Genomic DNA, 461,373 nt, shown 5'->3' with positions numbered 1-461,373 from the left:
TCGCCCGGCGCGCTCCTAAAGAAGACGACGTCGAGATCGCCATCGAGTTTTGCGGCCTCTGCCACTCGGACGTGCACGCCACCCGCGGGGAATGGGGCACGCAGAACTACCCCCTCATCCCCGGCCACGAAATCGTCGGCCGCGTCAGCCGCGTGGGCTCCGCAGTCGACGACTTCGCCGTCGGTGAGCGCGTCGGCGTCGGCTGCATGGTCGATTCCTGCCGCGAATGCGACAGCTGCCTCGATGGCCTCGAACAGTACTGTGAAAACGGCATGACCGGAACTTACGGCGCCAAGGATGCCCGCAACGGCGGCGCCACCACCCAGGGCGGCTACTCCACGTCGATCGTCGTGGACCGCAACTACGTCCTGCGCGTCCCGGAGGGCATGGACCCTGCCGCCGCGGCGCCCCTGCTCTGCGCCGGCATCACCACCTACTCTCCGCTGAACCACTTCGAGGTCGAGGAGGGCGATGTCGTGGGCGTCGTCGGGCTCGGCGGCCTCGGCCACATGGCGGTCAAGATTGCCAAAGCCATGGGGGCGGAGGTGACGGTCTTTACGACGTCGGAGCAGAAGTTCGCGGCGGCCCGCGAACTGGGCGCCGACCACGTCGTCCTCTCCACGGACCCGGCCGCCATGGAAGCCGCGGACCGCAGCATCGACGTCATCATCGACACCGTCGCTGCGCCGCACGACCTGAACCCGTACTTCCGCACCCTGCGTGTGGACGGTGCGCTCTTCCAGCTGGGCCTGCCCTCGGACGCCATGCCGCCGGTCAACCCCGGCGCGCTGATCCGGCGCCGGATCGCCTACGCCGGCTCACTCATCGGCGGGATCGCTGAGACCCAGGAGATGCTGGACTTCTGCGCCGAACACGGCGTGGTGTCCGACGTTGAGGTGGTCCGCGCGGACCAGCTGAACGAGGCCTATGACCGCATGGTGGCCGGCGACGTGAAGTACCGATTTGTTCTGGACACCAGCACCCTGGGGTCCCCGGCGAAAAAGGCGGACGTATGAGCACCCTGTTTACCAAGATCATCAACGGCGAGATCCCGGGCCGCTTTGTCTGGCGCGAAGACGACGTCGTCGCATTCCTGACCGTGGGCCCGCTGGCGGACGGGCACACCCTCGTGGTCCCCACCGAGGAAGTGGACCGCTGGACGGACGCCCCGCCGGAGGTGCTGGGCCGCGTGATGGAAGTTGCCCGCAAGATCGGCGCCGTCCAGGTCGACGTGTTCGACGCCGCCCGGGCCGGCCTGATCGTGGCCGGCTACGAAGTCAACCACCTGCACGTGCACGTGTGGCCGTCCAACTCGATGGCGGACTTTGATTTCGGCTCGGTCGACCAGCACCCGGACCCGGCCCGGCTCGACGCCAACGCGGAGAAACTGCGAGAGGGACTGCGGGAAGCCGGCCACGCGGAGCACGTCCCGGAGGCGTAGCTACCAGGAACTGGCGTCGGCGCAGCACTCCCCAGGGGGCTACGCCGGCGCCAGCGCTTTGTTCAGCACGGTCCGGATCCGCTTTTCGGACACCGAATAGGCGGTGCCGAGTTCGACGGCGAAGAGGCTCACCCGCAGTTCCTCGATCATCCAACGGACCTGGGTTAAATCCGTGCCGATGCGCCGCCCGGGCAGCAACGCGGAGACGGCGTCGTCATAGTCGTCCTCAAGGCCCTGGATGACCGCCATGTGCTGCGCGTCGCGCTGGACGTTCCCGGGAAGCTTTTCGAGGCGCTTCTCGATGGCCGCGAGATAGCGGGGCAGCTGGCTCAGTTGGGCGTAGCCCGTGCGTGCCACAAAACCGGGGAAGACGAGCTGCTCCAGCTGGGCCTTGACGTCGTTGAGGGCGCTGATCAGGGCCAGGCTGGTGGTTCCCTTGAGCTGCTTCTCGATGCGCCGTGTGCTGGCGAGGATTCGCTCCACGACGGCGGTCACCGTGAATACCGTGTCGATCAGCTCGGCGCGGACCTGCTCGTACAGCGCCTTGAACGAGGCTTCATCCCACGGCAGCGCGGCCGGGGTGAGCTTGTCGATCGCGGCCAGGGCGCAGTCCGCGATCAGGGCCGAAACGGAGCCGTGCGGGTTTTGGCTGAAGGTCAGCTTTTCGGTGTTGTTCAGGTGCTCCAGGACATAGCGGTCCGGCGGCGGGACTTTCAGGGCAAGCAGCCGGATGACCCCGCCGCGCATGGCCTGTTCCTGCTCGCCGGAAGTCTGGAAGAGCCGCAGGGCCACGGAGGCGCCCTCGTCGACCAGCGCGGGATACCCGGTGACGGTGTGGCCCTTCACGGTGCCCTGGACCTGGCGCTGCACGGTGCCGAAGCTCCAGTCCTTCAGGCCTGACAGCTCGGTGAAGCCGGCCGGACCCGCCGCGGCCTGCGCCTGTGCGGCGGGAGCGCCGGAGGATTTGCCGTTCGTCCTGCCCCCGGCGGTTGCTGCCGCTGTCTTCGGCGCCGTTGTGGACGGCGTGGCCCCGAGGGATTCGGCGATGGCCCGCCGGGTCGCGGGTGCCAGCTTCTCCTGGAGCGCCGCGAGGTCCTTGCCCTCGTCCAGCACCTTGCCGCGGGAGTCGACCACGCGGAAGCTAACCCGCAGGTGCGGCGGAACGGCGTCCCAGTTCCAAGATCCCGGGGGGATGACCTGGCCGCGGATCCGGCGCAGTACGAGTTCCAGCGAGGGCTCCAGCTCATCCGTGGCGGGATCGAAATCGGCCTCGAGCGCGGCCACGGCCTGCCGGGCGACGTCGGGGGCGGGAACGAAGTTCTTGCGGACCTGCTTGGGCAGGGACTTGATCAGGGCCGTCACCAGTTCCACCCGCTGTCCGGGGATCAGCCAGCGGAATGCCGCGTCGTCCAGCTGGTTCAGGAACAGTACCGGGACCTCGGCGGTGACGCCGTCGGACGGGTTCGGCGGCGAGCCGGGCGCCACCGGGTGGAACTCGTAGCTGAGCGGCAGTTCGAAGCCCTTGTGCAGCCACGTCTTTGGGTAGGCCGAGTCGTCGAGGGCGTCGGCGTCCTCGCTGATCAGCAATGCCTGGTCGAAGTCCAGCAGCGTGGGGTCCTGCTGCCGGGCCTCCTTCCACCACTTATCGAAGTGCCGCTCGGAGACAACTTCCTTGCCAATCCGCGCGTCGTAGAACTCGAACAATGTCTCGTCGTCCACCAGGATGTCACGCCGCCGCATCCGGGCCTCCAGCTCCTCGATCTCGTGGAGCAATGCCCGGTTACGGTGGAAGAACTTGTGGTGCGTCTGCCAGTCACCTTCGACGAGGGCGTGCCGGATGAAGAGCTCGCGGCTCAGCTCCGGATTCACCTTTCCGTAGTTGACGCGCCGGCTCGGGATAATCGGCACGCCGTACAGCGTGACCTTCTCATGGGCCATCACCGCGCCCATCTTCTTGGACCAGTGCGGCTCGCTATAGGTGCGCTTGACCAGGTCCGGCGCCACCTGCTCGGCCCAGAGCGGATCGAATTTCGCCGCCACCCGCGCCCAGAGCCGGCTGGTTTCGACCAGCTCGGCGGCCATCACGAAGGTGGGGGACTTCTTGAACAATGCCGAGCCGGGGAAGATCGCGAAGCGGCTGCCGCGGGCGCCGGCGTACTCGCGCTTGCGTTCGTCCAGGATGCCGATGTGGCTCAGCAGTCCGGACAGCAGGCTGATGTGGATGCCCTCGTGGTTGCCCACCGGGTCAGTGAGCCGTTTGTTGTCCAGGCTGATGCCCAGCGGCCGGGCGAGCTGGCGCAGCTGGGCGAAGAGGTCCTGCCACTCGCGGACGCGCAGATAGTTGATGAACTCGTTGCGGCACAGCCGGCGGAACGCGGTGGAGGAGAGCTCCTGCTGCTTCTCCTGCAGGTAGTTCCACAGGTTCAGGTAGCCGGTGAAGTCCGAGTTCTCGTCCCGGAACCGGGCGTGTTTCTCAGCGGCCAGTTGCTGCTTGTCGGTCGGGCGCTCGCGCGGGTCCTGGATGGTCAGGGCCGCGGCCAAAATCATCACCTCGCGCACGCAGCCGCGTTTGCCGGACTCGACGATCATCCGGCCCAGGCGCGGATCCACGGGCAGCTGGGCAAGCTGCTGCCCGACGGCGGTGAGCCCACCGCCGTTCCTGCCTCCGTTCCGGCCGGCAGCCTGCCGGCGGCCCCCGCCGTCGGCTGCCTGTTCCTGTGGCCGGGCGGCGCTCAGGGCGCCGAGCTCGCGGAGCAGGGTCACGCCGTCGTTGATGGCGCGCGAATCCGGCGGTTCTACAAACGGGAAGTTCTCCACGTCCTTCGGCCCGCGGGCCACCCCCATGGCCGTCATCTGCAAGATGACGGCGGCAAGGTTGGTGCGCAGGATCTCCGGATCGGTGAACTGCGGCCGGGATTCGAAGTCCTCCTCCGAGTAGAGCCGGATTGCGATGCCGTCGGAGACGCGGCCGCAACGGCCGGAGCGCTGGTTGGCCGAGGCCTGCGAAACCCGCTCGATCGGCAGCCGCTGGACCTTGGTGCGGTGCGAGTAGCGCGAGATGCGGGCGGTGCCGGTGTCGATGACGTACTTGATCCCGGGCACAGTGAGTGAGGTTTCGGCGACGTTGGTGGCCAGCACGATCCGGCGCTTGCTGCCGGGGTGGAAGACCTTGTGCTGTTCATGCAGGCTCAACCGGGCGAAGAGGGGAAGGACCTCGGTGCCGGCCAGCCGCCGGTTCGTCTGGATCCGCGCGTTGAGCGCTTCCGCTGCGTCGCGGATCTCGCGCTCGCCGGAAAAGAAGATCAGGATGTCGCCGGGGGCCTCAAGGGCGAGTTCGTCGACGGCGTCACAGACAGCGTCCAGCGGGTCGCGGTCCTCCTCTAGCTCGTCGTCGGACGCATCGGCATCCTCGCCCGCGGCACCGGGGCCCCCGGCGGGCTGGGAGAGCGGCCGGTAGCGGATTTCCACCGGATAAGTTCGGCCGGATACTTCGATGATGGGGGACGGCTCATCCTCGCTGCCGAAGTGCTTGGCGAAGCGCTCCGGATCGATGGTGGCCGAGGTGATGATGATCTTCAGGTCCGGGCGCTGGGGGAGAATCCGCTTGAGGTAGCCGAGGATGAAGTCGATGTTGAGGCTGCGCTCATGCGCCTCGTCGATGATGATCGCGTTGTATTTGCGCAGCAGTTTGTCCCGCTGGATCTCGGCCAGCAGGATGCCGTCGGTCATCAGCTTGACCTTGGTGGAGCGGCTGACCTCGCCGGTGAAGCGGACCTGGAAGCCGACTTCCTGGCCGATCTCGACGCCGAGCTCCTCGGCGATGCGCTCCGCAACCGTGCGGGCGGCGAGCCGGCGCGGCTGGGTGTGGCCGATCAGGCCGTTTTCACCCAGGCCAAGCTCGAGGCACATCTTGGGAATCTGGGTGGTCTTACCGGAACCGGTCTCGCCGGCGATGATGGTCACCTGGTTCGCGGCGATGGCGGCCATCAGGTCCTCGCGGCGCTCGGAGACAGGCAGCTCGGCGGGGTAGGAAATATGCAGTGTCATGGCTGGAAACAGTCTACTGGGAAGCGCCAGGGGTGGCGCCGCGCGCCGCCGCCGGGCGCCGCGCGGCGCCTACGGGGGCGGTCCGGATGGGGCGGTGTGGCCAACACGCCGGGACAAAAAACTAAGGGTGCTGAGGAATAGTTGGCTGCCGGCAGCCCTTGAAGCACCTATGACTACTATCGCAATTATTGGAGCAGGATCCGGGCTCGGCGCCGCCGTCGCGAGGCGCTTTGGCAAGGAAGGCTTCTCCGTCGCGCTGATCTCCCGCAACCAGGGGCGCGTCGACGCCCTGGCCGAAACACTCGCTGCCGAAGGCATCGAAGCCAAGGGCTTCGCCGCGGATGTCCGCGACCCCGAATCCATCATGCGTGCGCTGGAGCGCGCCACCGAAACCCTCGGGCCGATCGAGGTGCTGCAGTACAGCCCGTTGCCGCAGAAGGACTTCATGCGGCCGGTGCTCGAGACCACACCGGCGGACCTGGTGGGCCCGGTGGAATTCTCCATCTACGGCCCGGTCGCGGCGGTCCACCAGGTCCTTCCCGGCATGCGGTTCCTCGGCGAGGACAAGGGAACGATCCTCTTCGTCAACGGCGGCTCGGCCGTGAAGCCTGGACGCAACGTTTCGGGAACTTCGGTGGCCTTCGCCGGGCAGGCGGCCTACGCCCAGCTGCTTCACGAGGTCCTTGGCGAGGAAGGCATCCAGGTATCCCAGCTCATCATCGGCGGCCGCATCATCGAGGGGGACCCCGAAAAGGACCCCGCCGTCCTGGCCGGCCATCTGTGGGACCTGCACAGCAAGCGCGACCGGTTCCGCCTTCAGATCAGCGCCGACTAGGCGCCATGCCACCAGCGCCCTCCCCGGCCCTGGGCAATGTTGATGCCAGAGCCGGCCGTGGCCGGAGCAAAGGAGTAAGCAGATGAGCGCGAAAACCCTTGTGGGCGTTTCGGGGTCAAGGTGACCTTGGTCGAGCCCGGCGGCTTTGCCACCGATTGGGGCGGCAGCTCCGCACGGCACGCGACAGCCCTGCCGGCGTATGACGCGGTCCGCGAGCCGGCTGCCAACCGGCCCAGCCGCCGCGGCACGCCGGGAGATCCGGCTGCCACCCGGGAAGCCATCCTGACATTGGTGGATTCCGAGACACCGCCGCTGCGCGTCTTTTTTGGGGAAGCGCCGCTGGGGATCGTCACGGCCGACTACGAGGCGCGGCTGGCCACCTGGAACGAGTGGCAGCCGCTTTCGGTCGCCGCGCACGGCGGACAAAACTGACGTAGGCGAGGCCCCGGCCGCCGGTTTATCAACCGGCAGCCGGGGCCTCCTGGCGTCCGCGGTCAGAAGAACCGCAGGGTGTAGCTGGTGCTGGGGAGGTCCCGGGCCATCCAGTACTCTTCCGAGCGGACGGGCGGGTTGTGGCCAAGGCCATCTTTCCGGAGGGCCCGGAGGGTGGCGGCGACGCCGGCGAGGATCAGGACAATGAGGGCGATTCCGATGAGTTCCATACCTCCATGGTTCTCCGGTGCTGGGTGCAAAAAAAGTGGCAGAAATGCCCAAAAAGCTATAATTTCTGCCACACTGGAAGCATGCTCAAATCAGTGGCAATGATCGTGGTCCCCAACTTCTCGATCTTCGAATTCGGCACCGCCTTCGAAGTGTTCGGCGTCGACCGGTCGGACCGCGGCACCGGGGTGCCTGCCTTTGACTTCAGGGTCTGCACGCCGGAGCCCGGAGACGTTCCCATGAAGTCCGGGCTGTCGATGCATGTGGGGCTGGGGCTCGAGGCCGCGGCGGACGCGGACCTGGTCATCATGACCCCTTTCGGCAACGACGCCGATGTTCCCGAGGCCGTCCTGGAAGCGCTGCGGGCGGCGCACGCGCGGGGAGCCTGGGTAATGTCAATTTGTTCCGCGGCCTTCGCCCTGGCGCGGGCGGGGCTGCTGGACGGCCGCCGCTGTACCACCCACTGGCACTACTCCCAGGAGCTCGCCAGCCGCTATCCGGCCGCGCTCGTCGATGAGAACGTGCTCTACGTCCAGGACGGCAGGATCATCACCAGTGCCGGCACCGCGGCCGGCATCGACGCCAGCCTGCATCTGGTCCGGGTGGAGCTGGGCGCCAACGTGGCGGCGAGTATCGCCCGGGACATGGTGGTTCCGCCGCACCGCGACGGCGGCCAGGCGCAGTACATCGACCGGCCGATGCCGCGGTGCGGCTCGCAGCCGATGGAAGAGCTGCTGCGCTGGATGGTCCGGAACCTGGACGAGGAGCACTCCGTCCACGAGCTCGCCGCCCGCGTGCACATGTCGCCGCGGACGTTTGCGCGGCGGTTCCGGGCCGAGACCGGTGCCACCCCCGCGGCCTGGTTGAACTCCCAGCGGGTGCTCCGGGCGCAGGAGCTGCTGGAGACAACCGATCTGAACATCGACGAGATCGCCCGGGAGGCCGGGTTCGGCCACTCGGTGCTGCTGCGGCACCACTTCGCCAAGGTGCTGGACACCAGCCCGCAGTCCTACCGGCGGACTTTCCGCGGGCATCTGGCGGCGGTCTAGCTGAACTAACCCGGCTGATCGAGCGACTCGGCCGCGGCCCGGGTGCAGTCCACCAGGGTCCGCCAGGGGCCGACGAGGTCCCGCTCGGGCAGGGTCGCGCGGCGCTGGCCGGCCCGGATGCGGTAGACGAAGCGGTCCGGTTGGGGGAGGTTCCCGGCGCCGGCGGCCGACCGGCCCGGCAGCTCGTCCCAGGGGCAGGCCTCGACCAGGGGCTGCCACTGGTTCCGGTCGTCCGGGGTCACCGCCTGCACGCTCCAGACGCGCTCCATCCCGGCGATGCCACCGCTGCGCTGGACGGTTATCTTCATGGGTGATCCTTAGGCAGGTGCCGTTTACAGCCTCACCTTGACAGTTTCCCACGCCTGCCGGACGGCGTCATGTTCGGCAGATTCGGCACCGTACAGCTCCTTGGCGGACGCCGCCGTAGCCTTGGCAAACGCGCTGAAGGTTGCGGCAGTGGGCAGCGACCCCCCGGTCAGGGTGTCGTACCAGATACGCCCGGGGATCTCCCAGGCATTGCCGCCCAGGGTTGTCGCGACCAGGCAGAAGGCACGGTTGGGGATGCCCGAATTCAGGTGCACCCCGCCATTGTCGGCACTCGTATGGACGTAGGAGTCCATCGAGTCAGGTTGCGGATCCTTGCCCAGCACGTCGTCGTCGTACGCGGTGCCGGGAGCCTTCATGGAGCGCAGCGCTGTTCCCTGCACCTGGTCGGTGAAGAGCCCCTCGCCGATCAACCAGCTGGCCTCGGCCGCGGACTGCTGCTTCACGTACTGCTCCACGAGGACGCCGAAGACGTCGGAGAGCGATTCGTTGAGGGCGCCCGCCTGGTTCCGGTAGGCGAGCCCGGCGGTGTACTGGGTGACGCCGTGCGCCAGCTCATGCCCGATCACGCTGAGCGAGGCAGTGAAGCGGTTGAAGACCTGGCCGTCGCCGTCGCCGAAGACCATCTGCTTGCCGTCCCAGAAGGCGTTGTCGTAGCGCTGGCCGAAGTGGACCGTGGCGTCCAGTGGCAGTCCGTTGCCGTCAACCGAGTTGCGGCCAAACGCCTCTGCGTAGAGTCGGTGCGTGTGGCCCAGGCCGTCGTAGGCCTCATCCGCGGCCGGGTCCCCGGTGGCGGGTTCGCCTTCCTTGCGCACCAGGACGCCCGGCAGGTTCTCTGAAGCTTTTGCGTCGTACACCGTGCGCTGCGGCGGCCCGGGTGTGAGCTGCCGCAGGCCCGGGGGCGCTGCGGGCACCGGCGCCCCGCGGGACGCCTGGAAGCTCTTGACGTGCTGCAGGGCTTCCTTCGCGGCACGGGCTGCCACGAGCAGCCGTGGTTCATGATGTTGCGCTGCCAGCCGTCGCAACATGTAGGGAGGGATGATGGAGCAGTACATGTGAGACCCCTTTGCTTCTGCCGATGCGAACAGCCTACGAGGGGGGACCGACATTTGGCAGGGGCATCCGCGGGGCGGCGTCGGAGGCCGCGGTTGGATACGGTAGGCCAATGGCGCAAACAGAGAAGCAAAAGAAACGCGGCTCGACCCTGCTGACGGTCATCATCGCGTTCGTGGCGAATGTGCTCGTGGCCGCAGCGAAGTCGGTGGCGGCCGTCCTCACCGGATCGGCGTCGATGACCGCGGAGGCGGCCCATTCATGGGCGGATACCGGAAACCAGGTGTTCCTGTTCTTCGCGGAGCGGCGGTCCGCGAAGCCGCGGGACAAGAGCCACCCGATGGGCTACGGCCGGGAAGCCTACGTCTGGTCGATGTTCGCGGCATTCGGCCTGTTCACCGCCGGCGCCGTCGTGTCCATCATGCACGGCATCCAGCAGATCATTGCGCCCGAGCCGGCGGCCGACTTTGCGGTGGCCTACGTGGTCCTGGCCGTCGCGTTCGTCTTAGAGGGGATCTCCTTCGTCCAGGCCTTCCGGCAGACCCGGAAGGCGGCGCACCAGCTGGAACGGCACACCCTGGAGCAGGTCCTGATCAGCTCAGACCCCACCCTGCGGGCCGTCTTCGCGGAAGACGCGGCGGCACTGATCGGCCTGGTGGTGGCCTTTGGCGGTGTGTTCCTGCACCAGGTCACCGGCTCGCCGCTGCCGGATGCGGTGGGTTCAATCATCGTCGGCGTGCTGCTGGCCGTGGTCGCCGTCGTACTGATCGACCGCAACCGCCGCTTCCTGGTGGGCCAGGGCGTCACTCCGGACATCGAGCGGTCCATGGCCCGCCGGGTCCTGGATCACGGGGACATTGCCAGGCTCACGTACCTGCACCTGGAGTTCGTCGGCCCGCGCCGGCTGTACCTGGTGGCGGCCGTGGACCTGCAGGGCGACCACCCGGAACACGAAGTGGCGGTGGTCCTGCGCCGGATCGAACGCGAACTGGAGGATCACGAGACGGTGGAGGAAGCCGTGCTGACCTTGTCCACACCGGACGAAGCCAGCCTGGACTTCGACGCCGGGAAAAGCCGCGCCGGGGCCTGAGGTTAACGCAAAAACCCCGCCGTTTCGCTGAAACGGCGGGGTTTTGTTGGTGCCCTCGATTGGAATCGAACCAACGACCTTCTGCTCCGGAGGCAGACGCTCTATCCCCTGAGCTACGAGGGCAGTCAGGGTTCCTGCCGTGACCGGCGGGACGTCCTAGAGCTTAGCAGGAAGGTGGGCTCCATAGGAAAATCGGCGCCCCCGGGACCGCAGCGGTCCTTCCCCTCGGGCCCGCGGGACAAGATGACGGAGCTAAAATTCCGCGGGACTGCGGGCCCCCGGTAGGCTGGAACTGTGACCCCAGAAGAACTCTCCCTCGCCATATCCGCCTGCCTGAAGGACGCCGTCGCCGCCGGTGACATTGCCCTTGCCGCCACCGACATTCCGGAGGCGGTGCGTGTGGAGCGTCCGAAGAACAGGGACCACGGGGACTGGGCCACCAACATCGCGCTCCAGTTGGCCAAGCCCGCGGGCACCAACCCGCGCCAGCTCGCCGGCCTGCTGAGCGACCGGCTGGCCTCGATCGAGGGCGTCGAGGCCGTCGACGTCGCCGGACCCGGGTTCCTGAACATCACTGTCGAGGCCGCCGCCGCCGGGGCCCTCGCCAAGGCGATCGTCGAGGCCGGCGCCGCCTACGGCACCAACACTGCGCTCGCGGGCCGCACGGTCAATATGGAGTTCGTCTCGGCCAACCCCACCGGACCGCTGCACATCGGCCACACCCGCTGGGCCGCCCTGGGCGACTCGATCGCCCGGGTGCTCCGGGCCTCAGGCGCGGAGGTCACCGCCGAGTACTACATCAACGACGCCGGCTCGCAGATGGACGTCTTCGCGCACTCGGTGCTGTCCCGGCTCCACGGCCGCGGCGTGCCGGAGGGCGGCTACCCGGGCGAATACATCGCCGACCTCGGCCATGAGGTCCTGACGCAGCATCCCGGGATCCGGGAGCTCACCGACGTCGCCGCGCTGCCTGTCATCCGCGGCGCTGCCTACAAGGCGCAGCTGCACGACATCAAGCAGACCCTCGCGGAGTTCGGCGTCGAATTCGATGTCTTCTTCTCCGAGCAGGAACTGCACGACGCCGGCGCCATCGCCGATGCCGTCGCGCGGCTTCGGGAACAGGGCCACGTCTACGACGACGGCGGCGCGGTCTGGCTGCGCACCACGGACTTCGGTGACGACAAGGACCGCGTGATGATCCGCGCCAACGGCGAGCCGACGTACTTCGCCGCCGACGCAGCGTACTACCTGTCCAAGAAGGACCGCGGCTTCACCGAGAAGATCTACCTGCTCGGAGCCGACCACCACGGCTACATCAACCGGCTCAAGGCGATCGCGGCCGCGGCCGGCGACGACCCCGAGGTCAACATCGAGGTGCTGATCGGCCAGCTGGTCTCCGTCAACGGCGCCAAGCTCTCCAAGCGGGCCGGCAACATCATCGAGCTCAAGGACCTGATTTCCTGGCTGGGCAAGGACGCCGTCCGGTACTCGCTGGCCCGCTTCCCGGCCGACTCACCGCTGACCCTGGACCCGGAACTGCTAAAGAAGCACAGCAACGAGAACCCGGTCTTCTACGTCCAGTACGCGCACGCCCGTTCCCGCGGCGCCGCGCGCAACGCCGTCGCAGCGGGTGTGGAGCGCCGGGTGGACGGCAACGACGCCTTCGACGCCGCGCTGCTGGACCACGCGACCGAAAACGAGCTGCTCTCGCACCTGGGCAGCTACCCCTCGATCGTGGCCAAAGCCGCCGAGCTGCGCGAGCCTCACCGCGTCGCCCGCCACCTCGAAGTCATTGCCGGGGCCTACCACCGCTGGTATGACGCCTGCCGCGTCGCGCCGCTGGGGGAGGAAGCCGTCACCGACCTGAACCGCACCCGGCTATGGCTCAACGATGCCACCAGCCAGGTGCTCGCCAACGGCCTGGAACTGCTGGGCGTTTCGGCGCCGGAACGGATGTGACCGCTATGACCGCGAACCCGAATAACAGCGCCCCGGCTTCCCCGCTGGCCCCGGACTGGCTGGCCGTCCCGGCGAACCTCAACGCCCTGCACGAACCGATGTGGGCCGCCGGGGTCGCGCGCACCGGCGAGGGTGAACTGGCCATCGACGGCGTCACCGTCAGCGAGCTGCAGCGGCAGTTCGGCACGCCGCTGTTCGTCATGAGCGAGACGGACTTCCGAGCCCGCGCCCGGGCGTTCCAGGACGCGTTCAACGAGGCTTTCGCTGACATCTGCGGGGGAGTGGACGTCTACTACGCCGGCAAGTCGTTCCTGTGCACCGCTGTCGTCCGCTGGGTCGAGGAGGAAGGGCTCCGGCTGGACACCGCCTCCGGCGGCGAGCTCGCCGTCGCGGCCCGTGCCGGCATTCCCGGCGCCGCCGTCGCACTGCACGGGAACAACAAGTCCGACGCCGAGATCCACCGCGCCCTGGACATGGGGCTGGGCCGGATTGTCGTCGACAGCCTCGACGAGCTGGAGCGGGTCGCAGCGATCGCCGCGAACCGTGGCGAGACGGCGAAGGTCATGCTGCGGCTGACTCCGGGCGTGCACGCACACACCCACGAATTCATCGCCACCGCGCACGAAGACCAGAAGTTCGGCCTCTCGATGGCCGGCGACTCGACCGAGAAGGCCGGGCTGTCCGCCGCCGAGGAAGCCGTGGCCGCCGCCGCCGGCCACGACAGCATCGAGCTGCTGGGGCTGCACTGCCACATCGGCTCGCAGATCTTCGAGCCGGACGGTTTCGCCCTCGCTGCAGAGAAGCTGCTCGACTTCCTCGCCGCGATGCAGGCCAAGTACTCCATTGTGCTGCCCGAGCTGGACCTGGGCGGCGGCTACGGCATTGCCTACACCCCGGTGGACACCCCGCGGCCGCCGGCCGAGATCGCCCAGGCGATGGCCGCCGTCGTCCGCGCCAAAGTGGCCGAACTTGGCATCAGCGCGCCCCGGATCTCGATCGAGCCGGGCCGCGCGATCGTGGGCACCAGCACCTTCACGCTCTACGAGGTGGGCACGCTCAAGACCGTGCGGGTCGATACGCCGGCAGCGTCCGGCGGCGAAACGGGAGAAACCGGCGAATCAACTGCCGAAAACGTTACGTACCCGCGCCGGTATGTGTCGGTGGACGGCGGCATGAGCGACAACGCCCGCCCGGTGCTGTACGACGCGGATTATTCGGCGATTCTCGCCTCCCGCAGCTCCGATGCGGCCCCGCAGCTGTCCCGCGTGGTGGGCAAACATTGCGAGAGCGGCGACATAGTTGTTAGAGATGTATATCTGCCCGAGGACGTGGCAGCCGGTGATCTGCTCGCTGTACCGGGGACCGGCGCCTACTGCTGGGCCCTGTCAAGCAACTACAACTATCTGGCCCGGCCGGGCGTTGTCGCGGTACGCGATGGATCAGTCCGGCTCATTGTCCGCGGCGAAACTGAACAAGACCTGCTGAACCGCGACATGGGAGTCTGAATGACGGAATTGCGAACCTTGAAAGTGGCCCTGCTGGGCTGTGGCAACGTTGGGGCCCAGGTTGCGCGGATTCTCATTGACGACGCCGACACCCTGGCGTCCCGCACCGGGGCCCGCCTCGAACTGAGCGGCATCGCCGTGCGCAACCTGGACGCCCGCCGCGACGTCGAGCTGCCCCGCGGACTCTTCACCACCGACGCGGAGACCCTGGTCAAGGACGCGGACCTGGTGATAGAGCTGATGGGTGGGATCGAGCCGGCGCGCAGCCTGATCCTCACCGCGATCCGGCACGGCGCGTCGGTCGTCACCGGCAACAAGGCCCTGCTCGCCCAGGACGGACCCACCCTCTACGAGGAGGCGGACAAGGCCGGCGTGCAGCTGTCCTACGAGGCCGCCGTCGCCGGAGCCATCCCGATCCTGCGCCCCATCCGGGACAGCCTTTCCGGTGACCGGATCACCCGGGTGCTGGGAATCGTCAACGGCACCACCAACTTCATCCTGGACCAGATGGACACCACGGGTGCGCAGTTCGCCGACGCCCTCGCCGAGGCCCAGCGGCTCGGCTACGCCGAAGCAGACCCCACGGCCGACGTCGAGGGCCTCGACGCCGCGGCCAAAGCCGCGATCCTCGCCTCGCTGTCCTTCCATACGCGGTTCGCCCTCGAGGACGTGTACTGCGAGGGCATCACCTCCGTCGCCGCCGCGGACATCGCCGCCGCGAAGGACGCCGGCTTCGTGATCAAGCTGCTGGCGATCGCGGAGAAGCTTACCGATCCCGAGGGCAAGGAGGGCGTGTCCGTCCGCGTGCACCCGACCTTGCTGCCGCGTGAGCACCCGCTGGCCGCGGTGCACGGAGCGTTCAACGCCGTCTTCATCGAGGCCGAGAACGCCGGGGAGCTGATGTTCTACGGACAGGGCGCAGGGGGCACCCCGACGGCGTCCGCCGTGCTGGGCGACCTGGTCTCGGCAGCCCGCCGGATAGTCCTGGGCGGGCCGGGGCGCACCGAAACCACCACCGGGCACGTCCCTGCGCTGCCCATCGACGCGGCCATCACCAGCTACTACATCGGCCTCGACGTCGCGGACCAGCCCGGCGTCCTGGCCCGGATCGCGCAGCTCTTCGCCGAGCACGGCGTTTCCATCGAAATCATGCGTCAGACCATCCACCGCGACTCCGCCTCCAAGTCGGAGTCGGCGGAGCTGCGGATCGTTACGCACCGTGCCAGCGAAGCCGCGCTGGCAGCAACCGTCCAGGCCGTCAAGGAACTGGACGTCATCAATTCCGTCACATCCGTACTGCGGGTAGAAGGGGTCTAAGTGGCTCACCAATGGCGCGGAGTCATCCGCGAATACGCCGAACGCCTGCCGGTCACCGAGGCCACCAAGGTCATCACCCTGGGCGAGGGCGGCACCCCGCTCGTACACGCGCAGAAGCTCTCCGAGCTCACCGGCTGCGCCGTCTACCTCAAGGTCGAGGGCATGAACCCGACCGGATCCTTCAAGGACCGCGGCATGACCATGGCCATGACCGCGGCGGTCGCTTCCGGCGCCAAGGCCGTGGTGTGCGCCTCCACCGGCAACACCTCCGCCTCGGCGGCGGCCTACGCGACCTCGGCCGGGCTGCAGTGTGCCGTGCTGGTGCCCGAGGGCAAGATTTCGATGGGCAAGCTCAGCCAGGCGATCGCACACGGGGCCACCTTGCTGCAGGTGGACGGCAACTTCGACGACTGCCTCGACATCGCCCGCAAGCTGGGCGAGTCCTATCCGGTCTTCCTGGTCAACTCGGTCAACCCGGCCCGGATCGAGGGCCAGAAGACGGGCGCGTTCGAGGTCGTCGACGCGCTCGGCGACGCGCCGGACATCCACGTCCTCCCGGTCGGCAACGCCGGCAACATCAGCGCCTACTGGAAGGGCTACAAGGAGTACGCGGCGCCCTACGAGTCCGCCACCGCCGGGAACCTTCCCGCCGTCGCGACGAAGACGCCGGTGATGTGGGGCTTCCAAGCCGCCGGCGCCGCCCCGTTCGTCGCGGGCCATCCCATCACCGAGCCGGACACCATCGCCACCGCCATCCGGATCGGCAACCCGGCCTCCTGGGACACCGCCGTCGCCGCCCGGGACGAATCCGGGGGTGTGATTGAGGCCGTCACCGACGAGGAAATCCTCTCCGCGCACCGCTGGCTTTCGGCCCGTGAAGGCGTGTTCGTCGAACCCGGCTCCGCCGCGGGCGTCGCCGGCCTGATCAAGAAGCACGCCGCGGGCGAGGTTCCCACCGGCAAGACCATCGTCATCACGGTCACCGGCCACGGCCTCAAGGACCCGCAGTGGGCGCTGCGCACCGAGGACGGCAGCGACGTGCAGCCGGTCAAGGTCGCCAACGATGTTGTTACGGTCGCCGCCGAACTGGGACTGGAAGAAAAATAGTCGTGGAAACCACCCTCACCGTCCCGGCCGAATCACCCGCCGACACGCCGGCGGTTCCGGCCGGGCAGGTCGTCACCGTCCGGGTCCCGGCCACCAGCGCCAACCTGGGCCCCGGCTACGACAGCCTGGGGCTCGCCCTCTCGCTGCACGACACACTGACGGTGGAAACGCTGGAGACCGGGGAGCTTGAGTTCGAGCTCAATGGCGAGGGTGCCGACACGCTGCCCCGCGACGCGAGCCACCTGGTGGCCAAGGCCCTTACCGAGGCGTTGCACCTGCTGGGCTTCCGGCACGAGGGACTGCGGATCACCGCTGACAACGTCAACCCGCACGGCCGCGGCCTCGGTTCCTCGGCTGCCGCCGTGGTTGCTGCCGCCACCGCCGCAAACGCCCTGGTCCCACCGGAATTCCGCCGCGGAAAGGACTGGATCCTGCAGTTCACCAGCCGGCTGGAAGGCCACCCGGACAACGTCGCACCCGCCATTTTTGGTGGACTGGCGCTGTCCTGGCAGGACAGTGACCAGTACAGCAGCACCTGCGCGAGCGTCGATTCCGGCGTCGTCCCGGTCGTCGCGGTGCCGGATTTTGAGCTCTCCACCGAGGCCGCCCGGGCGCTGCTTCCGGCGTCCGTGGGGCACCACGCCGCCGCCATGAACTCCGGCCGCGCCGCTCTGCTGATCCATGCGCTGACGCGGAAGCCTGAATTCCTGCTGCCGGGAACCGAGGACTACCTGCACCAGAGCTACCGGGCGCAGGCCATGCGGCCCAGTGCGGAGCTGATCGCCGCGCTCCGCCGCGCCGGCCATGCGGCCGTCGTGTCCGGCGCGGGACCCACGGTACTGGTCCTCGCGGCCGGCGAAAGGGAAGCGTCCGACGTCGTCGACTTCATCGGCGCTTTCACCAGGGACAACACGCCGGACGTGGCCTGGCGTGTGATGAAGCTGGCTGTAGACACTGAGGGTGCTAAAGTGGAAGTGCACCGGCGGTAATCACGCAAGCTTTTTATAAGACCGCGATGTTGGCCAAGTTGCCCTCTCTCATCTTTCAGCGCAATATTTTCCGGTGCCACCTGCTTTCGGTCTGACGCAGGAAGCTGCAGAATTCCTCTGTACCCCTGAAGTGTCAGCCGGCCGTTCCTCAATTTCGGGGCGAGTCTTGGTGTAGCAGTATCCGGCCCTGCCGGCCGAAATCCAACCGGCAAGGCCGAAATCCCGGCTGCAGATCTGAACTGCAGCCCAGATCAAATCACCGCGTCCAGCTCCTAGTCTGGACGCCGTCGAGGGGGAAGGATCCTTCGTGACCGAAACCACTGAGCTGTCTTCAGCTGTGGAAACATCATCTTCTGTTGCCGTATCGGCAGCACCCGCCAAGAGCAGCGGCCTCGCCGGCCTCAAGCTCGCCCAGCTCCAGGCCCTGGCCAGCCAGCTGGGAATCTCCGGGGGTTCCCGGATGCGTAAGGGCGATCTGGTATCCGCCATTTCCGCCCACCGCGCCGGCACCCCGGTCAGCAAGGCACCCGAGCGCGCCGCCGAAAAGGCGAGCGAAAACGGCACCGTCGCCCAGGCACCCGCAGCCGCCGGCTCCGAGGCTCCGGCCCAGGAAAACCCGCGGGCCCGGACCAGGGGCCGCAGCCGCCGTGCAGGCAGTGATGGCATCATCACCGCCCCGGCCGCCGAGGCTCCCGCCGCGGCACCGGTGGAGGCGCAGTCCGCTCCCGCCGAAGCCGCTCCGGCCGAGACCGCAGAGGGCAGCGACCGTACCCGCCAGCCGCGGACCCGCAACCGCCGCCGCGGCGAGGCCGCCGCGCAAGCCACCGGCCAGGGCGAATCCCAGCCGGCAGCAGCCGTGGAAGCCCCGGCCGAGCAGGCAGCCAGCGAACAGCGCCAGGAACGCCAGTCCGAACAGGGCAGCGAAGACGGCCAGCGCCGCGACAACACCCGCGGCCGCGGCAACCGCGAGGACAACCGCGACAACACGTCCGGCAACCGCGACAACACGTCCGGCAACCGCGACAACAGCCGGGACGCCGACGATTCCGAGGGCGGCAGCCGCCGTAACCGCCGCAACCGTCGTGACCGCAACGATCGCAATGACCGCTCCGGCGGCCAGGACCGCGACAACTCGCGCAACGACCGTTTCCGCGACCGCAACGAACGCCGCCGCGGCCGCTCCCAGGGGCCCGACGTCGACGACGTCGAGGTCACCGAGGACGACGTCCTGCTGCCCGTCGCCGGCATCCTGGACGTGCTGGAGAACTACGCGTTCATCCGCACCTCCGGCTACCTGCCGGGCCCGAACGATGTTTACGTCTCCCTCGCCCAGGTCAAGAAGTACAACCTGCGCAAGGGCGACGCCGTCGTCGGTGCCATCCGCGCACCGCGTGAAGGCGAGGACCGCAGTAACCAGCAGCAGTCCGCGCGCCAGAAGTTCAACGCCCTGGTCCGCGTCACCTCGGTCAACGGCAAGACGCCCGAGGAGCTCAAGGACCGCGTCGAATTCGCCAAGCTCGTCCCGCTGTACCCCTCCGAGCGCCTGCGCCTCGAGACGGACCCGAAGAAGATCGGGCCCCGCGTCATTGACCTGGTTGCCCCGATCGGCAAGGGCCAGCGCGGCCTGATCGTCTCGCCGCCGAAGGCCGGCAAGACGCTCATCCTGCAGTCCATCGCCAACGCCATCACCACCAATAATCCTGAGGTCCACCTCATGATGGTGCTCGTTGACGAACGTCCCGAAGAAGTCACCGACATGCAGCGCACGGTCAAGGGTGAGGTCATTGCCTCCACCTTCGACCGTCCCGCCGACGACCACACCACCGTGGCCGAACTCTCCATCGAGCGTGCCAAGCGCCTCGTGGAAATGGGCATGGACGTTGTGGTCCTCCTCGACTCGATGACCCGCCTGGGCCGTGCCTACAACCTGGCGGCACCGGCGTCCGGACGTATCCTCTCCGGTGGTGTCGACTCCGCCGCGCTGTACCCGCCGAAGCGCTTCTTCGGTGCAGCCCGCAACATCGAAAACGGCGGCTCGCTCACCATCCTGGCCACCGCCCTGGTCGAGACCGGCTCCAAGATGGACGAGGTCATCTTCGAGGAGTTCAAGGGCACCGGCAACATGGAGCTGCGCCTGTCCCGCCAGCTCGCGGACAAGCGCATCTTCCCGGCCGTGGACGTGAACGCGTCCGGTACCCGCCGCGAAGAGAACCTGCTGTCCCCCGAGGAAGTCAAGATCATGTGGAAGCTGCGCCGCGTCCTCTCCGGACTCGAAACGCAGCAGAGCCTTGAGCTGCTGACCAACAAGATCCGGGAGACCCAGAGCAACGTCGAGTTCCTCATGCAGGTGCAGAAGACGACGCTCGGTGCGAAGTCCGATAACGACAAGTAGCTGAGCAGGGGGTGGGGCCGTCGCATATTTTGCCGGCCCCGCCCCTTGGCGTTGCTGCTGACGTACTGCGTACGCCGGCAGCAACGCTCCGACAGGCCCGATGCCACTCCCGGGCCGGCAAAATATGCGACGGCGGCCGTTAGGTCACCTACCGCTGCGTGCGTCACTAGACTTGGTTCCAAGTCGAAAGAGGTTTTGAAATGTTTGAGTCCGTACAGGGGCTGTTGGATGAGCATGCTGCCATCCAGGCCCAGCTTGGGGATCCTGCTGTCTATGCTGACCAGAAGCTTGCCCGGAAGTTGGGTCGGCGTTCGGCGCAGTTGAACGGCATTGTGGAGGCCTACAACCGCTGGGAGGGCATCCGTGATGACCTGGCGGCAGCGAAGGAAATGGCCGGCGAGGACCCGGAGTTTGCTGCGGAAGTGCCCGAGCTTGAAGCAGCCATGGACACGGCGGCGGCCAAGCTGCGCCGACTGCTCATCCCGCGCGATCCGGACGACGCCCGCAATGTGATCCTCGAGGTCAAGGGCGGCGAAGGCGGCGACGAGGCTGCCCTGTTCGCCGGCGACCTGCTGCGGATGTACACCCGCTACGCGGAATCCCGCGGCTGGAAGACCGAGCTGATCTCGGCCACCGAATCGGACCTGGGCGGCTACAAGGACGTCCAGATGGCCGTCAAGGGAAACTCCAACGACCCGGCCGAGGGCGTCTACGCCCGGCTCAAGTTCGAGGGCGGCGTGCACCGCGTGCAGCGCGTTCCGGTCACCGAGTCGCAGGGCCGCATCCACACCTCGGCCGCCGGCGTGCTGGTGCTCCCCGAAGTCGACGAGCCCGAAGAACTGGAAATCAACCAGAACGACCTCAAGATCGACGTCTACCGGTCCTCGGGGCCTGGCGGCCAGTCCGTCAACACCACGGACTCCGCCGTGCGCATCACGCACCTTCCCACCGGCATTGTGGTGGCGATGCAGAACGAGAAGTCCCAGCTGCAAAACCGCGAGGCCGGCATGCGCGTGCTGCGTGCCCGCATCCTGGCCCACCAGCAGGAGCAGATCGACGCCGAGAACTCGGCCCAGCGCAAGTCCCAGATCCGTACCATGGACCGCTCGGAACGCATCCGCACCTACAACTACCCGGAAAACCGGATCGCGGACCACCGCACCGGCTACAAGGCGTACAACCTGGACCAGGTCATGAACGGCGACCTGGAACCGGTGATCCAGTCCGCCATTGAGATGGACGAACAGGCCCGCCTCGACGCCATCGGCGACTAGTACGGACGCCGCGCGCTGATGACTCCTGACCCTGATGACTTCTGAGCCTGCGCTGAGCCTCGCCGACGCCGTTCGCGAGGCCACGGCCGTGCTGGCGGCCGCCGGCGTGCCCAGCCCGAAAGTCGACGCCGAACTGCTCGCCGGCCACCTCCTCGGCGTCGGACCCGGCCGGCTCCGTGCCCTGGCGCTCGGAGACACGCCCGCGCCGGCCGGCTACGCCGAACTCGTCGCCGAGCGCGCGCGGCGCACCCCGCTGCAGCACATCACCGGTGTGGCGCACTTCCGCTACCTGGAACTGGCCGTCGGCCCCGGCGTGTTCATCCCGCGCCCGGAAACCGAATCCGTGGTGCAGCTGGTGGTCGACTGGCTCACGGCCCGGGCCGGAAACACCGGCCAGCCGCACGGGCCGGCACGGCCAAAAGTCGTCGACCTGGGCACCGGCTCAGGGGCGATTGCCGGCTCGATCGCGCACGAGGTTCCGGACGCCGAGGTGCACGCCGTGGAGTTCAGCGAATTCGCGCACGCCTGGGCGGCGAAGAACCTGCTGCCGCTGGGTGTCCACCTGGTCCGCGGCGACCTGCGCGACGCGCTGCCCGAACACAACGGCAGCTTCGACGTCGTCGTGTCCAACCCGCCCTACATTCCCGCCGAGGCGGTGCCCAACGAACCCGAGGTGGCCCTGCACGATCCGCTTGAGGCACTCTACGGCGGGGGAGCGGACGGCATGGAACTCCCGGCGGCGGCGGCGGCCTCGGCTGCCCGGTTGCTGGTGCCGGGCGGCTACTTCGTGATGGAGCACGCCGAGGTGCAGGCCGGCTGGATCGCCGCGATGCTGGAGCGCTCCGGACTCTGGTCGCAGGTGGCCACACACCTGGACCTCAACGGCCGCGAACGCGCCACCAGCGCCGTCCGCAAGCCCGACGCCCGCAGTGATGAAAGGATAGGCCAGTGACGACTAGCTACGATTGCGCCGACGCGGAGCAGCGCGCCGCAGGACTTGAACACGCCCAGCGGGCCATCCGGGACCAAAAGTGTGTGGTCCTGCCGACCGACACCGTCTACGGGATCGCCGCCGACGCGTTCTCGCCCCAGGCCGTGACGCTGCTGCTCGCCGCCAAAGGACGCAGCCGGCAGATGCCGCCGCCGGTGCTGATCCCCAGGCTGAACGCCCTGGACGGCCTCGCCACCGACGTCCCCGCGGAGGCCCGCCGCCTTGCTGAGGCGTTCTGGCCCGGGGGACTGACCCTGATCCTGCACGCGCAGCCCTCGCTCGACTGGGACCTTGGTGACACCAAGGGCACCGTCGCCCTGCGCCTGCCCGACGACGAAGTGGCCCAGGACCTGCTCACTCTCACCGGGCCGCTGGCGGTCTCCTCCGCGAACCGTACCGGACAGGCCGCCGCGCAGAGCGCCGCCGACGCCGAAGCGCAGCTGGCGGAGTCGGTGGAGGTCTACCTCGAGGGCGGCCACCGGCCCGTCGACGGAAACGGGGCAGAGCCGTCCACGATTATCGACGCCACGGCCCTGCCGCTGCGCGTGGTCCGCCAGGGAGCCATCAGCCTTGAGCGCCTGCGTGAAGTAGTGCCGGACGTGCTCGGAGCCGGCGAAGAGCCTGCCGACCCCGCAGCCGGGACCACCCCCGGCGGCAGCGGCCCCACCGCCGCTGACGATTCCCCGGAGAACTGACATGCAGCCCAAAGTCGCCGTCGCGGCAGTAACCTTTGACCGCCACGAGGAACTTGCCCTCCTCCTGAAGGGGCTGGCCGCCCAGACCGCCCCCATCCATTCGATTGCCCTCGTGGACTCCGGCACCGTTCCGGCCACCGACGTCGTCAGCGCCGGGGGAGCGAACATCAACTACCTGCGCTCCGAGGCGAACCTCGGCGGCGCCGGCGGGTTTGCCTACGCGATCCTGGCCGCCATGGCCAGCGGCGCCGAATGGGTCTGGATGATGGACGACGACGGCCACCCCGAGGATGCCAGCTGCCTCGCCGAGCTGCTCAAGACCGCGGAAGAACACCAGCTGGACATTGTGAGCCCGCTCGTGGCCGCCACGGCCGACCCCGACCGGCTCTCCTTCAACTTCAGGATCAACGGGCTGCTCACCAACGACCGCTCCAGGCTCGCCCCGATGGGCTACCTGCCGGACATGGTGCACTTCTTCAACGGCGCCCTGATCCGCACCGAAGTCTTCTACAAGATCGGCATTCCGGATGTGAAGTTCTTCATCCGCGGCGACGAAGTCGACTTCCTCTCGCGCGTCAAGAAGGCCGGGCTGAAATACGGAACGCTGGCCACCGTGGCCGTGCAGCACCCCGCCACCTGGACCGAGATGAAGCCGGTCTTCGGCGGTTTCATCACCCCGGTCATCCCGGAGGGGGAGTTCAAGCGCTACTGCTACTTCCGCAACCGGGGCTACCTGACCCGCAAGTACCGGAACCTGCGCTGGTTCGGGGCGGACATCGTCGGCTTCCCGTACTACTTCCTCAAAACCGGCGACGTCAAAGGCCTGGCGCACTGGTTCAACGCCTATTCCACCGGCTTCCGCGGCAAGGGCTTCGGCTCACCCGCACGACTCATGTCCACCAACCCCTAGGCCGCCGTGGAGAACCTGTACGCCGTCGTCGTCACCTACAACCGTGCCGACTTCCTGCAGAACCTGCTGGATTCCTTTGACCGCCTCAGCACCCGCCCGGCGCGGATCCTCGTGGTGGACAACGCGAGCACCGACCACACCGCCGACGTCGTCGCCCGCGCCAGTGCCGCCGGCGGGACGCCGATCCAGTACGAGCGGCTGAGCGTCAATGCCGGCGGTGCCGGGGGATTCTCCCGCGGCGTCGAGCTGGCCCTGGAATCCGGTGCCGAGTGGCTCTGGCTGATGGATGACGACGTCGAGGTGCTGCCCGGGGCGGTGGAGGCGCTGGACAGATTTACCGCTGAGTATTCCTGCCTGATCGGCCGCCGTTACGACGCCAAGGGCAAGCCCTTCTTCTGGCAGCACCATTTCGTCGAGGCGCTGGGCATCTTCCTGCCGGTCTCGCGGGACGTGTTCCGGCATTCGGACGTCTTCCGCACCAATGTGGGCAATTTCGAAGGCATGCTGATCAGGGCCTCCGTGGCCCGGACCATCGGCCTGCCGGACCCGCGCTTCTTCATCACCTGGGACGACCTGATCTACGGCTGGCTCGCCGCGCAACAGACGCCGGTGGTCTATGTGAACGCCTTCGTGATCAAGAAGGTGCGGGTGCAGCGGCAGGTGGACCTGGGCCTGCGCCACCTCAACGATTCCAGTGATCTCAGCCGCCGTTACGTGATGCGCAACCGCGGACACGTGGCGCAGTACCTGAGGGCGCACGGCAAGTTCAACAGGTTCGGGTTCGGGGCCGGGACGGCCCTGACGTACCTGAAGGAACTGGTCCGCCTGGTGATTGTGGAACGGACCCTGAAGGGGGTCGGCCTGCTCTGGCAGGGATGGCGGGAATCGCGCGCCATCCTCGCGGACCCCGGCTGGAAACCCATGCCTCCGCTGCCGTCTTCGGCGGGCGGGTACCCCGGCGGCGGAAGCGAAAGAGATTAGTATCGTTTTAGGCTCTGCCGCTGTCCGACAGTTGTGCGGCGGGGAAATTTTTGAAACAGGCGCCTGGCCGCCGTGGTAGTGGAAGTCGGTTGCAATCTCTGTTGACTACGAAATCTGAAGCGAGCGAACCCGCCGCAGTACGGGACGAGAAGCCCGCCCTCTGGATCTGGATCCAGCTCTTCCTGGACTCCATGTCCTGGATCGTGGCGATCGCCCTGGCCCTGCTGCTGCGCTATGAGATGGGGATCCGCGCCGAGCAGTTCCTGGGCGCTTTCTTCATCGCCGCCGTCGCCGTCATTGCCCAGATCCTGGCTGGCTACGCCCTGGCGCTGTACCGGGGCAGGTATCCGTTCGGCAGCTTCCAGGAGGCGAGGGCCCTCGTCTTCGTCACCGTGATCGTTGCGGCCTCCATCACCGTGACCTTGCTGGTGGTCTACGGAGCCATCAACATCGGCCGCAGCGTGGGCCTGATCGCTTTCCCGTTCGCCTGCCTCTTTATGGGCGCCGCCCGCTACGCCAAGCGGCTCTACGTCGAGGGCAAGACCCGGCCCGGCGACGGCGCGCAGAACACCCTGATCTACGGCGCAGGCTTCCTGGGCAACTCGCTCCTGACCCGGATGCTGCAGGACCCCGATTCACCGTACTTCCCGGTCGGCCTGATCGACGACGACCCGGCCAAAAAGCACCTCCGGCTCTCCGGCGTCCAGGTCCAGGGGCGCAGCGACGACCTTCCGGCGATCATCCGCCGGACCCGCGCGACGGTCCTGGTCCTGGCCTTCGCCAACGTCGAGGCCGCCGTGGTCCGGCGCATCTCGGACGCCGTGGCGGGCTTGAACATCCGGGTTCTTGTGCTGCCCCCGCTGCGGGACATGCTCGGCGGCGGCGCGCCCGAGGGATTCTCCGATTTCCGGGAGGTGGCGGTCGAAGACCTGATCGGCCGCCGGCCCGTGGACATCAAGGTCGACGAAATCGCCGGTTACATCAAAGGCAAACGGGTCCTGGTGACCGGGGCCGGCGGGTCCATCGGCTCGGAACTCTGCCGCCAGATCGTCCAGTTCTCCCCGGCCGAACTGATCATGCTCGACCACGACGAGACCGGGCTGCAACAGACCCAGATCTCCATCACCGGACGCGGGCTGCTGGCCGGCCGGGACACCGTGCTCGCCAACATCCGCGACGGCGAGGCCCTGCTGGACATCTTCGAGGACCGGCAGCCCGAAGTGGTGTTCCACGCCGCCGCCCTCAAGCACGCACCGCTGCTCCAGCAGTACCCGGTTGAGGCGTGGAAGACGAATGTCTGCGGCACCCTGAACGTACTGCGCGCCGCCCAGCGGGCCGGCGTCTCGCATTTTGTGAACATCTCCACCGACAAGGCCGCAAACCCCACCACCGCCCTGGGCCACTCCAAGCGGGTCGCGGAAAAACTGACCGCGTGGATGGCCGGCCAGACCGCCAGCACGTTTGTGTCCGTCCGCTTCGGCAACGTGATGGGCAGCCGCGGTTCAATGCTGCCCCTGTTCACCGAGCAGATCCGGGTCGGCGGTCCGGTCACGGTCACCGACCCCGAAGTCACCCGCTTCTTCATGACGATTCCGGAAGCCTGCCAGCTGGTGATCCAGGCCGGCGCGATCGGTTCGGGCGGTGACGTGATGATCCTCGACATGGGGGAGCCGGTGAAGATCCTGGACGTCGCCCAGCGGATGATCGCGATGTCCGGCAAGAAGATCGACATCATCTACACCGGCCTGCGGCCCGGGGAGAAGCTGCACGAGGAACTGGTCGGGACCGGCGAACTGGACCAGCGCCCGCTGCATCCCAAGATCTCCCACACCCGGGCATCCGAGCAGGACCCGGCGAAGCTGGACCTGAACGTCTGGCTGGCCCGCTGCGAGGCCGAGCAGGGCGCGAACATCGCCGACATCCCCGACGACGAGGCCGACGAGGCCGGGGCCGTGCGGGTGGCCTCGTGATGCCGCTGGCCGTCGTGGCTGCAACCACCCTGCTGGCCAGCCTGCTGCTGCCCCTCGCGGTGAAGCCGTGGCTGGTCCGGCTCGGCGTCGTCGACATTCCCTCCGCGCGTTCCTCCCATCACCAGGCCACCATCCGCGGCATGGGCGTGGCGGCCGCCCTGGCCACCGCGATCGGGTACCTGACCGCGGTGCTCACGGGCCTGGTCACGGTGGACCGATCTGTGTTCGCCGTCGTGCTGGCGATCATCGCAGCGAGTGCCGCGGTGGGCTGGATCGAGGATCTCCGCGGCCTGTCCATCCGGGGACGTGCGGCCGCCCAGTTGGGGATCGGGGCCGCAGGTTCCGCCGCGCTGATCGTGCTGACGTCGCAGACCCTCTGGTGGCTGCCGCTGGCGGCCGTGGCAATCGCGGCGTACGTCAACATCGCAAACTTCATGGACGGCATCAACGGGATTTCCGGCCTGCACGGCGTGACCGCCGGCGCTGCCTACGCGGCGGCCGGCCTGCTGTCCGGACAACCCTGGCTGACCGCCGGAGGCACGGTGCTGGCAATGGCGTTCCTTGGGTTCCTGCCGTGGAACCTGGGCCGCGGCTCCGTGTTCCTGGGCGACGTCGGCAGCTACCTGCTCGGCGCCTCGATTGCGGCGCTTGCCGTGGCCGGCTTCCTCAGCGGCGTCTACGTGGAGTACGTCCTCTCACCGATCCTGGTTTACGCCGCGGACACCGGCTACACCCTGCTGCGCCGGATCAAGGCGGGGGAGCGCTGGTACGCCTCGCACCGCGAGCACGTCTACCAGCGGCTCACCGACGTCGGCTTCTCGCACCTGCAATCGGCCGCCGTCGTCACGGCCTGCACCATCGCCGTGATTGTGCTGGGCTTCACCGCGGCAACCGCCACGCTGCCCGTCGTCGCCCTCTGCGTCGCCGGCAGCCTGCTGGTGCTGGGACTGTACCTGGCGTCCCCGGACCTGATCCGCCGATTCCGGCGCCGGGCCAAGGTCACCCGCGTCCCGGTGGCCTAGGGATGTTCTATCTCGTGTAGAATTCAGGGGCGGCTTGTCGCCGCGTTACTGCCCTCACCACCACCGACGATTGGGATCCCATGACCTCCAACGCCGAGTCCGGACGCACCTCCGGCAGCGGTTCCGTTGGCGGGTCCGGCCCCACCACCTCGCTGTGGCTGCGGTTGCTGGCCTTTAGTTCCGCGGCAGCCGGTGCAGCGCTCCTGGTGACGTCAGTCCTCGCCTTCGTCTTCAACGGCGGCTTCGGTGCCCTGTCGAGTCTCTTTGGCGGGGTGCTGGTGATGGCATTCTTCGCGATCAGCCTCGCAATCGGCCACTTTGTGGGCCGCAACAACCCCTCCGGGGCCATCGGCATGTTCGTCGCCACCTACTTCGTTAAGGTGGTCGGCTTCGCCGTGGTGCTGTTCGTCCTCGGCGCGCCGGCGTGGCTGCACGAACGCTGGTTCCTGATTGGCGCCGTCGTGAGCGTCGTCGCCTGGCAGGCAGCCGAGGTCATTGGCTTCAGCAAGGCCAGGCTTCAAATCTACAACGACCCCAACTCCCCGGAAGGCGGCACCAATGTCTAACCGGAAAGCCGAAGGCGGGGACCACAAGAACCCGGCACGAACCCCTAAAGCGACGGGTGGTGCCCCCGGTGTATCGCAGGACAGCAACGACGGCGGATACAACGCCGGAATAGCCGTCTTTAGCTACATTGTTGGCGGAATCATCGTCTGGAGTTTGATAGGGTGGGGTCTGGATAATCTGTGGGGAACCCGCTGGATTGTGCTCGCAGGCGCCCTGCTTGGAGCTGCGGGAGGGTTCTATCTTTCTCATATGCACGGCCTCACCAGTCACCGGAATTCGGCTGGCGGAGGCGGCGCTGCAGGTGGCCCGTCCAAGGACGCGGAACAGTAATGCCAAAAAATTTCACAGGGGGAATGGCCGACCTAATTGTCGCCGCTACCCGCCCAACGCCCAATGATGGACACTGCAGAGAGGAAACGCGTTGATCGCGCTTGCGCTCCCGGCCCAAGATTCAGGAGAGTTCACTCCTCCTGGAATTGAACAATTGCACCTGCCGGCTATCCTGCCCTGGGGTCAAGCCGAAGGATTCTCCAAGCAGATGCTGCTGGTGATCCTCTCGGTCGTCATTATCGCCACCTTCTTCGTGATCGCTGCGCGTAAGCAGCAGCTCGTTCCCGGCAAGCTGCAGTTCGCAGGCGAGGCCGCGTACGGCTTCGTCCGCAACGGTATCGCCAAGGACATCATCGGCGGCAAAGACTTCATGAAGTACGTCCCGCTGCTGTTCAGCCTGTTCTTCTTCATTCTGGTGAACAACATCTACGGCGCGATCCCCGTGATCCAGCTGCCGAGCTTCTCGCACGTCGGTGGCGCTTACGTGCTTGCGGCGATCGTGTACATCACCTGGATCGCCATCGGCGTCAAGAAGAACGGCTTGAAATACTTCAAGCTGGCCACCGTGCCGAGCGGCGTACCCATCTACATCCTTCCGATCGTTATCCCGATTGAGATCATCTCCAACTTCCTGGTCCGGCCGGTCACGCACAGCCTCCGTCTGTTTGCGACCATGCTGGCCGGCCACCTCATCGTGATGATCGCCGGTTCCGGCATCGAGTTCCTCGTCATGCAGGAGAACGTCCTGCTGAAGGGCGCCTCCGTGCTGGTCCTGGCCGGCTCGATTGCGATGTACATGCTGGAGGCGCTGATCATGGCACTGCAGGCATACGTCTTCACTCTGCTGACCGCGATCTACATTGAAGGCGCACTGCACGCCGACAGCCACTAAGGCACCCACAAACTTCCCCTCACGGGGATGAAGCAACCCAAACAACCTGCCACACGGGTGGCATCTTGAAAGGAAGAAAAATGGAAGGCTCCATCAACGGCTCCCTCAACCTCATCGGCTACGGCCTCTCCGCCATCGGCGGTGGTATCGGTGTGGGTCTCGTGTTCGCTGCTTACATCAACGGTGTGGCACGTCAGCCGGAAGCACAGCGCGTCCTTCAGCCGATCGCATTCCTCGGCCTTGCGCTGACTGAAGCCCTCGCCATCCTCGGCCTGGTCTTCGCATTCGTTCTCAAGTAAACCTTCAGAACCCAGCGAACATCCAGAACCGAGTAGATAAGGACGGGTGAAATATGAAGCAGCTGATCATCTCAGCCGCCACCGAGGGTGAGACCAACCCCCTCGTTCCCAACATCTGGGAAATGTTTGTCGTCCTCGTGGGCTTTGCTGTCCTCCTGTTCATCGTGACGAAGTATGTCGTCCCGATGTTCGAGAAGAATTTCGCAGAGCGTGCCGAGGCGATTGAAGGCGGCATTGCCAAGGCCGAGAAGGCGCAGGCAGAGGCTTCTGCAGCACTCGAAGAGTACAAGCAGCAGCTCACGGACGCCCGCACCGAGGCCAACCGCATCCGCGAGGAAGCCCGTGCCGAAGGCGCCCAGATCCTGGCGGATCTGAAGGAGAAGGCAGCTGCTGAGTCTGCCCGTATCACCGCCCAGGCACACGCGCAGATCGAGTCCGAGCGTCAGGCGGCCGTTGTGTCGCTCCGCGCCGAGGTCGGCACGCTGGCTACCACGCTGGCAGGCCGCATCGTCGGCGAGGCGCTCAGCGATGACGCGCGTTCGGCCCGCGTGGTTGACCGCTTCCTGGCAGATCTGGAGAACCAGAACGCAGGTGCAGCTAAGTAATGGCAGGTGTATCGAGCGAATCGCTGACCGCGGCACTCGTCGCGTTGGAAGCCAAGCTTCCCAACGCGTCGCTGCAGTTGGCTAAGGAACTCTTCGGAATCCTGGGAACGGTGGACAGCTCGGCTGGCTTGCGCCGTGCCCTGACTGACCCGTCCCGCAGCGGTGACGAAAAGTCGGCGCTGGTCAAGCAGCTCTTCAGCGGAAAAGTTTCCGCAGATGCTGTGGAGATCGCCAGCGGGCTGGCCAGCTCACGCTGGGCGTCGGCTCGCGACATCGGCGATGCACTCGAGACTCTTGCCGCTTCGGTGGTAATTGCCGTTGCTGAAAACAAGTCGGCCGTCTCTGCCTCGGGAATCAGCGGACTGGAAGCGCTGGAGAACGATCTGTTCTCCTTCAACCAGGCCGTCGATTCCAGCCACGAGGTGCAGCGTGCTCTGTCCGAGCCGCAGGCGAGCCAGGCTGCCAAGGTTGCCCTCGCCGAAAAGCTCGTGCCCCGTGCAAGCGAGGAAGCGAAGGTCCTTATTGGACAGGCGGTTTCGCAGCCCCGCGGCCTCAAGCCCACCAAGCTCGTCAGCCGTTTCGCCGAGCTTGCGGCCAAGCGCCAGCAGCGCTGGATCGCCACGGTCAGCGTCACCCGTCCGCTGACGGAGACCCAGACCAGCCGGCTCCAGGCAGGGCTCAACGCCCTGTACGGCCGCGAGCTCAAGATCAACATGAACGTTGACCCGGCCCTGATTGGTGGCCTCCGGATCCAGATCGGCGACGAAGTGGTTGACGCTTCGGTCCTCGCCCGCCTGGGCCAGCTCCAGCGTCAGATTGCTTAGTTAGCCGGACAAGCACAACTTACCGACATGAAACCCCGGTCATCGTGACAACGATGATCACGAAAACAGGAGAGCAGGGACTGCAGATGGCCGAATTGACCATCAACGCCGACGACGTCCGTAATGCGTTGAACGAGTTCGCGGCGTCCTACGAACCCGGAAACGCAGAGCGCGTAGAGGTTGGCCGTGTAACGACCGCAGGTGACGGCATCGCCCGTGTTGAGGGCCTTCCCTCGGTCATGGCGAACGAGCTGCTTCGCTTCGAAGACGGCACGCTGGGCCTGGCCCAGAACCTCGACGTCCGCGAGATCGGCGTCATCGTGCTCGGTGACTTCACCGGAATCGAAGAAGGCCAGGAAGTGCACCGCACCGGACAGGTTCTGTCTGTTCCGGTCGGCGACGCCTTCCTCGGCCGCGTGGTTGACCCCTTGGGCCAGCCCATCGACGACCTTGGCGAGATCAAAGCCGAAACCACCCGCGCCCTGGAACTCCAGGCACCCGGCGTGACCCAGCGCAAGTCGGTCCACGAACCGATGCAGACCGGCCTCAAGGCTATCGACGCCATGATCCCGATCGGCCGCGGCCAGCGCCAGCTGATCATTGGTGACCGCCAGACCGGCAAGTCGGCGATCGCCATCGACACGATCATCAACCAGAAGGCCAACTGGGCTTCGGGCGACGTGAAGAAGCAGGTGCGTTGCATCTACGTGGCCATCGGCCAGAAGGCTTCCACCATCGCGGCTGTGCGCCAGACGCTCGAGGACAACGGCGCACTGGAGTACACCACCATCGTGGCTTCCCCCGCCTCCGACCCCGCAGGCTTCAAGTACCTGGCACCGTACGCCGGCTCGGCCATCGGCCAGCACTGGATGTACGGCGGCAAGCACGTCCTCATCGTGTTCGATGACCTTTCCAAGCAGGCCGAGGCCTACCGTGCGGTGTCGCTGCTGCTGCGCCGCCCGCCGGGACGCGAAGCCTACCCGGGCGACGTCTTCTACTTGCACTCCCGTCTGCTGGAGCGTTGCGCCAAGCTCTCCGACGAACTGGGCGCAGGCTCGATGACCGGACTGCCGCTGATCGAGACCAAGGCGAACGACGTTTCCGCCTACATCCCGACCAACGTCATCTCCATCACCGACGGCCAGATCTTCCTGCAGTCGGACCTCTTCAACGCCAACCAGCGTCCCGCCGTCGACGTGGGTGTCTCCGTGTCCCGCGTTGGTGGCGCGGCGCAGGTGAAGTCCATGAAGAAGGTCTCCGGTACTTTGAAGCTGGAACTGGCCCAGTACCGCGACATGCAGGCGTTCGCTATGTTCGCGTCGGATCTCGACGCGGCGTCGCGCCAGCAGCTGACCCGCGGCGCACGCCTGATGGAACTGCTCAAGCAGGGCCAGTACTCGCCGTTCCCGGTCGAGGACCAGGTCGTCTCCATCTGGGCCGGCACCAACGGCTACCTCGACGACGTTCCGGTTGAAGACATCAACCGCTTCGAGACCGAGTTCCTGGAGCACCTCAAGCACAAGTCCTCCATCCTGACGACGCTGGCGCAGACCAACGTCATGGACGATGACACGGCAGAGGCGCTGAAGACCGCGATCGTGGACTTCAAGAAGGGCTTCTTCGGCGAGGGCGACAACCTCCTGGTCGGTGCAGGGCACGAGGAATACGCCCCGATCGACGAGGGCAAGGTCGACCAGGAAAAAATCGTCAAGCAGAAGCGCTAGTTTCGCTGGCAGGGACTGCCGGAATCCGCGAGGGTTCCGGCAGTCCAGGCCATCGGGATCTTAGGAAAGGATAAGTATGGGAGCCCAGATTCGGGTCTACCGCCAGAAGATCAGCTCGACGACGTCGATGCGCAAGATCTTCAAGGCGATGGAACTGATCGCTACCTCGCGCATCGGCAAGGCCCGCGCACGCGTAGCGGCTTCACTGCCTTACGCAAACGCGATCACGCGTGCCGTTTCTGCTGTCGCAAGCCAGAGCGAAATCGACCACCCGCTGGTTACCGAGCCGGAGCAGATCCGACGCGCCGCTGTCTTGGTCATCACCTCCGACCGCGGACTTGCAGGGTCCTACTCGGCCACCGTGCTCAAGCAGGCCGAAGGCCTCACCGAGCTGCTCCACGAGGAAGGCAAGGAAGTCAAGACGTACGTCATGGGCCGCAAGGCACAGGCATACTTCGACTTCCGGAACCGCTCCTACGAGCGGGTGTGGACCGGCAACACGGACGCACCGCAGTTCGAGACGGCGCGGGAAGTCGGCGAAGCACTGCTGGCAGACTTCGCCACGGCCTACGAAGAGGGCGGCGTCGACGAGATCCACGTGGTGTACACCCGCTTCAAGTCCATGGTGACGCAGGAGCCGACGGTCATCCGCCTTCTCCCGCTTGAGGTCGTCGAAGAGCAGGCCGCCTCCGAATCGGAGCTCCTGCCGCTGTACGAATTCGAGCCCGAGGCGGAGAAGGTCCTCGATGCCCTGCTGCCGCGGTACATCGAGTCACGTATCTTCGCTGCCATGTTGCAGGCCGCAGCTTCCGAGCTCGCAGCCCGCCAGCGGGCAATGAAATCCGCCGGTGACAACGCCACGGAGCTCATCAAGAAGTACACGCGTCTGCGCAACACTGCCCGCCAGGCTGAAATTACGCAGGAGCTTTCCGAAATCGTGGCAGGCGCCGACGCGTTGAACGCGTCCTAGTCGGCCCGCTACGGACCCAGCTGTACCTGCACCAAAGAACAAACTTAACCGCCCACGCCATCTACTGAGTGAAGTGAGAGAGATGACTGCCACTGCTACCGAACACGTAGCCGCAACGTCCGGTGCCACCGGCCGTATTGCACGTGTTATTGGCCCGGTTGTCGACGTCGAATTCCCGGCTGACGCAATCCCCTCGATTTACAACGCACTCACCACGGAGATTACTCTCAACGGTGAGACCAAGACCATCACCTTCGAAGTTGCGCTGCACCTCGGCGACAACCTCATCCGCGCCATCTCGCTGCAGGCGACCGACGGCCTGGTCCGCGGCACCAACGTGGTTGACACCGGTGCCCCGATCTCCGTGCCCGTCGGCGACGGCGTCAAGGGCCACATCTTCAACGTGCTGGGCCAGCCCCTGGACGTGACCGAGTCCGAGCTGCAGATCAGCGAACGCTGGCCGATCCACCGCAAGGCTCCCGCCTTCGCGACGCTGGAAGGCTCCACCGAGATGCTGGAGACCGGCATCAAGGTGATCGACCTCCTCACCCCCTACATCAAGGGTGGCAAGATCGGTCTGTTCGGTGGTGCCGGCGTCGGCAAGACCGTGCTGATCCAGGAAATGATCACCCGTGTTGCCCGCAACTTCGGTGGCACCTCGGTGTTCGCCGGTGTCGGCGAGCGTACCCGTGAAGGTAACGACCTCTGGGTTGAAATGGAAGAGGCCGGCGTCCTCAAGGACACTGCCCTTGTCTTCGGCCAGATGGATGAGCCGCCGGGAACGCGTCTGCGCGTGGCCTTGTCCGCACTGACCATGGCGGAGTACTTCCGCGATGTGCAGAACCAGGACGTGCTGCTCTTCATCGACAACATCTTCCGCTTCACCCAGGCAGGCTCCGAGGTTTCCACCCTCCTCGGCCGCATGCCTTCGGCCGTGGGCTACCAGCCCAACCTGGCCGACGAGATGGGCCTCCTGCAGGAGCGCATCACGTCCACCAAGGGCCACTCCATCACCTCGATGCAGGCCATCTACGTTCCCGCAGATGACTACACCGACCCGGCTCCGGCCACGACCTTCGCACACCTCGACGCGACCACGGAACTTTCCCGTGAAATCGCTTCCCGTGGTCTGTACCCGGCCGTTGACCCGCTGACGTCGACCTCGCGCATCCTGGATCCGCAGTACATCGGACACGACCACTACAACACGGCCGTCCGCGTCAAGCAGATCCTGCAGAAGAACAAGGAACTCCAGGACATCATCGCCATCCTCGGTGTCGATGAGCTCTCCGAAGAGGACAAGATCGTCGTGTCGCGTGCACGCCGTATCCAGCAGTTCCTCTCGCAGAACACCTACACGGCAAAGCAGTTTACCGGCGTCGAAGGCTCCACTGTGTCCATCAAGGACACCGTTGAAGGCTTCACCGCAATCTGCGACGGCGACCTCGACCACATCGCAGAGCAGGCGTTCTTCAACGTCGGCGGCCTGGACGACGTCGAGCGCCAGTGGGCCAAGATCCAGGAACAGACCAAGTAATATGGCTGAGCTTGAGGTTGAGATTGTCGCAGCGGACCACTTCGTGTGGTCCGGAGCGGCCAAGATGGTCAAGGCCCGCACCAGCGATGGTGAAATCGGAATCCTGCCCGGCCACTCGCCCCTGCTGGCGATTCTGGCCGAAGGTGAACTGGCGATCGAGCCGGTGTCCGGTGACCGCATTGCTGTAGTTGTCGACGGCGGGTTCTTCTCCGTGGACAACAACAGGGTCGTCATTGTTGCTGACAACGCCCAACTGGGTGACGCGGCTACTGCGGGGATCCGCTAGCACGACCTTGATGAACGTTACTGGTTTTCCGTTCATCGTCCTGGCAACCGTCTTTGCGTTGCTGGTCTTTGCACTGTGCCTTTCCGGGGTGCGCCGCTTCAATCTGCGGCGCGCCCTGGGCACGGTGGACGCCTCCATCTGCGTTGCTGGAAACAGCTGGCAGATGGGGGTTTGTCGTTATCAGGACAACGACCTGGAGTGGTTCCGCCTCGCCTCGCTGAGCGTGCGGCCGAAGCATACCTTCCGCCGCAGCTCCCTGGAGCTGCTGGGCCGCCGCGAACCGACCGAATCGGAACTCGTTAAGGTGCAGCCCGAGACCGTGATCGTCGAGTTGCGCTATGAGGGCCAGGACGTCCTGCTGGCGATGAGGTTCGACGCCTACACCGGCCTTTCCTCCTGGCTTGAGGCCGGACCGGTTATCGGCGTCGGCACCTGGCGCTAGTCCCGGTGGTTTTCGCCGAGGACCTCCGGATCGTCGACGGCCCGGTGCTGTGGGCGGCGTGTGCCGCCGGCATCGCGGGCGCGCTCTACCTGCTCTGGCCGCGCGGCCGGAAGCGCACACCGGCACTCCACGTTGCCGCCGCCGCACTCGCCGCCCTGATCCCCGCCGCCGCGCTCGTCCTGGGCGTGCACTGGTTCCTCGTCTACGCCGTTCCCGTCTTCCCGGACGTGCTTCCGTCCGAAGTCCTCGCCTGGTCCGTTCCCGCGGTCGCCGCCCTGCTGCTGGCGCTGCGCCGCGGCTGGACCACCTGGCGCGCCCGTCCACGGCCCGGCCGCCGCGGGTTGCCCACGGCGGCGGCCTTAGTCGCCTTTGCCGGCGTCCTCGCCCTCTCAGCGCTGCAGATCAACGCTTATTTCGGTTTGAACCACACGGTCGGTGACCTCACCGGTTCCGCCGTCGCGCGGATCCAAAGCCTTGCGGACGAACACAAGCGGCAGCCGGGGGAGCGGGCCGCGGGCCTGGCAGGGTGGACGCCGTCGGGGGCCCTGCCCGCCGCCGGACTGGTCCGCAAGGCCTCCATCCCCGGCACAGTGTCCGGCTTCCAGAGCCGGGATGCCTACATCTACCTCCCGCCCGCCTACCAGGACACCCCGCGGCCGGCGCTTCCGGTCCTGGTGCTGTTCTCCGGCCAGCCCGGAGGCCCCGCTGACTGGCTGACCGGAGGCGCCCTGCGGAGCCGGATGGACCGCTTCGCCGCAGCCCACCGCGGCGTGGCACCCGTGGTGGTGGTGGTCGATCCGAACGGGAGCCCCAACGGCAATACGCTCTGCATGGACAGCGCCATCGCGCGGGCCGACACGTTCCTGGCCCGGGATGTGCCCGCCTGGATCCGCGGCACCCTCGACGTGGACCCTGATCCGCGCAAATGGGCCGCCGGCGGCTTTTCCTTCGGCGCCACCTGTGCCCTCCAAATGGTGACCAGGCACCCGGGGATCTACAGCGCGGCACTGGCGTTCTCGAGTGAGGAAGAGCCTGCCCTCGCCAAGGAGCGGCACAGGACGGTCGAGGCATCGTTCGGCGCAGACACCGGAGCCTTCGAGCGGCAAACCCCGCTGCACCTGATGCAGCAACAGCGTTTCGACTCCAATGCCGCTTACTTCGCCGCCGGCGAGCGGGATCCGCAGTTTGTTGAGGACCTGCACGTTCTGTCCGGCGCCGCCCGCTCGGCCGGATTTTCAGTCCGGGAACAGATTGTCCCCGGCGCAGGCCATTCCTGGGAGGTCGCCGCCAGGGGCCTGCGCGGCGGCCTGGACTTCCTGGCCCCGCGGTGGGGGATCACCAGTTGAGGCACGGCGTTCGCCGGAACGGCATTGGCCGCATCGAACGGCACCTGAAGAAGATCCCATTCTCCCTGGCGTTCCTCGCAGCCTTCCTAGCCACGGGCGCCGTGTCCGGCAGCTTCCTTGCCGGCCCGCCGGAGTCCCTGCTGGAGGCGGCCTCGGTCAGCGCCCCGGGGCTGCAGGGCGGGCTCTGGTGGACCATGTTCAGCTCGCTGTTCTTCGCGACCAACCCGCTGGCCTACCTGGCGGTATCGCTGATGGTCCTGGGGCTGCTGGGCATTGCCGAACGCCGGCTCGGGTCCCTGCGCACGGCCGTCTTTTTTCTCGCCGGGCAATTCGCGGCCGTGACACTGTTCCTACTCGCCACGCAGCTGGCGAACTTCGCCGGCGACGGCTGGCTCGGCGCCATGGTCCAGGCTCGGCTGATCGGCCCGTACGCGGCCATCCTCGCCGTGACGTTGGCGGCCTGTGCACTGCTGCCTGCCTTGTGGCAGCGGCGGCTGCGCACCGCGGTGGTCTCCGCCGCACTGCTGCTCGTGCTGTACGTCGGACACCCCGAGACAGTGGTGGGCCTGGCCGGCGCCGTGGCCGGACTCACGGCCGGCTGGTGGATCCAGGACGACCAGGGCGCGCTCCACCGCCACCGGTCCACCGGTCGGGAGACCCGCAACCTCCTCGCGCTGACGGTGGCCATCTTCGCCGTGGGCCCGCTCATCACGGCCGCGGTGCGAAGCCCCACCGGACCGCTGGCGCTGCTGCGCGAGATGGTGCTCAACCCGCTGCCCACCCTGGGCCAGCTGGAACAGGACTGCGGCGCGGGCGCCGACCTTAGCTGCCTCGGCGCCGGACGGGAGGGGTACGCCGGCCCGCTGGGCCTGGCCCTCGCGGTGGTTCCCGTGGTGCTGCTGCTGATATGTGCCGACGGCATGCGGCACGGACGGCGGCTCGCGCTGCGGATCGCCATCCTGGTCCAGCTAGGCGTCACTGCTCTGGCCAGCGTGTACCTGACGCTGTTCGCGCGAATTCCGCACAACCCAGCCCAGTCGCACACGGCTGTTATGGGTTCGGCCGTTGTGCACGTGCTGCCGCTTGTGGCCGTCCCGTTCGCGCTGGTACTGCTGCTTGTCGCCAACCGGCGCCTGTTCCGGGTGGAAACCTCACGGCGGGCCCGCCGCATCCTGGCGCGGACCGTCGCCGGAACCTTCCTGGTGATCGCTGGCGGTTACACCGTGGCCTGGTTCGCCGCCGGCGGCTGGCTCGGCCTCGCCGCCGAGCTGGCGCGGCAGTACCTGCCGCTGCCCATTCCCGGCACCTTCAGCCGCGTCTTCCAAAACCGCAACGCGGTCGAGGCTTTTCTCTTCGCCTGGTCCGGCATCATCTTCTGGGCCGTGGCGCTGGCCGGTGTCTGGCTCGTGCTGCTGCGCCGGCACCATGGCACCGATGCCGGGACGGGGGACCGTGAAGTGGCCCGGGCACTGATCCGGCAGGGCGGTGACTCGCTGTCCTGGATGGCGCTCTGGGAGCCGAACACGTACTGGTTTGCTCCGGAGGGCCGCGGGGGAGTGGCCTACCAGCGGCACGGCAACGTTGCGCTGACGGTGGCGGGTCCCTTTGGCCCGGCAGCGCACCGTGCGGAGTCGGCCCTTCAGTTCCTGGAGTACTGCAACGAGCAGGCGCTGATCCCGTGTTTCTATTCCTGCACGGACGAGCTGTGGCCTCTCCTGCACGCGCGGGGGTTTCGCCGCGTTGCCGTGGCGGTGGAGACCCGGCTGGCCGTCCGCGAGCTGACCTTTAAGGGCAAGGAATGGCAAAACGTGCGTACGGCCCTGAACCGCGCGGCCAAGACGGGTGTCCGCGCCGTCTGGGGCCGGTACCGTGAGTTTCCGCCCTCGCTGCGGGCGCAGATGAGCGAAGTGTTCGAGGAATGGGCGGCCGGCAAGTCCGTCCCGGAAATGGGATTCACGCTGGGCAGCCTTGACGAGCTTGAGGACGAGGAGGTGTTGTGCTGCCTTGCCGTGGACGCCCAGGGCCGCGTGCACGGAGTCACCAGCTGGCTGCCCGTCTACGATGGCGGGCGGCTGGTGAGCTGGACGCTGGATGTGATGCGCCGGAGAGGGGACGCTTTTCCGGGCGCCATGGAATTCCTGATCGCCTCCGCCGTGCTGGAGCTCCGCGATTCGGTGGAGGTGATTTCCCTCTCCGGATCCCCGCTGACCAGGGAGGAACCACCGGCCGACGGCGCCGAAGCTTCCCGCGACGGCGAGGGGCTCAACGGAATTCTCGATGTGGTGGGCCGGGCGCTGGAGCCCGTGTATGGATTCCGGTCCCTGGCCGCCTTTAAATCACGGTTCAAACCCGACTACCGCACCTTGTACCTGTATTACCAGGATCCGTTGCAGCTGCCGGCGATGGGCCGGGCCCTGAGCCGGGCGTACCTTCCCGACCTTTCGGTCCGCCAGAGTGCCCGGCTGCTCCGGACCCTGGTGCGCTAATTCGGCGCCCGCGGCCATTTAGCGGATGGCCGGCATTCCGCTGCAAAGAATGCGGCGGAGCGCGTCATCCAACAGCAAAAAAATGATCCCCGGCAATAATGCCGGGGATCATTATCCGAGCGGACTGCCGCAGGCAGTCCCGCCGGGGAGACTAGACCAGCGTGACGCCGGTAGCCTGGGGGCCCTTGGCGCCCTGGCCGATCTCGAACTGAACGCGCTGGTTCTCGTCGAGGGTCTTGAAGCCGCCGGTCTGGATTTCGGAGTAGTGAACGAAGACATCGCCATCGGAGTCATCCGGGGTGATGAAGCCGAAGCCCTTTTCAGCGTTGAACCACTTGACGGTTCCCTGTGCCATTTAATTCTCCTCATTGTGGATCTTAAAGAAGTCCGGCGCACTTTGCCCCGGGCTTGGTCACTCTGCGAGAAGAACCTTGGCTTCCGCCCGGATTGACCGGGCCTTGGCGGCAGGAGCTTCACGCTCGCAACATGTCTTGCGAGCATGAAAAACACCTACACAAAGACTGGTACAAGAATTTCACGCCGTCTGCGTCAGGTCAACGGGCCCGGCGAATAAATGCCATAAATTTTATGTAAAGAGTTCATGAACGACTTCGCGGCCCGGGAAAGCGCCCGCCCCGGTCGGCCGCAGCGCCTAAAGGTGCCGGACGAAAGACGTATTAAGAAAGCGCTGCCAGCCATTCCCCGCAGCGCATTACCCGGAAAAGGTCCAGCCCGGAATTGACGACGACGGCATCCGCGCGGAAGCCGCGGCGCAACGAGCCGAGTTCGGCGCCAAGGCCCAGGACCGCGGCGGGAACCGCGCTGCCCGGGGCCCCCGGCCCCGGGCAGCTCCGGGGCGAAGCTCATCGTGGCGAGGGTGCCGCGTGCGGCGGCCACCAGCTCGGCGAGGAGTTCCGGATCAGGATCGCGCAGGAAGTCCGCGTCCTGCGGGGCCTCCGGCGGGGCGTCAGAAGAGCCGGGACTCGCTGTCGTCGACGCCGCGCATGGCGTCGTAGTCCAGGGTGATGCAGTCGATGCCGCGGTCATTCGCCAGCACCTTGGCCTGCGGCTTGATCTGCTGGGCGGCGAAGATGCCGCGCACCGGCGCCAGCAGGGGATCGCGGTTCAGCAACTCAAGGTAGCGCGTTAGTTGCTCGACGCCGTCGATGTCACCGCGACGTTTGAGTTCGATCGCGACGGTGGCGCCGTTGGCGTCCCGGGCGAGGATGTCCACGGGGCCGATCGCGGTGAAGTACTCGCGGCGGATCAGTGAGAAGCCGGCGCCGAGGGTTTCGATCTGCTCCGCGAGCAGCCGCTGCAGGTCCGCCTCGACCCCGTCCTTGATCAGTCCGGGATCCACGCCCAGCTCGTGCGAGGTGTCGTGCAGCTGTTCGTGGATGTTGATGATGAGCCGGTCGTCGGTTTTGGTGGACTGCACCGTCCACTGCTCGATCACGCCGACTTCGACGTCGACCTCGTCCGGGGTGGAGACCCGGAGTCTGGCCGGCGGACTCATCCAGTTCAGCGGCTTGTAGGATCCGCCGTCCGAGTGGACCAGGACCGAACCGTCGGCTTTGACCAACAGGAGCCGGGTGGCGAGCGGAAGATGGGCTTTGAGCCGGCCGACATAATCTACCGAGCAACGGGCTATGACTAAACGCACCCGGTCAACACTACCGTCTGTTGCGGTGCTGCCGGGAGCCGTGCCGGCCGGCCGGTGGCCAGCGGGGCGCGGGAGCAGCCGGGCTGGGGCAGAATGGAGGCATGCCGCGTTCCAACCGTCCCCGCCGAGCCGTGTCCGGCCACTCTCCCGCAGGGAAAGGGGCAGGGAAGGGCGCGGCGCGGCCCGCCGGCAAGCACGCCGCCGGCCCCGCCCCGGAACTGGACCTGGAGCGCGCCCGGACCGGGATCGCGCGGCGCGAAAGCGCTCCCGACGGCGAATGGATAGTCCGCTCGATCTCCGCCAGCCGGGCCGGGAAGACGTATATCTGCCCGGGATGCCACACCGCCGTGCCGCCGGGAACGGCGCACCTGGTGGTCTGGTCCGAAGACCACATCTTCGGCGCCGCCGCGGGCCTGGCCGAGCGCCGGCACTGGCACTCGAACTGCTGGACCTCGCGCAGCTACCGGTATCGCTGACGGGCTTCGCCGGCGGCTCGCAAACGGCCAACCGTGCCCGGTTTCGCTAAGCTGGAGGGCATGACTTTCGACCCGGCGTCCTTCGTGTTCAGCCAGCCTTCCGTGCCCACCGCCATCCGTGCCTCCACCGTGCTGCCGGCCCGCCGCGAAAACGTGGAACTCCGCACCGCGGACGGACACCGGCTGGTCGGCGAACTGGCGGTTCCGGAGTCCGGGGAGATCAAGGCCACCCTCATCACGCTGCACCCGCTGCCGACCCACGGCGGCTTCATGGACTCCCATGTCTACCGCAAGGCCTCCTACCGCCTGCCCGCCCTCGCCGGCATTGCGGTGTTGCGCTTCAACACCCGGGGGACCTCCTCGCCGCGCGGCACCAGCCAGGGCTCGTTCGAGGAAGGCATCGGCGAACGGCTCGACGTCGAGGCGGCGGTGCGCTTCGCCGTCGAGCGCGGACTGCCCAACCGCTGGCTGGTCGGCTGGTCCTTTGGGACCGAACTCGCCCTGATGTACGGCGCCACCGAGCCGGTGGCCTCCGAAATCGAAGGCGCCATCCTGCTCTCGCCCCCGCTGCACCGCGCCACGGATGTCCATCTCAAGGAATGGGCCGTGTCCGGCAAGCCGCTGAAGGTTCTGGTGCCGGAGTACGACGACTACCTCCAGCCCGCTGCCGCCGCCGAACGTTTCAGCCTGGTGCCGCACGCCGACGTCGTAGGCGTCGACGGCGCCAAGCACCTGTGGGTGGGGGAGAAGTACGCCGGCCGGGTGCTCAACGAGATCGTGGCCGAGGTGCTGCCGGGCGGGGCCGCCGCTGCGCTGCCCGAGGAGTGGGACGGCCCGGTCGCCACCGCCCACGCCTGAGCGCGCCGCCTGCGGAAAACCGCTACGCAAACGGACAGCCGCCACGTGGATCCACGTAGCGGCTGTCCGTTTGCGTAGCGAAAACCCTAGTGCTTGTCCTGGCGCACGATGAAGATTTCCTTGACCAGCAGCATGACGGCGGCGGCGGTGGGAATGGCGATCAGGGCCCCGAGCACACCGAGCACGCTGCCGCCGGCGATCACCGAGATGACGGCGACCGCACCGGGGACCGCGACGGCCTTCTGCATGATCCGCGGGGAGATGAAGTACGCCTCGAATTGCAGGTAGGCGAAGTAGCAGATCGCGAAGACCACGGCTGTCTGCCAGCCCGCGGTGAGGGCGATCAAGGTGACCAGGACGCCGGCGATCATGCCGCCGACCAGGGGGATAAAGGCGAGCAGGGCCACGACAAAGCCGAGCAGCAGGGCGAAGGGGACAACCACGACCGACATCACGATAAAGGCGAAGGTGGCGTTCAGCAGTGCGACGCAGACCTGGCCGATGACGTAGTTGCCGACCGAGCCGGTGATCTCCTCGGACAAGGCCTCGACCCGGGAGCGGCGCGACCGCGGCGCCAGCCGGTAGCCCCACTTCTTCATGGCCGGCATGGCGGAGAGGAAGTAGAGGCTCAGGACCAGCACGATCAGGGCGCCGAACAGGCCGTTCGCCACCGTTGAGCCGAATCCGACGACGCCGCCGAAGATGCCGCTCATGGCCTCCGGGTTGTTGACGAACTTCCCCAGCTCCTGGCTGATTCGGTCGCGGACGCCGAACTGGCTGTCCACCGTGCGGAAGAAGTCGGAGTCGATGAAGTCCTGGATCCAGCGCGGCGCCTCCTGCACGACCTGGGTCACCTGCTGGACGATCGTGGGGATCAGGGTGGCGAAGAACCCGGTGACGGCCAGTGCCAGGACGGCTACGGACACCAGGATCCCTGCGGGCCGCGGCACCTTTTTGCTTTCGAGCCAGCGCACCACGGGGTCAAGCCCGAGGGCAATGAACAACGCGGTGACGATCCAGAGCAGCAGCTGGGTGGTGTTGGAGCCGATCCAGTACACCAGCAGGGCAGCGCCGACGCCGACCGTTCCCATGAACCCGACGTAGAGCGGGTGCTGGGAGGACATCCGGGGACCGGGGTTGCCGAACCGTGCGGTGCTCTCGGTGTCCGGGCCGGCTTCGGCCTGTTCGTCCTGCTCGGCCGGCAACTCGGGCGGCATCTCGAAGCGCAGCCGCGGCTGGGCGCCGGGCAATGGCTGGCGCAGCCGGCGTGCCATGGACATCAGGAAACCTGCCGCGGCCGCGCGCGGGGTCGAGAGCGGGGAGGCCGGCTCGTGCGGTCCGCGTGGCTGGCTGCCGGATTCCTGGCTGGCTGTTTGTCCTGCGGGGGACGAATCCGTGGGTTCAGTCACTGCGTCGAATGCCCTTTTTTCTCTGTTAATTCCCTGCAAAACCGCGGTTGCGTGCCGGGTGTGATGATCACCGCAAACACTATCAGCAGCCTTGCCAACAGGCGGGTCGGGGGGCAGCGGACGGGGCCGGGGAGGGGCTTGACAAAGTCCTCGATCTGACTCGCAGGTAACAAAACGGTTACTGTTAAAGCTACGTGTCCGCTGATGATAGGTAATACTTTGCGTTTCAAGACTGCAGTTGCACTAGTGCTGCTCGGCCTCCTGACACTGCTGGCAGGGATCGGCCAGAAGACAGTCTGGGCTCCGGCCGAGACCGTCACCGCCACCGTGCCCACCGGCGGGACCGCTGCGCCGTTGACCGTCTTCGACGAGAAACTGCGCACCTTGCACAGCGGCACGGTGAAGATCCAGGTCAAAGGTGAGGGCAACTTTATCCTCGCGTCCGGCCGGCCGGACGACGTCGACGCGTGGGTGGGCAAAACCGCCCACAACACCGTCTCGGGCGTCTCGGACGACGGCAAGTCGCTGCAGCTTGACCACGCCGATGGCGAAGCCACTGCGCCGTCACCGGTGGGGTCGGACCTGTGGGTGACCACGGAGAACGCCAGCGGCACCCTGGACTACTCGTGGACGGCGCCGGCCGACGGCGACTGGGCGCTCCTGCTCGCCTCCGACGGCAAGAAGGCCGCACCGTCCTCGATCTCGATGACCTTCCCCAACGACACCTCCACCCCGTGGGCTATTCCCCTGATGGTGCTGGGCGGACTGCTGATCCTGGCGGGGGCCGCACTGCTCCTGCTCAAGCCGGCGCGCGGCACAAAGGACCGGGACGGCTCCGGCAGTTCCGCTGGGGGCCCTGGCGGCACCGGCGGCGCCGCGAAGGGCAGCCTCTTTGCACGCCGCGCCCAGGCGAAGGCCAAGGCCAAGTCCACTGCCCGCACCACCTCCACTGCCGGCGCCGCCGCGGAAGGCACCCCGGCCCCAAGCGGCAACGCAGGAAGCAGCAGCGTCGAGAACCGGGCGGCCACGTCCGCCATGCGCCGCCGCTCCGGCGCGGCGGTCGCGCTGCTGACGGCCGCCGCCGTGGCGGGCACCGGCGTCGCGGCTCAGGCCAGCCAGAGCCCCGCGCCGTCGCCAAGCGGCTCCGCTTCCGCGGCTGCACCGGCCGCCGATGCGCCGGTACTGCTGGACGCACAGTTCCGCCGCATCCTGGAACAGGTCGCCAGCGCCGTCGACGCTGGCGACGCGGCCAAGGACGCCGCCAAGCTCACCCCCCGCGTGGGAGCCAGCGAGCTGGAGGTGCGCAAGCAGAACTACAAGATCCGTTCCCGGGTGGGCAGCTACGAGCCGCGCATGCCGGTCCGCGCCACCAAGCTCCTCACCACGGTGGTCAGCAACAAGCGTGCCTGGCCGCGGTCCGTTATGGCCGTGACCCAAGGTGACGGCAACGTCGTTCCGCAGCTGCTGACCCTCGTCCAGGCCTCGCCGCGGGAGAACTACAAGCTGGTCGGGGCCACCCCGCTGCAGCCGGGCACCACCTTCCCGGGGATCAACCGCGGGGGCACCGAGACCCTGGCCGCAACGGACAAGGCCGGGCTGCTGTACAGCGGCCAGGAGGCACTCTCCGGGCTGGCAGACCGGCTGACCAAGGCCGACTCCACCTTCAAAGACAAGCTGGTCGAAGGGAAGTCCTCGCCGTATATCGCAGATACCCTGGCCTACCAGAAGGACGTGGTGAAGTCCGGCGCCAACGGCAAGTTCACCTTCACCCACAAGGTTGTCCCGGCGGACACCGTGGTGTTCCGCACCGCCGACGGCGGCGCGCTGGTCCTTGGCCGGCTGGACTTTGCCTTGGACGGCACGCCCAAGAACGCCGGCGACAAGCTGACGATCGGCAACGACGCGGCGGCCCTCGCCGGGGGCAAGGAGACGAGCACCGGGATGGTCCTGAACTTCGCCGAGTCCGTGGCCGTGTACGTGCCACCGACCGGATCCAAGGACCCGATGAAACTGGTTGCGGCGACACGCGGCCTGGTCGGGGCGAAATTCAAGTAGCCCGCGCAGGGCAGCAAACCGCAGGAAACTAAACCGCAGGACACAAGCAACGACCGGGCCGCCATCGCGGCCCGGTCGTTGCTGTGCGGGGTGTAGTGGATAGAGTGGAGCCATGACTTCGCCAGCTTCCCGCCCGGTCCCTCCAGCTGCCGCCAACCCGCTTAACCTGCGGGGCGCCGTCGACCTCTCCTCGCTGAAGCAGCGCCCGGCGCCGCCCGCGGGGGCGGGCCGGCCGCCAGCCCCCGGAACCGGCGCCGGAGGCGCTGCACCGGACGGCGGCTCCGCCGCACCACTGCGGGTGGACGTCACCGAGGCCAACTTCCAGGAGCTGGTGGATCTCTCTGCCCAGGTCCCCGTGGTGATTGCGCTGTGGGCCGGCTATTCGCCCGGCTCCGCGCAACTGGTGGACGTGCTGGAACAGATCGTGGAGAGCTACGGGGGACAGCTGGTCCTGGGCGCCGCCGATATCGAGGCTTTCCCCCAGCTCGCCCAGGCGTTCCAGGTGCAGGCCGTTCCGACCGCCGTCGCCGTCGTAAAGGGCCAGCCCGTCCCGCTGTTCCAGGGCGGCGCCGATGAGCAGCAGGTGCGCAGCCTCTTCGACGAACTCCTCAAGGTGGCGGCAGCCAACGGGGTGACCGGCCGGATCGGCGCCGGCGGCCCCGGCGCCGCCGAGCCCGAGGCCCCGCCGCTGCCGCCGCTGCACCAAAAGGCCTTCGACGCCATCGAAGCTGGTGACTATGCCGGTGCGGCCGCGGCCTACCGGCAGGCGCTGACCGAGATGCCCGCCGACGCCGAGGCCAAGGTCGGCCTGGCGCAGGTGGAACTCATGGGCCGGCTACAGGCCCTGTCCGCCGCGGAAACGGATGCCCTGCGCGGCCGGGCCGCCAACGAACCGGACAGCCTCGAAGCCCAGCTCGCCGTCGCCGACCTGGACATTGCCGGCGGCCACGTCGAGGACGGCCTCGGCCGGATCGTGGCCTTCATCGGCCGGAACTTCGGCCCGGAACGCGAAACTGCCCGGGTGCGTCTGCTGGAGCTGTTCGACGTGGTGGGCACCTCCGACGAGCGGGTCGCCAAGGCCCGGCAGAACCTCGCGCGGGTGCTGTTCTAGTGGGCTCGGCACTGTTCACACCGCTGGAGCTGCGCTCGCTGCGGCTCGAGCACCGCGGCTGGGTTTCGCCGATGTGCCAGTACAGTTGCGAACCGGAGACCGGCGAGGGGGTGCCCACGGACTGGCATCTGATGCACCTGGGCTCCTTTGCCACCGGGGGAGCGGCCCTGATCCTGACCGAGGCGGCCGCCGTCAACGCCGCCGGACGGATCAGCCCGCGGGACGCAGGCCTCTACAACGATGCCCAGGCCGAGGCATGGCAGCGGATCGTCGACTTCGTGCACCGGCACGGCTCCGCGGGCGCCAAGATCGGCACCCAGCTCGCCCACGCCGGGCGCAAGGCGTCCTCCTACTGGCCGTTCTCCGGCAAGACCGGCACCGTCCCCGTCTCCGAGGGAGGCTGGAACACGGTAGGACCGGGTACCGGCGCCTTTGACGGCTACGCGCCGCCGTCGGCGATGTCCGAGGAAGAGATCGACGGCGTCATCGCCGACTTCACCGCCGCCGCCGTCCGCGCGGTCGGCGCCGGCTTCGACACGATCGAGATCCACGGCGCCCACGGCTACCTGCTGCACCAGTTCCAGAGCGCGCTGGTCAACGACCGCACCGACAGCTGGGGCGGGGACGAGCAGGGCCGCAACCGCCTGACGCTGGCGGTCATCGACGCCGTGCGGGACGTCATCCCGGAGTCCATGCCGCTGTTGCTGCGGATCTCCGCGTCCGACTGGGCCGAGGGCGGCATCGACGCCGAGGCCTCGGTACGGCTGGCCCGGGCTGCGGGCGAACACGGGGTGGACCTCGTGGATGTCTCCAGCGGCGGGGCCGTGGCGCACCAGTCCATCCCGGTCGGCCCGGGCTATCAGACCGGGTTCAGCGCCCGGATCCGGCGCGAAGCCGGCGTCCGGACCGGCACGGTCGGATTGCTGACCTCGGCGGGCCAGGCCGAGCACGCGGTCGCCACCGGCCAGGCGGACGGTGTCTTCATCGCCCGGGCCGCGCTCCGGGACCCGCACTGGTGGTTGCGCGCGGCTTTCGAGCTGGGACACGAGCTGGCCTGGCCGCCGCAATATGAGCGCGCCGTTCCGCGGCACACCTTTTAAGCCGCACGCCGGCCGGAGACGGTTAGTCTAACGTCATGACTTTCGAGCAACCGCACCCGCAACCGCCCGTCCCCGCGCTGGCGCTGCGCGGGCTGGCCAAACGCTTCGGCACCAAAATCGCCGTCGACGGCATCAGCCTTGACGTGCCGGCAGGTTCCTTCTATGGAATCGTCGGCCCGAACGGTGCGGGCAAAACCACCACCTTGTCCATGGCAACCGGGCTGCTGCGGCCGGACTTCGGCACCGCCCTGGTCCACGGTGTGGATGTCTGGCAGCACCCGCTGGAGGCGAAGAAGCTGATGGGTGTGCTGCCGGACGGCGTCCGGCTCTTCGACCGGCTGACCGGCGAGCAGCTGGTGAGCTATGCCGGCCTGCTGCGCGGCATGGACCGGGAGGTGGTGGCGGCGCGGGTGGCGGAGCTGCTCGCGGCCCTGGACCTCAGCCAGGACGCCGGCACGCTCGTGGTGGATTACTCCGCGGGCATGACCAAGAAAATCGCCCTCGCCTCCGCACTGATCCACGCGCCCCGGCTGCTGGTGCTGGACGAGCCGTTCGAATCGGTGGACCCGGTCTCCGCCGCCAACATCCGCGACATCCTGGACCGCTACGTCGGCTCCGGGGGCACCGTCATCGTCTCCAGCCACGTGATGGACCTGGTGCAGCGGATGTGCGACCACGTCGCGGTCGTGGCCGGGGGTCGGGTGCTCGCCGCCGGCAGCGTCGACGCGGTGCGCGCCGGCGAGTCACTGGAGGACCGCTTTGTCCAGCTGGTCGGCGGACGCAGCCACAGGGAAGGGTTGGAATGGTTGCGCACCTTCTGAGGCTCAAGCTCACCCTGCTGCGCAACAGCCTCCGGCGCAGCCCGTGGCAGCTGGTGGGCCTTGGCATCGGGGCGCTGTACGCCTTAGGGATTGTGGGGCTCGGCGTCGCCGGGCTGCTGCTCCTGCGCCAGGCCGACGTCGGGACAGCGCAGACAGTGGTGGTGCTGGGCGGCGCCGCCGCGGTCCTGGGTTGGGCGGTCATCCCGATCGTGGCTTCCGCCGCGGACATGACGCTGGACCCCGCCCGGTTCAGCACCTACGCCGTGCCGATGCCGCAGCTCCTGGCGGGCCTGGCCCTGGCCGGGCTGATCGGCATTCCCGGGGCGGCGACGTCACTGGTCGCCCTGGCCACCGTGGGCACCTGGTCCCGGGGCTTCCTCGCGGCGTCCGGCGCCCTGGCCGGCGCCATCCTCGGGGCGCTCACCTGCGTCGTGCTCTCCCGGGTGGTCACCACCGGCACAGTGGGACTGGCCAATTCGCGGCGCTTCAAGGATGTCAGCGCGGTTGCCTTCCTGATTCCCCTGGTCCTCATGGGGCCGATCGTGGCCGGGGTTGCCCGCGGGATCGCCGGGTCCGCAGGGTTCGTCGCAGAGCTGGCCCGGTTCCTGGCGTGGACACCCGCCGGGGCGGCGTGGGCGCTCGGCGGGGAACTCGCCGCGGGCAACTACGGACCGGCTGCGCTGAAGCTGCTCATCGCCCTCGCCACCCTGGCCGGCCTGGCCCTGTGCTGGAAGCTGCTGCTGCAGCGCGCGCTCGTCACGCCGCCCTACGCCGGCACCGCCAAGAAGAAGACGTCCGGGCTGGGCCTGTTCGCGCGGGTCCCCGCCACCCCCACCGGGGCGATTGTTGCCCGTTCGCTGACCTACTGGATGCGCGATCCGCGCTACGCCGGCTCCCTCGTGGTGGTGCCGCTGCTGCCGGTGCTGCTCTGGTTCCAGGCCAGCCAGTCCGGGTACTACGGAATCCTGCAGTTCGTCGGACCCCTGACCGCCTTCCTGCTGGCGTGGTCCATCTCCTCGGATGTCTCCTACGACAGCACCGCCTTTGCCCTGCACGTCTCCGCCGGCGTGCGCGGCCGGCAGGACAGGCTGGGGCGGGCCCTGGCGTGCCTGGTCTTCGCGGTGCCCGTGGTGCTGGTTTTCAGCGTTGTTCCGATGTTCGTCACCGGCGACTGGCCGCTCCTGCCCGGGATCCTCGGCCTGGCCGTAGGAGTCCTGCTGACCGGGCTGGGGCTGTCCTCGGTGGTCTCGGCGCGCTACACCATGCCGGTGCCGCTGCCGGGCGACAGCCCTTTCAAGAAACCGCCGGGCAACGTCGCCCAGACTCTCGCCGTGCAGTTCGGCGGCATGGCGGTCCTGCTGCTGCTGGTGAGCCCGGAGGTGGCCCTCGTGGCGCTGCAGCTGGCCGGCGGCGGCACGGTGCCGGGCTGGATCTGCCTGGTGCTGGGCCCGGTCCTGGGATCCGTCCTGTTCGTTGCCGGGGTGCGGCTGGGCGGCAGATGGTTTGATTCGCGCGCCCCGGAACTGCTCGCGCAGCTGGCCGTCAACCGCTGACCGGGTCCGACGGCCCGGGCCGGGACGGCGGCGGAGGGGTAGCCTGCGGTGCATGGAAGTCGTCATCCTTTCCGGCGGCAAGCCGATCGCCGCCCTCGCCGCCGACGCGATCGAGGCCCTGCTGCGGCGCAAGCCCGACGCGGTCCTGGGCCTGGCCACCGGGTCCTCGCCGCTGCCGGTGTACGAGGAGCTCGCGCAGCGGCATGAAAGCGGCGGCCTCGACTTCAGCCGCGTCCGCGCCTTCACGCTGGACGAGTACGTCGGGCTCCCCGCCGGGCACCGGGAGTCCTACCGTGAAGTCATCCGGCGCGAATTCACCGACCGGGTGAACATCAGCCCGGATAACGTCCGTGGACCCGACGGCCAGGCCGCCGACATTCCCGCGGCCTGCCGGGCGTACGAGGACGCCATCCGCGGCGCCGGGGGAGTGGACCTGCAGCTTCTTGGGCTGGGCACGGACGGCCACATCGGCTTCAACGAGCCGGGGTCCTCGCTGGCCTCCCGGACCCGGATCAAGACCCTGGTCGAGCAGACGCGGCGGGACAATGCCCGCTTCTTCGGGAGCCTGGCGGAGGTGCCGCACCACGTCCTCACCCAGGGCCTCGGCACCATCCTGGAGGCCCGGCACGTCATCCTCCTCGCCACGGGTGCGCAGAAGGCCCAGGCCGTCCGCGACCTTGCCGAGGGGCCGGTAGCCGCCATCTGCCCGGCCTCGGTCCTGCAACTGCACCCGCATGCCACCGTGCTGCTGGACGAGGCGGCGGCCTCCTCGCTGCGACTCGCCGACTTCTACCGGCACAGTTACGACGGCAAGCCGCGCTGGCAGGGTTTGTAACGACGGTGGTGTCTGTTCCAGCGGCTAAGATGGATGTCATGACCAGCATGACGGATCCCTTGGAAAACGACCCGATGCGTGAGCTCTCTGGAGCCGGGACGTCGACGGCCACGATTGAGCGCGAGGAACTGCGCCAGGAAGTGGAGCCGGGCGACCGGGAGCGCTTCTCGCACTACGTGCGCAAGGAAAAGATCATGGAGTCCGCCCTGTCAGGTGAACCCGTCATTGCCCTCTGCGGCAAGGTGTGGACGCCCGGCCGCGACCCGAAGAAATTTCCGGTCTGCCCGGAGTGCAAAGAGGTCTACGAGGGCCTGCGCCCGGGCGGCGACGGCGGAGACTCCGGTAAATAAGGCCGTTCAAACAGGCCACCCGCGCCGCGCGGCCTGATCCGCGGCGGCTGGCGGCGCTGTGCCGCCGCTGCCCTCCGGCACTGCGGTATCCGCCGCGATTCTGCTGTCCGGTTCATCCGAAAAGATTGGTGTTTTTGTGCTTATTTGGGCTTCTCCGGAACCGGTTGCCGTGTGCGGATCGGAGGCCTGCTAAGTGACAGAGACACTCTTTGGCGGACCCGTGCTGCCGCCCGCGTACCCGGAGCGGGCTGCCTGGGGCACCGCGCCGAAGCTGCGTGCCTGGCAGCAGGAAGCCCTGGACAGCTACTTCAGCACACACCCCAAGGACTTCCTGGCGGTCGCAACGCCGGGCGCCGGCAAGACCACGTTCGCGCTGCGCGTGGCCTCGATGCTGATCGAGGCCGGCGTCGTGAACCGGGTGACTATCGTTGCCCCGACGGACCACCTGAAACGGCAGTGGGCCGACGCGGCAGCCAAAGTCGGCATCGCCATCGACCCGAACTTCAAGAACGCGGACGGCCAACACGGCCGCGGCTTCATCGGCGTCGCGGTCACCTACGCCCAGGTGGCCAGCAAACCGATGCTGCACCGGGCAAAGACCGAGGCGGCGCGCACGCTGGTGATCCTGGACGAGATCCACCACGGCGGCGAAGCGCTCTCCTGGGGTGACGGGCTGCGCGAGGCCTTCGACCCCGCGGCCCGGCGCCTGTCGCTGACCGGCACCCCGTTCCGCTCGGACACCTCGCCGATCCCGTTCGTCGAATACGCCGAGGACCGCGACGGCATCCGCCGCTCCAAGGCCGACTACACGTACGGCTACGGCAAGGCCCTGCGCGACCACGTGGTCCGCCCGGTGATGTTTATGGCCTACTCCGGGCAGATGCGCTGGCGGACCAGCGCCGGGGACGAGATGGCCGCGTCCCTCGGCGAAGCCGCCGTCACCAAGGACATCACCTCCCAGGCCTGGCGGACCGCGCTGAACCCCGCCGGAGAGTGGATTCCGGCTGTGCTGGCCGGCGCGGACAAGCGCCTGAGCGAGGTGCGGCGCACCGTGCCCGACGCCGGCGGCCTGGTCATCGCCACCGACCACGAGGACGCCCGGGCCTACGCCGGGCAGTTGAAGAGGATCACCGGCGAATCACCCACCGTGATCCTCTCCGACGATGCGAAGGCCTCGTCCAAGATCGAGGAGTTCTCCGCCGGCGAGAAGCGCTGGATGGTCGCGGTCCGGATGGTGTCCGAAGGCGTCGACGTCCCGCGGCTGTCGGTCGGCGTCTACGCGACCTCCACCTCCACCCCGCTGTTCTTCGCCCAGGCTGTGGGCCGCTTCGTGCGCGCCCGCAAGCGCGGCGAGACGGCGTCGGTGTTCCTGCCCTCCGTGCCGCAGCTGATGGCACTGGCGAACTCCATGGAAGCCGAGCGCGACCACGCCCTGGACCGTCCGGAGAAGGAAGACGCCGATGGGCTCTTCAACCCGGAGGACTCGCTGATGGACGAGGCGAACCGCGAGGAGAAGGCCTCCGACACCCTGATGAAGGGCAAGTTCGAGGCGCTCGACTCGCAGGCCTCCTTCGACCGGGTGCTGTTCGACGGCGGCGAGTTCGGGACCGGCGGCGAGGTGGGCTCGGAGGACGAGCTGGACTTCCTCGGGATCCCCGGCCTGCTCGACGCCGAACAGGTCGGCACCCTGCTGCGCCAGCGCCAGCACGAGCAGCTGAACCGCAAGAACAAGCGTTCCCCGCAGGGAGCAGACGCGGCGGAGGCCGCGCCCGCCGTGCCGGACCACCGGATGCTGATGGACCTGCGCACCGAACTGGCGAAGAACGTGGCGGCCTGGTCCGCGCGGACCGGGACCCCGCACGGCGTCATCCACACCAAGCTGCGGACGGTCTGCGGCGGCCCTCCCGTGGCGCAGGCCAACGAGGAGCAGCTGCAGACGCGGCTGCGCAAGCTCCAGGACTGGTTCATCGGCCGGAAGTAGCCGCCGGCGGCAGTGCAGTACCGGGCAGGCCCGGGGCGCGAAAAAGGGACCGGGGTCACCGGTCCCTTTTTGTCGGCCGTTGCCCGGTTACTGGGCGGCGCCGCAGGTCTGCGAGAGCGACTGGCCGGCCGCGGTGTACTTCGCCTTCAGCTCCTCAAGCTTGGCGGCGTCCGTGTTTTTCTTCGCGGACTCGTCCAGGTAGTCCAGGATCGACTGCAGCGGAGCCTGCAGCTCCTCGGAGGCGGTCGCCTCGATGGGCCGGATCTGGTTCGCCAGCCGGGTCATGCCGAACTTGTCCGAGCCGGAGGTCGGCGACGCGGTGATGGTCTTGATGCGGGCGCAGGTTTCCTCATTGGTCATCTTCGGGGCCGAGCAGGCGGCTGCGCCGAGCAGGGTCCCGGCAGCGATCAGGACGGTCAGGGTCTTCTTCATGGTGTACTCCGGGATTTGCGGGTCCGACGTTACTGGCAAGGGTTCCGAGTCTACTGTGGTTCGGGGGAGGCGGGCTCAGGCGAGGTCGACGCCGCCAAGTTCCATCTCCGCAAACGCGTCCTCAAGGTCCTCCGCGATCCCCACGGTGAGCCCGCGCGGGACGGTGACCGAGTAGCCGGCCTGGACGGCGTCCAGGGCGGTGGCCTTCACGCAGTGGTCGGTGGCGATCCCCACCACCACGACCTCTTCGACGTCGTGGCTTTGCAGCCAGTCGTCCAGGCCGATGGCGTCCTCGTCCGCGGCGAAGGCGCCGGCGTCGCTGGTTCCGGCGACGCCGGCACCGGCGTCGCCGGTTCCGGCGACGGGAAGCGAGCCGGGCTTGCGGTCGCCGGTGGGGACGGCGTCGTCCGGGGCGAGCAGCCCCTCGAAGCCGGAGTAGGCCGCGGTGAACTGGCCCTTGCGGAAATACGCCTGGATGTACTCGGTGTCCAGGTCCGGGTGCAGTTCCGCGCCCCGGGTGCCCGCCACGCAATGCGGCGGCCAGCTGTCGACGAAGTCCGGCTGCTCCGAGAAGTGCGCGCCCGGCCCGATGTGCCAGTCCTGGGTGGCCACGATGTGGTCGAACTGCCCGTGGTGGGCGTCGACGTATTCGCTGATCTCGGCGGCCAGGGCCGCCCCGCCCTCGACCGGGAGCGCCCCGCCCTCGCAGAAATCATTCTGCACGTCAACGATGATCAAGGCACGCGACATTCAGTCCTCCTCGTAGATGGTGGGGATGGCCGCTTCGCCGCGCTGGAGCCGGTTGACCACGGCCGGGAGCTCCTTCATGCTGTCCGCGTGGCGCTGCCGGGCCCGCACCACGCCCTCGGGCCCGGTCCAGCCGGGCAGCAACTCGCCGTTCTTGATGAACTGCTGCAGCAGCTGCCGGTCGTTGCCGTCGTCGTCCGGCCGGTGCCCGATCCCGACAATCTCCTGGCTGGCGGTGCCGCGGTCGTTGAGCTTGCGCAGCGCGTACTTCCGTCCGCCCTTGCTGGTCTTGTTCTTGGCCGCCTTGGCCACCGGAACGAAGTCGCCGGCGTCGTCGGTGCGGCTGACGAGCTTGTAGACCATGCTCGCCGTCGGCGCGCCGGAGCCGGTCACCAGCGAGGTGCCGACGCCGTAGGAGTCCACCGGCGCGGATTGCAGCGCGGCGATGGCGAATTCGTCGAGGTCCGAGGTGACGATGATCCGGGTGTTCTCGTTGCCGAGCTGGTCCAGCAGCTGGCGCACCCACTGCGCCTGCGCCACGAGGTCTCCCGAGTCCAGCCGCACCGCGCCGAGCTTGTCGCCGGCCAGTTCGACGGCGGTGCGGACGGCCGCCTCGACGTCGTACGTGTCCACCAGCAGGGCGGTGCCGGCGCCCATCGAGGCGATCTGCGCCTCGAAGGCCTCGCGCTCGGTGTCATGCAGCAGGGTAAAGGAGTGGGCTGCCGTGCCCACCGTCTTGATCCCGTAGCGGCGGCCGGCCTCAAGGTTGGAGGTGCTGTCGAAACCGGCGATCACAGCGGCGCGCGCGGCGGCGACGGCGGACTCCTCCTGGGTGCGGCGGGACCCCATCTCGACGCAGGGCCGGGACCCGGCGGCGGTGATCATGCGGGAAGCCGCGGAGGCGATGGCGCTGTCGTGATTGAGGATCGAGAGGACGTACGTCTCAAGGATGCAGGCCTCGGCGAAGGTGGATTCGACGATCAGGATGGGGGAGTTGGGGAAGTACGCCTCGCCCTCCGCGTACCCCCAGATGTCGCCGGAGAAGGAGAAGTTGGCCAGGTACTCCAGGGTTTCCTCATTGACCACCTTGGTCCGGCGCAGGAAGTCGATCTCGGCGTCGCCGAAGCGGAAGTCGGCGATCCCCTCCAGCAGCCGGCCGGTGCCCGCCACGATCCCGTAGCGCCGGCCGTCCGGCAGCCGGCGCGCGAAGGCTTCGAACACCGACTTGCGGTGCGCCGCGCCGGAATGCAGCGCGGCCTGCAGCATGGTCAGCTCGTAGTGGTCGGTGTACAGGGACGTGCGGGGATGGTCCCAGCCAGCTGAGGTACTCACAAATTCACTCTAGTGCGAGTCCCCATAGAATGGACAGATGACCCTCAGCGTTGCGCTCGGCCCTGACACCCAGGAGAGCACCCAGACCGGAACAGCGTCGTCGACCGACGTCCTGACCGCCCCGGACATCCCTTGGAACCTTGTGATCTGGAATGATCCGGTGAACCTGATGAGCTATGTGAGCTACGTGTTCCGAAGCTATTTCGGCTACTCCGAGGCGAAGGCCAACAAGCTCATGCTGGAGGTCCACAAGAAGGGCCGCTCCATCGTGGCGCACGGCAGCAAGGAGCAGGTGGAGCAGCACGCGGTGGCGATGCACGGCTACGGCCTGTGGGCCACCGTGGAGAAGGCCAGCGGCGGCCATGGCGGCAACGGATCAGGCAAGGGCAAGGGAAAACGTGGCTAAGGCGTTCAAATACGGGATCAAGGGCATCACGGGCTATCTGGAGCCGGCCGAGCGGGAGTTGTTGCGCAGCCTCTTTGATGACGTTATTTCCATGCTGGAACCGGAGGAACGTGCCAACCAGGACCCGCTGGCGGCGCTCGTCGGGCTGGACACCGAGGCCCGTGAGCCGTCGGACCGCGCCCTGCGCCGGCTGTTGCCCAACGTGACGAAGGACGACGACAAGGCCTCCCTGGAGTTCCGCCGGTACACCGAGCGCTCGCTGCGGGAGAGCAAGATCGGGGCGTTGAAGGCCGCGGCCCTGGGCCTGGACAAGGACGAGCTGGTGCTGACACCCGCCGACGCCCGGCACTGGTCCACGGCGCTCAACGACGTCCGGCTGGTGCTCGCCGAGCGGCTGGACATCCGGGACGACGCCGACGCCGAGCACGTCCACCGGATGCAGGACTGGTCCCAGGCGGAGGACGTGGAAAGCTACCTGGCCCTGGTCTACAACTTCACCACGTGGCTGCAGGAATCCCTGGTCCAGGCGATGCTGGCCTCGCTCGAGGCGTAGGGCCCGGAACTTCGCGGAGCTCCCGGCCGCGTGTGACTTATCAGACACGAGTTGCTCGACACAATGTGATGGCCGCGCCTGTAGCGAAGCCCTATCCTCGAATAATCATGACTTCAGCATCGAGCACGGATCCGGCAGCGGAAGCTGCGGCGGAGACCGCAGCGGGCAGCACCGGGGATTCCCGGCCGGGGGAACGTCCGATCGGCGTCTTCGACTCCGGCGTCGGCGGCCTCACGGTGGCGCGGTCCATCATTGACCAGCTGCCCAACGAATCCATCCTGTACGTCGGCGACACGGCGCACGGGCCCTACGGTCCGCTGCCGATCGCCGAGGTGCGCGCCAACGCGCTCGGCGTGATGGACGAACTCGTCGACTCCGGCGTCAAGCTGCTCACCATCGCCTGCAATTCGGCGTCCGCGGCCGTGCTTCGCGACGCCCGGGAACGGTACACCGCCCGGTACGGCATCCCCGTAATCGAGGTGATCCAGCCCGCCGTCCGCCGCGCGGTAGCGGCCACCCGCAACGGCCGGATCGGCGTGATCGGCACCTCCGCCACCGTCGGCTCGCGCGCCTATGAGGACACCTTCGCGGCGGCCCCGGACCTGGAGATCACCTCGGCGGCGTGCCCGGCCTTCGTTTCCTACGTGGAGGCCGGTGTCACCACCGGACCGGAACTGCTCGCCGTCGCCCGCGAATACCTGGCCCCGCTCAAGGCGGCCGGCGTGGACACCGTGGTGCTGGGCTGCACCCACTACCCGCTGCTCACCGGTGTGATCTCCTATGTCATGGGCGAGGACGTCACGCTGGTCTCCAGTGCGGAGGAAACCGCCAAGGACGTCTACCGGGCCCTGGCCTCGCGCGGCCTCGAGCGCACCGGTACCACCGCCCCGGAACACAACTTCATTGCCACCGGCGACGCCGCGCAGTTCGAGCACCTCGCCCGGCGATTCCTCGGCCCGGAGGTCCTCAGCGTCCGCCACGTGGACCATGTCGCCGCGCAGTACCCCACCGGCAGCCTGGCCCGGATCACGCCGGAAATGATTGCCGCCGCCCAGGCCTCCGTAGGCCGGCCCAGGATCTCCAATTTCGTCTCCTCCAACGCTTCCCCGCTGGCCGGCCTCGGGAGGTCCGGCCGGTGAAGTTGACTATCGTGGGCTGCACCGGATCCTTCCCGGGGCCCGGCTCGCCGGCGTCGTGCTACCTGCTGACCGCGCACGACGGCGAGCGGAGCTGGAAGATCGTGCTGGACCTTGGCAGCGGCGCCCTTGGCGCCATCCAGCGGTACACCGACCTGGAGGACATTGACGGGATCTTCCTGACCCATCTGCATCCTGACCACTGCATGGACCTGTGCGGCCTCCACGTCGCGGTGCGCTGGAAGCCGGGCGGCTGGGGACGGGGCCGGATCCCGGTCTGGGGGCCCGCGGCGACCGCGGACCGGATGGCCACCGCGTACGGCCTGGACCTGGACCCGGGCATGCACGAGGAGTTCGACTTCAGCAACTGGTCCGAGCGGAAACCCGTGTCGATGGGCCCGTTCACCGTCACCCCGTACGCGGTGAACCACCCCGTCGAGGAGGCGTACGCCCTGCGGGTGGAGGTCACCGAACCGGACAAGGACGGCGCTCCAGTGACCCGGGTGCTGAGCTACTCGGGGGACACTGACTCCTGCGGCGGCCTCGAGGACGCCGCCCGGGATGCAGACCTGTTCCTTTGCGAGGCGGCGTTCGAGGAGGGACGCGACGACGGCATCAAGGACGTCCACCTCACCGGCAAACGTGCCGCCGAAGCGGCCGTGGCCGCCGGTGCGCGGCGGCTCCTGCTGACCCACATCCCGGTCTGGACGTCGCCGACGAAGGTGACGGGGGAGGCCAAGGAGGTCTTCGGCCAGCACGTGGCGGTCGCCGTCGCGGGAGTGCACTACACCGTCTGAGCACCGAACCCCGCAGGCGATCCTCCCTCACCTTTGGCAGGAAATCCCCCGATCCTCCCTCAGGTGATCTGCGGGAGGGGGGCGTGGGGGGCGAAGCGTGGCGCCGGGTCGATATGCTGGAAGGCATGACTTCCGACGCCCTTACCGCCCCCGTCATCCGCGCCGATGGCCGCACCCCCGACCAGCTCCGACCGATCAGCATCACCCGCGGCTGGTCCAAGCAGGCCGAAGGCTCGGCCCTGATCGAGTTCGGCAACACCCGGGTGCTCTGCACGGCCTCGCTCACCGAAGGCGTGCCGCGCTGGCTCAAGGGCGAGGGCCGCGGTTGGGTCACCGCCGAATACGCGATGCTGCCGCGGGCCACCAACACGCGCTCGGCGCGTGAGTCCGTCAAGGGCAAAATCGGCGGCCGCACGCACGAGATTTCCCGGCTGATCGGCCGTTCACTGCGCTCCATCATCGACACCAAGGCCCTGGGCGAAAACACCATCGTGCTGGACTGCGATGTCCTGCAGGCCGACGGCGGCACCCGCACCGCCGCGATCACCGGCGCCTACGTGGCGCTGGCCGAGGCGATCCGCTACGCGCGGGAGAACAAGCTGATTGCCCGCAACGCCCAGCCCTTGGTGGACACCATCGCCGCCGTTTCGGTGGGCATCATCGACGGCGTGCCGATGCTGGACCTGCCGTACGTGGAGGACGTCCGGGCCGAGACTGACATGAACGTCGTGGTGACGGGCTCAGGCAAGTTCGTCGAGGTGCAGGGTACGGCCGAGGGCGCCCCGTTCGACCGCGACGAACTCAACAAGCTGCTGGACCTGGCCCTGCTGGGCACGGAGCAGCTTGCCGCCATCCAGCGCGACACCCTGGCGGAGGCCCCGTGAGCGGCCTTCCCGCCGGCAGCAGGACGGACCGGCCGGTCCTGGTCCTGGCGACGCACAACCAGGGCAAGCTCCGGGAGCTGCGCGAGCTGCTGCGCGGGCAGCTGCCCGGCCTCGACGTCGACACGCAGGTGGTGGACGCCGGCGCCGTCGGCGCGCCCGACGTCGCCGAAACAGGCGTGACCTTTGCCGAGAACTCGCTGCTGAAGGCGCGGGCAGTGGCGGCGGCCACCGGGCTGATCGCTATTGCCGACGACTCCGGCCTGGCCGTGGACGTCCTGGGCGGCGCGCCCGGCATCTTTTCCGCCCGCTGGTCCGGCCGGCACGGCGACGACGCCGCGAACCTGCAGCTGCTGCTGGACCAGCTCTCCGACGTGCCGGACGAATACCGCGGCGCCGCGTTTGTCTGCGCCGCCGCCCTCGCGGTCCCGGCGCCGGCCGGCGGGGAAGCCCGCGAGGTGGTGGAATACGGCCAGCTGGAAGGCACCCTTTTGCGGGAGCCGCGCGGGGCGGGCGGGTTCGGCTATGACCCGGTGCTCCAGCCGAGCGGGCTGGACCGCAGCTGCGCCGAACTCAGCCCGGAGGAAAAGAACGCCATCAGCCACCGCGGGCACGCATTCCGCGCGCTGTTGCCGGCAATCGTGGAGGCCCTGGCCGGGCAGTAGGGCTACGGCGTCTTGCGCTCTTCCTCGGGCTCGTGCTCTTCGATGAACTCCTCGACCAGGCCGGTGCCGTACTTCTCGGCCTGGCGCTTGGCGACGAAGCCGCGGATCACTTCGATGCCGATCGGGATGACCGAGAGGAGCACGATCGCGATGAAGATAATGTCCAGGTTGTCGCGGACCCACGGCACCTTGTCGCCCAGCAGGTAGCCCAGCAAGGTGACGCCGCCGCCCCAGAGCACGGCGCCGATCACGTTGAAAAGGACGAACTTGCGCTTGCTCATCTGGGCCACGCCGACGATCACCGGGACGAAGGTCCGGATGATGGGGACGAAGCGGGCCAGGATCAGCGCCTTGCCGCCGTGCTTTTCGAAGAACGCGTGCGCGCTCTCCACGTTCTCGCGCTTGAACAGCTTGGAGTCGGGCTTGTTGAAGATGGCCGGGCCGGCTTTGGACCCGATCAGGTAGCCGGCCTGGTTGCCGATGATCGCGGCAACGACGATCAGCGCGGCGAACGCCCAGATGTTGAACTTGATCGTGTCCGTCGCCACCAGCAGCCCGGCCGTGAACAGCATCGAATCGCCAGGCAGGAAGAAGCCGATCAGCAGCCCGGTCTCGGCGAAGATGATGCCGCACACCAGCACGACGACCCACGGCGCGAGAGCAGGGTCGGCCAAAAAGACCTGGGGGTTGAGCCAGTCGGGCAGGAACGAGGCCAGGTGCGGCTGGACCGGCCCGGCGCCTCCGAAGGTGGTCACGGCGAAGTCGTGCAGGGTGTAAGGGTTCACCTATCTAGGGTACTTGACGGGGGTGTGCCGGATCCGGCGGTAAAGTTTGGAGCGTGGGTTTGGACTTTACGGCGATCGACTTTGAGACCGCGAACGGCTTCCGCGGCTCGCCGTGCGCCGTCGGCCTGAGCAAGGTGCGCGGCGGCGTCGTCGTCGAGGAGGCCTCCTGGCTGATGCGCCCGCCGGCGAACCACGACGTTTTTGACCACCACAACGTCCGCATCCACGGCATCCGGCCCGAGCAGGTGGCCGGCCTGCCGCGCTTCGGTGACCTGTTTCCCGAGATCGGCGCGTTCATTGGCGGTGACGTGCTGGCCGCCCACAACGCTGCCTTCGACCTCGGCGTCATCCGTTCCGGCCTGGAGGTTTCCGGCCTGCCCGGCCCGGCCTACGACTACGTCTGCACGGTCATGCTGTCCCGGCGTTGCTACTCCCTGGTGTCCAACTCGCTGCCGTACGCCGCCGAGGAGGCCGGCGTCCCGCTGCTCAACCACCACGACGCCGCCGAGGATGCGCGGGCCTGCGCCGGCATCCTGATTGACATCGCCGCCCGCAACGGCGCGGCCAGCATCGCCGAACTCTACCTCTCGCTGGGGCTGGCCGTGTCCCGCCAGCCAGCCTTCGACCCGCGCCGCGATCCGCTCTCCAAGGCCACCCGGTCCGCCCTCGAGGCGCTGGCCAACGGGCAGGGCTCGGCCCCCGCGGCCCGCCCCTTCCGGCCCGGCTGGCCGGAAGAAGGCGCCAATCCAGTGCCCAACGCCGGGGCCGAACCGGACCACCCCCTGTTCGGACAGACCGTGGTGTTCACCGGCGAGCTGGCGATTCCGCGGCCCGAGGCGAAGCTGCGCTCCGCCGAGCTGGGAGCCCGACCTGAGAGCCGCGTTACGGCGCGCACCACGGTCCTGGTGGTAGGCGACGGGTTTGTCGCGGCCGACCTGCGTTCGGGCCGGCTGACCGGCAAGGCGCGCCGGGTCCTGGAACTGCACGAACGCGGCCAGCGGATCGAGGTCCTCTCCGAGGGGGAGTTCCTGCAGATGGTGGGCGGCCACGTTGCCGCCGAGGTGGCCCGGGCCGGCTGACTTGTTAGGGGCAGCCCGTTCCGGCTGCGTCGGGGCGGGCCGGCAGGCGGTCCGCCCGAGGTCATACTGCGCAACAATCATTTCGTCCGGGCTTGGGCCGCTCCTAGCCTTGGACGATGAGCAAACTGATCTCTGCACCCGCCCGCCCGCCGCAGGCACCCGCTGACCCGCGGGGCGGAATCGACTGGGGCAAGGTGTTCGCCTTCCCCAATCCGGTGAACGAGTACTCCGCGCGGATCACCGCCGCGCTGGTGGTCCTGCTCTCGCTCGCGACCGTCCTGACCGGCTTCGGCTGGGGGCTGGCGGTCATCGCCGCCGGCTTCTGGCTGCGGGTGCTGTTCGGGCCGCGGATATCGCCCTTCGGCGTGCTCTCGGTCAAGGTCCTGACGCCGCTGCTGGGGAAGAAGCGGCTGGTTCCCGGGCCGCCGAAGCGCTTTGCGCAGGGCATCGGCGCGGCGCTGTCCACGGCGGCGGCCGTGCTCTTCGCCACGGGCCTGGCGCCCGCCGCCTGGATCCTGCTCGCAATCCTCATCGTTGCCGCCTCGCTGGAGGCTTTCGCCGGCTTTTGCCTCGGCTGCGCGGTCTTTGGGCTGCTGCAGCGCCGCGGCCTCATCCCCGAGGATGTCTGCGAAGCCTGCAACAACATTTCGCTCAGGCGCCCGTAACCTCCGCCAGCCGTTCGGCCATGCCGCGGATCAGCTCCGGGGCCTCAAGCGCCGCCAGCCAGTCCGCCGGCAGGCACTCCTCGCCGTAGTGCGCCCCAAGGATGTTGCCGGCGATCGAGGCGGTGGAGTCACTGTCTCCGCTGTGGTTGACCGCCACCGCGATCGCGGCCCGGAAGTGCTGCGCCGGGCCCCCGGCGCCGGCCGCCGTCGGACCCGGGGCCGTGGCCAGGACGGCGTAGAGCCCGACGGCGAGAGCCTCCTCGGCCACCCAGCCTTCGCCGAGTTCCCGTACCAGTTCCTCGGCGCCGAGCAGGCGTCCGGTGCCTGCGGCCGCGCCCCCGGGACCCGGGACTGCCGCGGCGGCCAGGCGCAGAGCGGCCGTCAAACGGTCCACCAGGGCGGGATCGGGATCCTCACCCTTCGGCAGCCGGCCTTGCTGCAGCTGCGAGAGCGCGACGCCGGTCGCCTCGTGCAGGTCCTTGCCGCTGACCAGTGCATGGATCAGCAGGCTGAACACGCCCGCGCTCTGCCGGGCCGAAGGGTGCCCGTGCGTCAGGGACGCCGCATCCGCACTCATCTTGTACACCGCGTCCGCCGCGACGTACGGGATCAGCCCGAATGGGGCAGACCGCATCACCGTGCCGCAGCCCTTGGACTCCGGGTTGACCGGCCGGTACACGGTTCCCATTTCCCCGGTGGCCAGGCCGCTGAGGCAGGCGTTGCCCGGTGCACGGCGGTGCCGGAGCACATCGTGGCTGTCGATCCAGCGCGGCGGCTGGAAGGGCGCGGAGTCCGGCAGCGTGACGCCCTGGCTGCCGAGCCAGCGCAGGTAGGCAAGCCAGAGGCAGGCATTCGTGTCCGCCGCCACGCCCGAGTTGGCCCACTCGAGCGCCTCGAGCAGGCCGTCCACGGTGTACAGGGTCATTTGGGTGTCGTCGGAGAAGTGGCTGCCGCCGTCGAGTTCGGTGAAGTCCCGCAGGCCGGCGGGTCCGTACGTGGCGCGGATCGCATCGATCTTCGCGAATTCCACGGCGTAACCGAGCGAATCGCCCAGCGCCCCGCCTAACAGGCAGCCGTGGATGCGGGACTTGTGGGACGGCGCAGGGGCTGCCGCCGCGGTGCTGCCGGACTCGGTGCTCATACCGTCAAATTTACCCGGTCCGGGACCCGGCAAGGGACCGGGGGACGGGGCCTGCCCCGTCCCGCCACGGGTGCCCGGCCCCGGATTCGTCACGGGTGCCTGCCGCAGCCCGGTAGGGTGCTGTTGGCACCGTCTTGGTCCCGGCGCCGCGACACCATCACCGGATACCAACAGCGGACACGAGCAGGGAGAGCGATGCGCGAACCAGCGTGGCGGAAGACAGGCAGCACGCCCGACTACAGGTTTACGCTGGCCAATGAGCGGACCTTCCTGGCCTGGGTGAGGACCTCGCTGGCCCTGATCGCGGGTGCCCTGGCCATCGACCAGCTGGCGCCCAACATCGCGCCGGGTCCCGTGCGCATCGCCATCTGCGTCGTGCTGGCGCTCCTTGGCGCCGGACTGGCAGCGCTCGCGTACCATCGCTGGGGCCGGATGGAAGCCGCGATGCGCAACAAGCGGGAACTGCCCTACTCCGGGCTGATGCTGGTCATGACCGTCGGCGTCGCCATCGCCGCGCTCACCATTGCCATCCTGATTTTCATCGCCCGGTGACAGCGCCGACGCGGGACCCCGGGCTGCAGCCGGAGCGCACCACGTTGTCCTGGGGCCGGACCCTGCTGGCCCTCGTCGTCGCCGATCTGTTCATCTGGCGCACCTGGGCACTGTCCGGACCAGGGACCGGCGGCCCGGGCAGCTTTGACTACCTCGGCCTGTGCGCCGCCGCGGCGCTCGGCTCCACCGCGGTCCTGTTCACCTGCGTGCGGCTGCGCTCCCGGCAGCTGCGCACGTCAACCGGCGCTGCGCCGGCGGGGTTGATGTTCAGCGCGACCGCCGCGGTCCTTGCGCTTGCCGCCAGCACGGTGGCTGCGATCGCCCTCGGTCCCTAACGGCCGGCCGGCTGGGGTCCAGCGAACGTCCAGACTCCGCTGGCAGACTCCAAGCAGACCCTGCCCCCAGCCAAAGGATTCCCCCGACCATGACCACGACAGTGCCAGCCTCCGGACCGAGCGGCGCCCGGCCGGCCACCGTACCCGACGACGGGCCGCGCCTGGCTGCGCGGCTCTCCGCCGAAGCCCTCGGCTCCTTGTTCGTGGTGGTCGTGGGCCTGGGTGTGCCGCTCTTCGCCGTTCCGCAGTACAGCCCGATGTCCGCGTCGCTGGCCGCCGGGCTGGCCCTCACCGCGGCCATGCTGGCCTTCGGGTACCTCTCCGGTGGCCACTTCAACCCCGCCGTGACGGTAGGCAGCGCGATCGCCGGCCGGATCAGGCCGCTTGACGCCGTCGCGTACCTTGGCGCGCAACTGGCGGGCGCCCTGCTCGGGGCGCTGGCACTGTTCGGCGTGTTGCGCACCGTTCCCAAGCTCAACGGAATCCGCACGGCGTTCGACACGGTCGCTGCCGGTTTCGACGCGCGCTCAGTCATCCAGGCCCCGATGGCCGGGGTCCTGCTGGTCGAGGCGCTCGGCGCCGCCCTGCTGGTGGCGGTCTACCTCGGCACCGCGGCTGCCCGCAATCCGGCCAGGGCCGCGGCGCCGTTCGCCGTGGGGCTGAGCTGGGCGGCGCTGCTGCAACTGGGCCAGAGCATCGGGAACACCCCGTTCAACCCGGCGCGTGCCACGGCCGCTGCGCTGTTCAGCAGCCCGGCTGCCCTGGGCCAGCTGTGGCTTTTCTGGGTGGCCCCGCTGGTCGGTGCCGCTGTTGCCGGACTGGTGTTCCGTGGCTTTGCCCACACGCCGGGACGGGCGCTGCCGGCATCCGGTCACCCGGAACCGGAAAGCGGATCCGACGACGGTGCCGACCGTGACGCCGACGCCGACCGTGACGCCGACGCCGTCCACGACGCGGACGGCGCGCCGACCGCGCCGGTGGCGCCGGTGGCGCCGGGCGGCTCTGCCGAGCCGGCTGATGAAGCTCGCGACTTCTTCGACAAGCGCACGCCGTAACCCGCGTCACCCCGGCGCGGGGGCCGGTGCGCAAGAGTGTCAGTGGCAGCCGATAGCGTAGTGGCATGCGGTTATTGCACACCTCGGACTGGCATTTGGGCCGGTCGTTCCACGGCGTCGGGATGCTCGACGCCCAGCGGGCCTTCATCGACCAGCTGGTCGGCGTCGTCCGCGAAGAGTCGGTCGACGTCGTCCTCATCGCGGGCGATGTGTACGACCGTGCGCTGCCCGGCGTCGACGTCGTTGGGCTGCTCGACGACGCCCTGGTGCGGCTGAGCGCCGCCGGGGCCAAGGTGGTCCTGACCAGCGGCAACCACGACTCGGCCATCCGGCTCGGCTTTGCCTCCCGGCTGCTGGAACGCGGGGGAGTCCACCTGCGCACCCGGCTCGGAGAGCTGGACACACCGCTGCTGCTGCCGCTCACTGACGACGCCGATTCCAATGACGCCGGCCCCACTGGTCCGGTGCTGGCGATCTACGGCATCCCCTGGCTGGAGCCGCGGCTGGTCGCCGCCCGGCTGGGCGTCGAGACCGCCAGCCACTTTGAGGTGACGCGCGCCGCCACCGCGCTGGTCCGCGCGGACCTTGCCGCCCGGTCCAGGGACCGTACCGTCCATTCGGTGGTGCTGGCCCACACCTTCGCCAGCGGCGGGATCAGCTCGGAGAGCGAACGGGACCTGAGCATCGGCGGGGTGGGCGCCGTGCCGCTGGATCTCTTCGACGGCTTCAGCTACACAGCGCTGGGCCACCTGCACGGACGGCAGTCGCTCTCGCCCGCCGTCCGCTATTCCGGCTCACCGCTGGCCTACTCGTTCTCCGAAGCGAAGCACCAGAAGGGCGGCTGGCTGATCGACGTCGATGCCAGCGGCATCACGGCCGTCACCGAAGTCCAATGGGACGCCCCGCGCCGCCTCGCCGTGTTGCGCGGCAAACTGGAGGACCTGCTCGCCGACGAGGAGCACGCCTGGGCCCAGGGCGCCTACTGCCAGGTCACGCTGACCGACGCGCAACGCCCGAACCAGGCCATGGAACGGCTGCGCGCCCGCTTTCCCGACACCCTGGTCCTGGGTTTCGATCCCGAAGGTGCCGAGGCTTCCGCGAGGACCAGCTACAGCAGCAGGCTGGCCCAGGCCGGTGACGACCTCTCAATTTGCTGCGGGTTCCTCGAGCATGTCCGCGGCCGCCGTGCCGACGAGGCCGAATCCGGCGTCCTGGCCGAAGCCCTCGAAGCCGTCCGACTGGAAGGGGTGTCCCGGTGAGGATCCACCGCCTGGAAATCTCCGCGTTCGGCCCCTTCGCCGGCACCGAAAAGATCGACTTCGACCGGCTCAGCGCGCACGGGCTGTTCCTGCTCAACGGTGCTACCGGCGCCGGTAAGACCAGCGTCCTGGACGCCATCTGCTTCGCCCTCTACGGCTCGGTGCCCGGGGCCCGGCAGGAGGGCAAGCGGCTGCGCAGCGACCATGCCGATCCCGCGGCGGAACCACGGGTCACGTGCGAGTTCTCCGCGCAGGGCCGGCATTTCGAAGTGTCCCGGACACCCGCGTGGAACAAACCCAGCGCCCGGGGCAAAAACGGCTTCACCGAGCAAAAGGCCAACACCCTGCTGCGCGAGCGGGTGGACGGTGCCTGGCTGGAAAAATCCGGCCGCAACGACGAAGCGGGCGCCGAGATCACCGCCCTGCTGGGCATGGACCGGGAGCAGTTCACCCGCGTCGTGATGCTGCCCCAGGGCGACTTCGCGGCTTTCCTGCGCTCAAAGGCCTCCGAGCGGCTGGTGCTGCTCCAAAGCCTCTTCGGCACGCAGCGCTTCGAAGCGGTGGAACAGGAACTGGGACGCCGCGCGTCCGCGGCCCGCAGCGCTGTGGAAAGCCTCAACAACAAACTCGCGCTGCTGCTGGCCCAGTCCGAAGCGGAAATCGCAGGCCTCTGCCTGGACGCTGCTGAGGCGCCGGACCGGGAGGACGCGGAGGCGCTGCTGGCGTGGCTGGAGACCGGTGCGGCGACGGTCGCCGGCGAACGCCAGGCGGCGGCCGCCGAAGCGGACAGCGCCGGCGCCGCGCTGGCCGCCCGGCTGGAGGACATGGCGGCGCGCGCCGCGCGGCAGGCAAAACTCGCGGCAGCCGAAAAGCGCCGGGCAGCGGCCGAGGCAGCCGTCCCGCAGCTGCAGGACAAGGCCGGACGGCTGGAGCAGCACCGGAAAGCCGAGGTGCTCGGCGGCCAGCTGCAGGCGGTTGACAGTGCCCAGGCCGCGGAAGAACGCGCCGCCAGGGCCGCCGGCACCGCAGCCGCGGAATTGCGGACCGCGGCGCGTACCGACCCGGAACTGGCGGTGCTGGCCGCCGCGCTGCCGGATTCCGGCGGACCGGCTGGCGGTCTGCTCCCCGACGGCAGTGTGCTGCGGACCGAGCTCGGCCGGCTGCGCTCCCTCTGGGCGGTCCTGGAAGAGCGGCTGCCGGACGAGGAGCGGCTGGCTGTGCTCGTCGCGCGCAGCGCCGAACTGCAGAACACCCTGGCCGGACTCCGCACCGCACACCGGTCCGGCGCCGCGGTTCTGGACACGCTGCGGGCCGAGTCCGCCGCGCTCCAGGCGGCGCTGGCCCCGCTGGAGGAACTTGCCGCCGAAGTGCAGCTGCGCACCAAGGAGTGCGCCGCCGCGGACGAGCTGGTAGCCATCGTGGGCCGGTACACCTCGGCCGCGGAAAACTGCGCACGGATCACGGAGCGCCACCGTGTGGCCCGCGATACACACCAGGACCGCCGGCAGTACTGGCTGGACCTCCGGGAGGCGCGGCTCGCCAACGCCGCCGCGGAACTGGCAGCCCAGCTGCTCCCGGACGAACCGTGTCCGGTCTGCGGCAGCGCCGAGCATCCCGCGCCGGCGCCGGCCGCGGCCTCCGCGCTGGCCATCGCCGAAGCCGAACAGGCCGCCCAGCAGGCCGCGGAAACGGCCGAAGCCGCGCTATCGGCGCTGGAACGCGAGCTGGGCGAGGCCCGGCAGGACCTGGCCGTGCTGGCCGCGCAGGGCGGGGACACCGCGCCCGACGCTGCCCGCAGCGACGCCGCCCTGGCGAAGGAACGGGTGGACGAGGCCACCCGGGCCGCCGCGGAACTGGCAGCCAACCGGGCCCGGCGGTCCGCGCTGGAGGAGGAAATCTCGGCTGCCGAGCAAGCCCGGACGGAGGCCGCGTCGGGGATCGTGCAGACCGAGTCCACCACCAGCGAGGTCCGCGGACAGGCCGGGGACCTGGAGGCCGCCCTGGCGGGCCTGCGCTCCGGCCACGCAACGCTCGACGTCCGGCTCGCCGCAATCCGCGGAACCACGGCCCTGCTGGAGCGGGCCGACGCGGCCGCGGGCAGCCTCGAACAGGCCCGGGAACGGGCCGCGGAGTCCCGCATCCAGCTGGAGCGGGCCCTGCCGGCAGCCGGCTTCGAGTCGGCCGCCGCGGCCCGCTCGGTGCTGCTCCCGGCCCCGGACGCAGCCGGGCTGGAGGCGGCTGTCCGTGCCGGCCAGGACGAGACCGCACGGCTGGAGGAGCTCTTTGCCGGCGAGGAACTCGCCCAGGCCGCCCGGGAGCTTGCAACAGACGGACCCGTGGACGACGCCGTGCTCGCCCAGCTGCGGGAAGCCACCGAAGCGGCGGAACGGTCGGCCCGGGAAGCAGCCTTGGCCTCCGGACTCGCCGCAAAGTCGGTGCGGACCCTGGCACGGATCACGGCCGAGTATGCGGACCAGGCCGCCGCCGGCCGCGAACCCCGGGAACGGGCGGCGCTGTGGAGCGCCGTGGCCGAGGCGGCGCGGGGCGGCGGAGACAACAACTACCGCATGAGCCTGAACAGCTACGTGCTGGCCGCCCGGCTGGAACAGGTGGCGGCAGCGGCCTCCGAGCGGCTGATCGGCATGAGTGACGGCCGGTATACCCTGCAGCACACCGACGCGCGGGCAGCCCGTGGGCAGAAATCCGGGCTGGGCCTCGAAGTGGTGGACCAGTGGACCGGCCAGCGCCGCGACACCGCCACACTCTCCGGCGGGGAGTCCTTTATGGCGTCGTTGGCCTTGGCGCTGGGCCTCGCGGACGTGGTGCAGATGGAATCCGGCGGGGTGGACATCGAGACCCTCTTCGTGGACGAGGGCTTCGGCAGCCTCGACGAACAATCCCTTGAACAGGTCATGGACGCGCTCGAGGGGCTCCGCGACGGCGGCCGGGTGGTGGGCCTGGTGAGCCATGTGGCGGAAATGAAACAACGGATCACCACGCAGCTGCAGGTGGTCAAGGGCCGCAACGGTTCCAGCCTGCACATCTCCGACGACGCCCAGGCCTGAGGCCCGCCGGCTCGGGTATAATCGCAGGGTTACCGGGTCGCGCGCATCGGGAGGGGGGACGATGCGCACGATCGAACGAACCCGGAAACATGAATCCTTCACCGTCTTCCACGACGTCCCCTTCCGCCGCGGTGTCCGCGGCACCCCGCGGTAGCGGCCGCTTCGCCCGGCTGCCCCTGTTGGCCGGCCGGAGTTTCATCCCGCTGGGGCTTTTCGCCCGTCTCCCGCTGGCCATGCTGACCGTCGGTGCCCTCACCCTCGTCACCGCAGTCACCGACTCCTATGCCGTGGGCGGCGCCGCGGCCGGTGCCGTCGGCATCGGCTCGGCACTCGGGGCCCCGGTGCTGGGCGCCCTCGCCGACCAGCTGGGCCAGCGCCCGGTCCTGCTGTTTTCTGCAGCCTTCAACACGCTGGCTGTGACCGCCCTGGTCCTCACCGCATACCTGGTCCCGGGCGGGCCGGAACTGGCCGCTGCCGTGCCGGTGCTCGCCGCGGCGTTCGTTGCCGGCGGCAGTTGCCCCCAGGTCGGACCGCTGGCACGGGTCCGCTGGATGGCACTGAGCTCCCGCGGTGCCAACGGGCACCCGGAGGACCTGGACACCGCGCTGTCCTATGAGAGCACCGCCGACGAGCTGACCTTCGTGCTGGGCCCGGCGCTGGTGGGGATCCTGGCCAGCCTGGTCAGCCCGTGGCTGCCGCTCGCACTCGCCGCCGCGCTCACCCTCACCCTGGTTCCGGCTTTCGCCGTGCACCCCACGCACCGTGCGGTGCCCCGCACCCCGGCACGGAGCCGGGCGGCCTCGGAGGCCGCCCGCCGGCAACGGAAAGCCCTGACGGCCGGGCAGCGGGCGGCCGGCGTCGCCGCCGTCGGCCTGCCGGTCCTGGCCATGGTCTGCATGGGCACCTTCTTCGGCTCAACCCAGACCTCCCTCAGTTCCTTCTCGGCGAGCTTCGCCACCTCCGAGCTGGCCGGACTGCTCTACGCGGTGATGGGCCTGAGCTCAGCTGCCGCGGCGCTCTCCGTGGCGTACTGGCCGCGGCGTTTCAGCGTCAACGCCCGCTGGCTGGCCTGCGCGGCGCTGATGACCGGGCTCGCGGCCCTGCTGCTGCTGCCCTCGACGGCACTGCCGATGATCCTGGTGCTGCTGGTCCTGGGTCTGCCGGTGGGTCCGCTGATGGTCACCGTATTCGCGATCGGCGGCGTCGTGGCCCCGGAGGGGAAACTTGGCACGGTGATGACGGCGCTGGCCAGCGGCATTGTCGCCGGCACAGCGCTGGGCTCGTCCATCGCCGGCCAGCTGGCACAGAACTCCGGCTATTCGGCCGCGTTCCTGGTTCCGGTCTGCGCCGCGGCGGCGCTGTTCCTCCTCGGCGCGGCAGCCGCCGTCGTCCTCCAGCGCCGCAACCGGGCGGCCGGCTAACCGTAACTGACTCGCAGTCGTTGTCGTCTTGCGGGCTGAAACGACACGACTGCGAGTCAGTTGGTTGATTTAGAGCTGGGAGCCGAGCTTGAAGCCGCGCTCCTCGCCTGGTTCACGGGTGTAGGCGAAACCGTCGGCGCCGACCGTGACGGCCATCTCGCTGCTGTCGGTGCGGATCACGAGCGGCTGCGGCTTGCCGTCGAGGTCCAGGACCAGGGAGGCCTCGGTATACCAGCTCGGGACCACGGGGTTGCCCCACCAGTCGCGGCGCTGGTTGTCGTGCACGTCCCAGGTCACCGTGGGGTTGTCCGGGTCGCCGGTGTAATAGTCCTGGGTGTAGATCTCCACCCGGTGCCCGTCAGGATCCAGGATGTAGAGGTAGAAGGCGTTGGACACGCCGTGCCGGCCGGGACCGCGCTCGATCCGGTCCGAGATCCGCAGGGCGCCCATCTTGTCGCAGATCTGGATGATGTTGTGCTTCTCGTGCGTGGAGAAGGCGATGTGGTGCATCCGCGGGCCGTCGCCGCCGGTGAGGGCGGTGTCGTGGACGGTCTGCTTGCGGTGCATCCAGGCCGCGTAGGTGACGCCGTCGGAGTCCTTGATGTCCTCGGAGACCCGGAAACCCAGGTCCTCGAGGTACTTCCGGCCGCGCGGCACGTCGGGGGTGACCTGGTTGAAGTGGTCCAGCCGGACCAGTTCGCCGGCGCTGTAGAGGTCGTAGCGCTGGGTGAGCCGCTCCACATGCTCCACCTCGTAGAAGAACTCGTAGGGGAAGCCCAGCGGGTCCTCCACCCGGACCGCGTCGCCGATCCCGCGGGCGAAACCGTCCTTGCTGCGCTCCGTGCGGCAGCCCATCTCGGCGTAGTAGGCCTCGGCCTTGTCCACGTCGCCGGGGGTGCGGACGCGGTAGGCGAATGCGGCGGCGGCCGCCACCGGGCCCTTGCGCAGGACCAGGTTGTGGTGGATGAACTCCTCGAAGGAACGCAGGTAGATCGCGTCCTCGTCCTCGTACGTCACGTGCAGGCCCAGCAGGTCCACGTAGAACGCGCGGGATTTTTCCAGGTCGGTGACCACGAGGTCCATGTAAGCGCAGCGGACGATGTCCGGCGCCGGGACGGTGGGGGTGGTGATGTCGTTGGCCATGATGTAACTCCTCTTTGAGCTGGCGGGTGCGGTGGCGGGCGGCGGCGGCGTCAGTGCTGCCTTTATTTTTGGGGGGAGGCGCCGAACTTCGGGGTGTGGACGCTGCCCAGCGTGATGTGGATGGCCTGCTGGTCGGTGTAGAAGTCGATCGAGCGGTAGCCGCCCTCGTGGCCCAGGCCGGAGGCCTTGACCCCGCCGAACGGCGTGCGCAGGTCGCGGACGTTGTGGCTGTTGAGCCAGACCATGCCTGCCTCGAGGTTCTGCGAGAAGTTGTGCGCCCGGGTCAGGTTGTTGGTCCAGACGTAGCCGGCCAGGCCGTACCGGGTGTTGTTCGCCAGGGCCAGCGCCTCGGCGTCGTCCTCAAACGGCGTGATCGCCACCACCGGCCCGAAGATCTCCTCCTGGAAGATCCGGGCGTCCGGGGCAACGTCGGCGAAGACCGTCGGGGCGATGTAGTTGCCGGTGGGCAGCCCCTCGGGCCGTCCGCCGCCGGCCAGCAGCCGGCCCTCGGACTTGCCGATCTCGACGTAGCTGGCGACCTTCTCGTAGTGCTCCGGGTGCACCAGCGCGCCGACCTCGGTCTTCGGGTCGTGCGGGTCACCGACCACGATGTTCTTCGCCCGGGCAGCGTACTTCTCGCAAAACTCCTCGTAGATGCCGCGCTGGACCAGGATCCGGGAGCCGGCCGTGCAGCGCTCGCCGTTGAGCGAGAAGACGCCGAAGAGGGTCGAGTCGATCGCGGCGTCGAGGTCGGCGTCGTCGAAGATGATGGCCGGGCTCTTGCCGCCCAGTTCCATCGAGAGGCCCTTGAGGTTCTCCGCGGCGTTGCGGAAGATCGTCTTGCCTGTGGTGGTTTCACCAGTGAAGGAGATCAGGGGCACGTCCGGGTGCTTGACCAGGGCGTCGCCGGCTTCCTCGCCGAGGCCGTTGACCAGGTTGAACACGCCGTCGGGCAGGCCGGCGTCCTTGAAGATCTTGGCCCAGAGCGAGGCGGACAGGGGCGTGAACTCGGCCGGCTTGAGCACCACGCAGTTGCCGGTGGCCAGCGCCGGGGCGAGCTTCCAGGACTCCAGCATGAACGGCGTGTTCCACGGCGTGATGAGGCCGGCGACGCCGATGGGCTTGCGGTTCACGTAGTTGATCTGCGCGCCGGGGACCTTCATGGCGTCGTCGAACTGCGCCACGATCAGGTCGGCGAAGAAGCGGAAGTTCTCCGCAGCCCGCAGCGCCTGGCCCTTGGCCTGGGTGATCGGCAGGCCGGTGTCGAATGTTTCCAGCTGCGCCAGCCGGGTCTCCTGGGCCTCGACAGCGTCGGCGATCCGGTTCAGGACCCGGGCGCGTTCACGCGGTTTCATCTTGGGCCACGGGCCCTCGGTGAAGGCGCGGCGGGCGGCGGCGACGGCGAGGTCGATGTCTTCCTGCTGTCCGGCCGCGGCGGTGGCGTACGTTTCGTTGGAGACGGGGTCCAGAACGTCGAAGGTCTTGCCGCTGACGGAGTCGACGAACTGGCCGTCGATGTAGTGCTGGATGCGGGTGGGCAAATCGTCCGGGATGTAGTGCTCAGCCATGGGTCAATCCTTTGCTTCGGCGGTGAAGTGGTGGGGTGCTAGTTGGCGATCCGGAAGCCGTCCACCGGGGTGAGGTACTCCCGGCCGGCCTCCATCAGCTCGGTGATTTTCTTCAGCCCGGCGTCGGTGGGCGTGATGAGCGGCGGGCGGACGTAGTCGGAGGAGATCAGCCCTGCCTCGGCCATCAGCCATTTGCTCGGCGCCGGGTTGGTCTCGACGAACAACAGGTCCACCAGGGGGTGGACGCCGTAGTGGATCTTCCGGGCGGTCTCGAAGTCGCCCTCGACCCAGGCCTTGTACATGTCCGCAGAGGCCTTCGGGGCGATGTTTGCCAGCGCCGAGATGAAGCCGACGCCGCCGATCGCCATCAGCGGCAGGCAGAGCAGTTCGATGCCGGACCAGACCAGCAGGTCCTTGCCGGCCAGGTGCATCACACGGGAGAAGTGCTCGAAGTCCTTGGTGGTCTCCTTAATCCCGACGATGTTGTCGAAATCGCGGAACAGCCGCGCCACGGTTTCCGGTGCCATGTCCACCGCGGTGCGGGACGGCACGTTATAGATCACGAACGGCATCTGCGGGAACTCGGTGGCGATGGTGGCGTACCAGCGGTACAGCGCCTCCTGCGTGGGCCGCGAGTAGTACGGCGTGATGATCATCGCAGCGTCCGCGCCGGCGTCGACGGCGGCCTGGGTCAGTTCCAGCGTCTCCGGCAGTTTCGCCGTGCCGGTACCGGCCATAAAGGGCACGCGGTCCCCGATGGCCTCCGCGGTGGCACGGATCGCGGCGGCGCGTTCCTCGACGGACTGGGCGCTGGGCTCGCCGGTGGACCCGCCGATCGTGATGCCGGAGGACCCGCTGGCGATCTGCCACTGGACCATATTCCGCAGGCTGTCGTGGTCCACCTCGCCGGAGGCGGTGAAGGGGGTGAACATCGCGGCGAGGGAGCCTTTGAGGTGCTGCTGGGGATCGGAACGGAACTTCATTGTTTTTCCTTATCGTTCGGGGGAGAGCCTGCCCGCGGCCGGCCTGCCGGGGTCAGGGGGTTGGAGCCCGGTGGGCGAGGTAGGCCTCCAGGGTGGCGGTGCGGTGCGCCCGGGCGGCGCGTTCGACGTCGTCCGCCGGGGCGGCCGCTTCCAGCAGCCCCAGCAGTGCCTCGTGTTCCTCGACCGACTGCCGTGCCCGGCCGGGCACGTAGCTGAAGGTGGAGGAGCGCAGGGCCTGCAGCCGGTTCCAGCCGCGGTGGACGAGGTCGAGGATGTGCGGATTCGGGCAGTGCTCGAACAGGACGCTGTGGAACTCCCGGTTCAGCGTGGTGAAACGGACCGGGTCGAAGTTCTCCAGGCTTTCGCGCATCAGTTCGTTCACGGCACGGGCGCGCGCGATGTCCGCGGCGGAGATCAGCGGTGCGGACAATGCCGTCGCGGCGCCTTCGACGATCCCCAGGGTCTGCATCGTGTAAAGGTATTCGGTGGGGTCGATGCCGGCCACGGTGGCGCCGACGTTGCGCTCGAACACGACGAAGTTCTCCGCTTCGAGCCGGCGGATGGCTTCGCGGACCGGGACGACGCTGAAGCCGAGGTCGTCGGCGATTTTGGCCAGCACCAGCCGGTAGCCGGGGGAGAAGTCGCCGCTCAGGATGCTGGCCTTGATCGCTGCGTAGGCCTGCTCCGACTTGCTGGCGGTGCCGGGTGCGGCGCCGGCCATGGCACCGGGTGCAGCGCCGGTCATGGCCGTGAGCCGGCTCGGTCCGCGGCCCAGGACCGGTACTTTTCCTGCCATTGCGCGTTCATCGGGTATAGGCCGTCCACGCTGTGCCCGGCGGCGACCATCTCGGCGATGAACGTTTCCTCGGCCTCCTGGACCAGGGCGTCGTCGGCGACTTCCTCGGCAACGGCCGGCGGGATCACCAGGATCCCGTCCGCGTCGCCCACGATGATGTCCCCGGGCTGCACCGTGGCGCCGCCGCAGGAGATGGTGAGGTCCACGTCCCACGGGATGTGGCGCCGGCCCAGGACCGCGGGGTGCGCGTTGGCGAAGAACGTGGGCATGTCCAGGGCGCCGACGGCGGTGACGTCACGGACGCCGCCGTCGGTGATGACGGCCACGGCACCGTTCACCTGGGCGCGCAGGGCCAGGATGTCCCCGACCGTTCCGGTGCCCTTTTCACCGCGGGCCTCCATGACGAGGATCTCGCCTTCCCGGAGCGAGTCGATGGCGCGTTTCTGGGCGTTGAATCCGCCGCCGTGGCTCTTGAACAGATCCTCGCGGTTGGGCACATAGCGCAGGGTCCGGGCGACGCCGACGACGGTGCGGTCCGGGCGGGTCGAGTGCAGGCCGTCGATGCTGACGTTGTTCAGGCCGCGCTTGCGCAGCTGGGAGCTCAGCGTGGCGGTGGCGACGGATTCGAGCTTGGCCTTCAGCTCCGGGGTCAGCGCACTCTTCGGTGCTGCCGGTTCGGCGGCTGCCGCCGGCGTGCCGTAGGCCTCGGCGCGCTGGGCGTCGTCGCTGCGCGGCTGTGCACCGTAGGGGGCCAGCGGCACGGTGCCCTGCGCCGCCGTCGTGGTCAACTTGCCGGTGCTGAGCCCGGCGTCCGGGGCGTCCACCTCGACTTCCATCACGTCGCCCGGCTGGGCCACGGAGGCGCCGGCGGGCGTCCCGGTCAGGATGATGTCGCCCGGTTCCAGGGTGATCAGCTGGGAGAGGTCCGCGATGAGCCGGGCGAAGGGGAAGAGCAGGGTGGCGGTGGTGTCCTCCTGGACAAGCTCTCCGTTGAGCCAGGTGCGGAGGCGGAGGGCTGCCGGGTCCACGTCGGCGGCCGGGATGAGGCCCGGCCCCACGGGGGTGAACCCGTCGCCGCCCTTGGAGCGCAGGTTGGAGCCCTTGTCCGCGTAGCGCAGGTCGTAGACGCCGAGGTCATTGGAGGCGGTGACAAAGCGCACGTGGCGCCAGGCCTCCTCGGGGGAGACGCGGCGGGCCCGGCTGCCGACCACCAGCGCCACCTCGCCCTCGAAGGCCAGCAGTTCGCAGCCGGCGGGGCGCTCCACGGTGCCGCCGGATAGGCTCAGGGAGGACGAGGGCTTCAGGAAGTAGGAGGGCTGCTCGGGGGTGCGGCCGCGTTGGGCGGCGCGGCTGGGGTAGTTGATGTGCACCGCGATGACTTTGCCGGCGGCGGCCAGGGCGTCCTGCGAAAGCTGCTCCATCGCATCTCCTCATTGAGTATGAAATCGTATACGATACAAACTTGCCGGAGTCGGGGCGGGTTGTCAAGGGGCAGCCGGCGTCCCGGGCCTTCAGCCCAGCTGCGCCTCGATGCGCGCGGCGCTTGCCGCCAGGGCAGCGGCCACCTCGGCGGGATCCTGCTCGGCGCGGATGTACACCACCGCCAGGGCGGCGGGGCGGCCGCCGGGAACCCGGACCGGCACGGCCAGCGAGGAGACGCCAGGGATGACCTCGTCGTGACTGGCTGCATAGCCGCGCCCGCGTGCCTCGGCGGCTTCGGTCCGGTAGGGGATGCCCGGGGCGAGGCGGTGCCATTCCTGCTCAGAGAGCGCCGACTGGATCGCGATGCCCGGCGCGCCGGCGCTGACCGGGTGCCGCGACCCCGGATGCTGCACCACCGCTGCGCCGGTATGCCGCGGGTCGACGCTTACCAGCGTCACGCAGTCCTCGCGGTCCCAGACGGCCACGAACGCGCTCATGGTCAGGGCGTTGGCCAGCTGGGTGAGCTCCGGGAGGGCGGCAGTCTGCAGGCTGCGGGAAACTCCGCGGGCCAGGACGGCCAAGCCGGGGCCGGGCTGGACGCGTCCGCCGTCGTCCCGCACCAGCAGCGAGTGGTCTTCCAGGGTGCGCAGGATGCGGTAGGCAACTGAGCGGTGGACGCCCATGGCGTCGGCGAGTTCGGCGATGGTCAGCGGCTCCGGTGCGTCGGCGAGGATCTCCAGGGCCCGGATGCCCCGGGACAGCGTCTGGGACGGCGGGGCCTGGGTGCTGCCGGCATTCGGGGTCATGGGATCCATCCTATGGGCGGGCGGCGCCGGGCCGGGGCCGAGCCGGCGCGGGCTGGAGGAATCTTGTGCTCCGGCTCACAGTGCAGTAGCGTTCTGGCACAGCGTTCTATATAAGAACGGTGTGTTCGATTATAGAACTCAATAATAGAGCCAGCAAGGACCCGGCGTTCCCGGGTGTGGGCGACCGCTCCGGACACATCCCTGCAACATCCAGGCGAAGCGTGTGTGCCTTATCACAATTTTCGTAGTAAGATCACAGTTACTAACTGACCGTTCGATCAGTAATTCATGAGGCATTTAGTTATTCACTTCGCACCCACCCGGGCAGTACCTCTGCCCCCAGCAACGGAGTTCCAATGACCGCAACTTCAACCGTCGATTCAGAGACGGGCCCCAGCAGCAAGCATGAGGAACGCAAGGTCCTCGCCGGGACGCTGGTCGGTACCACCATCGAGTGGTACGACTTCTTCATCTTCGCCCAGCTGACAGCAACGCTGCTGTCCCCACTCTTCCTCGCACCCCTGAACGCCTCCAACCCGGGCCTGGCGCAGATTCTGTCCTTCGCCCTGATTGGCATCAGCTTCCTCTTCCGCCCGCTCGGCGCCGTCATCGCCGGCCACCTCGGCGACCGCCTCGGCCGCAAGGCCATGCTGGTCTTCACGCTCGTGATGATGGGTGCGGCGACGGCCCTGATCGGCATGCTTCCGACCTACGCCCAGATCGGCGTGTGGGCCCCGATCCTGCTCATCACGCTGCGCGTGATCCAAGGCTTCTCGGCCGGCGGTGAATGGGGCGGCGCAGCCCTGATGGCCGTGGAGCACGCTCCGATGAGCAAGCGCGGCCTGTTCGGCGCCTACCCGCAGATCGGCGTTCCGGTGGGCATGATCCTCGCCACCGGCCTGCTGTACTTCCTCAACACGTCCATGTCCAAGGACGACTTCGCCGCCTGGGGCTGGCGGGTGCCGTTCCTGCTTTCGATCGTGCTGATCGTGGTCGGGTACCTGATTCGCCGCGCCGTGGCCGAGAGCCCGGTTTTCCAAGAGATGCAGGAGCGCAAGGAAGAAAGCAGGGCGCCCCTGGGCGAGCTGGTCCGCAAGCACAAGAAGGCCGTCCTTTACTCCACGATGATCTTCATCGGCAATAACGCTGCCGGCTACCTGCTGATCGCCTTCTTCATCTCCTACGCCACCAAATCGCTGAAGATGCCCACCCCGCAGATCCTGCTGGCCACCACGCTGGCATCCTTCGGCTGGCTCATCTTCACCCTCGTGGGCGGCTGGCTCTCTGACAAGATCGGCCGGGTCAAGACCTTCCTGATCGGCTACGGGATCGTGTTCGCGTGGATGATCCCGATGTTCGCCCTGATCGACACCAAGAACATCGTGCTCTACGGCGTGGCGCTGTTTGTCCTGACCATCGGCCTGGGCCTGTCCTACGGTCCGATGTCCGCGATGTACGCCGAAATGTTCCCGGCGAACGTCCGCTACTCGGGCATCTCCATCGGCTACGCCTTCGGCGCCATCCTCGGCGGCGCCTTCGCGGCGACCATCGCTGAGGCCCTGCTGCAGAGCACCAAGTGGACCGGTTCCATCGGCATCTACATCATGATCCTCTGTGTAATCTCCGCCGTCGGTGTCATCCTGGCCAAGGAAACCCGCGGCCGCGCGCTGGGCGTCAGCCGCCACCACTAGGCGGCAGGTCCGGTAGGAAAGGCATCACACAAAAGAGGCACGGACCGCGGTCCGTGCCTCTTTTGTGTGGTCCAGTGTTTGCGGCAGCCCCGCCGCTTAGACGCCCAGGAAGCTGATGGCGCCCTGCTTGAAAGCCCGGCTGGTGACGGCATTCGTGTGGTTCCGGGCCGGCAGGATGAGCTGTTCCACCATCGCCCCGGCCTTGGCGCCCAGGGCTGCGAGTTCGGGCATGGAGGCGGCCCGATCGTCCTTTTCCCCGGCAACGAGCAGCACCGGCATCTGCGGGACGGCCTCGGCGGGATCGAACGGCTCGTCCTTGACCGCCTCGATCAGTGACAGCAGGGCGAAGATGTTGTTGCTGGGAAGCAGCTGCGCCATCTTCAGCAGCCCGGCCGTTGAAGCGTCCGCAATGGGCGTGCCGTCGGCCAGGTAGCGCTGCGCGGCGACCAGGTCGAACTCCGCCAGTGGGTCCGCGACGTTGGGTCCGCCCAGGACCAGCCGGTGGACCAGTTCGTGCTGCGTGGCGCCGAATTCCCAGGCCAGCCGGGACCCCAGCGAGTAGCCGATGACGTCCAGGCCGCTGGCCGGGTCACCGTCGCGCAGGGGGCGGGCGCCGGCGTCGAAGGCGATCTGCAGGAGATCCGCCCGGATCCGGCTCGGGGAGTAGGAGTCCCGGTCCTCGGGGGCGCCGCTGCGGCCGTGGCCGGGCAGGTCCACGGTGATGACGCGGCGGCCGGCGTCGGTGAGGGCGGCGATCCAGCCGGTGTCCTCCCAGTTGAGCTTGGAGGAGGAGGAAAAGCCGTGCAGCAGCAGGACCGGACGCAGCCCGGCGTCGTGCTTGGGATCATGCACCCCGACGTAAAGCTGCGGGTCGGTGCCCTCGACCGTGTGGGAATGCTGTTCGCCGGTGTGCCTGCCGCTCATGGTGTCAGTCCTCATCAAGTACGGCGCTCAGGCGGACCCGGCGCTTCGGTGCCTCTTCCTTCGGGACCGTGCCCACGATGCCGGCGGTGTTGTCCGGCACCTCGAACACGATCAGGGGCTCGCCGACGTTGATCTTGTCGCCGGGCCCGCCGTGGATACGCACTACCTTACCTGCCTGCGGGCTGGGCAATTCGACGGCCGACTTGGTGGTCTCGACCTCCACGAGCGGCTGGTTCCGCTCCACCTGGTCGCCCGGCGCGACCAGCCATTCCAGCACGGTCGCCTCGATCAGGCCCTCGCCAAGGTCCGGCAGCGGGAAGGAAAGTTCAGCCACGTTTGTACTCCAATACTCGCTGGATGCCGAAGAGGATCCGGTCAATGTTCGGGATGTATTCATCTTCGAGGTCGCCGGAGGGGTACGGGACGTCGAAACCGGTCACACGCTCCACCGGGGCCTTGAGCGTGTCGAAGCAGCTCTGCGTGATCAGTTGCGCCACCTCCGCGCCCAGGCCGGAGGTCAGCGGCGCCTCATGGACGACGACGGCGCGGCGCGTCTTGCGCACCGAGGCGGCCAGCGCCGCGGTGTCGATCGGCTTGAGCCAGCGCAGGTCCAGGACCTCGATCTCGATCCCGTCCTCGGCGGCGAGCTCGGCCACCTGCAGGCAGCGGGACACCATGGCGCCCCAGGCCACAAGCGTGAGGTGCCGGCCCTCGCGCATCACCTTGGCGCCGTCGGGCGCACCGCCGTCACCATCGGGGGCGGCCAGGTCCACCTCGCCCTTTTGCCAGTAGCGGGACTTCGGTTCCATAAAGATCACCGGGTCCGGCCGCGTGGCGGCGTACTTGAGCAGGTGGTAGGCCTCGTGCGGGTTCGACGGCGAGACCACCTTGAGTCCTGGCACGTGGGCGAAGAGCGCCTCCAGGCTTTCGCCGTGGTGTTCGGGGGCGCGGATGCCGCCGAAGCTGGGCACGCGCAGGGTGATCGGCATCGGCAGGGTGCCGCGGCTGCGGTAGTTCATCCGGGCGATCTGGCAGACGATCTGGTTAATCGCCGGGTAGGCGAAACCATCGAACTGGACCTCGGGAATGGGGTGGAACCCGGCCATCGCCAGGCCCACGGACATGCCGAGGATGCCGGACTCCGCCAGCGGGGTGTCGAAGACCCGCTGCGCGCCGTGCTTGGCCTGCAGCCCGTCGGTGATCCGGAAGACACCGCCGAGCCGGCCGCAGTCTTCGCCGAAGATCACTGCCTTGGGGTTGTCCGCGAGCACCTCGTCGAGGGCGCGGTTGAGCGCCTGCTGCATGGACATCACGGTGCTGGCGGCGGGCGGTACTGCGGCAGTTGCGCCTTCGAGAATCGAGTTAGACATGTTCGGACTCCTCGCGCCAGTTGGCGGCCTGGGCCTGCAGGGCCGTGGTGGTTTCCTGGAAGACCAGGTCAAACATTTCGGTTCCGGGCCGCGGGCCGAGGGCCTGGATGCCGGCGCGGATCTGTTCCTCCTCGGCGCGGGCCGCGGCCAGCGCGTCGGCGAAGAATGCCTCGTCCGCGATCCCGTCCGCAAGCAGCCGCTGCTTGAGGCGCTCAACCGGATCCTCGCCGGCGCCGTCGCGCTCCTCGTCGAGGGAGCGGTAGCGCCCCGGGTCGTCGGAGGTCGAGTGCGGCCCGCGGCGGTAGGTCATGGCCTCGACCAGCACGGGGCCGTTGCCGCCTCGGGCGTGCGCGAAGGCGCGGCGCGTCGCCTCGACGACGGCGACGACGTCGTTGCCGTCGATCTGCAGTGCCGGCATGCCGTAGCCGGCGGCGCGGGCCGCGACCGAACCGCCGGCGACCTGGCGTTCGGTGGGCACGGAAATGGCCCAGCCGTTGTTCTGGACGAAGAAGACCACGGGGGCCTTCATCACGGCCGCGAAGTTCATCGCCTCGTGGACGTCGCCCTGTGAAGAGGCGCCGTCGCCGAAGTACGTCAGCGCGACACCGTCCGTCTTATCCAGCGTCTGGCCGTGGGCCCAACCGACGGCATGCAGCACGGACCCGGCCACGACGGCCTGGATCGGGGCGAGCCGGGACTCCGCCGGGTTGTAAAGGCCGCCGTGCCAGGTGGCCTTGTGGGTGGACATGTAGCCCACCATGTCCACGCCCATGGTCCGGGCGACGCCCATCTCGCGGTAGGTGGGAAAGACGAAGTCGCGGCTGGTGTCCACGGCGTAGCCGCTGCCCACCTGGGCCGCCTCCTGGCCGAATTCCGGGGCGTAGCCGGGGATGATGCCCTGCCGCTGCCACGCGATCGCGGAGGTATCGAGGTGCCGGACGGCGACCATCAGCGAGTACAGCTCGCGCAACTGGGCGTCGGTGAGCGGTCCGGCGTCGTCACCGGTCACCGCAAGGGGGAGTGTGTCCATGCCTGTGACCCTAGTCACGCGGCAGGCGCTGGGCAATCAGCTCAGGAAACGCTGACCAGTCTGCACAAAGCTACCGCTTTCATCGGGGCAGCACTTGGCAATTTGTACACCACGCCGCCACGCCCAACCGACTGGCAGTTGTTGTCGTTTTGCGGGCTCAAAACGGCAACAACTGCGAGCCAGTTGGGTCCGCGGTGCGCTGGCCGGGTCGGGCTGGGTTACCGGGTGCGGCGGCGGCTGAGCCGGGCGCCGATCCAGCAGGCCGCGGCGATGCCGGCGATCAGCGCCATCGTGCTGAAGAGCTGCCGGCTGCTGTCCGGACTGCTGAAGCCGACGGCAAAGATCAGGGCCAGGAGTACCAGGCCGAAAATGGTGATCCCCGGGAAGCCCTTCATCCGCAGTGGCAGCTCGGTGCCCGCACGGTCGGCGCGGCGCCGCAGGATCAGCTGCGATACCAGGGCCGAGCCCCAGACCACGAGGCAGGTGGAGCCCACCAGCTGGAACAATGCCGGCAGGATCTGTTCCGGGAAGAGCAGCTCGAGCACGGCCGCCAGGAAGCCGAAAGCCACCGAGATGCTGACCGCAATCACCGGAACCCGGGCCTTGTTGAGCCGCGAGAGGAGGCGCGGGGCTTCGCCGCGCTCGGAGAGCGAGTAGGCCATCCGGGACGCACCGTACAGGTTCGCGTTGAGGGCCGAGAGCAGGGCAACGACGGCGACCAGGGTGATTGCTGCGCCGGCGCCGGGGATGCGGGCCAGATCCAGGACGCCCGCGAACGGGGACTTGAGCGCTGCCGACGTCGACGGCAGCACGGCGGCGATGACGAAGACGGAGCCGATGTAGAAGACCAGGATGCGCCAGACCACGGTGCGGATGGCGTGGCCGACGCTGCGCTCGGGGTTCTCGGTCTCGGCCGCGGCGACGCTGACGATTTCGGTGCCGCCGAAGGCGAAGATCACCACAAAGAGTGCCGTGGCGATGCCGCCCAGGCCCGCCGGGGCAAAGTTGGACGTGATGTTGCTCAGCCCCGGGCTGGGGACCTCCGGCAGCCAGCCGAACAGCAGCGCGGCGCCGATGGCCAGGAACAGCAGGATGGCGGCCACCTTGAGGATCGCGAACCAGAATTCGAACTCGCCGAAGTTCTTCACCCCGGCGAGGTTGATGGCCGTAAAGACCGCCATGAAGATCAGTGCAAGCCCCCAGACCGGGACCGCCGGCCAGACCGTGAAGAGCAGCCCGGCCGCGCCAAGGGCCTCCGCGGCGATGACGACGACGAGCTGCAGCCACCAGAGCCAGCCAACCGTGGCCCCGGCGGTCTTCCCCATGGCCTTTGCGGCGTAGACGGAGAACGCGCCGCTGTTCGGGTTGGCGGCGGCCATCTCGCCGAGGGCCCACATGACGATGATGATCAGGGTGCCCGCGACCAGGTAGGAGATCAGGACGGCCGGGCCGGCGGCCTGGATACCGGCCCCGGATCCGAGGAACAGGCCGGCGCCGATGGCGCTGCCGAGTCCCATCATGGTGAGCTGGCGGGGCAGCATGCTGTGGCCAAGTTTCTGGGCCGGGCGCTCCGCGGTGGACTTCGTTGTCATGCTGGCGAACCTTCTTACGGTGGTGGAGGCGTCCTTTTGGGACCATACGAATTTACCGTCCCGGAAGGGCCCTCTGGTCCGCCCGGCGTGAGAGCATGGATGCAGTTTGTCGAAGGAACGGCCCCGATCCTGGCGATTTGTGCTGTGCGATCCCTCCGGAGGAGGAAACTGAAGTGAGCGTCGATCCGCTGGATGCAAAAATTGTCCGATTCTTCACGGACTCGCCGCGGGCCTCCGTGCTGGAGGCGTCCCGGGTGCTGAAGGTTGCCCGCGCCACCGTCCAGTCCCGGCTGGACCGGATGCAGGACAGCGGCGTCATCGGTTCCTGGGTGCCGCAGCCGGACCCTGCCCGCTTCGGCTATCCGGTGGTCGCCTTCTGCTCGTTGACCATTAACCAGGACCTGGGGCACGACGCCGTCGTGGAGGCCCTGGCGCGCATCCCCGAACTGATCGAGATCCACACCGTGTCCGGCGGCTCGGACCTGATGGCCCGGATCGCGGCCCGTTCCAACTCCGACCTGCAGCGGGTGCTGGACGCGATGATCGCCACCCGGACCGTGCTGCGCTCTTCCTCGGTGATCGTGCTCAACACCCACTTCGAGGGCCGGACCCTGCCGCTGCTGGAAGCCGCCGCGCACGGCCAGTAGGCCCGAACCAGCCCGCGCGGCCCGGCTGGGCGCAGCAACATTTTGCGCGGGACCGCCGCCGTCGTAGAATTAGTTCTAGTCAACTTGACTATAACTACTCCGGCGGTAGGGCCGGAACCGTCCGGGCGGTCCCCACAGGACCGGCCCGGGCCGAAGGCTAGCGGGGGTCGATCACCGTTTACACTTCTCCAGCCAACGTCTCGGAGCGCCAGCTGGCGCCGCCGTCGCTGGCCATTTCCACGGTGATCTTCGCCCTCCGGCCGAGTGAACGCTCCGGCCGGCCCACGCTTTGGATCCCGCTGGTGCGCCGGATCCGGGAGCCCTTCAAGGGCCTCTGGGCACTGCCGGGCGGCCCGCTGACGCACAACGAGTCACTGCAGGACGCCGCCTCCCGGAACCTGCGCGAGACCACCGGCCTGGCGCCGAGCTACCTCGAGCAGCTCTACGCCTTCGGCGGCCTGCACCGTTCGCCCACCCAGCGTGTGGTGTCGATCGTCTACTGGGCACTGGTCCAGCCCACCGAGGCCGCACTCGCGGACGAATCCGAAAACGTCCGCTGGTTCCGGGCCGACCGGCTGGGCGAGCTGGCGTTCGACCACAACACGATCATCGACTACGCGCTCTGGCGGCTGCGGAACAAGATGGCCTACGGCTCGATCGCCTACCACCTGCTCGGCGAGTACTTCACCCTTGCGCAGGTCCGGGAGGTCTACGAGGCAGTCCTGGACCGCGAGCTGGACCCGGCCAACTTCCGGCGCCAGATCAAGGCCGCTCCGGAAATCGAAGAAACCGACGAATACCTGCAGGGCGGCAAGCACCGCCCGCCCCGCCTCTACCGCTTTACCGGCCGCCCCGGCCTCGATCCAGACAACAGGAGCACACCATGAGCAGCGTCAACACGGCGATCCAGCTGATCACGCGCGAACAGGCCACCGGCGGCGCCACGGCCGGTGCAACGGCGGGGGCCACCTGCAGCCCGGCACTGGCGCGCGGCCCCTGGGACTTCGACCTCGCCGAGGCCCGCACCGGCATGCCGGCGTACGGCCCCGGCGCGTCCGCGGCCGACGTCGCCCCCCGGTCCACCCCGCGGCAGGGCCAGTTGCCGGAGGAGTACCGCCTGGCCGGCGACGCCGAACTGGACTCCCGGATCCGCGCCGCCAAGGCCGCGCTGGGGGACCGGGCGGTCATCCTGGGCCACTTCTACCAGCGTGACGAGGTGGTCGAATACGCCGACTTCGTAGGCGACTCCTTTCAGCTCGCCAACGCGGCGCTGACCCGGCCGGACGCCGAGACGATCATCTTCTGCGGCGTGCACTTCATGGCCGAAACGGCGGACATCCTGTCCGGGCCGCAGCAGGCCGTGATCCTGCCCAACCTCGCCGCGGGCTGTTCGATGGCGGACATGGCGGACATCGACTCGGTCACCGAGTGCTGGGAACAGCTGGAAGAGCTGTTCGGCACCGAACCCGACGCCGAGGGCCGGGTACCGGTCATCCCCGTCACCTACATGAATTCCTCCGCAGCGCTTAAGGGCTTCTGCGGTGAGCACGGCGGCATCGTCTGCACCTCCTCGAACGCCGCCACGGTGCTGGAATGGGCCTTCGAGCGCGGCCAGCGCGTGCTGTTCTTCCCGGACCAGCACCTGGGCCGAAACACCGCCAAAGCCATGGGGGTGCCGCTGGAACAAATGCCGATGTGGAATCCGCGCAAGGAACTCGGCGGCAACGACGAGCAGGCGCTGCAGGACTCCCGCGTGATCCTGTGGCACGGCTTCTGCTCGGTCCACAAGCGCTTCAACGTGGCCCAGATCGAGAAGGCCCGCGCAGACTTCCCGGGCGTTCAGGTCATCGTGCACCCGGAGTGCCCCATGGAGGTGGTCGACGCCGCGGACGCCGCCGGTTCCACCGACTTCATCCGCAAGGCCATTGCCGCCGCCACCGAGCCCACCGTCTTTGCGGTGGGCACCGAGATCAACCTGGTCAACCGGCTGGCCGCCGAACACCCACAGCACACCATCTTCTGCCTGGACCCGGTGATCTGCCCCTGCTCCACGATGTACCGCATCCACCCCGGCTATCTGGCCTGGGTGCTCGAATCCCTGGTCCGCGGCGAGGTGGTTAACCGCATCACGGTGCCGCACGAGGTCGCCGCCCCCGCCCGCGTGGCCCTGGAACGCATGCTGGCGGCCCGGCCGTGACCAGGCGTCTCGTCGTCGTCGGCAGCGGCATCGCCGGGCTATATGCGGCGCTGCTCGCCGCAGATGCAGGCTCGTCCGGTGCGCCGGCCGCCGAGGTGGTGCTCCTGACCAAGGGAGCGCTCGAGGAGAGCAACACCTTCTATGCCCAGGGCGGCGTCTCCGCTGTGCTGGCGCCGGGGGAGGCCGCTCCGGGAGATTCAGTGGCGGCGCACATCACCGATACCCTCGCCGCCGGGGCCGGACTGAATGATCCCGACGCCGTGCGGATCCTGTGCACGGAAGCCGTCCGGGACATAGCGGGGCTGCGCCGCTTCGGCGTGGACTTCGACGTCCGCGCCGACGGCGGCCCGTCCCTGGGACTCGAAGCCGCGCACTCGGCCGCCCGCATCCTGCACGCCGGCGGGGACGCGACCGGCGCCCGCATTGCCCGCGCCCTCGTGGCCGCGGTGCTCGACCGTGCCGTCCAGGGCCGGCTCCGGGTGGAGTCCGGCGCCTTCGTCACCGAACTGCTGGCCGGCGGCGGCGATCCGGCGACCGGCACCGCTCCGGGAGCCGTCACCGGTGTCGCCTATCTGGCCGGCGGGGAGCTGAAGCGGCTCGACGCCGACGCCGTGCTGCTCGCCACCGGTGGCGCAGGACGGCTGTTCACCCGCACCAGCAATCCAAGGGTAGCCACCGCCGACGGCCTCGCCCTCGCCTGGCGCGCGGGTGCCGCCGTCCGCGACCTGGAGTTCTTCCAGTTCCACCCGACCACGCTGGCCGCAGCCGAGGTGCCCGGCGGGCCGCCCGCGCTGCTGATCTCCGAAGCGGTGCGCGGCGAGGGCGCGCTCCTGCTCGACGCCGCCGGCTACCGCTTTATGCCCGACTTCCACCCGGACGCCGAGCTGGCCCCGCGTGACGTCGTCTCCCGCAGCATCGCACTGCACCTGGCGGCCACCGGGCTGCCGGCGGACAGCCCGGTGTACCTGGATGCCCGGGGCATTGAAGCCAGCCGCGGCCGCGGTTTCCTCGCCCGGCGGTTCCCCACTATCACCGCGGCCACCCGCGCCGCCGGTTACGACTGGACCGCCGAACCGCTGCCCGTGTCCCCGGCCGCGCATTACTGGATGGGCGGGGTCGCGACGGACCTGTGCGGGCGCACCTCGGTGCCGGGGCTCTACGCCGCCGGCGAGACCGCGTGCACCGGCGCGCAGGGCGCCAACCGATTGGCCAGCAACTCGCTCTTGGAGGGGCTGGTGTTCGGACGACGGGCGGTTGAGGACTTCCTGGATGCCCGGCAGTCGCACGACGGCACTGCTCCGCGTGCTAGCTCGGCCGCGGGCGGCCTCCCTTTGACGCACGCTTCCGCAGTACCCTCGCGCGACACGGCTGGGGACGTAACACCACCGGCCACCTTGCCCGATGGGCTAGTGGATTCCGGGCCTGGTCCGGGGCCGTTTTCGCGGGAGGCCCTGGGGCGGTTGATGACTCGGGCTGCCGGGGTGCTTCGCTCGGGGGCAGACCTTGACGCTGCAACTGCCCAGCTGGCTGCGTGGGCCGGCGCTGTCCGGCCCGAGAGTGTGCCGGACGCCAGCCCGGATCAGTCCGAGCACGAGGACCGGAACCTGTTGCTGGCCGCCCGCCTGCTGGTGCAGGCCGCGCGGGCCAGGACGGGATCGGTGGGCGCCCACTTCCGTGCCGATGCGGCCGATGCGGCCGATGCTGCCGCTGACGCTGTCGCCCCCGCACTGCCTGCGGTGCTCGCGGCCCCGCCCCGGTCCGCCCTGCCGGCCGCACCGCACGGCCACCGGTACGCCGCCGTATCCCGCCCGAAACAAAGGATCCCGTCATGACAGCACGCGCCGCCGCCCGCCCCGCCACCGTCCCGGTGGCCGCCCTCGCCGGCACCCTTCCGGGGTCCGCCGTCGACGCCGTGCTGCGCGCCGCCCTGGCGGAGGACGCACCTTACGGCGACATTACCTCGCAGGCCCTGATCCCGGCCGGGGCCCGCGCCACGGCGGTGCTGGCCGCCCGGGTGCCCGGCGTGTTCAGCGGCGGGGAGTTGTTCGCCGCGGCCATGAAGCTGGCGGACCCGGCCGCCGTCGTTGAACTGCTCGTGGCCGACGGCGAGGCCTTCGACGCCGGCACCGTCCTGGCCCGGGTCACCGGCAACGCCCGGGCCGTACTGCTGGCGGAACGGGTGGCCCTGAACCTCGTGCAGCGGATGAGCGCGATCGCCACCCGGACCGCGGAATTCGTGGCGCTGGTGGCCGGCACGCGGGCGCGGATCACCGACACCCGGAAGACCACGCCCGGCCTGCGGGTGCTGGAGCGCTACGCGGTGCGCTGCGGCGGAGGAACAAACCACCGTTTCAGCCTCTCCGACGCGGTCCTGGCCAAGGACAACCACCTGGCCGTCCTGACCGGGGGAGACCCGGCGAAGCTCACCGCCGTGCTGCGCGACGCCCGGGCACGGCTGGGGCACACCACGCATTTCGAGGTGGAGGTGGACAGGATGGAGCAGATTGAGCCCGTGCTGGCCGCGGGCGTGGACACCATCATGCTGGACAACTTCTCGCTGATCGAACTCGCCGACGGCGTCGACCTCATCGCCGGACGGGCCCGCGTCGAGGCCAGTGGCAACGTCAGCCTCGCCACCGTGGCCGGCATTGCCGCCACCGGCGTGGATGTCATCTCGATCGGGGCCCTCACCCACAGCGTCACCGCCCTGGACCTCGGCCTCGACGTCGAGCTCGACGTCGAACTGGAACGGGCCGGCTGAGGCACGCCGTGATCTTCCTGGACGCTGCCGCCACCACGCCGGTCCGCCGCGAGGTGCTTGAGGCCATGTGGCCGTACCTCAGCGGGGACTTTGGCAACCCCTCGAGCCACCACTCGCTCGGCGACGCCGCTGCCGCCGCGCTCGCGGGCGCCAGGGAGACCACCGCGCAAGCCCTGGGCTGCCGGCCGGGCGAGGTTGTGTTCACCTCCGGCGGCACGGAAGCGGACAACCTCGCCGTCAAGGGCATCGCCCTGGCCCGGCGCGCCGCTGACCCGCGCCTGGACCGGGTGGCGATCAGCGCCGTCGAACACCCGGCGGTGGAGGAATCGGCCCGGTACCTCGAACGCGTCCATGGCTTCGCCGTCGACGTGATTGACGTGGACCGCTACGGGCGGGTGACCGAGGAGGCGCTCGCGGCCGTGCTCCGGCCCGAAACCGCGCTAGCCAGCGTGATGTATGCCAACAACGAGGTCGGGACCATCCAGCCGGTGGCCCGGCTGTCGGCCATGGCCCGCACGCGCGGCGTCCCGCTGCACAGCGATGCCGTGCAGGCCGCGGGCTGGCTGCCGCTCGACACGCGTGGCCTGGGCGTGGATGCCTTAAGCATTTCCGGCCACAAGCTGGGCGCCCCGAAAGGTTGCGGGGCGTTGTTCGTGCGCAGCCGGACCAGGCTGGAACCGTTGCTCCACGGCGGCGGGCAGGAACGCGGGCGCCGTTCGGGCACCGAGAACGTGGCCGGGGCCGTGGCGCTCGCGACCGCGCTGGGCTTCGCCGGGCCATTGCAGCCGGAATCCGCCGCGCGGGTGGCCACACTGCGGGATGACTTCATCGGCGCGGTCCTGGCCGCGGTGCCCGGCGCTGTGCTCACCGGCCATCCGGTCGAGCGGCTGCCCTCGGTGGCGTCGTTCTGCTTCCCGGGAACCAGCGGAGAGTCCGTGCTGCTGGAGCTTGAGCGGCTGGGCGTCATCTGCTCCAGCGGCTCGGCGTGTGCCGCGGGCTCGGACGAGCCGTCGCCCGTGCTGCTGGCGATGGGGATCAGCGCCGAAGTGGCCCAGACGGCCGTGCGCTTCAGCTTCGATTCCGCCATCACGGCCGACGAGCTGCAGGAAGCGGCGGCCGCGGTGCGCGCCGCCGTCGGCAGCATCCGCGCCCTCGGGTAGGCGGCAGCCCGCTGAGGGCTAGCGGTGCCGGGCGCGGCGGAAGATCCAGTGCCGGAGCATGGTGAACCTGACGGCGGTGGCCAGGAAGCCGGACAGCGTGGTGGTCCAGAGTTCGTCGGCCACGGTCGCGTCCGGGTTGATCCAGTGCAGGATGCCGAGGCTGCCGCCGGTGATCAGCAGCGCGACGAGGATGACGATCAGGCCGTTGAGATGGTCGCGCTTCATCCGGTGTCGCTCGGTGATCTTGAACGTCAACCGACGGTTCAGCGCGGTGTTCATGAACGAGGTGATGATCAGCGCGGCCGCGTTCGCCGGCTGCGGTCCGATCCACGGCCGCAGGAAGGCGTACAGCGCCAGCGAGGTCAGGGTGCAGACCACCCCGACGCCGGTGAAGCGCAGGAGTTGCCGGGCCACCGGATACCGGAGCACGCCCCGGTAGCGGCGCGCCCGTGCGGTGGAGGAGATGGCCGAGGAGACGGCTGCCGTGGTGTCCGGCGGGAAGGGCCGGGCAGGCTGCGCCTGTTGTAGCTGCGAATCCATCCGGCTAGTACAGCTCGCCGACCGGGATGTCCACGGCCAGCCGGTTCGAGGGCCCGGCCAAGGGGCAGGCCCACGCTTCGTTGTACGCGCAGGAGGGGTTGTAGGCGAAGTTGAAGTCCAGCACGAACTCGGCGTCGGGACCGGAACCGGTGACGCCGTGGAAGGCGCCCTTGATGGTGTCCAGCAGGTAGCGGCCGGCGCCGTAGCTGCCTCCGGGCTGGCCCGCGGTGGCGTCCCGGAACGGCACGAAGATGCCTCCGCCGTAGCCGTTGAGCTTCCAGACCGCCAGCTGGCCCATCTCCGGCAGGTCGAAGGTGCCCAGCCGGACGAAGCGGACGACGCCGTCGGTTCCGGTTTCGACGTTCATCTCCCGTCCGGCGCCCTCCTTCGTGATCGGCACGTGGAAGCGGTAGATCGGGTCGTAGTCCGCGGTCTTAAGGCCGCCGAAACGTGCCTTGGCCTCGTCTGTCAGGGGAGAGGCGGGGTGCGTGCCGAACATCCGGTCCCGTTCCTGCCGCCAGTAGGAGTGTGCTTCGGCCGGGCTGTCCGCGGCGATCTTCCGCACAGTGGCGTAGAGCGCAAAGGTCCGGACCCGCCAGTCTGCGATGTCGACGGCGGACATCCGCGCCACGCCGTCCGGCCCGCCAGATTCCGCTGCATCAAAGTGCTGTTCCGCCATCCCACCAGCCTAGCCTTGTTTCGCAGCAGGACATGCGGCGGGCCATGCGGACGGAGTGCCGCCGGCGGGCCGTAGACTTCGCGCATGCACACCACCGCCCCCGCCGGGTCCGCCGGCCGCGCCGCCGCCTCGCTGGCCGAACTCATCCGGTTCCGTACCGTTTCCTCCCGGGTTCCGGCCGAGGTGGACGCCGACGAGTTCGAGGCCTTCCTGGCGGCCCTGCCTCGGCTTTACCCGTCGGTGCACGCCGCCCTCGAGGTGGAACGGGTCAACGGGGCGGCCCTGCTGTTCCGCTGGCCCGGCACCTCGGGGAAACCCGGAAGCCGCCCCGTGGTGTTGATGGCCCACTACGACGTCGTACCGGCGGGGGATGAACAGGCGTGGACCCATCCGCCGTTCTCCGGCCACAGCGACGGAACCTACCTCTGGGGCCGCGGCACGCTGGACGACAAGGGCCAGCTGGTAGCCGTCCTGGAGGCCGCGGAAGCGCTGCTGGAGGAGGGCTTCGCCCCGGCGCACGACGTCTACTTTTCCTTCGGCAACAACGAGGAGACCGCCGGCGACAGCGCCGCAGCGGCCGTGGAACTCCTGGCCGGCCGGGGAGTGCGGCCCTGGCTCGTGCTGGACGAGGGCGGTGCCGTGGCCGGCGGGGCGTTCCCCGGCGTGAGCCGGCCGGCCGCCGTCGTCGGCGTGGCCGAAAAGGGGATCCTGGACGTGGAGCTGCTGACCCGGGACCCCGGCGGACACGCCTCGACGCCGCCCCGGATGGGAGCGACGGCGCGGCTGGCGCGGGCGATCACCCGGATCGAGCAACATCCCTTCCCGCAGCGCCTCCCGGAAGTGACCGCGGAGATGCTCCGGCGCTTCGGACCGCACGCGCCGGTCCCGCTGCGTGTGGCCTTCGCGAACCTGTCGCTGCTCAGGGTCCCGATGACGTGGCTCTTCGGCCGGCTGGGGAACGAAACCAACGCGATGACCCGCACTACCGTGGCCATCACCACCCTGGAGGGCAGCGCGGGCGCCAACGTGCTCGCCGCCACGGCCAAGGCGAACGCCAACATCCGGGTGGCCGTCGGGGACACCGTGGCCGGAACCGTGGAGCGGCTGCGGAAGGTCATCCGGGATCCGAAGGTGGAACTGCGGGTGGTGGAGGGCAACGAGCCCACGCCGGTATCCGCCTCCGACGGTCCGCAGTGGCGGTTGCTGGAGGACTGCATCTCCGCGACCTTCCCGGAGGCGATCATCACGCCGTACATCATGATGGGCGGGACGGATTCGCGCCGCTTCACCGGGATCTGCGACTCCGTGTACCGGTTCGCGCCCTTCGCCATGGACGCGGCCGACCGCGGGTCCATCCACGCCGTCGACGAAAAGATCTCACTCGAGACCCTGGGCCGCGGCGTCCGCTTCTACGAAACGCTGCTCCGGAAGCTCTGAACCGGCGGGGCCCCGGCTACGCTGGCAGCATGACTGGCACCGTTCTATCCCGCGGACTCCGGACGGCCGCTGCGCTGGCGCTCACCGCCGTCGCGCTCGCCGGCTGCAGCAGCGAAGGCAAGGGCGCGCCGGCCTGGACGGCGGGCAGCCCGGGCGGAAGCACGACGGCGGTTTCCTCCGCCGGTGGGGCGTCGACGGCGGCCTCGTCAGGCGGCTCGGCTTCGGGCACGGCCTCCGCCGGCGCCTCGGCGTCCGCAGTCCCCTCCGCGACGGCGGGTGCGACGGCTGCGGCCTGGAAGACGTTCTATGATCCCGGCAAGACCGTGAGCTTCGAACTGCCGCAGGAATGGATTGCGCAGTCGGCCACTCCGGCGCAGGGCACCCTTCCGGGGGCGCTCAGGATCGAGGTCAAGGATGCGGAAGGCCGCTACTTGGCCACCCTGCAGACCGGGCTCCGGCCGCAGGCTGCCGCCTCCTGCAAGGCCTCGGCCGCGAAACCGTATGTGGTGGTCAGCAGCGTTCCGGTGGACCTGCCGCACCTCGGCGGGGAGGGGACCATCGACCCGCACGTCGTGTTCCGCGTCATCCAGGGCTACAAGTACTTCGGCTCCTACGGCATCACCAACGTGGTCGGCGGGGCGGCAGGGAAATCCTGCACCCTGCGGAACATCGTCCACGGACCCGAGGGCAAGGGCGACTACTCCTTCGGCGATCTGGGCGAGCTCAAGGCGTTCGCTCCGGACCAGAAAGTCGCCCCGGCCAAGTCCTTTGACACGCTGGGCCAGGCGGACAAATACGTCAACGAGGGCTCGGAATTCGCCAATGTCCAGCGGATGCTAATGTCGCTGAAGATCAAAAACTAGTCCTGCCCCCGCGCCCTCCACGACGGCCCGGGGCGACCGCCCTCCCGCTGACAATCCAGCGGCTTTGTTCGCACCCTCCGGAGATTCATGGAACGCATCGTATCCGCACGCCTGGCCTTCAAGACCGTGGCCGATACCAAGGTCGCGATGGCGGTGGCTGTTGCGCGCAACCCCGGCTACAGCGGAGTGGAGGAGTCGTTGTCCGTGACGGCCGGCGGCGAGGACGTGCCCCTGACCGAGCTCTCGGACCACCACGGCGGGCGCTTCCACTACATGGAGTTCGCCGAGCCGACCGAGGTGCTGGTGGAGTACGGGGCCACCGTCACCGGTTTCGCCGCCCCGGAGGAACCCGGGCTGATGGAGCTCATCCGTTACGTCCGGCCCAGCCGCTACGCCGAGTCGGACCGGCTGCTCCCGACGGCGTACGCCGAGTTCGGCGGGCTGGACGGCGGGGAACTGCTGCACGCTGTGCGGAACTGGGTCTTCAGCGAGCTGCGGTACGTGAGCGGCTCATCGCGCGGCACCGACGGCGCCGTCGAAACGCTGCTGCACCGGCGCGGCGTCTGCCGGGACTTTGCCCACCTGGCCATCTCGCTGCTGCGGTCCAAGAATGTCCCGGCGCGGCTGGCCGCCGTCTACGCACCAGGGTTGAGCCCGATGGACTTCCACGCCGTGGCCGAAGCCCATGTGGAAGGGGCCTGGCACGTGATCGATCCGACCGGCCTGGCGCCCCGGGAGAGCATGCTCCGTATTACCGCCGGCCGGGACTCCTCGGACACCGCATTCCTGTCCACCGTGGGCGGCAGTCTGGCACTCCAGGAATTGAAGGTCACAGCCACGGTGACCGGCGACCTGCCCCTCGAAGACCCGGCGGCGCTGGTTGCTATCCGCTAGCGGCGGGCCGGCGCTGCCTCATTCACAGCTTGACCATCCCGTAGGAGAACAGCAGATGCAGACCCATGAACGGCCCGATCCCTGGCAGGACGGCCTCGGCCGCGTGAGTACCAGGGCAGGCCAAATGCTGTTGCTGCTGACTCTTGCCGCGGTGCTCGTCTACGCCCTCGTCCAGGTGCGGCTGGTGGTCATTCCGCTGTTGCTGGCGCTGATCCTTGCCGCTGCCATCGCGCCCCTGGTGAATTGGCTGCGCCGGAAGGGATGGCCCAGCGCCGCGGCGACCGGCTTCTCCTTCCTGCTTGGGCTGCTGGCGCTCGGCGGACTGGTGACGGCCGTTGTGCTCGCCGTCGTAAGCCAGGCTGATGAGCTTGGCCGCAGCGCAAGCCAGGGGTTCGACCAGGTTTACGGCCTGGTCCGGAACGGGCCCATCCCGGTCGATGACCAGCAGATCCAGCAGGCCAGGAACGCGGTCCTGGACTTCGTGACCAGCAGCTCTGCCGGCGCGGGCGTCGTCACGGGCCTCAGCGCGGCCGGAACGTTCACTGCCAGCGCGCTGCTGATGGCTGTCATCCTGTTCTTCTTCCTCAAGGACGGCGAACGCATCTGGGCCTTCATCCTGCGGGCTTTCAAGGGTAAACGTCTGGTCAAGGCCCGGCGTGTGGGCCAGGACAGCCTCGCGGTGCTGGGCGGTTACGTGCGCGGAACGGCGATTGTGGCTCTCGTGGACGCGTTCTTCATCGGACTGGCCCTGGTCGTCCTTGGTGTTCCGCTGGCTCTGCCGCTGGCTGCCATTGTCTTCATCGGCGCCTTCATCCCGCTGGTGGGGGCGACCCTCGCGGGCGTACTGGCCGCGCTGATTGCGCTGGTGGCCAACGGGCCGGTCACCGCTCTGCTGGTCGTCGCCGTCGTCATTCTCGTCAACCAGCTGGAGGGCAACTTCCTGCAGCCCGTGGTCATGGGCCGCACCCTCAGCGTGCACGCCCTCGTCATCCTCCTGGCCCTGACCGCCGGCACCATCCTGGCCGGCATTATCGGGGCGGTCCTTTCCGTTCCCCTGGCAGCCGTCGGCTGGGCCGCCATTAAGGCCTGGAACGAAAAACCGGACGATCAGATCACCGCTGACGACATTTCCGGCGCCGAACGTGACACGCGGCGGGACGCACAGGGCCATCTGTCCGGCGCTCCGTCAGCGAAGGGCCAGCCGGCAGCAGAGCCCTCGGACTCCGAGGCGTCCGCAGGGCCGGTGGCCTGACTCCAGGCCGGCGGATCCCGGCGGATCCCGCCGGGCCCGGGTCCTAGCCCGGAGTCCGGCGGAACCGGAACTCAGCGCGATGCCACTGAGGCCCGCAGCTTGTCCGTCAGGCGCAGCAGCTCGCGCTGTTCCTCGGCGGTCAGTGCCGGACCCACCAGGGCGGCGATGTCCCGGACATGCTCCCGCCCGATGGTCTTCTGCAGTTCCCGCCCGGCCTCGGTGAGCCGGACGAGCACGCCGCGGCCGTCGTCGGGCGCGGGCCGCCGCTCCACGAGGCCCCGCTTTTCCAGCCGCTCCACCAAACGGCTCAGGCTCGATTGGCTCAGCAGCACGTGGTCGTTGAGCTCGTTCTGGCGGAGCCAGCCGGAGGGGCAGCGGGAGAGGGTGAACAGCACGTCGTACTCGTTCAGGGCCAGGGACTTGAACGCCGGTCCGGCCTGCAGCCGGCGCATCACGGCCACCTGGGCCCGGAACAGCGACTCCCAGGTCTGCGCCGCGAGCCGCACCGGCGACGCCGGGCCGGTGCCAGGTTCCGCCGGTGCCCCCGCCCGGCCGGCCTCCGCCGGCGCTGCCTCGGCGGACATTAGGCGTCCTGCGGGGCGGTTTCGCGGGCCGCCAGCGAGGCAGCCACGCGGCCGGCGTGGGTCGGCGGTTCCGGAACGTGGGCCGGGGTCTTCTCGGCGTATTCCTTGCGGAGCACCGGCAGCACTTCCTCGCCGAACAGATCCAGCTGCTCCAGCACAGTCTTCAGCGGCAGGCCGGCGTGGTCGATCAGGAACAGCTGGCGCTGGTAGTCGCCGAAGTACTCGCGGAAAGTCAGGGTCTTCTCAATGACCTCCTGCGGGCTGCCCACCGTCAGCGGGGTCTGCGAGGTGAAGTCCTCCAGCGAGGGGCCGTGGCCGTACACCGGGGCATTGTCGAAGTAGGGGCGGAACTCCGAGACCGCGTCCTGCGAGTTCTTTCGCATGAAGAACTGGCCGCCGAGGCCCACGATCGCCTGGTCTGCCTTGCCGTGGCCGTAGTGCTCGTAGCGTTCCCGGTAGAGGCCGATCAGCTGCTGGTAGTGCTCCTTGGGCCAGAAGATGTTGTTGGCGAAGAAGCCGTCGCCATAGTACGCGGCCACTTCGGCGATCTGCGGGGTGCGGATAGAGCCGTGCCAGACGAAGGGGGCGACGCCGTCGAGCGGGCGCGGTGTGGAGGTGAAGTTCTGCAGCGGGGTGCGGTGCTTCCCGGACCAGTTGACCGTATCCTCGTCCCAGAGCCGGCGGAGCAGGGAGTAGTTCTCGATCGAGAGTTCGATCCCGTCCTGGATGTTCTTGCCGAACCAGGGGTAGACCGGGGCGGTGTTGCCGCGGCCCAGGACCAGGTCCACCCGGCCGTCGGCGAGGTGCTGGAGCATCGCGAAGTCCTCGGCGATCTTCACCGGGTCATTGGTGGTGATCAGCGTGGTGGCGGTGGAGAGGATGATCCGCTCCGTCTGCGCAGCGATGTAAGCCAGTGTGGTGGTGGGGGAGGAGGAGAAGAACGGGCGGTTGTGGTGCTCGCCGATGGCGTAGACATCCATGCCGATTTCTTCGACCTTCTTGGCGATGGCAATCGAGGCCTTGATGCGTTCGTGTTCCGTGGGGGTGCGGCCCGTGGTGGGGTCGGTAGTGATGTCGCTGACGCTGAAGACGCCGATTTGCATGGTGTTCCTTTCCTGGGCCGGAGACTTCCGGGTGCTGCTCCTACTATACCCAATTTACATGCATTTGCATGTATCACTATTGATAACGTCCGCCACGCCGGGATATTCCACGTCCTGCGGGGAGCCCGCGGGCCCCGGCCCTAGGATGCAATCAATCGGCTGGCCGCCGGATGCCCAGCCCGCCCGGAAGGTCGCCATGCGCCGCGTCGTCGCTTTTCTGTGTCTGGTGGAACTTACCAGCGGGATCCTGCAGGGTTACTACACTCCCATCCTCACGGACATCGCCCGGCACCTGGGGATCCACGACGCCGACGTCAACTGGTTCGAGGCCGCCCAGCTGACGGTCAGCGCCCTGGCCGTGCCGGTGCTCGCGAAACTGGGAGACCTGTACGGACACCGCAGGGTCCTGCTCGTCTCCACCGCGCTCACCGCCGCCGCGTCCTGGGGCGTGGCGCTGGCGCCGGATTTCTGGACGTTCCTCGGGGCGTGGTCGCTGCAGGGCTTCTACGTGGTCTGGCTGCCGCTGGAAATCGCCCTCGTCTTCAGCCGGGTGCACGGGCTGCCCGACGGCGCCGCCCACACCCGCCGCGCGGCCGGCGCCCTCGTCGGCGCGCTGGAACTCGGTGTCATCGCCGGAGCCCTGGCGGCCGGGGCACTCGTGGAAGTCTTCGCCGGGCAACTGCAGTTGGTGCTGATGCTTCCGGCCCTGGCTGTGACGGCATGCTGGTTCGCCATCCGCTTCGGGGTGCCGGAGTCCACCGAACGCAGCGGCGGCAGGGTGGACACCCGCGGCTTCGCGCTGCTCGCCGTCGGCCTCCTGCTGATCACCTCCGGCCTGACCTTCATGCGGCTGGGCGGCCCTGGAGCGTGGTGGGCCTGGGCGCTGCTTGCGGCCGGCCTGCTGGTCTTCGTCCCGTTCACCCGCGTTGAGCTGGGCCGCGAAGATCCGCTGGTGGACATCCGGATGCTGCGGTCCAAGGCCATGTGGCCGGTGCAACTGACCGCGGGGCTCTTCGGGGTGTCCGTGCTGGGCGCCCAGGCCCCGCTCTCCACCTTTGCCCGGACCGATCCGGCACTGCACGGCTACGGGCTGGGGCTGCGCGCCGGCCAGGTCTCGATCATTATCGGCGTGTACGTGCTGGCGCTGCTGGTGGGGGCCCTGCTATACCCCGTAGTGACGCGCCGGCTTACCCCGCGCTGGACCCTGGTGGGCGCCGCCGCCCTCGTCGGGCTCGGTTACCTGCTCTTCCTGCCCTTCCACGACAGCCTGGCCGAGGCGCTGGCCAACATGGCGGTGGCCGGCATCGGCTCCGGCGCGCTCGTGGCGGCGCTGCCCTCGGCGGCGGCCGCTGCGGCGCCGCTGAACCGGACCGCGATGGCGACGGGCCTGACCAACACGACCAAGACCATCGGCGGGGCGTTCGCGTCGGCGGTGTTCGGCATTGCCCTGCTCAGCCATGTCCTGGGCGACGCCGGTGCTGCGGCCGCCGGGCAGACCGCGGCGCCGCTGGCCGGCTACCTGACGGTGTGGACCATCTGCGGGGTCACCGGACTGGCCGCTGCCGCTGCCCTGGTTCTGGTGCCCAGGCTGGCCTTCTCCGACCCGGACCCGACACCCGCAGATGAGCCAGCTTCCGCACCCCTCTAGCTCGCACTAGTTGTGCGAGCTAGTCGGGGGAGGGGGAAGCAGCTAGTTGCGGAGCGCCGGGGCCTCGTCCGGCTCATCGAGCAGGTCGACGTCGGCCGCGGCGCCCAAGGGCGCGGGCTGGGCCCGGCGGCCGTGGGCGGACCTGCCGCCGTTGGCCTTCTGCAGTGCCTTGCGTTCACGCCGGCCCTCCACCAGCCGGTACAGCACCGGCACGAGGATCAGTGTCAGCGCGGTGGAGGAAATCAGGCCGCCGATCACCACGATGGCCAGCGGCTGCGAGATGAAGCCGCCGCCGCCGGTCAGACCCAGTGCCATCGGGGTCAGCGCGAACACGGTGGCCAGGGCGGTCATCAGGATCGGCCGGAGCCGCTGCCGGGCGCCGTGCGTGATGGCGTCCGCCACGCTCATGCCGGGTTCGCCGTTGCGGGGCTGCCGGTATTGGTTGATCAGGTCGATCAGCACGATCGCGTTGGTCACCACAATGCCCACCAGCATCAGCATGCCGATCAGCGACGGCAGCCCCAGCGGAACGCCGGTCACCAGCAGCAGCGCGATGGCGCCGGTGGCAGCGAAGGGGATCGAGACCAGCAGGATCAGCGGCTGCACAAGCGATTTGAACGCGGCGACCATGATCACGTAGACAATGGCGATCGCGGCCAGCAGCGCCAGTCCCAGCTGGCCGAAGGACTCGGCCTGCTGCGTGGTGGCGCCGCCGATTTCCGCGGTCACGCCCGGCGGCAGCTGGACCGACTTGAGCCGGGCCTGCACCTCCGTGCTCACCGCGCCGAGGTTACCGCCCGACGGCGTGACGGACACGCGCGCGGTCCGCTGGCCGTTGCTGGCCGTGATTGAGACCGGGACGTCGGCTTGTTCCACCGAGGCGATCGAGGACAGCGGAACCGGGCCCCGGGCCGTCGGCAGCGGGAGGTCCCGGACGGCGCCGATGCTGGTGAAGCGGGTGCCCTCGCCGATCCGGACAGGGTAGTCGTTAGTGCCGATCCGGACGGTGCCTGCCGGGACCGGGCTGATCGTGGCGGCCAGCACGCCGGCGACCTGCTGCTCGTTCAGGCCGGCCGCGACAGCCTTGGCGCGGTCCACCTTGACCTGGACCACAGGCTGGCTCGAAGCCAGGTTGGTGCTGACCTCGGAGGAGCCGGGGACGCCGTCCATCGCCTTGACCATGGCGTCGCTGGCGGTCTTGAGGTCGGCGGAACTGGCGGCCTTGAGCGTGATGTCGACGGTCGACGTCGTGCCGAATCCGCCCTGCTGGGAGCCGACGGTGATCTTGCCGGCGTCGGAGATCTTGGCGAGTTCACTGCGGACGGTGTCCTGCAGCTTGCCCTGCTTGGCCGACTCGTCCGTGACGACGGTGAAGCTGGAATTCGCCGCCCCGGTGGACTGCAGCGCGGAGAAACCGGACTGGGCGTTGCCGGTGGTGACCTGCACGTCCTTGATCCCGTCGCTGCCACGCAATACCTTCTCGACCTTGACGGCCGCGGCGCTGCCTTCGGAAAGGCTGGTGCCGGCGGGAAGGGCCTGCTTTACCGTCATGCTGTTTTCGCCGGAGCGGCCCAGCAGGTCGGTGGCGAGCAACGGGGTCATCGCCACCGTGCCGCCGAGGACCAGGACAGCCGCGACCAGGGTGATCACGGGATGCCGCTGAGTCTTGGTCAGGACCGGGAGGTAGCCGCGCTGCAGGAAGCTGCGCTGCTCGGCCTCGTGGGCTTTGGCGGCCGTCTCGCGGGCGGAGGCTTCGGACACCGCAGTGCCGGCCTTATCCGATGGGGTCCGCAGGAACCAGTACGCCAGCACCGGGACGATGGTCAGCGAGACCAGCAGCGAGGAGACCAGGGCGATCGTGACGGTGAGGGCGAACGGCCGGAACAGCTCCCCGGCGAGTCCGGCCACGAACGCGATCGGCAGGAAGACCGCCACGGTCGTGAGGGTGGACGCGGTAATCGCGCCGGCGACTTCCCGGATGGAGGTCAGGATGGCGGTAATCTTCTGCTCGCCGTAGCTCAGGTGCCGCTTGATGTTCTCGATCACCACGATCGAGTCGTCCACCACACGTCCGATCGCGATGGTCAGCGCGCCGAGGGTCAGGATGTTCAGCGAATACCCGGTCGCCGAGAGCCCGATGAAGGTGATCAGCAAAGACAGCGGGATGGACACGGCCGTGACCAGGGTCGAGCGCACCGAGAGCAGGAACAGCAGGATGACGGCGACGGCGAAGCCCAGGCCCAGGAGCCCCTCGGTGGTGAGGTCCTTGATGGACTTTTCGATGAAGGGCGCCTGGTCGAAGACGGGCGTGAACTTGGCGTTGGATCCCAGCTCGGCCTCAAGCTGCGGGATGGAGTCCTTCACCGCGTGGGAGATGCCCACCGTGTCGCCCTCGGGCTTCTTCGTGACCGAGACGGCGAGGGTTTCCTTGCCATTGGTGCGGGTGATCGAGGTGCGGGCGTCCTCGGTGATGCTGACGTCCGACACGCTGCCGATTGTCGCGGCGCTGCGGGCGCCTCCCAGAGGCAGGGCCTTGACCGCGTCGAGGGAGTCCACCGGGCTGCCGATCTGCAGCGAGAGCGTCTTGCCCTGCTCCTCGATACTGCCGGCCGGGACCAGGCTGCCGTTGTTCTTCAGCGCCTCGGAAATGGACCCGATGGTGACGCCGGAGGCGGCCATGGCCGCCGGCCGCGGCATGATCTCGATGTGCTGGGTGGCACCGCCGGTCACCTCGGCCCCGCGCACGCCGTCGAGCTTCTGCAGCCGCGGCACGCTCAGGCGGGCCAGGTCCGCATTGAGTTCGCTCAGCGGCTTGTCCGAGGAGACCGCGAGGTAGACGATCGGGAAGTCGCTGATGCTGCCGGCGATTGCCTGCGGCTGGACGTCCTTCGGCAGCGCCTGCTTGGCATTGGAGATGGCGCGGTCGATCTGGTTCCGGGCGCGGTCCAGATTGGAGCCGTAGGTGAAGGCCAAGGTGATCTGCGAGACGCCGTTGCGGGACGTCGACGACGTCGACTCCAGTCCCTCGACGCCGTTCAAGGCTGTCTCCAGCGGCCCGCTGACCTGTTTGTCGACCACCTCCGGCGAGGCCCCGGGCATCGAGGTGATGACCGTGATCTGCGGGAACTCGATGGACGGGATGAGCTCCTGCTTGAGCGAGGTCATCGTGATCACCCCGAAGACCGACGCGAAGACGGTGATCAGCGCAATCAGCGCCCGGTTTGCTAGCGAGAGCTGGGCCAGCCGGAACATCTCATGGTCTCCTGGTGGGTCTACGGGCAGGCGTCAATGCATGACGTCAAGGGGTACAACGTGCCGCAACCCGGAAGGGTTTCAGCGGGTGGCGCTGACCGGCTCCAGCTGGAGTGCCGCGGCCGTCTCGGCCTCGAGCTTGGCAGCGAGGTCCGGGTTCTCGTTGAGCTTGATGCCGTAACCAGGCATCATCTCCTTGAGCTTGGCCTGCCAGCCCTTGAAGCTCTTGGGGAAGGACTTCTGGAGCAGCTCAATCATGATCGGCACGGCGGTGGAGGCGCCCGGGGAAGCGCCAAGTAGCGCCCCGATGCTGCCGTCTCGTCCGGCGATGACCTCGGTGCCGAACTGCAGCACGCCGCCCTTCTTCGGATCCTTCTTGATGATCTGGACCCGCTGGCCGGCCGTGATCAGCTCCCAGTCGCCGTCTTTGGCCTCCGGGTAGTACTCGCGCAGGGCCTCGACCTTGGCGCCGTGCCGCTTGGCGACTTCCTTGACCAGATACGCCGTCAGATCCATGTTGTCCTTGGCCACGGCCAGCATCGGGATGATGTTGGAGGGGCGGATGGACAGCGGCAGGTCCAGGTAGGAGCCGTTCTTCAGGAAGTTCGTGGAGAAGCCGGCGTACGGGCCAAACAGCAGGGAGCGCTTGCCGTTGACGAACCGGGTGTCCAGGTGCGGGACGGACATGGGCGGGGCGCCCACGGAGGCCTGGCCGTAGACCTTGGCACTGTGCTGGGCGGCGAGGGTCTCGTCCGTGCAGCGGAAGAACTGGCCGGAGACCGGGAAGCCGCCGTAGCCCTTGCTTTCCGGGATGCCGGAGGCCTGCAGCAGGTGCAGGGCTCCGCCGCCGGCGCCGACGAAGACGAATTTCGCGTGGATGGAGCCGTGCTCACCGGAACTCGGGTGCTTGAGCGCAAGGTCCCAGCCGCCGTCGGAGGCCCGGCTGATGCCGGTGACGCCGTGGCCGTAGTTGATTTCCACGCCGTTGTTGCCGAGGTAGCCGGTCAGCTCGCGGGTCAGGGCGCCGAAGTCGACGTCGGTGCCCTCCGCAGCGCGGGTGGCGGCGATGTGCTGCTTGGGGTCGCGGCCCTTGACGATCAGCGGGGCCCACTTGGCGATCTGGGCGTGGTCCTCGGAATACTCCATGGAGCGGAACAGCGGGTTTGGCTTGAGCGCCTCGTAGCGGGTCCGCAGGAACTTGGCGTTGGCGTCGCCGACCACGAAACTCATATGCGGCACGGTGTTGATGAAGCCCTTGGGAGAGCCGATCAGGGAGTTGGTGACCAGATGGGACCAGAACTGGCGGGAAAGCTGGAACTGCTCGTTGATCTGCAGAGCCTTCGACGGGTCCACCGAGCCGTCCTTGGCCGCGGGGGAGTAGTTGAGCTCACACAGCGCGGCGTGCCCGGTGCCGGCGTTGTTCCACGGTCCGGAGCTTTCCAGGCCCGGCTGGTCCAGGCGCTCGAACAGGGAGATGGTCCAGTTCGGCTCCAGCTGCTTGAGGAAAGCGCCCAGCGTGGCGCTCATGATGCCGCCGCCGATCAGGACGACGTCGGCGTGTTGGGTCTTGGAAATGAAAGTCACAATCAGTCTCCGATAGCAGCGGCTCTGGCTGTCACAGAATATCCCCGCACGGCCCACTAACTGAAATTGGGCCCTGCCGTCAAGGCTTTAACTCGACGTTGGTGAAAACTTCGTTCAGGACCGGTGACGCCGGGTATTTCAGGACCCGGTCGGACAGCGCCAGCGCCGAGATCGGGAATGCAATCGGTACCGCCGGTACCGTTGCGGCAATCTGGGCGTTGATGGTCTGGTACTGCTCCGTCCGCTCCTTGCCGTCCGGCAGGCCGCGTGCGCGGGAGATCTTGGAGAACACCTGGGGATCCTGGTAGCCGAACTCGCCGGTGTTTTCGCCGAAGAGCGGGCCCACGAAGTTGTCAGGGTCGGCGTAGGAGCCGTTCCAGCCGAGAATGTGCAGGGCATGGTCACCGGGCGAGGTGACTTTCTGGAGATAGCCGTCGGACCATTCGATCGGAACGGGCTTGATGTTGAGTCCGACGGCGGTGAGCTGCCGGCTGATCTCCGCGTAGACCTTCTCGGGGGTTGGAAGGTAGGGGCGGGCGACGTTGAGCGGGTAGTAGAACTTCAGCTCCTCGCCCTTGTAACCGGCGTCGGCCAGCAGCTCCTTTGCCTTGTTCGGGTCGTAGCCAAGCGAGGGGGCGTTGTTGTTGAAGCCGCTCAGCTTCGGCGGAACGAACTGCGAGGCCGCCGCGGTGTTGTCGATGAAGAACTTCCGGATCAGGGTGTCCTTGTCCAGGGCCATCTCAATCGCTTGGCGGACTTTGAGGTTCCGCAGGACCGGCACCTGCTGGTTCATGCCCAGGTACATCACCGAAAACGGATCGCGAAGGATGATCTGCTTGCCGCGCTTGACCAGCTGGTCGAAGTTTCCCACCGTCACCGAATCGTAGGCGTCGATCTTGCCGTCGAACAGTGCCTGCATCCGGGTCTGCGGCTGGTCGTACGTGACGAAGTGGACGGTGCCGATCTGGCCCTTGTCGCCCCAGTAGCCCTTGTAGCTGTTCAGGGTGACGGTGTTGTTGTCCCAGGAACTGAAAACGAACGGTCCGGTTCCCACCGGGTGCAGGGCATAGGCGGAGAGCGGCTGGCCCTCGCGGCTCTGGTTGAGCGCGTCGGCGGAGCGGGCGGCCATGGCCTTTGGCGAGGAAATCGCGAAGGCGGGCAGGGTAAGCGCCTGCAGGAAGCCGGTGAACGGCTGGGTGAGGTCGATCCGGACGCTGCTTGCCGACAGTGCGGTACAGCCCTTGTAGATGGACAGCGACGCCTGGTCCGCGTGGGCCATGAACACGCCCTTGAACGTGGTGCCGGGCGCCTGCTTCCGCAGGGCCGCGGGGAAGTTGAACCAGCGCTTGAAGTTGGTGCACACCGCCGCCGCGTCAAAAGCCGTTCCGTCCTGGAACGTCACCTTGTCGCGGAGCTTGAAGGTGTAGGCGCGGCCGTCGCGGCTTGTGGTCCACTCAGTTGCCAGCAGGGGGGTGGGTTTGCCGCTGGTCTGGTCGACGCCGACCAGGCCCTCCAGGATCTGGCGGGTAACACGGTAGGACTCCACGTCGGAGACGAGGGCAGGATCCAGTCCGAGCGGGCGCGAAGCGGTGCCGAAGGTGAAAGTGGCGGTGGGAGCGGCGGCAGAAGCGCTGGCAGAGGACGACGGCGACGGCGTCGGATCCGGTGTCCCGGTGCACGACGCCAGCGGCAACATGAGCAGGACCGCGCTCAAACCGGCAGCGATGCGGCGAACCCGCCTGCGGGGGCCGGTACGGGTGGGCGCGTTACTGCTGGGCACTGAAGGAATCACCTCTGGGGTACGGGAAGGCCGCCGGCTGCGGAACAGCCCCAGTCTAGTTGACCGGCGCGGCGGATTCCCGTCAGGACCGCCGCCACGGTGGGCCGTACACGGGACGGGGACGCGCGGGGCCGGTGGTGCGTGGCCCGGCAACACGCGAAGGCCCGCACCATCCGGTGCGGGCCTTCGTTGCTCCAGGTGGATCCAGGGAGTCAGGCTGGATCCGGGTCAGGAGGGCTTGGGTGTTGCCTACTTCGGCATCAGGACCGAGTCGACCATGTAGACCGTGGCGTTGGCGGTCTTGACGCCGCCGCAGACTACGTTGGCGCCGTCGACCTTGAGCGCGTCCTTGCTGCCGGTGACAGTGACAGAGCCGCCCTGGACAGTCTTGTGGGTGCCCACGATGTCGGCCGGGCTGATCTTGCCCGGGACTACGTGGTAGGTCAGGATCTTGCTCAGCAGGGCATCGTCCGTCTTGAGCTTGTCGATGGTGGCGGCGTCGATCTTCTTGAACGCGTCATCGGTCGGAGCGAAGACAGTGAATTCGCTGCCGTTCAGGGTGTCCACCAGGTTGACCTTGGGGTTGAGCTTGCCGGAGACGGCGGCGGTCAGGGTGGTCAGGATCGGGTTGTTTGAGGCGGCGGTGGCCACCGGATCCAGGGCCATGCCGGAGACCGAACCCTTGCCGTCGGGAACCTGGGCGGCGTAGGCGGCGCAGCCGGAGCCGACGAGGTCAGCGGCCGGGTCCATCGCCGCGGCGGAGGAGCTCATGGACGGCGACGGCGCCATGCTGGACTCCATGGCGGAGCCCGACGGCGAGGAAGCCGGGGCCGAGGAGCTGGAACCCGTGCTGGAACCGCCGCAGGCAGTGAGGCTGAGCATGGCTGCGGCAGCGATACCTGCAACGGCGAAAGTCGTGCGCTTGATGGTCTGCATTTCGATTCTCCTTTGTTGTGCCGATTTCATTGCCTGCAGCGAACATCTTTGCCGCTGTGGCTTTTCTCCGACTGTTGGGCACCGACCCTTGGTTGGTGTCTCAATGGGTATTCGGGCGCTCGGCGGAAAGGGATGGGTGGGATTCGAAATTCTTTTCCGGAGGGCTGTCCGGGAAGCGGGGAAAACCCCCGGTTACGCCGGAATTCCGGGGTTTTCCGCCCCGCCGGGTGAGAGGCAGCCGGCGGTTAAACGCCAGAACCCCGGTCCGAAGACCGGGGTTCTGCTGTGTGCGCAAGGGGGGACTTGAACCCCCACGCCCGAAGGCACAGGAACCTAAATCCTGCGTGTCTGCCAATTTCACCACTCGCGCGCGGTGCCGCCGTCCCGGGTCCCCTAGGGACCCTCGACGGCGTATGCCAGGAACCAGTCTACATTTCGGTTCCGCGGTCCGCCGCCGGGCCCGCGGGTCGGCAAGCAGGTGCTGGCTAGACGTCCAGCTGGAGGTCGCGCAGCAGCTTGGCGACGTGGCCGGTGGCGCGCACGTTGTACTGCGCCAGGGAGACCTTGCCGTCGGGGCCGACCACCACGGTGGAACGGATCAATCCGTCATAGGTGCGGCCGTAGTTCTTCTTCTCACCCCATGCCGCATAGGCCTCGGCCACTGCATGGTCCGGGTCGGAGAGCAGCGGGAAGCTGAGCCGTTCCGCCGCCGCGAAACGGGCGAGCTTTTCGACCGGGTCGGGGGAGATGCCGACGACGTCGTAGCCTGCCCGCTGGAGGGCCGCCAGCGAGTCGCGGAAGTCGCAGGCCTGCTTGGTACACCCCGGGGTGGCAGCCGCGGGATAGAAGTAGACCACGGTGTTCCGGCCGCGGAAGTCCTGCAGGCCCACCTCGTGTCCTGTTGAATCCAACAGCTGGAAGTCCGGTGCGTCGTCTCCGGGAACGAGTCGTTGGGGCATGTTGATCTCCTTGGCAAATGTGCGAAATTCCAGCCTAGTGAGCGCAGGCGCGGTCGACGAATCAGACAATCGCTATACTCTTGGGTATGCCTGATATGGATCGCTGGCCCACGGGCCGCCTATTGTCAACGGCAGCACGCCTTGTGGAACACTCCTGGAACGAGAAGCTGGGGGCCATTGGCCTTACCCATGCCGGGGTCATCGCCATGGAAGTGCTTTCCGCCAACGGACCCATGACGCAAGCGCAATTGGCGCAGCTGGTCCGCGTCCAAGCGCAGACCATGGGCAAGACCTTGAGCCGGCTCGAGGCTCATGGCCACATCTCCCGGGAGCGCAGCGCCTCTGACCGCCGGAGCCACGTCGTGACCCTGACCGAACGCGGCCGTGAAGCCGTCGTAGCGGCCGCGGACATGGAGCGCTCGGTCCTTGCTGCTGCCTCGATCGACCCCGACTCCCTGCGACACGAGCTGCAGTCCGTGGTCCGGGAGCTGGCCAACCGGATGTCCACCACGGAGGCAAAGGCCATCGTCACCGCCGTGGAACCGGGCGTGACGGCCGAAGCTAAGTAGGCCGCCGGCGCCCACCCGCGCCAACTAGGTAGGGCACTGCCGGTGCGTGCACCGGAACGCCCCAGCGGGGACCGGAAAACGAGTACGCGCTACTGGGTTCAACCCGGCCTTGCTGGACGAGCATGGGGCCATGACTAGGTACGTCCTCGAACCCACGTCCTTGGAACATCACTGCCAGTGCTGCGGCGAATCCGCCGTGGCGGTCTTCTGTGAAGACTGCGACCCCCACACGGAAGCACCGGCGGACCGCTAGCGGCAATTCCCCGGAGCCTGCCCGGAGCCCAGCCAGCACCCCTCTCCCGGGCGTCTGGCGCTTCTTCCTCGTGACGCGGCGCGGGCCCGTGTCCATCACCGGACCGGGCGCAGGCCGGACTTAGGATCAAAGCATGGAAGCGCACCCGACTGCGGAACTCGAAGGGCAGACCTCGATCAACGAGCTGCTCGACGAGCCGGTCGGCGCATCCCCGATCCAGCTGGCACTGCCGATCCACTTTCACTTCGCGTCGACCGAACGTAATTAGTGTCGGCCGAACGCTGCTAGCCGGGAAAGCCTTGCCGGCTCACGCCGTGCCGGATACCCGCGGCGCCCTTTGGCCGACGTTCCCGCCCAGTTATTCGCCGCCGCCCCCGGCCGGCACCCCGGCGGGCCGCGGATTGATGCGAAGTTCTTCAGGATCTCAGCTAATCAACTGGGCGGGAGCGCGGCAGGCTCAGGTCGCACGGCCCCCTAATGCGGTACCCAGGCCGTCCCAGGCAAAAAAGAAAACCCCGCCCGGCACGCTTTTCAGTGTGCCGGACGGGGTTTTCCTGGTGGTGCACCCCCCGGGACTCGAACCCGGAACCCATTGATTAAGAGTCAATTGCTCTGCCAGTTGAGCTAGAGGTGCAGCTGTTGTTTTCGTTCCCCTCGGGCTTTTTATTTCCCGCGGTGTTCTCCGCAACGACATGAAACTCTACACGAGATTTGGTGGAGTGTGAAATCGAGCCGCCGGCGGGGTCGTCCGGCTAGCGGGGAACCTCCAAAACCAGCACGAAATCAGGGTTTTGCGCGTTAGTGAGGGCCCAGAGGCGCCCGTCAGGAGCCAGCGCGACGTCGCGAATCCGACCGTATTCGCGTGTGAAATAGGCCACAGGATTGTCCGCAAACTCCCCGCGGAGCTGAACCCTCCAGATCCGTTCGCCGCGGAGCGCACCGAGGTAGGCCGTGTCGCCGATGATTTCGAGTCCGCTGGGCGAGGACTCGGCCGTCGAGGGCCACACCACCTTGGCGTCCTGGAACCCCGCGCGGTGCGGGGCGCCGGTCACGTCCGGCCAGCCGTAGTTGCCGCCGGGGACGATCAGGTTCAGTTCATCGTTGACGTCCGGGCCGAATTCGCTGGCCCATAGCCGTCCGGCGCTGTCCCAGTCGAGTCCCTGGACGTTGCGGTGCCCGAGGCTGTACACGGGGTTGTCGCCGAAAGGATTGCCGGGTGCGGGCTTCCCCTCGGGGGTCAGGCGGAGGATCTTGCCGCCGAGGGCGCTGCGGTCCTGGGGCTCGCCGCTGCGCCGGGCGTCGCCGGTGCCGACATACAGGTAGCCGTCCGGTCCGAAACGGATGCGGCCCCCGTTGTGCGTTCCCGCCTTGGGAATCCCCGAAAAGATCAACTCCGGAGCGCCGAGGTCCGGGCGGCCGTTGGCTCCAAGCCGGAAGCGGGCGATCCGGTTGTCCGCCTCGGCGGTGAAGTAGGCGTAGAGATACCGGGCCTTCCCGGCGTCGGGGGACAGGGCAAGTCCCAGCAGGCCGCCTTCGCCGCCAGGGACGACGCCGGGCACCTTGCCCACCGTGGCGGCGGTGCCGTTTCCGCCCGGCGGCACGGACTTCAGCAGTGCGCTGTCCCGCTCGGAAATGAGGGCAGTGCCGTCCGGAAGGAAGACTGTCGACCAGGGCAGTGTCAGCCCGGCATTGATCCGGGCGACGACGCGCGGCGCCCCCTGGACGGTCTGGGTGCCTCCGGCTTGCGTGCTGCCGGCCGGGCTGCTGGCGGCGCCGCCCGGCGCCCCCGGCGCGGACTGGCTGCCGGAGGATTTAGTACTGGCGGACTGGCTGCCGGCCGACGGGGAAGCGCCCGGGGTGCCGGTGCACCCTGCCACAGCCAGGGACACTACCGCCACCGCCGCCGCCAGGACGGAGCGCCGTGACGGCCGCGGGGACATGGCTACAGCCGTGAACGGCGTGGCGGCCGGAACCCCGCCGCCTCGGCGTGGGCCGCGGAAAGGAACCAGACCTCGGCACGGGTTTCTTCATAAGCGGGGCTGGTCTCGTCGTGGTAGGTCATCGACGAAGCGTTCCCCTTGACGGCAAAGCCCTCCGGGCCGCTTCCGTCCGGGGCCGGTGCCGCCGATCCCTCGCCGTACGGCTGCTCCACGGCCAGGTGCCCGGCCGGTGTTGCGGCGTGGCTGGCCGCCCCCTCGGTGAGGGCCGCCGAGGACGCCGCCTGCGCCGTCTCCAAGTCGGCAGCCTCGGCGGCCGCGGACTCGGCGCCGGGAAGGGTCGGGGCGTGCGGCTCGGTGTATTCAGCGTGGTGCACGCGGGTCGCTTCGGCCGGCTGGTGCTCCGGCGCGGCTGGCGCTGCGGCCGCCCCGGCATCGGGGCTTTCTGCGGCCCCTGACTCCCCGCCGTGTGCGTGGTGGTCGTGGGCTATGTGGGCCCCGTGGGATGCGTCGTGGTGCGGGGCGTGCTCCTCGGGCGGCGGTGTCTCCGACCACTGGGTCTCCCACTCGGCGCCGCCGGCGGCTGCCCCCTCGGCTGCGGAATCGGCGTCGGTGCCCCGGGCCGGTGCGCTCACGGCCGCGTCGTCGGCGGTGGTGGGCGGCTCCGGCTCGGCGTTGCTGAATCCGGCGGCGGACGGCATCCCCGTCGTGGCGGCCGCGGCGGCCGACGCGGCGGCGGTCCCGCCGGAGAGCGCACCGTCGTGGCTTCCCCGGCCTTCCGATGCCTGCCGGGAGGTGTCGGTTCCAGCCCCGGTGGACGGGGAGGTCCCAGCGCCACTGCGGGCATTGTTGCGGTTCAAGAGCCACCACACGACGCCGACAATCACCACGATGACGATGAGCCAGATAATCCAATCCATAGCCGAATCCTTCTGTCCAGGCGGCGGGGTTGCCGTTGCTTGACGTTACGTCCGGCCCGACGCGGCTGTCCAGCGTTCCGGCCCCCGCCCCGTGTAGCCTCGCTGGATGGATTTCAAGAGACTACGGATTCTCCGCGAACTGGCCGACCGCGGCACCGTGGGCGCCACGGCGGAGGCGATGCGGGTGACACCGTCGGCAGTCTCGCAACAGCTCAAGACCCTGCAGGACGAACTCGGCGTGGTCCTGGTCGAGAAGTCCGGCAGGGGAGTGCGGCTGACCGAAGCGGGGCTGGCTATGGCCGGTGCGGCGGCGGAGGTCTCCACCGCCATGGCCCGCGCCGAGGCCACCATCGACACCTACCGGCTCGGCTGGCAGACCCGGGTCAAGGCGGCCTTCTTCCCGAGTGCCGCGGAGATGTTCCTGCCGGGACTGTTGCACCGCGTGAAGGAAATTGACGGTTTGAGGTTCGAGGCGCACTTCGAGGATCCCGGGGTCGCCGGGTTTGCCGCCTTGGCCGCGGACTATGACATTGTGCTGGCCCACAGCGTGGACGGGCCCGAAGTCTTCGCCCGCCAGGGACTCCAGGTGATTCCGCTGCTTGACGAACCGCTGGACGTCGCCGTGCCGGCGGACCACGCCCTGGCCGGCAAGGCGTCACTGCGCGCGGAGGACGTCGTCGGATTCCCCTGGATGGGGGTGCCCGACGGTTTCCCCTTCGACACTGTGCTGCGCCAGATTGAGATGCAGGCGGATTCCCCGGCCGTTCGCGCACAGCTCTTTCCGGACCTGCGCGTCCTGGAGGCCCTGGTCAGCGCCGGGCACGGGCTCAGCCTGCTGCCGCGCTACACCGCCCTGAAGAACCAGGGGAAAGGGTTCGTGCTGCGCCCGCTCACCGGCGTCAAAGCCAGCCGCAGCATCGTGGCCCTCGCGCGTCCGGAGGCCGCGGCCCGGACCACCATCCAGCGCGTGCTTTCGTTGCTCAAATCCGAGGCCCAGGCAGTGGCCGAGGCTCCGGAACTGCGTGATGTGCCTCACGGCGAGTGGGGCCGCGCCGTCGGAATGTCCAAGCAGTGAGACGAGAGTCCACTATTTGGGCGAAATATTCCCGGTTTTAGGCTTAATGCGCCTGTCCGGCTCGTTGCTGCCGACGGTGGCGCCCTAGACTTTGAGCCATGAGTGAGGACACCCAAACAACAACAGTCACCAAACCGGACATCAAGCCCCGCAGCCGGGTCGTTACCGATGGCATCCACGCCGCACCGTCGCGCGGGATGCTCCGGGCGGTCGGCATGGGCGACGATGACTTCGCCAAACCCCAAATTGGCGTGGCCAGCTCGTGGAACGAAATCACTCCCTGCAACCTTTCCCTGAACCGGCTCGCCCAGGGCGCCAAGGAAGGCGTCTTCGCCGCTGGCGGGTTCCCGATGCAGTTCGGTACCATCTCCGTCTCGGACGGCATCTCCATGGGCCACGAGGGCATGCACTTCTCCCTGGTGTCCCGCGAAGTCATCGCCGACTCGGTGGAGACCGTGATGCAGGCCGAGCGCATCGACGGCTCGGTGCTGCTGGCTGGTTGCGACAAGTCCCTGCCCGGCATGCTCATGGCGGCCGCCCGGCTCGACCTCGCGTCGGTCTTCCTCTATGCCGGCTCGATCATGCCCGGCTGGGTCAAGCTCGAGGACGGCTCCGAAAAGGAAGTCACCCTGATCGACGCCTTCGAAGCCGTGGGCGCCTGCGCCGCCGGAAAGATGAGCCGCGGCGACCTGGACCGGATTGAAAAAGCCATCTGCCCCGGCGAAGGTGCCTGCGGCGGGATGTACACGGCCAACACCATGGCCTGCATCGGCGAAGCACTGGGCATGTCCCTTCCCGGCTCCGCCGCGCCGCCCTCTGCAGACCGCCGCCGCGACGTCTTCGCCCACAAGTCCGGCGAGGCCGTCGTCAACCTGCTCCGCCTCGGCATCACAGCCCGGGACATCATGACCAAGAAGGCCTTCGAGAACGCCATCGCCGTCACGATGGCCTTCGGCGGCTCGACCAACGCCGTGCTGCACCTGCTCGCCATCGCCCGTGAAGCAGAAGTGGACCTGAACCTCGAGGACTTCAACCGGATCGGCGACAAGATCCCGCACCTGGGCGACCTCAAGCCCTTCGGCCGCTACGTGATGACCGACGTCGACAAGATCGGCGGTGTGCCGGTCATCATGAAGGCCCTGCTCGACGCCGGCCTGATCCACGGCGACTGCCTCACCGTCACCGGCAAGACCGTGGCCGAGAATCTCGCCTCGATCAACCCGCCGGATCCCGATGGCAAGGTCCTGCGCGCCATGGACAACCCGATCCACAAGACGGGCGGCATCACGATCCTGCACGGCTCGATGGCTCCGGAAGGCGCCGTCGTGAAGAGCGCCGGCTTTGACGCCGACGTCTTTGAGGGCACTGCCCGGGTGTTCGAGCGTGAACAGGGCGCCCTGGATGCTCTCAACAAGGGTCAGATCGCGGCCGGCGACGTCGTCGTCATCCGCTACGAGGGGCCCAAGGGCGGACCCGGCATGCGCGAAATGCTCGCCATCACCGGCGCCATCAAGGGCGCTGGCCTGGGCAAGGATGTCCTGCTGCTCACGGACGGCCGCTTCTCCGGCGGGACCACCGGGCTGTGCATCGGCCACGTCGCACCGGAAGCGGTCGACGGCGGCCCCATCGCCTTCGTCAAGGACGGCGACCGGATCCGTGTCGACATCGCCGCCCGCACCTTCGACCTGTTGGTCGACGGGGCCGAGCTTGAGGCGCGCAAGGTGGGCTGGGAGCCGCTGCCGGCCAAGTTCACCAAGGGTGTGCTCGCCAAGTACGCCAAGCTCGTGCACAGCGCCTCCACCGGCGCCTACTGCGGGTAATTCCTACCGGGGGCTGCGGCGCTAACGCCGCAGCCCCCGGGGCCCCCGGAATTCCCCTACTAAGGCCCCGCCGCCGAAGGCTGCAGGGTCACCAGAGGAAAATGAGGGTCCCAGCTAGTGGACAGTGTCGTCCACATACTGAGACAGGCCGCAGGCTCGTTGACACGTGTCTCAGTAAGAGGGAAAACTGAACGCATGATCGAGATCGTTACCGTCGGCGGCGTCGTCGTACTTACCAAGCGCGTGGCTCCATAGCCTCCACTGGTAACGAACCGTCACGCGCAAACCCCTCGAAGAGCCGCCAGGCTGAGGGGTTTTTTTATTTCCGCACCATCCGCACCACCCGTAACACCCGCAGTACCCAGATCGCCGAAGATCCACCCGAAGATCCACCAAAGGAAGAGTCCGATGAGCAAAGGATCGCCGATCAGCCCCTCGCTGATGGCCACAAAGTCCGCTGGAGCCCACAAAGCTCCGGAACGCCTCGAACGTCCGGCCGACGCCGGCGTCGAGCATGCTGCTGCCTCTCCCGTCCTTGGGCCGAACAACGTCGTACCCCCGACGGTGATGACCGGCTCGCAAGCAATCGTCCGCGCGCTCGAAGAACTCGGCGTCCAGGACATTTTCGGTCTTCCCGGTGGCGCAATCCTGCCCACCTATGACCCCTTGATGGCCTCCAAACTGAACCACATTCTGGTCCGCCACGAACAGGGAGCCGGCCACGCCGCGCAAGGCTATGCCATGGTCACCGGACGGGTTGGCGTCTGCATCGCCACCTCGGGCCCCGGTGCCACCAACCTCGTTACCGCCATCATGGACGCCCACATGGATTCCGTGCCGATGGTGGCCATCACCGGCCAGGTCTCCAGCGGAGTCATTGGCACCGACGCGTTCCAGGAAGCGGACATCGTCGGCATCACCATGCCGATCACCAAGCATTCCTTCCTGGTCACCGACCCCAACGACATCCCGCACGTGATGGCCGAGGCGTTCCACCTCGCCTCGACCGGGCGCCCCGGCCCCGTCCTCGTGGACGTGGCCAAGGACGCCCAGCAGGGCCAGATGACGTTTTCCTGGCCGCCCAAGATCGACCTGCCCGGCTACCGGCCGGTGGTTCGCGGCCACAGCAAGCAGGTCCGTGAGGCCGCCCGGCTGATCGCAGCGGCCAAAAAGCCGGTGCTGTACGTCGGCGGCGGCGTGGTCAAGGCCCACGCCTCAGTGGAACTGCGCGAACTGGCCGAGCTCTCCGGCGCGCCCGTGGTCACCACGCTGATGGCCCGGGGCGTTTTCCCGGACTCGCACCCGCAGCACGTCGGCATGCCCGGCATGCACGGGACGGTGTCCGCCGTCACCGCGCTGCAGCAGTCCGACCTGCTCATCACGCTCGGCGCGCGCTTCGATGACCGGGTCACCGGCATCCTGAAGTCCTTCGCCCCGAACGCCAAGGTCATCCACGCGGACATCGACCCGGCGGAAATCTCCAAGAACCGGACCGCCGACGTGCCGATCGTGGGCTCGGTCAAGGAGATCATCCCGGAACTGACCGAGGCGCTGCGCCTGCAGTTCGAAGCCTCCGGCACCCCGGACCTCGGCAACTGGTGGGCCTTCCTGAACAACCTCAAGGAAACCTACCCGCTGGGCTGGACCGAACCGGAGGACGGCCTCAGCGCTCCGCAGCGCGTGATCGAACGGATCGGTGCGCTCACCGGACCCGAGGGCGTCTACGTCGCCGGCGTCGGCCAGCACCAGATGTGGGCCTCGCAGTTCATCAAGTACGAACGCCCGCACGCCTGGCTGAACTCCGGCGGCGCCGGCACCATGGGCTACGCCGTTCCGGCGGCCATGGGCGCCAAGGTGGGGGACCCGGACCGTGTGGTCTGGGCGATCGACGGCGACGGCTGCTTCCAGATGACCAACCAGGAACTGGCCACCTGCGCGATCAACAAGATCCCGATCAAGGTCGCCGTGATCAACAATTCCTCGCTGGGCATGGTGCGGCAGTGGCAGACCCTGTTTTACGAGGGCCGCTACTCCAACACCGACCTCAATACCGGCCATGACACCGTCCGGATCCCGGACTTCGTCAAGCTGGCCGACGCCTACGGCTGTGCGTCCTTCCGCTGCGAACGCGACGAGGACATTGACGCCACCATCCAGCAGGCCCTGGCGATCAACGACCGCCCCGTCGTCATCGACTTCGTGGTGAGCCCCAACTCCATGGTGTGGCCGATGGTCCCCGCCGGGGTCAGCAACGACCAGATCCAGGTTGCCCGCAACATGACCCCGGACTGGGAAGAAGAGGACTGAACATGACCCGCCACACACTCTCCGTTCTGGTCGAAGACAAGCCCGGTGTGCTGACCCGCGTTGCCAGCCTCTTCGCCCGCCGCGCCTTCAACATCAATTCCCTGGCTGTCGGCCCCACCGAAGTTCCGGGCATCTCCCGGATGACGGTCGTGGTCGACGCCGACGGCGAGCTGATCGAACAGGTCACCAAGCAGCTGAACAAGCTGGTCAACGTGATCAAGATCGTCGAGCTCACCCCAGAATCTTCCGTACAGCGCGACCACATCCTGGTCAAGGTACGTGCGGATGCCGCAACCCGGCTGCAGGTCACCCAGGCGGCCGACCTGTTCCGCGCTTCAGTGGTCGACGTCTCCACCGAGTCGGTCGTCATTGAGGCCACGGGCCACCCCGACAAGCTCACGGCACTTCTTTCAGTGCTGGAGCCCTTCGGCGTCCGCGAAATCGTGCAGTCCGGCACCCTGGCCGTCGGCCGCGGGTCCCGCTCCATGAGCGACCGGGCCCTGCGCTCAGCCTAAAAGGCGCGCGGGCCCGCAGCACCACCAGCACCACCCCCGATTTTCCCCAGACAACACCAAAGAATCCACCAAAGGAGACACCCCAGTGACTGAAATGTTCTACGACGACGACGCCGACCTGTCGATCATCCAGGGCCGCACCGTCGCCGTCATCGGTTACGGCTCCCAGGGCCACGCCCACGCCCTCAGCCTGCGCGATTCCGGTGTTGACGTCCGCGTCGGCCTGAAGGAAGACTCCAAGTCCCGCGCCAAGGCCGAGGCCGAGGGCCTGCGTGTCCTCAACGTCGCCGACGCCACCGCCGAGGCCGACCTGATCATGATCCTCACCCCGGACCAGGTCCAGCGCCACGTCTACGCCGAGGACATCGCCCCGAACCTGCAGGCCGGCGACGCCCTGTTCTTCGGCCACGGCTTCAACATCCGCTACGGCTACATCCAGCCGCCGGCCGACGTCGACGTCGCCCTGGTCGCCCCCAAGGGCCCGGGCCACATTGTGCGCCGCGAGTTCGAAGCCGGCCGCGGCGTGCCGGACCTGATCGCCGTCGAGCAGAACGCGTCCGGCAAGGCCAAGGAACTGGCCCTGTCCTACGCCAAGGCGATTGGCGGCACCCGCGCCGGCGTCATCGAAACCACCTTCACCGAAGAAACCGAAACCGACCTCTTCGGCGAGCAGGCAGTCCTCTGCGGTGGCGCCTCGCAGCTGATCATGTACGGCTTCGAGACCCTGACCGAAGCCGGCTACAAGCCGGAAGTGGCCTACTTCGAGGTGCTGCACGAGCTCAAGCTGATCGTCGACCTGATGGTCGAGGGCGGCATCGCCAAGCAGCGCTGGAGCGTCTCGGACACGGCGGAATACGGCGACTACGTCTCCGGCCCGCGCGTCATCACCCCCGAGGTGAAGGAGAACATGAAAGCGGTCCTGAAGGACATCCAGGACGGCACCTTCGCCAAGCGCTTCATCGACGACCAGGACGCCGGAGCCCCGGAGTTCAAGGCACTGCGCAAGAAGGGCGAGGACCACCCGATCGAGGCCACCGGCCGCGAACTGCGCAAGCTCTTCTCCTGGATCAAGAACGAAGACGATTACACCGAAGGATCAGTAGCCCGCTAGATCCCCGGTGGTAGTGGGCGGCGGTGTCCTTGAAGGCTGCGTTGTTGCGTGAGGAACGAGCGCAGCAGCCGAAAGGACACCGCCGTTCACCACCCAAGGTTCCAAAATCCCCACCTGAATACAAGAGAGCTAAAGAGGTCACCGGTGACAAGCACCAAACCTGTCGTACTCCTCGCTGAGGAACTTTCGCCCGCCACGATCGAGGCCCTCGGCCCGGACTTCGAAATCCGCCAGACCGACGGCGCCGACCGTTCCCAGCTGCTCTCCGCGATCGCCGACGTCGACGCGATCCTGATCCGCTCCGCCACCCAGTTGGATGCCGAGGCCATCGCTGCGGCCAAGAACCTCAAGGTGATCGCCCGCGCCGGGGTGGGCCTGGACAACGTTGACATCAAGTCCGCCACCCAGGCCGGCGTCATGGTGGTCAACGCCCCGACGTCGAACATCGTCTCCGCCGCCGAACTCACCGTCGGCCACATCCTCAGCCTCGCCCGCCACATCCCGCAGGCCTCCGCCGCGCTCAAGGACGGCGAGTGGAAGCGCTCCAAGTACACCGGCACCGAGCTGTTCGAAAAGAAAATCGGCATCATCGGCCTCGGCCGGATCGGCGCCCTCGTCGCTGCCCGCCTGAAGGGCTTCGACACCAAGATCCTGGCGTACGACCCCTACATCACCTCCGCCCGCGCCGCCCAGCTCGGGGTGCAGCTGGTGACCCTGGATGAACTCCTGGCCCAGTCGGACTTCATCACCATCCACATGCCCAAGACGCCCGAGACCGTCGGCATGCTCGGCGCCGAGGCCTTCAAGAAAATGAAGAGCACCGCCTACGTCGTCAACGTCGCCCGCGGCGGCCTGGTGGATGAAGAAGCCCTCTACGCCGCGCTGGAGTCCGGCGAGATTGCCGGCGCCGGTGTCGACGTGTTCGTCAAGGAGCCCAGCACCGACCTGCCGTTCTTCAAGCTGGACAACGTTGTGGTGACCCCGCACCTGGGCGCCTCCACCGACGAGGCGCAGGAAAAAGCCGGCGTCTCCGTCGCCAAGTCAGTCCGCCAGGCCCTGGCCGGCGAGCTCGTGCCCGACGCCGTGAACGTCGCCGGCGGCGTCATCGCCCCGGACGTGCGGCCCGGCATCCCGCTGATCGAGAAGCTGGGCCGGATCTTCACCGCCATGACCCACGCCTCGCTGACGCAGTTCGACGTGGAGGTCGCAGGAGAGATCTCGTCGCTGGATGTGAAGGTACTCGAACTCGCCGCCCTCAAGGGCATCTTCGCCGACGTCGTGACCGAGCAGGTCTCCTACGTCAACGCCCCGGTGATCGCCGAGCAGCGCGGCATCAACGTCCGGCTCATCACCACCCCGGACACGGAGTCCTACCGCAACGTCCTGACCCTGCGCGGGGCCCTCAGCGACGGCACCCAGATCTCGGTGGCGGGTACCCTGACCGGGCCCAAGCAGATCCAGAAGCTCGTTGGGATCAACGGTTTCGAGGTCGAAATTCCGATCAGTGAGCACCTTGTGGTGGTGGCCTACTCGGACCGCCCCGGCGTGATTGGCACCATCGGCCACATCCTCGGCATGAACAACATCAACATCGCCGGCATGCAGGTTGCCCGCCAGGCCGAGGGCGGCCAGGTGCTCGCGCTGCTGACCATCGACAGCTCCGTGCCGCAGCAGGTCCTCGAAGCGATCAAGGCCGGAATCGGCGCCGAAATGGTCCGCGAAGTCGACCTCGAAGACTAAGTCCCCAGCGTGGCAGCCTGCGGCGGCAACACCGCCGCAGGCGGCCATGAATGAGCGGCCGGTCTGCGTACAATGGCTAGGTCCGAACTTCGGATTTGGCCGGCAGACCGGCCTTTACTTTTGCACGCCCGGCCGGGACGCCTTCATTTCCGCGCGGAATGAACTGCGGCGTGCGCACGCAATCCAGCTTTCAGGAGCCCAATGAACGCCGTCCAGAGGTTCATCAGAAGTCGAGTGCTTTTGCTGACCGCGTCCATTTTGATCGTGGCCATGTGCCTGTCCGTCCTGGTGCAGGGCCAGTCACAGGCGGCGCTGGACCGCACCGTCGACCAGAACTCCCGTGGGCTTTACGACATCCTCGTCCAGGCCAAGGCGGACGACAACGGCGGCCTGATGCAGCCCGAGATCGCCACCGGCCAGGGCGGCATCAGCTTCGACCAGCTGGACTCCATCCGAAAACTTTCCGGCACCTCCGTCGCGGCCCCGATCAGCCTGGTCTCACGGGTCTCGCAGAATCTCGAGTCGCCCCGCCTCGACGCCACCGACTACCTCGGCTACAACGCAGGGCTCGCCGGCACGGCCGGTGACCCCAGCGCCACCGACCCGGCCAAGTGGCCCGCCGCCGAGTCCGTGCTGAGCGACACCGCCAAGAAGTACCGCCTCACCGCCAGCGCCGTTAGTTCAGACGGCACCTCCGAACAGACCCTCTTCAAAACCACCGCCGAAGGCTCCGTCGGCAAGGCCAAGCTCGTCGAAGAGGAAGTCGCCGGCGGCAAGAACGTCCGGATCGCGGGCCCGGACGGGGAAACCGGGATCAAGTTCCCCGCCCCGGCCGGCGGCTCCGAGCACAACCTCTTCAACCTCTCCGTGTCGCTGCCGCTCGCCCCGCAGGTGACCGAGTCCGTCGTCGCCGTCGACCCGGTCTCCGAACGCGCGCTCCTGGGCGGCGCCGGCGACTTCCTCGCTCCGCTGGAGAAGGCACCGCCGGCCGATGCCCGCAACGCCGGCGCAATCGGGCGCCACTTCGAGAGCCTCTTCACCAACGGCATCAGCATGGAACAGCTCAAGGAAGGCCCCGACTTCCTGGGCGTCAAGCTCAAGTACTGGGCGCCGCTGATGACCCAGTACCAGCAGGCCAAGCGCGCCGGGCAGCTGACCGTGGATTCGCAGGCCATCCCGCTAATCGTCCGCTCCGGCACGTCCCTGGACCTCAAGTACTCCGTCAAGATCGAGGAAATCGACGACGCCGGCAACGTCATCAAGGACGTCGGCACCGTGACCCGCTCGCTGGGCAAGGACTACCTGCCCTTCGTCTCCAAGTCACCGTTCGCCCTGGCCTGGCCCGGGTCCAAGGACCTCTCCAAGCTGCTGGGCGACACCGGCAGCTTCGGCCAGGGCCTCTACAACCCGGCGACCTGGAGCACCGACTTCGCCGCCGCCCCCAAGTACAAGGACGGCAAGACCGCCGGCAACGGCGCCGTCGACAAGTCCGCGGTCCCGGGCGACTGGGTCACCGTGAACCGGCTGCCGGAAAAGGGCGCCAACGATGCCCCGGTCGACCAGACGCAGCGCACCCCGGTGGACGAGCGGTCCTACCGGGACAACCTCGCCACCGGCAAGAAGCCGGCCACGCCCCTGGCCATGGTCTACGGCACGTTCGACCCCGCGAAGGTCCAGGAAGCAGCCGGGGACGTCAACCGCCTGCCGCTGGGCGGCTACGACCCCACCCCGCTCACCCTCACCAAGGACGCCGACGGCAAGGACGTCCAGCCGACCACGCTCAAGCCCTCGCTCAGCGGAACCGGCCTGGTCAGCCAGTCGGCCGGAGCCATCACCGACTACTACGGCCTGGCCGCCGCCCGCGGCTACGAGAAGAACGCCTCCGTGATTGACGCCGTGCGCGTCCGAGCCACGGTGGCCGGCAGCTGGAAGCAGGCCCAGCCCGAGGTCGAGAAGCTCGCCAACGAGATCCGCGACATGGGCCTGCAAGCCACCGTCGTGGCCGGCTCGGCCCGCGAAGACGCCAGCATCTTTGTGCCCGGCTACTCCAAGGACGACGCCGGCAAGGAGTCGCCGCTGGGCACCGTGCAGCAGTCGTGGGTCCGGCAGGACGCCGCAGACGCAGTCTCCGGCTCACTGACCGGCACTAACCTGACCCTGCTCTTCCTGACCCTGTGCGGGGCGGCCCTGCTCACCGGCGCCTCGACGGTCAGCTACGTTCGCAAGCGCCGGCGTGAGGCCGGAACGCTGCGGGCGATGGGCTGGACGCAGCGCAAAATCCGGTCCTGGGTGCTCGCCGAGTTCGGCGTCGGCGCCGCCTTGCTTGCCGTTGCCGGCGTCGTGCTCAGCCTGATCAGCTGGAACCTGGCCACCGCGGTGGTCTCCGCCTCGGTGCTGGTCCTTTACTGCGGCGCGGCGTTCTTCGCGGCCCAGCAGCTGCGGCACCGCGACGTCATTGACCAGGAGCCGCAGCACGATGAGCGGCTCATCCCCGTCGACTCGCCGCTGACCTTCGCCAGCCGGCAGCTAAGCACCAACAAGTTCAACACCGGCTCGCTGGCCGTCGCCGTCGGCGTCTTCGGCGCCGCGGTGGGCGGACTCGCCGCACTGCTCGTCGACATTCCCCGCGCCGCCGGCGCCAGCGCGCTCAGCGGCGTGGCAGCAGCCAGCATCGCGCTGCCGAGCATCATCCTGGGCGTCTCCGGGGTGGCCGTGGGCCTGCTGCTGACCATGGTCACCGGCCGCTTCGAGCTGGGCGCCAAACGCCAGTACCTCGGCATCCTGCAGGCCATGGGCTGGAACCCGGACATGCTGGGCCAGGTCCGCTTCTTTGAAAATGCCATGGTGGGAGCCATCGCACTGCCGCTGGGCGTCATCGGTGCCCTCGGCATTGGCTTGCTTCTCGCCCCCTATGCCGCACTCTGGGCCGGAATCGCCGGACTCGTGGCTGTACTTTGCTGGATTCCGATTGCAACGAAAGTGGTCCAATGACTAACGAGCTGAACCTGACCAGGGCGGCCCGGAACCGGATGCCGGAGAGCACCGGGAACGGCGGCCACCAGACCCGCGCCAACACGATCGTGAAGGCCACGGACCACGCCACGCCGCTGGAACTGAGCAACATCACCATCCATTACGGCGGCGGCAAGGGCGGCGCGGAGGCGGTCAACGTCGTCGACGATTTCAACATGACGCTGCACGCCGGCGAAATGCACTGTGTCGCCGGCCGCTCCGGCTCGGGCAAGACCAGCATCCTGACCGTCGGCGCGGGCCTGACCCTGCCGACGTCGGGCCGGGTTTTCTGGGAAGGCGACTCGCTCGAAACCATGGGCGACGACGAAATTGCGGACCGCCGCCGGGCCCTGATCGGCTACGTCGACCAGGGCGGTGCCCTGATCGACGGGATGAGCGCGCTTGAAAACGTGCTGCTGCCGGCCGTGCCCGACGGCGAGGTCGAACAGCGCCGCGACATGGCCAAGGACCTGCTGGACCTCGTGGGCCTGGGCCGTCGCATGCGGCACCGTCCCGCCCAGCTCTCCGGCGGTGAACGCCAGCGCGTCGCGATCGCCCGGGCCCTGATCCTCGGCACCCGCGTGCTGGTGGTCGACGAGCCCACCGCGAGCCTGGACCGCACCTCGGCCAACCGCATCATCAGCATCCTCAAGGACACGACGTCCGACGGCATCGCCGTCCTGGTCGCTTCACACGACCACGAACTTGTCCGCCAGAGCGATACCCTGACCGAACTGATCTAGGTTAATAACGTGACGCTTTCCGACAAAACCCCGTTCTACATCACCACGGCCATCAGCTACCCCAACGGCGTGCCGCACATCGGCCACGCCTACGAGGTCATCGCCACCGACTCGATGGCGCGGTTCAAGCGGCTAGACGGCTACGACGTCTTCTTTATGACCGGCACGGACGAGCACGGCCTGAAGATGCAGCAGACGGCGGAAAAGGAAGGCATCCCGGTCAAGGAGCTCGCCGACCGCAACTCGGCGGCGTTCCGGCAAATGAGCGATGACCTGGGCATCTCGCTCAGCCGCTTCATCCGCACCACGGACCCGGACCACTACGAGGCGGCCAAGGCGCTCTGGCAGCGGATGGAAGCCAACGGGGACATCTACCTGTCCAAGTACGCCGGCTGGTACTCGGTCCGCGACGAGCGCTACTTCGTCGAGGACGAGACCGAGGTCCGCGAGGACGGGCTCCGCTACGCCTCCGAAACCGGCACCGAGGTGACCTGGACGGAAGAGGAAAGCTACTTCTTCAAGCTCTCTTCCTACCAGGACCGGCTGCTGGCACTGTACGCGGACCAGCCCGAGTTCGGCGCCCCGCACAGCCGCTTCAACGAGGTCATCAGCTTCGTCAAGGGCGGCCTCGAGGACCTCTCGATCAGCCGCACCTCCTTCAACTGGGGAGTCCCCGTCCCGGGCAACCCGGACCACGTGATGTACGTCTGGGTGGACGCGCTGACCAACTACCTGACCGGCGTCGGCTTCCCGGACACGGACTCGGAGAGCTTCCGGAAGTACTGGCCCGCAGACGTCCACGTGATCGGCAAGGACATCTCCCGGTTCCACGCGGTGTACTGGCCGGCGTTCCTGATGTCCGCCGGGCTGGAACTGCCCAAGCGCGTGATGATCCACGGCCACCTGCACAACCAGGGAATCAAGATGTCCAAGTCGCTGGGCAACGTGGTGGCGCCGGCCGACTGGGTGGCGCAGTACGGCCTGGACCAGGTACGGTTCTTCCTGCTCCGCGAGGTCCCCTTCGGCGCCGACGGCAACTACAGCCACGACGCGATTGTGGGCCGGATGAACTCGGACCTGGCGAACAACTTCGGCAACCTCGCGCAGCGGTCGCTGTCCATGGTCGCCAAAAACTGCGAGGGCCGCGTTCCGGCACCGGCCGGCTTCAGCGCCGAGGACGCCGCGCTGCTGGGCCAGGCCAAGGGGCTGCTGGACATCGCCCGGGCAGCGTTCGAGAAGCAGGAATTCAGCCGCGCGCTCGAGGCGATCTGGAACGTGCTGGGTGACACCAACGCCTACATCGCCGACCAGGCGCCGTGGGTGCTGCGCAAGACCGACGTCGAGCGCATGAACACGGTCCTGTACGTCACCCTCGAGGTGCTGCGGATCGTCGCCATCCTCGCCCAGCCGGTGATGCCGACGGCGACGGCGGCCATTCTCGACACCCTGGGCCAGCCGGAGGGTGACGCCCGCGACTTCGCGGCACTGGACACCCCCATCGAGGCCGGCACGCCGCTGCCCGCCCCGGCCCCGGTGTTCCCCAAGTACGAGGAGCCCGCCGAGGCGTAGCCCCCGGTACCCCTTCCGCTGACTGCACACCGTCGAGGTGGCATTTCGCGCCAATGATCCCGCCGGACATTGCCGCGAAATGTCACCTCGCGGTTGTTAACCGAGGCGGCGTACAAGTAGTTTCTCCTGCAGATCGGGTGGTCTGGCGCCGAAAGCGGGCAGCGATTACTCGGGACGGGCCGCATGGCCCCGTCATAGCGTTACGGGCGTTAGCGGCTTGATGAAACCGCTGGGGAGTAACTATCATCACTCACCCTCAATGAATCAGGCCGGGGCTCGTTCCCCGGCCCCGGAGTTACTCCGCGTGGCGCCGTCAGGTCGAAAGTCGACTCGTGATGGAGCAAACCAATAATGAGACGAACCATCGCAACAATGGGGATTTTAGGTTTGGCCTTGCTGGGAACCGCAGGCACGGCCAACGCAGCCGACGTGGGGAGCGACGGTGCCAGCCAGGACGGGACAGTGAAGTCCTTGCCTGGGAAGGGTGGACCGGCCCAGACTCCGGGGTCCGGCCAGCAGGGCACCCCGGGCACGCCGGACGCAACAGGCAATCCGGACAGCTCCGGGACGCCGAACACTTCGGAAAAGCCGGACGCGTTGCCGGGCCCGGTGACGATCCCGCCGGTCGGGTCGGGCACGCCGGACGCAACGGGCAATCCGGACAGCTCCGGGACACCGAACACTTCGGAAAAGCCGGACGCGTTGCCGGGCCCGGTGACGATCCCGCCGGCCAACGGTGGAACACCGGATAACTCCAACAAGCCCGGGGACAAGGGGGACAGGCCGGACAACTCCCACAAGCCCGGGGACAAGGGGGATAGGCCGGACAACTCCCACAAGCCCGGGGACAAGGGGGATAGGCCGGACAACTCCCACAAGCCCGGGGACAAGGGGGATAAGCCGGACAACTCGCATAAGCCCGGCGCCGAGGGAGGCAAGGGAGACAAGGGCGACCATGTCGGTTGGCCCGACAAGGGCGACCATGGCGACCATGGCGACAAGGGCGACCATGGAGACCATGGCGACCACGCCAACTGGCCGGGCGAGGGAGATAAATGCGAGGCGGACGGTCACGGCGACCGTGGCGACAAGGCCGACCACGCCGGCTGGCCGGGCGAGTGGGACCGTGGCGACCGCGGCGACAAGGGCGACCATGGAGACAGGGGCGACCTCGCCGACTGGCCGAACAAGTGGGACAAGGGCGGCAAGGGTCATCACCACGGCGATGACTGCGACTGGCCGGGCAAGTGGGACAAGGACGAATGTGAGGACCCGCCGGCGCACGAGCCTAATAACCCTCCGGCTGTGAAGCCCGCAGCACCACCCGTCGCCAAACCTGTGACACCGCCCGCCGGCGCGGCGCAGGGCGCTGCGGCTCCCGTGGTCAACATGGGCTACAACGTCCAGACGGCTGTTGAGGACGAACCTATGACCGGGACGCCGGCCTGGCTCGCCGTCCTGACGGGGCTCCTCGCCGCAGGAGCCGCTACGGCCCTGCTCCGGGGCACTGTCCGCAGGAACGCTAACAGCTAGTGACAACGCGGGCCGGCTGCCAGAGTCGGCCGGCCCGCACCGCTACACCATTCGGGTAATTACCCAGCCAGGAGCTCCCATGGCCCGCCAACGCGCTTCCGACCAGCTCGCCCAGGCACCCCAGCGCGGGAGCCCGCAGCGCGGTTGGGACAAGACACTGCTGGTGCTTTGCACTGTCGGCCTGCTGGCTGCCTGGCTGCTGTACGGGGCTTTTGGCGGAGCATCCAGCGTGGGAGGAGTCGCCAGACCCGCTGCTGGAGCCCCTCCCGCGGGTGCCACATCGGTCCCCGCCTCGGCCACGCCGGCACCCTCCGCCCGGCCGACGTCGGACGCTGCCCGCACCGCACCCCCGACTGCACTGCAACGAACGACGCCAGTGGTCCACGGCCCCAAGGCTTCCGCCCCGCTGCGGATCAGTTACCCGGCGGCACGGATGGATGTGCCCGTCCATCCACTTGAGCCCAGTGCGGAGGAGGCCGCGAGCCAGAGCATTGTCCCGCCGGAAACCATGGCCGGATACTGGCTGGCGCCCTTCGGTGTCCCGGGCGCGGGTTCGATCAACACGACCTACGTCGTCGGGCACAGTTGGCAGGGGGTCGACGCCCCGTTCAACCGGTTGAGCACACTGGCCGCGGCGGGGGACAAGCTGACGGTGCAGACCTCGACCGGAACCATCAGCTACAAGGTCGATTCCGTGACCACCTATGTGAAGTCGACCCTGAAGGACAGCCCTGTCTGGGCGGTGGTCCCCAACAGGCTCGTGTTGATTTCCTGTTACACCGGGGACCTCTGGGGCCAAAACGTCGTCGTAGTGGCTTCCCCGGTGGCATTGCCTTAGGCGGTCGGCGGCTGTTCGGATAATGAGACAAGTTGACCACCATGTGGATTCCTTGGCTACGCTGAATCCATGAGCGCATCCACCATTGATCTGGCAGTTATCCCCGGCGACGGCATTGGCCCGGAAGTCACCGCCGAGGCGCTTAAGGTCCTGGAGAAGGCCGCCGCCGCCGAAGGCATCGACCTGCAGCAGACGCACTACCAGCTCGGCGCCCAGCACTGGCTGGAGACGGGGGAGACCCTGCCGCAGGAGACCCTGGCGGACCTGCGGACGCGCGACGCGATCCTCTTCGGCGCGGTGGGCGCTGCCCCAGGCGACACCCGGATCCCCTCCGGCATCATCGAACGCGAGCTGCTGCTCAAGCTGCGCTTCAGCCTGGACCACTTCGTGAACCTGCGCCCCTCCCGGCTCTACGCCGGCGTCGGCAGCCCGCTCGCGAACCCCGGAACCGTCGACTTCATCGTGGTCCGCGAAGGCACCGAGGGGCCCTACGTCGGCAACGGCGGCACGCTCCGGGCCGGCACCCCGCACGAGGTGGCCACCGAGGTCTCGCTAAACACCGCCCACGGCGTGGAGCGTGTGGTCCGCGACGCCTTCCGCCGCGCCAACGAACGCCCGCGCAAGAAGCTGACCCTGGTGCACAAGCACAACGTCCTGGTCTTCGCCGGACACCTGTGGAAGCGGACCGTCGAGGCCGTGGCGCCGGAGTTCCCGGAGGTCAGCCACGACTACCTGCACGTGGATGCGGCCACCATCTTTATGGTCACTGATCCGGCCCGCTTCGACGTGATCGTCACGGACAACCTGTTCGGCGACATCCTCACCGACCTCGCCGCGGCGATCACCGGCGGGATCGGCCTGGCGGCCTCCGGCAACATCAACATGGACCGCACCGCGCCGTCCATGTTCGAGCCGGTCCACGGCTCCGCCCCGGACATTGCCGGCCAGCAGAAGGCCGACCCGAGCGCCGCCATCCTGTCCGCCGCTCTGCTGCTGGACCACCTGGGCTACGCCGCCGCGGCCCGCAAAATCGAGGCGGCCGTCGCCGCCGACGTCGAAAGCCGGGACGGCAGCTTCCGGAGCACCGCCGCCATCGGCGACGCGATCGCCGCCGGGCTCTAGCACGCGCAGGCAGCCGGGTCGCCGCCGCCCGCAAGGCGGCGACCGGCAGCGCCGGTACCGGCCCGGGCATCGGGCGTAAGCTTGTTTCGAATCACCAACATGCTGCCGTGGTCCGAGGTTGAACCACGTTCACACACCAGGCAGCCGACCGTGGAGGAACCATGACCCAGACTGCCCATGGCGTCGAATTCAGCCAGCGGCTCTCGGCGACCCCGAAGTCCGCGCAAGAGCGTGCAGCCATCCTGGCCAACCCGGGATTCGGCGACCATTTCACCGACCACACCGCGATCGTCGACTACAGCGTCGATGCCGAGGGCAAGGGCGGCTGGCACGATCCCCGAATCGAACCCTACGGCCCCATCATGCTGGATCCTTCCGCCGCGGTGCTGCACTACGGCCAGGAAATCTTCGAGGGGCTCAAGGCCTATCGCCACGCCGACGGCTCCATCTGGACGTTCCGCCCCGAGGCCAACGCCGCCCGGCTGAACAGGTCCGCGCGCCGGCTCGCGCTCCCGGAACTGCCGGAGGAATACTTCCTGACGGCCATCCGCGAACTCGTCTCCGTGGACCGCGAATGGGTTCCCTCCGGTGACGGCGAGGCGCTCTACCTGCGCCCCTTTATGATCGCCACCGAGGCGTTCCTGGGCGTGCGCGCCGCCCGCGAAGTGTCCTTCCGGGTCATCGCCTCGCCCGCCGGCAACTACTTCGGCGGCGAGCTCAAGCCGGTGTCGATCTGGATCTCGCGCGAATACGCCCGCGCCGGCCGCGGCGGCACCGGCGCCGCTAAGTGCGGCGGCAATTACGCCGCGTCCCTCATCGCCCAGCAGGAAGCAGAGGCCCACGGCTGCAAGCAGGTCTTGTTCCTGGACCAGTTCAATGACAATGCCGTCGAGGAACTGGGCGGCATGAACGTCTTCTTCGTGATGAAGGACGGCTCGCTGGTCACCCCGGCGCTGTCCGGCACCATCCTTGAAGGCGTCACCCGCTCCTCCGTGATCCAGGTGGCCCGGGACATGGGCCGCGAGATCACCGAGCGCAAGATCACCCTGGATGAGTGGCGCGACGGCGTCGCCTCCGGCGAAATCACCGAGGTCTTCGCCTGCGGTACCGCCGCCGTGATCACGCCGATCGGCGTGCTCAAGGACGAGACCGAGTTCATCGGCTCCGAGGACGCCACGGCCGGCGAGACCACCATGGCCATCCGCGAGCAGCTGCTCGGCATTCAGACCGGCACCGTCGAGGACACCCACGGCTGGCTGACCCGCCTGGCGTAGCCCGCAGCAACACGTACGACGGCGGTCCGCACCTCCCGGTGCGGACCGCCGTCGCTTTTTGCAGGCGCCCCCCTCAGTGACGGGCCGGAAGTCCCTGTCCCGGTGAAGGCTTCAGGGCCACAATCAGCCCATGACCGAGTTGAGCCAGAGTGACGCCGTGGGGGAGCCCGGCCATCTTAGGGACGGCCAGAACTTGAGCCGCCGAAGCTTCCTGTACGCGGGTGCATTCGGTGCCGCCGCCGTCTTTGCTCCGATGAGCGCCGCCAAGGGCGCCCCCGGATCATACTCGTTCATGCCGAACACCGGCCTGGTGGAGGCATTTGTCGCCCGGCGCGGGGGCGTGATCGGGACCGGCGGCAAAGTGGCCGTCGCCTTTCGCTGCGACCACCACCTCACCAAATTTGCCTCCCGGCTCCTGCCCCTGCACCAGAAGTACGGTATTCCGGTCACGATTGCCGCCATGTCGCAGATGTTTAGGATTGAAACCGGGGCCAACGGCAGCACCGGGCTGTCGTTCCCCCGCCTGCAGGCGCTTGCTCTCGTCAACGGACTTGAAGTCGCCAATCACGGCGCCACCCACACCGACGCCAACACTCCCCAGCGCCTCCGGGAGGAAATCGTCTACTCACGCAACGCACTGGCGGCGGCGTTGCCGAAGCTGCCGCTTGAGTTGTTCGTCCCTCCAGGCGTCAGTGGCACCAAGTATCTCGGCTTCGCAGGGGGCAAGACGCAGTATTCATTCCAGAAGTATCTTGCCGGGCGGCTGATCACCCAGCAACATGCCATGTCCACCGGCTACGTCCCCGGGTACTGGCCGATGACCGGTAACCCGCTGGATAGCATGGGCGCCGTGCACGTCGGCATCGAGAACGCAGACTATGCCAGGCGGGGGCCCGAGTTCATCGCTGCGGCCCGGCGCCAAAGACGTGGTGTTTGTTTTATGTACCATCCGAGCCTCGTGGACGACGTCGACCTGCAGGCGATTGAGGTCTTCTTTGCCTGGTGCGCCCGCGAACGCAACGCGGGCAGGCTGGAGATCCTCACGACCACGGGTTTGATGATGTCGAGCTTTTCAAGTTCGTCCCGCCACGACCTCGTTTCCTCGGGCGCAGGTTTCGCCCGAGGGTGGAACGGCTGGAACGGGCCAACCGCCAACTGGGCCCGCCGCACGGACTCAGGTGTCAGCTACGCTCGGCGCGGCTCACGGTCCCTGGCATTGTTCAAAGACGTGCAGGTTGGCGCCTACGCCGGCTCGGCCAGGGAGTTGCGGGTCTCAATGCGTTCGACCACCGGGGTGCGGGTCAAATTGGAGGTCCTTGACCCGGGCAGCCCGGGTTCCTTTACGTCGGCAAAGACTCTCTCCCTTTCGCCCGCCGCAGGGTTCCAACAGGCGCACCAATACGTCATCCTGCCGCTCACCGGAAGCCCGCGGGTCCGGGTCCGCATCACGCCCCTCTCCGGCGGGGAACTTCACGTGCAGGAACCTCGGTTGCTCGCCGCATAGCTTCGGCGAAAGCTCCTTCAAGGTACGGAAGTCCGGGGCGGAGCCGGTGGCCGGCCGTACCCCCTCGTCATGCTGCTGCTCCTTTGAGCGCCCCGGTGGGAAGATGGAAGGGTGATTCCCGATGATGCCCGCGCCCTGATCCGCAGCACCGAGCTGACGCGGTTCCGCCTCGCCCCCAATCCGGGCCCGATGAGCCTGCACGGCACGAACTCCTACGTGGTGGCCGCGCCTGGCTCGGCCGGCGTCGTGGTCGTGGACCCGGGACCCCTCGACGAGGAACACCTGCGCGAGCTGACCCAGTACGGCGCCGTAGAACTGATCCTCATTACGCACCGCCACGCCGACCACACCGCGGCCGCGGCACGGTTCGCGGAACTTACCGGCGCCCCCGTCCGGGCCGCCGACCCCGCGCACTGCCACGGGGGAGAGCCGCTCCGGGAGGGCGAGGTGCTGCACGCCGCCGGAGTGGAAATACGGGTGCTGGCGACGCCGGGCCACACCTCCGACTCGGTCTGCTTCCACCTCCCCGGCGACGGCGCCCACGGTGCCGTGCTCACCGGCGACACGATCCTGGGCGTCGGCACCACGGTCCTGGACTATCCGGACGGCAGGCTGGGGGACTACCTCGACTCCCTGGACCGGCTCGAAACGTTGGGCCCGGCCACCGTCCTGCCCGCCCACGGTCCCATGCTGCCGGCGCTGGACAGCATCGTCCGCGCCTACCGGGACCACCGGCAGGACCGCCTCGCGCAGATCCGCACCGCCCTCGCGGACCTCGGCGCGGACGCCGGCATCGCGGAAGTGGCCGACGCCGTGTACGCCGCCGTCGACCCGGCCGTGCGGCCGGCGGCGGAACTGTCCGTCGCCGCGCAGCTGGACTACCTGCGCGGCTCTTCCAACTAACTCCTCGCCCAACCAGCTAGCAGCAGGGGCCGTTTTGGCGGCTCAAAACGGCCCCTGCTGCCAGCCAGTTGGGAGGGCGGCGGCGCGGGCAGCCGGGTCCGTGCCGCGTCCGGAGGCTTGCCGGGCAAGACGGTACGCTAGGAACCATGCGTATCGCCCGGTTTGTAGTCGATTCTGATCCCATGTACGGCATTGTTGAGGGCCAGCCCGGCAGTGAGGAGGTCACTGTCATCAACGGCGACCCCTTCTTCCACGGTGTGGAGCGTACCGCCGTCAAGCACAAGCTCGAGGACGTCCGCCTGCTGGCGCCGATCATCCCGCGCAGCAAGGTCGTCGGCGTCGGCCGCAACTTCGTCGAACACGCCCGCGAGCTCGGCAATGAGGTCCCGGCACAGCCGCTGCTCTTCCTCAAGCCCAACACCTCGGTGATCGGGCCCAACGATCCGATCATCCTGCCGGAGTTCTCCGAGGAGGTCTCCTTCGAGGCCGAGCTCTGCGTCGTGATCGGCCGGATCTGCAAGGACGTCCCGGAGGAGCGGGTCGACGACGTCGTCTTCGGCTACACCTGCGGCAACGACCTCACCGCCCGCGACGTCCAGAAGACGGACCTGCAGTGGGCTCGGGCCAAGGGCTTCGACACCTCCGCGCCGCTGGGGCCGTGGATCGAAACCGAACTGGACACCGAAGACCTGCAGATCCAGGGCCGGCTCAACGGCGATCTCCGCCAGGACGGCAGCACCAGCCAGATGATCCGCGGCGTCCGGGAACTCGTTTCCATCGTCTCGCGGGCCTTCACCCTGCTGCCCGGCGACGTCATCATGACGGGCACCCCGGCCGGCGTCGGCCTGGTCCAGGCCGGCGACCGCTTCGAGGTTGAGATTGAGGGCATCGGCCGCCTGTCCAACCCGGTAGTCCGCCGCTAGCGCCCCTGCAGGAACTGAAAATTAACGACGGCGGGTGGCGCGGCGCGCTTTCTGGCTCCCGGCGCCGCCGTTCGTTCCTGCTCTACGTGCTGGGTTCGGTTGGCACGTTCGCGATGGCAGCCCGCGCCGTCAACTGGTTCGACGGTCCGCTATGGCTGGCGCTGGCCCTCCTCGGGGCGGGACTGGCCCTTGCCGGGTATTACCTGGTGAAAATCCTGTCCCGCCCAGGTCCGCCGCGCAGCCGGAGGCGCTAAGGCGGCTGGCGGGCACGCGGTAAAGTTGGTACCACTATGACTACTCCTTCTGCGCCCGACGCCGTCTCCAGCACTGCCACCACGGAAATGACCCGTGAAGTCACCGCCGAAACCCCGGTCCGAGTCCGGTTCTGCCCGTCACCCACCGGCACCCCGCACGTCGGCCTGATCCGCACGGCCCTCTTCAACTGGGCCCACGCGAAGCACACTAAGGGCACCTTCGTGTTCCGCATCGAGGACACGGACGCGGCGCGCGACTCGGAGGAGAGCTACCAGCAGCTGCTGGAGGCGCTCAAGTGGCTCGGCATCAGCTGGGAAGAAGGCGTGGAAGTAGGCGGCCCGCACGAGCCGTACCGCCAGTCCCAGCGTCTGGATCTGTACAAGGACGTCGTCGCCAAGCTCCTGGAGGCAGGCTACGCCTACGAGTGCTACTCGTCCCCGGAGGAAGTTGAAGCCCGCCACCGGGCGGCCGGCCGGGACCCCAAGCTGGGCTACGACAACTTTGACCGGAACCTGTCCGAGGAACAGCTCGCCGCGTTCAAGGCCGAGGGCCGCAAGCCCGTGCTGCGCGTGCGGATGCCGGACGAAGACGTCACCTTCACCGACATGGTCCGCGGCGACATCACCTTCAAGGCAGGCAGCATCCCGGACTACGTGATCGTCCGGGCCGACGGCTCGCCGCTCTACACCCTGGTCAACCCGGTGGACGACGCCCTGATGGGCATCACCCATGTGCTGCGCGGCGAGGACCTGCTCTCCTCCACGCCCCGCCAGGTGGTGCTGATCCGCGCGCTGATGGAGATCGGCGTCGCCAGCTACCTGCCGGTCTTCGGCCACCTGCCGTACGTGATGGGGGAGGGCAACAAGAAGCTCTCCAAGCGTGATCCCCAGTCCAACCTCTTCCTGCTCCGGGACCGCGGCTTCATCCCCGAAGGCCTGCTGAACTACCTCTCCCTGCTCGGCTGGAGCCTCTCCGCCGACGAGGACATCTTCACCGTGGAGCAGTTGATCGAGAACTTCGACGTCAACGACGTGCTGGCAAACCCGGCCCGCTTCGACATCAAGAAGGCGGAAGCGATCAACGGCACCCACATCCGGATGCTGGACCCGGAGGACTTCCGCGGCCGCCTGGTTCCGTACCTGCAGTCCGCCGGCCTGGTCGGCGAGCAGCTGACCGCCCGCGAGGAAGAGATCCTCGCCGAGGCGGCACCGCTGATCCAGGAGCGCATCTCGCTGCTCGGCGAAGCCCCGGAGTTGCTGGCCTTCCTGTTCAAGGCCGACGACGCGATCGACGTCGCCGACGATGCCCGCAAGGGCCTGCCGGAGAACCTCACCGAAGTCCTCGACGCCGCCCTGGCGGCCCTGGAGCCGGTGGCAGACTGGACCGCGGAGAACATCCAGGCCGCGCTCAAGGAGGCCCTCGTGGAGGGCCTGGGCGTCAAGCCGCGCCTGGCCTTTGGCCCGGTCCGCACGGCCGTCTCCGGGCGGCGGATCTCCCCGCCGCTGTTCGAGTCCATGGTTATCCTCGGCAAGGATTCGTCCCTGGCCCGCCTGCGCGCGTTCCGCGGCTGATGGACCGCGGGACCGGCCCGGGCGGCGGGGTCCTCGCCGCCGGTTTGGACGGCATCCGCGGGGTGCTGTTCGACATCGACGACACGCTCGTGGACCTGGAATTCGCGATGACGACGGCGCTGCGCGGCGTCAGTGAACACCTCCTGCCCGGCCTCGACGAGGCCGGCTGGGAGCGGTTCGGACGGATCTTTACGCGCGAGACCACGCACTATTACGACCGCTACCTGGCCGGCGAGCTGAGCTTCAACGAGCAGCGGCTGCTGCGCGGCCGGGCGGCGCTGGGGCACTTCGGCGTCGAACTCGAAGAGGGCGAGCAGGCCCACCACTGGGTCAGCTCCTACGCCAGCCTCCAGCACAGCTATATCCGCGCCTTTGACGACGTTGCACCGCTGCTGGATGCCCTCGACGGCGCCGGGGTGCCGTACGGGGCTGTGAGCAACAATGTGCACGACTACCAGCGGGTGAAGCTGGACGCTGCCGGGCTGGAGCGCATCGGGGTGCTCGTGGGTACCGACACGGTCGGCGTGCCCAAACCGGATCCCGCGATCTACCTCGAAGGCGTGCGACGGCTCGGCACCGGCCCCGGCGAGACGCTGTACGTCGGCGACAACCGCCTCCTCGATGCTGAAGGGTCGACGGCGGCGGGCCTGCTGGGCGTCTGGCTGAACCGCGGTGGGGAGTCCGCGCCGGACTTCTCCGGCCGCGAGGTCGCATCCCTGCTGGAGCTGCTGGCCTGACCCGCCGGGCTGCAACTGTGACACAGATAACATGCGGAATAAGGCGATGCCATGCCCGTTGCCCAGTGAGGGAGGGTTTCTTACTCGTCGGTACCATACCGAGCGTAAACGTGCCGGAGCCGGATTGGCGGGGTTTTTCACGGGAGGACTTCAATAAGCGGTGATCGGGAGGTCTGGACGTGGCGGCCCGGCGCTGACGGCAGCCCGATTTGTGTCGGACAAAACTCTCGGGTAAAGTAATTACTCGTGCTGAGGCGCCGGGAGCGCAGGTTTGGACCTGCGGAACCGGCCCGAAAGTTCCATTGGGATATGGTGTAATTGGCAACACTACGGTTTCTGGTACCGTCATTCTAGGTTCGAGTCCTGGTATCCCAGCTCTGAAGAAGCGCGGATTTCCGCGGCAAATCAGGGGTTTCGAAGCGGCTAGGCCGATTTGGAACACACGCTGAGTTTATGAAATACTGACTTGGCTTGAACGGCAGAGATGCTGTTTGGAAAGTGCTTGGCCCCATCGTATAGCGGCCTAGTACGCTGCCCTCTCACGGCGGTAACGCGGGTTCGAATCCCGCTGGGGTCACCAATGAAACGGTCCCGGGCATCAGCCCGGGGCCGTTTTTCAGTTCAGACCTCACTCTGGGTCAGGTCCGGGTGGCCGTCGGCCAGGACCTGCCACATGCCCGTCAATCCGTGCTGGGGCGCGAAGCCAGTGCCGTGATACAGCCGTTCGGCCTCCGGCGTTGAGAACAGGCCGAGAAACGCGGTTCCCCCGGCCAGGGTCGCAACTTGGGAGCGAAGGCGCTGCATGATGGTGGCACCCAGGCCCCGGCGCCGGTGGCGAGGGTGGACTGCCACGTCCTGGACGTAGAAGAAGAATGCGCCGTCGCCAACCACGCGTCCCACCGCGATGACAGTCCACGCAAAGGCTTCCGGACACGTCCACCCACGGGTGGATGCAAGGGTCCGTCGTCACTTGCGCGGAAACCTGGGCGGGGACCCTTGCCTAATCCGCACTGAGCGGCGGGCAGGGAAGGGACAGGTGGACGCGGAAGCCGCCTTCGAAGGAGCCGGCCGTGACGGTGCCGCCGGCGAGGTCTGCGCGTTCGGTCATGCCGGTCAGGCCGTACCCGGGATCCGGCGCGGAATCCGGGATGCCGCTACCGGTGTTGGTGATCCGCAGGTCCACCGTGTCCGGTCCCCAGACGAGTTCGACGTCGACGTCTGATCCGGGGGCGTGTTTGCGGACGTTCGACAGTGACTCCTGCGCGGCACGGTAGAGGGCCAGCGCAGCCTCCGGAGGGAGCGGGACCGGTTGTCCCAGAGCGCGGTAGCGCGTCGCGCCGGTTGAGACGAGCCGGTGCTGCTCGACGAGGGAACTGATCGATTCGGGTCCGGGGAGTTCCTGGCCGCGGAGGGTATGAACCGCTCGCCGTGCTTCCGCGAGGCCGGAGCGGGATAGCTGCTGGGCCTGCTGGATTGTTTCGAGCAGCCGGGGATCGGCGTTGATATTTTGCGCCAGCAGCCGGGCACCTTCGAGCTGGAGCGCCAGACCCGAAAGCGTGTGAGCCAGGACGTCATGCATTTCCCTGGCCATCCGACCGCGCTCCGCGGCAAGAGTGGCTGCCTGTTCCGCCTCGCGGCTGGCCTGCAGTTCCTGGAGGAGTGCAGTAATGCGCAGCCGCTGCTCGTTTTCCCTCCGAAGCAAGGTGCCGACCAAGAAGAAAAACGCCGCCCCGGCGTCCGTCGCGAGGATCAGGGTCAGGGCAGAATGCCCGGAACTGAGCTGGAGGACGTTGAACGCCAACACCCCCAGCAGGGTCACGACAGCCAGGACGGGCCGCGGCGGCCGCAGCGGGGCGAAAGCTGCCAGCAAGAACAAGGCGATGACTTCACCTGCCGGGTCCGCGACCCGCATACCCGCCACGGCCAACGCCATCAGTGCCGCGAGTGCGGCGTCGGCGGCCGGTGGCAGGGTCCTGCGGACCAGGAACAGCACGGCGGCGCCGGCGAACGCCAGCGCTGCCAGCAGATTGAGGAGGCCGGGGCCGTGGGTGGTGAACCCTGGGCCGCCGAGACCCGCGGTGAGGACCACCAGGGCAACCATGGCCAGGCCAAGAGGTGTGAGCCAGTGGCGCGAAGGATTCATGGCTGGAATCCTGTCACAATCTGTCCCCGGCCTGATCAACCCTGGAGTGGAGATTGTTCCGCGACGAGCCTTCCGGGGCCGTCATGTCTGCTAGGTGCCCGTGAGATGCTGGTGGCACGTAGCAGAGGGGAGTCGGCGGTGAATGAGGCCGAGGTGCGGGTGCTGATCGCAGACGACCAGAAGGTGGTCAGGGACGGACTGTCCATGATCCTGGGTCTGCTGGAGGGCATCAAGGTCGTGGGTGCGGCAGTCGACGGCGCCGATGCCGTCCGTCAGGTCCAGATTCTAAGGCCGGATGTCGTACTGATGGACCTTCACATGCCCGTCATGAACGGCGTCGAAGCGACCGACATCCTCAGCCAGCAAACACCCGCACCCAAAGTGGTCGTCCTGACTACGTATGCGGATGATCAATGGGTGTTCTCGGCGCTGCGGGCCGGCGCGCGGGGGTTCCTGACCAAGGACGCCGGCGCGGAGGAGATCAAGCATGCGCTGGTGACCGTCGCCGCCGGCGAGGCCCAACTGGACCCCACCGTCCAGCGACGCCTCCTCGATGCCCTGGCCAGGGGCGATCACGCGGGCCTGATCGCCGAAGCCGGTGACGCCCAGCCGCCGGAACGACCCCACGGGCTGACCCCACGGGAGACCGACGTCCTGGTTCTCGTGGCGGAAGGGCTGTCCAACGGGGAAATCGCTGACCGGCTCTTCGTCTCTGATTCCACGGTGAAAACGCACATCAACCACCTGCTCGCCAAGACGGGCATGCGGGACCGGGCCCAACTGGTCGGCTTCGCCTTCCGCCACCGGCTGGTCACGGGCTGAGCCCGCCGGACCTCCACCAGCCGGTTCTCCACACAGGGGATGACGCCTCCACCCCAGGGTGGACAAACCTCTCGGTTCGGAATCCACCGACGGGCCGAATCGCCGCCGGATTCTCCTGCGTAGCTTTGAAGAAAGCACACACCACGGGCCGCATCGCGGCCCCTGTACGCACCGGAGAATCCCATGACCACCGCACAATGGCTGCTCAACGCCGGCCTTCTCATCTTCATCCTCGCCACCAACCTTGGCACCAGGCCCGTCACCCGCCGCCGCCTCGCCCTGCCCCTCCTGCTCGCCGGCGTCGCCGGGGTCCTCCTGCTGTCCAGTGTCCCAACGAGGGGCAACGACCTCGCCCTGGACGTCATCGGCGGCGGTGCCGGCATCGCCCTGGGCATCCTCGCCGGAGTGCTGATGCCGGTCCGGCGCCGCGCCGACGGGACAGTGACGAGCAGGGCCGGGCTGCCGTATGCCTTGCTGTGGCTGCTGGTCATCGGGGGACGGATCGCGTTCGCCGAGTCAGCCAACGGGTGGGCGGCGGCCGGAATCCGGGACTTCTCCATCAGCAACGCCATTACGGGAGCCGACGCGTGGACCGCCGCATTCGTGATCATGGCATTGTCCATGGTCGCCGCCCGGGTGGTCACCACCCTGACCCGGTGCCGGGCCCTGCCCGTGTCCGCCGGTACGGGTGCACCCGTCCCCGCCCTTGGCCACTGAACCGGAAGGAAGAGGCACCATGATTCAAGCCCAGACCGCACTCGCCCGTCCCCTGCGCACCGCGCTGACGCTGACCGGGATCACCGTAGCGGCCACACTCCTTGCAGCCCTGCTGATCAACTTGCTGGCCCCGGGCCTGGACCCCATGCAGCAACGCTTCATCGCCGTGATAGCACTGGCCGCCTTCGCATGCGCCGTCGTCGCCGCGACCAACCGCGAACTCTTCACCTCGGGCCGGCCGCACGCGAGGCTGATCATCGTTCCCGCCCTGGTCATCCTCGCGCCGTTCGCGGCCGGCATCAAGGACATCGGACTGCAGGCCGGCACGACACTCGTTCTGGGCTACCTTGCCACCGGCATCTACGAGGAGCTGTGGTTCCGCGGCCTGGTCCTGAAAAGCCTCGCCTCCTGGACACCCGTCAGGTCCGCGCTGCTGTCCTCAGCGCTTTTCGGCCTGACGCACCTGGCCAACATCGCCTTCGGCGCCAACCCTGCGATCACCGCTGCGCAGGTGGTCGGGGCAACCTGCTTCGGGGTGGGCCTGGCTGCACTGCGGCTGCGCGGCGTCTCCCTCTTGCCACTGATCATCCTCCATGCCCTCGGCGACATCGCCCTCCAACTCGGCGACGTCAGCAGCGCGTGGAGGTGGATTCTCATGATCGGCGGCGACATCATTCTCCTCGTCTTCGGACTGCTGATACTTCGCACTACCAGGAAGAACAGCCCTTCCCTGGCCGATCGTTCGTGACCGGCAGCGATCCAAGAGGCAATCAACGCCGTCGGACGCTGCGGACCGGGACTGCCCTGAACCGGCCCGGCCAACTGGCATGATGATGCTGTGAGCTCCAACGAAAACACCGGCAACGGACCACAGAGCCCCGCCGGGCACCGGACACCCGCCGCACGCCAGGGCGCCGCCGTCGAACTGCTCGAAGCGATCCGGCGGGACCTGTCAGCGGTGTCGCTGCCCCTCGCGCTGCCCGGCGCCGATACCGCCCGGCTGGACATCCGCCAGGCCCTCGCCCAGTTGGAGGACTACATCCTGCCCCGCTACCGGAGCCTGGACGCGCCGCTGCTCGCCGTCGTCGGCGGTTCCACCGGAGCCGGCAAGTCCACCCTGGTCAACGGCCTCGTCGGGCACCCGGTGACCCGTGCCGGCGCGATCCGCCCCACCACCCGCCAGCCCATCCTGCTGCACCACCCGGCCGACGCCGAATGGTTCGAGGACCAGCGGGTGCTGCCGAGCTTGAGCCGGATCCGCGGCACCGTCGTCGCATCGCCCCTGCCCGCGCACCAGGCCGGCCCCACCCCGGACGCCGCCGCGATCACCTCGCTTGTGCTCGCGGCAGACCCGGCCGTCCCGCAGGGCATCGCGCTGCTGGATGCGCCCGACGTCGACTCCGTCTCCGATGACAACCGCAGGCTCGCGGGCCAGCTCCTCGCCGCCGCCGACCTGTGGGTGTTCGTCACCACCGCCAACCGGTACGCCGACGCCGTGCCCTGGCGCCTGCTACTGGACGCCGCCGGACGCGACATCCTGGTGGCCGTGGTGCTGGACCGCGTGCCGCCGGCCGCCGAGGAGGAAGTCAGTGCCGACCTGCAGGCCATGCTCAGCCGCGAGGGCCTGGGTTCCGCCCGGCTCTTCGTCGTCCCCGAGGTGGGGCTGGACGCGATGGGGATGCTGCCCGCCGACACCGTAGCGCCACTCCGCGACTGGCTGCAGGAACTCGCCGCCGACGCCGCCGGCCGTGCCGCGATCGCCCGCCGCACGCTCAACGGCACGGTCAAAGCGCTGGGCGGCCGGGTCGACGCCGTTGCCGCCGCCGTCGCCGCCCAGGACCGCGCCGCCGGGCGGCTGGCCGGGGACGCCCGCGGCGCCTACGCGGACGCCGTCGGACGGATCCTCGACGCCACCCGCGACGGCGCCCTGTTGCGCGGTGAAGTCCTGGCCCGCTGGCAGGACTTCGTCGGGACCGGGGAGTTCTTCCGCGTCATGGAGGCGAACATTGGTCGGCTGCGGGACCGGATGGGCGCCTTCTTCCGGGGCGAACCCGCCCCGGCCGTGCGGGTGGAAACCGCCATCGAGACCGGCCTGCAGGCGGTCATCCTCGACGAGGCCGCCAATGCCGCCGAAGACGCCGACCAGCGCTGGCGCTCCGACCCGGCGGGCCGGCAGTTGCTTGGCACCGACGACCTGTCCGGCACCAGCGAAGGCTTCGCCGACGCGGTGGCCGCCGAGATCCGCGCCTGGCAGGGCAGCCTGATGGAACTGATCCGGACCGAGGGCCAGGACAAGCGCAGCCAGGCCCGCTGGCTCTCCTTCGGCATCAATGGACTCGGCGCGGCGCTGATGATCGTGGTCTTCTCCATGACCGCCGGCCTGACCGGCCTTGAGATCGGCGTCGCCGGCGGCACCGCCGTCGTGGGCCAGCGCGTGCTGGAAGCCGTCTTTGGTGAGGATGCCGTGCGCCGGCTGGCCAAGACCGCGCGCGAGGACCTGCAGGCCCGGTGCCAGCGGCTGCTTGAGGCGGAACAGCAGCGTTTCCTGGTCCGGCTGGACGTGCCTGACGGGGTCCCACCGGACGTCCTCGCCGGGCGGGCCGCGGCGCTCGGCCGGCTGGGGGCCTCCGTATGACCCGCCACGCGGCCGCCAAATCGGCCTCGCAACTGCACCGCCGGCTGGAAGCGCTCAACCAGGCCCGCGAACTGGCCGCGGGTGCCCTGCCGGACGAGACCCTGGACGAGGTGCTCGAGGTCCTGGACCGGGCGAGTTCCCGGCGTTCGCTCTCCGCCGACCACACGGTGGTGGGCTTCTTCGGCGCGACCGGGAGCGGGAAATCATCACTCTTCAACGCCGTCAGCGGCGAGGAAATCGCCACCGCGGCCGCCCGGCGGCCCACCACGTCCGAACCGCTCGCCGGTGTCTGGGGCGCCGAAGGCAGCGACGGGCTGCTCGACTGGCTGGAAGTCCGCAACCGGCACCACACCGCCGCGGTTCCCGGATTTGCCGACGACACCACCGGGCTGATCTTGCTGGACCTGCCGGACTTCGACTCCACCCGTGCGGAGAACCGCGAGATCGTGCAGCGCATGGTGGGCCTCGTCGACGTGCTGGTCTGGGTGCTGGATCCACAAAAGTACGCCGACGCCGCGGTGCACCATGACTTCCTCGCTCCGCTCTCCTCGCACGCAGCCGTCACGCTGGTGGTGCTCAACCAGGTGGACCGGCTGCCGGAGCACGAGATCCGTCCCGTGCTGGAGTCACTGAAGGGCATCCTGGCGCGGGACGGGCTGGGCAAAGTCCAGGTGCTGGGCGCCTCGGCCGTCGTCGGTACCGGCGTGGACAAGGTCCGGGCGGCCATCCGCCAGGTCGCCATGCAGCGGCTGGCGCTCTCGCAGCGGCTCGCCGCGGATGTCGACCGGGCCGCTGCACGGCTGGCCGAGGCATCGGGCACGGGCGAGGCTGCCGGCGTCAAGGGCGGAACCCGGGACCGGCTGGCCGGCGAGCTGGCCGTGGCCGCGAATGTCACGCTGGTGGTGGACGCTGTGGCGCGCTCCTACCGGCAGGAGGCCACACGCCGGACCGGCTGGCCGGTGACGCGCTGGCTGGTCCGCTTCCGGCCTGACCCGCTGCGGCGGCTGAACCTGCGCCGGACCGAGGCGCGGCCGGAGTTGAACCGGACCTCGCTGCCACCCGCGGGGGCACCGGAACGGGCCCGCACCGACGCCGCCGTCCGGGAGTTTGCCGACGCCGCCTCCGATGGCGCCCCGGGCCCCTGGCGGGCGGTCATCCGCGGCGCCGCCCGCGAGGGCCGGGAACAGCTGCCCGACGCGCTGGACCAGGCCATCGCCGGCACCGACCTCAAGGCCGGGCGCAGCTCGTGGTGGTGGACCGCTTTCAACGTCGTCCAGTGGCTTGGCCTGCTCATGGCCCTGGGCGGTCTGGGGTGGCTGGGGGTGCTGGCCGCGCTGGGGTACTTCCAGTTGCCCGTCCCGGAGGTTCCCCGGGTGGAGGGCTGGCCGATGCCCACCGTCATGGTGGCCGGGGGAGTGCTGCTGGGTATCGTGTTGGCCCTGGCGGCCAAGTTCATTGCGGGCGCCGCGGCGCGGTCCCGCGCCCGGGCTGCCCGGAGGCGCCTCGAAGCCGCCGTCGCCGCCGTTGCGGAGGAACTGGTGGTGGATCGGGTGGAACTGGAGATCAGCCGGCTCAAGTCCTTCACCACCGCCCTTAGGGCCGCCGCAGGCTGACGGTCCGCAGAGGCCTGTGCCTAGTCGGCGGCCATCTTTTCCGCTGCGTCGCGGACCTTGACCAGGGTTCGCAGGTTCCTGGTGGTGGTGCTGGCTTTGTACTTGGCCTTGGCGGTGAGCTTGCTGAAAGGGCTGTCCAGAGTGCCGCCGGTGGGAGCCAGCCAGGCCACTGCTTCGGGTCCCAGCCGGGTCAGCTCCACGCCCTCAAGGCCACGGCCGGCGTCGTACAGCTCGGCGAGTACCCCGGCGTCCGAAGACAGCGTGACGTAGCTGTGCGTGGCCGTGTCATCCGCGGGGTAGGGGCAGGCCTCGACGAGGGCGGCAACCCGGCCCGCGTCCAGCACTACTACCCAGGCGTCGTAGCCAAAGGTTTCCCGCAGGCAGGCTTCGAACTCGGCCTTCACGCGGGCGGGCGGGAGTTCGCTGGCCAGCACAACGTTGCCGCTGGCCAGGAGCGTCTTCACAGCGGAGAACGGGCGTGACTTCAGTGCCTCTTTGAGTTCGGCCATCTTGATGTTGATCCCGCCCACGTTGACGCCGCGCAGGAAGACCGCATAGCTGTTCATGCGCACAGCCTAACGCCGTTCTGCGGGCACGCTGCTGTCCCGGCGCGGTACGTTCAGTGTCGGTTTTCGCAGCGCCTCGGTTAGGACGCGGGCGGCGTGGTGCGGTGGCCCTCGGATTGATGGACATATAGACGCCTATGCGCCCGCTCGAATGCTTTGCACGACTGGGTGCAGTCTGCCATGATCCTTCGGATGGGCCCCGGATTGTCGGCATGGTATCCTTCTGACCGGTATTGCCCTGGTGATCGAAGCCCATAGCAAGGACCAATTGAGGCAAGAGCACTGACCACCAAGAAGCAAACATTGCGGAATGGATTTTGATGGAAAAGCAATTCATTTCGGGCCACTACGGGGATCTTAGCTACATCAGCGTCCGCGATGCCCGGGTTCTCCCAGGCGCCGTTTCAAGCTCTAACGGCTCTGTTCGGGGAGGAATTGCACCGATACTTGATGCGCCTGATTTCATTTATCAGTTGCGCCAGGTTAACGATAAAGTTGTGAGCCTGTCTCGTTTTCGACACGGAGACCCCACCGGGTTCGGAAAGAAGGGCCAAGAACCTGAATATTTTCCCGGGACATACCTTTACCTAGGACCGCTGCATAAACATTTTGGCCACTTTGTGACCGAATCGTTGACGCGTATTTGGTTGGCGCTACTCGAGCGTGGGCGAGGTCAGGAAGTCGTGGTTCTTCCTGAAGTGGACTCTGTCGAGGAACGTGAGGGTTTCCAGTTTGAGAACCTCCTGCCGTGGCAAAAAGACATATTTATGTATTTCGGCATAGAAAATTTGCATTTTGTCCGAACATTGTCCGTTTTTGAGAACCTCGTGGTTCCTCAGCAGGGTGGAATTCTATTTTCCAACTTTCATTCGGAGACATACCTGGATATTCTTAGCAGTCACAATCAAAAGAGCCTGCAGGAAAGCGGTGTTCGCTCGAAAATTTTCTATCGCAGGCCACGGGGCTTGCCTTATGGGAAAGTCGCGGGAGAAGATTACTTAGCCGATTTTCTGAAAGTCTTTGATTACAAGTCTGTCTATCCCGAACTAGTCAGTGGATCCGACCAAATAAGCATTGCTCGTAGTGCATCCAAAGTTGTCTCAACGCAAGGTTCCGCCCTACACTCATTCAATCTTCTAGGACGATCCGACGTAGAAGTTTTCGTGATCAAGCGCACGACGGGCGGAAGCCTCGTGGATTTCGTAAATACAGTGAGACCCTACGTCAAGTCGGTGACGATTCATGAACCAGCAGCCAAACTTCCCGGAGCGCACTCGGCGTCTGCGCTCGAATTGATCGATGTTGAAATCTTCTTGCGACAACTAAACGAATTCGATCCAAACATTGATCCCGCTGGTTTTGATTACGAAGCCTACTCGAAGTCTGTTCTGACCGATGTGCAAGCTTTTACGCACTACGCACCGTAAACCCTTCGCTACACGCCACTACCGGATCGGCCGGGAATCCTACTTGTATTCTGAACTCCAGTCGGGGAAACGTGGTCACGTGATGCTGCTCTTCGCTGATGAGCGTGGTTAGAAGGTTTCTTGGCGGTTGGTGGGGAGATGGAGTTCGTGTCGTTCAAGACGAATGAGCCCGTGGTCCTGTAGGGATGAGTGCGTCTAAGCGTCAACCTGAAACAGGGCACAGAGCCCTTGAATGATTACCGGGTTCGTAGCCGACGCCGCCAAGCCCTCTTCTGATTGCCCGAGTACAGCGTCATGGGTGCCAGCCGTGGCCAGCCGCCAGCGAATTATAGCGGCTCATCAATTTTAGCGTGGTGTCCTTCAAATTGAAGGTGCTCGTAGCCCTGCGAGCGTGCGTGTTGTCGAGACATCTATTGCTGAGGACTGCGAGCCTTGTTACGGATTACGCAGACGGGTGATGCCGCGTCGATTTTGTTCAATTTGGTGGGCGATGTTGTCCTCTCCGCGGTGTGTTCCGGTGCCGGCCAGACGGTTCTTGTAGAGCCGGTCGAACGGAAGGTGCCTCCCCGGACTGCGGGGTACTGGCGTCCCGTGTCTGTCCATGCCCGTCCGGTCCGTCGTGTTCGGGACGCGCAGTGCGCCGGGGAGCCGTTGGAACTCAGGGTCCGGAAGCGGCGGCTGGCGTGTCTGGAACCCCAGTGTGCGCGCCGGTCCTTCATGCAGACCACGGATGAGATTCCGCTGCGTTCGAGGCTGACCAGCAGGCTGGTGGCCGGCATTGTCGTGTCTACGGAGCTCCAGGCCGTCTCCCGGGGGCAGCTGTCTCGGGTGTGTCGTGGACTACCGCCATGCGTGTCATGGAGGACACGGCCGTCCTGGACGGCGGCATGGACCGTCGTGTGGTCCCCCGGATGGGCGTAGACGAGCATCGCTTCCGGCGGATTCGCTACCTGAAAATGATGCCGGCAAATTGACGCTGGTCGAGCCCGGGTCGATCGTTTTCACGGACTTGGACACCGGGGCGATCCTGGACATAGTGGAAGGCCGCCGCAGTCAGGTAGTGCGTGGTTGGATCGGCGCCCGGCCGCGCTGGTGGCGTAACAGGTGGCGATGGACATGTCCTGCGAGTTCCGCAAGGCCATCCGCAGGGTCCGGCCGGAGAGGGTGTCAGATTGTTTGTGTAGGAGAGCTGTAGTCGCCGATTGATTGGAGAATCATTGTGGCTATGACTAAGCCTCGTGAAGAGTTGGCCGAAGAGCTTGCCCGCACGGCTGCGGCTGCCGGCAGCATGGACGCGTTGAAGGCCTCCGGCGCGTTCGATGAGCTGATGGCGCAGATCGATGCCGGGCAACTGGAGCTTGACGGCAAGGACGGTTTCATCCAGCAGCTGGTCAAGGCCTCGCTGGAACGCGGGCTGCAGGCCGAGCTGTCCGGGCATCTGGGCTATGACAAGGGCGACCCAATCGGCCGTTTCCCACCCAACTCGCGCAACGGGTCGTATCCGAAAACGCTGGGAACCTCCGCCGGGGACGTGGATCTGGCCGTGCCGCGGGACCGTGAGGGGTCGTTCACCCCGCATCTGGTGCCCAAGGGCGCCCGCCGCACCGGTGGCCTGGATGAGATGATTATCAGTCTCTACGCCGGAGGGATGACGGTCCGGGACATCGCCCACCATCTGGAGTCCACGCTCGGCAACGAACTGTCGCACGAGACGATTTCGAAGATCACCGACGAGGTCCTTGAGGAGGTCCTCGAGTGGCAGAAACGACCGCTGGAGCCGCTGTATCCGATCCTCTATCTGGACGCGATCATCATCAAAGTCCGCGACGGACACCAGGTCCGGAACCGGGCCGCGCACATCGCCGTGGGTGTGGACATGGAGGGCATCAAGCACGTCCTGGGCATCTGGGTCGAGGCTGCCGAGGGCGCGAAGTTCTGGCCGGGGTCTGCGCCGAGCTCGCCAACCGCGGTGTGAAGGACGTGCTGATTGTCTGCTGCGACGGGCTCACCGGCTTCCCCGAGGCCATCGCCGCGACCTGGCCGGCAGCGACCGTTCAGACCTGCGTCGTGCACCTGATCCGCGCCTCGATGCGCTTCATCGGCTACCAGGACCGCAAGAGGGTCGCCTCCGCCCTGCGGCCCGTTTACACCGCCCCGACGGCCGACGCCGCGCAGGACGCCCTCGATGCCTTCGAGGCCTCCGATCTGGGACGGAAGTATCCCGCAACGGTCCGGACCTGGCCCAACGGGTGGGAGAAATTCATCCCGTTCCTGGCCTTCCCGCCGCCGGTGCGGCGCATCATCTACACCACCAACGCGATCGAGTCGCTGAACTACCAGCTGCGCAAGATCATCAAGAACCGCGGGCACTTCCCCAACGATGCGCCCGCGGTAAAGCTGCTCTGGCTGGCCATCTGCAACATCGAAGACAAACGCGCCAGCGAACGGGCCAAACTCGACGGCAGAGCCCGGGAGAACCGGTCCAAGACCGTCAACAAACTCATCGAAGGAACCACCACGCAAGGATGGAGCGAAGCCCTCGGCGTCCTCGTCCTGAACTACCCCGACCGAGTCGGACCCTACCTAAACCGATGAGACTCCACCTCACTTACACAAACAACTTGACAGGCTCCGGCCGGAGGCAGCCATCACCGTGGACCAATGGCACGTGGTGGCTCGCGTATGACCTCCACGGCAGGCGGGGCAAGACCACGGATCCGGCCTGGAAGTACCGGAAGCTGCTGACCTGCGGCAACGAAAAACATGTCCTTCGCCCAGCGCGGACGGGTGGAGAAAAATATGCTGACCTTCAACTTGGTGTCGTCTGGGGTGTCAAGGAACACGTCCGCCAGCTACCGAATGCCGATCACGTCGACGGCTCCCACCGCGCCTGGGCCGAGCTCGAAAATGCCGTGAAGGCGGCCAGAATGCGCCAGGCGACGTCAGTGTTCCTGACCCAGAAAATGGGGCGCAAAGAGCTGCCCACATTCCGCCGGACCAGGGTCACAAACGCGCGCAGCGAAGCGGCGAACTTCAGCGCCAAGAACCTCAAACGTGCCGCCCGCGGGTACCGGAATCATGAGCATTACGGGCTTCGGCTATTGTTGCACACGGCAGCCTAACAAGCATGCTGAATACCTGCCGCCACGCTAAAAGTTGAAGAGCCGTTATAGCCGATGCCGTCCAGTCGACGGCCTCTGCGTCATCGGCTCACTGACTGGACGCGGTCTTCGGACCGAAGCCGCGACTAGAAGCTGCTTACTTGGTTTGTGGAAGTGAGCGAGCGGCTCATGGCGCCGCCCCGCGCGGAGTCGTTCGCCGGCGTGGAATTCCGAAAAGAGGATCTCAAGGCTCCTCGGAGGCGGTCGTCGGACGGCCGCAGCCGGAACAAACCACCACCCTTGACTGAGCCTATCGTTGCGGCGCTCGACACTGCCGCCGGCATCTAAAATCCGCCTATTACCGTGTCATCTTCGCGACCCTTCTAAACGATGGCAAACGCTAGATCATTGTCGAAACGGATCAGCCGCCGGGCCGCCCGACGAGCGGTGTTGTCGCGACGCGGCGGAAGGAACGGCGATTTCCACGGATGCGGTGCATTCCCGTCGGTGGCGACCTCGGGGTGTTCTTGGTACAAGTACCGCTGGTACTGCGTGGAACCCATGTGCTCGCAGCCCTCGATACTCAAATCCACGGCCTTTGGCCCGTATGGTGCCCGGTCCACCGGCCGTCTCCGCGCACATGTCGTTGCTGAGGTCAGAACCTAGGCCGCAGATGCTGGGCATCGATGCATACCGGGCTCCGGTCCGTGTGATTCTTTCGCGAGGCGGCGTCGGGCACGTGTATCCGGAATGAGGCATGGATGACAACCCTCGTTTATCTGGACATCGGCAAGGTGCTTGGCCTGGTCGACGGCCGGGAAGACCTGGGCTTCGGCGCCCACCTGCTGGCGTGGCCGCTGAGAGTGCAGGTCCGTGACCATCGACTTATCGGCTGCGTTCCATTAAGCGTTGAGGAAGTTGCCGCACCGTACCGCTGTCGCGGTTGATCAATTCCATCTCGTCTCCGTCGGCAGCCAGGCAATGACCGATGCCCGTCGGAACCGCCCCCAGCAGGTCAAGGGACCCCGGGGTCGCGGCGTCAACAAGGTTAGGATGCTACTCCTTCGGGCCGGCGACACGTTCTCGAACAAGGCAGCACACCAGCTGGAGGAGGAGATCTTTGCCGCCGTTAACGCGACCAGCGAGCTTCAGAAATTGTGGAAGGGCCAAAGAGCAGCTCGGGGTTCTGCAGCACACCGACTCCCTGGCCGACGCGGTGACCGCGAAGAGGACCTCGGGGTGTTCGCGGAAGCCGCCAGCTTGACGGGACCAACTAGCTGTACCGCACCGTCTGCCGGAGGCGGAACGACATCGAGGTCCTCATTGTCACCGGCGGAACCACCGGCAAGGGAGGAGGCAAACAACACCGCACATCAAGCGCACCGTCCCGGCTACCGGAACGCAGGGAGCAAGTCGACTGTCCTCAAGACCTGTGCACCCGGACGGCGGCATGATACTCATCCTGGCGTCACTTTCCACGAACCGTGAAGATCCAATAACACCGATACCAAGCACATGAAAAGCACCGCCCCGATACCGAAACATGGGGAGATACAAAGTGTATCTCCCCATGAGAAGTCCTATCCGGGTTGCAGTATGACCATCCGGGAGTCCGCTTCCCCACGAGCCGGGGGACTACCACTATTAGGGTCGTACTAAAGCTCTTCGGATTAAATGGAAAAAAGAGCCTCCCTGCTTTCCGAAGATCATGAGTCACTCGCTGAGCAGGTCGGGTCGTAAATTCCATTGTGAGTCGTCATTTGCCGAACTAACCCGCTGGAGGCCGTTGCCATCTGCTAGGTATGGGTATGCAAACTCAAGGAATGAGACCCTCATCTTTCGTAGTCACGTCAGTATCAGTTTGAGCCACGCTTGCTCCAGAGTGCGAATATCGTACCGACTAGAGAACTCATAAGCAAACCTTTGTTCTTCGGCGAACTTTTCATCCGACAGCTCATTCGTGCGGCGTATGAAATTAACAGCCTCCCGATCAGTCCTTACCGACCATCGATCACCGAAAATCTCATTAACCCCCGTTCTTTCCCATAGCAGTGGTATCGAACCGGCGGCCATTCCTTCGAGGGGGGCTAGATGGAACGATTCGCGCGTACTCGGTGCTAACAGCCACCCCACCCTGCGCAGCCAGTTGCCCATGTCCGGTCCAAAGCCTTCAAATGAAACATGACGTCGTAAATACTTATCTTCAGAGATTCGCCAATAGAAATCCATATACGCATCTCGTTGGGCTGGTTTCTTCCACTCGTAGGGATAGTTCCATGGCATCCTGCCCCGGACTCGCAAGACGTAGCGGTCATCGAACTCAAGTAGGGCTTCCAGAACATTTAGAGCGCGATCGGGCCGCTTCCGAATGGGAACTATTCCAGTGATGCCTAAGCTATACTTCGAATCCGATAACTTCGGTCGGGCTAAATCGTCGCAGTCAATGGAGTTATTAATGACTATGCATTTCTCCTTCGGCCAGTCGAGCTGTTGTATTGCCTCCAGGCGCGTATAGTCTGATACGAAAACCATAGAGTCGACGGTGCTCATATCTATGGAAGTAATCCACGGGGCTGTTAGTTCGAACATATGCAGGCGTACGATCAGCTTCTGACGAAGACGCTTTTCACTGGCATACCAGATAGCATTCGGCCCCGCCCACTCACAGATAATAACATCCGCCCACTCGGCAAGTTCTCGGCTAGCAGCGATATTGTGATCACGGAGGCTCGTCCATTTATCAATGCGCAGTTCAACGTCAGAACGATTATTTAGCGAAGAAATAAGCTCACCACAAAACTTTAAGTCGTGGCCAGCCAAGACGACACGTTTGATTTCGCGGCCTTTGGCCACGGTCACATAGTCAGGCTCCGCGCGGCAAAAGTGCCGTTCCAACCGCTCAGCACTGGCCGAAATAGCGTATTCTTCGACAGCTTTGGCGACGCTTTCTCTGGCCTTAAACACAAGCGACGCGTCACTCTTGATTCTGAGAAGAGTTTCTTCTATATCGTGGTCAACAAACAGCGGATAATTTTCTCCCAAGAGAGACTCGTGGGCCCGTGTCCTATTTAAAACCGGGGCGACACCTGCAGCACAGTATTCCAGCAGTTTAGTCGACAGCTCGTGACTCGAGTCGAGGTGAACTGAGCGCCAGCATAGACCAATCTCATGCTTACTTATCTCTTCAATGGCTTCGGCCCTTTGCATGCCACCCAGCCAGGAAACGCCTTGCCTGGGATGCTCAAGGGAGTCGCGCATCTGCGATGCCCACGATCGGTCGACTGGATCATCCTGGAATTTGTCGCCGATCATAGTCAGTTCGGCGTCGAAACCAAGGCTTGCAAGTTGATCGGGAAGACTTGTCATTTCCAGGGTCATCCAGTCGCGGGCGAACTTCCCTGAGTAAACCATCTTGAGACATTTACCAGGTACTGCAGTTCGTAGGTCTTGACGCGGCACGGCAATTGAGTCCGGAATCATAGGGGTCAATAGGATAGTCTTGCCCGCCGCAGCGTCTACTCTGTTTTCCAGGAACGAGCGAGCGTCCTCTGTCTGTGTGAACACTCGTTTTGCCTGCTCTGCGATGCGCCTTAACTCGTCCACCTTCGAGGAATTCATCGCCCGCAAGTCATTTGGTATCTCTGTGATGTATGGCCAGAATCGACCCTTAAAACGACCACCGGCGGCAATAAAAGTGCAAACTCGAACGCCTCTGGTGATGACAACATCAAAATTGTATTCCCGGTCTAACCCGGCAATGCGCTGAGCCGCGACTCGAGGAACTAGTTGCTCTTGACCCGCTTTCTCTGGGTGATCGAAGGCGGGGATGATAGTGACCGCTGGCAAGCTCTCAAGGACTGAGTAGAGCTTGTTATTTGTGACTTTTGCCTTCAGAAGGACATAAACATCAGACTGAGTTTTAGCCAAGGCCTCAGCCATTGACGTCAGCCAGACCGCCGAGCCGTCAATAATATTGAGATTTACATCGCCGTAAAGTAAGACTCTACGGCGACAGTCTGCATCCATTCTCGTCATTTTAGTGTTGGCCTCCATTCGCGAATTTGTATAAGAGCCGAAAAAGTCGGGAGGGTGTGGCGCTCTCAACATCGTCGAGTGCCGGCATGCCAGTTCCGAATACTAGGGTGGCTCGCTGCGTCAGCGAGCGAGAATTGCAGTCCTTGGCAATAGAAGAGTCCAATACGTAGCACGGAATTTGGTGCGCGCCAGCATACTCGGTCATGGCTACGACTTGCGCCATCAGGTTGGTGGCAGTCGTGGACTCGGTTCCAAACCACGGACCTGTATGGAACTGGCTGCGTTCGATTACGATTACATCCGGCGAAGATCGGGCCAATGTTTCTTTGACACAGCCAGGATTTAGGAAGAGGAAGTCGAAACTTAGACCAGTAAGTTCGTCTTCCAACTCGGCCGAAACGATACCGGCTACTAATATCTGCGAAGAGCGTCGGCTAACTGAACCCGCCAGGATGAGTCGGAAGAGCATTTCTTCCGATTCTTCGTTCACTACATTGAGGGCTGCAGCCCGACCCGAAGCAACGTCAGAGGATGGCGCGACTGAGGTGGGAGAACTGTTACTGTCATATATAGTGGATTTTTCAAGCATGAGTGACTCCCGAATATCACTCAATTTCCCAGCCAATGGGACTAATTTCCGATTTTGTTCAGCCATGATAACCATTTCTGCGTCGTCGATTCAGTAAGATGTTGTCGCTCGCGAGGCTAAGCTAAATACCATTTTAGAGCTGCGTGCAAGGAGGGTATCGTTCGCGCGGAAAACCTAGTGAGTTGTTTTGCTGCAGTCAGTTTCGCTAGGTAGGCAAGATCAAGCACTTCCTCGAGGCCCGCTTCATTAGAGCCTAAGAGGTCCCGCAGTTCGGGAAGTACCGCATGTGCCTCGGCCACGAACTTAGGAGTAGACCCGATGTGTCTCGCTTCTTGGGTTTCCGATAGGGTTGGTGGAGCAATCAAGTGACTTTCGAAATTCTCAGGCCGTTGCCACTGATAACTATCGACGAGCCCCTTTGCTTTAACAAAGGGTTTGGCGCTCGGTCGGTTGCGGACCGATCCGTACGCGGGGGAGTATGGATCTGGATCAAATTTGTAGCTAGCGAGATGGGTGTCGATAGTTCTAAGCATATCCAACTGAATGCCATTTCCATTGACCCACTCGTCTGGAGAGTTGAGGGCTAGATAGTAGGCATTCGGTGAATACTGAGGGTCTATTTGGGGCATGAAGCTCGACCATAGCCGTTGCTCAAGGCCCCATCGGTATCTTGCAGACAGCATAAATTCAAATTTAGTTAGGCTCTGAGAGAAATCAAAACCACTCTCAGCAGACAAGCTCAGGCTGTCAGTCAGGGCCGCCGTGAGTTCCTCTCTATACGCGGATGCGAAAATCGACCCGGTCGAATCGGTCGCGAGCAGGAACTTTCCCCACAGTCGATATGCCAGTTCTGCTGGCGTCTTTATTTCGGAATCAGCCGCAGTGGTCAGTGGTTTACGGATGGTTTCGGGAAACCAGCTCTCGACAAAGAGACTATTGCTGGGGCCGTAACCCCCATGTGGGCCGTTCGGGGTCATTCCCCCGCTGAACTCTAACGGCAAGAGCCGCGTTTCGCTGTGTGTGTGCGCTTGTCTGCGTTGGATGCGCCCTGAGTCTTTGGTCTGTGTTAAAGATAGGGTTGAAAGTAGTCTTTGCGCCGTGGATTCCGTCTCTACCGCGCCATTAGTCTTAATACGATACGTATAGTTGTGGCGATCTGCTGGAGGAATGGCTGCCAGACTCAGCCTGGCCGCCAAGCCGGCGTCGAAGCCAACTATGGTCTTTCCGCTGTGAGCGCTAATGGCGGCACCATTACGCACCACGTCTGCGGCTGCCATCTGAAGTGCGTGCTCGTAGGTCTTTCTGGACCCGGGTGCCGCGCCGGCCACCTCGTAGGTCATAAGTTTGTAGCCTGTCGGCCGGAAGGCAACGTACGTGTGAGCGGGCAAGACGGTGACATCGTGGTAGCTCGTTGAGAAGAGACCGCCAGCATTTATGACCGCGTTAGCTACCAAGTATCGAAGGGATTTTTTTAGGAATACACCTTTGGTTGACAGGAAATCAGCTAGTGCTGCCATGTCAGTTGAGAAGACAGCCTGCTTCGCATCTTCGTATTTATAAACTAGCCCTGCCCCGAGAGGGTCCGGCAAAAGAAAAAGACATTCTTCTCTAGCGTCGTAAACATAGATTGTTGCTGCCCCTGCAAGAGTCTCGGCGGTCTCACATGCGGGAATGTGGCTGCGACTATTCAATATTTCATCTATATGGTCAGTAGATGAAAATAGGGTACCTTCTAAGATCCCTACGCCGTGATGACCGAGCGTCGAATATCTTTCCCCGCTCTGGTTCGAGGAGGGGTTGAAGGTTTCATTGCCCCATGTGAAAGTCAGGTGTTCGGTATTAGCTCGTGATTTCTTGGAATAATAGACGATCGGCGCTTCGTGCACGAATGCCTCCCTAGTGCGTTGTGTCAGTCGGCCGCTACATCGGCGATGCCCGTTCTTTGATCCTACCGGCGGCGTCGGATGCTCCTCGACCGGCGGATTGTCGGAATGGGGCTGGGTGCGCATGCGGCTGTCGCCGCGGTAGCTTGTGCGCTTGACGTGCACAACCCAGAACGGCTTCCTTAGGTATCTGCGACATTCTGGTAAGTTCAGTTGGTTTTGCGCAGCGCCTCGGTCAGGACGCGGGCGGCGTTGCAGACCACCTCGGCGTGCAGCCGGCCGGGCTGGCGGGTGAGGCGCTCGATCGGGCCGGAAATGGAGACTGCGGCGATCACCCGGCCGGACGGCCCGCGGACGGGCGCCGAAACGGAGGCCACCCCCGGCTCGCGCTCGCCCAGGCTCTGGGCCCAGCCCCGGCGTCGTACTCCGGCCAGGACGGTGGGCGTGAAGCGGGCGGCCTGGAGGCCTTCCAGCAGGCGGTCGTGGTCTTCCCAGGCGAGCAGCACCTGGGCGGCGGAGCCGGCCTTCATGGACAACTGGGTGCCGACCGGGATGGTGTCGCGGAGGCCGATGGGCCGCTCGGCGGAGGCGACGCAGACGCGCCAGTCGCCCTGGCGGCGGAAGATCTGGGCGCTTTCGCCGGTGGCGTCGCGCAGCTGCATGAGCACCGGGCCGGCGGAGGCGATGAGCCGGTCCTCACCCGCGGCGGAGGCCAGCTCCACCAGGCGGCTGCCCAGCACGAAGCGGCCCTGGATATCGCGGCTCACCAGGCGGTGGTGGACCAGCGCGAGCGCGAGGCGGTGCACCGTGGGACGGGCCAGCCCGGTGGCGGCGACGAGCTGCGCCAGGGTGGTGGGGCCGGCCTCGAGTGCGTCGAGCACATGGGCCGCTTTATCGATGACGCCGACGCCGCTAGAATTGTCCATGTAATGATATTGCCGTCTCAATATCTGAGATGCAAGTTATTGCGCTGGCGCATTTAGCGGCAGTGCTGGTTCAGTGGAGAACATCAACGCGCCGGTCCCGGACCAGGCGCGGACACACGCAGCGAAAACAGCAGTGAAGGGAGCAGGCCGTGGCAAAGACATTGGCCGAGAAAGTCTGGGACGCACATGTGGTGCGCAAGGGGGACGGCGAAGGCGCCAACGCCCAGCCCGACCTCCTCTTCATTGACCTCCACCTGGTGCACGAGGTGACGTCGCCGCAGGCTTTCGAGGGCCTGCGCCTCGCCGGCCGCAAGCTGCGCCGGCCGGACCTCACCATCGCCACCGAGGACCACAACACTCCCACGCTGGCCATCGACAAGCCAATTGCGGACCTCACCAGCCGGACCCAGATCCAGACCCTGCGCAACAACTGCAAGGAATTCGGCGTCCGCCTGCACTCCCTCGGCGACGCCGAACAGGGCATTGTGCACGTGGTCGGACCCCAGCTGGGCCTGACCCAGCCGGGCATGACCGTGGTCTGCGGCGATTCGCACACGTCCACGCACGGCGCTTTCGGTGCGCTGGCCATGGGCATCGGCACCTCCGAAGTGGAGCATGTCATGGCCACCCAGACGCTCTCGCTGAAGCCCTTCAAGACCATGGCCATCAACGTCGAAGGCACGCTGCGCCCCGGAGTGTCCGCCAAGGACATCATCCTCGCCGTGATCGCCAAGATCGGCACCGGCGGCGGCCAGGGCTACGTGCTGGAGTACCGCGGCTCGGCCATCCGCGCGCTGTCCATGGAAGCGCGGATGACGATCTGCAACATGTCCATCGAAGCTGGCGCCCGCGCCGGACTGGTCGCACCGGACCAGACCACCTACGACTACATGCACGGCCGCCCGCACGCCCCCCAGGGCGCGGATTGGGACGCCGCCGTCGAGTACTGGAACACGCTGCGCACCGACGACGACGCGACCTTCGACGCCTCGGTGGACCTGGACGCCGACATCCTGGAACCTTTCGTGACGTGGGGGACGAACCCGGGCCAGGGCGTGTCCCTGTCCGCCAAGGTTCCCTCCCCGGCGGATTTCGGCGACGAGAACGCCAAGGCAGCCGCCGAACGCGCGCTGCAGTACATGGGCCTTGAGGCCGGCACGCCGATGAAGGACATCCGGGTCGACACCGTCTTCCTGGGCTCCTGCACCAACTCCCGGATGGAGGACCTCCGGGCCGCGGCCGACATCATCCGCGGCCGCACCAAGGACCCCAACATCCGGATGCTGGTGGTGCCGGGCTCTGCCCGCGTCCGGCTCGAGGCCGAGGCCGAAGGCCTGGACAAGGTCTTCACCGATTTCGGCGCCGAGTGGCGCTTTGCCGGCTGCTCGATGTGCCTGGGCATGAACCCGGACCAGCTGGAAGTGGGGGAGCGTTGCGCCTCGACGTCCAACCGCAACTTCGAGGGACGCCAGGGCAAGGGCGGCCGCACCCACCTCGTCTCGCCCGTCGTGGCGGCGGCGACGGCGGTGCGCGGCACCCTGAGTTCGCCGTCCGACCTGGAGCCCGCGGCCGTGTCCGCCGGCAGCCGCGCCGGCGTCGCGTAGCGCCTACCCACCTGCACCGGTCCACCTGCACCGATCCACACAGCCCACGAAGGATCCGCCATGGAAAAGTTCACCACCCACACCGGAATAGGTGTCCCGCTGCGCCAGAGCAACGTCGACACCGACCAGATCATCCCCGCCGTCTACCTCAAGCGGATCACGCGGACGGGGTTCGAGGACGCGCTCTTCTCGGCCTGGCGCAAGGATCCGTCCTTCATCTTGAACCAGGAGCCGTTCAGCGCCGGCTCCGTGCTGGTCGCCGGGCCGGACTTCGGAACCGGGTCCTCACGCGAGCACGCCGTCTGGGCGCTGAAGGACTACGGCTTCAAGGCCGTGCTGTCCTCCCGTTTCGCGGACATCTTCAGGGGCAACTCGGGCAAGCAGGGCCTGCTGGCGGCCGAACTGGCCCAGGACGACATCGAGCTGATCTGGAAGGTGCTGGAAAACGCCCCCGGCACCGAGGTCAAAGTTGACCTGGTTTCCAAGACTGTCGAGTGCGGCAACGTGGTGGCGCCGTTCGAGATTGACGACTACACCCGCTGGCGCCTGCTGGAGGGCCTGGATGACATTGGCCTGACCCTGCAGCACGAGGAAGACATCACCGCGTACGAGGCCACCCGGCCCGCGTTCATGCCCACGACGCTGCCCGCGAAGCTGTCCTAGGGCGGGACTTCAAAAAGCCTTGAGGAGCTTGCCGGAACAGGCGACGCCCATCGGGGCCAAAAGAAGCCCGACCTTTTAACAAGACTATTTAGGAATGGGATAGGTTTAGACGTCCTGTCCCGAAAGTGAATTGAGAATATCGTGCCGTCAGCCCCGGTTGTGTTTCATTCAACGGTGCGCCGGGCCATTACGGGGATGTACGAAGTTTTCCCGAACACCTACCTGGTCGGCCCTAAAGCCGGTTACTCGTCTTCCGGCCGTATTGTGGTGGGGGCGCACGGTACCGGGGTGCTGCGCGGAAAACTGATCACCAACACGCGGCTGGCCGCCGATGTCGTCGAGCGGAATCCCAGGATCCCCCTCAACACGCTGGGCCAGGACCTCAGGGGGTCGCTCACGTTGTATGTACTGGAGCCCGCAGCACGGCGGCTCAGCGTTCTGCCAGACCCGTTGGGCGGCGGCTTGGTCTTTGTTTGGAAAGGCGACGAGGGACATGCTGTTTCCTCGGATCTGGCTGCTTTGGTGTCCTTTTTGGAACTCATCGGGGCCAAGCCCAAGAAATCCTTGGAATATGTGGCAGCATACGTGGCTACGGGAAGTGGCGGGCTGGTCGAGTCCAGCTACGAAAACGTATTCGCCCTTCCACAGTTCTCCTACGTCGAATTTTCACCGACCGGAGTTTCTGTTCAGGAATATCCCCGGAAAGTAGAATTCTTCGCGTCCACCCTGTCATACGATGACTCCCTTGAGGTCGCGCGGACAGAGATCGAAGAAAATATCGCCGCAGTCGGCGCGTCGGAACATCCGCGCAAGATTGCCCACTTGACCGGAGGCGTGGATTCTCGAGTAGTTCTGGCCGCCATTCTGGCTGGCGGTCGACAGTCCGACTTCGCTTTCTATTGCTCCGGTGGACCAACCGAACCGGACAAGATTGTCGCCGAAAGCCTCGCAGCCGAGTTTAGACTGACGATGACAAATCACAATGGGCTGGAAATACGGACTGCTCCAGGCACCTTGGAAGACCAGCTCCTTTGGCCATTTCAGCTCACCTCGGGGATTATCTCCGGCGTAGTGCACCCGGGAAACGCGCCGACCGGGACCGCCATCGCGAGCGGAGGATACGGCGAGCTGTTCCGCTCGTTCTATGGCAAGGGTGACCCTCATCTGGGCACCACGCGCGACGCCGCAGAGCGAATGTTCGGCCGTCTCGCCTTCGGCGTTGACGCCCGCCGTCGACTGACCTCGGAAAAGTTCCTGCTAAGGGCCCAGCGCCATCTGGCTGGCGTAATGGAATCAGCCGCGGCCAGTGGTGTACGACCGGATGCCCGCTTGGACTTCGTGTATATGAACCGGCGCAACCGTTACTACGTCGGCGAGATCTCACGGTCGGTTTCAGACGTCGCTGCGCGGTTTGATCCCCTCTACTCTCTGGCCGGAGCATCGCTCGGCCTGCGCGTTGACGGAAGAACGCGGCATGCCAACGTCATCGGCATGGACCTCATTGAACGCATGTCGCCAGGCCTGTCTCTGTTGCCCTTCGACACAGATAGGTTCGCCGGTGCCTACAGCGATCTTCGCGGTGCACCCGGCGTAAGGCCGTTCAAAATCTCCGGCCGCCCGGTCTATGACAATGCGCAAAAGATTCAGCCGGACAACGCCAGCAGCGTGAGCGGTGTTCGCCCCAGCCCGGCGGATATAGAACGGGCAGTTGCGCTGCGCATGAGCCCCCGCCTTGTGGCCCAGTTCCCGTCTATTCGGGATGGGCTCAAGGAGATCATCACTGGTCTGCCGAGCGGGGAGTTCGATTCGGTCTTCAACCGGCGTGCTGTGTCCTTGCTGATCGACCGCGATCCCTCGCACCGCGCCTACTACCGGACGGCCCGAGACCTGTACGCCGCCCTGCTGTGGTACGTGCGAGGGTAGTCAGCTACAGTCGGCTTCCTGGACGGATCGGGAGAGCAGGCAGACCGGGTCCGGGGCGTGGTTGTTCGCTCCAGCCGGGGGTTTCTTTGGTGTGGTTGCAGGCCTCGCAGAGACCGGCGCCGTTGCTGAGACGGGTGGGTCCGCCGTTGTGCCAGGGGACGATGTGGTCCAGGTGGCGGATGGGCGCATCGCAGTACGGCGTCCGGCAGGTATCGTCCCGCGCCTCGATGAACCGGCGGTGTCCGGCCGGGAAGAGCCGGGCGCGGGAGTCCATGGCCACGAGCTCGCCGGTGCCGGGTGCGGTGTAGAGGCGGCGCAGCCAGGTAACGAAGGCCTGCTCGCCCGGTCCGGACACCGGGCCGGTGCCGGAAGCGTTGCTGTCGCGCCCGCCGCCGGTGTCCGGGGCTGCGCCACCGACGTCTTTGAGTAAACGTCTGGCCCACCCGGCGGGGACGGTGCCGTAGCCGGGGAGCCGGGCGGGTTCGCTGTCGGCCTGGAAGAGGGTGCGGTCGGTCATGACGAGCTGGATCTCGATCCCCGCGATCCCGCCGGTCTTTCCGGTGGTGCGTTCGACCAGTGCGTCGGCCATCAGCTGGCCCCGGGTCCGGGTATCCCCGGCGGCGCGGGCAGCGTCGGCATGCTGCGTCAGTGCCGCGTGGGCGGCGACGCCCTGGCTGACCGGCAACAGCGCGGTGAGGTAGCACATGGTGTCCGGGGCCGGGCGGAGGCTGACGTGGCGTTCGGTTTCGGCGTGGGCGGCGCGGTCGGTGACGGAGCGCGGGTCGCGCCGGTAGGCGGCGGTGCGGGCCGCGGCGATGATGGCGCGGTCCCCGGCGCCATCGAACGTTCCGGCGTCGGGGGCGACTTCCTCGTCGACGGCGGCCCGGTCGGCAGCGGAGAGGCAGGCGGTTTCGCGGACCAGGAGGGTGGCGCGCCATTCGTTGAGCCGGCCGGTTTCCAAGGCGGCGAGGGTGTGCGGCATTTCGGTGACGAGTGCTTTGGCGAGGCCCAGGAGCCGTCCGCCCTTGGCCGGGGACTCGGACCGGGCGAGGGCAAGCTGCGCAGCAACCCCGGCACCGAGCCGGTCCGCCGGAACGCCCGCAAGGGATTGTTCGCGGCGCTGGGACAGGTCGAACGCGACGGCGTCCCGGGCCTGGCGGGCGGCCAGGGCAGACTTCAGATCCTCCAGTTCGCGTGTTTCGTCGATGAGGGCCGCGGCGCTGGCCGGGGCCGGGATCCCGGCCAGGATCCGCGCAAGGTCCGCGACCGTCACGCCTGCCGTCAGAGCCACGTCGGGCCCTCGCTTGCCGTCCATGGAACCAGTCAATCAGTCACCTGTGACAATTAAGGCGGCCCAGCCGGAACACCAGAAGGGTTACGGAGATGCTCGACCGGCCTGACGGGCGCGCTCCGTTGGGGACCGGACCCGGCGGACCGGGTTCAGCGTTGTGGGCCGCGGCCGGCGTACCGGCTTCTAACTAATAGGCCTCGGCGGCCGAGCCAGCGGCCAGTGCAACGGACGTATCATCGGGCATACGGCGGAGCGCTCGACGCCGTGGAAGCGACCGTCCCGGGCAAGTGACCAACCAGGAGCTAAAAGGAGCAGTTATGAAACTCATGACCGTGGTGTGGACGGCGGCGGCGACAGCCGCGACGGCGGCGGCCGGTGGAGTGGCGACGGACCCCGACGGTGCCTGGTACCGGCGGCTGCGGAAACCTGATTGGCAGCCGCCTGCCCTGGCCTTTCCGGTGGTCTGGACGGCGCTGTACGCGGACCTCGCGGTGAGTTCCGCCGTCGCCCTGGACAGCAGCGACGGGGCAGATGCCGCTGGCAGCAAAACGAGGCAGCAGGAAGTAAGCGCTTACCGCTCCGCTTTGGCGGCCAATCTGGTGCTCAATGCGTCGTGGAGCTGGCTTTTCTGGCGCGCCCGCCGGCCATGGTTGGCTGCGGCGGAGTGCGCTGTACTAACGGCGAGCAGCGCCGACCTGGTGCGGCGGACGTACAAACTGAACCGTGGGGCCGGAGTGGCACTTGCCCCTTATGCGGCGTGGTGCGGTTTCGCGACCGCGTTGTCCACGGCGGTGGCGCGGCTGAATCCGGGAATGACGGCGAACTAATCGGCGGACTGAGCGACGGCGCCGGCCGCGGCCAAGTGCCCCGCGGCCAAGTGCCGCTCGGCCCGGTGCCTGTCGGGCCCGCCTACGCCGAGGATCCCTCCGGGCGGGCGTCCGTGGCTCCGGGACCGATTGATTCCTGGATAACCCAGCGGTTGCCGTCCGGATCGGCGAAATGGGCGAACTGCACTCCGCCCATGTCCTGGACCTCGCTGATGTCGGCGCCCCGGCCCAGGAGCCCGGCGCGGGCCGTATCCATATCGGGCACCACCAGCTGCAGGCCCTCAAGGCTGCCAGGGGCCATGCTGGTCATCCCGGTACCGATGACGATCGAGGCAGCCGAACCCGGCGGCGTCAGTTGCACTACCCTCATCCCGGGGATGTACTCAACATCGTGGTCCAGGACAAAGCCCAGCTTGTCCATATAGAACGACTTAGACCGGTCGACGTCGGACACCGGCACTTGCACGACTTCTAGACGCATCTCCATGCGGCCCACAGTACCGCGGCCATGCGAAGGGCCCAGCTCAAATAGCCGTGGGCCGGAGCCTCGGCCCGTGGTGGGGGAGCCCGGCGTGGTTCGGGCGGGCCGCGCGGTCGCGGTGGCCCAGGGGGCCGCGTGCCGCTTCGCGGATGATGTTCTGGGTGACCTGCAAGGCGAACTTCCGGGACCGGGCCGGGACGGCGCCATCGATCTGCGCCTGCAACCAGCCCATGGTGCCCATGTTCAAGACCCCGGCCCCGGAGGGGGCAAGGTAGAAGGTCGAATCCGACCAACCCCGGGAGTCGTGCTTGCCGGAAGCCGGGGAGTGGGCAAAGATGCGGAGCTTCTTGGCGTAGGTGAAGGCGCGGTGCACTGCCCGGGGATAGACACGGTCGGTTTCGCCGGCGGTGAGCCCGGGATATCTGGCCCCGCGGACGGCGCCCGTGCCGTCGAAGGCGAAAAACCTTGGGTCCGTCACTGTGAACGTCCCCTTGACCCCCAGGTCGCCGTACACCGAGCCGGTCAGCGTTGATTCCGGATTGGCCGCCGGAGCCTGGCGCCACTGCGTGGTCACGGCCTCGGGGTGCCGGCGGCGGAACGGGTCCAGTCGGGCCTTGCGGTAGCAGACCAGGACACGGTTTGTCCCGGTGAAGGAGGACTCCAAACGGGTACGCCAATACACGTTGTTGGCTCCGAAGAAGACGATGTTGGTGCCCTTGTCCCGTGCACCTTCTACGGTCCGGCGCAGTGCCGGGGACCAGTACTCTGAGTGGCCTGCGAAAATCACGGCCGCGGCGCCGTGGACCAGCCCGGGGTTCCGGCTGATCCGTGCCTCGGTGGTGTACGCGAGCTTGAGTCCGGGGTCATCGATGGCCTCCGCCGCGCGGACCAGCGGGGCGTTACGAAGCTCCACTTCGTCGAAGTTCCGGTAGGGCCGGTCGAAGGAGACCTTGTAGGACCGGGTGGCCGCCGAATGGTTCGGCCCGGTGTAGAGCGAATAGCCGCCCCACTTGTTGTACGCCTGCATCGTGCAGTCGTTGAAGACCAGTACGGCCTTGCCCACCACCGAGGCCGACTCAACGATCAGTGGGATCCGGTGGGTCCGCCCGGAACCGCCGGCCAGGACCAGGTAGTACAACCCGTCGGGCCACCCCGTCGTGTCGACCCTCGTGGTCACACGCCAGGGACAGGACACCATCCGGGTTTTGCTCCCGACGGCGAAGCGCCGCTGCCGCTGGACCCGCACCGGACCGGACGTCCAGACCAGTCGCTGGCCCTCCCCGTTGTAGTCCCCGATCCGGTAGGCCTGGATCCGGATGCTGCCCAGGCTGGAGTTGATGTAGACATTCACCTTGCGCTGCTGCGGGGTGGAGGCGTGCTGGCCCAGGAAGCCTTCCAGCTCCGGGGTGGTCCACCGCCTGGATGCGACGTCGCTCCCCGTGGCGCCAGGACGCTTCGCCGACACCTGCACCATTCTCTGTTTGGTAGCCCCGGCAACCGGCGACGACGTGCCCTGCGCCTTCCGCGCCGCCGCGGCCTGCGGCAATGTGATCGGCGGGCGGAACCCTCCGGCGGCGGCCTCCGATGCCGCCTCAGCGGCGGCCCACGAAAGTGCCGCGATCGCGGCGCCGAGCACGGCTCTGCGTCCAGGAGCGGAGTCATTCGCGCCCATTGCCGCCTCGATTCCCACCCGCCGATGTGGTTTCGGTGGGCGGCACTAGCTGCCGTGGAGAGTCGCATGCACGACCTCTCCCAAGGTTAGGGGCGCCGGCTGATTCCAACAGGCGTGGAGAATACGCGCATCATCCGGGCGGAACGCGCCGGGACGCCCGAAAACTACTTGAGTACTTATGTGCGAAACGGTCGCGCAACAGTCCGGAACTCAGGGACCTGAACGTACGCCTCAGGCCGGCCCGGAGCGCGCCGTATTTCAGATCGGTAACGCTAGCTCCTATGCTTAGCTGGAGCCTTTGTAAGGATTTGGGGGCGAGTAGTCGTGAGGAAACTGGTAAATGAGTAGTGTTCTGACAATCCGCGGAGGCGTCCCGCTGACCGGCCGCGTCGTCGTGCGGGGGGCCAAGAATCTTGTCCCCAAGGCGATGGTCGCAGCCCTGCTGGGCAATGAGCCGTCCGTGCTCCGCAACGTCCCTGAGATCAAGGATGTTGAGGTTGTCACCAGCCTGCTCCAGCTCCACGGCGTCACGGTGGACAAGGACCCGGTCACCGGGGACCTCACTCTGGACCCGACCAACGCCAAGACGGCCTCGCACACCGCCATCGACGCGCACGCCGGCGACTCCCGCATCCCCATCCTGCTCTGCGGGCCCCTGATCCACGCCATCGGCGAGGCCTTCATCCCGGACTTGGGCGGCTGCAAGATCGGCGACCGCCCCATCGACTACCACCTCAACGTCCTGCGCCAGTTCGGCGCAGTCGTGGAGAAGCGTCCGGGCGGCATCCACATCTCCGCGCCCAACGGCCTCAAGGGTGCCAAGATCGCCCTGCCCTACCCGTCAGTCGGGGCCACCGAACAGGTCCTGCTGAGCGCCACCCGCGCCGAGGGCATCACGGAGCTCTCCGGCGCGGCCACCGAACCGGAAATTGTCGACCTCATCGCCGTGCTGCAGAAGATGGGCGCGATCATCAGCGTCCAGACCGACCGCACCATCAGGATCGAGGGTGTGCAGGACCTGGGCGGCTACAACCACCGGGCCCTGTCCGACCGCAACGAATCCGCGTCCTGGGCCTCCGCCGCACTGGTGACCCGCGGCGACATCTTCGTCGAAGGCGCCACGCAGCGGGACATGATGACGTTCCTGAACACCTACCGCAAGGTGGGCGGCGGCATGGACATCGGCGAGGACGGCATCCGCTTCTACCACCCGGGCGGAAAGCTCAACCCGCTGGTGCTGGAAACCGACGTGCACCCGGGCTTCATGACCGATTGGCAGCAGCCGCTGGTCGTGGCACTGACCCAGGCCGAGGGCGTCTCGATCGTGCATGAGACCGTGTATGAAAACCGCTTCGGGTTCACGGACGCCCTGATCCGGATGGGCGCCAACATCCAGGTCCACCGTGAATGCCTCGGCAGCGTCCCGTGCCGTTTTGGCCAGCGGAACTTCCTGCACTCCGCCGTCATCTCCGGACCCACGCAGCTCAACGGCGCCGATATCGACGTTCCCGACCTGCGCGGCGGCTTCAGCCACCTCATCGCGGCGCTCGCCGCCACCGGCACCTCCCGCGTTACCGGCATTGACATCATCAACCGCGGCTACGAGCGCTTCACCGAGAAGCTCGCCGGCCTGGGCGCCGATTTCGACATCACCTCGACCCGGTAGCGGGGACTACGTGAAAGAAACGGCCAAGAGCCACATCACCTTTGTCATCGTGGCCGGGATCGTCCGGCCCGTCATGAACCTGCTAATGAACAAGAAGTGGGAGGGGCTGGAGAAGCTTCCCGCCGGCGGCTTTATCGCCGTGCCCAACCACTGCACCGAGATCGATCCGCTGGTGATCGGGCACATGCTCTACAACCAGAAGCGGATGCCGCACTTCCTCGCCAAGGGCAGCCTGTTCAAGGTCCCGGTGCTGCGTTCGGTGCTGCGCAACACCAAGCAGGTGCCGGTGGAGCGCTCGACGGCGGGTGCCAACCGTTCGCTGCAGGTCGCCAAGGAGGTTGTGGACGAAGGCGGCGCCATCATCATCTACCCGGAGGGCACGCTGACGCGCGACCCGGAGCTGTGGCCAATGAAGGGCCACACGGGCGCCGCCCGGATGGCGCTGGAGAGCGGCATTCCCGTGGTCCCGATGGCCCATTGGGGTGCGCACGAAGTTTTCCCGCGCTACGCCAAGCGATTCCACGTCTTCCCCCGGAAGACTTCCCGCGTGCTGGTGGGTGATCCGGTGGACCTGAGCGCCTTCGCCGGACGGCCGCTGGACAAGGCGACGCTGACCGAGGCGACGAACGACATCATGGACGCCATCACCGAGCTGCTGGCCACCCTGCGCGGCGGACAACCTCCGCTGGTCCGCTGGGACCCGTCGGCGCACAACCAGTCCACGCACGGCCGCTTCATCGAGCGTGGCGGGCAGCCCGGCGGATCAGCCGCACAGGACAGCGGCAGCCCCGCGGACGGTGCCACGTGACGGTGGAGCTCCCCGCCCTGGATGCCACGGACTCGGCCACCTGTGTTGCCGTGCTCGGCGCCGGATCCTGGGGGACCACGTTCGCAAAGATCCTCGCCGACGCCGCCAGCGCGTCCGGCGTCGAGCGCAGCATACGGCTGTGGGGCCGTCGCGCCGCCGTCGTGGAGCAGATAAACACCGAGCACCGCAACGAGCAGTACCTCAAGGGCATCGGGCTGCCCGCCAGCATCACCGCGTCCACCGACGTCGCCGAGGTCCTCCGCGGCGCCGATCTCGTGGTCCTGGCCGTCCCCGCACAGACCCTCCGCCCGCAGCTGCGCGAGTGGAAGGACCTGATTGGTCCGGACGCCCTCGTCGTGTCGCTGATGAAGGGCCTGGAGTTGCACTCTGATGCCCGGATGAGCGAAGTGATCTGCGAGGAGCTCGCCATACCCGCCGAGCGGGTGGCCGTGGTTTCCGGCCCCAACCTGGCCATGGAGATTGCCCGGGAGGAGCCGACGGCGTCCGTCGTCGCGTGCGCCGACGCTGCTGCGGCGGGATGGATGGCCCGCAGCTGCACGGCCCCCTACTTCCGGCCCTACACCACTTCGGACGTGGTCGGCGTAGAAATCGGCGGCATCGTCAAGAACATCATTGCCCTCGCCGTCGGCATCTGCGAAGGCAAGCAGATGGGCGACAACACCAAGGCCTCCGTGATCACCCGCGGCCTCGCCGAAACCTCCCGGCTGACGCTGGCCCTGGGCGGCGAGGCCCGGACCATGGCAGGGCTCGCGGGCCTGGGCGACCTCGTCGCCACCTGTTCCTCCGCGCTTTCTAGGAACCACACCGCGGGACGGCTGCTGGGAACCGGTTTGAGCCTGGAGCAGGTCACCGCGGAAATGACGCAGACCGCCGAAGGCATCAAGTCAGCGCAGGCCGTGCATGAACTGGCCGGCAAGCTTGGCGTCGAGATGCCCATCACCGCCGCCGTCGTCGCCGTGCTGGCCGGAAAACTGTCCGTAGACGAACTGGGACCGCTGCTGCTGTCCCGGGACCTGAAATCCGAAGGCGATTACTAAAAGTGTCGGAAAAGAATTTGACTACAGAGGCGCCGTCCGGCCGTACCAGGCCCCGGGTGGCGGTGCTGTTCGGCGGCCGCTCCAGCGAACACGCGGTCAGCTGCGTCACGGCGGCCGGGGTCCTTGGCGCGATCGACCAGGCCAAGTATGAGGTGATCCCGATCGGGATTGCCAAGACCGGCCAGTGGGTGCTGGCATCAGGGGACACCGCGGAGTGGTCACTGTCCGCTGCCGCGCTGCCGGAAGTGGCGCCGTCGGACCAGACGGTAACGCTGGCCGAAATCGGTGGAGAACACCAGCTGATCGTCGCCGCTCCCAACCAGGTTCCGCAGGAGCTGGGTTCCGTGGACGTGGTCTTCCCGCTGCTGCACGGCCCCTTCGGCGAGGACGGCACCATCCAGGGGCTTCTGGAGCTTTCTGACACCCGCTACGTCGGCGCCGGTGTGCTGGCGTCGGCCGTCGGCATGGACAAGCACTTCATGAAGGTGGTCTTCGAGTCCGCCGGGCTGCGCGTGGGACCCTACATCGCGGTGACGGACCGGCAGTGGCTCACCGATCCGGAGTTGGTGCGCAAGCGCGTTGACCAGCTCGGCTTCCCCGTCTTCGTCAAGCCGGCGCGCGCCGGTTCCTCGATGGGCATCTCCAAGGTGGATTCGCTCGAGGACCTCGACGCCGCGATCGAGGCTGCCCGGGAACACGACCCCAAGCTCGTGATCGAAGCCGGCATCGTAGGCCGCGAGATCGAATGCGCCGTGCTGGAAGGCCGGGGGACCGATGCGCCGCGGACGTCCATGCCCGGCGAGATCTCGGTTGCCGGCGGCGGCCACGATTTCTACGATTTCAATGCGAAATACGTCGACGACGCCGCGGCGCTCAGCTGCCCGGCCGACCTCCCCGAGGAAGCCAGCGCCCGGGTCCGCGAACTGGCGGCGGTTGCTTTCGACGCCGTCGGCGCCGAGGGCCTCAGCCGCGTGGACTTCTTCTACACGCCCGAGGGTGAGCTGATCATCAACGAGATCAACACCATGCCCGGTTTCACGCCGAAGAGCATGTACCCGCAGATGTGGAAGGCCTCCGGGCTTAGCTACGCGGAGCTGATCGACGAACTCATCCACCTCGCCCTGCACCGCAAAACCGGCCTGCGGTAAAAACCGGGCCGAGGTACCTGCCCGACGGCCTACTTTCCGGTGGGCAGCTTCTGCAGTTCTTCCTGGCCCACGCAATTCCGGACCGCCTTGATCTTCGAGGCGGGGGACGCGAGCTCCGCCAGCACCGTGGCCGAGCTGATCTTGTTGGGGTCCATCAGGATCTCCGTGGCCGGTTCACGCCCGAACGTGGTTAACGTCCAGACGGGGTTTCCCTCCTTAATCACCCAGTCGACGCCGTTGACGCTCACACAGCGGTCCGTGGTGGGGCCCGGGACGTTGACGCCGCACCGCAGCACCACCAGGGACGGGTCGCCCCATGCTGCCGTCCCCTGGCTGTTGGTCTTGCGGAGCTTTGCTTCGCCAATGCTGTCCGGCAGCGCCAGCATCATGGGCGCGCAGGCGGCGTTCGCCGCGTCCTTGGCCGGGGCGACGTCGACGACGGGGGAACAAGCAGTCAGCACCAGCGCGGTTGCAGCGGCGGCCGCCAGAAAGCGGAGCGGACGAACGGACGCCGGGAAGCGGAACTGAGGCATTGTTCAAGCCTATCCCGGCACAGGTGACTGCTTCCGCCCGCGAAGAGAGACGGTGCCCGGGCGGAGTCCCTGCGACGTTCCCGGGGCTTCCCGTCGAGTAGACTGGCTGAATCTGTGCACTGGGGCATTGCGGCCCATGACGCTTACTGGCGCCCGGCCTGCACGGATTCGAATTAAGTCTGCAACTTTGGGGGAGTGCCTGCGGTGACATGGCGTGGCGGGAGATCACAGTCCGTAGTCGCGGAGGCCGTATCGGCAAATCTGAACGGCGCGTCGCTTGGCCGTCCGTGGGGGAGGCGTAGTCGGGACTGCGACCGTCCAGGCAGGCACCCAATGATCCAATTCCTTGGAAATACAAGGCTCGCTGCGCACACGGCAGCGCAACACCTCACGGATGATCCGGTAGTCCTCTTCCTCCAAATTTCCAGGCGGTTCCCCGCATCCATAGTCCAGCCCGTGGGCCGGGTAGTGGGCGGTGTGGCGCGGCGGGATTCAAGCTCGATTCCGGTGCTGCTGGCATCGATTCTCCGCGGGGACACCAGCGACCTGGCACGCAGGCTCCGACTCGGCGCAGATCGAGCCGTCCCTGGCCGGAGGTCGCGGCGCCTCGCCGAGGTGGCTCTCGCCGCGAATCTCCCCGAAATTGCGGACGCGCTGCTGGCTGGGTCCCAGCGATCTCGTGGCTATGGTCCTGTTCTGGCACGGAGGCATTGGCATGACGGCGCCCTTAGCGACGCTGTAGCCGCTCTCGAAGGATCGGGTTGGCGCGGACGGCGCCAGCGGGCCCGTCTCGAAGCGGAGTTGGCCGTCCTCCAAGGCGCTGCGCCAGTGCTGGGCCGGCGCGAACACACTCCGGTCCCGGGGCGGGTCCTGCATCTGCTGACCAACTCCCTGCCCCATACAACCAGCGGCTACGCCCAGCGTTCCCACTCCATCATGGCCGCCCAGCAACGGGCGGGGTGGGACGTCCTTGCGGTAACGCGCCTTGGCTATCCCGTGCAGGTGGGAAAGCTGGGCGCCGGGCTGCAGGACGTGGTGGACGGCGTTCGCTACCGGCGGCTGCTTCCAAACCGGCTGGCGGCAACGATGGATGCCCGTCTCCAGCAGCAGGCAGAGGAGCTGATGAGTGTGGCCTTGGAATTCAGGCCGAGCGTACTCCACACCACCACGCACTTCGTGAACGGCATGGTGGTTCGAGCAGTGGCCGACGCGCTGGACATTCCTTGGGTATATGAGGTCCGAGGGCAGTTGGCTGATACGTGGGCGTCCACCCGGGCACCCGCCGTCCTTGGCAGCGAAAAATACCGGCTTTTCCAGCAGCGCGAGGCCGAAATGATGTCCGCGGCGGACCTGGTGGTCACACTCGGTGACGCCATGAAGGCGAACATCGTTGCCTGCGGCACTCCGAGCCGAAAAGTACTGCTCGCGCCGAATGCCATCGGTGGAGAATTCTTGGCGGAACCACAGGACAGTTGCCGGGCACGGCGGAAGCTGGGCCTTCCTGAATCCGGACCGTACATTGGCACGGTGAGTAGCCTCGTGCCTTATGAAGGCATTGACGACCTGCTTGCTGCGTTTGAGCTCTTGGCCCCGCGCCACCCGGAATTGCGCGTGCTAATCGTCGGCGATGGGTCCTCGCTTCCGTCCTTGAAGCAGCAGGCGCGGCGAAGCGGTTTCGCCGATCGCATCATTTTCACTGGGCGAGTTCCTCGTCACCAAGCGCACCTATTTCATCAGGCGTTGGATGTCTTTGTGGTCCCGCGCAAGGACCTTGACGTCACGCGCTCGGTGACACCGCTCAAACCGGTGGAGGCCTTAGCTTGCGGCCGGCCGGTGGTTGCCAGCCGGCTAAGGGCCCTACAAGAAATTGTGACGGACGGCAGCAATGGACTCATTGCGGCGCCGGAAGACCCGCGGGATTTGGCGGCTACACTGGAACGGCTCCTCGATTCCGAGGAGCTGAGGGAACTCTTAGGACGGGCAGGGAGGCAGGGCGTGCTGGAGAGCCGCACTTGGGAAGCGAATGCGCTCTCTCTGGCCGGAGCCTACGAGGATTTGATGGAGGCTCGAATTTGAGCACTAATACTGCGGCAGCCCCGCAAGGTCCGACGCCGACTGCGGTCACCACCTCAGTCAGTCTTAGGGGTCTGCGACGCGTTGGAGCCAGGCCTCCGTTTCTGGACTACTTGGTGTCGCTCTGGGATTATCGTCACTTCATTTATTATGACGCGCAATCCAGGATTCAAACGGGCAACGAGCAGGACCGGCTGGGCCGGGCGTGGCTGGTGCTGGGGCCGCTGCTGAACGGCCTGATGTTCTATCTCATCATGGGCGTCATTTTAAAGTCCGGCGGCGGAGTGGAGAACTTTGTCGCGTTCCTCATCATTGGCGTCTTCCTCTTTCAGATGACAACCCGCGCGATCACCACTTCATCCCGGGCCATTACCGGAAATAAGAACGTTATTCATGCCTTCCAGTTTCCGCGCGCCAGCCTTGTGCTCGCGGCGAACGTGCGTGAACTGTTGTCCAACATCCCCGTGTTGATCACGATGCTCATTTTGGTCATTGTCCTTCCTCCCGCCGAGGAGATCTCTTGGCGATGGCTGCTGCTGATACCAGTGGTGCTCCTGCAATTCGTCTTCAACCTTGGCGTTGGCCTAATCCTCGCCAGGGTCGTCGCAGTCTTCAACGACGCTAACCAGCTGATTTCCTACGCCATGCGCCTGTGGATGTACGCATCCTGCATGTTTTTCTCCATCGACAGGTTCGACGGCCAGCCTGCAATTAAGGCGGTCATGGAGTACAACCCGCTCTACAACGTCCTGCATCTAGCCAGGGAAGTGCTGCTCTATGGGCACAGCGGGGACTGGCGCGCCTGGGCGATTTTGGCGCTGTGGTCCATGCTGGCGCTGACCGTTGGAACAATCGTGTTCTGGCGCGGAGAGGAAACTTATGGCCGAGAACTCTGAGCTGAACTTTGTCGAGGGAACACCATCCGTCGTCATCGACAAAGTCAGCATGACCTACAAGACCACATCGCGCTCTAAAGCAGACGATGCACCCGAGGGGTCCGCGTGGAGCTTGCTCAGAAGGAAGGCGTCCAAGGCCACAGCCGTAAGCGTTACCGCCCTGAACGAACTCTCGCTAGTTGTGGAGCATGGAGAGTCCGTAGGCATCATTGGGCGGAATGGTTCCGGCAAGAGCACGCTGCTGAAGATTGTCGGGGGGCAGATCCCCCCGACCTCCGGCGCCGTTTATGCCACGTCAACGCCGGTCATGCTCGGCGTCAACGCAGCGCTGATACCCGGGCTGTCCGGTGATCAGAACATCATGCTGGGTTGCCTGGCAATGGGAATGACCAGGCAGCAGATAGACCATAAATATGAGTCGATTGTCGAGTTGTCCGGCTTGGAAGAAGCAATCCACATGCCGATGAAGTCGTACTCTGCCGGCATGGGCTCTCGACTGCGCTTTGCCATAGCAGCGGCCATTGATCCGGAAATCCTCATCATAGATGAGGCGCTGAATACCGGTGATGCGCAGTTCAAGGACAGAACGCGGAAACGCATGATGGAACTGCTTGAGCAAGCCGGCACGGTTTTTTTGGTCAGTCATAGCATGTCGACCGTCTTGGACCTCTGCAACAGGGCTATCTGGCTTGATCAGGGCGAACTTCTCGCTGATGGAGCTCCCGCTGACGTGGTGAAGTACTACCGGTTGTTCACCCAGAGGCTGGCGGAGGGCGATCGTGTGGGGGCCCTGAAAATCCGGCGGCGGATGGTGAACGACCTGCAGGTCGCTGACGTGAGCGACCGGAACTCGCTGCGGCGGTCCAAAGTATGAGGTCCAGCATCAGGAAGCTGCGGAGGCTGGTGTGGCATTTGAGGACGGGAGGCCCGCAACAGGTTCGTACCTGGCTTGCCCGGGAGGCTTTTGAAGCGGGGCACCGGAAGCTGGACACGGTGCGGGGCGCAGAGGGCGTGTGGGTTGGGCGTGGGAAAAGACGGCGTCTGAAGTTCCGGCCTTCCGCCGTTCCAGTCTCCCGCGCCCGGTCCGCCACGGACGTTCGCGCTGCGGTGATTCTTGATGACTTTTCAGCGATGGCCTTCGGCGCGGAATGGGTCTGCACACCTTTATCCCCCCGCTCTTGGCTCGAGCAGCTTTCGCAGGATCCGGTTGACTTCTTGTTCGTGGAATCAGCCTGGAACGGCAACAAGGGGCAGTGGGCAGGGAAGATCGTCGGCAAGGAACACGGGGCCGCCTCGCCATTGGCGCAGCTGACGTCGTGGTGCCGGGAGCACGGAATCCCGACTGTTTTCTGGAACAAAGAGGATCCGCCCCACTACGACGACTTCCTGGCTGCAGCTAAGTTGTTCGACTTTGTCTTCACAAGCGATGCCGGTCGCCGCGACGCGTACGTTCGGGACCTCGGACACGACCGTGTGGACGTGCTGGCGTTTGCTGCGCAACCGATCATCCACAATCCGGTACGCCCGAAATACGGTTGGCATGACAGGGACGTAGCCTTCGGCGGAATGTACTTCGCTGAGAAATATCCGGAGCGCCGGGAGCAACTTGATCTCGTGTTGAAGGCTGCAGAAGCGGCCTCGACCTCAATGGAAACCGGGCTGGAGATCTTTTCCCGGCAAATGGGCGGAGACCCCCGATACCAGTTCCCGCCTCCGTTCGACGGCCGGGTTGTCGGGTCGCTCGAATACTCTGAGATGCTTACCGCCTACAAGGCGTACAAAACCTTTCTCAACGTCAATTCGGTGATCGATTCACCCACCATGTGCTCCCGGCGGGTCTTCGAGATCATTGCGTCCGGGTCCAATCTGCTGACCACCCCCAGTGCCGCGATCGGCACCCACTTCGGGCCAGATGAAATCTTCACCGTGACGACCCAGACTGAAGCGGAGCAACTCCTGCGCGCCCTGCACCGGAATCCGGAACTAGGTGAACGCCAGCAGCACCGCGGTCAGCGGAGGATCTGGCGGGACCACACCTACGGGGTTAGAAGCAACCAGGTACTTGCTGCCGTGGCTCCCGGGCATCATCGCCCGGCCCGGCGCCCGACTGTCTCACTCCTCGTCTCGACCATTCGCCCGCGGCAACTGGAGCATGTCTTCCAGACGGTCGGAAGCCAGCGCGACGTCGAAGCCGAGTTGGTCCTCCTTACCCATGGCTTCACGCCGGCCAATTCGGCGATTCGCCGCCTGAGCGAAGAATACGGCCTATCGTCCGTGACTCTCCTGAGCGCGGGGACAGACGTTCCGTTGGGGGAGTGCCTGAACAGGTGCGTCGCCGCGGCTGCAGGTGAGGTACTAACGAAGATGGACGACGACGACTTCTACGCCCCGGAATACCTTAGCGACCAGTTGTACGCGTTGGAGTACTCGGCCGCGGACATCGTGGGAAAGCAAGCACACTACATGTATCTCGCCGGCCGTAACGCAACGCTACTTCGCTTCCCCGAGTGGGAGCACCGCTATACTCGGACGGTCATGGGTCCCACGATCATGGGCTCCGCGGACATTTTCCGCAGCAGTCCCTTTGCGCCTGTGGGCAACGGAGAAGACTCACGCTTCCTCCGTGATGTAGTTGCCGCCGGAGGCGCCGTCTACGCGTCTGACAGGTTTAATTACTGCCAGCAGCGAGCCACCGAGGGGCATACCTGGACCGTCAGCGACGCAGAGCTGATGGCGAGCGGCGTATTAAAATTTTATGGAAATTACAGAGACGAAGTCTCTGTCTGAGTGGGGGGTTCTCCTTGAATACAATCGAAACTGTAGCTGTCATCGGACTGGGCTACATCGGCCTGCCGACGGCTGCGATTCTCGCAGGCAACGGCATCCACGTCATCGGCGTCGATGTGAATGCAGGCACCGTGGAGTCTGTTAATCGCGGCGAGGTTCCTTTCGTTGAACCGGATCTGGCCAACTATGTGGCCGGTGCGGTTAGCCAGCACAAGCTGAGCGCTTCCGTGGTGACGCCGGCGGCGCAGGCCTACATCGTTGCCGTCCCCACCCCCTTCAACGCTGACCACACAGCCGACGTGAGCTACATCAAGGCAGCTGCGGACGGCATCGCCCCCCAGCTCGTGGGCGGGGAACTGATCATCCTCGAGTCCACTTCCCCTCCCGGGACCACGCAGCTCCTTGGCGACTATCTGGTAAGCCTGCGCCCGGACCTCAGCCTGGACGGCGCAGACGGAAAACCGGCCATCCATGTGGCGCACTGCCCTGAGCGTGTTCTTCCCGGTCGAATCATGATTGAACTGGTCACCAACGACCGCATCGTGGGCGGGCTGACGCCGGAAGCTGCTGAACTGGCCAAAGCCTTGTACGCCGTCTTCTGCCAGGGCGAGATTCTGGTCACGGATGCCGCGACGGCCGAGATGGCCAAATTGGTCGAAAACTCCTACCGTGACGTGAATATCGCATTCGCTAACGAGCTCTCGGTGATCAGCGACAAGCTGGGCATCAATGTCTGGGAACTCATCAAACTCGCAAACCACCACCCCCGTGTGAACATCCTGCAGCCGGGTCCAGGCGTGGGCGGACACTGCATCGCCGTAGACCCTTGGTTCATTGTGGCCGCCGCCCCGGAGGAAGCGCAGCTGATCCGGCAGGCGCGCGAAACCAACGACTCCAAGCCCGAATGGGTAGTCAAGAAAGTCCAGGAAGCTGTCGGCGCGACCGTAGCACCGAAAATCGCTGTCCTAGGGCTGGCGTTCAAGGCCAACATTGACGACCTCCGTGAGTCGCCGGCCGTGGCGATCGTCGAGAAGCTCAGCAACAAGCTGGACGGCGCCGAGTTGCTGGTGGTTGAACCGCATGTGGAGCAACTCCCGCGGCAGCTCGCAGGTCTCAGCAATGTCGTCCTCCAGGATGACCTTGAAGCCGCAGTGGCCGCGGCCGACGCTGTGCTCCTCCTTGTGGACCACGATGTCTTCAGGGAAATGGATCTTGAGTCCATGGCCGGTAAACCCGTCCTGGATACACGAGGAATCTGGCAGTAACTAGCCCGACGCGGACACGGAGTGAAGCCTTGAAGTATGCAGACGAAGTCGCTCAGGTGACGACTGTCAGATTGGCCAAGCGCAGGAAATACTTGCAGGACATTGACGCCGTCATCAAAGACTATGAGCGCCTTGTAGGCCACGAGTCCGAGAGCCGGCGTCAGGTTGAGTCCTTGGAAAAGGACCTTCGGGCCATGCGAAGGGCTCGTGACAAGGCCAAGGCTGACTTGACGTTGGCCAACGAGGACCGCAAGCGACTCAAAGCAGCACTGAAGGCACTCCGCGCCTCCAAGAGTTTCCGGGTGGGGCAGACCATACTTGCTCCCGCCCGGAGTCTCGCGCGTGTAATTGGCGGCTCCAGCACGGCAAACGGTGGCTCTTCGGCCGCCAAGCCCTCCTCGGGGAAAGAACCCGGAGGGCCGGCGTCCCGTAACGGAGACGGTCGTGGAACGCTGGGTAAGATCGGCGCCGACGCGGCACCGGTCGTGACACGTGAAGACCTCGTCGCTGAGTTTGCCGAGCAGCCGTGCAAGGCAACGGCCATCGAGCTGGTTTCCCACGATTATTTTGTCCGAGGAGCCATCCTCGAACCGGCCGAGTTCATTGAGCAGAATTCGGCTCTCCTGGGACAACTCGAAGGGTCTGAACTAGCGATCGTTCAGAACATCCTCGGACAGCGTGAACTCCTGACCGGCGAACAGTTCCTCTCCCCACGCCAACCCAACGCCGGGTACGCTGCAGAACGCAACCGGATCATGTACTGCGCACACAGCACCGGCCACTTTAACAGCAACGGGTATTCCACCCGCACCGGGGGAGTGGTCGCAGGCCTTCAGGCCAATGGTGAAGACGTCCTAGTGGTGGCACGCCCGGGATACCCGTGGGACTCGAAGGTCGACGTCGAAGTTTCTTCCAACGAGCGCTTCGAACGCGAAATCAGCGGCGTCCCGCATGTCTTCAATCCGGGACCGAGCTGGACCGGCGACCGTCTGGACTACTACCTGTCGGAGGCGGTCGATGTCTACGTCCGCGAGGCCCAGCGCAACCGGGTGTCGCTCATTCAGGCTGCTTCGAATTATGTCACTGCTCTCCCGGCACTCATGGCGGCCCGCAGGCTCGGCATCCCCTTCGCCTATGAAGTTCGGGGACTCTGGGAGATTACGCAGCTTTCCAATAACCCGGGCTGGGAAACTACAGACCGGTTCCAACTGGCAGTCAAACTGGAAACTCTGGTAGCAACAGAAGCTGATCTGGTGCTGGCCATTACCAGCCAAGTTCGGGATGAGCTGTTACACCGTGGAGTTGACCCGGCCGCGATTGAACTGATGCCGAACTCGGTGGATACCGATACCTTCACTCCGATGCCGGCCCTGGAGCCGCTGCGTCAAGAGCTCGAGCTGGCGGACACCACAACCGTGGTGGGCTACGCGGGCAGCCTCGTCCCGTACGAAGGCCTGGACGATCTCCTGGAGGCCACCAAATTGGTATTGGACGAAGGCCTGGACATCACCCTGGTCATCGTCGGGGACGGTGTTCAGCTGCCCGAGCTGAAGCGGCGGGCCGTTGACCTCGGAGTAGCTGACAACGTGAGATTCACCGGGCGAGTGCCGGCAGAAGCAATCCCGGGGTACGTCAGTCTTTTCGACATCATGCCCTGCCCCCGGAGGCGCTCGGCGGTTACCGAAATGGTCTCGCCACTTAAGCCGTTGGAGGCCATGGCCAGCGGCAAAGCGTTGATCCTTAGCGACCTTCCCCCGCTCCGCGATCTGGCAGGGCCCGGCCAGGCCCGCGCGGTGCTCTCCGAAGCAGGGAACCATCATTCCCTCGCCGAGGCAATCAGCGAGTTGGCTCAGGACGCAGAGACGCGTGCCGTCATGGGCAGGCGCGCCCGCCTCTGGACGCTCGACGAGCGGACTTGGCGCTCCACCGGCAGCCGAGCCGTCGAGGCGCATAATCACATCGCTAGGAAAGCTGCCCCGGCGGCAGGTCGCCTGCCCTCCGAGCTGACCGTCGGGATCATCGCCGACGAGTTCACCCTCGAGGGCTTGCGTGGCGAAACGTCCCTCGTCGAACTGCGGCCAGATACGTGGCAACAGCAACTAGATGCCCATCCGCTAGATGTCCTCCTGGTGGAGTCGGCTTGGGAAGGCGTTGATGGACGGTGGAAGCAAAAGGTCGGCTATTACGACGATATGCGTTTCGCCACGCTGCGGGCCATCCTGAAGCACTGCAACGCCACAGGTGTCCCCACAATCTTCTGGAACAAGGAAGACCCGGTCCACTTCAACCGGTTCAGCCCCACAGCAGCCCACTTTGACCACGTTTTCACCACCGATTCCGATTGCATCCGCCGGTACAAAGCGGCCGCCGGTCCACGGCAAAGAACGGTGGCTTCGCTTCCCTTCTATGCCCAGCCGCGGTTACACAACATTGTTCCCTCCGACCGCGCCTACGATCACTCCGTTGCCTATGCCGGCTCTTACTACGGCGACCGGTACAAGTCCCGGTCCGAGGAACTTGCAACCATCCTCGATGTTGCGAAGAAGCACGCTCTGGCGATTTACGATCGGCAGCACCTTAATCCCGAGAGCCCCTATCATTTTCCAGCACATCTCGCCCGGTACGTGCGGGGCGGCCTGAGCTACGCCGAAATGGTCAACGCCTACAAGTCGCACCCCGTGCACATCAACGTCAATTCCGTGGATAGGTCAGCCACGATGTTCTCGCGGCGGGTCATGGAAGTAGCTGCCTCCGGATCGGCTGTTCTCAGCGGCAAGGGACTCGGCGTTGAGTACATCATGAACGGCTTGGTGCCGGTAATCAACGGGCAAGAAGAGGCTGAACTGCTGGTCAATGAGTGGATGACCGATGAGAGGGGGCGCCTTCGGGATGCGTGGCTCGCTTACCGGCATGTGCACAGGGGGCACACCGCGGCCCACCGGCTGGCCTACATCCTTCGCACGGCGGGGCTCACCGTGACGGCTCCCGAGATTCCGGGGTACGCGGTTTTCGTAGAGAGCCTGACGCCGGAAGTCGTCTCGAGTCTCGACCTACAGACCGTGCGACCCGTTCGGATTTATGCCGTGAGTGCCGAGAACCCAACGGACTCAAACGTAGAACTTGTGGCTGATTTTTCCGAGGCAGCCGAGCAGGCCAGGGGGGAGGGGCTGGCCTTTATCGGCGTTCCGGGAACCAGCCACTGCGATCGCACAGTGTTCGAGGACATGCTGACTGCAACGAGGTTCGGGGATTGGAAATCGGTCTCGATATCAAGCGGCGACCTCGATATTCCGGGCGTCGGGCTGGGGCGCTTCGGCGTCGCGGATTCGGACAGCCCCTCACTGAAAGCCCTCCATGGCAGCGCTGGAGACCCCGACTTCACTCTGCGGAGAGAACTCGTTTCAGTAGGCCATCCTGTGGTGGCCTCAAAAAGTAGCGGTCCGAAGAAGGTGTTGATTGCTGGACACGATCTGAAATTCGCAACGGGCCTCATCACCGAGCTTGAAGCGCTCGGCCACAGCGTCACAATCGATAAATGGCTGGATCACAACAAACATGACGAAGCGGAGAGCCGGCGCCTCCTGGGGGATGCTGACGTGATCTTCTGCGAGTGGACGCTCGGCAATACTGTCTGGTACTCGAGAAACAAGTCGTCACACCAGCGCCTGGTGACTCGACTTCACCTTCAGGAAATTTTCCGGCCCTATGTGAAAGACGTCGCGTATGCGGCGGTGGATGAAGTCGTTTTCGTCGGAAAGCACATTCTTGACGTCGCCGTCCGCGATCATGATGTTCCTCGAGAGCTGAGCCGGGTGATTCCCAATGCGGTTTCGACCGCTGAGCTTCGGCAGGAAAAAGACGCCGACGCCAGATTCAACCTTGGATTTGTCGGCATCGTCCCTGCCCGCAAGCGCTTGGACAAGGCATTGGACGTGCTCAGGCTGCTGCGGTTGCGCGATGACCGCTATCGGCTCTTCATCAAGGGCAAGCGGCCGGAAGAGTTCAAGTGGATGGCGAACCGCCCCGAAGAGATGTCGTTCTACGATGAGCAGTACCGTCGAATCGAATCGGATCCGCTCCTTGCCGGGGCCGTCACGTTCGATGCCCAAGGTGATGACATGGCGGCGTGGTACCGGAAAATTGGTGTGGTGCTTTCGCTTAGCGACTTTGAGTCCTTCCACCTCACGCTGCCGGACGGTGCGGCGTCAGGCGCTGTCCCGGCGAGCCTTGCGTGGCCCGGAGCCGACCAAATCTATCCGACGAGTTGGCTCCACGCGGACGTAGCCGGACTCGCCGGATTTGTGGGTTCCCTGGACGATTGCGCCTGGGTGAATGCCGCCGAATCAGCCCGGGATTACGTCGCCTCCCGGTTCGACTCACGTGACGTGCTTTCGGCCCTGGTGGCGGTCATTCTCGGCGAGAGTTCCTAGGGATACGTTCGGATAGCGGTGGCAAAACTTCGGTAAAGATGCGTCTACGCATCGCTGATGCTGGTACTCCGAGAAATAGACTTGAGAGGCTTCTGAGGCCAGGTTGTGGCCTCCGCCGCCTCGGTTGCCCGGACGGTTGTCCGCTTTATTGCCAAGTCAGTTATCCCCCTGGAGACACCTGTGAAATCGTCGATTATGTCTTTCCTCAGGCAGGGGCCTAAGCCCCTAGCCCTACGGCGTGGCAGGGGGGCGGCCGGGCTGGCCACGGTCGTCACTCTTGCTGTGCTCTCGAGCGCGGTAGTGGCGGGGCCGGCGTCGGCCGCTACGCTGAGTGAGCAGCGTTCAGTCCTTCGCCAGATCACATATGTGGCGGCTCAGGACTATGTCAATGCGCGGCCGTACGTCCCGAAACTCGCAAGAAGAAATGCGTTGACGGTCAAGGACGCCATTGCCTCCGGCACCGCCTCGCTCAAGGCCGCTGGCGATGCTCTCACCGTCGCGACGACACAAGCGGCCATGGACGCCGTCGCAGTCAGAATCCGGAACGAAGCCACCAGGGCGGCAACAGTCCGCAAGGGTGCCCTGCAACTGACGGTCCTTGTCGGTTATCGGACGACACAGCAAAGCGTCGCAACGAAAGCGCTGGCCGACTATTCGGCCGCCCGGATTTCGCTCAGCGCCTACGGCGGAGCCAAAGAACGCACCAGTGCCTTCACCACGCAGTTGGCTGCCGACACGGCAGCGCAGTTGGCCGTCATCGGCAAACCGGTTCCGGCGCCAAACCTTAAATCGGCGCCCTGGCTAGGGGCCCTGCAAAATGGTTCCGGACCCATCCCGACCGTGTCTGGCTGGGTTGGATTCCCTGGCGGGTGCGCGCTGCCCTCGGCGGGCAGCGGCTTTACCCCGGTTCTGCCGCTGGTCGGCCCCGGCGTAGGCACCTCTAACGCACTGCTGGCTACTGCTAAGGCGCGGCAGGCCGCCGACGCGGGGCTCATGTCCGTGCATGCGCAGATGCTGCGGTCCGCCGCCACGGAGGCGACGCAAACCGTGTCCCTGCAGCAACTGCGGGACGCCTTCGCGCCGCGGGTCGCGCGCTTGGGTTACGGCTGGCTGTCGGGATCCAATACCACGGCCCGGAACGTCCTTATTTCCGACTCTAAGAAGATCCTAGCCGCCGGCCCGGAGGGCATGAACACCCTGTCGTCCTCCCATCTGTTGCTGGCGGCGGCAACCGCGACGAATTGGACGAAGGCGACCGGTATGGAGGAGACGGTACTCGTTCGGTGGCTAGGCCCACAGACCTGTTTGCAGGCCGACGGTGAGAACTTTGTGGACGCCCCCACAAATATTGCAGCAATCCATGACTCTGCGAACCTCATAGCCGCCGCCGTCTTCCTCAAGAAGTCTCCTTCTCGGGCGGCCGCGCTCGCGAAGGAGTCGCTCTACTCCATCCAGCCTGCCCTTAAGTTGATCACCGCGGATGGCGGTACGCAGGAAGGTCCAGGCTATTGGACGTACCAAAGCCGGGCCATAGCCGTGCTGTATTCGACGCTACCCAACCTCTACCCAACGCTTCCGGTGTCTATGCCGTCGCTGGCGAAGGTCTCTGGATACGCAATGAACAGCACTGACCCTGACGGCCGTCCCACCCCTTTTGCCGACGCGGCCCCGGAGGAGCTTAGTCCGCTGATGCCGGCCTGGGACGCCCACGTCCGGAAGGACTCCGCCGTGGGGGCCTGGGTGGCGAAGAAGTTCCGGCAGAAGCCCGACGCCTACCTGATGTGGTGGAATTCGCCGGCGGGAGTCTTGCCACCCAGGAAGTCGGCGGTCTATCCGCAGACTGGTTTCGCCGCACTCCAGCTTCCAGCAGGCACGGCAACGCTCAAGGGGGGCGTCAACAGCGCCAACCACGCCCACCTCGATCTGGGAACTGTTTCGGTGTTTCGCCGAGGCGTTCAATGGTCGGTTGACCCCGGCGCCCCGGCGGTTGCGCCCCTGAACTACTACGCTGGACCAACCCGCTGGACCTACTGGAAACCTTCGACGTCGGCACACTCGACCCTGACGGTCCAGTCCACGAACCAGCCCACGGCTGCAGTGGCGCCCATCAGGATGCCAACGACGTCGAGCGCTGTGGTGGACCTACGGCAGGCTCTCCCGGGCACATCATCGGCGACTCGCTCGGTCAGCCATGGATCCACGACCACGGCTATCAAAGACACCCTCCAGTCGACAAAGCCATTGGACCTTGTCTGGCAGTGGGTGACGGACGCGTCCGTGAGCCTGGGCTCTGATCGTGCGGTTCTGCGCCGCAGCGGGCAGACCCTGGTGCTCCGTTTCACGGGCATTCCGAAGGGATCCACCCTCACGGTCGTTCCTGCTCCGGAGAAAGGCCCGGCAGGCCAGACGTTGAGCATCGTCAAGCTGTCGATGCCGCAGGTTCGGAACCTGGCACTCACGACCTCGGCTTACTAATACGCGCGGCCACGCCAAACAAAGCCGCGCTCGTCCGGGGGCGGAGCGGACCTATCCAAGAACCGTTCCGCCCCCAAGGCGTGTCCGGCGTCAGGGGAGGGTGACCCATGACGTGGTGAAAGCGCGAACAGGGGCCTGCTGCGGGTTTTTCACATAGACCCTGGCCCGGTAGCGTCCGGCAGGCAACCCGCTCCACAACACGTTATCCCTGCTGCCGTAGCCCGTTCGCGCGACGGTCTCCGCCCCACGGAAGAGTCGAGTTGCAACCTCCCAGCCGGTGGGTAGCTGCACGTCAAGGCGGAGTTCTGCAGGATTCTCGCCCAGGCGGTGGAACAAAAACGGGACGGCTTCGTCACCGGCGGACGAGATCGCTTGGCGTAGGTTTGCCGTCAGGAATTGGCGGTACACCGGGCCGATTTCTGCATGCGGAAGGCCGGGAAGAACCGTAAGCTCCATCACCTTCTGGAGGCTCTCCGCGTGGGACTTTAGCGGCAAGAGGTGGTTCTTATAGTGGTGGTCTGCTTCTCCCACCAGGATGGCGAGGCGTGTCGTTTCGGGCATGTCCCGGATGGCATCGAACACCACTGCGTCGAGCGTCTGAACGGACGATTCACTGGTGTCGCCCATCATGAAACGAACCATGTTTGGGTGCGGATCACGCAGGAAGGAACCGATTTTAACCTGCGGTGCACCGACGACGATGCGTCCGGCGCTTGCTGCGACACCGTGCATTAGGGCAGCAGTTCCACCTTTGGAGGAACCGGCAGTTATGAGATCCTCGGCAGTCAGACCCAGCCGACTAAGCTCCTCAGCGATTAATGTCTGAGTCGCTGAAAAGATCGACCTGTCACCGTGGTCCGACAAATAGTACGATCCCTGGTCCCCGAAGTCATCCAGGATGTACAGGGCATGCACGCCCGACTCATCGACGGACTTCTTGTAGTTGAAGGTGAAGTCGCCGGGCTGGTGGATAGCGGTAAAGACGACGGCAAGCTTTCCGTTGCCCAGATCGGACTTGGCCGGGACCGACAGGTAATTCAGCCCGACGTGGCCGCGGCTCCGCCGCCAACCATTCGATTCCACGTTGAGGCCGCGGTCGAGGTAGTTGAAATCGGCGACTCTGATGCGGGTGCTTATCTGCGCGCCGGCGCCCTCGAATGAAATTTTCACCACGGGGGCCGGGACCGCTTGGCCAAAGCGGGGAAAGCGCCAGCCCAGGGGCTTGGGCCGCTTTTCTCCCTTGTGGAGCGAGACTCGTGTGGGAACGTCTGCGTCGAACTGGAGGTCCATAACCTTGCGGCCATCGTGGAACAGTTCAAAACCCTGGCCGTGGAGGACTGCCTCGACGTCGGTTCCTAGGTTCCAGAGGAGTTCGTAGCTGTGTTTCTCTTGGCTCTCTATTGTGTCGAGTACGTCGAGGAAGGGGACGCCTTCTTGCTCCCGGATGTCAACGGTTCTGGAATGACTTGTGTCCCTCAACCGTCCCGTCCGACCCGTGACCCGGAACCCATCTGCCCGCACCTCGTGCGCCGTCATGGTGGTCAAGCGGGCTGACTCGTCGGTACGAGGCAACGAGACGCCATCTACCACGAGGCAGTTGTGGGCATAGGACGAATAACCATACTTGGTCAGAGGATCTTTATAGTCGTAGCCATAGGGTCCAGCCTCGGATAGGAGATCAATGCCCCCGCGTCGTAAGAACAAGCTCAGGTCATCCGAATGCTTGTGATAGTTCGCGTTGTAGGCCGCGCTAAAGAACGCGAAAGTTGCCTTGGGATCACCCCATGAACTGCGGTAGATGGCGTACCCGGAGTCCGGTAGGACTAAAGTTCTTATTTGCGGTTCGGAGCCTAGTTTTCCCGCGGAGGCCGCGTAGGCAAATTCCTTGCTTTCGAATATGTTTTGCCGCGCGGCGTTGGTTTCCAACTGCTGTGTCGTGTCACTTATTGGCGGGTACATGCCGTTCGGCATGAGCGCGTGCGTGGCGTATTCGGCAGCATTGCGGAGCAGGGAGCGGTAGTAGTCTGCGTGGGGATGTCCGGTTTTGGCAAGAATCTCCAAGACACCGTGGACATTCTTCGACACCATGAGGTGGTAGGTCGGCGTGTTTTCCACGTGCACACCTTCGGTGGTGAACGACGTCGAAAAATAGGAGTGCAACCTCTTCGTGGCGGTACTGAAGAAGTATTCGCGCTCGTCGGGGAGAATGACGTCAGACAGGACCGAAAAGTAGAGTAGTGACAGGTCTTGGAACATGCCGTGATTATTGCCGGTGGCGTGAAAATCGTCGCTAGCCAACAGGCGGGCAGTACCAACAGCCAAGCCGACCAGCCAGGTGTAGTCCTCCCTAGGCACGAGGTCCTTCAGCTTCAGGGCTAATGAGGTGAGCTGTATCAGCCGCTGAGCTGTGGTTTCGTCGTGATGCGATACGTCAGGAAGAGTTGTGCCGTCGCCGTATTTCAGCGCCCAAGCGCGGACCACCCGTAGTGCGAGGTCCGCATACTGGGGTCCTACGACGTCATCGCTAAGCACGGTCCCGTACCAGTCTGCGAAGAACAGGAAGCCGTGGACATAACGCGCCTGAGCTCGTTTGGAGGCATCTTCCCAGATGCCTCCGTCGTTATAGGGGAGCTCACCGAATCTTGAGCTGATGATGACGCCGTCTTCGAAGAACCTCTCGGCGCGGGATCGGGCAGCCTTATCCGAAGCCCGGGGGAGCTGAAGCAACACCGCTTCCCGCATCAGTTCAAAATTAGTCGGCACCAAAAGTTCTCCAGTCTTTGCCGTGGGTCCAAATGCCAAGTGACCGGCATGAATCTGGCCAGGCGTTTCGTGCGTCACTGCCCGAAGTCGGCGATTCTACTTCCAACGTTGATCAGCTGGGCCACTGCAGCTACGGTCCGTTCGGCGGCCTTTCCGTCACCGTAGGGATTTACCGCGTTGGCCATCGAATTAAAGTGGTCTTGGTCGTGCAGAAGGCGATCCACTTCCTTCACGATACGCTCTTCATCCGTGCCAATCAGCGTAACAGTTCCGGCGTCGACGGCCTCGGGTCGTTCCGTGTTGTCCCGCATGACCAGGACGGGCTTGCCAAGGCTCGGGGCCTCTTCCTGGACGCCTCCTGAGTCGGTCAGGACAATGTGGGCAAGCGAGAGCATCCGCGTGAATTCGCCGTAGGCCAGGGGCTCCGTGACAATGACGTTCGGCTTGCCTTCCAAGGCAGGCAAAACCGCTTCCCGCACTACCGGGTTCTTGTGCGCCGGCAGAACGATAACCATGTCCGGTTCGGCTTCCGCAATCCTGGCCAAGGCCCTGCCCACTCCGCGCATTGCATCGCCTTGGTTTTCGCGGCGGTGGGTGGTGACCAGCAGGATCTTCCGCCCACTAGCCGCGAGTTCCTCTAGCTGAGGGTCAGTGAATGGTATCTGCTTGCCGACCGTCGTCAGCAACGCGTCGATGACAGAGTTGCCGGTGATCACGATGTCGTCGGCGTTGATGCCCTCGGCGAGGAGATTGGCCCTGCTGACACTTGTGGGCGCCAAGTGGAGGCTCGCGATTTGACTCGTTATTTTGCGATTGGCCTCTTCAGGAAAAGGAGAGAAAAGGTCCCCGCTTCGAAGACCGGCCTCGACGTGCACCACCGGAATCCCGTGGTAAAAGGCAGCAATGGCACCGGCTGTGGACGTAGTCGTGTCGCCCTGCACAATAACCGCGTCAGGCTTATTGTCGGAGAAGAGCTTGTCCAGGCCGTCAATGGTGCGCGTCATGATCGCAGAGAGGGACTGACGCTGCTGCAGGATGTTGAGGTCATGGTCCGGCACAATACCGAAGAGTTCGTTGACCTGGTCCAACATCTCGCGGTGCTGGCCCGTGACAGTCACCACACAGTCGAAAAGCTCCGATTTGTGCAGGGCGGCAACGATGGGTGCCATCTTGATGGCCTCGGGCCGGGTGCCAAAGATGGGCATAATGCTGGGCACAGGTGTTTCCCCCAAAATTTGTGGACGACGTCGGCAATGATGCTACGTGAACTGTCGACTAATCGCTGAATCGGGGGAGGGCTCCCACAGGCTCATGTGGAGGATGCGGTCCGGCTCAGCGTGCCAGGACCAGGGCTAGTACTAGCGTTGGAATGCTGATGGAGACGATTATCACAGCCACAAGGGCGACCAGCCGTTTGCGGCCAAAAGCGCGAACCCGGGCCGACACCGGGGCGGAGGCAGGGACGGCACCGTGGCTGTGGACGCTTGCGATTGGTAACGGAACTACGCCGGGGACAAAGAGATTGTCCGCTACCTCTGCGCGAAGGTACCGCTTTCGAAGGTGGCGCGGTGCGGCGACCAGCGCTGGGCTGTCTTCGGAATGGTCCACAGCGTTCTCCTTCGCATCTAGTCGGGTCGGTGATCCTTCAGCAAGCTCAGCTGGACGGCAACCGCGTCCAGATCAATTCTTGCATCACTGAAGGTTGGCTGCGCATTGCCGTCCGCCGATCGGCCGATCAAAGCGTCTGCCGTCGCCGCCAGCAGGGACGAAGCGCGCCGCCCTGCGTCAATGCCCGTGGGAGAATAGGCCACACTGTTTACCTCCGCAGGCACTGCTGATCGCTTCAAGAGTTGGGAATGCGCCATGTCCTTGTACACCGAAGACCAGGCTCCGCACGAGGACGTCCAGCGGTCCCGGACGAAAAGGAAAAAGACCGCACGCAACGTCCTTCTCGGCCTCGTTGCGTTCTTCCTTGTCGTAGCTGTCGGTGCGGGGATTTTCGCGTTCAACCTGGCGAACAGCTTCAACTCAAAATCCCAGAAGATCGACCAGTCTTTCCCCGAGGAATCTGCACGACCGGCCCAAACGAAAACGGGCGCCATGAACCTGTTGTTGCTCGGCAGTGACAGCCGCGCCGCGGCGCTGGGTGAAGCCGAGGCCGGCGGCGCGTCGGACCAACGCTCCGACACCATGATGTGGGTCCACATCCCCGCCGACCGCAAAAAGATCTACATGATGTCCGTGATGCGCGACACCTGGGTGCAAATTCCCGGCCACGGCGAGGCCAAGATGAACGCTGCCATGGCGTTGGGCGGCATCCCGTTGGTGGTACAGACCCTGGAGGGGATGTTCAAAAGCCGGATCGACCATGTTGCCGTTGTGGATTTTGAAGGCTTCAAGGCGATGACCGACGCCTTGGGCGGCGTCACCGTCAATGTGCCGCAGGCGTTCAACACCCGAGGCTTCTCCTTCGAAGCCGGCAAGCAGCAGCTCAGTGGCGAAGAGGCCCTCGCCTTTGTGCGTGAGCGCAAGGCGTTCAGCGACGGCGACTACCAGCGGGTCAAGAATCAGCAACTATTTCTGAAGGCTCTCCTGTCCAAGTTCCTTACGGCGGAAACATTGACTAATCCGGTCAAGATCAGCAGCTTGGTGGACACCGTCTCCCCGTACGTCAGCGTGGACAAGTCCCTGGACGCGGCGGCGGTGGCCTCGCTGGCGGTGGGGCTGCGTGATGTCCGGGCTGCAGACGTGGTCAGCTTTACCTTGCCGACCTCGGGAATCGGAACCTCTGCGGACGGACAATCCATTGTCTTGCGGGACGATGTCGCCATCGCCAAGGTTGCTGAGGCGCTGCGCAGGGACACCCTCGCGGATTTCGTCGCGTCAATTGGTTCCGGCTCATAACTCCGTGGCAATGTTCGGTGAAGTGTCTGTGAACCGGTAGGATGCTCTCGGTGCCGTTTAAAGAATTGCGGCCCCGACGTAAAGTGCGACGAAGAACCTTACGACGTACCGGACCGGATTTTGCTGGGGGATCATTGAATACATCACGTTGCGGTGGTCGCCGGACTGCTCTCAGGACCAGCGCGGCGGCGCTTGGCGTAACCGTCGCCGTCGCCCTCAGCTTTGGTGTGGCCCCCGCCGTCGCAGACGATGCTGTCACGCCTCCAACTGACCCCATCGTGATCCTGGAACCGGCGCCCTCCGATCCCGCCCCGGTGCCGTCGGTACCAGCCCCCGAACCGGCTCCGACAACTCCTGCGGCCCCCGCGCCCGCCCCAGCACCCGCCCCTGTGCCGTCGTCGCAGGCGCCCGCCCCGGTGGTGCCGGTCGCTCCGCCCGCGAGCCCAGCCCCTGCAGCACCAATTGTGCTGCCACCGGTGCCGGCGGTTCAGGTGCCCGCGCCGGAAGTTCCGGCTGTTCCGCCGGCGGAGGTTGGACCGGCCGTTGAGGAACCCACTCCAACGCCCACGACAACTCCTTCGGCTCGCGCCTCGGCCGTGGCAGTGACTGCAGCACCCACCAAGACCAACGCTCCTGAACCGGACCAGGCCGACCCCGTCATTCAGTCATCCCCGGTCATCCAGGCGGCGGTGACGGCCGCAACAGGCAGCCCACTCGGAGTCCAAGTGCTGACCGTCCTGATTTTGTTGGCGGCCGGAGCGGTGTACTTCCGCGCCATGGGCTCCAAAGGTCGCGTGATCTCCAAAGGCGGTAAGTAGCGTGGCCCGGGGAGCCGGCTCAAATGCTTTGAAGACTCTTATTCCAACGAACCGGCCCATACGAGTAAGCCTGCTGGTGCACTCTTACTGGCCCGAGAGCAGCCCGCCCCAGCGCCGTTGGACGGCGCTGCTGAAGGAATTCTGTACCACCGGTTGGGACATCGACGTGGTTACGCCCGTTGCGCACGCCCCGGCTGGCCGGCGCGAGCTCGCCCCCGAGGTGGCGGGCCGCGCTTTCAGGCGGCAACAAGGACAGTTCACCGAGCTGATCCGCCGGGTCCCGTACCTGCCGCACGGTAATTCACAGCTGGCACGTTTCATCGATCACTGCTTCTCGGCCGCCATGTCAGTGCCGATCGGGCTCTCTACCCCCCGGCCTGACGTCGTGATCGCCACCGCGCCGAGCCTGCCGATCCTGGCCGCCGGGTACTTGCTGGCTCGTATCCGGCGCGTCCCGCTGATCGTCGAAATGCGTGACGCCTGGCCGGACCTTGCCCGTGACTCGCGCATGGTGAAGGGACGCGTCAAGAGCGTTGTAGAACTTGCGGTCGATTTCATCCAGCATCGCGCGGACCTTGTAGTCACCGTTACCGAGGGATTTGCCCAAACGTTGCGTTCGCGCGGAATCAAGAACGTTGCAACAGTCAGCAACGGCCTGCACGTGGACACGATTCCGGTCCTGGGGCCGCCGGAACCGGAACGAGACACCTTCGAGGCGCTTTACCTCGGCAACCACGGTGCCAGCCAGCACCTGGAAGTCATTATCCGCGCCAGTGCACTGGTAGGGGACGCCATGCACCTGCATCTGGTGGGTGATGGAACACGGAAACCGGCGCTCCAAAAGCTGGCGCGCGAGCTCAACGCCCCGGTGACCTTCCACCCGTCCCTGCATGGTTCGGCTGTCTTGGACCGCTACGCGTCGGCTGACACCTGCATCGTTTCGCTCCGGGATGACTGGAAGTCGTTCGAGACGACCGTGCCTTCGAAGACTTACGAGGTCCTGTCCCTCGGCCGTCACGTGACCGCCATCGTCATTGGCGAAGCCGCCCGAATCGTTGAAGATGCCGAGGCGGGCGACATTGTGGCCAGTGGCCCCGAAGCTGTGGCTGGCCTTTGGCGCGAACTGGCAGCGGACCGCTCGCGGCTTGTGCGGGACGAGACCAGCCGGCAGTGGGTGAAGGAGCATGCAGACTACGCGCTGTTGGCGGGCAGGTACATGGACCTTATCGCAGGGCTTGTAAGAAAGACACCAGCGGTCTCTCGCCGGTAACTGGAGTGGTCCGACGCGCCCGGCTTCCTGAGCGCTCCTGTCCGCGGGGCCCATCTAGGGCCCAGCTTCTGGTAAACAGTGCGCCACTTGTACTCTTGCATGCGCTGCGCCATCCTGTTAGGTAAGTCCACGGTCTCAGCCCAGCAAGCCAAGGATCGGACATGACAGCTAGGGAAGTGGCTCGGCTGAGAAGCTCCCAGAAGGCGGCCACGCGGTTGCAGCTGCTGCTTGCCACCCTCATCGCACTACCGCTCAGCTCTCTGGGGCCGCCATCGACCCTCGCGGCCGAGACTACTTTATATCCCGTCGGCGGGTTTTTCATGAGGGCAAGCGCCAGTAATTCTGCTAATGTCCAGAAATTGCGGGCCATCAAGGGGGTCGGGGGGGACACCGTCATCACCCTGCTTGCGGCTGACGCCAGCCAGCCTCGCTGCTGTCCCGGCCGACTGCCGGATCTCCGGGGCTGACTGCGTGCGCGGGCGCTGAGGGGCGCCCCGCTAAACCGGGTTTATATTTACTCGGACTCCAGCCCGTGGGGCGTTGCCGCGGTGCGATGCCCGCGAGATAGGACCTGCGGAATAACAACAACCTGTTCACAGTCTTCGGTCTGCCGACTACAGGGTCCGGGTGCTCCGCCCCGAACAACCGCTACGACGTCGTCGTGGTCTCTCCACAGAGATGCCCCTCAGCGACGCCGCCATCTTTGGATCGGTCCTGTCTGTCTACCGGGTACAGAACCAGTCCATCCGGCGGTTTATGCCAACCCGCGGCGCCATCGTCAGCCCTGATATCCACGCTCGTACTGCCCGGCCGGGACATGTTACGCCCGCCCAGGCCCGCGTGGCGGCTAGAAGCATTGCCCTCACCGCAAGTGGGGTCCGTCTCAGGATCGCCGTTCAGGACGGGATGGGGACGGGCAAGGGCGGAGCGTATATCGGAAGTGAGGTAAATGCGCCGGTTGACCAGTACGCGGCGGCAATCGTTGGTCCTGGCACCTGGGGCACGAAATATCTGGCTCCCAATAGGGATTATTTCCTCGCTGCCGCCGCCGGTGTAGCGGGAACCGGAGCCACTCTGTGGGCAAACATAGAGGGCATGGCGCCGGCCAATGGAACGAACCCGTGTGATGTAAACCCGCGCGGCCAAACCACTAGGGCCGCATCGACCGGCAATTCCAGCAAATGGCAAACGCTCCGAAGAAGGTCATTTCCTTCATGTGGGATACGTACTACACCTCCACAGGTAGGTGGACGCCCCTGGCGCGGCGGCTACAGGCCGGGAGGACGACGCCCATCATTACGGACAGCGCTCTGAAACCGGCGTCAGGCGCACTGCTGATAACGGGGTTCAACCTGAGGGGTGCGACCATCAACCTGCGCTGGACGGCCACCAACGGCCAGGTGCAGTCCAAAACCGTGGTCGGAACAGGGTACAACCCGCAACTCGGCCAGCAGCGGGGCGGAAACCCGCTACTCCAAGGAATCGACGCGAACGTGGGCAGCATCAGCATCGCCCGGGGAAGCTACTACATGGTGAAAGTTACCAACATTTGGGGAGCTTCCAATCCTCTCTATTTCAGTCGTGGCTAGCCAACGGTTACTCGGTAAGTCTTCGAGCAGGCCCAGGAGGTAGGCGCCATAGCCGCTCTTGACCAGCGGCGCAGCGCGCTCGTAGAGTTCGCCATCGGTAAGGAATCCCAAGCGCCAGGCGATTTCTTCCGGAGCGCCGATCTTGAGGCCCTGTCGGTGCTCCACCGTGCGGATGAAGTTCGAAGCGTCGTTCAGCGAATCGAACGTGCCGGTATCAAGCCAGGCAGTGCCGCGAGGCAGGATCTCCACGTGGAGTTCGCCCCGGTCCAGGTAGACGCGGTTAACGTCTGTGATTTCGAGCTCACCGCGGGGAGACGGCTTGAGGTTCTTGGCTATCTCTATGACGTTGTTGTCGTAAAAGTACAAGCCGGGAACTGCGTAGTTGCTGCGGGGTTGGAGCGGCTTTTCCTCAAGCGAGATGGCCTTGCCGTTCTCGTCGAACTCGACGACGCCGTATGCACCCGGATCTGAGACCCAGTAGCCGAACACCGCGCCGCCTTCGATGTTCTCGAAGCGACGGAGCTGGGTGCCCATGCCCTGTCCGTAGAAAATGTTGTCCCCGAGGACCAGCGCCACCGGCTCGTTGCCGATATGCTCCTCGCCCAGGATGAAGGCTTGGGCCAGCCCGTCGGGACTGGGCTGCTGTTTGTAGGTGATGTTCACCCCGAACTTGCTGCCGTCGCCAAGCAGACGCTGGAACTGGTCGGCGTCGTGCGGGGTGGTGATGATGAGGATGTCGCGGATGCCGGCCAGGATCAGCGTGGAGAGCGGGTAGTAAATCATCGGCTTGTCATAGACCGGCACCAGCTGCTTGCTTGAGCCAAGAGTGATTGGGTGCAGTCGGGAGCCGGTACCGCCGGCCAGGATTATTCCACGCATGGGCTTTATCATTGCCTGCAATTTGTCCGCCAGCAAACCGGCTCTTCCCGCGCGTTAGGCTGTACGGATGCAGAAACTCCTTGTCACCGGCGGCGCCGGCTTCATCGGCTCGAACTTTGTCCATTACGTCATGAAAAACACCGACGACCATGTCACGGTCCTGGACAAGCTCAGCTACGCCGGCAACCTGGAATCCCTCAAAGGCCTGCCGGAGGAGCGCTTCCGGTTCGTGCAGGGCGACATTTGCGACGCCGCCGTGGTGGACGCCCTGGTCGCGGACGCCGACGTCGTGGTTCATTACGCCGCCGAATCGCACAATGACAACTCGCTGCACGACCCGCGCCCGTTCCTGGACACGAACATCGTCGGCACATACACCCTGATCGAAGCCGCGCGCAAGCACAACAAGCGTTTCCACCACATCTCCACCGATGAGGTCTACGGCGACCTGGAACTCGACGACCCCGAGCGGTTCACCGAGGACACCCCGTACAACCCCTCCAGCCCGTATTCCTCCACAAAGGCCGGCTCAGACCTGCTGGTCCGGGCCTGGGTGCGGTCCTTCGGCCTGCAGGCGACCATCAGCAACTGCTCGAACAACTACGGCCCGTACCAGCACGTGGAGAAGTTCATCCCGCGCCAGATCACCAACGTGATCGACGGCATCCGCCCCAAGCTGTACGGCAAGGGCGAAAACGTCCGCGACTGGATCCACGCCAATGACCACTCGTCCGCCGTCCTGGCGATCATTGCCAAGGGCCGGATTGGCGAGACCTACCTGATTGGCGCCGACGGCGAGAAGAATAACAAGGACGTCGTCGAGCTGATCCTCAAGCACATGGGGGAGACCCCGGACGCCTACGACCACGTGGTGGACCGGCCCGGCCACGACCTGCGGTACGCGATCGACTCCGCCAAGCTGCGCGACGAACTCGGCTGGGAACCACAGTTCTCCAACTTCGAGGCAGGCATCGAAGACACCATCGCCTGGTACCGGGACAACGAGGACTGGTGGCGTCCGCAGAAAGCCGCCACCGAAGCCAAATACAAGGAACAGGGCCAGTAGGACATGTCGATCGAGTTCTCGAAAAAGCTCACCGCCCACGAAACCCCGATTCCCGGCGTCGTCCTCTACGACCTTCCCGTCCACGGTGACAACCGGGGCTGGTTCAAAGAGAACTGGCAGAGGGAAAAGATGCTGGCGCTGGGCCTGCCGGACTTCCGCCCCGTGCAGAACAACATCTCGTTCAACGAGTCCGCCGGCACCACCCGCGGTATCCACGCCGAACCATGGGACAAGTTCGTTTCAGTAGCCACCGGCCGGATTTTCGGCGCTTGGGTGGACCTGCGCGAGGGACCGTCCTTCGGCGCCGTCTTCACCGCCGAGTTGGATCCCAGCCAGGCCATTTTCATTCCGCGCGGAGTGGGAAACGCCTTCCAGACACTGGAAGACAACACCGCCTATACCTACCTGGTCAACGACCACTGGTCCGCCGACGCGCAGGGCCAGTACACGTTCCTGAACCTTGCCGACGAGACCGCGGCCATCAGCTGGCCGGTCCCGCTGGAGCAGGCCGAGCTCTCGGACAAGGACAAGGCGCACCCGCGGCTGGCTGACGTCACGCCGATGCCGCCGAAGAAGGTCCTGGTCCTTGGCGCCGACGGCCAGCTTGGCAAGGCTCTGCGCAGTGCGTACGACGGCGACGCGTCCGTGGAATTCGCTGGCCGCGCCGAGTTTGATCTCGGCAGCGAGGACTCGTTCAGCGTGCGCAACTGGAAGAACTACTCCGCCGTCATCAACGCCGCAGCCTACACCGCGGTGGACGCCGCCGAGTCGGCGGAAGGCCGCGCCGCCGCCTGGGCGATCAACGTCACCGCCGTCGCCCGGCTGGCCCGGACCGCTGTTGAGCACGACCTCACGCTGGTCCATGTGTCCTCCGACTACGTGTTCGACGGTACCTGCGCCTCCCATGAGGAGTCAGAGCTTGTCTCGCCGCTGGGTGTTTACGGCCAGACCAAAGCCGCGGGCGACGCCGTCGTCAGCGTGGTGCCCCGGCACTACATTGTGCGCACTAGTTGGGTCATTGGCGACGGCAACAACTTTGTCCGCACCATGGCCTCCCTCGCGGCCCGCGGCATCGAACCCTCGGTGGTCAACGACCAGATTGGGCGACTGAGCTTCACCCAGGACATCGCCGCGGGGATCCGGCACCTGCTCGAGACGGGCTCGCCCTACGGCACCTATAACCTCAGCAACTCAGGGGAACCGCAGTCCTGGGCGGACATCGCCGCCGACGTGTACGAACTGGTCGGCAAACCGCGGGACGCCGTCACCGGCGTTTCCACCGAAGAGTACTTCCGCGGGAAAACTGTCTCGCCGCGGCCGGAGAACAGCGTGCTGGACCTGAGCCGGATCACGGCCGCGGGCTTCGAGCCGGCACCGGCCCACGAGAGGCTCCGCGAGTACAGCAAGGGGCTGTAAGCTCGGCGCCAGGCGAGGCCTAGCCTCGGCCGGCGATCGGCCCGAATCCCCGTCTCAGCCGTTGCCGGACGGGCATTCGGGCCGCAGTGACACATCGATCAGGCCGCCGGTTTCGATGACAAAGCGCCGCAGCCACTGTGCCGGTGAGAAGTCCGGGTGCGAGGGCACCATCTGGACGTCCGCCGTCGTGCACTGCTCCATCAGCCGCCCGGCACGGGTGACGTGATAGCTGGAGGTGACGACCGTAATGGACTTCCACCCGTTGAGCTTGACGAGTTTGCCGATCGCTTCCGCTTCGCCGCGGGTGTCGTATTCACCGGGCTGGAAACAGACCAGGCTCGAATTGGGGAACTGTGCGGTGTTGCATTTTTCGTCCGCCACCTTGTTCCCGGGTGTGTCCGTGTGGGAGAGCACCAGGACCGGGGCGCCGAGTTCCTGCTGGACCCGCTGTGCCACCGGCAGGCGTTCGGAGCTGGCCCCGCCCAGCATGATGACGGCGTCCGTGCGGTGCACGCTCAAAGGGTCCACGTTGACGAACAGTTGGATGGCGATGATCAGCCAAAGCACCGCCGCCCCGGCGGTGAACGCCAGACCCTGGGCCCACGCGCGTGGTAGGGCGGGCAGCAGTCGGGGCATGCCTAAGAGTTTCGCACGTGCCCTGCCAACCACGAAATGCGGCGCCGACCTGCCCTTATGCGCACCGCCGTGGCCGGCCGCGGCGGCCGCCCGGCCCCCGTTGTCGCACCCGCGCGATAGCGTAGGGCTGTGCCTGCACCCCTGACCCCTGAACCCCACAGCCCCGAACCGATGACCCCCGGCCCCCTGACCGTGGCCGGACTCTCCGAGTCGGAACTCCTTGCCCGGATCTTCCCCCGGCTGCACGGCGGGAGCAACCGGTCTCTGCTGCTGGGCCCCGGCGACGACGCCGCGATCGTGGCCGCACCGGACGGACGCACCGTGGTAAGCATCGATACGCAGGTGGCGGACCAGGACTTCCGGCTTCAGTGGAACAACGGCTACCGCACCTCCGGCTACGACGTCGGCTGGAAGGCCGCCGCCCAGAACCTCAGCGACATCAACGCCATGGGCGCCCGCGCCACCTCCATGGTCGTCAGCCTGACCATGCCCCCGGAAACCCTCGTGTCCTGGGTGGAGGACTTCGCCGACGGGATGAGCGCCGGGATCCGCGGGCTCGGCGCGGACGACTGCGCCGTCGCCGGCGGGGACCTCGGCCGCGGGCGCGAACTCGCCGTCAGCGTCGCCATCCTCGGCACCCTTGACGGGCAGGCCCCGGTGCTGCGCTCCGGCGCCCGGCCGGGGGACACCCTGGCGCTCGCCGGCACCGTCGGACGCGCCGCCGCCGGCCTGGCCCTGCTGGAATCCAGCAACCCCGTCCACACCCTCACCGCCGAACAGCGCTCGCTGATGGACACGCAGTGCCGCCCCCTGCCCCCGCTTGATGCCGGTCCGCTGGCCCGGGACGGCGGTGCCACGGCCCTGATGGACATCTCCGATGGCCTGGTCCGGGACGGCGCGCGGATGGCCGCGGCCAGCCACGCCGTGCTGGACCTGGACCCGGCCGCGCTCAAGGAACTCGCCGCGCCGCTGCAGCCGGCCGCGGCCCTGCTGGGCGCGGACCCGTTTGACTGGGTGCTGGGCGGCGGCGAGGACCACAGCCTGCTCGCCACCTTCCCGCCGGGCGTTCAGCTGCCGCACGGGTTCACTGCGATAGGCTCGGTAGAGGCCTCTGCACCAACAAACAGCACAGGCGTCACCATAGCGGGCAGGCCCGCTGACACTGTGGGATGGGATCACTTTGCAGACTAAGATTGCCGCCAACGCGCAAGCGATGAAGCGGTGGTTGGGCAAGGCGGAAACAACGCTCGGGAACCACAGCGACCGCCTGAACGCCATCAACATCTTTCCCGTGGCCGACGGCGACACCGGGACCAACCTCTACCTCACCGTGCGCGCCGCCGCCCGGGCGCTCCAGGACGTCGCCACCGACACCGCCGCCCTGCCGCAGCTGGCCGACACGCAACTGCACGTGGTGGGCCCGCCGGACCCGGCGCAGAACGACGTCGGAGCGGTCCTGGCCCGGGCCGGCCAGGCCGCGATCGAACAGGCGCGGGGCAACTCGGGCACGCTTTTCGCCGTGTTCCTCTGCGCGGCCGCAGAACCATTAGCCGGGCACCCCCGGCTCAGCTCACCCCTGCTCGCGGCCGCCCTCAACCGCGCCCAGATCCGGGCCTGGTCCGCGCTGAGCGACCCCGTCCCCGGCACCATGCTCTCCGTCATGGAAGCGGCAGCCCGCGCCGCCGCCGCCGTCGACGCCGAGCACGACGGCGACGACAGCAACCACACCCTGGGCCTTGCGCTCGACGCCGCGGTGGAAGCGGCACTGGCCGCCGTGGTGCACACCGAGGACCAGCTCGAAGCCCTGCACACCGCCCACGTGGTGGACGCCGGGGGCGTCGGGATGCTCCTGATTTTGGACTGCCTGCGCTCGGCCGTGCTGGGCGAGGAACTCCAGGACCAGCTGCTGGACGGCCTGCACGGCTACGACGTCCAGGACCCGCACATCCACGCGGACATGCCCCGCGACGACGGGGTGGAGGTCATGTGCACCATCACGCTCTCGCCGCTGGACGCGGCCACCATGCGGCAGCGGCTCGATGAGATGGGCGAGTCCGTCATCATGAGCCAGGTGGGCGGCGACGCCGACGCCGACGGCGCCTACCGGTGGCGGGTGCACGTCCACGTGCCCGACCCCGCCCCCGCCGTCGAGCTGATCCGCTCGCTCGGCGAACCCTCCGACATCAGCGTCAGCGACCTTGCCCTCCCGCGGAACCCCGATTCTCTTCCCGTGGAAGCAGTTCCCGGCGCGCAGCCCCGCAGCACGGACCCCGACGGACATGAACGCTGAACTGGAACTGGGCCTGGACCGCCGGATCGGCAAGCGCTCCGCGGCCGTCATTGAGAAGCACCTGGGTATCACCACCGTCGGCGGGCTGCTGAACTACTTCCCGCGCCGCTACCTGAACCGCGGCGAGCTGACCCCCATCAGCGAAGTCCCGCTGGACGAGGAAGTCACCCTGATCGCGCGGGTGCTCTCCAGCAGCACCCGGTCCATGCGCGCCCGCAAGGGGACGCTGACCGACGTCGTGATCACCGACGGCGCCGGCACCCTCAAGGTCAGCTTCTTCAACGCCTACCGCGCCAAGGCCGAACTGCTGCCGGGCCGGCGCGCCCTGTTCTCCGGGAAGGTGACCCGCTACGGCGGCTCGCTGGGCCTGACCAACCCCCAGTACCAGCTGCTCGACGAAGACCCGGACATCCCCGGCATGGACCCGGAGCAGCTCGCGGCCATGCCCGTCCCGGTGTACCCGGCCACCGCGAAGCTGACCAGCTGGTCCATCCAGAAGGTGGTCGCCACCCTGCTGGAGACCGCCGAGCTGGACGGCCTGGACGACCCGCTGCCCGCCGGGATCGCCGCCCGGGAAAAGTTCCTCCCCGTCGCGGACGCCTACCGGCTGATCCACGTCCCGCACACCCAGCCTGACTGGCAGCGGGCCCGGGACCGCTTCCGCTACCAGGAAGCCCTGGTGCTGCAATCGGCCCTGGCCCGGCGCCGCGCCCAGCTGGCGGCCGAGGAGGCCACGGCACGCCGTCCGGTGCCCAACGCGCTGCTGGCGGCGTTCGACCGGCAGCTGCCCTTCACGCTGACCGCCGGCCAGGCCGCCGTCGGGAAAACCCTCGCCGAGGAACTGGCGCTGGACTCGCCGATGAACCGGCTGCTGCAGGGCGAGGTGGGCTCGGGCAAGACGATCGTGGCCCTGCGCGCCATGCTGCAGGTGGTCGACGCCGGGGGACAGGCGGCGCTGCTGGCCCCCACCGAGGTACTCGCCGCGCAGCACTTCGACTCCATCCGCCGCACCCTGGGACCGCTCTCCCGCGACGGGCTGCTCGGCGGCCTCGGCCCGGATTCGGTCCAGGTCACGCTGCTGACCGGCTCCATGCCCACCGCCGCCCGGAAACAGGCCATGCTGGACGCCGCCTCCGGAACCGCCGGAATCGTGATCGGCACCCACGCCCTGCTCAGCGAGAACGTCTCCTTCTACGACCTCGGCCTGATCGTGGTGGACGAACAGCACCGCTTCGGCGTCGAGCAGCGCGACGCGCTCCGGGCCAAAGCCAGCAAGCCGCCGCACCTGCTGGTCATGACCGCCACCCCCATCCCGCGGACCGTGGCCATGACCGTGTTCGGCGACCTGGAAACCTCCGTGCTGGACGAACTGCCGGCCGGCCGCGCCCCGATCTCCACCCACGTGGTGGGCCTCGCCGAACACCCGGCCTGGGCCACCCGGATCTGGTCCCGCTCGCGCGAGGAGATCGACGCCGGCCACCAGGTCTACGTCGTCTGCCCCAAAATCGGCACCGACGACGACGGCGACTTCAGCCCCGGGGAAGCCGAGCCCACCGACGCCGACCTTGCCGAGACCGCCCCCCGGGAGCTCGCCTCGGTCACCGGCGTCGTCGAACTCCTGCGCGACGAACCGGCGCTCGCCGGCGTCCCGGTGGCGCCGCTGCACGGCCGGCAGGATCCGGCCCTGAAGTCCGAGACCATGGCCTCCTTCACTGCGAACCAGACCAAACTGCTGGTGTCCACCACCGTGATCGAGGTCGGCGTGGACGTGCACAACGCCACGCTGATGGTCATCCTGGACGCGGACCGTTTCGGCATCTCCCAGCTGCACCAGCTCCGCGGCCGGGTGGGCCGCGGCGGCCTGCCGGGCACCTGCCTGCTGGTCACCACCCTGGAGCCGGGGCATCCCAGCCGGCGCCGGCTGGACGCGGTGGCGGCCACCACGGACGGTTTCGAGCTCAGCCAGGAGGACCTCAAGCTGCGCCGCGAAGGCGACATCCTGGGCGCCTCCCAGTCCGGCGGCCGCTCGACCCTGAAACTGCTGCGGGTCCTGGAACACGAAGGCATCATCGCCCGCGCCCGGCAGGACGCCCAGGCGATCGTCGGCGCCGACCCGGACCTGGCCCGCCACGCCGGCCTGGCCGCGGCGATCGACGACTACCTCAACCCCGAGAAGGAGGCGTTCCTTGAACGCGGCTAGCCCACACAGCGCAGCGAGCAGCACCACGGCGGCCACGGCCGGACGGGAGCGGCAGCGATGAGCCGGATCATCGCCGGCGCCGCCGGCGGCACACCCCTGGTCAGCGTGCCCGGATCCCTGACCCGGCCCACCACGGACCGGGTCAAGGAGGCACTGTTCTCCCGGCTGGACGCTTTCGAGGTCATCGCCGACGCCCGGGTGCTGGACCTCTACGCAGGCTCCGGATCGCTCGGGGTGGAAAGCGCCAGCCGCGGCGCCCTCACCGTGGACCTCGTGGAATCCGACGGCAAGGCCAGCGAGGTCTGCCAGCGCAACGCGGACCTGGTCAATACCGTGGCCCGGAGCAAGGTGGTCTCCGTGCACCGCTCCAAGGTCGAGCCGTACCTGGACCGGACCGCCGAGACGACCCGCTGGGACCTCGTGTTCCTGGACCCGCCCTACCCGCTGGACGAGGCGGCGCTGGCCGCGGTGCTGGCCAAGCTGCGCCCGCACCTGGCCGAGGGCGCCGTCGTCGTGGTGGAACGCTCCGCCCGCACCCCGGAACCCACCTGGCCGGAGGGCCTGGAACGGTTCGCGGAGAAGAAGTACGGCGAGACCCGGCTCTGGTTCGCCGAACCCGGCGTGGAGGCCGGGGACGACGCTGACAGCGCCGGCGCGGCGGGGGACTAGACCCCCACGCCACGGACCCCGGACCGATTTGAGAGAGGATCATCGTGTTCTTGACCATTGTCGTGATCGTAGTTGTCTCCGCCGCACTGGTGGCCGGTGCCGCTTGGGGCGTGTACGGCAAATTACCGAAGGCGCTTGAAGGCTTTATCGTGGCCCTCGCCGGAGGCGCCCTCATCGTGTCCGCGGTGCTCGAACTCATTGAGCCCGCCACCGACGTCGCGCCGATGTGGGCGGTCGCCGGGTGTGTCCTGGTCGGCGCCGGCGCGTTCGCTGGACTCGACAAAATCGTGAAAACCAAGCTGGGGTCCGACAGCGGCGGCGGTCTCCTGGCGGCCATCACCCTCGACGGGATCCCCGAAAACCTGGCCCTCGGCGTAGCGCTGATCGGCGCCAATCCGCTGCAGGTCGCTTCACTCTCCGGGTCGATCTTCCTCTCGAATCTCCCCGAAGCCGCCGGTGGCGCCCGGCAAATGGCTAAGAACCACTCCAAGCCCAAGGTTCTGGGGCTCTGGATCGCCACCGCAGCGCTGCTCTCCGCTGCAGCCCTGGCCGGCAACCTCCTCCTGGCGGGAGTCCCGGATCCGGCCCTTGGATTGATTCGGTGCGTAGCCGGCGGCGCGGTCACCGCCTCGCTCGCCACCGAGGTCTTCCCGAAGGCCTTCAAAGAGGATAAGTACATGGCTGGAATCGCCACTGCATTGGGACTGGTCCTCGCGATCGGCCTTGACCAGTTGGGCTGACCGCTATTCAGCCATGGGCTTCCGGGCCGGGAGCGCCGAGGACTCCGTCGAGCGCCGAGCCGTTCCCGAGGTTGTTCTTCGGAATCACGCTGATGGTCCCGTTGGTTTCGAGGACCACCGCTGCAATACCCGAGAGGTCGCCGGACCGCTGCCGCGCACCGCCTGCAGCACCTCGGACTCGCTCAGTCGGTTCCTGCGCAGCTGGCTGTACTGTATTTCCCCGGAGACAACCAGCGCCACCGGCGTGGACTTCACAGCGGACCGCACCCAGGACAGATGCGCGGACGCCAACGCGACGACGAATTGAAGTCCCGCCAGCAGTACCAGCGCACTGAGCCCCTCGAAGAAGGCCACATCGGAACTGAGCAGGATGGTGGCAAGCGTGGAGCCCAGGGCAACGGTGACAATAAAATCGAAGGCGTTCAGCTGCCCCAGTGTCCTCTTGCCCGAGACCCGCAGCACAAGCACCAGGGCGGCGTAGGACACGGAACCCACAATGAGGACGCGGAGGATGTCCGCCCACGAATCAAACCACATGCCGTTTATGCTCCTTCGCTCAAGGGCGCCAACGTCCGCCAAGGAAGCCGCCCGCGCCTGGGGCCGTACCGACACTGTAGTCCCGCCGGTACGAGTCCGGGCACACGGCAAGGGACGACGGCGGATCCTCCCGCCGTCGTCCCCTCCTTACTGCCCGGGAGCCGCTATTTCAGGATGGTGCCCGACACGTCCGGCGTCGAGGGCACAATGCCGTATTTGGCCATCAGCTCGCCGAGCTTGCCCAAGACGGGTTCGTTCACCGTGCCGTCGAAGTGCTCCAGCCGCAGCTTCGAGGCCACCGCCTCCGGCATCTTCATAAACTCAGGCAGCAGCGCCCGAACCTTGTCCGGGTTGCTCTGCGCCATGGCCAGGGTCTCCGTCATGGCGGCCTTGAAGTCGGCAACCACCTGCGGGTTCTGCTGGGCGTAGCTGCCGCTGGTGAAGGTCACCAGCGTGGGCAGGCCCGGCAGCGCCTCCTGGTTGTTGTACGTCACCAGCTTGTTGCCTTCGCCCAGGAGCTTGGAGAGGAATGGCTCGGGGACCCAGACAGCGTCGACGTTACCCTGGGCCAGCTGTGCCCCCATGTCCTGAAACGGCAGTTCGAGGAACTTGACCGCGTTCGGGTCGCCGCCCTGCTTGGACACGACCTCCTTGATGGTCAGGTCTCCCTGCGCGTTGATGGTGTTGACCGCCACCTTCTTGCCGGCAAGGTCCTTGGCCGAGGCAATGCCGGAGTTGGCCTTGGCGACGACGCCATTGATGTCCTTGCCGGTGGCCAGGGAGTTCGAATAGCCGGAGACGATGCGCATGTCCAGGCCCTTGTTCTTGGCCAGGAGCACGGACAGCGGGTTCCCCACGGCGAAGTTCATCGTTCCGGTGGAGACGGCGGGAAGCATCGCCGCCCCGCCCTGGCCGCTTTGCAGCTCGACGTTCAGCTTGTGCTTGGCAAAGACGCCCTCGTCAATGCCCAGCTTCATGGCAGCGGACGGGGCAATCGAGATCACACCGACGCTGATGTTGCGCATGCCGTCGCCTCCGGCGGCCGGGGCGGACGACGTGGATCCGGACGGCGACCCGCCGCCGCAGCCGGTGAGCAGCAGCGCCGCGGCCACTCCAACGGCGGCAAATGTGAGTCTCTTCATAACAGTCCACTTCCTTGGGGTGAGTTATCAGACGATCAGGGCACCTTGCCGGGCAAACATCTTGACGGGCAGCCCCGAAGGTATGTAAATGACAACCCATATAATTGAGATTGTCAATGATAATTTTTTCAACTATCCACCACGGGCCGGTGGCCAGCGGTATCGTTGAGGCTGTCAAGCGCTCTGAGGAGCCAACCGGAAGCTGCGAGGACCTGTGGCCGAATCAACCCAGTACGTAGGGAACCCCGGGGAAAGCGTCGCCATTGCGGCCGTCCCGGACCGCCTTCTCGCAGGCGGGCTGGCGGACGAGATTGAATTCCTGGCGGCGCGGGCCCGGTCGCTGGGCAGCGCCCACGCGAATGCCATGCTGGCCCCACTCGATCTGAAGGTGCGCTCCTACTCGGTCCTGGCAGTGGTTTGCGGCGGCTCGGAGCCCTCGCAGCGCGAGCTCGCAGACTTCCTGCGCCTGGATCCCAGCCAGATTGTCGCCTTGGTTGACGCGCTGGAACAGCGTGGGCTGGTCTCCCGTGCGGCCGATTCCCGCGACCGCCGCTCCAAGGTCATCCGCCCGACGGCGGCCGGGACGGAGCTGTATCACCAGGCCGCGGCAGCTGTCCGGAGAGCCGAGAATACCTCCTTGGCCGCGCTCGACGGCCCCGAACGGGATCAGCTCCGCGTCCTGCTGCGCAAGATCGCCTTCGGCTGAGGCCGGTGCGGGCCTGCGCCTAGGCCGAGAGCATGTCCAGCTCGACACCGGAGAGCACCTTCGCCGGGTGCGGGCCGCGGGCCGTCAGTGCCGCCGTCCAAGCCTCGGGCCACGGACCCTGCGTGCCGGCCAGGATAATGTTGCCGGGGTGCCGGCCGGCGAACATGCCGGTCTCGGCGAACGCGGCCACATCGGCCATCGCCCGGCGCAGCGCGGCCACCTGGCTGCGCACCAGGGTCAGGCCCGGCTCGTCGCCGACGTTGATGACCAGGACACCGCGGGAGGTCAGCCGGGCCGCGGCCTCCCGGTAGAACTCGGTGCAGGCAAGATGCTCCGGCGCCGCCGGCCCGGAGAAAATGTCCAGGATCACGACGTCGAAACGCAGCTCCGCCGGCAGCGCGGCCAGCGACTCGCGGGCGTCGCCGATCACCGTGTGCAGCCGTGTCCCCTCCGGCATCGGCAGCTGCTGCAGCACGAAATCCAGCAGTTCCCGCTCCAGCTCCACGGCGTACTGCACGGAACCGGGCCGCGTGGCCTGAATGTAGCGCGCCAACGTCAGCGCACCGGCGCCCAGGTGCAGGGCGGTGATGGGTTCGCCCCACGGCGCCGCGAGGTCCACCACGTGGCCGATCCGGCGCAGGTATTCGTAGAAGATGTCATCGGGCTCGGCCAGGTTGACGTGGGACTGCTCGGCCCCGCCGATGCTCAGCACAAACCCGCCCTCGGTGAACTCATCGGGCTCGATCACGGCGTGCTGGCCGGTGGTCCGTAGGAAGCGGGTGGCCGACGGGGCGCCGTCCGTGCTCACAGGACGTACCGGAGGGTGGCGAGCCGTTCGGCGGCTTCCTCCAGGACGTGGGTCCGCTTGCAGAACGCGAAGCGGAGCAGGCTGCGGGTCCGCTCGGCGCCCTTCGGGTGGCAGAAGACCGGGACCGGGATGGCGGCGACGCCCACCAGTGCGGGCAGCCGGCGCGCCAGGTCCAGCGCGTCGGAAATGCCCAGCGGAGCGGTGTCCACGTTCACGAAGTAGGTGCCCTGCGGGGTGAAGACCTCCAGCCCCGCCGCGCGCAGCCCCTCGCTGAGGATGTCGCGCTTGAGCCGCAGCGTGTCGGCGATGCCGGCGTAGAACTCGTCGGGCAGGCCCAGCCCCACCGCAATGGCGCTCTGGAACGGGGTTCCGGAGCTGTAGCTGAGGAACTGCTTGACCGTCCTCGCCGCGGCCACGAGGTGTTCGGGGCCGCTGAGCCAGCCGACCTTCCACCCGGTAAAGGAAAAGGTCTTTCCGGCGGACGAAATGGTCAGGGTGCGCCCGGCCGCTCCGGGCAGCGTCGCGATCGGCAGATGCTCCACGCCGAAGGTGAGGTGCTCGTAGACCTCGTCGGTGATGATCACGGCGTCGTGCCTGGCAGCGAGTTCGACGACGCGTTCCAGGATCTCGCGCGGGAACACCGCCCCGGTGGGGTTGTGCGGGTTGTTTACCAGCACCACCTTGGTGCGGTCGCTGAACGCCGCCGCCAGTGCATCGAGGTCAGGCATGAAGTCGGGAGCCAACAGCGGCGCGGTGACGTGCCGGGCGCCGGAAAGCCCGATGATGGCGCCGTAGGAGTCGTAGAACGGCTCGAAGGTGAGGACCTCGTCGCCGGGTCCCACCAGGGCCAGCAGCGCAGCCGCGATGGCCTCCGTGGCGCCGGTGGTGACGATGATTTCGGTCTGCGGATCCGGGGTCAGGCCGTAAAACCGCTCCTGGTGGAGGGAAATGGCCTCCCGCAGCTCCAGGATGCCCTTTCCGGGGGCGTACTGGTTGGCGCCGGCAGCGATGGCGGCCTGGGCGGCGTCCTTGATCTCCGCCGGGCCGTCCTCATCCGGGAAGCCCTGGCCGAGGTTGATGGCGCCGGTGCTCAGCGCCAGCGTGGTCATCTCCTCGAAGATGGTGACGCCCAGGTCCCCGCCGGGGGATAGCAGGTTGGCCCCGGTGGCGGCGCGCTGCCAGGGGGCAAGCGGCTGCCCGCTCACCGGGTTTCCGCCTTGTCGGACCGCCCGGTGAACTTGTCCATGGTGGTGTAGATGCCGAAGATCTTCCCGCCCACGAAGTCCCAGGCCCGGACCGGCAGCAGCCCGCGCAGCACCTTGCCCAACTGCGCCGTCGCCGGGGCAATCAGTTGCGGCTGGCCGGCGGCCGTGGCGCGCCAGGCGCGGTTGACGGCGTCGTCCGGGGTCATCAGGGGAGTGAACAGCGGGCCCCGGGCGCCGGCGAACATGCCGGTGGAGATGTAGCTGGGGCAGAACGTCGTGACCTTGAGGTGGCCGTAGCCCTGCTGTTCGAGTTCCAGCCGCAGCGAGTCGCTCCAGCCGATGACCGCCCACTTGGAAGCGGCGTAGACGCTCATCCGCGGGTTGGAGACGGTGCCGGCGGCGGAAGCGATGTTCAGGATCCGGCGGGGCCGGCCGCCGTCGGCCATCATGGCCGGCAGGAAGGCATGGGTGACGTACATCGGGGCGAGGGCGTTGATGTCCATGGTCAGTGCGATGTCCCGCGCCGGATCGTGGTCCCAGAACAGGGCGCCGCGCACGATCCCGGCGTTGTTGACCAGCAGGGTCAGCGGGCCCTCGGACGCCGCCTCCTGCGCTGCCTCCGCGATCGCCTCCCGGCTGGCCAGGTCCACGCGGCGGACGACGGCGCGCGCTCCGAGCGCGGTGACCTCGCCGGCCGTCCGGGCCAGGCCGTCGGCGTCGACGTCCCAGAGGATAACGACGGCGGCGCCCTCGCGCGCGGCGCGCAGCGCGTACAGCCGGCCCATGCCCATGGCTGCGCCGGTCACAAGGACGGTGCCTCCGGAGACGGTGAACGGCGCGGGCGCGGAATTGTTAGATGCTGACATTCCGCCATGCTATCCCGGCGCGCAAGACCGATGGGGTAGGTTCGGAGCATGAGACGCGCCGTATGCCCTGGCTCCTTTGACCCTATACACAACGGCCACCTGGAAGTCATTGCCCGGGCGGCCGGCCTTTTCGACGAGGTCATCGTGGCGGTGTCCACCAACTACGCCAAGAAGTACCGCTTCGGGCTCGAGGAACGCCTCGACATGGCCCGGGAGACCCTGGCGTCGCTCCGCGGCATCGTGGTGGAACCCGTGGGCGAGGGGCTGCTCGCCGAGTACTGCCGGCAGCGCGGTGCCAACGCGATCGTCAAAGGCCTGCGCTCCTCCTCCGACTTCGACTACGAGCTGCCGATGGCCACCATGAACCGGCAGCTGACCGGCGTTGAAACGGTGTTCATTCCGGCCGAAGGCCACTACCTGCACCTGTCCTCCACCCTGATAAAGGAAGTCTTCACCCTCGGCGGCGATGTCTCCGATTTCGTGCCGAAGTCCGTGCTGAAACGCCTCCGGGCCGGCGAGCCGGACCAGGAAACGCCGCGCGGAGGGTAAGCTTGATCGGTACTCGGCGGCCTGCTGCCGGTTGCGCGGCCCTCACCGGGCCGGCGAGCCGGACCAGGAAACGCCGCGCGGAGGGTAAGCTTGATCGGTACTCGGCGGCCTGCTGCCGGTTGCGCGGCCCTCACCGGGCCGGTGCGCGGTGCATAACTGCGCGCTGACGCCGGTTTGAGTCCGTCCGGAAGTTCAGGCTAAGATGGTACGTCGGTCATATGTTCAACAGGAGTTCTCATTAAACGAGATGCTAGTTCGCCCTTGGCGTTCGACGTCAAGGACCTCGGACGCAGTCCGGGAAGCATGCGGACACTGACGGAACATGTACCCGCACCGAGTGACCTTGGTGTGGCGCTCATTGGTGTGCAGGAAGGCTCGGATGTCGAGCTGGATCTGCGCTTGGAGGCCGTACACGAAGGAATTCTGGTATCAGGTACCGCGAACGTCGAAGTAACTGGCGAATGCGGTCGATGCCTGGATCCCCTTGCGTATGACCTTGAGGTCAATGTGCAAGAACTTTTCTTCTACGGGGATGCTGAATTCCCGGACGAAGAAGACGAACAAGAGCAACGTCGAGTCGAGCACGATCTGATCGATCTTGAGCCGGTGTTGCGGGACGCAGTTGTCACTATGCTGCCGTTCCAGCCGGTGTGCCGGGAAGACTGCCAGGGCCTTTGCTCCGAATGCGGAGTTCGCCTGGAAGACGAGCCGGGGCACCACCACGAGGTCGTAGATCCTCGCTGGGCTGCCCTAGCTGATCTGGCTAAGCCTGACCGGCAAAACTGATTTGTAAGTGTTGGACTAGAGAGAAATGAGTTAGCCGTGGCTGTCCCGAAGCGGAAAATGTCTCGCTCGAATACCCGCGCCCGCCGCTCCCAGTGGAAGGCAACCGCCCCCCACCTGGTGAAGACCGTGGAAAACGGACAGGTTGTTTACAGCCTGCCGCACCAGGCAAAGGTCGTTACCGACTCGGCTGGCACCGCGCTGTTCCTTGAGTACAAGGGCCGCAAGGTCGCAGACGTCTAATCCGCCAACAGGCTGACTAAGATGTCTTCAACTGAAGAGCTTCTGAAGCGTCTCGGTGTCTCTATTGACGCCGGGACGCTTCGTCTTGCTCTGACACACCGTTCCTACGCCTACGAAAACGGCGGCATCCCCACCAATGAACGGCTTGAGTTCCTGGGTGACTCCATCCTGGGCTTCTCCGTCACTGATGCGCTGTACCGCGACAACCCCGACCTGCCCGAAGGGGACCTGGCCAAGCGCCGGTCCGCCGTCGTGAGCACCCGGGCGCTGGCCGGCATCGGCCGCAGCATTGGGCTGGGGGAGTACATCTACCTCGGCCAGGGCGAAAAGCTAACCGAGGGCAAGAACAAGGCCTCCATCCTCGCGGACACCATGGAAGCGCTGATTGGCGCGACCTATCTGTCCAACGACCTGGAAACCGCGCGCCGGCTGGTCATGCGCCTGGTCGGCCCGCTGCTCGAGGACGCGGCCGCGCTCGGCGCCGGCACCGACTGGAAGACCAGCATCCAGGAGCTCGCCGCGAGCCGCCAGCTCGGCACGATCAACTACGCCGTGGAGGGCTCCGGCCCGGACCACGCGCGGACGTTCGAAGCCGTATTGCGGATCGGCGGCAACGACTACGGGACCGGTTCGGGCAACTCCAAGAAGGAAGCCGAGCAGGAAGCGGCCGCCGACGCCTGGCGCCGGCTCTCCGCGCCCGCTCCTGCGGCTTCCGGTGACGCGCCCGACGCCGCTGACGCGGCGGCCGGGGCCGCCACGCCGCTCAAGTCCCAGACCGGCAGCTAGGCGCCTCCTTTGCCCGAACTGCCCGAGGTGGAAGTCGTCCGGCGCGGCCTGGTGAACTGGGTGCGCGGCCGGACCATCACCTCCGTGGACGTGCTGGATCCGCGCTCCATCCGGCGCCACGCGCTCGGCGCCGAGGACTTCGCCGGCAACCTGGAAGGCGCCCGGGTCCTCGACGTCGTGCGCCGCGGAAAATTCCTGTGGCTTCCGCTGGCGGACACGCCCGCCGCACCGGGCACCGCAGCCCCGGCCCCCGCCGTCGCGCTGATGGCGCACCTGGGGATGTCCGGCCAGCTCCTGATGCAGGACTCCGCTGTGGCGGACGAGAAGCACCTGAAGATCCGGCTGCGGCTGAGCCCCGCGGCGGGCATGCCCGAACAGCTGCGGTTCGTAGACCAGCGGATCTTCGGCGGCCTGTTCCTCACGTCCCTGATCCCCACCCTCGACGGCCAGGCCGGCGGCCTCGCGGAGACGCCGCTGCCGCTGATCGCCGAAGAAGCCGCCCACATTGCCCGGGACCCGTTGGACCCGCATTTTTCCTTTGACCTGTTCTACCAGCGGCTCCGGGCACGCAAGACCGGCCTCAAGCGGGCGCTGCTGGACCAGGCCCTGGTGTCCGGGATCGGGAACATCTACGCGGACGAGGCGCTCTGGCTGGCCAAGCTCCACTACGCCCGGCCCACGGACACCCTCCGCCGGTCCGAGGCCCTGCGCGTGCTCGATGCAGCCCGGCAGGTCATGACGGACGCCCTTGCTGCCGGAGGAACCAGCTTCGATTCCCTCTACGTCAACGTCAACGGCGCGTCCGGATACTTCGAGCGGTCCCTCAACGCCTACGGCCGCGAAGGCGAGGAATGCCGGCGCTGCGCGGCGGCGGGCATCGTGAGCGTGATGAAACGCGAGCAGTTCATGAACCGCTCCTCCTACACCTGCCCCGTTTGCCAGCCGCGCCCGCGGAACGGGCGCTGGTAAAGGCAACCGGAAACCTGCCGGCCCTCGCTTCCGTCCCCGTTCGTCCCGTCGATTGCTCCATAACCGCCGTTTTCAGGTCCGATAAGGGCGGTTACGGAGCAATCGACGCGGGCGGGCGGGCGTCGCTAACGGGGGCGCTGGTGGCGCCGCTACGCTGACCCGTAGTGCGTCGCCAGCCGCGCCAGGCCCTCGTCCAAGGACACCGCAGGGGTCCAGTCGAGGAGTTCGCGGGTCTCGCGCTGGTCGAACCAGTGCGCGGTGGAAAGCTGCTCGGCGAGGAACCTGGTCATCGGCGGCTCATCCGCCCGCCCGGCCCTGGACCAGAGCCTCTCCACCACCGACCCTGCCGCCCGCGCAATCCTGCCCGGGACGTTCCACGACGGAGCGGGGACGCCGCCGGCTGCGCAAATACCCGCCAGCAGCTCGCCGACCGGGCGCGGTTCACCGTTGCTGACCACCAGCGCCCGGCCGTGGATGTGCTCCATGCGGTGCAGCGCGGCGACGATTGCCGAGGCGGCGTTGTCCACGTAGGTGGTGTCGATCAGGGCTGCCCCGGCGTCGAGCAGCGGCAGGCGGCGCCGGCCGGCCCGGTCCAGCACCCGTTCCACCAGCTGCGTGTCGCCTGGGCCCCAAACGATGTGCGGGCGCACCGCCGTGACCCGGAAGTCCGGCGAGTCGGCAGCCAGCGCCAGCAGTTCGGCCGCGGCCTTGGTGCGGGAGTAGTCCCCGTGCGCGCGGCCCGGATCCGCCGGCTCGGCGCCCAGGCCGGCGATCGCGCCCCCGGAGTTGGCCACGGACGGGGAGGAGACGAACACCAGGTCCCGCACGCCGGCCCCGCGGGCGGCGGCCAGCAGCCGGCGCGTGCCCTCGACGTTCACCTCGTCGAACTCCGCGGCGGGGCCGGTGAAGGAGACCTTCGCGGCCAGGTGGATGACCCCCTCGGCGCCGGCCACGGCGCGGCGGACAGCGTCGTCGTCCGTCACGGACCCGGCGACGTCGGCGGCTCCTTCGACGCCGGAAGGCCGGCGCTGGAAGGTGGTGACGCTGTGGCCCTGCCGGACGAGCATCCGGGCGACTTCGCCGCCGAGCAGGCCGCTGGCGCCGGTAACGAGGACCCTCACGGCGTGCCCGGCCGGCCGCCGGCCAGCACCGCGGAGGCCCAGCGCCCCAGGCGGGTCCGGTCGATCTTGGCGTTGTGCCGGATGTCGGTCGGCTGGGAAGGGACGGCGAGCACAGCGGAGACGCTGACGCCGGCCTGGCGTGCCGCGTCCCGGACGCGTCCGGCGAGCTGAGGCGCGGCGGGGCCCGCCCGGCGCGCCGGCGGGACAGTTTCGACGACGGCGACGACCGCCTGCGTCCCGGCCGGGCCGACCCCGACGACGGCGGCCAGGCCGACGTCGTCCAGGCGTTCGATGGCCTGCTCGGCGCCGACGGGCGTCACCACCGCGCCCGGCGCCGTCACGACGTGCGCGAGGCGTCCCTCCACCCAGAGCCGGCCGGCGGCGTCGAAGTGCCCGACGTCGCCGGTGCGGTGCCAGCCGGGCGTCCGGACGCTCTCGCGCTGGGTCAGCCAAAGCCTGTCGTAGGCATCCTTCACGTGCGGAGCGCTGACCAGGATCTCGCCGGTCACTCCGGGGTCCGTGACGGGGTCGTTCCCGGGGGCGGTGCCGTCCGCGGCGAGCGGGATGACGGCCGTGCGGGCCCCGTGCACCGGCTGGCCCACGCAGACGCCGTTGCCGGCCCCCGCCATGGTGCCGGCGGCGGCGTCGGCCTCGGCGGCGCGGATCTCTTCGAGGCTGATGTCCGTCACCGGCAGCGCCTCCGTCATCCCGTACGGGGTGTGCAGCGAGGCCGCCGGCAGCAGCCCCTGCACTTGCGCCAGGAGGGGTTCGGGGACCGGCGCGCCCGCGGACAGCAGCAGCTCCACACGGGCCAGGGCCTCGTGTCCGGCGGAGCTCAGGCCGCCGCCGGTCGCGACGACGTTGCGCAGCGCGGCGGGGGAGGCGAAGACCACCGTGGCGTCGATTGCCGCGGCGGCGTCCGCCAGCGCGCGGGCCGTCAGGGTGCGGGGCACGGTGACGTCCATGGCAGGCGTCACCGAGACGGCCCCGAGCGCCGGACCCAGCAGGGCGAACGGCGCGAAGCCGGCCACCAGGCGTGCGCCCGGCCGGATCCGCAGCGTCGCGGCCACGGTGTCCCGCATCCCGGCCAGTTGCCGGTGCGTGTAGAGCACGCCCTTGGCGGGGCCGGTGGAGCCGGAGGTGAAGAGCACGGCGGCGGGGGCGTCCGGCTCCGGAACCGGGGCGGCGGCTGCCGGGCCTAGTGCAGCACCGCGGCGGGCGAGGGCGGCGAGGGAGGTTTCAACGCGAAGGAGGCGGCGGCGTGCGGCCGGGAGGTCCCGCACGCTGATGCGCCGTCCCGCCCAGCCGAGGGCCGCAGCGGCCGCCAGTGCCTTGTCGATGCCGATCAGGAAATCCGGGGTGGCGCCCTTTACCGCGCGGCTCAGGCCTCGGGTGCCCAGGCCGGCGTCGGCCACGACCACCACCGCGCCGAGCCGCAGGCAGGCGTAGAGCAGCACGGTGAGGTCCACGCCGGGCGGAACCATCAGGCTGACCCGGCTGCCGTTCCCCACACCGGCTTGCTGCAGGCCTGCCGCGAGGGCGGCAACGTCCTGCTCCAGCTGCTGCCAGCTGAGCGTGCGGGCGACGCTGCCGTCCGCGGCCATCTCCGCGACGGCGGTGTCCGCGCCGGAGGGTCCGGCCGCGAGTTCGGTCAGGGGCGCCCACAACGGCGGACCCCCGACGCCGGGCGCCGGGGGATGGATGCCTGGTCCGTTGTCCCGGCTTTGCTCGGCAAGCCAGTCGAAAACGGGGGCGGCGATGTCCCGGTCTTCCGCGACCAGGTGGCCGGCACCCTCGAAACGGTGCACCTTGGCCGCCGGAAGCCGGCTGATGAGGTCCTTGAGGTACCGGTCGGAAAAGATCGGGTCCCGCGGTCCCCAGAGCATCAGCGCCGGAACCTTCAGCCCGCGCAGCCCTTCGGCGACGCCGTTGAGCGCCGAAAAGCTGGGATGGGACGCGTCGGCGGGAATATCGGCAACAAAGTTGCCCACGCCGGCGCGGCGGGCGGCGCCGCGGTAGGGGGCCATGAACGCCCGGCGGACGTCCGCGGCCAACGGCGGGTGGGCCAGGGCATGGGTCACCCGCAGGAACGCATCCGACGTCGTCGTTCCCCAGCCGTGAACCGCTGGGTGCAGGGCGAGCCGCAACGCCGGCGGGATGGGGGAGCCGGCGGGCTGGTGGACGGCCGTGTTGGTGAGCACAACGCCGGCCAGCTGCTCCGGATGAGCCAGGGCCCAGCCGAGGCTGATCACGCCGCCCCAGTCGTGGCCGACGGTGACCACCGGGCCCTCCAGCCCCAGGGCCGCGGTGAGGTCGCCGAGGTCGTTGATCCGGTCCGCCAGGCGCCGGAACGTGCCGGTGCGCTCGGAGAAGCCCATATCCAGCTGGTCCACGGCCACCACGCGCCACGGCCGGGCGGGGCTGGTTCCGGCGGCCAGCAGGGTGCGCCACAGGTAGGACCAGGTCGGGTTGCCGTGCACGCACAGCAGCGTGCCCGCAGGCGTCAGGCCGCGGCGGGCGAGCTGGGCCCCGTTGTCGAGCAGGTGCCAGCGGCGCACGGTTCCGGGTGCGTCCGCGGCGGAGCTGGATCCGACGTCGACCTCGCGCGACCATTCGGGGTCGACGCCGGGCCAGCCGGCGGCTACCAAACGATTTCCATCATGGCGGTGTTCAGGCCGGAACCGACGCCCATGCACAGCACTCGGTCCCCGGTTTCGAGGGTCTGGGCCTCGGCGGCCAGGGTCATGGGCAGGGACGCCGGACCCACGTTGCCCCAGTGCGGGAAGGTGATCGGCACCTTGTCCGGATCGAGGTCGATCGCGTCGATGATGGCCCGGGTGTAGGCGTTGCTCACCTGGTGCGTGACGTAACGGTCCATCGAAGCCCAGTCCCACTCCGGTTGCGCCTCCTGCCAGGCGTCCACCACAAGCTGCAGGCCGCCGTCGAGCAGGCCCTTCGTGTCGGTAGCCATGCCGTCGACGCCGCCCACGCACAGCTCGTGGTGCTCGGTCCCGGCGCGCATCACGCCGCCGAGAATCCGGTGCGCCCCCGGGTGCTGGTCCGCCGGACCCAGGACTGCCGCGGCGGCTCCGGAACCGAGGGTCAGCGTGGCGAATTCGCGGTTGAAGTCCTCGCGGGTGGTCTCCGGCCGCTGCAGCCGGGCCAGGGTGGCCTCCTGCGTTGCCTGCGCGTCCTCGCCGTTGACGATCATGGCGTACTGGATCTGGCCGGAGTCGATCATGTTGGCGGCCAGGGTCATGCCGTTGACGAAGCCGAGGCAGGCGTTGGCCAGGTCGAAGTTCATGGCGGAGGACGGCAGGTCCAGCCCATGGTGGATCTTCACCGCGACCGAGGGTTCGAGGTTGCGGCGCGTGACGGAGGTGTTGATCAGCAGGCCGACCTCGGACGCTTCGATGCCGGACTCGGCCAGCGCCTTTGCGCCCGCCTCGATGGCGGCGTCGTCGAACGAGGTCCCGGGCGCCCACCAGCGGCGGTGCGTGATGCCGGCGACCCGTTCCAGCAGTTTCGGCGGAACCTTCAGCCGCCGCAGGGTCGAAGCCAGCCGGCGGTCGAACTCCGTGGAACTGACCACTGTCGGAGCCTCGACACTGCTCACCGACAGCAAGGCGGTGTTGCGGTGCCTGAATGTTGCGTTCCCTACCAAGATCAAGCCCCTGTTCGTGTCCGTCCCGCGCTCCCGGGACGTTAACTGCATCGCCGGGCACAAGCCCAAGAGCTTAACTATGCCCCGAGCAGATCCATTCCCGCACACGGAGCCCGCGCGCCGCCCGCGGCTCCTGCGGCCGCTTCGCAAGGGTCCTGCACCGGGTTGGGCGCGGAATTGGCACAGAATTGACGGCGCTCCGCAGTAGATTGTTAGTACCGGCGCCGCCCCCAACACCCGCGTCCGTCCGAAGCGTGCCCTTCCAGCAGCGCGCCTTCGTCCGCATCGAGCAGGAGACCCGAAACACCTTGCACCTCAAAAGCCTGACCGTCCGCGGATTCAAGTCGTTCGCCTCCGCGACGACGTTTGAATTCGAACCCGGCGTTACCGCCGTGGTGGGCCCCAACGGCTCGGGCAAATCCAACGTGGTGGACGCGCTGTCCTGGGTGATGGGCGAACAAGGCGCCAAGACCCTCCGCGGCGGCAAGATGGAAGACGTCATTTTCGCCGGGACGTCCGGCCGGCCGCCGTTGGGCCGCGCCCACGTCTCGCTGACCATCGACAACAGCGACGGCGCGCTCCCGATCGACTACAGCGAAGTCACCATCTCCCGCACCCTGTTCCGCACCGGCGGCTCCGAGTACGCCATCAACGGGGCCAGCTGCCGGCTGCTGGACATCCAGGAACTGCTCTCCGACTCCGGCCTGGGCCGGGAAATGCACGTGATCGTCGGCCAGGGGCAGCTGGACAAGGTCCTGCACGCCACCCCGGAGGACCGGCGCGGCTTCATCGAGGAGGCCGCCGGCATCCTCAAACACCGACGCCGCAAGGAAAAGACGGTCCGCAAACTCGAAGCCATGCAGGCCAACCTCGCCCGGCTCAGCGACCTGACCGGGGAAATCCGGCGCCAGCTCACCCCCTTGGGCAAGCAGGCCGAGGTTGCCCGCCGGGCCCAGACCGTCCAGTTCGAGGTCCGCGACGCGCGCTGCCGCCTGCTGGCCGACGACCTCGTCCAGCTGCAGTCCGTGCTGGAACAGGACGTCGCCGACGAGACCGCGCTGAAGGCGCGCCGCGCCGTCGTCGAACGCGACCTGGAAACCGGCCGCCAGCGCCAGGCCGCCCTGGAACAGCTCGCCGCCGAGGCCACGCCGAAGCTCAACGCCGCCCGGGACAACTGGTACCAGCTCTCCGCCGCGCGGGAACGGCTGCGCTCGCTGGGGTCGCTGGCCGAAGAACGCCGCCGCCTGCTCGGCGCGGCCGACGTGGCCCCGGACGCCGGCCGGGACCCCGAACAGCTCGAACAGCAGGCAGCCCGGGTCCGCGCGGAACAGTCCGGGCTGGAAGCGCGGATTCTCGAGCGGCGCGCCGCCCTGGACGCCGCCACCGCCGCCAAACAGGACGCCGAGAGTGCGGCAGCGGCTGAAGACAAACGCCTCGCTGCCCTGCTCCGGGCCGCCGCGGACCGCCGCGAAGGGCTGGCCCGGCTCGCCGGCCAGGTGGGCGCGGCGAGGTCCCGGGTCGAATCCGGCCAGGCGGAACTGGGCCGGCTCAGGGAATCGCAGAAAGCCGGCGAGGAACGGCGCCGCCTCGCGCAGAGCGAGTTCACCGCCCTCGAGTCGCAGGTGGCCGGCGTCGAGGACGGCGAGGAAACCCTCGACGCGGAATACGAGGCCGCAAGCGAGGCCCTCGACGCCATCGTGGCGGACATCGAGGCCCTCAAGGCGGCAGAACGGGACGGTGAGCGGGAACGCGACGCCCTCGTGGCGCGCCGCGATGCGCTGCAGCTGGGCCTGAACCGCAAGGACGGCTCGGAGCACGTGCTGGCCGCGGAGCTGCCCGGCGTGCTCGGCCCGCTCGCCGGCATGCTGAGCGTCGAAACCGGCTACGAGGCAGCCATTGCCGCCGCCCTCGGCAACAGCTCCGACGCCGTCGTGGTCCGTGACGCCGCCTCCGCCGCCGCCGCGGTGCAACTGCTGAAGGACGACGACGCCGGCCGCGCCTCGCTGCTGCTGGCCGGCGCGTCCGGGACTGCCCCCGACGGCCAGGACGGTGGGCTCCCCGCCGGGGCGCGCTGGGCTGCCGCCCTCGTTACCCCGTCCGGGGACAAGCCCGTCGGAGACAATGTCCGCGCCAGTGTGCCGCTGGCACAGCTGCTGGCCGGCACCGCCGTCGTCGAGGACCTCGACGCCGCGGCCCGCCTCATCGCCGCCCGGCCGGAGCTGACCGCCGTGACCCGGGCCGGGGACGTGTTCACCGCGCTCACCGTCACGGGGGGTTCCGCCACGGCCCCCTCGCTGCTGGAAGTCCAGGCCGCCGTCGACGACGCCGCCGCCCGGCTGGCCGCCGTCGGTGCGGAACTGGAACGCAACCGCTTCGCCCGGTCCGCCGCGGAATCCCGCCGCGCCGCCGCCCAGGACCGGGCCGACGCCGCCCTGGAAAAACTGCACGACTCCGACGCCCGGCTGGCCGCCGTGGCCGAACGGCTCGGCCACCTGAACTCGGTGCTGCGCAGCGCCGTCGCGGAGAGCGATCGCCTCGCCGCCTCGCTGGCCCGCGCGGAAGCGAACATCCGGGCGGACCAGGAGGCCCTGGAGGCCGTCGCTGCCCGGCTGGCCGCGGCCCAGGAGGCGCCCGCCGAGGAAGAACCCTCGCCCGAACACCGCGACGCCCTCGCCCTGGCGGCCACGGCGGCACGCTCGGCCGAAATGGAGGCCCGGCTCTCGCTGCGCAGCGCTGAGGAGCAGCTGACCGCCATCCGCAACCGGGCGTCGTCGCTGGAACGGGCCGCCGCGACCGAACGCCGCGCCCGGGAGGAAGCCGCCGAACGGGCCCGCCGCCGCCGGCTGCAGGCGCGCCGCGCCGCCGCCGTGTCCGCCGCCGTCGAACAGGTCATCGGCTTCATTGACGTGTCCGTGGAACTGTCCCGCCGCGACCGCGACCTTGCGGAGGAACGCCGCGAGCAGATGGAGCGCGAGCTGGCCGGGGTGCGCACCGGCAACGACGCCCTTGCCCGCGAACTGGCCGAGCTGACCGACTCCGTGCACCGGGACGAGCTCGCCCGCGCGCAGCAGCGCCTCCGGATCGAAGCCCTCGAGCTGCGCAGCGTCGAGGAACTCGGCCTGACCGCGGACCAGCTCGCCGCCGACTTCGGCCCCGACCAGCCGGTACCCCTGCCGGCCGGCGAAACCGGGGACAAATGGGCGGCCCTCCGCGCCCCCGTGGATGAGGACGGCCGCGAGATTGTCGAGGGCAAACCCTTCGTCCGCGAAGAGCAGGAAAAGCGGCTGAAGAAAGCCGAGCGCGATCTCTCCGCCCTGGGCCGGGTCAACCCGCTCGCGCTGGAGGAGTTCGCGGCCCTCGAGGAGCGCCACCAATTCCTGAGCACCCAGCTGGAAGACCTCAAGTCCAGCCGCAAGGACCTGCTGGACATCATCAAGGAAGTCGATGAGCGGGTGCAAAAGGTCTTTGCCGAGGCCTTTGAGGACACCGCGGCGCAGTTCGTCCGGGTCTTCGCCCGGCTGTTCCCGGGCGGCGAAGGCCGCCTGGTCCTCACCGACCCCTCGGACATGCTCACCACCGGCATTGAGGTGGAGGCCCGGCCCGCCGGGAAGAAGATCAAACGGCTGTCCCTGCTCTCCGGCGGTGAGCGGTCGCTGACGGCGGTGGCCCTGCTCGTGGCGATCTTCAAGGCCCGTCCGTCGCCGTTCTACGTTATGGACGAGGTGGAGGCCGCCCTGGACGACACCAACCTGGGGCGGCTCATCACGATCTTCGAGGAGCTGCGCGAGTCCAGCCAGCTGATCGTCATTACGCACCAGAAACGCACCATGGAGGTCGCGGACGCGCTGTACGGCGTCACGATGCGCGGCGACGGCGTCTCCACCGTGATCAGCCAGCGGCTGGGCGCCGACGTCTGACGGCGGGGGCCTCGGGACCGGGCTCTGACGTGCCGGGGCCCGAGGGGCGTCTTCGGGCGTCCGCAGCGCCCCCGGCGCGTTTAAGGATTATGAGAAGCTAGGGGAGTGAACGACATCCTCCCCATTATCCTGCCCATCCTCGTTGCCCTCGTGGTCCTCGGTGCGCTGATTCCGGTGCTTATGAAGACCCGGAAGAACATCACCAACTACCCGTCGCAGCGCGACGCGAATGACCCCGTGCAGGGCTCCGGCGGCGGCACGCTGCTGGAGGACCGCCCCGCACCGCCGCGCGGGGCCGCGGTGACGGACGCCGTCGACCTTGAAGGCCTCGAAACCGTCGAGGTGCCGGACGACGTGGCGGGCCTCGAGACCGTGCCGGTCGAGACGCCGCTGCCGGTGGCCGGCCGGCTGACCCGGCTTCGCGAACGCCTGGTCAAGTCCAACAACATCCTCGGCAAGGGCCTGCTCGCCCTGCTCTCCGCCGACAAAATCGACGAGAACGTCTGGGACGAAGTCGAGGAGACCCTGCTGCTGGCGGACCTCGGCACCGAACCGACCATGCAGCTCGTGGATGCCCTCCGCGAACGGGTCAAGGTGCTCGGCACCCGTTCACCCGAGCAGGTCAAGGCCCTGCTGCGCGAGGAACTCATCAAGCTCGTGGACCCCACCATGGACCGCAGCCTGAACGTCGAACGCCACGCGGACAAGCCCGCCGTGATGATGGTGGTCGGCGTCAACGGCGTCGGCAAGACCACCACGGTGGGCAAGCTGGCCCGCGTCCTCGTCGCCGAGGACAAGGACGTGCTGCTCGGCGCCGCAGACACCTTCCGCGCCGCCGCGGCCGAGCAGCTCGCCACCTGGGGCCAGCGCGTCGGCGTTCCCACGGTCAAGTCCGACATTGACGGGGCGGACCCGGCGTCGGTCGCGTACGAGGCGGTCAAGGCCGGGATCGACCAGGAAGTCGACGTCGTGATGATCGACACCGCGGGACGGCTACAGAACAAGGTCGGCCTGATGGACGAACTCGGCAAGGTCAAGCGCGTGATCGAAAAACTCGCCGAGGTGGACGAGGTGCTCCTGGTCCTGGACGCGACCACCGGCCAGAACGGCCTGAACCAGGCGCGGGTCTTCGCCGAGGTCGTGAACATCACCGGCATTGTGCTGACCAAGCTGGACGGCACCGCCAAGGGCGGCATCGTCGTCGCGATCCAGAAGTCCCTCGGGGTGCCGGTGAAACTGGTGGGCCTCGGCGAGGGCGCGGACGACCTGGCGCCCTTCGACGCCGAAACCTTCGTGGACGCGCTGCTGAACTAACGCCGCACGCCAGAACAAACCAGCCCGCACGGGTTGTCGTTTCAGCTTTCGAAACGGCAACAGGTGCGGGCTGGTTTGGTTAACCGCTGGGTGCGGTCAGTAGCTGAAGTTCAGCACCGTCACGGTGCCGGCGGTCAGCTTGAACTTCTGCGTGTCCGAGCCGTAGGAGAAGCCCGGCACGGTGGGACGCTTGGCGGCCGGGACCGGCGCGTCCTTGGCCCCGTCAATCACCGTGCTGTCCTGAGCGTTCAGGCGGGGGCCGCTGAGCTGCGTCATGGTTCCGCGCAGGGCACGGCCGGGCAGCTTGAGCGAGACCTCGGTCTGGGCGGCTTTCTCGGGATCGTTTTCGTTGACGATGACCACCGTGGTGCTGCCGTCGGCGTTCTTCAGCGCGTAGCTGTTGCCCATGCCGCCGCCCTTTTTGTCGAGGTTGAGGAACTTGCCCGGCGCCAGGTCCGCGACCATCGCCATGCCGAAGTAGTTCGCGCGCGGGGCCATCTCGCCGTTCGGCTTCAGGTAGGCGCCGCCGCTGCAGATCACGGACATCGGCGGGCCGCCCTTGCAGGTTGCCATCGAGCTGTGGAAGCCCAGCCGGGTGATGCCAAGGCGGGCGGCGTTCAAGGCGTAGTCTGCCGCCCACAGGGCCGTCGCATGCGTTTTGGTGGTCTGGTTGGATCCCGGGCAGGCGGACATGCCGGTCTCCGCGAGCCAGGTCTCCAGCCCGGCGGTCTTTGCCGCATCAAGGGCGTGCTGCTGGTAGTTGGCGGCGCGCTGGCGGGTTCCCTCGCCCAGCAGGTTGGGGATCGTGGGGAAGCCTTCCGACTTCGTGTCCTTGCAGCTGAAGAGCGGGTAGTTGTGGAACGACAGCACCTTTTTCTGCGGCAGCTCGGCGTCGATAAACGGTTTCCACCACTTCTGGTCATACACGCCGGGCCCGGAGATGACGACATTGGGGGCGGCGGCGTGGATGGCGTTGGCGTAGGCCTTGAGTTCCACGATGTACTCGTCGGAGCCGTAGGTGGCCGGACGCAGCTTGGTGTACGCGAAGCCGTTCGGTTCATTTCCGACCGTGAAGCTTAGCAGCCGCTTTCCGAAGATCCTGGAGGCGTTCTTGATCATGTCCGCCGCCCGCGCCGGGTCATAGTGCCCGAGGTCCACGGTGAGGCTGATCTTGGCGTTCGTGGCGTTCAGGAGGGTGGCAACGCGCTCCAGGTCGGCGGGGGTGACCACCCGTGCCGGGTGGGCCTTATCTCCCTTGTAGCCGGCGGGCAGCGCTTCCCCGGAGGACGTCCAGAAGAACCGGCGGTCGACGGCGTTGCCTCCGAAGCGGAGCACCGTGTCGTCGGAGTCCTTGAGCAGCTTCACCATGGTGGGGTTGTCAGCGCTCAGCGTGGGGTCCGCCAGATCGGTCGCTTCCAGGGAAATTCCGACGGTGCCCTTGTCCAGTGTCGTTCCCACGGGCTCGTCCTTGACGGTCAGCTCCAGCGGGTCCACCTTCTCCAGGGGGGACCCGGCCGGCGGCGGAGTCTGCTTGTAATAGCTGACGACGGGAGCCTTGCCCGTGGGAGCGGGCTGCGTCGGCGTGTCCCCGGCGGTGGCTTCGGTGTTCCCGGCCGCCTGGTTCGCGTTCGAGCCCTGGTTCAACGTCACCGTCAGCAGGACCGCGATCAGCGCAATGACCGCCACCGCCGCGACGGCGGCAATCAGGCGTAGGCGGGTGATTTTTCCGGCCGGGCGGGAACTGGTGGGGCCAGGCTCCGTGCCGTGCGGCGGGTGGTCAGTATCGGGCATGCAATTTCTCCAGCGGTCGAGGTTGGTTTGCCCCTAGCCTAGCCAATTCTGCTAGGAGCGCGGACGACCCGGTGCCCGCCGTGACTTAGTTGGGTTGGCGCTGGAACGTTTCCCGGGCCAGCAGCCAGCCCACCGCCGCCGCGAGGAGCACCCCGCCGGTCACGCCGAAAGCCCAGCCGTAACCCAGCCGGTCGGCCAGCAGGCCGGCGATAACCGGCCCCACGATCGCGCCGCTGTCCGAGGTCATCTGGAACACGGCCAGCACCCGCCCGCCGGAGCGTTCATTGCCCACGACGTCGGCGATCGCCGCCTGCTGCGCCGGCCCCAGCAACCCGGAGCCGATGCCCGCGATGGTGGAGGCCAGCAGGAACCAGGGCAGCTCATGCGTGAGGCCGATGGCTGCGGTGGCGAGGCCGGTGACGGCCAGCCCGGCCAGCATCAGCGGCTTCCGGCCCAGGTTGTCCGCGAGCCGCCCGGAGAAGGTCAGCGCCGCGGCATTGCCTCCGGCGAACACCGCCAGCGCCCAGCCCGCGGACGACGGGCCCGCGCCGAGCGCCGCGACGGCGAAGAGTGGCACCGTCGCCATCCGGACGCCGAACGTGGCCCAGCCGTTGGCGAAGCTGGACGCCAGCCCGGCCCGGTAGGCGCTGTCCCGCAGCGCATCCCGCAACAGCATGGCCGGCGCCGCCGCGACTGCGTCACGGGACCCCGCGGGGACGTGGCTGAGCTGGGTCTGCACGACGGCGGCGGCCAGCACCAGCGCCGCCGCGTACGCAAGGAACGGCACCCGCAGTCCGAAGCTGGCCAGCAGCCCGCCCACGATCGGCCCGCACACGTTGCCGATCAGGAAGGCCGAGGCGTAGGCCCCGGAAACCCGGCCGCGGCTTTCCGGCGGGGCGAGCCTCACCACCAGGGCCATCGAGGCCACGGTGAACATCACGGAGCCCGCCCCGCCGAGGCCGCGGAAGACCAGCAGCTGCCAGTAATCCTGGGCGAAAGCGCAGGCCGCGGTGGACGCCGCCACGATCAGCAGCCCGGCCACGTACACCGGCCGTTCGCCCAGCTTCACGATCAGTGCCCCGCCGGCCGGGGCGAAAATGAGCCGCATGAACGCGAAGATGCTGACAATCACCGCCGCCGCGGTTGCGCCGACGTCGAAGGTGGTGGCGAACTGGGGCAGCACCGGGGCCACCAGTCCGAAGCCCAGCGCGATCAGGAAGGCAGCGACCAGCATCACCTTGATGTCCCGGGGCAGGCGGGGGCCGCCGGGGCGCCTCAGGCCGGGCATCGGCCGGGATCCGTTGGCGGAACGGGTTGCTTTGCTCATGGTGCTGCTTTCGGTGCTGCTTCTGGTGCCGTGGGGCAGGCAGGGGCGTGATTGAACGCGTGAAACATAACCGTAACAAGCGCGAGACGCACCATTTACTTCCGGGAGGTTCTTGTAACAACCCGGCAATGTAAATCCTCTGCGGGTGAAACACGGCGCCAGCACACTCTTCTTAGAACGCAAAACGCGTTGGACCGGCGGACAAGTCCGCACCTAAGAGCAAGAGAGGACGCAGACCATGGAACTCACCGCAGGTCTCGTTTGGCTCCTGGTCGCGTCAGCCCTTGTGCTGTTCATGACCCCGGGCCTGGCATTCTTCTACGGCGGCATGACTCGTGCCAAGTCGGCCTTGAACATGATGATGATGAGCTTCGTCGCCATTGGAACCGTAGGCATCATGTGGGTCCTGTGGGGCGCTTCGATGGCTACCAGCAACAAGGACAACTTCTTCCAGATCTTCGCGAACCCCACCAGCCACTTCGGGCTGCACAACTTCACCGAACCGGCTGACCTGCTCAAGGTAGGGTACGCGGCGACCTTCGCCATCATCACCGTCGCCCTGATCTCCGGCGCTGTCGCAGACCGGGCCAAGTTCTCCGCCTGGGTCATCTTCACGCCCATCTGGGCCACCCTGGTCTACGCGCCGCTGGCCTACATGGTCTGGGGCGGCGGCCTGTTCTCCGCAGACGGCTGGTTCGGCCAGACCTTCGCCCCGGTCATCGACTTCGCCGGTGGAACCGTGGTCCACATTAACGCCGGCGTGGCGGGCCTTATCCTGGTGCTGATCATCGGCAACCGCCGCGGCTTCGGCAAGGACCCCAACCACCGCCCGCACAACGTCCCGTTCGTCATGGTGGGCGCAGCCATCCTCTGGTTCGGCTGGTTCGGCTTCAACGCCGGCGCCGCCGCCACGGTTGAGCAGGCCGGCCTGATCTGGATCAACACGCTCGCCGCTCCGGCCGCCGCGATGCTCGGCTGGCTGGCCGTCGAACGCTTCCGCGACGGACACCCGACGTCCCTCGGTGCCGCTTCCGGCGTCGTGGCAGGGCTGGTCGCCATCACCCCGGCCTGCGCCAACGTCTCGCCGCTCGGGGCGATCGCCCTCGGCGTGGTTGCCGGTGTGGCGTCCGCGCTCGCCGTCGGCCTGAAGTTCAAGTTCGGCTACGACGACTCGCTCGACGTCGTCGGAGTGCACCTTGTCTCCGGTGTCGTCGGCACCGTGGCGATCGGTTTCCTCGCCACCCCGTCCCAGGGCACCGCGGGCCTGTTCTACGGCGGCGGCAGCACGCAGCTCGTCGCCCAGGTCCTGGCAGCCCTGATCGCCATGGCCTTCACGGCGATCATGACGTTCATCATCGCCTTCCCGATCCACAAGCTGATGGGCTTCCGGGTTTCCCAGGAACAGGAAGTCGTGGGTGTCGACCTTAGCCTGCACGCCGAGACGGCCTACGAGTTCGGCGTCAGCGGCCGCGGTGGGAGCTTCCAGCCGCTGCACGAACTCATCACCGGCAAGCAGCTGGACGAGGTCGCAGAAGCACCGGCTACCGAGTCCGTGGACGTCACCTCGAACGGCAAGAAGACCGCCGCAGGCAAGGAAAGTGTGGAAGCATGAAACTGATCACCGCTATCGTCCGTCCGGAAAAGCTCGACGCAATCAGGGAGGGCCTGGAAGCCTACGGCGTGCAGGGCCTGACGGTCAGCGCCGCCAGCGGCTACGGCCGGCAGCGCGGGTACACCGAGGTGTACCGCGGCGCCGAGTACAACGTGGACCTGCTGCCGAAGATCCGGGTCGAGGTGTTGGCCACCGACGAACAGGCGGATGACATCCTGGACGTCATCATCGCCAGTTCGAACACCGGCCGGGCCGGTGACGGGAAGGTCTGGACGATGGATGTGTTCGAGGCCGTACGCGTCCGCACCGGGGAACGCGGCGCAGCAGCCATCTAGGCCGCGGCCCTCCAGCCGCAGCTGCGCAAAGCGGACCGCGATCGGGGGCTGCGACAGCGGGCCGGATACCTGAAAAGGTGTCCGGCCCGCTTCGTCGCGTGCGGTGGGGCGGCGTGCCTTACGTCGGCCAGCCTTCCGGACCGGTGGACCCGGCGGGGTATTCCTCCAGCGGGACACTGTCCCGCGCCCAGGCCTTGAGCACGGGTTCTAGGATGCGCCAGCAGTCTTCCGCGGTGTCGCCGCGCACGGACAGCAGTGGATCACCGCTGAGCACCCCCTCGAGGACTTCACCGTAGGGGAGCAGCTCGGAGGCGCTGAGTTCGGCCTTCAGGGTGGCGCGGTCCAGGCTCAGCACGTCGCCGGGGCCGTTGACGTCGACGTCGAACTGCAGCGTGTCCGGCCCGAAGCCGATCCGCAACTGGTTGGGGGAGTCCACGCCGGTGAAGCCCCGGGGCAGGTGCGGCACCGGCCGGAACGTGACCACGGCTTCCTTGCGCATGGCGCCCAGCGCCTTGCCGGAGCGGAGGATGAACGGCACGCCCTGCCAGCGCCAGTTGTCGATGTCCACCTGCACCTCGGCGAGGGTTTCGGTGTTGCGCGACGCGTCCACGCCCTCTTCCTTGGCGTAGTCCGGGACCTTCCGGCCGTTGATGGACCCGGCTGTGTACCGGGCACGGCGGGTGTGCTTGGCGTACGGGGCCTTGATGCTGCTGGCCCGCAGGAGCGTGGCGACGGCATCGCGCAGGTCCCGCTCGTCCACCGAGGCGGGCGGTTCGATCGCCAGCAGGGCCATGATCTGCAGCAGGTGGCTCTGGATCATGTCGCGCAGGGCGCCCGCGCCGTCGTAGTAGCGGGCCCGGCCCTCCAGCGCGAGGTCCTCATCGAAGATGATCTCCACCTTCTCGACGTAGTCCCGGTTCCACACTGGCTCCAGAAAGGTGTTCGCGAAGCGCAGGCCCAGGATGTTCAACACCGTGGCCTTGCCCAGGAAATGGTCCACCCGGTGGATGTGGTCCTCGGGGACCAGCGCGGCCAGGGTCTTATTGAGCTCCCGCGCGGACTCCTCGCTGGACCCGAACGGCTTCTCCATCACCAGCCGGGTCCCCGCGGGTACCTGCTCCGGAGTCAGTGCCTTGCAGGCCAGTTCGCTGATCTTCGGCGGCAGCGCGAAGTACACGGCCACAGGTCCTTCCAGCGTGGCCAGCAGCCCGGACAGCTGCCCCTCGGCGGTGACGTCCAGCCGGTGGTAGCTGGTGCTTTCGCGGATCCGCTTCAGCTCGCGCTTGCCTGCGGTGTCGGCCTGGGAATTGGCGTCGGCGAAGGATGTCTCAAGACGCTCCAGCCAGCGTTCCGGGGTCCAGTCGTCCGAGCCCGCACCCACCAGGGTGAGGCCCGCGGCGTGGCCCTTCGCCACCAACCGGGCCAGGCCCGGCAGCAGCAGCCTCCCGGTCAGGTCGCCCGAAGCGCCGAGGATGAGCAGGGTTTTTACACTTGGTTGACTGGTCACCTACGCCAGCATGCCATCTTGAAGGCCCGTCTTGGTACCCTAGATAGTCGAGTCCCGTTGTCGAGGCAGTTCGTTCCGGCGAAACAGTCACGACTCTGGCGTGCCGCACCGGCCGCCAGCTGTAGATCCACTGAAAGAAGTGCACGGCGCGTGTTCAATTCACTCTCTGACCGGTTGACAGCAACCTTCAAGAACCTCCGTGGCAAGGGCCGCCTGACCGAGGCGGACGTTGACGCCACGGTCCGCGAAATCCGGCGTGCCCTGCTGGACGCCGACGTTGCCGTGCCGGTGGTCCGGGAGTTCACCGGCCGCGTGCGCGAGCGTGCCCTCGGCGCCGAGGTCTCCGGTGCGCTGAACCCGAGCCAGCAGATCGTGAAGATTGTCAACGAGGAACTGGTCGAGATCCTCGGCGGCGAGACCCGCCGCATCCGGCTGGCCAAGACCGGCCCCACCATCATCATGCTCGCCGGCCTCCAGGGCGCCGGTAAGACCACGCTCGCCGGCAAGCTCTCCAAGTTCCTCAAGGCGCAGGGCCACAGCCCCATGCTGGTGGCCTGCGACCTGCAGCGCCCCAACGCCGTGACCCAGCTTCAGGTGGTCGGCCAGCGTGCCGGCGTTCCCGTCTTCGCCCCGCACCCGGGCGCCACCTCCACCGAGCTGGACCACCCCGCCGGTGACCCGGTCGCCGTCGCGCGCGCCGGCGTCGAGGAAGCCAAGCGCACCCTGCACGACGTCGTGATCGTGGACACCGCCGGCCGGCTCGGCGTCGACGCCGAAATGATGGAACAGGCCCGCCAGATCCGCCGGGCCATCGTCCCCAACGAAGTCCTCTTCGTGATCGACTCGATGATCGGCCAGGACGCCGTCAACACGGCGATGGCGTTCGATGAAGGCGTCAACTTCACCGGCATCGTGCTCTCCAAGCTCGACGGCGACGCCCGCGGCGGTGCCGCGCTGTCCGTCGCGTCGGTGACCGGCAAGCCGGTCATGTTCGCGTCCACCGGCGAAGGCCTGGACGACTTCGAGCTCTTCCACCCGGACCGGATGGCCTCGCGCATCCTCGACATGGGCGACGTGCTGACCCTGATCGAACAGGCCGAGAAGTCCTGGGACAAGGACGAAGCAGCCCGGATGGCGAAGAAGTTCGCCGACCAGGAGGACTTCACCCTTGAGGACTTCCTCGCCCAGATGCAGCAGATCCGCAACATGGGCTCGATGAAGAAGATGCTCATGATGATGCCGGGTGCGCAGAACATCCGGCAGCAGCTCGAGCAGTTCGACGAGCGCGAAATTGACCGGGTCGAGGCGATCGTCCGGTCCATGACCCCGCACGAGCGGGTGGCCCCGAAGATCATCAACGGCTCCCGCCGCGCCCGCATCGCCCGCGGTTCCGGCGTGCACGTCTCCGAGGTCAACGGCCTGCTGGAGCGCTTTGCCCAGGCGCAGAAGATGATGAAAAAAATGGCGGCCGGCGGCGGCATGCCCGGGATGCCGGGAATGCCGGGGATGGGCGGCGGCGGTGCCCGCAAGGGAGCCAAGAGCGCGCCGAAGAAGAAGGCCCGCTCCGGCAACCCGGCCAAGGCCGCGCAGGAGCTCAAGGACGCGGAGGCGCGGCGCGCCGCCGGCCCAAAGGCCGTGCCCACCGGTGCAGCCTTCGGCCAGCAGGGCGGGGAATTCGACCCCTCCCAGCTCAACCTGCCCAAGGGCTTCGACAAGTTCCTCGGCGGCAGCAAGTAGCCGAAACCGGTCTGCCGCCGGCAGCAGCATGCCGACAGCCAGTATGTCGTCGGCTTCGTTGACGGGGCGGTGCCATAGGCTTAGGACATGTTCAAGCAGCGCGTAGTCTTCGTCCACGGGGCCGGCAGTTTTGGCGCCGCGGCGTGGCCGAAGCAGCACGGCATGGCGCTGAGCTACGACGCCCTGTTCCTGCGGCGCCACGGTTTCGACCCCGTCGCCGAACCGCAGGAAACAGACTTCGCCGCCGACGCCGGCATCGTGCTGCGGGCCTTGGCGGACGACGGCCGCGGCGAGGCCGGCGGCCACGTCGTGGCCCACTCGCAGGGCGCGATCGCCGCGATGATGGCCGCCGTCGAACGCCCCGACCTCGTCCGGTCCCTCACCCTGGTGGAACCGGCCTGCCTCTCGCTTACGGCAGAACTGCCGGCGACCGCCGCGCACCGGGCCCTGATGCAGCCGCTCTTCGACGTCCGGCACAACCTCGGCGACGAGGATTTCCACCGGGAGTTCGTGCGCCGGGTGTTCGCCGCCCACGCCCCGGTCCGCGGCACCGTGGGCGAGCCCGCGGTGGAGGACGGACGCGCCGCGCGGCGCCTCCGCCTGCAGGCACCGCCGTGGGAAGCCCCGCTGCAGATTGTTCCGGGCGTGCCGACGCTGGTCCTGACCGGCGGCTGGGAACCGCTCTACGAGGAAATTGCCGGCTACCTGCGGGAGACGGGCGCCTTGCACCGCACCGCCCCGGGCGGGCACCGGCCGCAGGATTCGAAGGAAGGCGACCGCGCCATCCGCTCCTTCATCGCCGACGTCAACCGCAGCCGGCACGCCCACGCCTCCTGACGCGCCGGTGCCGCGCGTCAGAAGGCTGCCGGGGCCCCGTCTAAGAGGGCGCGCCGAGGGAGGGCCCGGGCAGGTAGACCTTGCCGCCGGCCGCCAGGAATTCGTCGCTTTTCGCGCGCATTCCGGCTGCCATCTGTGCCAATGCTGCCTGGGAATCCGCTGAACCGTATTCGTCCCGGATGTCCTGGCTGATCCGCATGGAGCAGAACTTCGGCCCGCACATGGAGCAGAAGTGGGCTGTCTTGGCCGGTTCGGCCGGCAGAGTCTCGTCGTGGAAGGCCTCCGCGGTCACCGGGTCCAGGGAAAGTGCGAACTGGTCGCGCCAACGGAATTCAAACCGGGCCTTGGACAGGGCATCGTCGCGTTCGTGTGCACCGGGATGCCCCTTGGCCAGGTCGGCGGCGTGGGCTGCGATCTTGTAGGTGATGACCCCGGTCTTCACGTCGTCCTTGTTGGGCAGGCCCAGATGCTCCTTGGGCGTGACGTAGCACAGCATGGCCGTGCCGTAGCGGGCGATCTCCGTGGCGCCGATCGCCGAAGTGATGTGGTCATAGCCCGGTGCGATGTCCGTGACCAGCGGCCCCAGCGTGTAGAAGGGCGCCCCCTTGCAGAGTCCCTGCTGGCGCTCCACGTTTTCCCGGACGAGGTGGAACGGCACGTGGCCCGGGCCTTCCACCATGACCTGGACATCGAACTCCCAGGCCCGCTGCGTGAGCTCGGCCAGGGTATCCAGCTCGGCGAACTGGGCTGCGTCGTTGGCGTCCGCCGTCGACCCCGGCCGCAGCCCGTCGCCGAGGGAGAAGGCGACGTCGTAGCGGGCAAAAATTTCGCACAGCTCGTCAAAGTGTTTGTACAGGAAGTTCTCCTGATGGTGCGCAAGGCACCACCCGGCCATGACCGAACCGCCGCGGGACACGATTCCGGTAACCCGGTTGGCGGTCAGCGGGACGTACCGGAGCAGCACTCCGGCGTGGATGGTCATGTAGTCGACGCCCTGCTCGCACTGTTCGATCACGGTGTCCCGGAAGATTTCCCAGGTCAGCGCATTTGCCTCGCCGTTGACCTTTTCCAGGGCCTGGTAGATCGGGACAGTGCCGATGGGGACAGGGGAGTTGCGGATTATCCATTCGCGGGTGGTGTGGATGTCGTCCCCGGTCGACAGGTCCATCACCGTGTCCGCTCCCCACTGCGTGGCCCACTGGAGCTTGTCGACCTCCTCGGCGATGGAGCTGGTGAGCGCAGAGTTGCCGATGTTCGCGTTGATCTTGACCAGGAACGCCTTCCCGATGATCATCGGCTCGGACTCCGGGTGGTTGATGTTGCTGGGGATGATGGCCCGGCCGGCGGCGACTTCGCTGCGGACGAGCTCGACGTCGCAGTTCTCCCGCAATGCGACGAAGCGCATCTCCGGTGTCACGAGGCCCTTCCGTGCGTAGTGCATCTGGGTGACCGTTCGGCCCTCAACGGCGCGGCGGGGCTCCGGCGGCGCTCCGCGCCATTCCGCTGAGGCGGCACCGCGTCGGACCGCGGATTTGCCGTCGTCGAGCAGGTTGCGTTCCCGGCCGCTGTAGGGTTCCGTGTCCCCGCGTCCGGCGATCCATTCACTGCGGAAAGCGGCGAGCCCCACCACCGGGTCGTTGCCCGGTCCCGCGGTGCGGTACACCCGGAACGGAGGATTCCCGACGCCGCCCGGGGATGGTTCCAAGGCAATTTCCGTCACCGGGACGCGGATCCCGCCGTCTTCGACATACGCGAGTGCATGGGATTTCAGGGACTGCGTCACGGTTGTTGCGCCGCTGGCGGGAGGCTCCGTTGGCGCGGCGCTGTTCCCGTTCAGGGCAGGGCTGTGCTGTGGATTTGTTGCGCTCAAAGAACTACTCACTTCCTTCGCCGGCATTACCCGGACAGGTTCAACGGTCGCAGGCTGCGCCAGCCTGATCTCAGCCCCTGCAGGGGCACCCGTGTGGTCGTAGACGAAGCTACCACAGGGCGCCCGGGAAGCCGGCGGGGGCGCCCGGACCGCGTCTGTGTCAGCGTGGCGTCGTGATTCAGCGCAGGGTCTTGCCCCGGGGTTGGACGCGCTGGGCCCGCGGATCGCCATGCGGATTAGGCTTTAGGCCATGAGCAGCATCATCGAATTCAGCGGCCCGGTCCTCACGGCAGTCGATCGGGAGCGGCGCGGAGTGTGGGCCGTGGACGGCAGGCTGACCTTCAACCGGCCCGCGGCCGCGGCGGACCTAATCCTGGATGGCTGGGTCATCCCGGGCCTGGTCGACGCGCACTGCCACATCGGGCTCGGTCCCGGCGGAGACGTCCCGGACGAGGTAGCCGAGCGGCAGGCCCTGACCGACCGCGACGCGGGAACGCTGCTGGTCCGCGATGCCGGCGCGGTCCACGACACCCGGTGGATCCAGCAGCGGAGCGACCTGCCGCGCATCATCCGCTCCGGGCGGCACATCGCGAGGACGCGACGGTACCTGCGGGGCTTCGCCGTCGAGGTTGAACCCGGGGACCTGGTGGAGGCCGTGCGCAAGCAGGCCCGCGCGGGGGACGGCTGGGTCAAGCTGGTGGGCGACTGGATCGACCGCGACGCCGGCGACCTTGCCGCCAGCTTCCCGGCCGGGACCGTAAAGGACGCGGTCCGGGCTGCCCACGACGAGGGCGCCCGGGTCACGGCGCACTGCTTCGCGGAAGACACCCTCGATGACATGCTCGACGCCGGTATTGACTGCATCGAACACGGCACCGGGCTGCTGCCCCGGCACGTGCCCCGCTTCGTCGAACAGGGTGTGCCGATCGTGCCCACGTTGATCAACATCGCCACCTTCCCGGACATTGCGGCCCAAGCCGAAGGCAAGTTCCCGCGCTACGCCGCACACATGCGCTCACTCTGGGAACGCCGCGCCGAACGGATCGTGGAGGCGTACGAAGCCGGCGTGGCCATCTACGCCGGGACGGACGCGGGCAGCGTCATCAAACACGGCCGGATCGCCGATGAACTCGAGGCCCTGCACACCGCCGGACTCCCGGCCGCAGCGGCGCTCGACGCCGGAACCTGGGCTGCCCGGGGCTGGCTCGGTGCCGAATCCATTGCCGAAGGCGCCAGCGCGGACGTGCTGGTCTGCGCCGAGGACCCCCGCCGCAACCTCGCGACCCTGCGGGCGCCCCGGAACATCGTGCTGCGCGGGGAACTGGTAGGTCAAGAGCCTCTCCCGCATTAGGAATAAATTGAAGCTTCAAGTAATTTATGTCTAAGTAAGGTCACCGAAGGTCGGTGGCCGCAGGACCACCACCGGAGCGTTTCGATGACCGCAGAAACCAGCACCCAGGATCTCCTTCCCGCCGAACTCACCATGGGCACCGTGATGCTCAAGGTAGGCGACATGAAGGTCATGACCGATTACTACCAGCGCGCCCTCGGCCTCGACATCGTCGCCGAGCAGGACGGCGGGCTGTACCTTGGACGCAAGCGCAAGCCCCTCGTCCACCTGGCCCCCGCCCCCGGGCTGAACCTGCCCTCCCGCGGCGAGGCCGGCCTCTTCCACACCGCCCTGCTGTTCGAGGACCAGCCCTCGCTGGCCGCCACCGTCGCCTCCGCTGCGCAGTACGAGCCGCAGTCCTTCACCGGCAGCGCCGACCACCTCGTCAGCGAGGCCTTCTACTTCAATGACCCGGAGGGCAACGGCATCGAGCTGTACTGGGACCGGCCCCGCGACGCCTGGTCCTGGGACGGGAAGAACGTCGTGATGGACAGCCTCGCCTTGCCCCCGCAGCGTTACCTCGAGCAGCACCTCACCGAAGCGTCGCTGGCCGGCCAGCGCGAGGCGGACGCCGGCGTCGGGCACGTCCACCTGCAGGTCGGCGATGTGCAGTCCGCCCACGACTTCTACGTCGGCACGCTGGGATTCGAGAAGACCGCGGGCTGGCACGGCCAGGCCCTCTTCGTCTCCGCCGGCGGCTACCACCACCACATGGCCATGAACGTCTGGAACAGCCGCGGCGCCGGACCCCGCCACGACACCCTTGGCCTTGGCGAAGTGCTCATCGAAGTTCCTTCCGGAGACGACGTCGGCGCCCTCGCCGACCGGCTCAAGACCGCCGGCGTCGAGTCCCACCACACGGGTGCCGAGTTGCGCTTCGATGATCCGTGGCGCAACCGGATCCGCGTCGCCGTTCGCTAAGACCGCAGCCGGACCTGCCCAGCCGGACCTGCCCAGCAGGGCCTCGGCTCCGTCTGGGCTAGGCTGAAACCGGCGGCCGCCGCAGGGCGGCTGCCGGCACCATGCCAGCCCTACCCCCGGATGAGGAGCACTTCCTTGGGATTTACTGAAATCTTCGTCGCCACCCACGATGCCGCCCTGAAGCGCGCGTCGGCCCTCGACGGCGGCGCCGCGGCTGCCCCGGGCGCTGTCCGGATTCCGGACATCAGCGACTTCGAGGTGGAGCGGCTGGGCGACCTGGCCGGCACCGCCGTGCACGCCGCGGGTGCCGACTATGAGCTGGCGATGGTGGACGTTGCCAGCGACTCGCTGCTGGGCGTGCCGGCTGCGATGGTCCGGGCCCTCGCGGAGCTGCTCAGCTACGAGACGGAAGGCGAAGGCGATGTCCTGGCCGAGGTCGCGGAAAGCTGGGCGGCCGAGGAGGACATGCCCTTCGGCGCCGAGCAGGCCGCCCGCTACGTCCGGCAGCTCGCCGAGCTGGCGGCCGGCGTCGACCCCGCCACGAAGTCAGGACTCTACGTCTGGACGTCCTGACTCGACGCCCGCCCCGGCCAAAAACCACCCGCAAGTTGCCCGCCGCGGGTGTCAAGTCGAAATCCGCGCGGTGATCTGGCACAATGAACACGTACTCGATCTGCGTGGCCCCTCTCTCCGCGTCCGGATCCTGTCCTTTAGAACCCCCTAGTACGGCCCGCCCCACGGGTGCAGAACGCCGGGCTCGACCCCGTTTCAGAAACAGGAGTGACCACAAAAGTGGCCGTAAAGATTCGCCTTAAGCGCTTCGGCAAGATGCGCGCACCGTACTACCGCATCGTCGTCATGGACGCACGCTCCAAGCGTGACGGCCGTGCCATCGAAGAGATCGGCAAGTACCACCCGACCGAAGAGCCCTCGTACATCGAGGTCGACACGGACCGTGCCCAGTACTGGCTCGGCGTCGGCGCACAGCCGTCCGAGCAGGTCGCCGCGATCCTGAAGATCACCGGTGACTGGCAGAAGTTCAAGGGTCTCCCCGGCCAGGAGGGAACCTTGAAGACCAAGGCTCCCAAGGAAGCCTTCGTCACCCCGGAAAAGGGTTCCGTGATTATCCCGGAAGCCATCACCAAGAAGGCTAAGAAGGACGACGCAGCCGAGGCTCCCGCCGACGCCGAAGCAGAGACCACCGAGGCTGAGTAAATTGCTGGCAGAAGCGCTCGAACACCTGGTCCGCGGGATTGTTGACAGTCCCGAGGACGTTAAGGTCAGTGCGAAGAACAACCGCCGCGGGGACACCCTCGAAGTGCGCGTTCATCAGGACGACCTCGGACGGGTGATCGGACGCCAGGGCCGCACCGCACGCGCCTTGCGCACTGTGGTGGCGGCACTGGCCGACGGCGAGCCGGTCAGGGTCGACGTCGTCGACACCGACCGCCGCCGGTAGCGCGACCAGCAGTACTTGTCTTTAGTCCGGCCCCTCCACCAGCTTATGGTGGAGGGGCCGGACTGTTTTGCGCAGTAAACGCACCCCACATTCCAGACTTACAAAGAACCCGAACAGAGGAACAGATGCAGCTTCAGGTGGCACGAATCGGCAAGCCCCACGGCATCCGCGGCGAAGTGACCGTCCAGGTGCTGACGGACGCGCCCGGTGACCGCTTTGTTCCCGGCACACAGTTCGTGGTGGAACCCGCGTCGGCCGGTCCGCTGACCGTGGAAAGCGCCCGCTGGAACAAGGACATCCTGCTGCTGGCCTTCGAAGAGGTGGAGACCCGCAACGAGGCGGAAGCCCTCCGGGGCGCGAAGCTCTTTATCGAAACCGAGGAACTGGACGAGGACAACGACGAGGGCTGGTACGAGCATGAGCTTGTCGGCCTGGACGTCCGCGTCGGCGACACGGTGGTCGGCAAGGTGTCCGGGCTGCACACCATGCCGGTCCAGGACCTGCTGGTGGTGACCGACCAGGACGGCAAGGAAATCCTTATCCCGTTCGTGGAGCAAATCGTGCCCGAAGTCAACGTCGGCGAAAAGTACGTCCTTGTCACCCCGCCTGCCGGCCTGTTCGAGGTCAACAGCGAGGCCGGCGCTACCCCCGACGACGGCGACGCCGACGCCGACGCCGACGGGAAGGCCGGACGCGGCGCAGGGGACAACGCCTAAGATGCGGATCGACGTCGTCAGCATTTTTCCCGAGTACCTCGCACCGCTGGAACTTTCCCTGATCGGGAAGGCGCGGCAGGACGGCCTCCTGGAGCTGAACGTCCACGACCTCCGCGACTTCACCACGGACCGGCACCGCACGGTGGATGACACCCCGTACGGCGGCGGCGCCGGCATGGTGATGAAGCCCGAACCCTGGGCCCAGGCCCTGACCGCGGTGGTCCATGCAATGCCGGAATCGGCGCCGGAGGCGGGTCCGGAAGCCGCCGGCGCGGAGGGCGCCCGCAAGCCCGTGTTGATCGTCCCGTCACCGGCGGGGGAGCGCTTCAGCCAAGCGATTGCCCACGAACTTGCCGAAGAAGACCAGCTGGTCTTCGCCTGCGGACGCTACGAGGGCATCGACGAACGCGTGCTGGAATGGGCCGCGGAGCACTTCACCGTCCGGCCCATGAGCCTGGGTGACTACGTGCTGAACGGCGGCGAGGTGGCCGTGCTGGCCATGGTCGAGGCGGTCGGGAGGCTGCTGCCCGGAGTCGTCGGGAACCCCGAATCGCTCGTGGAGGAATCCCACTCCGACGGCCTGCTCGAATACCCGGTGTACACCAAGCCTTCGAGCTGGCGGGAACGTGAGGTTCCGGCCGTGCTGCTGAGCGGCAACCACGGCAAGATCGCGCAGTGGCGGCGCCACGAACAGTACCGGCGCACCGCTGAACGCCGCCCGGACCTGCTGGAGGCGTTCGACGCCGGCAAGCTGCCCCGCGCGGACCGTGCGGCTTTCGGGGAACTGGGCTACGACGTCGTCGACGGGCGGCTGCAGCGGCGACCCGACGCCTAAGCACGGCCGATCCTGCTGGGCCAATTCACCAAAACACCGCGGAATGTGGCAAAATTAGTCCTTGTGCCTGCTGGGTGCGAACCTGCCACAGGGGGAGCGTCACCAACAGTGCGGCACCCCGGCCCTGTCAATTCCTGACGGAGCCGGAACGACAAAACTTTCGGCGGGAATTTCCGGTGCGCAAGCACCGGGCTTGGCCGCCGTGACCCAACGTGAATGACCTGTGGCGTTCACCAGGAGTGGATCAATGCATATCCTCGATTCCGTAGACGCAGCCTCGCTGCGCAGCGATGTTCCCGAGTTCCGCGCGGGTGACACCATCAAGGTGCACGTGAACATCATCGAAGGCAAGAACTCCCGTGTCCAGGTCTTCCAGGGCTTTGTCCTGGGCCGCCAGGGCGACGGCGTCCGCGAAACCTTCACCGTCCGCAAGGTCTCCTTCGGCGTCGGCGTGGAGCGTACCTTCCCGGTACACTCCCCGATCATCGACAAGATCGAGCTCGTCTCCAAGGGTGACGTGCGCCGCGCCAAGCTTTACTACATGCGTGCACTGCGCGGTAAGGCTGCGAAGATCAAGGAAAAGCGCGACTTCCAGACCGCCAAGTAAGTCCTCCGGACTTACCCAGCGGGTCCACGGACGGCCCCGGCAACTCCCGGGCCCATCCGCCACTGCGCCGTTCAACTAAGAAATGCGTAAGAGGACACGGATCATGGAACAGACAAGACGCCGGCCCAGGAAACTGGGCTGGCGTTTTGTGCTTTTGGGCCTGGTTCTGGCCGTGGCCATCAGCGGCTTGATCCGCTCGCTGTGGCTGGACGTGTACTTCATCCCCTCCGCGTCGATGGAGCCGCTGCTCCGCGACGGGGACCGGATTGTGGTCTCCCGGACCGACTTCGCGTTCGACCCTGTCCGCCGCGGCGACATCGTCGTCTTTGACGGCCGCGGCTCCTTCGCCCCGCTGGGCAGCGGCCAGGGCCCGGCGGCCGACTTCCTCGCTGGCCTGGGCCACTGGCTGGGCCTCACCGGCAGCGACACCACCTACGTGAAGCGTGTCATCGGGATGCCCGGCGACCACGTGGTCTGTTGCGGTGCCGACGGGCGGCTCACAGTCAACGGCCAGAAACTTGAGGAACCCTATGTGTATGCGGGCGACGCCCCCAGTGAGCTGAAGTTCAGCGTGATCGTCCCGGACGGACGGCTCTGGCTGATGGGGGACCACCGCTCCAAGTCGGCCGATTCCCGCAGCCTGCTGGGCGCGCCGGGCGGCGGAATGGTGCCGCTGGAACGCGTGATCGGCCGGCCGGTCCAGATCATCTGGCCGCTTGATAGATTTGCAGCAATACCGCGGCCCGTCGAGGCCGCCACGACGATTAAGAACGGACAGTAGATGCCCGAGACCGGACCCCGGACTCCTGATCCGCGGGGGCACGACGAGCCCCGAGTGACCTCCTCGCCCATTCCGGGCACCGACCACCCGACGACGCAGCTGCCCGCCGCACCGCGGGCCGAGCACATCCCGGCGCCGCTACAGGCGGAAGCGGCGCCCAACCCGGAACCGGCGCCGGTGACGGCGGAAGCGGCACACGCGGTTCCCGCGGCGCGGCCCGAGCGCGCCGAGGGCGCCCCGCAGGCGGGCCCCTCGCACGCCGGACCGTCGTCCGCGCGTGCCCGGAAGGCGAAGGGCCGCGAAGGCCGCAGCCCCGTACTCCTCTGGCTCAAGGAGATCGCGACCGTGGTGGCGATCGCCGTCGTGCTGTCCTTCCTGATCAAGACCTTCCTGTTCCGGGCGTTCTACATCCCGTCCGAATCCATGATGAACACCCTGGACGTCAACGACCGCATCTTCGTCAACCTGCTGGTGCCGGAACCGATCGCCCTGCAGCACGGCGACGTCGTCGTGTTCCGCGACACCAAGGGCTGGCTGGTGCCCACCGCGAAGAAACCGGCCGGACCGCTCACCGGCGTGCAGGACGTGCTGACGTTCGTCGGGCTGCTCCCGGACAACTCCGAACAGCACCTCGTCAAGCGCGTTATCGGCCTGCCCGGCGACCACGTCATCTGCTGCGACGGCAGCGGCCGGCTCACCGTGAACGGGGCGCCGCTGGACGAGAAGTACGTCAACAGCGCCGAGGTCCCGCAGGTGCGCGACTTCGACGTCGTGGTTCCCGCCGGCAAGGTCTGGGTTATGGGCGACAACCGGAACCACTCCGCAGACTCCCGCGCGCACCGGGAAATCAACGGCGGCTTCATCGACATGGCCGACATCGAAGGCAAGGCAGCCGTGATCGCGTGGCCGCTGAACCGGATCACTGCCCTGGACAACTACCCGGACGTCTTCCGCGCTGTCCCCGCCCCGGCAGGGAAGTAGGACAGCAGCCGTGTCCGAAGCACCCACCCTCGACTACGAGCGCCGCTTCCGCGGCTCCGGCGCCCGGCTCCTCGCCGGCATCGATGAGGTGGGCCGCGGCGCTTTGGCCGGCCCGGTCAGCGTCGGCATCGCGGTCGTGGACCTGCACAAACAGCGGCTGCTCGCGGACGTGCGGGACAGCAAGCTGCTCAAAGGCGCGGAGCGGGAACGGCTGGAGCCGCTAGTGCGCAGCTGGAGCGTCGCGTCCGCCGTGGGGCACGCATCCGCGGCGGAAATCGACGCGCTCGGCATCATCGCCGCGCTCCGGCTCGCCGGCAACCGGGCCTGGTTCTCGGTGCTGGCGGCCGGGGTGACGCCGGATGTGGTGCTGCTGGACGGCAGCCACAACTGGCTCTCGCCCGCGGCGCAGGCCTCGCTCTTCGACGAGGTTCCGGACGAGCCCGGCTGCGACGCGCCGGTGCACACCCTGGTCAAAGCCGACATGCAGTGCCTCAGCGTCGCCGCGGCCTCCGTGCTGGCCAAGGTCGAACGCGACCGCCAGATGACCGCCCTGCACACCGAATACCCGGACTTCGGCTGGAACGAGAACAAAGGCTACGGCACGGCTGCGCACAAGGACGCGCTCCGCGCCAAGGGCCCCACCCCGTACCACCGCGTCAGCTGGCAGTTGCTCGGCGACTGAGCAGGATCCGCTCCACCGCGGGCGGCGGGCCGGCGGGCAGGTGGCGCGCGGCCGGCGCCCGATGGTGCAAGATGGAACCATGAGTGCCGAGGACCTTGAAAACTATGAAACCGACATGGAGCTACAGCTCTACCGCGAATACCGCGACGTCGTCGGGCTGTTCAGCTACGTGGTCGAGACCGAGCGGCGATTCTACTTGGCCAACCACGTTGACCTGCAGGCCCGCAGCGCCGACGGCGAGGTCTACTTCGACCTGACACTGCAGGACGCCTGGGTGTGGGACGTCTACCGCTCCGCCCGATTCGTCAAGAGCGTCCGCGTCATCACCTTCAAGGACGTCAACGTCGAAGAGCTCCCGCGCAGCGAGGAGCTTGCCCTGCCCAAGGTCGAGGGCCTGGGGAACTGACTTAGGGCTGGGCGGCCTTGCCTCTGGTCGCCCGCAGCGGTCACTTCCGTGCTGTTGAAGGCGGAATTATCCCGCTCGCCAGCGGCGACCAGGCTACGGACCGGGAGTCCGAGGCCTGGTCGCCGACAGATCAAGATTCGATGGGGCCGTTCATGGCCGACTGGGTAAGTTGGACGTCGAGGGCGCGCATGTTACCGATAGAGGTGCCCGCCGGGGCCATCTCCACAGCCCAGTCCAGGGCGTTTTGGTCCAGCATCCACGAATCGGGTTCGTGGAGGAAACTCGAAATGTATGCCGCCGCGTTCGAGGCGAAAGTCCTGCCCTTTTCGGATCGGGAAATATAGACGCTGTTGGCAATGTAGCGTCGCCACGGCGCGAGCAAATCAATACCGGAGGAGGCCGCCACGACGGCGTCGAACCCGGTCATAGTCGTGTGAGCTTGGGAAATCGGTGCAGTCGGGAAGAGATCGACGTCCTGGACCCATACGTCGGTTCCGAATTTGTCCATGACAGCCTCTGCGACCAAATACCGCGCACATGCGAAATAGGTAATCCGGTTGCCCACACGCGCCGGCACTTCCGAAGACGACCACGAGAGCTTCGGCGGCATGGACGCTCGTCCGCTAAACGAGTGAATCGTGCTCAAGAGTTCTTCCGCTTCGCTAATGAACGCCCGTGCTTCATTTTCCGACGCTACTAGGTGGAAATGCAGATGGAGTTCCGGCTCTGCAATGGCATAGAAAAGAATTCTGGCCAAGAACCGACGAAGAAACTCTGTATTGGCCGAATAGAGAATGGTAGCCCTCGCCATTGGGGAGTAGTCGGCTCCGTGCCAGGTAATTGTCGCACCTTGGGCGACCCCGCTCTCCGGCAACCCGTAGGTGAAGCTTCCCATGTCGAGATACAGGGATTTGACGAGGTCGCGGTTGGACGAAAGAGCGGACTGGAACTCTCGCCGCGCTGCGTTCCTGCCTTCGAGGACACTGAGAACCTGACCGCGGAGCAGGCTGGAGGTCGTGCTTGAACCGTTGAAGGCGGACGATGTGGCCAGCAGATGACGCAAGTCGGATTTTACCGATTCAGAGGCGGGGCTGTCTGTTAGCGACGTGACGTGGAAAACTTCTCTCCGGACCGGAGCTACATGTCGTTCCAAGAGCCCGTGCAGTGCGGTCATGCCGGTGAGGCTCGCCATCACATTGCCGGTCACCGAGTCAGAAAAGTCGGCATGGGCAGAGTAGAGATCGCAAAGAACCGCCAGGCGACTCTTGGCTGGAAGCTGTCGTATCCGTCGGAGTTTTCGAAGTACGTCCTTTGCGATGCGCATGACCCTGCTCTCCCACTCAGAATCACCGAAGTACTTCCATGCCACGAGAGTCTGCAGCATCTTCTCTGCTTCTTCTTGCGTCGTGGTCTTTGCCGGCTGGCGAAGCCAGACTTCCAAATGCGCCACGTGCTTTAGACCGTCAGCTCTTACGCGTGGTGTCAAGGGGCTGGTTTCCCCGTCACTAGTGACCTCATCAACCCAAGCCACAGTTTGGTTCATGGGGCCTGGTAGGGCATCATCGGATAGCTCGAGCCGCTTTCCGGCCGCCAATCCCAAGGCCTGACCGGCGTGGGAAACCCGGTCCCGGAGCCGCAGTATGTAGCGGCTGCCCGGAGAGGGGGGTACGTGTGTTAAGTCCACTGTCAGCACTGTTGCTGCTTTCTGTCGGCCAGGGGTCCTGGGGCATCATTCACGTTGCACGCTTTGACGGTGTCCCGGTCTGAGGTCAGTGGTTCAGGGCTTGCCGCCCTGGCGATCGTCAAAAGGTCGCTTATCTGTTGCAAGCCTAGGGACAGAGGAGTGGGGCGACAAATTCTTGGATTCTTAAATAGTTGCCGGGCGGCCTGTCGTGCTTATGCGGTGGCAAGAAACGGCTTCCCACTCGGCGACGTTGGCCGGGCCTGTTCTCCGGACTTTTCCACATGAGAGCCGTATGGTCTGTGCTGCGGAGCCGCGGGGTCCCAGTCTGGAGGCATGAGAGCAAAGGATGTGCTGGGCCGGCGCGGCGAGGAACTCGCAGCCGGCTTCCTCGAAGCCCAGGGGATGCGGGTTGTGGACCGCAACTGGCGCTGCCCCGAGGGCGAGATCGATATCGTGGCGCTCGACGGCGACGCCCTGGTCATTGCCGAGGTCAAAACCCGCACATCACTCGCCTACGGGCACCCCTTCGAAGCCGTCGGCGTGGACAAGCTTGCCCGGCTGCACCGGCTGGCCTCCGCGTGGTGCCGCGACCATGAGCTGCGGATGCCGCTGCGCCGCGTGGATGTCATCGCCGTCCTCGACGACGGCAACGGCGAGCCGGCCATCGAACACCTCAAAGGGGTGGGGTAGATGGCGCTTGGCCGGACCTATTCCGTCGCGCTGGTAGGGCTGAACGGCTACATCGTCGAGGTCGAGGCCGACATCGGCCAGACGCTGCCCGCGTTCGTGATCCTCGGCCTGCCCGATGCCTCGCTCAACGAGGCGAAGGAGCGGATCCGCTCCGCCGCACAGAACTCCGGCATCCCGCTCAGCCGCCGGAAGATCACCGCGAACCTCATCCCGGCGTCCCTGCCCAAGCGCGGTTCCGGATTCGACCTTTCCATCGCCATGGCGGTGCTGATCGCCGCCAACGACGTGCGCCCTACCGGAAGGAACGTCTTCATCGCGGAACTTGGCCTGGACGGGCGGCTGCGTCCCGTCCGCGGCATCCTCCCGGCGGTGATGGCCGCCGTGCAGGCCGGGTATCCGGACGTGGTCGTCGCGCAGGCCAACGCCGCCGAGGCCGAACTGGTGCCCGGAGCCAGGGTCCGCGGTTACCGGACCCTGGCCCGGCTGGCGTTCGACTTCGGAGCAGAGCCGCAGGACCTGGCACTCGATTTCGAGCCGGTGGAGGAGGAACCGGATGGCGCCGGGGGAACCGCTGTGCCCGGCCTGGCCCCGGACATGTGCGATGTCTCCGGGCAGGCCGAGGGCCGCCGCGCTTTGGAAGTGGCTGCCGCCGGAGCCCACCACGTGCTGCTGACCGGTCCGCCCGGCGCCGGCAAAACCATGCTGGCCGAGCGCCTGCCGGGTCTGCTCCCTGACCTCGGCGACAGGGAAGCCATGGAAGTGACAGCCATCCATTCGCTCAGTTCGCTCACGTCCGCTTCCGTCACCCTGCTGCGCCGGCCGCCCTACGAGAATCCGCACCATACCGCGACAGCGGCCGCCATCATCGGGGGCGGATCCGGACTGCCTCGCCCCGGCGCGGCTTCCCGGGCGCACCGAGGGGTGCTGTTCCTGGATGAGGCTCCGGAATACGAACGACGCGTCCTCGACGCCCTCCGGCAGCCGCTGGAGAGCGGTGAACTGGTCATCCACCGCTCGGCAGGAACAGCTGCCTACCCGGCCCGGTTCCAGTTGGTCCTCGCCGCCAACCCCTGTCCCTGCGGCAAAGCGTCCGGCAAGGGCGTGGACTGCACCTGCACGCCGATGATGCGGCGGCGCTATCTCGCCCGTATGTCCGGCCCCTTGCTGGACCGGGTCGACATCCAGCTGGAGGTCGACCGCGTGGCACTGGCAGACTTCGGCCAGCCCCGCGCCGAAGAGGGCACAGCGGAAATCGCGGCCCGGGTGTGCGCTGCCCGGGATCTCCAACTGCACCGGCTCCGGCCACTCGGACTGGAAACCAACTCGCAGGTACCGGGGCGGGTGCTCCGCGGCCCGCTGCGGCTGGCCGGTCCCACCACCCGCATCCTCGACCATGCGCTGGAACGCGGCGCCCTGACTGCTCGTGGCTACGACCGCGTGCTGCGCCTGGCCTGGACACTGACGGATCTGGACGGCCGCGACACCCCGGGGGCGGACGACGTGGGCCGGGCGCTCGGCCTGCGACAGGCCACCGCGGCCGCCGCCTGACGGTGCCCGCCTAAACCGCCCCCGTGAAGACCCCACAGCCTGAGGAGAACAGGAACACCATGACAGAGAACGAGAGGACCGCCCGCGCCGCGCTGTCCAGGGTCCTGGAACCGCAGGACGCCGCCGGCCTGGCACTCGTCCGCGCCGTCGGCGGCGAGGACGCGCTGCGGATCGCGACCGGCCAGCTGGCGGCCGGCGCAGGGCTGGAACAGGAACTGTCACAGCTGCTGGAGGAGCACGGCGCGGGAGGCGGCTGGGCCGGCCTGGGCATGGCCCTCAAGCGCTGGGCGCCGCGGGTCCCCGACCTGGCCCCGGAACGTGACTTGGCGACCATGCAACGCCTGGGCGGCCGCCTGCTGATCCCGACGGATCAGCTGTGGCCGCGCCAACTCGCGGACCTGGGGCTGCAGGAGCCGCTGTGCCTCTGGTGGCGTGGTGTGGAGCAGGAGCTGCCGGCGGTGAATAAAGCAATCGCCCTGGTGGGCTCCCGGGACAGTACCTCCTATGGCTCGGCGGTGACGGGCGACCTTGCCTACGCCTTGGCCCAGCGGGGTTTCACGATCATCTCCGGCGGAGCCTACGGCATCGATGCCCACGCCCATCGGGCAGCCCTGGCCGGCGCCGCGGGGGCCCTGCCCACCATCGCGGTCATGGCCGGGGGAGTGGACCGGTTCTACCCGGCCGGCAACGAGGACCTGCTCCGCGCGGTCGCCAACCAGGGCGCCGTGCTGGCCGAGGTCCCGCCCGGGTCGGCGCCCACACGCTACCGGTTCCTGCAGCGCAACAGGCTGATCGCTGCGCTGGCCTCCGTGACGGTAGTGGTTGAAGCGCGCTGGAGGTCCGGGGCGCTGAACACCGCCCACCACGCCGAGGCCCTGGGCCGCGCCGTCGGGGCGGTTCCCGGTTCGGTGCACAGTGCTAACTCGGCCGGCTGCCACCGGCTGCTCCGCGAGGGCGGCGCGGTGTGCGTTACGGATGCCGGCGAGATCGCGGAACTGGCCTCGCCAAGCGGCGACTCGCTGCCCGAGGCCAGGTCCGGCCGCGTCGAGGCGCACGATGGGCTGACCCTGGAGGACCTGATCCTGCTGGACGCCCTACCGCTGCGCATCACCAGCTCGGTCGAGAAACTCGCCGCGGTGGCCGGACTGAGTCCGGAATCCGTCAGGGCAGGCCTCGGACGGCTCGGACTGCTGGGTCTGGCTGAATCCCACCACGGCGGCTGGAAACGCTCCGCCACGGCGGGTTGAGCGACGCAGCTGCTCTGTGGTGGCACGCTGATCTGTGGCGCTCCGCAAGGCAACCCCGCCTTTGGCCCACTTCCGGTGCGGCCTCACCCCGCCCGGAGCCCTTAGTCCACCGGCGCGGTGGCGAGGAACCGGACGGTGGCGGCGCACCGTGACGCTGCGCCGCGGACGGTCCCATTGCTGCGAGACTGGGACGGTGTCAACACAGCAACTGCCCGGAGCGCTCGCCGAGGCCGCCCACCGCTTCGGCCGCTACCTGGAAGCCGAAAGGGGCGGCTCAGCCCACACCGTGCGCGCCTACCTCTCCGACGTCGGGAGCCTGCTGGAGCATGCTGCCACCGAAGGCGCCGGGGATCTCGCAGACCTGGAACTGGGCACGCTTCGCCGCTGGCTCGGAGCCCAAAGCGAGGCGGGGATGTCGCGGGCGACGCTGGCCCGTCGTGCCGCCACCGCGCGGGCCTTCACCGCCTGGGCAGTCCGCGAGGAGCTCATCGCCGTCGACCCGGCCCTGAGGCTGAAGGCCCCCAAGCGGGAGAAGTCCCTGCCGGGTGTTCTGCAACAGGGGCAGGTGCGGCGGTTGGTGGCCGGGGCCGAGTCGGCCGCCGCTGACGGAGAGCCGCTGGCTCTCCGCAACCGCGCCATGATTGAGCTGCTCTACGCCACGGGCGTCCGCGTCGGTGAACTCTCCGGCCTGGACATCGACGACCTCGACCCGGACCGAAGGACCCTGCGGGTGCTCGGCAAGGGCAACAAGGAACGGACAGTCCCGTACGGCCTCCCGGCGGCTATCGCCGTCGACGACTGGCTGCGCCGCGGCCGCCCGGCCCTGGCGGCGCCCGGCTCGGGCCCGGCCCTTTTCCTCGGCGCTCGCGGCAAGCGGGTGGACCAGCGCCAGGTCCGCAGCGTCGTGAAGGATCTGCTGGACGGGCTGGGGGACACGTCGGCCACCGGCCCGCACGCCTTGCGGCATTCGGCGGCTACGCACCTGCTCGACGGTGGAGCTGACCTGCGGGCCGTGCAGGAGATCCTCGGCCACAGCAGCCTGGCCACCACGCAGATCTACACCCACGTCTCGGTCGACCGGCTGCGGAAGAGCTACCAGCAGGCGCACCCGCGCGCCTGACCGGGACCCGCCCGGTACCCTGCCAGGGCGCGCCCGGGACGCATGCCCGCCCACCGCCCCACTGCGCGCCCGGAACCTGGCCAAGGGGCGCCCGGCCGCCCCCGAAGCCGCCACGACTCGCCGGGAGCGACGCGCCGAATTGCACTGGCGTAATTAGACGGGGTACGGCACAATGAGACTCACGCCCGGCAACTTTCAAGTGGTGCTTGAACCGATAAAACATCGTTTCACCATGCGAGGTCCGGACCTATTTTTTGCACCGTGGGGTCGCTGGCCGCACACAGATTGAAACAACTGAATAGTCTGGCAGGGGCAACTGCCCCGCACGCGGAACCACGCAGCAGACAGACATCCAGGCAGAGGTCGTTGGGGAAGACGTACCTATAGCTATGGAGGATGGAATGTCTGTTGCACTAACCCGCGGAGTCCTGTTCGTACACTCGGCCCCGACAGCCCTGTGCCCCCACGTTGAGTGGGCCATTGGGTCTGTCGTGGACAAGCGCACGGACCTCGAGTGGACTGCCCAGCCTGCTGCGCCCGGAATGTTCCGGGCCGAGCTGTCGTGGACCGGAACGCCGGGCACGGGGGCTCAATTGGCGTCTGCGCTCCGCGGCTGGGCGCACCTGCGCTACGAGGTTACCGAAGAGCCCAGCCAGGGCGTCGACGGCGGCCGCTGGTCGCACACGCCCGAACTCGGCATCTTCCACGCCGTCACGGACGTGCACGGCAACATCATGGTCTCCGAGGACCGTATCCGCTACGCCTACGAGTCAGGCGCGGGCGACCCCTCCGCGGTCTACCACGAGCTCTCCCTGGCCCTGGGCGAGGCTTGGGACGAGGAACTCGAACCCTTCCGGCACGCCGCCGAAGGCGCGCCCGTCCGCTGGCTGCACCAGGTCGGCTAAGCCCCCTTCCTGCGCCCGGCAACAAGGCCTACGGCCACACACTCCATAGCAACGCCAAATGACAGATGGCGGCAATGTTCACAAGGAACATTGCCGCCATCTGTCATTTCGGCGCGGGCGCGGGAGGCGCGGGCCCGGCCCGGGTTAGATGCTGCGGACGGCGATGACGGCGTTGTGGCCGCCGAAGCCGAACGAGTTGCTCAGCGCGACGATGCTGCCGCCGGGCAGCGCACGCTCGGAGGTGACGACGTCGAGCGGGATCTCCGGATCCTGGTTCTCGAGGTTGATCGTCACCGGAGCCTTGCGTTCGTGCACCGCGAGTACGGTCAGCACGGCTTCCACCGCACCGGAGGCGCCCAGCAGGTGCCCCATCTGCGACTTCGTGGCCGAGACGGCCACGTTGTCCACGTGGCTGCCCAGGGCGGCCTTGAGGGCGGCGTACTCGGGCTTGTCACCCACCGGGGTGGAGGTGGCGTGCGCATTGACGTGCACCACGTCCTCGGCCTGGATCCGGCCGTCGAACATGGCAGCCTTCAACGCTCGGGTGGCGCCGAGGCCCTCCGGGTCAGGGGCGGTGATGTGGTAGGCATCGGCGGTCACCGAGGTGCCGGCGAGTTCGGCGTAGATCCGGGCGCCGCGGGCGAGGGCGTGCTCCTCGGCTTCAAGGACCAGGGCGCCGGCGCCTTCACCCATGACGAAGCCGTCGCGGTCGCGGTCGTAGGGGCGGGATGCGTGCTCGGGATCGTCGTTGCGGCGGGACAGCGCCTGCATCGAGGCGAAGGCGGCGATCGGCATCGGGTGGATGGCGGCTTCGGCGCCGCCGCAGACGACGACGTCGGCCTTGCCGGAGCGGATCAGGTCCAGGCCCACGTGGACGGCTTCGGTGCCGGACGCGCAGGCGGACACGGGGGTGTGGGCGCCGGCGCGGGCACCGAGGTCCAGGCTGACCGCAGCAGCCGGGCCGTTGGGCATCAGCATCGGCACGGTCATGGGCAGGACGCGGCGGGGACCCTTTTCGCGCAAGGTGTCCCAGGCGTCCAGGAGGGTCCAGACGCCGCCGATGCCGGTAGCGAAGGCGACGGCCAGGCGGTCGTGGTCGATCTCGGTGATGCCGGAGTCGGCCCAGGCCTCACGGGAGGCGACCACGGCGAACTGCGTGGACGGGTCCATGCGCTTGGCTTCGACACGGCTTAGGACGTCGGTCGCGGGGGTGGAGGCGCGAGCCGCGAAGTGCACCGGCAGCTCGTACTTGGCCACCCAGTCGTCCTCGAGCGTGTGCGCGCCGGAGACGCCCTTCAGCGCGTTCTTCCACATCGTGGGGACATCGCCGCCGATGGGCGTGGTGGCACCCAGACCGGTAATGACTACTTTGCGTGTCATGGGATCACTCTCTGTCGGTGCGCCTGCCATATCCGGAAACTGGTAAAGGCGCCCGGGGCCTGCGTAGGGAAAACTCGGTGGTCATGAAAAGTGGGGGTCAAGCGGTGGTGTTCCGGTCCGGGACGCCGACGAAGCGTCCCGGACCGGCCACAGGGGCGGCCGTTGCCGGCCGGGCCAGAGTGCAGGCGGAAATTAGGCCTGCGCGTTGGCGATGAAGCTGACGGCGTCGCCGACGGTCTTGAGGTTCTTGACCTCTTCGTCCGGGATGCGCACGCCGAACTTTTCCTCGGCGTTGACCACGATGGTCATCATGGAGATGGAGTCGATGTCCAGGTCCTCGGTGAAGGACTTGTCCAGCTCGACCGCCTCGGGGGCCAGGCCGGTCTCTTCGTTGACGATTTCAGCCAGGCCGGCCAGGATCTCTTCGTTGCTAGCCATTGATGGCTCCTTTTCTTGTTGTTGCCGTCGGCGTCCGGGGGTTGTTCCGGGAACCTCTGGCGAAATGATTCAAACCGAGGGTTCGGTTTGGTGTGGGATTCAGTGCCATTGGGGATACCCAACGGCACAGGAAGTGCGGTGGCCGCCTACGGAAGCACAATCACCTGGGCGCCGAAGACAAGTCCGGCCCCGAACCCGATCTGCAGGGCCAGTCCGCCGCTCAGTTCAGGATTTTCCTGCAGCAAACGGTGGGTGGCGAGGGGGATGGAGGCTGCCGAGGTGTTGCCTGCTTCGGCGATATCCCGGGCGACCTTGACGGTCTCCGGAAGCTTGAGCTTCTTGGCCATCTCGTCGATGATCCGCATGTTGGCCTGGTGCGGGATGAACGCCGCGAGATCCTCGGCGCGGATGCCGGCGGCATCGAGGGCCTGCTGGGCCACCTTGGCCATTTCCCAGACCGCCCAGCGGAAGACCGTCTGGCCGTCTTGGCGCAGCGTAGGCCACAAGGCCGCCTCGGTCACCTCAGCCTCGCCCTCGCTGAGGGCGCGGCCGCGCTTGCCGGCGGCTTCGAAGTCGCGGATGTCCAGCATCGAGTGGGTCATGCCGATCGCGTCCCACTTGCTGCCGTCCGATCCCCACACCGACGGGCCGATGCCCGGAGTGTCGGAAGGTCCGATGACGACGGCGCCCGCGCCGTCGCCGAGCAGGAAGGAGATGGTGCGCTCGGTGTTGTCGATGACGTCAGAGAGCTTCTCGGCACCGACCACGAGCACGTACTTCGCCGCGCCGGAGCGGACCAGGGCGTCGGCCTGGGCGATCCCGTAGCAGTAGCCGGCGCAGGCGGCGGAGATGTCGAACGCCGGCGCCGGGGTGGCGCCGAGGCGGTCGGCCAGGCTTGCCGCGGCGGAGGGCGTCGCGTAGGGGTGGGTCACGGTGGAGACGATGACTGCGCCCAGCTCGGACGCGTCAATGCCGGCCTTCTGCAGGGCCTCGCGGGACGCACCCTCGGCCATGTCGATCACGCTGACGTCGGCAGGGGCCCGGTGCCGGGTGATGATGCCGGTGCGCTGGCGGATCCATTCGTCCGAGGAATCGATCCACTGGCAGACATCCTCGTTGGTGACGATGACGCTGGGCCGGTAGGCGCCGACGCCCATCACGCGGGTGTTTTCCTGCAGGGCAGCCTGCTTCAGAGTCGGAGCGCTCATTCCCCTCCCTCCAGTTCTGCGAATAGGGCCAAGGCGGCGGAAAGGTCATCCGGGGTCTTGACGGTGACGGTCTTCACTCCGGGCATGCCGCGCTTGGCCAGCCCGGCCAGCGTGCCTGCCGGGGCCAGTTCGATCACGCCGGTCACACCGCGCTTCACCATGGTCTCCATGCAGAGATCCCAGCGGACCGGGCGGGACACCTGGGCGATCAGGCTGTCGACGGCTGCGCCGCCGTCGGTGACCTCGGCGCCGTCGAAGTTGGAGAGCAGGGGGACCTGCGGGTTCCGCGGGTGCAGCGAGGGCTTCAGGGCCTGCAGCGCCGCGACGGCGGGGGACATGTGCGAGGTGTGGAACGCGCCGGCAACCTTCAGCGGGATCACGCGGGCCTTGGCCGGCGGATTCTCGGCGAGGGCCTTGAGCTGCTCCAGGGTACCCGCGGCCACGGTCTGGCCGGCGCCGTTGACGTTGGCAGGGGTGAGCCCGCAGGCCTCGATCGCGGCGAGGACCTCGGCGGGCTCTCCGCCCACGACGGCGCTCATGCCGGTGGGGGTGGCCGCGGCGGCAGCTGCCATGCTGTTGGCGCGTTCGCGGACGAAAGTCATGGCTTCGGTCTCGGTCAGGACGCCGGCCAGGGCCGAGGCGGTGATTTCGCCGACCGAGTGCCCGGCAAGGATGACCGGCAGGGTGCCGAGTTCGACGTCGAAGAGCGACTTCGCGGCCACGAGCCCGGCGGCGACAATCAGGGGCTGCGCGACGGCGGTGTCCTTGATGGTCTCCTCATCGGAGGTGGTTCCGTGGGCGGTGAGGTCGATACCTGCTATTTCGCTAAGGGAGGCCAGGTGGCCTGCGACGGGTGGCAGTTCCAGCCAGGGGGCCAGAAAACCAGGGGTCTGGGAGCCCTGTCCAGGGCAAACGATTGCAAGCACGTATCCAGCTTTCCAAATTGCCGCGTGATTCATCGGTACTTTCATGCACCAAGCTCACTGGGTCAGATTGTAGGAAGTCTACAACGGGTCAGGAGTTGTTGCGGGACGGCTGGCGTTCCGGGGAAGGCCTGGGCGGGGCCGAAAGCCGGCCAACCACGAGCGCTGCCTGGAGCACAAACGCCTCCCGGGGGATCAGTGGATCCCAGCCCGTGACGTCGCAGACGCGCTTGAGCCGGTACCGGACGGTGTTGGCATGGACGAAGAGCTCGCGGGCCGTCGCCTCAAGTGAATGGCCAAGTTCCAGGTAGGTCCCCAGCGTCTCGACCAGGCCGTTGGACGCGGCGACCAGGGGCCGGTAGATGTTCTTCACCAGCGAGCGGCGGGCCGCGTCGTCACCGGAGATCACCCGCTCGGGCAGCAGGTCATCGGCCGCCACGGGACGCGGCGCGGAGGGCCAGGCCCTGGCCGCAGTCAGTCCGGCGAACGCGGACTGGGCGGAGCTGCTGGCTTCCAGCAGTGAACCGGCTTCGGCGCCGTAGACCACCGGGCCGGGGGCGAAGAGTTCACTGAGCTTCTGGCAGGCCGTTTCGCGGTCCTGCACGCCGCCCAGGATGAGGATGAGGCGGTCGCCCTGGATGCCCACGAGGGCGTCCTCGGCGAACCGCCCGGCGGTGCGGCGCAGCTCGCTGACGTAGCTGGCGCTCGGTTCCGACGGGGAATTTCCGACCATCACGGTGAAGCGTTCTTGGGCTTTCCAGCCCAGCGCGGCGATCCGGGAGCGCAGCGCGTCGGTGTTTTCGCCGCGCAGGATCGCGTCGACGATCAGCGCCTCCAGCCGGGTGTCCCAGGAGCCGCGGGTCTCGGCGGCCCGCGCGTAGACGTCGGCTGCGGCGAAGGCCACCTCGCGGGAGTAGCGCAGCACGGCCTCGCGCAGGCCGGCCTGGTCCGCTTCGGGCGCGATGATGGGCACCTGGTCCTCGACCACCTCGACGACGATCCGGATCAGCTGCAACGCTTTTTGCAGGCTGATCGAGCGGGTGAGCTCGGTCGGGGCGGTGCCGAAGACATCGGAGAGGATCCACGAGGGCGAGCTGGGCCGTTCGAACCAGGTGACAAAGGCGGCGATGCCGTTCTGCGCCACCATGCCCAGGGCGGAGCGCTCATCGGAATTCAGCCGGCTGTACCAGGGCAGCGACTTTTCCAGCTGGCGCAGCGTCGTGGTGGACAGCTGGCCGACGCTGGCGCGGAGCTTCTTCAGCGTCTCGGCCTTCTCCGGGGTGAGCGCCCGCACGGACGGCTTGCGTTTTGCGGGAGTGGTGGTGGGCTCTGCCATGCATCGAGCATACGGTGCCCGCCGTCCAAGCTCCATTTGTGCAAAGGCTACAAGTCGCTTTGGGCTGGATCACAGCCGCGGCGGGCGCGCCGGGCTCCCGCACGGCGCCGGGCGGCCGGGGGTTAAACGCCCGACGGCGGCCCCCACCCAGATGGGAACCGCCGTCGGGCGCTGCTGTTACGGGCGTGCGCGGTTAGGACTCGCCGCCCGCGTTGCCGGTGGTGCCGGCGTTGACGTTGAGCAGGCGGTACTTCTCGATCGCCTGGGCCGGGGCCTGGGCGTCGACCTCGCCGCGGCGGGCCAGCATCTGCAGCGAACGGACCACGATCGAGTGGATGTCGTTCTTGAAGAAGCGGCGCGCGGCGGCGCGGGTGTCCGAGAAGCCGAAGCCGTCAGCACCGAGCGAGGCGAACTCGTTCGGGATGAACTGCCGGATCTGGTCCGGAACGGCTTTCATGTAGTCCGAGACCGCCACGATCGGTCCGGTGGCGCCTGCGAGCTGTTCGGTGACGAACGGGACGCGGGCGGGCTGGCCGGGGTTGAGGAAGGCGTCTTCCTCGGCGGCCATCGCGTCACGGCGCAGTTCGGTCCAGGAGGTCACGGACCAGACATCAGCGGAGACGCCCCAGTCTTCGGCGAGGATCCGCTGGGCCTCAAGGGCCCAGGGGACGGACACGCCGGAGGCCAGGATCTGCGTGCGCGGGCCGTCGATCTTGGCCGGTGCCAGCAGGTAGATGCCCTTGATGATGCCTTCGGTGTCGAGCTCGGCGGGTGCCGGCGGCTGGACGATCGGCTCGTTGTAGACCGTGATGTAGTACATCAGGTTCCGGGACGGGTCATTGTCCGCCGGGCCCGGACCATACATCCGGGTCAGGCCGTCGCGCATGATGACGCCGATCTCGTAACCGTAGGCCGGGTCGTAGGTGACGACGGCCGGGTTGGTCGAGGCGAGGATCGGGGAGTGGCCGTCAGCGTGCTGCAGGCCCTCGCCGGTCAGCGTGGTCCGTCCGGCGGTGGCGCCGATGATGAACCCGCGGGTCATCTGGTCGGCGGCGGCCCAGAAGGAGTCGCCGGTGCGCTGGAAACCGAACATCGAGTAGAAGACGTAGATCGGGATCAGCGGTTCGCCGTGCGTGGCGTAGGAGGTGCCCGCGGCGGTGAAGGCGGCGACCGAACCGGCCTCGTTGATGCCCGCGTGGACGATCTGGCCGGCAATGGATTCCTTGTAGGCCAGGACGAGGTCGCGGTCCACGGACAGGTAGTTCTGGCCGTTCGGGTTGTAGATCTTCGCCGTCGGGAAGAACGCGTCCATACCGAAGGTGCGTGCCTCGTCGGGGATGATCGGCACGATCCGGGAGCCGAAGTCCTTGTCCCGCATCAGGTCCTTGAGCAACCGGACGAACGCCATGGTGGTGGCGGCCTGCTGCTTGCCGGAGCCGCGGTTGGCGACCTCGTACGCCTTGTCGCCCGGGAGGGTGACGTCGGTGTGCTTGGAGCGGCGTTCGGGGACGAACCCGCCGAGGGCGCGGCGGCGTTCCATCAGGTACTGGATCTCCGGGGCGTCGGCGCCGGGGTGGTAGTACGGCGGCTGGTACGGGTCCGCTTCGAGCTGCTCGTCCGTGATCGGGATGCGCAGGTGGTCGCGGAAGGCCTTCAGGTCCGCCAGCGTGAGCTTCTTCATCTGGTGGGTCGCGTTGCGGCCCTCGAAGTGGGTGCCCAGGCCGTAACCCTTGACCGTGTGGGCCAGGATGACCGTCGGCTTGCCCTTGAACTCGGTGGCGGCCTTGTACGCGGCGTAGACCTTGTTGTAGTCGTGGCCGCCGCGCTTGAGGTTCCAGATCTCCTGGTCCGTCATGTCCGCGACCATGTCCTTGGTCTGCGGGGTCTTGCCGAAGAAGTGCTCGCGGACGAACCCGCCGGATTCGGCCTTGTACGTCTGGTAGTCGCCATCGACGGTCTCGTTCATGATCTTCACGAGCGAGCCGTCTTCGTCCTTGGCGAGCAGGTCGTCCCACTCACGGCCCCAGACCACCTTGATGACGTTCCAGCCGGCGCCGCGGAAGAACGCTTCGAGCTCCTGCATGATTTTGCCGTTGCCGCGGACCGGGCCGTCGAGGCGCTGCAGGTTGCAGTTGATGACGAAGTTGAGGTTGTCCAGCTTGTCGTTCGCGGCGAGCTGGAGCAGGCCGCGGGATTCCGGCTCGTCCATTTCACCGTCGCCCAGGAACGCCCAGACCTGCTGGTCGGAGGTGTCCTTGATGCCACGGTTGTGCAGGTAGCGGTTCGACTGCGCCTGGTAGATGGCGTTCATCGGGCCGATGCCCATCGACACGGTGGGGAACTCCCAGAACTCCGGCATCAGGCGCGGGTGCGGGTAGCTGGAGAGGGCGTGGCCCTCCTTGGACTTCTCCTGGCGGAAGCCGTCCAGGTCTTCCTCGGTCAGCCGTCCTTCCATGAAGGCGCGGGCGTACATGCCGGGGGAGGCGTGGCCCTGGAAGAAGACCTGGTCGCCGCCACCGGGGTGGTCCTTGCCGCGGAAGAAGTGGTTGAAGCCGACCTCGTAGAGAGTCGCCGCGCCGGCGTAGGTGGAGATGTGCCCGCCGACGCCGATTTCGGGCCGCTGGGCACGGTGCACCATCACGGCGGCGTTCCAGCGCAGCCATGCGCGGTACTTGCGTTCGATCTCCTCATCGCCGGGGAACGGCGCTTCCTGGTCCACCGGGATGGTGTTGACGTAGTCCGTGGTGGTCACCATCGGTACGCCCACGCTCTGTGCGCCGGCCCGCTGGAGCAGGCTGCGCATGATGTACTGGGCACGCTCGGTGCCCTGTTCCTGAATCAGTGTGTCCAGGGACTCCAGCCATTCGGCGGTCTCTTCCGGATCACGATCAGGCAGCTGGTTAGTCAACCCGCTGAGGATATGGGAGGTATCTTCTCCTGCAGCCACGTCCAACCTCTCTTTGAGCGCATTCATCGGCACCCTCAGCTCCGGCAGGGTATCTGCCTGGCGTGAACGCGACGTGTGCGACATATCGGTAACAGCAGCCCGGTCCTGTACGCCGGGCTAGGTCCAATCACAACCATGCCCGCCTGTATCAGCGGGCGGATGTCCGCGCAGGCATGGTCGTCATCAGCCACTCTAGCCGTGTGAGTCCGCGGATGCGTAGCCGCCGCATGGGGCCGCCGCCGTATTTCACGGGCATACTGGTTCTGTGACGAGGAGCCCCTCCGCGGCCCCCGGAACCGCCGGTGTGACGCAGAATATGGCGGATCGCGGGGTCAGCAGCTTGAAGCGAAGGCTCAAAGGGTGTTGGCTTGTAGTAATGGAAATCACTAGCACCATAAGAACCACCGGGCAGTACACAAGCAGTTGCAAACAGCAGACGCACCAACAGCATAGGAGTAACACGTGAGCGAGGCCGACGCCGCCACTTCGGTAAATGTGGCGGAAAAATTGGGTTTCAAAAATGGAGATCTGATTCAGGAATTCGGTTATGACGACGACGTCGACTTCGACTTGCGTGACGACATCGAGGACCTCACCGGCTCGGAACTCTTTGATGAGGACGACCACGAGGTAGTAGACGCCGCCATTCTTTGGTGGCGCGCCGGCGATGGAGACCTCGTCGACACACTGGTCGACTCGCTCACCTCCTTGACTGAGGGCGGGGTGGTCTGGGTGCTGACCCCGAAGAACGGCCGGGACGGCTACGTGTCCCCGTCGGATATCCAGGATGCCGCCCCCACTGCCGGGCTGCACTGCACCACGTCCGCGGGTGTTTCCCGCGATTGGAGCGCCACCCGGCTGGTCACGCGGAAGAACAAGTGACCCAAACCGGCGTGGAAACGCTGACGGTGCCGGCCGCCGTGCCCGCCGTCGGCCAGGCCGCCCCCGACTTTGTGCTCGCCAACCAGTTCGGCGAGCCGGTCCGGCTGTCGGAATTGCGCGGCCGCAATGTGGTCCTCGTGTTCTTCCCGTTTGCGTTCTCCGGCATTTGCACCGGCGAGCTTTGCGAAATCCGCGACAACCTTGCGCTCTTCGAGGACGCCGACGCCGCCGTGCTGGGGGTGTCGGTGGACAGCAAGTTCGCGCAGCGCGCCTACGCGGAAAAGGAAGGTTACTCCTTCGACCTGTTGGCGGACTTCTGGCCGCACGGGGCGGTGGCCCGGCGGTACGGGGTTTTTGATCCGGACAGCGGCATGGCCAAGCGCGGCACCTTTATCATCGACGCGCATGGAACGGTGCGCTACGTAGTGGTGAACCCCCGCGGCCAGGCCCGGGATTTCACCGAGTACCGCGCCGCCCTGGCGGGTCTCGCGGGGAACTGACGGCGGAGGCAGGTGCGGTGAGGCAACGGCGGCCCGGCGTAGGCATGACTGGCTTTGCCAGCCTGCCGCCGGTCCCTGCCGCCGAACCGGCCCGCAGCGAGCTGGAGGTCCTGCGGGAAATCCACGGTGTCCTCGCGGGGGAGCCCTTTGCGCTACTCACCGGCGCGGGGCTCAGCACGGACTCGGGCATCCCGGACTACCGCGGTCCCGGCGCGGCCCCCCGGGCACCGATGACCTACCAGGAATTCATCGGCGAACCCGAAAACCGCCGGCGCTATTGGGCCCGGAACCACATCGGCTGGTCGCACCTGCGCCGGGCCGACCCCAACTACGGCCATGCCGCCGCCGCCCGGCTGGAGCACCGCGGGCTCCTCACCGGCCTGATCACGCAAAACGTCGACCGCCTGCATGAGGACGCCGGAAGCGTGAACGTGGTGGACCTGCACGGCCGGTTCGACCAGGTGGTCTGCCTGGCTTGCCAGCGCCGCTACAGCCGTTCGCTGCTGGCCGGTGTGCTGGAGGAACTCAACCCCGGCTTTTTGGCCGACGCCCTCGCCGCCGGCGTTGTGGAAATGGCGCCCGATGCCGACGCGACCGTGGAGGATGCGGCACTGATCGCCGGCTTCGTCGTCGCGAACTGTCCGGCCTGCGGCGGCACCCTGAAACCTGACTTTGTCTATTTCGGCGAGAACGTCCCCAAGGACCGGGTGGAACGCTCCTACGCCATGGTGGACGCCGCCGCGGCCCTGCTGGTGGCAGGGTCCTCCCTGACCGTGATGAGCGGACTGCGGTTCGTCCGGCACGCGGCCAAGCACGGCAAGCCTGTGGTCATTATCAACCGGGGACAGACCCGGGGCGACGACCTGGCCACAATCAAGCTGGAGGCCGGCGTCAGCGAATCACTGACCTGGCTCGCCGCGGAACTCCCGGGACTCTGAAGCCCGCAGGCAGGGGTGCCGCCAATTGGCGTTTCCGCCGCCGTTTCCGGTAGAGTCATTGTTCGTTGGTTGACGCACTGAGATGCGGAAACAACACCTTGGGTCTTTAGCTCAGCTGGTAGAGCGCCACGTTTACACCGTGGATGTCATCGGTTCGATCCCGGTAGGACCCACAACGAATAACCCCGTCGCAGCAGGCCGGAAGGCCGTCGCGGCGGGGTTTTCTGCTGTGCCTCTTCGCAGGACTTCCCTACCGCCCAGGATGTCGGTGCCCGCCAGTACAGTCCTGGGCATGGAACATGTGATGGTGAAAACCGGCCCGGATGGGCACCCCCTGGCGGTGGTCCGCGGCGGCCGCGAATGGGTGGTCGGTGCGGAGCCGGTGCGCTGGTTTGAGCGGGTGAGCTGGTGGGAGGCCGAGCGCCGGATGCCCAAGGGCCTAAGCCGGGTCGACGTCGAGGTGTGGCAGGTCCAGGCCCGGCTGGGCCGGAACACCGGATCGGCCCTGACCACCATGGAAATCATCCGGGACGGCCTTGGCGGGGGCTGGCGGCTTCGGGAGGCGGTGGCGGACGCCGCCTGACAAACGTCCACCAGGGGGCGGAGTGCCCGGGCCCAGGCAGAGCGCGCCGGCAAAGCAAAAGCCAGCCGGCAGAAGGAATAGCCTTCAGGCAATGGAAAAGCCTTCAGGCAATGGAAAAGCCTTCCACCGCGACTATTGGGGGATGCCGCGGTGGAAGGCTTGTAAGAAATATACCGTGAATGCGTCCAAATGTGAAACGCCTACAGGTTGAATTTGGCCATCGTTGGGACTAATACGGGGCCCGCTGGCAGCGTCGCAGCCCTAGCGGCGCTGGACCGGTACGAAGACGCGGGGCTGGTCCTTCCAGCTCGGTTCCATGTCCGCGATCGTCTCACGCATGATCTTGTTGGAGGCCTCGCGGGCGGCCGCGCCGTTGCCGGCCGCAATCGCCTCCGCCACGTCCACGTGCCACTGCAGTGCGGAGGCCCGTGGATGGTCCGGCATCAGGCCATGGACCGTGCGGCCGGTCAGGGTCTCGGCAACCTGGCCCACCATGTTGGCGAACATCTCGTTGCCCGAGCCGGCCAGCAAAAGGGAATGGAACCGGATGTCCAGGTCCAGGAACCGGGGCACGTCGCCGGCCACGCCGGCTTCCCGCATGGCGTGCGAGATTTCGACGAGTTCGCCGCGGAGGTCGTCCGGGGCGTTGCCGGCCGCCAGTTCGGCCGCCACCGGCTCCACGGCGGTGCGCAGCTCGGCCAGGGAGCGCAGTTGGGCGCCACGGCCTTCGCCGGCCAGGCGCCAGCGGATGACGAGCGGATCGAAGGGGTTCCACCGGCTGGCGGGCAGCACCCGGATGCCGACGCGTTTGATGGTCTCCACCAATCCCAGGGACTGCAGGACGCGGACCGCCTCGCGGACCACCGAGCGGGAGACTTTCAGCTCGTCCTCAAGGTGCTCGGCCAGCATGACGTGGCCGGCGGGGAGGTCGCCGGCGACGATGCGGGCTCCCAGATGCTCGATGGCGCGGTGATGGAGGCTGGTCGACATAGTCGTAAGCATAGTGGCGCCAACCGCGTTCCCCGCGGCTGCAGGCACAGTGGCCGCCGAAAATCATAGACTGTTTGTGACGCGCCGTATTCCGCCACGTGGGCGCTGCTTTCCGGCAGACTGCGGAAATACATATGGTTTATTGACAGCCACTAATCCCAAGAAGCGTGTTCCGCAGCAAGTGCGGGACGAATTGCACTCGATGCACAGAATGAATTGGAGTTTTGATGTCAGCACACATCGGTGTCACCGGCCTTGCGGTGATGGGGGCCAACCTGGCCCGGAACCTGGCCCGTAACGGCTTCACCGTTGCCCTGCACAACCGGTCCGTGGAAAAAACCGACGCGCTCCTCGAAAAGCACGGCCAGGACGGCGACTTCATCCGCACGGAGACGCTGCAGGAACTCGTTGACTCGCTGGAGAAGCCGCGCCGCGTGCTGATCATGGTCAAGGCCGGCAAGCCGGTGGACTCCGTGATCGAGCAGCTCGAACCGCTGCTGGAGCCCGGCGACATCATCATCGACGCCGGCAACTCGCACTACGAGGACACCCGCCGCCGCGAAGCCGCCCTCGCCAAGAAAGACCTGCACTTCGTCGGCATCGGCGTCTCCGGCGGCGAGGAAGGGGCCCTCAACGGCCCCTCGATCATGCCCGGCGGTTCCAAGGAGTCCTACGAGGCGCTCGGCCCGCTGCTGGAAAAGATCGCCGCGCACGTCGACGGCCAGCCCTGCTGCGCCTGGATCGGCACCGACGGCGCCGGACACTTCGTCAAGATGGTGCACAACGGCATCGAATACGCCGACATGCAGGTCATCGGCGAGGCCTTCGACCTCCTCCGCTCCGGCGCCGGCATCGAGCCGGCCGAGCAGTCCAAGATCTTCGCCGAATGGAACAAGGGCGAGCTGGCCTCCTTCCTGATCGAAATCTCCGCCGAGGTCCTCGGCCACGTTGACGCCAAGACCGGCAAGCCGTTTGTCGACGTCGTGGTGGACGCCGCCGGCCAGAAGGGAACCGGGCGCTGGACGGTCATCTCCGCCCTCGAACTGGGTTCCCCGACCTCGGGCATCGCCGAATCCGTGTTCGCCCGGGCGCTGTCCTCCCAGTCGGAGCAGCGCAAGCTGGCCCAGGAGCTGCTCGCCGGCGGAGAAGCCGCCGTTGAGGTCCCCGAAACCTTCGTCGAGGATGTCCGGCAGGCGCTGTACGCGTCCAAGCTGGTCTCCTACGCCCAGGGACTGGATATGCTCACCTCCGCCGCCAAGGAATACGGCTGGGACCTCAAGCTGGACGAGATCGCTTCGCTGTGGCGTGGCGGCTGCATCATCCGCGCCGAGCTGCTCAAGGAAATCACCAAGGCCTACGCCGCGGAGGAGAAGCCGGCCAACCTGCTGTTCGCCCCGGCCTTCACCAAGGCGATTGCCGAAGTCCTCCCGGCCTGGCGCCGCGTGGTGGCCACCGCCGTGCAGCTCGGCATTCCGGTGCCGGTGTTCTCCTCCTCGCTGGCCTACTACGACGGCCTGCGCCGCAAGCGCCTCCCGGCCGCCGTGATCCAGGGCCAGCGTGACCTCTTCGGTGCGCACACCTATGGCCGCATCGACACCGAGGGGACCTTCCACACCCTCTGGGGCGAAGACAAGTCCGAAATCGCCGCGGTGGACACGCACTGATCCATCCGCCACCCGCCCGCGGCCGGCGCTTCCCGATACTCTGGGGGCGCCGGCCGTTTGCGTTGGCGGCTGTTCCAGACTTTCAGGCCGCACCCCGTCCAGAGGAGTACTCCCATGCCCCAGCCAGTCGCCTTTGTCACCGGTGCCTCCACCGGGATCGGATTCGAGGCCGCCCGGAAGCTCGCGGCCCATGGCTTCACCGTGTATGCCGGGGCCAGGCGGGTGGAGAAGATGGAGCCGCTGGAGGCCGACGGCGTCCGGATCCTGGCGCTCGACGTGACCGACGAGGCGTCGATGGACGCCGCCGTCGGGCAGGTCCTCGCGGCGCACGGCCGGATCGACGTGCTGGTGAACAACGCCGGTTACGGGTCCTACGGCTCGCTGGAGGACGTCGAAGCGGCGGAAGGGCGGCGGCAGTTCGACGTCAACGTCTTCGGCGTGGCGCGGATGACGCAGCTGGTGCTGCCGGCCATGCGGGAGGCGGGCCGCGGCCGGATCATCAACGTTTCCTCGATCGGCGGCAAGATGTACGAGCCGCTCGGCGCCTGGTACCACGCCACGAAGTTTGCCGTGGAGGGGCTCAGCGATTCGCTGCGCGTGGAACTCAAGCCGCACGGCATTGACGTGTCCATCATCGAACCGGGCGGCACCCAGTCCGAGTGGGGCGCCATCTCCGCCCGGGGGCTGCTGGCCAGTTCCGGGACAGGGCCGTACGCGGCGCAGGCAAAGGTTGTCGCGGCCGCGCTCGCGTCAACTGACGGTTCGGCGCTGTCCTCGCATCCGGCGGTGATTGCGGATGCGATCGTCCACGCCGCCACCTCGCCGCGGCCGAAGACCCGCTATCCGGTAGGCAAGGGGGCGCGGGCAATCCTGCTGCTGCGCAGGCTGCTGCCGGACCGGGCCTTCGACGTCGTGCTCTGGAACATCTACAAGCGCTTTCCCCGCTAGCTGGGGGAGCGGGCGTGCCCGGGGAGAGCCCGGGCGCGCCTAGATCCGGTATTCGATCAGGTACTCGGCCGGGTCCACGGCGGCCTTGGTCTCGCGCTGGGCGTCGCGGTGCCGCCAGGTGGCGGGCACACCGGTCAGGATCGACTCGGCCGGGGCGTCCTTGACCACGACGGCGTTGGCGCCGATGGCGCTGTCCCGGCCGATGGTGATGGGGCCCAGAACCTTGGCGCCGGCGCCGATGACCACGCGGTCCTCGATGGTGGGGTGCCGCTTGATCTTAGCGAGCGAACGGCCGCCGAGCGTGACGCCGTGGTAGATCATCACATCCTCGCCGATCTCGGCGGTCTCGCCGATCACCACGCCCATGCCGTGGTCGATGAAGAAGCGGCGGCCGATTGTGGCGCCCGGGTGGATCTCGATGCCGGTCATGAAACGGGCCAACTGCGAGATCAGCCGCGCCGGGAAGCGCAGCGAGGGGTTTTGCCACAGCCGGTGCGTCAGGCGGTGCGCCCAGATCGCGTGCAGGCCGGAATAGGCAAAGAAGTTTTCGAAAGAACCCCGCGCCGCCGGGTCGTGGGACCTGGCGGCGTCGAGGTCTTCCTTCAGCCTTGCGAAGAAGCTCACAAAGACCTTTCTACGAATTGTGGGCGGCCTGGATCAGCCGCGGATGTCGTCGTACAGCACGGTGGAGATGTAGCGCTCCCCGAAGTCGCAGACGATGGCAACAATCAGCTTACCGGCGTTCTCCGGGCGCTTGGCGAGCTCCAGGGCCGCCCAGACGATCGCGCCGGAGGAGATGCCGCCGAGGATGCCTTCCTTCACGCCGAGGTCGCGCGCCACGCGGACGGAGTCTTCCAAGGTGGCGTCGAGGACCTCGTCGTAGACGTTGGTGTCCAGGATTTCCGGAACGAAGTTCGCACCGAGGCCCTGGATCTTGTGCGGGCCGGCGTTGCCGCCGTTGAGGATGGCGGAGTCCTTGGGCTCGACGGCGATGATCTGCACGTCGGGCTTGCGCTCCTTGAGCACCTGGCCGACGCCGGTGACGGTGCCGCCCGTGCCGACGCCGGCGACGAAGATGTCCACCTTGCCGTCGGTGTCGGTCCAGATTTCCTCGGCCGTGGTCTGGCGGTGCACCTCGGGGTTGGCCTCGTTGGCGAACTGCTGGGCCCAGATGGAGTTCTCCGTGTTGGCAACGATCTCCTGGGCCTTCTCCACGGCTCCGCGCATGCCTTCGGATCCGGGGGTGAGCACGATTTCGGCACCGTAGGCGCGGAGCATCACGCGGCGTTCCGTGGACATGGTCTCCGGCATGGTCAGGATGACCTTGTAACCGCGGGCGGCGCCCACCATCGCCAGGGCGATGCCGGTGTTGCCCGAGGTTCCCTCGACGATCGTTCCGCCGGGCTTGAGCGCGCCGGACTTCTCCGCCGCATCGACGATGGCGACGCCGATCCGGTCCTTGACGCTGTTGGCCGGGTTGTAGAACTCCAGTTTGACCGCCACCGTGGCGTCCAGGCCTTCGCTCAGCCGGTTGAGGCGGACCAGCGGGGTGCCGCCGACCAGCTGGGTTACGTCGTCATAGATCCGTGCCATGGGTATATGTGCCTATCTGTGAAGAGGGAATTCTAAGGTCAGCCTAACGATGGCGCTCAGGCCCTAGCTAAGCATTAAGCCATGCAGAGTAATATTTCCTGGCCTTCGCCAGCTTCGGGTTGATGATCACCTGGCAGTATCCCTGATCGGGATATTTCGCGTAGTAGTCCTGGTGGAAATCCTCGGCCACGTGGAAGACCGGCAGCCGGCTCACCTCGGTGACGATCGGGTGCGCCCACAACTCCTGGTTCCGGTTGATCGCTTCCTCGAAGAGGATCTTTTCTTCGGTGGTCTCGTAGAACATCGAGGAACGGTACTGGGTGCCGACGTCGTAGCCCTGGCGGTTGAGCGTGGTGGGATCATGCAGGGCGAAGAACATGTCGAGGATGATTTCGGCCGGGATCAGGTCCTCGTCGAACGTCACCGCCACCACCTCGGCGTGCCCCGTGGTTCCGGAGCACACGGAGTAGTAGTCGGGGTTGCGGTCATGGCCGCCGGTGTAGCCCGAAACGACCGAGCTGACACCCTTGGTCTTCTGGTAAACGGCGTCGAGGCACCAAAAGCAGCCCCCGCCGAGGACGAAAGTTCTCATGTCCTGTTCAATGGACGAACGGCCCGGATCATTCCCGAACCCGGTATTCAGCGTGCATCCGGGACTCCCGGCACGGTGGCTGGGCCCGCGAGTAGGGTAAAAATAGGGGTATGGAAGCTGAGAACACCGACGTTTCAGAACAGACCGCCGGAGCCCCCGGCCCCGGCGAAGCCGCCACGCTGGGCATGATCCTGCTGGCCGTCGAGGAACTCTGGCCCGAATCGCTGGCGGAGGAGTGGGACGAGGTGGGCCTCGTGGCGGGGCACCCGTCCGCCGAGGTAAACAGGATCCTCTTCGCCGTCGACCCCACCCTCGAAGTCATCGAGGAAGCCGTCGCCTGGGGCGCCGAACTGCTCATCACCCACCACCCCCTGCTGCTCAAGGGCGTCACCTCCGTCGCGGCCAACACCCCCAAGGGCAAGGCCGTGCACCGGCTGATCGAATCCGGGACCGCCCTGCTGACGGTCCACACCAACGGTGATTCCGCCGTCGGCGGCGTCTCCGATGTGCTGGCCGACGCGCTGGGCCTGCAGGACGTGGTGCCGCTGACTCCGGCCGCGAACGGCCTTCCCGAAGAGGGCATCGGACGGGTCGGAGACCTCGCTGATGTCCAGACTCTGGGCGACTTCGCCGCACGGGTCTTCGGCATCCTGCCCTCCGTGGCCGGTGGGGTCCGTGTTTCCGGCGACCGGGACGGCCTGGTGCGCCGGGTGGCGCTGTGCGGCGGCGCCGGCGATTCACTGTTCAACGAGGTCCGCGCCAGCAACGCCGACGTCTACCTCACCGCGGACCTGCGCCACCATCCGGCGTCGGAGGCGCGGGAGGCCGCCGTCAACGACCGGCCCTACCTGATCGACGTCTCGCACTTCGCCAGCGAGTGGCTGTGGCTGCCGGCGGCCGCCGAGGCCCTGGGGAATGTGCTGACCGACCAGGGGCACGACATCGAGATCCGGGTCAGCAGCACCAACAGCGACCCCTGGGACTTCATTCTGACTCCGGGCGGCGGCTAGAGTCTAGGGAGCGCCGGTACGGTGCCCGGCCGAGGCCGGTAAGTGAACAAGCGGAGGAAATAGTGGCCAAGGCAGCACCGGCGGAACAGTTGAAGTTGCTCGAATTGCAGGGGCTCGATGCCAGGCTCAAGTCCCTGTCCAACCGCCGCCGCAGCCTTGAAAGCGACTCCCGGATCACCGACCTGGAGGCTGCCCTCAGCGTGGCCAACGGCGAACTCGGGGCAGCGAAGGTGGCGGTGCACGATGCCGAGCTCGAACTCAAGCGCGCCGAGGCCGACGTCGAGCAGGTCGCCTCCCGGATTGAACGCGACGAGGCCAGGCTCAACAGCGGCACCGGTTTGTCCAAGGACCTCGTGGCACTGCAGCGCGACATCGCGTCCCTGAACAAGCGGCGATCGGACCTGGAGGACGTTGAGCTCGAGGTCCTGGAACGGCTGGACTCGCTGCGCCTGCGCCAGGCCACGCAGCAGCAGATCGTCGATGACATCCAGGGCTCCTTTGGCACCATCCGCGCCGAACTGGACGAGCAGCTGGCCGAAGTGGCGGCCGAGATGACCGTGGTGCGCGGCCAGCGTGCCGAGTTCGCGGAGGGATTGGACGCAGGCATGCTCGCCATCTACGAGAAGACGCTCGCCAAGCGCGGCGTCGGCGCGGCCCGGCTCTTCCACGGCACCTCCGAAGGTTCCGGCATGCAGCTGAGCCCCGGCGACCTCGCCGAGATCAAGGCTGCCGCCGAGGACGACATCGTCTTTTGCCCCGACTCCGGCTGCATCCTGGTGCGCTCCGCCGAGTGGGCCTAGCCACCCCAAGTAAGAACTGCCAGCTAGTTGGGCAGGAGCAGGTTGAGGGTGTGCGGCTTCCTCGCCGTTCCCTCGACCAGCTCCGCTGTCCACCTCTCGGCAGCGGCCCGCCGTAGCTGCGCGGGGGTCTGCGGGGCCTTGCCGCGACGGGCCAGCAGGTGCCGGGCCAGCTCCCCGCGGGTGTGCTTGGCGAAGTGGCTCACCACTTTGCGGACGCCGTCTACTTCGGTGAAGACATTCACGGCCACGGTTTGCTCCGGCGGGGGAGCCCACGCCGCGGCGTAGGTGCTGGAGCGGCAATCGACCAGCAGCTCGCCCGCCGTTTCCGCGGCCAGGGCCCCTGTTAGTTGCGGCTTCCAGAAGGAGGCAAGCCGGCCGACGTCGGGAAGGGCCGTGCCCATCGACAGCCGGTACGCCGGCACCCTGTCCGCGAACCGGATGGCGCCCCACAGTGCGGAGATCACCAGTACGGACGCGTCGGCCTTCTTCCGCTGCGCCGGAGTCAGCGACCGGTAGTCCAGGGCGTCGTACAGCACGCCGGAATACACCTGGTGGGCGGGCGCGGCGGGCTCGGCGTGCAGGCGGGTGTTGCGTTCGACGTCGGCCTTCAGTGAGGCGCCGACGCCCAGCAGCGCCAAGGCGTCCTCGTGGGCGCTGACGGTGCCGAGCGCTTCGAGCACCTTGGCGCGGTAGGTGTTGAGGCCGGGGAAGCTCAGTGACGCCGGGTCGACGGCGTCGCCGCGGGTCGCGGGGGTCTTGCCTTCGGAGGGCGGCAGCAGAATCAGCACCGTACGATCCTACCGGCGGGCAGCGGCCGGGGCGCGGGACGGGGCCCGGCGGCGGATCAGCGCCGGTGTCCGGTGTTGTCGAGGCCGACGAAATGCGAATGGCCGACGGTTTTTGCCCGCTGGATGTCCCGCCGTGCCCGCTCTGATTCCGGGTCGCTGCCCAGCCGCGCGTGCTTCCGGCGGGTCAGTAGATCCCGCACGACTGTCCCAACGACCAGCAGGCCGGCGGCGATGGCAAGGAGCACCAATTCCATGCGTTCAGGCTACCTTCGACGGCGCAGCCTGGATAGGGGGAGGTGCCGGGGCTGCCGCAGCTCGCGGGGCCTCGGCTGCCGCGGCCTTGGTTTCACGGGCCAGGAAGGCGGACAGCTCACCGATGGTGCTCATCAACGGCGCCGGGAAGACCACGGTCGAGTTCTTGTCCACCGCGATCTCCACCAGCGACTGCAGGTTCCGCAACTGCAGGGCCAGCGGGTGGGCCATCATGATGTCCGAAGCCTCGCCGAGCGCCGCCGCGGCGATGGACTCGCCTTCGGCGGCGATGATCTTGGCCCGCTTTTCCCGCTCCGCCTCGGCCTGCCGGGCCATGGCCCGCTTCATGCTGTCCGGCAGCTGGATGTCCTTGAGCTCCACGAGCGTGACCTCGACGCCCCACTCCAGTGTGAGGGCATCGAGGATTTCGCGGATATCGCTGTTGATGTGTTCCGTCTCGGACAACGTCTGGTCCAGGCTGTGCCGGCCGACGACTTTCCGCAGCGTGGTTTGCGCGATCTGGTTGATCGCGGCGGCCACGTTTTCGATCGCCACGACCGACTTCACGGCATCGATCACCCGGTAGTAGGCCACGGCTGAGATGTCCACGCTGACGTTGTCCTGGGTGATGATGCCCTGCGACTGGATCGGCATGGTCACGATCCGGAGGCTGACCAGCTGCAGCCTGTCGATCACCGGAATGATGAAACGCAGGCCCGGCATTCGGACGCCGATGACCCGGCCCAGCCGGAACAGCACACCCTGCTCGTACTGGCGCACAATCCGTATCGACATGCGGGCCACCATCAGCAGCAGGGCCGCGACGAGCAGCCAAATAACGACGGCGGTAATGTCCATCCGAATCGCTTCCTTGCGTGGCGGGGTTGCTGCTTCCATTCTCCCCCCGGCGGGGCAAAAGGGCGCCGGTAGGGCGGCTGCCGGGGAGACCGTAGAATGAACAGCGGATGGGTTGACCAGGCGGCCGCGCGTCACGCAAGTGGCTCGAGGAACGTCCGGGCTCCGCAGGGCAGGGTGGTGGGTAACGCCCACTCGGGGTAACCCGCAGGCCAGTGCCACAGAGAATAGACCGCCTGCCCCAGGGCCGTGTCCGCACGGCCGGGGGAGCAGGTAAGGGTGAAACGGTGGTGTAAGAGACCACCAGCTTCCCGGGTGACCGGGAAGGCTAGGTAAACCCCACCCGGAGCAAGGCCAGACAGGACACGTTTGAGGGCTGCCCGCCCGAGTGTCCGGGTAGGCCGCTGGAGGGCGTCGGCAACGGCGTCCGTAGATGGATGGCCGCTACTCCCGCGCCGGCAACAGCGCGGGAGCACAGAACCCGGCGTATCGGTCAACCCATCCACCCCCACCCCTGAGTTGGCGCCGGACGCGGCCCGGGCCGCCGCGCCCGACGCAAACAAAAGGGGCCGGCACCGTGTGGTGCCAGCCCCCGCGTTCAAGAAGTAGGTTTCGGATCAGGCCTTGGCCTTCCGCTTCACCCAGCCCCATGCCGCCGTCGCGACGAACAGGACGAGGCCGATGACGGCCAGCCACAGCAGGCCCTTCACGACGAAGCCGAGGATCGAAAGAATGAGCCAGATGACAAGTAGTGCAACGATGAGTCCCATTAGGACATCCTACGACATGGGGCGCCCTTCCCGCGTGTGAGTGATTTCACGCCGTCCCCGGCCCCCGGGAATAGGCCCGCCGCTTTAGACTGGATAACGAACGTAGATGTTCTGCCACCGGGTCTGCGTTTGCAGCCGGTGGCTCTTTCTTTGCGCTCCATGAAGGCGCCCGGGGTGGACCGAATCCCCGCCGCGTCCAGGTTCCGGAAATCCGCCGGGAACCGACTTCCGCATACGAGGACGTATGTGGTGGATTTTAGGAAGGTAGTTCTGTGAGCCAGACGTCAGATTCTTGTCTTGATACGTGGATGGGCCGGGAGGCGCTCGCCGAGGCCATGATTCCGGTGATCGGCCGGCTGTACCGCGAAAACAACGTGGTGACGTCCATTCACGGCCGGAGCCTGATCAATAAGTCCACCATGAACATCCTCAAGGCGCACCGCTTTGCCCGCCGGATGAGCAAGGAAGAGCTGCGTCTCGAAGAGACCGCGCCCCTGCTGGACGCCCTCACCAAGCTGGACCTCGGCGCGGCAGCCATCGACATTGCCCGCCTGACGGAAAAGTACCGTGCCGAAGGCCACGGACTCAGCCTGGACGACTTCCTGCGCGCAGAGCTGGCCGAAGTCGTCGGCAAGCGCGGCGGCGACGACCGCACCAGCACCGACGTCGTCCTTTACGGCTTCGGCCGCATCGGCCGCCTCCTGGCCCGCCTGCTGATTGAGAAGGCCGGCGGCGGCCACGGCCTGCGGCTGCGCGCGATCGTGGTGCGCCGCGGGTCGGACAACGACCTCACCAAGCGCGCCAGCCTGCTGCGCCGCGACTCGGTGCACGGCTCCTTCGAAGGCACCATCAAGGTGGACCTCGAGAACGACACCATCACCGCCAACGGCGTCCAGATCCAGGTCATCTACTCGGATAACCCGGCCACGGTGGACTACACCGCCTACGGCATCCACGACGCACTGGTCGTGGACAACACCGGCCGCTGGCGCGACGCCGAAGGGCTCTCCCAGCACCTGCAGAGCAAAGGCGTTTCCCGCGTGCTCCTGACCGCCCCGGGCAAGGGCGACCTGAAGAACATCGTGCACGGGATCAACCACGCCACTATCACGGACTCGGACAAGATCGTCTCCGCCGCGTCCTGCACCACCAACGCCATCACACCGGTCCTGAAGGCAATCAACGACCGCTACGGCGTCGTGCACGGCCACGTCGAGACGGTGCACTCCTTCACCAACGACCAGAACCTGATCGACAACTTCCACAAGGGCGACCGCCGTGGCCGCTCCGCCGCGCTGAACATGGTCATCACCGAGACCGGCGCCGCCAAGGCCGTCGCCAAGGCGCTCCCGGAACTGCTGGGAAAACTGACCGGCAGCTCCATCCGCGTGCCCACCCCTGACGTCTCCCTCGCCATCCTGAACCTGAGCCTGGAAAACGGCACCACCAAGGATGAGGTCAACGACTACCTGCGGGAGATGTCGCTGCACTCGGAGCTGCGCAAGCAGGTGGACTACATCGATTCGCCCGAGGTTGTCTCCACCGATTTCGTGGGCTCGCGCCGCGCCGGCATCGTCGACGGACTGGCCACCATCAGCAACGACAAGAACCTTGTCCTCTACGTCTGGTACGACAACGAATTCGGTTACAGCTGCCAAGTGGTCCGCGTGATGGAGGAAATGGCCGGCGTCAACCCGCCGTCGTTCCCGGCCAAGGACGCCGCCGCGACCCTTGAGGCCGCCGGACTGCCGGTCGAGGTCGGATAGCCCCGCTTTGGGTCTTCCCGGCCGGTTCTCTGGAATCGGCCGGGAAAGGGCACCACAATGGAGCCATGGAACAGAACTCGGCTGTGGAGCACGAAACCACCCTGGAACATGCCCTCGACGTCGCCCGGCGCAACGCCAAGGAAGCCAAGCGACTCCTCGATGACGCCCGCGCCAAACGCGAGGCCGGCGAGATCGACGACGCGCGGGTCAGCCAGCTGGAAGCGTTGATGAATCTCGCGGAGGAGGATCTCCGCCGGGTCACCAGGGAGCAGTGACACTCCGGCCCTGGCCAAACCTGACTTGACGGCCAGATGCGCCGGCACCCTGGAGCAGGGACGCGGGACTTGTCCTGCACACTGTGGACAACCGGCCCGACGTCGGTAGGGCTGCCTAGGCTGGCGGGATGCAGCAGCTCCACCAAGCCCCGGCGCTTCCGTGAGCGCCACCTGGAACGACTTCAGCCGGACCCGACGCCGGTCGCGCCAGGCGTGGGCCCTGCTTGCCGGCGCGCTGTTTGCCCTCGCCGGCGGTCTGGGCTGGTTCTTCACCGTAGGCCAGTTCGCGCTGGCCGAGCCGCAGACCGACGGACCCCGCGAGGCTCCCGTGTTCGCGGCGGCCTGGATGAAACCCGTCGCCCCGGTGCGCACCGTCCCGGCGGGAACCGCCGCGGACGCCCTGGAGGCGCTGCCGGTCAAGGGCCGGGCAGTCGGCAGCAACTACAGCCGCAGCGCCTTTGGCCAGGCATGGCTCGACGTCGACCGCAACGGCTGCGACACCCGCAACGACATCCTCCGCCGCGACCTCGCCGACGCACGCTTCGCCGAAGGTTCCCGCTGCCGCGTCGGATCCGGGAGCTTCCAGGAGCCCTATACCGGGCGGACCATCGCCTTTCAGCGCGGAGCGGAGTCCAGCAAGGCGGTGCAGATTGACCACGTCGTGGCGCTGGGCGACGCCTGGCACAAGGGGGCCCAGCAGCTGAGTCCGCTGCAGCGCCAGCACCTCGCCAACGACCCGCTGAACCTCATTGCCGTGGACGGGCAGGCCAACCAGGACAAGAGCGCGTCCGACGCCGCTACCTGGCTGCCGCCGAATAAGGCATTCCGCTGCCACTACGTCGCCCGGCAAATCTCGGTGAAGGCCGCCTACGGGCTGTGGGTGACGCCGGCCGAAAAGGAGGCGATGGAACGGGTTCTCGGTGCCTGCCCCGGGCAACAGACCATCGGGCCGCGCAGACGCTAAGGTCCTGATCCCCAGCTCATTGACAGGCGTCGCCACCAGGTCTAGGACTGGACTCGTCAGCTACGGCCCACCATTCGAGGAGCAGAAATGGCCTACGGAGTTGTGCACTTTTTCCCGGGGGGCACCAAGGAACAGTACGAGGCGTCCATTGCCGCGGTTCATCCCGGCGAAGGCAGCTTGCCGGAGGGCCAAATCTTCCATGCCGGCGGCGCGTCAGCCGGAGGCTGGACGATCATGGCCGTCCATGATTCGAAGGAGAGTTGGGAGAAATTCCGCGACGGCATCCTGATGCCCAAAATGCAGGCAGGCATCGAGGGCGGCTTTACCTCCCCGCCTGAAGAGACCGTCATCGACCTCCACAAGGTGATGCCTTAGCGCGCCCTACTCTCGGCCCTCAAAACAGCACCGAGACCAGGCACCAACCGGCGAGGAGCAACACGAGAACCAGCATCGGGATGTTCCACTCGGAGACGACCGCGGGGCCGGCGGGCTGCCCGCATGCGTCCGGGGCCTCGGCACCGGCGCAGCCGGCATCTCCCTTGGCCAGCCGGGCATCCTGCCAGGCCCTGACGATCGCATCCCGTCCGCCCGGCGTCGGTTGCTGGGCCATGCGCTCATTGGTCGGAAGTATCCCGAAGGGGCGTTCCTTCCAGTCGCGGGCGTGCTCGAACCCTGCGCCGAAAGCGCTCGGCGGCGTCGGGGCACCCCAGCTGACATACCTCTTCCCGGCGGCTTTAACCGTCACGGTGTGCCGGACCTCGACGTCGTCCACTGCGGCGAACGGGATCCGGTGCAGGCGCAGGCCGTTCACCAGCTCAAACCCGTCGGCTCCGACGATCAGCCGCGGCTGCCACTGCGTGAGGTAGACCAGCAGCGCTGCGGCTGCCAGCCAGGGCGCGGCCGCTGCAGCGGCGCCGCCCCTGCCCGCGAGCAGGAGCCAGCCGACCGCGGAGCCGCTGCCGGCCCAGACCAGCAGCGACACCACCCTGCCGGATGGCTCTTTGAAACTGCGCGGCTTCGGTCGTGAGCGTGTTCTGTTTTCCCCCATGGGGCCCATCATGCCAGCGGTGCGCAGGTTTTCGGGCTAAGTCCCGAGCGCCTGTTCGGCGAGTTCAGCTTCCAGCCGTTCGACGTCGACCCTGTGGCATAGTTCGGTGGCGTGCGTCGTGACGGTGGCGCTCCCGGCGGCGACGGCCGAGCGGAACGCGTCAGCCAGCGTGCGACCCTGCGCCAGACGGAGCACAAAGGCTGCCAGGAAGCTGTCTCCGGCACCGACAGTGCTTTGGACCTGCACCTGCGGTACGGCCAGCCGGAGCGTGCCGTCCTTTGAGGCGAGCACAGCCCCCTGCCCGCCCAGGGTGAGGGTCACATGTTCGGCGGATCCGTCGGACACCAAGGCCATGGCGGCGTCGACTTCGCTTTGTTCGCTGTCCAGCGGCGTGCCGAAGTGCAGCCCGAGTTCCCTCCGGCTGGGTTTGACCAGGAACACGCCCTCGGCCAGGGCGGCGGCCAGGGCGGGGCCGGACGCGTCCACCACGCAACGGGCATTCTGCTCCCGGGCCAGACGGGCCACCTCCGCGTAAAAGTCATCCGGCACCCCGGGCGGCAGGCTCCCGCTGGCCACCACGTACCCGCCCGGCTGGATGGAGTCGGCCACGAGGGCCAGGCACAGCCGCCATTCGGGCTCACTCAACTCCGGCCCCTGCAGGACAAAGCGGAACTGCTTCCCGGTGGACGTCTCATCAACCGTGAAGTCCTGCCGCGTGCTGCCCTGGATCGGGACCACCAGGGTGGGGAGCCGCTCGGCCTCAATCAGCCGCCGGTACGCCTCACCCGTGGGACCGCCCGCGGTGTAGACGGCCAGCGGGCGCCCGCCGAGCCGCTGGATGACCCGGGCCACGTTCACGCCGCCGCCGCCCGGATCCAGGCGGCTGGGGCCGCAGCGCAGTTTATGGCCGCTGGTCACAAGTTCGGTTGTGGTGCTGACATCCAGGGCAGGGTTCACGGTGACGGTGAGGATGGGCTGCGCCGGCGCCGGCGTGGTGGCTTCCATGAGCCCAAGCATAGGAGTGCCGGGATGCCAGTGTCCCCGGGCCGACGTCCCCTTGTGGCCCGTCAGGTGCTCCGCAAGAATGGGCGCGGCGGGACAGGCGTCAGCACAGGCGGCGGACCGTCCGCCGCCACGACTGGAGCGGGAACCATGGCACATGGCAAAGGCGGGGCCGGCAAGACTGGCGCTGGCAAGGGAAGGGCCGGCAAGGCACTGGCGCCCCGGAAGGCGCCAGGGGAGCAGGCAGTGGGGCGGCTTCCGCTCGGCGTCTATGAAGCCGAACTCTCCCGGCTGCAGGCGGAGCTGGTCGCTTTGCAGGAATGGGTCCGCAGCACGGGGGCTCGCGTGCTGGTGCTCTTCGAGGGACGCGACGCCGCCGGGAAGGGCAGCGCCATCAAACGCGTCACCGAGTACCTGAACCCGCGCGTCGCCCGCATCGTGGCGTTGCCGGCGCCCACCGAACGAGAACGCGGCGAGTGGTATTTCCAGCGCTACGTCGAACACCTGCCGGCAGCAGGGGAGATCGTCCTGATGGACCGGTCCTGGTACAACCGTGCCGGCGTCGAACGGGTTATGGGGTTCTGCACGCCCGCGGAACACAAACGTTTTATGGCCCAGTGCCCGGTCTTTGAGCGCCTGCTGGTCCAGGACGGCATCCTGCTGTTCAAGTACTGGTTCTCGATCAGCCACGCGGAACAGGAACGGCGGTTCAAATCCCGGCTGGAGGACCCGCTGCGGCAGTGGAAGCTCTCACCGATGGACCGGGAGGCGATCCTGCGCTGGGAGGATTATTCGCGGGCCAAGGACGACATGTTCATGCAGACCGATACCGCCGAATCGCCCTGGTATGTCGTCGAGGCGGAAGACAAGCGCCGGGCCCGGATCAACATGATCGCCCACCTGCTCTCCAGCATCGACTACACCGAAGTCCGAACGGAGCCGGTGACCCTGCCGGAAAGGCCGCACGCCGTCAATTACACCCGGCCGCCGCGGGACCTGTTCCGGTACGTCCCGGACCACGCCGCACTGCTGCAGAAGCCCGGCGAGGATTGAACGCAGTTGTCCCAAGGAATTGAGCCGCCGGACCGTCAGCCGCAAGGACGGCTGCCATACCCGACGCGGCTACCTAGCCACTGGCGTGGGCGGCGGGTGGTGGTGCCGGTACCCGAACTGTAGGGTACCGGCATGGACATCATCCTTGTACCCGGATTCTGGTTGGACGGCTCGTCGTGGGAGGGGGTGACCCCGCCGCTCACTGCGGCCGGTCACGGGGTGTACCCGTTAACGCTTCCGGGCCTCGAATCGGCCGAGGCGCCGCGCGCCGGCATCGGCCTGCGCACCCATATCGACGCTGTCGTGGCAAAGATCGATTCCTTCGACGCACCCGTGGTACTGGTGGGGCACTCCGGCGGCGGAGCCATCATCCACGGCGCCGTCGATGCCCGGCCGGACCGGGTGGCCCGGGCCATCTACGTGGACAGCGGACCTCTCGCCGACGGTGGTGTCATCAATGACGAACTCCCGGCAGACGGTGACGATGTGCCCTTGCCGCCGTGGGAATTCTTCGAAGACGCGGACCTCACCGACTTGACCGACGAGCTGCGCGCCAGGTTCCGCGCCCGGGCCATCCCGGAGCCCCGCGGCGTGGCCCAGGACCGGCAGGAGCTCAAGGACGAACGCCGGTTCGAGGTCCGGGCCACCGTCATTGCCTGTGAATTCCCGTCCGCAATGCTGCGGGAAATGATAGCCGGGGGCCACCCGTACGTGGCGGAGCTGGCACGGATCCGGGACGTGGACTACGTGGACCTGCCCACCGGCCACTGGCCGCAGTTCACCAGGCCGGCCGAGTTGGGCGCCGCCCTCCTGGCCGCCGTCGGCCGGGAGTGACCCGGCGCGAGCTTAGTGGCCGAACGGATCCGGGTCCACGCCCGGCATCCACGTCAGTCCGGGGACGCCCCAGCCGTTCTTCTTGGCCTGCTTCATCGCCTTGCGGGAGTAGCGGTCGATCAGCCGGTTGACGTAGAGCTTGCCGTCGAGGTGGTCGTACTCGTGCTGGATCACCCGGGCGAACCAGCCCGTCGCCTCAAATTCGACCGGCTTGCCGTCGCCGTCGAAGCCCTGCACGCGGGCCCACTCGGCACGCTTGAGCGGGTACTGGCCGCCGGGGAAGGACAGGCAGCCTTCCTCTTCCTCGTCCGGGTCCGGCAGCGCGCCGGAGACCTTCGAGAGGGTCAGCACCGGGTTGACGACGACGCCAGCCGGCGGGGCGCCGTCGTCGTTGGCGTATTTATACACAAAAAGCCGCTTGCCCACGCCGACCTGGGGCGCGGCGAGGCCGACGCCATTGGCGGCGTCGTTGGTTTCGAACATGTCCGCGATCAGGGTGCGGAGTTCGTCGTCAAAGACTTCGACCTCGGCGGCCCGGCGGTGCAGCACGGGTTCGCCCCAGATCGTGATGGGTAGGACTGTCATGGCGGCTGGTTCCTTTGGTACAGGTGGCTGCTGCGGCGCTCAGCCGGCGATGGTGCGGCCGACGACGTCGCGCATGATTTCGTTCGTGCCACCGAAGATCGTCAGCAGCCGGGCGGCGAGGTACGCCTGCGCCACCGGGTATTCCAGGATGTAGCCGTAGCCGCCGTGCAGCTGGAGGCACCGGTCGGTGACGGACTTGGCGCGTTCGGAGGCCCAGAGCTTGGCCCGGGCCGCCGCGGCGGCGTTGAGCTGGCCCGCGTTGAACGCCTGGATGGCCCGGTCCACGTAGGTTTCGGTGACCTCGACCTCGGTGAGGATGTCGGCCAGTTCGAAGCGGCTGTGCTGGAAATCGATGATCCGCTCGCCGAACGCGTTGCGGTCCTTCGTGTAGGCCACGGTCGCCTCGTAGACAGCGCGGACGACGGCGGAGCTCGCCACGGCGATCGCGAGCCGGCCCTGGGGGAGCTGCTCGGCGGCGTACTGCAGGCCCTTGCCTTCCTCGCCGACGAGGTCCGCGTGCGGAACCCGGACGTTGTCGAAAAACAGCTCGGCGGTGTCCGCGGCCTTCAGCCCCATCTTGTCCAGCTGGTTTCCGGTGGTGTAGCCCTCGGACTTGCGCACCATAAAGAGCGAGAAGGAATCGCGGCCGCCCCGCCCGGTGCCGCCGTCGGTCCGGGCCAGGACCAGGGACGCGTCGCCGGAGATGCCGTTGCCGATGAAGGTCTTCTGGCCGGTGATCAGCCAGTCGCCGCCGTCGCGGACGGCCTTCGTGCGGATACCGCGCAGGTCCGAACCGGCGCCCGGCTCGGTCCACGCCACCGAGGTGACCGTCCCGCCGGAGACCATGCCGGGCAGCCAGCGCGCTTTGAGGTCGTCCGAGCCGTAGGCCAGCAGGTGGGGGAGGACCATGTCATCGTGCAGGTGGAAGGCCAGGCCCACGGACAGGTGGTTGCTCTTGGCGAACTCTTCGTCCAGCACGGCCCGGAAGCGGTAGTCGGCCATGCCCATGCCGCCGAACTCTTCGGGAACCGCGAGCCCCAGCAGGCCCTGCTCGCCGGCCGCGGTCCAGAGCGAGCGCGGCATCATGTGGTCCTGGTCCCACTGGCCATAGTGCGGGGCGACCGCCCGCGCGTTGAACTCCGCAGCCATCTCACGGAACATCTCGTGGTCTTCTTCAAAGAGCTGGCGCTTCATCGCGGTTCCTTCCACGCACGGACAAGACTGGACGGTCAACAACTGGACAGACAACAAAGGCCGCACCGGATATCCGGTGCGGCCTTTGGACAAGGTCGGACAATTCTGCCGTCCTTTGTGAGGGTGAGCGACGGGGGTTGAACCCGCGACCTCCTGGACCACAACCAGGCGCTCTGCCAACTGAGCTACGCCCACCATGTTCCCCGCCAGGCCTTCCGGCGAACCGGCTGGCTGAAAAGGCAACGACAAATAGCTTACCTGCTGTTCGGGGGTGGTTTTGCCACTTTCGTCGAATTCGACGAAATTTTCCCTAAACGTGGTGGAGATTACTCCGCTGGGGCTGCTGCCGGCTCGTCGGCGGGGGCCATGATCGACTTCGCGATCCGCTGCGCCGTGGCGCTGTCCGGACCCGGTGCGGGCACAAAGACGGCCTCCCGGTAGTAGCGGAGTTCGTCGATCGAATCCTTGATGTCGCCCAGGGCTCGGTGTCCGCCGAGCTTGGCGGGGGACTGGAAATACGCCCGGGCGTACCAGCGCCGCGAGAGTTCCTTGATGGTGCTGACGTCGATCACGCGGTAGTGCAGGTGTTCCACGAGTTCCGGCATGTCACGGACCAGGAATACACGGTCGGTGCCGACCGAGTTGCCGCCCAACGGCGCCTTCTTCGGATCCGGTACCCACTTCTTGATGTACTCGAGCACGACCTCCTGCGCTTCGGCCATGGTCTTGCCGTCGGGCAGTTCGGCCAGCAGCCCGGAGCGGGTGTGCATGTCCCGGACAAAGTCGTTCATCTGGGCCAGCGCGGCGTCGTCCGGCTTGATCACGACGTCGACGCCGTCACCGAGGATATTCAGTTCCGAGTCCGTCACCAGGGCCGCCACTTCGATGAGGGCGTCATTCTTGGAATCCAGGCCGGTCATTTCGCAGTCGATCCACACGATGCGTTCATTTGATATAGGCACCCGCCCAGCCTACCGTTCCGCCGCCGCTGAGCGGTCCGGTGCTAGGATTTTGGTACGCGGCCGTCGAAGATTTTCGTCATCGCGGTGTGCCCCCACGGCCGGCTGGCCGGCCAGTTGCGGGCCGAACCAGCCCCACAACAGATTGGACGATCCTGAGATGACGGCGCCTGTACCCGCGGCGGGGGAAACGGCTGCCGGTACGTCCCGCCCCGCCCCAAACGCGGTTGCCGCGGATGTGGACAACGCCAGGTCGCCGATTCTTGCCGGGTTCCTCGGTTCGATGTTCATGGCCGTCGGTTCGCTCGGCGTCGGTTGGCTTGCCCCCGTTTCCGAACTGCGGCGCCTGCCCTTGTTCATCTGGATGCGGACCGAAGCCATGGGTGTGGGGCTGAGCATTGTGCTCCTGGCCGTCGGCGGCATGCTGCTGGTCCGCGCGTGGCTCCGGCTGGGGCAGCGGGTGCGCACCTGGGGCGCCGGCGCCCGCAAGGCGACCCTCCTGGCCGTGGCGGCGTGGGGGCTGCCGATGATGTTCTCCGTCCCCCTGTTCAGCCGCGACGTCTACGCCTATATTGGCCAGGGCCGCCTGATGGTGGAGGGTTTCAACCCGTACGAAAACGGGATCTCGGCGCTGTCGAACTACTTCCAGCTGGGCGCGGACAAAATGTGGACCGAGGCCCCGGTGCCGTACGGGCAGCTGTTCCTCTGGATCGAACAATTCGTCGTCTGGTCCACGAACGTGCAACCCGAAGCCAGCATCATGCTGTTCCGGCTCGCCGCCCTGGTCGGGATCGTTCTCTGTGTGATCTACGTGCCGAAACTGGCCGAGCTCCACGGGGTGAACCCGCACCGCGCCCTCTGGCTCACCGCTGCCAACCCGTTGTTCCTGACGAACTTTATCGCCAGCGTGCACAACGACGCGCTGATGCTCGGCCTGGCCCTCGCCGGCCTCTACTACTGCGCCACCCGGCGGGTGCTGCTGGGCCTGGTGCTGGTCACGCTGTCCATCTCGGTTAAACCCATCACGATCGTCTTCCTGCCGTTCATCGGCCTGCTGTGGGCGGGCAAGAACGCCGGCTGGCCGCGCAAGTTCGTTTTCTGGGCGCTCACCGCCGGCATCAGCCTGGCGTTGCTGTACGCCATGAGCCTGGTCAACGGATTCGGTTTCGGCTGGATCAACGGGCTCTCCGCCCCGGGCAGCATTTGGATCTGGTACGCCCCGGTCGGTCTGCTCGGCCTGATCGTCGCCTCGATCTTCAATGCGTTCAGCCTGGACGGCTGGGGGATGGCCAAATGGGTTTACGACGCCGGGAAACTGCTGGCGCTCGGGATCGTCGGCTGGCAGATTTTCCGCGGGGACTACGACCGCCTGATGCGGCGGCTCACGCTGGCCTTCGCCGCCGTCGTTTTCCTGGCGCCGATGATCCAGTCCTGGTACGTTGTTTGGCTCATCCCGCTGTTTGCGGTCACCGGCATCCGGGATGACTGGCAGGTCAAGGCGGTGTACTTCATGGTGTCGTTCTTTATGGTTTACGCCATCTCGGACCAGCTCGAAGTCTTCCCCTACCTGCAGACCGAGGACTTGGGCCTCGCTCTGGCGCTGGCCCGCAACGCTGCCGCCATCATTGCGCTGCTGTTCGCCCTGTACCTGATCTTCCTGGATCCGAAGACCAAGCAGTTGTTCAGCAAACCCTCTGAACCCGTCACCGCCCGGCCGGTCATCTAAAGGGTCCGCCGTCACCTGCTCCGCGTCGGAAGGAAGTCCCCGTGTCCATGATCAAGAGCCCTGAAGAGATTGCTCTGATGCGCGAGGCCGGTCGGGTCGTCGCGAACGCGCTGGCGCGGGTGCGCGAGGCGGCCGACGTCGGCGTCTCCCTCAGGGAGCTCGACGCCGAGGCAGCGAAGGTGATTGCCGACGCGGGCGCCACCCCGGCGTTCCTGGACTACCATCCCCGCTGGGCCTCGGTGCCCTTCCCCGGCGTGATCTGCACGTCCGTCAACGACGCGGTGGTGCACGGCATCCCGAACGATTACCGTCTTGCCGACGGTGACCTGCTGAGTGTGGACTGCGGCGCTTTCCTTGCCGGCTGGTGCGGTGACGCCGCCGTCAGCTTCATCGTGGGGACCGCGGAGCCGGTAGACCAGGCGCTGATCGATGCCACCGATGAGGCCCTGGCCCGCGGGATCGAAGCGGCACGGATCGGCAACAAGATGGGCGACGTCGCGTACGCGATCGGCGGGGCCGCCCGCCGGGCCGGTTACGGGCTGCTCGCCGACCACGGCGGCCATGGCATCGGCAAGACCATGCACGCGGAGCCGCACGTGCCCAACGACGGCCGGCCGGGCCGGGGCATCAAGCTGACCGAAGGACTCGTTATCGCGATCGAGCCGATGCTGGTCCTCGGCGGCAAGGACGACTACTACCACGACGCGGACGAGTGGACCCTCCGCTCAGCCAACGGGCGCCGGGCAGCCCACAGCGAGCACACGGTAGCGATCACCGCGGACGGGCCGGTCATCCTGACGCTGCCCTAGGGCCGCCCGGGGCGGCGGGGTTACCTAGCGCGTGCGTGTCCCGTGGGCGGCGAGCCTGGCCCGCTGGCGGTGCGCTGCGAGGCGCAACTGGATGATGCGTGCCGCGCCGGCGATGGCCACCAGCACACCTCCGCCCACCGCGGCGATGAAGAGGGCAACGCCGAGTGGCACTGCCCCTTCGAGGCCGAAGTACTTCACCTGGACGTAAACCTGGTTCTGCAGGATGAAGATAATGAGCAGGACCAGCACCACCAGGGCGCTGGCGACTGCCGCCCACACCATTCCCGCGCGGGTTACCTGGCGGGGTTCTGCGGGAGGCGCGGGCGCAGGCGTTCCGGGGGCTGCGGTGCCGGGGGTGTCCTGGCCCGGGGTAGCGACGGCGTCCGCCGGAGCCCCGGTAGCCAGGCCGGTGCCGCTCGCCGGGCCGCCGGCGGGGTAGTCCTCCTCAACGGGCCCGGAGGGGGCAGCCGCCGTCGGGTACTGCGCGGGCAGGGCGTCGTTGGGATCCTGGGGATCGAATCCGCGTGGTGTCTGGGTCATGGCTGCCGTGCCTTTCGGTTGCGGGCGGGCCGTGCAGTCTTTCCCTGGCGGCCCGTCTGTCATCTTCATAGTAAGCGTGCTTAGGGCGGACGGGGGCACCGGTTGATGGCGCGGTGTGGCCTTATTCGCCGCTGCCGCACCGGAGCGGGCGGGCTGTTGGCACCGGGCGGCCGCGGGTATAGCGTCACAGCCAAAGGGGCGCCCGGAGCGGGCAGTTCAGCCGAGGAGGCATAGCCGTGACGATCGTCGACAACGCCGTCTACGTGGACGGGTACCGTACCGCGGACCCTGAGGACCTGGACGAGACGTACTTCCTGTTGCGGCAGCGGCAGGGCATGGCCTGGATCGGGCTCTATCGTCCGGACGCAGCGGAGCTCCGTTCGGTGGCCGAGGAATTTGACCTGAACCATCTGGCGGTGGAGGACGCACTCGCCGGCCATCAGCGCGCCAAGCTCGAACAGTACGGCGACACCCACTTCCTGGTACTGCGGCCGGCCCGGTACCTGGATGAAGTGGAGAAGGTCCAGTTCGGCGAGATCCATATTTTCACCGGCCCCGACTTCGTGGTCACCGTCCGGCACGCCGAATCGCCGGACCTGGCGCGCGTGCGGCGGCGGATGGAGTCCCAGCCCGGGTTCCTCGCGCTGGGGCCGGACGCCGTGCTGTACGCCATCCTGGACCAGGTGGTCGATGAGTATGAGCCCGTTGCCTCGGGCTTGGAGAATGACGTGGACGAGATCGAGGACGAGCTTTTCGCTGCCGACCCGGGCGTCTCCCGCCGGATCTACGAGCTTTCCCGGCAGGTCATCATGTTCCAGCGGGCAACGGCACCGCTGACAGGCATCCTCCAGGCGCTCCGGGCCGGTCGACCCAACCATGTGCCCGGCGCCGAGCTGCAGGACCATTTCCGGGACGTCCTGGACCATGTGCTGCGCCTCAGCGAACGGATCGCCGCCTTCCGCGCCCTGCTGCAAAACGCGCTTGCGGTCAATGCCGCCCTCGTGGCCCAGCGGCAGAACGATGAAATGCGGCTCCTGACGGAATCAAGCATCGCCCAGAACGAACAGACCAAGAGGATCTCGTCCTGGGCCGCCATCCTCTTCGCGCCGACTTTGATCGCGTCGATCTACGGCATGAATTTTCGCCTGATCCCGGAGCTCGACTGGATCTTCGGCTATCCGATGGCGCTCGGGCTGATGCTGGTGATGGGCGTGGCCCTCTACCTTACGTTCCGGCACAATAAATGGATCTGACGGGGCCCGAGGCCCAGCTGCAGGGGGCGTCATCGCGGTAGGGGGTGCGGCCCTGGAGGCGGATGATCCGCGACCAGGGCCGCACGTTGTGCCCCAGGAGGGAATCGAACCCCCGACCGGCGGATTAGAAGGCCGCTGCTCTATCCCCTGAGCTACTGGGGCACGTTCGGCTTAGCCGGCTGCTGCCGGCGACGCCTCAAGAAGTTTACAGTGCCCGGCGCGCCCCGCCGGTCAGGGCCGACACGGCTTTGTCGTTTTTTGCGGTCCCGCAGGGCGGGGCTGCCCCGGTTTTCCACATAGCGGATTCCCGCACTGCCGGCCGGGGCGGCCAGGTCGGAAGCTGGAACTGCCCGCTAGGGCACGACCAATCGAGACAGGACAGACTAATGAACGACAGCATCACGGTCCGTGGCTTCGTCGCCACGGAGATCAGGAGCTCGACGACGCCAAGCGGCGTCGCCACCGCGTCCTTCCGGATGGGCTCCAACCAGCGGCGCTTTGACCGTTCGGCGAACGCCTGGGTGGACGGAAACACCAACTGGTTCACGGTGCAGGGCTACCGCCAGCTGGCCGGAAATATGGGCTGCAGCATCAAGAAAGGCCAGCGGGTCATCGTGGTCGGCCGGCTCAAGATGCGCAGCTGGGAAAGGGACGGCCGCGTCTATCACTCGACGGAGATCGATGCGGAATCCGTCGGCCACGACCTGATGTGGGGGTCCGCGAATTTCACACGCACGTCAGGGGACGGCCCGGTGCCCGGCCAGGACAACGCTCCCGAACGAACGGACGGCGGCCACGACGGTACCGAAGACAGTGACCACCAAACGGATCCGGACACGGGCGGCGGCGACGACGAGCTGGACTTTGACGAAGAGACCGGCGAGCTGAAGGAGGCGGCCGCCTGAGATCAGGCACTACGGTCCCCATGGAAGAATTGCCGGGTGAATCGGACCCGGACAGGCACGGAACATCGGGCGCTCCCGCTTGTTCTTGGCGGGCTGGCGCTGCTGCTGGCCGTAACGTCGGCGTGTTCGGCCGCCGGCGGCAACGGGGGAGGGGCTCCGCTGCACACTGCTCCCGCCCCGGCCGCGACACCAAGCGTTGGCACGTCTACGGTGACGGCGCGCGTGCGGACGGCCCTGGAGCAAGCGGCCGCACGGGCGCCCAAGCCGGGCACCGACATCATCCGGGCGGCCCTCACCGAGGCGGGTTTCCCGCCGGGGGCCATCGAAGTCACGGCGAGCCGGACCCCCACCGGCTTGGAAGCCGACGCCGTGGAAGCCGCGGTCCGGCAAGGCCGGGACTGCGTCGTTGGCCACGTGCGGGGTGGCGTCGTGACGGTGGTCGCGCTGCCGGTCCTGGCGGACGGACGCTGTTTCGCGGGCTCGCCCGCCTAGCGGCAGTAGAGGACGGGCTATCCGGGCGGCCCCTCCAGTGCGGCCCTTCGCGGCCGTCCGGCCCGCGGGGTGCCAGTCCGGCCCGGCCCCCGGGCCCCGGCCGGAAGCCCCGGCCCGCGGGGATGCCAGTCCGGCTCCGCAGAGGCCGTCGGCGGGATGCCGTCTGGCAGGGTCCCGGAATGTGAGTTATCCGCGTCAAGCCACTAGATTTGTAGGCATGGCGGAATTTATCTACACAATGACCAAGGCCCGTAAGGCCGTTGGCGAAAAACTTATCCTCGACGACGTGAGCATGTCCTTCTTCCCAGGGGCCAAGATTGGTGTTGTTGGCCCGAATGGTGCCGGTAAGTCCACCATTCTCAAGATCATGGCCGGCCTGGACACTCCCTCCAACGGTGAAGCGCGGCTGAGCCCCGGCTATTCCGTCGGCATCCTGCTGCAGGAACCGCCGTTGAACGAGGACAAGACCGTTCTGGGCAACGTCCAGGAAGGCGTCGGCGAGATCTACGGCAAGATCCAGCGCTTCAATGAGATCTCCGAAGAAATGGCCAACCCCGACGCTGATTACGACGCCCTCCTCGAGGAGATGGGCCAACTGCAGGAAGCCATCGACGCCGCCGACGCCTGGGATCTCGATTCCCAGCTCGAGCAGGCCATGGACGCTCTGCGCTGCCCGCCCGCCGATGCCGACGTAACACTGCTCTCCGGTGGTGAGCGCCGCCGCGTGGCCCTCTGCAAGCTCCTGCTGCAGAAGCCGGACCTGCTGCTCCTCGACGAGCCCACCAACCACCTCGACGCCGAGAGCGTGTTGTGGCTGGAACAGCACCTCTCCTCCTATCCGGGCGCCGTCCTCGCCGTGACCCACGACCGGTACTTCCTGGACCACGTGGCCGAATGGATCGCCGAAGTCGACCGCGGCCACCTGTACCCGTATGAGGGCAACTACTCCACCTACCTCGAGAAGAAGCGCGCCCGCCTGGAAATCCAGGGCAAGAAGGACGCCAAGCAGGCCAAGCGCCTCGCCGAGGAGCTCGACTGGGTCCGCTCCAACGCCAAGGGCCGCCAGACCAAGTCCAAGGCCCGTCTGGCACGCTACGAGGAAATGGCCGCCGAAGCGGACCGCACCCGCAAACTCGACTTCGAAGAGATCCAGATCCCGCCGGGACCGCGCTTGGGCGGACTGGTTCTGGAGGCCAAGAACCTCCAGAAGGGCTTCGAAGACCGTACCCTGATCGACGGACTGTCCTTCACGCTGCCGCGCAACGGCATCGTCGGCGTCATCGGCCCCAACGGCGTCGGCAAGACCACGCTGTTCAAGACGATCGTGGGGCTGGAGCCCCTCGACGGCGGCGAGCTGAAGATCGGCGATTCCGTCAAGATCTCCTACGCGGACCAGAGCCGCGGCGGCATCGACCCGAACAAGACCCTGTGGGAGGTCGTTTCCGACGGCCTCGATTTCATCCAGGTCGGCCACGTTGAGATGCCGTCCCGCGCCTACGTCGCCGCCTTCGGTTTCAAGGGCCCGGACCAGCAAAAGAAGGCCGGGGTGCTCTCCGGTGGTGAGCGCAACCGCCTGAACCTGGCCCTGACCCTCAAGCAGGGCGGCAACTTGCTGCTCCTTGACGAGCCCACCAACGACCTCGACGTGGAAACGCTCAGCAGCCTCGAAAACGCCCTGCTTGAATTCCCGGGCTGCGCCGTCGTTGTCTCGCACGACCGCTGGTTCCTGGACCGGGTGGCTACCCACATCCTGGCCTACGAAGGCGACGAGGAGAACCCCTCGAAGTGGTACTGGTTCGAGGGCAACTTCGAATCCTACGAGGAGAACAAGATCGAGCGCCTCGGCCCCGACGCGGCCAAGCCGCACCGCGTGACGCACCGCCGCCTCACCCGCGACTAGGTTCCGCGCTGTAGCCCCGCCGGGTGCGCAGGAAGAAGGTGCGCAGCAAGAAGGCCGGTTCCCCGTGGGGAGCCGGCCTTCTCCGCATCCTGGTCAGTTGCTGGCCTGCCTGGTCAGCCGCGGTCCGCCTTGCGCATCTGGTGCTGCAGCACCTTGGTTTGGACGGCGCCCTTGACCTTGTTTTTCAAGTCGGTCGGCACCCGGATCATGCCCTCCTGGGCCACCGTCGCCACGTGCCGGCCGTCGCGGCTGAAGATCTTGCCCGTGGCCAGGCCGCGGGCGCCCTGCGCGCTGGGGGATTCCTGGACGTAGAGCAGCCACTCATCCACCCGGACGGGCCGGTGCCACCACATGGCGTGGTCCAGGCTCGCGACGGACATTCCCGGGGTGATCCAGCTCATCCCGTGCCGGCGCAGTACCGACTCCAGCAGCGTGTAGTCGCTCGCGTAGGCCAGCGCCGCCCGGTGCATCTGCGGGTCATCGGGCATCGGCCCGAAGGTGCGCATCCAGACGGCGTTCCGGGCCTCTTTCGGACCCTTCGCGGACACATACAGGGCTGGATCCACATGGCGGATGTCGAAAGGCCGCTCGTAGGCCCAGTGCCGGGCCACAGGGTGGTCGTATTTGCCCAGCAGGTCCGCCGTGCTCGGCAGCGACTCCGGATCCGGTATCCCCGACGGCATTTCGGTCTGGTGCTCGATTCCTTCGTCCTCGTCCTGGAAGGAGGCGATCATCGACAGGATGGGCATGCCCTCCTGGTAGGCGTGGACCCGGCGCGCGGAGAAGGACCGGCCGTCGCGGAGCCGCTGGACACCGAAAGTGATGGGCTTGTTGGCGTCGCCCGGGCGGAGGAAATAACCATGCATGGAATGGACGCCGCGGCCCTCCGGGACGGTGCGGCTGCCAGCCACCAGCGACTGCGCCAGCACCTGGCCGCCAAAGACGCGCTGCCGCGGCTGCTTCTGCGAAGGACCCATAAAGATGTCCTCATCCGTCCGGGCTCCCTCCAGCTCGCCAAGGTTCAGGAGTTGGATGAGCGAGGAGGTGGGATCCTCGGTGGGCATCGCCTGTAATCCGGCTTCGGCTTCAGTCATGGTTTGACTCTAGACGTCACCCCGGCACGGCTCAAAAGAGGCACAGCCGGTAGAGTCGGCATTGTGTCTGACGTCCTAACCCAGCCCCTGCAGTTCACCGATCCCCGCGACCTCGCCGACCTGCGCACCTTCGCCACCCGGGCCCGGAGCATTGACGACGGCGCCATCCGGCTGAGCGCCGCCGGACCGGTCCTGGCCGCCTACGTCTGCGTGCTCCGGCCCCGGCTGCTGGGGGAGTCGACCCCGACGATCCTCGGGCTCCGGACCGTGGCGCTGGCCGCGCCCGCGGAACTCGATGTGACGGTGCCGCTGTCGGCGGTGCTGGACCGGCTGGCGCGCGCCGGCGCCGACGACGTCGAGCTTCCGGTGCCGCCGATGACCGTCACCGAGTCGTGGGCCGGCGTCGGCGCCCCACGGAGCGGGTGGGAGCCGCTCGGTGCGCTGCCCGATGCGGTCCTGCGGCAGAGCGCGGAAGCCGGCATCACCGAGATCGCCGCCATCATCCCGGACAAGCCCGGCGCGCTGATCGTCAACAACGCCAGGGCCACGGTCTGGGGACGTCCGCTGCCCGATGCCGGCGGGTTGCCCGCGGGCGCCGCCTTCGCCGCGCTGACGCTGGGCTTCCTCGCCGACGGCGAACAAAGCCTCTTCCGGGCCGGCCGGTGGTTCCGGCTCAGCAGCCCCCGCGGCCATGTACTGGTCCGGGCCGCCTCGGGACTCTAGCCCGCACCGCCCTCCGGCGCGCCGGGCCGGAGGCCCTTGACGGCCGCAAGTTGGAACGGGGTCTGCTGCCCGGCCCAGATTCCCGTCAGGGCCGCAGTTCCGGTGTGCTGCTCCGCCAATTCCAGGCGCCGGACGACCAGCACTTCCAGCTTCCCGGTCCCGACAACAATTCCCGCATCCACGCTGCGGGCGGTGAGAGACCCGATGCCCGGCGCCGCGGAGTGCAGCGGCCCGGTGCTACCCGTGACGGCATCCAGGTAGCAGGGATCACCGCACGCGTCGTAAACCCCCCTCGTCCCGAGGACCGAGTGCTGCATGGTTCCGATCAGATACGACTCGGCGTCGAGCAGGGGAGACGCCCGGTAGCTCAACGGCACCTGAAAGACGTTGTTGCCGTCCCCGACGATGATCGTCTCAAGCCCGACCTCGTGCTCCGCGGACCACGCCGCCCTCAGCCCTGCAAGGGCAGCCTGTTCCCAGTGGTTTCGTCGCGGATGAACAGCACGGGATCACCCCACCGACAGTGACGACGGTCTCGGCGTAAAGCACTTGTAGCCCGCATACCCGGCTAGGTATTATGGACGCAGAAAGACCCCGGAGACATTCCCCCAAGTGCCTCCGGGGTCTTTCCATGTCCCGCCCTACGCCCCTGAAGGGCTGTTGATCATTGAGAGCGCGGCCCGTTCCATGTAGTCCCAGAGCGTACCCTCGTAAAGCGGCGGCAACTCCAGGGCGTCGACGGCCGTGCGCATGTGGTGCAGCCAGGCGTCCTTCGCCTCGGGCGTCACGCGGAACGGCTGGTGCCGCATCCGCAGCCGCGGGTGGCCGCGCTCCTCGCCGTAGGTGGTGGGCCCGCCCCAGTACTGCTCCAGGAACATCAGGAAGCGCCGCTTGGCCGGGCCGAGGTCTTCCTCGGGATACATCGGGCGCAGCAGCGGGTCGGTCGCGACGCCGTCGTAGAACACGTCGATCAGCTTCACGAACGTTTCGTGTCCCCCCACGGCGTCATAGAAGTTGTCCGTGTAGCCGGGCTGGTTGAACGGATCGTTCTGCATCAGCTGCTTGGGCTGGCGGGGGTCGCCGGCGCTGGGGATCGTCATCTTATTCTCCGGCCTGTTGCTGGGCTGCGTGGGCGTCGTCCGCCGTGGAACTGTCGGGCGGCACGTAGCTGCCCTGCGAGCGGTTGCCCACCCGCAGGATCTCGCCGTTGCGCAGGTACCAGACGGTGCCGTCCTCGGCCCTGACCCGGGTGATACGCAGGCCCATGGACTCGACCGTGCCCACCACTTCGGACGTTTCGATGATGTCGCCGATCCCGTACTGGTCCTCGATGGTGATGAAGATACCGGCCAGGAAATCACGGATCAGCTGCTGGGCGCCGAAACCGATGGCGACGCCGAGGATGCCCACGCTGGTGAGCAGCGGGGCGATGTTGACGTTGAGGTTCTGCAGGACGTACATCACCGTGATCACGACGACGAGTACGCTTACCACGCTGTTGAGCAGGGACCCGATCGTGTTGGCCCGTTGCTCGCGCCGCTGGTGGTCCAGGGCACGCAGCGCCGGGGCCACCCAGCGGAAATGCGGCTTCTTGAAGAATGTGGTGCCGGCTGCGACGCGCTTGGTGATTCCTGCGATCACAAACGACGCCACCAGCCAGGTGGCGACGCCGACGCCGACGCTGATCAGGACGCCCGGCAGGTTGACGGCCGAGATGTCCGGCGGCGTGATGGGCTCAGCGGTGATAAGGCGGTACATCGGCGGGGTTTACTCCTTAGGCGCGCCCGCGTTCGCCGGGCGCATAACACTCTGTTCAGTTTCAACATTAGCGCCGTAGCGTTGCGCCATGCGCATCCTGGTCCTCGGCGGCACCGCCTTCCTGTCAGCAGAAATCGCCCGGCAGGCGGTCGCCGCCGGTCACGAGGTCATGTGCCTGGCCCGCGGAACCCGTTCGGCCCCACCGGAGGGCGCCACCTGGCTGCAGGCGGACCGGTCGCAGGGCCCCGCCGCGTACGCAGGCGCCGCCAGTGCGGAGGAGTGGGACGCCGTCGTCGACGTCGCCCGGGATCCCGGGCAGGCGCGGGAAGCGCTGGAAGCCCTGGCCGGGACCGCCCGGCATTGGACCTTCATCTCGAGCTGTTCGGTCTACGCGGACCACTCTGTCCCCGGCGCAGCCGAGGACGCCGCGGTGCTGGTCCCGCTGGCGGCGGACGTGGAACCGACACCGGAGAACTACGGCCAGGCGAAGTCGGCCATTGAACACGCGACGATGGAACTCGCCGGGGACAAGGCGCACCTGTGCCGCGCCGGGCTGATCGGCGGGCCGGGGGACGACTCGGACCGCTACGGCTACTGGCCCGCCCGCTTCGCCCGTGATTCGGCCCCGGTGCTGGCCCCGGACATCCCGGCGGACCCCACCCAGGTGATCGATGTGCGGGACCTCGCCGCGTGGGTGCTCAACGCGGCCGCCACCGGCGTCACCGGGGCGCTGAACGCCGTGGGCGACCCGGTGCCGTTTGCCGCCTACCTCGACGCAGCACGGCAGGCCGCCGGGGGAAGCGCCCAGGTGGTGGCCGCCCCGGCCGGCTGGCTTGCCGCCCGCGGGGTGAACTACTGGGCCGGCCCGGACTCGCTTCCGTTATGGCTCCCGCCAGGCCATGGCGGCTTTGCGACCCGCAGCAACGCCGCGGCGCTGGCGGCCGGGCTGCAGTTGCGGCCGTGGACCCGGACGGTGACGGACACCCTGGCCGACGAACGACGCCGCGGACTGGGCCGGGACCGGAAGGCGGGCCTCAGCCCGGACACCGAACGCCGGCTGCTGCGTGAGTTCCAGGCCGGCAATCAGCCCGGCTGAGCGTCCGCGTCCGGAGCGCCGGCGGGGTCCACGGCCGCCGAGGGCTCGTGCCGCACGGGGAAGTTGACGCTCCGGGCAATGAAGCAGACCGCGTTGGCCCCGCGGTGCAGCTCCTCCAGCAGCTCTTTGGCCACCGGAGCCGCCGTCGTGACCCGGGGCTTGAGCGTGGCCGACTCGAACTGGCCGCTGCCGTCCCGGTTGGTCCTCATCACGCCCTCGGCGCGGTCCTCATAGCCGGTCACCACCACGCCATGCTTCACGGCGACGTGCAAAAAGGACAGCATGTGGCACTGCGAAAGCGCAGCAAGCAGCAGCTGCTCCGGGTTGTACCGCTCCCGGTTGCCGTGGAACGTGCGGTCGGCGGAGCCCTTCAGGACCGGCAGCCCGGGGATCTCGACGTCGTGGTCGCGCGAGTAGCCCCGGTACGAGGAGGTCCCGGCCCCGAGGTTCCCGGTCCAGCGGACGGTCAACGCGTAGTGGTGCTCGTCGAGGCTCATGCGGCCAGTCTAACGGCGCAGACACGGCAGGACCCCGGCCCCTGGCGGCGCCGGGGTCCTGCCGTGCCGGGGTCCCGGTCTGCGGGATCCGGCCAGCCGGACTACACGTCCGCCGCGCGGGCACGCAGGGCGCGGGCGACGCCGTCGCGGTTCTCCAGCATCATCCGGCGCAGCGCCGCGCTGTCTTCCGGCAGCGACGCCAGGAACTTGTCCGTGCGGTCCACCGTGGCCTGCGTGGTCAGCTGCGCCGGGTAGAGCCCGACGACGATCTGCTGGGCCAGCGCGTGCGTGCGGTCCTTGACGATGCCCGGAACAGCCTCGAAGTACTTCTCCGCGTACGGCTTCAGCAGCGAGGTGTCCAACACGCGGGTGAAGCCGGCCACCGCCGATCCCTGCAGGGCATTGGACAGTTCGCCCTTGACCACAATCGACTCCCAGGCCTCGGCCTTGGCCCGGGCCGTGGGGATGGCTGCCTTGGCCAGCGCCGCCGCGTTCTGTCCGGTGGCGGTGTTGTCGTGCTCCAGTTCGGCGTCGATCTGCTCCTGCCCGGCCCGGCCGCCGACCACGAGCGACGCGATCAGCTCCCAGCGCAGGTCCTGGTCCACGGTGAGGCCGGGCAGCTCCAGTGAGCCGTCCAGCAGGGCCGCGACGGTGTCCAGCTGCCCGGCGCTGCGGGCCAGCAGGGCGTAGGACTTCACGAACTGCAGCTGCGCGTCGGACCCGGCCGGGACACGCGAGGCGAGCTCCCAGAGCCGGTCAGCGGCGGCGGTCGCGGTGGCGTCCTTGTGTTCCGCGGCCACGTAGAAGTTCAGCGTGGTGGCGAGCTGGCGCAGCTGGACCAGGATTACGGAGGAGTCGGATTCTTCGGCGATGTTGGCCAGGATGAGTTCCACGTAGCCGCGGGCGGGCGTTTCGCCGTCGCGCGCCGCGTCCCAGGCCGAGCCCCAGACCAGGGTGCGGGGGAGGCTCTGGCCGAAGTCCTTCAGGTGCGCCGTGGCGGTGGCGAGGGACTTCGGGTCAAGCCGGACTTTGGCGTAGGCGAGGTCGTCGTCGTTGAGCAGGATTAGGTCCGGCTGTGCCAGTCCTGCCAGGGCGGGAACCTCGGTGCGCTCGCCGTCGACGTCGAGCTCCTCGCGGTGCACACGCTCCAGCTTCCCGGCGCCGTCCAGATTATAGAAGCCGACGGCGAGCCGGTGCGGGCGGATGGTCGGCTGGGCCTCGGTGGCGGACTGCAGGATGGCGAAGGAGGAAATGTTCCCGTCCCCGCCGACGGACAGTTCGGGCTTGAGCGTGTTCACGCCGGCGGTTTCCAGCCAGAGCCGGCCCCAGTGGTCCAGGTCGCGGCCGCTCGCCTTTTCCAGCTCGACCATCAGGTCGCTGAGCTCGGTGTTCTGCCAGGAGTGCTTGCGGAAGTACTCGCGGACGCCGGCCATGAATTCTTCCGGACCCACCCAGGCCACCAGCTGGCGCAGCACCGAGGCGCCCTTGGCATAGGTGATGCCGTCGAAGTTCACCTCGACGTCCTGCAGGTCGTTGATCTCGGCGAAGATCGGGTGGGTGGTGGGCAGCTGGTCCTGGCGGTAGGCCCAGGACTTCTCCACCGAGGCGAAGGTGGTCCAGGCGTGGTCGAATTTCGTGTTCTCCACGGCCGCGAGGTGGGACATGTACTCGGCGAAGGACTCGTTGAGCCAGAGGTCGTTCCACCAGCGCATGGTCACAAGGTCCCCGAACCACATGTGGGCGAGTTCGTGCAGCACCGTGATGGCCCGGCGTTCCACCTGGGCATCCGTCACCTTGCTGCGGAAGACATAGCCTTCCAGGATCGTCACGGCCCCGGCGTTCTCCATGGCCCCGGCGTTGAACTCCGGCACGAAGAGCTGGTCGTACTTCTCGAACGGGTAAGGGCAGCCGAACTGGGCCTCGAAGAACTCGAAGCCCTGGCGGGTGAGTTCAAAGATGTTGTCCGCGTCGAGGTACTGCATGAGCGACTTGCGGGCAAAAACACCCAGCGGGGTCACTTTCCCGTCCGCGGACTTCACCTCGCTGCGGACCGACTGGTACGGCCCGGCGATCAGCGCAGTGACGTAGGAAGAGAGCCGCGGGGTAGGGGCGAACTCCCAGACCGAGCGCGCGCCGCCGTCCTCGCCGGGAATGGTTTCCACCGGCGTGGGGGTGGGGGAGTTGGAGACGACGTCCCAGTGCGAGGGCGCGGTGACGGTGAAGCTGAAGCTGGCCTTGAGGTCGGGCTGCTCGAAGACGGCGAACATGCGCCGGGAATCGGGGACCTCGAACTGGGTGTACAGGTAGACCTCGTTGTCCACCGGGTCTACGAAGCGGTGCAGGCCCTCGCCGGTGTTCATGTAGGGCGCGTCCGCGACCACCAGCAGCTCGTTCTCCGCGGCCAGGTCCGGCAGCTGGATCCGGATGCCGTCGGAGACCTCCGCAGGATCCAGCTCGCGGCCGTTCAGCGTGACGCTGTGCACCGTGTGGGTCACGGCGTCGATGAAGGTCGAGGACCCGGGCTTGGCCGTGAACTTCACAGCAGTGGTGGAGCCGAAGACCTTCTCGCCCCGGGTCAGGTCGAGGCTGACTTCGTAGGAGTCGACGGCGATTAGTTCGGCGCGCTCGCGGGCTTCGGCGCGCGTGAGGTTCATACCGGGCAAGAGGTGCCTCCAGGGGTGGTGGGAACGGTGGAAACGATACTGTGAAATCATTCTTTCACGTTGGGCCGGGTTGGCAAGTTGTGCGCGTCACAGCGCTCCCGCTCCGGGCGGCTCCGGCAGGGGTAGCGTTGGAGCTATGGGAAAGTTCCGGGATTCCGTTGACGCCAGGGCCCTGCGGTTCGCCGTGGGCTTCCCGCTGATGCTGGCGGCCGCCTTCGTGGTGTGCGCGCTGCTGATCCGCGCGGACCTGCCTGAGCCGTTGGCGGTGCGCTGGACCGACGCCGGCGCCGCTGATTTCGCGCCGTTCGGGGCCGTGGTGGGGGTCGGTGCGGCCCTGATCGTGCTGGTCGGCTGGGCCGTCCTGCTGCAGGCGGCGCCACTGTCGCGGCCGGCCGTGATGCGCCGGTTCATGATGGGCGCCGGGCTGGCCGTAAGCCTTTTCGTCACCACTGTCCTCGCCGCACTGCTGGTGGGCCAGCTCGGTCTCGCCGACGCCCGCGCATCCCGCGTGGACGTGGCGGTCCTGGCGATGGGCAGCGGGGCGGCCCTGGGGCTCGGGGTCGTCATGGGGTTCGTGTTCAAGGCCGACGAGCGGTGGTCCTCGGACGACGAACGGGCCGTGCAGGCTGCGCTCGAACGGGAACGGGACCCCGAACTGGCCGGCGACTCCGTCAGCCTCTGGGTCCACGCCCGCAGCTCGGTCTTTGTCATGTTGGGGATTGCCACGCTGTTTCCCGCGGCCCTGCTCACCGTCGCTGTGCCCTGGCTGGCCGCGCTCCTGGTGGCCATCGCGCTGCTGGCCGCCGTGTTCCTTTTCGCCCGCATCCGGGTGGACCGCAGCGGCCTGCGGGTCTTTGCCGCCGGATTTGTCCGGGTCATGGATGTTCCCGCGGCAGCCATTGACTCGGCGACGCCGAAAGACGTCAAGGCCGCCGACTACGGCGGCTGGGGCTACCGCAGCCACGGCGCCACAACGGCGATGCTGGTCAGCAGCGGGCCGGCCGTCGTCGTCGACCGCTCCGACGGCCGCCGGCTTGCGGTAAGCGGCGGCAGCGCGACGACGGCGGACAACGTGGCGCAGGTGCTGTCCCGCGTGGCGGCCCGGGCACGCCGCAACGGCGGGGCGCCGGCCGCCTAGCCCTAGTAGGCTGGGAGCAGCCCTGATCAGCAGCGCCGAGAGTCCACCGGCGCCCCAAAGAACGGATACGCCGTGACCACTGCCCCGGATTTCCCGCGCGTTCACATCGCCACCGACCACGCCGGCATGGAGCTCAGCGCCCACTTGGTGGCCCACCTCAGCGCGAAGGGCTACGAGGTCGTGGACCACGGGCCCAAGGTCTACGACGCGCTGGATGACTACCCGTCCTTCTGCATCAACGCCGCTCGCGCCGTCGTGGCGGACCAGGCAGCCGGCACCTCCGCGCTGGGTATCGTCCTGGGCGGCTCCGGCAACGGCGAACAGATCGCGGCCAACAAGGTCAAGGGGGTGCGCGCCGCCCTGGCGTGGAACCTGTCCACCGCCAAACTGGCCCGTGAGCACAACGACGCCAACGTCGTGGCGGTCGGCGGCCGCCAGCACAGCGTCGATGAGGCCACCGCTATCATCGAGGCTTTCCTCACCGAACCCTTCAGCAACGACGAGCGGCACATCCGCCGGATCGGCAAGATCGCCACCTACGAGGCCACCGGCGAGGTCGTCGAATAGTGCCGGAAGGGCATTCGGTCCACCGTTTGGCCCGCCAGTTCGCCGACGTTTTCGCGGGGGAGAGGCTCGCCGTCTCCAGCCCGCAGGGACGCTTCGCGCAGGGGGCAGCGCTGCTGGACGGCCAGGTCCTTACAGGCTCCGTGGCGCACGGAAAGCACCTGTTCCTCGGCTTCGAGCACGGCCTGGTCCTGCACGTCCACCTGGGGCTGTACGGCGCCTGGGACTTCGGCGGCGACGCGGGCTTCCGCGGCGCCTCCAGCATCGGCGCGCCCCGGAAAATTGGGGAACGGGAGGTCTACGGCGAGGATCCGGACCCCGTATACGCGGGACCGCCGGCTCCCGTCGGAGCGGTCCGGGTGCGGCTGGCCAGCGGCCACGGCTGGGCCGACCTGCGCGGCGCAACCACCTGCGAAACCCTCACTGGCGTCGAGGTCGAAACAGTGCTGGCCCGGCTGGGCCCGGACCCGTTGCGGAACCTCCCGGGCGACCGGGACTCCTTCATCTCCGGGCTGGCGAAAAAGCGCACCCCGCTGGCCACGCTGCTGATGGACCAAAAGGTGATTGCCGGCGTCGGGAACGTCTACCGGGCCGAACTGCTGTTCCGGCAGCGGCTGGACCCCTGGCTGCCGGGAGCAGCCCTGCCGGCAGACGCCGCCGGGCAGCTCTGGGACGACGCCGTGGTGATGATGTCCGACGGCGTCCGCGACGGCCGGATCATCACCACCCCGGCGCGCTACTGGACCGGGCAGGAGGACGGGACCCGGACGGGCGACAGGAGCGGGCACGACGACGGGACGGGGCCAGGCGAGGAGGAGGCGCACTTTGTCTACAGGCGGCAGGGCCTGGACTGCCGCGACTGCGGCACGGCCGTGGCGCTGACCGAGCACGCTGCCCGGAAGCTCTACTGGTGCCCGGTCTGCCAGGGGGCCTGAAGAAACCGATTTGCCGGGTCCCTGTGTCGATTGCTCCGTAACTGCCCTTTAGACCGCGGGAAGGGCAGTTACGGAGCAGTCGATGGGGGTGGGTACGAAAAAAGCCCCTCCGGAGAGGGGCCCTGGCTTCGTCATATTCTGGAGGGGACGACGGGAATCGAACCCGCGTAATCAGTTTGGAAGACTGAGGCTTTACCATTAAGCTACGTCCCCGGGAATTTGCTGGAACTTCAGCAAAACTTCCGGGCGGCTTGTGAAGCCGGATACAACTAAACCCAATGCAGGCCCCTAGTGTCAAATGTGCAAATCAGCACAGTATGACCGTAGACTGTTCTGTGCACTTACGGGGTGTAGCTCAGCTTGGCTAGAGCGCCTGCTTTGGGAGCAGGAAGTCGCAGGTTCAAATCCTGTCACCCCGACTCTGCAGCAACTGCCAGATAAGTGGCGTTGCAGAACCCCATCCCCCAAAACCAGGAGTACTTAGACTGTGAAGAGCGCTGTCGAGAACCTCACCCCCACGCGGGTAAAGCTCAATGTTGAGGTCCCCTTTGAGGAATTGAAGCCCAGCATCGCAGAGGCATACAAGACTGTTGCTTCGCAGATCCAGGTTCCCGGGTTCCGCAAGGGCAAAGTCCCCTCCAAGCTCATTGACCAGCGCGTCGGCCGCGGCTACGTTCTGGAAACGGCCATCAACGAAGGCCTCAACGGCTGGTACCAGGCGGCCGTACAGGAAACCGGCATCCGCCCGCTGAGCCGTCCCGAGGTGGAAATCACCGAGGTGCCGGACCCGTCCGCCACCGACGGTGAGCTGAAGTTCCACGCCGAGGTCGACATCCGCCCCGAGATCGAGCTCCCGGACTACTCCGGCATCAAGGTTGAGGTTGCCGCTGCAGAGTCGTCGGACGCCGACGTCGACAAGGCCCTCGACGAACTGCGCGGCCGCTTCGGCACGCTCAAGTCCGTGGACCGCCCCGCCGCCGACGGTGACTTCCTCACCATCGACATCACCGCCACGATCGACGGCGCCGAGGTCGACTCCGCCTCGGGCCTGTCCTATCAGGTAGGCGCCGGCACCATGCTCGAAGGCCTGGACGAAGCCGTCACCGGCCTCAGCGCAGACGAGGACGCCATCTTCGACACCACCCTCGTGGGCGGCGACCACGCCGGCGAATCCGCGCAGGTCAAGGTTGTTGTCAAGGCCGTCAAGGAGCGCGAGCTCCCCGAGGCCAACGACGACTTCGCCCAGCTGGCCTCCGAGTTCGACACCCTGGCCGAGCTCCGCGAGGACCTCGCCAAGCAGGCCGCCGACTCCAAGACCGTCGAGCAGGGTGTCGAGGCCCGCGACAAGGTTCTGGACAAGCTCGTTGAGCTCGTGTCGGTTCCGGTTCCGGAATCCGTCGTCGAAGAGCAGCTCGAGCAGCACTTCAGCGCCGAGAACTCCCACGGTGAAGGCGAGCACGACACCGAGGAGCACCGCGCCGAGGTCAAGGCCAACACCGAGCGGGCCTTCCAGAACGAGGTCATCCTTGACGCCATCGCCGAAAAGGAAGAAGTCAACGTCACTCAGAACGAGCTGATCGACTACATCGTGACCACCGCCAGCCAGTACGGCATGGACCCGAACCAGTTCGCCCAGATCATCGATCAGAGCGGCCAGGTCCCCATGATGGTCTCCGAGGTCCGCCGCCGCAAGGCTCTCGCCGTGGTCCTGGGCCAGGCCGAGGTCACCGACACCGAGGGCAACACGATTGACCTCAGCGACTTCGTCCGCCCCGGCGGCGAAGAGGCTTCCTTCGAAGCCGAGGCGTCCGAGGAAGCAGCCGAGTCGTCCGAGGACACGGCAGCCGCCGAAGCGCCGAAGAATGACGACCCGGCTGCCGTGAAGTTCTAGCACCCGCAGTCCCCGCAGTTCCTGCCCGCACCCCCGGATCACCGATCCGGGGGTGCGGCTTTTTAAGCCTGCGATGAACGCTCCGGGGCAAACGTGCGCCGTCAGCGAACAGCCCTGTACCTGAGCACAAAGGAGCCGGGAAAACCGTTAGTGTCCATGTAGGAAAGTTCAGTGATGCCGTCCAGTGGCGTCACCGTCGCCAGCGAGAGGTAAGTACACATGTCACAGCAAGCAGGGGCACCCCGGATGGCTACCGTCGATCCGGCAGCCCAGGATAACTACATTTACAACCGCCTGCTGAAAGAGCGCATCATCTGGCTCGGTTCCGAGGTCCGCGACGAGAACGCCAACGCGATCTGCTCGCAGCTGCTGCTGCTCTCGGCCGAGAACCCCGAGAAGGACATCTACCTGTACATCAACTCGCCCGGCGGCTCCGTCACGGCCGGCATGGCCATCTACGACACGATGCAGTTCATCCCGAACGACGTTGTCACCGTGGCCACCGGCCTGGCCGCCTCGATGGGCCAGTTCCTGCTCTCCTCCGGCACCAAGGGTAAGCGCTACGCCACCCCGAACGCCCGCATCCTGATGCACCAGCCCTCGGGCGGCATCGGCGGCACCGCCTCGGACATCAAGATCCAGGCAGAGCTGATCCTGCACATGAAGAAGGTCATGGCCGAACTGACCGCCGAGCAGACCGGACAGACCGTGGAGACCATCCTCAAGGACAACGACCGCGACAAGTGGTTCACGGCGCCCGAAGCCCTGGAATACGGCTTCTTCGACAAGATCGCGGCGCACGCCGGGTCCGTGGCAGGCGGCGGCGGGACCAACGCCGGCACCGAAAACTAACCGGCACGCAGACAGAACCGACTTCAGGAGCAAAGAATATGAACTACAACTTCGGATCGACTGCCGGTAACCTGCCGAGCAGCCGCTACGTGCTGCCGCAGTTTGAAGAGCGCACCCCCTACGGCTTCAAGCGCCAGGACCCCTACACCAAGCTCTTCGAGGACCGCATCATCTTCCTGGGCGTCCAGGTCGACGACGCCTCCGCCGATGACGTGATGGCGCAGCTGCTGGTGCTCGAGTCCACCGACCCGGACCGCGACATCACGCTCTACATCAACTCCCCGGGCGGTTCCTTCACCGCCATGACGGCGATCTACGACACGATGCAGTACATCCGCCCGGAGATCCAGACGGTCTGCCTGGGCCAGGCCGCCAGTGCGGCCGCCGTGCTGCTCGCCGCCGGCACCCCGGGCAAGCGCCTGGCCCTGCCGAACGCACGCGTCCTGATCCACCAGCCCGCCCTCTCCGGCGGCCAGGGCGGACAGGCCTCCGACCTGGAGATCCAGGCCGCCGAGGTCATGCGGATGCGCTCCTGGCTCGAGGACACGCTGGCCAAGCACTCCGGCCGCACCTCGGAGCAGGTCAACAACGACATCGAACGCGACAAGATCCTCACCGCCGCAGAAGCCATGAGCTACGGCCTGATCGACCAGGTGCTTGACTCCCGCAAGATCAAGCCCCAGGCGATCACGAAGTAACGACCAGGCAGCATGATCCACGGATGAAACACGACGCCGGTGCGGCTCAGCAGAATCGGGCCGCACCGGCGTCTTCTTTCCACCCATCAGGCCGAAAGTGACCTAGAGTGGAAGTTGTCACGGCCACGTCCCGCCAGGAACGTCCGTGATTCCAGTAACGGGTGCAGCGCTGCACAGGAGCACGACCCAGCCGGCAGCAAGATAATAAGGGGTTCACATATGGCTCGGATTGGCGAGAGCACCGATCTGCTGAAGTGTTCTTTCTGCGGAAAGAGCCAGAAGCAGGTCCGCAAGCTCATTGCCGGGCCCGGCGTCTACATCTGCGACGAGTGCATTGAACTCTGCAACGAGATCATTGAAGAAGAACTCGCCGAAGTAGCTGACCTTGGCAGCTTTGAGCTGCCCAAGCCCCGCGAAATCTTCGACTTCCTGCAGGAATACGTGATCGGCCAGGAGCCCGCCAAGCGGTCCCTCGCCGTCGCCGTCTACAACCACTACAAGCGGATCCAGGCCGGCCACGCCCCCAAGAGCGGCGCGCTGGCCGACGGCGGGCACCACGACGACGTCGAGATCGCCAAGTCCAACATCCTGCTGATCGGCCCCACCGGCTGCGGCAAAACCTACCTGGCGCAGACCCTGGCCCGGCGGCTCAACGTCCCGTTCGCCGTCGCGGACGCCACCGCCCTGACCGAAGCCGGCTACGTGGGCGAAGACGTCGAGAACATCCTGCTCAAGCTGATCCAGGCCGCGGACTACGACGTCAAGAAGGCCGAACAGGGCATCATCTACATCGACGAGATCGACAAGATCTCGCGCAAGAGCGAGAACCCCTCCATCACCCGTGACGTCTCGGGTGAAGGCGTGCAGCAGGCACTGTTGAAGATCCTCGAAGGCACGGTCGCCTCCGTCCCGCCGCAGGGCGGCCGCAAGCACCCGCACCAGGAATTCATCCAGATCGACACTACCAACGTTCTCTTCATTGTGGCCGGCGCCTTCGCGGGCCTGGAGGAGATCATCGGGTCACGCTCCGGCCGCAAGGGCATCGGCTTCGGTGCCCCGCTGAACGAGGTCAAGAACAACGCGGATTCCTACGGCGAGGTCATGCCCGAAGACCTGCTGAAGTTCGGCCTCATCCCGGAATTCATCGGCCGGCTGCCGGTCATCACCACCGTCTCCAATCTGGACCGGCCGGCGCTGATCCAGATCCTGTCCACACCCAAGAACGCGCTCGTCAAGCAGTACCAGAAGATGTTCCAGCTCGACGGCGTTGAACTGGTCTTCGAGGACGAAGCCCTGGACATGATCGCGGACCAGGCCCTCGAACGCGGCACCGGTGCCCGCGGCCTCCGCGCCATCATGGAGGAAGTCCTGCTGCCGGTGATGTTCGACCTCCCGAGCCGCGATGACGTTGCCAGCGTGGTCATCACCGAGGACGTCGTGGCCAAGAAGGCGGCGCCCACCATGATCGCCCACGACGTGAAACGCCGTAAATCCGCCTGACTGAGGGCCGCGTCCCGCTCGTAAAAGAGTCGGAATAAATCCGCCGGGCATATCGCTGTGCGTAAGTGATGCTCCGCGCCCCCCGTGCCACTGCCGCGGGAATGCCGCGGGGCAACTCCCCGAACACGTCCAAAGGAGAACCCTGTGCCCGAAACGATGACGAACAAAGCAGACTTCTGGTTCGACCCGATGTGCCCCTTCGCCTGGGTGACCTCGCGCTGGATCTCCGAGGTGGAAGACGTCCGGGACATCCAGACCGAATGGCACGTGATGAGCCTGGCGGTCCTGAACGAGGGACGCGACGAGCTCCCGGCCGACTACAAGGATTTCCTGGTCAAGGCGTGGGCGCCGGTACGGGTGATCGTGGCGGCGGCCGAGAAGCACGGCGCCGAGTACATCAAGCCCCTCTACGACGCCATGGGCACCAAGATCCACAATGAGGGCAACAAGGACATTGCCGAGGTCATCACCAAGTCGCTGGCCGAGGTGGGCCTGCCGGCAGAGCTCGCGAAGGCGGGAGAGGCCGATGAGTTTGACGCCCAGCTGCGCTCCAGCCACGACGCCGGCATCTCGCTGGTCGGCCAGGACGTCGGGACCCCGGTGGTCGCGTTCAACGGCACCGCTTTCTTCGGCCCCGTCCTGACCCGCATCCCCCGCGGAGAAGACGCCGGAAAGCTGTGGGACGCCACCGTGGCCCTGGCCTCCTTCCCGTACTTCTTCGAACTCAAGCGCAGCCGCACCGAGAGCCCTGTTTTCAGCTAGGTCGCGGCCCGGCCGCACGCGCCAAGGGCCCCGGACTAACTACTGCCGTGTAGTTCATCCGGGGCCCTTGTGCATCCGGAAGGGCGGGAGAACAATAGAACGTACCCACTTCGAAAGAAGCGGGACGCAGGAACCAAAGATTCAGTGACACTCATCCGACGCAGCCTTCGGCAAAGTCAGATGATGGCTACCAGTGACGAGGTAGGAAGACCTGAAATTCCAAGGATCCCGCCAGATTGCCTAAGACGTCACGTGGCAATCGAAAAGTCGAAGCCCCACCAACCGCAAAAAGCTGATGGGGCTTCCCCTTTGCCCAAAAACGCTGCACGCCACAATCGCTGCAGGCCAAAAATCGCCCCGAGGGTGGTGAGCCGTGAGCACCGAGCCCATCGCGAACTACGCGTTGCTCTCGGACTGCTGGTCTGCCGCGCTGGTCAGCACCGCAGGCTCTGTTGACTGGCTTTGTTTTCCCCGCTTCGACAGCCCCTCGGTTTTCGGCCGGCTGCTGGGCGAGGACGCCGGGTTCTGGTCCGTCCGGCCGGTCGGCGCGCACTCGACCACCCGGCAATACCGCGGACCAACCATGGTCCTCGAGTCGCTTCACAGCACCGCCCACGGTCAACTCACCGTCAGCGACGCACTGGCTCTGGGCCCCGGACGGCGCGGCCACGACCTCGGCGAGGCGTCACCCGGGACGTTGCTGCGCCAGCTCGCCTGCACCACGGGGACCGTGGAGGTCGAGGTCACTTTCGCGCCGCGGCCCGGCTACGGCCTCATCCGCCCGGTGCTGCAAAACGTCGACGGCGGCGTCCTGGTCCACGCCGGAGCAGAGGAGCTCGCCTTATCCACCCCGGTGCCCTTCGAGCTCGACGGCGGTACGGCCCGCACCGTCCTCCGCCTGGCTGCCGGGGACGTTGTTGGCTTCGCCCTGCACCGCCAACGCGGCGCCGGTGAGGAGCCGGCGCTGTGGAGCCAGCAGGAGACGGTGCAGCGGCTTGACGACACCGTCGAGGGCTGGACCAGCTGGTCCGGCATCCACCAAAACTACCGCGGCCCCTGGCAGGAGCTGGTGGCCGGCAGCGGCCGGGTCCTGCAGGCCCTCAGCTACTATCCTTCCGGCGCCATCGTGGCGGCCCCGACCACCTCATTGCCCGAGGTGGCCGGCGGCACCCGCAACTGGGACTACCGCTACACCTGGGTGCGGGACGCCAGCATGACCCTGCAGGCGCTCTGGGTGGCGGCCTGCCCGGACGAGGCGGGCAAGTTCTTCCAGTTCCTCGCGACCGCCGCCGCCCGCCAGCTGGCCGGCGGCGAGGAGTTGCAGATCATGTACGGGGTCGGCGGCGAGCGGGACTTGCCGGAACGGGTGCTGGACCACCTCCCCGGCTGGCGGGCCAGTTCGCCGGTGCGGGTCGGCAACGGCGCGTGGAACCAGCGGCAGCTCGATGTTTACGGTGAGCTGCTGGACGCGGCCGCGACCATGCCGGAATTCCTCGCGGAGCTGGCGCCGGAAACCCTGCGGTTCCTCGCCGATGCGGCCGACGCCGCCGTGGCCCGCTGGCGGAACCGCGACCAGGGCATCTGGGAGGTTCGCGGCGAACCACGGCACTACCTCTATTCCAAGCTGATGTGCTGGGTGGCGGTGGACCGCGCCATCACCCTCGCCGGGGTGCTGGGCGCCACGGCCCGGGTGCCGGGCTGGGCCGACGCCCGGGAGCAGATCGCCGACTCCATCCGTACCAACGGCTGGAACGAAGCCGCCGGGGCCTACACCCAGGCCTACGGAGCGGAACAACTCGACGCTTCAGCCCTGATGCTGGGTATTGTGGGTTTCCTGCCGGCCGGTGATCCGCGGTTCCTGGCCACGGTGGAGGCCATCGAGCAGCGGCTCACCGACGGCCGCGGCCTGGTCTACCGGTACCACGGCGATGACGGTCTTCCGGGAGAGGAAGGCGCGTTCCTGCTTTGCACCTTCTGGCTGGCGCACGCCCTCGCCCTGGCCGGGCTGACGGAACGGGCCACGGCCGTCTTCGAACGGGCGGCCGGATTCGCCACCGGCCTGGGACTGATGGCAGAGGAAGTAGCCCCGGACAGCCGGGAGCTGCTGGGCAACTTTCCGCAGGCCTTCAGCCACATCGGCCTGGTCAACGCGGCCTGGGCCATCGGCGAAGCTGAACGGCGAAGCCAGGGTTCCGCTACCTGACAGCGGCAGAGGACTGGAGCGGCGTTGAGGGAACAAGTGTGGAGACGCTGCTGTTGCTTCCAGTGAGCAACCTGACCACGCGACCATTGGAGCGCCATGCCCATCACAGCCCACCTTGACCTGACCCTCAAAACGGAATCCTTGCCCACGGCGCCGGCCGTGCTCCGCGACATTCTCGCCGATACGCGGGCGTTCGACGGTTGCCTCGGCGTCGACGTGCTGGTCGACAGTGCGGATCCGGCGCACATCCTTGTCGTGGAACGGTGGGCATCCCTGGAGCACGATTCCGCCTACCGCGCCTGGCGGGCCGGCGAGGGAGCGAGCGGGCTGGGAAACCTCTTGGCCGCCCCGCCGGTCCTGACGCACTTCGAGACCTCCTCCGGGATCTGAGCCCGGAGGACACAGAACGGACGACACAGAACTGAAGAGGGCCCTCCGACCGGCGTGAGCCGGCCGGAGGGCCCTCTTCATGGTTGTCGCATTGCCGGGCGTTACGCCTGGGCGGGCTCCTCGGCGGGGGCCAGCACGACATTGCTCACGGTCAGTTCGCCCTCGCCGGCCACCAGCGCCAGCTCACGCGCGTTGGCCGCGGCCTTGAGGTCGCCCAGGCCGGCCTTCAGTTGCGTGGTCAGGGACTCCGAAGCCGTGATGGTCGCGGAGAGCACCTCGGTGCGCTGCTTGACCTTGGCCTCGGACTTGGCCTTGCGGATGCCGCCCAGCGCCGCGCCCACGGTGGCGAGCAGGGTGGTGTCGCCGTCGATGTCCACGGCCGCGGGCCACTGCGCGCGGTGCACCGAGCCGGTCCGCCACCAGCCCCAGACTTCCTCCGTAGCGAACGGCAGGAACGGCGCGAAAAGCCGCAGAAGGGTGTCCAGGCTCGTCGCCAGGGCGGCCAGCACGGACGCCTGCTGGGCCTCGCCTGCGGCACCGTAGGCGCGGTCCTTGATCAGCTCCACGTAGTCATCGGTGAAGTGCCAGAAGAAGCTCTCGGTGATCTGCAGCGCCCGGGCGTAGTCGTAGTTCTCGAACGCCTTGGTGGCCTGCTGGACCACGTCGGAGAGCTGGGCAAGCACGGCGCGGTCCAAGGGGTTGGTGAGGACCGAGAGGTCGGATGAGACCACCGAGTCCTCCGTGGCACCGAGGTTCAGGACGAACTTGGAGGCGTTGAGCAGCTTGATCGCGAGCCGGCGGCCGATCTTCATCTGCGCGATTTCGTAGGCGGTGTCCGCGCCGAGTTTGGCCGAGGCCGCCCAGTAGCGCACGGCGTCCGAGCCGAATTCCTCCAGCACGTCCGTGGGCACAATGACGTTGCCCTTGGACTTGGACATCTTCTTGCGGTCCGGGTCCAGGATCCAGCCGGAGATGGCCGCGTGCTTCCACGGTGCGGTGGCCTGCAGGGCGTCGGCGCGCACCGCGGAGGAGAACAGCCAGGTCCGGATGATGTCGTGCCCCTGCGGCCGCACGTCGAACGGGAAGACCTTGTCGAAGAGGTCCTCGTCGGTGCTCCAGCCGCCCACAATCTGCGGTGTCAGGGAGGACGTGGCCCAGGTGTCGAGGACGTCGGCGTCGCCGGTGAAGCCGCCCGGCACGTCGCGCTGGGCTTCCTCGTAGCCGGGGGCGGCGTCCGCGGCGGGGTCCACGGGCAGCTGCGCCCCGGACGGGACGATCGGTGCGTCGTAGTCGGGGTTGCCGTCGGCATCCAGCGGGTACCAGACCGGGACCGGCACGCCGAAGAAGCGTTGCCGGGAGACCAGCCAGTCGCCGTTGAGCCCGGAGATCCAGTTCTCATAGCGGGAGCGCATGAACGCGGGGTGGAACTCGATCTCGTGGCCGCGGCCGATCAGGCGTTCGCGGCGGTCCTCGTCGCGGCCGCCGTTGCGGATGTACCACTGGCGTGAGGTGACGACCTCGAGGGGCTTGTCGCCCTTTTCGAAGAAGTTGACCGGGTGCATGATCTTCTTCGGTTCGCCGTCCAGCAGTTCCGCGGCGGCGAGTTGCTCCACCACGCCTTCCTTGGCGCTGAAGACCGTCTTGCCGGCGATCGCCTGGAATGCGGCGCGGCCTTCCTCAGACGTGATCCAGTCCGGAGTTTCACCGATGATGCGGCCGTCGCGGCCGACGATGGCGCGGGTGGGCAGCTGCAGTTCGCGCCACCAGGTGACATCGGTGAGGTCGCCGAAGGTGCAGACCATGGCGATGCCGGAGCCCTTGTCCGCCTTCGCGAGCGGGTGGGCCTTGACCTCCACCTCGACGCCGAACAGGGGAGAGGTGACCGTCTTGCCGAACAGCGGCTGGTACCGCTCGTCGTCGGGGTTCGCCACCAGGGCGGCGCACGCGGCGAGCAGTTCCGGCCGGGTGGTCTCGATGTAGATCTTTTCGCCCTCGGCGGTGAAAAACGGGTAGCGGTAGTACGCGCCGGCGACCTCGCGGTCCTCCAGCTCGGCCTGGGCTACCGCGGTGCGGAAGGTGACATCCCAGAGCGTGGGGGCCTCCGCCATGTACGCGTCGCCCGCGGCCAGGTTGGCCAGGAACGCCCGCTGTGAGATGGCCCGGGACTTGTCGTCGATGGTGCGGTAGGTCAGGTCCCAGTCGACGGACAGGCCGAGGGTCTGGAAGAGGTTCTCGAAGACCTTTTCGTCCTCGACGGCGAGTTCCTCGCAGAGTTCGATGAAATTGCGGCGCGAGACGACGTCGAAGTCGCGCTGGTTCTTGGCGGGCTCCGCCGGCGGCCGGTACCCGGCGTCGTAGGGGATGGCCGGGTCGCAGCGCACACCGTAGTAGTTCTGCACCCGACGCTCGGTGGGCAGGCCGTTGTCGTCCCAGCCCATCGGGTAGAACACGTTTTTGCCGGTCATCCGCTGGTAGCGGGCCAGGACGTCCGTCTGGGTGTAGGAGAACATGTGCCCGACGTGCAGCGACCCCGACGCGGTGGGCGGGGGAGTGTCGATCGAGTAGACCTGTTCCCGGGTGGTCTCCCGGTTGAACTTGTAGGTCCCTTCGTCAAGCCAGCGCCGGGTGAGGGCGGCTTCCAGCCCCTCAAGGGCGGGCTTGTCCGGAACGTTGATGGGGGCGGTGGTGGGCGTGTCTGTACCCTGCGTGTGTTCAGCCATGGGTCAATTCTTGCAGTTCTTTACACTTCGCTTCACCGCGCTTCGCTAGTTTCGCGAATCCAACTGCAATAACGTGCACCACTATGGAGGAAAATTCCGAAAGTTTCGCGATCAAGCGCATCTACGACGAGCCCGCCGACGACGACGGCTGTCGGGTCCTGGTGGACCGGCTCTGGCCGCGCGGGGTCAGCAAGGAACGCGCGCAGCTGGACTTGTGGCTCAAGGAAGTGGCGCCCTCGCCGCCGTTGCGCACGGAATTTGCCCACATGCAGGAACGGTTCGCGGACTTCCGCGCCGCCTACGAGGCGGAGCTCGAATCCAACCCCGCCGTTGGCACCCTGCGGGAACTGGCGGCCGAAAACGGGAAGGTAACCCTGCTGTTCGGCGCCAAAGACCCGGCGGCCAACCACGCTCGGGTACTGCTGGAGTTCCTCGGTCGCGGCAGGAAATGAACCGCTGATTCCCATAGGGTGGTGCCATGACTGAGGGAATCCACAACGCAGGAACTGCAACTACAGCAAAAGCGGCGGTCGTCACCGGCGCCAGCACCGGAATCGGCGAAGCCACCGTGCGCGCACTTCGGCAGGAAGGCTGGACCGTCTTCGCCGTCGCCCGCCGTGCCGAACGGCTAGAGGCGCTCGCCGCCGAGACCGGTGCCGTTGCGGTTCCCGCCGACGTGACGGTCGACGCCGACGTCGACCGTCTGCTCGAGGAGGTGACGCGCGCCGGCGGCATCGACACCCTGATCAACATCGCCGGCGGGGCCCGCGGCGCGGACAAGGTGGCCGAGGCCAAGACCGAGGACTGGCAGTGGATGTACGAGGTCAACGTGCTCGGCACCATGAAGCTCACCCGGGCGTTCCTGCCGATGCTGCGCGCCAGCGGCGAAGGCACCGTCCTGAACCTGACCTCGACGGCGGGGCTGTCCGCCTATGAGGGCGGCGGAGGGTACAACGCCGCGAAATTCGCGCAGCACGCCCTCACCGGGGCGCTGCGCCTGGAAGAGGCGGAGCACAACCTGCGCGTGATCGAGGTGGCGCCCGGCATGGTGCAGACCGAAGAATTCTCCCTCAACCGGCTCGGCGACCCGGGCGCGGCGGACAAGGTCTACGCCGGCGTCGAGAAGCCCCTCACAGCCGCCGACGTCGCCGACGTCGTCCGCTTTGCAGTCGCCGCGCCGCACCACGTCAACCTGGACCAGATCGTGATCCGCCCGGTGGCGCAGGCCTCCAACTTCAAGGTGATCCGGAAGGGCTAGGAGGGGCGCCGTTCGCCGGCGCGGGACAGCGCACACTCAACAGCGCGTCTCCATCCAGCGTTTCGACTGGGGGATCCCTGCGCCTGGTGCAGCAGTGGCCGCCGATCCCCACGGTGGCCCTGACCAATAGGCCGGGGTAGTTTCCGGTAACATCGACGTATCAGCTTTGATTCGGCCATCACCGGTGAGCTTCCGGAAGAACGCCCCGGCGCGGCAATGCGACGCGCCAGGGCCGGTAGAACCGGACGGGTAAGCCCGTCACAGCAGTCAACGAGCGGCCGACGCCGGTGCAGCGCTTTTCTTTTGATTCTTAGGAAAAGGGCGGGTCCGGTGCCGGTAAGTGAGGTGGTACCGCGGTGCCGGTGTTGTTCCTACAACACAGGAGCCGTCCTCGCATCCTGAATGAATCCCGTTGTTCACCAGCTCAACCCAGGATGTCGAGATGACCCATTACCCCAAGGCCTCAGCCGCACCGTCAGGCACCAACAGCTCTGCCTCCAACTCCTCTGGCGTGTCCGCTTCCGTGAAGTTCCCGGAGATCGAAGAGCGCATCCTCAAGTACTGGGACCAGGACGGCACCTTCCAGGCGAGCATCGACCAGCGGGATGCCGGCCAAGACGGCAGCAACGAGTTTGTCTTCTACGACGGTCCGCCCTTCGCCAACGGCCTGCCGCACTACGGCCACCTGCTGACCGGCTACGCCAAGGACCTCGTGGGCCGCTACCAGACCCAGCGCGGCCGCCGCGTCGAGCGCCGCTTCGGCTGGGACACGCACGGCCTGCCCGCCGAACTGGAAGCCATGAAGCAGCTCGGCATGACGGACAAGACCCAGATCGAAGCCATGGGCATCGACAAGTTCAACGACGCCTGCCGCGCCTCGGTGATGAAGTACGCCGACGAGTGGAAGAGCTACGTCACCCGCCAGGCGCGCTGGGTGGACTTCGAGAACGACTACAAGACGCTCAACGTCGAGTACATGGAGTCCGTGCTCTGGGCCTTCAAGCAGCTGCACGAAAAAGGCCTGACGTACAACGGCTACCGCGTGCTGCCGTACTGCTGGAAGGACGAGACCCCGCTGTCCAACCATGAACTGCGGATGGACGACGACGTTTACAAGAACCGCCAGGACCAGACCGTCACGGTCACCTTCCCCATCACCGCGGGGGAGTCGGAGCTGTCCAAGGAGCTGGCCGGCGTTCAGGCGCTCGCCTGGACCACCACGCCCTGGACGCTGCCCACCAACCTGGCTCTCGCCGTCGGGCCGGCCATCACGTACGTTGTGGTGCCGGCCGGACCGCACGGGATCAAAGCCGCGTCGGCCGAAGCCCCGGTCACGGGCAGCTTCCTGCTCGCCGCCGACCTGCTCGGCGCCTACGCCAAGGACCTTGGCTACGGCGACGGCGCCGAGGGTGCCGCCGCGGCTGAGGCCGCCGTCACGTCCCGGCACACCGGCGCCGAGCTGGAAGGCCTGACATACGAACCGCTCTGGGACTACTTCCACGACGCCGAGAAGTACGGCACCGAGAACGGCTGGCGCTTCCTGGTGGCGGACTACGTCACCACCACCGACGGCACCGGCATCGTCCACCAGGCCCCGGCCTACGGTGAGGACGACCAGAAGGTCTGCGAAGAGGCCGGCATCCCGGTGGTCCTCTCGGTCGACGAGGGCGCGAAGTTCCTGCCGCTGTTCGGCCACGGCGACCTCGCCGAGATTGCCGGGCTCCAGGTCTTCGAAGCCAACAAACCCATCACCCAGGTCCTCCGCGCACAGGGCCGCCTGGTCCGCCAGGCCAGCTACGAGCACTCTTACCCGCACTGCTGGCGCTGCCGGAACCCGCTGATCTACCGCGCGGTGTCCTCCTGGTACGTCGAGGTCACCAAGTTCAAGGACCGCATGTCCGAGCTGAACCAGGAGATCAACTGGATCCCGGGCAACGTCAAGGACGGCCAGTTCGGCAAGTGGCTCGCCAACGCCCGCGACTGGTCCATCAGCCGCAACCGCTACTGGGGCAGCCCCATCCCGGTCTGGCAGTCCAGCGACCCGGACTACCCCCGCACCGATGTCTACGGCTCACTCGCCGAGATCGAGGCCGACTTCGGCCGGCTGCCGCTGAACAAGGCCGGCCAGGTGGACCTGCACCGGCCGTTCATCGACGAACTCACCCGGCCGAACCCGGATGACCCCCGCACGCCGGAAGAGGGCCAGTCCGTGATGCGCCGCGTCGAGGACGTCCTGGACGTCTGGTTCGACTCCGGCTCCATGCCGTACGGCCAGGTGCACTACCCGTTCCAGAACGAGGAATGGTTCGACACCCACAACCCGGCGGACTTCATCGTCGAGTACATCGGCCAGACCCGCGGCTGGTTCTACATGCTGCACATCCTCTCCACCGCGCTGTTCGACCGACCGGCATTCCGCAACGTCATCAGCCACGGCATCGTGCTCGGCTCCGACGGGCAGAAGATGTCCAAGAGCCTGCGCAACTACCCGGACGTCTCCGAGGTCCTGGACCGCGACGGCTCCGACGCGATGCGCTGGTTCCTGATGTCCAGCCCGATCCTGCGCGGCGGCAACCTCGTGGTCACCGAACAGGGTATCCGCGACGGCGTCCGCCAGGTCATCCTGCCGCTGTGGAACGTCTACAGCTTCTTCACGCTGTACACCAACGCCGCGGCAGGCGGCTCGGGCTACGACGCGAAGCTGCGCTACGACGGCTACGCCGACACCCTGGATCAGTACCTGATGGCCAACACCGGGGACCTGGTCCGGAACATGACCGCCCAGCTGGACAGCTATGACATCTCCGGTGCCTGCGACGAACTGCGCGGCTACCTGGACATGCTCACCAACTGGTACGTGCGCCGCAGCCGCCAGCGCTTCTTCGACGAGAACGTCGATGCCTTCGACGCCCTCTACACCGCGCTGGAAACGGTCTGCCGGGTCGCGGCGTCGCTGCTGCCGCTGATCTCCGAAGAGATCTGGCGCGGACTCACCGGCGGGCGCTCCGTGCACCTGGCCGACTGGCCGGACGCCGGACTGTTCCCGGCCAACGCCGGGCTCGTTGAAGCCATGGACCGGGTCCAGCAGATCTGCTCCACCGGCTCCTCGTTGCGCAAGGCCGCCAACCTCCGGGTGCGGCTGCCGCTGCAGGAACTCACCGTAGTGGCACCCGGCGCGGACGCGCTGGAAGGCTTCGCCGCCGTCGTCGCCGATGAACTGAACCTGCGCTCGGTGCGGCTGCTTGACGCCGAGAGCGCCTCCCCGGAGGAGTTCGGCATCGAGCAGAAGCTCGTGGTCAACGCCCGGGCCGCCGGCCCCCGGCTGGGCAAGAACGTCCAGCAGGCCATCAAGGGCGCCAAGTCCGGCGACTGGTCGGTGGACGATGCCGGAGTGGTCACCGCCGGCGGGCTCGTCCTCGAGCCGCAGGAATACACCCTGGAAACCGTGGTTGCGGAAGCCGCCGAGGGGGAGGGATCACGCGCAGCGGCGGTCCTGCCGGGCGGCGGGTTCGTGGTGCTCAACACCGAGGTCACTCCGGAACTGGAAGCCGAAGGGACGGCACGCGACCTGGTCCGCGCCATCCAGCAGGCCCGCAAGGACGCCGGGCTGAACGTCAGCGACCGGATCCGCACCACCGTCACCGCGGCGCAGGACACCGTCGAGGCGCTGCTGGCCCACGCCGAACTGGTCAAGACCGAGACCCTGACGCTGCAGCTGGACACCGTTCCCGCCGAGGTCAAGGAACCTCAGGTCAGCGTCGAAAAAGTAACCGTTGAAGTAGGGGCATAATCCATGACCGACGAATTTTCCGTTGAGAGCGTCTACGCCGAGTTGCTGGGCCGGGCGCCGGAAAACAAGATGGAGCCGCGGCTGGCACCGCTGCACCGCGCCATGGACATCCTGGGGGAGCCGAACAAGGCGTTCCCGATCATCCACATCACCGGTACCAACGGCAAGACGTCCACGGCGCGGATGATCGAGGCGGGCCTGCGCGCCCACGGGCTGAGCACCGGCCGCTACACAAGTCCGCACCTGTCCAAAGTCACCGAGCGGATCAGCATCGACGGCGAACCCGTCCCGGATGAGACCTTCGTCCGGATCTGGGACGAGATCCGCCCATACCTGGAAATTGTGGACGGCGAACTCGTCGCCGAGGGCCAGCCCCGGCTGACCTACTTCGAGTGCCTGACGATCCTGGGCTTCGCGATCTTCGCCGACCAGCCGGTCAATGTCGCCGTGATCGAGGTCGGCCTGGGCGGGATCACCGACGCGACCAACGTCGGCGACGGCCAGGTCGCCGTGATCACCCCGATTTCGCTGGACCACACGGAGCTGCTCGGCGAGACCACCGAGGAGATCGCCTACGAAAAGGCCGGCATCATCAAGCCCGGGGGTTTCCTGATTAGCGCGGCGCAGCCCGTCGACGCTGCCCAGGTGCTGCTGGAAAAGGCCAAGGAAGTAAACGTGCCGTTCCGCTTCGAGGGCGTGGAGTTCGGCGTCGAGTCCCGCACCGTCGCCGTCGGCGGCCAGATGGTGAACATCCAGGGCATCGCGGGACGCTACGAGGACCTGCTGGTGCCGCTGCACGGTGCGCACCAGGCGGAGAACGCCGCCGTCGCGATCGCCGCGCTGGAAGCCTTCTTCGGCGCCGAAAAGCCGCTCGACGCCGAGGTGCTGCAGGAGGCCTTCGCGACCGTCACCTCGCCGGGGCGGCTGGAGGTGCTCCGGACCGCGCCGACCATCATCGTGGACGCCGCGCACAACCCGGAGGGCGTCCGGGTCTCCGCCGAGGCGATCCACGAGGCCTTCAGCTTCAGCAAGCTCGTGGTGGTGGTGGGTGTCCTGAAGGAGAAGGACGCCGAGGAAATCCTCCGCCAGCTCAAGGAATCCCTGGGCGACCTCGCTTCGGACTACTGCTTCACCCAGTCCAACTCGCCCCGCGCCGTACCGGCCGAGGACCTCGCGGAGCTGGCGCTGGATCTGGGCTTCGGCGAGGACCACGTCCACGTCGCCGAGAAGCTCGACGACGCCCTCGAATGGGCCGTGGAGCGGGCCGAGTCCAACGACGACCTAGCCGCCGGGATTCTGGTCACGGGGTCCATCACGCTTGTTGCCGAGGCCCGGATCCTGCTCGGAAAGACCGAGGCGTAACCCATGGCTAAACTCACCAAGGCCCAGCGCGAATGGCGCCCGGGCATGCCCAAGAAACGCCGTTCCACCAAGGTCATGTTCGCCTCCACGGTGCTGCTGCTGGAGGCCTTCGTGGCGCTCTTCGGCACCCTGGCGGTCTTCGGCCTCCGGCGCGGCGAGCTGCCGCCGCTGCTGGTCTTCGGGGTCGGCATCGGCCTGAGCGCGGTGCTGGTTCTGACCTGCGCGGTCCTTTCGAAGCCGTGGGGCGTTGCCTTGGGCTGGATCCTGCAGCTGCTGCTGATTCTCACCGGCTTGGTCGAACCCACGATGTTCGTGGTGGGCGGCCTGTTCGCGATCACCTGGTGGTACGGCATCCGGACCGGCATCCGGATCGACCGGGAGTCAGTCCAGCGCGAACGCGAGCAGGCGGCCTGGGAGGCCGCGAACCCCGAAGGCCAGAGCAACTAGACTTGTCCCGAACCCCACCCCAACACATTGGAGCAGCTGTGAGCACTGAGCGCACCCTAGTCCTGATCAAGCCCGACGGCGTCGCCCGCAACCTGACCGGCAGCATCATCGCCCGGATCGAAGCCAAGGGCTACACCCTGGCCGAACTGAAGAAGGTCAACGCCAGCCGCGAACTCCTCGAACAGCACTACGAAGAGCACGTCGGCAAGCCGTTCTACGAGCCGCTGGTCGAGTTCATGCTCAGCGGGCCCGTGGTTGCCGCGATCTTCGAAGGCCACCGCGTGATCGAGGGCTTCCGCTCGCTCGCCGGCACCACCGACCCGACGACGGCGGCCCCCGGCACCATCCGCGGCGACTTCGGCCGCGACTGGGGCCTCAAGGTCCAGCAGAACCTGGTCCACGGCTCCGACTCGGCCGAGTCCGCCGAACGCGAGATCAACATCTGGTTCTAACCCGTCCGGCGCGAACGGACACTTAAGCACCCCCCATAAGCGCGAACGTACACTTGGGGCCCCAATTTCCTAGGAAAGCGGGGCCCCAAGTGTACGTTCGCGCTTTATTCGTGGCGGGGGTGGCGCGGGCTCAGTAGCCGGAGGTCCCGATGAAGACCTGGATGAAGGCAAAGAAGATGGTGGCGACCACGGCGACGTACAGCAGCGCGGTCAGGATCCAGCCGGAGTCGGCCAGGATGCCGGTGGCCGCGGCGGGCAGCCGGATGACCCCGTGGCCGACGTTGCGCACGGTCACCCAGACGAACAGCGGGATCATGGCGGCCCAGACGATCATGCAGAACGGGCACAAGATGTGGATCGAGTACAGGGCCTGGGACCAGAGCCACACCACAAAGGCGAAGCCCAGCGTCACGCCGGCCTGCAGCCCGAGCCAGTACCAGCGGGCAAACCTGGCCCCGGCGAGGATGCCCATCGCCGTGGTGATGACGACGGCGAACGCGACGATCCCGATGAACATGTTGGGGAACCCAAAGACCGAGCTCTGCCAGGTCTGCATCACTTGTCCGCAGGAAATCCAGGGGTTCACATCGCAGACCGTGACGTGGCTGGGATCCTTGAGGACCTCCAGTTTCTCCAGCACCAGCGTGCCGGACGCGAGCCAGCCGACCACGCCGGTGATCAGCAGGAGCCAGGCAAACGGCCGGTCACGCGTCATCAGGGGCAGCGGGCGCTCCGCAGCGGCCGCGCCGGCGCCGCGCTCGTGGGCGGTCACGTCGTCGGGGGCGTGGGAGATGCTGGGCATGGGATTTCAGTCCTTTGCGTCGGGTGCTCTTGGGCCGATTGTATCGCCGGGGGCTGGATGTACCCGGGGAGGCGTCGTGCCGTCACCAGTGATTCGGTCCACGACGCGGACCGGATGTCCCGCTTAGCCCTGCTTTCGCGGCTCCTGTGAGACAATGAACCTGGCTGGGACGCGATCCACATTCGGGTTTCAGTCCGGCGACTTTGTTTGCAAGACCGCCAATGATGAGCAGGGCATACTTCGGATCCCTCGATCCGGCCTATCCCGCAATGCCATTGGACGGCACCTGGTTGTGACATGGGATCAACGGGTTTCAGAACAAGCTCGCCGGCCTTCCAGGGCTGCCGCACCCCACTGCCGGTGCGAACCTGGAGGTATTCAATTGACTTCTGTCAATGCCTGCGGGTGTTGACAAATATTTGCCCCCACGGGTGCCGGATGTGGCGGTACATCAGGGGCAGGAGTGTCGCCACATATGGATAATGACCAGCTAGCAGCCGGTAACAACGAAGCACCCGTTATCGAGGAAGCACCGGAAACCGCCGTTGCAACGGAGGCCCCCAAAAGGGCCACCAGAACCCGCCGCAAGGCGGCCCCCAAGGCGGAGGCCGCCGATACGGCAGCCGCGGCCGACGTCGTCGCTGACGCCGGCACCGTGACGGACGGCAGCGAGGCCGCAGAGGTCAAGGCCCCGGCCCGCCGGAGCCGGTCGCGCAAGACGGCCGCCGCCGACGTCCAGCCCGCCGCAACAGATGCAGCCGCGGATACCGCAGGGTATGCGCCTGTTGAAGCACCTGCGGAGTTGCCGGTAGCGGAGGCCGCGCCCGAGAAGCCGGTCCGCCGGCGCGCCTCCCGCGCCAAGGCCGCCCCGGCGGCCGTGGAGCCCGAAGAAACCGTGGAGACCAACGAGGTCGATGTCCGGTCTGCCGCCCCCGCCGCGGAACCGACCGCTGCGCCGGCCGCCGCAGAAACTGCCGCGGCAGGGTCCGAGGAGACCGCCGCCGAGACCAGCGCTGAATCACCTGCGCTGTTCCTCGCGCCCGGCGCTGTCACCTCGATGATCTTCCAGGCCCCGGACTTGAGCACCGTCGTGCGCCCGGCCCCGGTGGTGGCAGAGGAAGCCGAAGAAGAAGACGAAGAAGAAGCCGAGGGCGACGACGCCGGCAACCGCCGTCGCCGCCGCAGCCGCGGACGCCGCGGCCGTACCCGCGCCGCCGGCGACGCGGACACCGACGCCGAAGACGCCGCCGAGGATGCAGCGGAAACCGGCGAGGATTCCGAGGGCACCCTCGAAGAGGGCGTGACGTCGCGGCGCCGCCGTCGTCGCCGCCGGGGCGACCAGGACATCGAACTGACTGGCGGCGGGGACGACGATCCGCCCAACACGGTGACCCGCGTCCGGGCGCCGCGCGCTGTCAGCGAGGCCCCGGTCAATAACCGCGTCACCTCCGTCAAGGGGTCCACCCGGCTGGAGGCCAAGAAGCAGCGCCGCCGCGAGTCCCGCGACACCGGCCGCCGCCGCACCGTCATCACCGAGGCCGAGTTCCTGGCCCGCCGCGAATCCGTGGACCGCCAGATGATCGTCCGGCAGCGCGACGACAGAATCCAGATCGGCGTCCTGGAAGACGGTGTTCTCGCCGAGCACTTCGTCTCCAAGACCCAGCAGGATTCCCTGATCGGGAACGTCTACCTGGGCAAGGTCCAGAACGTGCTGCCGTCCATGGAAGCCGCCTTCGTCGACATCGGACGCGGCCGCAACGCCGTGCTGTACGCCGGCGAGGTCAACTGGGACGCCGTCAACCTCGAAGGCAAGCAGCGCCGGATCGAAAACGCGCTCAAGTCCGGTGACTCCGTGCTCGTCCAGGTCACCAAGGACCCGGTCGGCCACAAGGGCGCCCGCCTTACCAGCCAGATCTCGCTGCCCGGCCGCTACCTCGTGTACGTGCCCGGCGGTTCCATGACGGGCATCTCCCGCAAGCTGCCTGACGTCGAGCGCAACCGGCTCAAGCGGATCCTCAAGGACCGCCTGCCGGAAGACGCCGGCGTGATTGTCCGCACCGCGGCCGAGGGCGCCTCGGAGGAAGAGCTGACGCATGACATCAACCGTCTGCGCGCGCAGTGGGAAGGCATTGAGAGTCAGTCCACTTCCACCAAGATCCTCGCCCCCGAACTGCTTTACGGCGAACCGGACCTCACCATCAAGGTGGTTCGCGACGTCTTCAACGAAGACTTCTCCAAGCTGATCGTCTCCGGCGAGGAAGCCTGGGACACCATCGAGGCCTACGTCACCTACGTGGCTCCGGACCTGGTGGGCCGGCTCGAGAAGTGGACCAAGGACACGGACATCTTCGCTGCATGGCGCATCGACGAGCAGATCCACAAGGCCCTGGACCGCAAGGTCTTCCTGCCCTCAGGCGGCTCCCTCGTGATCGACCGCACCGAAGCCATGACCGTGGTGGACGTCAACACCGGCAAGTTCACCGGCAGCGGCGGCAACCTTGAGGAGACCGTCACCAAAAACAACCTGGAAGCGGCCGAGGAAGTCGTGCGGCAGCTGCGTCTGCGCGACATCGGCGGCATCATCGTGATCGACTTCATCGACATGGTGCTGGAATCCAACCGCGACCTCGTGCTGCGCCGCATGGTGGAGTGCCTGGGCCGGGACCGGACCAAGCACCAGGTCGCCGAGGTGACCTCGCTGGGACTCGTGCAGATGACGCGCAAGCGGATGGGCACCGGGCTGCTGGAGGTCTTCGGCGAACAGTGCGAAGCCTGCGCCGGGCGCGGCATCGTGACCCACGACGAGCCGGTAGAACACCGCCGCGCCAACACCGTCGCCGCGGAACACTACGTCCCGCGGACCGAGCACCAGCCCGCCGCCCGCAGTGAGCGCAAGCGCCGCCGGGGCAAGGGCGGCCAGGGAGCCGGCGAGGCCATGCCGTCCGCACCCGCCACGGTGCACGCCGAGCCCACTGAGGCGGAGCGCCACGCCAAGGCAGAAGCGACCCGCGCGGCACTGGCCAACATCGCCGCCGCCGCCCACGCCGCCCACCTGCACGACGGCGATGCGACAGCGGCGCCCGACGCCGAGACCCGGCAGGCCGCCCTTGAGGCGGCCGTGGAGCTGGCTTCGACGGAGGAGGCAGCCGGGCGTCCCGCGGCCGTGCTGACCTTCGGCGGCGAGCAGGTGGCCCTGCCGTTCGTTGAGCACGCGGAGGAGACCCCGCAGCCTGCGCTGACCCTGGACCTGCTCACCGAGGCATTCGCCAACCTGGGCGACGCCGAGGTCGGCAAGCCTGCCGCAGCGGCCCCGGCCGCGGCGGAGACGCCCGCAGCCGAGGTTCCCGCGGCGGAGCACCCGGCGCCTGCAGCTGCAGAGCGGTCCCGTGCCACCCGGGGCCGCGGCCGCGCCAGGACGGCTCGGATCCAGCCGCCGAGTGCACGTACCGCCGAGGCCCAGGCCCCGGCTCCCCAGGAAGCTGCGAAGGCTCCTGCGGCCCAGGCACCCGCGGCACGGGAAGCCCGCAAGGCACCCGCGGCGCAGGCACCGGTCCGCGAGGAAGCTGCCAAGGCGCCCGCGGCGCAGGCACCGGTCCGCCAGGCTCCGGCAGCGGACAGCGCCGCACCCCGCCGGGTGCGCCGGAACCGAAGCGCCAGCCGCGCCCAGGGAGCCGCTAACGAGACGTCCGTGCAGCAGCGCGGGACCACTCCGTCGGCTGCGGCCGGGTCGGTCCATGAAGCCAAGGCCCCGGAGCCGGCGAAGTCGGCCGCGAAGCCCGCTGCCAACGAACCGATCATCCTCGGCGTCGGCGTACCGGCGTCGGAGCTGTAGGCCAGCAGACACACCACGGCCCGCGGGTATCGTGCGGAAGCGACGAAGCATCAGTCGGTCCGGACGGTACCCGCGAGTCCGTTAAGGTGCGCCCGCCCCGGGCGGCCGTCATCCTGGGGGCCGACGGGGAGTTGCCGGCGTGGACAGCTAGGCTGGGGACTGACACGGGGTGCCGCGCATCGAGCCGGCTGAGATCCAGACCCGTTGAACCTGTCCGGTTAGCACCGGCGAAGGGATGTCTCTTGTCTTCATCGGCTCAGCTGCAATCGACCCTGCCAGCCGCAACCCGGCCGGCCTCAATCCTTCAGTCCGCCTTCCCGGCAGCGGAGCCCACCGACGGTGCCGCCGCCACGCAGATTCCCCGCGTGCTGGCGATCGCCGGTTCGGACCCCTCCGGCGGGGCCGGTATCCAGGCGGACCTCAAGAGCATCGCCGCGAACGGCGGCTACGGGATGGCCGTCATCACGGCGCTGACGGCCCAGAACACTCGTGGCGTCCGCTCCGTACACGTGCCGCCGGCGTCGTTCCTGACGGCACAGCTGGAGGCGGTCAGCGACGACATCACCATCGACGCGGTCAAGATCGGCATGCTCGGCGATGCCGCGGTGATCGACGCCGTCCGGGCCTGGCTCGGGAAGGCACGGCCCGCCGTCGTGGTCCTGGACCCGGTGATGGTGGCGACGAGCGGCGACCGGCTGCTGCAGGAATCCGCCGCGGCCGCCCTGCGCTCCCTGCTCCCGCTGGCCGACCTCATCACCCCGAACCTCGCCGAACTGGCCATGCTGCTTGACGAACCGCCGGCCGCGGACTGGGCCGGGGCGCTGGAACAGGGCAAGCGGCTCGCCGCCCAGGCCGGCACCACGGTGCTGGTCAAGGGCGGACACCTCGGCGACATCAGCCAGGACGGCGACATCAGCCAGGACGGCGACGGCGGCTGCCCGGACGCGCTGGTCAACACCGGGGGACTGCTTGGGCAGGAAACGGTGGTCGTGCCGGGCGAACGGATCGCCACCCGTAACAGCCACGGAACCGGCTGCTCCCTGTCTTCGGCACTGGCCACGGTGCAGGTACGGGCGGGGGACTGGGAGGCGGCACTGCGCGAGGTCAAGCCCTGGCTCTTGGGTGCGTTGCGGGACGCCGGACGCCTCAACGTCGGATCCGGCAACGGCCCCGTGCACCATTTCCACCACCTCCAGACGGCCGCCGAGGGGGAATTCGCAGCTGTCCTCGCGGGGTACGCGGATGCCGGACTGGACGCGATCTATGGCCTGGACTTCATCCGCGGGCTCGCCGACGGCACCTTGCCGGAACGGGAGTTCGCCTACTACCTCAGCCAGGACGCCCTGTACCTGACCGGCTACTCCCGGGTGCTGTCCCGCGCCGCCGCCCTCGCGCCGTCGGAAGCTGAACAGCTCTTCTGGTCCCGTTCCGCGCAGCAGTGCCTCGAAGTCGAAGCCGGACTGCACCGGAACTGGCTGGCCGCCCGCGTGGCCGACACCCGGCCGGGCCCGGTCACCAAGGCCTATGTGGACCACCTGCATGCGGCCTCACTCGCCGGCAGCTACGGCGTGCTCATCGCGGCGGCGCTGCCGTGTTTCTGGCTCTACGCAGAGGTCGGCGCCACGCTGCATCGCGAATTCATCGCTGCGGGCGCACCGGCGGCGCATCCCTACGCGGAGTGGCTGCGCACCTACGCGGACGAGGGGTTCGCGGAGGCGAGCCGGCAGGCGATCAGGTACGCCGACGCGGCTGGCCGCCGGGGCTCCGAGGCGGAGCGCGGCGCCATGGCCGAAGCTTTCGAACACTCCGCCCGCTATGAGGTGGCGTTTTTCGACGCGCCGAGGCTGCACGCCTGAGCCGGCGGGAGCGTTGCAGCCGGTAAGATAGTTGGGCGCGGTTCCGGAAGGTCGCTGCAGCACCACAGCGTGGGTCCCCTGGACGCGCGGTGTGGCGCCTGTCACGCACTGCCCGCCGGGACCAGCCTCGTTTGCGGCCGAAGGCAAATTTAGCGTAGTCTAGATCTTCGGTGCTTACGCCAACACTTGGGTTATGACCCTGAGGAACAGTTCACCCGCCCTGCGGGCAGGACTTTCCACGGGATAGCTCATGGGTTCCCCCGGGGAACCCACCGGCGTTGAGGCACAGCGTGAGCCGGTCCGAACACTTCGGCCCCAGGTTCCGCACGCAAATCTAGTAATAAACGTCGAGAGAAGTGAGTTCCCCAGTGGTGTACGCGATTGTCCGCGCAGGCGGCCGCCAAGAGAAGGTTTCCGTTGGAGACTTCGTTACCCTGAACCGCGTCCCCGGTGGAGCCGGCAGCACCTTTGAGTTGCCCGCACTGCTCCTGGTGGACGGTGACAAGGTCACGTCTGCAGCCAAGGACCTGGCCAAGGTAACGGTTACGGCTGAGATCCTGGAAGACCTTCGTGGTCCGAAGATCGTCATCCAGAAGTTCAAGAACAAGACCGGTTACAAGAAGCGCCAGGGTCACCGTCAGGAATTGACCAAGGTCAAGATCACCGGTATCAAGTAACGTTTCGTTACTGTTCAGGTCCCAGCAGATTCCCCAGAATTTTTGAAGGCAGGCATTCCAAATGGCACATAAAAAAGGCGCGAGCTCCACTCGCAACGGTCGTGACTCCAACGCCCAGTACCTTGGCGTCAAGCGCTTCGGCGGCCAGGTAGTTTCCGCAGGCGAGATCATCGTCCGCCAGCGTGGCACCCACTTCCACCCGGGCGCCGGCGTTGGCCGCGGCGGGGACGACACCCTGTTCGCCCTGACCCCCGGTGCTGTCGAGTTCGGCACCCGCCGTGGTCGTCGCGTTGTGAACATCGTGGCTGCTGCAGCTGCAGAGTAACAACAAGTTCTAAATCGGTGGGGCGGGCCAGTTGGTCCGCTCCACCGGTGTTTTAACCGCATTACAATCATCTTGGGCCCCTCGCGGACCCGAGGAACAGCACTGAGGAGATCCACGTGGCGAGCTTTGTAGACCGGGTAGTACTGCACGTATCCGGCGGTACCGGCGGCCACGGCTGTGTCTCCGTCCACCGCGAGAAGTTCAAGCCCCTCGGCGGCCCCGACGGTGGTAACGGCGGTAACGGCGGCGACGTCATCCTGCGCGTGGACCCCCAGACCACCACCCTGCTCGACTACCACCACGCCCCGCACCGGCACGCCACCAACGGCGGCCCCGGCATGGGTGACTGGCGCGGCGGTAAGAACGGCGAAACCCTGGTCCTCCCGGTCCCGGAGGGCACCGTCGTCAAGAGCAAGGACGGCACGGTGCTGGCCGACATGGTGGGCGAAGGCACCGAATTCATCGCCGCGGCCGGCGGCCTGGGCGGGCTTGGCAACGCTGCGCTGTCCTCGCAGAAGCGCCGCGCTCCCGGCTTCGCGCTGCTCGGCATCGAGGGCGACTCCAGCGACATCGTCCTGGAACTGAAGTCCATCGCCGACATCGCCTTGGTCGGCTTCCCGTCTGCCGGCAAGTCCAGTCTGATCGCGGCCATGTCAGCCGCGCGGCCCAAGATCGCCGACTACCCCTTCACCACCCTGATCCCCAACCTCGGCGTCGTGCAGGCCGGGGACGTGCGCTTCACCATCGCCGACGTCCCGGGCCTGATCGAGGGCGCCAGCGAAGGCAAGGGCCTGGGTCACCACTTCCTGCGCCACGTCGAACGCTGCGCCGCGCTGGTCCACGTGCTGGACTGCGGCACGCTGGAATCGGACCGCGACCCGCTCTCGGACCTGGCCGTGATCGAAGCCGAGCTCGAAAAGTACGCCGTTGACATGAGCTACGCCGGCTCCGACGGCGAAGTCGTGCCGCTGAACCACCGCCCCCGCCTGGTCGCCCTGAACAAGGTCGACCTGCCCGACGGCAAGGACATGGCCGAATTCGTCCGGCCCGAACTGGAAAAGCGCGGTTACAAGGTCTTCGAAATTTCCGCCACGAGCCACGAGGGACTCCGCCAGCTGGGCTTCGCCATGGCCGAGATCGTCAAGGCCGCCCGTGACGCGGTGGCCGCGACACCGCCCAAGGTCCAGGCCCCCGTGCTGCGTCCGCGCGCCGTCAACGAGAGCGGCTTCACGATCCGCCGTGAAGAGAAGAACCTGGAACCGCTGTTCCGCGTGCTGGGCGACAAGCCCGTGCGCTGGGTCAAGCAAACCGACTTCACCAATGAGGAAGCCATCGGCTACCTCGCCGACCGCCTCGCCAAGCTGGGCGTCGAAAACGAACTGTTCAAGCAGGGCGCCAAGCCCGGCGACATGGTTGTCATTGGCGAGGACGACGGCGTTGTCTTCGACTGGGAGCCGACCATGATGGCCGGCGCCGAGCTGCTGGCCTCTCCGCGCGGCACCGACGTGCGCTTTGCCGACATCGGCGACCGCCCGACCCGCGGCCAGAAGCGCGACGAGCAGCAGGAGCGCCGCGACGCGAAGGCCGCCGCGCGGGCCGAGCTGGAAGCAGAGCGCAAGGCCGGTATTTGGACCGAATCGGTCAGTGCCCGCCGCGCGCCGCAGCCGCTCAAGGAGAGTGGACTCGGCGAAGCCGATGACGAGTAACGCCGTCGTCGTCACCGGGGCAGCAGCCGCGCCCAGCCGTGCCCTGCTCTCCGGCGCCCGCCGGATCGTGGTCAAGGTGGGGTCCTCCTCACTGACGTCCATCAAGGGCGGCATCGCCGAGGAAGCCCTCACCGACCTCGCCGACGCCCTCGCGCACAAGCGCAATGCGGGCACTGAAATTATCCTCGTCTCCTCGGGGGCGATAGCCGCCGGGTTGGCGCCGCTGGGCCTGGACAAACGCCCCCGCGACCTCGCCACCCAGCAGGCCGCCGCGAGCGTGGGGCAGGGCCTGCTGATGGCGCGCTACACCCACGCTTTCGGCGCGCACGGCGTCACGGTGAGCCAAGTGCTGCTGACCGCGGACGACTTCATGCGCCGCAGCCAGCACACCAACGCCTTCCGCGCGCTGGACCGGCTGCTGAACCTCGGCGTGGTTCCGGTTGTCAATGAGAACGACACCGTCGCCACCCACGAGATCCGCTTCGGCGACAACGACCGGCTCGCGGCCCTGGTGGCGCACCTGGTCCGCGCCGACGCCCTCGTGCTGCTCTCCGACGTCGATTCGCTGTACGACGGGCCGCCAGCACACGGGGCCAAGCGGATTCCGCACGTCGCCGGCCCGCGCGACCTCGACGGCGTCTCGATCGGCAGTACCGGCAAGGCCGGGGTCGGCACCGGCGGCATGGTCACCAAGGTCGAGGCCGCGTCCATCGCCGCCGGATCCGGGATCCATGCCCTCGTGACCTCCACCGCGAACGCCGCCGCCGCACTGGCGGGGGAGGACGTGGGAACCTGGTTCTCCGTCAACGGCTCCCGCAAACCGATCCGGCTGCTCTGGCTCGCCCACCTGGCGTCCGTCCGGGGAACGCTGGTGCTCGACGACGGCGCCGTCCGCGCCGTGCGGGACCGCCACACCTCGCTGCTGCCTGCCGGGATTTCCGCCGTGCATGGCGACTTCGAAGCAGGCGACGCCGTCGAGATGGTCGGCACCGACGGCACGGTGATTGCCCGCGGCCTGGTGAACTACGGCGCCGCGGAGCTGCCGCAGATGCTTGGCCGCTCCACCCGCGAACTCGGCAAGGCGCTGGGCCGCGGCTATGACCGTGAAGTTGTTCATGTTGACGACCTGGTGCTGGTCTAAGCCCTCCGCTCGCCTAAACTTGGAGCATGACTGAGGCCCTGACTTCGCACCCCGACCTGCCGGTTCTCCACGCGCCCTCTGCGGGCCTGCCGCCGGCCGCGACGGACATCGAAGCCGCCGTGCATGCCATCGCCGACCGGTCCCGGACAGCGTCCCGCCGGATGGCCGGCGCCAATCGGGCCTGGAAGGACCGCGGACTGCGCGCCGTCGGCGCCGCGCTGCTGGAGCACCAGGACCGGATCCTGGCCGCCAATGCCAAGGACGTCGCCGCCGGCCGGGCCAACGGCACCTCGGGGGCGCTGCTGGACCGCCTCAGCCTCACCGAAGCCCGCGTGCAGGCCCTGGCCGCCGCACTGGAAAACCTTGCCAACCTGCCGGACCCGGTGGGCAACGTGGTCCGGGGCCAGACCCTCCCGAACGGGCTCCGGCTGCGCCAGGTCAACGTGCCGATGGGCGTGGTCGCGGCGATCTACGAGGCGCGCCCCAACGTCACCGTGGACATCGCCGGCCTTGCCCTAAAGAGCGGGAACGCCGTGATCCTGCGCGGCGGAAGCGCCGCCGCCGCCACCAACGAAGCCCTCGTCGGCATCCTGCGCGACGCCCTGGACTCCGTCGGCTTGCCCGCCGACGCCGTGCAGAGCGTGGACCAGTACGGCCGTGACGGCGCGAACGTCCTGATGCGCGCCCGGGGCCGCGTCGACGTCCTGATTCCGCGCGGCGGCCGCGAGCTGATCCAGACCGTGGTGATGAACTCCTCGGTGCCCGTCATTGAAACCGGGGAAGGCAACGTGCATATTTTCCTCGACGCCTCGGCGGACGAAGAGATGGCCGTCGAGATCCTGCTGAACGCCAAGACCCAGCGCCCCAGCGTCTGCAACACCGTGGAGACGCTGCTGGTCCATTCCGCGTCCACCGTGCTGCCCGCCGTCGCCGCCGCCCTGCGCGCCGCCGGTGTCACCCTGCACACCGACGAACGGATCCGCGCTGCCCTCCCGGCTGCCATCGCCTCGGTGCCGGCCACCGAGGCGGACTGGGCCACCGAATACATGGACCTGGACCTGGCGGTCGCCATGGTGGACAGCCTGGACGAAGCCGTACAGCACATCCGCACCTGGTCCACCGGGCACACCGAGGCCATCCTTACCAACGACCTGGCCAACGCCGAGCGGTTCATCGCGGAGGTGGATTCGGCCGCGGTGATCGTGAACGCCTCCACGCGCTTTACCGACGGCGGGGAGCTGGGCCTCGGCGCCGAGGTGGGCATTTCGACGCAGAAGCTGCACGCCCGCGGCCCGATGGGGCTGACCGAGCTCACCACCACGAAGTGGATCGTGCAGGGCGAGGGCCAAGTCCGGGCCTAGCAACGCGGTAACATGGAACAGAAGCCAGGAACGGCGGTATTCACCGGCGCCGTAAAGCAATCGTCAATAGTTGAACTTAGTAGGGGAGAACATGCTGTTTCAGCAGATCGCCACGTCCGTCGCAGTCGCCGTCGAACATGAGGAACTCGCGCCGCTCATTGCGCCGCCATTCGTTATCGGCGGGTCGATGTTCGTGCTGCTGCTGGTCCTGATGTTCATCACGCTGTCCTACGGCAACCTCGGCAAGCGCCACGAGGCAGTCGAGGAGCACGCGGACCCGCACCGTCAGCACCCGAACAAGCACGACCACGGCCAGGGCCACTAATATTTCCGCCACAGTGAAGCAGCACGGCGCGAAGCGCCGCCTGCGGCTGGGTGTGATGGGCGGCACCTTCGATCCGATCCATCACGGCCACCTCGTCGCGGCCAGTGAGGTCGCGGCGAAGTTCGGCCTTGACGAAGTGGTGTTTGTTCCCACCGGGCAGCCATGGCAGAAGAGCAGCCGGAAGGTCAGCGAGGCCGAGCACCGCTACCTTATGACCGTCATCGCCACCGCGTCGAACCCGCGCTTCACCGTGAGCCGGGTCGACGTCGACCGACCCGGCCCGACCTACACGATCGATACCCTCCGGGACCTGCGCACGCTGCGGCCGGACGCCGACCTGTTCTTCATCACCGGCGCCGACGCACTCGCCCAGATCCTCTCGTGGAAAGACATCGACGAGCTCTGGTCGCTGGCGCACTTTGTCGGCGTGACCCGTCCCGGGCATGTGCTGGACGGCATGGGCCGGGACGACGTGAGCCTGCTCGAGGTCCCCGCCATGGCAATCTCGTCCACCGACTGCCGGGCCCGTGTCGCGGCCGGAAACCCCGTCTGGTACCTCGTGCCCGACGGCGTGGTCCAGTACATCGCCAAGTACGACCTGTATGACGGCCAGCCCGATCCCGCGGTGGAATTCCACGAGTCGCCGCCCGCCCTCGAAACAAACCAGACCGCCAGCACCGAGTGAGCCTCCAATGAGTCAGGAACAGCCTCCCGTCCGCAGCCGCCGCGAATTGCGCCAGGCCAGGGAGGAGCGCCAGCAAGAGACCACGGGCGCCGGCACCACGGGTGCCGGCGCAGGTCAGGCTGCCCGCACACATGACGGCTCAGGTCCCGGCTCCCGGCCGGACGGCGGGGATGCCGCCACCTCCGGGCGTCCCGAGGAACCGACCGAGGCCGAGACCACCGGCCGCCGCCGTATCCCGGGCCCGGTGGACTCGGTCCGGACGACGTCCGCCGCCGAACGGTCCTCCCAGATCCGGGCCCGCGACCGTGCCGCCCTGCGCACCATCAAGGAACTTGCCGAAAAGGAAGGCCAGCTTTCACCCGGCGGAGCGCCCACGCGCCGCCAGCTCCGGCTCCAGCAGCTGGCCGAAGAAACCGCCCCTGCCACCTCCGCCAACCCGATCGTGCCGATGCCGTCGCCCCGGACCCGCTCGCACCCGGTGGTCGGGCCGGCTGCCAGGCGGCCGGCCGGCCAGGACAGCTCCGCCGGCTCAGCCGCTTCTGCGCCGGAAGCAGTCGAAGCGCGGCAGGACGCCGGCGCGCCCGGCCCGGGGGGCAAACTGCCGGAGGGGATGAGCGTTGAGCAGGCCCTCGCCGCGCGCGAGCTCCTCGCCGAGCAGGCCCGCAACCAGGTGGCAAAGATGGAACACATCGCTGCCACGGATCCGGACGCCGTCAACCCGGAGGTCCTGGCCGAGCAGATCGCCCTGGCCGAACGCGCCGCCGTGCTGAACCGGCGGGCGGCCGCGAAGCAAAAGCTGGCGGAGCAGAACAGCCAGCCGTCCCAGCCCCGCAGCGAACCCCAGAGTAACGCCCCCTCGACAGCCAGCAACCTGGCCATGGTCACGCCGCTGGAATTCGTCGAGGTCCCCGGCATGGAGCGGCCGGTTATGAAGCGCCCCGCCACGTCGTATGTCCCGCTGGTTACCAACTCCAGCCCCAAGGTCCAGCCGCCCCGCACCCCGCGCCGGCCGGGCCCGTCCCGCAAGCGGGATGCCGGTCCGGCCAACGGCCGCGCAGGCGTGCTGGCCCGTGCCGAGGCAGCTGCGCAGTCCGCCACGGCCCGCCGCCCGGCCGGGGCAGCCGCCCCGGAAAATCCCGGGGCTCCGGTGGCGGAGGAGGAGTTCGCCGCGCGTCCGCCGGTTGCTGCCAACTCCGCGTACGGGCTTGATCCGCTGGACGCCGCCACGGCCGGCCTGGGCCGCGCACGGCGACTGCGCGCCCTTCAGCTCGGCGTCCTGTCCCTCGGTGTGCTGGCCCTCATTGCCGGCATCATCCTGATCATCACCGGGTTGGCCCCCTAGCGACTGCGCCGCAGCCGCCAGCGGGCGATCCGGCCACCCCGGCCGCGTCCCAGGCGAAGCAGCCCCTTCCGACCACACAGCATTTCCAGCATTGACAGCTTTTACCTTCAGCAGCTTTTACTTTCAACAAGGAGTCCCGTGACTGCAACCGATTCATCCATCGCCACAGCCCGCCACGCAGCCCGCGCCGCCGCGGAAAAACTGGCCGACGACATTGTGGCCCTCGACGTCAGCGAGCGGCTTGCCCTGGCGGACGTCTTCCTGATCGCGTCCGCGCCGTCCGAACGCCAGGTGAACGCCATTGTCGACGGCATCGAGGATGAACTGTCCAAGTTCGACCTCAAGCCGGTCCGCCGCGAAGGCCGCTCCGGCGGACGCTGGGTGCTGCTGGATTACGCCGATGTCGTCATCCACGTCCAGCACGAGGAAGACCGCGTTTTCTACGCCCTGGAGCGGCTCTGGAAGGACTGCCCCGTCGTGGACCTGCAGCTCGGCGACGACACCTCCGCCAAGGCAACCGCGGCCACCGACGCCGAGTAGGAGGGGCGGCACCAGACGGCGCAAAACCCTGAATATGCCCGATTTGGAATTTTCAGAAGTGCTGATCTAAGATATTTGAGTTGCTTCGGAGAGAACGAGTTCGGAGCAGCGAAAATTCGGGGCTGTGGCGCAGCTGGTAGCGCACCTGCATGGCATGCAGGGGGTCAGGGGTTCGAGTCCCCTCAGCTCCACCGGACAATCCGCCGGAATCGCAAGATTCCGGCGGATTTTTTTGTGCCTTTGCGGCGGCGCACCGTTAAGGAGGACCCAGCCGCCGACACGCCGCGCGCCGATTAGCGTCGGCGGCAAATGTGGATTAAGCTAATCAGGTTGCTTGATCGAACCGGCTTCCTGAGGGCTCGGTCAACGACGGGTTTGGGGCTGTGGCGCAGCTGGTAGCGCACCTGCATGGCATGCAGGGGGTCAGGGGTTCGAGTCCCCTCAGCTCCACCGAACGGGGTCCCGCTCATTGAGCGGGGCCTCGCTTTATTTTCCGCTGAACTAGGATGAGCCCCGTGAACGACACCTTGCGGCCGCTACTGCGGTTCGCCGACGTCGTGGTCATCGGCGCCGGGCAGGCCGGACTGTCAGCCGCCTACCATCTGCAACGCCGTGGCTTCGTCCCCGCCGTGCCGCCGGGACCGGACGGCGGCCCGGCCAGCACGGGCCCGGAAAGCGCCACTCCGCCCGGCACCGACGGCCCGCCGAGCTACGTGGTGCTCGACGCAGAGGACGGCCCCGGGGGCGCCTGGCGGCACCGCTGGAAAAGCCTGCTGATGGCCACCGTGAACGGCATCAGCGACTTGCCGGGCATCCCGCAGCCGGCGGTGGATCCTGAGGAAGCCAGTTCCAGCTTCCTGAGCCGGTACTTCGGCGGTTACGAGGCCGGGCTGGGTCTCGCCGTCGAACGGCCGGTGAAGGTTCGCTCCGTCAGCCGGGAGGACCGCAACCCCGGCGGGCGCCTCCGTCTTGCCACCTCCAGCAGCGCCTGGTCCGCCCGGGCCGTGATCAACGCCACCGGCACCTGGACGCGCCCGTTCTGGCCGATCTACCCGGGCCAGTCAAGCTTCCGCGGCCGGCAACTGCACGTGGCGGACTACGTCTCCGCAGAGGAATTCCGCAGCCAACACGTGATCGTGGTGGGCGGCGGCATCTCCGCGGTCGGCCTGCTGGACGAGATCTCCAAGGTCACCAGCACCACCTGGTTTACCCGGCGGGAACCTCTCTGGCGCGACGCCCCCTTCGACCGGCAGGCCGGCCACGACGCCGTCGCCCTCGTTGAGGAACGGGTGCGGCAGGGTCTGCCGCCGCAGAGCGTCGTCGCCGCGACGGGACTGATCTGGACGCCGGCGCTGCGCGCTGCCGCCGCACGCGGCGTGCTCCAGCGCCACCGGATGTTCACCGGCATTGAGCCCGGGGGAGTGCGGCTGGCGGACGGCAGCTTCCTGCCCGCCGACGTCATCCTCTGGGCCACGGGCTTCCGGGCCGAGCTGGAGCACCTCGCGCCGCTGCACCTCCGCGGTCCCGGCGGCGGCATCGCCATGGACGGCACCCGCGTCGCGGCGGAGCCGCGAATCCACCTGGTGGGCTACGGCCCCTCGTCCTCCACCATCGGGGCCAATCGGGCGGGCCGGGCGGCCGTCGCCGGAATCGTCAAACTGCTGGCCGGTTCGGGATATCGTAAAGCGGTGCACCAAACCCCCAGCCCGATCAGTGAGGGCCCGACAAGAAACGGCGGCAAACCGCGCGTGGCGGACAACAAGCTCGAATCGCTCTTCTCCCGGCTCCGCAGATTCCCCGACGTCGAGACGGCCAACCTCCAGGCGTGGGATGCCACCGACCGGTTGCTGCTGGACACCGCCGCGGACCTGCGGGCCGCCGGTCAGCTGGCACCCGGCGGCCGGACCGCCGTGGTGGGCGACCGTTACGGTGCACTGACCCTCGGTGTGCTCGCCCTGGGCTGGCAGGGCACCGGCTTTGAGGGCTACCCGGTGCGGGTGCACGAGGACCTGATTACCGGCGAACGCGCGCTGCGCAACAACGCCGAGGCTACCGGACTGACCGCCGGGTTCGAACAGCTCCCGCTGGCCGAGGCCCTCGAGGGCGCGTCCCTGGTCCTGCTTCAGCTGCCCCGGTCGCTCGCCGAGCTGGAGGAGACCGCGGACGCCGTCGCCCGGTACGCCGCGCCAGACGTGGTGCTGCTGGCCGGCGGCAGGGTCAAGCACATGAGCTTGGGGATGAACGCCGTGCTGGAGCGGTACTTCGGTGAGGTGCAGCCGCAGCTGGCCCGGCAAAAGTCACGCGTCCTGCTGGCCCGGGCCGCGAAGCCTGCGGCCGCCAGCCCGCCCTTCCCGGTCGCGGAGCGGAACGCCGGGCTGGGGCTTACCATCTGCGCCCGGGGGGCTGTGTTTGCCGGCACCGGGCTGGACATCGGAACCCGGTTCCTGCTGGACTTCCTGCCGGAGATGCCCGGCGCCGGGCACGCCGTCGACCTCGGGTGCGGCACCGGGATCCTGGCCGCCCTGTACGCCCGCAGCCATCCCGACGCCCGGGTCACGGCCACAGACCGGTCCGCGGCCGCCGTCGAGTCCGCCGCGGCCACGGCACACGCCAACAGCCTGGACTCTCAGATCGAGGTCCTGCACGACGACGCCATGAGCACCCTGCCGGACGCCAGCGCCGATCTGGTCCTGCTCAATCCGCCCTTCCACCTCGGCGCCGCGGTGCACGCCGGGGCGGGAATCAAACTGATCGAAGCAGCGGCCAGGGTCCTGGCTCCGGGCGGCGAACTTTGGACGGTGTTCAACAGCCACTTGCAGTACCGGCCCGCCCTGGAACGCCTGGTCGGGCCCACCCGCGAGGTGGGCCGAAACCCGAAATTCACTGTCACTGCGAGCATCCGCCAGCCGCGACAGGCAGCCCCGCAGGGCTAGGCCCGGACCAGTCCGGGCGCGGACGCGGGACCAGCCCGGGCCCGGGCGAGGGACACCCCGGCCCGCCCGGAGGAAATCTATCCGACTGTGACAGCGGAGAGTGGGGGCTTGGGGCCGCACGTAACGTACCATTTTTGACATCAGCAGTGCTTGGCCGAAGACGTTTAGAGGTATCAGTGACTGAGATCCGCACACCCTCGCCGCGACGCGGAACGAACCTCCCCCGGATGGGGGATTTCAACCTCACGGTCATCCTGGACGCGATCCGGCGCGCGCCGGGCGGGCTCAGCCGGGTGGAACTCGCGCAGCTCGTCGGACTCTCGCCGCAGACCATCTCCAACATTTCCCGCAGGCTGCTGGACCAGAACCTGATTGTCGAGGCGGGCAAGGAAGGCACCGGCCCGGGCAAACCCCGGACCATGCTCCGGCTCAACCCGGCCGGAATGTACGCCGTCGGCGTCCACCTCGATCCCGCGGTGACGACCTTCGTCGTCCTGGACCTCGTGGGCGCCGTGGTCAAGCACTCCCGGATCAAGACCCCGTCCGGCGCCGATCCCGGCGCCGTCATTGACACCATTGCCGCCGAGATCAAACAGCTGATCGCCGATTCCGGTGTCGACCCTGCCAAGATCGCCGGCCTCGGCGTCGCGTCCCCGGGCCCCATCGACCTGAATGAGGGCACGGTGGTCGACCCGCCGCTCCTGCTCGGCTGGGACCGCGTCCCGTTGCGGGACGCCCTCGTCAAAGCCACGGGCCTTTCCACGCTCGTGGACAAGGACGTCACCAGCGCTGCCGTCGCGGAGACGTGGGCCGGGGGACCCAGCGGGGCCGGCAGCTTCATCTTCATGTACATGGGCACCGGGATCGGCTGCGGAATCGTCCTCAACGACGAGGTAGTGCGTGGCACGTCCGGAAACGCCGGCGAAATCGGGCACATTGTGGTGGACCCGGGAGGCGCCCTGTGCGATTGCGGGCTGCGCGGCTGTGTGAAGTCCACGGTCATCCCCCAGGTGCTCGTTGCCCAGGCACAGGAAGCCGGGGTACTGGCTGGACCGCGCGGGGAAAACACCGGCCCGGCGGTCCAGGAACGCTTCGCCCAGCTGTGTGCCCAGGCCTACGGTGGTGACCAGGCGGCCGCGCAGATTATCGACCGCTCCGCCGCGCTCGTGGCCCGGGCGGTGTCAGCGATCACCAACACCCTGGACGTGGACCGTGTCGTCTTCGGGGGACCGTTCTGGAGCTGCCTCTCCGAAACGTACCTGACTCTGGTCCCTGAGCTTGTGGCGGAGAACAGCGCCACCCGGAAGATCCACGGCATCGAAGTCGTGGGCACCGGCGTTGGCGAGGACGTCGGCGCCGTCGGCGCCGCCTGCCTGGTCCTGGAGCACACGCTGGCTCCCCGCTCGCAGCGCCTGCTGCTGGAGGGCTAACGAGCCGGCCCCGCCCCTGGCCGGGAGCCGTGGCACGCGTCGCTGACCTCAGTCGATGTCCTCGATGACGGTCCCGAAAGGGATGGTGTCATCCAGATGGGCCTGGTGGTCGTGCGGGTGGACCACCACGCGGACCCCGTGCAATTTTTCCGCTGCCGACTGCATCAGGACGGGCCGGACGGTGTTGACGACGCTCTCGCTCTTGCCGGCGAGATACTCCTGGTAACTGGCTGGAAGCTGGATCATGCCCTCAGGATAGACCCGCCCCGCCGACAAAAGGGAGTCCCGACGTTGGCGAAGAATATTCTGCAGCGTGGCTCCCGGCGTCGTAAAGACACGTCTTAATTCGACAGGGGACTTGAATGCCACTCCAGCGGACCCTAAAGTCGTAAGCAAGTTACCCCGGTAACGTGTCAGCGATCCTCCGCTGCAGGCCGGCCAACGGAAAAATTTCACTCGAAATATTCCACTGGCAGCCAAGGAGGGTGTGGGTGCCCCCATGTGGGCCTGACATTTGCTCACGGACAGCTTCGAAGCAGGCGTAACAGTCGCGACTGCGAGCTGCTGAAGTTCCCTCCGTGTTCCCCAAACTCAACTCATTGGCGGCAGCGCTGGCTTCGATGCCGGCCCGCTGGCGGCAATGGCCCACAGCCAAGGACGCAAATGTCTCCACCAAGCCTTATTGACGCACATCCAAATCTCGCCGGAGCGGCCCCCGTCGCCCTGTCCTACGAGCTTTTCCCGCCGCGTTCGCCCGCTGCCGCGGAGTCGCTCTGGACCACGATCGGGGAGCTGGAAACCACCAGCCCCGACTACGTCTCGGTGACCTACGGCGCGAGCGGCTCCAACCGCAGTACCGCCGTCGAACTCATCCACCGCCTGGTACAGGAAACCCAGCTGCGCCCGCTGGCGCACCTGACCTGCGTGGGCAACACCCCGCAGGAATTGGCCGAGGTCATCGGTGAACTGCTCGACGTCGGCGTGCGTGGCATCCTGGCACTTCGCGGCGACCAGCCCCGGGACGGCGGCGTCCCGGCGGAAGGTTCGTTGCGTTACGCCCAGGACCTGATCGAACTCATCCGCCGCGTTGAACAGCGCCGATCGGCGCTGCTGTGCGCCGGAAAAGTCGCCGTCGGGGTCGCCGCCTACCCCACCCGGCACCCCGAATCGCCGAGTGAGGCGCACGACGTCGAGGTGCTGCTGGCGAAACAGCGCTCCGGCGCCGACTTCGCCATCACCCAGGTCTTTTTCCGTACCGAGCAATATGCGCGGCTGCTGTCCCAGGCGCGCCGGGCGGGGGTCACCATCCCGATCATCCCCGGAGTTATGCCGCTCACCAGCGTCCGCCGGCTCACCCGGCTGGGCGAACTGACCGGCGTCGAACCGGCCCCGGAACTGATGGAACGGCTTGCCGCCGCGGACACCGACGCCGAACGCAACCGGATCGGGGTCAGGGCCACCGTGGACCTGGCCAACGCCGCCCTGGACGCCGGCGCCCCCGGTCTCCACCTGTACACCTTCAACGAGCACGCCAGTGCCCTGGACGTGCTGGACAAGCTCGCCCTGCCGCGGCCGCGAAGCGGCAACCGGCACGGCAGCCACGGGCGCACCGTGGCCCGCCGGCAGCTCGCCAGCTGACACCGGCAACCAACGCAACTTCCCTGCACACTGCACCACCAACTCTTAGGACCTCCCATGACTGACACGAACACCGCTGTGCCCGTTCCGTTCCCGGCCGCCTCGATCCTGGGCTACCCGCGCATCGGCCGCCGCCGCGAACTCAAGAAGGCCGTCGAGGCCTACTGGGCCGGCAAGATCGACGCCGCCGCCCTGGACGCCGCCGCCAAGCAGATCCAGCTCGGCACGGCCAAGCGGCTCCAGGGCCTCGGCCTGACCGAAGCCGCCGCCGTCCCCGGCACGTTCTCCTACTACGACCAGGTGCTCGACGCCGCCGCCCACCTCGGCGCCGTACCGGCCCGCTTCGGTAACCTGCTCAACGCGGACGGCCAGCTCGACATCGACGGCTACTTCACCCTGGCCCGCGGCACCAAGGACCAGCAGCCGCTGGAAATGACCAAGTGGTTCGATACCAACTACCACTACCTCGTCCCGGAGATCGGCCCGGAGACCACCTTCGCGCTGACGTCCGCCAGGATCGTTGAGGAATTCGACTACGCGCTGGCCCACGGTGTTGAGATCCGCCCGTACCTCGTCGGCCCGGTGACTTTCCTGCTGCTGAGCAAGGCTTCCGACGGCGCCCCCGCCGACTTCAGCCCGCTGTCCCGCCTTGAGGACATCCTGCCCGTCTACACCGCGCTGCTGGAAAAGCTTGCCGCGGCCGGCGCCAGCTGGATCCAGCTCGACGAACCCGCCCTGGTGGTGGACCAGGACACCCCGGCCGAAGAGATCCAGGCCGCCGTTGCCCGTTCCTACGAGGTCCTCGCAGCCGCGGCACAGCGCCCGCAGTTGTTCGTCTCCACCCCGTACGGCGCGCTCAACGGCCTGCTCGGCACGCTCGCCGCCACCGGCATCGACGCCCTGCACCTGGACGTCTTCAAGGGCGACGTCCCCTCCGCCGCCGCGCTCGCCGCGCTGGGCAACAAGACGCTCGTTGCCGGCGTCGTGGACGGCCACAACATCTGGCGCAATGACCTGGCCGCCTCCGCGGCGAAGATCGCCGAACTGAAGAAGTCCGTGGCCAGGCTCGCCGTCAGCACGTCCACCACCACCGCGCACGTCCCGCACGACGCCGGGGAGGAGGCCCAGCTCCCGGCCCATCTGCGCAGCTGGCTCGCCTTCGCCGACCAGAAGGCCGCCGAGGTTGTCACCCTCGCCGGGCTGCTGACCGACCCGGCAGCGGTCCGCCCGGCCATCGAGGAGGCCACCCGCATCATCGCCTCCCGGGCCGGGGCCGAGGGCGTCCGCCGCGCCGAGGTCCGGGCCCGCACCACCGCCCTGACCGACGCGGACTTCAGCCGCTCCGCCTACACGGTCCGCGAAGCCGCGCAGGCCGAGGCGCTGCACCTGCCGCCGCTGCCCACCACCACCATCGGCTCCTTCCCGCAGACCGCCGAGATCCGCACCGCCCGGGCACGCGCCAACAAGGGCGAGCTCAGCACCGAACAGTACGAACAGCTGATGAAGGATGAGATCAAGCGCGTCGTGGAGCTGCAGGAGGAGCTCGGCTTCGACGTCCTGGTCCACGGCGAACCCGAGCGCAACGACATGGTGCAGTACTTCGCCGAAAACCTGGAAGGTTTCGACGTCACCGTCCACGGCTGGGTCCAGTCTTACGGCTCTCGCTGCACCCGTCCCTCTATCCTCTGGGGTGACGTCACGCGCAGCGCCCCGATCACGGTGGAATGGGCCCGCTACGCGCAGTCTCTGACCAACAAACCGATGAAGGGGATGCTCACCGGCCCGGTCACCATCCTGGCGTGGTCCTTCGTGCGCGACGACCAGCCCCTCGGCGAGACCGCCAACCAGGTGGCCCTGGCGCTCCGCGACGAGATCGCGGACCTGGAAGCCGCCGGCATCAAGATCATCCAGGTCGACGAGCCCGCACTGCGCGAACTGCTGCCCCTGCGCAGGGCCGACCAGGCGGCCTACCTGGACTGGTCCGTGAAGTCCTTCCGGCTCGCCACCGCGGGCGCCGCCGACGCCACCCAGGTGCACACCCACCTCTGCTACTCGGAGTTCGGCGTGATCATCGACGCGATCGACGGCCTCGACGCCGACGTGACCTCGATCGAGGCCGCCCGCTCCCGCATGGAAGTGGTGCACGACCTCGAGTCCCACGGCTTCGGCCGCGGCGTGGGCCCGGGCGTCTACGACATCCACTCACCCCGCGTCCCGGGCGAGCAGGAAGTCACCGAACTGCTCAGCACCGCGGTCAAGCACGTCCCTTCCCGCCAGCTCTGGGTCAACCCGGACTGCGGACTGAAGACCCGCGGCTACGCCGAGACCGAGGAGTCCCTGCGCAACCTGGTCACGGCCACCAAGACGGTCCGCGCCGGACTGCTCGAAGCCGCCCGGTAGCACCGGCTGTACCAACGACGGCTTCCGGCCACCCCGCAAAGGTGGCCGGCCGCCGTCGTACGTTCCAGTCAGCGGCTGCTGAGTAGGTGCCGTTTTGAGCGCCCTAAAGGGCGGCTAGGGAGCATTCGATCAGGATTCCCAGAGGATCTCGTCGTCGACGACGCCGTCCTCGTCCGCGGAGGCGACCAGGACCTCGTCGGTGAAGTGCGCGCCCAGGGTGAAGTCGAGCACGAAGTAGCGCTCCGGCTGGCCCGGGTAAATGCCCACGTGGCCGAGCTTCAGTGCCTTGAGGAAGACCTGGTTGGTCAGCTGGGCCTTGTCCGTGACGCCGAAGACCTGCTGCAGGTGCTCGGGCTTGATGGCGTTGCAGTGGAAGCGGAGGTACTCCTGCGGGCTGGTGCCGTCCTGCTCCAGTTCCTCGGCGATCATTTCGCGGACCTGGTCCACCAGTTCGGGCAGGAAACGCAGCCGGTAGTCAACCTTGTGCATGGCCGCTTCATCAAAGTGGTCATGCGCGTTGACGTTGAGGTCAAGCTCCAGGGGCTGGCCCGCCAGTTCATGCTTGGCGGCGAAATTATGGTCCCGCCCGTGGTTGAGCTCGATCTCTCCAAAGTGCTGGCTCGCTACCTTGCTCATGTCTTCAACATAGTCCTGAAAACTGGTCCGTTCCAGCATCCCCCGGCAATTATCCGATACCGCCCCCGGCGCGGGGCGGGGGACCGGTACATTGATCGGATGCAAACAGTTGCCGCCACCGTTGCCCGTGCCCGAGAAGTCTTTGACAGCGGAACCACCCGGCCGCTGGCGTGGCGGCTGGACCAACTCGGCAGCCTGCGGCGGATGCTCGTCGAACGGCGCAGGGAGTTCGCCGCGGCGCTGGCGGCCGACCTGGGCAAGCACGAGACCGAGGCACAGCTGACCGAAATTGGATTTGTCACGGCGGAAGCGGCGCATCTGGAGAAACACCTCGAAGCCTGGCTGCGGCCGCGCCCGGTGTCCGTTCCGCTGGCGGTCCAGCCGGCAAAGGCCTGGACCGAGCTCACCCCGCTGGGCGTGGTGTTGGTGATCGGGCCCTGGAACTACCCGCTGCAGCTGCTGCTCGCCCCGCTGGCCGGGGCACTGGCCGCCGGCAACACCGTGGTGCTCAAGCCCAGCGAGCATGCCCCGGCCACCTCCGCCGCCTTGGCCCGATGGATTCCCGAGTACCTGCCCGGCGCGGCCCAGGTTGTTGAAGGGGGGATCCCCGAAACCACGGCGCTGCTGGGCCTGCGCTTCGACCACATCTTCTTCACCGGCGGCGAGGCGGCCGCCAGGGTGGTGCTGCGCGCCGCGGCCGAGCACCTGACACCGGTGACCCTTGAGCTGGGCGGCAAGTCCCCGGCGTACGTGGATTCCTCCACGGACCTGGCCAAGGCCGCCAAGCGGATTGCCTGGGGCAGGTTCATGAACGCCGGGCAGACCTGCGTGGCACCGGACTACATCCTCGCCACGGAGGACGTCCTGGTGCCGCTGGAACGCGAGCTGGTCAAGGCCATCGCGGCGCTGTTCGGAACCGATTCCGCGCAGAGCGAGTCCTACGGCCGGATCGTCAACGACCGGCACTTCGACCGGGTCGCCGCGCCCGCGGACAGCAGCACCGTGATCCACGGCGGCGAACGCGACGCCGCCAGCCGGCACTTCGCCCCGACGCTGCTGCGGCCCGCGCCGGGGGACGCCGTGATGGGGGAGGAAATCTTCGGCCCGCTGCTGCCGCTGGTTCCGGTGAGCGGCAGGGACGAGGCAATCCGGACGATCAACGCCGGAGCCAAGCCGCTGGCGTTGTACGTATTCAGCAACGACGCCGATACACGCCAGGCTTTTTCCGAACAAACCTCCTCGGGGGCGCTGTGCTTCGACGTCCCCGCCGCGCACCTGACCGTACCGGGCCTGCCGTTCGGCGGCGTCGGGAACAGCGGCATGGGCGCCTACCACGGCGAGCACTCGCTGCGGACCTTCTCGCACGAACGCTCCACCCTCTCCAAGCCGCACTGGCCGGACACCCTGGAACTGATCTACCCGCCCTACACCAAAGCCAAGCACCGGATCATCAGCGCGCTCGTAGCACCGGCCGGGAGGCTCCGGAAAAAGCCCGGGAAGCTCCGGAAATAGCCCGGGACGATGCGGGGGATGAGGCCCGGACCGATCTCCCCGGCCCCGGCCCGGGGCGAGGGCTCAGTCGCGGCGCGTGCTAACGAGCGTGTGCAGCGTGTCCGCCAGCAGCTCCACGAACAGCTGGACCTGGGCCGTCTGCTGCTCCTTGGGCAGCAGGGCGAAGACGTTGCGGGCCAGGCGGATCTCGGGGACGTCCAGCACCACCACGCCGGCGGGCCGGTGCAGCAGGGCCAGCTCCGGGACCAGCGCGGCGCCCAACCCGGCGGCCGCCATCTCCAGGCTGGCGTGGAAATCGTCGCTGTAGGCCACCACCCGCGGGTGCAGGTTGCAGCTGGCGAATAGCCGCTCAATCACCGTGGCGTCACTGGTGCCGGGGTGGTGCATGATCCAGGGCATGTCGGACAGGTGGTCCGCGGCCACCTGGGACCCCGGGCCAATGCCCCAGGCCGCGGGCAGCACCACCCGGAAGTCATCGTCGCCAATCCACTGCCGGTTCACCGTGTGCGGCCACGCGAGGCCGGACTGGCCCACCTGGTAGACGAGTGCGACGTCGAGTTCGCCGCCGGTGCGCAGGCCCTGGATGGTCTGGCCCGGCTCGGCCACCCAGACCCGCAGTTCGATGCCCAGGTTCTTCCACGCCGGGTTCTGCAGGATCCGGGGGAGGACGTAGGTGGCCAGGCTCGGGAAAATACCCAGCCGGAGCTCCTGGCTGGCGCTGTCGTGGGTCCGGGCTGCCGCCGCCATCAGCGCGTCGATGTCGGTGAGGACCTTGGCCGCGTGCCGGGTCATCACGACGGCGGCTTCCGTGGGATGGACGCTGCGCGCCGAACGCTGGAACAGGTCCACCCCGGTGTCGCGCTCCAGGGCCGACATCTGCTGTGACACCGCCGAGGCCGTGTAGCCCAGCCGGGTAGCGGCCGCGGCGAACGAGCCCAGCCGGACCACTTCCACGAGCGTTCTCAGATGCACGGGGTTGATCAAGTGGCTGCCCTTCGGTGGTTACGGTGAGGCGGGACCGAAATCCCGCTTCATTCTGGCACATTGGGTTTCAGGCATCGGCTGGGAAATTGCACTCATCCGGTTGCCCCGCAGTTACGAATTGCCCATAAGACGATCCACCAGGACGATTCAGGCGAAGCAACAGGAGCAGACCAGTGCAGCAAGCAGCAAGCATCCCGGATGGACGGCGCGTCGCCGTGATCGGCAGCGGGGTGGCGGGCCTGACCGCCGCTTACGTCCTGAACCAGCGCGACAAGGTCACGGTCTTCGAAGCGGATGAACGGCTCGGCGGCCACGCCCACACGCACGACGTCCGCCAGTCGGACGGTTCCACGCTGGGCATCGACACCGGCTTCATCGTGCACAACAACCGCACCTATCCCACCCTGTTGCGGCTCTTCAACGAACTGGGCGTGCAGACCCAGGACTCGGAAATGAGCATGTCCATCCGCTGCGACGGCTGCGGCCTCGAATACGCCGGCGCCCGGGGCGGCGCGCGGGGCATCATCCCGCGGCCCTCCACCCTGCTGCGCGGCCGCTACCTGCTGATGCTGCTGGAGATCACACGTTTCTACCGCCGGGCCCGCGCCCTGCTCGCCGAGGCGGAAGCGGCCGGCAACGGCACAGGGGCTGACGCGCCGGAACTGACCCTCGGCGAGTTCCTGGACCGGGAGAGGTTCAGCAGCTACTTCATCGTGCACTTCATGACCCCGGTGGTCAGCGCCGTCTGGTCCTGCGACCCGACGACCGCGCTGGCCTACCCGGCCCGCTACCTCTTCACCTTCCTCGGCCACCACGGACTCCTCGGCGTCAAGGGCTCCCCGCAGTGGCGGACCGTCACGGGCGGCTCACGCAGCTACGTGGACAAGCTCGCCGCGACGCTGCCGGATATCCGGCTGTCAAACCCGGTCACCCGGGTCCGACGCCACGCCGGCGGGGTGGAAGTCAGCGCCGGGGAGCGCACCGAGCAGTTCGACGCCGTCGTGATCGCCACCCACCCGGCGCAGGCGCTGCAGATGCTCCAGGACGCCTCGCCCGCCGAACGGGAGGCCCTGGCCGGCATGCCCTATTCGGTCAACCACACGGTCTTCCACCGCGACGACGCCGTGCTGCCCGCCAGCGACAACGCCAAGGCCTCCTGGAACTACCGGCTGCCCTCCTGCGACGCCCGGCCGGACCGGGTTCTGGTCAGCTATGACATGACCCGGCTGCAGCGGTTGGAACCGGCGGACGGCAAGCGCTACATTGTCAGCCTCGGCGAATCCGAACTGATTGGGGACGGGACCGTGCTGGAACAGATGGTGTACGAACACCCGCAGTACACGCCGGATTCGCTGCGCGCCCAGCAGCAGATCCTGGGTCTGGGCGACGGCCGCCTTGCGTTCGCCGGCGCCTACCACGGCTGGGGCTTCCATGAGGACGGCGCCCTGTCCGGCGTCCGCGCCGCGGCCAGGCTGGGACGCGAGTGGGAACCGGCCGGTGCTTCCGGGGCGCAGGCGACGGAACTCCAGACGTCCCTGGAGGGAGCATGAGCAGTGGCGCAGCCATCTACCGCACGTCCATTGCCCACGTGCGGCGCACCCCGCTGCACAACGCCTTCACCTACCGCAGCTACAGCTGGTACGTCGACGTCGATGCCCTGCCGAAGCTGCCCCGCTGGCTTGCCCCGCTGGCCGGCTTCTCCGCGGCTGACCACCTGGGCGAACCGGACGGGACGCTGCGCGGCAACGTCGAGCGCTACCTCGCCACCCAGGGCATCGGGCTCGACGGCGGCCGGATCACCATGCTCGCCAGCGCGCGGGTCCTCGGCCACGTCTTCAACCCGCTCAGCCTGTTCTGGTGCCACGACGCCGCCGGCGGGCTGCGCTGCGTGGTCGCCGAGGTCCACAACACGTACGGGGAACGGCACTGCTACCTGCTGGAGACCGACGACGCCGGTCGGGCCACCGTGCCCAAGGCGTTTTATGTCTCGCCATTCAACGACGTCGACGGCCAGTACCGGATGAAACTCCCCGAACCCGCCGACCGGCTCGCCGTGTCGATCGTCCTGGAGCGGGAGGGGCAGAAGCCCTTCGTCGCGACCATGGACGGGGTCCGCCGCGAAGCCACCGTGCCGAACATCCTGGCCGCGGCGCTCGCCGTCCCGCTGGCGCCGCTGCGGGTTTCCGCACAGATCCGCTGGCAGGGCATCAAGCTTTGGGCACGCCGTCTGCCCATCACCAAAAGACCACACCACCCCTCACAGGAGGCAGTCCAGTGACCATGACCGAAGCCACCGGATCACAGGCTGCGCAGACGAACACTGCGCGGACGAACCCGGCACCCACGAATCCGGCCGTACCCTACACGGTTCCGCAGCCTCCCGCTGTCATCGATGCCGCGGTGTGGCCCAGCATCGCCGCCGTGCCCTCAAGCCTCAAGGCCCGCCTCGCCGGGAAGGCAGCGGACGCCATCTTCCGTGCCGCCGTGCGCCGCCTCCCACTGGAAGTCCGCTACCCCGACGGCACCGTGCTCGGGAAGGCCGCGACCGGCCAGGCCGACGCCGGCCAGGCGTTCCCGGTGATGACGATGAACCGCCCTGAGGCCTTCGCCGCCCGGCTCGGCGACGGCGGCCTGATCGGCCTGGGCGAGTCCTACATGGCCGGGGACTGGGATGCGGACGACCTGACCGCGGTCATGGAGGTCTTCGCCGCCCGGGTGGGAACGCTGGTGCCTGAGCCGCTGCAGAAGCTCCGCGGGCTCTACCTGCCCCGCACGCCGCGCACCGAACGGAACACGGAGCAAAACACCCGCTCCAACATCTCGCGGCACTACGACCTTTCCAACGAGCTCTTCGCGACCTTCCTGGACAGCACCATGACCTACTCCAGCGCCCTCTTCCCGGAAAGCGGCGACGCCTTGGGCCACGTCGCCTGGGACGGGCTTGCTGCGGCCCAGCAGGCCAAAATCGACCGGCTGCTGGACAAGGCCGGCGTCACGGAGGGGACCCGCGTGCTGGAAATCGGCACCGGCTGGGGGGAGCTCGCCCTCCGCGCCGCGGCCCGCGGTGCCACCGTCTATTCGGTGACCCTGTCCAGCGAGCAGCAGGAACTGGCCCGGCAGCGCGTGGCCGAGGCAGGCTACGCGGACGCGGTGACCATCGAGCTCAAGGACTACCGGGCAGTGGAGGGTGAGTATGACGCCGTCGTCTCGGTCGAGATGATCGAAGCGGTCGGCTACGAGTACTGGGCCACCTACTTCCAGACGATCGAGCGGGTCCTGGCCCCCGGCGGGAAGGTCGCCATCCAGGCCATCACGATCGGCCACGACCGCCTGATCGCCACCCGGACCAGCTACACCTGGGTGCACAAGTACATTTTCCCGGGCGGCGTCATCCCCTCGGTCCGGGCGATCGAGGAGATCACCGAGAAGCAAACCGGCCTGCGCGTGCGCGAACGCCTTGCCATGGGCGAGCACTACGCCCAGACCCTGCGGCTCTGGGAGGAGCGCTTTATGGCCCGCGCGGAGGATGTGCGCGGCCTCGGATTCGACGAAGTCTTCCAAAGGATGTGGCTGTTCTACCTGTGCTACTCCCGTGCGGGCTTCGAGACCGGCTACCTGGACGTGCAGCAGATTGTGCTGGACAAAGCATCCACCAAGGCGTCCAGCAAGGCAGCAGCCAAGTCTTCCGGCGAGCGGAGTGCGGCATGACGGCGGGGCTGGCACCCACCATTGCGCAGGTCCTACGACCGGTGGTCGGTGGGGAACTCCCCGTCCGTCTCATCGTCTGGGACGGCAGCGAAGCCGGTCCTGCCGGGGCACCCGTGGTGCGGCTCAACTCGCCTGGCGCCATCCGCCGGCTGCTCTGGGCGCCGGGGGAGCTGGGCGCCGCGCAGGCGTATGTCACCGGCGAGCTGGACGTCGACGGCGACCTCAACTCCGCGCTCGAGCACCTGTGGAAGGTGGTCCGGGACCGTGGACTGTCAGGCATCCGCCCCACCCCGGCCGTGCTGGCCGGCGCCGCCCGGATCGCCAAGGCCGCCGGTGCCCTGGGCGCGCCGCCCGAGCCCCCCGCCAGTCAGGCCCGGGTCAAGGGACGGCTGCACAGCCTGGTCCGGGACCGCGCCGCCATCAGCCACCACTACGACCTCAGCAACGATTTCTACGCGCTGATCCTTGACCCGCAGATGGCATATTCCAGCGGCTACTGGACAAATCAGGCAGAGAACGGCGGCGTCACTGAAGGCTACGGCCTTGAGGACGCCCAGCGGGACAAACTGGACCTCGTCTGCCGCAAGATCGGGCTGAAGCCCGGAATGCGTCTCCTCGATGTCGGCTGCGGCTGGGGCTCCCTGAGCTTGCACGCGGCACAGTACTACGGCGTCGACGTCGTGGGCGTGACCCTGTCCGTCGAGCAGAAGGCGTTCATCGACGCCCGGATCAAGGAGCGCGGCCTCGAGGGACGGGTCGACATCCGGGTCCAGGACTACCGCGAAATCCCGGACGGACCGTTTGACGCCGTGGCGTCCCTCGAAATGGGCGAGCACGTGGGACAGCGCAACTACCCCGTCTACGCTGCCGCACTGTTCCACAACGTGGTCCCCGGCGGTCGCGTCCTGGTGCAGCAAATGTCGCGACGTGGAAAGCATCCCGGAGGGGGCCCGTTCATCGAATCGTTCATCGCTCCGGACATGCACATGCGCCCGGTGGGGGAGACGCTGGGGTTCCTGGAGGAAGCGGGCCTGGAAATCGAGGCCGTCGAGGCAATGCGGCGGCACTACGTCCGCACCCTTGAAGCCTGGTACGACCGGTTTGAGCAGAACCACGACGCCGCCGTAGGGATGATGGGCGAGGAAATTCCCCGCGTCTGGCGGCTGTACCTCGTCGGTGCACTCCGCAGTTTTGCCGAGGGCCGGATGGGAGTGGAACAAATCCTCTGCAGCCGTCCCGGGTAGCAGTTCAGCCGGTGAAGGACTTGCCCAGCACCTGCGCGAACATCCCGCGCTGCTGCGTCACGCCGCTGCAGCCGCTGGACGCGCTGCTGCCCGGCTCCGGCCGGTTGGACGAACCGCAGGGGGTGTCCCGGTTCAGCGACCACATGGACATCCGTCCGATGCCGCGTCGCACGGCGAAGCTGTTCAGGCCTGCCGCGTCCTCCAGGGTGAAGACCTGGCCCTTCACGTCGTTAACCCCGATCATGGGGGTGAGTCCGATCCGGTTCCACGCGGCAACGTCGTCGAGGGGCTTGCCGGCTTTCCCGTACAGCGCACGCAGCGTCTGCTGGGTGGCCTCGGCCGCGCTCTTGGCCGCGGTGAGCATGGTCTGCCCCGGTCCCAGCGGCTCGAAGTCCATCACCATGATGTTGACGCCGGCGAGGTCGACTCCGGCGTCCAGCATGGCCGTCACCTCCGCTTCGCCGTCCGGAGTCAGCCCCTCCATCGACACCGGGAGGGTCAGCCACACCTTTAACGGGTTGCCGGCCGGGCGTGCGGCCTGAAGCTGCGCGACGGCGGCAGCGCGCCTCTGCGCGGCGGCCCGGTCCGCGAGGCCGGTGCCCTCGACGTCGTAGTCCACGGTGTCAAGGCCATACTTGGTGATCACCGAGGTGTAGGCCTTCACCAGCGCCGCGCCGTCGGTGCAGACCCCCGCCAGTTCCTTGCCTAGCTGTCCTCCGAAAGAAACGGCGACGTCGTTGCCCGCCTTGCGGTAGGCGCCGATCTGGCCGTCCATCGCCAGCTTGGCCCCGGCCTGGTTAAGGGTGTGGATGCCGTCCCAGGACGGTTCGCAGGGTTGTTTCGGGTGCGCGCCGATGAAGGACAGCATGGTCGTGACGGTGCCGTGCGGCGGCACGTCCTGGAGCCGCAGGGTCGGGGTCAGCGTGACGTCGAGGTATCCGCCGAACCACGGGGGGTTGGGGACGGTCTTGCTCATCCCTTCCTCCTGGCCGTAGTTGCCCGGCGGCGGGGCGGTGCAGGAGGCCACGGCCGCTACGACGGCGGAAGCCGCCAGGAACCTCGTCCAACTACGGGCCGCGCGCAGATCCAGGTGTCGATGTCGCATAAATGCTTATTATGTCCGCCGGCCGGGAGAGCCGCCATAACTTTGACGGTTTCTCCCGGCCGCAACGCCGCAGGTCATGAAGGCGCCAGTTGATCCGCGGCCGCCGGCGCGAGGGCGGGGGCAAGTTGCGCGCGGCCCGCCGGCAGCAGGGCGCTGTTCGTGCGTTCGGGCCGGTACCAGCCGACGGCGGTGCCGCGCAGGGCCAGGATCGCGGACCCGAACACGACGTATGCGCGGAGCGGCTCGTAGATGAGCCGGTAGATGGGAACCATCAACAGGTGCATGGGGCTCTCCCGGACCATCACGATCGCCACAATCGAGATGATCATGTGGGTCGCGGCGACGAAGGCCGAAAACAGCGCCACTGCCTGCCATTCCCCGTGGGCCAGGCTGTTGACGGCGACGACCACCGTCAAGGGCATAAAGACCAGCGGGACGACGACCGAGATTAGGGCGTATGGCATGGTGAGCAGGCCGAGTGCCCCGAACTTGGGGTTGAAGAGCATGGACCGGTGCTTGTAGAGCGTCTGGATGTTCCCGTAGGTCCAGCGCAGCCGCTGCTTGAACAAGCCTCGGAGGGTCATGGGCGCTTCCGTCCAGGCGACAGCGGAATTTTCCTGGACGATGCTGTAGCCGAGCTTCTGTAGCGAAAGCGTCAGGTCCGCGTCCTCAGCGAGGGTGTCATGGGAGTATCCGCCGGCCTCCAGGAGCGCTTCCCGCCGCCACGCCGCGCAGGCGCCCGGGACGATCGAGATTGCCCCCATAAGGCCCTCCGCCATCCGGGTGACACAGATCCCGGAGAGGTACTCCAGGCTCTGCCAGGCGGTCAGCAGGTTGCGGCGGTTCCCGACCTTCACGTGCCCGGCGACCGCGCCGACGATCTTGCCGTGCCGGGGTGCCAGGAAGTGGCGGGCGAACATCTTGATCGTCTGCGGTTCAAAGAGCGTGTCGCCGTCAAGGGTGACGACGATTTCTCCGCGCGATTGGGCGATTCCATGGTTGCTGGCCGCCGACTTTCCGCCGTTGGGCTGGTCGATGACACGCAGGTCCGGCCAGGTCTTGGCGTATTCTGTAAGGACCGCGAGGGTGCCGTCGGTGGAGCCGTCGTTGACGGCAACCACTTCCATTCGCGGATAGTCGCTGGCCTTGAGCGCGTCCAAGGTTCTGGCCACAACAAGTTCCTCGTTGAAGACCGGCAGGACGACGCTGACAAAGGGCCAGTCTTCCTCCTTGACGTCGGCCCAAAGGCGTTTCTTCTGGCGGTTGTTATTGATCACTGCCAGCACCACGTACAGGAATGTGAGGATGGTCAGCGAGCCGATGCCGAACCAGAACAACCACGTGAGCACCACGTTTGGCGTGACCAGGTACGAGGTCATGGCGGCGAGGGTCGCATCGTCTTCGACGGCGTCCCTGACGTTGGTCTCCGGGATGTATTCCGGCGGCAGCAAAGGCTGGACCGTGGTGAAGGTGTAGCCCTGCGCTTTTGCCATCGGGATAAAGGTCTTCAGCATTTCAATGGTGGCGCTGCGGTCACCACCGCCGTCGTGCACCAGAACGATGTGTCCCTGGCCGTCCAGTTTCTGCGCTTTGATCGGTACTCCGGGGGCATAGGACCAGTCACGCGTATCAAAGTCCATATTGATGTGCAGGAATCCCAGCTGCTGGGACTGCAGCAGGGCCAGGGAATTATTTCCCGGGTCTCCGGTGGGGATCCGGAACAACCGGGTAGCGTAATTGTCTGAAGCGCGCATGACACGGTCCGCGCCGATGATCTGCTGGCGGTTGAACAGGTCGTCGTGGGCCCAGAAATCAATGTGCGACATGGTGTGGTTGCCGACCATATGACCTTCCTTGGTCATGCGGCGGAAGATGTCCGGGTATTTGACGATGTTGTCGCCGACGGTGAAGAACGTCGCCGGCACACCTTCCTTGGACAACAGGTCCAGAATCTGCGGCGTATTGCGCGGGTCGGGCCCGTCATCAAAGGTCAGCATTAAGGTATGGTCTGCCGGTTTCCCGAACGTTTCCATGGCGTACGGGCTGTTGCCGATCAGCTCGATTTCCTCCGGAGTGGCTTCCCGCCAGATAGTGCTGCTGAAGGGATCCTTGAGCAGCACTTTGCCGTTCCGCCGCTCGATAACCGCGATGCGGTCGAAGGCGAATCCCCCTTCAGGTCCAATTCTGGGAATATTCCGCAGGTCCTGGGAGGACAACAACTTGCGTGGGTAATCCACGGCCTGGTTTTCCTGTGCTTTCCACACCGGGGCGCTGGCTGCGGGCAGGATCCAGACAACTGATAGGGCTATTAGAAGCATGCCAGCCATCAGGACTACGAGGATTCTGCGCCAACGTTTTCCACTTGGGTCAAAAAAGACCGGTGCAGTGCCGGAAAGAGGGGATGATTTAGTCATGGATTGCCTCGCCAGGGAATCGTGTTTCTGAAGTCCTGACCGAAGTCAGGGCGAGAGCGCCAACGCTGTTTTCCGGGGCTCAAAGCCGGAACTGGCGGTCGATTCGCAGGAGGAGAAACCGGCGCTCATCTGATCCCGCCCCCTGAAGCCGCACGAGCCGCCGATCTCCGGCGTACCCCTTATGTCTTTCGAGGTTAGGAGCGGCGCATAGGGTCACACACGCGTAGGAAACACCCGCGTTTTTCGGGTGGTTCTACTTGCTTCGCGAGGTCAACTACCGCGTCGACTGGCGCCTTGTGCGAGTACGGGCCGGAGCGTCCAGGGGCCGCGCTTCCTTGCGCGGAGCCGCTTTGCCGGGCGGGAATCTAAAACACGTTCAACGTGCGGCTATCGCGTTAGCGGGGGCCAAGGGTAGCGTTCAGGTAGGGGTCCGAATCAGCGGAGGCAGATAGAGAATGCGCAGACAGTTCGGAGTGGCCGCGGGCCTGCTGTCGGTCCTCCTGGCTGCCGCCGCCTGCGAAGAAGCCCCGCCCCCGCCGGACCCATTGCCATCGGAGCGGGCAGCCGCTCCGGACACGTACATCACTGCCTACACGTGGTACGACAACACTCCCGAGGGCTCTCCCGACATCAGCCACCCGGTGCTGCACAAGCGGGCCGGAGGGGCCGGAACCTATGCCGATCCGGTGACGATCGCCGTCGGGCATTCCTTGGAGACCGGCAAAGACGTCCTCGATTTCCCCGCCGGCACCCGGATCTACCTGCCCGATGTCCGGCGCTACTTCATCGTGGAGGACACGTGCGGGGACGGCCCCACCCCGGAGGAGGGGCCGTGCCACGCGCAGGCGGCCAGGCATGGCGGTGCGTCCACCTGGCTGGACATCTGGATTGGCGGCGAAGGGGAGGACGAGTCGTTCGCCCGGCGCTGTGCGGAGCAGGTGACCGGTGTGCGGGCTGCTGTCTTCCACCCGGCGGACAACTACGTCGTCGCCTCCGGTTACGGCGTGATCCACGACGGCAGGTGTGACACCGGTTACGGCAACCAGCTCCACACCACCTCGCCGGGACCCTAGCAGCCGTCAGGGTGGCGCCGCGGAGCGGATTCTCCAGCGTCTTGAATTCGGGCGGACAGTGGCGGCGCGCCGTCAATTGGCCTCTTGCAATACTCCGAGGTAACGTTTAGGTCACCGGTTGGCGCACACGCCCAAATGGAGCGTTCCAAACGCTGCTGCGTGTGGTAAGCCCCCAGGCCGGGGCGCCCTGCGTTCCGCATACCGTGACCAACTCCGGGCAGGACATCCCCTACGGTGCTGCCCGTTTCCGCACTCCCACGAAGAGGCTTTATTTTCCATGCGCAGAAACAGTCTGCTGGCCGCCGGCATGCTCTCGGTCCTACTCGCCACGTCGGCGTGTGGCGCCGGTACCGGCGCCACTAACTCATCCGCACAGTCTTCTGGCTCCGCCGGCGCCGGCGTTGAAGCCAGCACCGGGCTCGACACGTCTGCCGAGATCGGCACCTCGCAGCGGGCCGCGGCTGAGAAAGCCAAGGCCGCCGCAGTAGCCGCCAAGAAGGCGAAGGTTGCCGAGAAGGCAAAGGCCGACGCTAAGGCCAAAGCCGCCGCCGCAGCAGCAGCGAAGAAGGCTGCCGCTGCCAAGGCGCCGGCAGCCCCCCAGGTGCCGGTGGCTGTCCCCGCACCCGCGGCGGCGACGAAGGCTCCCGCGCTTCCCGCGGCCCCGAAGCCGGCCCCGGCGCCGGTGGTACCGGCGTCGTCCTCCGAGCGGGTCGTCCACACCACCTACACGACGGCCTACACCTGGTACGACAACACCCCGGCCGGCTCCACCACCATCAGCCACCCGGTGCTGCACAAGACTGCCGGTGGAACCGGTACCTACAACGACCCGATCACCATCGCGGTGGGCCATTCCCTCGCCACCGGCAAGGATGTGCTGGACTTCCCGGCCGGCACGCGGATCTACCTTCCGGATGTGCGCCGTTACTTCATCGTCGAGGACAGCTGCGGTGATGGCGACGACCCCCAGGGCGGCCCGTGCCACCAGGGCACCAATGTGAGCGGCACCAGCTCCACGGTCTGGATCGACATGTGGATCGGCGGCCAGAGCACCACTGCTGACGGTGCCGACAACTGCGCCAGCAAGGTGACCAGCATGCGCACCGCAGTCTTCAACCCGGCCAGCAACTATGTTGTGGCCCCGGGCGCAGGCGTCATCCATGACGGCAAGTGCGACGCCGGATACGGCAACACGCTCCTGAAGAACTAGGCAGCGCGGGACCGGCTTCCGGCTGCAAACCGGAAGCCCTGCGGGGGCTGGCGGACTACCGCCGGCCCCCGCTTTTCGTCTCCGGGAGCCGACACCCGTGCCCTGCCGGAGGCCCAAAGACCCTGTTCTTCGGGCCGGGACGAAGCAGAATTGGACGGAGTAGTTGCACCCACAAGGGGAGGGCGCCATGCGTCGCTCAGGACCATCCGTCAGGACCGTTTCCGCAGGGTTTTGCGTCGCTATTATGCTGGCGGCCTGCTCGGCGCCAAGCAACCCCACGGTCAGTTCCGGGACGGCTGCGGCCACGTCCACCCCGGCCGCCTCGGCCGTGAAATCAACAGCGGGTTTGAAACCGGCGGCCCAGGCGTCGCCCAGGCCGCCCGGCCAGGCGGACTGGAAGACCTACACGACGCCGGATGGCAAGTTCATGTTCGACTACCCGCCGGACTGGACCGTCAAGGACCGGGCCCGTGAGGCTGCGCCGGGCGGAGTCTTTGTTGAAGTCCTCACCGGAGCCGGAAAGTCGATCGCTACGCTGCGGACCAACATTGTGACTAAGGCGAGCTGCACCCAGAAGTTTCCGTATTCCCTGATGGACTCACAGGAGTTGCCGGCTCTTGCCCGGAACGGGGTGAAGCCGCGGTTTGTTTTTGAGGGCCGGGACGACCATGAGTCCTACCCATCCAGGCCGGCTCCGCTGTCCTACGGCATCACCTCGGCGCCCCTGCCCACCGGACCCAGCGCCTGCCCCATCTTCCAGTTCTTTAACTGGCCGCCGGGCGTGGCGTCGTTCAGCGGCGTGCACACGCCGCTGGTCACGGCGCCGGGTGACACGCCCGACGTCGACACCCCGGAAGCCTATTCGGGTACGGAAGAGTACGAGGAAATACGGCAGACGATCACCTCGCTGCGCCCGGCGGACTGACGGTTCCGGGATCCGGCTGCCACGGCGCCGGACACAGCCCCACCAACTGAGCGCTTCGGCTGCCTTTCGCTGTGCCATCGCCCACTACATGTAGTGCTTCGTGCCACCCGGGAGGCCCCAGGCAGGAGGGCGCGACACGCCGTCCAGAACGCGACACGCGGGGCGGTTAATTGTGGCTAACTACTCCACAGGGTGTGGATTTCGTCCGCGGAAACGGCTCAAATCCGGACATTTTGAAGGTCCCCGGCTGTGGATTAAAGGTGTGTTAAATGACATACTTGTAATACATCATCTTGGGGTCCGCGCGGGGCTCTTGCACTACATGTAGTATCGACATACAGTTCGAGCGGAGCGGTTGCAGACCGCAAGGCGAGGCCAGTAACGGATAAGGATTCCTGTTCCGCGTAGGCCCCACCGGACACGAACCACAGACTTCAATTAAGGGGACTCAGGACATGACCGTTACGGTTTACACGAAGCCGGCTTGCGTGCAGTGCAACGCCACCTACCGCGCTCTCGACAAGAAGGGCATCGCCTACCAGAGCGTCGACATCTCCCAGGATGCCGAGGCCCTTGAGCGCCTCAAGTCCCTGGGCTACATGCAGGCCCCGGTCGTCGTCACCGACCAGGACCACTGGTCCGGCTTCCGCCCGGACAAGATCGAAGAACTGGCACAGGCCGCCGCCGTCGCGGTCGCCTGAAACGCCCCACAAGGCACCACCACGTCGGATGAGGTGAATCCCATGGCACTGGCAACCGCCGGCCCGCCGCTGGCAGCAGACGCCGGGAACCGGGATGACCGGACGGCGGACGTCATCCGGTCCACGGCCAGCCACCTCATCTACTTTTCCTCCACCTCCGAGAACACCAAACGCTTCGTTGCAAAGCTGGGTGTCGACGCCGCCCGCATCCCCCTCCACCCGAGGGAACCGGCGCTGCTGGCGACCGAGCCCTACGTGCTGGTGCTTCCCACCTACGGGGGGACCGGGGGAGAGGGATCCGTTCCGAAGCAGGTCATCCGCTTTCTGAACGATCCGAGGAACCGGCAGCAGCTCCGTGGAGTGATCGGGGCGGGCAACACGAACTTTGGGGACAACTACTGCATGGCCGGGGACATCGTCGCCGCCAAATGCCAGGTCCCGCACCTATATCGTTTCGAACTCATGGGGACGCCGGAAGACGTCAGCCGAGTACAACAAGGATTGGAAGTATTTTGGACACGACTGTCGCAGACACGGAAGTAACCGGGGCAGGCTCCCGCGGCGCTGAGAGCGGCGCCGGGAACACCGCCGTCGAGAAGCACACCGTCCCCGGCGAAAAGCCGGCCATGCCGGCCGCCTACCAGGGCCTGGGTTACCACGAGCTCAACGCCATGCTGAACCTCTACGGCCCCAACGGCGAAATCCAGTTCGAGGCGGACCGCGAGGCCGCCCATCAGTATTTCCTGCAGCACGTGAACAACAACACCGTGTTCTTCCACGACCTTGAGGAAAAGCTCGACTACCTCGTCAAGAACGAGTACTACGAGCGGGAAACCCTCGACCAGTACACGATGAATTTCATCCGCGAGCTCTACAACCGCGCCTACAAGAAGAAGTTCCGCTTCGAGACCTTCCTGGGCGCGTTCAAGTTCTACACTTCCTACACGCTGAAGACGTTCGACGGAAAGCGCTTCCTGGAACGCTACGAGGACCGCGTCTGCATGGTGGCCCTGCACCTGGCCCGCGGCGACGAGCAGCTCGCCACCCAGATGGTCGATGAGATCATCGAGGGCCGCTTCCAGCCGGCCACCCCCACGTTCCTGAACGCCGGCAAGAAGCAGCGCGGCGAGCTGGTCTCCTGCTTCCTGCTCCGCATCGAAGACAACATGGAGTCCATCGGCCGGTCCATCAACTCCGCGCTGCAGCTGTCCAAGCGCGGCGGCGGCGTGGCGTTCGCGCTGACCAACATCCGCGAGGTCGGCGCGCCGATCAAGCAGATCGAAAACCAGTCTTCCGGCGTCATCCCGGTGATGAAGCTCCTCGAAGACAGCTTCTCCTACGCCAACCAGCTCGGCGCCCGCCAGGGCGCCGGCGCGGTGTACCTGCACGCGCACCACCCGGACATCTACCGCTTCCTGGACACCAAGCGCGAGAACGCGGACGAGAAGATCCGCATCAAGACCCTCTCGCTGGGCGTCGTCATCCCGGACATCACCTTCGAGCTGGCCAAGAAGGACGAGGACATGTACCTGTTCTCGCCGTACGACGTCGAAAAGGTCTACGGCATGCCGTTCTCCGACGTCTCGGTCACCGAGAAGTACTACGAGATGGTGGACGATTCCCGGATCAAGAAGACCAAGATCAAGGCCCGCGAGTTTTTCCAGACCCTCGCCGAGATCCAGTTCGAATCCGGCTACCCGTACATCATGTTCGAGGACACCGTGAACCGGGAAAACCCGATCGACGGCAAGATCATCATGTCCAACCTGTGCTCGGAGATCCTCCAGGTCTCCCAGCCGACGACGTACCACGATGACCTGTCCTACGACCAGACCGGCAAGGACATCTCCTGCAACCTGGGTTCGCTGAACATCGCCAAGGCCATGGACTCGCCGGACTTCGGCCTGACCATCGAGACGGCCATCCGGTCCCTCTCGGCCGTCTCGGACATGTCCAACATCACCTCGGTGCCCTCGATCGCCCGCGGCAACGACCAGAGCCACGCGATCGGCCTCGGCCAGATGAACCTGCACGGCTACCTGGCCCGCGAGCGGGTCCACTACGGCTCCGAAGAGGGTCTGGACTTCACCAACATCTACTTCTACTCGGTGGTCTACCACGCGGTCCGCGCCTCCAACCGGCTTGCCATCCAGACCGGCCAGACCTTCGGTGGCTTCGAGAAGTCCAAGTACGCCTCCGGCGAGTTCTTCGACAAGTACACCGAGCGGGAATGGGTCCCGCAGACCGCCAAGGTCGCGGAGCTGTTCAAGAACATCCACATCCCCACCCAGGATGACTGGCGCGAGCTGAAGGCCTCCGTTATGGAGCACGGCATCTACAACCAGAACCTGCAGGCCGTCCCGCCGACGGGCTCGATCTCCTACATCAATAACTCCACCTCCTCGATCCACCCGGTGGCGTCCAAGATCGAGATCCGCAAGGAAGGCAAGCTGGGCCGCGTGTACTACCCGGCGCCGTACCTGACCAACGACAACCTGGAGTACTACCAGGACGCGTACGAGATCGGCTACGAAAAGGTCATCGACACCTACGCCGCCGCCACCCAGCACGTGGACCAGGGCCTGTCCCTGACGCTGTTCTTCAAGGACACCGCCACCACGCGCGACATCAACAAGGCCCAGATCTACGCCTGGAAGAAGGGCATCAAGACCATCTACTACATCCGTCTCCGCCAGCTCGCGCTGGAAGGGACCGAGGTGGAAAATTGTGTCTCGTGCATGCTGTAATCAACTGAAATAGGTTGAGTTTCGTTGAGGATGAAATGATGGAAACGACGACGGCGATGGGCGGCTTGGTCTACGGCATCCGGCTTCGTCGGGAGGTCGAGTACCGCTACGTCGGTATCACGACAAAGACCGCCAGTCGTCGTTTCCATCAGCACCTTCGCGTGGCAGCAGATGGTCGCAAGACACCGTTCTACGACTGGGTTCGGAAGCAGGCTCCGGCCGATCTCATTGCGGATGAGTTGGACTGGGTTGAAGGCCTGCCCGAGCTTGGACAGGCCGAGATCGAGTGGATCAGCTACCTGCGACGCGAAGGGGACCGTCTGCTGAACTTGTCCGAGGGTGGACTGGGACCGACCGGGGTGGTGTGGACCGAAGAGCAACGCGAAGCCGCCCGGTTGAGGTCAACGGGCCGGAAAGGCCTCAGCAGGCCAGGTGCTGCCAATCCGTTCTTCGGCGGTAAGCACAGCACCGGGCAGCGTCAGAAGTGGGCAGCGGACAGGAAGGGAACGTATTCCGGACCGGAGAACCCGAACTTCGGGAAGTTCGGGCCCGATCATCCAGGGTTCGGTCACTCGATGACAGATGAAGCCCGCAAAGCCCTCTCAGAAGCAAGGAAAGGTGCCGGCAACCCGAACTTCGGGAAGAAGGCCAGTGCCGAAACCCGTGCGAAAATGTCAGCAGTACGGAAGGGCCGTCCGATGCCTTCCAGCCAGCGCAACGCCCATACCAGGCACCACATGAACAAAGGTATCGAGAAAGCCGACTGCAAGTATTGCGTCGAGGACTCGGCCAAACCAAGTCTCTCTTCAGAAAGCGAGTCGGAGTCATGACAGAAAAAGTAAAGCTTCTCAGCCACGTCGAGGCGATCAACTGGAACCGGATCCAGGACGACAAGGACGTTGACGTCTGGAACCGCCTGGTCAACAACTTCTGGCTGCCGGAGAAGGTGCCGCTGTCCAACGACGTCCAGTCGTGGGCGACGCTGACCCCGGACGAGCAGCAGCTCACCATGCGCGTGTTCACCGGCCTGACCCTGCTGGACACCATCCAGGGCACCGTGGGCGCCGTCTCGCTGATTCCGGATGCGCTCACCCCGCACGAAGAGGCCGTCTACACGAACATCGCGTTCATGGAGTCCGTGCACGCCAAGAGCTACTCCTCCATCTTCTCCACACTGGCCTCCACCAAGGAGATCGACGAGGCGTTCCGCTGGTCCACCGAGAACGAGAACCTTCAGAAGAAGGCCCAGATCGTCATGGACTACTACCAGGGCGACGACCCCCTGAAGCGCAAGGTGGCCTCCACGCTGCTGGAGAGCTTCCTGTTTTACTCGGGCTTCTACCTTCCGATGTACTGGTCCTCGCGCGCCAAGCTGACGAACACGGCCGACCTGATCCGCCTGATCATCCGCGATGAAGCCGTGCACGGCTACTACATCGGCTACAAGTTCCAGAAGGGCCTGGAGGGTCTCTCCGAGGAGCGCAAGCAGGAGATCAAGGACTACACCTTCGAGCTCCTCTTCGAGCTCTACGAGAACGAAGTCCAGTACACGCACGACCTCTACGACTCCGTCGGCCTGGCCGAAGACGTCAAGAAGTTCTTGCACTACAACGCCAACAAGGCGCTGATGAACCTCGGCTACGAGGCCATGTTCCCGGCCTCGGTCACCGACGTGAACCCGGCCATCCTGTCGGCGCTGTCACCCAACGCGGACGAGAACCACGACTTCTTCTCCGGGTCGGGTTCGTCGTATGTGATTGGCAAGGCTGTTAACACTGAGGATGATGACTGGGACTTCTAGTCCTTTGTGAGATCCCGACCTAGCTGAGCAATTTCGCAGTATCTGTGAGTTGACGACTTAGTTGGCACAACTGACAAGTTAGTTGGCGCCGTGACAAACAGAATGGCGCAGCGCCAACTATCCTGGCCAGCTTTTGTCGTTTGGCCACTTTGACCTTTGCCGTCTGGATTTCCAAGATGCGTCCGCAAGCTCTAATGAGTGGCGACGCCTGCTAGGCGGAAGCAGGGGGGACCCGCACGGCGCTAGGCGTACCTCCACTGGGAGTTCACGCTGAATGTTTCCGCAACCGGTACGAATCGCAATCAAACCCGGCAGCGCAGGTTGTCGGCACGAAGGGGGATTGTCTAATGGCTCACCTTAGGCAGTAGTTCAAGGACGCGCTAAGCGCTGTAGAACCGGGTGACGACAGGACCAATGCTCCGGAAGCGCATCGGCAGGTGCGCGATGCTCTCGAGGCGGACCCTACCTTGGCGGGGTACGGAATCAAACCGGTGCTCATCGGCTCTTACAAGCGAAACGTATCCATTAGGCGCATCAAGGACGTCGATGTATTCGGCCGGCTCCCGAACATTCCGACAAGCGTCACTTCGGACGACGTTCTCAATCAATTCTTCAAGGTTCTGCACGCCGAGTTCGGCACGGATGCTGACGGTCATCGGCGCACTAAGCGCCAGGACCGTAGCCTCCAAGTGAGTTTCCCCGAGTTCGACCTCTACGTCGATGCTGTTCCTGCCCGTCCGAACGGGAGCGACGAGACGTGGGAAATTCCCCAGAAGGGTGACGAAGACCAGTGGGTGCGCACAAATCCGGAAGCCCTCACCTCACTATCGAGCGAGATGAACACGGAACACGACGGGTACTACGTCACGACAGTTAAGCTCCTTCGCCAGACTCGCCGCGCACTCCTGGGAAAGAAAAAACCGGGTGGATTTTTTCTGGAAGTTGCTGCGTACCAAGCATTTAAGTCCGGTGCCGTCTCCGGCAACGATCAGGCAGAGTACTACGTGTCGGCGCTCCGCGAAGTGAGCGCCATCATCACGAATTTTGTGCAGCACGGCATCGATGTGAATGACCCGACCCTTCCAGGCCAGCACGTCAAAATTCGGGCGACGGACGACGAACTGGACCAGGCGCGAACCAGGTTTGCCGACGCCGCGTTGGCGGCGGAAAAGGCGCTGTCCGAAATTGACGAAGGCAAGGCCGCTGTCATCTTCCGTGGTCTTCTCGGTAAGAACGGTGACGAAGAGATGGTGTTCCCCATGCCGCCGGGATTTAACGAGGACGGTTCATTGCGTGCATCCGCCATCGCAGCCGGTGATCGCGCTGTGCCAGCTGGCCAGAAGACATTCGGGTGATCTGGGCCGACTTTTCTGATTTTGTCTCCCACTCGAGACAGCATTTTGAGGAAGGTCTCATTCGAGCGGGGTATGAAGAGATCGACGGTGGTTGGCGCGGGCGAGTTGAGCACTCACTCGGACGAACGGAGGTCATCGTCTCACTTCCGCACCGGTTTCCGTTTGTCCCTCCGCAAGCCACACCGGCGGACATTGCCGACGTTCCGTGGTCGTGGCACCGAGAGCGCAACGGTGCTCTTTGCCTCGTTGCTGATGATGATCATGACGACCTGTGGTGGCGTGAGGCGCCGGCTTTTCTGGAGCACGTCGCAGCGTGGTTCGAAAGCTGTCATGACGACTGGAAAGACGACCGCCCTGATCTCGACCTTGACAGGTACTTCCGTACGGCAAATGACGATCGACTGTATGTATACGGTGACCTGGACGCGTATCGAGGCCAATTCGTGAGGTTTGGTACGGCTCCCAACAACACGATGGCGATGAAAGGCAGGGGAACCCGTCCTGCCAAGGTCTCCAAGCATCTGCGGGATCAGTTTGGCTATGTCGCGGATCTTGGCACCGTGGACGTCCCTCCCAGGAACTGGGAAGATTTGCTCGCTCGCATTGATGCTCCCGGGAACTTTGAACGGAAAATTAGGGACCGGCTTGTTGGGTTGCTCGTGCTGATCTACCAGCGCGGCGATCATGAAGGCACCACTTTCCTGAAAGTGACGCCAACCTCCAGTGGCGGGATCGACGTGCGCCGCCTTCGCAGCGGAGCCGATACCCCCCTCGCGCGATCAGTACGGTCAGGAAGGCACTCCGTCGAACTGGGCACTCGAGGCGTTGCCGTGATCGGGGTTGGCGCAATCGGTTCATTCGTTGCAGACATGCTCATCCGCGCCGGCGTAGGCCGCTTGACCCTAGTTGACGACGACGTGGTCATGCCCGGAAACCTCATCCGGCACCTCGCCGGCCCGGAAGCGGTAGGACTGCCCAAGGCAGAGGCCGTCAAGGACCAGCTGTTGCGGAAATACCGTCTTCGAGATGATCAAGTGGAAGCCGCGTGCCACAATGTGTTGACTTCCGACGTGGTGTTTCAGGCCATCCAGAACCACGATCTCGTGATTAACGCGACAGCTGATTTCGCTGTGACTGCGTTCCTGCACGCGGCAGCCTATGCCGCTGGCACGCACGTCCTGTCCGCTGCGCTTCAGAACGATGGCGACACGATACGCATAGATGTCCTTCCGCCGGTCGCAGGAGCACGCCCACTGCCGTCTTCGGCTTCTCCGGGGAGCCATAAGGAACCGACCTACTACGAGGCGGGCTGCGGCAGCCCGATCTCGCCGACGCCGCCCCACATAGCAATCGAGACCGCAGCCGTCACCGTGAGGCATGCCATCGGCCTGCTCCTCGATGAGCCCGTTCATCCATCCGGCGAGATTCGTCATCTCAAGCACACGAGGAATCAATGAAGGAAATCGCGGGCAAGGTCCGTTTGATGACAGCCGCCAGCAAAACAATCACAAACGAAAGCCGCGCGGCTCTGCCGCTGGAAAGTGGTGGCATACTCCTGGGATACCGCGAGGACCAGCACATCGTCATCACCGAAGCGCTGGTCATCAAATCCGTTGCCGCAACTACACGCCGGTATGTCCGTGACGACGTAGCAGCCAACGTACAACTGCGGACCTTTCTGGATTCCCGATCGCCCGATGATCCAGTGGGATACATCGGCGAATGGCACAGCCACCCCGGGCCCAGCCAGCCAAGCAGGACTGACATTCAAGCAATCCGCTCGACCGCTCAGGCGACCGTCGGACCGGTTGCTCTAATGGTTTGCTCAGCAGTCGGAGAGCCCCAGTTTTGCGCCGTGATCGCGATCCGCCGCCGCTTTGGCAGAATCTCAGCACGGGAGGCTGAAGTGGACCTCATCACACCGCCGCAACAATCTTCTCTCGGCGACCTCCCCGTGGGGGCCGTACGCAGCGACGGGCCGGTGTTCATCTCATATCGCCAATCGGACGGAACCTCGCGATCATCGTCGCTGGAAGGCCTGCTTCGGGCAGCCGGCCTCGTCGTTTGGCGTGACCGAAGCGATCTGAGGCCGGGAACCACAACCGACAGGCTTGAACAGGCACTCACGACAGGGCTGTCGGCAGGCGTCCTGGTAGTCACTCCGGACATTGCAAAGAGCACGATTGTGAAAGACCGGGAATTGCCCCGTCTTATCCAACTCGACCTAGACCCTAGATTCAGCCTCTGCATCGCCAACGAGATTCCCAGGGCGAACGATTGCAAGAAGCCGGATTATGCCGCCCCCGACCGACTCCTTGGCCTGGCACCCGCGTCAACACTCGGCGACAAAAAGCAAAGTAACAGTCGGACTGTCTCCGGGCGGTTGGAGATCGTGAGGGATTTGCTCATGCACCGCATCGAGCAGCGCAAGGAAGAAATCAGCACCACCGGCAGGGCCCTGACCGTCCACACCCAGACACGGACTGAGCCGTTCGCTCTTGATGCCGGAGAAGCTGACCTGCATGTGCGTATCAAGCCGCCCAAACGGGGGAAACTCCCAAACAGGCTGGGCTTGGTAGATCTCAAATCGACATTACCGCTGACGAGCGACGCGATTCGGGCAGCTGGATCGTCGACCGTCCGGATCGCGGGTGGTATGCATCTCTCTGTTGCTTTCGCAATTGGAGCAGCGTTGCCCGAGACAAAGATTGGGCACGTTGAAGTTGTCGACCTTCGCGGTCAGATCTGGACGTCCAAGTCGGACGGCGAGGCGGCAGGGCACACGATCGCAACTGTAGAAATGTCTGGAGACTTCGAGACCGACAGAGCAGCAGCCAAAGTCGCCGTTTTCGTCACGTTGACCGAAAACGCTGATGAGACGGCCTTCGCACGGCTGCTTGTTGACCAGTCCGGATTCTTCAAGTCCGCAGTTCGCATCTCTCTGGACCCTGTGGACCAAATCGATTCCCGCGAGGCAGCCAGCATCAGCAGGCAGATCGCTATGGAGATCAAGCGACTGTCGAGCACGTTTGGAAGAGCAGAAATCCACCTTGCCTTCCATGGACCGTACTCGATAGCCGTCCTTATCGGCAGATACATGAATACCGTGCGGACAGTCGTCTATGAATGGGACAATCCTGAGAACGGAGCTCCTCGCTATGCGCCTGTAATGACGCTGGACCCGGGTGTTTCAGGTGGACCAATTACCAAGGTCCATCTCTGACGCGTAGGCAGGTCGTAGGCCTCAAAGCCGCACCCGGGCCGGCGGATTTGAGCACCATGGCCGCCACCGCAGGCGCTCCTCAAGGTGTATCGATCGCAAGCCACCGGTGGACCTCGGCAGCGGAAATTGGGCTGGTAGAGGTCAATCCTCGTTCAGGGCGTAGGCTAAAAGATCGGAGTCTAGGCGGACCATACGTCGCATTCATGCGGGATCGGCTTGATGGGACGGACATCGGCCTCTGCAGACGCGCTGACTCGAACGCTTGACGTCTGATGCGACACAGCGATGCTGCGGGGTCGAGCGTAGAACACCCACTAAACTCGAACGGTGATAACAGGCGAAATCAAATCTCAGGTAGATAAGGTCTGGAACGCGTTCTGGACCGGCGGCATCTCCAACCCCCTGGAAGTGATCGAGCAGATCACGTATCTGCTCTTCCTGAAGCGCTTGGACGAGAACCAGACGCGGGCGGAGAACAAGGCCAACCGCACGGGCAAACCGGTCGAAAACCCCGTCTTCCCGTCCGGTCTGGACGAGAAGGGCCGCTCGTACCAGGACTTCCGCTGGAGCAAGTTCAAGAACTTCTCCCGCGACGAGATGTACACCGTCTTCGCCGAACACATCTTCCCGTTCCTGCGCACAGGGCTGGTCCAGCTGGCCAACGGCGAGGAATCGTCCTACACCCAGCACATGAAGGACGCCCGCTTCACCATCCCCAACGCCGGGCTGCTAGAAAAAGTCGTTGACATCATCGATGAAATCCCCATGGACGAGCGCGACACCAAGGGTGACCTCTACGAATACATGCTCGGCAAGATCGCTTCGGCCGGCACTAACGGACAGTTCCGCACGCCGCGCCACATCATCGACCTGATGGTGAAGATGACGGCGCCACAGCCGCTGGAGGCCATCTGCGACCCGGCCGCCGGCACCGCAGGGTTCCTGGTTCAAGCCGGCGAATACCTTCGGCAGCAGAATCCGAACCTGCTGACCACTCCGGAGCTCCGTCGGTTCTTTCACCAAAGTCAATTCCACGGATACGACTTTGACAGCACCATGCTGCGCATCGGGTCCATGAACATGCTCCTCCACGGGGTCGAAGACCCGGACATCACCTACCGGGACTCCCTCGCCGACCTGCACGCCTCCGAGGAGGAAAAATACGACGTCATCCTCGCCAACCCGCCCTTCGCAGGTAGCCTGGACTACGAAAACGTCGCCAAAGACCTGCTCTCGCTGGTCAAGACCAAAAAGACCGAGCTGCTCTTCTTGGCCCTGTTCCTGAGGCTGCTCAAGCCCGGTGGCCGGGCCGCAGTGATCGTGCCCGACGGCGTAATGTTCGGCTCGTCCACGGCCCACAAGGCACTGCGGCAAATGCTGGTCGAAGACCACAAGCTCGACGGCGTGGTCAAACTCCCCTCCGGCGTATTCAAACCCTACGCCGGGGTCTCCACCGCGATCTTGTTCTTCACCAAGACCAACTCCGGCGGCACTGACAACGTCTGGTTCTACGACGTGACCTCGGATGGCTTCAGCCTCGACGACAAACGGACTCCGCTCGCTGCCTCAGACCTCGACGACGTACTGGCTCGCTGGCAGCAACGGACGACGAAGGAAGCTGGCCGCGCCCGCACCGACCAGTCATTCCTCGTCCCCAAGGGTGAGATCGCCGAGAACGGCTACGATCTGTCTCTGAACAGGTACAAAGAAGTTGACCACGAAGAGATCGATCATAAGGAACCAGCGGAGATTATTGCGACCATCAAGCAAACAGAAAATGACATACGTGAAGGCCTGGCTGAGCTAGAGGAACTCATCAAATGACGGCGACCGTCGTTCCACTTGAGTCAGTAGACGCCGCCTCGCATTTGGACTCGCCCGCGACCAACATGGTGCTCCTTGGCGATGTCGTGGAATTCCTTGATCACAAGCGACGCCCAATCACTTCCAAGGACCGTATCGCTGGTCCGATCCCTTACTACGGGGCCAACGGCCAACAAGACTCGGTCGCAGGCTACATCTTCGATGAGCCACTAGTTCTCCTCGCCGAGGACGGTGGCCACTTCGATGATCCCTCCAGGGGAATCGCCTATCGTGTGAGCGGCAAAACGTGGGTGAACAACCACGCTCACGTCCTAAGGCCGACCCGGCGAGTAGACGTCAGCTACCTTGCCAGGGTCCTCGAGAACCACGACGTGCGTCCGTTCCTCACAGGAACAACGCGCAGCAAGCTGACGAAAGCTGGGGCTCAGCGAATTAAAATTTCGCTCCCCCACCTTGACGAGCAGCGGCGGATTGCGGCCATCCTGGACAAGGCCGATGAACTCCGCGCCAAACGTCGCCAAGCCCTTGCCCACCTCGACGACCTCACCCAATCCATCTTCCAAAGCATGTTCGGCGACCCCGGGGCGGATGGGGCGACATGGCGGAGATGCACTCTAGGGGAACTGGGGAGAATATCAACTGGGAAAACTCCCCCCGGCAGGCTGGGAACTGAAGCTTTTGGGGACCTTATGCCTTTTGTCACGCCCGGCGATTTGGGTCGCGATTCGGTCAAGCGCAGGCTTTCGGAAATCGGCACTCAGTACGCCCCCGCGGTCAGCGCGGGATCACTGCTCGTCTGCTGTATCGGGGCCACCATAGGGAAAATGGCGATGGCTGCGGAACTGTCGTCCTTCAATCAGCAGATCAACGCAGTGGAATGGGGAGACAGGGTAAATCCCTATTTTGGCTACCACGCAGTTTCCCTCCAGAAGCGCTCTATTGTCGCCTCAAGTTCTTCAACGACAATGCCGATTCTCAACAAGTCGTCTTTTGCACAAATTTCCATAGCCGTACCTCCGACCGCTCTCCAAGAAAAATTTGCCTGCAGGGTCCGTGCCATCGATCATGTCAAGACGTCCGGGCGCGTGCAGCTGGCGGAGGTAGACGCCCTCTTCGCGGCTCTCCAGCACCGGGCCTTCAAAGGAGATCTCTGATGAGCGAGGCGGCTTCGCCCATCACGGATTCGGAAGTGCCAATTTGGCCTCTCTTTGTGGCCCATGTGCTCCGGGTCCTGTCCGCGGGCGAGACCCTGAGTCGTAGGGAGGTCGTCTCACGCGTCATTGAGGCTGCAGGTCTTTCCGATGCAGCGAAGGCCGAGACTCTGGAAAGTGGAGGTCGCCGGTCCGAGCATCGGATCGGCTGGGCACTCAGCCACCTATCGAAGGCAGGATGGGTAGAACGCCCGTCCCGTGCCAACTACAGGATCACTGCGGCGGGCCAGCTGTGGTTGCGCGAGCATCCAGACGGTATCCGGGACTTTTCATCTGCGAATGCGGCGTTTGCACGGTTCTGGCGCAATTCAACGAACGGGAAGCCCACGGTGGCCGTTATTGACGATGCGTTGGTCGCCGACGTTGACCCGATCGAGCAGATCGAATCCGGGATCAACCGCGTCCACTCCGACGTCGGCGATGCACTGCTGACGCGTCTTCGGGAGAGCCACCCTGACTTCTTTGAGCAGGCCGTCGTCGATCTACTGCTTAAGATGGGCTACGGCGGGGCCGAACAGCGTGGACAACGTATCGGTGGCAGCAATGACGGCGGTGTCGACGGGGTAATCGACCAGGACGCGCTGGGCCTGGACCGTATTTATGTGCAGGCGAAGCGGTACGCAGATGGCAATACTGTGGGCCGTGAAGCTATTCAGGCGTTCGTCGGCGCACTGCACGGTGTGGGCGCCTCGCGCGGCGTCTTCATCACCACCAGCGCTTTCACGTCCGGTGCACGGGATTACGTGAGGTCTGTTCCTTCGCGGGTAATTCTGATCGACGGTGTCCGGCTTGTGGGGCTGATGATCAAGTACCGGGTGGGAGTCCAGGTGAAGCAGAGCTATGACATTGTCGAGCTGGACGAGGATTTTTTTGAGTAGTTACAGCCCATGGAACAGGTTTCGCATTGCCACAGGTTTGAGTTGAAAGCGGTGTCGCCTTGCTGCATTCCGGGCAGCACCATTTAGGCTCCAGAGAGAAGAGCAACAGAGGAGTGGCATTGGGGGATGTGAACAGCAACTTCGCTGTACTGCAGGCGGAGTGGCCGGGTATTGCGAAAGAAGCGCGGCTGGCCGAGCTGTATGCGCGGAAGGACCCTCGGTCTTCGCTGCTCTATGCGCGGCGATCCGTCGAAGCGCTGCTGGCCTGGCTATACGACGCTGACGACTCGCTCACGTTGCCCTACAAGAGCGATCTCAATGCCATGATGTCGGAACCGACGTTCAAGCGCCTCGCGGGCGAGACGATCGTGAGCAAGTTCCACCTCATCCGCAAAGTAGCGAACAGCGGCATCCATACCAACGCCGCCATCACCATTCAGCATTCCGAACAGACTGTTAGAGAACTCTTCCACGTTTGCATCTGGCTAGCGCTTCGCTACACCCGGGATCCCGCCAACCGCCCGGATCCCGCGATCCTCTTTAACGGCGTGTTCCTCAGCCCGGCATCGAAGCCGGGCGTTCCGGCGCCTGCCGAGAAGCCCCGCACCGCTGACCAGACGGCGAAACTCGCCGAAGAACTGGCCGCCAAGGATGCGTCGTTGGCCGCGCAGAGGCAGGATAACGAGCAGCTTCAGGCCCAGCTTGTGGCCCTGCGTGCGGAGATCGCTCGGGCGAAGGAAGAGAACAAGAAGCTCCCGGACAGCCACGACTACTCCGAGGCGGAGACCCGGGTCTACATCGATCTGTACCTGGGCGAAGCAGGATGGGCACTGGACAGTGCCGAGGACCGAGAATTCGAAGTCCACCACATGCCCACCCACGCCGGCCCTACCACCGGAACCGGGTTCGTTGACTACGTCCTTTGGGGATCCGACGGCAAGCCACTCGCCGTCGTCGAGGCCAAAAGGTCAACTAAGTCACCCTACGAGGGGCAGCAGCAGGCGAAGCTCTACGCCGATGCGCTGGAGAAGGAGAAGGGCCAGCGCCCGGTTATCTACTACAGCAACGGTTACGAGCACTGGATCTGGGACGACGCCTCCGGTTATCCGCCCCGTCCTGTCCAGGGCTTCCACACACGGGACCAGCTCCAGCTCATGGTGGACCGCCGCGCGACCCGCAAACCCCTTGCCGCGGCGGCCATCAATACTGACATCGCGGGCCGTACCTACCAGCAGGCGGCCATCCGGGCCGTCACCGACGCCCTGGAAACGAACAAGGAACGCAAGGCGCTGCTCGTTATGGCGACGGGCTCCGGCAAGACGCGCACCGTCGTCGCGCTCTCCAGCCTGCTGATGCAGGCCAACTGGGCCAAACGCGTACTGTTCCTGGCCGACCGTGTCGCCCTGGTCGACCAGGCCGCCCGTGCCTTCAAAACCAACCTCCCTGGATCATCCCCAGTGGTGCTGGGCCGCGATGTGGAGGCTGACAGCCGCATCCACATCGCCACGTATCCGACGATGATGAACCTGATCAATGAACGAACTGACGACGGCACGGTCCTGAAGCAGCGGTTCGGGATCGGCCACTACGACCTGATCATCATCGACGAGGCCCACCGCTCCGTGTACCAGAAGTACCGGGCCATCTTTGAGTACTTCGATGCGCATCTGGTGGGCCTGACCGCCACACCCCAGTCTGAAGTGGACCGCAACACCTACTCTCTGTTCGACATCGAGGACCATGTCCCGACGTTCGCTTACGAGCTGACCCAGGCCATCTCCGACGGCTACCTCGTACCGCCCCGGGCCGTGTCCATTCCGCTGAAGTTCCCGGTCGAAGGAATCCGCTACGACGAGCTCTCGGACGAGGAAAAGGAGGCGTGGGACTCCGCAGAGTGGGATGAGGACGGGGAGGTTCCCGACGCCGTGGATCCGGGGATCCTGAACACCTGGCTGTTCAACGCCAACACCGTGGACAAGGCCCTCGAGGTGCTGATGACCCGCGGGCACAAGGTGTCCGGGGGGGACCGGCTCGGGAAGACGATCATCTTTGCCAAGAACCAGAAGCATGCCGAATTCATCGCCGAACGGTTCAACATCAACTACCCCCAGTACGGGGGCACTTTCGCGAAGATCATCACGCACAGCGTCAATTACGTATCCACCCTGATCGATGCCTTCGCCCGCACCGAGGACAGTCCACACATTGCCGTGTCGGTGGACATGCTGGATACCGGGATCGACGTGCCCGAAGTGGTCAACCTGCTCTTCTTCAAGGTGGTGCGTTCTAAGACGAAGTTCTGGCAGATGGTGGGCCGCGGCACCCGACTCAGGCCGGAGCTGTACGGACCTGGTAAGGACAAGCAGGACTTCTTCATCTTCGACGTCTGCCAGAACATTGAATACTTCAACGCCGAGCTGCCCGGTTCCGAAGGGTCCTTGGGACAGTCCCTGGCGCAGCGCAGCTTCGCCGTCCGGGCACAGCTGCTGGCCGAAGCCCGCACGGCCGGGCTCGACGGCGACTTCGTGCCGGCGCTCCAGTCCGGCCTTGTGGGCCAGGTAGCGGGGCTGCCCCGGGAGAACTTCCTGGTGCGCCCGCAACTGCAGTGGGTGGAGAAGTTCGCCAATGCCCACTCGTGGGCCGCACTCGGTACCCAGGACCTGACGGACCTACAGACCAAGCTCGCACCCTTGGCCACGCTGGCCTCCGCCGCCGATACGGAGGAAGCAAAACGCTTCGACCTGCTGATGTATCAGGCACAGCTCGCCGCGCTGACCTCTGCCGCGGCCGTCGAGCCGTACCGCAAGAAAATTGTCGAGATTGCCTCCGCCCTTCAGGATCAGCCAAACATCCCCGCCATCGCGGCCCAGATGGGCCTGATCCAGTCGATTATCGAGGGACGGGAGTGGGGCCAGGTCTCGCCGCAGTGGCTGGAGCTGATCCGGGTCCGGCTCCGGGGGCTGGTCCACTTGATCGAGAAGAAGCGCCGCAAGGTGGTCTACACGAACTTCGAAGACACCCTCGGCGAGATCCTCGAAGGTGAGCTGAAGGGGACCGTGACCGGATCGGTAGATCTGGACCGGTACCGCGAGAAGGCCCGGATGTACCTCCAAGGCTTTCTGGACCACATGGCAATCCATCGCCTACGCCGCGGGCTGCCCCTGACCGAGACCGATCTGACTGAACTTCAGCGCATGCTGATCGAGAGCGGAGCGGGTTCACCCGAGGAGCTTGAAGCGGCCACCACACAAGCTGAGGGCCTTGGGCTGTTCGTCAGGTCTCTGGTGGGCATGGATCGACAAGCGGCGTTGGATTCCTTGTCTGAGTTCGTGGGAGACAAGGCCCTCAACGCAAACCAGCTGCACTTCGTCGACATGATCGTCCAGCAACTCACCGAGAACGGCGTCGTGGACGTCGGCGCGCTGTACGAGTCTCCCTACAGCGACGCTGCTCCCGCCGGGCCGGAGAGCTTGTTCCCGGAGTCGGACGTGGATCTGCTGGCTGAGGCGCTGAACCGGGTGCGCGTTTCGGCGATGGTGGGATAACCCGGCGGTCACGGGCAGGTCTGCAATAGCCGAGTTGGAAAGGAATCTGTGTGGAAGCCGTGCCGGGTATTGCCATGTCGATGGTCGGAAAGCTACTTGAGGAAGTCTCGTGGGAACACGCGACCAGTTACCGTCAAGGCGGCAGAGGCCGGGAGAACGTGCTGAGCGCAGAAGTTATGATGGCGCTCGATTTCCTTCCCCGCGACCGCTTCCTCGGTGCGGCAATTCGTGCCGCCAAGGGCGCCGACCACGCCAGGAATGTCCTGGCCAAAGAGATCGAAGAAGCCGAACTTCGATTCCTGCCGGGGGATATGACGCTCGCCCCGAACCGGTTAGGAACTGACCAGCTCGTCGTGCAGCCAGACGCTCTCATCACTTCTCCGGGCTCTTTTGTCCTCGTTGAGGCCAAGCGTGTTCGATCGAGTTCATTCCAGCCAGAGCAGCTGGCAAAGGAATACGTGGCAACGATTGCGCATGCAGCTACGCGCACCCCTCTGATCCTGTTGCTGGGCGCGGCACCTCCGGTTCTGGTTCGAGGCCGCGGCCGAATGAGTCTCGAAGACGCCATCTCCTCCGAACTTGAGTCCGTACTACTACGCGCTAACAACGAGCAGCTGGCGTTGGAAGGGCTGGTTGAACAGATCCACGATGTCTTCTGCTGGATTACCTGGTCGGAGCTCTCGGCCGTGATTGGCAATCAGGCTGCAGACTTCTCGACGACCGATCCGTCCGTCAACGCGTCCGTCCAGCGCCTCGCGAAATCCCTACGCTCGTCGATTGCCTGGCACGCGTAGATGGCTGCAGGGTCGTTAGTAATGTCTCAGCGTCCCCGGGACCACGCGCGCCAACGGCGGTGACAGTATCTACCTGGGAGGTTGGCTCCCCGTGCGCCACCCGGATCGAAATCAGTGTGCATTCCTGTTTCGGCGTCACGGGCCCGCGGACGTCCGTTGTGGTGCACGGTGTTGCGCTGCAGACGTATCGAGGCGGATTGCGCGTCGGCGCTCCTTGTACGCCCACAGCGGCGTGCCGAGACTCGGGCGGCTCACGCGCCCGACTGCCCCTCCAGATCAACGGCGTCCCCGGCCTGGAGATCAAGGCCGTGCGCAGGGACTCGAGCACGCAGTTCCGTGCCATTCTCAGCCGGCCGGACTACGGGCTCGACAGCTTCGACCTGCTCCTGGAAGCCGAAAGGCAGGCCAGGTCCTAGAACTGGTCCGTGAGGCCGCTGACTTACCCTGACATCAACCAATGGTCGTGCGCTCCCGCAGGCGTTGAAGTCGACGCTTAGGGCCGTTTCCGTGGTTTTCCGTTCCCTCTCCTGGAGGGTGACCCGCACCGCGGCCGTTCCACAGCCCACAGGATCTGCCAGGCTGGTGCGCAGCGGCACAGTCTTCGGAAAGGGTCTGATCTGCGTTGGCGCTACGTTCATGGATCTGGGCGCCAGCCACCGGGTACTGGTCCGCGAAGTGGCGATCGGGACCGCCCCTTCCGGAACTGACCAACGCGGGGGACAGTGTCGAACTACCCGGGGCGGGCTGTCTTGAGACTATGCCCAATGAAATACTGCTCGGAATTCGAAGAATCGGGTGAGTGCGAATGTAAGCTCTCGTCATGAGAGTACCGCCTCCGAGGAGTTCGGACCGTAGATCACAAAATCTTCAGGTTGGTGAGCTCTTTACTGACCGCGAGAGTGAGGCCAGGGCTTTCAGCAATGCTCTAAGGAGCTTCCGGAAATATTTGGACTCGGACACTGATGCCGGAGACGCTCGCAGGAACCTACTGGTTTATTACGGCCTGGGTGGCATAGGCAAGACCGCGCTCTCCGAGCGTCTCGAAAAATGGACTAATCGTGCTCTACCCCTGATAAACGGGTGGGGCCCACCCCCGGCCACACAAGTCAAGGCCACTGCCCGCATCGATCTCCACGGCTCGGCCGGGCAGATCGACATTGCTTCAGCACTCATCACGCTGCGGGCCGGCGTTTCGCAACTTGCTCCTCGGTGGCCCGTTTTTGATTTGGCCCTTGCCGCATACCTTTCCGCACTTCGCCCCGGGGAGCCGCTTCCAAAATTCAGTGGGCGTGACGAACTCACTGATGCCGTCACAGGAACCCTTCGAGACTCACTTTCTGACCTCGGACAGGTACTTGAGATCGCCGCAGCCGGGACAGGGGCTGGACTCGGTGTGATGGCCGTCCGGAGACTAATTGGAGAACTCCAAAGGAGACACGATCTCCGGCTCGGAATCGATGCCTATCCGGGCTTTGAAAAATTTCTTTTACGTTGCAGCAACGACCCAAGCCCAACAGAACCTCGCCCTGAGTTAGCGTGTGAAATTGCAGAGCTGCTTTCCTGGGAGCTATCAAAACTAGGGCCCTGCCCGCTTGTGGCAGTCTTTGTTGACACCACGGAACGCTTGGCGCTCGACCCGAGGCGGGTATCCGAGGGCTATCTCAACTCGCTGATAAACGCCATGCCAAACGTCCTTTTCGTACTAACTGGGCGCGACATGATGGATTGGTACGACGAGTCCCGTGTCAACTTACCTAATCGCGGACGTCGAATTTGGCCCAACTTGGTACCCGGCACGGACTGTGAACCTAGGCAGCATCTGCTCGGGCGGCTTTCACCAGCTGATACGAGAGCGGTGATTCTGCGAGGGCGAGAGCAGCTTGACCTTCCGATGAGCGATGGCGTCGTGGAAGAACTCGTCGAGTCGTCCGCCGGCTTGCCCCAGTACCTGGAACTGGCTCGGCAGGTGGCAATAACTATCAAGGGGGCTGGTGACGGTCGACAAGTAGAGGTTGCGGACGTCACAGGCTCTCTAGGTGAACTTGTAATGCGTGTCCTTGAGGACGTGCCTGCCGATGAGCAGCGCGCGATCCGCGCTGCCAGCCTTTTTCGCACCTTCGACACTCATCTCATTGCTGCCGCTGCCAGTGTCGATCATGGCTGTGCTGAGCGCGCCGTTGGACGTCCGATGATCGACCGCTACACGGGCGAGCGATTCGCTCACCGCATGCACGACGCTGTTCGAGAAGCCATACGGTCAGCGGACCATCGAGTTCCAGGAGGCTGGTCGGAAAAGGACTGGCAGCTGGCTGCCAGTCGCGCGGTTGCGGCCGCCCGTGAACTTCACGATGACGCCAAGGAAAGGGAAGACTCTCGAGAAGTACTCGATGCTCTCGGGATCGCGATCACCCTTGTGTGTGAACAGGAGGTAATCCTCGATCCCTCGAGTAGTCCGTCCTACCGAGACTGGCTTTCTAGAGCGATCGTCTTTAGCCCCTCAGTACAGGGACTGCAGTCAAGAGTGCCGGGCACGAGCAGGACAGCGTACGGCCAGCATGTCCTGAATTTCATTTCCGGCAAGTCCGTGGACCGTCCCATACAAGACCGCATGCAACTACTTCAGTCAATCTTCGAGTCCGACCACCCTCTGCGTTTTGCGGCCGGACGCCACCTCGGTTATAGCCTGAAGGCGCAGTACCGCTGGGACGAATCGTTAGTAGTTTTTGACAAACTGGTCACCTTAGAGCCTTCCCAGCTGAACATCGGCCAAGCGCCCAAAGTCCTGAGCATGGCACGTAGATTCGCCGATGCCATGTCGGTCGCAGCCGGTACCGACGCCATGGCGCAACTCGTCAGGACTACGGAGTACGCGCACGGCCGCCCGGAACGATACTTCCGAGAAATTGATGAGAAAATTTCCAAGCTTCAGAAAGCTGGCCGCCAACGTGAACTCCTTGAAGACCTGGGTGACAAACTCGTACGAAGGGCACTTTTCCACGACGATCTAGACACGCGGGAGCTGGAGAAATACACGGGCGAAGCTGAACTTGTGGGACATGTGTATGCCACTCGAAGCGCGTTGCTTGCCACCGTTTTGCACCACGAAGCGAGTGCTGACAACCTTTCGGCTGCTCTCGAGCGACTGAAGGTGCTTGACCAGGCCTCCACTAATAACGAAACCATCGGCTTTCGCTATGCCTTAGGGGAGTTTTGCGACGCCCTATTAGACGGGGATCGCGACCGCCTCGTCAGTCTCCATGATGAGGCGGCGTTCGTCGAAGTCCGAAGCCGTGCTTGGATTCCGGTCGAGATGTTCTTCGAAGCCATCGACCTGCCGCTTCCCCCTATGCCGACCCAGTGGCTGGAAGAACGTGATGTGGTCAAGCAGCGGTGGGCCGGTCATCTAAGCGCCTACCTGGCCAGGCATAAACCGGCCTGAGTTGCGTATCAAATCCTGCCAACACTATGTTGACAGGAACGCTTTGGCCAGCCATCACGGCGAATGGGTCGGCGGGCAAAGGTGCCAGCCGGAGAGAGGTCGGCGGAGAGTCCTTCTGCAGCTTCTTGCCGCGGTGAAACCAGATGATTGAGTGTGTGGTGAGCGGGACTTGGACCCCACAACGGGCTAGATCAATGGCTGGTAGTTCTCTTCGGGCTGGAACACGCTTTATATAACGTGTAATCGAAGGGGTCACCAAGGTCTGTACCGGAGGGGGTAAGGGCCTCAAGCTCGAACTGCACCGTGACCGTTACGGCCAGACAACGGAGCCGGCGCCACAAACTTCCAGTTAGACGGGCCACTTCACGCCAGTTCTCAGGACAAGTCCCCGTGGGATCCCGCCGATACGTTGCCGATACGTTGCTGGAATTTCTTCCAAGTAGATCAACAACTCACATCCCTTGTGAGGTGTCGACCCCATAGGAAGAATGGCACCCTTGTAAACTCGAGGAAGGCGGTCCGGAAGGCGGTCTACGGCCTGAATGATCTGTGGACCCGTCGGAGCCTTTTTCGACTAGCAGCGGGTGCTGGCCTTGCATCCTGATTTCGCCGTTGCCACCACTGCCTCGAGGAGACTCCCCGACTTTTTGGCAAGCTCGCCAGAGGACTTTAGGGCATTGCGCGCTTCTTCACTCACCTGCAGGAACGACGGAAGGGGAGCGGCGGCCGCGGCTGCTTCCTTCTCCGCGGCCGCCCAGGATGATCCGCAAGTGCCTGAGGACGTAGCTATGCCGAGTCCTTGTTTGAGCAATTCCGTAGGGTCGTACTGAGGAGAAAAGACTTTAGGGACCTTCACGGCTATGTCATAGACAGCTTTGGTGCAATCCCAGACCGCTTGGCGAACAGCCGAACCGGACGTGACGGCCGACCTGAGGGCGGAGGTGGTCTTCTTCACGACTTGCTTCAGTACGAACTCGTTGGCCATCCAGGCCAGGCTGAGATCAGGATGGATAACCCATTGGAACGAAGCAGGTGGGGAGTCGACAGAAATTGTTTCCGTTGGCGCCATGAAGCTGTATGAGTACATGCTGACTGATGCCAGCGCATGGAATTCCTGGACTTTCTGCTGCGGCTCTTGCGAAGACGGGTTTACAGGAGGGTCTGAATAGAACGCCCACACCATGTCGCTCTTGTTGGTCAGCGAGACTGACCCCGTCGAGTCGTTCACGCAGGCGACGATGAGACCGACATACTTGAGCTCCTCAGCAGTCTGAGCAACAGGGTGTTCCCGACGCGGCCACTTCGGCGTGCAACCGGTGTCCGGGACCACCGCCGCCGGCGTTGTGGCACCCGATCCGCCGGTATATGGGGCCAGCGCCGGGGAGCTGTCGCCCGCGCTCCCTCCGCCGTAGTCTTGAGGCGCCTGCTGCACGCCGACTGAACCGCCTGACCCGCCGGAGCTGCCACCACCACCCCCACACGCGCTCAGCTGCACGGCCACGATCAAAACTGTGCAGGCCGCAAGGAGACGCGCAGCCCTACGGCCGCGACGAAAGTTCTCCGTCCGATGTCTCCCCAGCTCATGAAGGATGCTGTCCATGCTGCCACCCCGTTGGAGACGAGTGATGCCCTACAGGCTACGCCTGGGGAGAACCGTGTTCAACAGTTCTTTCAGAGCCGGCCGTCGGACGACCCGACTGGATCCGTCCCCAGACACACCTACGGAGGTAATCCGGGAAGGTGCCACTCTCAGCCCACCGCAGCTTCGACATCGAACACGAGAACGAGGCCCCGTTCGCCCTGACCGTGGATGTGGCCAAGGGCCCCATCGCGGGCGCCATCAAGATCCACTGGCAGAACGCCTGGGATCTGGGGAGCGGCCCTCCGCCGTCCGCCCACATGAGGTTGGACAGTGCCGGACCCGGACTCCGTACCCGCGTTCCGGAGCGGAATTCTTCCTCGCCCGGGGTGGTTCCAACAGTATGGCCCTTCCCCTTCCCCGGATTTCCATTCTCGACCGTGCCAACGCCCGGGACGGGTTTCCTGCTGCGGACGCCCTGAACCGGGTGCTGGAACGGGCCCAGCGGGCGGAGGAATGGGGCTACCACCGCTTCTGGGTCGCAGAGCACCACGCAGTGCCGGGCATTGCCGGTTCCGTTCCGGCCGTGCTGATGGCCGCCGTTGCCGCCCGGACGCACTCCATACGGGTCGGTTCAGGAGGCATCATGCTTCCCAACCACCAACCACTCGTGGTGGCCGAACAGGCGGCCACGCTGGAGGCCCTGCATCCCGCGCGGATCGACCTGGGCGTTGGCCGGTCTGTCGGTTTCACCCCGGCAGTCCGGAATGCGCTGCGCGCCGGGAAACAGGACGCGGAGCGGTTTGAAGACCAGCTGGCCCAACTGCTTGCTTACCTGTCCGGAGCCGCGCCCATCACTGCCCGGCCGCGGAACGATTCGGCTACACCGGTATTCGTGCTGGCCACCGGTTCGGGAATCGATATTGCGGCCCGTGCCGGCCTGGCTGTGGTGCTGGGCGGCCCGGCCGTGTTCCGGACCGATCAGAACGGCACACTCCCGGCGCTGGAAAGGTACCGCTCACAGTTCCGTCCATCACGCTGGTTCGAGCGCCCCTTCATCCTGGTTTCGGCCAACGTAGCAGTGGCCGCCACCCGCCAGGCAGCGAGGGAACTGCTTCTGCCAGAAGCCGTCGCACTGGCCCGCTCCAGGACCACCGGCGAATTCGCTGCCTTGGCGCCCGTGGGTCCGGCCGAATGGGCCGGGCTGACTCCTCGGGAAAAGGAAGCGGTCGAAATGAGCCTGTCCACATCGCTCTACGGCACGGCCTCCGAGGTGCGGACCCAAGTCCAGCACCTGCTCGCGACCTCCGGAGCTAACGAGTTGCTGATCACAGGCGGAGCCTTCGATGTCGCGGCACAGGCGGAATCCGACCGGATCCTGGCCGGGCTCTTCCCCCAGGACGAGCGCCGCAGCATGGACGACCGCAGTGGATTCGCGGCATCCCATTGACGCCCACCTGACTTGACGCCGTCTAACGCCCTCCCAGCGCGAGCAGCCATTCCGGCCTGGCCCGGTCCTACAAATGCGCGGCGGTGGAGGAGCTACTGCTCGGCGCCGCCGTGCAGCGGGTCGTCGCTGGCGTCGCTGTCTGGTGTTACGCCGAGGTCCTCCGGGGGTAGGTCGATGTTCCCGATCGCCTCGGACATATTCGGCATTCCGGGGACGCTGTAAGTATCCGGAAAGATGCCGTGGGCTTGTTCCTCGATCAGGGCTTCCTCTTCGCTGAAGCGGATCTCGTTCGCTTCGTCGCCGACGTCGCCCGGGAGGTCCTCGCTGAACTTTGACGGGTTTGGAACTATAAAGCCGTTGAAGCTGTCCTCGCTGCTGCCGGTCATTGGTTCATCCTTTCGTAAAGCCTGAATCACCTCAGCGTATGCCCGGCAGCTCAGGTATGACCCGGACGCAACCGGGGGACTTTCTGAGTGCCGGAGTGGGATAGGGCTAATGCGCACCCCGGCAGTGTTGCATTGGGCTGTCCGGACGAGGGTGATCGATGCCATGTTGACGGAGGACACGACGGCGCCGAAGAAGCAGCGCATCCCGCCCCCGGATCCGGTCCGCTGTCCACGACCGGGGACAATTCATATTTTTCTTCCACGTGGCCGCCTTTACACGTGGTCGAGCAGATGATCGCGCGGTGGGGTCCGGCTCGTTAGAGTGCGCCTTTCGTGGGTAATGACGGTGGCGGCCAGGGCGATGGTGAGGCCAATGACGGTCTCGAGGGCGCGCTCAGTCAGGAGGGTGCCGATCGGGGCTGGCAGCATGAGATTGCCAAGCAGAAGGGCCATCGGGGTGAAGAAGACCAGGCCGAGGCTGTAGTTGCGCCCGGTCGTCAGCTCGGTGCACGCCTGGAGCGCGGCGATCACGATGATCGCGGCATAGCTGGTGGGGTGGGCGGCCAGGACGAGGGCTGCGACGCCGAGGCCGGCGGCGGTGCCGATCACCCGCTGGGCGGCGCGCGTGAGGCGGGCGTGCAGGTCCGGTGCCGACATGGGGACGGATGCCGTGACGAAGGTCCAGTAGGGGTGGCCGATGCCGCTGGTCGCGACGGCGAGGCCGGCGGCGGCGATACCGAGCAGATAGCGGGCGGCGTGGCGGCCCACCGGGTCGGACGGGCGTAGGCCGCGCCACGACGGCCGATACCGCACTGGGTCGCCGCCGTCGCGGTCGGTGCGACCCGGGAGGGCGAGCAGCAGCGCGAAGACGGCCGCGCCAGCTGCAGCGAGGGCGGCTGCGGGCACCGTGTTCAGCGCGATCGGGACCGTGGCCGAGGCTGTGAGGGCGAAGACCGGGTTGAGAGCTCCGGTCGGGTGCCATCGGCCCAGCTCGGCCAGCACTACCGCGACGCCGGCCCAGGCGGCCGCGACCGGGACGAGCAGCCAGAGCCGGAACGGGACGGTCGCCACTAGGGCGCCGACGACGACGCCGACCACCAGCACCACGCCCGCCTGCGCCTGCATGGCTAGGCGTACCCGAGCCGGCTCGTGTCGGCCGTACAGGGCGGCGAAGGCACCGATCGCCGCATACAGCAGCAGGTCGCCGCGACCGGACGCCAAGCAAGCCACCAGCGGCACGAAGATCGCCAGGCTTGCGCGCAGGGCGGTCCAATGGGCGCCGGCATGCGGGCCCAGGTCGAAGACTGCCGCCCACCAGGACCGCATGGGGATGGCCTGCGTCATTTTAACCTTCCGAGGTGGTACAGGAATGAAGTACCTCAAGGTTACTACACCTATGAACTACTATTGTGGTTGACCGAGGCGACCGCCACGGAGGCGCGGAGGAGCCGGATGGATCAGGACGCAGACAGCCCGCCCGCTCATGGCGACGTCGTGGACCGGATGCAGCGTGAGTGGGCCCGGCTGCGCCCGGACCTGAGCTTCACCAGCCTCGGGGTGATCCACCGCGTGCTGCGCGCTTCCCGCCTCATCCTCGAAGCCAGCGACGCCTTCCTCGCCGACTACGGGCTCACCCGCGGCGAGCTGGACGTGCTTTCCGCGCTGCGCCGTTCGGCCGAACCTCTGAGCCCAACGACGCTGGCCCAGACGCTGCTTGCCCCGCGCTCCGCGATCACCATGCGGCTGAACGCCCTCCAGGCTCGGGGACTGCTGAGCCGGACGGCCAACCCGGCCGACGGCCGCTCGTCCCTGCTCGTCCTCACCGAGACTGGCGCCGCGCTCGTGGACGAGGTGATTCCCGCCCAGCTCGCCCTCGAAGATGCCCTACTCGCTGAAGCCCCGGCCTGGGCCACCGAGGGCTTGGTCGATCCCCTGCGGGCACTGACCTCCTCGTGGGAGCAAGGACGAGGCCACCAGACCGGGTCCGGCAAGGACCGGCGGAACGGCGCGCTCGAGTCCTCCGGATGAGCCGCAGCAGCGCGCGACGCGCGGTGGTCATCAGCCCTGCCGACTCCCGACGCCGGCAGTTTGTTCAGAGGGACTATTTGCGCAACGCTGCCCAGGCTTGGAAACCGCCGATAAGGTCGGTCGCACGGGTCAGTCCCAGCCGTCGCAGGGTGTGTGCAGCGAGACTGGAGCTGTAACCCTCATTGCAGACCACCACGATCCGCCGTGCGGGGTCGTCAGCGATCGGGAGCCGGTGGGGGCTGGAAGGATCCAACCGCCACTCAAGAACGTTTCGGTCAATAACGACCGCTCCCGGAAGATCACCGTCGCGGTCTCGCTGATCGACCGGCCGCGTGTCGACAACAAGGGCGCCCGCTGCCATCTCCCGCTCAAGATCCGAAGCGTGAACACGCTCGAGCCCCCTGCGGCTCTCACGTAGTAATTCGCTGATCGTGAGGGTCGCAGGGGAAGCGCTCGGATTTAAAACCCGTTGGCAGATCGGAACGCCGTCATCGGAAAAGTCACACTGCTTCACGGTTTTCCTCGCTCTGCCTGCTGATCCGTCGGTCGTTCCACCCCAAGCGGAACCATGAGCTATTTTGGTCACCAATCCAAGGGCATGGGGGGAATCATGTCAATACACGTCAGCCACGCAATTCGTGCCATGCCCGACCCTGTTGTCGGGCGGGCTCGCCCGTGCCGCGGGAGGAGAGCCGAGGCTGAGGGCGCGCGGGAATAAGAACCCCCGCCAAGAGGTTGCCGTGTGGTGTGAAAAACATAGGGTTCCTGTCCTTTGGCCATTGGACCGACCACCCGGAGTCCGGCACGCGCAGCGCGTCGGACGCGCTCTTGCAGGCGATCGACCTCGCGGTCGCGGCCGAGGAGCTGGGGGCGGACGGCGCGTACTTCCGCGTCCACCACTTCGCGCGGCAGTACGCCTCCCCGTTCCCGCTGCTCGCCGCCATCGGGGCACGGACGAGCCGCATCGAGATTGGTACCGGCGTGATCGACATGCGCTATGAGAACCCGCTCTACATGGCGGAGGACGCCGGCGCGGCCGATCTGATCTCTGGCGGCCGGCTGCAGCTGGGCATCAGTAGGGGTTCACCCGAGCAGGTCATCGACGGGTGGCGTCACTTCGGCTTCGCCCCCGCCGAGGGCGAGTCGGACGCCGATATGGGCCGCCGGCACACGGAGCGCCTGCTCGAGGTGCTCACTGGTGAGGGCTTCGCGGCGCCGAGCCCCCGCCCGATGTTCCCAAACCCTCCGGGCCTGCTGCGCGTGGAGCCACACTCGGAGGGCCTGCGTGAGCGCATCTGGTGGGGTTCCGGCTCGAACGCCACGGCCATCTGGGCGGCGAAGCTCGGCATGAACTTGCAGAGCTCCACGCTCAAGGATGACGAGAGCGGCAAGCCTTTCCACGTCCAGCAGGCCGAGCAGATCGAGCTCTACCGGCAGGCCTGGAAGGAGGCGGGGCACGAGCGGGAGCCGCGCGTTTCGGTCAGCCGTAGCATCTTCGCCCTGACCGACGAACGCGACAGGCAATACTTCGGCCGCGACCGCCACAGCTCCGACCAGGTGGGCAACATCGACGAGAAAACGCGCGCAATCTTTGGCCGGTCCTACGCGGGTGCCCCGGATGAGCTGGCCGCGAAGCTGGCGGAGGACGAGGCGATCGCCCAGGCAGACACCCTACTGCTCACGGTCCCGAACCAGCTCGGTGTCGACTACAACGCCCACGTCATCGAGTCGATTCTGAAGTATGTGGCGCCGCAGCTCGGCTGGCGCTGACCCCGCGTGGCAGATTCCCCCTGGGAGACTGCTGAATTAGCGGCGGCGGCAGCTTCAGGGCTGGTCGTTGGATGGCGCATGGCGTCCCCTTCCATTGGCCGTGGCGCCGCGCCGCCCGGCGCTCCTTGTCCAGCGGGATTCTACGTCGGCGGGACGAACTCGTCACGGGAAGGCGTCGGCGGTGCTATCGCTGATGCTGCATGCCTGCCGGAGCGCCCCCTTTGAGCGCGAGCACGGCGAGGCCCAGCATCTCCAGCCCGGTCCAGGCGAGCGTCCCGCCCCAAATCTCGGGGGAGAAGCTGAGCGCCCCGTCGCGGAGCGCCACCCCGGCGAAGTATGCGGCCCAGAACACCAAGGGGGAGAGGGCCGCCGCGGTCATGATCCTTCCGTGGCGGCCCGGAGCCGGGCGGACCACCGCCCACACAACTCCCACGAGCACGGAACCTACAAGGGCCGCCGGCACGAGCCAGGCGTCCCGCAGCGCGACCATAAGCTGCATCGCCACGGAGGGGACGAACGCCATGGCCGCAGGCACGGCCGGGTTCAGGCGCCAGCGCAGCGACAGCAGCAGGACGGGCACGAAGAGCACGGCCGTCGAGACGAAGAACGATCCCAGGGCGACCAGGATGGCCGACGATGTCGGAGCCGTCACCGCGGGCTGGGCCGCGGAGCCGACGTACGTCTGGACAAGCCCGTGGCGCGCAAAGACAGCGAACTCCTGCAGGATGAACGCCGCAACCATGCCCGAAAGCATCGCGCTCACGAAGGCCGGCACCAGCTGTGCCCGGGACCGCTCCGGCGCGTGCCATGCGGCGGAAAACGGCGCGCTGAGGATGAGGAACCCGCCAGCAGCGAGTCCCAGATGCGACGGGCTGAAGAGCGCCTTGAGGTTCTGCTCAATGCCGAAGACCGAATGCCAGGCGAAGTCGGCCGCCCCGGAGGCCAGGAAGAGGACGACGCCGGCCGCCGCGGCTCCGTAGCCGGCCGGGATCGCGTCCGTCCATCGCGCGCCCGGTGCATGCCGGCGCCACGTCAGGGCGGCGAGCCAAAGGGCGCAGGCAGCAAAGCCCGAGTAGAGAACCGCGTGCCAGGGAGTGAAGAAGGTCTCAAGGTCGTGGAGGTTGTTGTGGGCCCAGCCGTCCACGTACGTGCCGGTGAGGAGCCAGACCCCGGCGGCGAGGGTGATGGCGTCTTCAGCGGCCGTCGTGGGACGGTGCACTGATACCGGCGGAATTGCCAAGGCGTTCGTAGCTGCGGCGTGCATGGTTCCACAGTAGGACTCGCAGCCTTTCGGGGCGAGAGGCTAAGCGCCCCGGGTCACCGCACCACGGTGCGGTGACCGGCGTCCAGGCGCCGGGTCCAGCCGCGTGAGTCCAGATATTCAAGCAACGGGACCGCGACCCGGCGAGTTGTGCCGAGGGCTTGCCGTGCGTGGCTCGTGGTGAAGGGCTGCTCCAGGCGGGCCAGTTCGCGCATCGCCAGGGCCGGTGCCGTAGGGAGCAGCACCACCCCATCGCGCAGCCGCAGCAGCCGCCCGGTGCGCTCGGCGGCAGCGAGCTCCCGCGCGCCCAGGCCCAGCGCGGCCAACTCATCGGCTTCCGGGGCATGGAAGGCGTTCGCGGTCAGCTTGCGCTCCAGCTCCGCGACCGCCGGCCCGACGGCGCCAAGGTCGCCTTGGGTGCCTGGCAGCCGGACGTGGCCGGCCTCCTGTTCGAGGCCTGCCGCGCGGATGACCGGGTCAAGAAGCCGCTCATCGGGAAGGTTGAGAAGGTCCCGGGCCGCGCCCCGGGACAGCCCTGGGGTGAGGGGATCGCGCTCGTGCAGTTGCCCGAGCGCCGTCCGCAGCCGCTGCTGCCACGCCTCGAAGACGGGAGCGTGCACCCACCAATCGCCGAGAACCCGGACGCCGGGGGGCGCCGCCTCATGCCCCGCCAACAGCCCGAGCCGGCGCAGGTGTCCTTCCTGCACGGCCCCGCGGCGTGCCACTTCCGCCAGCACATCTCCGGCGGCATCCATTCCTGCGAGCCGCTCCGCCCAGTGGGCGCCGTCTCCGCGCCGCCGCAGAGCCGGCGGATCGGCGTCCAGCACCTGCGCACCGCCCAGCACCGTGCGGCTCCCGGGGTCCCGCAGTACCAGGCGGTCTCCGAGCACGAGCGGCAGGCGCCGGTCCAGGACAAGCCGGGCATGGTCGGCACCGAAGGGGCGCAGCCGGGCAGGCACGGCAGCAGTGCCGGCATGCACCATGAGCTGCTCCGGTACGTCCGTATAGGCCACGCCGGTAGTGCGCTGGATGCCCAGGACGGCCGTGACGGCCCACGCGTCGGGGGTCAGCAGCGCATCTCCCCGGCGGACGTCGGCGGCCGAAACATCGCGCAGGTTCAGCGCCACCCGGTTGACCGGCCCCAGCGAGGAGTATGACTCGTCGCGGCTTTGCAGGCCGCGGACCACCACGGGCCGCGAACCGTCGTGGCCGAGCAGCTGCAGGCGGTCACCTTGAGCGAGCGTTCCCGCCGCCAATGTTCCGGTCACCACGGTTCCGGCACCCTTGATGGTAAACGAGCGGTCCACCCACAGCCGGAGCCGCCCCGTGGTGGCGGGGGCAGGCACCCCGGCCAGAACGCCGTCGAGCGTGGCACGCAATTCCGCCAGGCCGGTGCCCGCGATGGCAGAGACAGCCACTGCGGGCGCGTCCGCCAGGCCGGTTCCGGCCAGCTCCCTGCGGGTCCGGGCGAGCACCTCAGCAATCTGCCCGGGCGCCCGGTCAGCCCGGCTGATGACCACGACGCCGTACTCGATGCCCAGCGCCGCGATGGCGTCGCGGTGGTCGCTTGACTGCGCCTGCCACCCTTCATCAGCAGCGACGACGAAGCAGACCACCGGAGCCGGTCCGATTCCGGCGAGCATGTTACCGAGGAATCGTTCGTGGCCAGGAACGTCCACGAAGGCAACATCCTGCCCGGAAGGCAGCGTGGTCCAGGCATAGCCCAGGTCGATGGTCAGCCCGCGCCGCCGCTCTTCCTCCCAGCGGTCCGGCTCCATGCCGGTAAGCGCGCGCACCAGCGTGCTCTTGCCGCAATCGACGTGTCCGGCGGTGGCAACGACATGCACGGTTCAGTCCGCCCTGCCCGCATTCGAACCCTGCAGGATCGCCTGCACCTGGCGCACCGCGTCGAGTATCCGGTCATCGTCCTCTTCGGGCACGCAGCGCAGATCGAGCAGGCAGGAGCCGTCATGGACGCGCGGGAGCACGGCCGGGTCGCCGGTACGCAAGGGGCCCGCGAACGCTTCGGGGAGCCGGAGCGCCCACCCCTGCAGGGGGACACCGGGTGCTCCGCCGCCGCCGACCCGGCCGTCGTGCGCGACGACCGGTACGGCGAGGGCAGCGGCGAGCCGCTCGGTACGGTTCCGCAACCACTCCGGGTCCGCATGCAGGGCCCGGACAACCGGCGGTGCCTCGCCCGCGACCGTCGCCTCCAGCGCCGCAAGGGCTAGTTTGTCGGCCCGCACCGCTCGGGCGAGCGGGTGGCGCGCCAGCCGGGAGATGATCTCCGCCCGGCCGAGCAGCAAACCGGCCTGGGGTCCGCCCAGCAGTTTGTCGCCGCTGGCGATGACGACGTCGGCCCCGCTGGCCAGCGCAGTGGCAGCGTCCGGTTCATCGGGGAGGTGCGGATCGGGCGCCAGCAGTCCACTGCCGAGATCGGCCACGAGGGCAACCCCGTGCGCCGCGGCCAGCGGGCTCAGTTCGTCCAAGGGAACAGCGGAGGTGAATCCGTCCACCCGAAAGTTGCTCGGGTGGACCTTGAGTACGCAGCCGGTGGCCGGTCCGAGGGCGTCGGCGTAGTCCCGCAGGTGCGTCCGGTTGGTCGTGCCCACCTCCCGCAGCATCGCGCCCGTAGATTCGATCAGGTCCGGCAGCCGGAAGCCGGCACCGATCTCCACCAGTTCGCCGCGGCTCACCACCACCTCCCGGCCGCCGGCGAGGGCTGTGGTGGCCAGCACCAGCGCCGCAGCCCCGTTGTTGACCACCAGCGCGTCCTCGGCAGCAGGGCAGGCGGCGAGCAATGCAGCCCGGGCACCAGCGCCGCGGCGGGCGCGGCTGCCGGTTGCGAGGTCGAGCTCCACGTCCACGTAACCGCTGGCTGCGACAAGAGCTTCAACCGCGGCCGCAGACAGCGGCGCGCGGCCGAGGTTGGTGTGGACGACGACGCCGGTCGCGTTGAGCACCGGGCGCAGGGTGGTCGCCGTACGGGCAGCGACGGCGGCCAGCAGGGCCGGTGCCACCTGGCCGGGATCGAGGTCACCGCGCCGCGCCTGCTCCTGGGTTTGCTGGACGAGTTCGCGGATGAGCCGTGCACTCAGACGATTCCGGGCCGCGCGGACGGCCGGCAGGGCCAGCAGATCGTCGGTGCGCGGTATCAGGCGGCGGGGATCGACCTGGTCCACAGTCCCTCTTCCTTCCGCGGCGTTGCGTGCCGGTGGTTGGCGGAGGCGGACGGGAATCGAACCCGCCAGGCCGAGATACTCAGCCTCACCGGTTTTGAAGACCGGGGGGCCCACCAGGACCCGGACGCCACCGGGATCAATGTAGCAGATGGCGCCCGGGGGTACCCTAGGGGAGTGAACGAGACAGAGACGTCTATTCCGCAACTTAACAACGACGGCGTCGGCGCAGTCCGGCTCACCGGCTATGCCCACGGTGGTGGCTGTGCCTGCAAGATTCCGCCCGGCGAGCTGGAAGAAGCGGTGCGCGGCCTTACCGGCCAGCCAGGCGCGGACGTGCTGGTCGGTCTTGACAGCGGCGACGACGCCGCCGCTGTCCTGGTGCGCGGCGACCTGGCGGTATTGTCCACCGCCGACTTCTTCACTCCCGTGGTCGACGATGCCTTTGACTGGGGCCGGATCGCTGCAGCCAACGCGCTTTCGGACATTTATGCGATGGGCGGCCGCCCGATCATGGCGATCAATCTCGTCGGCTGGCCGCGCGGCGTGCTGCCCCTGGAGTTGATGACTGAAGTCCTCCGCGGCGGCTTGAGTGTCGCCGCCGAGGCAGCGTGCCCGGTGATCGGCGGGCATTCGATTGACGATCCGGAGCCGAAGTACGGCATGGCGGTCACCGGCGTCGCCCATCCCGACCGGTTGCTGCGCAACGACGCCGCCCAGCCCGGGCTGCCGCTCACGCTCACCAAGCCGATCGGCGTCGGGCTGCTGAACAACCGGCACAAGCAGACCGGTGACGTGTTCGCGGAAGCGGTAGCGTCGATGACGCGCCTCAACCGTGACGCGGCAGAGTCGGCGGTGGAGGCCGGCGTGCGTGCAGCCACGGACGTGACGGGCTTCGGTCTGCTAGGACACTTGTACAAAATGTGCCGCGCCTCCGGGGTGGGGGCGGTGATCGACCGGGCGGCGGTGCCACTCGTGGAGGGCGCCCGGGAAGCGCTGCGGGACGGCTTTGTCTCCGGCGGGACGCGGCGCAACCTCGATTGGGTTCGGCCGCACCTGCGGGCCGCCGCGGGCGTCACTGAAGACGATCTGCTGCTGCTGGCCGATGCCCAGACCTCCGGCGGCCTGCTCGTCGTGGGCGAGGTGCCCGGCTACCCGGTGATCGGGCGTACTGTCGTCGGCCAGGGCATCGAGATCCGCTGAGCCCGAAATCCCCTAGACCACGGCGGAGCGTTCAGCTGGCAGTGGTGATCGAATCGCCGGTGATGCCGGCGGCTCGGCGGGCGGCGAGACGGTTCTTCTGCGGTTCGATCGTGTAACGCGGGTCCCGGGCCGAGGCAAGGCCGGCCTCGAACACGCCGAACCGGGTCAGCGCCGAGGCGGCCAGCAGGGCCAGCCCCGAAGCCGCGGCCACCGCCCGGTTGCGCCCGCCCAGCAGTGCCCCCAGTCCGCCCGCAGCGGCCAAGCGCTCGCTCCATTTCAGCATGACACCTGCCGTGCCCTGGTGCAGGGGCTCGGCCACCACCGGGTCCATCCGGTGCTCCATCACCCGCATGGCAACCACGTCACCCATCACGCCCAGCACCGCGAGCTTCCGGGCCGGACCCGCTTCAGGTACCGGAGTCGTGATCATCGCGAGCCCGGCAGAAGCGAGGGCCGCGGAACTCACGAAAACGAAGGGCAGTTCCTCATGCGCGGCGTTCCAGGTGGGGGTGGCCGTGTCACCGAGCAGGACCGCCGTGTACGCCGCCAGCGGCCCGGCGAAAAACGCGGCCTCGAAGCCGGCCGGTCCCTCGACCGCGTACAGCAGGTTCCGCAACGGACCCAGCGGCAACCGCGCCCCCGTCATCCGATCGACTTCCGCTGCCGCCGAGACGGCCGTGCCGACGCTGAAGGCGCTCAGGATCCACGAGCCCACACTCATCGGCGAAGTCAGCTTGATGGTCCGCAGCATGTTCAGGAAGCGCTCCGGCCTGCCCAGATCCTTAACCAGGGCAACAGCGCCCAAGCCTGCTGCCGTCAGGGCACTCAGCCGGGCATTCCGGCGCAGCGTCGGCCGCCCGGTCAGCTGGCCACCGAGACCAAGCAGCGCAGAACCGGCTGCGACACCGCCAAGGAACAGGTAGGCGGCCACATCTTCGGTCCAGGGTGCCGGCTTGACCACCGGACGGCCGTAGTACGAGGTGAACTCCGGTTCCGGAACCATGGGCATCTCACGGGACCCGTCACCGCCGTCGCGGCGTCCGGTGCCGCGCTTGCCACCAGCCCTGCGACGGCGGGCGGGCTCGGGCGGCCGAAAGCTGTCGAACTCAGAGTGGGTCACGCGCGCCCTCCCAGGAAAGCCAACGCCGCGGCGGCGGCCATGCCGGCGACGGCCATACCGGCCCGCCGGTACATCTGCGGCAGATCGGCGGTGGGCACCCTCGGATCCGGCGGAAGCCCGTAGACTTCCGGTTCGTCGAGCAGGAGGAAGACAGCTCCGGTTCCGCCGACGCCGTCCAGTTCGTTCGCACCATAGAGCCTGGCTTCGGTGAGTCCCTGCTCGTGCAGCGAGGCCACCCGTTCCCGGGCCGTCTCCACCATGTCGTCGTGGTCGCCGAATTTGATGGACGTCGTCGGGCAGGCTTTGGCGCAAGCGGGCGTCTCATCGTTGACCAGGCGGTCGTAGCACAGCGTGCACTTCTGGGCGACGCCGACGTTGGGGTCGGCGGGAGGCTTGGCGTGCGTTTCCTCCCGCTGGGCTGCCACCGCCACCATGCCGTCACTGCGGCGCTCAATCACGCCGAACGGACACCCCGCCACGCATGTTCCGCAGCCGTTGCATACGTCGTCCTGGACCACCACCGTGCCGAACTCCGTGCGGAATAGCGCTCCGGTGGGGCAGACATCCAGGCACCCGGCGTGCGTGCAGTGCTTGCAGACATCGGAGGACATCAACCAGCGGAAGTCCGCCGTGTCCGGCGGCGTCGTATCCACCTTTGCCAGGTCCGGCCCGGTGGACGCTGCAGTCGGGGGAGGGCCGATGCGGGGCATGCCGAGATTGACCAGCGCGCGCCCGGACTCCCGTGCCTCGGTAATGCGTTCCTGGCCCTGTTCGACGAAGGCGACATGCCGCCAGGTGCTGGCGCCGAGGCCTCCGGTGTTGTCATAGGAGGAGCCCAGCAGCTCCAGCTTCCCGTCTTGGGGGTTGTGGTTCCACTCCTTGCAGGCCACTTCGCAGGCCTTGCAGCCGATGCAGATGGAGGTGTCTGTGAAGAACCCCTTGCGCGGGTGCTGATGCTCCCACCGGGCATCGGCGGCGGGGTCGGTCGGTCCGGATAACTGGCCCATCTAGTCCTCCAACGTTGAGTCGGCATCCGGAGCGCTGCCGCCCCGATCGGTAAGGAGTCGGTTCCCGGTCTCGATTGTGGCTCCGGCCCTGGCCTGGTACTCAGCAACCAGGTCAAGGAGCCCAGCCCCGCGCGGCCGGCGGCCCGGGCGGATGTCACAGGAGGCAACCTTGGATTCCTGGATCTGGACGTTGGGGTCCAGCGTCACGCCCAACAGGTCATTGGCCGCGTCACCGCTGACGACAGCATCCGCTCCGACGCCCCAATGGTAGGGCAACCCGATCTGATGGACGATGTGGCCGCCGACGGCCAGAGGCTTCATCCGTTCGGTGACCAGCACCTTCGCCTCGATGGCGGAGCGTGCCGAAATGATCGTGGCCCACCCGTAGGGCTCGAGTCCGCGCTCGGCGGCCAGTTCGGGGGAGACCTCGCAGAACATCTCCGGCTGCAGCTCCGAGAGGTACGGCAACCAGCGGCTCATTCCGCCTGCAGTGTGGTGTTCGGTCAGCCGGTAGGTGGTGAAGACGTAGGGATAGACGTCCGAGCCACTGATACCGGCACTTGGGGCACTGAGGTTGTCCGCGAGTGGATACACCAGCCGGGCCGGATTTTGCTGTTGCGGGTAAAGGCCATTGGCCACCGGCGATTCCTGCGGTTCATAGTGGGTGGGAAGGGGACCGTCGACGACGCCCTTCGGCGCGAACAACCAGCCCTTGCCGTCTGATTGCATGATGAAGGGATCATCTCCGCTCAGGGCGGCCGGACCACCGAGACCGGGGTCAGGCTGGCTGCCCGGAGCGCGGTCAACCGGGAAGTCGGGCACGTCGTCTCCGACCCACCGTCCCTGCTCCTGGTCCCACCAGATGTATTTCTTCCGCTCGCTCCACGGTTTACCGGCCGGGTCGGCCGACGCCCGGTTGTAGAGGATCCGGCGGTTGGCCGGCCACGCCCAGCCCCATTCCGAGGCCGCAGGTCCCTGCTCCTGGCCCGGTTTCCGGTTGGCGGCATGGTTGATGCCGTCGGCGTATACGCCGGTGTAAATCCAGCAACCCGCCGACGTGGAACCGTCGGCGCGCAGCTCGGTATACGCGGAGAGTGGCTTGCCCGCGTCCGGGCCACTGAGGTGACGGCCGTTGATCTCGGCCAGCACCGCCTCGCCGTCGGGCTCGCCGTGCTCGTCGGTGGGGTAGTCCCAGGTGAGGTCGAGCAGCGGACGGTCACGTTCGTCCTCTGAACCCGCCAGTTTTTCGCGGATCCTCTGGCCCAGTTCGAAGAAGAACTGCAGTTCACTTTGGCACTCCCCGGGCGGTGCCACGGCCTGGTGCCGCCACTGCAGCAGCCGCTGGGTCTGCGTGAACGAGCCGGCCTTTTCCACGTGGCTTGCTGCAGGCAGGAAGAACACCTCGGTCTCGATGTCTTCCGTGCGCAGTTCCCCCGATTCGATCTCCGGGCCGTCCTTCCACCAGGTCGCCGATTCGATGAGGTTCAGGTCGCGCACCACCAGCCACTTCAAGTGCGACATGCCAAGGCGTTGCATCCGGCCGTTAGAGGAGCCCACGGCGGGGTTCTGTCCGAGCAGGAAGTAGCCCTCCACCTTGTCCTCGAGCATGTCCATCACTGTCTGGTACGTGCCGTGCGCTCCGGTCAGCCTGGGAAGGTAGTCGTACGCCCAGTCATTATCCGCGGTCGCGGCCTCGCCCCACCAGGCCTTCAGCAGGCTGATGGCGTAGGCATCCGCATCCGCCCAGAAGCCCTTCTGCTTCTTCGACCCGATGGAATCCAGGTATTCGCTGAAGGTGTCATGGCGCCCGGCGCTGGGCATTGGCAGGTAGCCGGGCAACAGGTTGAACAGAGTGGGAATGTCCGTGGAACCCTGGATGCTTGCGTGTCCTCGCAGCGCCATGATTCCGCTGCCCGGGCGGCCGACGTTGCCAAGCAGGAGTTGCAGGATGGCGGCCGCCCGGATGAACTGCACTCCGAGCGAGTGCTGGGTCCAGCCGACAGCGTAAGCGAAGCACGTTGTCCGTTCGCGTCCCGAGTTTTCCGTGATGGCACGGGCCAGATACTCGAAGTCCGCGACGCCTATGCCACACATGTCCTGGACCATCTCCGGGGTGTACCGGGCGTAGTGCCGCTTAAGGATCTGGAAAACGGTCCGGGGGTCCTGCAGGGTGTCGTCACGCTGCACTTGGGCGTGCTCCAGGGCAGGACCGCCGCTGCCGAACTGGTCTCCCGCGGCACGGTCCGACGCATGGGAGCCGTGCTCGGAGCCAGCCCCGGCGTCGTCGATCGTGCCTCCGCCCTGTTCCGCGTACGACCATGACGCCGTACTGTACGCTCCCGTCTCCGGGTCGTAGCCGGAGAACAGTCCGCCCAGATCCTCGGCGTCGCGGTAATCGGCATGGACCAGCGTGGCTGCGTTGGTGTACGCGCTCACGTACTCCTTGAACCACAGGTCATTCGTGATGACGTAATTAATCAGCGCGCCCAGAAGGACAACGTCAGAGCCGGCCCGGATGGGAATGTGCTTGTCCGCGACGGCCGAGGTGCGCGTGAACCTGGGGTCGACGTGGATGACCTTCGCTCCGCGGGCTTTGGCCTCCGCAACCCACTGATACCCCACAGGATGGCATTCGGCCATATTGGAACCCTGAATGATGATGCAGTCGGCGTTGGCCATGTCCTGCAGTGATTGCGTTGCGCCACCGCGTCCAAACGAGGCTCCCAAACTGGGAACCGTGGAAGAGTGTCAAATACGTGCTTGGTTCTCGATCTGCACTGCTCCGGCAGCCGTGAAGAGTTTCTTGATCAGATAGTTCTCTTCGTTGTCCAGGGTTGCCCCGCCCAGTGAGGCTATGCCCATCGTGCGGCGAAGCAACCGGCCTTCTTCATCTTCCTGCTGCCACGTCCTGCGGCGGGAATCGACAAAGCGGTCCGCCACCATGTCGATGGCAGTTTCGAGATCCAAACGCTGCCACCGGGTGGAGCGTGGCGCACGGTAGAGCACTTCGGTCTGCCGGCCCGGCGAGTTGACCAACTGCTCGCTCGCAGAGCCCTTGGGGCACAACCGGCCGCGGGAAATAGGCGAATCGGGGTCGCCCTCGATCTGAACGACCTTTTCGTCTTTGACGTAGACGCGCTGCCCACAGCCGACGGCACAATACGGACACACGCTCTGCACGACGCGGTCGGCGGTGGCCGTTCGAGGGGTGACGTCCTTGGTCCGCTGGGAAGTCACGGCCGGGCCGCGGCCCAGCAGGTCGCCCGTACTGAACTGCCGGACGACCGGCCACTGAAGAAAACTGCGCCGTGCCATGGCAGGAGCCTACACAATCCGGAGCGCCAACGACAGGGTGTCGCTACGGCTCGTTTGACCACTACGTGGCTGGCGCTTTTCGCCAAGTGCCTTTGGCCTCACAAAAACCCCCGCAGAGGTGTCGAACGGCAGAATCCGGACTTAGGATGAGCGCTAACGGAAGAACTGAGGTGAGCCGATGAACACGGACGCGTCAAGAATGGACGGCCCTTCCGGGAAGCCAGGACAGGGCGGGAAAGTCAGTGGAGAACTGGCCACCCGGCTCAGCGAGCTGGCCAGGGAGTTGCAGCACGAGCACGATCCGGGAAGGGTCCTTTCCGGGATAGTCCAGGCCGCCGTCCAGCTCATCCCCGGCGCCGCCCATGCGTCCATTAGCGTAGTCACCGGTCGGAAGAACATCGATTCACCGGTCGCTTCGGGAGACCTTCCCCGCAAGGTCGACGCTCTGCAAAGTTCATTCGGGCAGGGGCCTTGCCTGGACGCGGCCTATGAGGACCGGATTGTGCGGGTGCCCGACCTCAGCACTGAGACCCGTTGGCCGGCCTTCTCCCGCGGCGCCGTTGAGCTTGGGGCGCGCAGCATGCTTTCGATCCAGTTGTTCGTCGAAGGCGACCGACTGGGTGCGTTGAACTTGTACGGCGCCGGTCCGAACGCTTTCGACCTCGAGTCGGAGCAAATTGGGCTGCTCGTCGCCGCCCACGCAGCGGTGGCCTTCGCCGACTCCCAGAAAATCAGCCAGCTCAACGAGGCGCTGATCTCGCGCCAACTCATTGGCCAGGCCGAAGGCATCCTTATGGAGCGCTACAAACTGACCGCCCAGCAAGCCTTCCTGGTCCTCAGCCGCGCCAGCACCACTTCCAATACAAAACTGCGTGATGTGGCAGAAAACCTGTGCAGCAGCGGGGAAATTTCGCCCGAAGTTCGTCCGCGTCCAAGCTGAACGCAGCTCCGCGGCGGATCGTCAGTTCGCACCCGTCTGGCCTTCGGAAGGCCCGCCGTCGTGTGGTGTGCACCGGCGCCGGTGTACTTCCTCATCGACGAGGAGGAGGAGTTCGCTGGCCCCGGTCCGGCCTCCGAGCCTTTCCACCTGGCGCAGGGAGTGGCGCAACTTCAGCAGGTCTTCAGCGGGTACGAACGGCCACCTTCCGAAGCGATGGAATACCCGCTCGTAGTACTCGGAGCTGGATTGTTCCGTCACGCGGCCGCCCGTGCTGCGGTAGTGCGGCGATACCCGCCAGGGGCGTGATGTCTGTGAATTGTTCGGGCGCCGGCCTGTGAGAGGGCGCGGAACGCTTCAGGGCAACCGACATGGAGCTGGTCAAGGTCAAGCAGAACACCAAAGCCGGGGAGGACCCGCGCTGCGCGTCTCACCACCGCGAGGAGGCCTTGGACGTTCTCGGGGGTCAAACTGCCGGCGGGCCGAAGGGTGACGGAAGCAGAATCCATGTCGACGGCGACAGTTACGGAGAGTTTCGCAGGCATACAGTCTGTCCTTTGCAAAAGAACCGAGGCCACTGCCTGACCTCCTTCAGACTACCAAATCACCGCTGGCACGGACCTGTTTGTGACGATCGATTCCGGGTCTACCACGCAGCGGCGGCCCGTCGCCCGGCCCGACTCGGGCTGCAACGGTCCGACGAGCCAGATCTTCGGGTCCGCAGTCCTGGCGGCCCGTCCGCCCTGCACAGCCTGTGTGAAGAGGCGATCAGCGCGTTTTTGCCGGCCAGTGGCGTTGCCGTACGACGCTGTCACCAGCCGCCGCGTGTTGGCGTATGACCCTTTCGGGCATCCTCCGGCATAGTCATTTCGGCCCGGAGTCCCAGAAGCCGGATGGGCCGACCCGCTTCGATTCCGGCTGCGAGGTCCAAGGCCCGCGCGAGGATGTCGTTCGGGTCGAAGGTCTCGGGGATCTTTCTCGCATGGGTCTTGGTGACGAACGGGGCGTACCGGACCTTGAGGGTCAGCCCTATCACGGGACGTCCTTCGGCCATAACGTCCTCGAGGACGCGCGCTGTCAGCTCCCTGACTGCGTTATCCACCTGTGCGGCCTCGGTGAGGTCCCGCTGGAACGTCGTCTCCCGGCTGTGTCCGCGGGCAACCCACGGGCTGTCGTCCACAACGCTGGCGCCGTCACCGCGTCCAAGCTCGGCATACCAGGGGCCCATCCGGGGGCCAAACTCTGCGACCAGTTCCCGGGCGTCGGATCCGGCGAGCTCGGCGACAGTTTTGATGCCGAGTTTGGCCAGCCTGGCCGACACCTTGGTTCCGATGCCCCACAGCTCCTTGGTGGGCCGACTGCCCATAACGTCGAGCCAGTTCGCGGCCGTGAGGTGGAAGATACCGGCCGGCTTGCCGAAACCGGTGGCGACTTTGGCCCGGACCAGGGTGTCGCCGATGCCCACACTGCAGTGGAGCTGCGTTCGCTCCAGGACGGCGGCCTGCACCTGCCGGGCATAGGCTTCCGGATCCTCTGACTCAATGCCGACAAAGGCTTCATCCCAACCCAGCACCTGCACGGTGGCGCCGGGCCGCGCCTGCAGGGTAGCCATCACCGTCTCAGACGCCGCGAGGTACGCCTCGTGATCGACGGGCAGGATCACGGCGTCGGGTACTTTCCGGGCCGCGACGCGTAAGGGCATGCCGGAACCCACCCCGAACGCTCTGGCTTCATAGGATGCGGTGGACACCACAGCCCTTTCCGTGGGGTCGCCCCGACCTCCGACGATAATCGGTCTGCCCGCAAGCTCCGGCCGTCGAAGTACTTCGACCGCCGCGATGAACTGGTCGAGATCAACGTGCAGCACCCACCGGATTCCGCTCACGCCACCAGTCTGCCCTAAACCACCCGGACAGGCATCGGCTCTGCACCAGTAGCGGCCGTTGGAGCGGCAACGTTTTCCCTGTCACCGCCCTCCCGGCGGGCGTAAAATCGGCCTGTGTCGGCCCTCTCCGCGGGACCCGTCCGCCCGGCTGGCAACCGCAACTCAAGGAGTCCGCCATGTCTGTCCTGGTCAATAGTCCCGTGACCGGCCTGACCCGGGAACAATACGCAGAAATAGCTGCCGCCCTCAGCGACAGGCTCAAGGCCGCCCCCGGATTCAGGGCCCACTACGCGTGGGAGAACGAGGGAGGGATGACCGTCGTGGAGATCTGGGACAGTGCCTCCCAGCACGATGACTGGTTCGACAACAACGTCAGGCCGCACCTTCACATGGAGGTCAACCCGGAGAAGCACGAACTGGTGAACAAGGTGACGGTGTAGGGGCGCCCTGCCGCTAGGCGGCCCGGCTAGTACGCGGCCGCAAACAGCTGCCCCTCAGCGAACTGCTGTCCGAGGCCCTGCCGGGACCCGCGACAGGAAGCCCTCAACCACCTCGGCGAACTCGTCGGGACGTTCGATCTGCGGCATGTGTCCCGTCTTCGCAAAGACGTGCGCCTCGGCATGCGGCAATGCCGCCGTCGCCGCCGCCAGGTGGCTGTGCGGGAGGATGTGGTCGTGGTCGCCCCAGACCACGAGCGTGGGGATGCTCAACTGCCCCATGGCCCCGACCAAGTCGCTCCGCCATTCGGGCCTGACACCGGAGATGGTTCCCAGGTCGCGGGCGACGTCAACGAGCGTTTGCCGGTGGGCGCCCCGTTGCGACAGGGCGAAGGCATGGCCGATGCGCCCGTCGGTCACCAGCGTTTTGTCGTAGAACAGCGACTGGACCGTGCGGCGGGATGCCGTGGCATCGGGGCGCAGGAGGAGTGCCGCGAGCGGCCTGACCGCGAGCAGGCGCAGCACCAGCGCAACCTCCTTGCCGAACCCGGCGCTGTTGGCCAGAACCAGGGCTGAGACGCGATGCGGGTGGTCGGCGGCGAGCTTCATGGCGACGGCGCCGCCAAGCGAGTTGCCCATCACTGGAAGCGGCCCGTGCACCCCAATGGCGTCGAGGAAGTCGGGCAGGGTCCCCGCCAGCGTGGCCAGGGTCGTCGGGCCGGTGAGCCGTTCGGAGTAGGCGAAACCCGGCAGGTCAACGCTGATGACGGTGTGCCGCGCCGCGAGCCGCTCGTGCTGTTCGTTCCAGTCCTCGAGGCTTTGGCCAATCCCGTGCAGGAGCAGCACCGGGTCCCCGCTGCCGGTCTTCCGGTAGCGCAAGCGCGTGCCGCCGACGTCGACGTACCCTGATCCAGGAAGCGAGAGCGGGTCCGGGGCCGACGCCGTCGTACCCCGTCCGGACGCCCGCACCTGCTGCCCGCGCCGCCCGAACCGGACGTGGTCGGTGAGCCGGCCGGCCCTGAGCAGGGCGAAATCGCGTAGGTAGTTCTGGTGCAGCCGCCAGGGCGAGCCGGCGCCCTGCCGGGGCAGGCGGTCGGCGTCGCGCAGGATGTAGCCGGCCTTCAGGTCGATCAGGGACGTCAGCCCGGCCTCCGCGACGCCGGCGGGAGCGTTCGGTGCCACCCACTGCAGGTTCCGGCGGTCCAGATGCTTCAGCAGCCGGCAGATGTAGCCTGCCACCAGATCCGCTTTCAGCGTCCAGGAGGCGTTGGTGTAGCCAATCGTGAGCGCAAAGTTAGGCACGCCGTCTAGCATCATGCCTTTGTACGTCAGGGTCTTTCCGACATCCACCCGTTCGCCGTCAACGGTGAGGCTCATTCCGCCGATCACGAGCAGGTTCAGTCCTGTTGCAGTGACAATCACGTCGGCCGGGATCGATGCGCCCGAGGCCAGGTCAATCCCGTGCGGGGTAATCCGGGAGATGTTGTCCGTCACGATGTCGGCAGTGCCCGCGCTGATGGCGCGGTAGAGGTCCCCGTTGGGGATCGCGCAGAGCCGCTGGTCCCAGGGCTCATAGGACGGCGCCAGGTGCGTGTCCACCGCAAAGCCCGCCGGCAGCTTGGCGACGGCCGACTTGCGGAGGATGGCCTTCATGGTTTCCGGCCGGCGCCGGCTGAGCTGGTAGGTAAACATCGAGAAGAGAATGTTTTTTGCCCGGACGACGTCGTACGCCAGTTGCGCCGGCAGCTTGCCGCGGAGCCTGTCGGCCAGGTGGTCCCGGGACGGCACCGGGGCGATGTAGGTGGGGGAGCGCTGGAGCATGGTGACCTTGGCGGCCGACTTCGCCATGGACGGCACGAGGGTTACCGCGGTCGCCCCGCTGCCAATAACCACCACCTGCTTCCCCTCGTAATCGAGGTCGGCGGGCCAGTGCTGCGGGTGGACGATCGGTCCGGCGAAGGTGTCGGCCCCTTCGATGGCCGGGGTGAATCCCTCGTCATAGCGGTAGTATCCGGAGCACACGGACAGGAACGAGCAGGTGAAGGTCACCGTCGCGTCCTGACCGGCCGCCGCAGCGTCTTGCCGGTATTCGCCGTCGGAGGTGGTGACTGCCGTCACCGTCCACAGCGCGGTGTCGCTGGACCAGTCGGCGGAGATCACCCGGTGGTGCAGCCGGATCTTAGGTGCGAGGCCCTCGTCCGTGATGGTCGCCTCGACGTATTCGCGAATCGAATCGCCGTCTGCGATGGCCTTGGCGCCGGCCCAGGGCCGGAACGAGTAGCCGAGCGTGTACATGTCGCTGTCGGAGCGGATGCCCGGGTACCTGAAGAGATCCCACGTGCCTCCCACCGCCCCGCGGGACTCCAGGATCGTAAAACTCTTTCCAGGGAGATCGCGCTGCAGCCGCGCGGCGAAACCGACGCCGCTCAGCCCTGCCCCGACAATCAACACATCCACGTGTTCGCTCATGTGGCCAAGTTATCGACTAAAAGTCGAAAGAGTCAACACAGTGTTGAGAGCGCGGGTTAGGATGGGCGCATGGCTCAACGGGGACGACGCGCAGCAAGAATTTCGGGCGATGAACGCCAGGACGCGATTCTCATTACCGCCGAGGCGCTCCTAGGCGAGCGGGCTTTCGACGAGATTTCCATCGAGGAGCTGGCCCGGGGTGCCGGCATCTCGCGCCCCACCTTCTACTTTTACTTCTCCTCCAAGGATGACGTGCTGCTGGCCCTGCTGGACCGTGTGATCACCGAGGTGGAGCACGGGGTCGGTGGGCTGCCGCGGGACTTCGAAAGTGACCCCGCGGAAGCGTGGACACGGTCCATCGGGATGTTTGTCGAGGTGTTCGTGGCCCACCGCGGCGTTGCCACGGCCGCCATCGCGGCGCGGGCCCGCAACGAGGAGGTGCGCGCGCTCTGGTCCAAGTCGATGCAGTCCTGGGCCGACTTCTCCACCGACGTGATCCGCTCCGAGCAGGCCCGGGGGGCCGCCCCGGAGGGGATTGATGCCCGCGACCTGGCGGTGAGCCTCAACCTGATGAACGAGCGGGTGATCACCGCGGTCCTGAACCAGGAAAGTCCCGCCATCGCAGAGTCCCGCGCCTTGGACGTGTTATCAACCATCTGGATCCGCAGCATCTACGGGTCCGTCAACCCCGGCCGCCGGTAACGCCCGCGCCGAAAGGAAGGATTCCCATGCCCGCAATCAAGACGGTGACCGTGCTCGGCACCGGAGTGCTTGGCTCGCAGATCGCTTACCAGGCCGCATTCCACGGCTTCGCTGTCACGGCCTATGACCTCGACGACGACGCCCTTGGGAAGGCGCGGACCCGCTTTGCCCGGCTTGCGGGCATCTACCGGACGGCGGACGTCCCCGGTGCCGGGGAGGGTAAGGCCGAGTCAGCCCTCGGCAACCTCCGCCTCACCGCCGACCTCGCGGACGCCGTCGCCGACGCCGACCTCGTGATCGAGGCCGTTCCCGAACTGCTGGAGCTCAAACGGGAGGTCTACCGCAGGCTCGCGGATCTGGCCCCCGCCAGGACCATCTTCGCCACCAACTCCTCAACCCTGCTGCCGAGCGACCTCAAGGAGTCCACCGGCCGTCCCGACCGCTTCCTCGCCATCCATTACGCCAACAACATCTGGGCGCAGAACATCGCCGAGGTGATGGGCACCGCCGAAACGGGCGCGGAAGCGTTCGACGCCGTCGTCGAGTTCGCGCGAAACAGCGGGCTGGAGCCGATCGAAATCAAGAAGGAAAAAGCCGGCTACGTCCTGAACTCCCTGCTGGTCCCGCTGCTGAACGCAGCCGCGGGGCTCCTGCTGCAAGGCGTCGCCAGCCCCGAGACGATCGACAAGACGTGGCGCATCGCCACCGGAGCGCCGAGCGGGCCGTTCCAAATTTTCGACGTCGTTGGCCTGGCCACCGCGTACAACATCGCGGCGTCCTCGCCTGACGCCGGCTCGCAGGCGTTCGCCCAGTACCTGAAGGACCACTACATCGACAAGGGCAAGCTCGGCGTCGCCACCGGGGAGGGCTTCTACACGTACTGAGTCGGCCCCACGCCCCGCGCGGCCCAGGTGTCAGCCTCGACCGTCCGTGTCCAGGACGGTGACGTCCAGGGGCATGCGGTTAGTCCGGCGGAGCCGTCCGGCCAGCACGTTGCGCACCCCGCGGGTCACCATGGTGGTCTTCGTCAGATACCGGAACTCGGCAGCGTCCGATGTTACGAGATCCAAGAGCGGGCGCGCGGCGTCGTCGGCGGTCTGCCCCCATAATCCGACGACCACCTGCAACGCGCCCAGCCGGTGCTCGTACCCGCGCTGGGACGTGATGTGTCCCAGCAGGTCCGTCACCACCAGGCCCGGATTCATGCCGTGCACCCGGACGCCGGTGCCTTTGGTCTCAAGCCGCAGCGTCTCGGTGAACTGCCGGACCCAGCGCTTGCTTGACGCGTAGGCATTCTGCAGTGCCACCGGACCGTGGTCGCCTTGGCCGTAGACGTTCACGAGATCGCCGTGGCCTTGCCCGAGAAACACTGGCAACGCAACTCTGGAACCGTGAAACGTGCCGAGAATGTTTGTACGCACAACGCGCGTGAAGTCGTCCACAGGCGTGGATGCCGTGGGCCCGAAGACCCCGGAGATCCCGGCGTTATTGACCCAGATGTCAAGCGAACCGCGGCTGAGGGCCTCGTCGCGCAGGGCCTCGACGTCGGCCAGCTCGGCGGTGTCGCAGGGGCGTCCGGACACTGCGATCCCTTGCCCGCGCAACCGCTCGACGGCAGCGGCGACATCAACGCCCGATCTGGACGCCAGCACCACGGTCACTCCCTGCTGCCCCAACACCCTGGCCATGGCAAACCCGAGCCCACGTGTCGAACCGGTCACGACCGCGACGCGCCCGCGGAGGGCCTCCCGATGTGAAGACCTGGTCACGGCTTGGGCGGCTTCGTCATGGCTTTGGGCGGCGGCGGGAAGGGTGCGGCGGGGTAAAGCTTGGCCACCTGGAGCATGTACTTCGCCCACTGCGGGCCGGCCAGCATGTAGCCGTCAATGTTCCGGTAGAACTTGCCATTGATGGTGATGTTCCGGCCTGGCCGCTTCTGGCCGCCAAGGGTGTCGCCAAAGAAGGAGGCGGTGGCGAGGCCGGAGGTGTAGCCGACCACCCAGGTCGCCCCGTTGTTGTTGGAGGTGCCGGTCTTGGCCGCCGCCGGGACCCGGTCCTGGACCTTGGGTTCGATGTAGATTCCGGACCCGCGTTTCAGCACGTCCTGGAGCACGGCGTTCACGCCGCGGGCGACCTGGGGCTTCACCGCGCTGTGGCAGTTGCTGGCCTGGGCCGGCAGCTCCCGTCCGGCCGCATCGGTCACGGCCGTGACGGCGATGGGGGCGCAATATTTGCCGTCGGCGGCGAAGGTGGCAAACGCGTTGGCCAGGTGGAGCGGGGCTACGCCGATGGCGCCGAGCAGGTTGCCCAGCTGGTGCATGTTCACCCGGGCATTGTCCACGCCGCTGTGGAGGCCCACAGCGTCCACCATTTTCTGGATGCCGCAGAAGTCCAGCTGGGCGGCCTCAGCGAAGGTCGCCGTGTTGATGGAGTTGTAGAGCCCGTAGTTGACTGGCATTTTGCGGTAGTAGCCCTGGTCGTTGTTTTGCAGGTCATCAGCGGCGCCGAGGGCCTTCTCCGCCGAGTTGTAGGCCCCGAGGACCTTGCCGCAGCTGGACTTCCACGGGAAGTCCAGCGGGTATTTCCGCCGGGACGCGTCCACCTCGGCGACCAAGGATTTGCCCTCATTGAGCCACTCCGCGAAAGTAAACGGTTTCATCGTGGATCCGGGCTGGAATCCGCCGGCACCATTCAGGTCGTTGCCGTTGGCGTCCTTGGCGTCGACGTTGAAGTTCAGCTGGGTATCGAACTTCCCGCGGGTGGGAAGGAACACGGTGTTTTGCGCCATGGCGAGGATCTTGCCCGAGCCCGGCCCGATGGTCACCAGCGAAGCGCCCCATTTGTCCGGGTTGGCCCCGGCCGTGGCGTTGACCTGTGCCTGCGCGGCCCCCTGCAGCCTGCTGTCCAGCGTGGTGGTGATGGTCAGGCCGCCGCGGTACAGCTTCTTCTCCCGGTCCGTGGCCTCGGCTCCGTACGCAGGGTTGTTGAGGATCAGGTGGGAGACGTAGTCGCAGAAGTACGGCGCCATCTCCGCCGCGGAGCAGCCCTGCTTAGCGGTGGCGATCTTCAGCCTGAGCGGGCTGGCGACGGCGGCGTCATGGGCAGCTAGTGTGATTTTCTTCTCGCTGAGCATCTTGTCCAGGACCTGGTTGCGCCGCGTGATGGAGTTGTCCGGGTGGACGGCGGGGTCGTAGAAGCTGGGGCTGTTGACCAGCCCGGCGAGCAGGGCAGCCTGCGGCAGGGTGAGGTTTTTCGCGGTGGTGCTGAAGAAGTGTCGGGCTGCGGCCTCAATGCCGTACGCGTCCCGGTTGAAGAACACGATGTTGAGATAGCCCTCCAGGATCTGGTCCTTGGTGTACTTCTTTTCCAGCTCAAGGGCGAGCCTCATCTCGCGCACCTTGTCGCCGATGCTCTTTTGCCCGCTGAGGATGACCTGATTGCTGCGGTCCGCCGACAATAAGGACTCATTGATCACGTTCGTGACGTACTGCTGGGTCAGGGTGGATGCGCCTTGCCTGCCGCCGCCGGTCAGGTTGGAGGCGAGTGCCCGGAGAATCCCCTGCGGGTCGACGCCGGCATGCCCGTAAAAGCGGCTGTCCTCGATGGCGACAATGGCATCCTTGATGTACGGGGACATCTGATCCAGCTTGACCCTTACCCGGTTCTCCGCAAAGAAGGTGGCGATCAGTTTCCCGTCCGCACTCAGTACTTTTGTTGACTGCGACGGCGGACTGACGGCCAGTTCGGCAGGGAGGTTGTTGAAGAAGGTGATCGATCTGCTGACGGCAACGCCCGCGGCCGCGACGCCGGGCACCAGCAGACTGGCGACCAGAACACCGCAGAAGGCGCTCACTGTCAAGAACCCGAGGACCCTCCGCAGGGCCGCGGCCAGCCGAGATCCGATTCTTTTTTTCGGCGCCATTTTCTGTCCAGCTGTCAGGCTCAAAAGCTGAGTTCAGAATACGCCGGGACTCTGCCGACGGACCAGTGCCGGAGGGCCCTGCCGCGGTGGGGACGTGGCCCGCTTCCGGGGGACTGGTTCCCCTTGGCCGTGGCGGCGGAGGAAGTCGGCGTCGACGGAGCCTTCTTCCGCGTCCACCATTTCGGGCTGCGTGCCCAGACGGATGCCCGGGACCAGGTTGGGTATCTCGACGGCGGGCTTGCCCGGTTCGGGCGCAGCTATATCGGGGAACCCGGACAGCTGGTGCAGGAGCTGGCCCGGGAAGCCGCCGTGGCCGAGGCGGACACCCTCCTCGTCACCGTCCCGAATCAGCTGGGCGTCGACTTCAATGTCCGGCTGCTTGCGGCGATATCCCGCGAGCTGCGCCCCGCCACGGGTTGGGACTGACGCTCACCTCCGGCTGACATGGGCGCGTATCCGTGTAAGGATCGGCTATGCCCCAGCGCCTGATGCTGCTTGATACCGCGTCGTTGTATTTCCGTGCTTTTTACGGCGTCCCGGACACAATCCGCCGGGCCGACGGCACGCCGGTGAACGCCGTTCGCGGCCTGCTCGACATGATCGCGCGACTCACCACCGATTACCACGCGACGCATCTCATCGCTTGCTGGGATGATGATTGGCGTCCGCAATGGCGGGTCGAGCGGCTCCCGGGCTATAAGTTGCATCGGGTCGCCGAGGCAATGGCGGGCGCTCCCGACGTCGAGGTCGTGCCGGATGCGCTTACCGCACAGATTCCCATGATCCGCAGGGTGCTCGGGCTTGCGGGCATCGCCGTCGTCGGAGCTGCCGAACACGAAGCCGACGACGTCGTCGGCACGTACGCCAGTCGCGCAGAGTTTCCGGTGGACGTGGTGACGGGCGACCGCGATCTCTTCCAGGTCGTCGACGACGCCCGGCGGGTGCGAGTGATCTACACCGCGCGCGGCATGAGGAACCTCGAAGTGGTGACCGATGCGGTCATTGTCGGTAAGTACCGCGTGCTGCCGGAACAGTACGCCGATTACGCGACGCTTCGCGGTGACACCTCCGACGGGCTGCCAGGCGTGGCCGGCATCGGCGACAAAACCGCCGCATCGCTGCTTGCCGAATACGACACCCTTGCCGGCCTTCTCACCGCAGCGGCGTCTGCGGGCAGCGGGCTGTCGACGTCCGTGCGCGCAAAACTCGAGGCGGCCGCGGACTATCTCTCAGTCGCGCCCGATGTCGTCAAAGTCGTGCGGGACCTCAAATTGCCGACGCTCGAAGAGGCCGGTGCACAACTGCAGCCCATCGCTGGCGATGCCCGGGCTGAGCTCGTGGCTCTTGGCTCCGAGTGGAACCTTGGCGGCTCGGTCAAACGACTCCTCGAAGCGTTTGAGCTACGGCATTGACTCATCCTCACCGGCGCGTGATGCAGCGGACTCCGTCGCCCCGTGCCCTGTCCTCCATATCAGCTTGCCCAGCCGGGGCGACGCTCACTGTCCCCGATAGTGAGGTCCAGGAAGTCTCCACAGCCGGGGTGGCCAGCTGCGCCGTCACGCCGCCGTGACCAGGTCCCAGTCCGGGGAAGGGTCCGGGGGCGTGTCCGGCCGGGTGTGGTCGTCGGGGTGTTGGTCTGTTGGTTCGTCCAGGGCGGTGAAGTGGTACCAGTCCGGGAACGGGTCCGGCGGCAGGTCCGGGGGCAGGTCCGGGTCGGGGTTGCCGCCGGGGTCCAGGGGCAGGGGGTGGTCCGGGTCGGTCCTGGTCGAGGTGGTGCCCGGGAGCGGGGTGGTGTCGGTGAAGGGGAGGCCGTTGGGCCAGTGGGGTGGTTCCCAGTCCTGTTGTTCGCTGGCGTAGTGCCGGCCGGTAGGTGATGTCCAGCCGGGTGGGCCGGTGGTGGTGGCCGGGGTGGGGGTCCAGGCGGTGCTGTGTTTGAGGTAGTGGTGTTTGTGGCAGGGCTGGCCCAGGTTGCTGATCCCGGTGGTGCCGCCGTCGGCCCAGGCCAGGAGGTGGTCCGCGTCGTTGTCCAGTGACGGGTTGTTACAGCCCGGGAACGGGCATTTCCCGTCCCGCAGCCGCAGCCATTGCCGCATTGCTTTGGGGAGCCGGTAGCTGGTCCGGCCGATCTCCAGCGGCGCCCCGTCGCGCGGGTCGGTCAGGACCCGGTAGAACGACCCGGCCCCCTCGGCGACCAGCCGCCGGGCCATCGAGGGCGGGATCGGCCCGTACCCGTCCAGCATCGCCGGCTCTTCACTCACACCCAGCAACGACAGCACCGGGACGGTGACCAGGACCTGCGCCCGCGGAACCGGCACACCCCCGGACACGCCAACGCCCACACCTGTTGCTCCGCCTGTTGCCCCGCGGCTGGTGTTGGTGGCGGTGGCGGGGAGGTTGTTGGTCAGGAGCAGGATCGCGGCGATGTCGGCGCGGAGCTGGTTGAGGGTCCGGGTCTCGGCCGGGCCCTGCAGCGCCCGGGCGGCCGTGGTGGTCCGTTCCCAGATCCCGGCCGCGGTGTCCGCGGGCAGGTACGCGCGCAGCCAGGCCATGCCGTCCCGGTCCGGTTCGAACTCGAGCCGCCGGTCATAGGCGCTTCCCGTGTGGCGTGTTTCGATGCTGACCGGGTGGTGGCGTTCGCGCCAGGTGCGCGCTTTCGCCCGGAACCGGCCCGGGACGAGTTCCCCGGCCGGGCAGCCGCGGGCCGGGGCCGGTGCGTCCGGGTCCAGGAAATGCGCTTCCAGCGCCGCCGCGCCGGCCGCATCCAGGTTCGCGGCCTCATCGACCATGACCCGGGCGTGCTGCCACGACAGCCCACCTGCACCCAGCGCGGCGAGGGTCAGCGGGAGTACCTCCGTCAGGGCCAGGGCATCGCAGATCAGCGCCCCGGCGGCGCGTTCACTGACCGTCAACACACAGGCGATTTCCGCGACCGTTGACATTTCCTGCATCGCAGCGTCCCGCAGGTTCGCCGCCGGCCGCGCCAGGGCCTGGGAGGAGCGCACGTACCCGGCGGTCAGCAAAGCCTTCAACGCCGCGAGCCGGGACTCACACCGGGCGACCTCCGCCAACCCGTCCAGGCACGCATCCGCCACCTCACGCAACGGATCAACGCCGCGGAGCCCGCCCAGACCAGCCGAACCACAGCTCGTCCCGGTGCCCTCCAGCAGGGCAGCCAACACGGCAGAAGACGCCGCGACGGCCGCCGCCGCCGCACCGATCTCCGCACTCAAAGCCACCCCGCTGCTCATACCCAAAGCCTAGATGCGGGCACCGACATTTTCTGACGTGCTGAAAGGCAGCCGACAAACACTTACGGCGCCACGGACAACCCGCGCGGCAGTGCGGCCGGTTCCATCAGTTACTACGGCATTTAGACCAGACGAACCGCTCATTTACCCAACGCCGCGCCCACCGCATCTTCCGCGCCCGGAACGGGACTGGTAAGCCGATATTCACATCGCGATTGTTTCGAACCTTTCGGGAGCCCCCATGACCGAAGTGAGCATTGGCACCGAACGCGGGAAAATGCCTGCCTACTTCGCTATGCCGGCCGGCGCCGGGCCCTGGCCCGGCGTCGTCGTCATCCATGACGCGCTTGGCCTGAGCCGCGACACCCGGCGGCAGGCCGATTGGCTGGCCGGTGAGGGGTTCCTGGCCGTAGCACCGGATCTGTTCTACTGGGGGAGCAGGGCGGCCTGCCCGTGGTCCCTCATCCGGGGCTGGCGGCCGCTCGGCGACTTGGACCTCGCCCGGGCATGGCTTGCGGCTCGCAACGACTGCACGGGCCTGGTCGGAGTGATCGGCTTCTGTATGGGTGGAGGCTTCGCCCTTATGCTCGCCCCGGATCATGACTTCGCAGCGGCCAGCGTGAACTATGGCGGACTCGACGGCGCTACAGCGCGGGCGATGCCTCGTGCCTGTCCGATCGTTGCGAGCTACGGCGCCGCGGACCGCTGGCCGGGGGTGCGCAATGTGCCGGCACGGCTGGAACCGCTGCTGACTGACGCCGGCATAGACCACGACATCAAGGTCTACCCGGGCGCGGGACACGGATTCCTGAATCAACACGGCCCGTCGGATCTCACATTCGGAGACCAGCTGCTCGCAAAACTGGCGGCGGCTGGCTATCACGAGCCCTCGGCCCAGGACGCCCGCAGGCGCATCCTTGCGTTCTTTCGGAAGCACCTCAACGCTGAAGGGCAGCACCAACGATGACGAAGAGTCCAGCGAGGCGACGTGCCATGGCCGGGGGTGTTGTTGCCGGTATCGTCGCGTACCTGGCAGTTGCGCGGCCGCGTCTGCTGCGCGCCGGTGCCACCAACAACGAAGTCCAGGGACCTTACCCGGGAGCCGGAATCGTTCCTGGCGGCGTCCGAAGCGCGACCATGGCGGTGGCGATTGATGCACCCCCCACACGGGTGTGGTCCTGGCTGGTACAGATGGGAACCGACCGGGCCGGCTGGTACAGCTGGGACCGTCTGGATAACTTCGGGCGCCGCAGTGCCAGAACGATACATCCGGAATGGCAGGACATCGCCGTCGGGGACCGGCTGGCGGCAAAACCGGACGGCAGCCAGTGGTGGGAGGTCGCGGCGCTGGATCCCGAGCGGTTTCTGGGTCTACGCATGTCACTTGATCTGCACGGGCGTCCGTTCGACCCGGCAGGTGTGAGGCCGCGGTACTTCACTGACTCGCTCTGGGGATTCGAGCTGAAAGACACGGCGGACGGGCGCAGCCGGCTGGTCGTCAGCGGGTACTGGTCGCTCCGGCCTAAATGGCTTCAGCCCCTGCTGAGTGTGCTCCTGCTGGAGCCCTCGCACTGGGTCATGCAGACCCGCCAGTTCTCAAACCTTAAACGGCTCGCCGGATCAGAAAGCCACTGAGCCGCCGCCGCCAACAGGGCCGCCAGCAGGCCCGCCGCCACCGAAGTTGCCACCGCCAGCGCCGAAACCAGCAGCTCCGCCGCCGCTGCCGAGCAAGCTTCGGGTGAGCGCCTCGCCGTCGGCCATCAGGTCCTCCACGGCAGAGGCGAGGTGGCCGTCCGCGACCGGCACGTCGTCCAGGGCGGCGGCGACGACGGCGCGGCGGACCAGTTCGCGGGCGAACGAGGCGGTGGTGCCCTCGGTGCGGTCCGCTGCCTCCTCAAGCGCGGCCGTGCCAAAGGGAATCCCGCGCGAATACAGTCTGAGCAACGCCACCCGCTCCGGCTGCGCAGGCAGCGGAATCTCCACCGCCAGGTCCACCCGCCCGGGGCGCTGCGCGAGGGCGCGCTCCAGCATGTCCACCCGGTTGGTGGTGAGGACGAACGCCACGTCCGCGTCACTGGCCAGGCCGTCCATCGCGTCGAGCACCTCGAAGAGCAGCGGCTGCGGTCCGTGCCCGAAGCTCCGGTCCTCGGCAATGAGATCGCAGTCCTCGAGCACGACAATGGAGGGCTGCAGCGCCCTCGCCATGGTGGCCGCCTCGGAGATCCGGGCGAGCGATCCGCCGGACAACAGGATGGCGGTGGCACCTTCGCTGCGGCCCAACAGATAACGCACCGTGTGGGTCTTTCCGGTGCCGGGCCGCCCGTACAGCAGGATCCCGCGCTTCAGGTGCTGCCCGTACCGGTTGAGGGTGTCCCGGTGCTCCGCAATGCCTAGGGCGTGGTCCGACACCTTTTGCAGCAGCCCGTCCGGCAGGATGACATCGGACGCGGTAAGCGCCGGCCGGGAATGGAAGGTCACGCCCGCCGCGCTGGGCCCGTATTCGCCCATGACCAGGGAGATGACCTGCCCCTTCAGGATGCTGTGGTGCTGCATCCGACGTCGGAACTCGGCGAGGAAGTTCGCGGCAGCCTCGGTGTCGCCGCCCAGGACTTCCAGGGACGCTGTTTGCCGGCCGTAGCGGGGGTTGGCGTCCCGCTGCAGCACCGCGATCGGACGGCCGCCGTGGCTGAACAGCCACAATCCCAGCGCCACGGCCTGCCGCAGCTCGTCCGGGCCCACCGCGAGGTTGGCGTAGTCGGGCTGGGCGAGCGGGAACTGCGGAAAGACCTGCGCCTGCTGCAGCATGTCACTCAGCGAATGATGGTGGCGCTGGTCACCGCCGCCGATGCCCACCAGCCGGTGCTCCGGGTCCTCGTCCGCCAGCCCGGCCATCTGGATGTCAGCATCCACGAACCGGTGCGGTGGGATCTCCTCCACTACCACGGCCACCGTTCCGGCCGGCACCCCCAGGTGTTCGCTCAGCGTCGTCAGCAGCTGCGTCCCGGCAGGCACCCGGTGCTGCCCGGCCTGTGCCAGCTGCACCAGTTGCGCGAAATCCTCGATGAACTTCCCCAAATTTTCATCCATGCGCAGACCCTACCAGCCTGCCGGAACCGCGCCCCTGGCTACCGGCCCTAGCTAGCGGCCGTTGCGTTCGATGGCCTGGCCCAGGATGCGGGCCCCCTCCGGGAAGGCCCCCGGGTTGGGCCCGGCGTAGTTGAGCCGGATGAAGGGGCCGGCGGGTTCGGCAGGAAACCATTCCGTGCCGGCGGCGATCAGCAACCCTGCCCGCTCGCAGTCGGCGCTGAGCTGCTCGACGTCGGTCCCGTCGGGGAGGCGGGCCCAGAGGTTCAGCCCGCCCTTGGGGACCAGTGTCAGGTGGGCCTGCGGGGCGTGCTCGCGGAGGCTCGACATCAGCAGGTCGCGGCGCGACTGGAGCTGGTGCCGGACGCTGCGCAGGTGCGTCTGCCAGGCGGGCTGGGTGACAACATCAAGGGCAGCGGCCTGCAGCAGGCCGCTGACGTACATCGATTCGGCCCCGCGGTCCGCGAGGATGCGTTCCCTGGCCGGGCCGCGCGCGATCACCGCGGCGACCCGGATGGCCGGCGATACACTCTTCGTCAGGGTCCGCAGATACACCACATGGCCGGAATCGTCGCGGGCGGCGACGGGGGAGGGGTCCGAGGTGATGCCGAAGTCGTGGGCCCAGTCATCCTCCACAAGGAAGGCACCGTGCCGGCGCACAATCTCCAGGACCTCTGCGCCGCGCCGGAGTGTCCACTGCGCCCCGGTCGGGTTGGCATAGTTGGCCTGCGCGTAGAACAGCCGCGCCCCGGTCTCCTCGAAGGCGCGGTCCAAGTCGTCAGGGTCCGGGCCGTCCGGGCCGCTCGGAACGGGGACGACGCGGACGCCGGCCTGGGCAGCGGCGAGAATGGCCCCCCAGTAGCTGGGGGACTCCATCAGCAGCGGCTGCCCGCTGCCCACCAGCGCCCTGAAGATCGAGCTGAGCCCGCTTTGGCTTCCGGGCAGGACGACGACGTCGCTCGCTGCCGGCGGGGTGACCCCCGCCGCCGTCGAGGTGCCCAGCTCGTGCGCGAACCAGGATTGCAGCTCCGGGAGCCCCGCAGCCGGTGCGCGGGACAGCGCCGCCTCGCCCCTCGCCGCCCTGGTCAGCGCCGACCGGACCAGCCGCTCGGGCAGCAGTTCGCGGGCCGGGTAGCCGGAGTGCAGGGCGATCACCTCGTTCGACGCGCTGCGCATGGCGGTCGACGCCGAACGCAGCGGCGCGTGCGGCGTCCGCAGGGCCGCCGTCTGCCAGCCGTAGTCCGAGGGCCGCGCCGTCCGGACCGCCCGCACAAAGGTCCCGACGCCGGGCCGGCTCTCGATCAGGCCCTGGGTGGTGAGAGCCTGCAGGGCCTTTTGCACTGTGACGGGACTGGCCTGGTGCTCGGCCACCAGCGACCGCGTGGACGGCAGCCGCGATCCAGGCGCCGCCCGTGCGATCCAGTCGCGCAACTGTTCCACGATCCGTGAACTGCTATCGTTGTTCATGAGAGACAATAGTAGCGCTACTGACATTGTGCGCCCGGTGATACTGGCCCGTTGGTCTAGGGATCTCCCTGGCGGCCAGTCCAGCTCGCCGGGCCGCGGCCTGTGGTGGGGCCTGGCCGGCGTTGCGGCCTTCTCCTTTACCGTTCCGCTCACCAGGGTGGCCGTGGCCGGATTATCGCCCCTGTTCATCGGCTCCGGCCGGGCAGTCCTGGCAGCAGTCCTCGCAGCCCTCGCCCTCGCCTTCACCCGGCAGCGCTTCCCGGTGGGGCCTCAATGGGCCCGGCTCGCCGTGGTGGGCGGCGGCATCGTCGTGGGCTTTCCGCTGCTCACCTCCTTCGCCCTCACCAGCGCGCCTGCCAGCCACGGCGCTGTGGTGATCGCCCTGCTCCCGGCAGCAACCGCCACCGCCGCCGTTCTGCGCGGCCATGAGCGTCCGCCCCTGGCTTTCTGGCTCGCCTCGGCTGCCGGCGCAGCCGCGGCCATCGGATTCGCCTTCGCTCGGCCGGGCGGCTTCGGGCAGCCGCAGTGGGCGGATCTGCTGTTGCTCGGCGCCGTAGCCGCCGCAGCCGTGGGCTATGCCGAGGGCGGGCTGCTGGCCCGCGAGCTCGGTGCCTGGCAGACCGTGTCCTGGGCGCTAGTCCTCACGGCGCCGCTGATGCTCGTCCTGGCCGGCGTAGCGGCGGCCCAGCAGCCGCTATCGGGCACTCCGTCGCAGTGGGCCGCCTTCGCCTACCTGGGCGTCGTCAGCATGTTCCTCGGGTTCTTCGCTTGGTACCGCGGCCTTGCCATCGGCCCCATGACCCGGGTCAGCCAAATCCAGCTCATCCAGCCTGTGCTGAGCATCGCCTGGGCGGCGCTGCTGCTTGGCGAACCGCTGACGCAGACTACCCTGCTGGGCGGTGCCGCGGTCATCGCGTGCGCGGGCTTCGCGGTCCGTACCCGCCTGAAACCGGCGCCGGTACAGCCCCGGCCCTGACGCTTCAAGTTCCCTCGTTTGCGCACCTTCAACACCCAAGCCAGAGGAGCATCCCATGTACATCCCAGCGCACTTCGCCGCCAGCCCCGGGGCCATCCAGGACCTCCTTGCTTCCCCGGCGGCCGCCAACCTGGTCACCATGACTGCGCAAGGCATGATCGCGACGCTGCTGCCGCTGCTTTACGACCCTTCCGGCGGTGCGCACGGCACGTTGCAGGGCCATCTGGCGCGGAACAACACGCAGTGGTCCGAACCCGCGATGGGCGAGGCGCTGGCCATCATGCAGGGTGCCAATGCGTATATTTCCCCCAGCTGGTACGCCTCCAAGGTCGAACACGGGCGCGTCGTCCCCACGTGGAACTACTCCACGGCCCATGTCTACGGCACGCTGGTGATCCACGACGACCCCGCCTGGCTCGCCGGCCATGTCAGGCGGCTGACGGAATTCAACGAAAGTCGTTCCGGGCAGCCCTGGTCCGTCCACGACGCGCCGGAGCGCTACATCGCGGGCCAGCTGCGCGCCATCGTCGGCGTCGAATTGCGGATCAGCAGGATCGAAGCGAAGACCAAACTCAGCCAGAACCGCCCGGACCAGGACATCGACGGCGTCGTGGCCGGGCTCGAGGCCAGCGGGCAGCAAGCCAGCGCGGCCGACGTCGAACGAGCCCGCCCGGCGCGGCGCCCGGCCGCGGGGCTGTAGGGGGGCGGCGGCGTCTTGCCGCGGGGACGCCGGCACCGACCGCGCTAGCGGGCGTCGCTGGGGTAGCTGAGTCCGATCTGGCTTCGGACTGCGTCCAGCGCCGCCATGACCTGGACGCTCTCGCGCGGGGACAGGATGTCATTGGCGACGGCGCCGGCGGCAATAAGGCGCTCGGTTTCCCACGCCTGGTACTGCATGCCGCGGCCGGTGACCGGCTCGTCGAACCGCTCGAGAACGTTGCCGCTGTCGTCGTAGCGGGTGAAGCCGGTGGGGGTGTACCAGACCGGGTCGATCTCAATGCTGCCTGCGGTCCCGATCACCGCGGCGCGGTTGGGCCCGGCGGTGTCCAGGGCGCAGTGCAGCACTGCCTGCTCGCCGTCCCCGTATTCGAAGATCATGGCCGTTTGGCGGTCGACGCCGGTGCCCGTCATGCTGGCAGCCGACTGGATCCGCACCGGCGCCCCGAATACGTCGAAGGCGAAAGACACGGGGTAGATCCCCAGGTCCAGGAGGGCGCCGCCGCCCAGGGCCGGGTCGTTGAGCCGGTGTTCCGGGTCTTTGGGCAGGTTCTGGTTGTGGTCCGCGATCACGGTCCGGACCTCGCCCAGAGCGCCCGCGGCGATCAGTTCCCGGATCCGGGCCATGTGCGGCAGGTAGCGCGTCCACATCGCCTCGAGGGCAACCAGGCCCTTCGACGCGGCGAGATCCACGATTTCCTGAGCCTGCCACGCGTTCATGGCGAACGGCTTTTCCACCAGCACGTGCTTGCCGGCGGCCAGGGCGAGCATGGCGTTCTCGTAGTGGAAAGGGTGCGGCGAGGAGATGTAGACAACGTCGACGTCGGGGTCGTTGACCAGCGCTTCGTAGCTGCCATGGGCCGTGGGCAGCTGGAACTTCCCGGCGAACCCGCGGGCCGTTGCGAGGTTCCGGGAGCCCACCGCCTGGACCGTGAAGCCGTGCTCCAGCAGGTCCGAAGTTTGCAGTCCGGCAATAAAGCCGGTGCCGAGGATTCCCCAGCGGATGCCGCTTCCCGGGCCGTCGGGGCGATCCGGGGAGGCGGTGGTGGGGGTGTCTGACATCGTGGGTTCCCTTCGGCCAAGCGCAGATGGTCGGTGCGGCGGCAGCGGTGCTGGTCCCAGGGGCGTCGCAGGTTACTGCCGGCGTGTTGTTGACGGTACCGTACCGGCGCCCGTTTGTTGCAGACCGTCCCCGTCGGAGGCGACGGTTCCGCGGTCCGGCGGAAAAAGCGGCCGGCAGGTAGGGCAGGAGCCGGTGCCGAACGGCGCACCGCCGTCGGGAGCCAGGGCTGCCCCTTCGAGATCAAGGCGCAGGCGCAGCGCCCAGCCCAGCAGGGCCAGGGAGGCGAGCGACGCGGCCGGCTGGATCACGGTGCCCAACACCACGGGGGCCGCCCAGCTGAACAAGTAGGCGAGGACACTGTCCGGGCCGGGGGAGGTTCCCAGCGCCAGTCCGGCGAGACCGAGCACCGGCCACCGGGTGTCGCACAGCGTGGCTTCTGCGCCGATCGGGGCCCGGAGATAGCTGCCGACAACGAGTCCGGCGAGCAGCGACCCCGCGGCGATCGCCGGGAAGTACCACCAGCCAGCCCAGGCGGCGCCGGCCCAGGCCGGGCCCGTTCCGGCCGCACCGTTCGCGGCGGCAAGGGCCGCTGCGGCGGCAAAGGCGGTAATCCCGGCAGCCACCATTCGGGGGCGCTCCCAGCTGCGCAGCGAACGCCAGTCCCGGCGCAGCCGCTCCAGCCTGTCCGGACGTTCCCATCGGCCCGCGCCGGCCGGCTCGTGCTCAGCCCTGCTGTGCCGCGGCATGTTCTTCCGTCTTTGCCCATGTCCGGACGGCGGTCCAGCCGATGACGACAGCAACCAGCACGATGGCCAGGAAGCCGAGCCCGGAATAGCCGGCCGCGGCAAGGACCGGACCCGCAAGGGCGCCACCGAGGGCCCCGGCGGCGTTCATGCCCAGGTCGGACAGGCCCTGGATGGCCGGCCGGTCCTGCCCGGAGACGGATTCGGCCACCATCGCGGAGCCCGCGACCACCGAGGCGGACCAGCCCAGGCCCAGCAGGATGAGGCTCACCGTCACGGCCGTGCGGGAATCGGCGGCGAAGCCGGCGATGAGAAGGGAGGCCAGCAGCATGGCCTGGCCCAAAAGCACAACCGGCAGCCGTCCGGCCTTGTCGGCAAGCCAGCCGAAGGCGGGGGAGAGTGCATACATTCCGGCGATGTGCAGGCTGATGGTGAAGCCCACGATCGTCAGGCTTGCGCCGTGCTCGCGCAGGTGAATCGGCGTCATGGACATCAGAGCCACCATCGTGGCGTGGCTCAGTGCCACCACGACGACGGCGTACCGGGCGCGGGGGTTAAGGCGAAGGATCCGCAGTCCGGGCTGCGGAGGGGCAGTTTCCCCGGGCCGGTCTCCGGATTTCAGCGCTTCCAGCAGCGGGTCCGGCCGAAGCCCGGCCAGGTAGACGGCGGCGGCGGCCAGTTGGGCCGCCACCGAAAAGGCAAAAGCCCCGGTCATGGGCGGCAGGCCGAGGGCTGCGCCGACGGTTTCCCCGGGGCCGAAGAGATTGGGCCCCAGCACGGCTCCGATGGTGGTGGACCAGACGACCACGGAGAGGTCGCGGGCCCGCGAACCGGGCCTGGCCAGGTCGGTGGCGGCAAAGCGGGCCTGGAGGTTCACCGCGGAGCCTGAGCCCAGCAGCATCAGCCCCAGCAGGAGCAGCGGGAAGACCGCGAGCGCCGCGGAGCTGATCGCGATGACCGCGCCGGCACCGGCGATGAGGGCTCCGGTGGACAGCGACACCCGGCGTCCCCGGGCGAGCGCGAGCCGGGCCAGGGGGATTGCGGCGAGGGCCGCGCCGAGGGTACTCATGGTCGCGGCCGTGCCGGCCCACGCCGGCGAGCCGGACAGCTGGGCTGCCAGCAGCGAACCGAGGGACAGGGTTGCGCCCATGCCGATGCCGCCCAGTATCTGGCCGCCGACCAGCACGGAGAGCACCTTCCGCTGCGAAGCGCGGCCAGGAAGGTGCTCCCGCACGGGCGCGGGCCGGGGCGGCATCATCGCCCGGCGGGGCGCAGTGACTGCGGCATCCCGGCCGGTCGAGGAGCGATCACTTGCAGGTGCAGCGCTGTTCGGCGGGCACGTTGGCCATGACGGACTCGACGTGCTCGCCGCAGCCGGCCCAGGTGATCTTTCCACAGCTATTGCAACGGACGGAACTGCACATTGTTTTCTCCTTTGGTGGGTACTGCTGGGTAGTGCTGGGGTGGTCTGTGACGGTTAGGACGCGGGTGCGGCGGCCATCTTGGCCCGGACGTCGTCCATGTCAAGGCCCTTGACAGCGGTGATGAGTTCATCGAGTCCGCTGGCATTCATGGCGCCGGGCTGGGAGAAGACGAGGATACCCCCGCGGAAGGCCATCAGGGTGGGAATCGACGTGATGCGTGCCGCCGCGGAGAGCCCGGGCTCGGCCTCCGTATCCACCTTCGCGAAAACTACGTCGGGGTGGGCTTCGGACGCCTTGCTGAACGTGGGGGCAAACATGCGGCAGGGACCGCACCAGGCTGCCCAGAAGTCCACCAGCACGATGTCGTTGCCGGAAATGGTGTCGTTGAAGGTCTTTTCAGAAATGTCGATGGTTGCCATGTCTCGAATATATACCCCCGGGGGTATTGCAGGCAAGCGTGCATCGCAGGCGTGCCGGCGGCGGGGTCCGGCTTGCGAAAATACCCCCGGGGGTATCATGATGGAAGGGTCAAGTTCCCGCCCGGGGCTCCCGGCAGCCTGAAAGGAAAGCAGTATGAAAAGCATTTCTGTTGACGACCTGGCGGCACTCGTGCCCGGTGTTCCCATCATCGACGTGCGGGAAGCCGAGGAGTATGCCGAGGCCAACGTTCCCGGCACGAAGAACCTCCCGCTATCGGCGCTGCCGCAGACCCTTGGCGATGTTCCGATCGGCCGCACCGTTTACGTCATGTGCGCCTCCGGCGGCCGCAGCGTCCGGGCTACCGCCTTCCTTAGGGAGCAAGGCTACGACGCCGTCAACGTCATGGGCGGCATCACGGAGTGGTACCGCAACGGCCATCCGGTGGCCTACAGTGGCTGGGGCAAGTGAGGATGTCCTCCGCCATCGGCCTCCCCGGGGTCAAGCCGGGCCCCGACGCCGCGATGCGCCGCACTATCAACCGGCTCAAGCGTGCCCAGGGCCAACTCGGCGCGCTGATCGCCGCCGTCGAGTCCGGATCCGACTGCCGGAGTGTTGTCACGCAGCTCTCGGCTGTCCGCGGCGCCCTGGACAAGGCCGGTTTCGAGCTGATCTCCTCCGCCATGCGCGAGTGCATCGCCGAGGTGCCGGAGGGCATGGAAGGGGTGGCTGCGGATGACGCAGTTGGCCAGAAGCTCACGCTAGAAGAAATCCGTGGCCTCTTCCTGCGACTGACCTGACGCCCCGCGGGGCTTGCGCGGCGCCACGGACCGCTTTCGGCGCATAACCGCCAATTTTGAACCATAATACCCCTGGGGGTATATTGATAGTGGCTGGATCGGCCACCTGCCCCTACCGAACGCCCTCCGAAAGGTGCGCACCCATGGACATTACCGCCCAGCAACTCAACGAACAGCTGAACAACGGCAGCGACGCCCAGATCGTGGACGTTCGCGAATCCGCCGAGGTCGCCGACGGAATGATCGCCGGCGCGCAGCACATCCCGCTGGGCGAACTGCCCGCACGGTTGGGCGAACTGGACAAGACCCGGCCCGTCGTCGCCGTCTGCCGCAGCGGCCGCCGCAGCGCAGCCGCCGCCGACCAACTCGCCGCCGCCGGCTTCACCTCCTACACGATGACCGGCGGAATGCTCGACTGGTCAGCCGCCGGTCTGCCCGCCGGCTGAAACTCCCTATAAACTGCCCGGGCGGCGCCTCCCCCCACTGTGCCGCCCGGGCCTCCACCTGTCCTGACTGCGCCCTGACGGGCGCCAGGCCGGTGGACGGCGGCATCCTGCATCCGCGGGCGGCCGCCCGAACTGCCCAAGCTATACCGAAAGAGACTATGACTACCTCAAACAAGACCACTACGGTCGAGTCCGCACCCCAGTCCATTGACGCCTCCACCCTGAAAGCCTGGGAGGACAACCACGATGACCTGATGGTGATTGACGTACGCAGCGGTGCCGAGTTTGATTCAATGCACATCAAGGGCTCGTACCATGTCCCGCTGCCCATGCTGAGCGAACACACCGAGGAATTCGCCGCCAAGATGGGCACCCGCGTTGTCCTGGTGTGCCAGTCCGGAAACCGGGCCGAGCAGGCCCGGAAGCACCTGGACGCAGTAGGCCTGGGCAGCGCAAGCGTGCTGGCCGGCGGCGTGCCTGCCTACGCCGCCGCCGGCGGCAACGTGGTGAAGGGCCGCAACACCTGGGCCCTGGAACGCCAGGTCCGCATGACGGCCGGATCCCTGGTCCTGGCCGGCGTCGTCGGAAGCAAGCTGCTCTCGCCGAAGCTGGGTCTGCTGGCCGGCGGCATCGGAGCGGGGCTGACCTTCTCCGCTGCGACGAACAGCTGTGCCATGGGTCAGATGCTCTCCAAGATGCCGTGGAACCGTTCCGCCAACGAGCCCACCGCCCATCAGGCGCTGCAGAACCTGGGCTCCAAGGCATGATCCTCACCGCGGCGGCGTTCGGGCTGATCGTCGGCGGCCTGCTGGGCCTGGTCGGGGGCGGCGGGTCCATTCTCGCCGTCCCCGCCCTGGTCTATGGTGTGGGGCTCCCGCTGGCTGCGGCGATCCCGACGTCGCTGGTCGTTGTCGGAGCCTCGTCCGCCGTCGCGGTGTTGCCCCGCCTGCGGGGCGGAGTGAACTGGCGGCTGGCCCTCATCATCGGCGCGGCCGGCACGGCAACCGCCTACCTGGGCGCGTATGTGAACCGGCTGCTCGACCCGAAAGTGCTGCTGCTGGCTTTTTCCGCCATTATGGTCTTCGCCGGCATCCGGATGATGCTTCCGTCGAAGGCATCCGGCGGGTCCTGCGCCCTGCCCGGCGGCGGCGTCAACTGGCGCAGCTGCCTGCCCAAGGCCATTGCGACCGGCGCTATCGTGGGCTTCCTGACCGGGCTCCTCGGCGTTGGCGGAGGCTTCCTGATCGTCCCGGCGCTGACACTGGTCCTGGGCCTGCCGATGGCGGTGACCGTCGGCACCTCGCTGGTCATCATCGTGATCAACTCGATGGCCGGCTTCGCAGCCCACCTCGGGGACCTGCAGATCGACTGGACCGTCACGGTCGCGTTCGCGGGGGCAGCCATGGTTGCCTCCCTGGTCGCGGGCCGGCTCGGAACCAGGATCCCGGACAAGGTGCTTAAACGCGGTTTCGGCGTCCTGGTCCTGCTGGTCGCCGCCTATGTGACGGTGCAGGCACTGCTCTCCTAAGCGGGAAACGGTCGGAGTGGAACAGCACGGACAAAAAGCGCCGGAGGACACGTCCTCCGGCGCTTTTGCGTGGCCCGGGGTCTGCTTCAGCCGGCCTAAAGGGTATCTTGGGCCAAGGGGGGAACATGAACGAGATCCTGATCGCAGGCGGGAAAGGACGGCTCGGAATTTACGGGCCCTACTTTCACCTTGCCTGGACACCGGGGGCGCAGGTCGAGGCCGGAGATGCGGCCGCATCCATTGAAGCAATGCAGGCCCTCGGCGGCGGCAGGGAGCTGCCGCTGTTGGTCGACATCGCCGGCGTGACCATGAGCGCAGCAGCGAGGCGCGCCTATGAACGTGCCCAGGCTGTCTCCGCGGTGGCCCTGCTGGGTTCCAGCGTGGTGGACACCGTCGTGGCGGCGGCACTGGGCCGCCACGACTTTTGCCCGCACGCATATTTCACCTCGCGCAAGGAGGCCCTGGCGTGGCTGGAGAGCTTCCAGGTTCCGGAGCCGGCCGCGGAGGAGGAGCCGGGCCTGCGCAACGCGTAGTCCGGATGCGCCCTGCGCCGGGAGCCCCGGCCACGGTACAAGGACCCTTGATCAGTCCGGCCGCCGGGAGGATCGTGGGGCTTGTGGCACGACGCCGTGCCCGGAAGACGCAGGTACGGAGTCGCGATGGCAGCCGCAGAAACATTTCGAATCATAGTCGGAGTGGACGGGTCGGACTCCTCGCTCGCGGCCCTTGACTGGGCCCTTGAGGAGGCTCGCCTGCGGTCCGGCCAGGTCCACATCGTGAGCGCCTGGCATTATCCCGTCATCGGTGACGCAGCCGGCCGCGGGCCGGATCGGGACGCCTTCGGAGAGCACGCGCGGCAGGCTAACGCCGACGCGCTGCGGCACTCGGCCGCTGCCGGCGTCGAAGTCACCAGCGAGGTAACGGAAGGGCATCCCGCGGACGTGCTGCTCCGGGCGGCCGCCGGCGCCGATCTTCTCGTGCTGGGATCGCGCGGTCATGGGGGCTTCACCGGCATGTTGCTGGGGTCGGTATCAAATCATGCCGTACACCACGCCCCGTGCCCGGTGCTGGTCGTCCGCACGGATGCGGGTCCGGCGCAGGGCTGAGGGAACGTGGCCGGGCTGCAGGGGCTGTCCACCGCGCAGGCAGCCCGGCTGCTTGAGACTGCCGGCCCCAATACCGTTCCGCTGCAGCGGACCAGGCTGGCGGTGCGGCTGCTGCGGAAACTTTGGGCGCCGGTACCCTGGATGCTGGAGGCCACCATCGTCCTTGAGTTTGTGCTGGGCAAATGGCTGGACGCGCTCATCATCCTGGTGGTCCTGGGTTTGAACACGGCGCTGGGCATTGTCCAGGAGCGCCGTGCGGAGGTTGCCGTGGATCTGCTGCGCAGCCGGCTGGAGATCAACGCCCGGGTGCTGCGGGACGGGGCCTGGACCGTGATCCCGGCATCCCGCCTGGTGCCCGGCGACGTTATCCACCTCCGGGTCGGCGATTTTGTGCCCGCCGACGTCGTGGTCCACGACGGCACCATGACGGTGGACCAATCCACACTCACCGGCGAGTCCATTCCCGTCGCCCGGGACCCGGGAAGCACCGTTTACTCCGGCGCCACGGTGGTGCGCGGCGAAGCCAGCGGCACAGTGAGCGCGACCGGCGTCGCCACCTATTTCGGCAAGACCGCAGAGCTGGTGGGCAGCTCCGCGCCCGCCGCCCATCTGGAACACGTGGTGCTGCGGATCGTGCGGGTGTTCATTGCCGTGGACCTGGTCCTGGCGGTGGCGGGCACCGCCGGGCTGGCCGCCGCCGGGTCCACCAGCACTGATGTGATTTCCTACGCGGTGATACTGCTGTTGGCCTCCGTGCCGGTGGCCATGCCCGCCGCCTTCGCCCTGGCCGGCGCCCTCGGCGCAAAGCACCTTGCGTCGCTGGGGATCCTGACGACCCGGCTCACGGCCTTGCAGGACGCCGCGTCGATGAGCGTGCTGTGCATCGACAAGACGGGCACGCTGACCGAAAACCGGCTCGCGGTAGCCGCCGTAGCGCCCAGCGGGGCCGTTGGCCGGGATGAACTCCTGGGGTGGGCGGCGGCGGCCTCCGACGCCGCCACGCAGGATCCGCTGGACCTGGCCATCCTCGCGGCGGCAGGTGAACCCATGGGCGCGGGGGACAGGCTGAGCTTCACCCCGTTCGACCCCGCGTCCAAGCGTTCCCAGGCAACGGTGGCCAGGGACGGCAGCACCGTCCGGGTCGCCAAGGGCGCCCCGCACGTCATCGCTGCCATGGCCGGGGCGGAGCCGCCGGCGGAACTGGAGGCCCTGGCCGCCGGCGGTGCCCGGGTGCTCGCAGTCGCGGTCGACGACGGGACCTGGCGCCTGCTCGGGCTCATTGCGCTCGCCGACCGGGTGCGGCCCGAAGCCGCCGGCCTGCTGGCCCGGCTCGCCGGGCTCGGAATCCGGGTCATCATGGTCACCGGGGACAGTGCGGCCACGGCCGCCGCCGTCGCCGCGGACGTGGGGCTGAACGGCGAAGTTGTCCGTGCGGAAGACCTCGCGGCGCTGGGCCGCGGGGACGGAGGGCCGGGCGTTATTGCCCAGGTCCTGCCCCAGGACAAGCACCGGATCGTGGAGCTGCTCCAGCAGGAGGGGCACGTTGTGGGCGTGACAGGGGACGGTGTCAATGATGCCCCGGCGCTGCGCCAGGCCGAGGTGGGGATCGCCATGGAGACCGCGACGGATGTGGCGAAGTCGGCGGCCGGGGTGGTCCTGGTCCACGGGGGACTGAACGACATTGTGGGCTTGGTCGAGGAAAGCAGGAGGATCCACCAGCGCTCGCTGACCTATGCCCTGAACGTCAGTGTGAAAAAGCTGGAGGTGCCGGTGTTGCTGACCGCCGGGGTGCTCTCCTTCGGCCAGCTTGTGTTCACGCCGTTGCTGATGGCGCTGCTGCTGCTCGCCAATGACGTGGTGAGCATGATGCTCACCACGGACAATGCCCGCTTCTCGCAGCGTCCCGACACCTGGCATGTGGGGCGGACCATCGCCGGCGCCCTCGTGGTCGCCTTGCCGATGCTCGGCGCGTCGCTGGCCTTGCTCTGGGCGTCCGGGCAGCTTTGGCCCGGGGGTGGAATCGACCAGGTCCGCACCGTCATCTTCCTGACGCTGGTCTTCAGCAGCCAGGTCACGAGCTACGTTGTGCGCACGGCGCTCCCGGCGTGGAAGGACCGGCCCTCCAGCCCGCTGCTGGCTGCTTCAGTGCTGGACACCGCCGGCGCCTCGGTGCTGGCGCTCTGGGGGGTCCTGATGGCGCCGGTACCAGGCGCCCTGCTCTTGCTGCTCGCTGCGGCGACGCTCACCGGCGGATTCATCGCCGACCGTCTCAAGGTGCCGGCCTTCCGCAGGCTCCGGCTTCACGCCGGCGGGGCGGACTGACCGCCAGTCATCGCAGGCTCTCGGGGCACAACAGTGGCGGCGGGCCGGGGGTGCTTCCCCTGCCCGCCGCCACGTGTTCTTGCTGCGTTACTGCTTTAGTGCGGTTGTTGCGTTGTCTCCGCGGCTGTTGGTGTCAGCTGGCCGGGACGGTTTCCTTGGCCTGCCGGGCCGACTGCTGTTGTGCGTTCCACGCGGCGTAGCTGCCGTCGAGTTCGACGACGTCGTAGCCGGCGCGGCGCAGGGCGCTGGCCGCGACGGAGTTCCGGACGCCGCTTTGGCAGTACGACACGATGGTGCCCTCGGCGGGGAGTTCGTCCAGGTGCCACATCACGCGGCCGCCACTGAGCTGGTAGGAGCCGGGGATGTTGCCGGCGGCATGCTCGGTGCGGTTACGGACGTCCAGGACCATGGCGGCTTCGAAGCCGTCGAGTTCCTCGGGCTGGATCAGCTTCGGGACGCTGATGGGCAGGCCTTCAAGGCCGGTGACGAAGCCGGCGACCTTGTCGATGCCGACGCGGACCAGGTGGTCCCACATTTCCTGCGCGGCGGCCTGGTCCGGGGCGAGGAGCACCAGGGGGTTGGTGTCGGTCTCCGGGTTCACGACCCAGGCGCCGAAGCTCGCGGTGGACTTGCCGGCCGGGACGTTCACGGAGCCGGTGACGGTGCCCTCGTGGACCTCGTTGTTGGGGCGGGTGTCGACGAAGATGACCTTGTCCGCGGCGAGGTCGCGGGCAACGTCGGCGGTGGAGAGCTCGGCCAGCGGGGCGCGCTCGCCCATGACGGCCGGGCCCTCGCGGTTTTCGCGCTTCATCCGGGCGAAGTAGGCGTGCGCGTCGGGCTGGCCCTCGAGGAGTTCATCGATGAAGCCCTGCTCGTCGTTGGCGGCCAGGTAGGGACCCCACCAGGCGTAGAGCCGTTCGTAGCCGACCGTGGAGGACGGGATCGCGCCCAGGGCCTTGCCGCAGGCGCTGCCGGCGCCGTGGCCGGGGTGGACCTGGACGTGGTCCGGCAGGGTCAGGAACTTGTCCCGCAGGCTCGCGAAGAGCTGCTTCGCGCCCAGGAAGCGGGTATCAACACCGCCGGCTGCCTCGTCCAGCAGGTCCGGGCGGCCGAGGTCGCCGGAGAAGACGAAATCGCCCGAGAGCAGGTAGCCGGGGGCGTCGGCGAACGCGCCGTCGGTGATCAAGAAGGACAGGTGCTCCGGGGTGTGCCCGGGGGTGTGGAGGGCCTTGACCGTGATGTTGCCCAAGGTGATCTGGTCATTGTCGTTCAGGCGCTCGGCCTCGAATCCGTACTGCCAGTCCGCTCCGCCCTCGCCCGAGACATACGCCGTCGCGCCGGTCGCAGCGGCCAGTTCGCGGGTGCCGGAAAGGAAGTCCGCGTGGATGTGCGTCTCGGTCACAGCGACAATCTTCATCCCGTTCGCGGCAGCAAGGTCCCGGTAGACGGCAATGTCACGCCGGGGATCAACCACCAGGGCCTCACCCTTGGCCTGGCAGCCAATGAAATAGCTCGCCTGGGCAAGGTCTTCGTCGTAGATGCGCTCAATAAGCATTCGGGGAACTCCTTCTTGCGGTGGACGGGGAAGGGATTCCTTCCTCCTCTACACACAACAATAATACCCCCGGGGGTATCTTGCAAACGGCCAGGGGACTGTCCCGACCCGGCGCAAAAGTGCTGAAGCTTAGATGGCCCGGGGGCCACGCCCTCATCCGGAAGTACCGGCTCCGCCGTCGTTTGCCGAACCGCGCAGGCCGCCCAGCCGGCCAAGCTGGAGCGGGGTGGAGTCATCGCCCGGCAGCGGGTCGCCGTGCCGGTGGATGATCTTCCACTCCCCGTCCTCGCGTCGAAAGATGGTGGTGACCCGGAGTTCGTAGGGCAGCGGTTCGGCGCCGCCAATCGAGGCGTTGGTGTGCTCGATTCCCACCAGATACGCCAGATCCCCGCTGGCTCCGGCAGACAGGATCTCGTAGTCCCAGAAGGCGCAATTCGAAAAGCGCGACGCAAGGTCGTCGAAAGCGGACGCCGCGGCGTCCGGCCCGATCCTCGTCGTGACCGCGCCGAAGAGGGACACCGGGTCCCGGTGCGACCAGATCGCTTTCCGGGGCGCGGCGTCGCCGTTGTGAAGGGCCGTTTCAGCCGCCTTCAGGCCCGGCAGCACGGCTGCCAGGAATGCGTTGACATCATCCATGGTGAGCCCTCCATCCGCCCCCCGTACTCCATTATTGGCGTGCCGACCTGCCGGGGCAATGGCCCGCGGGTCCGGGGCGCAGCGCCGCGGCCCCGGCGAAACAGGTAGCCATCCGGAACCGCCCAAGTAGCGGCCAAGTAGAACCGCGGAGAAAGCGGGCACCCCCGTCCAGAAGTCGGGTAGGACCCACTCGCGCGCTTGTCCTGAAGCGCTTCTAGGCTCCTCAGTACTGGGACGGGAACGTCAGCTTAAAGGTCAGAAATGGGTCTCAACCATGCGCGCAAAAGCAGAATCTCGGGTGTTGTCCGGCCATTTTCCGGATCGTCTCCACGGACCAACGGCAGGGACGCCGCATCGCCGGACCCAGCGGGCGGCCAGCAACGCGGACGCTGACTCCCGGCGGGGCCCGTGGGTTCGACGCGCGGGGGCCGCCGTGCTCTCCACAGCGCTCACCTTCGCCGGGCTGTCCCTTGGCGCTATCGCCGAAGCCGACGTCGGGATGATCGCCCACGATGTCTTCCGTTCCGGATGGGACAACAATGAGACGGCCCTTACGCCGTCCTCGGTCGCGTCCTCGAATTTCGGCAAACTTTTCTCCACCGCCGTCGACGGCCAGGTCTACGCCCAGCCGCTTGTGGTGGGCGGCACCGTGATCGCCGCAACGGAGAACAACAACGTGTACGGGTTGAACGGCACCACCGGCGCGGTGAATTGGCGGCGCAACCTCGGACCGGCCTGGCCGGCGTCGACACTCAGCTGCGGTGACCTGACGCCTAATATCGGGATCACCTCCACGCCGGTCTTCGACCCGGCAACCAACAGCGTCTTCCTGCTGGCGAAGAAGAACGACGGAACGAGCGCCCGGCTGCCGCATTGGTACATGCACTCACTGGACCGGGTCACGGGCGCCGAACGGCCCGGATTCCCCGTCCTCATCGGCGGCGCACCGACGAACGACCCGACCCGCCCCTTCAACGCCATGACGGCCATGCAGCGGCCCGGGCTGCTGCTGATGAACGGCGTCGTGTACGCAGGCTTCGCCAGCCACTGTGACTATGCCCCTTTCGTCGGCTACGTCGTCGGTGTGTCCACCGCCGGCCGGCAGACCACAATGTGGGCCACTGAGTCCGGCAACAGCAATGCCGAGGGCGGTATCTGGCAGTCCGGCGGAGGCCTGGTCTCGGACGGCGCCGGACAGATCCTGTTTGCCACCGGCAACGGCATTTCGCCCAAACCCGGACCGGGCAAGACGCCGCCTGCCACCCTCGCCGAGTCGGTGGTCCGGCTCACCGTCGGAACCGACGGAAACCTCAAGGCTACGGACTTCTTCAGCCCCGCCAACAACGCCAAGCTGGACCAGGACGACGCGGACCTGGGCTCCGGTGCACCCATCGCCATCCCCAACGGTTACGGGACGACGGCCCACCCGCGCCTGCTGGTCCAGGCCGGCAAGGACGGGCGGGTGTATCTGATGGACCGGGACAACCTCGGCGGCATGGGGCAGGGACCCGGCGGCGGGGACGCCGTCCTGGACGAGGCCGGTCCGTACAGCGGAGTCTGGGGGAGGCCGGCGTTCCTGGGGACTACCAGCGGCGGGTACATCTACACCGTGGAGAACAAAGGCTACCTCCGCGCGCACAAGCTCCTGCCCACCAGCACAGGAGGGATGCAGCTTGCTTCAGTGGGAACGTCCGTCGGCACCTTCGGGTACACCTCCGGTGCGCCCTCGGTGACCTCCAACGGCACCAACGCGTCCTCGGCCCTCGTCTGGGTGGTGTATTCCACCGGACCCACCGGCGCCGGCGCTGAGCTCCGCGCCTACCGGGCCATCCCGGACAGCAGCGGCAAGCTGCAGCAGGTGTTCACTGCGCCGCTGGGTACCGCGTCCAAGTTCTCTTCGGTGGCCACTGACAACGGCCGGGTCTACGTGGGAACGAGGGACGGGCGCGTGCTTGGCTTCGGCGCGCCGACCACCTCCGCGGTCGGAGCGACGACCACCGACCTCGGCACGGCCGCGGTGGGCGCGACGGATAAGGGCACCGTCACGATCACCGCGACCAGGGCCGTGACCATCAGCGCCATCACCAGCGCTGCACCGTTTGGAATTGGAACCCTCACCCTGCCGCGGGCGCTGGCCAAAGGCGGAAGCATGACCGTCCCGGTGACCTTTTCGCCGACCGCGCCGGGCCAGATTGACGGTGCGCTGACAGTGAAAACGTCCGACGGCGAGACGGACCTCCTCGGGATCCACGGCGTGGGCACCAAGGACGGCCTCGGGGCGACGCCGGCCGCGATCGCGTTTACCGATGTCCCCACCCAGACCAGCAGCCGCCAGACGGTTAACGTCGTCAACACCGGCACGACCGTTGTCACGGTCACCGGCGTTACGTTGCCGGGCAACGCTGCGCTCAAGGTCGACCGGACGACGGTGCCGGCGGTGGGACAGAAGATCCAGCCCCTCACCTCGGTACCGGTGTCCATCACCTTCAGCCCGACGACGGCGACCCCGGTAGCCGATAAGTTCCTCGTCTCGAGCGACCGCGGGTCCCTGACCGTGCCGGTGTCGGCGACGGCGGTTTCGGGCGCGGCGAACCTGCAGCTGCCGCCAACGCTGGACTTTGGCGACGTCGCGGTGGGCGCGGCGGCCACCTGGGACTTCACGATCGTCAATTCCGGAAATATCCCGATGACCATCACCAAGGCCAAAGCGCCGCAGGGAGTCTTCTCCACCACGGCGCCGATCTCCGAGGGCCTGGTCATCCCGCCGGGCGAATCCGCCTACCAGAGCGTGACGTTCAAGCCGACCGCGGTTGGCCAGGCCGGCACCCTGGACACCTACTACCTGCTCACCGCGAACGACGGCCGGGGCGAACAGAAGGTGATGCTCACCGGCAGGGGCGTGGATGACCCGATTGGGCTCAAGGCCTACCAGCTCAACGCCGGAGACCCAAGGTCGGTCCTGGGCCGGTCGCTCACCCTGGAATACCCGGTGGCCGGAGGCAAATGCCAGGACTACGTCAGGGGAGTGATCTGCTGGTCCCCGGCAACCGGGGCCCATGTGGTCACGGGCGGGATCTACGACCGGTACAAGGCCCTGGGTGGCGCCGCCGGCGTCCTCCGTTTCCCGACGACCGACGAGAAGGTCACCCCCGACACGGTGGGGCGGTACAACCACTTCTCCGGCGGCGGGGGAGGCGGCAGCTCGATCTACTGGTCGCCGAAAACCGGGGCACACGCGGTCGTGGGCGGCATCCGCTCCCGCTGGGCAGCCCTGGGCTGGGAGAAGGGGAAGCTGGGCTACCCGGTCACTGACGAGATGACCACCCCTGACAAGGTGGGGCGGTATAACCATTTCTCGGGCGGCGGGGGAAGCGGCAGCTCGATCTACTGGTCGCCGAAGACCGGGGCGCACGCCGTGATGGGCGGAATCCGCGCCAAGTGGGCCGCCCAGGGCTGGGAGAGAGGGAAGCTGGGCTACCCGGTCACGGAGGAGATGACCACCCCTGACAAGGTGGGGCGGTACAACCACTTCTCCGGCGGCGGGGGAAGCGGCAGCTCGATCTACTGGTCGCCGGCGACTGGGGCGCATTCGGTCATGGGCGGAATCCGGTCCCGGTGGGCGTCCCTGGGCTGGGAGCGGGGACGGTTGGGCTACCCGGTCTCGGACGAGTACGGGGTGAGCGTGGGCCGGGCCTCGAACTTCCAGCGCGGGAAGCTGACGTGGTATTCGGCCACCGGCGCGGTGATCGGCTAGCGCCGGGGCTTGGGCGCGAGTGGCCGGCGCAGGACAGAATGGAGCCATGAGCGAGGCTGGTGACTTCATTGACGCGGCACTGCAGCGTGAAAGTTCATGGCAGCGGGCCGATGAGGCCCAAGCCCGTTTCGGCCCGGACCTGGTGAGCTACGGCGCCTCCGTCGGTGCGGTCCGCGGCACCATCCGGGATGCCCTCCGTCGCTACCGCCAGCTGGGCCACGACGATATCACCGCGCTTAGCTCGGAATTGTGGGCGGTGCCGGTCTTTGAGCGCCGGCTCGCTGCCGTCGTCCTGCTGCAGTCATCCCTGGCGCTGCTGGACAACTCCGACCTGACCCGGATCGAGGGCTTCCTGCGGACGGCGCGGCTGCGCGAGCTGGCCGACCCGCTGGCCATCGACGTCGTTGGGCCGCTTGTCGCGCGGCTGGACCGTCAACAGCGGCACCGCGCAGAAGCCGTGTTGGGCCGCTGGCTGCAGGATCCGGACGAATGGCTCCGGCGGGCCGCCGTGTTGGCCCCGTTACGGGGTCTGCGGGCCGGCGGTGGCGACTGGGACCGCTTTGTCCGGCACGCCGGGACCTCCGTGGCCGACCGCCGCGCAAGAGGGAAGGACAGTGCTGGCAGCAGCCCGGACGGCGACAGCGGGCTGGTCCGGGAAGCGTTATCACGCGTGCTCGCCGAAGCAGGCGCCGACGTCGTCAACCAGGTGCTGGGCCGGCTTCCCTAAGGCTGCGGCCGGCGCTCCACCACGGCGTACGCCTTGCCGTCGAGGAACTGCCAGTCGGTCACCACCATAAAACCGAGCGCGTCCACGCGGTCGTTCAGCACGTGGATGTCGAAGCCTCCGTCGCGCGGTTCGGCGTCCCACGTCGCCACGTGGATTTCCTTCCCCTCGAGGACCAGGAGCTCCGTGTTGACATCGAAATCCTCCTGCGGCTGATCGCTCAGCTGGCAGATGGCGACACAGTGGCTGTTCATGTTTGGTCCTCCATGGGCGAACGCCGGATGCCTTCATCCTAAGCGCGGCGGCCCGCAGGACCCTAGGCATTTTTCCCCGCGGACGGCTTACCCCCGTTATCTGAATGTGACATTCCGGCGTGCTGCCGTTACCGTGGATAGGTGCCTGTTTGTATCCGATACGGGCGCTCCCGAGCCGATTTGCCTAACTCTGCCGCGGCCCGGGATCCGAATGCAACCATCTGGCAGGGACGGGGAAACCACATTTGACCTGCAGTTTCTGCAGGTCTTGGGGTGAAGCCGCGCAGCGCCCGCTTTGGCGGGCCCGCGGCCGGGTGCCTCCCATCCGAATCCGACAGCTCACCTCGCAGGCATTGGGAGAGGCTACATCCATGACTTCAAGCATTACTTCTGCGCGCCATCGGTCCGACGCTACCGCCGGACGGAGCTCAGCATTTTCGGTCAAGCCGGGCACCATCGGCCGCCAGGCCGCGGTTCTTTTTGCCGCTTCCGGCCTTGTCCTCACGAGTGGCATGGCAGCCAACGCCGCCGTTGCCCCGGCTGAGCGTGATTCCGCCCCGGCGTCGTCGGTTGACGTTGGCAGCAAGGTTTCGGCGCCCGTCACCGCTGATTCCGCTGTTCAGATCAGCTTCGACCGCCCGGCGGTCGCGACCACCCCGGCGCCCGTGATTGAGCAGCCCAAGCCCGTCGCCGCACCGGCAGTTGCCGCTGCGCCGGCCGTCGCAACGGCGCCCGCCGTTGCGCAGCCTGCCGTTGCACAGGCTCCGGCAGTTCCCACCATTACCGTCCAGGCGAAGTCGGCCGCGGCACCTGCCCCGGCAGCAGCCGGCGGAGCCAACGCTGCGATGCTTTCGGCCGCCTACAGCCAGATCGGCATCACCCAGGACTGCACCGCTATGGTCGAAAAGGCCCTCGGCGCAGCCGGTATCCGCGTGGGCGACCTCGGTCCCCAGCAGTTCATGAACTACGGCAAGGTTGTGGGCAGCCCGCAGCCTGGCGACATGATCGTCCAGTCCGGCCACGTCGCCATCTACGCCGGCGGCGGCCAGGTCATCAGCGGCGGCATGAACGGCAGCAACCAGACGATCAAGCACCCGCTCTCCTGGCTGACGGCCACCGGTGGCGTGACCTTCGTCCGCGCCGGCGCGTAACGCCCGCCTCAGCACCTCTTCCGAAAGCCGGCGGCCGGCTGCCACCATGGCAGCCGGCCGCCGGCTTTTTCACGTCTGCGACACACATCAGCCGATGGACCCCAGCCCTCGGCGCGTCCCGCCCAGTGTTGGCGAACTCGACCAAGGCCGGCGTGCTGGACGGATCCTGGTCCTTCGCCGTCGGCCGGAAGCCGGCCATCAGCACGGCGCGAGTCGTCACCGGCAGTATTCTGCCGGTTGAGTCCCGGCGCGCCGAGGGTGGTGCGGCGGAGAGCACTTTTCGGCAGGATCTTGCCGAATCGTGGCAGGTGCTGCATCATGGGGGGATCCCTGCGGGCGGACCGGCAAGATGATGCCGGGTACCGGTGGGGCCGTGACCTGGAAGGGAGCCATAATGGACGATGTGGCGGCAATTGCCGAGGGAATCCGACGAACCCGCAAGGAGGCCGGGCTGACCCAGGAGCAGCTGGCCCAGCTGGCCGGCACGTCCGAGCGTACCGTCCGCGCCATCGAGACCGGAAGCGGCAACCCCTCGCTGCAGTCCGTTGTGGCCGTGGCGCATGTGCTGGGCCTGAACCTCGCGGTCGGCTGATGGCCGCCGAACTTCAGGACCTGAGGTTCGTCCGGGCGGCCGATGTCTACAAAAACGGTCACCTGGCCGGCCACCTCGAACGGACCAGCGCCGGGGGAGTGCGGTTCTCCTACCGGCCCGACTATCTCGACGGCGGGCACCCCGCCGTCGCCAGTTCGCTGCCGCCGTCCGAGGCGGCGGTGGAAGCGCCCGCCGGGGCGCTGCCCGCCTTCTTCGCCGGCCTCCTTCCCGAAGGCCACCGGCTCACCGTACTGAAGAATGCCACCAAGACCAGTTTCGACGACGAACTGACCTTGCTTCTCGCCGTCGGGGCCGACGTCCCCGGTGACGTCCAGGTTGTTCCGGCCGGCGAGCCCCCGGCCGACCCTGCGGCCCTGGCCGATACCTCACGGCCCGAGGAACTGGATTTCTCCCTCCTCGCCAACACCGTGGACCTGCACGGCATCCCCGGAGTCCAGAGGAAGACCAGCGCCTCGATGCTGACCACGCCGCTGGCCCTGCGCGGTCACCGCTACCTGCTCAAGCTCGACCCGCCGGAACATCCGCACCTGGTGGAAAACGAGGCCGCCCACCTGGCCGGCGCGAAGGCGCTGAAGATCCCCGTCGCGAAGAGCTCCGTGATTGCCGACCGGAACGGTCTTCCCGGACTCCTGGTCGAACGCTTCGACCGGGTCAAAACCGCCGACGGCGCCTGGCGGCGGTTGCCGCTCGAGGACGGCACACAGGTGCTCGGCCTTCCGCCGGCTTCCAAATACGGGGTGGGCTCCGAGGAAGTGGCGGCCGCGCTGGCGCGGATGTGCAAGGCGCCGGTGGTTGCCAGCCGCAACCTGTATCTGCAGTTCCTGTACGCGTGGCTGACCGGAAACGGTGACCTGCACGCCAAGAACCTGGCAGTCCTTGGCGGTCCCGCCGGATTCGTGATGGCCCCGGTCTATGACGTTCCGTGCACCCTGCTCTACGGCGACGAGACCTTGGCCCTGCCCGTCGCCGGCAAGACCAGGAACCTCAAAGCACGGCACTGGGCGGAATTTGCGGACACCCTGGGGCTGCCGCAGCGGGCCGCGGAAAGCGCCATCCGGACCGCGTTGGCGGCGGCCGCTGCGATCGAGCTTGAAAAGCTGCCGTTCTCCGGCTCTCCGCTGCGCGGGGCACAGCGGGAACTGCGGTTCAGGCGCCAGGAACTGGACGCCTGAACGTCACCGTCTCCTTGGATTCCGCGCGGGCGGCCTGCTATTCCGGGGCCTTGGCGAAGGAAGCCGCACTGAGGAACTCGATCCCGACGAACGGGTCGTCGCCTTCCACCCAGGCGTCGTGGCCCGGTGGAATGGTGTAGGAATCGCCGGCGGCGATATTGATGCGGCCGCCCTCGGTTGTTTCCACGGTCAGCTTGCCGGACACGCAGAATCCGACGTGGTTGTTCTGGCATGAATCCGTCTGCACCACAGGTTTGATGCAGTCGGACCAGCGCCACCCTGGCTCGAAGCTCAACCGGCCGATTGTGTAATCGCCGACGGACACGATGTCGATCTCGCTCTTGTCCGGGCGGCGTTTCTCATCCGGCGTGTTGTGCGACTTCACCTGCAGTTGGGTAACAACGTTGGTGGCCATTGCACTCCCTCTTTTCGATCAGGGAATTTAACTGCTTACGGGGAAAGCCTCCTCGCTTGGCGCGCGGTTGTCGATAGACATTTTTCCTAGAAGCTGGACGAGCTGCCGGAGCCGGAAAAGCTGCCGCCGCTGCCGCCGTATCCCGTCGTGCTGCCGCCCCGGGCGGTGCTGACGCTGCTGACGCCGCTGGTGAAACCGGTGTTGAACGTGGGGACGGAGAAGAAATAGTAGGAGGGATACACCGTGCCCAGGATGCTGGGCTCGTAGCTGCGCCGCTGCTTCTTTCCGGCCCCTGCCTCGGCGTCCTCCATGCCCTGGCGCATGAGCTTGGCTTCCCGCTCGTTGCGGGCGTAGCCGGCGATCACCGTGTCCGCGTGGCTCTTGAGCAGCTCGGAAAGCTCGGTCCGGGCATCGCGCAGCCGGTCCAGTGCGGTCTCCGGGCTGATGCTGCCCTCGGACAGGTCAGCGGTCCAACGTTCGATGTCCCGCTGGCTGCGGTCGCGGAAGGCCCGCAGCGACGCCGCTGTCGCGGAACCGCCTTCGCCGTGGCTCTTTCCCAGCATTCCCTCGATGCCGGCCAGGTCGTTGCGGAAAGGCGCGAGCTGCCGGTCCCACGCCGTCGCCCAGGTGGACCCGCGGTTCAGCAGCGCATTCGTGTCGGAGATGACATCGTCCAGGGCATCGAGCTCGGCGGCGGCATCGGCGTACTGCCGCGCCAGTGCCAGGCTGGCGCGGCGGCCCAGCTGGCGCCGCGTCAGGGCATGCACCTGGTTGGAGAGCGCCGTCGCGGCGTTGTAGCGGCTCAGGAAAGTCCGGTGTTTCTCCAGCACCGTGCTGCCGTAGCGCGAGGACTCCGGGATGGTGCCGGCGTTGAGCTCGGTCACCTGCAGGTCCATGCTCACGTTGGCGTAGTTTGCGTCCCCGCGGGCGATCTCCCGGCGGGTGCCGACCCGGGTCCGCCAGCGCAGGAGCAGCCAGCCGCCCACGCCGGCCACAGCGGCCCCCGCGGTGCTCCAGGCCGTGACGAGGAACGCGGTGGAGCGGTACCACGGCTGGTTGATCAGCTCGGCGCCGCGACGGATGCCGGCAATCGTCCCGTCCGTCCACTGGGCGTCGCGCAGCAGTTCCTTGGCGGCGTCCTGGATGTCGGCGCGCTGTTCCACGGATACCTTCCGGTCCTCGCCCATGTACGTTCCGACGTGCCGGCCCACCGGGTCCAGCGCGAAGATGAACAGGCCGTCCGCCCACTTCTGCCCGTCCGGGCTGATCCAGTCCGGGTGCTCCGCGCGGGCGAAGCGCAACACCTCTTCATTGAGGTTGTCGGCTGCGCTGCCGTTGTACGTATAGACGGCCACCTTGGTGGGCTGGTAGAACTCGATTTTTTCGACGGCGGGCAGCAGGGTATTGCGGTCCAGGACCCCGGCCCGGTCCTCCACCACGACGTCGGCCGGCGGGACGGCGAGCGCCGCCGGCGCGCCGGCCAGCAGGATACCCACCAGGCCGAGCAACAGGAGCAGGGTGCCCGCCAGTTTCGGGCCGATGATTGTCCGCATGATGCCCATCGTCTGAGGATACTGTCTGCTGCCAGCGTGCTTGACGCAGGGACGTGCTGAAAGGGCCTAAAGACACCATGACGGTCCAGTACGGGCCGTCCATACTGACGGCATGAGTCAACCGCCCAACGACCCCGGGCCGCCGGCAGCGGCACACGACGGCGGCCCGGCCGCGGCCCCGGAGCCAGGTCCGGAGGCGGAGCCGGCAGCAGAGCCGGCCCCGGGACGGCGGCGGCCGGACCGGGTCCTGCTGGGCATCGTGGCGGCGATCGCGGTGTTGGTGGTCGTGGCGCTGGGCGTGGTGTTCCTCCGCGGCGAACCGCAACCGCTCGATGAGTCTTCCCCCGCCGGAGTGGTGCAGCGCTACAGCAGGGCTTTCATTGACTCGGACACCGCCACCGCGGAAACCTACCTCACCGAAAGCGCCCGCTCCCGCTGCGCCAACTACTACGGCAACCCCGGGGCCAGCCGGGTGGTCCTGATCTCCACGACCGAGCGGGACGATACCGCCACGGTTCGGATCTCGATAGTGCACGCCGCGCCGGACGGACCCTTCGGCCCCGCCGAATACAGTGAGGAGGCCGTCATTGGGCTCGTGAAGACCGACGGCAAATGGCTGATTAACGAGCTGCCCTACAACCTGCAAACGTGCACCGGCGGAGTGTTGAAAAAGTGAGCGGCACGGCCGTGCATGCCGGCCCGGTGACGGGGTCCGCCCAGGCGAAGGTCCGGCGACTGGTGGTCTTTGTCTTGCTTTTCGCCCTGGTGATGATCGCCGCCAACGGCTTCAGCGGGTTGGTGGAGCGGCTTTTGCGCGCGGACCGGGTGCTCGCCGGCGAGGGCATCGCGGGACTGGCACTGTCGCTGGCGTTCACCCTGATTGGCGGTCCACTCGCGGCGCTGCTCTGGTGGCTTGTCTGGCGCCGCCTGGACGAGCCGGCCGAACGGGCAGCCCCGTCGTGGGGTCTTTACGTCGCGGCGGTCTATACGTATTCCCTCATTATGGCCGTCACTGCCCTGCTGGCGGTCGCGGCCTCCTTTGTCGGCCGGAAAGATCCGGAATGGCGCTCGCCGCTGGCCGTCGGGCTGGTCTGGTCGCTGGTCTGGGCCTGGCACCGCTGGATGTGGCGCCACTCTGTGCGGGGCCCGCTCGGGCTGGCGAATGTGCCCGCCGTGATCGGTACCTACTTCGGGCTCGGCCTTGGCGTGGGTGCCGCAGTTACGGCGCTGGGGGGCCTGCTCGACATCGCCATCCGCGGTTCCCAGGAGTTCACCTCGACCTTCGATCCGTGGTGGGAGTCCACGTTGCGGGATCTGGTCTGGGCGGCGGGGGGAGCCGTGGTCTGGTGGTGGCACTGGGTCCACGGGGGTGCGCGCCGGCTGCGGGGCGGATTCGCCGACGTGGGGCTGATCGTCGTCGGGGTACTGGCGGCCGGACTGTTGGCCCTGGGCGGGGCCGGAGCGGTACTGTTCGTGCTGCTAAGACTGGCTTTCGACCGGCAGGACCCGTTGACCGAACTGCTCGCACCCCTTGGTGCCGCCCTGGCCGCAGCCGCCATCGGCTCGCTCGTCTGGCGCTATCACCGCACAGCCGCGGTGGGCCGTTCCGAACGGACCCGGCAGGCGGGGGTGCTGGTGACATCGGGCGTGGCGCTGACAGCGGCCGCCAGCGGCGTCGGAGTGGTCGTGAACGCGGCGCTGTCCATTGCGGTGTCGCCGCTGGCCGGCGGCAATGCGCGGACCCTACTGCTCGGCGGCATCAGTTCCCTCGCCGTGGGCGGCTGCGTCTGGTGGCTGGCGTGGCGGCCGGCGAGGCAGCACCGGCAGGAGGCCGCGGTCCCCACAGGGCGGCGCGTCTACCTCATCGCAGTCTTCGGCCTCAGCGCCGTGGTGGCCCTGGTGGCGCTGCTGGTGATCGGCTACCGCTTGTTCGAGTTCTTCCTGGGCGACGTGACGGGCGGCAGCCTGGTGGACCGGATCCGCGCTCCGCTCGGCCTGCTGGTGGCCACGGGCCTGGTTGCCGGGTACCACTTGGCCGTCTGGCGGCAGGACAGGTCCCGGCAGCCGGCGGTCGTCTCCGGCCGGAAACGCACCATCGGGCACGTGATCCTGGTGGCCGGCTCTGACCCGGAACCGTTGCGCCGGAGAATCGAGGAGCTCACCGGCGCCGGGGTCACCGTCTGGAGCCGGGCCGACGTCGGGCTGCCCGTGCCCGCGGGCACCGTGCCGGTGGGCGTTGTGCCCGCCGGCGCTCCGGGCACCGGCGTGCCCTGGCAGGACCCGGCGGTGCGCTTGGCCGATGCGCTGTCCGGAGTGGCAGGCAAACGCGTCCTCGTCATCACCGGTCCCGGCGGCAGCGTGGAGGTCATTCCGCTCCGCGGCTGAGCCGGCTCCATACGGCCGCGGGCAACGGCGGCACTCTCCGGCCACATCACGGCAGCCCGAATTCCCTGCGGTAGGAGCGCACGGCGTTGTGCACGGTGGGGAAGAAGTGGTCCGGGCCGAACCGGCTGCTGACACCGAAGCGGATCAGACGGTCCTTGATGGGGCCTTTCATCTCGGCGAAGACCAGGCTGATGCCTTTCCGGGCGAGCTCGTCATCGAGTTCCACGAGGTCATCGAGGGCCGTGGTGTCGAGGTCGGTGATGGCCTCCGAGGCCACCACCACCCAGCGCACCGGAGCGGGGGCCTGCGACACGAGCGTACGGATGTGCTCGGCAAACACCGCCCCGTTGGCGAAAAACAGCGGGGCGTCGAAGCGGGCAATGACAAGGCCCGGCACCCGGTGGCCTTCCGGGTGCCGGCTGAGGTCGTGATAGCCGGGCATGTCGTCGACACTGGCCAGCTCCGTGCGGTACGGATCCCAGGCGCGCAGGACGAAGGCGATCAGGGAAAGCGCGATCGCGACCACCACGCCCTCCAGGACGCCGACGAAGGCGACACCGAGGAACGTTGCGAGGAGCAACGCGGATTCGGTCCGGCTCATGCGGATGAGCCGGAGAAGGGTCCGGACGTCAATGATCGAGGCCGCGGCAACGATGACGACGGCGGCCAGGGTGCTGGAGGGCAGGAACGCCGTGACACCGGGCGCGGCGAGCATGAACAGCACCACCAGTGCCGCCGCGATCACGCCGCTAAGGGGGCTCCGCGCTCCGGCTTCGAGGGCGATCGGGGTGCGGGAGGCGCTGCCGGAGACCGGGAAACCGCCGAACAGTCCGCAGGCTGCATTGGCGAAGCCAAGCGCCCCCATTTCCTGGTCCCCGTTGACATGGGCGCCGCGCCGGCGTGCGAGGCTGGTGGAGAGCACCGAGGTGTCCGCGAAGGCTATCAGCGCGATGCCGGCCGCCGGGCCGAGCAGGGCGAGGGCTTCCTCAGGCCGGACGCTGCCCAGGGCAGGCACTGGGGGCCCCGCCGGGAGGGCGCCCACCACCGGAACGGCCCCGCTGAGCCCGGCCGCGGCGGTGACCGCCATGGACGCCAGCACGGCCAGCAGCACACCGGGCACCTTCCACGGCAGGGCCCGGCAGCCGAGAATGACCCCGATGGTGCCGGCGCCGAACAGCACTGCCACCGGATTCGCGGTGCCCTGGAGCAGTGCCCGGGCTGCTCCGGCCAGGCTGCCGTCAAGTGAACCGGCGTTGGCCGGGATGCCAAGCAGCTTGGGCAGCTGGCTGGCGACCACCACGAGGGCGATGCCGTTCAAGTAGCCGACCCGGATGGGCTTGGACAGCAGACCGGTGACAAAACCGAGCTTAAGGAACCGGCCACCAATCAGGACCGCGCCGATGAGCAGCGACAACACTCCGGCCAGGGCCACGGCGTGCCCGGGGTTCCCGGCCGCCAGGGGCAGGATCGCTGCCGCGATCATCGGCGCCAGGGACGAGTCCGGACCGACGATCAGCACCCGGGACGGTCCGAAGACGGCGTACACCAGCAAGGGGATGACCGAGGCATAAAGGCCCGAGACCGCCGGCAGGCCGGACGCTTCGGCGTAGGCCATGCCGGCCGGGATCAGGGCGGCACTCAGGGCGGCCCCCGCGGCCAGGTCGGACTTCAGCCAGGAACGCCGGTAGCCGAGGACAATCGTGAGCCCGGGCGGCATGCTTCCGGTCCATCGGCGGCGCACGGGGCCCGGCTTAGTTCCGGGCTGCCGACGAGCTGGCGGGTTCCATGCTCGATTCTACGTCGGCCGGCCGGGCGGATCGGAGATTCCCTCGAGCCCCTCCGTGCGGCACTTTCAGCGGTTGGCGTTGCCGGCATCGGGCGGTTGGGCGAAGGCCTTGCCGGCCCGCGATCCGGCGGCAGCACTGGCGGCCATCGTGACCACCGCCCCCAGGAGCAGCGCGGCGTCTTCTCCCGGCAGCAGCACGTGGAGCTGCGTGCCGATGCTGGCAGCTGCCACCGGTACGCCCAGTTGGGCCGCCGAGAGGACACCCAGCGGCAGCGGGAGGCCCACCGCCCGCAGGGCGGCATGGAGCAGTACGGCCCCGGTCCCCAGGGCCAGCCCCAGCACCACCATGTCCGGGTGGCCGGCGAGGTCGCGCAGGTTCAAGGAGGCGCCCAGCCACACAAAAAAGACGGGGCCGAGGAAGCCGTCGCTGACGGCGAAGAGTTGCCGAGCCAGGCGTCTCGGTTCGCCGACGGCCGCTACCACCAGGCCGAACGAGAAGCCGGCCAGCATGACGGAAACGTGGCCAAAACTGGCCAATGCGGCCAGCGCAAAGAGCAAGGCCAGCTGGATCCGCAGTTCGAGGGCGAATTTCCGTTCCTCGGAGAGGCGGTGCATGCGCTGGCGGGTGCCGCTGCGTTCCAGCGAACGCAGCGCGAGGAAGAGCGCCACGGCCGCTGCCCCCACTGCGAGCGCCCCGACGGCGGCGCGGCCGGCGTTCGGCGGGTCCACGGCCAGGGGCAATGCGACGATGCAGGCGATGTCGGCGAGGGCCACCTGGGCTGTCATGGCGGTCACCTGGGGTCCGCCCAGGCGCAGGGAGTCGACGATCGGAAGGACCAGTGCGGCGGATGAGGAGGCCAGCAGCACCACGTAGAGCGGTGCATGACCGGTGCCGAAGGCCAGGCCCATGCCGGTTCCGACCACCACAGCCGCACCGGCCGCCAGCGCTGCCCGGCTCAGGCCCTTCCCCAGCGCCGTGCGGATCAGGGGATCCCTCACCGGCACATGCGTTCCGGCGACGAACATCATCAACGCGAAGCCGATGTTCGCCAGCAGGCTGAAGGTGTGGTCATCCGGATCGACCAGCCCGAGCCCGGTCCGCCCGATCAGCACACCCGCCAGCAGTTCCCCCAGGACCACCGGCAGGCGCCAGCGCACCGGCAGTGCGAGCAGGGGTCCGGCCAGAGCCACCACGGCGATCAGCGCCAGGGACAGGAATGTCACCGCGCGCCGGTCCCGGCCGCGGGCAGGACGATCCGCATGAGCGTTCCGTCGGCCCCGGTCCGGGCCACCTCGACCGAACCGCCCGCCGCCATGGCAATCTCACGCACCAGGGACAGCCCGATGCCGAACCCCCGCTCTCCCCGGGCCCCGTCCGGGCTGGCGGTCCTGACGAACCGGTCGAAAATCCGGTCCCGGTCCACGCCGGTGATCCCGGGACCGGTATCCGCGACGCCGATGATGGCCTGGTCATCCTGCGCAGCAGTTGAAATCGTGACCCGGCCGCCGGGCGGCGTGTGGGCCAGCGCGTTGTCCGCCAGCGCCAGCACGGCCCGGCGCAGGGCGTTCGGCTCAATCCTGGCCCGCGGCCGGGCTGTGGCGGCGAACTCCAGCGCGACGTCGTTTTCCCCCGCCAGTTGCTGCAGGCTCTCGGCGACGGAAGCGGCGACGTCGGCCAGCTCCACAGGCTCGGTCCCGGGATCCGGGGCGGCCGCCGTCGCGGCCAGCAACAGTTCGTTGACGATTCCGGTCAGCGTGGCCGCATCCTCGCGGATCCTGGCCAGGTTCCGCCCCGGCCGGGAATCCGGGACGACGTCGCGCTGTGCGAGCTGGATCCGGGTGTCCAGGATGGCCAGTGGTGTGCGCAGCTCATGGCTGGCATCCTGGACAAACCGGCGCTGCCGGGCCAGCGCCTCTCCCAGCGGGCGGATGGCGCTGCGCGCACTGAGCCAGCCGACGAGGCCGGCCAACACGATGCCCGCTGCTCCGGCAACGATCATTGCCTCCAGCAGGTCCCTGGAATCCAGATAGGCGTACGTCCCGGCAGCTGCGGGGGGTGGCAGCTCCGGCTGCGCCAGTTTGTTCATCAGATAGACGGCGGCGACGGCGAGGAGGCAGAACACCATCACAGCACAGGCGGCGGTGACCCGCACGGCCACCTTCAGGGAGGCCTTGCGGAGGGTGGACTGGTCCGGCGTGCCGCCCGGCAGCGATCCCTTAGTCATGTTCTCCCTTAGTCACGGGCGTCGCCGATCTGATAGCCGACACCATGCACGGTGCGGATCACCGACCTGGAGATTTTCCGGCGGAGGTGGTGGACATAAGTATCGATCACGCCGGGCTGGTCCGTGGGGTGGAAGAAGCTGGCGAGCAGTTCGATGCGGGTGAAGACCCTGCCGGGGTCGGCGGCAAGGGCAGCAAGCACTTCGGCTTCCTTTGCCGTCAGGGAAACCCGGCCGCCGTAGATGGAGCGGACCGAGCGCGACGCCGGGTCGAGCTCCCAGTCGCCGAGGCTCACGGTCGCGGCCGGCAAGGTGTAGGTGCGCGTCAGGGCGCGCAACCGCGCGGCCAGTTCGCCGGCGTCGAACGGCTTGGTCACATAGTCATTGGCGCCCGCGTCCAGTCCCCGTACTTTCTCGTCCGGGGCGCCCAGCGCCGTCAGGATCAGGATGGGTGTGGAGATGCCCTTGGACCGCAGGGCCGCGATCACGGCGATCCCGTCCAGCACGGGCAGCCCGCGGTCGATGACCATCACATCCCAGGCCTCCGTCAGCCCCAGCCGGAGCCCGTCCTGCCCGTTGGCGACCAGCCGGACCCGGTAGTCCCGCTCCAGCAGTTCGGCGATGAGTGGGCCCAGGACGGGGTCGTCTTCGACGAGCAGCAGGGACGGGCCGTCAGGGAGTGTCATGCCGCCTATTCTTCCGCGGCCGGTTCCCCCGCCGGTACGCGGTCGGCCGTGTCGTGGCCGGTTCCGCCGGCCACGGCGTCGCCGGTCCCGGCGGCGGCGCCGCGGTGGCGTCGCCGGCGCCTGAGGAACTGAATTGCCCCGGGCAGGACGGAGGCAAGGACCATCACCACGGCGATGACGTCAATGTTCTTGGCGATGATCTCGTAGTGGCCCAGCCAGGTGCCCAGCAAGATGACCGACGTCGCCCAGGCCAGGGCTCCGACGATGTTCCAGAGGGTGAACGACCGGTACCCGTAGCGGCCGATGCCGGCGGTCAGTGGTGCGAACGTCCTGACCATCGGCACGAACCGGGCCAGCACGACGGCGGCCCCGCCGTGGCGGCGGAAGAAGTCCTCCGTAGTGGCCAGGTGGGCCGTCTTCAGCACCTTGGCATCATCTTTGAACCAGCGCCGCCCGAAAGTGCGCCCCAGCATGTAGCCGACCTGGTCTCCGGCGACCGCCGCTGCGGTGACGATGCCGATCAATACCGGCAGCGTCAGCTGCAGCTGCTGGTGCAGGAGTCCGGCCGTAAAGAGCAACGAATCACCCGGCAGGAACGGGAAGAGTAGCCCGGATTCGACGAACACCATGGCGGCGATGACGCCCAGCGCGGCAGGCCCCAGTCCTGCGAGCAGGCTGGCCGGGTCCAGCAGGGAGGGGGTTCCGGCCGCGGCCGCCAGGGCCGGGACCAGTCCCGGGATAGGGATGCTGTGCACAGTCACGTCCTCAGGATCGGTTCGAACGCGGGATTGAGCCGGACGGCAGGCGTTCCACCAGTCTGGGCGCGAAACGGTTCCACATGCCGGCGAGCAGGACCACCGAGGCGCCTGCGGCGAGGAAGGAAGCGGCGACGTCGGTGGGGTAATGAACCCCGACATACAGCCTCGACCAGGCCACAACGAGCGCCAGGGCTGCGCCGGCGAGGGCGGCGGCCTTTGCCCAGCGGGTACCCCGGGCCAGGAAATACAGCGCGAAGGCGAGTGCGGCGGCGAAGGAGACGTGGCCGCTGGGGAAGCTGTTGGAACCGGTCTCCGGGGCGAGCGGATCGAAGAGCAGCTTCGGGTCGGGCCGTTGCCGGCCGATCAAGAGCTTAAAGGCTTCACTGGCCACCCAGCCGGAGCAGGCCGCCAAGCCGAAAGCCACGGCCCTGACCAGGTCGCGGCGGATCAGCCAGAGGTACGTGGCGATGGCGCCGATCAGCGCCAGGCCGGCCACCGGGCCGAAGAGTACGTTGATGCCCATCGCCACGGCGGTCAGCGCCGCGGCGTGCTGCCGGCTCAGGCTTTGGTCCACGCCCAGCTCAGCGGCGGTATCGCCGGGTACCAGCTGCACCGCCAGTCCCAGCCCGATGACGGCAGCGCAGAGCAGGGTGCCGGCCGGCAGCCAGTGCCGGAGCTGGGGGAGGGCCCAGAACCGTGGCGGGGCAGCAGGGCGCTCCCCGGCTGGGCGGGGTGTTGCACTGCGGTGGTCAGGGGCGGGTCCAGCCAATGGAGTCCTCCGGTTTAGGGTGATAACGCGGAAACGCGTCGTCACCCACTCTTCCCTGAGCCCCTTAAGAAACGCTTAAGAACCGGCCCGCTCGTCCGTCGGGCGGTGGAAGCCGGCCAGGCGGCGGTCAGCCCGGCGTGGCCTCGCCGGGCATCCCCGGGGCGTCCTGGCCGTACTCCGCGGAGATGAGGATGGGCAGGTGGTCGGACGCGCCGCGCGGCAGCGTTTCGACGTTTTCGATCATGAGGCCCTGGGAGGTGGCGAAGTCGAAGTGGCCCTTGAAGACCTTGTACCGCGTGTAGGTCCGCCGGTCGCTGAGCGAGAGCTCGTAGCCGGCGTCCTTCATCTGCTCGGTGAGGTACTTGGTGAAGAACGGGTAGTTGAAGTCTCCCACCATCAGCGTCATCAGCCCGCCGCCCATGCTCAGCAGTTCCGCATGCGCGGCGTGGATCTGGTTCCGGCGCAGCGAGTTCGACGCTGTCAGGGGCGCCGCGTGGAAGGACGCGATGACGAGGTCGTGGTCCGTCTCGTTGTCGACCACTCTGGTGCCGATGAGGCGCTCGTGGGCCGGCGCAAGCACCCGGTCGTGCAGCGACTTCTTCAGCGCGAACGTCTTGGTCTCGTACGCGGTGAAACGGTCCTTGCGGTAGTAGATGGCTAGGCCCAGGCGGTTGCCCCGCGTGGCGTCGGCGAGGTGGAGGTCGCCGATGCTCTCGGGCAGGTCTTCCGTGTCGCACTCCTGGAGGCAGAGCGCATCAATCTCGTAGCCGCTGGCCAGGGCCGTCAGTTCGCCGCTGGCCTTGTGTTTGCGGAGGTTGTAGCTGATAACTCGGATCAGGGGGAGCACCTCTTCGCAGAATAGTGGGGGTAAACCTGATCCCGAGTCTACCCAGTCGTGCGGAACTGATGGGAACAATGCGGGCCGGGGAGTGCCCGTGCCGCCCCCGGGGGCGGTGCCGTTCCGGCGCCGCCCCCGGTGGCCCCGCCGGAACGGCACGCTGAAGCTGCGGCGGCCGCAAGCGATAGGGTGGGTGGGATTCTCTGAACGATGCTGCGAAAGGGTCGACGTTGACTGCAGAACTACCGGTGCTGGCCGAAGGCGATTTTTACTACGAAATGCTGGGGGACGGGCGGTTCCGCTCCACCATCCACGCCCAGGGTGCCTGGAACGCGCACGAGCAGCACATGGCGCCGGCGTCAGGCATCATGGCCGACGCCCTGGCCCGGCACGAACCGCGGGACGACATGCGGATGGCGCGGATCAGCTACGAGATCCTGGGCCTTATCCCCGGCGGCGAGTTTGAGGTCACCACCACCACGCTGCGCCCCGGACGGACCATCGAACTGCTGCAGGCCGAACTCGTGGCCGGCGGCCGCGTGGCCATCCGGGCGACGGCCTGGCGGATCATCACCTCCGATACCTCCGCCATTGCCGCCTTCGAAGACCCCCGGATCCCCGCCCCGGAAGACTGCGAGCCCTACGACGCCGCCGCCGTCTGGCCCGGCGGCTACATCGCCTCGCTCACAATGCGGATCGCCGAGGGCCACCGGGCCGGGTCCGGGACCGTCTGGCTGCACACCGACCACCCGCTCACGGACCGGGCCGACAGCAGCGACCTGGCCCGGCTGATTGGGCTGGTGGACACGGCCAACGGGATTGCCGCGCGGGTTCCGCCGGGCAAGGGCAGCTACGCCTTCCCCAACCTGGACCTGCAGATCCACATGTACCGGCGGCCGGAAGGGGAGTGGCTGGGACTGGACAACGAGGTCTCGTTCGGCACGGACGGCATCGGCCTGACCTCCACGGTGCTGCATGACCTGCAGGGTCCCTTCGGGCGGGCCGAGCAGATCCTGACGTTGCGCAAAAGCTAGTCAACGCAGAGGCAGGCCGGCCGGGCGGTCAGTGGAAGACAAGCCAGCCGACGGTAGTGGCCAGGCCGGTCAGGAACGCGCCCCACGCGATGTCCGCCACGACGATCGCCAGCGGCCAGTTCTTCAGCGTCGCGGCATTGGTGAGGTCGTAGGTCGCGTACGCGAAGCCGCCCAGCGCGGCGCCGTACCCCAGCGCGGTCAGCCAGCTGCCGCCGTCGAGCGCCGGGCGGAGGGCGAAAAAGACAATCCCGGCGATGTACAGCACGTAGAACACCACGGCGTACCCTAGATGGGGCTTGTCCGCCATCAGGTGGCCAAGGTGCCGGCGGTAGAACTTGTTCATCGACTTGAGCCAGACGGCGTCGATGGCGGCGAACGCAGCGGCTACCACCAGGAATTGCAGAATGAGCATAAGGGAGCATAACAAAATGCAGCAGGCCGCGGCCGGACCCCGCACCTTGACGGTGTTCCGGCAGGAGCACTCGCTCGGCGCCGCGGCAGACCTGGACCTCGCCCTGGAGCTGCTGCAGCGCGTGAAGACCGGCGCGCTGGGACCCATGCTGCGGCTTTACCGGCCCGCGCCCACCGTGGCCTTCGGCCAGCGCGACACGCACCTGCCCGGTTTCGACGCCGCCGCGCGGGCCTGCCGGGAACTCGGGTTCGAGCCGCTTGTCCGGAAAGCCGGAGGCCGGGCCGCCGCGTACCACGAGGGGACCCTGGTGATCGACCACCTGGAGCCGCACGCGGACGCGATCGCGGGTGCGAAGGGACGGTTCTCCTTCTTCGGCGAACTGCTGGCGCAAGCACTGCGCGACGCCGGCGTGGAGGCGGCCGTCGGAGAGATCCCCGGTGAGTACTGCCCGGGGGAGTTCAGCGTGCACGGGCAGGATCCGCAGGTACCGCAGCACCGGATCAAACTGATCGGCACCGCCCAGCGCGTGGTCTCCGGCGGCTGGCTGTTCAGCTCGGTGATCATCGTGGAGAACTCCGCGCCGATCAGGGCCGTGCTCGAGGCCAGCTACGCGGCGCTGGGCCTGGACTGGGACCCGGTGACGGCGGGCGCAGCCGATGACTTGGTGCCGGGCATGGACGTGGAGGCCGTCGAGGCGGCCGTGCTGGCCGCCTACGGGCGGTACGCAGCCCTGCAGAACGGGGACTTCGCCGACCTGCAGGGCTAGCGTCGGACTCAACTGTTGGTGCGCGCCGCGAGGAGCTGCTCGCGCAGGATGTCGGCGTGCCCGCAGTGCTGGGCGAGTTCCCGCAGCATGTGCAGATAGACCCACCTCAGGGGCAGCGGCCCGCGGCGGTTTCCGGTGACCGGCTCGTCCGGTCCCAGCGGCGCGGTGCGGCCGCGTGACTCCGCGCAGGCCAGCTGGTAGGCGGCCTGGACGCTTCCGATGCTGTCCCCGTCGTGCAGGACGAAGGATTCGTCCGGGGTCGCCGGTATGCCGATCTCCTGCCGGCTCCGGCGTGTGATGGCCTCGTCGAACCAGACCTTCTCCACGAACGTGGCGTGCTTGACCAGCCCCAGCAGCGTCGTGCGCGAGGGGACCAGGGAGGCCCGGGCCTCCTCCTCGCTCAATCCGTCCAGGCAGTCGTGCAGGGCGGCCCGGTGCTCGTCGAGGAATGCCTCGCATTGCGCCTTCAGATCCGCCGCAAAGATGCCCGGATCCATGCTCGGGAATGTGCTCATGGGCCCACAGCCTAGTACGGGAGTGCCGGGCGGCCGCAGTCCGATTCGGTCGGCTTACGGCCCCGGGCTTGGGAAGAGCTGGACCTGGTGGCCAACTGGCGCTCATTCCTCGCATCGCCGCAGAGATACCTGAGGCACATCTAGCCGAACGGAGACTGGCCCCGTCCGCGCATTGCGGACGGGGCCAGCACATGGCTGAACGGTTAGGGCGTCAGTGTCCCCGCTTGATCCATTCCTGCAGCTGCGGTGCCTCGGCGCCGATCGTCGTCGAATCGCCGTGTCCGGTGCGCACCACCGTGTCCGCGGGCAGCGTCAGCAGCCGGGATGTGATGGATTCGATGATGGTCGGGAAGTCGCTGAAGGACCGGCCGGTGGCGCCCGGGCCGCCCTGGAACAGCGTGTCGCCGGTGAAGACGGTGCCCTCGCTCTCCAGCTGGAAGCTGACCGAGCCGGGGGAGTGGCCCGGGGTGTGGAGGGCTACCAGCCGCGCGCCGGCGACGTCGAACGTCTCGCCGTCGTCGATGCCGTGGTCCGGCTCGGTTCCAGGGAAGACCCGCTCCCACAGCATCCAGTCTTCCCTGTTCAAGTAGACCGGTGCGTTGACCAGGCCGCGGAATTCGCCCACCGCGGCGATGTGGTCGTCATGGCCGTGGGTGAGCAGGATGGCTGTGACTTTCCGGCCGGCGACTCCCGCCGCGATGGCAGCGGCGTCGTGGGCCGGATCGATCACCACGCATTCGGCGTCATTGCCAACGATCCAGACGTTGTTGTCGACGTCCCAAGTGCCGCCGTCGAGCGAGAACGTGCCCGAAGTGACCAGCTGCTCAATCCGCAGGCCGCTCACAGTTCGACCACGGAACGCAGCACCGAGCCGGAATGCATCTTCTCGAAGGCTTCCTCGATTTGCTCGATCGTGATGCGCTCCGTGACGAAGGCGTCCAGGTCCAGCTTTCCCTGCCGGTAGAGGTCGATCAGCATTGGGAAGTCGCGGGAGGGCAGGCAGTCGCCGTACCAGGAGGACTTGAGCGATCCGCCGCGGCCGAAGACGTCCAGGAGCGGCAGTTCCAGGGTCATGTCGGGGCTGGGTACGCCCACCAGGACCACGGTGCCGGCGAGGTCGCGGGCGTAGAACGCCTGCTTGTACGTTTCCGGACGTCCGACGGCGTCAATGACCACATCGGCGCCGAAGCCGCCGGTCAGTTCGCGGATGGCCTCTACCGGGTCGACGGCGGAGGAGTCCACCGTGTGCGTGGCGCCGAGTTCCTTGGCACGTTCGAGCTTCTTCGGGTCGATGTCGACCGCGATCACGGTGGTGGCGCCAGCGAGTGCGGCACCGGCCACGGCCGCTACGCCCACGCCGCCACAGCCGATGACGGCGACGGAATCGCCGCGCTTGACGTTTCCGGTGTTGATGGCCGCGCCGATGCCGGCCATCACGCCGCAGCCCAGCAGGCCGATCGCGGCGGGGTCGGCGTCTGGGTCCACCTTGGTGCACTGGCCGGCGGCGACGAGGGTCTTCTCGGCAAAGGCACCGATGCCCAGCGCCGCGGTGAGTTCGGTGCCGTCCGCCAGCGTCATTTTTTGCGTGGCGTTGTGCGTGTTAAAGCAGTACTGCGGCTCGCCGCGGCGGCAGGCCCGGCATTCGCCGCAGACGGCGCGCCAGTTCAGCACCACCCGGTCACCGGGGGCGACCTCGGTGACGTCGGGGCCCACGGCGCTGACCACGCCGGTGGCCTCGTGGCCAAGCAGGAACGGGAAATCGTCGTTGATGGCGCCCTGCTTATAGTGCAGGTCGGTGTGGCAGACACCGCAGGTGAGGATATCGACCAGGGCCTCGCCGGGTCCGGGGTCCGGGACCAGGATGGTCTCCAGGGTGACGGGTGCGTTCTTGGAACGGACTACTGCGCCTTTGACTTCGTGGACCATGGGGCTGGCTCCTTTCAATACCGCTGCCTGGCGGAAGCGGCGCGGCGCGGGCTCCTGGGATTAGCCGGGAGTCCACGCCGCAAGTGGTTTGGGGGTGTCTTGAAACAGTCGGCTAGGCCGCGAGGCGGCTCTTGACCTCGGCCGCGGAGGGGTTGGTGGCGGCGGTGCCGTCCGGGAAGAGCACGGTGGGGACCGTGCGGTTGCCGCCGTTGAGCTTTTCCACGAGGTCCGCGGTGCCTTCAACTTCTTCGATGTTGATCTCGGTGTAACCAATGCCCTGGGCGTCCAGCTGCTTCTTCAGGCGGTTGCAGTAACCGCACCACGTTGTCGAAAACATGGTGATGGTGCCGGATTCGGGGGTGAAGTCCACGAAGTTCTCCTCAGGGCTCGTTGGCGGTGCTGGTTCAGAGCGCCGGTTGCTGACAAAAGTCGTACGTCACTCCCAATAACCGTAACCCGCAGCCCGCTATTCCCGCGGCGCGAGCCCGCATGTTTCCGGTTGCCCTGGCGGGCTGTGCCGGTTGCCCGGGCGGGCCGTGCCGGATGACAGGGTTGGGGTGCGGTGGCATGCTGGTGCCATGTGTGGACGCTACGTGATGGCCCGGGCCGTCGGAGACCTGCTGGCCGAGTTCGACGCCGAACTGGAAGAAGAGATCGTGATTCCGCCGTCCTGGAACGTCGCGCCGACCGCTGACGTGCCGATCCTGCTGGAGCGGCTGGTGGACGGGGCGCCGGTGCGGCAGCTGCATGTTGCCCGCTGGGGACTCGTGCCGTCCTGGGCCAAGGACCCCGGCATCGGGTCGAAGATGATCAACGCGCGCAGCGAGAGCGTACTGGAGAAGCCGGCGTTCCGGAAGGCCACCCGGTCCCGGCGCTGTGCCGTGCCGGCGGACGGCTACTACGAGTGGAAGGGCGAGGGCCGCGGCAAGCAGCCGTACTACGTGCACCCGAAGGACGAAAGACCGGTGGTGTTCGCCGGGCTCTATGAATGGTGGAAGGACCCGTCAAAGGCCGAAGGGGACCCGGAGCGCTGGCTGCTCTCGACGTCGATCCTGACCACCGATTCCCCGCCGGAGGGCTATGCGGACGGCATGCTGGCGGAACTGACGGCCTTGCACGACCGGGTCCCGCTGCCGATGGACCGGCAGACCATGGAGGCCTGGCTGGACCCGCAGGCCGGGGACGCCGCCGCCCTCGTGGGCCTGGTCCGGGCCGGCGCGCACGACGTCGCCGAGGGCTGGAGGATCGACGCCGTCGGCACGGCCGTCGGGAATGTCAAAAACGATTCCCCGGAGCTGATCGAGCCGGTCGGCAGCCTCTTCCAGGGCACGCGCGCGGAGCAAGGCCCGGGAAAGCGGGAGCCTAGACCGTAACCTTGCCGCCGTCGTCGACCGTCCAGGTGGGGTTGAAGGCGACCTCCCAGCGGAAGCCGTCCGGGTCGGCGAAGTAGCCGGTGTAGCCGCCCCACGGCTGGGTCCTGGGCGCGGCCACCACGGCGGCGCCGGCAGCCTCCGCCTGCAGCATTGTCTTGTCCACCGCGTCGGCGCTGCCCACGTTGTGGCTGAGGGTAATGCAGGGAACGCCGGCCGGGGGGTCGGTGGCCGCCTCGGCCTGCATCTGCCCCGCGTCCCAGAGGGAGAGGATGAGCCCGTGGTTGGCCTGCAGGAAGATGACCTCGCCGGGAACTTCCCGGTGGACGGGCCAGCCGAGGCCCTCAACGTAGAAGCTGCGCGAGGCATCAACGCTGCGGACACCCAATGAGATGAAGTCGACTCGTGGTTGCATCTTTCGATACTGTCATGGACATGTCCACACATCACCGTGACGCGAAAGACGCCCAGGCCGACAAGGAACAGCTCGCAGCCGTGCGGGTGGCCGTCGACGAAGTGGACGAGCAGATTGTCGCGCTGATCGGCCGGCGTGAACGGCTGATCCGGATCGCCGGCACCCTCAAGGCGGACAGCGCCGAGGTCCGCGCCCCCGGCCGGGTGGAGCGGGTCCTCGAACACGTCAAGGCCACGGCGGAGCAGAAGGACATCGACACTGGAATCGTCGAGCAGACCTACAAGGCCATGATCGACGCCTTCATCAGGCTCGAGCTGGACGTCTACAAAGCCAGCAGCTAAGGGCCGGAGCGGGTTCCCCTGGGCGACTTCCCGGCTAGAGCGACTCCTCGACCGGCACGTTGGCCTGGTAGTCCCGGCCCTCGCAGTCGCTGTACGCCGTCATCAGATGGCCCTTGGTCAACCCCATCACCGTGCTGAGCGGAAAGTTCCCCGTGATGGTGTTGCCGGAGTGTTCGACACCCTTGAGGTCAAAGTTCTCCTCCGTGCCGTCATGGCTGAAGCAGAAAAAGGACACGGCCTCGCCGTTCATGAACTCGATTTCCATCCGGCGCTGGTGCGAGTGGTCCGCAGTGGCGGCCACGAGGCCCACCACGTAGGCACCGGAACTCGGAATATTCCCGTCTATATCGAACGTCGCCACCAAGGTTGAATCCTTGGCGGCGATGCTGACGTGCTTCAGGAGTGCGCTGTGGGAGCTCATAGCTCAATCCTGCTACCTGCGCCTGCGTCCGTCCACCCCCATCTAGGTTTTGTCCCGGGCCCGGCGTAGACTTGAATTGTTCGAAGATATATTCGAATACTCATCAGGATCCTTCGACCTAAAGCTTCGATAAGAATCTCAGGGTCCTGGATGGAGGTCAGCGCGTAGGGGAGGCAACACATGGGGATGTTCAGCGAGTCGGTGGACGTTGCCTGCACCCCGGAAGGCCAGCCTCTGTCCCTGGACTGGGCCGGGCGGCACTACGACGTCTGCGCCGAACCGCTCCGCTGGTTTGAGCGGCGCCAATGGTGGGCCGAGGAACAGCGGGCCCCGTTGGGCGGCGGCCCCGGGCTGGTGGACCACGAGATCTGGCGTGTCCAGGTCCGGGATGCCGGCAACCCGGAGCTGACACTCACCCTTGACCTGAGCCGGCATCTGGGCAGCGGCCGCTGGCGGCTGCTGCGGATCCACGACGCCCTGCACGCCGCCCGGAAGCCCGAAACGGCATGAGCTTCACCCATTTGCACGTTTCCACCGCTTTCAGCGCCCACTACGGGGTGTCCTGGCCGGAGGAACTGGCCGCTGCCGCCGCCGCGGACGGGGCCACGGCGCTCGCCTGCACGGACCGCGACGGACTCTACGGCACGGTCAAGCACCTCAAGGCCTGCATGGCGGAGGGCCTGGACGCGATCGTTGGGGTGGACCTGGCGGTCTTTGACGACGACGGCGACCACCGCACCCAGCTCGGCGGGCGCGTCGTCGTACTGGCACACGGCCAGAACCACGGCGCCGGCTACCGGGCGCTCTGCCGGCTGGTCTCCGACGCCCATGCCCGCACCACGGGCAAGGCCGGCGGAACGGTGCCCGTCGCCGTGACCCGGGCGGAACTGGCCTCCCGCGCCCTCGATCCGCAAACCCAGGAACCGGTCCTGACCGTGCTGATCGGCCCTGACTCCGACGTCGGCCGCGCCATGGGAGGCCGGCGCTACCTGCGCCCCCGCACGCTCTTCAAACGCTGGCTGGACGCCATGCCCGCCGGAACCCTGGCCGCCGAGGTCGTCTCCCAGCTCAGTCCGCCCGGTGAGCCGGTGAGCACGGCCCATGCGGTGCGGATGCTCAAACTTGCCGCGGAACACGCCGTTCCCGCGGTGCTGAGCAACGCCGTGCGGTATTGCGCCCAGGACGGGGCCGCGACGGCGGACGTGCTGGACTCCGCCCGGACGCTGAAATCCCTGCCTGAGCTCTCCGCCGCGCCGCTGCTGCAACCCAACGGGCAGGGCTGGCTGAAATCCACCGCGCAGATGCTGCGGCTGGGCCAGGAAATCATGCACGCCGCCGGATACGGCGCCGCGGACCTCAAGAGCCTGCTGGCACACACCGAGGCGCTCGCGGACCGCTGCCGGATGGATCCGGTCACAGACATGGGCTGGAAGCAGCCGGTGGTTCCGGAGGCCTCGGTGATCGGGATCGCAGGGGACCCGCTCGCCGAGCTTACCCAGCGCTGCGAGGCGGGCATCGGCCGCCGCTTCCCCGGGATCGCCGGGAAGCCCGCCGAAGAACTGCGCGCCCGCCTGCAGCACGAACTGCGGATCATCGACAGCCTGGGCTTTGCCTCCTACTTCCTGACCGTGGCAGAGGTGTCCCGGATGATCCTGGACATGGGCGTCCGGGCTGCCGCCCGCGGTTCGGGTGCCTCCAGCCTGGTCAACTTCCTGATCGATGTCAGCCAGGTCAATCCCTTGCAGCACGACCTCATCTTCGAACGCTTCCTCTCCCGGGACCGGGCCACCTTGCCGGACATCGACATCGACGTCGAAAGCGCCGAACGGCACAACGTCTACCGGAAGATTTTTGAGCGCTTCGGTTCCGAACGCGTCACCCTGATGAGCATGCAGAACGGCTACCGGGCCCGCGGTGCGGTCCGCGACGCCGGCCTGGCCCTGGGCATGGACGGCGGCGACATCGACGAGATCGCCAAGCAGCTGTGGCGGTTTTCGGCCCGGAACTTCCGCGAGGCCCTGGTGGAGAAACCGGAGCTGAAGGAATTCGCCGGCCGGGTGGAGCAGCGGGACTTCACCGAAAACCAGCAACTGGACCTGCTGGTGGACCTGACCGAGCGGCTGGACCGGCTGCCCCGCCACATCTCTATGCACCCCTGCGGGGTCATCCTGGGGGACGCGACCCTGCTGGACCGCACCCCGGTGCAACCCAGCGGCCTGGGCCTGCCGATGAGCCAGTTCGACAAGCACGATATGGACCCGATGGGCATGCTCAAACTCGACGTCCTCGGCGTCCGCATGCAAAGCGCCATGGCCTTCGCCGTCCGGGAGGTGATCCGGCTGCACCCGTCCAAGGCCGAGGTGGTGGCGGCCGGCCGGCACCCGGCGGGTCCGGACGGCGCCGGTCCGGACTACATCGCCGCGGACGGCCGGATCGACCTCAACGCCGTCCCGCTCGATGACGAACCCACCTATGAGCTGATCCGCAGCACCCACACCCTGGGCTGCTTCCAGATCGAGTCCCCGGGCCAGCGGGAATTGATCGGCAAGCTGGCGCCCCGGGAATTCAACGACCTCATCATTGATATCTCCCTGTTCCGGCCCGGTCCGATGAAGTCGGACATGGTCCGGCCTTTCCTGGAACACCGGCACGGCTTCGCGCCGGAGGTCTACCCGCACCCGCACCTCAAACCGGTGCTCCAGGAGACCCACGGCGTCACCGTCTTCCATGAGCAGATCCTCAAGACCTTCGACGTGATGACCGGCTGCGGGCTGGCCCGGGCCGACGAATTCCGCCGCGCCCTCGGCAACGAGGTACTGGAAGGCAAGGTGGAGGAATTCTTCCGCCGCGAAGCCAAAGCCAGGAACTACACGCCCGAGGTGGTGGACAAGGTCTGGGGGACCCTGAAGGCCTTCGGCAGCTTCGGCTTCTGCAAGGCCCACGGCGCCGCATTCGCCGTGCCTACCTACCAGTCGGCCTGGCTGAAGACCCACCACCCCGAAGCCTTCCTGGCCGGACTCTGGGAACACGACCCCGGCATGTACCCCAAGCGGCTGCTGGTGGCCGAGGCCCGGCGGCTGGGGATCCCCATCCTGCCGCTGGACATCAACCGCAGCCAGGCCGAGTACCGGGTGGAGCGGGTGGAGGACGGCCCGGACCGGGGCAAGCTGGGCATCCGGCTGAGCATCAACGGGATCTTCGGGCTCTCCGGTGCCGAGCTGAAGCGGATTGTGGCCGGCCAGCCCTACGACTCCCTCGCGGACCTGCGGACCCGCGCCCGGATCAGCAAGCCGAGTATCCAGCGGCTCGCCCAGCTGGGCGCCTTCGACTCGCTGCGCCGGGCCTCCGGGGGAACCGCCAACCGGGCCGACCTGGTCCAGCACCTGCAGCAGTTGCAGGCCCGGCCGCAGCGTAAGGGCGCCGGGGTCATCGAGGGACAGCTGGCCTTGCCGTTGGGCGACGTCGAGCTCAAAAACATCAAAGGCGGGCTGCCCGCCCCCACCCTGGTGGAAACGGTCCGCGCTGAACTGGACCTGATGGCGCTGGATGTCAGCGGGCACCTGATGGCCAGCCACCGGCCCCTGCTGGAGCGGCTGGGCGTCACGACGGCGGACAAGCTGCTGGGACTGCGCAACGGCACCGAAGTGCTTGTGGCCGGGGTGCGGGTGGCCACCCAGACACCGCCGATGCGCGGCGGCCGCCGGGTGGTGTTCATCAGCATCGACGACGGAACCGGCTGCGTGGACTCGGTGTTCTTCCATGAGGCCCAGGAGCAGTCCGGTCCGCTGTTGTTCGGGACCCGGCTGCTGTTGATCCGCGGAACCACCCGGCGGACCGGCCCGCGGGGCATCAGCATCAGCGCCTCGATGGCGTGGGACCTCAGCCGCACCGAGACGCTGCCCTACCCGGCCCCCGCCGGGACGGCTGCTGCCGCCGGGGCCGCCGCCGGCGGCGTTGCAACCCCCGCTCCGGCCGGTCCGGAGCTCCTGGTTCCGGGCCCACTGGACGGGATCCGCCGGACCCTGGCCATCACCGGGTTCTCCGGCTAACCGGCGGCGAAACACCGGCTGACCGGCGGCGGGGTGCGTTGGTTGGCCTATCCGGAACCGGATAGCATGGATGAGGCTGGCTGTGGTCCCCGTACGCCACAAGCTACGAAGCCTTAACTTTGAATAGGAGACACCCGTGTCAGATGCCCAGCAGATCACCCTTCTCGTCGACGGCGAAGAGACCAAGGTGACTACCGGGACCACCGGCGCGGAACTCTTTTTTGAGCGCCGCGACGTCGTTGTGGCCCGCGTCAACGGCGAGCTCAGGGACTTGGACCAGCCGCTGCCCGAGGGCGCCACGATTGAAGGCGTCACCATCGACTCCCCGGACGGCCTCAACGTGCTGCGCCACTCCGCCGCCCACGTGATGGCCCAGGCCGTGCAGCAGCTGCGTCCCGACGCCAAGCTCGGCATCGGCCCCTACATCACCGACGGCTTCTACTTCGATTTCGACGTCGAGGAGCCGTTCACCCCGGAAGACCTGCGTCAGCTGGAAAAGATGATGCAAAAGATCATCAACCAGAACCAGAAGTTCGTCCGCCGGGTGGTCTCCGAGGACGAGGCACGCGAAGCCATGAAGGACGAACCGTACAAGCTTGAACTGATCGGCCTCAAGGGTGCCGGTTCCGACGCGGACGGCTCCAGCGTGGAGGTGGGCGGCGGCGAGCTGAGCATTTACGACAACGTGGAGCGCAAGGAAGGCACCGTGCTCTGGTGCGACCTGTGCCGCGGCCCGCACCTGCCCAACACCAAACTCATCTCCAACGCCTTCGCCCTGACCCGCTCCTCGGCGGCCTACTGGCGCGGCAGCGAAAAGAACAAGCAGCTGCAGCGCATCTACGGCACCGCCTGGCCCACCAAGGAAGCCCTCAAGGCTTACCAGGAGCGGATCGCCGAGGCCGAGCGCCGCGACCACCGCAAGCTCGGGGCCGAGCTGGACCTGTTCTCCTTCCCCGACGAGCTGGGGTCCGGCCTGCCGGTGTTCCACCCCAAGGGCGGCATTATCCGCAAGGCCATGGAGGACTACTCCCGCCAGCGCCACGTCGACGCGGGCTATGAATTCGTCTACACCCCGCACATCACCAAGGGCCATCTCTACGAGGTCTCCGGGCACCTGGACTGGTACCGCGACGGCATGTTCCCGCCGATGCACATCGACGCGGAACTGAACGAGGACGGCACCGTGCGCAAGCCCGGCCAGGACTACTACCTGAAGCCGATGAACTGCCCGATGCACAACCTGGTCTTCCGCTCGCGCGGGCGCTCCTACCGGGAACTGCCGCTCCGGCTCTTCGAGTTCGGTTCGGTGTACCGCTACGAGAAGTCCGGCGTGGTGCACGGCCTCACCCGCGTCCGGGGCATGACCCAGGACGACGCCCACATCTACTGCACCCGCGAGCAGATGAAGGACGAGCTCACCAAGACCCTCAACTTCGTCCTCGGACTGCTCAAGGACTACGGCCTGGAGGACTTCTACCTGGAACTGTCCACCAAGGACCCGGAGAAGTTCGTCGGTTCGGACGAGGTCTGGGACGAAGCCACCCAGACCCTCGCCGAGGTTGCGCAGGAATCCGGCCTGGAGCTGGTCCCCGATCCGGGCGGAGCCGCTTTCTATGGCCCCAAGATCTCGGTGCAGGCCCGTGACGCCATCGGCCGTACCTGGCAGATGTCCACCATCCAGCTGGACTTCAACCTGCCGGAGCGCTTCGAGCTTGAGTTCCAGGCCGCAGACGGCACCCGCCAGCGTCCCGTCATGATCCACCGTGCGCTCTTCGGCTCGATCGAACGTTTTATGGGCGTCCTGACCGAGCACTACGCCGGGGCATTCCCGGCCTGGCTGGCTCCCGTCCAGGTGGTCGGCATCCCCGTGGCCGAGGCCTTCAACGACTACATGTTCGACGTTGTCGGCCAGCTTAAGGCTGCCGGTATCCGCGCCGAGGTGGATATCTCCTCGGACCGCTTCCCGAAGAAGATCCGAACCGCCAGCAAGGACAAGATCCCGTTTGTGCTGATCGCCGGCGGGGACGACGCCGAAGCCGGCGCCGTGTCCTTCCGCTTCCGCGACGGCAGCCAGGACAACGGCGTGCCCGTAGCCGAAGCCGTCCGGCGGATCGTTGACGCCGTACGTAACCGGACCAGCTAGGGGAGCAGCGCGTGCAGGAGACCACAGGCGCTGTCCCGGGCTACCCGGGCGATGACGGCGTGACCGACGACTTTGGCCTGGCCGGGGTGCCGGACGCCTTCCAGCGCCTGTGGACACCGCACCGCATGGCGTACATCAAGGGCGGCCAGCACCAGTTCAAGAACCCGGACGACTGCCCGTTCTGTGTCGCGCCCGAACGTGAGGACGATGATTCGCTGATCGTCTATCGCGGGATGTTTTGCTACGTCGTGCTGAACCTCTTCCCCTACAACCCGGGCCATCTCCTCGTCTGTCCCTACCGGCACATCCCGGACTACACGGACCTGACCGTCGAGGAGACCGCAGAGTTCGCGGAGCTGACCCAGACCGCCATGCGGGTGCTGCGCAAGGTCGCCAACCCCACCGGCTTCAACCTGGGCATGAACCAGGGCGTTACCGGCGGGGCCGGCATCGCCGGCCACCTGCACCAGCATGTGGTGCCGCGGTGGGGCGGGGACGGGAACTTCTTCCCGATCATCGCGCAGACCAAGGCGATCACCCAGACCCTCGGCGAGGTGCGGCAGCAGGTTGCCGAGGCGTGGCCCCAGGGCAACGGCCACGCGGCCGACACTGCCGACACCACCGGGATGCCGGCGTCCGGGGCAGCGGATGCTGAATAAGCACGCCCGCGGGTTCTTCACCGCCTTGTTCTCGCCGCTGGCACGCTGGCTGCTGCGGGTGGGTGTCTCGCCCGACGCC

General features: G+C 67.1%; 399 protein-coding genes, 13 tRNA genes, 1 other RNA gene, 3 pseudogenes and 3 riboswitches (2 of these 419 running past the window's edge). Of the genes and pseudogenes, 275 read left to right on the top strand and 141 right to left on the bottom strand.

What is annotated here, in order from left to right; translation table 11 throughout:
• Positions 1-1,016 carry the 3' portion of an NAD(P)-dependent alcohol dehydrogenase gene (locus ACUYM2_RS12025; RefSeq protein WP_481600261.1) on the top strand. The gene continues 145 nt to the left of window position 1, outside the view, so the window shows 1,016 of its 1,161 coding nt (coding positions 146-1,161); the start codon falls outside the window, past its left edge; its stop codon occupies positions 1,014-1,016.
• Positions 1,013-1,441, top strand: a complete 429-nt coding sequence (locus ACUYM2_RS12020; RefSeq protein WP_481600260.1) for an HIT family protein — start codon at positions 1,013-1,015, stop codon at positions 1,439-1,441. Before ACUYM2_RS12025 ends, ACUYM2_RS12020 begins: the two co-directional genes overlap by 4 nt.
• 39 nt (positions 1,442-1,480) lie before the next feature.
• Here ACUYM2_RS12020 and hrpA read toward each other — a convergent pair whose 3' ends face one another.
• Positions 1,481-5,488, bottom strand: a complete 4,008-nt coding sequence (gene hrpA, locus ACUYM2_RS12015) for an ATP-dependent RNA helicase HrpA (RefSeq protein ID WP_481600259.1) — start codon at positions 5,486-5,488, stop codon at positions 1,481-1,483.
• A gap of 169 nt (positions 5,489-5,657) precedes the next feature.
• On the opposite strand from hrpA, the gene ACUYM2_RS12010 reads away from it, so the two are divergent.
• Both ACUYM2_RS12010 and ACUYM2_RS12005 read left to right on the top strand, forming a co-directional pair.
• A complete protein-coding gene (locus ACUYM2_RS12010; protein WP_481600258.1) occupies positions 5,658-6,323 on the top strand; it encodes an SDR family NAD(P)-dependent oxidoreductase in 666 nt (221 codons plus the stop codon).
• Positions 6,324-6,443: 120 nt separating this feature from the next.
• Complete coding sequence (locus ACUYM2_RS12005; protein ID WP_481600257.1) at positions 6,444-6,755, top strand: SDR family oxidoreductase; 312 nt, start codon at positions 6,444-6,446, stop codon at positions 6,753-6,755.
• A gap of 62 nt (positions 6,756-6,817) precedes the next feature.
• On the opposite strand, the gene ACUYM2_RS12000 is transcribed toward ACUYM2_RS12005, so the two are convergent.
• Positions 6,818-6,985 carry a hypothetical protein gene (locus ACUYM2_RS12000; RefSeq protein ID WP_481600256.1) on the bottom strand — a complete coding sequence of 56 codons (168 nt, stop codon included), beginning with the start codon at positions 6,983-6,985 and terminating at the stop codon, positions 6,818-6,820.
• Positions 6,986-7,066: 81 nt separating this feature from the next.
• On the opposite strand from ACUYM2_RS12000, the gene ACUYM2_RS11995 reads away from it, so the two are divergent.
• A complete protein-coding gene (locus tag ACUYM2_RS11995; RefSeq protein ID WP_481600255.1) occupies positions 7,067-8,032 on the top strand; it encodes a GlxA family transcriptional regulator in 966 nt (321 codons plus the stop codon).
• Positions 8,033-8,037: 5 nt separating this feature from the next.
• Here the strand turns inward: ACUYM2_RS11995 and ACUYM2_RS11990 are convergent, their stop codons facing one another.
• Together ACUYM2_RS11990 and ACUYM2_RS11985 are read right to left on the bottom strand one after the other, a co-directional pair.
• Entirely contained in the window at positions 8,038-8,340 is a 303-nt protein-coding gene (locus ACUYM2_RS11990) for a protealysin inhibitor emfourin (RefSeq protein WP_481600254.1), read from the bottom strand.
• 24 nt (positions 8,341-8,364) lie between these two features.
• On the bottom strand, positions 8,365-9,411 hold the full coding sequence (locus ACUYM2_RS11985; protein WP_481600253.1) for a M4 family metallopeptidase: 1,047 nt from the start codon (positions 9,409-9,411) through the stop codon (positions 8,365-8,367).
• 110 nt (positions 9,412-9,521) lie between these two features.
• Between ACUYM2_RS11985 and ACUYM2_RS11980 the strand changes: the two genes are divergently transcribed.
• Entirely contained in the window at positions 9,522-10,499 is a 978-nt protein-coding gene (locus ACUYM2_RS11980) for a cation diffusion facilitator family transporter (RefSeq protein ID WP_481600252.1), read from the top strand.
• A gap of 47 nt (positions 10,500-10,546) precedes the next feature.
• On the opposite strand, the gene ACUYM2_RS11975 is transcribed toward ACUYM2_RS11980, so the two are convergent.
• Positions 10,547-10,622, bottom strand: a tRNA-Arg gene (locus tag ACUYM2_RS11975).
• Positions 10,623-10,793: 171 nt separating this feature from the next.
• Here ACUYM2_RS11975 and argS point away from each other — a divergent pair.
• From argS to ACUYM2_RS11845, 26 genes are all read left to right on the top strand, one after another.
• On the top strand, positions 10,794-12,458 hold the full coding sequence (gene argS, locus ACUYM2_RS11970) for an arginine--tRNA ligase (protein WP_481600251.1): 1,665 nt from the start codon (positions 10,794-10,796) through the stop codon (positions 12,456-12,458).
• Between the two features lie 5 nt (positions 12,459-12,463).
• Positions 12,464-13,963: a diaminopimelate decarboxylase gene (lysA, locus tag ACUYM2_RS11965; RefSeq protein ID WP_481600250.1), complete on the top strand. Its 1,500-nt coding sequence runs from the start codon at positions 12,464-12,466 to the stop codon at positions 13,961-13,963.
• Positions 13,964-15,280, top strand: coding sequence for a homoserine dehydrogenase (locus tag ACUYM2_RS11960; RefSeq protein ID WP_481600249.1), 1,317 nt, complete (start codon positions 13,964-13,966; stop codon positions 15,278-15,280).
• Entirely contained in the window at positions 15,281-16,387 is a 1,107-nt protein-coding gene (gene thrC, locus ACUYM2_RS11955) for a threonine synthase (protein WP_481600248.1), read from the top strand.
• A gap of 2 nt (positions 16,388-16,389) precedes the next feature.
• Complete coding sequence (gene thrB / locus ACUYM2_RS11950; RefSeq protein ID WP_481600247.1) at positions 16,390-17,376, top strand: homoserine kinase; 987 nt, start codon at positions 16,390-16,392, stop codon at positions 17,374-17,376.
• Positions 17,377-17,683: 307 nt separating this feature from the next.
• Positions 17,684-19,768 (top strand): transcription termination factor Rho, encoded by a 2,085-nt coding sequence (gene rho / locus ACUYM2_RS11945; RefSeq protein WP_481600246.1) that lies wholly within the window; start codon positions 17,684-17,686, stop codon positions 19,766-19,768.
• A gap of 200 nt (positions 19,769-19,968) precedes the next feature.
• Positions 19,969-21,042, top strand: a complete 1,074-nt coding sequence (gene prfA, locus ACUYM2_RS11940) for a peptide chain release factor 1 (RefSeq protein ID WP_481600245.1) — start codon at positions 19,969-19,971, stop codon at positions 21,040-21,042.
• Between the two features lie 34 nt (positions 21,043-21,076).
• Complete coding sequence (gene prmC, locus ACUYM2_RS11935; RefSeq protein WP_481600244.1) at positions 21,077-21,994, top strand: peptide chain release factor N(5)-glutamine methyltransferase; 918 nt, start codon at positions 21,077-21,079, stop codon at positions 21,992-21,994.
• Positions 21,991-22,728 (top strand): L-threonylcarbamoyladenylate synthase, encoded by a 738-nt coding sequence (locus tag ACUYM2_RS11930; RefSeq protein ID WP_481600243.1) that lies wholly within the window; start codon positions 21,991-21,993, stop codon positions 22,726-22,728. The genes prmC and ACUYM2_RS11930 overlap by 4 nt, the downstream gene beginning before the upstream one ends.
• A 1-nt stretch (position 22,729) precedes the next feature.
• Positions 22,730-23,638: a glycosyltransferase gene (locus tag ACUYM2_RS11925; RefSeq protein ID WP_481600242.1), complete on the top strand. Its 909-nt coding sequence runs from the start codon at positions 22,730-22,732 to the stop codon at positions 23,636-23,638.
• Positions 23,639-23,644: 6 nt separating this feature from the next.
• Positions 23,645-24,619: a glycosyltransferase gene (locus tag ACUYM2_RS11920; RefSeq protein ID WP_481600241.1), complete on the top strand. Its 975-nt coding sequence runs from the start codon at positions 23,645-23,647 to the stop codon at positions 24,617-24,619.
• 101 nt (positions 24,620-24,720) lie between these two features.
• Entirely contained in the window at positions 24,721-26,589 is a 1,869-nt protein-coding gene (locus ACUYM2_RS11915) for a polysaccharide biosynthesis protein (RefSeq protein WP_481600240.1), read from the top strand.
• Positions 26,590-26,603: 14 nt separating this feature from the next.
• Positions 26,604-27,611 carry an MraY family glycosyltransferase gene (locus ACUYM2_RS11910; RefSeq protein ID WP_481600239.1) on the top strand — a complete coding sequence of 336 codons (1,008 nt, stop codon included), beginning with the start codon at positions 26,604-26,606 and terminating at the stop codon, positions 27,609-27,611.
• A gap of 80 nt (positions 27,612-27,691) precedes the next feature.
• Entirely contained in the window at positions 27,692-28,177 is a 486-nt protein-coding gene (locus tag ACUYM2_RS11905; RefSeq protein ID WP_481600238.1) for a Cg1360 family ATP-synthase-associated protein, read from the top strand.
• Positions 28,170-28,508, top strand: a complete 339-nt coding sequence (locus ACUYM2_RS11900; RefSeq protein WP_481600237.1) for a hypothetical protein — start codon at positions 28,170-28,172, stop codon at positions 28,506-28,508. The genes ACUYM2_RS11905 and ACUYM2_RS11900 overlap by 8 nt, the downstream gene beginning before the upstream one ends.
• Positions 28,509-28,599: 91 nt before the next feature.
• Positions 28,600-29,400: a F0F1 ATP synthase subunit A gene (gene atpB, locus ACUYM2_RS11895; RefSeq protein ID WP_175322872.1), complete on the top strand. Its 801-nt coding sequence runs from the start codon at positions 28,600-28,602 to the stop codon at positions 29,398-29,400.
• Between the two features lie 80 nt (positions 29,401-29,480).
• A complete protein-coding gene (gene atpE / locus ACUYM2_RS11890) occupies positions 29,481-29,699 on the top strand; it encodes an ATP synthase F0 subunit C (RefSeq protein ID WP_003804776.1) in 219 nt (72 codons plus the stop codon).
• 53 nt (positions 29,700-29,752) lie between these two features.
• Positions 29,753-30,304: a F0F1 ATP synthase subunit B gene (locus ACUYM2_RS11885; protein ID WP_175322873.1), complete on the top strand. Its 552-nt coding sequence runs from the start codon at positions 29,753-29,755 to the stop codon at positions 30,302-30,304.
• The gene (locus ACUYM2_RS11880; protein WP_481600236.1) at positions 30,304-31,128 is read left to right on the top strand and encodes a F0F1 ATP synthase subunit delta; all 825 of its coding nucleotides are present in this window, start codon (positions 30,304-30,306) and stop codon (positions 31,126-31,128) included. Before ACUYM2_RS11885 ends, ACUYM2_RS11880 begins: the two co-directional genes overlap by 1 nt.
• Positions 31,129-31,214: 86 nt before the next feature.
• The gene (atpA, locus tag ACUYM2_RS11875) at positions 31,215-32,852 is read left to right on the top strand and encodes a F0F1 ATP synthase subunit alpha (protein ID WP_481601482.1); all 1,638 of its coding nucleotides are present in this window, start codon (positions 31,215-31,217) and stop codon (positions 32,850-32,852) included.
• Between the two features lie 76 nt (positions 32,853-32,928).
• On the top strand, positions 32,929-33,822 hold the full coding sequence (locus ACUYM2_RS11870) for a F0F1 ATP synthase subunit gamma (protein WP_481600235.1): 894 nt from the start codon (positions 32,929-32,931) through the stop codon (positions 33,820-33,822).
• Positions 33,823-33,904: 82 nt separating this feature from the next.
• Positions 33,905-35,359 (top strand): F0F1 ATP synthase subunit beta, encoded by a 1,455-nt coding sequence (gene atpD, locus ACUYM2_RS11865; protein WP_138768903.1) that lies wholly within the window; start codon positions 33,905-33,907, stop codon positions 35,357-35,359.
• Between the two features lies 1 nt (position 35,360).
• The gene (locus ACUYM2_RS11860; RefSeq protein WP_190989724.1) at positions 35,361-35,645 is read left to right on the top strand and encodes a F0F1 ATP synthase subunit epsilon; all 285 of its coding nucleotides are present in this window, start codon (positions 35,361-35,363) and stop codon (positions 35,643-35,645) included.
• A gap of 10 nt (positions 35,646-35,655) precedes the next feature.
• Positions 35,656-36,087, top strand: coding sequence for a DUF2550 domain-containing protein (locus ACUYM2_RS11855; protein WP_481600234.1), 432 nt, complete (start codon positions 35,656-35,658; stop codon positions 36,085-36,087).
• A gap of 5 nt (positions 36,088-36,092) precedes the next feature.
• Positions 36,093-37,433, top strand: a complete 1,341-nt coding sequence (locus tag ACUYM2_RS11850; RefSeq protein ID WP_481600233.1) for an alpha/beta hydrolase — start codon at positions 36,093-36,095, stop codon at positions 37,431-37,433.
• Positions 37,430-39,919 carry a bifunctional lysylphosphatidylglycerol flippase/synthetase MprF gene (locus ACUYM2_RS11845; RefSeq protein WP_481600232.1) on the top strand — a complete coding sequence of 830 codons (2,490 nt, stop codon included), beginning with the start codon at positions 37,430-37,432 and terminating at the stop codon, positions 39,917-39,919. Before ACUYM2_RS11850 ends, ACUYM2_RS11845 begins: the two co-directional genes overlap by 4 nt.
• 151 nt (positions 39,920-40,070) lie before the next feature.
• Here the strand turns inward: ACUYM2_RS11845 and ACUYM2_RS11840 are convergent, their stop codons facing one another.
• Together ACUYM2_RS11840 and nucS are read right to left on the bottom strand one after the other, a co-directional pair.
• The gene (locus ACUYM2_RS11840) at positions 40,071-40,274 is read right to left on the bottom strand and encodes a cold-shock protein (RefSeq protein ID WP_011692441.1); all 204 of its coding nucleotides are present in this window, start codon (positions 40,272-40,274) and stop codon (positions 40,071-40,073) included.
• 612 nt (positions 40,275-40,886) lie between these two features.
• Positions 40,887-41,582: an endonuclease NucS gene (gene nucS / locus ACUYM2_RS11835; protein WP_481600231.1), complete on the bottom strand. Its 696-nt coding sequence runs from the start codon at positions 41,580-41,582 to the stop codon at positions 40,887-40,889.
• Positions 41,583-41,683: 101 nt separating this feature from the next.
• Between nucS and ACUYM2_RS11830 the strand changes: the two genes are divergently transcribed.
• Both ACUYM2_RS11830 and ACUYM2_RS11825 read left to right on the top strand, forming a co-directional pair.
• Positions 41,684-42,058, top strand: coding sequence for an ATP/GTP-binding protein (locus ACUYM2_RS11830; protein ID WP_481600230.1), 375 nt, complete (start codon positions 41,684-41,686; stop codon positions 42,056-42,058).
• 60 nt (positions 42,059-42,118) lie between these two features.
• Positions 42,119-42,916 (top strand): alpha/beta hydrolase, encoded by a 798-nt coding sequence (locus ACUYM2_RS11825; protein WP_481600229.1) that lies wholly within the window; start codon positions 42,119-42,121, stop codon positions 42,914-42,916.
• An 86-nt stretch (positions 42,917-43,002) separates the two neighbouring features.
• On the opposite strand, the gene ACUYM2_RS11820 is transcribed toward ACUYM2_RS11825, so the two are convergent.
• The gene (locus tag ACUYM2_RS11820; protein ID WP_481601481.1) at positions 43,003-44,196 is read right to left on the bottom strand and encodes an AI-2E family transporter; all 1,194 of its coding nucleotides are present in this window, start codon (positions 44,194-44,196) and stop codon (positions 43,003-43,005) included.
• 333 nt (positions 44,197-44,529) lie between these two features.
• Between ACUYM2_RS11820 and ACUYM2_RS11815 the strand changes: the two genes are divergently transcribed.
• The 8 genes from ACUYM2_RS11815 to ACUYM2_RS11780 all read left to right on the top strand — a co-directional run bounded on the left by ACUYM2_RS11815 (position 44,530) and on the right by ACUYM2_RS11780 (position 54,131).
• Positions 44,530-46,380 (top strand): hypothetical protein, encoded by a 1,851-nt coding sequence (locus ACUYM2_RS11815; RefSeq protein ID WP_481600228.1) that lies wholly within the window; start codon positions 44,530-44,532, stop codon positions 46,378-46,380.
• 112 nt (positions 46,381-46,492) lie between these two features.
• The gene (locus ACUYM2_RS11810) at positions 46,493-47,491 is read left to right on the top strand and encodes a co-chaperone YbbN (RefSeq protein ID WP_481600227.1); all 999 of its coding nucleotides are present in this window, start codon (positions 46,493-46,495) and stop codon (positions 47,489-47,491) included.
• Complete coding sequence (locus tag ACUYM2_RS11805; protein WP_481600226.1) at positions 47,491-48,591, top strand: NADH:flavin oxidoreductase/NADH oxidase; 1,101 nt, start codon at positions 47,491-47,493, stop codon at positions 48,589-48,591. The genes ACUYM2_RS11810 and ACUYM2_RS11805 overlap by 1 nt, the downstream gene beginning before the upstream one ends.
• A 35-nt stretch (positions 48,592-48,626) precedes the next feature.
• Positions 48,627-49,412 carry an ABC transporter ATP-binding protein gene (locus ACUYM2_RS11800; RefSeq protein WP_481600225.1) on the top strand — a complete coding sequence of 262 codons (786 nt, stop codon included), beginning with the start codon at positions 48,627-48,629 and terminating at the stop codon, positions 49,410-49,412.
• Positions 49,394-50,965, top strand: a complete 1,572-nt coding sequence (locus tag ACUYM2_RS11795; RefSeq protein ID WP_481600224.1) for a transporter — start codon at positions 49,394-49,396, stop codon at positions 50,963-50,965. The genes ACUYM2_RS11800 and ACUYM2_RS11795 overlap by 19 nt, the downstream gene beginning before the upstream one ends.
• Before the next feature lie 52 nt (positions 50,966-51,017).
• The gene (nagB, locus tag ACUYM2_RS11790; RefSeq protein WP_481600223.1) at positions 51,018-51,800 is read left to right on the top strand and encodes a glucosamine-6-phosphate deaminase; all 783 of its coding nucleotides are present in this window, start codon (positions 51,018-51,020) and stop codon (positions 51,798-51,800) included.
• A 38-nt stretch (positions 51,801-51,838) separates the two neighbouring features.
• On the top strand, positions 51,839-52,150 hold the full coding sequence (locus ACUYM2_RS11785; RefSeq protein ID WP_441417371.1) for a DUF3039 domain-containing protein: 312 nt from the start codon (positions 51,839-51,841) through the stop codon (positions 52,148-52,150).
• Between the two features lie 193 nt (positions 52,151-52,343).
• On the top strand, positions 52,344-54,131 hold the full coding sequence (locus tag ACUYM2_RS11780; protein ID WP_481600222.1) for a DEAD/DEAH box helicase: 1,788 nt from the start codon (positions 52,344-52,346) through the stop codon (positions 54,129-54,131).
• An 87-nt stretch (positions 54,132-54,218) separates the two neighbouring features.
• On the opposite strand, the gene ACUYM2_RS11775 is transcribed toward ACUYM2_RS11780, so the two are convergent.
• The 3 genes from ACUYM2_RS11775 to ACUYM2_RS11765 are packed head-to-tail and all read right to left on the bottom strand — an operon-like array spanning position 54,219 to position 56,642.
• The gene (locus ACUYM2_RS11775; RefSeq protein ID WP_481600221.1) at positions 54,219-54,602 is read right to left on the bottom strand and encodes a hypothetical protein; all 384 of its coding nucleotides are present in this window, start codon (positions 54,600-54,602) and stop codon (positions 54,219-54,221) included.
• A 36-nt stretch (positions 54,603-54,638) separates the two neighbouring features.
• A complete protein-coding gene (locus tag ACUYM2_RS11770; RefSeq protein ID WP_481600220.1) occupies positions 54,639-55,313 on the bottom strand; it encodes an isochorismatase family protein in 675 nt (224 codons plus the stop codon).
• The gene (locus ACUYM2_RS11765; RefSeq protein WP_481600219.1) at positions 55,314-56,642 is read right to left on the bottom strand and encodes a nicotinate phosphoribosyltransferase; all 1,329 of its coding nucleotides are present in this window, start codon (positions 56,640-56,642) and stop codon (positions 55,314-55,316) included.
• A gap of 37 nt (positions 56,643-56,679) precedes the next feature.
• Between ACUYM2_RS11765 and clpS the strand changes: the two genes are divergently transcribed.
• From clpS to rdgB, 6 genes are all read left to right on the top strand, one after another.
• Positions 56,680-57,048, top strand: a complete 369-nt coding sequence (gene clpS / locus ACUYM2_RS11760; protein ID WP_346959189.1) for an ATP-dependent Clp protease adapter ClpS — start codon at positions 56,680-56,682, stop codon at positions 57,046-57,048.
• The gene (locus ACUYM2_RS11755) at positions 57,041-57,601 is read left to right on the top strand and encodes a DUF2017 domain-containing protein (protein ID WP_481600218.1); all 561 of its coding nucleotides are present in this window, start codon (positions 57,041-57,043) and stop codon (positions 57,599-57,601) included. The genes clpS and ACUYM2_RS11755 overlap by 8 nt, the downstream gene beginning before the upstream one ends.
• A gap of 68 nt (positions 57,602-57,669) precedes the next feature.
• Entirely contained in the window at positions 57,670-58,740 is a 1,071-nt protein-coding gene (murI, locus tag ACUYM2_RS11750) for a glutamate racemase (protein ID WP_481600217.1), read from the top strand.
• Positions 58,737-59,534, top strand: a complete 798-nt coding sequence (locus tag ACUYM2_RS11745) for an MBL fold metallo-hydrolase (RefSeq protein ID WP_481600216.1) — start codon at positions 58,737-58,739, stop codon at positions 59,532-59,534. The genes murI and ACUYM2_RS11745 overlap by 4 nt, the downstream gene beginning before the upstream one ends.
• A gap of 125 nt (positions 59,535-59,659) precedes the next feature.
• Positions 59,660-60,418, top strand: coding sequence for a ribonuclease PH (gene rph, locus ACUYM2_RS11740; RefSeq protein ID WP_481600215.1), 759 nt, complete (start codon positions 59,660-59,662; stop codon positions 60,416-60,418).
• On the top strand, positions 60,415-61,080 hold the full coding sequence (gene rdgB / locus ACUYM2_RS11735; protein ID WP_481600214.1) for an RdgB/HAM1 family non-canonical purine NTP pyrophosphatase: 666 nt from the start codon (positions 60,415-60,417) through the stop codon (positions 61,078-61,080). The genes rph and rdgB overlap by 4 nt, the downstream gene beginning before the upstream one ends.
• A gap of 2 nt (positions 61,081-61,082) precedes the next feature.
• Here rdgB and ACUYM2_RS11730 read toward each other — a convergent pair whose 3' ends face one another.
• Positions 61,083-61,850: a VTT domain-containing protein gene (locus ACUYM2_RS11730; protein ID WP_481601480.1), complete on the bottom strand. Its 768-nt coding sequence runs from the start codon at positions 61,848-61,850 to the stop codon at positions 61,083-61,085.
• A gap of 68 nt (positions 61,851-61,918) precedes the next feature.
• On the opposite strand from ACUYM2_RS11730, the gene ACUYM2_RS11725 reads away from it, so the two are divergent.
• Together ACUYM2_RS11725 and ACUYM2_RS11720 are read left to right on the top strand one after the other, a co-directional pair.
• Positions 61,919-62,944 carry a 3'-5' exonuclease gene (locus ACUYM2_RS11725; RefSeq protein ID WP_481600213.1) on the top strand — a complete coding sequence of 342 codons (1,026 nt, stop codon included), beginning with the start codon at positions 61,919-61,921 and terminating at the stop codon, positions 62,942-62,944.
• Positions 62,945-63,060: 116 nt separating this feature from the next.
• Complete coding sequence (locus tag ACUYM2_RS11720; RefSeq protein ID WP_481600212.1) at positions 63,061-63,609, top strand: DUF4395 domain-containing protein; 549 nt, start codon at positions 63,061-63,063, stop codon at positions 63,607-63,609.
• Here the strand turns inward: ACUYM2_RS11720 and ACUYM2_RS11715 are convergent.
• Positions 63,596-64,750: an ADP-ribosylglycohydrolase family protein gene (locus ACUYM2_RS11715; RefSeq protein WP_481600211.1), complete on the bottom strand. Its 1,155-nt coding sequence runs from the start codon at positions 64,748-64,750 to the stop codon at positions 63,596-63,598. The two genes, ACUYM2_RS11720 and ACUYM2_RS11715, sit on opposite strands and share 14 nt — an antisense overlap.
• Before the next feature lie 195 nt (positions 64,751-64,945).
• Here ACUYM2_RS11715 and ACUYM2_RS11710 point away from each other — a divergent pair, with 195 nt between their 5' ends.
• The 6 genes from ACUYM2_RS11710 (at position 64,946) to ACUYM2_RS11685 (ending at position 72,437) form a co-directional block, all read left to right on the top strand.
• Positions 64,946-65,302, top strand: a complete 357-nt coding sequence (locus ACUYM2_RS11710) for a YidH family protein (protein WP_481600210.1) — start codon at positions 64,946-64,948, stop codon at positions 65,300-65,302.
• The gene (locus ACUYM2_RS11705) at positions 65,299-65,637 is read left to right on the top strand and encodes a DUF202 domain-containing protein (RefSeq protein WP_481600209.1); all 339 of its coding nucleotides are present in this window, start codon (positions 65,299-65,301) and stop codon (positions 65,635-65,637) included. The genes ACUYM2_RS11710 and ACUYM2_RS11705 overlap by 4 nt, the downstream gene beginning before the upstream one ends.
• Before the next feature lie 89 nt (positions 65,638-65,726).
• On the top strand, positions 65,727-66,692 hold the full coding sequence (locus ACUYM2_RS11700) for an aquaporin (RefSeq protein WP_481600208.1): 966 nt from the start codon (positions 65,727-65,729) through the stop codon (positions 66,690-66,692).
• A gap of 65 nt (positions 66,693-66,757) precedes the next feature.
• Positions 66,758-67,951 (top strand): exonuclease SbcCD subunit D, encoded by a 1,194-nt coding sequence (locus tag ACUYM2_RS11695; RefSeq protein WP_481600207.1) that lies wholly within the window; start codon positions 66,758-66,760, stop codon positions 67,949-67,951.
• Positions 67,948-71,016: an AAA family ATPase gene (locus ACUYM2_RS11690; protein ID WP_481600206.1), complete on the top strand. Its 3,069-nt coding sequence runs from the start codon at positions 67,948-67,950 to the stop codon at positions 71,014-71,016. The genes ACUYM2_RS11695 and ACUYM2_RS11690 overlap by 4 nt, the downstream gene beginning before the upstream one ends.
• Positions 71,017-71,105: 89 nt before the next feature.
• Entirely contained in the window at positions 71,106-72,437 is a 1,332-nt protein-coding gene (locus tag ACUYM2_RS11685) for an MFS transporter (RefSeq protein WP_481600205.1), read from the top strand.
• A 69-nt stretch (positions 72,438-72,506) separates the two neighbouring features.
• Here ACUYM2_RS11685 and hpaD read toward each other — a convergent pair whose 3' ends face one another.
• The 6 genes from hpaD to ACUYM2_RS11655 all read right to left on the bottom strand — a co-directional run bounded on the left by hpaD (position 72,507) and on the right by ACUYM2_RS11655 (position 79,155).
• Entirely contained in the window at positions 72,507-73,580 is a 1,074-nt protein-coding gene (gene hpaD, locus ACUYM2_RS11680) for a 3,4-dihydroxyphenylacetate 2,3-dioxygenase (protein ID WP_481600204.1), read from the bottom strand.
• A 62-nt stretch (positions 73,581-73,642) separates the two neighbouring features.
• Entirely contained in the window at positions 73,643-75,148 is a 1,506-nt protein-coding gene (gene hpaE, locus ACUYM2_RS11675; RefSeq protein WP_481600203.1) for a 5-carboxymethyl-2-hydroxymuconate semialdehyde dehydrogenase, read from the bottom strand.
• A gap of 38 nt (positions 75,149-75,186) precedes the next feature.
• On the bottom strand, positions 75,187-76,131 hold the full coding sequence (dapA, locus tag ACUYM2_RS11670; RefSeq protein WP_481600202.1) for a 4-hydroxy-tetrahydrodipicolinate synthase: 945 nt from the start codon (positions 76,129-76,131) through the stop codon (positions 75,187-75,189).
• Positions 76,132-76,183: 52 nt separating this feature from the next.
• Entirely contained in the window at positions 76,184-76,876 is a 693-nt protein-coding gene (locus ACUYM2_RS11665; protein WP_481601479.1) for a GntR family transcriptional regulator, read from the bottom strand.
• Positions 76,873-78,348 (bottom strand): fumarylacetoacetate hydrolase family protein, encoded by a 1,476-nt coding sequence (locus ACUYM2_RS11660; protein WP_481600201.1) that lies wholly within the window; start codon positions 78,346-78,348, stop codon positions 76,873-76,875. Before ACUYM2_RS11660 ends, ACUYM2_RS11665 begins: the two co-directional genes overlap by 4 nt.
• Positions 78,349-78,438: 90 nt before the next feature.
• Positions 78,439-79,155, bottom strand: a complete 717-nt coding sequence (locus tag ACUYM2_RS11655; protein ID WP_481600200.1) for an IclR family transcriptional regulator — start codon at positions 79,153-79,155, stop codon at positions 78,439-78,441.
• Between the two features lie 356 nt (positions 79,156-79,511).
• Here ACUYM2_RS11655 and ACUYM2_RS11650 point away from each other — a divergent pair, with 356 nt between their 5' ends.
• Positions 79,512-80,846: an MFS transporter gene (locus ACUYM2_RS11650; RefSeq protein WP_481600199.1), complete on the top strand. Its 1,335-nt coding sequence runs from the start codon at positions 79,512-79,514 to the stop codon at positions 80,844-80,846.
• A gap of 96 nt (positions 80,847-80,942) precedes the next feature.
• On the opposite strand, the gene ACUYM2_RS11645 is transcribed toward ACUYM2_RS11650, so the two are convergent.
• The 5 genes from ACUYM2_RS11645 to ACUYM2_RS11625 all read right to left on the bottom strand — a co-directional run bounded on the left by ACUYM2_RS11645 (position 80,943) and on the right by ACUYM2_RS11625 (position 85,762).
• Positions 80,943-81,770 carry an alpha/beta fold hydrolase gene (locus ACUYM2_RS11645; RefSeq protein WP_481600198.1) on the bottom strand — a complete coding sequence of 276 codons (828 nt, stop codon included), beginning with the start codon at positions 81,768-81,770 and terminating at the stop codon, positions 80,943-80,945.
• A 4-nt stretch (positions 81,771-81,774) separates the two neighbouring features.
• The gene (locus ACUYM2_RS11640) at positions 81,775-82,104 is read right to left on the bottom strand and encodes a biotin/lipoyl-containing protein (protein WP_481600197.1); all 330 of its coding nucleotides are present in this window, start codon (positions 82,102-82,104) and stop codon (positions 81,775-81,777) included.
• Positions 82,097-83,140, bottom strand: a complete 1,044-nt coding sequence (locus ACUYM2_RS11635) for an alpha-ketoacid dehydrogenase subunit beta (protein WP_481600196.1) — start codon at positions 83,138-83,140, stop codon at positions 82,097-82,099. Before ACUYM2_RS11635 ends, ACUYM2_RS11640 begins: the two co-directional genes overlap by 8 nt.
• On the bottom strand, positions 83,133-84,170 hold the full coding sequence (locus ACUYM2_RS11630; protein ID WP_481600195.1) for a thiamine pyrophosphate-dependent enzyme: 1,038 nt from the start codon (positions 84,168-84,170) through the stop codon (positions 83,133-83,135). Before ACUYM2_RS11630 ends, ACUYM2_RS11635 begins: the two co-directional genes overlap by 8 nt.
• 218 nt (positions 84,171-84,388) lie before the next feature.
• Positions 84,389-85,762, bottom strand: coding sequence for an amino acid permease (locus tag ACUYM2_RS11625; protein WP_481600194.1), 1,374 nt, complete (start codon positions 85,760-85,762; stop codon positions 84,389-84,391).
• Between the two features lie 173 nt (positions 85,763-85,935).
• Between ACUYM2_RS11625 and ACUYM2_RS11620 the strand changes: the two genes are divergently transcribed.
• The 6 genes from ACUYM2_RS11620 (at position 85,936) to ACUYM2_RS11595 (ending at position 92,527) form a co-directional block, all read left to right on the top strand.
• Positions 85,936-86,409, top strand: coding sequence for an Lrp/AsnC family transcriptional regulator (locus tag ACUYM2_RS11620; RefSeq protein WP_481600193.1), 474 nt, complete (start codon positions 85,936-85,938; stop codon positions 86,407-86,409).
• A gap of 170 nt (positions 86,410-86,579) precedes the next feature.
• Positions 86,580-87,296, top strand: coding sequence for an NUDIX hydrolase (locus tag ACUYM2_RS11615; RefSeq protein ID WP_481601478.1), 717 nt, complete (start codon positions 86,580-86,582; stop codon positions 87,294-87,296).
• The gene (gene nadA, locus ACUYM2_RS11610) at positions 87,293-88,606 is read left to right on the top strand and encodes a quinolinate synthase NadA (RefSeq protein WP_481600192.1); all 1,314 of its coding nucleotides are present in this window, start codon (positions 87,293-87,295) and stop codon (positions 88,604-88,606) included. The genes ACUYM2_RS11615 and nadA overlap by 4 nt, the downstream gene beginning before the upstream one ends.
• Entirely contained in the window at positions 88,603-90,438 is a 1,836-nt protein-coding gene (locus tag ACUYM2_RS11605) for an L-aspartate oxidase (RefSeq protein WP_481600191.1), read from the top strand. Before nadA ends, ACUYM2_RS11605 begins: the two co-directional genes overlap by 4 nt.
• Positions 90,435-91,367 carry a carboxylating nicotinate-nucleotide diphosphorylase gene (gene nadC / locus ACUYM2_RS11600; protein ID WP_481600190.1) on the top strand — a complete coding sequence of 311 codons (933 nt, stop codon included), beginning with the start codon at positions 90,435-90,437 and terminating at the stop codon, positions 91,365-91,367. The genes ACUYM2_RS11605 and nadC overlap by 4 nt, the downstream gene beginning before the upstream one ends.
• An 8-nt stretch (positions 91,368-91,375) precedes the next feature.
• Positions 91,376-92,527 (top strand): cysteine desulfurase family protein, encoded by a 1,152-nt coding sequence (locus tag ACUYM2_RS11595; RefSeq protein ID WP_481600189.1) that lies wholly within the window; start codon positions 91,376-91,378, stop codon positions 92,525-92,527.
• Between the two features lie 18 nt (positions 92,528-92,545).
• Here the strand turns inward: ACUYM2_RS11595 and ACUYM2_RS11590 are convergent, their stop codons facing one another.
• The gene (locus ACUYM2_RS11590; protein ID WP_481600188.1) at positions 92,546-93,067 is read right to left on the bottom strand and encodes a GtrA family protein; all 522 of its coding nucleotides are present in this window, start codon (positions 93,065-93,067) and stop codon (positions 92,546-92,548) included.
• A 4-nt stretch (positions 93,068-93,071) separates the two neighbouring features.
• Complete coding sequence (locus ACUYM2_RS11585) at positions 93,072-93,746, bottom strand: DUF1684 domain-containing protein (RefSeq protein ID WP_481600187.1); 675 nt, start codon at positions 93,744-93,746, stop codon at positions 93,072-93,074.
• 84 nt (positions 93,747-93,830) lie between these two features.
• Here ACUYM2_RS11585 and ACUYM2_RS11580 point away from each other — a divergent pair, with 84 nt between their 5' ends.
• The 4 genes from ACUYM2_RS11580 (at position 93,831) to ACUYM2_RS11565 (ending at position 98,192) form a co-directional block, all read left to right on the top strand.
• Positions 93,831-95,183, top strand: a complete 1,353-nt coding sequence (locus ACUYM2_RS11580; protein ID WP_481600186.1) for a M20/M25/M40 family metallo-hydrolase — start codon at positions 93,831-93,833, stop codon at positions 95,181-95,183.
• 29 nt (positions 95,184-95,212) lie between these two features.
• Positions 95,213-96,046 carry a hypothetical protein gene (locus ACUYM2_RS11575; RefSeq protein WP_481600185.1) on the top strand — a complete coding sequence of 278 codons (834 nt, stop codon included), beginning with the start codon at positions 95,213-95,215 and terminating at the stop codon, positions 96,044-96,046.
• An 87-nt stretch (positions 96,047-96,133) separates the two neighbouring features.
• Positions 96,134-96,940 carry a transglutaminase-like domain-containing protein gene (locus tag ACUYM2_RS11570; RefSeq protein WP_481600184.1) on the top strand — a complete coding sequence of 269 codons (807 nt, stop codon included), beginning with the start codon at positions 96,134-96,136 and terminating at the stop codon, positions 96,938-96,940.
• A gap of 55 nt (positions 96,941-96,995) precedes the next feature.
• Positions 96,996-98,192: an AI-2E family transporter gene (locus ACUYM2_RS11565; protein WP_481600183.1), complete on the top strand. Its 1,197-nt coding sequence runs from the start codon at positions 96,996-96,998 to the stop codon at positions 98,190-98,192.
• A 71-nt stretch (positions 98,193-98,263) separates the two neighbouring features.
• On the opposite strand, the gene ACUYM2_RS11560 is transcribed toward ACUYM2_RS11565, so the two are convergent.
• Complete coding sequence (locus tag ACUYM2_RS11560) at positions 98,264-98,776, bottom strand: MarR family winged helix-turn-helix transcriptional regulator (protein WP_481600182.1); 513 nt, start codon at positions 98,774-98,776, stop codon at positions 98,264-98,266.
• On the bottom strand, positions 98,776-99,879 hold the full coding sequence (locus ACUYM2_RS11555; RefSeq protein WP_481600181.1) for an LLM class flavin-dependent oxidoreductase: 1,104 nt from the start codon (positions 99,877-99,879) through the stop codon (positions 98,776-98,778). The genes ACUYM2_RS11560 and ACUYM2_RS11555 overlap by 1 nt, the downstream gene beginning before the upstream one ends.
• A gap of 196 nt (positions 99,880-100,075) precedes the next feature.
• On the opposite strand from ACUYM2_RS11555, the gene ACUYM2_RS11550 reads away from it, so the two are divergent.
• Entirely contained in the window at positions 100,076-101,527 is a 1,452-nt protein-coding gene (locus tag ACUYM2_RS11550; protein ID WP_481601477.1) for an MFS transporter, read from the top strand.
• Positions 101,528-101,569: 42 nt separating this feature from the next.
• On the opposite strand, the gene ACUYM2_RS11545 is transcribed toward ACUYM2_RS11550, so the two are convergent.
• The 6 genes from ACUYM2_RS11545 to bcp form a co-directional block, all read right to left on the bottom strand.
• A complete protein-coding gene (locus tag ACUYM2_RS11545) occupies positions 101,570-104,779 on the bottom strand; it encodes an efflux RND transporter permease subunit (protein WP_481600180.1) in 3,210 nt (1,069 codons plus the stop codon).
• An 81-nt stretch (positions 104,780-104,860) separates the two neighbouring features.
• On the bottom strand, positions 104,861-106,363 hold the full coding sequence (locus tag ACUYM2_RS11540) for a malate:quinone oxidoreductase (RefSeq protein ID WP_481600179.1): 1,503 nt from the start codon (positions 106,361-106,363) through the stop codon (positions 104,861-104,863).
• A 79-nt stretch (positions 106,364-106,442) separates the two neighbouring features.
• Positions 106,443-108,059 carry an ABC transporter substrate-binding protein gene (locus ACUYM2_RS11535; RefSeq protein WP_481601476.1) on the bottom strand — a complete coding sequence of 539 codons (1,617 nt, stop codon included), beginning with the start codon at positions 108,057-108,059 and terminating at the stop codon, positions 106,443-106,445.
• Positions 108,060-108,392: 333 nt separating this feature from the next.
• Positions 108,393-109,079, bottom strand: coding sequence for a fasciclin domain-containing protein (locus ACUYM2_RS11530; RefSeq protein WP_481600178.1), 687 nt, complete (start codon positions 109,077-109,079; stop codon positions 108,393-108,395).
• 288 nt (positions 109,080-109,367) lie between these two features.
• Positions 109,368-109,449, bottom strand: a tRNA-Leu gene (locus tag ACUYM2_RS11525).
• A gap of 115 nt (positions 109,450-109,564) precedes the next feature.
• Complete coding sequence (gene bcp / locus ACUYM2_RS11520; protein WP_481600177.1) at positions 109,565-110,038, bottom strand: thioredoxin-dependent thiol peroxidase; 474 nt, start codon at positions 110,036-110,038, stop codon at positions 109,565-109,567.
• A gap of 95 nt (positions 110,039-110,133) precedes the next feature.
• Here bcp and ACUYM2_RS11515 point away from each other — a divergent pair, with 95 nt between their 5' ends.
• Positions 110,134-110,607, top strand: a complete 474-nt coding sequence (locus ACUYM2_RS11515) for a MarR family winged helix-turn-helix transcriptional regulator (protein WP_481601475.1) — start codon at positions 110,134-110,136, stop codon at positions 110,605-110,607.
• 386 nt (positions 110,608-110,993) lie between these two features.
• A complete protein-coding gene (locus tag ACUYM2_RS11510) occupies positions 110,994-111,128 on the top strand; it encodes a hypothetical protein (protein WP_481600176.1) in 135 nt (44 codons plus the stop codon).
• 290 nt (positions 111,129-111,418) lie between these two features.
• Here the strand turns inward: ACUYM2_RS11510 and ACUYM2_RS11505 are convergent.
• From ACUYM2_RS11505 to ACUYM2_RS11495, 3 genes are all read right to left on the bottom strand, one after another.
• Positions 111,419-111,494: transfer RNA gene (locus ACUYM2_RS11505), tRNA-Lys, on the bottom strand.
• Positions 111,495-111,612: 118 nt separating this feature from the next.
• Positions 111,613-112,800 carry a PQQ-dependent sugar dehydrogenase gene (locus tag ACUYM2_RS11500; RefSeq protein ID WP_481600175.1) on the bottom strand — a complete coding sequence of 396 codons (1,188 nt, stop codon included), beginning with the start codon at positions 112,798-112,800 and terminating at the stop codon, positions 111,613-111,615.
• Positions 112,801-112,802: 2 nt separating this feature from the next.
• Entirely contained in the window at positions 112,803-113,717 is a 915-nt protein-coding gene (locus ACUYM2_RS11495; RefSeq protein ID WP_481600174.1) for a sunset domain-containing protein, read from the bottom strand.
• A gap of 106 nt (positions 113,718-113,823) precedes the next feature.
• Here ACUYM2_RS11495 and ACUYM2_RS11490 point away from each other — a divergent pair, with 106 nt between their 5' ends.
• The 21 genes from ACUYM2_RS11490 to ACUYM2_RS11390 all read left to right on the top strand — a co-directional run bounded on the left by ACUYM2_RS11490 (position 113,824) and on the right by ACUYM2_RS11390 (position 138,849).
• Complete coding sequence (locus tag ACUYM2_RS11490) at positions 113,824-114,792, top strand: LysR family transcriptional regulator (RefSeq protein WP_481600173.1); 969 nt, start codon at positions 113,824-113,826, stop codon at positions 114,790-114,792.
• Positions 114,793-114,890: 98 nt separating this feature from the next.
• Positions 114,891-116,612, top strand: a complete 1,722-nt coding sequence (gene ilvD, locus ACUYM2_RS11485) for a dihydroxy-acid dehydratase (RefSeq protein WP_481600172.1) — start codon at positions 114,891-114,893, stop codon at positions 116,610-116,612.
• A gap of 408 nt (positions 116,613-117,020) precedes the next feature.
• Positions 117,021-118,919, top strand: coding sequence for an acetolactate synthase large subunit (locus ACUYM2_RS11480; protein ID WP_481600171.1), 1,899 nt, complete (start codon positions 117,021-117,023; stop codon positions 118,917-118,919).
• A 2-nt stretch (positions 118,920-118,921) separates the two neighbouring features.
• Positions 118,922-119,434 carry an acetolactate synthase small subunit gene (ilvN, locus tag ACUYM2_RS11475; RefSeq protein ID WP_476877964.1) on the top strand — a complete coding sequence of 171 codons (513 nt, stop codon included), beginning with the start codon at positions 118,922-118,924 and terminating at the stop codon, positions 119,432-119,434.
• An 85-nt stretch (positions 119,435-119,519) separates the two neighbouring features.
• Positions 119,520-120,545: a ketol-acid reductoisomerase gene (ilvC, locus tag ACUYM2_RS11470; protein WP_346960859.1), complete on the top strand. Its 1,026-nt coding sequence runs from the start codon at positions 119,520-119,522 to the stop codon at positions 120,543-120,545.
• 144 nt (positions 120,546-120,689) lie between these two features.
• Complete coding sequence (serA, locus tag ACUYM2_RS11465; protein WP_481600170.1) at positions 120,690-122,285, top strand: phosphoglycerate dehydrogenase; 1,596 nt, start codon at positions 120,690-120,692, stop codon at positions 122,283-122,285.
• Positions 122,286-122,486: 201 nt separating this feature from the next.
• Positions 122,487-125,276, top strand: a complete 2,790-nt coding sequence (locus ACUYM2_RS11460) for an ABC transporter permease (protein ID WP_481600169.1) — start codon at positions 122,487-122,489, stop codon at positions 125,274-125,276.
• Positions 125,273-126,040 carry an ABC transporter ATP-binding protein gene (locus ACUYM2_RS11455; protein ID WP_346960862.1) on the top strand — a complete coding sequence of 256 codons (768 nt, stop codon included), beginning with the start codon at positions 125,273-125,275 and terminating at the stop codon, positions 126,038-126,040. Before ACUYM2_RS11460 ends, ACUYM2_RS11455 begins: the two co-directional genes overlap by 4 nt.
• A gap of 9 nt (positions 126,041-126,049) precedes the next feature.
• The gene (metG, locus tag ACUYM2_RS11450; RefSeq protein ID WP_481600168.1) at positions 126,050-127,609 is read left to right on the top strand and encodes a methionine--tRNA ligase; all 1,560 of its coding nucleotides are present in this window, start codon (positions 126,050-126,052) and stop codon (positions 127,607-127,609) included.
• A 393-nt stretch (positions 127,610-128,002) separates the two neighbouring features.
• Positions 128,003-129,142: a hypothetical protein gene (locus ACUYM2_RS11445; RefSeq protein ID WP_481600167.1), complete on the top strand. Its 1,140-nt coding sequence runs from the start codon at positions 128,003-128,005 to the stop codon at positions 129,140-129,142.
• 79 nt (positions 129,143-129,221) lie between these two features.
• The gene (locus ACUYM2_RS11440) at positions 129,222-129,980 is read left to right on the top strand and encodes a class F sortase (protein WP_481600166.1); all 759 of its coding nucleotides are present in this window, start codon (positions 129,222-129,224) and stop codon (positions 129,978-129,980) included.
• Positions 129,981-130,049: 69 nt separating this feature from the next.
• The gene (locus ACUYM2_RS11435) at positions 130,050-131,102 is read left to right on the top strand and encodes a 3-isopropylmalate dehydrogenase (protein WP_481600165.1); all 1,053 of its coding nucleotides are present in this window, start codon (positions 130,050-130,052) and stop codon (positions 131,100-131,102) included.
• 161 nt (positions 131,103-131,263) lie between these two features.
• Positions 131,264-132,376, top strand: coding sequence for a branched-chain amino acid aminotransferase (locus ACUYM2_RS11430; RefSeq protein ID WP_481600164.1), 1,113 nt, complete (start codon positions 131,264-131,266; stop codon positions 132,374-132,376).
• Between the two features lie 130 nt (positions 132,377-132,506).
• Positions 132,507-133,880, top strand: coding sequence for a polysaccharide deacetylase family protein (locus ACUYM2_RS11425; RefSeq protein ID WP_481600163.1), 1,374 nt, complete (start codon positions 132,507-132,509; stop codon positions 133,878-133,880).
• A gap of 111 nt (positions 133,881-133,991) precedes the next feature.
• Positions 133,992-134,783, top strand: a complete 792-nt coding sequence (locus ACUYM2_RS11420; RefSeq protein WP_481600162.1) for an MBL fold metallo-hydrolase — start codon at positions 133,992-133,994, stop codon at positions 134,781-134,783.
• A 146-nt stretch (positions 134,784-134,929) separates the two neighbouring features.
• Positions 134,930-135,706 carry a fumarylacetoacetate hydrolase family protein gene (locus tag ACUYM2_RS11415; RefSeq protein ID WP_481600161.1) on the top strand — a complete coding sequence of 259 codons (777 nt, stop codon included), beginning with the start codon at positions 134,930-134,932 and terminating at the stop codon, positions 135,704-135,706.
• Positions 135,707-135,792: 86 nt separating this feature from the next.
• Positions 135,793-135,960, top strand: coding sequence for a hypothetical protein (locus ACUYM2_RS11410; protein ID WP_481600160.1), 168 nt, complete (start codon positions 135,793-135,795; stop codon positions 135,958-135,960).
• A 36-nt stretch (positions 135,961-135,996) separates the two neighbouring features.
• A complete protein-coding gene (gene gltX / locus ACUYM2_RS11405; protein ID WP_481600159.1) occupies positions 135,997-137,532 on the top strand; it encodes a glutamate--tRNA ligase in 1,536 nt (511 codons plus the stop codon).
• Positions 137,532-138,269, top strand: a complete 738-nt coding sequence (locus ACUYM2_RS11400; RefSeq protein WP_481600158.1) for an HAD family hydrolase — start codon at positions 137,532-137,534, stop codon at positions 138,267-138,269. Before gltX ends, ACUYM2_RS11400 begins: the two co-directional genes overlap by 1 nt.
• A gap of 303 nt (positions 138,270-138,572) precedes the next feature.
• Positions 138,573-138,644: transfer RNA gene (locus tag ACUYM2_RS11395), tRNA-Gln, on the top strand.
• A gap of 129 nt (positions 138,645-138,773) precedes the next feature.
• A tRNA-Glu gene (locus tag ACUYM2_RS11390) sits at positions 138,774-138,849 on the top strand.
• A gap of 41 nt (positions 138,850-138,890) precedes the next feature.
• Here the strand turns inward: ACUYM2_RS11390 and ACUYM2_RS11385 are convergent.
• Entirely contained in the window at positions 138,891-139,169 is a 279-nt protein-coding gene (locus tag ACUYM2_RS11385; RefSeq protein WP_481600157.1) for a GNAT family N-acetyltransferase, read from the bottom strand.
• 100 nt (positions 139,170-139,269) lie between these two features.
• Complete coding sequence (locus ACUYM2_RS11380) at positions 139,270-140,412, bottom strand: sensor histidine kinase (RefSeq protein WP_481600156.1); 1,143 nt, start codon at positions 140,410-140,412, stop codon at positions 139,270-139,272.
• Between the two features lie 138 nt (positions 140,413-140,550).
• Here ACUYM2_RS11380 and ACUYM2_RS11375 point away from each other — a divergent pair, with 138 nt between their 5' ends.
• From ACUYM2_RS11375 to ACUYM2_RS11355, 5 genes are all read left to right on the top strand, one after another.
• A complete protein-coding gene (locus ACUYM2_RS11375; RefSeq protein ID WP_481600155.1) occupies positions 140,551-141,234 on the top strand; it encodes a response regulator in 684 nt (227 codons plus the stop codon).
• 183 nt (positions 141,235-141,417) lie between these two features.
• The gene (locus ACUYM2_RS11370) at positions 141,418-141,951 is read left to right on the top strand and encodes a CcdC protein domain-containing protein (protein WP_481600154.1); all 534 of its coding nucleotides are present in this window, start codon (positions 141,418-141,420) and stop codon (positions 141,949-141,951) included.
• 19 nt (positions 141,952-141,970) lie between these two features.
• Positions 141,971-142,699 (top strand): CPBP family intramembrane glutamic endopeptidase, encoded by a 729-nt coding sequence (locus tag ACUYM2_RS11365; RefSeq protein ID WP_481600153.1) that lies wholly within the window; start codon positions 141,971-141,973, stop codon positions 142,697-142,699.
• 177 nt (positions 142,700-142,876) lie between these two features.
• On the top strand, positions 142,877-144,586 hold the full coding sequence (locus ACUYM2_RS11360) for a dynamin family protein (RefSeq protein ID WP_481601474.1): 1,710 nt from the start codon (positions 142,877-142,879) through the stop codon (positions 144,584-144,586).
• Positions 144,583-146,199, top strand: a complete 1,617-nt coding sequence (locus ACUYM2_RS11355; protein WP_481600152.1) for a GTPase — start codon at positions 144,583-144,585, stop codon at positions 146,197-146,199. The genes ACUYM2_RS11360 and ACUYM2_RS11355 overlap by 4 nt, the downstream gene beginning before the upstream one ends.
• A gap of 20 nt (positions 146,200-146,219) precedes the next feature.
• Here ACUYM2_RS11355 and ACUYM2_RS11350 read toward each other — a convergent pair whose 3' ends face one another.
• Entirely contained in the window at positions 146,220-146,765 is a 546-nt protein-coding gene (locus ACUYM2_RS11350) for a DUF1697 domain-containing protein (RefSeq protein WP_481600151.1), read from the bottom strand.
• A 320-nt stretch (positions 146,766-147,085) separates the two neighbouring features.
• Between ACUYM2_RS11350 and ACUYM2_RS11345 the strand changes: the two genes are divergently transcribed.
• From ACUYM2_RS11345 to ACUYM2_RS11320, 6 genes and pseudogenes are all read left to right on the top strand, one after another.
• Complete coding sequence (locus tag ACUYM2_RS11345; RefSeq protein ID WP_481600150.1) at positions 147,086-148,192, top strand: glycosyltransferase 61 family protein; 1,107 nt, start codon at positions 147,086-147,088, stop codon at positions 148,190-148,192.
• Positions 148,193-149,040: 848 nt separating this feature from the next.
• The gene (locus tag ACUYM2_RS11340; RefSeq protein ID WP_481600149.1) at positions 149,041-149,166 is read left to right on the top strand and encodes a hypothetical protein; all 126 of its coding nucleotides are present in this window, start codon (positions 149,041-149,043) and stop codon (positions 149,164-149,166) included.
• Between the two features lie 314 nt (positions 149,167-149,480).
• Positions 149,481-150,787, top strand: a pseudogene (locus ACUYM2_RS11335) (IS256 family transposase).
• A 26-nt stretch (positions 150,788-150,813) separates the two neighbouring features.
• Positions 150,814-151,314, top strand: a complete 501-nt coding sequence (locus ACUYM2_RS11330; RefSeq protein ID WP_481600148.1) for a transposase — start codon at positions 150,814-150,816, stop codon at positions 151,312-151,314.
• A 740-nt stretch (positions 151,315-152,054) separates the two neighbouring features.
• Positions 152,055-152,240: a hypothetical protein gene (locus tag ACUYM2_RS11325; protein WP_481600147.1), complete on the top strand. Its 186-nt coding sequence runs from the start codon at positions 152,055-152,057 to the stop codon at positions 152,238-152,240.
• 34 nt (positions 152,241-152,274) lie between these two features.
• A complete protein-coding gene (locus ACUYM2_RS11320) occupies positions 152,275-152,781 on the top strand; it encodes a hypothetical protein (RefSeq protein ID WP_481600146.1) in 507 nt (168 codons plus the stop codon).
• 357 nt (positions 152,782-153,138) lie between these two features.
• On the opposite strand, the gene ACUYM2_RS11315 is transcribed toward ACUYM2_RS11320, so the two are convergent.
• From ACUYM2_RS11315 to ACUYM2_RS11305, 3 genes are all read right to left on the bottom strand, one after another.
• On the bottom strand, positions 153,139-155,346 hold the full coding sequence (locus ACUYM2_RS11315; protein ID WP_481600145.1) for a glycosyltransferase family protein: 2,208 nt from the start codon (positions 155,344-155,346) through the stop codon (positions 153,139-153,141).
• A 687-nt stretch (positions 155,347-156,033) separates the two neighbouring features.
• The gene (locus ACUYM2_RS11310; RefSeq protein ID WP_481600144.1) at positions 156,034-157,803 is read right to left on the bottom strand and encodes a hypothetical protein; all 1,770 of its coding nucleotides are present in this window, start codon (positions 157,801-157,803) and stop codon (positions 156,034-156,036) included.
• A 206-nt stretch (positions 157,804-158,009) separates the two neighbouring features.
• Complete coding sequence (locus ACUYM2_RS11305; protein WP_481600143.1) at positions 158,010-158,726, bottom strand: IclR family transcriptional regulator; 717 nt, start codon at positions 158,724-158,726, stop codon at positions 158,010-158,012.
• A gap of 149 nt (positions 158,727-158,875) precedes the next feature.
• Here ACUYM2_RS11305 and leuC point away from each other — a divergent pair, with 149 nt between their 5' ends.
• From leuC to ACUYM2_RS11290, 3 genes are all read left to right on the top strand, one after another.
• Positions 158,876-160,330, top strand: coding sequence for a 3-isopropylmalate dehydratase large subunit (gene leuC, locus ACUYM2_RS11300; protein ID WP_481600142.1), 1,455 nt, complete (start codon positions 158,876-158,878; stop codon positions 160,328-160,330).
• Between the two features lie 60 nt (positions 160,331-160,390).
• Positions 160,391-160,993: a 3-isopropylmalate dehydratase small subunit gene (leuD, locus tag ACUYM2_RS11295; protein WP_481600141.1), complete on the top strand. Its 603-nt coding sequence runs from the start codon at positions 160,391-160,393 to the stop codon at positions 160,991-160,993.
• Positions 160,994-161,188: 195 nt separating this feature from the next.
• A complete protein-coding gene (locus tag ACUYM2_RS11290; RefSeq protein ID WP_481600140.1) occupies positions 161,189-162,916 on the top strand; it encodes a hypothetical protein in 1,728 nt (575 codons plus the stop codon).
• Between the two features lie 4 nt (positions 162,917-162,920).
• On the opposite strand, the gene ACUYM2_RS11285 is transcribed toward ACUYM2_RS11290, so the two are convergent.
• Positions 162,921-164,231 carry an HNH endonuclease gene (locus tag ACUYM2_RS11285; protein ID WP_481600139.1) on the bottom strand — a complete coding sequence of 437 codons (1,311 nt, stop codon included), beginning with the start codon at positions 164,229-164,231 and terminating at the stop codon, positions 162,921-162,923.
• A 293-nt stretch (positions 164,232-164,524) separates the two neighbouring features.
• Between ACUYM2_RS11285 and ACUYM2_RS11280 the strand changes: the two genes are divergently transcribed.
• Entirely contained in the window at positions 164,525-165,034 is a 510-nt protein-coding gene (locus ACUYM2_RS11280) for a TspO/MBR family protein (RefSeq protein ID WP_481600138.1), read from the top strand.
• Between the two features lie 82 nt (positions 165,035-165,116).
• On the opposite strand, the gene ACUYM2_RS11275 is transcribed toward ACUYM2_RS11280, so the two are convergent.
• Both ACUYM2_RS11275 and ACUYM2_RS11270 read right to left on the bottom strand, forming a co-directional pair.
• Positions 165,117-165,521, bottom strand: a complete 405-nt coding sequence (locus ACUYM2_RS11275) for a VOC family protein (RefSeq protein ID WP_481600137.1) — start codon at positions 165,519-165,521, stop codon at positions 165,117-165,119.
• A 37-nt stretch (positions 165,522-165,558) separates the two neighbouring features.
• Positions 165,559-167,187 (bottom strand): N,N-dimethylformamidase beta subunit family domain-containing protein, encoded by a 1,629-nt coding sequence (locus tag ACUYM2_RS11270; protein ID WP_481600136.1) that lies wholly within the window; start codon positions 167,185-167,187, stop codon positions 165,559-165,561.
• Positions 167,188-167,527: 340 nt separating this feature from the next.
• Between ACUYM2_RS11270 and murA the strand changes: the two genes are divergently transcribed.
• Genes murA through ACUYM2_RS11250 form a run of 4 tightly spaced genes read left to right on the top strand, consistent with a single transcriptional unit; the run spans position 167,528 to position 171,867 of the window.
• Complete coding sequence (gene murA / locus ACUYM2_RS11265; RefSeq protein WP_481600135.1) at positions 167,528-168,853, top strand: UDP-N-acetylglucosamine 1-carboxyvinyltransferase; 1,326 nt, start codon at positions 167,528-167,530, stop codon at positions 168,851-168,853.
• 10 nt (positions 168,854-168,863) lie between these two features.
• On the top strand, positions 168,864-169,661 hold the full coding sequence (locus tag ACUYM2_RS11260) for a lysophospholipid acyltransferase family protein (RefSeq protein WP_481600134.1): 798 nt from the start codon (positions 168,864-168,866) through the stop codon (positions 169,659-169,661).
• Entirely contained in the window at positions 169,658-170,719 is a 1,062-nt protein-coding gene (locus ACUYM2_RS11255) for an NAD(P)H-dependent glycerol-3-phosphate dehydrogenase (RefSeq protein ID WP_481600133.1), read from the top strand. The genes ACUYM2_RS11260 and ACUYM2_RS11255 overlap by 4 nt, the downstream gene beginning before the upstream one ends.
• 2 nt (positions 170,720-170,721) lie before the next feature.
• The gene (locus tag ACUYM2_RS11250) at positions 170,722-171,867 is read left to right on the top strand and encodes a D-alanine--D-alanine ligase family protein (protein ID WP_481600132.1); all 1,146 of its coding nucleotides are present in this window, start codon (positions 170,722-170,724) and stop codon (positions 171,865-171,867) included.
• 29 nt (positions 171,868-171,896) lie between these two features.
• On the opposite strand, the gene ACUYM2_RS11245 is transcribed toward ACUYM2_RS11250, so the two are convergent.
• Positions 171,897-172,400, bottom strand: a complete 504-nt coding sequence (locus ACUYM2_RS11245; RefSeq protein ID WP_481600131.1) for a DUF3515 family protein — start codon at positions 172,398-172,400, stop codon at positions 171,897-171,899.
• An 828-nt stretch (positions 172,401-173,228) separates the two neighbouring features.
• On the opposite strand from ACUYM2_RS11245, the gene ACUYM2_RS11240 reads away from it, so the two are divergent.
• The 7 genes from ACUYM2_RS11240 (at position 173,229) to ACUYM2_RS11210 (ending at position 186,326) form a co-directional block, all read left to right on the top strand.
• Positions 173,229-174,476, top strand: a complete 1,248-nt coding sequence (locus tag ACUYM2_RS11240; RefSeq protein WP_481600130.1) for a glycosyltransferase family 4 protein — start codon at positions 173,229-173,231, stop codon at positions 174,474-174,476.
• Between the two features lie 113 nt (positions 174,477-174,589).
• Positions 174,590-175,369, top strand: coding sequence for an ABC transporter permease (locus ACUYM2_RS11235; protein WP_481600129.1), 780 nt, complete (start codon positions 174,590-174,592; stop codon positions 175,367-175,369).
• Positions 175,353-176,243, top strand: a complete 891-nt coding sequence (locus ACUYM2_RS11230; RefSeq protein ID WP_481600128.1) for an ABC transporter ATP-binding protein — start codon at positions 175,353-175,355, stop codon at positions 176,241-176,243. The genes ACUYM2_RS11235 and ACUYM2_RS11230 overlap by 17 nt, the downstream gene beginning before the upstream one ends.
• A gap of 233 nt (positions 176,244-176,476) precedes the next feature.
• Positions 176,477-178,156 (top strand): glycosyltransferase family protein, encoded by a 1,680-nt coding sequence (locus ACUYM2_RS11225; RefSeq protein WP_481600127.1) that lies wholly within the window; start codon positions 176,477-176,479, stop codon positions 178,154-178,156.
• A 14-nt stretch (positions 178,157-178,170) separates the two neighbouring features.
• Entirely contained in the window at positions 178,171-179,421 is a 1,251-nt protein-coding gene (wecC, locus tag ACUYM2_RS11220; RefSeq protein ID WP_481600126.1) for a UDP-N-acetyl-D-mannosamine dehydrogenase, read from the top strand.
• Between the two features lie 29 nt (positions 179,422-179,450).
• The gene (locus ACUYM2_RS11215) at positions 179,451-183,851 is read left to right on the top strand and encodes a glycosyltransferase (RefSeq protein WP_481600125.1); all 4,401 of its coding nucleotides are present in this window, start codon (positions 179,451-179,453) and stop codon (positions 183,849-183,851) included.
• Between the two features lie 366 nt (positions 183,852-184,217).
• Entirely contained in the window at positions 184,218-186,326 is a 2,109-nt protein-coding gene (locus ACUYM2_RS11210) for a heparinase II/III domain-containing protein (RefSeq protein ID WP_481600124.1), read from the top strand.
• Positions 186,327-186,416: 90 nt separating this feature from the next.
• Here ACUYM2_RS11210 and ACUYM2_RS11205 read toward each other — a convergent pair whose 3' ends face one another.
• Positions 186,417-189,167: a heparinase II/III domain-containing protein gene (locus ACUYM2_RS11205; RefSeq protein ID WP_481600123.1), complete on the bottom strand. Its 2,751-nt coding sequence runs from the start codon at positions 189,165-189,167 to the stop codon at positions 186,417-186,419.
• Positions 189,164-190,306, bottom strand: coding sequence for a non-hydrolyzing UDP-N-acetylglucosamine 2-epimerase (gene wecB, locus ACUYM2_RS11200; RefSeq protein WP_481600122.1), 1,143 nt, complete (start codon positions 190,304-190,306; stop codon positions 189,164-189,166). The genes ACUYM2_RS11205 and wecB overlap by 4 nt, the downstream gene beginning before the upstream one ends.
• A gap of 646 nt (positions 190,307-190,952) precedes the next feature.
• On the opposite strand from wecB, the gene ACUYM2_RS11195 reads away from it, so the two are divergent.
• The 3 genes from ACUYM2_RS11195 (at position 190,953) to ACUYM2_RS11185 (ending at position 194,081) form a co-directional block, all read left to right on the top strand.
• Positions 190,953-191,993 carry an LCP family protein gene (locus ACUYM2_RS11195; protein ID WP_481600121.1) on the top strand — a complete coding sequence of 347 codons (1,041 nt, stop codon included), beginning with the start codon at positions 190,953-190,955 and terminating at the stop codon, positions 191,991-191,993.
• A 602-nt stretch (positions 191,994-192,595) separates the two neighbouring features.
• Positions 192,596-192,811 (top strand): hypothetical protein, encoded by a 216-nt coding sequence (locus ACUYM2_RS11190; RefSeq protein WP_481600120.1) that lies wholly within the window; start codon positions 192,596-192,598, stop codon positions 192,809-192,811.
• A gap of 1 nt (position 192,812) precedes the next feature.
• Positions 192,813-194,081: a glycosyltransferase family 4 protein gene (locus ACUYM2_RS11185; protein ID WP_481600119.1), complete on the top strand. Its 1,269-nt coding sequence runs from the start codon at positions 192,813-192,815 to the stop codon at positions 194,079-194,081.
• 1,469 nt (positions 194,082-195,550) lie between these two features.
• On the opposite strand, the gene rfbA is transcribed toward ACUYM2_RS11185, so the two are convergent.
• Positions 195,551-196,549: a glucose-1-phosphate thymidylyltransferase RfbA gene (gene rfbA, locus ACUYM2_RS11180; protein ID WP_481600118.1), complete on the bottom strand. Its 999-nt coding sequence runs from the start codon at positions 196,547-196,549 to the stop codon at positions 195,551-195,553.
• 67 nt (positions 196,550-196,616) lie between these two features.
• Between rfbA and rfbB the strand changes: the two genes are divergently transcribed.
• A complete protein-coding gene (gene rfbB / locus ACUYM2_RS11175) occupies positions 196,617-197,615 on the top strand; it encodes a dTDP-glucose 4,6-dehydratase (protein ID WP_481600117.1) in 999 nt (332 codons plus the stop codon).
• A gap of 3 nt (positions 197,616-197,618) precedes the next feature.
• Entirely contained in the window at positions 197,619-199,031 is a 1,413-nt protein-coding gene (locus ACUYM2_RS11170) for a sugar nucleotide-binding protein (RefSeq protein WP_481600116.1), read from the top strand.
• A gap of 54 nt (positions 199,032-199,085) precedes the next feature.
• On the opposite strand, the gene ACUYM2_RS11165 is transcribed toward ACUYM2_RS11170, so the two are convergent.
• On the bottom strand, positions 199,086-199,667 hold the full coding sequence (locus tag ACUYM2_RS11165) for a YdcF family protein (RefSeq protein ID WP_481600115.1): 582 nt from the start codon (positions 199,665-199,667) through the stop codon (positions 199,086-199,088).
• Between the two features lie 171 nt (positions 199,668-199,838).
• Here ACUYM2_RS11165 and ACUYM2_RS11160 point away from each other — a divergent pair, with 171 nt between their 5' ends.
• The 5 genes from ACUYM2_RS11160 to ACUYM2_RS11140 are packed head-to-tail and all read left to right on the top strand — an operon-like array spanning position 199,839 to position 205,566.
• The gene (locus ACUYM2_RS11160) at positions 199,839-200,858 is read left to right on the top strand and encodes a thiamine-phosphate kinase (protein ID WP_481601473.1); all 1,020 of its coding nucleotides are present in this window, start codon (positions 199,839-199,841) and stop codon (positions 200,856-200,858) included.
• Positions 200,859-200,880: 22 nt separating this feature from the next.
• Positions 200,881-201,957, top strand: coding sequence for a DAK2 domain-containing protein (locus ACUYM2_RS11155; RefSeq protein ID WP_481601472.1), 1,077 nt, complete (start codon positions 200,881-200,883; stop codon positions 201,955-201,957).
• Complete coding sequence (locus tag ACUYM2_RS11150) at positions 201,947-204,157, top strand: ATP-dependent DNA helicase RecG (RefSeq protein ID WP_481600114.1); 2,211 nt, start codon at positions 201,947-201,949, stop codon at positions 204,155-204,157. Before ACUYM2_RS11155 ends, ACUYM2_RS11150 begins: the two co-directional genes overlap by 11 nt.
• Before the next feature lie 57 nt (positions 204,158-204,214).
• Positions 204,215-204,826 carry a 16S rRNA (guanine(966)-N(2))-methyltransferase RsmD gene (gene rsmD / locus ACUYM2_RS11145; RefSeq protein WP_481600113.1) on the top strand — a complete coding sequence of 204 codons (612 nt, stop codon included), beginning with the start codon at positions 204,215-204,217 and terminating at the stop codon, positions 204,824-204,826.
• 44 nt (positions 204,827-204,870) lie between these two features.
• Complete coding sequence (locus tag ACUYM2_RS11140) at positions 204,871-205,566, top strand: ZIP family metal transporter (protein WP_481600112.1); 696 nt, start codon at positions 204,871-204,873, stop codon at positions 205,564-205,566.
• An 84-nt stretch (positions 205,567-205,650) separates the two neighbouring features.
• On the opposite strand, the gene ACUYM2_RS11135 is transcribed toward ACUYM2_RS11140, so the two are convergent.
• On the bottom strand, positions 205,651-206,103 hold the full coding sequence (locus ACUYM2_RS11135; RefSeq protein WP_481600111.1) for a DUF421 domain-containing protein: 453 nt from the start codon (positions 206,101-206,103) through the stop codon (positions 205,651-205,653).
• 164 nt (positions 206,104-206,267) lie between these two features.
• On the bottom strand, positions 206,268-207,245 hold the full coding sequence (locus tag ACUYM2_RS11130) for an ABC transporter substrate-binding protein (protein ID WP_481600110.1): 978 nt from the start codon (positions 207,243-207,245) through the stop codon (positions 206,268-206,270).
• Between the two features lie 214 nt (positions 207,246-207,459).
• Here ACUYM2_RS11130 and ACUYM2_RS11125 point away from each other — a divergent pair, with 214 nt between their 5' ends.
• Complete coding sequence (locus ACUYM2_RS11125; RefSeq protein WP_481600109.1) at positions 207,460-207,951, top strand: MarR family winged helix-turn-helix transcriptional regulator; 492 nt, start codon at positions 207,460-207,462, stop codon at positions 207,949-207,951.
• Positions 207,952-207,970: 19 nt separating this feature from the next.
• On the opposite strand, the gene ACUYM2_RS11120 is transcribed toward ACUYM2_RS11125, so the two are convergent.
• The 3 genes from ACUYM2_RS11120 to ACUYM2_RS11110 are packed head-to-tail and all read right to left on the bottom strand — an operon-like array spanning position 207,971 to position 210,830.
• The gene (locus ACUYM2_RS11120; RefSeq protein WP_481600108.1) at positions 207,971-208,759 is read right to left on the bottom strand and encodes a spermidine synthase; all 789 of its coding nucleotides are present in this window, start codon (positions 208,757-208,759) and stop codon (positions 207,971-207,973) included.
• Positions 208,756-209,964, bottom strand: a complete 1,209-nt coding sequence (locus ACUYM2_RS11115) for an aminotransferase class I/II-fold pyridoxal phosphate-dependent enzyme (RefSeq protein ID WP_481600107.1) — start codon at positions 209,962-209,964, stop codon at positions 208,756-208,758. Before ACUYM2_RS11115 ends, ACUYM2_RS11120 begins: the two co-directional genes overlap by 4 nt.
• A complete protein-coding gene (locus tag ACUYM2_RS11110) occupies positions 209,961-210,830 on the bottom strand; it encodes an SDR family NAD(P)-dependent oxidoreductase (protein WP_481600106.1) in 870 nt (289 codons plus the stop codon). Before ACUYM2_RS11110 ends, ACUYM2_RS11115 begins: the two co-directional genes overlap by 4 nt.
• Positions 210,831-210,878: 48 nt before the next feature.
• Between ACUYM2_RS11110 and coaD the strand changes: the two genes are divergently transcribed.
• The 5 genes from coaD (at position 210,879) to mutM (ending at position 214,160) form a co-directional block, all read left to right on the top strand.
• Entirely contained in the window at positions 210,879-211,379 is a 501-nt protein-coding gene (gene coaD, locus ACUYM2_RS11105) for a pantetheine-phosphate adenylyltransferase (RefSeq protein ID WP_481600105.1), read from the top strand.
• 261 nt (positions 211,380-211,640) lie between these two features.
• On the top strand, positions 211,641-212,165 hold the full coding sequence (locus tag ACUYM2_RS11100; RefSeq protein ID WP_146337283.1) for a YceD family protein: 525 nt from the start codon (positions 211,641-211,643) through the stop codon (positions 212,163-212,165).
• A 36-nt stretch (positions 212,166-212,201) separates the two neighbouring features.
• Complete coding sequence (gene rpmF / locus ACUYM2_RS11095) at positions 212,202-212,405, top strand: 50S ribosomal protein L32 (RefSeq protein WP_056738282.1); 204 nt, start codon at positions 212,202-212,204, stop codon at positions 212,403-212,405.
• A 21-nt stretch (positions 212,406-212,426) separates the two neighbouring features.
• Entirely contained in the window at positions 212,427-213,191 is a 765-nt protein-coding gene (gene rnc / locus ACUYM2_RS11090; protein ID WP_481600104.1) for a ribonuclease III, read from the top strand.
• Positions 213,192-213,200: 9 nt separating this feature from the next.
• Positions 213,201-214,160 carry a bifunctional DNA-formamidopyrimidine glycosylase/DNA-(apurinic or apyrimidinic site) lyase gene (gene mutM, locus ACUYM2_RS11085; RefSeq protein ID WP_481600103.1) on the top strand — a complete coding sequence of 320 codons (960 nt, stop codon included), beginning with the start codon at positions 213,201-213,203 and terminating at the stop codon, positions 214,158-214,160.
• 149 nt (positions 214,161-214,309) lie between these two features.
• Here the strand turns inward: mutM and ACUYM2_RS11080 are convergent, their stop codons facing one another.
• The 3 genes from ACUYM2_RS11080 to ACUYM2_RS11070 are packed head-to-tail and all read right to left on the bottom strand — an operon-like array spanning position 214,310 to position 218,945.
• Positions 214,310-215,281, bottom strand: coding sequence for an NAD-dependent epimerase/dehydratase family protein (locus tag ACUYM2_RS11080; protein ID WP_481600102.1), 972 nt, complete (start codon positions 215,279-215,281; stop codon positions 214,310-214,312).
• The gene (locus tag ACUYM2_RS11075; protein WP_481600101.1) at positions 215,278-217,929 is read right to left on the bottom strand and encodes an alpha/beta fold hydrolase; all 2,652 of its coding nucleotides are present in this window, start codon (positions 217,927-217,929) and stop codon (positions 215,278-215,280) included. Before ACUYM2_RS11075 ends, ACUYM2_RS11080 begins: the two co-directional genes overlap by 4 nt.
• On the bottom strand, positions 217,923-218,945 hold the full coding sequence (locus ACUYM2_RS11070; RefSeq protein ID WP_481600100.1) for a 3-oxoacyl-ACP synthase III: 1,023 nt from the start codon (positions 218,943-218,945) through the stop codon (positions 217,923-217,925). The genes ACUYM2_RS11075 and ACUYM2_RS11070 overlap by 7 nt, the downstream gene beginning before the upstream one ends.
• A gap of 308 nt (positions 218,946-219,253) precedes the next feature.
• Between ACUYM2_RS11070 and smc the strand changes: the two genes are divergently transcribed.
• On the top strand, positions 219,254-222,862 hold the full coding sequence (smc, locus tag ACUYM2_RS11065) for a chromosome segregation protein SMC (protein ID WP_481601471.1): 3,609 nt from the start codon (positions 219,254-219,256) through the stop codon (positions 222,860-222,862).
• A gap of 105 nt (positions 222,863-222,967) precedes the next feature.
• Positions 222,968-224,176: a signal recognition particle-docking protein FtsY gene (ftsY, locus tag ACUYM2_RS11060; protein WP_481600099.1), complete on the top strand. Its 1,209-nt coding sequence runs from the start codon at positions 222,968-222,970 to the stop codon at positions 224,174-224,176.
• 96 nt (positions 224,177-224,272) lie between these two features.
• Here ftsY and ACUYM2_RS11055 read toward each other — a convergent pair whose 3' ends face one another.
• Both ACUYM2_RS11055 and ACUYM2_RS11050 read right to left on the bottom strand, forming a co-directional pair.
• Positions 224,273-225,967: a hypothetical protein gene (locus ACUYM2_RS11055; protein ID WP_481600098.1), complete on the bottom strand. Its 1,695-nt coding sequence runs from the start codon at positions 225,965-225,967 to the stop codon at positions 224,273-224,275.
• 85 nt (positions 225,968-226,052) lie between these two features.
• Positions 226,053-227,294: an MFS transporter gene (locus ACUYM2_RS11050; RefSeq protein WP_481600097.1), complete on the bottom strand. Its 1,242-nt coding sequence runs from the start codon at positions 227,292-227,294 to the stop codon at positions 226,053-226,055.
• 238 nt (positions 227,295-227,532) lie between these two features.
• On the opposite strand from ACUYM2_RS11050, the gene ACUYM2_RS11045 reads away from it, so the two are divergent.
• The gene (locus ACUYM2_RS11045) at positions 227,533-228,906 is read left to right on the top strand and encodes an ammonium transporter (protein ID WP_481600096.1); all 1,374 of its coding nucleotides are present in this window, start codon (positions 227,533-227,535) and stop codon (positions 228,904-228,906) included.
• The gene (locus ACUYM2_RS11040) at positions 228,903-229,241 is read left to right on the top strand and encodes a P-II family nitrogen regulator (RefSeq protein ID WP_136322366.1); all 339 of its coding nucleotides are present in this window, start codon (positions 228,903-228,905) and stop codon (positions 229,239-229,241) included. Before ACUYM2_RS11045 ends, ACUYM2_RS11040 begins: the two co-directional genes overlap by 4 nt.
• 118 nt (positions 229,242-229,359) lie before the next feature.
• On the opposite strand, the gene ACUYM2_RS11035 is transcribed toward ACUYM2_RS11040, so the two are convergent.
• Positions 229,360-230,748 (bottom strand): glucose-6-phosphate dehydrogenase, encoded by a 1,389-nt coding sequence (locus tag ACUYM2_RS11035; protein WP_481600095.1) that lies wholly within the window; start codon positions 230,746-230,748, stop codon positions 229,360-229,362.
• 150 nt (positions 230,749-230,898) lie between these two features.
• On the opposite strand from ACUYM2_RS11035, the gene ffh reads away from it, so the two are divergent.
• Positions 230,899-232,485 (top strand): signal recognition particle protein, encoded by a 1,587-nt coding sequence (gene ffh, locus ACUYM2_RS11030; RefSeq protein WP_481600094.1) that lies wholly within the window; start codon positions 230,899-230,901, stop codon positions 232,483-232,485.
• A gap of 87 nt (positions 232,486-232,572) precedes the next feature.
• The gene (locus tag ACUYM2_RS11025; protein WP_481600093.1) at positions 232,573-233,322 is read left to right on the top strand and encodes an alpha/beta fold hydrolase; all 750 of its coding nucleotides are present in this window, start codon (positions 232,573-232,575) and stop codon (positions 233,320-233,322) included.
• 40 nt (positions 233,323-233,362) lie between these two features.
• Here the strand turns inward: ACUYM2_RS11025 and thiC are convergent, their stop codons facing one another.
• Complete coding sequence (gene thiC / locus ACUYM2_RS11020) at positions 233,363-235,219, bottom strand: phosphomethylpyrimidine synthase ThiC (RefSeq protein ID WP_481600092.1); 1,857 nt, start codon at positions 235,217-235,219, stop codon at positions 233,363-233,365.
• A riboswitch (TPP riboswitch) is annotated at positions 235,188-235,295 on the bottom strand. Its footprint overlaps the gene before it by 32 nt.
• Positions 235,296-235,442: 147 nt before the next feature.
• On the opposite strand from thiC, the gene ACUYM2_RS11015 reads away from it, so the two are divergent.
• From ACUYM2_RS11015 to ACUYM2_RS10960, 12 genes are all read left to right on the top strand, one after another.
• A complete protein-coding gene (locus ACUYM2_RS11015) occupies positions 235,443-236,543 on the top strand; it encodes an amidohydrolase family protein (RefSeq protein ID WP_481600091.1) in 1,101 nt (366 codons plus the stop codon).
• 84 nt (positions 236,544-236,627) lie between these two features.
• On the top strand, positions 236,628-237,503 hold the full coding sequence (locus ACUYM2_RS11010) for a VOC family protein (protein WP_481600090.1): 876 nt from the start codon (positions 236,628-236,630) through the stop codon (positions 237,501-237,503).
• A 135-nt stretch (positions 237,504-237,638) separates the two neighbouring features.
• Positions 237,639-238,076, top strand: a complete 438-nt coding sequence (locus tag ACUYM2_RS11005) for a hypothetical protein (RefSeq protein WP_481600089.1) — start codon at positions 237,639-237,641, stop codon at positions 238,074-238,076.
• Positions 238,077-238,295: 219 nt separating this feature from the next.
• On the top strand, positions 238,296-238,718 hold the full coding sequence (gene rpsP / locus ACUYM2_RS11000; protein ID WP_138769023.1) for a 30S ribosomal protein S16: 423 nt from the start codon (positions 238,296-238,298) through the stop codon (positions 238,716-238,718).
• Position 238,719: 1 nt separating this feature from the next.
• The gene (locus ACUYM2_RS10995; protein WP_056426755.1) at positions 238,720-238,962 is read left to right on the top strand and encodes an RNA-binding protein; all 243 of its coding nucleotides are present in this window, start codon (positions 238,720-238,722) and stop codon (positions 238,960-238,962) included.
• A 125-nt stretch (positions 238,963-239,087) separates the two neighbouring features.
• Positions 239,088-239,678, top strand: a complete 591-nt coding sequence (gene rimM, locus ACUYM2_RS10990; RefSeq protein WP_481600088.1) for a ribosome maturation factor RimM — start codon at positions 239,088-239,090, stop codon at positions 239,676-239,678.
• Between the two features lies 1 nt (position 239,679).
• Entirely contained in the window at positions 239,680-240,513 is an 834-nt protein-coding gene (gene trmD, locus ACUYM2_RS10985; protein WP_481600087.1) for a tRNA (guanosine(37)-N1)-methyltransferase TrmD, read from the top strand.
• 247 nt (positions 240,514-240,760) lie between these two features.
• Positions 240,761-241,120, top strand: a complete 360-nt coding sequence (gene rplS, locus ACUYM2_RS10980; protein ID WP_090953186.1) for a 50S ribosomal protein L19 — start codon at positions 240,761-240,763, stop codon at positions 241,118-241,120.
• A 103-nt stretch (positions 241,121-241,223) separates the two neighbouring features.
• Complete coding sequence (lepB, locus tag ACUYM2_RS10975) at positions 241,224-241,901, top strand: signal peptidase I (RefSeq protein ID WP_481600086.1); 678 nt, start codon at positions 241,224-241,226, stop codon at positions 241,899-241,901.
• Positions 241,902-241,955: 54 nt separating this feature from the next.
• Entirely contained in the window at positions 241,956-242,882 is a 927-nt protein-coding gene (gene lepB, locus ACUYM2_RS10970; RefSeq protein ID WP_481600085.1) for a signal peptidase I, read from the top strand.
• Positions 242,883-242,892: 10 nt separating this feature from the next.
• Positions 242,893-243,564 carry a ribonuclease HII gene (locus ACUYM2_RS10965; protein WP_481600084.1) on the top strand — a complete coding sequence of 224 codons (672 nt, stop codon included), beginning with the start codon at positions 242,893-242,895 and terminating at the stop codon, positions 243,562-243,564.
• 79 nt (positions 243,565-243,643) lie between these two features.
• A complete protein-coding gene (locus ACUYM2_RS10960; RefSeq protein WP_056426737.1) occupies positions 243,644-243,970 on the top strand; it encodes a DUF2469 domain-containing protein in 327 nt (108 codons plus the stop codon).
• A 130-nt stretch (positions 243,971-244,100) separates the two neighbouring features.
• Here ACUYM2_RS10960 and ACUYM2_RS10955 read toward each other — a convergent pair whose 3' ends face one another.
• Positions 244,101-245,513: a hypothetical protein gene (locus ACUYM2_RS10955; protein WP_481600083.1), complete on the bottom strand. Its 1,413-nt coding sequence runs from the start codon at positions 245,511-245,513 to the stop codon at positions 244,101-244,103.
• 474 nt (positions 245,514-245,987) lie between these two features.
• On the opposite strand from ACUYM2_RS10955, the gene ACUYM2_RS10950 reads away from it, so the two are divergent.
• The 5 genes from ACUYM2_RS10950 (at position 245,988) to ACUYM2_RS10930 (ending at position 251,164) form a co-directional block, all read left to right on the top strand.
• Positions 245,988-246,344 (top strand): YraN family protein, encoded by a 357-nt coding sequence (locus ACUYM2_RS10950; RefSeq protein ID WP_481600082.1) that lies wholly within the window; start codon positions 245,988-245,990, stop codon positions 246,342-246,344.
• Complete coding sequence (locus tag ACUYM2_RS10945; RefSeq protein ID WP_481600081.1) at positions 246,345-247,892, top strand: YifB family Mg chelatase-like AAA ATPase; 1,548 nt, start codon at positions 246,345-246,347, stop codon at positions 247,890-247,892.
• A gap of 59 nt (positions 247,893-247,951) precedes the next feature.
• Complete coding sequence (gene dprA, locus ACUYM2_RS10940) at positions 247,952-249,139, top strand: DNA-processing protein DprA (RefSeq protein ID WP_481600080.1); 1,188 nt, start codon at positions 247,952-247,954, stop codon at positions 249,137-249,139.
• Positions 249,140-249,332: 193 nt separating this feature from the next.
• Positions 249,333-250,259: a tyrosine recombinase XerC gene (locus ACUYM2_RS10935; protein WP_481600079.1), complete on the top strand. Its 927-nt coding sequence runs from the start codon at positions 249,333-249,335 to the stop codon at positions 250,257-250,259.
• A gap of 401 nt (positions 250,260-250,660) precedes the next feature.
• Entirely contained in the window at positions 250,661-251,164 is a 504-nt protein-coding gene (locus tag ACUYM2_RS10930) for a DUF3145 domain-containing protein (RefSeq protein WP_136322385.1), read from the top strand.
• Positions 251,165-251,308: 144 nt separating this feature from the next.
• On the opposite strand, the gene fabF is transcribed toward ACUYM2_RS10930, so the two are convergent.
• From fabF to aceE, 6 genes are all read right to left on the bottom strand, one after another.
• The gene (gene fabF, locus ACUYM2_RS10925; RefSeq protein ID WP_481600078.1) at positions 251,309-252,544 is read right to left on the bottom strand and encodes a beta-ketoacyl-ACP synthase II; all 1,236 of its coding nucleotides are present in this window, start codon (positions 252,542-252,544) and stop codon (positions 251,309-251,311) included.
• Positions 252,545-252,736: 192 nt separating this feature from the next.
• Positions 252,737-252,982, bottom strand: a complete 246-nt coding sequence (locus tag ACUYM2_RS10920; RefSeq protein ID WP_175320862.1) for an acyl carrier protein — start codon at positions 252,980-252,982, stop codon at positions 252,737-252,739.
• A 146-nt stretch (positions 252,983-253,128) separates the two neighbouring features.
• Positions 253,129-254,190 (bottom strand): beta-ketoacyl-ACP synthase III, encoded by a 1,062-nt coding sequence (locus ACUYM2_RS10915; protein WP_481600077.1) that lies wholly within the window; start codon positions 254,188-254,190, stop codon positions 253,129-253,131.
• Positions 254,187-255,116, bottom strand: a complete 930-nt coding sequence (locus ACUYM2_RS10910) for an ACP S-malonyltransferase (RefSeq protein WP_481600076.1) — start codon at positions 255,114-255,116, stop codon at positions 254,187-254,189. Before ACUYM2_RS10910 ends, ACUYM2_RS10915 begins: the two co-directional genes overlap by 4 nt.
• An 88-nt stretch (positions 255,117-255,204) precedes the next feature.
• Positions 255,205-256,449 (bottom strand): PucR family transcriptional regulator, encoded by a 1,245-nt coding sequence (locus ACUYM2_RS10905; RefSeq protein WP_481600075.1) that lies wholly within the window; start codon positions 256,447-256,449, stop codon positions 255,205-255,207.
• Between the two features lie 193 nt (positions 256,450-256,642).
• Positions 256,643-259,423 (bottom strand): pyruvate dehydrogenase (acetyl-transferring), homodimeric type, encoded by a 2,781-nt coding sequence (gene aceE / locus ACUYM2_RS10900; RefSeq protein ID WP_481600074.1) that lies wholly within the window; start codon positions 259,421-259,423, stop codon positions 256,643-256,645.
• A 435-nt stretch (positions 259,424-259,858) separates the two neighbouring features.
• Between aceE and ACUYM2_RS10895 the strand changes: the two genes are divergently transcribed.
• From ACUYM2_RS10895 to ACUYM2_RS10875, 5 genes are all read left to right on the top strand, one after another.
• Entirely contained in the window at positions 259,859-260,278 is a 420-nt protein-coding gene (locus ACUYM2_RS10895; RefSeq protein WP_481600073.1) for a DUF3052 domain-containing protein, read from the top strand.
• Positions 260,275-260,778 (top strand): peroxiredoxin, encoded by a 504-nt coding sequence (locus ACUYM2_RS10890; protein WP_481600072.1) that lies wholly within the window; start codon positions 260,275-260,277, stop codon positions 260,776-260,778. Before ACUYM2_RS10895 ends, ACUYM2_RS10890 begins: the two co-directional genes overlap by 4 nt.
• Positions 260,779-260,822: 44 nt before the next feature.
• Entirely contained in the window at positions 260,823-261,716 is an 894-nt protein-coding gene (locus ACUYM2_RS10885) for an NAD-dependent protein deacetylase (RefSeq protein WP_481600071.1), read from the top strand.
• A gap of 100 nt (positions 261,717-261,816) precedes the next feature.
• Positions 261,817-261,889, top strand: a tRNA-Val gene (locus ACUYM2_RS10880).
• 95 nt (positions 261,890-261,984) lie between these two features.
• Complete coding sequence (locus ACUYM2_RS10875) at positions 261,985-262,299, top strand: hypothetical protein (protein WP_481600070.1); 315 nt, start codon at positions 261,985-261,987, stop codon at positions 262,297-262,299.
• A 261-nt stretch (positions 262,300-262,560) separates the two neighbouring features.
• On the opposite strand, the gene ACUYM2_RS10870 is transcribed toward ACUYM2_RS10875, so the two are convergent.
• Positions 262,561-263,289 (bottom strand): FadR/GntR family transcriptional regulator, encoded by a 729-nt coding sequence (locus ACUYM2_RS10870; protein ID WP_481600069.1) that lies wholly within the window; start codon positions 263,287-263,289, stop codon positions 262,561-262,563.
• Positions 263,290-263,516: 227 nt separating this feature from the next.
• Here ACUYM2_RS10870 and gndA point away from each other — a divergent pair, with 227 nt between their 5' ends.
• Entirely contained in the window at positions 263,517-264,953 is a 1,437-nt protein-coding gene (gene gndA / locus ACUYM2_RS10865) for an NADP-dependent phosphogluconate dehydrogenase (protein WP_481600068.1), read from the top strand.
• A 114-nt stretch (positions 264,954-265,067) separates the two neighbouring features.
• Positions 265,068-265,901, top strand: a complete 834-nt coding sequence (locus ACUYM2_RS10860; RefSeq protein WP_481600067.1) for an oxidoreductase — start codon at positions 265,068-265,070, stop codon at positions 265,899-265,901.
• 39 nt (positions 265,902-265,940) lie between these two features.
• Here the strand turns inward: ACUYM2_RS10860 and epsC are convergent, their stop codons facing one another.
• The 3 genes from epsC to msrA all read right to left on the bottom strand — a co-directional run bounded on the left by epsC (position 265,941) and on the right by msrA (position 268,086).
• The gene (gene epsC / locus ACUYM2_RS10855; protein WP_481600066.1) at positions 265,941-266,525 is read right to left on the bottom strand and encodes a serine O-acetyltransferase EpsC; all 585 of its coding nucleotides are present in this window, start codon (positions 266,523-266,525) and stop codon (positions 265,941-265,943) included.
• 33 nt (positions 266,526-266,558) lie between these two features.
• Positions 266,559-267,494, bottom strand: coding sequence for a cysteine synthase A (cysK, locus tag ACUYM2_RS10850; protein WP_481600065.1), 936 nt, complete (start codon positions 267,492-267,494; stop codon positions 266,559-266,561).
• Between the two features lie 67 nt (positions 267,495-267,561).
• A complete protein-coding gene (gene msrA, locus ACUYM2_RS10845; RefSeq protein ID WP_481600064.1) occupies positions 267,562-268,086 on the bottom strand; it encodes a peptide-methionine (S)-S-oxide reductase MsrA in 525 nt (174 codons plus the stop codon).
• Between the two features lie 110 nt (positions 268,087-268,196).
• Between msrA and ACUYM2_RS10840 the strand changes: the two genes are divergently transcribed.
• Both ACUYM2_RS10840 and ACUYM2_RS10835 read left to right on the top strand, forming a co-directional pair.
• Positions 268,197-269,096: a Nif3-like dinuclear metal center hexameric protein gene (locus ACUYM2_RS10840; protein ID WP_481600063.1), complete on the top strand. Its 900-nt coding sequence runs from the start codon at positions 268,197-268,199 to the stop codon at positions 269,094-269,096.
• Between the two features lie 62 nt (positions 269,097-269,158).
• A complete protein-coding gene (locus tag ACUYM2_RS10835; RefSeq protein WP_481600062.1) occupies positions 269,159-269,896 on the top strand; it encodes a zinc ribbon domain-containing protein in 738 nt (245 codons plus the stop codon).
• A gap of 23 nt (positions 269,897-269,919) precedes the next feature.
• Here the strand turns inward: ACUYM2_RS10835 and ACUYM2_RS10830 are convergent, their stop codons facing one another.
• The 3 genes from ACUYM2_RS10830 to ACUYM2_RS10820 are packed head-to-tail and all read right to left on the bottom strand — an operon-like array spanning position 269,920 to position 271,794.
• The gene (locus tag ACUYM2_RS10830; RefSeq protein WP_481600061.1) at positions 269,920-270,684 is read right to left on the bottom strand and encodes a YaaA family protein; all 765 of its coding nucleotides are present in this window, start codon (positions 270,682-270,684) and stop codon (positions 269,920-269,922) included.
• A gap of 56 nt (positions 270,685-270,740) precedes the next feature.
• Positions 270,741-270,938, bottom strand: coding sequence for a hypothetical protein (locus ACUYM2_RS10825; protein WP_481600060.1), 198 nt, complete (start codon positions 270,936-270,938; stop codon positions 270,741-270,743).
• Between the two features lie 4 nt (positions 270,939-270,942).
• Complete coding sequence (locus ACUYM2_RS10820; RefSeq protein WP_481600059.1) at positions 270,943-271,794, bottom strand: slipin family protein; 852 nt, start codon at positions 271,792-271,794, stop codon at positions 270,943-270,945.
• Between the two features lie 108 nt (positions 271,795-271,902).
• On the opposite strand from ACUYM2_RS10820, the gene rnpB reads away from it, so the two are divergent.
• An RNA gene (rnpB, locus tag ACUYM2_RS10815) (RNase P RNA component class A) lies at positions 271,903-272,296 on the top strand.
• A gap of 112 nt (positions 272,297-272,408) precedes the next feature.
• On the opposite strand, the gene ACUYM2_RS10810 is transcribed toward rnpB, so the two are convergent.
• Positions 272,409-272,561 carry a hypothetical protein gene (locus ACUYM2_RS10810; protein WP_175320881.1) on the bottom strand — a complete coding sequence of 51 codons (153 nt, stop codon included), beginning with the start codon at positions 272,559-272,561 and terminating at the stop codon, positions 272,409-272,411.
• Positions 272,562-272,833: 272 nt separating this feature from the next.
• On the opposite strand from ACUYM2_RS10810, the gene ACUYM2_RS10805 reads away from it, so the two are divergent.
• From ACUYM2_RS10805 to ACUYM2_RS10790, 4 genes are all read left to right on the top strand, one after another.
• Positions 272,834-274,327: a glyceraldehyde-3-phosphate dehydrogenase gene (locus tag ACUYM2_RS10805; protein WP_481600058.1), complete on the top strand. Its 1,494-nt coding sequence runs from the start codon at positions 272,834-272,836 to the stop codon at positions 274,325-274,327.
• A 65-nt stretch (positions 274,328-274,392) separates the two neighbouring features.
• Entirely contained in the window at positions 274,393-274,602 is a 210-nt protein-coding gene (locus tag ACUYM2_RS10800; RefSeq protein ID WP_481600057.1) for a hypothetical protein, read from the top strand.
• Positions 274,603-274,762: 160 nt separating this feature from the next.
• Positions 274,763-275,566: an HNH endonuclease family protein gene (locus ACUYM2_RS10795; RefSeq protein WP_481600056.1), complete on the top strand. Its 804-nt coding sequence runs from the start codon at positions 274,763-274,765 to the stop codon at positions 275,564-275,566.
• A gap of 87 nt (positions 275,567-275,653) precedes the next feature.
• Entirely contained in the window at positions 275,654-275,941 is a 288-nt protein-coding gene (locus ACUYM2_RS10790) for a hypothetical protein (RefSeq protein WP_481600055.1), read from the top strand.
• Positions 275,942-275,960: 19 nt separating this feature from the next.
• Here ACUYM2_RS10790 and ACUYM2_RS10785 read toward each other — a convergent pair whose 3' ends face one another.
• Both ACUYM2_RS10785 and ACUYM2_RS10780 read right to left on the bottom strand, forming a co-directional pair.
• Positions 275,961-276,614 (bottom strand): hypothetical protein, encoded by a 654-nt coding sequence (locus ACUYM2_RS10785; protein WP_481600054.1) that lies wholly within the window; start codon positions 276,612-276,614, stop codon positions 275,961-275,963.
• Between the two features lie 36 nt (positions 276,615-276,650).
• On the bottom strand, positions 276,651-277,619 hold the full coding sequence (locus ACUYM2_RS10780; protein WP_481600053.1) for a 1-phosphofructokinase family hexose kinase: 969 nt from the start codon (positions 277,617-277,619) through the stop codon (positions 276,651-276,653).
• A gap of 147 nt (positions 277,620-277,766) precedes the next feature.
• Here ACUYM2_RS10780 and ppk2 point away from each other — a divergent pair, with 147 nt between their 5' ends.
• Both ppk2 and ACUYM2_RS10770 read left to right on the top strand, forming a co-directional pair.
• Positions 277,767-278,669: a polyphosphate kinase 2 gene (gene ppk2, locus ACUYM2_RS10775; protein ID WP_481600052.1), complete on the top strand. Its 903-nt coding sequence runs from the start codon at positions 277,767-277,769 to the stop codon at positions 278,667-278,669.
• A 132-nt stretch (positions 278,670-278,801) separates the two neighbouring features.
• A complete protein-coding gene (locus tag ACUYM2_RS10770; RefSeq protein ID WP_481600051.1) occupies positions 278,802-279,503 on the top strand; it encodes an alpha/beta fold hydrolase in 702 nt (233 codons plus the stop codon).
• Between the two features lie 12 nt (positions 279,504-279,515).
• Here ACUYM2_RS10770 and def read toward each other — a convergent pair whose 3' ends face one another.
• The 4 genes from def to orn all read right to left on the bottom strand — a co-directional run bounded on the left by def (position 279,516) and on the right by orn (position 282,244).
• Positions 279,516-280,088, bottom strand: a complete 573-nt coding sequence (gene def, locus ACUYM2_RS10765; RefSeq protein ID WP_481600050.1) for a peptide deformylase — start codon at positions 280,086-280,088, stop codon at positions 279,516-279,518.
• Between the two features lie 39 nt (positions 280,089-280,127).
• Complete coding sequence (locus ACUYM2_RS10760) at positions 280,128-281,282, bottom strand: acyl-CoA dehydrogenase family protein (RefSeq protein WP_481600049.1); 1,155 nt, start codon at positions 281,280-281,282, stop codon at positions 280,128-280,130.
• A 122-nt stretch (positions 281,283-281,404) separates the two neighbouring features.
• A tRNA-His gene (locus ACUYM2_RS10755) sits at positions 281,405-281,477 on the bottom strand.
• Between the two features lie 131 nt (positions 281,478-281,608).
• The gene (gene orn, locus ACUYM2_RS10750) at positions 281,609-282,244 is read right to left on the bottom strand and encodes an oligoribonuclease (RefSeq protein WP_481600048.1); all 636 of its coding nucleotides are present in this window, start codon (positions 282,242-282,244) and stop codon (positions 281,609-281,611) included.
• 157 nt (positions 282,245-282,401) lie between these two features.
• Between orn and mptB the strand changes: the two genes are divergently transcribed.
• Both mptB and map read left to right on the top strand, forming a co-directional pair.
• Positions 282,402-283,967 carry a polyprenol phosphomannose-dependent alpha 1,6 mannosyltransferase MptB gene (mptB, locus tag ACUYM2_RS10745; protein WP_481600047.1) on the top strand — a complete coding sequence of 522 codons (1,566 nt, stop codon included), beginning with the start codon at positions 282,402-282,404 and terminating at the stop codon, positions 283,965-283,967.
• Between the two features lie 41 nt (positions 283,968-284,008).
• Positions 284,009-284,776 carry a type I methionyl aminopeptidase gene (gene map / locus ACUYM2_RS10740; protein WP_481600046.1) on the top strand — a complete coding sequence of 256 codons (768 nt, stop codon included), beginning with the start codon at positions 284,009-284,011 and terminating at the stop codon, positions 284,774-284,776.
• 24 nt (positions 284,777-284,800) lie between these two features.
• Here the strand turns inward: map and ACUYM2_RS10735 are convergent, their stop codons facing one another.
• Positions 284,801-285,316 (bottom strand): LapA family protein, encoded by a 516-nt coding sequence (locus ACUYM2_RS10735; protein ID WP_481600045.1) that lies wholly within the window; start codon positions 285,314-285,316, stop codon positions 284,801-284,803.
• A gap of 236 nt (positions 285,317-285,552) precedes the next feature.
• On the opposite strand from ACUYM2_RS10735, the gene ACUYM2_RS10730 reads away from it, so the two are divergent.
• The gene (locus ACUYM2_RS10730) at positions 285,553-286,569 is read left to right on the top strand and encodes a magnesium and cobalt transport protein CorA (RefSeq protein ID WP_481600044.1); all 1,017 of its coding nucleotides are present in this window, start codon (positions 285,553-285,555) and stop codon (positions 286,567-286,569) included.
• 89 nt (positions 286,570-286,658) lie between these two features.
• Here the strand turns inward: ACUYM2_RS10730 and ACUYM2_RS10725 are convergent.
• Positions 286,659-286,731, bottom strand: a tRNA-Arg gene (locus ACUYM2_RS10725).
• 224 nt (positions 286,732-286,955) lie between these two features.
• Here ACUYM2_RS10725 and ACUYM2_RS10720 point away from each other — a divergent pair.
• The 3 genes from ACUYM2_RS10720 (at position 286,956) to ettA (ending at position 289,866) form a co-directional block, all read left to right on the top strand.
• Complete coding sequence (locus ACUYM2_RS10720) at positions 286,956-287,474, top strand: single-stranded DNA-binding protein (protein ID WP_481600043.1); 519 nt, start codon at positions 286,956-286,958, stop codon at positions 287,472-287,474.
• A gap of 36 nt (positions 287,475-287,510) precedes the next feature.
• Entirely contained in the window at positions 287,511-287,966 is a 456-nt protein-coding gene (locus ACUYM2_RS10715) for a DUF6993 domain-containing protein (RefSeq protein WP_481600042.1), read from the top strand.
• Positions 287,967-288,183: 217 nt separating this feature from the next.
• Entirely contained in the window at positions 288,184-289,866 is a 1,683-nt protein-coding gene (ettA, locus tag ACUYM2_RS10710) for an energy-dependent translational throttle protein EttA (RefSeq protein WP_481600041.1), read from the top strand.
• 113 nt (positions 289,867-289,979) lie between these two features.
• Here ettA and tesB read toward each other — a convergent pair whose 3' ends face one another.
• Positions 289,980-290,960 carry an acyl-CoA thioesterase II gene (gene tesB / locus ACUYM2_RS10705; protein ID WP_481600040.1) on the bottom strand — a complete coding sequence of 327 codons (981 nt, stop codon included), beginning with the start codon at positions 290,958-290,960 and terminating at the stop codon, positions 289,980-289,982.
• Positions 290,961-291,023: 63 nt separating this feature from the next.
• Here tesB and ACUYM2_RS10700 point away from each other — a divergent pair, with 63 nt between their 5' ends.
• Positions 291,024-291,683, top strand: coding sequence for a DUF8185 domain-containing protein (locus tag ACUYM2_RS10700; RefSeq protein ID WP_481600039.1), 660 nt, complete (start codon positions 291,024-291,026; stop codon positions 291,681-291,683).
• On the opposite strand, the gene ACUYM2_RS10695 is transcribed toward ACUYM2_RS10700, so the two are convergent.
• The 3 genes from ACUYM2_RS10695 to ACUYM2_RS10685 all read right to left on the bottom strand — a co-directional run bounded on the left by ACUYM2_RS10695 (position 291,680) and on the right by ACUYM2_RS10685 (position 293,441).
• The gene (locus tag ACUYM2_RS10695) at positions 291,680-292,138 is read right to left on the bottom strand and encodes a maltokinase N-terminal cap-like domain-containing protein (RefSeq protein ID WP_481601470.1); all 459 of its coding nucleotides are present in this window, start codon (positions 292,136-292,138) and stop codon (positions 291,680-291,682) included. The genes ACUYM2_RS10700 and ACUYM2_RS10695 overlap by 4 nt on opposite strands.
• A 186-nt stretch (positions 292,139-292,324) precedes the next feature.
• On the bottom strand, positions 292,325-292,783 hold the full coding sequence (locus ACUYM2_RS10690) for a globin (protein WP_481600038.1): 459 nt from the start codon (positions 292,781-292,783) through the stop codon (positions 292,325-292,327).
• A gap of 1 nt (position 292,784) precedes the next feature.
• Positions 292,785-293,441, bottom strand: a complete 657-nt coding sequence (locus ACUYM2_RS10685; RefSeq protein ID WP_481600037.1) for a mechanosensitive ion channel family protein — start codon at positions 293,439-293,441, stop codon at positions 292,785-292,787.
• A gap of 88 nt (positions 293,442-293,529) precedes the next feature.
• On the opposite strand from ACUYM2_RS10685, the gene ACUYM2_RS10680 reads away from it, so the two are divergent.
• Entirely contained in the window at positions 293,530-294,537 is a 1,008-nt protein-coding gene (locus ACUYM2_RS10680; RefSeq protein ID WP_481600036.1) for a Rossmann-fold NAD(P)-binding domain-containing protein, read from the top strand.
• On the opposite strand, the gene ACUYM2_RS10675 is transcribed toward ACUYM2_RS10680, so the two are convergent.
• Together ACUYM2_RS10675 and pepN are read right to left on the bottom strand one after the other, a co-directional pair.
• The gene (locus tag ACUYM2_RS10675) at positions 294,525-295,034 is read right to left on the bottom strand and encodes an OsmC family protein (RefSeq protein ID WP_481600035.1); all 510 of its coding nucleotides are present in this window, start codon (positions 295,032-295,034) and stop codon (positions 294,525-294,527) included. The genes ACUYM2_RS10680 and ACUYM2_RS10675 overlap by 13 nt on opposite strands.
• 101 nt (positions 295,035-295,135) lie before the next feature.
• Complete coding sequence (gene pepN / locus ACUYM2_RS10670) at positions 295,136-297,688, bottom strand: aminopeptidase N (protein WP_481600034.1); 2,553 nt, start codon at positions 297,686-297,688, stop codon at positions 295,136-295,138.
• Between the two features lie 145 nt (positions 297,689-297,833).
• Between pepN and ACUYM2_RS10665 the strand changes: the two genes are divergently transcribed.
• The 3 genes from ACUYM2_RS10665 (at position 297,834) to ACUYM2_RS10655 (ending at position 300,334) form a co-directional block, all read left to right on the top strand.
• Entirely contained in the window at positions 297,834-298,835 is a 1,002-nt protein-coding gene (locus tag ACUYM2_RS10665; RefSeq protein WP_481600033.1) for a hypothetical protein, read from the top strand.
• Between the two features lie 72 nt (positions 298,836-298,907).
• On the top strand, positions 298,908-299,402 hold the full coding sequence (locus ACUYM2_RS10660; RefSeq protein ID WP_481600032.1) for a ribose-5-phosphate isomerase: 495 nt from the start codon (positions 298,908-298,910) through the stop codon (positions 299,400-299,402).
• Positions 299,402-300,334 (top strand): Fpg/Nei family DNA glycosylase, encoded by a 933-nt coding sequence (locus ACUYM2_RS10655; RefSeq protein WP_481600031.1) that lies wholly within the window; start codon positions 299,402-299,404, stop codon positions 300,332-300,334. Before ACUYM2_RS10660 ends, ACUYM2_RS10655 begins: the two co-directional genes overlap by 1 nt.
• Positions 300,335-300,473: 139 nt before the next feature.
• Here the strand turns inward: ACUYM2_RS10655 and ACUYM2_RS10650 are convergent.
• Positions 300,474-300,547 (bottom strand) — tRNA-Gly (locus ACUYM2_RS10650).
• A 131-nt stretch (positions 300,548-300,678) separates the two neighbouring features.
• On the opposite strand from ACUYM2_RS10650, the gene ACUYM2_RS10645 reads away from it, so the two are divergent.
• The 8 genes from ACUYM2_RS10645 to ACUYM2_RS10610 all read left to right on the top strand — a co-directional run bounded on the left by ACUYM2_RS10645 (position 300,679) and on the right by ACUYM2_RS10610 (position 308,630).
• Positions 300,679-300,753 (top strand) — tRNA-Pro (locus tag ACUYM2_RS10645).
• 68 nt (positions 300,754-300,821) lie between these two features.
• Positions 300,822-302,225 carry a trigger factor gene (gene tig / locus ACUYM2_RS10640; protein ID WP_481600030.1) on the top strand — a complete coding sequence of 468 codons (1,404 nt, stop codon included), beginning with the start codon at positions 300,822-300,824 and terminating at the stop codon, positions 302,223-302,225.
• A gap of 246 nt (positions 302,226-302,471) precedes the next feature.
• On the top strand, positions 302,472-303,077 hold the full coding sequence (locus ACUYM2_RS10635) for an ATP-dependent Clp protease proteolytic subunit (protein ID WP_481601469.1): 606 nt from the start codon (positions 302,472-302,474) through the stop codon (positions 303,075-303,077).
• Between the two features lie 38 nt (positions 303,078-303,115).
• Complete coding sequence (locus ACUYM2_RS10630) at positions 303,116-303,775, top strand: ATP-dependent Clp protease proteolytic subunit (protein ID WP_146338590.1); 660 nt, start codon at positions 303,116-303,118, stop codon at positions 303,773-303,775.
• 219 nt (positions 303,776-303,994) lie between these two features.
• Positions 303,995-305,275 (top strand): ATP-dependent Clp protease ATP-binding subunit ClpX, encoded by a 1,281-nt coding sequence (clpX, locus tag ACUYM2_RS10625; RefSeq protein ID WP_481600029.1) that lies wholly within the window; start codon positions 303,995-303,997, stop codon positions 305,273-305,275.
• 144 nt (positions 305,276-305,419) lie between these two features.
• Entirely contained in the window at positions 305,420-306,037 is a 618-nt protein-coding gene (locus ACUYM2_RS10620; protein WP_481600028.1) for a mycothiol-dependent nitroreductase Rv2466c family protein, read from the top strand.
• A gap of 373 nt (positions 306,038-306,410) precedes the next feature.
• Positions 306,411-308,240, top strand: coding sequence for a glycoside hydrolase family 15 protein (locus ACUYM2_RS10615; protein WP_481600027.1), 1,830 nt, complete (start codon positions 306,411-306,413; stop codon positions 308,238-308,240).
• Positions 308,241-308,336: 96 nt separating this feature from the next.
• A complete protein-coding gene (locus ACUYM2_RS10610) occupies positions 308,337-308,630 on the top strand; it encodes a putative quinol monooxygenase (RefSeq protein WP_481600026.1) in 294 nt (97 codons plus the stop codon).
• A gap of 101 nt (positions 308,631-308,731) precedes the next feature.
• On the opposite strand, the gene valS is transcribed toward ACUYM2_RS10610, so the two are convergent.
• Complete coding sequence (valS, locus tag ACUYM2_RS10605) at positions 308,732-311,350, bottom strand: valine--tRNA ligase (RefSeq protein WP_481600025.1); 2,619 nt, start codon at positions 311,348-311,350, stop codon at positions 308,732-308,734.
• Between the two features lie 83 nt (positions 311,351-311,433).
• Between valS and ACUYM2_RS10600 the strand changes: the two genes are divergently transcribed.
• From ACUYM2_RS10600 to ndk, 6 genes are all read left to right on the top strand, one after another.
• Positions 311,434-311,802 (top strand): DUF488 domain-containing protein, encoded by a 369-nt coding sequence (locus ACUYM2_RS10600; RefSeq protein WP_481600024.1) that lies wholly within the window; start codon positions 311,434-311,436, stop codon positions 311,800-311,802.
• Positions 311,803-311,828: 26 nt separating this feature from the next.
• A complete protein-coding gene (locus ACUYM2_RS10595; protein ID WP_481600023.1) occupies positions 311,829-312,608 on the top strand; it encodes an SDR family oxidoreductase in 780 nt (259 codons plus the stop codon).
• A 442-nt stretch (positions 312,609-313,050) separates the two neighbouring features.
• Entirely contained in the window at positions 313,051-316,398 is a 3,348-nt protein-coding gene (gene ileS / locus ACUYM2_RS10590; RefSeq protein ID WP_481600022.1) for an isoleucine--tRNA ligase, read from the top strand.
• Between the two features lie 3 nt (positions 316,399-316,401).
• Positions 316,402-317,760 (top strand): bifunctional folylpolyglutamate synthase/dihydrofolate synthase, encoded by a 1,359-nt coding sequence (locus ACUYM2_RS10585; RefSeq protein WP_481600021.1) that lies wholly within the window; start codon positions 316,402-316,404, stop codon positions 317,758-317,760.
• A 3-nt stretch (positions 317,761-317,763) separates the two neighbouring features.
• Complete coding sequence (locus ACUYM2_RS10580) at positions 317,764-318,207, top strand: DUF4233 domain-containing protein (protein ID WP_481600020.1); 444 nt, start codon at positions 317,764-317,766, stop codon at positions 318,205-318,207.
• 38 nt (positions 318,208-318,245) lie between these two features.
• The gene (gene ndk, locus ACUYM2_RS10575; RefSeq protein ID WP_481600019.1) at positions 318,246-318,659 is read left to right on the top strand and encodes a nucleoside-diphosphate kinase; all 414 of its coding nucleotides are present in this window, start codon (positions 318,246-318,248) and stop codon (positions 318,657-318,659) included.
• 130 nt (positions 318,660-318,789) lie between these two features.
• Here ndk and ACUYM2_RS10570 read toward each other — a convergent pair whose 3' ends face one another.
• Complete coding sequence (locus ACUYM2_RS10570) at positions 318,790-319,461, bottom strand: vitamin K epoxide reductase family protein (RefSeq protein WP_481600018.1); 672 nt, start codon at positions 319,459-319,461, stop codon at positions 318,790-318,792.
• Positions 319,462-319,936: 475 nt separating this feature from the next.
• Here ACUYM2_RS10570 and ACUYM2_RS10565 point away from each other — a divergent pair, with 475 nt between their 5' ends.
• From ACUYM2_RS10565 to ACUYM2_RS10490, 16 genes and pseudogenes are all read left to right on the top strand, one after another.
• Positions 319,937-323,293 carry an Rne/Rng family ribonuclease gene (locus ACUYM2_RS10565; RefSeq protein WP_481600017.1) on the top strand — a complete coding sequence of 1,119 codons (3,357 nt, stop codon included), beginning with the start codon at positions 319,937-319,939 and terminating at the stop codon, positions 323,291-323,293.
• Between the two features lie 155 nt (positions 323,294-323,448).
• A riboswitch (TPP riboswitch) is annotated at positions 323,449-323,546 on the top strand.
• 46 nt (positions 323,547-323,592) lie between these two features.
• On the top strand, positions 323,593-325,149 hold the full coding sequence (thiD, locus tag ACUYM2_RS10560; protein WP_481601468.1) for a bifunctional hydroxymethylpyrimidine kinase/phosphomethylpyrimidine kinase: 1,557 nt from the start codon (positions 323,593-323,595) through the stop codon (positions 325,147-325,149).
• 368 nt (positions 325,150-325,517) lie between these two features.
• A complete protein-coding gene (gene rplU / locus ACUYM2_RS10555; protein WP_175321083.1) occupies positions 325,518-325,826 on the top strand; it encodes a 50S ribosomal protein L21 in 309 nt (102 codons plus the stop codon).
• A 61-nt stretch (positions 325,827-325,887) separates the two neighbouring features.
• The gene (gene rpmA / locus ACUYM2_RS10550) at positions 325,888-326,151 is read left to right on the top strand and encodes a 50S ribosomal protein L27 (protein WP_009372867.1); all 264 of its coding nucleotides are present in this window, start codon (positions 325,888-325,890) and stop codon (positions 326,149-326,151) included.
• A gap of 116 nt (positions 326,152-326,267) precedes the next feature.
• Positions 326,268-327,857 (top strand): GTPase ObgE, encoded by a 1,590-nt coding sequence (obgE, locus tag ACUYM2_RS10545; RefSeq protein ID WP_481600016.1) that lies wholly within the window; start codon positions 326,268-326,270, stop codon positions 327,855-327,857.
• Entirely contained in the window at positions 327,847-328,998 is a 1,152-nt protein-coding gene (gene proB, locus ACUYM2_RS10540; protein WP_481600015.1) for a glutamate 5-kinase, read from the top strand. The genes obgE and proB overlap by 11 nt, the downstream gene beginning before the upstream one ends.
• A 26-nt stretch (positions 328,999-329,024) precedes the next feature.
• A complete protein-coding gene (locus ACUYM2_RS10535; protein ID WP_481600014.1) occupies positions 329,025-330,359 on the top strand; it encodes a glutamate-5-semialdehyde dehydrogenase in 1,335 nt (444 codons plus the stop codon).
• A gap of 91 nt (positions 330,360-330,450) precedes the next feature.
• Positions 330,451-330,684 (top strand): hypothetical protein, encoded by a 234-nt coding sequence (locus tag ACUYM2_RS10530; protein WP_481600013.1) that lies wholly within the window; start codon positions 330,451-330,453, stop codon positions 330,682-330,684.
• Positions 330,685-330,739: 55 nt separating this feature from the next.
• On the top strand, positions 330,740-331,369 hold the full coding sequence (gene nadD / locus ACUYM2_RS10525) for a nicotinate-nucleotide adenylyltransferase (RefSeq protein WP_481601467.1): 630 nt from the start codon (positions 330,740-330,742) through the stop codon (positions 331,367-331,369).
• Positions 331,370-331,376: 7 nt separating this feature from the next.
• Positions 331,377-332,711, top strand: coding sequence for a hypothetical protein (locus tag ACUYM2_RS10520; RefSeq protein WP_481600012.1), 1,335 nt, complete (start codon positions 331,377-331,379; stop codon positions 332,709-332,711).
• 138 nt (positions 332,712-332,849) lie between these two features.
• Complete coding sequence (rsfS, locus tag ACUYM2_RS10515) at positions 332,850-333,251, top strand: ribosome silencing factor (RefSeq protein WP_481600011.1); 402 nt, start codon at positions 332,850-332,852, stop codon at positions 333,249-333,251.
• A gap of 118 nt (positions 333,252-333,369) precedes the next feature.
• Positions 333,370-333,442, top strand: a tRNA-Ala gene (locus ACUYM2_RS10510).
• Between the two features lie 186 nt (positions 333,443-333,628).
• A tRNA-Ala gene (locus ACUYM2_RS10505) sits at positions 333,629-333,701 on the top strand.
• 56 nt (positions 333,702-333,757) lie between these two features.
• Positions 333,758-334,912, top strand: a pseudogene (locus ACUYM2_RS10500) (NAD(P)-binding domain-containing protein); the annotation flags it as partial.
• An 87-nt stretch (positions 334,913-334,999) separates the two neighbouring features.
• Positions 335,000-336,184 carry a class I SAM-dependent methyltransferase gene (locus ACUYM2_RS10495; RefSeq protein WP_481601466.1) on the top strand — a complete coding sequence of 395 codons (1,185 nt, stop codon included), beginning with the start codon at positions 335,000-335,002 and terminating at the stop codon, positions 336,182-336,184.
• Positions 336,185-336,360: 176 nt separating this feature from the next.
• Positions 336,361-337,614: an ROK family transcriptional regulator gene (locus ACUYM2_RS10490; RefSeq protein ID WP_481600010.1), complete on the top strand. Its 1,254-nt coding sequence runs from the start codon at positions 336,361-336,363 to the stop codon at positions 337,612-337,614.
• 48 nt (positions 337,615-337,662) lie between these two features.
• On the opposite strand, the gene ACUYM2_RS10485 is transcribed toward ACUYM2_RS10490, so the two are convergent.
• The gene (locus ACUYM2_RS10485; protein ID WP_481600009.1) at positions 337,663-337,860 is read right to left on the bottom strand and encodes a hypothetical protein; all 198 of its coding nucleotides are present in this window, start codon (positions 337,858-337,860) and stop codon (positions 337,663-337,665) included.
• 417 nt (positions 337,861-338,277) lie between these two features.
• Between ACUYM2_RS10485 and ACUYM2_RS10480 the strand changes: the two genes are divergently transcribed.
• Together ACUYM2_RS10480 and metE are read left to right on the top strand one after the other, a co-directional pair.
• Positions 338,278-339,252, top strand: coding sequence for a methylenetetrahydrofolate reductase (locus ACUYM2_RS10480; RefSeq protein ID WP_481600008.1), 975 nt, complete (start codon positions 338,278-338,280; stop codon positions 339,250-339,252).
• A gap of 57 nt (positions 339,253-339,309) precedes the next feature.
• Entirely contained in the window at positions 339,310-341,652 is a 2,343-nt protein-coding gene (gene metE / locus ACUYM2_RS10475) for a 5-methyltetrahydropteroyltriglutamate--homocysteine S-methyltransferase (RefSeq protein ID WP_481600007.1), read from the top strand.
• Between the two features lie 129 nt (positions 341,653-341,781).
• Here metE and ACUYM2_RS10470 read toward each other — a convergent pair whose 3' ends face one another.
• Positions 341,782-342,288 (bottom strand): DUF2004 domain-containing protein, encoded by a 507-nt coding sequence (locus tag ACUYM2_RS10470; RefSeq protein ID WP_481600006.1) that lies wholly within the window; start codon positions 342,286-342,288, stop codon positions 341,782-341,784.
• 99 nt (positions 342,289-342,387) lie between these two features.
• Between ACUYM2_RS10470 and ACUYM2_RS10465 the strand changes: the two genes are divergently transcribed.
• Complete coding sequence (locus tag ACUYM2_RS10465; protein ID WP_481600005.1) at positions 342,388-343,800, top strand: aldehyde dehydrogenase family protein; 1,413 nt, start codon at positions 342,388-342,390, stop codon at positions 343,798-343,800.
• Between the two features lie 63 nt (positions 343,801-343,863).
• Here the strand turns inward: ACUYM2_RS10465 and ACUYM2_RS10460 are convergent, their stop codons facing one another.
• Positions 343,864-344,784: a LysR family transcriptional regulator gene (locus ACUYM2_RS10460; RefSeq protein WP_481600004.1), complete on the bottom strand. Its 921-nt coding sequence runs from the start codon at positions 344,782-344,784 to the stop codon at positions 343,864-343,866.
• A 173-nt stretch (positions 344,785-344,957) separates the two neighbouring features.
• Between ACUYM2_RS10460 and ACUYM2_RS10455 the strand changes: the two genes are divergently transcribed.
• From ACUYM2_RS10455 to ACUYM2_RS10440, 4 genes are read left to right on the top strand one after another with little or no spacing between them, the layout of a single operon-like run.
• Entirely contained in the window at positions 344,958-346,334 is a 1,377-nt protein-coding gene (locus tag ACUYM2_RS10455; RefSeq protein ID WP_481600003.1) for an NAD(P)/FAD-dependent oxidoreductase, read from the top strand.
• A complete protein-coding gene (locus tag ACUYM2_RS10450) occupies positions 346,331-347,062 on the top strand; it encodes a DUF1365 domain-containing protein (RefSeq protein ID WP_481600002.1) in 732 nt (243 codons plus the stop codon). Before ACUYM2_RS10455 ends, ACUYM2_RS10450 begins: the two co-directional genes overlap by 4 nt.
• Positions 347,059-348,492: a class I SAM-dependent methyltransferase gene (locus ACUYM2_RS10445; protein ID WP_481600001.1), complete on the top strand. Its 1,434-nt coding sequence runs from the start codon at positions 347,059-347,061 to the stop codon at positions 348,490-348,492. The genes ACUYM2_RS10450 and ACUYM2_RS10445 overlap by 4 nt, the downstream gene beginning before the upstream one ends.
• Entirely contained in the window at positions 348,489-349,736 is a 1,248-nt protein-coding gene (locus ACUYM2_RS10440; protein ID WP_481600000.1) for a class I SAM-dependent methyltransferase, read from the top strand. The genes ACUYM2_RS10445 and ACUYM2_RS10440 overlap by 4 nt, the downstream gene beginning before the upstream one ends.
• Positions 349,737-349,740: 4 nt before the next feature.
• Here ACUYM2_RS10440 and ACUYM2_RS10435 read toward each other — a convergent pair whose 3' ends face one another.
• On the bottom strand, positions 349,741-350,841 hold the full coding sequence (locus ACUYM2_RS10435; protein WP_481599999.1) for a chitinase: 1,101 nt from the start codon (positions 350,839-350,841) through the stop codon (positions 349,741-349,743).
• A gap of 74 nt (positions 350,842-350,915) precedes the next feature.
• Positions 350,916-353,078: a bifunctional polysaccharide deacetylase/glycosyltransferase family 2 protein gene (locus tag ACUYM2_RS10430; protein ID WP_481599998.1), complete on the bottom strand. Its 2,163-nt coding sequence runs from the start codon at positions 353,076-353,078 to the stop codon at positions 350,916-350,918.
• A gap of 632 nt (positions 353,079-353,710) precedes the next feature.
• Here ACUYM2_RS10430 and ACUYM2_RS10425 point away from each other — a divergent pair.
• From ACUYM2_RS10425 to ACUYM2_RS10345, 17 genes and pseudogenes are all read left to right on the top strand, one after another.
• Complete coding sequence (locus ACUYM2_RS10425; protein ID WP_481599997.1) at positions 353,711-354,328, top strand: hypothetical protein; 618 nt, start codon at positions 353,711-353,713, stop codon at positions 354,326-354,328.
• 277 nt (positions 354,329-354,605) lie between these two features.
• Positions 354,606-355,538: a hypothetical protein gene (locus ACUYM2_RS10420; RefSeq protein ID WP_481599996.1), complete on the top strand. Its 933-nt coding sequence runs from the start codon at positions 354,606-354,608 to the stop codon at positions 355,536-355,538.
• Positions 355,539-355,866: 328 nt separating this feature from the next.
• Complete coding sequence (locus tag ACUYM2_RS10415) at positions 355,867-356,463, top strand: hypothetical protein (protein ID WP_481599995.1); 597 nt, start codon at positions 355,867-355,869, stop codon at positions 356,461-356,463.
• 455 nt (positions 356,464-356,918) lie between these two features.
• The gene (gene nrdH / locus ACUYM2_RS10410) at positions 356,919-357,164 is read left to right on the top strand and encodes a glutaredoxin-like protein NrdH (RefSeq protein WP_018773329.1); all 246 of its coding nucleotides are present in this window, start codon (positions 356,919-356,921) and stop codon (positions 357,162-357,164) included.
• Between the two features lie 42 nt (positions 357,165-357,206).
• Entirely contained in the window at positions 357,207-357,707 is a 501-nt protein-coding gene (gene nrdI, locus ACUYM2_RS10405) for a class Ib ribonucleoside-diphosphate reductase assembly flavoprotein NrdI (RefSeq protein WP_481599994.1), read from the top strand.
• Between the two features lie 83 nt (positions 357,708-357,790).
• Entirely contained in the window at positions 357,791-359,911 is a 2,121-nt protein-coding gene (gene nrdE, locus ACUYM2_RS10400; RefSeq protein ID WP_481601465.1) for a class 1b ribonucleoside-diphosphate reductase subunit alpha, read from the top strand.
• A 14-nt stretch (positions 359,912-359,925) separates the two neighbouring features.
• Positions 359,926-360,741: an NUMOD3 domain-containing DNA-binding protein gene (locus ACUYM2_RS10395; RefSeq protein WP_481599993.1), complete on the top strand. Its 816-nt coding sequence runs from the start codon at positions 359,926-359,928 to the stop codon at positions 360,739-360,741.
• Positions 360,738-361,712, top strand: coding sequence for a class 1b ribonucleoside-diphosphate reductase subunit beta (gene nrdF, locus ACUYM2_RS10390; RefSeq protein ID WP_018773326.1), 975 nt, complete (start codon positions 360,738-360,740; stop codon positions 361,710-361,712). Before ACUYM2_RS10395 ends, nrdF begins: the two co-directional genes overlap by 4 nt.
• A 380-nt stretch (positions 361,713-362,092) precedes the next feature.
• A pseudogene (locus ACUYM2_RS10385) lies at positions 362,093-363,067 on the top strand (SMODS domain-containing nucleotidyltransferase); the annotation flags it as partial.
• Positions 363,064-364,524 (top strand): HesA/MoeB/ThiF family protein, encoded by a 1,461-nt coding sequence (locus tag ACUYM2_RS10380; RefSeq protein WP_481599992.1) that lies wholly within the window; start codon positions 363,064-363,066, stop codon positions 364,522-364,524. The pseudogene ACUYM2_RS10385 and the gene ACUYM2_RS10380, both read left to right, overlap by 4 nt.
• Positions 364,521-366,290, top strand: coding sequence for an SAVED domain-containing protein (locus ACUYM2_RS10375; protein WP_481599991.1), 1,770 nt, complete (start codon positions 364,521-364,523; stop codon positions 366,288-366,290). The genes ACUYM2_RS10380 and ACUYM2_RS10375 overlap by 4 nt, the downstream gene beginning before the upstream one ends.
• Positions 366,291-366,617: 327 nt before the next feature.
• Positions 366,618-368,114 carry a type I restriction-modification system subunit M gene (locus ACUYM2_RS10370; RefSeq protein ID WP_481599990.1) on the top strand — a complete coding sequence of 499 codons (1,497 nt, stop codon included), beginning with the start codon at positions 366,618-366,620 and terminating at the stop codon, positions 368,112-368,114.
• Complete coding sequence (locus ACUYM2_RS10365) at positions 368,111-369,268, top strand: restriction endonuclease subunit S (protein WP_481599989.1); 1,158 nt, start codon at positions 368,111-368,113, stop codon at positions 369,266-369,268. The genes ACUYM2_RS10370 and ACUYM2_RS10365 overlap by 4 nt, the downstream gene beginning before the upstream one ends.
• A complete protein-coding gene (locus ACUYM2_RS10360) occupies positions 369,268-370,203 on the top strand; it encodes a restriction endonuclease (RefSeq protein ID WP_481599988.1) in 936 nt (311 codons plus the stop codon). Before ACUYM2_RS10365 ends, ACUYM2_RS10360 begins: the two co-directional genes overlap by 1 nt.
• A gap of 128 nt (positions 370,204-370,331) precedes the next feature.
• Positions 370,332-373,748, top strand: a complete 3,417-nt coding sequence (locus ACUYM2_RS10355) for a DEAD/DEAH box helicase family protein (RefSeq protein ID WP_481601464.1) — start codon at positions 370,332-370,334, stop codon at positions 373,746-373,748.
• Positions 373,749-373,798: 50 nt separating this feature from the next.
• A complete protein-coding gene (locus ACUYM2_RS10350; RefSeq protein ID WP_481599987.1) occupies positions 373,799-374,542 on the top strand; it encodes a hypothetical protein in 744 nt (247 codons plus the stop codon).
• A 946-nt stretch (positions 374,543-375,488) separates the two neighbouring features.
• Positions 375,489-377,981, top strand: a complete 2,493-nt coding sequence (locus tag ACUYM2_RS10345; RefSeq protein WP_481599986.1) for a hypothetical protein — start codon at positions 375,489-375,491, stop codon at positions 377,979-377,981.
• 574 nt (positions 377,982-378,555) lie between these two features.
• Here the strand turns inward: ACUYM2_RS10345 and ACUYM2_RS10340 are convergent.
• Positions 378,556-379,482, bottom strand: a complete 927-nt coding sequence (locus tag ACUYM2_RS10340) for a hypothetical protein (protein ID WP_481599985.1) — start codon at positions 379,480-379,482, stop codon at positions 378,556-378,558.
• Positions 379,483-379,963: 481 nt separating this feature from the next.
• Here ACUYM2_RS10340 and ACUYM2_RS10335 point away from each other — a divergent pair, with 481 nt between their 5' ends.
• Positions 379,964-381,010, top strand: coding sequence for an MsnO8 family LLM class oxidoreductase (locus ACUYM2_RS10335; RefSeq protein WP_481599984.1), 1,047 nt, complete (start codon positions 379,964-379,966; stop codon positions 381,008-381,010).
• A gap of 92 nt (positions 381,011-381,102) precedes the next feature.
• Here the strand turns inward: ACUYM2_RS10335 and ACUYM2_RS10330 are convergent, their stop codons facing one another.
• Positions 381,103-381,396, bottom strand: coding sequence for a hypothetical protein (locus ACUYM2_RS10330; protein ID WP_481599983.1), 294 nt, complete (start codon positions 381,394-381,396; stop codon positions 381,103-381,105).
• Positions 381,397-381,669: 273 nt separating this feature from the next.
• Positions 381,670-382,722 carry an FUSC family protein gene (locus tag ACUYM2_RS10325; protein ID WP_481599982.1) on the bottom strand — a complete coding sequence of 351 codons (1,053 nt, stop codon included), beginning with the start codon at positions 382,720-382,722 and terminating at the stop codon, positions 381,670-381,672.
• A gap of 126 nt (positions 382,723-382,848) precedes the next feature.
• On the opposite strand from ACUYM2_RS10325, the gene ACUYM2_RS10320 reads away from it, so the two are divergent.
• Positions 382,849-383,424 carry a MarR family winged helix-turn-helix transcriptional regulator gene (locus ACUYM2_RS10320; RefSeq protein WP_481599981.1) on the top strand — a complete coding sequence of 192 codons (576 nt, stop codon included), beginning with the start codon at positions 382,849-382,851 and terminating at the stop codon, positions 383,422-383,424.
• Between the two features lie 73 nt (positions 383,425-383,497).
• On the opposite strand, the gene ACUYM2_RS10315 is transcribed toward ACUYM2_RS10320, so the two are convergent.
• Complete coding sequence (locus ACUYM2_RS10315) at positions 383,498-383,938, bottom strand: rhodanese-like domain-containing protein (RefSeq protein ID WP_481599980.1); 441 nt, start codon at positions 383,936-383,938, stop codon at positions 383,498-383,500.
• A 233-nt stretch (positions 383,939-384,171) separates the two neighbouring features.
• Between ACUYM2_RS10315 and ACUYM2_RS10310 the strand changes: the two genes are divergently transcribed.
• The gene (locus tag ACUYM2_RS10310) at positions 384,172-385,194 is read left to right on the top strand and encodes an LLM class flavin-dependent oxidoreductase (protein ID WP_481599979.1); all 1,023 of its coding nucleotides are present in this window, start codon (positions 384,172-384,174) and stop codon (positions 385,192-385,194) included.
• Between the two features lie 184 nt (positions 385,195-385,378).
• On the opposite strand, the gene ACUYM2_RS10305 is transcribed toward ACUYM2_RS10310, so the two are convergent.
• The 4 genes from ACUYM2_RS10305 to ACUYM2_RS10290 form a co-directional block, all read right to left on the bottom strand.
• The gene (locus ACUYM2_RS10305) at positions 385,379-386,458 is read right to left on the bottom strand and encodes a hypothetical protein (RefSeq protein WP_481599978.1); all 1,080 of its coding nucleotides are present in this window, start codon (positions 386,456-386,458) and stop codon (positions 385,379-385,381) included.
• 53 nt (positions 386,459-386,511) lie between these two features.
• Positions 386,512-388,302 carry a selenocysteine-specific translation elongation factor gene (gene selB / locus ACUYM2_RS10300; RefSeq protein WP_481599977.1) on the bottom strand — a complete coding sequence of 597 codons (1,791 nt, stop codon included), beginning with the start codon at positions 388,300-388,302 and terminating at the stop codon, positions 386,512-386,514.
• A gap of 3 nt (positions 388,303-388,305) precedes the next feature.
• Positions 388,306-389,637, bottom strand: a complete 1,332-nt coding sequence (gene selA / locus ACUYM2_RS10295; protein ID WP_481599976.1) for an L-seryl-tRNA(Sec) selenium transferase — start codon at positions 389,635-389,637, stop codon at positions 388,306-388,308.
• A gap of 37 nt (positions 389,638-389,674) precedes the next feature.
• A tRNA-Sec gene (locus ACUYM2_RS10290) sits at positions 389,675-389,769 on the bottom strand.
• A 42-nt stretch (positions 389,770-389,811) separates the two neighbouring features.
• Between ACUYM2_RS10290 and selD the strand changes: the two genes are divergently transcribed.
• Positions 389,812-390,837: a selenide, water dikinase SelD gene (gene selD / locus ACUYM2_RS10285; RefSeq protein ID WP_481599975.1), complete on the top strand. Its 1,026-nt coding sequence runs from the start codon at positions 389,812-389,814 to the stop codon at positions 390,835-390,837.
• Positions 390,838-390,868: 31 nt separating this feature from the next.
• On the opposite strand, the gene nrfD is transcribed toward selD, so the two are convergent.
• Genes nrfD through fdh form a run of 3 tightly spaced genes read right to left on the bottom strand, consistent with a single transcriptional unit; the run spans position 390,869 to position 396,279 of the window.
• On the bottom strand, positions 390,869-391,957 hold the full coding sequence (gene nrfD, locus ACUYM2_RS10280) for an NrfD/PsrC family molybdoenzyme membrane anchor subunit (protein WP_481599974.1): 1,089 nt from the start codon (positions 391,955-391,957) through the stop codon (positions 390,869-390,871).
• Positions 391,954-392,964 carry a 4Fe-4S dicluster domain-containing protein gene (locus ACUYM2_RS10275; RefSeq protein WP_481599973.1) on the bottom strand — a complete coding sequence of 337 codons (1,011 nt, stop codon included), beginning with the start codon at positions 392,962-392,964 and terminating at the stop codon, positions 391,954-391,956. The genes nrfD and ACUYM2_RS10275 overlap by 4 nt, the downstream gene beginning before the upstream one ends.
• Positions 392,965-396,279 (bottom strand): formate dehydrogenase, encoded by a 3,315-nt coding sequence (gene fdh, locus ACUYM2_RS10270; RefSeq protein WP_481599972.1) that lies wholly within the window; start codon positions 396,277-396,279, stop codon positions 392,965-392,967. It lies immediately after the preceding gene.
• Positions 396,280-396,457: 178 nt separating this feature from the next.
• On the opposite strand from fdh, the gene ACUYM2_RS10265 reads away from it, so the two are divergent.
• Entirely contained in the window at positions 396,458-397,219 is a 762-nt protein-coding gene (locus ACUYM2_RS10265) for a GAF and ANTAR domain-containing protein (protein ID WP_481599971.1), read from the top strand.
• 808 nt (positions 397,220-398,027) lie between these two features.
• Here the strand turns inward: ACUYM2_RS10265 and ACUYM2_RS10260 are convergent.
• Positions 398,028-399,101, bottom strand: coding sequence for a DNA polymerase IV (locus ACUYM2_RS10260; RefSeq protein ID WP_481599970.1), 1,074 nt, complete (start codon positions 399,099-399,101; stop codon positions 398,028-398,030).
• 176 nt (positions 399,102-399,277) lie between these two features.
• On the opposite strand from ACUYM2_RS10260, the gene ACUYM2_RS10255 reads away from it, so the two are divergent.
• The gene (locus ACUYM2_RS10255) at positions 399,278-399,541 is read left to right on the top strand and encodes an antibiotic biosynthesis monooxygenase (protein WP_481599969.1); all 264 of its coding nucleotides are present in this window, start codon (positions 399,278-399,280) and stop codon (positions 399,539-399,541) included.
• A 54-nt stretch (positions 399,542-399,595) separates the two neighbouring features.
• On the opposite strand, the gene ACUYM2_RS10250 is transcribed toward ACUYM2_RS10255, so the two are convergent.
• The gene (locus tag ACUYM2_RS10250; RefSeq protein WP_481599968.1) at positions 399,596-402,007 is read right to left on the bottom strand and encodes an alpha/beta fold hydrolase; all 2,412 of its coding nucleotides are present in this window, start codon (positions 402,005-402,007) and stop codon (positions 399,596-399,598) included.
• Positions 402,008-402,076: 69 nt separating this feature from the next.
• On the opposite strand from ACUYM2_RS10250, the gene ACUYM2_RS10245 reads away from it, so the two are divergent.
• A complete protein-coding gene (locus tag ACUYM2_RS10245) occupies positions 402,077-402,709 on the top strand; it encodes a TetR/AcrR family transcriptional regulator (protein WP_481599967.1) in 633 nt (210 codons plus the stop codon).
• A 26-nt stretch (positions 402,710-402,735) separates the two neighbouring features.
• Entirely contained in the window at positions 402,736-403,593 is an 858-nt protein-coding gene (locus ACUYM2_RS10240) for a 3-hydroxyacyl-CoA dehydrogenase (RefSeq protein ID WP_481599966.1), read from the top strand.
• Positions 403,594-403,623: 30 nt separating this feature from the next.
• Here the strand turns inward: ACUYM2_RS10240 and ACUYM2_RS10235 are convergent, their stop codons facing one another.
• The gene (locus ACUYM2_RS10235) at positions 403,624-404,430 is read right to left on the bottom strand and encodes an SDR family oxidoreductase (RefSeq protein ID WP_481599965.1); all 807 of its coding nucleotides are present in this window, start codon (positions 404,428-404,430) and stop codon (positions 403,624-403,626) included.
• Between the two features lie 44 nt (positions 404,431-404,474).
• Positions 404,475-406,631, bottom strand: a complete 2,157-nt coding sequence (locus ACUYM2_RS10230) for a transglycosylase domain-containing protein (RefSeq protein ID WP_481599964.1) — start codon at positions 406,629-406,631, stop codon at positions 404,475-404,477.
• A gap of 129 nt (positions 406,632-406,760) precedes the next feature.
• On the opposite strand from ACUYM2_RS10230, the gene ACUYM2_RS10225 reads away from it, so the two are divergent.
• Together ACUYM2_RS10225 and ACUYM2_RS10220 are read left to right on the top strand one after the other, a co-directional pair.
• The gene (locus ACUYM2_RS10225; protein ID WP_481599963.1) at positions 406,761-407,057 is read left to right on the top strand and encodes a hypothetical protein; all 297 of its coding nucleotides are present in this window, start codon (positions 406,761-406,763) and stop codon (positions 407,055-407,057) included.
• 47 nt (positions 407,058-407,104) lie between these two features.
• Complete coding sequence (locus ACUYM2_RS10220) at positions 407,105-408,043, top strand: 5'-3' exonuclease (protein WP_481599962.1); 939 nt, start codon at positions 407,105-407,107, stop codon at positions 408,041-408,043.
• A 144-nt stretch (positions 408,044-408,187) separates the two neighbouring features.
• Here ACUYM2_RS10220 and ACUYM2_RS10215 read toward each other — a convergent pair whose 3' ends face one another.
• Complete coding sequence (locus ACUYM2_RS10215) at positions 408,188-409,879, bottom strand: HNH endonuclease signature motif containing protein (RefSeq protein WP_481599961.1); 1,692 nt, start codon at positions 409,877-409,879, stop codon at positions 408,188-408,190.
• Positions 409,880-410,120: 241 nt separating this feature from the next.
• Here ACUYM2_RS10215 and ACUYM2_RS10210 point away from each other — a divergent pair, with 241 nt between their 5' ends.
• Both ACUYM2_RS10210 and ACUYM2_RS10205 read left to right on the top strand, forming a co-directional pair.
• A complete protein-coding gene (locus ACUYM2_RS10210) occupies positions 410,121-410,846 on the top strand; it encodes a dienelactone hydrolase family protein (RefSeq protein WP_481599960.1) in 726 nt (241 codons plus the stop codon).
• 26 nt (positions 410,847-410,872) lie between these two features.
• Positions 410,873-411,514 (top strand): hypothetical protein, encoded by a 642-nt coding sequence (locus ACUYM2_RS10205; RefSeq protein WP_481599959.1) that lies wholly within the window; start codon positions 410,873-410,875, stop codon positions 411,512-411,514.
• On the opposite strand, the gene ACUYM2_RS10200 is transcribed toward ACUYM2_RS10205, so the two are convergent.
• Together ACUYM2_RS10200 and ACUYM2_RS10195 are read right to left on the bottom strand one after the other, a co-directional pair.
• Entirely contained in the window at positions 411,500-412,966 is a 1,467-nt protein-coding gene (locus ACUYM2_RS10200) for an AAA family ATPase (protein ID WP_481599958.1), read from the bottom strand. The genes ACUYM2_RS10205 and ACUYM2_RS10200 overlap by 15 nt on opposite strands.
• A gap of 51 nt (positions 412,967-413,017) precedes the next feature.
• Entirely contained in the window at positions 413,018-414,430 is a 1,413-nt protein-coding gene (locus ACUYM2_RS10195) for an aminotransferase-like domain-containing protein (RefSeq protein WP_481599957.1), read from the bottom strand.
• Here ACUYM2_RS10195 and ACUYM2_RS10190 point away from each other — a divergent pair.
• Positions 414,429-415,406, top strand: coding sequence for a DMT family transporter (locus ACUYM2_RS10190; protein WP_481599956.1), 978 nt, complete (start codon positions 414,429-414,431; stop codon positions 415,404-415,406). The two genes, ACUYM2_RS10195 and ACUYM2_RS10190, sit on opposite strands and share 2 nt — an antisense overlap.
• 55 nt (positions 415,407-415,461) lie before the next feature.
• Positions 415,462-416,106: an FMN-binding negative transcriptional regulator gene (locus tag ACUYM2_RS10185; protein WP_481599955.1), complete on the top strand. Its 645-nt coding sequence runs from the start codon at positions 415,462-415,464 to the stop codon at positions 416,104-416,106.
• Between the two features lie 44 nt (positions 416,107-416,150).
• On the opposite strand, the gene ACUYM2_RS10180 is transcribed toward ACUYM2_RS10185, so the two are convergent.
• The 4 genes from ACUYM2_RS10180 to trxA all read right to left on the bottom strand — a co-directional run bounded on the left by ACUYM2_RS10180 (position 416,151) and on the right by trxA (position 419,772).
• Complete coding sequence (locus tag ACUYM2_RS10180; RefSeq protein WP_481599954.1) at positions 416,151-417,185, bottom strand: Gfo/Idh/MocA family protein; 1,035 nt, start codon at positions 417,183-417,185, stop codon at positions 416,151-416,153.
• 72 nt (positions 417,186-417,257) lie between these two features.
• The gene (locus ACUYM2_RS10175; protein ID WP_481599953.1) at positions 417,258-417,932 is read right to left on the bottom strand and encodes a hypothetical protein; all 675 of its coding nucleotides are present in this window, start codon (positions 417,930-417,932) and stop codon (positions 417,258-417,260) included.
• Positions 417,910-419,187 carry an MFS transporter gene (locus ACUYM2_RS10170; protein WP_481599952.1) on the bottom strand — a complete coding sequence of 426 codons (1,278 nt, stop codon included), beginning with the start codon at positions 419,185-419,187 and terminating at the stop codon, positions 417,910-417,912. The genes ACUYM2_RS10175 and ACUYM2_RS10170 overlap by 23 nt, the downstream gene beginning before the upstream one ends.
• 219 nt (positions 419,188-419,406) lie before the next feature.
• On the bottom strand, positions 419,407-419,772 hold the full coding sequence (gene trxA, locus ACUYM2_RS10165; protein WP_481599951.1) for a thioredoxin: 366 nt from the start codon (positions 419,770-419,772) through the stop codon (positions 419,407-419,409).
• Positions 419,773-419,926: 154 nt separating this feature from the next.
• Between trxA and ACUYM2_RS10160 the strand changes: the two genes are divergently transcribed.
• The 8 genes from ACUYM2_RS10160 to ACUYM2_RS10125 all read left to right on the top strand — a co-directional run bounded on the left by ACUYM2_RS10160 (position 419,927) and on the right by ACUYM2_RS10125 (position 425,972).
• Positions 419,927-420,241, top strand: coding sequence for a rhodanese-like domain-containing protein (locus ACUYM2_RS10160; RefSeq protein WP_481599950.1), 315 nt, complete (start codon positions 419,927-419,929; stop codon positions 420,239-420,241).
• Between the two features lie 2 nt (positions 420,242-420,243).
• Positions 420,244-420,570, top strand: coding sequence for a metal-sensitive transcriptional regulator (locus tag ACUYM2_RS10155; RefSeq protein ID WP_481599949.1), 327 nt, complete (start codon positions 420,244-420,246; stop codon positions 420,568-420,570).
• 143 nt (positions 420,571-420,713) lie between these two features.
• Positions 420,714-421,016: a rhodanese-like domain-containing protein gene (locus tag ACUYM2_RS10150; RefSeq protein WP_481599948.1), complete on the top strand. Its 303-nt coding sequence runs from the start codon at positions 420,714-420,716 to the stop codon at positions 421,014-421,016.
• A gap of 158 nt (positions 421,017-421,174) precedes the next feature.
• Complete coding sequence (locus ACUYM2_RS10145) at positions 421,175-421,783, top strand: rhodanese-like domain-containing protein (protein WP_481599947.1); 609 nt, start codon at positions 421,175-421,177, stop codon at positions 421,781-421,783.
• Complete coding sequence (locus ACUYM2_RS10140; RefSeq protein WP_481599946.1) at positions 421,780-422,544, top strand: sulfite exporter TauE/SafE family protein; 765 nt, start codon at positions 421,780-421,782, stop codon at positions 422,542-422,544. The genes ACUYM2_RS10145 and ACUYM2_RS10140 overlap by 4 nt, the downstream gene beginning before the upstream one ends.
• Positions 422,545-422,669: 125 nt before the next feature.
• Entirely contained in the window at positions 422,670-423,077 is a 408-nt protein-coding gene (locus ACUYM2_RS10135; protein WP_481599945.1) for a DUF7793 family protein, read from the top strand.
• Positions 423,078-423,203: 126 nt separating this feature from the next.
• A complete protein-coding gene (locus ACUYM2_RS10130; protein WP_481599944.1) occupies positions 423,204-423,650 on the top strand; it encodes a universal stress protein in 447 nt (148 codons plus the stop codon).
• Between the two features lie 6 nt (positions 423,651-423,656).
• Positions 423,657-425,972 carry an HAD-IC family P-type ATPase gene (locus ACUYM2_RS10125; protein WP_481599943.1) on the top strand — a complete coding sequence of 772 codons (2,316 nt, stop codon included), beginning with the start codon at positions 423,657-423,659 and terminating at the stop codon, positions 425,970-425,972.
• Positions 425,973-426,105: 133 nt separating this feature from the next.
• On the opposite strand, the gene ACUYM2_RS10120 is transcribed toward ACUYM2_RS10125, so the two are convergent.
• Both ACUYM2_RS10120 and ACUYM2_RS10115 read right to left on the bottom strand, forming a co-directional pair.
• Positions 426,106-427,527, bottom strand: coding sequence for an MBL fold metallo-hydrolase (locus ACUYM2_RS10120; protein WP_481599942.1), 1,422 nt, complete (start codon positions 427,525-427,527; stop codon positions 426,106-426,108).
• A gap of 153 nt (positions 427,528-427,680) precedes the next feature.
• Entirely contained in the window at positions 427,681-428,163 is a 483-nt protein-coding gene (locus ACUYM2_RS10115) for a YybH family protein (RefSeq protein ID WP_481599941.1), read from the bottom strand.
• 433 nt (positions 428,164-428,596) lie between these two features.
• On the opposite strand from ACUYM2_RS10115, the gene ACUYM2_RS10110 reads away from it, so the two are divergent.
• Positions 428,597-431,917 (top strand): choice-of-anchor D domain-containing protein, encoded by a 3,321-nt coding sequence (locus ACUYM2_RS10110; protein WP_481599940.1) that lies wholly within the window; start codon positions 428,597-428,599, stop codon positions 431,915-431,917.
• Between the two features lie 46 nt (positions 431,918-431,963).
• On the top strand, positions 431,964-432,644 hold the full coding sequence (locus ACUYM2_RS10105; RefSeq protein WP_481599939.1) for a DNA alkylation repair protein: 681 nt from the start codon (positions 431,964-431,966) through the stop codon (positions 432,642-432,644).
• Here the strand turns inward: ACUYM2_RS10105 and ACUYM2_RS10100 are convergent.
• On the bottom strand, positions 432,641-432,895 hold the full coding sequence (locus ACUYM2_RS10100; RefSeq protein ID WP_481599938.1) for a hypothetical protein: 255 nt from the start codon (positions 432,893-432,895) through the stop codon (positions 432,641-432,643). The genes ACUYM2_RS10105 and ACUYM2_RS10100 overlap by 4 nt on opposite strands.
• A gap of 181 nt (positions 432,896-433,076) precedes the next feature.
• Positions 433,077-433,262: riboswitch (cyclic di-AMP (ydaO/yuaA leader) on the top strand.
• Between the two features lie 4 nt (positions 433,263-433,266).
• On the opposite strand from ACUYM2_RS10100, the gene ACUYM2_RS10095 reads away from it, so the two are divergent.
• From ACUYM2_RS10095 to ACUYM2_RS10085, 3 genes are all read left to right on the top strand, one after another.
• Positions 433,267-434,046, top strand: coding sequence for an NlpC/P60 family protein (locus ACUYM2_RS10095; RefSeq protein ID WP_481599937.1), 780 nt, complete (start codon positions 433,267-433,269; stop codon positions 434,044-434,046).
• A gap of 394 nt (positions 434,047-434,440) precedes the next feature.
• Positions 434,441-434,638, top strand: coding sequence for a helix-turn-helix transcriptional regulator (locus ACUYM2_RS10090; RefSeq protein ID WP_481599936.1), 198 nt, complete (start codon positions 434,441-434,443; stop codon positions 434,636-434,638).
• Positions 434,638-435,831, top strand: a complete 1,194-nt coding sequence (locus tag ACUYM2_RS10085; RefSeq protein WP_481599935.1) for a type II toxin-antitoxin system HipA family toxin — start codon at positions 434,638-434,640, stop codon at positions 435,829-435,831. Before ACUYM2_RS10090 ends, ACUYM2_RS10085 begins: the two co-directional genes overlap by 1 nt.
• 37 nt (positions 435,832-435,868) lie before the next feature.
• Here the strand turns inward: ACUYM2_RS10085 and ACUYM2_RS10080 are convergent, their stop codons facing one another.
• On the bottom strand, positions 435,869-436,246 hold the full coding sequence (locus ACUYM2_RS10080) for a cupin domain-containing protein (protein ID WP_481599934.1): 378 nt from the start codon (positions 436,244-436,246) through the stop codon (positions 435,869-435,871).
• A gap of 86 nt (positions 436,247-436,332) precedes the next feature.
• Entirely contained in the window at positions 436,333-437,808 is a 1,476-nt protein-coding gene (locus tag ACUYM2_RS10075) for a DUF5129 domain-containing protein (RefSeq protein ID WP_481599933.1), read from the bottom strand.
• A 103-nt stretch (positions 437,809-437,911) separates the two neighbouring features.
• On the opposite strand from ACUYM2_RS10075, the gene ACUYM2_RS10070 reads away from it, so the two are divergent.
• Both ACUYM2_RS10070 and ACUYM2_RS10065 read left to right on the top strand, forming a co-directional pair.
• Positions 437,912-438,475 (top strand): LpqB family beta-propeller domain-containing protein, encoded by a 564-nt coding sequence (locus tag ACUYM2_RS10070; protein WP_481599932.1) that lies wholly within the window; start codon positions 437,912-437,914, stop codon positions 438,473-438,475.
• Positions 438,472-440,184, top strand: a complete 1,713-nt coding sequence (locus ACUYM2_RS10065) for a DUF5671 domain-containing protein (protein ID WP_481599931.1) — start codon at positions 438,472-438,474, stop codon at positions 440,182-440,184. Before ACUYM2_RS10070 ends, ACUYM2_RS10065 begins: the two co-directional genes overlap by 4 nt.
• 46 nt (positions 440,185-440,230) lie before the next feature.
• Here ACUYM2_RS10065 and ACUYM2_RS10060 read toward each other — a convergent pair whose 3' ends face one another.
• The 7 genes from ACUYM2_RS10060 to ACUYM2_RS10030 all read right to left on the bottom strand — a co-directional run bounded on the left by ACUYM2_RS10060 (position 440,231) and on the right by ACUYM2_RS10030 (position 447,240).
• On the bottom strand, positions 440,231-441,901 hold the full coding sequence (locus ACUYM2_RS10060; RefSeq protein WP_481599930.1) for a SulP family inorganic anion transporter: 1,671 nt from the start codon (positions 441,899-441,901) through the stop codon (positions 440,231-440,233).
• Between the two features lie 135 nt (positions 441,902-442,036).
• Positions 442,037-443,194 carry a cation:proton antiporter gene (locus ACUYM2_RS10055; protein WP_481599929.1) on the bottom strand — a complete coding sequence of 386 codons (1,158 nt, stop codon included), beginning with the start codon at positions 443,192-443,194 and terminating at the stop codon, positions 442,037-442,039.
• A complete protein-coding gene (locus ACUYM2_RS10050; protein WP_481599928.1) occupies positions 443,191-444,195 on the bottom strand; it encodes a sensor histidine kinase in 1,005 nt (334 codons plus the stop codon). Before ACUYM2_RS10050 ends, ACUYM2_RS10055 begins: the two co-directional genes overlap by 4 nt.
• A gap of 8 nt (positions 444,196-444,203) precedes the next feature.
• Complete coding sequence (locus tag ACUYM2_RS10045; RefSeq protein WP_481599927.1) at positions 444,204-444,878, bottom strand: response regulator transcription factor; 675 nt, start codon at positions 444,876-444,878, stop codon at positions 444,204-444,206.
• Between the two features lie 5 nt (positions 444,879-444,883).
• Positions 444,884-445,639 (bottom strand): VTT domain-containing protein, encoded by a 756-nt coding sequence (locus ACUYM2_RS10040; protein ID WP_481599926.1) that lies wholly within the window; start codon positions 445,637-445,639, stop codon positions 444,884-444,886.
• Between the two features lie 4 nt (positions 445,640-445,643).
• On the bottom strand, positions 445,644-446,405 hold the full coding sequence (locus tag ACUYM2_RS10035) for a phosphatase PAP2 family protein (RefSeq protein WP_481599925.1): 762 nt from the start codon (positions 446,403-446,405) through the stop codon (positions 445,644-445,646).
• A gap of 127 nt (positions 446,406-446,532) precedes the next feature.
• On the bottom strand, positions 446,533-447,240 hold the full coding sequence (locus ACUYM2_RS10030) for an endonuclease/exonuclease/phosphatase family protein (protein WP_481601463.1): 708 nt from the start codon (positions 447,238-447,240) through the stop codon (positions 446,533-446,535).
• Positions 447,241-447,473: 233 nt separating this feature from the next.
• Between ACUYM2_RS10030 and ACUYM2_RS10025 the strand changes: the two genes are divergently transcribed.
• Positions 447,474-448,277, top strand: a complete 804-nt coding sequence (locus ACUYM2_RS10025) for a thioesterase family protein (protein WP_481599924.1) — start codon at positions 447,474-447,476, stop codon at positions 448,275-448,277.
• A gap of 28 nt (positions 448,278-448,305) precedes the next feature.
• Here the strand turns inward: ACUYM2_RS10025 and ACUYM2_RS10020 are convergent, their stop codons facing one another.
• Entirely contained in the window at positions 448,306-448,689 is a 384-nt protein-coding gene (locus tag ACUYM2_RS10020; protein ID WP_346960719.1) for a DUF2177 family protein, read from the bottom strand.
• A 16-nt stretch (positions 448,690-448,705) separates the two neighbouring features.
• Here ACUYM2_RS10020 and ACUYM2_RS10015 point away from each other — a divergent pair, with 16 nt between their 5' ends.
• Positions 448,706-449,455 carry a lipoate--protein ligase family protein gene (locus ACUYM2_RS10015; protein ID WP_481601462.1) on the top strand — a complete coding sequence of 250 codons (750 nt, stop codon included), beginning with the start codon at positions 448,706-448,708 and terminating at the stop codon, positions 449,453-449,455.
• Positions 449,456-449,463: 8 nt separating this feature from the next.
• On the opposite strand, the gene ACUYM2_RS10010 is transcribed toward ACUYM2_RS10015, so the two are convergent.
• From ACUYM2_RS10010 to ACUYM2_RS09995, 4 genes are all read right to left on the bottom strand, one after another.
• Complete coding sequence (locus ACUYM2_RS10010; RefSeq protein ID WP_481599923.1) at positions 449,464-449,970, bottom strand: DinB family protein; 507 nt, start codon at positions 449,968-449,970, stop codon at positions 449,464-449,466.
• A gap of 211 nt (positions 449,971-450,181) precedes the next feature.
• Positions 450,182-450,814 (bottom strand): MBL fold metallo-hydrolase, encoded by a 633-nt coding sequence (locus ACUYM2_RS10005; protein ID WP_481599922.1) that lies wholly within the window; start codon positions 450,812-450,814, stop codon positions 450,182-450,184.
• A complete protein-coding gene (locus ACUYM2_RS10000) occupies positions 450,811-451,896 on the bottom strand; it encodes an S-(hydroxymethyl)mycothiol dehydrogenase (protein ID WP_481599921.1) in 1,086 nt (361 codons plus the stop codon). The genes ACUYM2_RS10005 and ACUYM2_RS10000 overlap by 4 nt, the downstream gene beginning before the upstream one ends.
• A 112-nt stretch (positions 451,897-452,008) precedes the next feature.
• Complete coding sequence (locus ACUYM2_RS09995) at positions 452,009-452,266, bottom strand: mycoredoxin (protein WP_024367105.1); 258 nt, start codon at positions 452,264-452,266, stop codon at positions 452,009-452,011.
• 208 nt (positions 452,267-452,474) lie between these two features.
• On the opposite strand from ACUYM2_RS09995, the gene ACUYM2_RS09990 reads away from it, so the two are divergent.
• The gene (locus ACUYM2_RS09990; protein WP_481599920.1) at positions 452,475-453,269 is read left to right on the top strand and encodes an SOS response-associated peptidase; all 795 of its coding nucleotides are present in this window, start codon (positions 452,475-452,477) and stop codon (positions 453,267-453,269) included.
• Here ACUYM2_RS09990 and ACUYM2_RS09985 read toward each other — a convergent pair.
• Entirely contained in the window at positions 453,259-453,681 is a 423-nt protein-coding gene (locus ACUYM2_RS09985; RefSeq protein ID WP_481599919.1) for a VOC family protein, read from the bottom strand. The genes ACUYM2_RS09990 and ACUYM2_RS09985 overlap by 11 nt on opposite strands.
• A 14-nt stretch (positions 453,682-453,695) precedes the next feature.
• On the opposite strand from ACUYM2_RS09985, the gene ACUYM2_RS09980 reads away from it, so the two are divergent.
• Positions 453,696-454,022, top strand: coding sequence for a chorismate mutase (locus ACUYM2_RS09980; RefSeq protein WP_481599918.1), 327 nt, complete (start codon positions 453,696-453,698; stop codon positions 454,020-454,022).
• Positions 454,023-454,056: 34 nt separating this feature from the next.
• Here the strand turns inward: ACUYM2_RS09980 and ACUYM2_RS09975 are convergent, their stop codons facing one another.
• On the bottom strand, positions 454,057-454,443 hold the full coding sequence (locus ACUYM2_RS09975) for a hypothetical protein (RefSeq protein WP_481599917.1): 387 nt from the start codon (positions 454,441-454,443) through the stop codon (positions 454,057-454,059).
• A gap of 180 nt (positions 454,444-454,623) precedes the next feature.
• Here ACUYM2_RS09975 and ACUYM2_RS09970 point away from each other — a divergent pair, with 180 nt between their 5' ends.
• The 5 genes from ACUYM2_RS09970 to pgsA form a co-directional block, all read left to right on the top strand.
• Positions 454,624-454,953, top strand: a complete 330-nt coding sequence (locus ACUYM2_RS09970) for a DUF6504 family protein (RefSeq protein ID WP_481599916.1) — start codon at positions 454,624-454,626, stop codon at positions 454,951-454,953.
• A complete protein-coding gene (locus ACUYM2_RS09965; RefSeq protein WP_481599915.1) occupies positions 454,950-458,492 on the top strand; it encodes a DNA polymerase III subunit alpha in 3,543 nt (1,180 codons plus the stop codon). The genes ACUYM2_RS09970 and ACUYM2_RS09965 overlap by 4 nt, the downstream gene beginning before the upstream one ends.
• A 136-nt stretch (positions 458,493-458,628) precedes the next feature.
• On the top strand, positions 458,629-460,635 hold the full coding sequence (thrS, locus tag ACUYM2_RS09960; protein WP_481599914.1) for a threonine--tRNA ligase: 2,007 nt from the start codon (positions 458,629-458,631) through the stop codon (positions 460,633-460,635).
• Positions 460,636-460,646: 11 nt separating this feature from the next.
• Positions 460,647-461,294, top strand: coding sequence for an HIT family protein (locus ACUYM2_RS09955; RefSeq protein ID WP_481599913.1), 648 nt, complete (start codon positions 460,647-460,649; stop codon positions 461,292-461,294).
• A protein-coding gene (pgsA, locus tag ACUYM2_RS09950) for a phosphatidylinositol phosphate synthase (protein WP_481599912.1) crosses the window boundary here: on the top strand, positions 461,284-461,373 show its 5' portion. Its footprint extends 549 nt past the window's final position; only the first 90 of its 639 coding nucleotides appear in the window; its start codon is at positions 461,284-461,286; its stop codon lies off the right edge, out of view. Before ACUYM2_RS09955 ends, pgsA begins: the two co-directional genes overlap by 11 nt.

The sequence above is a fragment of the Arthrobacter sp. SD1074B genome (assembly GCF_056780195.1).
This window is presented reverse-complemented; position numbering and strand designations above follow the sequence as displayed.

Excerpts from the sequence above, each read along its gene's own strand:
- ACUYM2_RS10335 (WP_481599984.1), top strand. The coding sequence starts at position 379,964 with ATGGCCCTTCCCCTTCCCCGGATTTCCATTCTCGACCGTGCCAACGCC.
- rpmA (WP_009372867.1), top strand. The coding sequence starts at position 325,888 with ATGGCACATAAAAAAGGCGCGAGCTCCACTCGCAACGGTCGTGACTCC.
- ACUYM2_RS11320 (WP_481600146.1), top strand. The coding sequence starts at position 152,275 with ATGACCGATGCCCGTCGGAACCGCCCCCAGCAGGTCAAGGGACCCCGG.
- ACUYM2_RS11055 (WP_481600098.1), bottom strand. The coding sequence starts at position 225,967 with ATGCCCGATACTGACCACCCGCCGCACGGCACGGAGCCTGGCCCCACC.
- ACUYM2_RS11530 (WP_481600178.1), bottom strand. The coding sequence starts at position 109,079 with ATGCAGACCATCAAGCGCACGACTTTCGCCGTTGCAGGTATCGCTGCC.
- ACUYM2_RS10120 (WP_481599942.1), bottom strand. The coding sequence starts at position 427,527 with ATGCTTATTGAGCGCATCTACGACGAAGACCTTGCCCAGGCGAGCTAT.
- nrdH (WP_018773329.1), top strand. The coding sequence starts at position 356,919 with ATGACCGTTACGGTTTACACGAAGCCGGCTTGCGTGCAGTGCAACGCC.
- ACUYM2_RS11355 (WP_481600152.1), top strand. The coding sequence starts at position 144,583 with ATGACCCGCCACGCGGCCGCCAAATCGGCCTCGCAACTGCACCGCCGG.
- trxA (WP_481599951.1), bottom strand. The coding sequence starts at position 419,772 with ATGGCAACCATCGACATTTCTGAAAAGACCTTCAACGACACCATTTCC.
- ACUYM2_RS11130 (WP_481600110.1), bottom strand. The coding sequence starts at position 207,245 with ATGAAGAGACTCACATTTGCCGCCGTTGGAGTGGCCGCGGCGCTGCTG.
- ACUYM2_RS10130 (WP_481599944.1), top strand. The coding sequence starts at position 423,204 with ATGGCAGCCGCAGAAACATTTCGAATCATAGTCGGAGTGGACGGGTCG.
- cysK (WP_481600065.1), bottom strand. The coding sequence starts at position 267,494 with ATGGCACGGATCTATGACGACGTAACCCAGCTGGTCGGCGGCACCCCG.
- ACUYM2_RS10205 (WP_481599959.1), top strand. The coding sequence starts at position 410,873 with ATGGCCGGGGGTGTTGTTGCCGGTATCGTCGCGTACCTGGCAGTTGCG.
- ACUYM2_RS11290 (WP_481600140.1), top strand. The coding sequence starts at position 161,189 with ATGTACGAAGTTTTCCCGAACACCTACCTGGTCGGCCCTAAAGCCGGT.
- hrpA (WP_481600259.1), bottom strand. The coding sequence starts at position 5,488 with ATGACACTGCATATTTCCTACCCCGCCGAGCTGCCTGTCTCCGAGCGC.
- ACUYM2_RS10680 (WP_481600036.1), top strand. The coding sequence starts at position 293,530 with ATGCGCATCCTGGTCCTCGGCGGCACCGCCTTCCTGTCAGCAGAAATC.
- ACUYM2_RS10665 (WP_481600033.1), top strand. The coding sequence starts at position 297,834 with ATGGGAAAGTTCCGGGATTCCGTTGACGCCAGGGCCCTGCGGTTCGCC.
- rimM (WP_481600088.1), top strand. The coding sequence starts at position 239,088 with ATGCAGCTTCAGGTGGCACGAATCGGCAAGCCCCACGGCATCCGCGGC.
- ACUYM2_RS11400 (WP_481600158.1), top strand. The coding sequence starts at position 137,532 with ATGGACCGCGGGACCGGCCCGGGCGGCGGGGTCCTCGCCGCCGGTTTG.
- ACUYM2_RS10870 (WP_481600069.1), bottom strand. The coding sequence starts at position 263,289 with ATGTCGACCAGCCTCCATCACCGCGCCATCGAGCATCTGGGAGCCCGC.
- lysA (WP_481600250.1), top strand. The coding sequence starts at position 12,464 with ATGACCGCGAACCCGAATAACAGCGCCCCGGCTTCCCCGCTGGCCCCG.
- ACUYM2_RS10020 (WP_346960719.1), bottom strand. The coding sequence starts at position 448,689 with ATGCTCATTCTGCAATTCCTGGTGGTAGCCGCTGCGTTCGCCGCCATC.
- ACUYM2_RS11560 (WP_481600182.1), bottom strand. The coding sequence starts at position 98,776 with ATGTCCGCCGAGGCAGCGCCGGCGGAGGCCGGCCGGGCGGGGGCACCG.
- ACUYM2_RS11380 (WP_481600156.1), bottom strand. The coding sequence starts at position 140,412 with ATGAATCCTTCGCGCCACTGGCTCACACCTCTTGGCCTGGCCATGGTT.
- ACUYM2_RS11800 (WP_481600225.1), top strand. The coding sequence starts at position 48,627 with ATGACTTTCGAGCAACCGCACCCGCAACCGCCCGTCCCCGCGCTGGCG.
- ileS (WP_481600022.1), top strand. The coding sequence starts at position 313,051 with ATGACCCATTACCCCAAGGCCTCAGCCGCACCGTCAGGCACCAACAGC.
- ACUYM2_RS11195 (WP_481600121.1), top strand. The coding sequence starts at position 190,953 with ATGTCCTTGTACACCGAAGACCAGGCTCCGCACGAGGACGTCCAGCGG.
- ACUYM2_RS10050 (WP_481599928.1), bottom strand. The coding sequence starts at position 444,195 with ATGACTAAGGGATCGCTGCCGGGCGGCACGCCGGACCAGTCCACCCTC.
- ettA (WP_481600041.1), top strand. The coding sequence starts at position 288,184 with ATGGCGGAATTTATCTACACAATGACCAAGGCCCGTAAGGCCGTTGGC.
- ACUYM2_RS10905 (WP_481600075.1), bottom strand. The coding sequence starts at position 256,449 with ATGGCAGAGCCCACCACCACTCCCGCAAAACGCAAGCCGTCCGTGCGG.
- ACUYM2_RS10480 (WP_481600008.1), top strand. The coding sequence starts at position 338,278 with ATGTCTCCACCAAGCCTTATTGACGCACATCCAAATCTCGCCGGAGCG.
- ACUYM2_RS09970 (WP_481599916.1), top strand. The coding sequence starts at position 454,624 with ATGGGGATGTTCAGCGAGTCGGTGGACGTTGCCTGCACCCCGGAAGGC.
- ACUYM2_RS11170 (WP_481600116.1), top strand. The coding sequence starts at position 197,619 with ATGTCGATCGAGTTCTCGAAAAAGCTCACCGCCCACGAAACCCCGATT.
- ACUYM2_RS11565 (WP_481600183.1), top strand. The coding sequence starts at position 96,996 with ATGCAGACCCATGAACGGCCCGATCCCTGGCAGGACGGCCTCGGCCGC.
- ACUYM2_RS10150 (WP_481599948.1), top strand. The coding sequence starts at position 420,714 with ATGGACATTACCGCCCAGCAACTCAACGAACAGCTGAACAACGGCAGC.
- ACUYM2_RS10085 (WP_481599935.1), top strand. The coding sequence starts at position 434,638 with ATGGCCGCCGAACTTCAGGACCTGAGGTTCGTCCGGGCGGCCGATGTC.
- ACUYM2_RS10140 (WP_481599946.1), top strand. The coding sequence starts at position 421,780 with ATGATCCTCACCGCGGCGGCGTTCGGGCTGATCGTCGGCGGCCTGCTG.
- ACUYM2_RS10770 (WP_481600051.1), top strand. The coding sequence starts at position 278,802 with ATGGACATCATCCTTGTACCCGGATTCTGGTTGGACGGCTCGTCGTGG.
- ACUYM2_RS11280 (WP_481600138.1), top strand. The coding sequence starts at position 164,525 with ATGAAACTCATGACCGTGGTGTGGACGGCGGCGGCGACAGCCGCGACG.
- ACUYM2_RS10635 (WP_481601469.1), top strand. The coding sequence starts at position 302,472 with ATGGCTACCGTCGATCCGGCAGCCCAGGATAACTACATTTACAACCGC.
- murA (WP_481600135.1), top strand. The coding sequence starts at position 167,528 with ATGAGTAGTGTTCTGACAATCCGCGGAGGCGTCCCGCTGACCGGCCGC.
- ACUYM2_RS11625 (WP_481600194.1), bottom strand. The coding sequence starts at position 85,762 with ATGACAACGAAGTCCACCGCGGAGCGCCCGGCCCAGAAACTTGGCCAC.
- ACUYM2_RS11515 (WP_481601475.1), top strand. The coding sequence starts at position 110,134 with ATGGATCGCTGGCCCACGGGCCGCCTATTGTCAACGGCAGCACGCCTT.
- ACUYM2_RS10675 (WP_481600035.1), bottom strand. The coding sequence starts at position 295,034 with ATGAGCCTCGACGAGCACCACTACGCGTTGACCGTCCGCTGGACCGGG.
- nadA (WP_481600192.1), top strand. The coding sequence starts at position 87,293 with ATGAGCAGCGTCAACACGGCGATCCAGCTGATCACGCGCGAACAGGCC.
- ACUYM2_RS10485 (WP_481600009.1), bottom strand. The coding sequence starts at position 337,860 with ATGATCCAGCTTCCAGCCAGTTACCAGGAGTATCTCGCCGGCAAGAGC.
- nrdF (WP_018773326.1), top strand. The coding sequence starts at position 360,738 with ATGACAGAAAAAGTAAAGCTTCTCAGCCACGTCGAGGCGATCAACTGG.
- ACUYM2_RS11900 (WP_481600237.1), top strand. The coding sequence starts at position 28,170 with ATGTCTAACCGGAAAGCCGAAGGCGGGGACCACAAGAACCCGGCACGA.
- ACUYM2_RS10215 (WP_481599961.1), bottom strand. The coding sequence starts at position 409,879 with ATGAGCAGCGGGGTGGCTTTGAGTGCGGAGATCGGTGCGGCGGCGGCG.
- gndA (WP_481600068.1), top strand. The coding sequence starts at position 263,517 with ATGTCAGCACACATCGGTGTCACCGGCCTTGCGGTGATGGGGGCCAAC.
- ACUYM2_RS11995 (WP_481600255.1), top strand. The coding sequence starts at position 7,067 with ATGCTCAAATCAGTGGCAATGATCGTGGTCCCCAACTTCTCGATCTTC.
- ACUYM2_RS10275 (WP_481599973.1), bottom strand. The coding sequence starts at position 392,964 with ATGGGCCAGTTATCCGGACCGACCGACCCCGCCGCCGATGCCCGGTGG.
- ACUYM2_RS11155 (WP_481601472.1), top strand. The coding sequence starts at position 200,881 with ATGAAGCGGTGGTTGGGCAAGGCGGAAACAACGCTCGGGAACCACAGC.
- ACUYM2_RS10200 (WP_481599958.1), bottom strand. The coding sequence starts at position 412,966 with ATGGATGAAAATTTGGGGAAGTTCATCGAGGATTTCGCGCAACTGGTG.
- leuD (WP_481600141.1), top strand. The coding sequence starts at position 160,391 with ATGGAAAAGTTCACCACCCACACCGGAATAGGTGTCCCGCTGCGCCAG.
- ACUYM2_RS10570 (WP_481600018.1), bottom strand. The coding sequence starts at position 319,461 with ATGCCCAGCATCTCCCACGCCCCCGACGACGTGACCGCCCACGAGCGC.
- ACUYM2_RS11905 (WP_481600238.1), top strand. The coding sequence starts at position 27,692 with ATGACCTCCAACGCCGAGTCCGGACGCACCTCCGGCAGCGGTTCCGTT.
- rnc (WP_481600104.1), top strand. The coding sequence starts at position 212,427 with ATGTCTTCAACTGAAGAGCTTCTGAAGCGTCTCGGTGTCTCTATTGAC.
- atpD (WP_138768903.1), top strand. The coding sequence starts at position 33,905 with ATGACTGCCACTGCTACCGAACACGTAGCCGCAACGTCCGGTGCCACC.
- ACUYM2_RS11270 (WP_481600136.1), bottom strand. The coding sequence starts at position 167,187 with ATGGGCGCGAATGACTCCGCTCCTGGACGCAGAGCCGTGCTCGGCGCC.
- ACUYM2_RS11855 (WP_481600234.1), top strand. The coding sequence starts at position 35,656 with ATGAACGTTACTGGTTTTCCGTTCATCGTCCTGGCAACCGTCTTTGCG.
- ACUYM2_RS10420 (WP_481599996.1), top strand. The coding sequence starts at position 354,606 with ATGCGCAGAAACAGTCTGCTGGCCGCCGGCATGCTCTCGGTCCTACTC.
- ACUYM2_RS11025 (WP_481600093.1), top strand. The coding sequence starts at position 232,573 with ATGTTCAAGCAGCGCGTAGTCTTCGTCCACGGGGCCGGCAGTTTTGGC.
- ACUYM2_RS10915 (WP_481600077.1), bottom strand. The coding sequence starts at position 254,190 with ATGAGCGCTCCGACTCTGAAGCAGGCTGCCCTGCAGGAAAACACCCGC.
- fabF (WP_481600078.1), bottom strand. The coding sequence starts at position 252,544 with ATGACACGCAAAGTAGTCATTACCGGTCTGGGTGCCACCACGCCCATC.
- ACUYM2_RS10160 (WP_481599950.1), top strand. The coding sequence starts at position 419,927 with ATGAAAAGCATTTCTGTTGACGACCTGGCGGCACTCGTGCCCGGTGTT.
- ilvD (WP_481600172.1), top strand. The coding sequence starts at position 114,891 with ATGAGTGAGGACACCCAAACAACAACAGTCACCAAACCGGACATCAAG.
- ACUYM2_RS10960 (WP_056426737.1), top strand. The coding sequence starts at position 243,644 with ATGAGTGCCGAGGACCTTGAAAACTATGAAACCGACATGGAGCTACAG.
- valS (WP_481600025.1), bottom strand. The coding sequence starts at position 311,350 with ATGGCTGAACACACGCAGGGTACAGACACGCCCACCACCGCCCCCATC.
- ACUYM2_RS10255 (WP_481599969.1), top strand. The coding sequence starts at position 399,278 with ATGTCTGTCCTGGTCAATAGTCCCGTGACCGGCCTGACCCGGGAACAA.
- bcp (WP_481600177.1), bottom strand. The coding sequence starts at position 110,038 with ATGCCCCAACGACTCGTTCCCGGAGACGACGCACCGGACTTCCAGCTG.
- ACUYM2_RS10580 (WP_481600020.1), top strand. The coding sequence starts at position 317,764 with ATGGCTAAACTCACCAAGGCCCAGCGCGAATGGCGCCCGGGCATGCCC.
- aceE (WP_481600074.1), bottom strand. The coding sequence starts at position 259,423 with ATGAATGCGCTCAAAGAGAGGTTGGACGTGGCTGCAGGAGAAGATACC.
- ACUYM2_RS10210 (WP_481599960.1), top strand. The coding sequence starts at position 410,121 with ATGACCGAAGTGAGCATTGGCACCGAACGCGGGAAAATGCCTGCCTAC.
- prfA (WP_481600245.1), top strand. The coding sequence starts at position 19,969 with ATGTTTGAGTCCGTACAGGGGCTGTTGGATGAGCATGCTGCCATCCAG.
- ACUYM2_RS11710 (WP_481600210.1), top strand. The coding sequence starts at position 64,946 with ATGCGCGAACCAGCGTGGCGGAAGACAGGCAGCACGCCCGACTACAGG.
- ACUYM2_RS10015 (WP_481601462.1), top strand. The coding sequence starts at position 448,706 with ATGCAGCAGGCCGCGGCCGGACCCCGCACCTTGACGGTGTTCCGGCAG.
- ACUYM2_RS11040 (WP_136322366.1), top strand. The coding sequence starts at position 228,903 with ATGAAACTGATCACCGCTATCGTCCGTCCGGAAAAGCTCGACGCAATC.
- ACUYM2_RS10185 (WP_481599955.1), top strand. The coding sequence starts at position 415,462 with ATGTACATCCCAGCGCACTTCGCCGCCAGCCCCGGGGCCATCCAGGAC.
- ACUYM2_RS10530 (WP_481600013.1), top strand. The coding sequence starts at position 330,451 with ATGCTGTTTCAGCAGATCGCCACGTCCGTCGCAGTCGCCGTCGAACAT.
- ACUYM2_RS11315 (WP_481600145.1), bottom strand. The coding sequence starts at position 155,346 with ATGGAGGCCAACACTAAAATGACGAGAATGGATGCAGACTGTCGCCGT.
- ACUYM2_RS11575 (WP_481600185.1), top strand. The coding sequence starts at position 95,213 with ATGACTGGCACCGTTCTATCCCGCGGACTCCGGACGGCCGCTGCGCTG.
- ACUYM2_RS11275 (WP_481600137.1), bottom strand. The coding sequence starts at position 165,521 with ATGGAGATGCGTCTAGAAGTCGTGCAAGTGCCGGTGTCCGACGTCGAC.
- prmC (WP_481600244.1), top strand. The coding sequence starts at position 21,077 with ATGACTTCTGAGCCTGCGCTGAGCCTCGCCGACGCCGTTCGCGAGGCC.
- ACUYM2_RS11135 (WP_481600111.1), bottom strand. The coding sequence starts at position 206,103 with ATGTGGTTTGATTCGTGGGCGGACATCCTCCGCGTCCTCATTGTGGGT.
- hpaE (WP_481600203.1), bottom strand. The coding sequence starts at position 75,148 with ATGGCTGAGCACTACATCCCGGACGATTTGCCCACCCGCATCCAGCAC.
- ACUYM2_RS10930 (WP_136322385.1), top strand. The coding sequence starts at position 250,661 with ATGTCTGTTGCACTAACCCGCGGAGTCCTGTTCGTACACTCGGCCCCG.
- dprA (WP_481600080.1), top strand. The coding sequence starts at position 247,952 with ATGACAGAGAACGAGAGGACCGCCCGCGCCGCGCTGTCCAGGGTCCTG.
- ACUYM2_RS10780 (WP_481600053.1), bottom strand. The coding sequence starts at position 277,619 with ATGGAAGCCACCACGCCGGCGCCGGCGCAGCCCATCCTCACCGTCACC.
- ACUYM2_RS11660 (WP_481600201.1), bottom strand. The coding sequence starts at position 78,348 with ATGGAGCAGCTTTCGCAGGACGCCCTGGCCGCCGCCGGCAAAGTCATC.
- ACUYM2_RS11500 (WP_481600175.1), bottom strand. The coding sequence starts at position 112,800 with ATGTCCCCGCGGCCGTCACGGCGCTCCGTCCTGGCGGCGGCGGTGGCG.
- ACUYM2_RS11480 (WP_481600171.1), top strand. The coding sequence starts at position 117,021 with ATGAGCAAAGGATCGCCGATCAGCCCCTCGCTGATGGCCACAAAGTCC.
- ACUYM2_RS11440 (WP_481600166.1), top strand. The coding sequence starts at position 129,222 with ATGGCCCGCCAACGCGCTTCCGACCAGCTCGCCCAGGCACCCCAGCGC.
- ACUYM2_RS09990 (WP_481599920.1), top strand. The coding sequence starts at position 452,475 with ATGTGTGGACGCTACGTGATGGCCCGGGCCGTCGGAGACCTGCTGGCC.
- ACUYM2_RS10045 (WP_481599927.1), bottom strand. The coding sequence starts at position 444,878 with ATGACACTCCCTGACGGCCCGTCCCTGCTGCTCGTCGAAGACGACCCC.
- trmD (WP_481600087.1), top strand. The coding sequence starts at position 239,680 with ATGCGGATCGACGTCGTCAGCATTTTTCCCGAGTACCTCGCACCGCTG.
- ACUYM2_RS10630 (WP_146338590.1), top strand. The coding sequence starts at position 303,116 with ATGAACTACAACTTCGGATCGACTGCCGGTAACCTGCCGAGCAGCCGC.
- ACUYM2_RS11630 (WP_481600195.1), bottom strand. The coding sequence starts at position 84,170 with ATGGACACACTCCCCCTTGCGGTGACCGGTGACGACGCCGGACCGCTC.
- ACUYM2_RS11545 (WP_481600180.1), bottom strand. The coding sequence starts at position 104,779 with ATGTTCCGGCTGGCCCAGCTCTCGCTAGCAAACCGGGCGCTGATTGCG.
- ACUYM2_RS11830 (WP_481600230.1), top strand. The coding sequence starts at position 41,684 with ATGCCGCGTTCCAACCGTCCCCGCCGAGCCGTGTCCGGCCACTCTCCC.
- ACUYM2_RS11350 (WP_481600151.1), bottom strand. The coding sequence starts at position 146,765 with ATGAACAGCTATGCGGTCTTCCTGCGCGGCGTCAACGTGGGCGGGATC.
- ACUYM2_RS10440 (WP_481600000.1), top strand. The coding sequence starts at position 348,489 with ATGACGGCGGGGCTGGCACCCACCATTGCGCAGGTCCTACGACCGGTG.
- ACUYM2_RS10245 (WP_481599967.1), top strand. The coding sequence starts at position 402,077 with ATGGCTCAACGGGGACGACGCGCAGCAAGAATTTCGGGCGATGAACGC.
- ACUYM2_RS10365 (WP_481599989.1), top strand. The coding sequence starts at position 368,111 with ATGACGGCGACCGTCGTTCCACTTGAGTCAGTAGACGCCGCCTCGCAT.
- ACUYM2_RS10720 (WP_481600043.1), top strand. The coding sequence starts at position 286,956 with ATGAACGACAGCATCACGGTCCGTGGCTTCGTCGCCACGGAGATCAGG.
- ACUYM2_RS11460 (WP_481600169.1), top strand. The coding sequence starts at position 122,487 with ATGAACGCCGTCCAGAGGTTCATCAGAAGTCGAGTGCTTTTGCTGACC.
- ACUYM2_RS10810 (WP_175320881.1), bottom strand. The coding sequence starts at position 272,561 with ATGGGACTCATCGTTGCACTACTTGTCATCTGGCTCATTCTTTCGATC.
- ACUYM2_RS10320 (WP_481599981.1), top strand. The coding sequence starts at position 382,849 with ATGGATCAGGACGCAGACAGCCCGCCCGCTCATGGCGACGTCGTGGAC.
- mptB (WP_481600047.1), top strand. The coding sequence starts at position 282,402 with ATGACGGCGCCTGTACCCGCGGCGGGGGAAACGGCTGCCGGTACGTCC.
- ACUYM2_RS10690 (WP_481600038.1), bottom strand. The coding sequence starts at position 292,783 with ATGACGATCCCCAGCGCCGGCGACCCCCGCCAGCCCAAGCAGCTGATG.
- ACUYM2_RS10920 (WP_175320862.1), bottom strand. The coding sequence starts at position 252,982 with ATGGCTAGCAACGAAGAGATCCTGGCCGGCCTGGCTGAAATCGTCAAC.
- ACUYM2_RS10565 (WP_481600017.1), top strand. The coding sequence starts at position 319,937 with ATGGATAATGACCAGCTAGCAGCCGGTAACAACGAAGCACCCGTTATC.
- ACUYM2_RS11490 (WP_481600173.1), top strand. The coding sequence starts at position 113,824 with ATGGATTTCAAGAGACTACGGATTCTCCGCGAACTGGCCGACCGCGGC.
- ACUYM2_RS11045 (WP_481600096.1), top strand. The coding sequence starts at position 227,533 with ATGGAACTCACCGCAGGTCTCGTTTGGCTCCTGGTCGCGTCAGCCCTT.
- ACUYM2_RS11550 (WP_481601477.1), top strand. The coding sequence starts at position 100,076 with ATGCGCCGCGTCGTCGCTTTTCTGTGTCTGGTGGAACTTACCAGCGGG.
- ACUYM2_RS11160 (WP_481601473.1), top strand. The coding sequence starts at position 199,839 with ATGACCCCCGGCCCCCTGACCGTGGCCGGACTCTCCGAGTCGGAACTC.
- ACUYM2_RS10945 (WP_481600081.1), top strand. The coding sequence starts at position 246,345 with ATGGCGCTTGGCCGGACCTATTCCGTCGCGCTGGTAGGGCTGAACGGC.
- ACUYM2_RS10175 (WP_481599953.1), bottom strand. The coding sequence starts at position 417,932 with ATGCCGCGGCACAGCAGGGCTGAGCACGAGCCGGCCGGCGCGGGCCGA.
- rsmD (WP_481600113.1), top strand. The coding sequence starts at position 204,215 with ATGAGCCGGATCATCGCCGGCGCCGCCGGCGGCACACCCCTGGTCAGC.
- ACUYM2_RS11985 (WP_481600253.1), bottom strand. The coding sequence starts at position 9,411 with ATGTACTGCTCCATCATCCCTCCCTACATGTTGCGACGGCTGGCAGCG.
- nrdI (WP_481599994.1), top strand. The coding sequence starts at position 357,207 with ATGGCACTGGCAACCGCCGGCCCGCCGCTGGCAGCAGACGCCGGGAAC.
- ACUYM2_RS11820 (WP_481601481.1), bottom strand. The coding sequence starts at position 44,196 with ATGTCCATGGCACGCCGGCTGCGCCAGCCATTGCCCGGCGCCCAGCCG.
- ACUYM2_RS11810 (WP_481600227.1), top strand. The coding sequence starts at position 46,493 with ATGACTTCGCCAGCTTCCCGCCCGGTCCCTCCAGCTGCCGCCAACCCG.
- ACUYM2_RS11960 (WP_481600249.1), top strand. The coding sequence starts at position 13,964 with ATGACGGAATTGCGAACCTTGAAAGTGGCCCTGCTGGGCTGTGGCAAC.
- ACUYM2_RS11285 (WP_481600139.1), bottom strand. The coding sequence starts at position 164,231 with ATGGACGGCAAGCGAGGGCCCGACGTGGCTCTGACGGCAGGCGTGACG.
- msrA (WP_481600064.1), bottom strand. The coding sequence starts at position 268,086 with ATGAGAACTTTCGTCCTCGGCGGGGGCTGCTTTTGGTGCCTCGACGCC.
- ACUYM2_RS10600 (WP_481600024.1), top strand. The coding sequence starts at position 311,434 with ATGGAGGAAAATTCCGAAAGTTTCGCGATCAAGCGCATCTACGACGAG.
- ACUYM2_RS10095 (WP_481599937.1), top strand. The coding sequence starts at position 433,267 with ATGACTTCAAGCATTACTTCTGCGCGCCATCGGTCCGACGCTACCGCC.
- ACUYM2_RS10180 (WP_481599954.1), bottom strand. The coding sequence starts at position 417,185 with ATGTCAGACACCCCCACCACCGCCTCCCCGGATCGCCCCGACGGCCCG.
- ACUYM2_RS11885 (WP_175322873.1), top strand. The coding sequence starts at position 29,753 with ATGAAGCAGCTGATCATCTCAGCCGCCACCGAGGGTGAGACCAACCCC.
- ACUYM2_RS11635 (WP_481600196.1), bottom strand. The coding sequence starts at position 83,140 with ATGTCTAACTCGATTCTCGAAGGCGCAACTGCCGCAGTACCGCCCGCC.
- ACUYM2_RS11535 (WP_481601476.1), bottom strand. The coding sequence starts at position 108,059 with ATGTTGCCGCTGGCGTCGTGCACCGGGACACCGGATCCGACGCCGTCG.
- ACUYM2_RS11825 (WP_481600229.1), top strand. The coding sequence starts at position 42,119 with ATGACTTTCGACCCGGCGTCCTTCGTGTTCAGCCAGCCTTCCGTGCCC.
- ACUYM2_RS11815 (WP_481600228.1), top strand. The coding sequence starts at position 44,530 with ATGATAGGTAATACTTTGCGTTTCAAGACTGCAGTTGCACTAGTGCTG.
- ACUYM2_RS11795 (WP_481600224.1), top strand. The coding sequence starts at position 49,394 with ATGGTTGCGCACCTTCTGAGGCTCAAGCTCACCCTGCTGCGCAACAGC.
- ACUYM2_RS10060 (WP_481599930.1), bottom strand. The coding sequence starts at position 441,901 with ATGCCGCCCGGGCTCACGATTGTCCTCGGCTACCGGCGTTCCTGGCTG.
- nrdE (WP_481601465.1), top strand. The coding sequence starts at position 357,791 with ATGCCGGCCGCCTACCAGGGCCTGGGTTACCACGAGCTCAACGCCATG.
- ACUYM2_RS11650 (WP_481600199.1), top strand. The coding sequence starts at position 79,512 with ATGACCGCAACTTCAACCGTCGATTCAGAGACGGGCCCCAGCAGCAAG.
- ACUYM2_RS11590 (WP_481600188.1), bottom strand. The coding sequence starts at position 93,067 with ATGGATTCGCAGCTACAACAGGCGCAGCCTGCCCGGCCCTTCCCGCCG.
- ACUYM2_RS10075 (WP_481599933.1), bottom strand. The coding sequence starts at position 437,808 with ATGGGCATCATGCGGACAATCATCGGCCCGAAACTGGCGGGCACCCTG.
- ACUYM2_RS11455 (WP_346960862.1), top strand. The coding sequence starts at position 125,273 with ATGACTAACGAGCTGAACCTGACCAGGGCGGCCCGGAACCGGATGCCG.
- ACUYM2_RS10375 (WP_481599991.1), top strand. The coding sequence starts at position 364,521 with ATGAAGGAAATCGCGGGCAAGGTCCGTTTGATGACAGCCGCCAGCAAA.
- ACUYM2_RS10330 (WP_481599983.1), bottom strand. The coding sequence starts at position 381,396 with ATGACCGGCAGCAGCGAGGACAGCTTCAACGGCTTTATAGTTCCAAAC.
- rfbB (WP_481600117.1), top strand. The coding sequence starts at position 196,617 with ATGCAGAAACTCCTTGTCACCGGCGGCGCCGGCTTCATCGGCTCGAAC.
- ACUYM2_RS10535 (WP_481600014.1), top strand. The coding sequence starts at position 329,025 with ATGACTGAGGCCCTGACTTCGCACCCCGACCTGCCGGTTCTCCACGCG.
- ACUYM2_RS10585 (WP_481600021.1), top strand. The coding sequence starts at position 316,402 with ATGACCGACGAATTTTCCGTTGAGAGCGTCTACGCCGAGTTGCTGGGC.
- ACUYM2_RS10955 (WP_481600083.1), bottom strand. The coding sequence starts at position 245,513 with ATGAACCAAACTGTGGCTTGGGTTGATGAGGTCACTAGTGACGGGGAA.
- ACUYM2_RS11585 (WP_481600187.1), bottom strand. The coding sequence starts at position 93,746 with ATGGCGGAACAGCACTTTGATGCAGCGGAATCTGGCGGGCCGGACGGC.
- ACUYM2_RS10265 (WP_481599971.1), top strand. The coding sequence starts at position 396,458 with ATGAACACGGACGCGTCAAGAATGGACGGCCCTTCCGGGAAGCCAGGA.
- ACUYM2_RS10325 (WP_481599982.1), bottom strand. The coding sequence starts at position 382,722 with ATGCGGTCCTGGTGGGCGGCAGTCTTCGACCTGGGCCCGCATGCCGGC.
- ACUYM2_RS10145 (WP_481599947.1), top strand. The coding sequence starts at position 421,175 with ATGACTACCTCAAACAAGACCACTACGGTCGAGTCCGCACCCCAGTCC.
- murI (WP_481600217.1), top strand. The coding sequence starts at position 57,670 with ATGGCCGCGCCTGTAGCGAAGCCCTATCCTCGAATAATCATGACTTCA.
- tesB (WP_481600040.1), bottom strand. The coding sequence starts at position 290,960 with ATGACTGAAGCCGAAGCCGGATTACAGGCGATGCCCACCGAGGATCCC.
- ACUYM2_RS11425 (WP_481600163.1), top strand. The coding sequence starts at position 132,507 with ATGACCGAGTTGAGCCAGAGTGACGCCGTGGGGGAGCCCGGCCATCTT.
- ACUYM2_RS10250 (WP_481599968.1), bottom strand. The coding sequence starts at position 402,007 with ATGAGCGAACACGTGGATGTGTTGATTGTCGGGGCAGGGCTGAGCGGC.
- ACUYM2_RS11990 (WP_481600254.1), bottom strand. The coding sequence starts at position 8,340 with ATGAAGATAACCGTCCAGCGCAGCGGTGGCATCGCCGGGATGGAGCGC.
- ACUYM2_RS10825 (WP_481600060.1), bottom strand. The coding sequence starts at position 270,938 with ATGGAATTGGTGCTCCTTGCCATCGCCGCCGGCCTGCTGGTCGTTGGG.
- nagB (WP_481600223.1), top strand. The coding sequence starts at position 51,018 with ATGGAAGTCGTCATCCTTTCCGGCGGCAAGCCGATCGCCGCCCTCGCC.
- ACUYM2_RS11840 (WP_011692441.1), bottom strand. The coding sequence starts at position 40,274 with ATGGCACAGGGAACCGTCAAGTGGTTCAACGCTGAAAAGGGCTTCGGC.
- ACUYM2_RS11165 (WP_481600115.1), bottom strand. The coding sequence starts at position 199,667 with ATGCCCCGACTGCTGCCCGCCCTACCACGCGCGTGGGCCCAGGGTCTG.
- ACUYM2_RS11700 (WP_481600208.1), top strand. The coding sequence starts at position 65,727 with ATGACCACGACAGTGCCAGCCTCCGGACCGAGCGGCGCCCGGCCGGCC.
- ACUYM2_RS09985 (WP_481599919.1), bottom strand. The coding sequence starts at position 453,681 with ATGCAACCACGAGTCGACTTCATCTCATTGGGTGTCCGCAGCGTTGAT.
- ACUYM2_RS11645 (WP_481600198.1), bottom strand. The coding sequence starts at position 81,770 with ATGAGCGGCAGGCACACCGGCGAACAGCATTCCCACACGGTCGAGGGC.
- atpA (WP_481601482.1), top strand. The coding sequence starts at position 31,215 with ATGGCCGAATTGACCATCAACGCCGACGACGTCCGTAATGCGTTGAAC.
- ACUYM2_RS12010 (WP_481600258.1), top strand. The coding sequence starts at position 5,658 with ATGACTACTATCGCAATTATTGGAGCAGGATCCGGGCTCGGCGCCGCC.
- clpS (WP_346959189.1), top strand. The coding sequence starts at position 56,680 with ATGACCCTCAGCGTTGCGCTCGGCCCTGACACCCAGGAGAGCACCCAG.
- ACUYM2_RS10240 (WP_481599966.1), top strand. The coding sequence starts at position 402,736 with ATGCCCGCAATCAAGACGGTGACCGTGCTCGGCACCGGAGTGCTTGGC.
- ACUYM2_RS10840 (WP_481600063.1), top strand. The coding sequence starts at position 268,197 with ATGGAAGCTGAGAACACCGACGTTTCAGAACAGACCGCCGGAGCCCCC.
- ACUYM2_RS10360 (WP_481599988.1), top strand. The coding sequence starts at position 369,268 with ATGAGCGAGGCGGCTTCGCCCATCACGGATTCGGAAGTGCCAATTTGG.
- ACUYM2_RS10820 (WP_481600059.1), bottom strand. The coding sequence starts at position 271,794 with ATGGACATTACCGCCGTCGTTATTTGGCTGCTCGTCGCGGCCCTGCTG.
- ACUYM2_RS11430 (WP_481600164.1), top strand. The coding sequence starts at position 131,264 with ATGACCCAGACTGCCCATGGCGTCGAATTCAGCCAGCGGCTCTCGGCG.
- gltX (WP_481600159.1), top strand. The coding sequence starts at position 135,997 with ATGACTACTCCTTCTGCGCCCGACGCCGTCTCCAGCACTGCCACCACG.
- ACUYM2_RS12000 (WP_481600256.1), bottom strand. The coding sequence starts at position 6,985 with ATGGAACTCATCGGAATCGCCCTCATTGTCCTGATCCTCGCCGGCGTC.
- ACUYM2_RS10080 (WP_481599934.1), bottom strand. The coding sequence starts at position 436,246 with ATGGCCACCAACGTTGTTACCCAACTGCAGGTGAAGTCGCACAACACG.
- ACUYM2_RS10115 (WP_481599941.1), bottom strand. The coding sequence starts at position 428,163 with ATGGATGATGTCAACGCATTCCTGGCAGCCGTGCTGCCGGGCCTGAAG.
- ACUYM2_RS11340 (WP_481600149.1), top strand. The coding sequence starts at position 149,041 with ATGCGTGTCATGGAGGACACGGCCGTCCTGGACGGCGGCATGGACCGT.
- ACUYM2_RS10760 (WP_481600049.1), bottom strand. The coding sequence starts at position 281,282 with ATGAAGCGCCAGCTCTTTGAAGAAGACCACGAGATGTTCCGTGAGATG.
- ACUYM2_RS10520 (WP_481600012.1), top strand. The coding sequence starts at position 331,377 with ATGAGTCAGGAACAGCCTCCCGTCCGCAGCCGCCGCGAATTGCGCCAG.
- ACUYM2_RS10170 (WP_481599952.1), bottom strand. The coding sequence starts at position 419,187 with ATGATGCCGCCCCGGCCCGCGCCCGTGCGGGAGCACCTTCCTGGCCGC.
- ACUYM2_RS09975 (WP_481599917.1), bottom strand. The coding sequence starts at position 454,443 with ATGAGCTCCCACAGCGCACTCCTGAAGCACGTCAGCATCGCCGCCAAG.
- ACUYM2_RS10785 (WP_481600054.1), bottom strand. The coding sequence starts at position 276,614 with ATGGGGGAAAACAGAACACGCTCACGACCGAAGCCGCGCAGTTTCAAA.
- ACUYM2_RS10230 (WP_481599964.1), bottom strand. The coding sequence starts at position 406,631 with ATGGCGCCGAAAAAAAGAATCGGATCTCGGCTGGCCGCGGCCCTGCGG.
- ACUYM2_RS11685 (WP_481600205.1), top strand. The coding sequence starts at position 71,106 with ATGAATCCTTCACCGTCTTCCACGACGTCCCCTTCCGCCGCGGTGTCC.
- ACUYM2_RS10435 (WP_481599999.1), bottom strand. The coding sequence starts at position 350,841 with ATGCGACATCGACACCTGGATCTGCGCGCGGCCCGTAGTTGGACGAGG.
- ACUYM2_RS11415 (WP_481600161.1), top strand. The coding sequence starts at position 134,930 with ATGCGTATCGCCCGGTTTGTAGTCGATTCTGATCCCATGTACGGCATT.
- ACUYM2_RS10735 (WP_481600045.1), bottom strand. The coding sequence starts at position 285,316 with ATGACCCAGACACCACGCGGATTCGATCCCCAGGATCCCAACGACGCC.
- ACUYM2_RS11880 (WP_481600236.1), top strand. The coding sequence starts at position 30,304 with ATGGCAGGTGTATCGAGCGAATCGCTGACCGCGGCACTCGTCGCGTTG.
- ACUYM2_RS10860 (WP_481600067.1), top strand. The coding sequence starts at position 265,068 with ATGCCCCAGCCAGTCGCCTTTGTCACCGGTGCCTCCACCGGGATCGGA.
- ACUYM2_RS11305 (WP_481600143.1), bottom strand. The coding sequence starts at position 158,726 with ATGGACAATTCTAGCGGCGTCGGCGTCATCGATAAAGCGGCCCATGTG.
- ACUYM2_RS09965 (WP_481599915.1), top strand. The coding sequence starts at position 454,950 with ATGAGCTTCACCCATTTGCACGTTTCCACCGCTTTCAGCGCCCACTAC.
- rfbA (WP_481600118.1), bottom strand. The coding sequence starts at position 196,549 with ATGCGTGGAATAATCCTGGCCGGCGGTACCGGCTCCCGACTGCACCCA.
- ACUYM2_RS10000 (WP_481599921.1), bottom strand. The coding sequence starts at position 451,896 with ATGGTCCACGAAGTCAAAGGCGCAGTAGTCCGTTCCAAGAACGCACCC.
- ACUYM2_RS10220 (WP_481599962.1), top strand. The coding sequence starts at position 407,105 with ATGCCCCAGCGCCTGATGCTGCTTGATACCGCGTCGTTGTATTTCCGT.
- lepB (WP_481600086.1), top strand. The coding sequence starts at position 241,224 with ATGGAACAGACAAGACGCCGGCCCAGGAAACTGGGCTGGCGTTTTGTG.
- ACUYM2_RS10425 (WP_481599997.1), top strand. The coding sequence starts at position 353,711 with ATGCGCAGACAGTTCGGAGTGGCCGCGGGCCTGCTGTCGGTCCTCCTG.
- ACUYM2_RS11370 (WP_481600154.1), top strand. The coding sequence starts at position 141,418 with ATGACCACCGCACAATGGCTGCTCAACGCCGGCCTTCTCATCTTCATC.
- ACUYM2_RS10685 (WP_481600037.1), bottom strand. The coding sequence starts at position 293,441 with ATGTACCGCCTTATCACCGCTGAGCCCATCACGCCGCCGGACATCTCG.
- ACUYM2_RS10155 (WP_481599949.1), top strand. The coding sequence starts at position 420,244 with ATGTCCTCCGCCATCGGCCTCCCCGGGGTCAAGCCGGGCCCCGACGCC.
- rplS (WP_090953186.1), top strand. The coding sequence starts at position 240,761 with ATGCATATCCTCGATTCCGTAGACGCAGCCTCGCTGCGCAGCGATGTT.
- ACUYM2_RS10135 (WP_481599945.1), top strand. The coding sequence starts at position 422,670 with ATGAACGAGATCCTGATCGCAGGCGGGAAAGGACGGCTCGGAATTTAC.
- ilvN (WP_476877964.1), top strand. The coding sequence starts at position 118,922 with ATGACCCGCCACACACTCTCCGTTCTGGTCGAAGACAAGCCCGGTGTG.
- ACUYM2_RS11925 (WP_481600242.1), top strand. The coding sequence starts at position 22,730 with ATGCAGCCCAAAGTCGCCGTCGCGGCAGTAACCTTTGACCGCCACGAG.
- ACUYM2_RS12020 (WP_481600260.1), top strand. The coding sequence starts at position 1,013 with ATGAGCACCCTGTTTACCAAGATCATCAACGGCGAGATCCCGGGCCGC.
- thiC (WP_481600092.1), bottom strand. The coding sequence starts at position 235,219 with ATGCCGGCGAAGGAAGTGAGTAGTTCTTTGAGCGCAACAAATCCACAG.
- ACUYM2_RS11010 (WP_481600090.1), top strand. The coding sequence starts at position 236,628 with ATGACCGCAGAAACCAGCACCCAGGATCTCCTTCCCGCCGAACTCACC.
- ACUYM2_RS11870 (WP_481600235.1), top strand. The coding sequence starts at position 32,929 with ATGGGAGCCCAGATTCGGGTCTACCGCCAGAAGATCAGCTCGACGACG.
- ACUYM2_RS11860 (WP_190989724.1), top strand. The coding sequence starts at position 35,361 with ATGGCTGAGCTTGAGGTTGAGATTGTCGCAGCGGACCACTTCGTGTGG.
- ACUYM2_RS10800 (WP_481600057.1), top strand. The coding sequence starts at position 274,393 with ATGGAACAGAACTCGGCTGTGGAGCACGAAACCACCCTGGAACATGCC.
- ACUYM2_RS11245 (WP_481600131.1), bottom strand. The coding sequence starts at position 172,400 with ATGCCTCAGTTCCGCTTCCCGGCGTCCGTTCGTCCGCTCCGCTTTCTG.
- ACUYM2_RS11980 (WP_481600252.1), top strand. The coding sequence starts at position 9,522 with ATGGCGCAAACAGAGAAGCAAAAGAAACGCGGCTCGACCCTGCTGACG.
- coaD (WP_481600105.1), top strand. The coding sequence starts at position 210,879 with ATGAGACGCGCCGTATGCCCTGGCTCCTTTGACCCTATACACAACGGC.
- ACUYM2_RS11655 (WP_481600200.1), bottom strand. The coding sequence starts at position 79,155 with ATGACCCCGAATGCCGGCAGCACCCAGGCCCCGCCGTCCCAGACGCTG.
- ACUYM2_RS10885 (WP_481600071.1), top strand. The coding sequence starts at position 260,823 with ATGACTGGCTTTGCCAGCCTGCCGCCGGTCCCTGCCGCCGAACCGGCC.
- hpaD (WP_481600204.1), bottom strand. The coding sequence starts at position 73,580 with ATGGCCAACGACATCACCACCCCCACCGTCCCGGCGCCGGACATCGTC.
- proB (WP_481600015.1), top strand. The coding sequence starts at position 327,847 with ATGACGAGTAACGCCGTCGTCGTCACCGGGGCAGCAGCCGCGCCCAGC.
- ACUYM2_RS10010 (WP_481599923.1), bottom strand. The coding sequence starts at position 449,970 with ATGAGCACATTCCCGAGCATGGATCCGGGCATCTTTGCGGCGGATCTG.
- ACUYM2_RS10195 (WP_481599957.1), bottom strand. The coding sequence starts at position 414,430 with ATGAACAACGATAGCAGTTCACGGATCGTGGAACAGTTGCGCGACTGG.
- ACUYM2_RS11365 (WP_481600153.1), top strand. The coding sequence starts at position 141,971 with ATGATTCAAGCCCAGACCGCACTCGCCCGTCCCCTGCGCACCGCGCTG.
- ACUYM2_RS10105 (WP_481599939.1), top strand. The coding sequence starts at position 431,964 with ATGAGCGAGGCTGGTGACTTCATTGACGCGGCACTGCAGCGTGAAAGT.
- ACUYM2_RS11570 (WP_481600184.1), top strand. The coding sequence starts at position 96,134 with ATGGAACGCATCGTATCCGCACGCCTGGCCTTCAAGACCGTGGCCGAT.
- ACUYM2_RS10470 (WP_481600006.1), bottom strand. The coding sequence starts at position 342,288 with ATGAGCAAGGTAGCGAGCCAGCACTTTGGAGAGATCGAGCTCAACCAC.
- ACUYM2_RS11510 (WP_481600176.1), top strand. The coding sequence starts at position 110,994 with ATGGAAGCGCACCCGACTGCGGAACTCGAAGGGCAGACCTCGATCAAC.
- ACUYM2_RS10610 (WP_481600026.1), top strand. The coding sequence starts at position 308,337 with ATGCCCATCACAGCCCACCTTGACCTGACCCTCAAAACGGAATCCTTG.
- dapA (WP_481600202.1), bottom strand. The coding sequence starts at position 76,131 with ATGAAGTTCCGTTCCGATCCCCAGCAGCACCTCAAAGGCTCCCTCGCC.
- clpX (WP_481600029.1), top strand. The coding sequence starts at position 303,995 with ATGGCTCGGATTGGCGAGAGCACCGATCTGCTGAAGTGTTCTTTCTGC.
- rph (WP_481600215.1), top strand. The coding sequence starts at position 59,660 with ATGACTTCCGACGCCCTTACCGCCCCCGTCATCCGCGCCGATGGCCGC.
- ACUYM2_RS11770 (WP_481600220.1), bottom strand. The coding sequence starts at position 55,313 with ATGTCGCGTGCCTTGATCATCGTTGACGTGCAGAATGATTTCTGCGAG.
- nadD (WP_481601467.1), top strand. The coding sequence starts at position 330,740 with ATGGGCGGCACCTTCGATCCGATCCATCACGGCCACCTCGTCGCGGCC.
- ACUYM2_RS10595 (WP_481600023.1), top strand. The coding sequence starts at position 311,829 with ATGACTGAGGGAATCCACAACGCAGGAACTGCAACTACAGCAAAAGCG.
- ACUYM2_RS11715 (WP_481600211.1), bottom strand. The coding sequence starts at position 64,750 with ATGAGCACCGAGTCCGGCAGCACCGCGGCGGCAGCCCCTGCGCCGTCC.
- ACUYM2_RS11230 (WP_481600128.1), top strand. The coding sequence starts at position 175,353 with ATGGCCGAGAACTCTGAGCTGAACTTTGTCGAGGGAACACCATCCGTC.
- ACUYM2_RS10790 (WP_481600055.1), top strand. The coding sequence starts at position 275,654 with ATGGCCTACGGAGTTGTGCACTTTTTCCCGGGGGGCACCAAGGAACAG.
- ACUYM2_RS11580 (WP_481600186.1), top strand. The coding sequence starts at position 93,831 with ATGCACACCACCGCCCCCGCCGGGTCCGCCGGCCGCGCCGCCGCCTCG.
- ACUYM2_RS11110 (WP_481600106.1), bottom strand. The coding sequence starts at position 210,830 with ATGTCAGCATCTAACAATTCCGCGCCCGCGCCGTTCACCGTCTCCGGA.
- ACUYM2_RS10190 (WP_481599956.1), top strand. The coding sequence starts at position 414,429 with ATGAGAGACAATAGTAGCGCTACTGACATTGTGCGCCCGGTGATACTG.
- ACUYM2_RS11015 (WP_481600091.1), top strand. The coding sequence starts at position 235,443 with ATGAGCAGCATCATCGAATTCAGCGGCCCGGTCCTCACGGCAGTCGAT.
- ACUYM2_RS11435 (WP_481600165.1), top strand. The coding sequence starts at position 130,050 with ATGAGCGCATCCACCATTGATCTGGCAGTTATCCCCGGCGACGGCATT.
- atpE (WP_003804776.1), top strand. The coding sequence starts at position 29,481 with ATGGAAGGCTCCATCAACGGCTCCCTCAACCTCATCGGCTACGGCCTC.
- ACUYM2_RS11495 (WP_481600174.1), bottom strand. The coding sequence starts at position 113,717 with ATGGATTGGATTATCTGGCTCATCGTCATCGTGGTGATTGTCGGCGTC.
- metE (WP_481600007.1), top strand. The coding sequence starts at position 339,310 with ATGACTGACACGAACACCGCTGTGCCCGTTCCGTTCCCGGCCGCCTCG.
- def (WP_481600050.1), bottom strand. The coding sequence starts at position 280,088 with ATGACAGTCCTACCCATCACGATCTGGGGCGAACCCGTGCTGCACCGC.
- ACUYM2_RS10465 (WP_481600005.1), top strand. The coding sequence starts at position 342,388 with ATGCAAACAGTTGCCGCCACCGTTGCCCGTGCCCGAGAAGTCTTTGAC.
- ACUYM2_RS11785 (WP_441417371.1), top strand. The coding sequence starts at position 51,839 with ATGACCAGCATGACGGATCCCTTGGAAAACGACCCGATGCGTGAGCTC.
- ACUYM2_RS09980 (WP_481599918.1), top strand. The coding sequence starts at position 453,696 with ATGGACATGTCCACACATCACCGTGACGCGAAAGACGCCCAGGCCGAC.
- pepN (WP_481600034.1), bottom strand. The coding sequence starts at position 297,688 with ATGAACCTCACGCGCGCCGAAGCCCGCGAGCGCGCCGAACTAATCGCC.
- ACUYM2_RS10950 (WP_481600082.1), top strand. The coding sequence starts at position 245,988 with ATGAGAGCAAAGGATGTGCTGGGCCGGCGCGGCGAGGAACTCGCAGCC.
- ACUYM2_RS11555 (WP_481600181.1), bottom strand. The coding sequence starts at position 99,879 with ATGCAAATCGGCGTCTTCAGCGTCAGCGACATCACTACCGACCCCACC.
- ACUYM2_RS11665 (WP_481601479.1), bottom strand. The coding sequence starts at position 76,876 with ATGACCGGCGCTGCACCCGGTGCCATGGCCGGCGCCGCACCCGGCACC.
- ACUYM2_RS10100 (WP_481599938.1), bottom strand. The coding sequence starts at position 432,895 with ATGAACAGCCACTGTGTCGCCATCTGCCAGCTGAGCGATCAGCCGCAG.
- ACUYM2_RS10305 (WP_481599978.1), bottom strand. The coding sequence starts at position 386,458 with ATGCACGCCGCAGCTACGAACGCCTTGGCAATTCCGCCGGTATCAGTG.
- ACUYM2_RS10450 (WP_481600002.1), top strand. The coding sequence starts at position 346,331 with ATGAGCAGTGGCGCAGCCATCTACCGCACGTCCATTGCCCACGTGCGG.
- ACUYM2_RS11695 (WP_481600207.1), top strand. The coding sequence starts at position 66,758 with ATGCGGTTATTGCACACCTCGGACTGGCATTTGGGCCGGTCGTTCCAC.
- ACUYM2_RS10070 (WP_481599932.1), top strand. The coding sequence starts at position 437,912 with ATGAGTCAACCGCCCAACGACCCCGGGCCGCCGGCAGCGGCACACGAC.
- ACUYM2_RS11050 (WP_481600097.1), bottom strand. The coding sequence starts at position 227,294 with ATGAGCAAAGCAACCCGTTCCGCCAACGGATCCCGGCCGATGCCCGGC.
- ACUYM2_RS11150 (WP_481600114.1), top strand. The coding sequence starts at position 201,947 with ATGAACGCTGAACTGGAACTGGGCCTGGACCGCCGGATCGGCAAGCGC.
- nadC (WP_481600190.1), top strand. The coding sequence starts at position 90,435 with ATGACAGCACGCGCCGCCGCCCGCCCCGCCACCGTCCCGGTGGCCGCC.
- ppk2 (WP_481600052.1), top strand. The coding sequence starts at position 277,767 with ATGGCACATGGCAAAGGCGGGGCCGGCAAGACTGGCGCTGGCAAGGGA.
- ACUYM2_RS11720 (WP_481600212.1), top strand. The coding sequence starts at position 63,061 with ATGAGCAAACTGATCTCTGCACCCGCCCGCCCGCCGCAGGCACCCGCT.
- ACUYM2_RS11345 (WP_481600150.1), top strand. The coding sequence starts at position 147,086 with ATGGAAAAGCAATTCATTTCGGGCCACTACGGGGATCTTAGCTACATC.
- ACUYM2_RS11325 (WP_481600147.1), top strand. The coding sequence starts at position 152,055 with ATGACAACCCTCGTTTATCTGGACATCGGCAAGGTGCTTGGCCTGGTC.
- ACUYM2_RS10090 (WP_481599936.1), top strand. The coding sequence starts at position 434,441 with ATGGACGATGTGGCGGCAATTGCCGAGGGAATCCGACGAACCCGCAAG.